This is a genomic window from Achromobacter sp. T5-5 (assembly GCF_055397965.1).
This window is the reverse complement of sequence record NZ_AP027919.1, coordinates 1,191,117-1,644,541: the sequence shown is the minus strand read 5'-3', so window position 1 is coordinate 1,644,541 and position 453,425 is coordinate 1,191,117. Positions and strand designations below refer to the sequence as shown.

Genomic DNA, 453,425 nt, shown 5'->3' with positions numbered 1-453,425 from the left:
CGGGCTGTTGCTGGACGCGGAAACCGCCGGTGTAGCCGGGCTGGCCGGTGCGGTAGTCTGCGCGCCTGCAAAGGCGGGCAGAATGGCGGCGGCGCCCAGGATGAGCGCGCGCGTAACGGTATGGATACGGTACATGGCAATTCCCCTTGCAATGTGTTGGCGGGCCATGGCGCTCTTGTCGGCGGCTGGCCCCAGGATGGATATCAGCGTGCCTGGCGGGCGTAGGCGTCCAGCGCCCTGCGCAGGTCTTCTTTCAGGATCTCGACGCCCTCAAGTCCGATCGACAGGCGCACCACCGGCTGGTCCGTGGCCGGATGCACGCGACCGGCCTGCAAAGGCGCGGGGTAGTACGCGGCCAGGCTGTGCACCCCGCCCCAGCTCGCGCCGATGGAGAAGTGTTCCAGCGTGTCAAAGAAACCGTTGAATGCCTGCTCCGGCGCCGGCTTCAGGATCAAGGAGAACAGGCAGCCGTTGGTGCGGAAATCGCGCCGCCACAGGGCATGGCCGTCATCGCCTTCAAGCGGCGGATACAGCAGCCGCTCCACCTGCGGTTGCGCCTGCAGCCACTGCGCGATCTCCAGCGTGGCAGCGCTTTGCGCGCGGACGCGCAGATCCAGGGTTTCCAGGCCGCGCAGCACCAGAAAGCAATCTTCCGGGCTGACCTGCTGGCCCAGGATGCTCTGCGTTTCCCGCAGGACTGCGTAGTGGCCGGCATCATTGAGGCTGACGCTGCCCATGAGCACATCGGAATGGCCGCTGAAGAACTTGGTGGCGGCTTCCACACTGAAATCCACGCCATGCGCCAAGGGCTGGAACCCCAGCGGGCTGGCCCAGGTGTTGTCCATCATCGTCAGCACGCCATGGCGGCGCGCCACCTCGGCAATCGCCGGAATGTCGGCCATTTCCATCGTGACGGTGCCGGGCGCTTCCATGCAGATCATGCGCGTGGTGGGCCGGATCAGCGCCTCGATCTCCGCGCCGATGGCGGGCCGGTAGATCTCGACCTCCACGCCCATGTGGGCCAGCCACTTCTCGGCAAAGGTCTTGAGCGCGCCATAGCAGGCCGCCGACACCAGCAGGTGATCGCCGCCGCGCACGAAGCCCATCACGACGGTCATCAGCGCCGAGGCGCCAGAGGGAGTGATCACGCAATGGCGGGCGCCTTCGAGCGCCGCGATGCGTTGCTCCAAAAGGCGCGCCGTCGGCGTGCCGGTAATGCCGTAGCTGTAGCCGTCGGGCTGGCGCTGCTTGCGGTTGACGAAGTCGGCAAGTGAGCCGAACACCACCGTGGAAGCACGTTGGACGGCCGGCGACAGGCTGGCGAAATCGGTATTCGAGGGGCTGGTGTTGTTCATTTAGACTAATTTCGGCGCGTGAGAAAGGTCTCGATGCCGTGCAGTCTGGACGTTCAGACCAATTCCCTCAACAATTGAACTGACTTAGTCAATAAGCAGGACTTATATATGGATATGCGTGAGATCCAGGTTTTCCGCGCCGTCATGCAGGCCGGCACGACCAGCAAGGCCGCCAACCTGCTGGGGGTGTCACAACCCGCCATCAGCCAGTCGATCCGCAAACTCGAAGACACCTCCGGGCTACGCCTGTTTGAACGGGTGCGCGGCCGGCTGGTCCCCACGCCCGAGGCCGGCGCGTTGATGGAAGAAGTGGATCGCTGCTTCGCAGGTTTCGAGCTCATCGAGCACCGCATCCGCAGCCTCAAATCGTTTGGCGTGGGCCGGCTGGCGATCGGCTCGCTGCCCGCCTTGGGCACCGGCTTCATGCCGCGCGCCATTGCCGCCTTCGGCCTGGCCGACCGCCGCCTGCAGATGTCATTTCAGATCATGAGTTCGCGCGAGGTGCTGCGCCAGGTCGCAGCGGGCCAGCTCGACTTCGGGTTGATGGCCGACGAGCTGTCGGTGCGGGGCCTCGAACACTCGGAATTCCTGCGAACGCCGGGTGTGATCGCGATGCACCATCACCATCCGCTCGCCCGCAAGAAGGTGATCGACGCCAGCGACCTGGTCGACCATCCCTTCATTGCGCTCAATCCTGAAGACGCCAGCCGGCGCCGCCTGGAAGCCGCGATGCAGACGGTTGGGTTGAATCTGCGGCCCATGCTTGAAACCCCCTATTCCAACTCGGTCTGCGAGTTTGCGCTCAATGGCGCGGGGATCGGCATGGTGCACCCCATCATGGCGCTGGACTATCTGTCGCGCGGGCTCACGATAAAACGCCTGTCGTTGGACGTCAGCTTCACCAGCCTGCTGGTGTTCCGCTCGGGCATGCCGCTGTCGGGCAACGCCCGCGAACTGCTGAAAGTCATGCGCATCCAGCTGGAAAGCGATTTGAAGAAGATGCAGGCGGCGCTGGCGTAGCGCAACAAAGGGAGTGGCATGGGCAGTCCCACGGGTTGCCTCCGCAGTGTTGCTCCATCCGCCCCGCAATGAAAAAGGGTTAGCTCACCAGAAGTAAGCTAACCCTTTCATTTTTTTGGTCGGGGCGGTGGGATTCGAACTCACGACCCTCTGCTCCCAAAGCAGATGCGCTACCAGGCTGCGCTACGCCCCGAAGGGTGGCAACTATAACAGAAACCGCTCTTTTACGGACGCGCGCCGGCTTTTAGCGCCGTAACAATGCCCCGCCAAAACGGGCTCAATACACAAAGGCGACGGATCAGCCGAAGCGGCCCGTGATGTAGTCTTCCGTTTCCTTGCGCGAGGGCTTCACGAAGATCTGGTCGGTCTGGCCGAATTCCATGAGCTCGCCCAGGTACATGTAGGCCGTGTAATCCGAACACCGCGCGGCCTGCTGCATGTTGTGCGTCACGATCACGACGGTGTAGTCGTTCTTCAGCTCGGCGATCAGCTCTTCGATCTTGGCGGTGGAAATGGGATCCAGCGCCGAGCACGGTTCGTCCAGGAGCAGGACTTCCGGCTTGATGGCGACGCCGCGCGCGATGCACAGGCGCTGCTGCTGGCCGCCGGACAGGCTGTTGCCGCTCTGGTGCAGCTTGTCCTTGACCTCGTTCCACAGCGCGGCCTTGCTCAGCGCCCACTCCACGCGCTCGTCCATTTCGCCCTTGGAAAGGCGTTCGAACAGGCGCACGCCGAAGGCGATGTTGTCGTAGATGCTCATGGGGAACGGCGTGGGCTTCTGGAAGACCATGCCGATCTTGGCGCGGATCAGCGAGATGTCGGTTTTGGCCGTCAGCAGGTTTTCGCCGTCCAGGAGGATCTCGCCCTCGGCACGCTGGCCGGGGTACAGCTCGAACATGCGGTTGAAGGTGCGCAGCAGCGTCGATTTGCCGCAGCCCGACGGACCGATGAAGGCGGTGACCTTCTTCTCCTGGATCGACATGTTCACGTTGCGAATCGCGTGGAACTTGCCGTAGTAGAAGTTCAGGTCCTTGACCTCGAGCTTGTTCTTGACTGCGGTAGCGGTGTTTTCCATTGGGTTTCCCTAGGCTGCGGCGCGACCAGCGCGCCGGCAAAGCGATCTTTACTTGCGGAACATGTTGCGGGCGATGATGTTGATGCCCAGCACCAGCAGCGTGATCAGCGTGGCGCCGGCCCAGGCCAGGTTGTTCCAGTCCTTGAAGGGGCTGGCGGCGTATTGGTAGATGACGACCGGCAGGTTGGCCATCGGGCCGTTCATGTTCAGCGACATGAACTGGTTGGACAGCGCGGTGAACAAGAGCGGCGCGGTTTCGCCGGAGATGCGGGCGATGGCGAGCAGCACGCCGGTGATGATGCCGGACTTGGCGGCGCGATAGCACACCATGGTGATCATGCGCCACTTCGGGCAACCGAGCGCGGCGGTGGCTTCGCGCAGGCTGTTGGGCACCAGCAGCAGCATGTTGTCGGTGGTGCGGACCACGACGGGAATCACCAGGATGGACAACGCGACGGCGCCGGCCCAACCCGAGTAATGCCCGACCTGCGCCACGTACACGGCGTAGATGAAGAGGCCGATGATGATGGACGGCGCCGACAGCAGCACGTCGTTCAGGAACCGCGTGGCGGGCGCCAGCCAGCCGCGCTGGCCGTATTCGGCCAGGTAGGTGCCGGCCAGGATGCCGACCGGCGTGCCGATCAGCGTGCCCACGCCCGCCATCATCACGCTGCCCAGGATCGCGTTGAGCAGGCCGCCCGATTGGCCCGGCGGCGGCGTGATCTCGGTGAAGAGCGTGTAGGACAGCGCGGGCGCTCCCTTCAACAGCAGCGTCATGATGATCCAGAACAGCCAGAACAGCCCGAACACCAGCGTCGTCATCGACACGGCGAGCATGACGCGGTTGACGACGCGGCGCCGGCGATAGATGCCGTTCTGCATGTTGAGTACGGATTCAGCCATGTTTTTTTCCTTGTGCTCCGGGCGTGTCAGGTTTTCTTGCCTTCACCCGCGGACAGGCGAACCAGCAACGCCTTGGCCAGGGCCAGCACGATGGTCGTGATGAGGAACAGAATCAGGCCCAGTTCCAGCAACGCGGCCTTTTGAATGCCGCCCGCCTCGTTGAATTCGTTGGCGAGCGCCGAGGCGATGGAGTTGCCCGGCGAGAACAGCGAGCCCGACCACTTGAACGCGTTGCCGATGACGAACGTGACGGCCATGGTCTCACCGAGGGCCCGGCCCAGGCCGAGCATGATGCCGCCGATGACGCCCGACTTGGTGAAGGGCAGCACCACGCGCCACATCACTTCCCAGGTCGTGCTGCCCAGGCCATAGGCCGATTCCTTGAGCATCGCGGGCACCAGTTCGAACACGTCGCGCATGACGGCCGCGATGAACGGGATGATCATGATCGACAGGATCAGGCCAGCCGTGAAGATGCCGATGCCGAAAGGCGGGCCGGCGAACAGTCCCCCAATAACGGGCAAGCTGCCGAGCGTGGCGATCAGGAAGGGCTGCACGTACTGCTGGAACACGGGCACGAAGACGAACAGGCCCCACATGCCATAGATGATGGACGGGATGGCCGCCAGCATTTCGATGGCGGTGCCCAGCGGACGGCGCAGCCAGGTCGGCGAGAGTTCGGTCAGGAAGATGGCGATGCCGAAGGACACCGGCACGGCGATGATCAGCGCGATCGCGGAAGTGAGCAGCGTGCCGATGATCGGCACGACGGCGCCGTAGTTGGAGTTGACCGGATCCCAGTCATTGAGCCACAGGAACGACAGGCCATACTTGGCCAGCGACTCGCGGCTGCCGTAGATCAGGGAAATCAGGATCGCCGCCAGCAGGATGAACACCAGGAAGGCGAACAGGCGGGTCAGATTCTTGAACAGCGCATCCATCAGCGCGTTTTTTGTTTGCTTCATAGGCGAAGGCGTGCCGGTAGTCACGGAATCCGCCACGCTGGGCGGAAGCGGCACACTATTATCCATTACCGCGCTCATGGATGGACTTTCCTTAGGAAACCTGGGGGGGAGGAACAGCAGGTAGTTCGGCTTGCTGACAGGCGGCGGCCCCGCCCGCCTCAGGGGCGTCGGGGCCGCGCGTTACTGCTTTACTTCCAGACAGCCTTGCCGTCCGCGGACTTCACTTCGCCCCAGGCGGCGCGGATTTCCTTGGTCACGGCTTCCGGCAGCGGCACGTAGTCCATGGCTTCAGCCGACTTGGCGCCGTTCTTGAACGCCCAGTCGAAGAAGTCCAGCACAGCCTTGCCCTGAACCGGCTTGTCTTGCGACTTGTGGATCAGGATGAAGGTGGCGGCGGTGACGGGCCACGAATCGGCGCCCGGCTCGTCGGTCAGGACCACGCCCATGCCCGGCGCGCTCTTCCAGTCAGCGTTGGCGGCTGCGGCGGCAAACGCCTTCTGCTCGGGCTGGACGAACTTGCCGTCCTTGTTCTGCAGTTGGGTCCAGGCCAGCTTGTTCTGCTTGGCGTAGGCGTATTCGACGTAGCCGATCGAGTTCTTCAGCTGGCCGACGTAGGCGGCGACGCCTTCGTTGCCCTTGCCGCCCTGGCCGGTGGGCCACTTGACGGCCTTGCCTTCACCGACTTGCGACTTCCACTCCGGCGACACCTTGGACAGGTAGTTCGTCCAGCCGAAGGTGGTGCCCGAGCCGTCCGAACGGTGCACGACGATGATGTCGGCGGCCGGCAGCTTGACGTCGGGGTTCAGCGCCTTGATGGCGGCGTCGTCCCACTTCTTGATCTTGCCCAGGAAGATGTCGGCCAGGACCTTGCCCGACAGCTTCAGTTGGCCCGGCTTGATGCCGTCGACGTTGACGACAGCCACGGTGCCGCCGATCACGGCGGGGAACTGCAGCAGGCCATGCTTTTCCAGGTCGGCAGCCTTCATCGGATCATCCGAGGCGCCAAAGTCGACGGTCTTGGCAATGATTTGCTGCTGGCCGCCGCCCGAACCGATGGACTGGTAGTTGACCGCGTTGTTGGTCGCAGCCTTGTAGTCGGACGCCCACTTGGCGTAGACCGGGTACGGGAACGATGCGCCGGCGCCGGTGACGTTGGCGGCCTGGACGGCAAACACGGCGGCGCTCAGGGCGACACCGACGGAAACTTGCTTGAAGACACGTTTGAACATCTGGGTTCCTTCTGTGCTCGTTGGAGGAGTCTGGCAGGCTTTGGTACTGCCTGTCTTTCAGCGACCCTCGCATCTTAGGAGCCCAACGTGACAAGACCATGACAGTCACATACTGTTCATGAAACGTCGCGACGCCTCGAAAATGACACGGCCGCCGGGCATTTGCCAGGCGGCCGTGGCTATCCAGGGACAAACCCCTTTTTACGTGGCGAAGGGTCAGACCCCCAGCTTCTGCATCAGGAACTGGTGCAGGTTATAGGGCTGGCCGCGGCTCTTGACGCGGGCGTAGTCGCCGTCGGGCTGCTGCTGCCAGGCGAGCTGATTGTCGCGCAGCGCATAGGTGAAGGCTTCGTCGATGACGCGCTTCTTGAGCGTCTTGTCATAGACGGGAAACGCGATCTCGACCCGGCGGAAGAAGTTGCGGTCCATCCAGTCGGCGGATGACAGGTATACCGTCTCTTCCCCGTCGGCATAGAAGTAGAAGACGCGCGAGTGCTCCAGGAAGCGGCCCACGATGGAGCGCACGCGGATGTTCTCGGACAACCCCGGGACGCCGGCGCGCAGCGCGCAGACGCCGCGCACGATCAGGTCGATCTTCACGCCCGCCTGGCTGGCCTTGTAGAGTTCCTCGATGATCTGCTCTTCGAGCAGGGAGTTCATCTTGGCCATGATGCGCGCACGCTTGCCGGCCTTGGCGGCGCGCGCCTCCGCGCGGATCAGCGCGACCATGCCTTCGTGCAGGGTAAACGGGGACTGCATCAGCGACTTGAGCGCACGGCGCGCGCCCAGCCCCGTGAGCTGCGCGAACACCATGTCCATGTCCTCGCACAGCTTGGGATCCGCGGTCAGCAGCCCGAAATCGGTATAGAGGCGCGCCGTCCGCGGGTGGTAGTTGCCCGTGCCGAGGTGGGCATAGCGGCGCAAACGGCCTTTTTCCCGGCGCAGCACGACGGCCATCTTGGCGTGCGTCTTGTGCGCCACCACGCCGTAGACCACGTGCGCCCCCACCTCTTCCAGCTTGGAGGCCCAGTTGATGTTGGTCTGCTCGTCAAAGCGCGCCATCAGCTCCACGACCACCGTCACTTCCTTGCCGGCCCGCGCCGCGGCCAGCAGGATCTTCATCAGTTCGGAGTCCTCGCCGGTGCGGTAGATGGTCTGCTTGATGGCCATCACGTCGGGGTCCAGCGCCGCGGCGGTCAGGAAGTCGATGACCGGCTGGAATGACTGGTAAGGGTGATGCAGCAGCCGGTCGCGCTCGGCCACCGCCTCGAAAAGCTCGGCAGGCTTGTCGCCCACCTTGTCGAAGGGGGCCGGAACGGGCGCGCGATACTCGGGAAACAGCAGGTCCGGCCGGGCTGCCGAATTGCAGAGCTGCATCAGCCGCGACAGGTTCACCGGGCCGGGCACGCGGTAGGTGTCGTCCGGCTTGAGCGAGAATTCTCGCTGCAGGAAGTTTTCCAGCTCGACCGGCGTCAGCTTGTCGATTTCCAGCCGCACCGCCGCGCCGAAGTTGCGCTGCGACAATTCCCCCTGCAGCGCGTGGCGCAGGTTGGTGACTTCTTCCTCGTCCACGAAGAGGTCGCTGTTGCGCGTGACGCGCCACTGATAGCACCCCAGCATTTCCAGGCCCGGGAACAGTTCGCCAACAAAGGCCCGCAGCAGGGAGGTGAGCAGGATGTAGCCTTCCGGCTGGCCGGAAAGCTCTTGGGGCATCTTGATCAGCCGCGGCAACGCGCGGGGCGCCTGGACGATCGCGATGGAGGCCTGGCGGCCGAAGGCGTCGGCCCCGGACAACGACACGATGAAATTCAGGCTCTTGTTGTACACCCGGGGAAACGGGTGCGCGGGATCCAGCCCGATCGGGGTCAGGAGCGGCATCACGTCGCGGTGAAAGACCTCGCGCGCCCACTCCTGCTGCTGCGGATTCCACTCGGAAGCATGATGCAGGGTGATCCCCTCCGCATGCATGGCCGGCAGGATCTCGTCGTTGAGCAGGTTGTATTGGCGGCCGACCAGCTCGTGCACGGCCTGCTGCACGCAGTCGAATGCCTGGTCCGGCGTCATGCCGTCCGGGCCGACCAGGTTGGGCGACTGAAGCTGCTGTTCCTTGAGGCTGGAAATCCGGATTTCGAAGAATTCGTCCAGGTTGGAACTGACGATGCACACGTAGCGCAGCCTTTCCAGCAGCGGCGTCTTGGGGTTCTCCGCCATCGCCAGCACCCGTTCATTGAACTTGAGCAGCGACAATTCGCGATTCATGAGCAGAGGCTCGCCAGGCGGGCGTGAGGGCATACCGGATTCCATGGGAAAGAGGAGCGTGCAGTTTTACTGCAAAATCGTGACGCTTCCATGACAATGCAAATCGTTAGCGTACGCCAAATGCGGGACGTATGGCACATCGCCGCAATGCTCCCAAACCCTTGTTACGTAAGCGAAAACGCTGAACCGAAGGCGTTGTCACATGGGATCTCTATAATCGGTCCACCTTACAGCCAATATTTACGAGCCGCATGGATCAACTTCTGGCCGCGGTGGACCTCGGGTCCAACAGCTTTCGCCTTTCCATCGGACGCATCGTTCAGCAGGACGGTACGCCCCAGATCTATCAAATCGACCGCCTCAAGGAAACCGTCCGACTCGCCGCTGGCCTGGACGCGGACAAGCGGCTTGGCGACGACGCCATCGACCGCGCCATCGCCGTCCTGGAGCGATTCGGCGAACGACTGCGCAGTTTCCATCCCAACCGGGTCCGCGCGGTTGCCACCAACACATTCCGCGTCGCCCGCAATACGCGCGACTTCCTGCCCCGGGCGGAAGCCGCACTGGGCTTCCCGATTGAAGTCATTGCCGGACGCGAAGAGGCACGCCTGATCTTCACGGGCGTCGTTCACACCCTGCCCCCCTCCCCCAACAAGCGCCTGGTCATCGACATCGGCGGCGGTTCCACCGAAGTCATCATCGGCAAGAGCCATGAACCGGGCCTGATGTCCTCGCTTTACATGGGCTGCGTCAGCTACAGCCGCCAGTTCTTTTCGGACGGCGTGGTGGACGCGCACCAGATGAAGCAGGCCGAACTGGCCGCCCGCCGCGAAATCGAAGTCATCTCCAAGCAGTACCGCAAGACGGGCTGGAAAGAGGCTTATGGCTCGTCGGGCACCGCCAAGGCGCTGTTTGCCATCCTGACCGAGGGCGGCTATTCCGACCGCGGCATCACGCGGGCGGGCCTGACCAAGCTGAAGGACCGCATCGTGCGTTCGGGCCGCGTCATTCCGTCCGAACTGCCCGGCATCAAGATCGAGCGGGCCGACGTGCTGCCTGGCGGCCTAGCCATCATGAGCGCCCTCTTTGACGAACTGGGCATCGACGTCATGCACACGGGCGACGGCGCGCTGCGCCTGGGCGTGCTGTACGACCTGCTGGGCCGCGACGACGAACACGACAAGCGCGATGAATCGGTGCGCCAGTTCATGAAACGCTACCACGTCGATGTAAACCAGGCGCGCCGCGTGCGCAACGCCGCCCTGAACCTGTTCGACGCGATGTTCCCCGAGGGCCCGGAGCGTGCCGAACTGCGGCCCGCGCTGGGCTGGGCGGCCGACCTGCACGAAGTGGGCCTGTCGATCGCCCACAACGCGTATCACAAGCACACCGCCTACGTGCTGGAAAACGCCGACATGCCGGGTTTTTCGCGCGCCGACCAGCAATTGCTGGCCTTGCTGGCGCTGGGACACCAGGGCAAGCTCGGCAAGGTGGAGCCGCTGGTGCGCACGCGCCCGCAATGGAAAGCCATTCTTGCGCTGCGCCTGGCCGTGCTGCTGTTCCGGCGCCGTGGCGAAATCGAGCCCCTGCCGCTGACGGCCTCGGTGCGCGACAACTCCATCGTGGTGCGGGTCAACCGCGAATGGCTGGCCGAACACCCCTTGAGCGACTTCACGCTGCGCGCGGAAGAAGCCGAGTGGAACAAGGTCGGATTTTCGTTCGAACTGCTGGAGTTCTGAAAGGCCGGGGCGGCGCGGCCGCCCGGCCATTCAAAAGGGCGACAGATCGGTTTCGCGATCGAGCCGCCGCAGTTCCATGCGCAGCGGCCTGGTGGCCCGCCGTATCAGTCTGATCGTCATCCGGCGGAATAGGCGGCGCATGGTCTCTGGCTCTAACGCTGGGTATTCACGACGACCGGCTGGTCCAGGCCGAAGTGGCGGCGGTAGCGCTCGTCCATGCGCTCCATCTTCAAGAGCACCGGGAAATCCGCGGCATTGAAGTCCGGATCCCATGCCGGTTCGCCGCAGACCTTGGCGCCCAGCTTCAGGTAGCCCTTGATCAAGGGCGGAACCCGCGCCGGCAAGGTGCTGTTGAGCTTTTCGACGGGGTAGCGGTGCAAGGGCGTGACGCGCGGATCGTCGCCCTGCGGCATGTACTTGGCCACGGTGCGCCACACTTCGGCCGCCGTGACGCCGTCGTCGCGCAGGCTCACGCTGGCGCAACCGAGCACGTATTCGTGGCCGCCGCGGCGCAGGTATTCGGCCAGGCCGGACCACAGCAACATGATGACCGCGCCCCCGCGGTAGTCCGCGTGGGTGCACGAGCGGCCGACCTCGACGATTTCGTCGCGGATGGCGCCCAGGCCGGACAGGTCGAACTCGGACTGCGAGTAATAGCCGCCCGCTTCGCGCGCTTTTTCCGGGGTCAGGATCCGGTAGGTGCCGACGACCCGGTCGGTTTCGATTTCCCGGACCATGAGATGTTCGCAAAAGGGATCGAAGCGGTCCTGTTCGATGCCATCGTGCGCGTCCGGGAAGACCGCGCCCATATCCTCGGTGAAGACGTCATAGCGCAGACGTTGTATCTGCTCTATCTCTTCTGTGGTGCGCGCCAGGCCGACCGCCAGGACCTTCGGGGCGCCCCCCGTCCAGGGTTCTGCGGCATTACGGCTCGGATTGATGCGTGCTAGTTCCAGCATTGCGCGAAGCTCCTAGAGAGTCCAGCCAGTGTGGACGCCCTGTATGTCAAAGACTTGACCGATATGTTACGTGACTATGAAGCTTAGGGCGGACCGGAAATTTTCTAATTCCGCCGACGCAAGCCCGTCTCAACAAACAAATTCTGGACACCGCCAAAAACGAAGGCCACGCATCGTTAACGACGCGTGGCCCACATATTAAAACGAAAACTCAGGGTTTACCCCAGGCTTGCCGCAAGCTTCTCCGCGGAAACGTTCGCCAGGGCCTCATCCTCGGCTTCCACCATGAGGCGCAGCTTGGGTTCGGTGCCCGACGCGCGGATCAGGATCCGGCCCCGGCCATCCAGTTCGGCTTCGACGGACTGGCGCGCGGCCGTCAGGCCGGCGTGGGTCTTCCAGTCCAGGCCCGGGGTCAGCGGCACGTTGATCATCTTCTGCGGATACATGCGCAGGTCGCTGACCCAGTCGGCCAGCTTGACCGAATTGCGGCGCAGCGCCGTCAGCACCTGCAGGGCGGCCACGATGCCGTCGCCGGTGGAGTGGCAGTCCAGGCACAGCAGGTGGCCGGAGCTTTCGCCGCCGTACAGCCAGCCGCGGGATTGCATCTGTTCCAGCACGTAGCGGTCGCCCACGTTGGCGCGGTCAAAACCCACGCCCAGGCGCTTCATTTCGCGCTCGAAGCCGAAGTTGGTCATCAGGGTGCCAACCACGCCTTCGACCTTGCCGCGCTGCATGCGCTCGCGCACGATGGCGTACATGAGCTCGTCGCCGTTGTAGATGCGGCCCTCGCCGTCCACCATCTGCAGGCGGTCGGCGTCGCCGTCCAGCGCGATGCCCAACTGGGCTCCGCGGGCCTTCACTTCCTTGGCCAGCAGTTCCGGGTGCAGCGCGCCCACGCCCTTGTTGATGTTGAAGCCGTCGGGATGCACGCCGATCGCGTGGACCTCGGCGCCCAGTTCGCGGAAGACGTGCGGGGCGATGTTGTAGGCGGCGCCGTGGGCGGCGTCGACCACGATGGTCATGCCGTTCAGGTCCAGGTCGTTGGGGAACGTGCTCTTGCAGAACTCGATGTAACGGCCCTGGGCGTCGCCCATGCGGCGCGCGCGCCCCAGTCCTTCCGAGCTGACGCAGCCCAGGGGTTCGTCCAGCGCGGCCTCGATGTCGGCCTCGATGTCGTCGGGCAGCTTCATGCCCTGCGCCGAGAAGAACTTGATGCCGTTGTCCTGGTAGGGATTATGCGATGCGCTGATCACGATGCCGGCCACCAGGCGCAGGGCGCGCGTCAGGTACGCCACGGCAGGCGTGGGGATCGGGCCGGCCAGCAGCACGTCGATGCCGGCGGCGGACAGGCCCGCTTCCAGGGCGGATTCCAGCATGTAGCCGGAAATGCGGGTGTCCTTGCCGATGACGACCTGGGGACGGCTCGCGCCACGCACGGCGTGCTCACGCGCCAACACGCGGCCAGCCGCGTAGCCCAACCGCAGCGCGAACTCGGCGTTGATCACCGGGCCGCCGACTTCGCCGCGCACGCCATCGGTACCGAAATATTTACGTCGAATCATGAACTGATTGCTCCTTGTTCAGCCGCCTGCCATACCTTAAGCGCATCCACCGTGGCCGCAACATCGTGCACGCGCACGATGGAGGCGCCACGCGCGACGCAGGCAAGCGCGGCGGCAATGCTGCCGGGCAGCCGGTCGCCGACGGGCCGGCCGGTGGCCTGGCCGATCATGTTCTTGCGCGACAGGCCGATCAGCAATGGATAACCGGTGCTGCGCAGGCTGGACAGCCGGCGCAACAGTTGAAAGTTCTGGTCTGCCGTCTTGCCGAACCCGAAGCCCGGGTCCAGCACGATGCGGCGAGGATCGATCCAGGCCGCGCGCAGCTTTTGCGCGCGTGCCCCCAGGAACAGGCCGATTTCACCGATCAGGTCGGTGTACTCGGGCGGCGAGGCCTGCATGGTGCGGGGCTCGCCCTTCATGTGCATGACGCACAGGCCGCAGCGCGATTGCGACACGGCCTCGATGGCGCCGGGCTGCCTGAAGCCGTAGATGTCATTGATCATGTCCGCGCCGGCATCCAGCGTGGCCCGCATGACTTCGGGCTTGAAGGTGTCGATGGACAGCGGCACGCCGCACTCGCGCAACGCCTCCACGACCGGCAGCAGGCGGTCCAATTCATCGGCGACGGAAACGGGGTCGGCCCCCGGCCGGGTGGATTCGCCCCCCAGATCCAGGATCTGGGCGCCTTCGCTGATCAACTGGCGCGCATGCGCCACGGCGGAATCGGTATCGTCGTGCTGGCCGCCATCGGAAAACGAATCCGGCGTGACATTGACGATGCCCATGACAAGCGGGCGCTCGAGTTCGAACTCGAAGCGCCCGCAAAGGAAGTTATTTGCCATAAACCAGAACGACGAACCTCAGACTGCGGCTGCCGTGTTACCACCTGCAGCCAGGCCGGTCGGCGGCGTGTCGGACGTGTCCGACGGGCCTTGCGGCGTCTTCGGAGGACGCGGCGGGCGGCCTTCCATGATGTCGTTGATCTGGTCGGCGTCGATGGTTTCCCATTCGAGCAGCGCGGAAGTCATGACTTCGACCTTGTCGCGATTGTCTTCCAGGATCTTGCGCGCAACACCGTACTGCTCATCGATGATGCGGCGGATCTCGGTGTCCACCTTCTGCATGGTGGCTTCGGACATGTGCGTGGTCTTGGTGACGCTGCGGCCCAGGAAGACTTCGCCTTCGTTCTCGGCGTAGACCATGGGGCCCAGTTCGTCGGTCATGCCGTAGCGCGTGACGATGTCGCGGGCGATGGCGGTGGCGCGTTCGAAGTCGTTCGAGGCGCCCGTCGTCATCTGGTCCATGAAGATTTCTTCCGCGATGCGACCGCCGAACAGCACGGCGATCGTGGACAGCAGACGGCCCTTGTCCATGCTGTAGCGGTCGGTTTCCGGCAACTGCATCGTCACGCCCAGCGCGCGGCCGCGCGGGATGATGGTGACCTTGTGGACCGGATCGGTCTTGGGCAGCATGCGCGCGACGATCGCATGGCCGGACTCGTGGTACGCGGTGTTCTTGCGTTCTTCTTCGGGCATCACGATGGAGCGGCGTTCCGCGCCCATGATGATCTTGTCCTTCGCCTTTTCGAAGTCGGACATATCCACCGTGCGGCCGTTGCGGCGAGCGGCGAACAGCGCGGCTTCGTTGACCAGGTTGGCGAGGTCAGCGCCGGAGAAGCCCGGGCAACCGCGCGCCAGGATGGTCGCGTCGACGTTGGGCGACAGCGGCACCTTGCGCATGTGGACCTTCAGGATCTGCTCGCGGCCGCGGATATCGGGCAGCGGCACGACCACTTGGCGGTCGAAGCGGCCCGGACGCAGCAGCGCCGGATCCAGCACGTCGGGACGGTTGGTCGCGGCGATCACGATAACGCCCTGGCCGGACTCGAAGCCGTCCATTTCAACCAGCATCTGGTTCAGGGTCTGTTCGCGTTCGTCGTTGCCGCCGCCCAGACCGGCGCCACGCTGGCGGCCGACCGCATCGATTTCGTCGATGAAGATGATGCAGGGGGCGTGCTTCTTGGCGTTTTCGAACATGTCGCGGACACGGGCCGCGCCCACGCCGACGAACATTTCAACGAAGTCGGAGCCGGAGATGCTGAAGAACGGCACTTTGGCTTCGCCGGCGATGGCCTTGGCCAGCAGCGTCTTGCCGGTACCGGGCGAGCCCACCATCAGCACGCCGCGCGGAATGCGACCGCCCAGCTTCTGGAACTTGCTGGGGTCGCGCAGGAAGTCGACCAGTTCCTGGACGTCTTCCTTGGCTTCGTCGCAGCCCGCGACGTCGGCGAAGGTGATCTGGTTGGTGTTCTCGTCGAGCATCCGGGCGCGCGACTTGCCGAAGCTGAATGCGCCGCCCCTGCCCCCGCCCTGCATCTGGCGCATGAAGAACACCCAGACGCCGATCAGGAGCAGCATGGGGAACCACGACACGAAGATGCTCATCAGGAGCGACTGCTCTTCACGCGGCTTGCCCGAGACCTGCACGCCGTACTTCAGCAGATCGGAGACCATCCAGAGATCGCCGGGGGAAGTCAGCGTGTAGGCGCGACCCGCGTCAGGCGTGACGTACAGCACGTCGCCCTGGACGTCGACCTTGCGGATACGTCCCGCCTTGGCGTCGTCCATGAACTGGGTGTAGGTCACGCCGTCCTGTGTCTGGGCGCGTCCGTCGAACTGTTTGAAGACGGTGAACAGCACCAGGGCTATCACCATCCAGACAGCGACTTTGGAAAATGAATTGTTCAAGGTCGATCTCCTGCTTTCGATTCCGACCGGCGACTGTGCACCCGCGTATGGCACAGTCACAAGTATGTCAATAGCCCATTCTACCCTGACGGACGAGGTTGCGTCCTGGCAGCCGTGGGGCCCATTTAATTACATTTGATTCTTGAGTTTTCTGGTCGTTGTCTCGGCGGGACGGAGTTTTCTTGGCCGGGGCGCGCGCCCCGGATGTGGAATGCGGATGTCGTTACTTCAGATCGCGCGCCACCAGAAAGGTTTCTGAGGATTTATCCCGAGACGCCTTCGGTTTACGTTCGACCACCCGCTTGAAGCGCTTCTTGAAGGATTCCACGATCTGCGAAAAGCCGGTGCCATGGAAAGCCTTGACGATCAGCGCCCCGTTGGGCTTCAAATGGGCGCAGGAAAATTCCATTGCCAGTTCGCAAACATGCTGGATGCGCGCGGAATCGGCAATACCCACGCCTGACAAGTTGGGGGCCATGTCGGAAATAACAAGGTCCACCGCGCGGGATCCGACCATGTCTTCCAATTGTTTCAGAACTTCTTCTTCGCGGAAGTCGCCCTGGATGAATTCCACCCCCGCCACGGGCTCCATGGGCAGGATGTCCAGCGCGATGATGCGGCCGTCCACGACGCCGCCTGGCCCCGCGAGCCGTTCGCGCGCCACCTGCGACCAACTGCCCGGGGCGGACCCCAGGTCGACGACCAGATCCCCCCGGCGCATCAGCTTTTCGGTGTCGAGAATCTCGATCAGTTTGAAGGCGGCGCGGGCGCGGTAGCCCTTCTGTTGCGCCAGCTTCACATAGGGATCGTTGATGTGCTGGTGAATCCAGTCTTTAGAGAATTTATTCTTGGCCATTACCGTACAATTCCACGCATGCCTATATTAGAACTTACCTCTCGTGAGCGCAGCGACCTGCGGTCCGCCGCTCACCCTCTGCGCCCTGTCGTCCTGATCGGCGACAACGGCCTGACCGACGCCGTGCTCAAGGAAATCGACCTGGCGCTGACTTCGCATGGCCTGATCAAGGTGCGCGCCGGCGGCGACGACCGTGAAGCCCGCGACGCCATGCTGGCGACGATCTGCGACACGCTGTCCTGCGCCCCCGTGCATCACTTGGGCAAGACCCTGATTCTGTTCCGTCCCCTGCCTGGCAACATCAAGCCCGCCGCGCTGGCCGCCCAGGAACCCCAGCCGGCGCCCAAGCGCCGCGCTTCGGAGCCGTACACGCCCAAGAAGCTGGCCGCAGAGGGCCGCACCCTTGCCAAGCGTCCGCGCCGCTCCGAAACCGAAGAGCCCCAGCCCGCCAAGAAGCGTTACGTCCCCCAGGACGAACTCAACAAGAAGGGCAAGCCCATGCGCCCCTCCAACAAGCGCCCCGCTGCCGCAGGCTCCGGCATTCCGCGCCGTACTGGCAGCGCGCTCAGCCTGCGGGCCGGCGCTCGCAGCGGCACCAGCCGCAGGACGCCCAAAAGGTAGATCCAGGCACAAAAACGGGCGCTACGCGCGCCCGGTCCACCATAGCGATCCGCAATGTACCGCGGAATTCAGACGAACGTTGCGTCCGGGCCTAGGTGGTTTGACTTTTTACTGCTAGTGACGTTTGCGTCAGATGTAACGCACGCCCAGGACTTCATATTCGCGCACGCCAGCCGGGGCCATGACCTCGACGACGTCGCCTTCGCTCTTTCCGATCAGTGCGCGAGCCACGGGGCTGGACACGGAAATCAGGTTCGACTTGATATCGGCCTCGACGTCGCCGACGATCTGGTAGGTGACGCGGTCGCCCGAATCCAGGTCTTCGATGTCGACGGTCGCGCCAAACACAGCGCGGCCTTCGGCCTCTAGCGCCGACGGATCGATGATGTGAGCATTGGAAAGCGTGCCTTCAAGCTCGGCAATCCGGCCCTCGATAAAACCCTGGCGCTCGCGAGCTGCGTCGTATTCGGCATTTTCCGACAGATCACCCTGCGCGCGAGCTTCGGCGATTGCGTTAATCACGGCAGGACGTTCCACGGTTTTCAGCCGCTGGAGCTCTTCTTGCAAGCGCTCGGCCCCGCGCACGGTCAAAGGAATGGCAGACATGTCGTTTCCCAAACAAAAGTAGAAAAACGCCCCGAAGGAGCGTTCTCGGTGAAGGTCGCAGGACCGGCGCGCGTGCCGTCTGATACGTGAACAACGGGCAAGCGGCGCGGGCGACCAAAACAAAACCCCGGCTCGGGTCGGAACCGGGGCAATCAAGACCCTATTGTGGTCAAACTCAACGGGAATTGCAAGCCACCGGAGAAAACGGCCTTTTCGGCGGATTTCACCGCTGTAACCCGCGTAAACCCGTTATTTGGTCACGCGAAGGCGAAGCGGCGAAAACCCGGGCTTGCGCGCCGCTACGTCTTGCGGCGCAGGAGCGCGTACAGGATGATGGCGCCAAAGGTGGCGGTGCCGATGCCGCCCAGCGTGAAGTCGCCCAGCTTGACGGTGAAGTCTCCCGCGCCCAGCACCAGGGTGACGGCGGCCACGATGAGGTTGCGGTTGTCGGTGAAATCGACCTGGTTGACCACCCAGATGCGGGCGCCGGCGATGGCGATCAGGCCGAACACGACAACCGACATGCCGCCCAGCACGGGCCCGGGAATCGTCTGGATGAGCGCGCCAAACTTGGGCGAGAAGCCCAGGACGATGGCGATCAGGGCCGCAATCACGAAGACCAGCGTGGAGTAGATGCGCGTGACGGCCATCACGCCGATGTTCTCGGCATACGTGGTGACGCCCGTGCCGCCCACCGCGCCCGAGACCATCGTGGCGACGCCGTCGCCGACGAACGCCCGGCCCAGGTAGCGGTCCAGGTCCTGTCCCGTCATGGCGCTGACGGCTTTGACGTGGCCCAGGTTTTCGGCCACCAGGATGATGGCGACCGGCACGATCAGGCCCATGGCCTCGGCCTTGAAAACCGGCGCGGAAAATTTCGGCAGGCCGAACCACGCGGCCGCGGAAACTGCCGAGAAGTCGATGGGCTTGCCCAGACCCAGCCCATTGGCCAGGACCGCGTACACGACGCAGGCGAGGATCAGGCCGACGAGGATCAGCAGGCGTTGCACCATGCCGCGCGTATAGACGGCAATGCCGCCGACGCACACGATCGTCACGATCGCCATGACACTGTCAAAGCCCGAGGCGCCCATGGCGCCCTTGGCGGCGATGGGCGCGAGGTTCAGGCCGATGACGGCGACGACCGCGCCCGTCACGACGGGGGGCATGAGGGTGTCGATCCAGTTGGCGCCGCCGCCCGCGCGGGCGTTGACGATCCAGACGATCACCCCGATCAGCGTGTAGGCCAGGCCGCAAGCGATGATGGCGCCCAGGGCCACCCCGATATTGGCATTCGCCCCCACGCCGGCATAGCCGGTCACCGCGATGACGCCGCCAATGAACGCGAAGCTGGAACCCAGGTAGCTGGGCACGCGACCGCCGACGAAGAAAAAGAAGATCAGCGTGCCGATGCCCGACATGAGGATCGCGACGTTGGGGTCGAATCCCATGAGCAAGGGCGCCAGGACGGTCGAACCGAACATCGCGACGACGTGCTGGGCGCCCATGGCCACGTTCTTGGGCCAGGAAAGCCGTTCGTCGGGCGCGATGATGACGCCGGGCTCGGCATCATCTGCCAGGCGCCAGCGCGGAAAGTAGGAATTGGACATGGATTCCCCGGGGGATGGTACGGATTAGGGTTTCGGACTGCGAGCGGGCGCCAGTGTAAAGGGGGCCATCGAGACCGGGCAACGTTTAAGTTTCGGGCTCCGATTGCCGTATTAATGGAAAACCCGAAATCCCGACGCAACAGGAGCAGTCATGGCGATCAACAGCATCAGCGGCACCTCCCGGATCGGCAGCCTTGCCGACCTGTGGGCCGAGAAGATCCAGGCCAACAAGGAAGCCAAGAACGCGTCCGGCCAGGACGCCGTGTCCGTGACCGATGAGGGCAAGATCCGCGTCAACAACCCGGGCGCCGCCAAGGTCGCCAACGCGCAGGCGACCGAAGAAACCGACAACGAAGACGAATACACCCGCCAGATCAAGGAGTTGCAGAAGCAGCTCAAACGCATCATGGACCAGATCGCCAAGGTCCAGGCGAGCGGCATGTCGGCCGAGATGAAGGCGCAGCAGGTCATGGCGCTCAATGCGCAGGCGGTGCAGATCCAGGGCCAGATCACGAAGGTCCTGGCGCAGCAGGCGCGCGCGGCTCAGGGCGGCGTGTCCGCCACTGCCTGACCGGGACCCGCACGGCGGCGCCATCCCTGATGGCGCGCATCAAAATTTCTGATTGGACGCTGGTGGGACCAGCCGGTACTGTCTCCAGACAAATCTAAAACCACGGAGACAAACCATGCACGCTATGCGCACAGCCCTGGCCGGGGCGCTGCTGGCCGCCTGCACGGCGCCGGCCCTGGCCGGCACCGTCACGGTGATCACGTCGTTCCCCAAGGATCTGACCCAGGCCTACAAGACCGCGTTCGAGAAAGCCAACCCGGGCATCACCCTGGAAATCCTGAACAAGAACACGGTGTCGGGCATCGCCTACGTGCGCGAAACGCCGGCCGGGCAGCGCCCCGAGGTGTTCTGGGCCAGCGCGCCGGATGCGTTCGAAGTGCTGGGCCGCGACAAGCTGCTGGCCAGGTCGGCCGACGTGGCGAACAAGGACGTGCCGGACAAGATCGGCAGCTACCCCATCAACGACCCGGGCGGCATGTACCTGGGCCAGGCGCTGGCGGGCTACGGCATCATCTACAACACCCGCTACATCGCGGCGCACAAGATCCCCGCGCCCACCGAATGGAAGGACCTGCTGTCGCCAAAGTGGTTCGGCCACGTCGGCATCACCTCGCCGTCGCGCTCGGGCACGATGCACCTCACGGTCGAGACCATCCTGCAGGGCGAAGGCTGGGATGAGGGCTGGCGCACGCTGCTGCGCATGTCCGGCAACAGCAGCGCCGTGACCGAGCGGTCTTTCGGCGTGCCCGACGGCGTGAACAACGGCCAGTTCGGCGCCGGCCCGGTGATCGACTTCTTTGGCCTGTCGAGCAAGTATTCCAAGTTCCCGGTCGAGTTCGTCTACCCGTCCGAGACGGCCATCGTCCCGGCCAATATTGCGCTGATCGAGGGCGCGAAGAACACCGAGGAAGGCAAGAAGTTCATTGCCTTCACCCTGAGCCAGGCCGGCCAGGAGCTGCTGCTGGAGCCGAAGATCTCGCGCCTGCCGGTGCTGCCGTATTCGGCGCTGGCCGGCAAGATCCCGCCGGGCTATCCCGATCCGGCGGAAATCGCCAAGCGCAGCAAGGTGCATTTCGATGCCGACCTGTCGCAGTCGCGCTATTACGTCGTGCAGTCCCTGTATGACCAGACCGTCACGTTCCGGCTGAAGGAATTGCAGGCGGCCACCAAGGCCATCTACGACGCCGAGGCCAAGCTGGGCGACAAGGCCAAGACCGGCAAGGCGGCCGAACTGCTGGACCAGGCGCGCAAGCTGGCCTGGGCGCCGCTGATCGACAGCAAGAGGGCGGCCGACCCCGCCTTCCTGGCGATCTTCGCCGGCAACAAGAAGGACGCTGCCGTCAACCAGCAGATCACGCAGCTCGAAGGCGAGTGGAATGGCCGCGCGCGCGCCAACTACGAAGAAGCCGTAAAGCTCGCACGGCAGGCCGCCGCGCTCTGATCGGCTGCGTGGAACGCGGCGGGCGGGCCTGACCTGCCCGCCGCGTTCCGCGCCGCTTTCCTGGCAAACGATTTCGGGAATCTCGATGAATCATTCGGGCCACTCGCGCCTGCCCGCCGGCCCCGTCATGGCGGCGCTGCTGGTGTTGGGCTTTCTGCTGCTGTTTCTGCTCGTGCCCGTGGGCACGGTGTTTCACAGCGCCTTCGTCAACGCCGACGGCAGTTTCACCACGGGCCACTTCGGGGCATTCTTCAACCAGCCGCTGATGCGGGAAGCGTTCTTCAACAGCCTGTACGTGGCGGGCTGGTCCGCGCTGCTGGCGTCGCTGATCGCGGTGCCGCTGGCGTACTTCACGGTGCGCTTCGACTTTCGCGGGGCGCTGCTGATCCAGACGCTCGGGGTGCTGCCGCTCATCATGCCGCCCTTCGTCGGCGCGGTGGCAATGCAGCTCATCTTCGGCCGCTCGGGCAGCGTGAACCTGCTGCTCAACGACTGGTTCGGCTTCACGATCCCGTTCATGGAGGGCCTGAACGGCGTGATCTTCGTCGAAGCCATCCACTATTTCCCCTTCATCCTGATGAACCTGGTGGTGGCCTTGCGCAACATCGACGGGGCGATGGAGGAAGCGGCGTTCAACCTGGGCTCGCGCGGGTTCCGGCTGTTCCGCCGCGTGATCTTTCCGCTGGCCCTGCCCGGCTACGTGGCCGGTGCATCCCTGGTCTTTGTGAAGGTCTTCGACGACCTGGGCACGCCCCTGGTGCTGGGCACGACCAACATGCTGGCCCCGCAGGCGTACCTGCGCATCACGCAGGTCGGGCTGGAGGATCCGCTGGGCTATGTGATCAGCGTGATCATGGTGGGCTTCTCGATCCTGGCGCTGTGGCTGTCGGCGCGGGTGCTCAAGGGGCGCGACTATTCCACCTTGCAAAAGGGCGGCAATTCGATCCAGAAGCGCAAGCTGGGGCCGGTGGAAAGCGTGCTGGCGTATGGCTGGATCATCCTGGTGCTGCTGCTGGTGCTGTCGCCGCACATCGGCGTGCTGCTGCTGTCGCTGGCCAGCGTCTGGAGCTATGCCCCGCTGCCCGACGGGTACACGCTGGCGCACTATGCGGCGGTGTTCTCCGAATCGCAGGGCATGATCGCCAACACGCTGCTGTACTGCGGCCTGGCGGCCGGCATCGACGTGATCGTGGGCACGGCCATTGCCTACCTGATGCTGCGCACCCGGTTGCCCGCGCGCCAGTGGCTGGACTTCCTGGCGTCCGCCGCGCTGGCGATACCGGGCATCGTGCTGGCCATCGGCTTTCTGCGCACGTTCCGCGGCATCGAACTGCCGGGCACGGGCACCCTGCTGACCTCGTCGTGGATCATCATCATGCTGGCGTACTCGGTGCGCCGGCTGCCGTATGCGCTTCGCTCGTGCGTGGCGGCGCTGCAGCAGATCCATGTGTCGCTCGAGGAAGCGGCCCAATCCCTGGGCGCCCCGCGCATGAGCACCATCCGCCGCGTGGTCGTGCCGCTGATGGCCGGCGGCATGCTGGCGGGCTTTGTGACCAGCTTCGTCACCGCCGCCGTGGAGCTGTCCGCCACGATCATGCTCGTCACCAAAGACAGCCAGGCGCCCATGAGCTACGGCATCTACCTGTACATGCAGAGCGCGGCCGGCCGCGGGCCGGGCGCCGCGCTCGGCGTGCTGGCGGTTGTCGCCGTGGGGATCGGCACGTACATCTCGCACCTGCTGGTGGATCGCGCCTCGGCGCGTCAGCGGCCGGCGCGCAATGAAGGGGAATCCGCATGAAGAAAGTCAGCGTTGAATGCCGCAACATCCAGCTTTCCTACGGCAAGACCGAAGTGCTCAAGGACGTCAGCATCAGCGTCGAGCCGGGCGAGTTCTTTGCGCTGCTCGGACCATCCGGATCGGGCAAATCCACGCTCCTGCGGCTGATCGCGGGCTTTAACCGGCACAATGCGGGCCAGTTGCTGGTGGACGGCAAGGACATCAGCGGCACGCCGCCCTGGCATCGCAACATCGGCATGGTGTTCCAGAACTACGCGCTGTGGCCGCACATGACGGTGTGGGACAACGTGGCGTTCGGGCTGGTCGAGCGCAAGCTGCCGCGCGCCGAGATCCGCGCCAAGGTCGAGGCCGCGCTCGACCTAGTGGGGTTGTCGCAGTATGCCAAGCGGCGTCCCAACCAATTGTCGGGCGGGCAGCAGCAGCGCGTGGCGCTGGCGCGCACCATCGTCATCGAACCGCAGGTGCTGCTCCTGGACGAGCCGCTGTCCAACCTGGACAAGAAGCTGCGCGTGCAGATGCGCCAGGATCTGCTGAGCCTGCAACGGCGCCTGGGCATCACGACGATCTTCGTGACGCACGACCAGGAAGAAGCCATGACCACGGCCGACCGCATGGCGGTGCTGGACCACGGCGTAGTGCAGCAGATCGGCGCGCCCAGCACGCTGTTCGACTACCCGGTGAACCGCTTCGTGGCGAATTTCGTGGGCACGATGAATGTGCTGGAGGGTAACGTGCGCGAGCGCACCAGCAGCAGCCTGACGCTGGCGGTGGACGGCGTGGGCGACCTGCAGCTGCCGCTGACGGGCGACGCGCCCGCGGCCTCGCGGCTGGCGGCGAGTTTCCGGCCGCACACGGTGCAGATCGAAATGGCGGATGGGCTGGGCGACGCGCGCTACGTGTGGCTGCCGGGCATCGTGGAAAGCAGCGAATTCCTGGGCGAGTTCACGCGCTATCAGGTGCAGGTGGGCGAACAGCGCCTGACGGCGGACCAGGCGCACCTGGCCGGTCTGTCGCCGTTTCCGGCGGGGGCGCCGGTGTCGGTCGGACTGGAACCCACCCAGGTGCGGCTGCTGGCGGCCTGACCTACACTGCCGGCCATGGAAATCTATCAGATCCGCGCGTTCGTCACGGTCGCCCGGCTGGGCAACCTGACGAAGGCGGCCGAAGCGCTGTCGCTGACGCAGCCCGCGGTGACCGCGCAGATCAAGGCGCTGGAGCAGAGCCTGGGCGTGGCGCTGTTCGACCGCAGCGGCGGCCGGCTGGCGCTGGCCAAGGCGGGCGAAGTGCTCCTGCCCACGGCCGAGTCCCTGCTGGTCCTGGGCGCGCAATTCAAGTCCGAGGCCCGGCAGTTGCAAGGCAGTCTGCATGGCATCGTCGAACTGGGCGTCCCCAGCGAGAAGCCGGATTTCCTGAGGTTGGGCGAGCTGGCCTCGGCCGTCACGCAGCGCCTGCCGCTGGTGGAATTGAAGACCCAGACGCAGCCCGCCGCGGCGCTGGCCGAACAGGTCAGCACCGGGCGGCTGCCGGCCGCGCTGACCATCGCGGCCAACGCGCCGCGCGGCGTGCTGTGGCAGCCGCTGCGCAGCGTGCGCTACCGCATCGCGATGCCCGCCGAACATGCCGCCGTGCTCAAGCGCGGCGGCTGGCGGGAGGTGGCGCAGTTGCCGTGGCTGGACGGACCTTCCGGCAGCCACACGCATCTTTTGCTGCGCGACATGTTCGAACGCCACGGCCTGTCGCCGCGCGTGGTGATGCAGAACGACGACCAGGCCAACCTGGACGCGCTGGTGCGGGCGGGCGCCGGCTGCGCGCTGCTGCGCGAGGAAACCGCGCTGGCGGGCGCGGCCTCCAGCGACTTCATCGTGTGGGGCCAGGCGCGGGTCGACGCCGTGCTGGGCTTCATGCTGCCCTACGAACGCGCTAGCGAGCCCGCGCTGGTCGCGTTAAGCTCGATCATTCAAGTCATCTGGAAGCCGCGCGCGCCTATCGCGTCCGCGCAGGCATGAGGCTCAATCCCCGCAACAAGTATTGCAATGACTGAAATCTGGTTCATCCGCCACGGCGAAACCGACTGGAATCGCCAGCGGCGCCTGCAAGGCTGGCAAGACATCCCCCTGAACGAATTCGGCGTCAACCAGGCCAGCCTGCTGGCCGCGCGCCTGCGCGAAGAGGCCCGGCATACGCCCATCCATGCCATCTACAGCAGCGACCTGCAACGCGCGCATGCGACCGCCGTGCCCGTGTCCGAGCAATTGGGCCTGCGCGTGCGGGTGGAACCCGGCATCCGCGAACGCGGTTTCGGCGTGCTGGAAGGACTGGACCACGAGCGCATCGACGTCCTGGCGCCCGAGGCCGCCGCGGCCTGGAAGAGCCGTGATCCGCTGCGGCCGCTGGACGGCGGCGAGGCGCTGGGCCAGTTCCAGTCGCGCGTGATTTCCACGGTCGACGATATCGCCAGCCGCCACGAAGGCGAGCGGATCCTGTTGTTTACCCATGGCGGCGTGCTCGACATCATCTGGCGCCACGCATCGGGCGTGCCGCTGAACGCGCCGCGCGACGCGGCGCTGCTCAATGTCAGCATCAACCGGGTCGGCGTTGAAGGCCGGAAATGGGAAGTGCTGGACTGGGGCGACGTGACGCACATTGCCGCTGAAGTGGGCGACGACGTGGTGCCTTGAGGTACTGGCCACGGGGCCGGTGCCAGACACCGGCGGATCTACCCCGTCTTGCGCGGCTTGCGCGGCGCGTTGCGCGCCAGCCGGTCGTAGACGGCGTCGGGCAGCAGGCGCATCAGCTTGGCGACCACGCCCATCTGCCACGGAATTACGGTGTAGGTCGTGCCCCGGTCGATCGCCGCCCGCGCGCGCTGGGCGAAGGCGTCCGCTTCCATCAGGAAGGGCATTGAATACGGGTTGTGGGCCGTCATGGCCGTCTTGATGTAGCCGGGCGCGATCGTCACGACACGGATGCCTTGCGCGGCCAGTTCCAGCCGCAGGCTTTCGCAATAGGTCACCACGGCGGACTTGGAGGCGCTGTAGGCGCCCGCGCCGGGCAGCCCGCGAACGCCGGCCACGCTGGCGATGCCGACGAGCCGGCCCGCACCTGCCTCGCGCATCGGCGCGATGAAGGGTTCGAAGGTGGACACGGTGGCCAACAGGTTGGTGTCCACGATGGCCTTGAAGACGTCGAAGTCCTCGCCATGGTCCGTGAGCGTGCCCGCGCTGATGCCCGCGCTGGCGATGACCACATCCACCCTGCCCTGACAGAATCCGATGAAGTCCTGCGCAGCGGCATGCAGCGCCTGGCGGTCGCGCACGTCCACGGCATAGCAGCGGTGCGCGCCGGGCAGGCTTGCCGCCAGTTCGCGCAGCGCGTCCTCGCGCCGGCCCAACAGGCCCAGCGTCGCGCCCGAGGCCGCGTACTGCTGCGCCAGGGCGCGTCCCAGGCCGCTGCTGGCCCCGGTGATGAAGACTCTGTCCATGATTGCCCGAAGCGGTTGTGGCGTTGCAAAGAATTAGGGCACGCTCTCGCGTGCCCTAACGTCGACTTGCGGCTTAGCCGTGCAGGGAAGCGTGAAGCTCTTGCAGCGGGTAGACCTGCAGGCCGAGGCCCTGGCGCAGGTATTGCATGCCTTCGACCGCGGCGCGGGCGCCGGCGATGGTGGTGAAGAAGGTCACGCGGGCGGCCAGCGCCTGGGTGCGGATGGTGCGCGAGTCGGCGATGGCGTTACGGCGCTCTTCGACGGTGTTGATGACCAGCGAGATCTCGCCGTTCTTGACCATGTCGACGATGTGCGGACGGCCTTCGTTGACCTTGTTGACCACCTGCACCGGGATGCCGGCGGCTTCGATCTCAGCGGCCGTGCCGCGCGTGGCAACCAGCTTGAAGCCCAGGGTGTGCAGGCCGCGCGCCACTTCGACGGCGCGGGGCTTGTCCTGGTTCTTCACGCTGATGAACACCGTGCCAGATTCCGGCAGGCGCACGCTGGCGGCCAGCTGCGACTTGACGAAGGCTTCGCCGAAGCTCATGCCCACGCCCATCACTTCGCCGGTCGACTTCATTTCCGGGCCGAGGATGGTGTCCACGCCCGGGAACTTCACGAACGGGAACACGGCTTCCTTGACCGAGAAGTAAGGCGGCACGACTTCCTTCGTGATGCCTTGCGCGGCCAGGGTCTGGCCGGCCATGGCGCGCGCGGCGATCTTGGCCAGTTGCAGGCCGGTGGCCTTGGACACGTAGGGCACCGTGCGCGAGGCGCGCGGGTTCACTTCCAGCACGTAGACGTCGCCGCCCTGGATGGCGAACTGCACGTTCATCAGGCCGCTGACGTTCAGGGCCTTGGCCATCATGGTGGTCTGGCGCTTGATCTCGGCGATGACATCCGCCGACAGCGAGTACGGCGGCAGGCTGCACGCCGAGTCGCCCGAGTGCACGCCGGCCTGCTCGATGTGTTCCATGACGCCGCCGATGAAGACGGTTTCGCCGTCGGACAGGCAGTCCACGTCGACTTCGGTGGCGTTGTTCAGGAAGCGGTCCAGCAGCACGGGCGAGTCATTGCTGACCTTCACGGCCTCGCGCATGTAGCGTTCGAGGTCTTGCTGCTCGTGGACGATTTCCATGGCGCGGCCGCCCAGCACGTAGCTGGGACGCACGACCAGCGGATAGCCGATCTCGGCGGCGTGGGCCAGGGCCTCGCCTTCGGTGCGCGCGGTGCGGTTGGGCGGCTGGCGCAGGCCGAGCTTGTTGAGCAGCTTCTGGAAGCGCTCGCGGTCTTCGGCGACGTCGATGGATTCCGGGCTGGTGCCGATGATGGGCACGCCGTTGGCTTCCAGGGCGCGCGCCAGCTTCAGCGGGGTCTGGCCGCCGTACTGGACGATCATGCCGACCGGGTTTTCCTTGTGCACGATTTCCAGCACGTCTTCGAGCGTCAGCGGCTCGAAGTAGAGACGGTCGGACGTGTCGTAGTCGGTGGAGACGGTTTCCGGGTTGCAGTTGACCATGATGGTCTCGTACCCGTCGTCGCGCAGCGCCAGCGCGGCATGCACGCAGCAGTAGTCGAATTCGATGCCCTGGCCGATCCGGTTCGGGCCGCCGCCCAGCACCACGATCTTCTTGCGATCGGTGGGCGCGGCTTCGCACTCTTCTTCGTACGTGGAGTACATGTAGGCGGTGCGGGTGGCGAATTCGGCGGCGCAGGTGTCCACGCGCTTGTAGACCGGACGCACGTTCAACTGGTGACGCAGCTTGCGCACTTCGGATTCCGAGGAATCCAGCAGGAAAGCCAGGCGGCGGTCGGAGAAACCGCGGCGCTTCAGTTCAAACAGCGTGGCGTAGTCCAGGTCGGCCAGCGTCTTTTGCTCGAGCGCCAGTTCGATGTCGACGATTTCCTTGATCTGCGACAGGAACCACGGGTCGATGTGCGTGATGTTGTGCACTTCGTCCAGCGTGAAGCCTTGTGCGAAGGCGTCGCCCACGTACCAGATGCGTTCCGGACCGGGTTCGCCCAGCTCGACCTGCAGCTTTTCGCGGTCGGTGGTCTTCTGGTTCAGGCCGTCGACGCCGACTTCCAGGCCGCGCAGGGCCTTCTGGAACGATTCCTGGAAGGTGCGGCCGATGGCCATGACTTCACCCACGGACTTCATCTGGGTGGTCAGGCGCGCGTCGGCGGTGGGGAATTTTTCGAACGCGAAACGCGGCACCTTGGTGACGACGTAGTCGATCGAGGGTTCGAACGAGGCGGGCGTGGCGCCGCCGGTGATTTCGTTCTTGAGCTCGTCCAGCGTGTAGCCCACGGCCAGGCGCGCGGCGACCTTGGCGATGGGAAAGCCGGTGGCCTTGGACGCCAGCGCCGACGAACGCGACACGCGCGGGTTCATCTCGATGACGATCATGCGGCCGTTCTTGGGATTGACGGCGAACTGCACGTTCGAGCCGCCCGTATCCACGCCGATCTCGCGCAACACCGCGATCGATGCGTTACGCATGATCTGGTATTCCTTGTCGGTCAGCGTCTGGGCCGGCGCCACGGTGATGGAGTCGCCCGTGTGCACGCCCATCGGGTCCAGGTTTTCGATGGAGCAGACGATGATGCAGTTGTCCGCCTTGTCGCGGACCACTTCCATCTCGAATTCCTTCCAGCCCAGGAGCGACTCTTCGATCAGGAGTTCGCTGGTGGGCGAGGCTTCCAGGCCGCGGCGGCAGATGGTTTCGAATTCTTCGGCGTTGTAGGCGATGCCGCCGCCCGAACCGCCCATCGTGAAGCTGGGGCGGATCACGGCGGGGAAGCCGGACGTGCCGACTTCAGCCGCGATGCGACGCTGGACTTCCCAGGCTTCGTCCATGCTGTGGGCGACGCCCGACTTGGCCGATTCCAGGCCGATGTCGGTCATGGCCTGCTTGAACTTCTGGCGGTCTTCGGCCTTTTCGATGGCGTGCTCGTTGGCGCCGATGAGTTCCACGTTGTGCTTTTTGAGCACGCCGTGGTGGGCCAGGTCCAGCGCGCAGTTCAGCGCGGTCTGGCCGCCCATGGTGGGCAAGAGCGCATCGGGCTTTTCACGCTCGATGATCTTTTCGACGGCTTGCCAGGTGATGGGCTCGATGTAGGTGACGTCGGCCGTTTCCGGGTCCGTCATGATCGTGGCCGGGTTGCTGTTCACCAGGATGGTGCGGAAGCCCTCGGCCTTGAGCGCCTTGCACGCCTGCGCGCCGGAGTAGTCGAATTCGCAGGCCTGCCCGATGATGATGGGGCCGGCGCCGATGATGAGAATGCTTTTTAGGTCTGTACGCTTGGGCATGATGCAATCTTTACTTTTGGCCGGACATCAGGCTGATGAACTTGTCGAACAGCTCCAGGATGTCGTGCGGACCCGGGCTGGCTTCAGGGTGGCCCTGGAAGCAGAAGGCCGGGCGGTCGGTGAGCTCGAAGCCTTGCAGCGTGCCGTCGAACAGCGAGACGTGCGTCACGCGCGCATTGGCAGGCAGGCTGGCCGCGTCGACCGCGAAACCGTGGTTCTGGCTGGTGATGAACACGCGCTTGGACTGCAGGTCCTGCACGGGGTGGTTGGCGCCGTGATGGCCGGTCTTCATCTTGACGGTCTTGCCGCCCACCGCCAGGCCCATGATCTGGTGGCCCAGGCAGATGCCGAACACCGGCAGCTTCTTGTCCAGGAACGCGCGCGTGGCGTCGATGGCGTAGTCGCAGGGCTCGGGGTCGCCGGGGCCGTTGGACAGGAACACGCCATCGGGGTTGAGCTTGAAGACGTCTTCGGCGCTGGTCTGCGCCGGCACCAGCGTGATGCGGCAGCCGCGGTCGGCCAGGAGGCGCAGGATGTTGCTCTTGACGCCATAGTCGTAGGCGACCACGTGGAACTTGGACTGGTCGGGCGACGTGTAGCCTTCTCCGAGTTGCCAGGTGCCTTGGGTCCAGCCGGTGCTTTCCTTGATGGACACGACCTTGGCCAGGTCCTGGCCGGTCATGCCGGGAAAGCCGCGGGCCAGTTCAACGGCGCGCTCGGCGTCGGAACCCACGAAGATGCACGCGCCCTGGGCGCCCTTTTCACGCAGGATGCGCGTGAGCTTGCGGGTGTCGATGCCGGAAATGGCAACGATGCCCTGCTCGGACAGGTACTCGGGCAAGGATTGCGTGGAACGGAAGTTCGACACGCGGGCGGGACAGTCGCGGACCACCAGGCCGGCGGCATAGACGCGGTTCGCTTCCACGTCTTCGGCGTTGACGCCGGTGTTGCCGATGTGCGGATAGGTCAACGTGACGATCTGACCGCTGTAGCTCGGATCGGTGAGAATTTCCTGGTACCCGGTCATCGCGGTGTTGAACACCACTTCGGCAACGGTATGGCCAGGCGCACCGATCGACACGCCTCGAAAAATGGTACCGTCCGCCAGAGCCAGAATTGCAGGAGGGAAGCGGTTGATCCCCTCGGGAAAAAGTTGCGGCAGCACAGTAAACCCCGGTTTTAGAATCGATAATCAAACCTTCGGATTATACCTTGACCGGCCGTTTTTCCCGGGGAACCGCGCCAAATAAGGCCAAAACCGGGATTTTGGCGGTTTCGGCCGCGCCGTTGCGCCCCTTTGCGGCGACGGCCTCGCCCTTGCGGCCGACAGCGTCGTGGCGGCGTCGGTGATACGCTAGCAGCACCTTCAACCCTAGCCAGTTGCGAGTCGTATCAGTCCATGCCCAGCCAACTTGACGCCCTGCGTGACCACACCACCGTTGTCGCCGACACCGGCGACTTCGAAGCCATGAAGGCCTTGCGTCCGACGGACGCCACGACCAACCCGTCCCTTATTCTTAAGGCCGTCCAGCAGGACGCCTATCGTCCGCTTCTGGAAAAGTCCGCGCGCGAGCACCGCGGCGCGTCCATCCCCGAACTGATGGACCGCCTGCTGGTCGCCTTCGGCCGCGCGATCCTGGACATCGTGCCGGGCCGCGTGTCTACCGAGGTGGACGCCCGCCTGTCGTTCGACACCCGCGCCACCATCGAGCGCGCCCGCGGCCTGATTGCCCTGTACGAGGCCGCCGGCATCCCGCGCGAACGGGTGCTGATCAAGATTGCCTCCACCTGGGAAGGCATCCAGGCCGCCCGGGCGCTGCAGTCCGAAGGCATCCGCTGCAACCTGACGCTGCTGTTCTCGCTGCCCCAGGCGGTCGCCTGCGCGGATGCGCGCGTGCAGCTCATCTCGCCGTTCGTCGGCCGGATCTACGACTGGTACAAGAAATCGGCCGGCGCGGCCTGGGTGGAAGACGACAATGCCGGCGCGCGAGATCCCGGCGTGCAATCCGTCACCGCGATCTACCGCTACTACAAGCACTTCGACATTCCCACCGAAATCATGGGCGCGAGCTTTCGCAATGTCGGGCAGATCCTTGCGTTGTCGGGCTGCGACCTGCTGACGATCAGCCCGGAACTGCTGAACAAGCTGGCCGCCACCGAGGGCGACGCCCCCGCGCAGCTTCGCGCCAGCGACGCCGCGGGCGACGTTACGCGCCTGGGCGCGGATGAAGTGACGTTCCGCACGCTGCTCAACGATGACGCGATGGCCAGCGAGAAGCTGTCCGAGGGCATCCGCCTCTTCGTGGCCGACGCCATCAAGCTGGACGCGCTGATCGAGGCGCAACGGGGCTGAAGCCGGCCGGCGCGGCGACGCTCGCCGCGCCGCCGCGCCGCCTGGTCAGCGGCTATCGTGGGAGTGCACCTGCAGCGCTTCCAGAAAGCGCGATACCATGTTGTAGGCCGCCACCGTCGCCGTGAGTTCGACGACCAGTTTTTCCGACCCCATGGCTGCCCGCGCGGCCTCAAACACCGCATCGGGCACTTGCACCTGGCGCGTCATGGCGTCGGTGTAGGCCAGGACCGCCCGCTCACGTTCGCTGAACAGCCCGGAACCTTCCCAGGCGTCCAGCGCATCGAGCTTTTCCTGAGACACGCCTTCCTTCAGGGCGATCGGCGCATGCTGGTCGGCCTCGTAGGGCGCGCCATTGATGGCCGCCACGCGCATGATCACCAGCTCCCGGAGATCCCCGGGCAGGCTGCTGAGCTGCCGGATGGACGTCAGGTAGTTCAGCCAGCCGCCGGCCACGGCGGGACTGTGCAGCAGCATCTGATACAGGTGCAGCACGCTGCCGCGTTCCGCGACGATGCGATCGACCAGAGGCCGTGCTTCAGGATGAGTCAAATCAGCGTAGGACAGGCGGGCCATGCGAACTCCTGACATATTGAAGGGCAGCAAATGCACACATTCTCACAATATCTTTGACATAATGGCAGCAACCCTGCGCGTCTACGGTACCTCGCACGAATGAATGCGCCGACCACATCCTACCCTCCATTCACTCTCGCGAACTGCGACAGCGAACCGATACATATTCCGGGCGCCATCCAACCGTTGGGGGCGCTGCTCGCATTCGACTCGGATGGCACGCTGCGCTATGCCAGCGAAAACGCCGCACGCATCCTGGACACCTGCCTGACGCTGGATCAGCCCTGCCCGCACGAAACGTTGCCGCCGGGCCTGGCCCACTGCCTGTCTTCCTGGGTGGGCAACCCTGACCCCATTTTCGATCCTCTGACCATCACGCAGGACCGCGCGACCTATGACGTGATCGGCCACCGCAACAGCGACGGACTGACCATCGTCGAGCTGGAACGCCGGGGCGACGGCGTCGGCATTGCCGCGCCGGAGCGCATCTACCGCAGCATCGAGCGGGTACGCCGCCAACGCGACATCCCGGGACTGCTGGACAGCATGGTGCGCGAAGTGCAGCGCGCCACGGGCTTCGATCGCGTGATGGCGTATCGCTTCCATCCGGACGACAGCGGCGAGATCGTGGCGGAACAGCGCCGCGACGACCTGGACGACTGGGTGGGCCGGCGCTACCCCGCGGGCGATATCCCCGCGCAGGCGCGCCGCCTGTACACGGTCAACACCCTGCGCCTGATCGCCGACGCCACCTACCAGCCGGTGCGCGTCCTGAGCGCGCCCTCGCCCGATCCCCGCCCGCTGGACATGAGCTTTTCCGTCCTGCGCAGCGTGTCCCCCATCCACCTCGAATACATGGCGAACATGGGCGTGCGCGCGTCGATGAGCCTGTCGCTGGTGATCGGGGGCCGCCTGTGGGGCATGATCGCCTGTCATCACCACTCGCCGCGGGCCGTTCCCTATCCGGCCCGCCTGGCGTGCGAAGCGATGGCCCAGGTGGTGTCCGCCACCGTGTCCGGCATCGAAGCCAACGAGCGCGCGGAGCAGTCCCGCAAGAGCGCCGCGCTGGTCAGCTACCTTGCCGAACGCGTGTCGTCGACCGAAAACGTGCACCAGGCCCTCTCGCGCGGCGACCAGACCCCGGCATCGCTCGTGCCGAACGACGCCGCGCTCTGTCTGTGGGGCAACAGCGTGACCGTGTTCGGCGGCATCGCGCCGCGCGGCGAACTGGCCGGCATTCTGTGCGCGCTGGATCAAAGCGGCCAGCGTCTGGTCCACACCACCAACATCGCACGCGATTACCCCGAGCTGCAGACCGACCTGGTGCCGTACGCGGGCCTGCTGGCCTGCAAGTTCGACCCCATGAACAACGGCTGGCTGATCTGGCTGCGCAAGGAACAGATCGAAACCCTGGTCTGGGGCGGCCGGCCCGAGAAGCAATACGCCGTGGGCAGCCTGGGCCCGCGCCTGACGCCGCGCGGCTCGTTCGAGGCGTGGCGCGAAGTGGTGCGCGGGGTCAGCACGTCCTGGCTGCCTTCCGAGCTGGAGGCCGCGGACGGCCTGCGCGACGAGCTTTCCCACATCTCGACCAGCCGCGCCGCCGACGTGGACCGCGCGCGCACCGCCCTCTTGGCCATGCTGGGCCATGACCTGCGGGACCCCCTGCAGTCCATTTCCATGGCCGCCACCCTGCTGTCCAGGACGGACACGGGCGCGCGCATGGGCGAGCGCATCCGCTATTCCAGCGGCCGCATGCAGCGCCTGATTTCGCAGGTGCTGGACCTGTCGCGCCTGCAAGGCGGGCTGGGCCTGGGAATCGAAAAGCGGCCGTGCGATCTGTCGGCCCTGGTGAACGGCCTGATCGACGAAAAGCGCCAGGCCTACCCGGGACTGCGCATCGAACCCGACCTGCCCGCCGGCCTCACCCTCATGGCCGACACCGACCGCATCGCGCAGGTCGTGACCAACCTCATGAGCAACGCGCGCCAGCATGGCGCGCCGCGCCAGCCCATCCTGGTCAAGGCCGAGGTTTCCGACGACCTCATCACGCTGAGCGTCACGAACTACGGCGAGCCGATCCCCGATGAGGTGCTCGCGCACCTGTTTTCGCCGTTCAAGCCGGAATCGGTGGGCCAGTCGCGCAACCGCTCCGGCCTGGGGCTTGGCCTGTACATCGCCGAGCAGGTCGTACGCGACCACGGGGGCGACATCGCGGTCGAATGCCGCGACGGGCTTATCATTTTCACGGTAACGCTGCCGCGCGGCATGCCCGACACCAAACACGCTTGAACCTGGGAGACACAACTTGAACGAAGTGCGCGCCATGCGCGTCCTGCTGGTGGACGACAACGAAATGGGATCGGAACTGCTGGCCGAGTTCCTGGCGCTTTCCAATCTGGAGACGCGGTGCGCCGCCACCGGAGGCGAAGCCCTGGAACTGGTCGACACGTTCGCGCCCGATGCCGTGCTGCTGGACATCCTGCTGCCCGACATGGACGGCTACGAGCTGGCCAAGCGGCTGCGCGAGCGTCCCAACCCGCCCCGCATCTACGCCCTGAGCGGCCTGGCGCGGCACGAGCGGCAGGACGCCATCAACAACATCTTCACCGGATGGATCGAAAAGCCCGCGGATCCCGACGCGCTGCTGGCCATTCTGCACGAGGCCAACTGACGGTTTTTTCATGACGCAATCCGACACCCTTGGCCTGCTGGCCGTGAAGGGCGTGCAGCTCAAGGTGTTCTGCCAGATCTTTCCCGTGCTGCGCCACGAAGTCCTGGGCCCGCTGTCCAGCGCCTCCCTCGCTGCCGCCATGCTGCGGCAGGCGCCCGAAGGCGCCAGCAATGAAGCCGTCCAGCAACGCTGCGAACGGCTTGCCGGCGATCTTGCCGAGATGCTCGAAGAAAGCGTGGGCGTGGTGCGCGAGCTGGAGGGATGGCTGAGCGACGCCGGCGCCACGACCCCCTGCGGCGATCTGCTGCAGGAATGCCGCAAGCTGATGTTCTCGCATCTGCTGCTGTCACGTCACGGCATCCGCTGGCCCGAGCAGGTGGTCCATGCCGATGTGCCGGTCTTCAGCACGCGGTACCTGGTGCTGGCGTGGCTGCTGTGCCTGTTGCCGATGGTGCCTGCCGACGCGCATCTCGAACTGGATGCGTCGGAGCCCGGCGTATGGCGCGCGCGGCTGCCCGAAGGCGGCGGCGCCGAGCAGCCGATGGCCTTCAACCCCCAGGAGGTCGAGCTTCTTGCCACCGCGGCGGGCTGGCGGCTGGAACGCCAGGACCGCTGCTGGTCCCTGCACTTGCCGGCCGCCTCTTCCGCCTAGCGAGCCGACCGCATGATCTCTCCCGTTCACCAGGTGCTGCGCGAGGGCACCCGCGATCGCCACGAGACGCTGGACCAGGGCCTGGCGCTGGCCGAAAGCCATGTCGACCGCGACGACTACCTGACCTACCTGCGCGCCCTTCTGGGCTGGCTGGAACCGCTGGAACAGCGGCTCTGGCAACTGGACTGGCCCGAAGCCCTGCGCGCATCGGAGCGCGCCGGCAAGAGTGCCTGGCTGTACGAAGATCTGAAGATGGCCGGCGATGTCACGCCCGTCCTGCATTGCGCGCATCCGCCCGCGGTAGCGGCGCCGGATGCCTATGCGCTGGGCGTGGCCTACGTGGTGGAAGGATCGCAACTGGGCGGGCGGTTCCTGGCCAAGCGGCTGCAAGAAGTGGCGCCCGACCTGCCCCAGCGCTATCTGCACGGTTATGGCGAGCAGCTCGGACCGTTGTGGAAGGCTTTTTTGCTGCACCTGGACAGCGAGGCGGGCGCGCTGGGCCACGAGCCGCAGGCGCTGCAAGGCGCCCGCGACGCCTTCGACAGCCTGACCGGCTGGCTGCGCAGCCAGCGCGCGCTGCGGGCCTGAGGCCGGCAGCGCGGCGCAAAGTCCGCTACAGCTTTTCGGTTTCGCCCGACTTGGGCTGCCACTTCATCAGGCGCTTTTCGCCCACCCCGACGATGGTGTCCAGGACCAGCGCGAAGGCCGTCAGCACGATGATGCCGGCAAACACGGTATTCACGTCGAACGTGCCTTCCGCCTGCAGGATCAGGTAGCCCACGCCGCTTGCCGACCCCAGGTATTCGCCCACGACCGCGCCCACGAAAGCCAGGCCCACGGACGTGTGCAGGCTGGAAAACACCCAGCTCGTGGCCGATGGCAGGTAGACGTGGCGCAGCAACTGGCGCTTGCGCGCGCCCAGCATGCGGGCGTTGTCCAGCAAGGTGGGGCTCACTTCCCGCACGCCCTGGTAGACGTTGAAGAAGACGATGAAGAACACCAGCGTGACCGCCAGCGCCACCTTGGACCAGATACCCAGGCCGAACCACATGCCGAAGATAGGCGCCAGGATGACGCGCGGCATCGAATTAGCCGCCTTGATGTAGGGATCGAGGATCGCGCTGGCGCGCGGCGACAATCCCAGCCACAGCCCGAAGGCCAGTCCCGCGATGGTGCCGATGAAAAACGCCAGCACGGTCTCGGTCAGCGTCACGGCCAGGTGGCCGTAGATATCGGCATTGGTGACGAACCAGGCCCAAATGCGCCCCCAGACCTTCAGCGGTTCGCCGAAGAAGAAGGCAACCTTGGGATCACGCGACGCGAAATGCCAGACGCCCAGGATGATGACGAGGAGCAGCAATTGCCAGACGCGCAGGCTGCCGGAACCGGATTTGATCAGTTTGGGCATGGCTCAGGCTCGCTTCTGTTGGGCATAGCCCTTGAGCACTTCCTCGCGCAGCACGCCCCAGATGGCGGCGTGCAGCTCGACGAAACGCGGGTCGATGCGCACTTCGGCCACGTCGCGCGGACGCGGCAGATCGATTGCAAATTCTCCGATGGGATGGGTGCCCGGACCCGCCGACAGCACGATCACGCGGTCGCTCATCGCGATGGCTTCGTCCAGGTCGTGGGTGATGAAAAGCACGGCCTTGCGCTTGGCCATCCACAGGTCCAGGACCTCGTTCTCCATGAGCTGGCGCGTCTGGATGTCCAGCGCGGAGAACGGCTCGTCCATCAGGATGATGTCGGGATCGCGGATCAGCGTCTGCGCCAGCATGGCGCGCTTGCGCATGCCGCCTGACATCTGGTGCGGATAGCGGCCCTCGAAGCCGCCCAGCCCGACGCGGCGCATCCATTCGCGCCCGCGCTCCAGGGCCTCGGCGCGTGGCACGTTGGCGAACTCCAGGCCGGCGATGACGTTGTCCAGCGCGCTGCGCCAGGGCAGCAGCGCCTCGCCCTGGAACATGTAGCCCGCGCGTTCGTTGATGCCGGCCAGGGGCTGGCCGAAGACCTTCACCTGCCCCGAGGACGGCGCCAGCAAGCCCGCGCTGACGTTGAGCAACGTGGACTTGCCGCAACCGGTCGGGCCCACCACCGACACGAACTCCCCTGGCGCGATGGCCAGGGTCGTGTCGCTGACGGCGGTGTAGCGCTGCGAACGGTCATCACGCGAGACAAAGGTGCAACTTATGTTTTCCAGCGACAGTGCAGCTTCAGCCATTGGCGTACTTCTCGTTGGCGCGGCGCGCAAAATCGTTGGTCCACACCTTCGAGGCGTCGACCTTCGAGGCGTTGAATTCAGCCTGGTACGCAGCCAGCGCCTTGAGTGCGGTCGCGGCGCCGTCTTCGGGGATCATGCCGTCGGGCGACAGGCCTTCCATGCTCTTGGCAAGCGCCGCCTTGTAAACCGCCGGGTCGCCCAGCAGGTAGGCTTCCGGGACGACCTTGGCGATTTCTTCGGGGCCGGCCTTCTGGATCCACTTGTCCGCGCGCACGATGGCGTTGGTCAGCGCCTGCGTGGTGTTGGGGTTGGCGTCGATGAAGGCTTGCGGCGCATACAGGCTGCCCGCCGGCATGTTGCCGCCGAAGATGTCCTGCGTGTCCTTGAGCGTGCGGGTGTCGACGATGATCTGGATCTCGCCGGGCATTTCCAGCATCGAGACCACCGGGTCGGTGTTGGAAATGGCGTCGATCTGGCCGCTGCGCAGCGCGGTGACCGCGCCGGCGCCGGCGCCCACGCCAATGAACGAAACCTCGGAAGCCTTCAGGCCATGCTTGGCGAGGAAGAAGCTGACCACCATGTTGGTGGACGAACCCGGCGCGGTCACGCCGATCTTCTTGCCCTTCAGGTCGGCCGCGCTCTTGTAGCCGGGCAGGTTCTTCTTGGAGACGCCCACGCCGATCATCGGCGCGCGGCCCTGCAGCACGAAGGCGCGATAGGCCTGGCCCTTGGAATGCATGGACAGCGTGTGCTCGAACGCGCCGGACACCACGTCCGCGCTGCCGCCCACAACCGCCTGCAAGGCCTTGGAGCCGCCGGCGAAGTCGGCAATGCTGACGTCCAGCCCTTCGTCCTTGAAGTAGCCGCGCACTTCCGCGATAGTGAGCGGAAGGTAATAGATCAGCGGCTTGCCGCCGACGGCGATCTGGACCTTGGTCTTTTCGAGCTTCTGCGCGCGCACGATGGCGGGGGCCATGCCCATGACGCCGGCAGCGCCGGCCATCTTGAGCAGTTCACGGCGGGTGACTGTCATTGGTTTGTCTCCTGGTTGTCGGGTTTGCCGATAGCGCCGGTCTTCGCCAGCTCGTCGATAGCCGCTGAATCATACCCCAGCGATTTCAGGACTTCCTCGGTATGTTCCCCTAATTTCGGGCCCACCCAGCGCGTCTGGCCGGGCGTTTCGGACAGCTTGGGCACCACGGCGGGCAGCTTGACGGGGCTGCCATCGGCAAGGCGGTGCTGCTCGATCATGCGGCGCGCAAGGAACTGCGGATCGCTGAACATGTCGGCCACGCTGTAGATCTTGCCCACCGGCACGTCGGCGCGCTTGAGCGCGTCCAGCGCCGCATCGATGCCGCGCCCGTCGCACCATTGCTGGATGGCGCCGTCGATCTCGTCGACGCGCCGCGCGCGGCCGTCGTTGCGCACCAGCTCCGGGTCCTCGGCAAGATCGTCGCGGCCGATCGCCCGCATCAGGCGATGGAAGATCGCGTCGCCGTTGCCCGCGATGACGATGTTCTGTCCGTCGCGGGTGGTGTAGGTATTGGAGGGCACGATGCCGGGCAGCGCGCCGCCCGTGCGTTCGCGCACCACGCCGGCCACGTCGTACTCGGGGACCAGGCTTTCCATCATGTTGAACACGGCTTCGTACAGCGCCACGTCCACCATCTGCCCCTGCCCCGCCTGGCAGTCGTCGCCCGCCTTGCCGTTCCAGCGTCCGCCGGTGGCGTCGCGATGGCGCAGCGCCATCATCGCGCCAATCACGCCATGCAGGGCCGCGATGGAATCACCGATGGAAATACCGACGCGCAGCGGCGGGCGGTCCGGGTGGCCGGACACGTAGCGCAGGCCGCCCATCGATTCGCCTATGGCGCCAAAGCCTGGCTGGTCCTTCATGGGGCCCGTCTGCCCATATCCGGACAGGCGCACCATGATGAGGGCGGGGTTGATGGCGCGCAGCTGTTCGTAGCCCAGGCCCCACTTCTCCAGCACGCCGGGCCGGTAGTTTTCGACCACCACGTCGGCGTCCAGCGCCAGCTTGCGGGCGATCTCCTGGGCGCGCGGGTCTTTCAGGTTGAGCGCGATGGATTGCTTGTTGCGGGCCTGCACCGTCCACCACAGGGAATTGCCCTCGTGCAGATGGCGCCAGCTGCGGATGGGGTCGCCGCCGCCCGTGCCGTCGGGGCCGTGCGGGGTTTCCACCTTGATGACGTCGGCGCCGAATTCGCCGAAGATGCGCGCGGCGAACGGGCCGGCGATGAGCGTGCCGAGTTCCAGGACCTTCAGTCCGGTCAGCGCTGACATGGCTTGTCTTCCTCACATTTCTGGCCCTGGCGATACGTAGCCGCAGGGCGTTCTGATACCGCGAGCGTCAGGTGGTCTTGCGCTCCATCAGGGCCCAGGCGATGGTGCCCGCGTCGACGTATTCCAGTTCGCTGCCGGCGGGCACGCCACGCGCCAGGCGCGTGACCCGCAGGCCGCGCTCGCCCAGCGCTTCGCCCAGGAAATGGGCCGTGGTCTCACCTTCCGCGGTGAAGTTCGTGGCGAGGATGACCTCCTGCACCACACCGTCGGTCGCGCGCTTGATCACGCGATCGAAATCCAGTTCGCGCGGACCGATGCCTTCCAGCGGCGCCACCCGGCCCATCAGCACGTAGTACAGGCCGCGGTAGCCGTGGCTGGACTCGATCATGTTCTGGTCGGCTGGCGTTTCCACGATGCACAGCAGCGTGGGATCGCGCTTGGCGTTGGAACAGGTGGCGCAGACCTCGTCTTCCGAGAAGCTGTTGCAGCGCGCGCAGTGCTTGAGGTCCCGCACCGCGCCCGCGAGCGCCCGCCCCAGCATGTCCGCGCCTTGCGGGTCATGCTGCAACAGGTGATAGGCCATGCGTCTGGCCGAGCGCACGCCCACGCCAGGCAGCCGCCGCAGCGCTTCGATCAGCGTGACGAGCGGCTCGGGTTCAGGCAGCAAAGGATCCATCTCAGCCTACGGCAGCGGCAATCAGAAGGGCAGCTTCATGCCCGGGGGCAGCGGCATGCCGGCGGTCACCGAGGCCATCTTTTCCTGGGACGTGGCTTCGGCCTTGCGCAGCGCGTCGTTGAACGCGGCGGCGACCAGGTCTTCCAGCATGTCCTTGTCGTCGGCCAGCAGCGACGGGTCGATCTCGACGCGCTTGACGTCGTGACGGCAGCTCATGGTGACCTTCACCAGGCCGCCGCCCGAGGCGCCTTCCACCTGGATGTCGGCCAGCGCGTCCTGCGCCTTCTTCATGTTTTCCTGCATCTGCTGCGCTTGGCGCATCAGGCCGGCGAGTTGTCCTTTCATCATGATGGGAGCTTCCTTGAACGAGGGGAATGAGGGGGGCCGCCGCCCTAGGCGGCGGCCGGGGAATCTACGTGGCGGATCGAGCCGGGCACGACATGACCGCCGAAATCCGCCAACAGCGCCTGCACGAAGGGATCTTCGGCCACGGCGTTTTCGGCGGCCAACTGGCGCGCCGCGGTCTCGGCCTTGGCCACGGCATGGGCCGTGGCGTCGCCGGTGACGCCGACCTGCACGTCCAGCCGTATGCCTTGCCCGAAATGTTCGCACAGGACGGTTTGCAGGCGCACGCGGCTTTCGCTTTCGGCCAGGGTCTTGACCGCCACGCGCAGCACGATCGCATCGCCCTGCACGCCGGCCCATTCGCTCTGGCGCGCCAGTTCTGCGGCCAGACCGGTCACGGGGAGGCGGGCGGCCAGCTCGGGCCATGACGCCGAATCCATGTCGGACAGGCGGGCGCGCGACGCGCGCTTGCGGCCAGGCGCCGGGCCTGCACGCCGGGGGGCTGGTGCCACCGGCGCCGTCGAGGGCGTGGTGGCCAGCGTTTCGAAATCGTCGTCCGGATCGGAGGTGAAGCCGCCGTCGGGCACGAACCCGCCTTCGGCTTCAAAGGGTATTTCTTCGTCGACCCAGGCCGGCGGACCGTCGGCGTCGTCCATGGCCGGCGACGCCGCGATGGCCGCCGCGGCGGGCGTCACCGCCAGCGCGGCCGAGCCCTGCGCCTTGGCAGCCGCGGCGCCGGTGGGCGCATCGGAAGCGTCAGCGGGCAAGTCTTCCCATGGGGGAACGCCGTGGTTGCTGGCCGGTTGCGGACTGGGCGCGGAGGTGGCCGGCGGTTGCGCCTGCGGGACGCCGGCAGGATCGGCCGGTGAACGGGACGCGAGGCTGGCGGCGGCTGGGTCGGGCGCAACGCCGGCAGCGGCCGGGGCGTTGGCGACCTGGGGTTCGGCTGCCGGAGCGGCGGACGCGGGGGCGACGGGCGCGGTTGTGGGTTCGGCTGCGGGTGCGGCGGTAGCTGTAGCTGCGGGGGTAGCTGTGGCTGCGGCTGCGGGCACCACGGAAGCGGACGTGGCCGCATCGGCTCGGGCGTCATGCGCTGCCCCGCCCTCGCTGGGCGCAGCCGCATCGCCTGCTGCAGCCTGGTTGACCGCCGCATTGCCCGACGCGGCGTGGCTTGGGGCGCCATTGTTCGCGGACGCGTGGGAGGACGGCGCGGCGATTGCCGGGGCGCGCGTTGCCGTATCCACCTCAGCCCCCGTCGCAGCGTTGGCGTGCGAGGCGGCGGCCACGGCCGGTTCGGCTGCTGCCTGACGGGCGGGCGCGGCGGGCGCTTCCAGCGCGGTCTGCGGCCCGGCATCGCCGTTGAGCGACAGCATGCGCAGGCACGCCATGATGAAGCCCGCGTACTCGTCCGGCGCCAGGGTCAATTCGCCGCGGCTATGCACCGCGACGGAGTAGAACAGTTGCACGGCGTCTGGATGCAGCGCCTGCGCGAGACGCGCGATGTCGGCCGCCAGCGGGTCTTCAGCCGCAGTGACGCCAGTCACGCGCTGCTCGATGGCGACGCGCGACAGCAGCACGGCCAGATCCGCCAGCGCGCCGGCATAGGACAACCCGCGGATCGCGAGCTCGTCGGCCACGGCCAGCACGCCCTTGGCGTCGCCCGTTGACAGGGCGTCCAGCAGGCGGACGAGATGGCGCTGGTCGATGGTGCCGAGCATGCCGCGCACGGCGTCCTCGGTCAGGTTGCCCGCGCTGTAGGCGATGGCCTGGTCGGTAAGCGACAAGGCGTCGCGCATCGAACCCGACGCGGCCTGGCCGATCAGGCGCAGGGCCGGCACTTCAAAACCGACCTCTTCCTGGCCCAGCACGGCCTGCAGGTGGCCGACGATGGAGTCGGCCGGCATCTGCTTCAGATTGAATTGCAGGCAGCGCGACAGGACCGTCACCGGGATCTTCTGCGGGTCGGTCGTGGCCAGGATGAATTTGACGTGCGGCGGCGGCTCTTCCAGCGTCTTGAGCATGGCGTTGAACGCATGCCCGGTCAGCATGTGGACTTCGTCGATCATGTAGACCTTGAAGCGCCCCGCGCCCGGCGCGTAAACCGCCTGCTCCAGGAGCTGGGTCATCTCTTCGACGCCGCGGTTGGACGCGGCGTCCAGCTCGAGGTAGTCGACAAAGCGCCCGGCATCGATTTCGGTGCAGGCGCGGCAGACGCCGCAGGGCTTGGAGGTGATGCCGGTTTCGCAGTTGAGCGATTTGGCCAGGATGCGCGAGAGCGTGGTCTTGCCTACGCCCCGGGTGCCGGTGAACAACCAGGCGTGATGCAGGCGTTGCGTGTCGAGCGCATGGGTGAGCGCGCGCACCACGTGATCCTGTCCCACCAGGGTATCGAACGATCGCGGCCGCCACTTGCGGGCCAATACCAGATAAGTCATGGCTGGATTGTAGAGCCTGATTGTTGAACCCGTTGATCGAGCGGGCTGGAATGCAAAGGGGACGGGCTTATTCCCGTGGATTGAATCCTTGGAAAATAACCCCGTCCCCTTTGAAAGCGATGTAGCAAACGCTACCTGCCTTGAAGAATCCGGTTGGCGAGCCTTACTCCGGCACTGACCCTAAACGACTATGGCTGCTTCGTTCCCGACCTGACCAGGTTCACCGTCGAACCATGCGAAGGGGCCCGCCAGTCGAGATTCTAGCAGAGCTGCGCTTCGCGCGCTCGCTCGAATCTCGACTGGCGGGCCCCGAGGGGCAGTATGTGGGCCCCCTCCCCAGCCCTCCCCCCGAGGGGGAGGGGGTGGGGGCTTCGCTTCGCTGGCCCCTTCGGCTCGCTTCGCTTTGCCTGGCTTTGGGGGTGGGCGGCTTGGCTCGGGGAGGGCTTCGCTTCGCTGGCCCGTTTGGCTCGCTTCGCATTGCCTTGCTTTCGGGATGGCGGCTTAGTCTTGGGGGCTTATTTTGCGTGGCTTGTTTCGCTTGGCTTAATTCGCTTGGGTTGCTTCGTTCCTAGGGCAGATCTATCCATGCTTTTGCGCGGGGGAAGTACAGGGCGGCGCGGGCGCGGCGGCCGTCCAGGGCGGAGACTTGGGTGCAGTAGCGTTGCAGCTGTTCGCCGTGGCGTTGGCGCATGCGGGTGGCGAAGGCGTTGGGGGATTCGCCGGGATGGGGGCGGCCGGTTTTGTAGTCGACGATCAGCCAGCCGTCTTCGGTGCTGAGGGCGAGGTCGATGACCGAGACCTTGCCTGCGGCGTCGATGAGGGGCCATTCACGGCGGGCGCCGGATTGGGACAGGAGCCACAGGCCGCGCTCGTCGGCGAGCGTGGCTTGCAGGGTGTCGAGGACGGCTTCGGCGGCTGCGTCTGCCTGGCTGGCGGGGATGCCTGCGCGGGTGAGCTGGCGGCGCATGGCGGGCAGGCGCGGGGCCAGGGCCTCGGCGGGCCATGCCTGGATGCCGTCCTGGCCGATGCGGGCGAGCCAGGCGTGGGCCAGTGTGCCGATGGCGGCGTCGTAGCCCGCTTCGAGTTGCCAGGCGGGATGTTCAGCGGCTTCGCCCCAGGCGCCGCGGGCGGCGGTGGCGAAGCCCGCGCTCATGGTGACCTGGGATTGGCGTTGCAGGTGCGCCAGGCCGGCGCCGTCGATGCGCCGCAGGGGCTCGCCCTGCCATTCGGGGGCATCGTCCTGCGCCTGCGTGGTGTCTTCGTTCAAAGACGGCGGCACGGGCGGCGTCAGGCAGGGCCAGAGGCGGCCGAGCAGGCTGGCTGCGGGCGGTGTCTTGGCCTGGCCGGTGGCGTCGTCGATCGACACGTGGCCCACCAGATGCAGCCGTTTGCGCGCGCGCGTGGCGGCCACGTAGAGCAGGCGGTCGATTTCGTAGGAAGCGCGGCGGGCTTCGCGGGCGCCCAGGTAGCGCGAGACCGGGTCGGCTTCGGTTTCGGCGCGCGGCTTGACGGGACCGAACAGGACGCGGCCGCCGCTTTGTTCGAAGCGCACCAGCGGCGCCTGGTCGCCGCGGGGAGCGCGGTGCAGGCCGTAGAGGATCACGGTTTCGAACTGCAGGCCCTTGGACTTGTGCATGGTCATGATTTCGACCGCGCCTTCATCCTCGTCGGCGGCGTCCGGCGCGGCGAAGAGGCGCGCGATCCCGGCGTCCAGCGCGGATACGTCGATGTTGCCGTGCGGCGCCAGGCGCTCGACGAGCTGGAACAGGCTTTCCGCGTCATTGGCGACCGATAGCCCCGCATACAGGCCGGGTCCGCCCAGGCGGCGCCACAGCGACTCGACCCACGCGGCGAACGGGATCGCGCCTGATGCGTTGCGCTTGTCGAGCAGGACTGCCGCCACCTGGCGCAGGCGGGCGAATTCGTCGGCGCTGAGCAAAGCCTGGGCCGACGGCGCGTCGGGCTCTGCGGCGGGCGCGTCGAACAGCGACCCCTGCGGCGCCGCGGCCGACGCACCTGTCTCCAGGACAGGCTGCGGCGTCATGCGCAGCGCGCGTTCCAGCAGGACCGGCACCGGCGTGACGTGGTCGTCGCCGAACAGGCGTTGCAGCGATGTCAGCGTCAAGCCGCAATACGGCGCGCGCAGCACGGACAGCCACGCCAGCCGGTCGGCCGGATGCGACAGGGCGCGCACGAGCTGCACCAAGTCGGCCACCACCGGGCGCAGGGCCAGCGGCACCAGATCCACCGCGCGGCATCGGATGCCTTCCTGTGCCAGCCGGCGGGTCAGATTGCCCAGGTGGCTGCGCGCGCGCACCAGGATCGCCACCGGATGCTTGGCGCCCTTGTGCTCAATCAGGGCCTGGCGCACCAGGCCCACCGCGATATCCTCGGCCTGCGCTTCGGCGGGCGCCGCGCCCTCTCGCGACCAGGCCGGATGAAAGCGCACGGCGGGATCGGGCAAGGCCGGATGGAAGGCGGTGGACGGGCTGTAGGCGATGGCGCCTGCCGCGGCGTCGCTGCGTTGGGGCAGCAGCGACACGAACGACTTGTTCACCCAATCCACGATGCCGGCCTGAGAGCGGAAGTTGTCCGTCAGGTTCAGGAAGTCGGGCTTGACCTCGCCGACGCCCAGGTCCGCCACTTCCAGGAAGAGGCCCACCTCCGCCTTGCGGAAGCGGTAGATCGATTGCATGGGATCGCCCACCAGGAACAGGCTGCGGCCGTCGCCGGACTGCCAGCCCGAGGTCAGCGTGCGCAGCAGGTCGAGCTGCGTCTGGCTGGTGTCCTGGAACTCGTCGATGAGCAGATGCCGGATCGAGGCGTCCAGCTTGAGCAGCAGTTCGCCAGGATCGTCGGCGCTGCCTAACGCGGCGGCGGCGCGCTGGGCGATTTCGATGAAGTCGACTTCTCCCTGGTCGGCGAACCGCAACCGCAATTGCGCCACGGCGAGCGCCAGCGTCATGAGCTGGGCGCCCAGCACTTCCCATTGCGCATCCGTGAAATACGGCGCCGGGATATCGCGCACGGCATGCAGGCGTCTCACCCACGCGGCCTGCGCGTCCGCGCCTTCCAGCCATGCCACGAACGGTTCCTTGTGCGCGCACTTGGGCGGAAATCCCAGGTTCTTGGTGACGGTCTTGCGCAAGGACCCCGTGCTGGTCAGCAGCAGATGCGCGACCGCGCGCCACGCGTCCAGCAGCTCGGCGTCGGGCTGCAGGTCTTCGGTCCAGTCCAGCAACGCCGCAAGCTTGTTGTCCCCATCGCCGTCCTGCAGGTGGGCGGCGGCCAGGCGCGCCGGGCCGCAAAGCGCCTCGGACCAGCCGTAGGGCATGGCCGCGCACAGCGCGTCGAGGTCTTCGCCGATGGCTTCGGCCAGCGTGGCCTCCAGGGCCTCGCGATCGGAGCCGTGCCGCAGCAGCGGCAGCCACTGGTCGCGCTGCCCCAGCATGTCGGCGATCGCGTCTTTTGCCGCCTGCACGTCGACATCCAGGTGCCTGAGCAGAATGCGCACGGCCTCGTATTCATCGGCCAGATCCAGCGTGGCGCGGGCGGCGGCCTCGTAGTGGGTACGCGCGTCGTCGGTGATGTCGGGCATGCCGCCCAGCTCGGACAGCCACGGCATGCTGCGCACCAACCCCGCGCAGAACGAGTCGATGGTGCGGATGGCCAGGCGCGCGGGATGCTCGAGCAGATGCCAGCCCAATTCGGCGTTGCGCGCCAGCGCCGCGCGGGCCAGGTCCCAGCTCCGGCGTTCGTGCGCGGCCTCGGGCGGTGCGTCCAGCCCGCGCCGCAACTTGCTGAGCACGCGCGCGTGCATCTCGGACGCCGCCTTGCGCGTGAACGTGATGGCGACGATTTCCTCTGGACGGTTGACGGTAGCGAGCAGCGCCAGGATGCGATCGGTCAGCAGTTCGGTCTTGCCCGACCCCGCGGGGGCCTGGACCAGGAAGGAGCGCGTCGGGTCCAGCGCCGCCGCACGCGCGGCATGATCCTGGGGCTCTCGGTCGGCCTGCTGCGGGCGAACTATTTCGGCCATGGCTTATGCATCCTCGTCGTCAAGATGCAAACGCAGGAACGGCAATGCATCGCAGTATTTCAGATCGTCACGCCGGTAGGCCATGTTGGCCGCATACCCCGCGACATATTCATCGGCCAGCCCCTCGATCGCCGCGCGCCAGCGCTGGCGGATCTCGGGCCATGTCAGGCCGTCGAAGTATTTGCTTTCACTGGCCAGCGTGACGCCCGGAATGCCCAGGTCTTCGTCGGCCAGGCCCTGCGCAGCGACCTGGCGTGCGTGGATCTGCGCCAGCACCAGGCCCGCCGCTTCGCCGCCCGCGGCATCGGCCAGCACGGACGCGTAGAACGGCAACTGCACATTCACGGGACGGTTGCGCGACCAGTCCGGTTCCGGCTTGGCCGCGGCCACGCCGGTCTTGTAGTCGACGATGACGTTGCGGCCATCGGGCAGGGTGTCGATGCGGTCCAGCCGCAGCTTCAGGTTGAGCGCGCCGCGCTGCCACTGGTGATTCTTCTCGACCTGCGCCACGGCGAACGGCAGGCGCTGCGCCTCAAGGTCCAGCCAGGACGCCAGCACGCCCTGCGCGCGCTGGCATTCCAGGGCCCGCAGCGCAGGCGCGTACTCCTTGAGTTCTTCGTCGGCGGCCTGCGCCACGGCCTGTTCCAGCAGCGCGGGCAACCGGCCGCAGGCAAGCTGTTCATGCAGCGATTCCTGGTCGGGCATCATGCCCCACACGATTTCCAGCGCCTTGTGCAGGAATTGGCCCCGCACGTTCACGGTGGCCGCATCGGCATAGGGGGCGAGTTCGCGGCCGCCCAGGCGGTGGCGCACAAAGGCCCACAGCGGATTGCGCGCCTGCGTGTCCAGCACGTCCAGACCGCCGCCGCCGCGGCTTCCGGCAGCCAGGGGCGGACCTTGCGCATCGTCCAGCGATTCCTGGGGCAAGGCCGGCTGTGCCGGGGCCTGGGCGGGCGCCCAGTCGGTCAGGTCCAGGGCCGCGATCAGGGGCGACGGGCGCAACTCCCGCTCGCCGTCCATGTGGGCATGGCTGACGATGATCTGCGGCGCGCAGCGGCACAGCGCCGCGTACATGCCTTCGGCCCATTCGCGCTCGCGCTCGGGCGTGGCGCGCGGCGCCCTGGCCTGGCGCAGCACCGCCAGCGGCAATAGCGGATTGGGCTTGGGCGAGGCAGGCAGCACGTCATCGGTCAGCCCGAGCAACCAGAGGCCGTCCCAGGCCCCTCCTTCCGCTTCCAGCAAGCCCAGCACGTCCAGCCGCGCCAGCGGATCGCGCTGCGGCTGGAACGACGAGGAACGCGCCACGCTTTCCAGGAGGTTCACGGCCGCCACGCCGCCCAGGCGGCCAGCGGCCGGCGCCAGCGCCGAAAAACTCCCCAGCGCATCGCCCAGGGCCCCCATGACCTGATAGCCCACGCTATCGAGCGCCGCTTCGCCGGGAAAGCCCAGGGCGGTCAACGCGGCTTTCATGCGCAGCATCCAGACGTCGCACGTGGCCTGGCGGCCGCCCCGCGTCCAGATTTCCATGGCCTGGTCCCACGCCTGCGCCAGTGCGGGAAGATCTGCCAGCAGCCTGCGCCATTCCTGCTGCCCGACATGCAATTGGCCCTGGCGACGCCAACGCGCGTCAAGCGACGCGAGGCGCGCGCGATCGCGCACGTCGCCGGCGCAGTGGCCCGCGAGCAGCGCGGCGCCCAGCACGTCGACGCCGCAACCCTTGCCGGGCGCGCATTCGGCCAACGCGCGCAGCCAGGCCAGCGCGGCGCGCGCCATGGGCCATTCGTCGAGCGGTCGGCCAACCGCGACGTTGAAGGCAAAGGCAGGCGCGCCATCGCGGCCAGCCAACGCCTGCCCCAGCACCCGCCGCGCAAACGGCGATTCCGCTTCCAGTTGCGGCGAGACGATGGCATAGCGGCCGGTGGGATTGGACTTCAATTGCCGGGCCGCCCAGTCGGCGGCGGCGCGCCATTCGGCCCCCTGGTCGGCGGCCTCGAATCGCCGGGGCAATGCCTGCACGCGCAGGGCGTCACGCCATTGCGCGACATCCGTGCCCTGCGCCTGAAACGCCTGCAGCAGACGTTCGAAACGCGGCGAGATGTCCGTGAATCCGGCAAGCACCAATTGCGCGGGGGTGGCCAAGCGGCCTTCCTCGAGCGCGCGCAACACGCGCGCGTAGCCCTGGTTCGCGTCCTCGGCGTCGATACCCGCGAGCGTGCGGCGATAGCGTTCGCGCCACCGCGCGAATCCGCGGTATTCGTCGGTGTCGGCGCCGGACGGCACCTGCAAGGCCCATTCGTCCATCAACAGATCGGCGTCCATGGACAGCCGCGCGGCCTGGCTGGCGTCCAGCAGCACGCGCTCGGCTTCTTCGAGGCGGATCGCTTCCGTCCAGACGAGCTGCGTGGCGAAACTGTCCAGCCGGTAAGCCGGCACGCCTTCGTCGGCCTCGAATGCGAGTTCGTTGGCGGACTCGGCCAGCCAGGCGGACAGCGGCAGGATGCGCGGCAGTTCGCTGACCTGGCGCTCCTGCCGCAGCAGCCCGGCCAGTTCAAGCGTGAGCCGGCGCGACAGGCGGTTGTTCACCGTCAGCACGAGCGTGCCGGCGGCGGGCAGGCTGGCGATCTCGGGCAGAGAAAGATCGGAATAGGAAGGCGATGCGTCCTGCATGGGCACCCACGGGGGCAGCGGTCGGCTGCGCGGAATTAGGGATAAAAAAGGCGGAGAAAATCTCCGCCGTAGGATACCGCGAGCCGGACCGCGAATGCGGTGCGTGCGCGCCTATTTGCCACTCAGGGCAAAAGGCGCAATGACATACTTCTGGCCGTGCCGCTCGCAGTCGTCAACCAACTGATGCCAGGCCCGAACACGGGTCACCCGCGCTCCGCCCAGGCCGGGATCCTCGCCGTCGGCGGGGATATCGGCCAAACGCACGCCATCGGTGGTATCCATCAGGCTGGCCTCTCGAATTTCCCGGTCCAGGCTGCCGTCCCACTGAACCAGGCTGCCCTCTTCCAGCCAATACAGCCACACCTGCGTATTGCCGTCCCGCCACTTATATCCGACGAGACAAAAATGGTTGGCGCCATCCTGCTTCTTGAAGTACGCCACCCGGTTCTTGATCGCCCTCTCGGGCTGGTGGTAATACGGGTTTGCCGACACCAGAAAGCGCTCGTCCGGAGGCGTGCGGAACGGCTCGTCAGGGAAGCCGTTCGCACGAGCAAACATAGGAAACGCAAGAAAGAGAACCGCGAGCCATGCCTTCATGCGAATCGCCTTCTTGATTTTCAAAACGTCGACTCGAGAGAAGGCTTCCGCCCGACCCAGGATCATGACCGCATCCGTCATTGTGGTTGCCACCAGGCTGGCAACCTCGCTGGGCTTATTCGAAACATAAGCCTCCGCTTCCCCCTGTTTACTTGCGAGACTTGCACCGCGATATAGGGCGCGTCTGAAATCCCGGTTAAAAGCCGCAGAGCGCGGCCAGGTTTTCCCAGTGAATCTGCATCTCAGGTGTGGTGTAGCCCCAGAACGCCAGACCCAGCACCGCGGCCAGCGCCAGCACGCCCACGGCGCGCCAGCCCTTGCGGCGAGGAGCTTCAGGATGCGGGCGGTGGGTCATGGCGTGGCTCCGGTAGGCCGTGATCAAGCCGTGGCCGGCTGCGCCGGCGTCACCGGTTGTTCGCGCACGGGCAGGCACAACAGTGCGGCGATGACGGCGAGCGCCACGCCCAGCCACCAGACCAGATCGTAGCTGCCGGTCTTGGCGTAGGCATAGCCGCCCAGCCATACGCCGATGAAACTGCCGAGCTGGTGGCCCAGGAACACGATGCCGGACAGCGTGGCCGCATAGCGCAGGCCGTAGATCTGTCCGATCAACCCCTGGGTCAACGGCACCGTGCCCAGCCAGAACAATCCCATCCACGCCGCAAAGGCGTACAGCACCCAGGGCGACAGCGGCATCCAGAGCAGCAGCAGGATGCCGAACGCGCGCATGAAGTACACCACCGCCAACAGGCGCTTCTTGCTGTATTGGCCGCCCAGCTTGCCCGCGTAGAACGAACCCAGCACGTTGAAGAGGCCGATGAGCGCGATGGCCGTGGCGCCCTGCCCTGCCGTCAGCCCGCCATCGGTCACATAGGCCGGCAGGTGCAAGGTGATGAACGCGGTATGAAAGCCGCAGACGAAATAACTCCAGAACAGGAAGTGGAACGAAGGATGGCGCACGGCCTGCTTGATCGCGGTCGAGAGCGACTGCTGCGGGCCCGCATGGACCTGCGGCCGGCCGCGCAGGTAATACGCCAGCGGCGCGGCGCAGGCCACGAACATCGACAGCACCCACAGCGCGCCCGTCCAGTCCAGGCCGCTGATCAGCAACTGGCCCGTGGGCACGACGGCAAACTGGCCCAGCGAGCCGCCCGCGCTGGCGATGCCCATCGCCGTGCTGCGGTAGGCCGGCGGCACGGAACGCGCGACGACGGGCAGGATCACGGGAAACGTGGTGCCCGCCTGTCCCAACCCGACCAGCACGCCCGCGGTCAGGTACAGCGTGGCTTCGTCGGTAGCGAAGCGCGTGCCGATCAGTCCCAGCATGTATAGCAGCGCGCCCAGCGCAATGGTGCGGCCCGAACCGTAGCGATCGGCCAGCATGCCCATGAAAATGCAGGCCAGCCCCCACACCAGGTTCTGCAGGGCAAACGCCATGGAAAACACTTCGCGGCTCCAGCCATGCGCCAGGCCCATGGGCTGCATGAACAGGCCGAAAGTGGCGCGCACGCCCATGGCAAGCAGCACGACCAGGGTGCCCAAGACAATGGTGCGTGCGGAAATCGTATCGGTTTGGCTAGACATGAAACCCGTGTCTGGTTGTTTTTGGGGGTTGCGTCCCCTCCTCGGGACGGCCCGGCGCGACGGCGGACGCAACCATCATATACAAAGTCGTCGCGCGGACCGGCGAATAACCCGGTTGGCGCAACGCCCTTCGCGCCTCCCGCCCCAAATCGGACCAAACGCTGCACCGTCGGATTTGGGGCTTGCACCGGCTGCTGATAGACTTGCGTCCTGCTTCGAAGCCCGCGACCGCAGTGCTACACTTTTCGCTCCCGCGATTCGCAGCAATATCAAGGCCTTATGCGCGGACGCGCCCTGTCGGGGCGCCCCGCTGCCCGCCAAGTGCGGCGGGCTTGCCTTGCACATCACTCCAGCTCGCCGTAGTTAAATGGATATAACCGGCCCCTCCTAAGGGTCAATTGGTGGTTCGATTCCACCCGGCGAGGCCAGTCCGGCCTCGGCCTGCGCGCCGTCCTCCCCCCGCAAGTTCCGCTCGTTCAGCCAGATGAGGGTTAATCCGGGCTACGCTCTTGCGCGCCGCACAGTTAGCGTTGCGACTTCCGACATGTGACTAATTGCTGCCACGGTTCGGCCCCAAGGACATTTTTTTGGGTAAACGTCGTAAATCGCCTTGCGTGACTCTTGAAATTACTGTTTAAATTCGACGCGTAAGCCCATAATTCATCTGGACTTTTCCTGATCCGACGAATCCGCCGGCTTAAGAAATATTTGTTCACAGACCGACAAGCCTGCTCAACCATGGCCTTTTCCTGGACACGTGCAATAGCAAGAGCCCTGGCGCCTGCCGCGCTGGCGGTGTGCGCGCTCCTGCCCCCCGCGGCGCAAGCCGCAAAGAATTCCGACCCTTGCAAGACCAACGCCAAGTCGTCGGCCTGCAAGGCGCAACAAGCAAAGAAAGCCCCGGCGCCCAAGGCGGGCCCGGGCAAGAGCGCTGCGGCCAAGCAGGCCGCGCCCTCCGCCAAGAAGGCGCCGCCCAAATCCTCGTCGGCCAAGAAATCCCCGCCCAAGCGCGGCAGCCAGGTTGCCGCCAAAGGCTCGCCCTCCAAGAAGGCAGGCGCGTCGGGCAAGAATGGCAAGGGCGGCAAGGCCGACAAGGCCGCGCGCGGCCGTCGGGTCGCCGCAGCGGCCGCCGCCAGCGCGGCCATGCCGCCGCCCGCCGCCTCGGCGCGCGCCGAGGCCGCCGCGCTGCGGTCGAGCACCGCTTACGTGCAGGACCTCGAAACGTCCACGGTCATCTTCGCCAAGAACGAAAACGTCGTGCGCCCCATCGCTTCCATCTCGAAGCTGATGACCGCCGTGGTCGTCGTGGACGCCAACCTGCCGATGGACGAGATGCTCGAGATCACCGACGAAGACGTCGACGAACTCAAGCACACGACGTCGCGGTTGCGCGTGGGCACCAAGCTGTCGCGCGGCGACATGCTGCATCTGGCGCTGATGTCTTCCGAGAACCGCGCCGCCAATGCGCTGGGACGCAACTATCCGGGTGGCCTGCCCGCTTTCGTGGCTGCCATGAACGCCAAGGCGCAGTCGCTGGGCATGACCAGCACGCGCTTCATCGAGCCCACCGGTCTGTCCAGCAACAACGTGTCATCGCCGCATGACCTGGCGCGCCTGCTGCGCGCCGCGTCGCAGCGTCCGCTGATCCACCGCTACTCCACGGACACGGAGTACGAGGTCGAGATCAACAATCGCACGCAGACGTTCCGCAACACCAATCTGCTGGTGCGCAAGCCCGACTGGGACATCAAGGTGTCCAAGACCGGCTACATCAATGAAGCGGGCGAGTGCCTGGTGATGCTGGCGCGCATCAATGGCCGCGATCTGGCCATCGTGCTGCTGGATTCGCAGGGCAAACTGTCGCGCATCGGCGATGCCGTGCGCATCCGGCGCATCGTGCAAAGCGAAGTGGCCATGGCGTCAACGGGCGCGGGCGGCTGAGGCCGGAATGAATTGTCCGCAGTACCAGATGAAGGGCCCGATCGCATCGGGCCTTTTTTCTTGCTTGGACGCAGCCGGGCCGATCAGGCCGCGCGGCGCTTTGCCGGTACCGGTTGCGCGTCGCACAGCGACGGAGGCAACCCGTCAAGGACGGCTTGCGGGTTGAGCGAGCGGATGGGCACGCTGGCGTCCAGCGGGATCCGGCCCTCGGCCTGCAACAACTGATAGCGCAGGCAGCACACGCGCAGGAAGGACGTGAAGTTGGCGGCCTCGCCGCGGTACGCCACCAGCTCGTCGTACAGCCGTTCGATCAGTTGCGTGACGCGCATGCCGTCGCGGCCGGCGAGTTCTTCCAGCACCTGCCAGAACAGGTTTTCGAGCCTCAGGCTGGTCGCCACGCCATGCAGGCGCAGGGATCGGGTTTCGCAGGCGTAGGAATGTTCGCTGGCGCGGATGAATATTTCACACATGGAAAGCTCCTGGGCATGGGCGACACGCCCGCCCGGCCGGCGCGCCTGAGACCGACTGTACGACGACAGCCGCGCTGCGGGCAATACGGCCCCGACGCGCGCGCCGGTGCGCGGCGTCCCTGAAAGCAGTCGGATTCCCATAGACCCTATCCAACGCCGGTTGATATAAATCATGGTCTGGAACGCCGTCGCGTTCGAGCATAGTGAAACTGATCAGACTTCGGAGGTAGTAATGGAAAAGACCATGAAGGCCGCAGTGGCTCGCGCGTTCGGCAAACCCCTGGCAATCGAAGAAGTCGCGGTACCGCGCCCGGGCCCGGGCGAGCTCCTGGTAAAGATCGAAGCCTGCGGCGTCTGCCACACGGACCTGCACGCGGTCGAGGGCGACTGGCCCGTCAAACCCAATCCCCCCTTCATTCCCGGTCACGAGGGCGTCGGTCACGTGGTGGCCGTGGGCGCCGGCGTCACGCACGTCAAGGAAGGCGACCGTGTCGGCATCCCCTGGCTGTACTCGGCCTGCGGACACTGCGAGCACTGCCTGGGCGGTTGGGAAACGCTGTGCGAGCAGCAGCAGAACACGGGTTACTCGGTCAACGGCGGTTTCGCCGAATACGCGCTGGCGGCTGCCGACTACGTGGGCCTGTTGCCCAAGAATGTCGGCTTCATCGACGTGGCTCCCGTGCTGTGCGCGGGCGTCACGGTCTACAAGGGCCTGAAGATGACGGACGCCCGGCCCGGCAACTGGGTCGTCATTTCCGGCATCGGCGGGCTGGGCCATATGGCGGTGCAATACGCCAAGGCCATGGGCCTGAACGTGGCCGCCGTGGATATCGACGACGCCAAGCTCGACTTTGCGCGCCGGCTGGGCGCGGAAGTCACCGTCAACGCCTTGAACACCGATCCGGCCGCCTACCTGAAGCGGGAAATCGGCGGTGCGCATGGCGCGCTGATCACCGCGGTATCGCCCAAGGCCTTCGAGCAGGCGCTTGGCATGGTGCGCCGGGGCGGCACGATTTCGCTGAACGGGCTGCCGCCCGGCGACTTCCCGCTGTCGATCTTCGACATGGTGCTCAATGGCGTGACCGTACGCGGCTCCATCGTGGGTTCGCGGCTGGATCTTCAGGAGTCCCTGCAGTTCGCCGAAGAAGGCAAGGTCCACGCCACCGTCGCCACGGAAACCCTGGAAAACATCAACAGCGTGTTTGACCGCATGAAGAAGGGCCAGATCGAAGGCCGCATCGTGCTGGACTTCGCCTGACCCGGCCGCGCAGGGCAAGGCGCCCTGAATAAGACGGACGCCCGGCGCGGCGCTTGCCGCCCCGGGTATTTCCCCGGGGCCTTTGTCACGCCGGTCATCGTCCGGCGAACCGCCTTGCCGAACCGCCTTACGTCAGAGCGTGATCTTCGTGCCCAGCACCGCCAGGAACTGCGCCATCCAGGCGGGGTGGGCCGGCCAGGCGGGCGCCGACACCAGGTTGCCGTCCGTGTAGGCTTGGTCGACCGCGATTTCGGCATAGGTGCCGCCCGCCAGCCGCACTTCCGGCGCGCAGGCGGGATAGGCCGAGCACGTGCGGCCTTTCAGCACGCCCGCCGCGGCCAGGATCTGCGCACCGTGGCAGACCGCGGCGATGGGCTTGTTGGCCTTGTCGAACTCACGCACGATATCCAGCACTTTTTCGTTCAGCCGCAGGTATTCGGGCGCGCGTCCGCCCGGAATCACCAGGCCGTCATAGGACGCGGGTTCGACGCGGTCGAAGTCGTAATTCAGCGTGAAATTGTGGCCGCGCTTTTCCGTGTAGGTCTGCGCGCCCTCGAAATCATGGATCGACGTGGCCACCGTGTCCCCGGCCTTCTTGTCCGGGCATACCGCATGCACCGTGTGCCCCACCGTCAGCAGCGTCTGGAACGGCACCATGGTTTCGTAGTCTTCGGCGTAGTCGCCTACCAGCATCAACAGTCGTTTGCTCATGATTGTCTCCTTGGGATGAGGGTGGAGTCCGGTTGCTTGCCCGCGGTCGGGCTCCGGTTCTTGGTGTTCTTGTCCCATTGTGCCCGCGAGGACGCCGGTCCGGGTGGTAACGGGGTACCGCCCTACTCCAGCGCCACCATCACCGGACGGGCGCCCAGCAGGTCCACCAGCACCTTGGGGTCGATTCCCACCAGATACCCGCGACGGCCGCCATTGATGTAGACCACCGGATATTCCAACACCTCGGCCTCCACCCACACGGGCATCTTCTTGCGGGTGCCGAAGGGCGACGTGCCGCCCACCTGGTAACCGGAATGCCGCTGGGCGACGTCGGGCTTGCAGGGTTCGACCTTTTTCAGGCCGGCCTGGCGCGCCAGGTTCTTGGTGGAGACTTCGCGGTCCCCGTGCATGACCACGATCAGCGGCTTGGCCGATTCGTCTTCCATGACCAGCGTCTTGACCACGGCGTGCGGGTCCAGGCCGAGCTGGCGCGCGGCTTCGCCGGCGCCGCCGTGGTCGACGTAGTCATAGGTGTGCTCGGTATAGGGCACTTTGTTCTGCTTGAGAAACTGGGTGGCGGGCGTCTCGGAAACGTGGCGGGCTTTGCTCATGGGGTTGCCGGTTGGAAAAAGGGATGATGGGCGGCAGCTAGCCGCGCGGATGATGGGCCGCGTGCAGCGCCTTCAGGCGCTCGCGCGCCACATGCGTGTAGATCTGCGTGGTGGAAATGTCGGCGTGACCCAGCAGCATTTGCACCACGCGCAGGTCCGCGCCGTGGTTCAGCAGGTGCGTGGCGAAGGCGTGGCGCAGCACGTGGGGCGACAGGGGCGCATGCACGCCGGCGAGCACGGCGTATTTCTTGACCAGTTGCCAGAATGCCTGGCGCGACATCGCCTCGGCGCGCGCGGTGATGAAGAGCGCGTCGCTGACGCGGCCGGCCGCCAGTTCGGGACGCGCCGATCCGAGGTACTGCGCGATCCAGTGCGCGGCTTCGGCGCCCAGGGGCACGAGGCGGTCCTTGCCACCCTTGCCCTGCACCACCCGCACCACGCCTTCGTTCAGGCTGACGTCCAGGGTGCGCACCCCCACCAGTTCGGACACGCGCAAGCCGGTGGCGTACAGCGTTTCGAGCATGGCGCGGTCGCGCAGGCCGCGTGGCTGGCTCGCGTCCGGCGCGCGCAGCAGCGCGTCCACCTGCTGTTCGGACAGCGTCTTGGGCATGCGGGGCGGCTGCTTGGCCGCGACCAGCGTAAGGCACGGATCGCGCTCGGCGCGGTGCTCGCGCAGCGCCCAGGCATAGAAGCGGCGCAGCGCGGCCAGCCGCCGGTTGGCGGTCGTGGCGCGGATTTCCTCGTGGCGGAACGCGAACCAGGCTTCGATGTCGGCCTTCTGGGCCTCGCAGATCGGCTTGGGCGGGCCCGCCGGCAGGGTCGCCACGCGCGCGTCATCGCCGTGGCGATCGGCCATTTCGCGGGCGTAGGCTTGCGGGTCTTCGAGCCAGCGGGCGAAACCGGTCAGGTCGCGCCGGTAGGCGGCCAGGGTATTGGCGGAAAGTCCGTCTTCGAGCCAGACGGCATCGATGAAGGCGTCGATATCGGCCTGGGAGGCGAGCGGCTGGCGGGCGGTGGACATGGCGGAATTCTACGGCGAGGCGCGGCGGGCGGGGCGCGGCGGGCGGGCGGGCGGGATTCTGCCGGCGTTGTGCCGGCCAGGTGCGGCCCGCTACGCGCGGCCGGCGAGGCGCTCGCCCACGCCGGCGGCCGCGGACTTGAGCCAGGCTTCGAACGACTTCAAGGCCTCGGACCGTTCGCTGCGCTGCGGATAGCCGAAGTAATACCCCTGGCTGACTGCCAACGACTGCGGCACCGGCATGGCGAGCGCGCCCTGGTCCAGGGCCGGTTGCGCCAGAAAGCGCGGCATCAGCCCCACGCCCAGCCCGGCCTGCACGGCGGCCATGACCATGGTGAACAGCTCATAGCGCGGCCCGCCGGCCGCCTGGGGCCCGTACAGGTGGCTATTGGCCGCATACCATTGGCGCCAGGCATCCGGGCGCGAGGCCAGGTGCAGATGCGTCATGCCGGACAGGGGGCCGCCCCCTTGCTGCGCCGCCCGCGCGGCCAGCTGCGGCGCGCAGACCGGCACGAGCTCGCGTTCGGGAAACAGCAGCCCGCCCTGCGTGCCGGGCCAGAGTCCGTCCCCGTGATAGAGCGCGCCGTCGAAGGGCTGGTCCTTGAACTGGAACGGCAAGGTGCGCACGGACAGGCTGACGGTGATGTCCCCATGCTCACGCTGGAAATCCGCCAGCCGGGGAATCAGCCACGTCGTCGCCAGCGTGGGCACCACGGCGATGTGGATGCTGCGCCCCATCCCGGTCCGGCTGACGAGGCCAAAGGTGTCTTTCTCGATCTGGTCCAGATGGTGGCGGATGCGGCCGGCGTATTCCGCCCCGTGATCGGTGAGAACGATGCGGCGCCGCACCCGCGTGAACAGCTGCACGCCCAGGCGCGCCTCCAGGCTGGCCACCTGCCGGTAAACCGCGCTGTGCGTCAACGACAGCTCTTCGGCCGCGCGCGAAAAACTGCCCAGCCGGGCCGATGCCTCGAACGCCTGCAGGGCGCTCAGATTGGGAATGCCGTTTCTCATGGACGGGGGGCGCCTGAATGCCAGGCCCGCCCCCTCGCGCCCGCTTGCTGCGGCGCACCAGACGGGACGTGCCGGCGGATCAACAGAATGTGCAATTTTATCAATTGCGTTGTGCGCCCAGGGAACATATGCTCGGGAGTCCTAACCTAGGCTAATCACGACACCACCATGCCTCAGCAAGATTCCCGCCTTGGCGGTCACATTCTGGTCGACCAGCTCGTCGCCCAGGGTGTCAAACATGTATTTTGTGTCCCCGGCGAAAGCTATCTGGCGGTGCTGGACGGCCTGCACGACGCCGACATCAAGGTGACCGTGTGCCGCCAGGAAGGTGGCGCGGCCATGATGGCCGACGCGCACGGCAAGCTGACCGGCGAGCCCGGCATCTGCATGGTGACGCGCGGCCCGGGCGCCTCCAATGCGCTGGCGGGCGTGCATATCGCCAAGCAGGACTCCACGCCGATGATCCTGTTCGTCGGCCAGATCGAGCGCGGCATGCGCGAGCGCGAAGCCTTCCAGGAAATGGACTACCGCGCCGTGTTCGGCACGCAGGCCAAGTGGGTGACCGAGATCGACCAGGTCGAACGCATTCCCGAACTGATCTCGCGCGCCTTCCACATCGCCACCTCGGGCCGTCCCGGCCCGGTCGTGATCGCCCTGCCCGAAGACATGCTGGTCGAAGCCGCCAAGGTGGCCGACGCCCCGCGCTACGAAGTGATCGAATCCGCCCCCACGGCCGGCCAGCTCGCCGACCTGGAAAAGCTGCTGGCCGATGCGAAGAACCCGGTCGCCATCCTGGGCGGCACGCGCTGGGATGCCCGCGCCGTGCAGCAGTTCGCTGATTTCGCCCAGCTGCATGCGCTGCCGACCGCCGTGTCGTTCCGCCGCCAGATGCTGTTCCCCGCGGACCACCCCTGCTTCATCGGCGACGTCGGCCTGGGCATCAATCCGGCCCTGCTGAAACGCGTGGCCGACGCCGACCTGATCCTGCTGGTCGGCGGCCGCATGTCCGAAAACCCCAGCCAGGCCTATACGCTGCTGGACATCCCGGTGCCCAAGCAAAAGCTGGTGCACGTGCATCCCGACACCGCCGAGCTGGGCCGCGTGTACCGCCCCACCCTCGCCATCAACACCTCGCCGTCCGCCTTTGCGGCCTCGCTGGCCGGCCTGAAGGCCCCGGCCAAGCCCGTCTGGGCCGAAGCCACCAAGACGATGCGCGAGTCGTACCTGAAATGGAGCGACCCCGAAACCGTCACCACGCCGGGCGCGCTGCAGCTCGGCCAGGTCATGGCCTATCTGGAAAAGACGCTGCCGGCCGACGCCATCATGACCAACGGCGCCGGCAACTACGCCACCTGGCTGCACCGCTTCCACCGCTTCACGCGCTTTGGCACGCAGTTGGCGCCGACGTCCGGCTCCATGGGCTATGGCCTGCCGGCGGCCGTGGGCGCCAAGCGCGTCTGGCCGGACAAGACCGTCGTGTGTTTCGCGGGCGACGGCTGCTTCCTGATGCACGGCCAGGAATTCGCCACGGCCGTGCAGTACGACCTGCCCATCATCGTGATCCTGGTGGACAACGGCATGTACGGCACGATCCGCATGCACCAGGAAAAGCACTACCCGGGCCGCGTGTCCGCGACCCAGCTCAAGAACCCGGACTTCGCCGACTACGCGCGCGCCTTCGGCGGCCACGGCGAACGGGTGGAGACCACCGAACAGTTCGGTCCGGCCTTCGAGCGGGCGCTGGCAAGCGGCAAGCCGGCCATCCTGCACTGCTTCATCGACCCCGAAACCATCACCCCCTCCACGACCCTCGAAAAGATCCGCGAGGCGGCGCTGAAGGCCCAGCACTGAACCCTGCACGGGCGTCAAGACCGGCGGCGTGCCCAGGCGCACCGCCGTGCAAACCCCGACTTGCCGCCCGAATTATTTTAAGTTTAAACTTTCTAGATTCCGATCACGGAAATCCATAGCGGAGACCCAGCATGTCCTCGAACCCCTCATTCCACTGGCAAGACCCCCTGTTGCTGGACCAGCAACTGACCGAAGAAGAGCGCATGGTGCGCGACGCCGCCTACGCCTATTCGCAGGACAAGCTGGCTCCGCGCGTGCTCAACGCCTTCCGCAACGAGAAGACCGATCCGGAAATCTTCTCCGAAATGGGCGAACTGGGCCTCCTGGGCGCCACGATCCCCGTCGAATACGGCGGCGCTGGCCTGAACTACGTCAGCTACGGCCTGATCGCCCGTGAAGTCGAACGCGTCGACTCCGGCTATCGCTCGATGATGAGCGTGCAGTCCTCGCTGGTGATGGTGCCGATCAACGAATTCGGCAGCGAAGAACAAAAGAAGAAGTACCTGCCCAAGCTCGCCCGCGGCGAATGGATCGGCTGCTTCGGCCTGACCGAGCCCAACCACGGTTCCGATCCCGGCGGCATGGAAACCCGCGCCGTCAAGACGGCCGACGGCTACAAGCTGACCGGCAACAAGATGTGGATCACCAACTCGCCCATCGCTGACGTGTTCGTGGTCTGGGCCAAGTGCGTCGGTGGCGACTTCGACGGCAAGATCCGCGGTTTCATCCTGGAAAAGGGCATGAAGGGCCTGTCGGCTCCCGCCATCCACGGCAAGGTCGGCCTGCGCGCGTCGATCACCGGCGAAATCGTCATGGACGAAGTGGAAGTGTCGGCTGACCAGATGATGCCCGGCGTGTCCGGCCTGAAGGGTCCGTTCACCTGCCTGAACTCGGCGCGCTACGGCATCGCCTGGGGCGCCGTCGGCGCCGCCGAGGCCTGCTGGCACACCGCCCGCCAGTACACGCTGGACCGCAAGCAATTCGGCCGCCCCCTGGCCGCCAACCAGCTCATCCAGAAGAAGCTGGCCGACATGCAGACCGAAATCACGCTGGCGCTGCAAGGCTGCCTGCGTCTGGGCCGCATGAAGGACGAAGGCACCGCCGCCGTCGAGATCACGTCGATCATGAAGCGCAACTCCTGCGGCAAGGCGCTGGACATCGCCCGCCTGGCCCGCGACATGCTGGGCGGCAACGGCATCTCCGACGAATTCGGCGTGGCCCGCCACCTGGTGAACCTGGAAGTGGTCAACACCTACGAAGGCACCCACGACGTGCACGCCCTGATCCTGGGCCGCGCGCAGACGGGGATCCAGGCGTTCTATTGATCGACTGCGTGATGTAGCTGAATGGGCCGCCCGAAGGGGCGGCCTTTTTCATGCCATGACTCCGGTGTGGCATTTCACCGCGGCATCCGCAATACGCCATACGCCCGATCCCGCAGCGCCGCGCATTGCCGAAAGCCCGACTAGGCGTACGCCTGAACACCTCGTACGCTTTACGGCATTGGCCAGGCGCTGGTCGGACGAGCGATTGCAGCGTCCCACCGTCCCCGGCCCCGGCTTACCCCCACCAGGAGTCGCGCATGCAAGGCATCACCCCTTTGCGCCTCGCGGCAGGCATCGCCATGGCTTTCGTCGGCCATGGCGCTTATGCCGCCACGACGCTCACCATGGCCACCGAATACCCGGCCACCTCCATGCCCGGCCAGGGCGTGTCTACCTTTGCGGAACTGGTGCGCGCCAAGTCGGCCGGCAATGTGGTGATCGACACCAGCTTCGACGCGGCCAAGGGCATCAAGTCGGGCGACATGATCGACGCGGTCCAGGCCGGCAAGGTCGACGCGGGCGATGCGTTCGCGGGCGCGCTCGCGGCCAAGTATCCCTTGTTCGGCGTGTCGTCCCTGCCCTTCCTGGCGGACTCGCTGTCCAAGGCGCGCAATCTCAACAAGGCGGCGCGCCCGGCCTACGAGAAGCTGCTCGCCGCGCACGGCCAGAAGCTGCTCTACACCACCCCCTGGCCGGCCTCGGGCATCTGGTCCAAGCAGAAGCTGGACAGCGTGGCTGCGTTGAAGCGCCTGAACATCCGCACCTACGATGCGACGTCGCAGGAGGTCATGCGCAGGGCGGGCGCCCAGGCGCAGAACATCTCGTTCGCGGATGCCATGCCGCGCATCGCATCCGGCGAGGTCAACGCCGTGCTGTCTTCCGGCGACGGCGGCGCCGGCCGCAAGCTGTGGGAATACCTGCCCCACTTCGCGGAGATCAACTACGCGATGCCGATTTCGGTGGCGACAATGAACCTGAAGGCGTATGAGGCGCTGGATGCACGCTCGCGCAAGGCCATTGACCAGGCGGCGGCGCAGACGGAGACCGAGCAATGGAAACGCATCGAGGGCCGCCTGCAGCAGAACTACGCGAACATGCGCAAGAACGGCGTCGCGATCAACACGGCGGTGCCGCCGGCGGTGCTCAAGGCGTTGAAAGACGCCTCGGCCGACGCGATCAATGCCTGGAAAACGGCCGCGGGCCCCGAGGCCGCGGCCATCGTCAAGCAGGCCGGCAAGCGGTAGGCACGCAGCCTAGTTATTGCCGGACAGGTCGAACAAGCTGGTCGCGTCCATCTCCAGCACGCTTTCGTCGTGCTGGTTCAATACCGTCCAGGCCCACGTGATGATGCCCAGGTCGGGGCGCGATGACGAATGTCGCGCGCCTTGAACGCGCGCTTCCAGCCGCAGCGTGTCTCCGGGCCGCACCGGCGTGCGCCAGCGCACTTCTCCGAGGCCGGGGGAGCCGAAGGATTCGGAATCGTGCAGGGCGGCGTCGACCGCCATGCGCATGGCCAGCGCGCAGGTGTGCCAGCCGCTGGCGATGAGCCCGCCCCAGCGGCCTTCCGCGGCGCGCCGCGGATCGGTGTGGAACCATTGGGGATCGTATTTACGGGCAAACTCCAGGATCTCCGGCTCCGTCACGGTGATCGGTCCCGCCTTGATCACCATGCCGTCCTTGAATTCGGCGAACTTCATGTTTTTTCCCCTGCGACGAAAACGATAACGGCGCGCCCAGGCGCGCCGTTCGTCACGCATCTGTTGTTGGATCAGTACGTCTCGAAATGCAGCCGGCCTTCGCGGCGCAGCGCATCATGCAGGATAGACCAATCCTCGCCCGACTGCACCACCACGTCGCGCAGCGCGTCCAGCACGCCGACCTCCATGCCCTTCAGGCCGCAGACATAGATGCAGGTATTGCGGTCCGACAGCAACTGGCGGACGGGCTCGGCCCGTTCGCGGATCAGGTCCTGGACGTAGCGCTTGGGCTGCCCGGGCTCGCGCGAGAGCGCCAGGTTGATGTCGATGAAGTCGCGCGGCAGCTTCATCAAGGGGCCGAAATAAGGCAGCTCGCGTTCGGTGCGGGCGCCGAAGAACAGCATGAGCTTGCCGACGTCTGCCGCGCCCAGCAGGCGCCGGCTGCGTTCGGTCATGGCGCGCATGGGCGCCGAGCCGGTGCCCGTGCAGATCATGATGAGGTTGGCTCGGGGGTGGTTGGGCATCAGGAAGGTGTGGCCGAACGGACCGATCACCTGCACGGTGTCGTTCCTGGCCAGGTCGCACAGGTAGTTGGAGCAGACGCCGTGCGCGGCGGCGCCGCCGTGGTCTTGCGTGACGCGTTTCACGGTCAGCGACAGGTTGTTGTACCCGGCCCGCTCGCCGTCGCGCGGACTGGCCAGCGAATACTGGCGCGCATGATGCGGCCGGCCCTGCGCGTCGGTCCCCGGCGGCAGGATGCCGATGGATTGGCCCTCCAGCACGGGAAACGGCTGCTCGCCGAAGTCGAGGACGATGTGGTGGATGTCGCTTTCGGTGTCGGCGCCCGTGACCCGGTAGTTGCCCACCACCGTCGCGGTGATGGGCGTCTTGTGGGTGTAGAGATTGACGTAGGGATGCGCGGCCGACCAGGGCGGAACGGTGGCGCCGGGCGCAGCGGGCGCCACCGGCGGCGCAGCCAGGTCGGCGGACACGGCCTGCGCTGCGCCCGCGGGGTCGGCGCCCGCGGCGAGCGGCAGGGACTTCTCCTGCGGCAGTTCTTCCCAGCCGAACTGCTCCTGTACGGTATAGGCTTCGGCGCGCACGACGAGCCGCCAGTTGTCGATGGACCCGGTCGGGCACGGCGGCACGCAGGCCATGCAGCCGTTGCAGACGTCGGGATCCACCACGTAGTTGTTCGCGTCGTGGGTGATCGCGTCGACCGGACAGGTCTCTTCGCAGGTATTGCAGCGGATGCAGATCTCGGGATCGATCAGGTGCTGCTTCAGGACTTCCACCGGTAATGGGGCGTTCATCGCCGTCCTCCCTACGCGCGGGCTTGCGGCCCGCGCGGCCTTTAGTTGAAACGCACGTACTCGAAGTTCACCGGCTGGCGGTTGATGCCCATGACGGGCGGCGCGATCCAGTTGGCGAACTTGCCGGGCTCGGTCACGCGGCCCATCAGCGACGCGACGAAGGCGCGGTCCTCGGGCGTGGGCAGCCACTTGTGCTGGTGGGCCTGCCATTGGGATTCGGACAGGATCTCGCCTTCGGGCGACATGCGGATGCCGGCCAGCGTGCCGATCTGGCGGTTGAAGGCCTTGTGCGGCACCTGCAGGCGAAAGGCCAGCCCGCTCTTTTCAATCACCTTGTTCCAGCGGCCGATGCCGGCCACCGAGTCGCGGATGAAGTCGTCGCGCAGCACTTCGTTCAGGGCGTTGAGCATCGGCACTTCGGTTTCGGTGAGCTTGCCGTTGCTGACGTTCAGCACCCGATAGGTGTCGTTCTTGAGCTGGTGGTCGTCGGTGCGCTTGCTTTCTTCGTAGCGGCCCTTCAGGCCCGAGCCATAGAAGATGGCCGCATTGGACGACTGGTCCGCGCCGAAGAGATCGATGGTGACGCTGTAGTGGAAATTCAGGTAGCGCTGGATGGTGGGCAGGTCGATCACGCCGGCCGCGCGCACGGCGGCCGGGTCGTCGGTCTTGAGTTCCTTCATCACTTCGCAGGTGCGCTGGATGACGCGAGAAATGCCCGATTCCCCGACGAACATGTGGTGCGCTTCCTCGGTCAGCATGAACTTGGTGGTGCGCGCCAGCGGATCGAAGCTGGATTCGGCCAGGGCGCACAACTGGAATTTGCCGTCGCGGTCCGTGAAGTAGGTGAACATGTAGAACGCCAGCCAGTCCGGCGTTTTTTCATTGAAGGCGCCCAGGATGCGCGGATTGTCGGAATCTCCCGAGCTGCGCTGCAGCAGCGCGTCGGCTTCCTCGCGCCCGTCGCGGCCAAAGTAGCGGTGCAGCAGGTAGACCATGGCCCACAGGTGGCGGCCTTCTTCGACGTTGATCTGGAACAGGTTGCGCAGGTCGTACTGCGACGGCGCCGTCAGGCCCAGGTGGCGCTGCTGCTCGATCGACGCCGGCTCGGTGTCGCCCTGCGTGACGATGATGCGGCGCAGATTGGCGCGGTGTTCGCCCGGCACGTCCTGCCACACGTCGCGGCCGATGTTTTCGCCGAAGTGGATCTTGCGCTGTCCATCCTGCGGCGCCAGGAAGATGCCCCAGCGGTAATCCGGCATGCGCACGTGGTTGAAGTGCGCCCAGCCGTCGGGTTCGACGCTGACCGCCGTGCGCAGGTAGACGTCAAAGCCGTGCGAGCCGTCCGGCCCCATGTCCTGCCACCATTGCAGGTAATTCGGCTGCCAGTGTTCCAGCGCGCGCTGCAAGGTGCGGTCGCCGGACAGATTGACGTTGTTGGGGATCTTGTCGGTGTAGTTGATGCCGGACATGTCTCTGCTCCTGTTCCTGTTCCTGGGATGGGCCGCTTGCGATGCGGCGCGTATGTCATGGGGCGCCGGCGGGATCGCAAAGCGTCCCCCGCCGCCCTGTCATCGGGACTGCCCGCTCAGACGCGGTTCCAGTCGAATGCCGCCTGCTCGCCCTTGCCGTACAGCTTGAGCGCGCCCTTGTCGCCGGCCGCGTTGGGACGGTTGAAGATCCAGTTCTGCCAGGCGGTGAGGCGGCCGAAGATGCGGGTCTCCATGGTTTCCTGGCCGCCGAAGCGCAGGTTGGCTTCCAGGCCGGTCAGCGCGTCGGGCGAGAGCGCGCGGCGTTCCTCGAGCGCCATGCGCACCTCGTCGTCCCAGTCGATGCTGTCGGGCGCGTAGGTGACCAGGCCCAGGTCCAGCGCGTCGGTGGCCGACAGGCTGCGTCCGGCCTGCGCGCGCACCGCTTCGAGCGGTTGCGTCTCGCCGTGGAAACGCCGCTGCAGCCGGCTTTGGCCGTTGACCATGGGGTAGACGCCGAAGTTGCGCTCGCCCACCACGATGCGCGGCGGCGCGGGCACGTCCTCGTCGTCCAGGATGTAGCTTCGGTCGGCCGCGAGGGCCAGTTCCAGCAGGGTGCCGGCAAAGCACGAGCCCGGCTCGATCAGCGCGAACAGGCTGCGGGACGTGACGTCCAGGCGCGCGAGCGTGCGGCGCAGCATGCCTGCCGTCTCGCGCACGAACCAGTGGTCGGCGTGGCGCTCCATGGCCGCGTCCGCCGCCAGCACCGCCTGCGCGTCCCCTTCGGTCCGCAGGATCCAGGTGCCGATGTCCAGTTCATTGGTGCGCATCGACAGGATGGCGTCGTCCAGCTCGCGCGCCATCTGCAACGGCCACCACGCGGCGCCCGCGGCAAGGATGTCGGGCAGCGCCGTTTCGACCTCGGCCCGCGGCCCGCGCACGGTCCAGGTGGCCTGGCGTTTTTCGCGGTCGACGCGCACGTCGACGTAGCGGTAGGACAAACCATCGGCGGTCTCGGTGCGCGCCAGCGGCGTCAGGGCCACGCCCTGCTCGCCCGCGGGGCGGTCGCTGCCCTGCGCCAGCGCCAGCGCGCGGGCGCGGACCGCTTCTTCGAAGCGGGCGGGCTTGACCACATCATCCACCAGCCGCCAATCCTTGGCCCGCTGGCCGCGCACGCCCTCGACCAGGGTGCAGAAGATATCGGCGTGATCGTGGCGCACGCGGCGCTTGTCGGTGACGCGGGTCAGGCCGCCCGTGCCCGGCAGCACGCCGAGCAGGGGCACTTCGGGCAGCGCCACGGAGGACGAACGGTCATCGATCAGCAGGATCTCGTCGCACGCCAGCGCCAGTTCATAGCCGCCGCCCGCGCAGGCGCCGTTCAGGGCGGCGATGAATTTCAGCCCGCCATGGCGGCTGGAATCTTCGATGCCGTTGCGGGTTTCATTGGTGAACTTGCAGAAGTTCACTTTCCACGCGTGCGTGGACAGCCCCAGCATGAAGATGTTGGCCCCGGAACAGAAGATGCGGTCCTTCATGCTGGTCACGACCACGCTGCGCACCTCAGGATGCTCGAAGCGGATGCGCTGCAGGGCGTCGTGCAGTTCGATGTCCACGCCCAGGTCGTACGAATTGAGCTTGAGCTTGTAACCGGGGCGCAGGCCGCCGTCTTCGGCCACGTCCATGGCCAACGTCGCGACCGGACCGTCGAAGGTCAGGCGCCAGTGCCGGTATTGGGCGGGATCGGTGCGGAAATCGACCCGGTTGATGGGGCTGCTCATTGTGTGTCTCCTCATACCCCTGTTCGCTGACAGGAAAAATACTGCACGACATGAATTATTATGCAGATTAGTGCAGGAGAAAATGAGCGTCAAGCGAAAGATGCACAAAAATGCAGGTCGATGCAGGCGCAAGGGGTACGCCCTGCACGCGCGGCGCCTATCGACCGGACAGCAAAAAGGCTGCACCGGGCAGCCTTTTTGCAATCGTGCGCGGGAGCGGCGCGCTGCGTAATCGGGTCTACAGCGGCAGTCCGCAGGCCTTGCGCACCTGCGTGCGCAGGCCGGCGAAGCTTTCGGAGACCTCGAGGTTGCTGGTCACCCAGGTCAGGTCGGCCTTGGCGTAGAAGGCTTCGCGGCCGGCAAGAATGCGCTTGAGGTCGGCCATGGCTTCGTTGTTGCCCGACATGGGGCGGAAATCCCCCTGCGCCATGACGCGCTCCATGTGCTCTTCGGGCGTGGCGCGCAGCCAGACCGTATAGCAATGGGTCAGCAGCAGGTTCAGGGTGGCGGGTTCGGACACCAGCCCGCCGGGCGTGGCCAGCACCATTTCCGGGTAGATCTGCACGGCTTCCTCGAGCGCGCGCCGTTCGTAGCGGCGGTACGCGTTGGGGCCGTAGAGGTTGTGGATTTCCAGGATGCCGCAGCCCGCCACGCGCTCGATCTCGCGGTTCAGCTCCACGAAGGGATAGCCCAGATCGTCGGCCAGCATCTGGCCCAGCGTGGACTTGCCCGCGCCGCGCAGGCCGATGAGCGCCACGCGCTGCGTGCGGTTGGGGCGCTGCGCGCCGGCGCCCACCCCGAAGAGCTGGGTCAGCGCCTCGCGCGCGCGCTGCAGGTCGGATTCCGTGCGCCCGCTCAGCAGTTCCCGGATGAGCAGCCAGTCGGGCGATTCCGTCGTCACGTCGCCCACCAGTTCGGCCAGCGCGCAGTTGAAGGCGCGGGCGATCTGCAGCAGCACCAGGATGGACGCATTGCCGACGCCATGCTCGAGATTGGCCAGGTGGCGTTCGGACACGCCCGTCGCCTGGGACAGGCCCTTGCGTGTCATGCCGCGGATGGCGCGCAGGCGGCGCACGCGCTCGCCCAGGGCCACCAGGAAGGGCTCACGCCGGGGTTCGATGGGCGCCGTGTCTAGCGCTTGATTCATGGTTCAACTGACTCCGCAAAAACCCTGATTACTGCTCTTTTATGCACTATAATGCTTGACCCACATCAAAGGAAGCACTATTTTTCCATCCAACGAGTCCACAGCCGACCCGGTGCAAAAAAACAGCAGTCCACCTACGGACTGCCGGAGCGCCGACAGTGTAAAGGAGCCGCTTGGTGAGTACGCCAGACCAATTCCATGCCCTGATGCGCGACGTGACGCGCCTGACGGCCGGCCAGCCGCTGGATGCGGCGCTGCAAGCCCGGCTCAATGACGTGGCCGGGCCGCACAGCGCCTTGTTCCAGGACATCTTCGCCACCTGTAGGCAGGGCGTCGCCGACGGCTGGATGTGCGCCCGTGAGGGCGGCGGCATCAAGTACGGCCGCGTGATCAAGCCTGCCGACGACCTGGGCGGCTGTTCCGTGGACGTGGTCGACATGGACGACCTGGCGGGGCCGCACCACGCCCACCCCAACGGCGAAATCGACATGATCATGCCGCTCACCGGCGACGCCCGCTTCGACGGCCATGGCGCGGGCTGGCTGGTCTACGGACCGGGCTCGGCCCACAGCCCCACCGTGACGCAGGGCCGCGCCCTGGTGCTGTACCTGCTGCCCGGCGGGGCCATCGAATTCACGCGCCCCGGCTGACAACCGGTCCGGACATTCGCAAGCCCTGCCGCCACACAACAAACACAGGCAGGGCGTCCGCCCCACGAGGACACCAGGAGACAACCGTGAACCCTTGCCCCGCCGAACTCAATTTCGCCAGCCACCTGGCCGCGCTGAACGCGCCCCGCGCCGCCAAGCCGGCCTACATCGACGACACCCGCCAGCTCACGTATGGCGAACTGGCGCAGCGGGTGGCCCGCATGGCGGGCGCGCTGCGCGGCCTGGGCCTGCGCCGCGAAGAACGCATCCTGCTGCTGATGCAGGACACCGCCGACTGGCCGGTGGTGTTCCTGGGCGCCCTGCACGCCGGCGTCGTGCCGGTGGCGGTGAACACCCTGCTCACGGCCGACGACTACGCCTATATCATTGCGCACAGCCGCGTGCGCGCCGTGTTGGTGTCGGGCGCCCTGCTGCCCGTCGTGCAGGCGGCGCTGTCCCAGGCGCCGGCCGACGTGGAACACCTGGTCGTCTCGCAGCCGGGAACGGACCTGCCCGACGGCGCCCACGAATTCGAATCCCTGCTGTCCGAGGCGTCGCCCGCGCCGGCCGTGCGCACCCTGTCTGATGAAATCGCGTTCTGGCTGTACTCGTCCGGGTCCACCGGCAAGCCCAAGGGCGTGGTGCACACGCACGGCAACCTCTGGCACACGGCCGAACTCTATGCCAAACCCATCCTGGGCATCCGGGAAAGCGATGTGGTGTTCTCGGCCGCGAAGCTGTTCTTCGCCTATGGCCTGGGCAACGGCCTGACCTTCCCGCTGTCGGTGGGCGCGACCGTCGTGCTGATGGCCGAACGCCCCACGCCGCAGGCCGTGTTCCAGCGCCTGGTCCGGCATCGCCCCACGGTGTTCTACGGCGTGCCCACGCTGTATGCCAGCATGCTGGCCTCGCCCGACCTGCCGCCGCGCGACCAGGTGGCGATGCGGATCTGCACGTCCGCGGGCGAGGCTTTGCCGCGCGACATCGGCGAGCGCTTCACGCGCCACTTCGGCTGCGAGATCCTGGATGGCATCGGGTCCACCGAAATGCTGCACATCTTCCTCTCGAACCGCGCGGGCCAATTGCGCTACGGCACCACGGGCAAGCCCGTGCCGGGCTACGAGGTCCAGCTGCGTGACGACAACGGCGTGCCCGTCGCCCAGGGCGCCATCGGCGACCTCTACATCAAGGGCCCCAGCGCCGCGCTGATGTACTGGAACAACCGCGACAAGACGCGCCAGTGCTTCCTGGGCGACTGGCTGAAAAGCGGCGACAAGTACGTTTGCGATCCGGACGGCTACTACACCTATGCCGGGCGCAGCGACGACATGATCAAGGTCAGCGGACAGTACGTGTCGCCGGTGGAGGTCGAGAACATCCTGATCCAGCACGAAGCCGTGCTGGAAGCGGCCGTAATCGGCGTGCCAGACCCCGATGGGCTGGTCAAGACCAAGGCCTATGTCGTGCTGCGCGCCGGCTTCGAGCCCGACGCCCAGACCGGCGCCGCCCTGCAGCACTACGTCAAGCAGCACCTCGCGCCGTTCAAGTATCCGCGCCAGATCGACTTCCTGGATGAGCTGCCCAAGACCGCCACGGGCAAGATCCAGCGCTTTCGCCTGCGCGCACTGGAAGAGGCCACGCCATGACCATGACCACGACCGCAGGCGCCGGCACGGTATTCGCCAACCTGCACGCGCGCGGCCGCGACCTGCGGCTGGAATGCCAGTGGATCTCGCCCGAGCGCGCCGACGCGCCGCTCATCGTGTTCCTGCACGAGGGGTTGGGATCGGTGTCGATGTGGAAAGACTGGCCGACGCGCGTCTGCGACGAGGCCGGTTGCCGCGGCCTGGTGTATTCGCGCTACGGATACGGGCAGTCGACCGCGCGCCCCCTGAGCGAGGCTTGGGCCCCGGATTTCATGCACCGCGAGGCGCAAGAGGTCCTGCCCGCCCTGCTCGAGGTCCTGGGCGTGGACGCCCGCCGGGACAAGCCCGTGCTGTTCGGCCATAGCGACGGCGGTTCGATCGCGTTGCTCTACGCCGCGGCGTATCCGGACGCCGTGGCCGGCGTCGTGGCCGCCGCGCCGCACCTGTTCGTCGAAGACGTGTCCGTGACCAGCATCGCCCAGGCGCGCACGGCGTACGTGGAATCGGATCTGCGCGCCCGGCTGGCCCGCCATCACCGCGACGTGGACTCCGCGTTCTGGGGCTGGAACGACATCTGGCTGAACCCCGAATTCCGCGCCTGGAACATCGAAGACGCGCTGGAACGCATCGCCTGCCCGGTGCTGGCGATCCAGGGTCTCGACGACGAATACGGCACGCTGGAGCAGGTGCGCGCCATCGGCCGGCGCGCACCGCAAACCGAACTGCTGGAGATTCCGGACTGCGGCCATTCGCCGCACCGGGATCAGCCCGCCACCGTTGTCCAGGCCGTCGCACGCTTTGTCGGCGCGCTGGAAAAACCCGGTTGACCCCAAGCCGCGCACCGGCCCCGGCGTCCGCCCATAACAAGCACGGAGACACACCATGAACCACGTCCTGACCCGGGCCGCGCTTGCCGCCGCCCTGACGATCGCCGCAGGCGGCGCGCATGCCGACGACAAGCTCAAGGTCGGCTTCATGCTGCCCTACAGCGGCACCTTCGCCGCGCTCGGCACCGCCATCGAGAACGGCTTCAAGCTCTACGTCGCCGAACAGGGCGGCAAGCTGGGCGGGCGCGAGATCGAATACTTCAAGGTGGACGACGAGTCCAATCCGGCCAAGGCGGCCGAAAACGCCAATCGCCTCATCAAACGCGACCAGGTGGACGTGCTGATCGGGACGGTGCATTCGGGGGTGGCGATGGCGCTGGCCAAGGCGGCCAAGGACGCCGACACGACGCTCATCGTCACCAACGCCGGCGCCAACGCGATCACCGGGCCGCTGTGCGGCCCCGGCATCTTCCGCACCTCGTTCACCAACTGGCAGCCGGCCTACGCCATGGGCCCCGTGGCCTACGCCAAGGGCCACAAGACGGCCGTCACCATCACCTGGAAGTACGCGGCGGGCGACGAAGCCATCGGCGGCTTCAAGGAAGGCTTCGAGAAGGCCGGCGGCAAGGTCGTGCGCGAACTGAGCCTGCCCTTCCCCAACGTGGAATTCCAGCCGCTGCTCACGGAGATCGCCGCGCTCAAGCCCGACATGGTCTTCACCTTTTTCGCGGGCGGCGGCGCCGTGAAATTCGTGCAGGACTATCACGCGGCCGGCCTGGACAAGACCATTCCGCTGTACGGTTCGGGCTTCCTGACGGATGGCACGCTGCAGGCGCAGGGCGCGTCGGCCCAGGGGCTGCTGACCACGCTGCACTATGCAGACGGCCTGAATACGCCGCGCGACAACGCCTTCCGCGCCGACTATTCCAAGACATACAAGGCGCAGCCGGACGTGTACGCCGTGCAGGGCTATGACGCCGCGCAGCTCATGCAGTCGGGGCTGGCCGCCGTGAAGGGCGACTTCTCGAAGAAGGACGCCTTCCGCAGCGCCATGCGCACGGCGACCGTGGACAGCCCGCGCGGCACGTTCACGCTGTCCAAGGCCGGCAACCCGGTGCAGGACATCTACCTGCGCCGCGTGGACGGCCTGGAAAACAAGGTGGTCGAGGTCGCGGTGCAGAAGCTGGCCGACCCCGCCCGCGGCTGCAAGCTGTAGCCGCGGCGCCCCGAACGCGTCCGCCACGGGAGGCCCCATGGACATCAGCATCCTGCTCATTCAAAGCCTGAACGCATTCCAGTACGGCTTGCTGCTGTTCCTGGTGGCCAGCGGACTCACGCTGATCTTCGGGATCATGGGCATCATCAATCTGGCCCACGGCAGTTTCTACATGATCGGCGCCTACATGGCGTTTGCGCTCGGGCCGCTGGTCGACCGCTGGCTGGGCGGCGGGTTCCTCGCGACGCTGGCCGTGTGCGTGCTGGCGGCCGGCGTGCTGGGGTATCTGCTGGAAGCGGCGTTCTTCAGCTATCTGTACAAACGCAACCACCTGCAGCAGGTGCTGATGACCTACGGCCTGATCCTGGTGTTCGAGGAGCTGCGCAGCATCCTGGTCGGCAACGACGTGCACGGGGTGCCGCTGCCGGCGTGGCTGCAGGGCAGCATCCCGCTGGGCGGCGTGATGACCTACCCCGTTTACCGTCTCTTCATCTCGGGCGTGGGCATCGCCGTCGCACTGCTGTTGTATTGGGTGATCTCGCGCACGCGGCTGGGCATGATGCTGCGCGCGGGCGCCAGCAACCGCGAGATGATCGGCTCGCTCGGGATCGACATCAACAAACTCTACCGCGTCGTCTTCGCGGCCGGCGTGGCGCTGGCGGCGCTGGCCGGCAGCATCGCCGCGCCCGTCTCGTCGGTCTACCCGGGCATGGGCAATGGCGTGCTCATCATCTGCTTCGTAGTCGTGGTGATCGGCGGCATCGGGTCCATCCGCGGCGCTTTCCTGGCCGCGATGCTGGTCGGCTTTGCCGAGACCTTCGGACAGGTCCTGTTCCCGTCGGCGGCCGGCGTGCTCGTCTATCTGCTGATGGCCTTCATTCTTCTTTGCAAGCCCGAAGGGCTGTTCAAACAGGGCTAGGTCCTGTCGACACATCAAAAGGACCCTCGCATGCACACGCCGCTGATGAACAGACTCCTGCCCCTTGCCGCGCTGCTGGCGCTGGCCGCCTTTTGGTTCAGCGGCAGCGACTACTACACCGGACTGGCGGTCAAGATCATGATCTACGCCATCTTCGCGCTCAGCCTGCAGTTGCTGGTGGGCGGGGCGGGACTGGTGAGCCTGGGACACGCCGCCTTCTTCGGCATCGGCGCCTACGTGGCGGCGCTGCTGTCGCCCGAATCGGAAGCGGCCAGCCTGTGGTGGCTGCTGCCCGCCGCCCTGCTGGCCGCGGGCGCCTATGCGCTGGTCACCGGCGCGCTCGCGCTGCGCACGCGCGGCGTGTACTTCATCATGGTCACGCTGGCGTTTTCGCAGATGGCCTATTACGTCTTTCACGACACCAAGATCGGCGGCGGCAGCGACGGCATCTATCTGTACTTCCGGCCCGACCTGTCGCTGGGCGGGTGGACGCCCGTGGACCTGGGCGACCCGGCCACGTTCTATTTCTTCGTCCTGGCCGGCCTGGCGCTGACCTGGGGCTTTCTTGCGCTGCTGCGGCGCTCGCCGTTCGGCGCGGCCCTGAACGGCATCCGCATCAACGAACAGCGCATGCGCGCGGCCGGCTACTCGACCTATCGCTACAAGCTGGCCGCCTACGTCGTGGGCGCCATGCTGGCCGGCCTGGCGGGTTTCCTGTTCGCCCTGAAGGACGGGTTCGTGACGCCCGAACTGCTGGCGTGGGAGCAATCGGGGTTGGTGCTACTGATGGTCATCCTGGGCGGCATGGGCACCCTGGGCGGCGCGGTGCTGGGCACGGTGACGATGGTGCTGCTGCAGGAACTGTTCCAGTCGCAGGAATTGTTCGGCGACTACGCGCGCCACTGGCATCTGCCGCTGGGCATCGCCATCATCGTGCTGGTGGCATTGCTGCCCAACGGGCTGGCCGGGCTGCCCGCTCAATGGCGCGAACGCCGGCAGGCGCGCGAGGCGGATGCCGCGCGTGCGGCAGGCGCGACCAGCCCCCGAAACGACGCCGGCAGCGCGCCGCGCGCCGAGGCCATGCCCGCCGCGCCGCGCCTGCCCCTCCAGGGAGAACGTCATGTCTGATCTCTTGCTGGCCGCGAACGCGGTCACCCGCCGCTTCGGGGGCCTCACCGCGGTGAACGGCGTGTCGCTCGGCCTGCTGCGCGGCCAGGTGCATGCCGTGATCGGCACCAACGGCGCGGGCAAGTCCACGCTCATCAACATCCTGTCGGGCGAACTGGCGGCCAGCAGCGGCCAGGTCATGCTGCACGGCCGCGACATCACCGCCTGGCCGCAGCCCGAGCGGGCCCGCGCCGGGCTGGGCCGCAGCTACCAGCGATCCACGATCTTTCCCGAACTCACCGTCTTCGAAAACTGCCGGCTGGCCGCGCAGGCAAGCCGGCAGCGATTCTGGCACTGGTGGCGCGATGCCGCCGCCTGCCGGCGCAGCGCCGAGCTGGCGGGAGCCGCGCTGGACCGCACGGGGCTTTCCGGCGACGCCCGCCAGCCCGCCGGCCTGCTCCCGCACGGCCGCAAGCGCCAGCTCGAGATCGCGATGTGCCTGGCGGGCGAACCGCAGGTGCTGCTGCTGGACGAACCGCTGGCCGGCATGGGCCCCGAGGAAACCGACCGCATCCTCGACCTGCTGCAGACGTTGAAGGCCGGGCACGCGATTCTGCTGGTCGAACACGACATGGACGCCGTGTTCCGCATCGCCGACACCATCACCGTCATGGTCAACGGCGCGGCCATCGCCAGCGGCGCCCCGGCGCTAATCCGCGCCAACCCCGAGGTGCGCACCGCCTACCTGGGCGAAGACGGACAAGGAGCGCACGCATGAGCGCGCTGATCGAAGCTGGCGGACTGCATGTGTACTACGGCGCCAGCCACGTCCTGCGGGGCGTGGACATGCACATCGCCCCCGGCGAATCCGTGGGACTGGTGGGCCGCAACGGCATGGGCAAGACGACGCTCATCCGCAGCCTGATGGGCCACGTGAGAAGCGCGCGCGGCAATGTGCGGGTGCGGGGCAGCGATTGCACGCACGCGCAGCCGCATGCGATTGCGCGCATGGGCGTGGCCTACGTGCCCGAGGGGCGCGGCATCTTTCCCAACCTGAACGTGCGCGAGAACCTGCAGGTGGCGGCGCGGCCGGGCAGGCGCGCGGGCCAGGACTGGACGTATGCGCGGGTGCTGGACACCTTTCCGCGCCTGCGCGAGCGCCTGGGCCATGGCGGCCAGCAATTGTCGGGCGGCGAGCAGCAGATGCTGGCCATCGGCCGCGCATTGATGACCAATCCGGACCTGCTGATCCTGGACGAAGCCACCGAAGGCCTCGCGCCGCTCATCGTCGCCGAGATCTGGCGCATCATCCGCGAGATCCGCGCCACCGGGATGTCCACGCTGATCGTGGACCGCAATTACCGGGCGGTGCTGGAACACACCGACCGGTGCCTGGTCATGGAGAAGGGGCTGATCGTGCAGGACGGCGACAGCGCGTCGCTCGCCCGGCAGCCCGAACAATTGACGCGCTATCTGGGGGTGTAGCCCTGGATGGCGCGCCTGGCGCTCAGATCAACGCTTCGATCAGGAAGGGACCGCGCCGCTTGAGACCATCGGCCAGCGCGCGCGCGAAGCCTTCGATCGTATCCACGCTGACCGCTTCGACGCCCATGCCGCGGGCCAGATGCGTCCAGTCCAGGTGCGGATCCTGCAGGTCCAGCATGCGGCGCGCGTTGCGGCCCGGCTCCAGCACGCCCACGTTTTTCATTTCGCCGTGCAGCGTGGCGTAGGAACGGTTGGCCAGGATGATGGTGAGGCAGTCGAGGTTCTCGCGCGCCTGCGTCCACAGGGCCTGCAGGGTGTACATGCCGCTGCCGTCCGCCTGCAGGGTCACGACCTTGCGGTCGGGGCAGGCGACCGCCGCGCCCGTCGCCAGGGGCAGGCCGATGCCGATGGCGCCGCCGGTCAGCATCAGCCAGTCGTGCGGTGCGCTGCTGACGCTGTAGAGCGGGAATTCGCGGCCCTGCGTGATGGACTCATCGCAGACGATGGCCTGTTCGGGCAGGTGGTGCGCGACCAGGATGTTCACCGCGGCGCCGGTCAGCTTGCCCGAGGCGGGCACTTCGTAGGTGGCGGCGGGCGCCGTCAGGCGCGGCGCGTCGGCGGCGATGCCCAACTCGTCGGCCAGCCATTCCAGCGCGTGCGGCAGGTCCTGATCGGCCGTCGCCAGCACGACCTGATTGCTGTCCTGCGGCGCCAGCAGGCTGGGCTTGCCGGGGTAGGCGAAAAAGCCCACGGGCGCCTTCGCGCCTGCCAGCACCAGGTGCTTCACGTCTTTCAGCTTGGCCACGGCCAGGTCGATCGGATACGGCAGGCGGTCCACCGGGGTGCGCGATCCGCCGCGCTCGATGCGGCGGTTGGACGTCTCCGACACCAGGCGCACGCCGGTGGCGCGCGCGATGCGGCCGGCTGCGTTCAAGCCGCGCTCGCGCAGCGCGGCGCCGCCCAGCATCAGGACGGTGACTTCGCCCGAGCGGATGGCGTCGGCCGCCGCGCGCACGGCGTCGGCGGTGGTGGGGGCCAGCGCCTCGTCCTTGGCCACGATGGGCGCGGGCGCGTTGTCCGGCAGTTCGGTCCAGGCCGTGTCGGCCGGCAGGATCAGGGTGGCGATATTGCCCGGCGAGCGCCGCGCCACGGCAACCGCCTCGGCGGCGTCCGCCGACAGGGCCGATGCCGTCATCGTGCGCTTGACCCAGTGCGACATGGGCCGCGCCACGCCCTCCACGTCGCTGGTCAGCGGCGCGTCGTACTGGACGTGATAGGTGGCGTGGTCGCCCACGATGTTGACCATGGGCGTGCGCGCGCGCTTGGCGTTGTGCAGGTTGGCCAGGCCGTTGCCCAGGCCGGGGCCCAGGTGCAGCAGCGTGGCCGCGGGCTTGTCGGCCATGCGCGCGTAACCGTCGGCCGCGCCCGTCACCACGCCTTCGAACAGGCCCAGCACGCAGCGCATCTTGGGCTTGCGATCCAGGGCCGCCACAAAGTGCATCTCGGATGTGCCCGGGTTTGCAAAGCAAACGTCCACATCATTGGCAAGCAAGGTGTCGCAGAGGCTGTCGGCGCCGTTCATCGTGTTTCCCTGGTAGTTATCAATGGCAGTGCGGGTGGCATCGCCACCCGCGCAACGGACATGATAGGGAGCCTGGCGGATTCGCGATAGAGCCATTTCAGCTTGCGCACATGGAACCATTCCAGGCGGGGTTCCGCCTGGCGGAACAAACCAGCACGCCGCCCGGGGCGCGAACGGCCGCCCCGGGTTCCAGCGCCGTCAGAACGTGGCGCGCAGCGCCAGGCGGAAGGAGCGAGGCTGGCCGAAGTAATTGAAGTAGTCGGTGTTGCCCACCGACTGGTAGTAATGCCGGTCGAACAGATTGTCCACATTGAACTGCACGGCCACGTTCTTATTGACGTCGTAGACCGCGTGCAGGCCAACCAGCGTGTAGGCGCCCTGCGAGATCCTGTACTCGTCTTCCCCCGAGCCGCTGGCGTTGAAAATGCCGCTCTGCGCATACACCGAACCGCCCACGCGCAGCTTGTTCCATTGGTCCGGCAGGCGGTAGTCGGTGGAAACCTTCAGCAGGTGGCGCGGAAAGGTGCTGGCAAACGTCTGGCCTGAAAGCGGCCCCTGCGCATACTTCGATTGCGTGTACGTGTAGCCCAGGCTGACGTTCCAGGCCGGCGTGATCGCGCCGTTGATCTCGAAGTCCACGCCGCGGCTACGCACCTTCTCGGCCGCGCGGTAGCAGGAAAGGACGCCCGGCGGGCACAGGTCGATGTCGTAGATCCGGTCGGCCCGGCCCTTCTGGTCCGTCTGGAACAGCGCCAGCGCGGCGTTCACCCGGCGGTCCATGAACTCGCCCTTCAAACCGACCTCGTAGTTCTGCCCCGTCATCGGCGGCAGCACGCTGCCGTCCACGCCGATGTTCTCCTGCGGCTTGAAGATTTCGGTGTAGCTGGCGTAGGCCGACAGGTTCTCGTTCAGGTCCTGCACCACGCCCGCATAGGGCGTGACCTTGCCGCGCTGTTCATAGCGGCTTTCCGTCCGCACGGTGGTCTGGGCGTAGCGGTCGAACTCGAACCAGCTCATGCGCGCGCCCAGGAGGAAGGTCGTGCTGTCGGTCAGGCTGAAGCGGCCGGCGGTGTAAATGCCCTGCTGCTTCTGCGTGATGTTGTACTGCCACATGTCCACGTCCAGCCCGGTCGGCGCGGGCGGATTGAAGGCGCCCAGGTCGTTCATGTCGACCAGGTAGCGATAGCTGGCGTCGCGCCCGCCGTGATAATCGAAATCGTCCTTGCGCGTGGAGGCGCCCACCACCAGCTCATGCTGACGGCCCAGCAATTGGAACGGGCCGGATGCGAAGGCGTCCACGCCCCACTGCGTATCGTTGAAATGGAAGAGTCGCGGGTTCAGCGTGAAGAGGTCACCGGTCGTGCGCTGCGTGTAATTGCCCAGGAAGTCCGACTTGGCGGACAGCCAGTTGCCGGCCAGGGTGAACTTCCAGCCATTGCCAAATTCGTGCTTGATGTCGGCGAACAGGTTGGTGTAGCGCTTGTTCACGTAGTTCCAGTCGCCAACCAGGGCCGTGCTGCGAGACATTGGGTAGAACGAACCGTCCGCCCGCGTCGGCAGTCCGGACCAGTCATAGCCCTGGTTGCGGTCCTTCTGGTAGGTCAGGCCCGCCGTCACCGTGGTGGCGGGCGTGATGTCGGCCTCCAGGATGCCGTAGAAGAGTGTGTTCTCCTTGCCCGCTTCTTGCTGGAAGTCGCCCGAGTTGGTGTAGGCCATCACGGCGCGTCCACGTAGCGTCTTGGCGTCGTTCAGGGGCGAGGACACGTCGAGCATGGTGCGGTAGTCGTCCCACGAACCCGCCGACAGCGTCATGACACCCGTCGTCTCGTAGCCGGGCCGCTTGCGCACCAGGTTGATCGAGGCTGCCGGATTGCCCGCGCCTTCCAGGAGGCCCGTGGCGCCGCGCACCACCTCGACCCGGTCATAGATCTCGGTGGTGGGCTTGTTGATGGCGTCGAACGAATATGGGTTGGTGATGTTGATCGGCACGCCGTCGATCTGCAGGTTGTCGATCTGCTGGCCACGCGCCTGGTACACCGAGCGCTCCGAACCGCTCTGCACCACCGAAATGCCGGTGGTCGCCTGCAACACGTCGTCCAGGTTCTCCATGGACTGGTCGTCCATGCGCTGGCGCGTCACCACCGTCACCGATTGCGGCGTTTCGCGCTGTGACAGGTTCAGGCGCGTGGCGCTGTTCGTCACCTGCACGACGTAGGTGTCGCTGGTGTCCACGGGCGGCAGCATGCCGGACACCGTGACCGGCGCGAGCGTGGCGGTCTGGGCGGCCGGCGCATGCCGCAGGGTCAACGTGCCGTCCGCGGCCCGCGTGGATTCGAGCCCGCTGCCCGCCAAGGCTGCACGCAGCGCCGCTTCCGTGGTGTAGACACCCCGCACGGCGGGGGCATTGAGGCCGCGCACGAGCTGCGGGTCGTAGGACACCACGGTCCGGCTCAACCGCGCGATCTCGGTCAAGGTGGCGTCCAGGCTGCCGGCCGGCAGGTCGAACGCGATGGGCGCCCCCGACTGGGCATGGGCTGGCACGGGCAGGCCCAGGCTGGATGCCGCCAGGACGACGGCAGCGCATAAGACAGATGGAACGGGCAAAACGCGCATGAAGATCTCCGATACGTTGCGCACACTGATATGTAGACATGTGCCGCGAGATCGGAAAAGTGACAGTCCCCGCGCAAAAAAAAGTGGAAAAAGGCGGTCAGGCCGGGCGTACGTCGATCAGGGTCAGCCAGCGCGTATAGCGGCTGACGGTGATCGGCAGCGTGTGTTCCAGCGCGCTCAGCGCACGGTCGGTGTCGTCCAGCGGATAGAGTCCCGACACGGCCAGGCGGGCAGCCTGCGGGCTGACACGCAATACACCCGTGCGATAGCTGCCCAGCGCCGCGGCGATCTCGCCTAGCGGCTGGTCACGGGCCGTGAGCCATCCCTCGCGCCACGAGGCGGCGTCTTCCATCGGTTCTGGACGATCCACCCAGCCATCGCCAAAGCGCGCGCCCTGGGCCATTGCCAGCGTCAGGGGCGACGCCTTGCGCGGCAGGATCTCGACGCTGCTCTGCAACGCCACCGCCAGGCTGGCCTCGTGTTCCAGCCGCACCATGCAGCCGGCGCCCGCGCTACGGACCTGGCCGTGAGGCGTGTGCACGGACAACAGCGCGGAAAGGCCCGCGCGCGGCTGCACCACCAGCGCCCCCTCCAATAGCCGCACGCGGCGCGCGTCCGCCGTGAAATCCAGGTCCACCCGGCTGCGCGCGTCCAGGGTCAGCAGGCTGCCATCCGGCAGCGTGAACGTCCGGCGTTCGCCCGTAGCCGTGCCCAGATCGGCAGTCAGATTGCCCAGCGGCGTGATGCGATTGGCCACCCAGCCGCCGGCCGCGGCGGCGCCGACCAGCGCGGCCGCGTTGAGCAGCACGCGGCGCCGCGCGGGACGCACCAGCGTACGCCGCAGCGCAGGGTGCTCTTTCTTCATCACCGTCTCCAGCCGCCCCACCGACTGGCTAAGGCCCTGCTGCAGCCGCGCCCAGGCGCGTTCATGGGCTGGATCCGCCGCGCGCCAGGCAGCACATGCGGCGCGGTCGGCCTCGGTCGCCTCGCCCGACGTCAGCTTCAGCCAGAAGCCGATTGCCCGATCGCCCGCCTCCGGCATCGGTTGTTCGCGGCTCATGACGCGTCCGCCAGCGCATAGCAACGCTGCAGCGCCTGCGCGATGTACTGCCGCACCATGCTCACCGATACCCCGAGCGCCGCGGCGATCTCCTTGTGCGTCAGGCCGTCGAGCTGGCTGTACAGGAAAGCGGCGCGCGCCTTGGCGGACAGGCCATCGAGCATCTGGTCCACCTGTTCCAGCGTCTGCAGGATGACCAGCTGCTCCTGCGGCGACGGCGCGAATTGTTCGCCCTTGTCCAGCAGGCTTTCGAGCCAGGCCGCTTCCAGCTCGCGCCGGCGCCAGAGCTTCCAGACCAGCCGCTTGGCGATGGTGATGATGAGGGCGCGCGGCTCGCGCACCGAAGTAAGCCGGGGCGTCTGGATGAGCTGGACGAAGGTATCGCCCGCGACGTCCTCCGCGTCCTCGACGTTGCGCAGCCGCGTGTAGAGCCGGCCGAGCAGCCAGGGCCGGTCTTCGGTGTAGATACGGGCCAGTTGCTGATGGTCCGAAGTAAGCGGGGAAGGCGGAAACATGGGCGCGCCAGGCGGTCAGTCACAAATGGGAATCGCTCTCATTCTATATCAAGCGTCCCTATTACGGTTACCTTGGCGCAGGCAGCCCCGCCGCAGCCCAACAACGGCAAGGCCTCCCGAAGGAGGCCTTGAAATGCCTGCCGAACCGCGGGATTGCGGTCCGCTACGGCTGCCGACGCATCAGCGCATCAGCCCATCAGAGGTTCAGCGGATCGGCCACGGATACATTGCGCCGCCCTGATTCCACAGCGCATTCGTGCCGCGCTGCAGGCCCAGCTTGCTGTCCTTGCCCACGTTGCGCTCGAACACTTCGCTGTAGTTGCCGACCGCCTTGATCGCGTTATAGGCCCACTTTTCATCCAGGCCCATGTTCTTGCCGGCCCCCGGCGTCACGCCCAGGATGCGCAGGACGTTGGGATTCTTGCTCTTGAGCATGTCATCCACGTTCTTCTGCGTGATGCCGTATTCCTCGGCTTCCAGCAGCGCGAAGAGCGTCCAGCGCACGATGCCCAGCCAGTTCTCGTCGCCCTGGCGCACCATGGGGCCCAGCGGCTCCTTGGAGAATCGCTCCGGCAGGATCTCGTAGTCGTCCGGGTTGGCGACCTGGGTGGCGCGCACGGCGGCCAGTTGCGAGGAGTCGTCGGTGAAGGCGTCGCAGCGGCCGGATTCGAAGGCCCGCACGACCTCGGTCACCTTGTCGATCACGACCGGCTTGAACTCGATGTTGTTGGCGCGGAACCAGTCGGCCAGGTTCAGTTCGGTCGTGGTGCCGGGCTGCACGCAGACCGTGGCGCCGTTGAGTTCCTTCGCGCTCTTGACGCCCAGCTTCTTGCTGACCAGGATGCCCTGGCCGTCATAGAAGCTGGCGGCGACCGCGGACAGGCCCAGCGACGTGTCGCGCGTCTGGGTCAGCGTCACGGTGCGCAGCAGCACGTCAACCTCGCCCGACTGCAGCGCCGTAAAGCGTTGCTGGGTGGAAAGCGCGGTGCCCTTGAACTTGGAGGCATCGCCGAACACGGCCGCGGCCACGGCGCGGCAGATGTCCACGTCCATGCCTTCCCATTCGCCCTTGCTGTTCGTCGCGGAAAAGCCGGACACGCCGTCCGTCAGGCCGCATTGCACGAATCCCTTCTTTTTCACCGCATCCAGCGTGGGGCCGGCCACTGCCGCCGAAGACGCGCAGGCCAGGGCGAGCGTGCTGGCTGCAACCATCAAAATCCGCTTCATGATGCTTCTCCTGAGATAGGTGTCCGCCATCGGCTCGTAGCCGGCGACGGCTGAAACCAGGCCCCGCCTTACTGGGCCGGCCGCCAGATTAAGGCATGTCCACCCCGTGAACAACGCGCGCCTTCCTAGTGAAAACCCGCAGCGACGAGGCGCCCCCTGGGAATCGGCAGGCGTCCGGTGATCGAACTTTATCGGCGCCCCGGCGGACCGTCGCGGCCCCCCCTGCGTGCCATACTTTTTTTGCGACTTTGTCCGATAGGCAGCAAAGCCGCAGTCCCAGGAAACACCGATCGCGTCACATAAAAACCCGGACGCGCATCGCCATTCGGCCGATTCATGGAGGAGACAAGTCCATGGCACATGTATGCACATCGCAGCCCCATCGCCCGGCGGCGGCCACTGACCGCCGCCACGCTCTCAGGAACCTGCTGTTCGCCGCCCTGGCGGCAACCGGGCTGGCCGCCGGCCCCGCCCAGGCCGACGATTGGCCCAGCAAGCCCATCAAGATCATCGTGCCGTACACGCCGGGCGGTTCCACCGACACCGTCACGCGCATCGTCATGGAAAAGCTCGGGCCGCGCCTGAACCAGACCATCGTGGTCGAAAACCGGCCGGGCGCCAACAGCAGCCTGGGGTCCGCCCTGGTCGCCAAGGCAGAGCCCGACGGCTATACGTTTCTGTCGATGCTGCCGGCCTACATCATCAATTTCCACCTCTACAAGCTGGGCTACAAACCCGCGGACCTGACGCCCGTGGTGCAGATGGCGGACCTGCCGCTGTTCCTGTTCGTCTCGCAGGAACTGCCCGTGAACAACGTGAGCGAACTGGTCGCGTACGCCCGCAAGAATCCGGACAAGCTCACCTATGCCTCCAGCGGCAACGGGTCCAGCGCGCACCTGACCGGCGCCGACTTCGCGCTGCAGAGCAAGATCACGATGACGCATGTGGCCTACAAGGGCAGCGCGCCGATCCTCACCGACCTGCTGGGCAACCGCGTGTCGATGGTGTTCGACCCCATCCTGGTCCCGATGCAGTACGTGAAGCAGAACCGCCTGAAGGCGCTGGCGTTCACCGGCAAGGAACGCTGGCCGACGGAGCCCGGCATTCCCACGATGGAAGAAGCGGGCCTGCCGGGCTTCGTGACCGGATCGTGGGCGGGGCTGATGGCGCCGGCCAATACGCCCAGGCCGATCATCGAACGCATGGCGCGCGAGATCAGCGAGATCGTCAAAGAGCCGGACGTGCGGCAGAAGTTCGTGGATGCGGGCTTTCTGCCCGTGGGCGGCACGCCGGCGCAGTTCGCCGAGCTGATGAAAAAGGACTCGGCGCGCTACGCCGAAATCATCAAGCAGGCGAACATCACCGTGAACTGAGCGCGGCCGGGCGCCCTGGGCGCCCGCCCTCCACCGGAGCTCCCATGATCGACAAGTTCATCGACACCCCCGCGGCGGCCGTCGCGGACATCCATGACGGCGCCACCGTGCTGATCAGCGGGTTCGGCGGCGCCGGCATGCCCACCGAACTGATCCACGCGCTCATCGACCAGGGGGCGCGCGACCTGACCGTGGTCAGCAACAACGCCGGCAATCGCGACACCGGCCTGGCGGCGCTGATCAAGGCCGGACGCGTACGCAAGGTCATCTGCTCGTTTCCCAAGGCGTCCCATTCCTGGGTCTTCGACGCGTTCTACCGCGAGGGCCGCATCGACCTGGAATGCGTGCCCCAGGGCACCATCGCCGAACGGCTGCGCGCGGCCGGCGCGGGACTGGGCGGCTTCTTCACCCCCACCGCCTATGGCACGGACCTCGCCCGCGGCAAGGAGACCCGCATCATCAACGGCCGCGGCCACGTGTTCGAGGAGCCCCTGCATGGCGACTTCGCGCTGGTCAAGGCGGACCGCGGCGATCGCTGGGGCAATCTCACCTACAACATGAGCGCGCGCAACTTCGGGCCCATCATGTGCATGGCGGCCAAGACCACCATCGTGCAGGTGCGCGCCAAGGCCGAACTGGGCGAGTTGCCCCCCGAGGCGGTGGTGACGCCTGGCATCTTCGTCAAGCGCGTCACGGAAGTGCCCAACGCCGCCTTTTCCAGCTAACGCCATCCCGCGTAAAGGAACCCGCATGTTTCGTCCCCTGACCCGCGAAGCCATGGCGCGCCGCCTGGCCCTGGACATCCCCGACGGCAGCTACGTGAACCTGGGCATCGGCATGCCGGTGCTGGTGGCGGCCCATCTGCCCGACGATCGCGAGATCGTGCTGCACAGCGAAAACGGCATCCTGGGCATGGGCCCGCCCCCGGCCGAGGCCGACATCAACCTGGACCTCATCAATGCCGGCAAGCAGCCCGTGACGCTGCTGCGGGGCGGATCGTACTTTCATCACGCGGACTCGTTCGCGATGATGCGCGGCGGCCACCTGGACATCTGCGTCATGGGCGGCATGCAGGTCGCCGAGAACGGCGACCTGGCCAACTGGTCGCTCGACAAGCCGGGCGAAGCGCCGGCCGTGGGCGGCGCGATGGACCTGGCCGTGGGCGCGCGCAGCGTGTTCATCATGATGGAACACAACAGCAAGAACGGCGATCCCAAGATCGTCCAGCGCTGCACCTATCCGCTCACCGGCGCCGGCGTGGTGGACCGGATCTACACGGACCTCGCCGTCATCGACGTCACGCCGGACGGGCTGGTGGTCCGGGATATGATCGACGGCATGACTCTGACCGAACTGCAGGCGCGCACCGGCGCGCCGCTGCGCGCAGGCTGATGCTGCCCAACCTCCCTCCTCCCGGCTACGCTGCGCCGCCCGCGGCCGAAGACCATCCCGACCAGTTGCGCGGCGATCCGGACTACATGCTGACGCTGGCCCGCGGGCTGCATGTGATCCGCGCCTTCGGCACGCGCCGCCATCCGCAGACCGCCGCCGAGCTGAGCCGGCGCGCCGGCCTGCCGCGCGCCGTGGTGCAGCGCTGCCTGCACACGCTGATCCTGCTGGGCATGGCCGAACAACACGGCCGGCTCTACGTGCTGACGCCCCGCATCCTGGGACTGGGCTACGCCTACTTTTCCTCGACGCCGTTCGTGTCGCTGGCGCAGCCCGTGCTGGAAGAGTTGAGCGCCACGGTGAACGAAACCTGCGCGCTGGCCATCATGGAGGGGCACGAGATGCTGTATCTGGCGCGCTCGGAAGTGAACCGCCTGCTGGCGACCTCGATGGGCCTGGGCAGCCGCCTGCCGGCGTATTGCACGTCGATCGGGCGCGTGCTGCTGGCGGAATTGCCCGAGCCGGCGCTGGCCCGGTATTTCGCGACGACCGACCTGCAGCCCTACACGGAATTCACGCTGACCAGCGAGGCCCGCCTGCGCGCGGAACTCGCCCGCATCCGCGAGCAGGGCTATGCGGTGGTCGACCAGGAACTGGAACTGAACGTGCGCGCAATTTCAGTGGCCGTGCGCTCGGCCAGCGGCAAGGCTTGCGGGGCCGTTAACGTCAGCGTCAAGGCCGCGCGCGTGCCGCTCGATCGCCTGAAAGACGAATTCCTGCCGCCCTTGCGGCAGGCCGTCGAACGAATCGGAGAATTCCTGGCCGCGTGATCGGCCAGGCCATGCCGGACCAGGCTACAGGCCGGTCGTATCCAGCGTGAAGGCTGCGGCCGCGCGGCCGATGCGGTCATTGACCGCGTGCCAATCATCGGTGGCGGGCGGCGCCTGCACGATGATGCGCGCATAGCCCTGTCCGTCCAGATCGCGCAGCAGGCCGTACAGCGCCTGCGCATACCGCGCCGGGTCCGCCGGCACCGGCTGCCATTGCACGCGGGCATCGACCGCGGCGGGCGGCGGGCCATAGGCCACCAGCACCACGCGGCCTTCGGGCAGGTTGCGCCCCTGCAGCACGTCCTGCATGCGCGCGTCGCTGGCCAGTTCCAGCGGCGTGCGCGGCGCGTAGTGCGCCTTCAGCGTGCCCGAGGCGCGCGGCGCCGCGGCGTCCGGCGCGAAGACCTGCACGCCCAGCACGGCTTCGATCTGCGCGGCGCTGATGTGGCCGGGCCGCAGCAGCACGGGGCCGGCGCCGCGATCCAGGCGCGACAGATCGAGGATGGTGGACTCAATGCCCACTTCCGATGCGCCGCCTTCCAGCACGGGCATGCCGGCCGCGACTTCGTCGGGAAACTCGTTGCGCACGTGCTCGGCGCGGGTGGGCGAGACCTGGCCGAACTTGTTGGCGGACGGCGCGGCCACGCCGCCCTGCCCGTTCGGCTTGCCGGCCGCGAACGCCGCCAGCAGCGCCTGCGCCACCGGATGCGACGGACAGCGGATACCGATGCTGTCCTGGCCACCGCTCACGGTGTCGACGATGTGCGGCGCGCGCTTGAGGATCAGGGTCAGCGGACCGGGCCAGAACGCGTCGATCAGCAGCCGCGCTTCGGGCGGCACCTGCGCGGCCCAGTACGCCACGTCGCCCTGCGGGGCGATGTGCACGATGACGGGGTGATTGGAGGGCCGGCCCTTGGCCGCGTAGATCTTGGCGACCGCTTGCGGGTTTTCGGCATCCGCGCCCAGGCCGTACACGGTCTCGGTCGGAAAGGCGGCCAGCTCGCCGTCCAGCATGCGCTGGGCGGCGTGGGCGATTTCCGCGGCGCTGGCGGAGTCGGGCGTGGGTTGGGACATCGGATCGGCGTGGGTTACTCGGGCGCCTGCATGCCCAGCGCGGCCGCCACGCGGGCGGCATCGGCGCGGGCCGCTTGCAGGGTGGCCGCCACGATGGTGACGTGGCCCATCTTGCGGCCGCGGCGCGCCTCGCGCTTGCCGTACAGGTGCAGCTTGGCCGACGGCACCGCCAGCGCCGCCGCCCAATCAGGCTCGCGCTGCGCGGTGTCGGTGTCGTTGGCGTACCAGATGTCACCCAGGATGTTCAGCATGACGGCGGGCGCCAGCAGGTCCGTGCCGCCCAGCGGCAGGCCGGCCATGGCGCGCGCCTGCTGCTCGAACTGGCTGGTGACGCAGGCGTCGATCGTGTAGTGGCCGCTGTTGTGCGGCCGCGGCGCGATCTCGTTGACGATGAGGCTGCCGTCCTTGAGCACGAAAAACTCCACGCACAGCACCCCGTGGTAGCCCAGGCCCTGCGCGATGGCCTGCGCCGCCTCGGTGGCGCGCGCCTGGCGTTCGGCGTGGGCGGCGTCCTGCTGCACGGGTGCGGCGGTGGACACGGCCAGGATGCCGTCGCGATGCACGTTGCGGGCCACGGGAAACACCACGCTCGCGCCGTCGAAGCCGCGCGCAAGCACGACAGAGATTTCATAGTCCAGCGGCATCAGCGCTTCCAGCACGCAGGCCACGCCGCCGAATTCGGCGAAAGCGGCCAGCGCTTCTTCGCGCGTGTCGATGCGGGCCTGGCCCTTGCCGTCATAGCCCAGGCGGGCGACCTTCAGGATGCCGGGAAAGAGCACATCGGACGCGGCATGCAGATCGGCTTCGCTGCGGATGGCGGCGTGCGGCGCGACCGGAATGCCTTGCGCGGCGATGAAGGTCTTCTCGGCGATGCGGTCCTGCACGATGGCCACGGCGTCGCCCGCCGGGCTGACGCGGCAGCGGGTCGCCAGCGCGCGCAGGCTGTCCGCGGGGACGTTCTCGAATTCGGTGGTGACGGCCTGGCAGGTCTGCGCCAACTGCGCGAGGCCGGCCTCGTCGTCATAGGCTGCCTGGATGTGCAGGTCCGCGACCATGCCCGCGGGGCACTCGGCCGCCGGGTCCAGCACCGCGACCTTGTAGCCCAGGCTTTGCGCCGCGTGGCAGAACATGCGGCCCAACTGGCCGCCGCCCAGCATGCCCAGCCAGCCGCCGGGCGCGATCATGAAAGGAGTCGATTGAGTCATTCGCATCAGGCCTCGGGCGGAACCTTCATATCGCGCGCGGCCTGCGTCTGGCGGGCGCGGAACGCCACCAGCTTTTCGTGCAGTCCCGCGTCGGTGCCCGCCAGCGTGGCGATCACGTGCAGCGCGGCATTGGCCGCGCCCGCTTCGCCGATGGCGAAGGTGGCCACCGGCACGCCCTTGGGCATCTGCACGATGGACAGCAGCGAATCTTCGCCGCGCAGGTACTTGGAGGGCACCGGCACGCCGAACACCGGCACTTCGGTCAGGGCCGCCATCATGCCCGGCAGGTGCGCCGCGCCGCCGGCGCCGGCGATGATGCCGCGCAGGCCGCGCTGATGCGCCGCGGCGCCGTATTCGGCCATGTCCTGCGGCATACGGTGCGCGGAGATCACGCGCGCCTCGTAGGCCACGCCGAACTCCTCCAGCATCGTCACCGCGTGCTTCATGACCTCCCAATCGCTGGAAGATCCCATAATCACGCCCACCACGGGGGTGGCCTGCGCCGCTGCGGAAGTCTGGTCTGTCATAACCGGTGTCTAGAAGTTGAACCGCGGCGCGCGCGCCGCGACATGTCAGGAAAGCGCGGAACCCGCCCGCGAAACCCGCTATTTTACCCGGCGTCCGCGGACCGCTACTGCGCGGCCGCCCTGTCCAGCCAAAGATAGCTGACCGGATCGTCCGGGCAAGGCCCGAAGCCGCACTGCAGCGTGGTGCTGCCGGCGTTGGCCAGGACCACGACAAAAAACAGGGCCATGATCACCATGCCCAGCGCTGATACCGGCTTTTTCAGCATGCTGTCGCCCCATTTCCGGTCGACGCACAGCATGACGACGCAGAACGCGATGATGCCCGCGAAGGCGATGAAGGCCCACGTATAGAAATGCAGGCCGAGCAACGGCGTGCCGTAGCCCGGATCGCCGGGCGCGATGTGCAGCAGGACCTGGCGCCCCGAGGCGACCATGCCGCCCATCGCCCCCGCGATGCTCATCGCATAGTGCATGGGCGAGGGCCCCAGTCGCAGGTTGAGCAGGAACCCGACGCCGGCAAGCATCAGCGCCACGCGTTGCAGCAGGCAGAGCGGGCACGGCAATTCGTCATACGCGAACTGCCAAACGAAGGCCATGCAGAGGATGGCGCTGACGCCCAGGAGGGCCAGCGCGTTCAGGATGCGCGAGCCGCGCGCGGGGTTGAGGGAAAAGATCATCGTCCGCGCGTCACAGGGAGAGAGCCAGCGGACTGGTCATGTGGTATTGGCACCAGGCGGCAAAGAGCGCCAGGGTGAGCAGCCAGAACGTCACGCAGGGACGGCGCCTGCCCGTCAACCCGAACCACACCGCCAGCGTCCCAGTCACAAAAGGCAACATCATCACCATGCGGCGCTCCTTATCACGGATGTCCCGAACCAAGCGCGGACGAGTATAGCGTAACAATCCGAAATAATTGGCATTCCAAGCCCCGGGTTTCCCCTTGCCGCGACGGGGATCAGGCAAAAAAAACCCGCTCTGGATGCAGAGCGGGTTTCATCGAGCGCGATCGGTCGGGCGACCGATCAGGCAAACATCAGGCAAACATCAAGCGATCAGGCGGTCCAGCGCTTCGCGGTACTTGGCCGCCGTCTTGTCCAGCACGTCCTTGGGCAGGCGCGGCGCGGGCGGCGTCTTGTCCCAGGTCTGGGTCTCGAGCCAGTCGCGCACGAACTGCTTGTCGAACGACGGCGGGCTGATGCCCACGCGATAGCCGTCCGCCGGCCAGAAGCGCGACGAATCGGGCGTCAGGACTTCGTCCATCAGGTGCAGCGTGCCGTCATCGTCCAGGCCAAACTCGAACTTGGTGTCGGCGATGATGATGCCCTTGGTCGCCGCGAAGGCTGCGGCCTCGGCGTAGAGCTTGAGCGTGACGTCGCGGATGCGCTCGGCCATTTCCTGGCCGACTTCCTTGACCACATGCGCGAAATCCACGTTTTCGTCGTGCATGCCGAACTCGGCCTTGGCCGCCGGCGTGAAAATCGGTTCGGGCAGCTTGCTGGCCTGCTGCAGCCCGGCCGGCAGCTTGATGCCGCACACGGCGCCGGTGGCCTGGTAATCCTTCCAGCCGGAACCGATCAGGTAGCCGCGGGCGACCGCTTCCACCAGGATGGGCTTCAGGCGCTTGACCACCACGGCACGGCCGCGCACCTGGTCCACCTCATCGGGCGCCACGACGTCCTCGGGCTTCACGCCGGTGGAGTGGTTGGGCAGGATATGGGCCAGCTTCTGCAACCAGAACTCGGTCAACTCGGTCAGCACCTGTCCCTTGCCGGGAATGGGGTCGTCAAGGATCACATCGAAGGCGGAGATACGATCCGACGCGACGATCAGCAATTTGTCGTCGCCGACGGCGTACATATCGCGCACCTTACCGCGGCCCAGCAGCGGCAAGGACTTGATGCTGGATTCATGCAAAGCAGAAGTCACGGGAATGGCCTATGGCAAAAATGAACATTCCCGCCGCGGGCGGGCGCCAGGGCGGGAAGTAGAACGAAATCGGACACTGTGCGGGAGCGGCCCCCGCAAAGCGCATAGATTACTGCAAATAAGTTCGCCTTGCCGCTGGCCGAGGGCCGGGTTAGGCTTTATTCCCACCCATTATTCGCGCCGGCCGCCCCAGGCGTCACGGCGCAACCCACCGCCCGGAGACAAAGCCGTATGCAGGATGCTTCCCCCAAGCGCATGCCCCACGCCGACGCGCAGGTACACATGACAGGCGGCTGCCAATGCGGCGCCATCCGCTACGCCCTCACCGACGAACCCATCACGGCCGCCACCTGTCATTGCCGGGACTGCCAATATTCCAGCGGCGGCGCCCCGGCCCATGCGCTGATCTTCCCGGCGGGCACGGTGACGCTGCTGCGCGGCCAGCCCAAGGAGCACCGCTACCAGGGAGACTCCGGCCACTCGGTCATGCGCAGTTTCTGCCCCGCCTGTGGGACGCCGCTGTTCGGCGGCTCGGAGGGCATGGGTTATGAAGTGGTGCGCGCGGGGTCGCTGGATGATCCGGAAGCGTTCCACGCCAAGGTCAGCCTGTGGACGGATTCGGCGCCTTCGTGGCATCACGTGGATCGCACGGTGCCGAATTTTCCGAGGAATGCGCCGCAATAGCGCCATCGGCTGCTGCCGCGCAAAAAAAAGCTGGTCCCTCGGGACCAGCCTTTTCCGCATGCTCCGCCCGCAGGCGGAGCACTGGCAAGACGCTTACTGAACCACCTGAGCCAGCTTGCCCGACGCGTATTGCGCGGCGACTTCGGTCAGCGGCAGCGGCTTGATCTTGCTGGCGTTGCCGGCGGTGCCGAATTCCGTGTAGCGAGCGACACAGATCGCCTTGGCGGCGGCGCGGGCCGGCTTGAGGTATTCGCGCGGGTCGAACTTTTCGGGGTTCTCGGCGAAGAAGCGGCGGATGGCGCCGGTCATGGCCAGACGGATATCGGTGTCGATATTGATCTTGCGCACGCCGTACTTGATGGCTTCCTGGATTTCCTCGACGGGCACGCCGTAGGTTTCCTTCATGTTGCCGCCGAATTCACGGATCTCGGCCAGCAGTTCCTGCGGCACGCTGGAGCTGCCGTGCATCACCAGGTGGGTGTTGGGCAGGCGGGCGTGGATTTCCTTGATGCGGGAGATCGACAGGATGTCGCCGGTGGGCTTGCGCGTGAACTTGTAGGCGCCGTGGCTGGTGCCGATGGCGATGGCCAGGGCGTCGAGCTGGGTGCGGCGCACGAAGTCGGCGGCCTGCTCCGGATCGGTCAGCAGCTGGTCCATGGTCAGCTTGCCGTCGGCGCCGTGGCCGTCTTCCTTGTCGCCTTCCATGGTTTCCAGGGAACCCAGGCAGCCCAGTTCGCCTTCGACGGTCACGCCCAGCTTGTGCGCGATGTCCACGACCTTCTTGGTGACTTCGACGTTGTAGTCGTAGTCGGCGATGGTCTTGCCGTCTTCCTTGAGCGAACCGTCCATCATGACGCTGGAGAAGCCCAGGTCGATGGCGCCTTGGCAGACCTTGGGCGACTGGCCGTGATCCTGGTGCATGACCACGGGGATGTGCGGGTAGGACTCAACGGCGGCCTGAATCAGGTACTTCAGGAAGCCTTCGCCCGCGTATTTGCGCGCGCCGGCCGAGGCCTGCATGATCACCGGGCTATCGGTCTCCGCCGCGGCTTCCATGATGGCCTGGACCTGTTCCAGGTTGTTGACGTTGAAAGCCGGAATGCCGTAGCCGTGCTCGGCGGCGTGGTCGAGCAACTGGCGCATGGAGACTAGGGCCATGAGTGGTCCTCCTTAGGTACTGTCTATTGAGAGATGGTTGAAGTCCTGCTGAATGGGGTGATTTTACGGGGGAATCGAAGAAAGGTCTTGCAACGGCCGGTATCCTATCCATTCAGACGATGCCGAACGGCGTAGGGCCCGTTGGCGACCTCCGTTGTACGGCCGATGCGGGCGGGGCAGAACGGCCTGCGCCCCGCCGCCGCGGCCTTCAGGCCGCCCTGGGAACGGCGATCCGCCCCGCCCAGGGCTGGGCCGCTTCCAGTTGGGCCGACAGCGCCAGCACCAGGTCTTCACGGCCGTAGCGGCCGACCACCTGCACGCCCACCGGAAGACCGGCCTCGGTCCAGACCAGCGGCAGGCTGGCTGCGGGCTGCCCGGACGCATTGAACGCCGCCGAGAACGTGCCGTAGGTGGCGACCTTGCGGCGGAAGTCCAGGAACGAGCCCTTGGCGGTCGAGAGCTCGCCAAGCTTCAGGGGAAGCTGCGTGAGCGACGGGGACAGGATGGCGTCGTAGCCCTGCACGTAGCCGTCAAGGATGCGGCCGATGGCGTGGAACCGGTTCACGCTGGCGATGTAGTGCGCCGCCGGCAGCGTCTTGCCGTATTCATATCCCTCGCGCAGGACGGGTTCCAGGTCGCCGTCGCGCAGCGGCTGGCCGGACAGCCCCAGGCGCGTGTCGACCGACAGCACGATATTGCCGGCCAGCACGTTGGCGTGGGCCAGCACGAACGCCTCGTATTCGATGTCCGGCGGCGCGCTGTCCACCACCTCGTGTCCGAGCTCGCGGCACAGCACGGCCGCCCGCTCCACTGCCGCGACGCATTCGGGCGCCACCGGAATGCCGTTCCAGGCGTCGCGCCACAGGGCGATGCGCAGCTTGCGCGGTGATTCGTCCAGGACCTTCAGGTACGAAGCCGGGCCTGCGGGTGCCGTGTAAGGCGCGCCCGGTTCATGGCCGCCGATGGCGTCCAGCGCCGCGGCCGTGTCGCGCACCGACCGCGACAGCACGCCGTCCGTCGCCAGGCCGCCCCAGCCTTCGCCGCGGAACGGCCCCATCGGCACGCGCCCGCGCGAGACCTTCAAGCCATAGACGCCACAGGCGGCCGCCGGGATCCGGATCGAGCCGCCGCCGTCGCTGCCATGGGCCAGGGGCACGATCCCCGCGGCCACCGCCGCCGCCGCGCCGCCGCTGGATCCGCCGGACGAGCGGGTCGGATCCCAGGGATTGCGGGTGGGGCCGCCGTTGCGCGCCGCCTCGGTGGTGGGCGCCATGCAGAATTCCGGCACGGTCGTGCGCGCAAACGGAATCAGGCCGGCGGCCTCGAACCGGTCGGCCAGCGTGGCATTGCGCGCATAGGCCGTGTCGTTGAGCAGGCGCGAACCCAGGCTGGACGGAAAGCGCGTGTGCGCCAGGCCGGAATCCTTCAGCAGGAAGGGGATGGCGCCGAACGCCCCCCGCGGCTGCCAATCCCGCGCCACGTCCAGCGATTCCTCATAGCGCTCGTAGCACAGCGCGTTCATCGCCGGCGCGCGTTCCCGCGCCAGCTTGATGGCGCAGGCCATCAGGTCTTCGGCGCGGACTTCGCGCCGGGCCAGCAGGCCGGCCAGCGCCAGCCCGTCCAGCAACTGATACTCGGTGTCACGCATACTGCTTGCTCCTGGTCGAGGGATCCGACAGCGCATCCAGATCGGGCTTGTTCCAGGCCTTGCCCGGCACCGAATCGATCAGGCGGCGCGTGTATTCATGTTGGGGGTGATAGAAAATCGTGGCGGCGCGATCCAGCTCCACCAGTTGCCCTTGGCGCATCACCGCGATGCGGTCGCAGATCTGGGCGGCGACGCGCAGGTCATGGGTGATGAACAGCACCGACAGGTCGAACTGCCCGCTCACGGTCTTGAGCAGGTCCAGCACCTGGGCCTGAATCGACACATCCAGCGCCGACACCGCCTCGTCGGCGACCAGCAGCCGCGGCTTGAGCGCCAGCGCGCGCGCGATGCCCACCCGCTGACGCTGCCCGCCCGAGAACTGGTGCGGATACCGGTCGCCGGCATCGCCGCCCAGGCCCACCAATTCCAGCAGTTCGCGCGCCTCGCGCAGTGCGGTCCTGCGGTTTTCGCCGAAGGCGATCGGCCCCTGCGCCACGGCCTCGATGACGCGATGGCGCGGATTGAGCGACGCGTAGGGATCCTGGAACACCATCTGGATCTGGCGGCGGTACGGACGGAAATCGCGCGGCTTCATGCCCACGAGCTCCTGGCCCTCCATGCGTACGCTGCCGCTGTCGGGCGCGATCAGCCCGATCAGCGTGCGGCCCAGCGTGGACTTGCCCGAACCGGACTCCCCGACGAGCCCCAGCGTTTCCCCCTGGCGGATCTCCAGCGAAATGTCGCGCAGCGCATCGACGCGCCGCCCGCCCGTGGCGAAAGTCTTGCACAGGTTCTTCACCACCATCAGCGGTTGCGCGGCGGCGGCCTCGTCCTTGCCTTGCGGCTTGTGCGGCACCGCGGCGATGAGCTGGCGCGTATAGGGGTGCTGCGGACGGTTCAGGATGTCCTCGGCGGCGCCCGCTTCCACCACCGTCCCCTTGCGCATCACCACGATGCGGTGGGCAATATCGGCCACCACGCCGAAATCGTGGGTGATGAAGATGACGCCGATGCCCATGCGCCGTTGGATATCCTTGATCAGGTCCAGGATCTGCGCCTGCGTGGTGACGTCCAGCGCGGTCGTGGGCTCGTCGGCGATCAGCACGTCCGGCTCCAGGGCCAGGGCCATCGCGATCACCACCCGCTGGCGCTGGCCGCCCGAGAGCTGGAACGGATAGGCGTCGTACATGGCCTGCGGATCGGGCAGCAACACCTGGCCGAACAGGTCCAGCACGCGCTGCTTGCGGGCGGCGGCGCCCAGGTTGGTGTGGCGCTCGAGCACCTCGTCGACCTGGCGGCCCACCCGCATGATGGGGTTGAGCGCCGTCATGGGTTCCTGGAAGACCATGCCGAAGGACCGGCCCCGCAGGCCGTACCAGTCGGTGGGCGACAGGTGGACCAGGTCGTGCCCGCCATACAGGATCTGCCCCTGCGTGACGCTCAGCTGGTCAGCCGGCAGCAGTCCCATGATGGCGTGCGCGGTGACCGATTTGCCCGAGCCGGACTCGCCCACCACGCACAGGATCTCGTTGCGGTTCACGGTGTAGGACACGCCCTGCACCACCGTCGGACCGCCATGGGCGGCCGTTACGCTGAGATCACGGACTTCCAGCAGCGCGCTCATCACGTCGTCCTCCTGCGGGCCAGTTTGGGGTTGAGCGCATCGTTGAGCGCTTCGCCGATCAGGTTGAGCGCCAGCACCGTCATCAGGATCGCCACGCCGGGAAACACGCTCATCCACCAGGCGTCGCGCAGCACACTGCGCGAGGCGCCGATGATGTAGCCCCAGGTCATGGCGTTGGGGTCGCCCAGGCCGAGGAAGCTCAGCGCCGATTCCAGCAGGATCGAGCTGGCGATCATCAGGGAGCCCGACACAATCACGGGCGACAGGCTGTTGGGCAGGATCTGCGTGAGGATGATGCGCAGGTTCGACTGCCCGGACAGCATCGCCGCCTGGACGAACTCGCGGTTCTTCAGGCTCATGAATTCGGCGCGGACCAGCCGCGCCAGCGGCGGCCAGGACACCACGGCGATGGCGAAGATCACCGTGGCCATGTTGGGCGTCAGGATCGCCACCAGCACCACCGCCAGGAAAAAGCTGGGGATGGTCTGGAACAGTTCGATGAACCCCACGATGGCCTGGTCCACGCGTCCGCCGTAGAACCCGGCCAGCGCGCCGACGGTGATGCCCAGCAGGATCGACACCGCCGTGGACACGGCGGCCAGCACCAGCGTGACGCGCGAGCCATAGGCGATGCCCGAGGCGATGTCGCGCCCCAGCGTGTCGGTGCCGAGCAATGCGCCTTCGGACAGCGGCGGCATGAATGGGCCGTTGATGATGTCCCAGGGACTGTCGGGGAAGATCCAGCTCGCGGTGATGGCCACCAGCGCAACCAGCGCGACCACGATCAGGCCCATGACGCCGCCCTTGTTGCGGCAGAACGATTGCATGAACGCTTTCATTTGAGTTCGATCCTGGGATCCGCCACCGTGTAAAGAATGTCGGTGATGAGGTTGACCACGACCACGATCAGCGAGGCCACGAAGAACACGCCGAGCAGCACGCTGTAGTCGCGCTGGATCAGCGCGTCGAACGCCAGCCGGCCGATACCCGGCCACGCAAAGACCGTTTCCACCAGGAGCGACCCGCCGATCAGCCCGCCCGCCTGGATGCCGGCATAGGTAATGACGGGCAGCAGCGCGTTGCGCAGCACGTGGCGCACGATCACCGTGCGTTCGGACAGGCCCTTGGCGCGCGCCGTCTTCACGAAGTCCAGCTGGCTGATTTCCAGGATGGACGCGCGGGTCAGCCGGGCGTAGACCGCCATGTAGAACATGCCCAGTGTGAGCGCCGGCAGCAGCAGATGCTTGGCCACGTCGGCCAGGCGCGCCAGCCCGGTCAGGTTGGCGCCGACGCTTTCATAGCCGAAGGCCGGCAGCCATTCCAGGTTCACGGAAAAGAGCAGCACCAGCATCAGCCCCACCCAGAACAGCGGCGTGGCGTAGGCCAGCATCGACAGGGTCGTGATGACGGTATCGCCCCACTTCCCGACGCGCAGCGCGGCCTGCGTGCCCAGGCTTACCCCCGCCAGCAGCGCAAAGGCGAATGCCGACAGGGTCAGCAGCAAGGTGGCCGGCAGGTGCTCCAGGATCAGGCTGGATACCGGCGCCTGCTGGCGGTAGGAATACCCCAAGTCGAATGTAGCGACGTTCTTGAGGTATTGGCCCAACTGCACCGCGATCGGCTTGTCCAGGCCGAACTCCTGCCGCAGCTTGGCGATGAATTCGGCGTCCACCGCCCCGGACTGGCCGGCCAGGATCTCGGCCGGGTCGCCCGGCGCCGCCCGCACCAGGAAGAAGTTGAAGAGCGCGATCATCAGCAGAACCAGGACGCTCTTGACCACCCGGTTCGCCAGGAACTTGGCGATCTTCTTCATTCTTTGGACAGCCAGGTGTCGCTCTGCGTGTCGACGACGCCCAGCGCGGTCGTCACGGCGTCATGCACGCGCTTGTTCAGCAGGGTCGAATAGTTGGTGTCGGCGATCCACAGCACGGGCACGTCTTCCACCAGGATGCGCTGCACCTCGCTGTACAGCTTCTGGCGTTCTTCATCGGTGGCGGCGGTGGCGGCGGCGTTGAACAGCGCATCGACCTTGGGGTTGTTGTACTGCGACGTATTGGTGAACATCAGCCCCTTCTTGATGTTGCTGCCCAAGTACGTGCGCGACACGCCGATCGCCGGATCGCCGTACTGAAACACGCCGTTGGAGCCCATGTCGTAGTCCCAGTTGCCCACGCGGCTGGTCCAGCCGCCCACGTCGGTGTTCTCCAGCGTCACCGCCACGCCGATCTTGGCCAGGTTCTGCTTGACGTATTCGGCCACGCGGCGCTGCATCTCGCCGTAAGGCAGCGGAATCAGGCCGACCGAGGCGCGCACGCCCTTGGCGTCGGGCTTCAGGCCCATTTCATCCAGCAGCGCGATGGCCTTCTTGGGATCGTAGGGATAGGACTTGACGTTGGAATCGTAGAAGCGCGTGTTGTGATGGATGGGGCCGGTGGCGACCGTGCCCGTGCCGAACATGATCTTGTCGACGATGAACTGGCGGTTGATGCCGTACATCAGCGCCTGGCGGAAGCGCTTGTCCGAGAATGGCTGGCGGCCGCCGTTCAGTTCGATCCACTGCATCGTCGACCAGTATTCGTAGCCCTTGTGGGTCTGCGCGATGCTGGGCAGCTTGGCCACGCGCGCCACGTCCACGGGCTCGATATCCTGCAGCCAGGCCTGCAGCACCGTGCCCTGCTCCAAGGCCACGCGGCGCGATGCGGAATCGGGAATCACTCGGTAGGTAATCCCGTCCAGGTAGGGCCGGCCTTCCTTCCAGTAGTGCTCGTTCTTGACCAGTTCGATGTAGGAGCCGCGCTCCCAGCGCTTGAACTTGAACGGCCCGGTGCCGACCGGCGCGTTGTTGTTAGGGTTCTGGCCGATCGGCGTGTCGACGTCGTACAGGTGCTTGGGCAGGATCGCGCCGCCGCCGATGTCGAAGGCATAAAGAAAGGCGGAGTACGGCTGCTTCAGCTTGAAGACCACCGTCTGCGCATCCGGCGCCGAGATTTCCTGCACGTTCGCCATCAGCGTGCGCGTGCGGGGCGTGTTGGCGAGGATCTTGGTATAGGTGAACACGACATCGTCGGACGAGAACGGCTTGCCGTCATGCCACTGCACCTTGGGCTGCAGGTGGAAGGTGTAGGTCAGGCGGTCCGCCGAAACCTCCCAGGACTTGGCCAGGCCAGGCTGCGGCTTCAGGTCGAAGGAATAGGTCAGCAGGCTTTCAAAGATCTTGCCGGCCACCAGTTGAGTGCTGGCCACCTGTTGCACGGCCACGTTCAGCGTGGGCGGCTCCGGATTGACGATGGCGGTCAGGATCCCGCCATATTGCGGGGTTTCGGCGGCGTGCGAGGGGGAGACGGCGAAAGGCAGCAAGCTGGCGGCGGCCAGCATGCAGCGCGCCAGGGCGCGGCGGGCACTGAAGGCATTCATGGCAGGACTTCCCAAGGAAAAGTGAGGATCGCGGATGGACTCAGGCTTGCAGCGGTTCGACGCCGCACCAGTCATGGATGAAGAGCGCCAGCGAGGTCGCCACGCGCACCATGCTGTCCACCGACACGCATTCGTTGAAACCATGCACGTTCTGCACCTTCGGGCCGTAGCAGGTCACGGGCACGTCCATCATCAGCCGGAAATGGCGGCCGTCCGTGGTGGCGGTCAACGCGGTGGGCTGCGGCAGTTCGCCCGCTACGCGGCGGTGCGCGTCCGCCAGCAACTGCATGGCGGGAACGTCCAGGTCGTACTCGCAGCCTGGCGCGTGAAAGCCTTCGTAGCGGATATCGATACGCACGTCGCTGTCGGTCAGGCCCGCCTCGACGGCGCGGATGCGCGCTTCGACCCGTCGTTTGGCCTCATCGATGGTCATGTCCGGATAGCAGGCGACACGCATGCCCAGCGTGCACACGCTGGGCACGGATGAATTCCAGTCGCCGGCGTGGATCTGGCCCAGGTTGAAGTTGATGGGATGCGCGTGCTCACGGTAGGCCGGATGCCGGTTCTCGGGCAGGTTCCATTCGTGCTCCAACTGCTTCATGGCGTCGACGATGCGCAGGCCGGTTTCGACCGGATTGACGCCCGTGGTCATATAGGCGGCATGCGCCGGCCGGCCCACGATGTCCACGTACATCCAGTACACGCCAAGCTGCGCGCTCATCATGCGCTCGTGCGTGGGTTCGGGAATGACCACCGCGTCGAACGCGCTGAGCTTGGCGGCGGCGATGGCGCTTTGCAGCGCGGACACCGTAGCCAGCGTGCCGTTGCCGGTGTTTTCCTCTTCCAGCACGCCATTGAAGCCGACGGCGCCCGCGGGCTGCACGCCCAGATCCTGCAGGGCCTTGAACGCCGCCAGGGCGCAGATGATGCCCGCCTTCATGTCGCCTGCGCCGCGGCCATAGAGCCAGCCGTCGCGCAGTTCGCCGTCGAACGGCGCGGGATCCCACAATTCGTGCGGGCCGGTGGGCACCACGTCCAGGTGGCCGTTGAACAGTACGGCCCGGCCGCCGGCGCTGCGGGGTTCGTGCCGCGCCAGCACGTTGTAGCGGCCGCCGTCGGGGCAGCAGGCGGGGGAATACAGCGGCAGGTTCTTGAGTTCTTCGGTGCGCAGCACGATGCGCTCGGACGTGAGGCCCAGGTCGGCCAGCGCGCCCTCCAGAAATTCGGCGGCGGACGTTTCCTGACCGGGCAGGCTGCGGCACTGCACGAAACCCGTGAGCGCGTCGGTCATGTACTGGCGAAGTCCGGCCACGGCTTCGGCGATTCGGGCCTGGTCCAGGCTGGCTGCTGCGACGGCGGTCATTGCATTCCCCTTTTCGAGTATGAAATCGCTCAAATATAAGTATCAATAATTGATACTTAGATATCTATATTTGGCATGATAGAGTTCGAACAAGCGCGCAGCAATACGACATCCATGGGTAATTTCCCTAGGACCTGTCGGAAAATGCTTGCCGCTACAGTGCGTATCCGCGCGCTGTAGCAACGGGGCTTGCAAGGCCGCACATAACAAGACGAACGGAGAAATCAACATGGCCACAACCGAGACCCGGTTCAACCAATCCCTGGCGAAAGGCTTCGGCATCCTGGAGGCTTTTTCCAATCACCCCGGCCCGCTCAGCCTCAACGAGCTGACGGAACTGTCGGGGCTGGACCGCAGTTCCACGCAGCGCATGCTGCATACGCTGGTGGCGCTGGGATACCTGGAACGCGGCAGCAACCAGCGCGGCTATGTGCTGGGCAAGAAGATCCTGGACCGGACCTTTGATTTCCTGCGCAGCCATCCCCTGCTGGAACGCGCCACGCCCATCCTGGAACAGCTCCAGCAGGAATGCGGGGAACGCGTGGACCTGAGCCTGTTCGACGACCTGACCATCGTCTATGCGCTGCGCCGCCAGACCAAGCGCCAGACCTTCTACGCCACGCTGGTGGGCCGGCGCATGCCCACGTTTTCGTCGTCCGGCGGGCGCGCCATGATGGCGCACCTGACCGACGCCGAGGTGGACGACATCCTGGCGCGTAGCGACATGCGGCCGCTGACGCCCAAGACCATCACCGATCCCGACGTGATCCGCCAACGCGTGCAGGAGGCCCGGATGCAGGGCTATGCCCTCTGCCTGGAGGAAAGCATGGTTGGGGAGATCGTGCTGGGCAGCGCCGTGGTCGACCACAGCGGGCGCCCCCTGGCGGCCATCCACATCTCCGGGCTCCTGGCCGAATGGACGCCTGACTCCTTCACCCAGCGCTTCAGCTCGCTGGCGATCTCGGCGGCGCGCGCCCTGAGCGGGCGCCCCAATCGCAACTGAGCCCGCAAGCCGGCCGCCTTTCACGGGAAATCCCTAGCGCCGGCCGCCTTGCGCGGCCCGGCGCGCTGCTGCACCATAGTCCACTTGGATTCTTAAGTATCAATATTTGATACTTAAGATTTTACGCAGCAGCGGCCTTCGGCATCGCGGGGCCGCCACCCGAGGAGATTCGCCTTGAAGTGCAATAACGTCCGCCGCGCCCTGATGCAGGGGCTGCTGGCCGCCGCCGCCTTTGCCGCCGTTCCCGCCGCCAGCGCCGCCGATCCCCAGCCGCAATACGGCGGCGTGCTCACCGCCATCCTCAACCCCGAGCCGCCCAACCTGAACGTCGCGATGCAGCAGGTGGGCACCACGCAGATGGTGGCCGGGAAAATCTACGAAAGCCTGCTGACGTATTCCTTCGACCTGAAACCGCTGCCGAGCCTGGCTCGGTCATGGGAGGTGTCCGACGATCAGTTGACCTATACCTTCCACCTGCAGCCCAAGGCGCAATGGCACGACGGCAAGCCATTCACGTCGGCGGACGTGCTGTTCTCGTACAAGCAGATCCTGGCCAACACGCCGCGCACGCGCTCGCTGATGCGCTACATCCAGGACATCACCGCGCCGGACGAGCACACGGTGGTGTTTCATCTGAAAGAGCGCTATTCGGCCTTCCTGTATGCGTTCGATATCGGCGGCGGCGTGATCCTGCCCAAGCACCTGTACGACGTGGACACGCCGCTGGCGCAGAACCCGCACAACAACGCGCCCATCGGCACAGGGCCATTCAAGTTCAAGCGCTGGGAACGCGGCTCTTACATCGAACTGGTCAGGAACGACCACTACTGGAAGGAAGGGCGTCCCTACCTGGACGGCATCACCTACCGCGTGATTCCCGACGCGGCGTCGCGCCGCCTGGCGCTGGAGCAGCGGACCGTGCAGCAGGCTTGGCTGCAGGACATCGAGCCCTTCGACATGCCCCGTGTGGCCAAGCTGGCGCACATCAACGTCACGCAGAAGGGCTACGAGTACTGGTCCACACTGCACTGGATCGAAATGAACGAAGCGCGCAAGCCGATGGATGACAAGCGCTTCCGGCAAGCGGTCATGTACGCCATCGACCGCGAATTCATCGCCAAGCGCATCATGTTCGGGATGGGCACGGTGTCCACCGGCCCGTTTCACCGCAACACGCGGTTCCACGATCCCAACGTCAGGCAATACCCGTACGATCCCAAGAAGGCCATCGCGCTGCTGGACGAGATGGGCCTGAAGCCCGACGCCAATGGCGTGCGCGTCAAGCTTGGCCTGATCCCCAATCCCTATGGGGAAATGCAGCGCCGCATCGCCGAATACACCAAGCAGAGCCTGGGCAAGGTGGGCATCGCCATCGAAATCGAAAGCACCGACGTGGGCGGCTGGACCACGCGCATGGGCAACTGGGATTTCGACATGGCCTACAACGGCGTGTTCCAGTATGGCGATCCCGCCATCGGCGTGTCGCGCACGTACGTCAGCAGCAACATCAAGAAGGGCCTGGCGTTCACCAATACCTCGCAGTACCGCAATCCCAAGGTCGATGAACTGTTCGACCAGGCCGCCACCGCGCCGACGGACCAGGAACGCCAGCGGCTGTACACGGAAGTGCAGAAGATCCTGGCCGAAGATGTGCCGCTCGCGTGGATCGACGACACCAACTATTCCACCTTCCTGGACAAGCGCGTGCACGGCGCCATCACGACGGGACTGGGCGCCGTGGATAGCTACGCAGACGCGTGGCTGGCGCCCAAGTAGGCACGGCCTGGGCCGCTGCGCCCCGGCCCGCGGGCGGCCTCAGGGCCGCCCAGCGTGCGGCACGTCCACCCGCGCCGCCAATATCCGCGCCTGCGGGGTGGCCCGGCGGTTGGCCTCGATGAAGTCCGGCGCGGCCGCCATGAACAGGGTCCGGCCATCCGGGCCGCCCAGGGCAGCCGCGAAGATGCCGAATTCCCCCGTGTCGATCTGTTCGAGGATCCGGCCGCCGCGTTCGACGCGCACGATGCGCTTGCCGATGGCGTCCGCGACCCACAGGGCGCCCTCCTCGTCCAGCGCGCCGCCGTCAGGGGCGATGGCGGAGGCGGCGATCAGCGTGGACAGGTCATCGGTGTCGGGCAGCTCGCCAAAGTTGGCCCAGTCCCGGCGCGGGCCCAGCACGCCGTTGGGCTGGATGTCGAATTCCGAAATGCGATTGGCGAAGGTCTCGTTGACGATCAGGGTCTTGCCGTCGGGCGTGATGAACGACCCGTTGGGAAAGCACAGGTCGTCCGCCACGACCTGCGCGACACCGTCCGGATCGACGCGCACCAGCGTCGTGGTGCGGACCGGCTCGCCCGCCATGATGTCGAAGCCGAAGTTGCCGACATAAGCCCTGCCCTGCGCGTCCACCACCATGTCATTGATGTGGCCGCCGGTCAGGGCGGACAGATCGGCATGGACCGACAAGGTGCCGTCGGCCTCGCGGCGCAGCAGCTTGCGGTCTTTCATGGACGAGATCAGCAGGCGGCCGTCGGGCAGCCAGCCCAGGCCGGACGGCTGCTGCGGGACCAGACAGACGCGGTCGACAGCGCCTTGCTCCGTCACGGTGATGACCTGCCCGGTGTAGAAATCCGACGCCCACAGACGGTTGTCGTGCCAGCGCAATCCTTCCAGATAGGTGTAGCCGGAGGCCAGTACGGACAGCTCGCGATTCGGCATTGCTTTGTCTCCTTTATCGCCCCGCTCGGGGCCGGTTCCCTGGGTGGCGCGCAGCCTTCGTCGTCGAGGCCGGCGCGGTCATTCTGGCATGATTGATCCGTCCCCAAACTGACAACTGGCTGTCAGCTTCACGGCGTTAACATCGCGCCCCAAGGGTTAACCCGTGCTTTCCCCGGGCCCTGGCATGTCCGTCATCGGACCGCCCTGCACCGCCCCATGCCGGCGGGCCTGGCCCTTCGGGCCGAGCGGCGGCTCCCCGTTATCCCGTTTTGAACATGAACACTAAGAAGCTGACGCGTTATATCGGCATCGCCATGGTGCTGGGCATCGTGGTGGGCTACTTCTGCAACAAGTTCGCGCAGAACCAGCAGGAGGCGGCGCACATCGCCTCGTACTTCAGCCTCGTCACCGACATCTTCCTGCGCATGATCAAGATGATCATTGCGCCCCTCGTGTTCGCCACCCTGGTGACCGGACTGGCCAGCATGAGCGATGCCAGCGCCGTGGGCCGCATCGGCATGCGCGCCATGATCTGGTTCATCGCCGCCTCCGCGATCTCCCTGTTGCTGGGCCTGGCGCTCGTCAACATCTTCCAGCCCGGCGCGCACATGAACCTGGCGATCCCCGACGCGGGCCTGACCTCGGGACTGAAGACGGGCGATTTCACGCTCAAGGCCTTCATCGCGCACGTGTTTCCCAAGAGCATCGCCGAAGCGATGGCGAACAACGAGATCCTGCAGATCCTGGTGTTCTCGCTGTTCTTCGGCGCGGCGCTGTCCTTCATCCGCGGCAAGGGCCACAACACGATCTACAACATGATCGACGAGTTGGCCAAGATCATGTTCCGCGTGACCGACTATGTGATGCGCTTCGCGCCGCTGGGCGTATTCGCCGCCATGGCCGCCGCCATCACCACCGAAGGCCTGGGCGTGCTGGTCAGCTACGGCAAGCTGATCGGGGAGTTCTACCTGGGCCTGGCCCTGCTGTGGGCGGTCCTGTTCGGCGTCGGCTACCTGTTCCTGGGCAAGTCCACCTTCCGCCTGGGCGGCCTGATCAAGGAACCGACCCTGCTGGCGTTCTCGACCGCGAGTAGCGAATCGGCGTATCCCAAGACTATCGAGGCGCTGGCGCGTTTCGGGGTGTCCAAGCGCATTTCGGGATTCGTGCTGCCGCTGGGCTACTCGTTCAACCTGGACGGCTCGATGATGTACCAGTCCTTCGCGGTGCTGTTCATCGCCCAGGCCTACAACATCGAGATGAGCTTCACGCAGCAGCTCACCCTGCTGCTGGTGCTGATGGTGACCAGCAAAGGCATGGCCGGCGTGGCGCGCGCGTCGCTGGTCGTGGTGGCGGCGACGCTGCCGATGTTCCATCTGCCGGAAGCCGGCCTGCTGCTGATCATGGGCATCGACCAGTTCTTCGACATGGGCCGCACCGCCACGAACGTGGTCGGCAACAGCCTGGCCACGGCCGTGATCGCCAAGCTTGAAGGCAATGAGGAGGACCTGCCCGCGCAGACCGCCGAAGACGCCCCGCAGACGGGCGCGGCCGCCACCCAGAACGCATGAAAAATCGGGCCACAAGGGCCCGATTTTTCATGGTGCGCGCCAGCTTGACCCGGCGCGGGGAGCGGGCGCAACATAAAGGCCCCTTCCGACAAGTACCGGCGCGGCGCGCATGGGCGCCACGCCCGGCCCGCACGCCATGAACCTACCGCCCTTTCGCACCGCGGCGGCCGCCGCCGCGCTTGCCGGCGGCGTCTTTGCCGCCATGCCTGCCGCGCACGCATGGACACTCGTCTCCTGCGACCTGCACGGCACCGTCGCCACCCTGCCCACCACCTTCCGGCAATTCCGCACCGATGGCTCGGAACTTGTCCAGGTGTTGTTCAAGCTGAAAGTGAAAGCCGCCGAGATCCCGGACGGCGAGCGCGCCGACACCGACTGCTCGCAGTTCGTGGGCAAGGATGTCGATGTGGCGCTGGAGAACGTGCCGGCCCGCAGGATCCAGCGAGGCAAGCCGCTGAACGTGCGCTACCGGTATGACGAATCGCTGGGGCAGGCGATGTCGACAAAGTACGAGCTGACGCCCTGACGCCTTGCCGACGTCGCGGCCGCTAGTCGTTGACCGAGCACGACACGGGCGAACCGTCCTCGAACTCCACGTCGTAGGTGTGCACCGGATCCCAGGGCAGCGTGAACCAGAGTTCATAGCCGTCGCCGTCTTCATCGAACAGCCACAGGGCGCGCAGCACGGCCTTTTCCGCCATGGCTTCGGCGGTTTCCTCGGCCAGGAGCTGGTCGTCTTCGATGCCCAGCTTCTTGTAGTGCTCATACGAATAGTTGTCGAGCAGGAATTCGGCGGCGGCCAGGATCTGTTCGTCCAGGTCGTCGATGATGGCCTTGACCACCTTGGAGGCGTCGCCGCCGGGCTCTTCGCCATCGGTCTGGATCATGACGTGGATGGGCGGCCGGCCCTCTCCTGCGGGGACGTTTTCCGCCGCCCACAGATCGGGTTCTTCGAGGTCCTGGGTGAAATTGAATCGTGCCATCTGGGGCTCCGTGATTTGTCATGGCGAGCCGGAAAAGGCCATGGCTCGCCCTAGGCCGTCTGGCCTTTCAGCCATTTAACCAGATGCAGGCTCCCGCGTCTTTGGGGGCACGCGACGTTTTTGCGCCTAGGACATGCGCAGGTCGCGCCAGGCGGGCGCCCGCCTCACGGTGCGCCCGCCTCGCCCTGGCGCCAGGGCGCGGCCGCGTCGCCGCAAAGACCCAGCAGAATCTCCGAAAACCGCTCCTCTGCCGCCAGGGCCTGGTCCCGCCTGCGCCGGATCAGGTTGATCGGCGGCAGCTCCCAGCCGAAATCCCAGGGCACCATGCCCAGCCTGCCGCGCTGGCACAGCTCGCGCGCGATGTCTTCGGGCACCACCGAAATCAGCGTGTCGTTCATGGTGAGGATCCCTTCGATCACGTCCGTCGAATAGGCTTCCAGCACCGGCGACGGCGGTTGCAGCTCCGCGCGGATGAAATGCTCCACGATCAGTTGCCGCGTCGGCGTATTGGCCGCGGGCAGCACCCAGTCCATGGCGGCGACGGCGGCCCAGTCCGGCTGGCGCCGGGCCAGCCGCTGGGCCAGGCGGCCATGCGCGATCAGGCGCGGGCGCTGGCGATACAGCACGCGATGGATCAGATCCTCGTGCGTCACGGTGGACGTGGCCCGGCTGATGATGCAGTCCAGCTCATGGTGGCGCAGCATCGGCACCAGGTGATCCGTGGTGGCGCGGTGCAGGCTCAGGGTCACGCCATAACGCTGATGCAGGCTGCTGATGGCGGCGGTCAGCAAGGCGCTGGACACGTAGGGCACCACGCCCACCTGCAGGTGGGCGGAATGGCCGGCATGCAGCGCCTCGACCTCGCGCGCCCACAGGTCCAGGTCGCTGAGCAGGTGCCTTGCCCGCACCAGCGCCAGGTTCCCGAGCAAAGTGGGCTGCAGGCCGCTGCCGGTGCGCTGGAACAGGGGCGCGCCAAAGATGTCCTCCAGCTCGGCGAGCGCCTTGGTCACCGCCGGCTGGCTGATGCCGGTTGCGGCCGCCACGCGCGTCAGCGATCGGTGGCGGTCGATGTTGATCAGCAGCGTCAGATGCCGGGGCTTCAGGCGGTTGACGAGCCGGACTGCGTCCCAGGTCATGGCATGCTCCGAATAACCATTCAGTTATCGGATTATGCCAATAAAGATAAAACCAGTTATTTCAGGATCCTATACTGCAGGCATCTCCCCGCCGTCCGGATACGCCCGATGACTCCCTCATTTACCACCCGACCCGAAATTCGCGGCACCTACGGCGTGGTCTCGTCCACGCACTGGCTGGCGTCGCAAGTGGCCATGAGCGTGCTGGAGCGCGGCGGCAATGCCTATGATGCCGCCGTGGCCGGCGGCTTCGTGCTGCAGATCGTGGAACCGCACCTGAACGGACCCGGCGGCGAAGTGCCCATCCTGTTCTGGAGCGAGCGCGAACAGCGCATGCGCGCGCTGTGCGGACAGGGCCCGGCGCCCGCGCTGGCGACGCCCGATTACTTCCGCGGGCTGGGACTGGATCTGGTGCCCGGGATCGGCCTGCTGCCCGCCACCGTGCCCGGCGCGTTCGGCGCCTGGCTGACCCTGCTGCGCGACTACGGCACGTGGGAACTGGCCGACGTGCTGCAGCCGGCCATCGACTACGCGCGCAACGGCTTTCCGCTGGTGCCGCGCATTTCGCAGGCCATTCTTGCGGTGCAGGCGCTGTTCCGCGACGAATGGACGAGTTCGGGCCAGGTCTGGCTGCCCGGCGGGCACGTGCCCGCCCCGGACGCGTTGTTCCGCACGCCGGCCATCGCCGCCACCTATACCCGCATCCTGGACGAAGCGCACGCCGCCAGCACCGACCGGCGCGGCCGCATCGATGCGGCGCTGGACGTCTGGTATCGCGGCTTCGTCGCCGATGCGATCGACGACTACTACACGAACCAGGCCGTGCTGGACACGACCGGGCAGCGCAATCGCGGCCTGCTGCGCAAATCCGATCTTGCCGATTGGCGCGCCGCCTACGACGAACCGCTCACCACCCAATATGGCCGCTACACCGTCGCCAAATGCGGCGTGTGGTCGCAAGGTCCGGTGCACCTGCAACAGCTCGCGCTGCTGCGCCACCTGGACGTCGGCGGGCTGGATCCGCTGTCCCCGCAGTTCGTGCATCGCGTGGCCGAGGCGGCCAAGCTGGCCTTCGCGGACCGCACCGCGTGGTACGGCGACCCGGATTTCGTGCAGGTGCCGATCGAGGCCCTGCTCAGCGACACGTATGCGCGGGCGCGCGCCGCCAGCATCGGAGAGCGCGCCTCGGCCGCGCTGCAGCCCGGCAGCCCGGGTGGCCTGACGCCGCGCCTGCCCGACCTGGACGCGGCGATCCGCACCCTGGCCGCCTCCGATACCCGCTACGGCGTGGGCGAGCCGACCTTCGCCGCGTTGCCGCCCGTGACCGAATGGGCCGCGCGCGAGCTGTTCGTGGGCGACACCTGCCAGATCGACGTCATCGACCGCGACGGCAACATGGTGGCGGCCACACCTTCGGGCGGCTGGCTGTCGTCCAGTCCGGTGGTGCCCGCGCTGGGCTTTTCGCTCACGACCCGGCTGCAGATGACCTGGCTGGACGAGGACGTCCCCGGACGCCTGCAGCCCGGCAAGCGGCCCTGCACGACGCTGTCGCCCGGCCTGGCGCTGCGCGACGGGCTGCCCTACATGGCCTTCGGCACGCCCGGCGGCGACCAGCAGGACCAATGGACCGTCGCGTTCTTCCTGCGCCACGCAATGGGCATGAACCTGCAGGAGGCGATCGACGCGCCTTCCTGGCACATCGATCACTTCCCGGGTTCGTTCTGGCCGCGCTCGCAGACGCTGAACCGCCTGACCGTGGAGTCGCGCATGCCCGCCGCCACCCTGGACGCGCTGCGCGCCGCCGGCCACGACGTCAAGGTCGGACCGGATTGGTCCGAAGGCCGCATCAGCGCCTGTACCCGCGAGCCGGCCGAGGGCGGCGGGCTGCTGCTGCGCGCGGCGGCCAATCCGCGCGGGATGCAGGGATATGCCGTCGGCCGCTGAATCGATTTCCATCCGACCGGCTCTGAGAAGCCGGACACTACGCAAGGGGTAACCGCACCATGAAACTGCAATTCAAACGACTGCTGCGCACGTTCGCGCTGGGACTGGCCATGGCCGCGCCCGCGATCTCCCACGCCGCCTGGCCCGAAAAGCCCATTACGCTGGTCGTGCCGTGGGCCGCGGGCGGCTCCACCGACATCCTGGCGCGCGTCCTGTCGGAAGGCCTGACCCAATCGCTGGGCCAGCCGGTCATCGTGGAAAACCGCTCGGGCGCGTCCGGCAACATCGGCACGGCGTTCGTCGCGCGCGCCAAGCCGGACGGCTACACGCTGCTGGTCGGGTCGATGAGCACGCACACGATGAACCAGGCGCTCTACCCCAACATGCCGTTCGACGGCGTGAAGGATTTCACGCCCATCGCCGAGCTGGCCCTCGTCACCAACACCATGGTGGTGCACCCGTCGGTACCGGCCTCGAACGTGAAGGAATTCATCGCCTACGTAAAGGCCAATCCCGACACGGTGGCCTACGCCTCGGCGGGCCAGGGCTCGACCAATCACCTGAGCGCGGTGCTGTTTGAAAAGGCCGCTGGGGTGAAGATGATGCACATCCCCTACCGCGGCGGCGCGCCCGCGGTGCTGGACACGGTGGCTGGCCGCACGCAGGTGTTGTTCAGCGCCGGGACGCAGACGCTGCCGCACGTGCAGTCCGACAAGCTCAAGCTGCTGGCCGTCACCGAAGACAAGCGCTCGCCGCTGCTGCCCAACGTGCCCACCGTGGCCGAAACCCTCCCCGGCTATGAACTGTCGGTCTGGTATGGCGCTTTCGGCCCGGCCGGCATGCCGCCTGAATTGACCGCCCGTCTGAACCGCGAGATCAATCTGATCCTGAAGCGGCCCGAGGTGGTCAAGAAAATGGGGGACATGGGCGTGCTGCTGACCGAAACCACGCCGGACCAGTTTGGCCAGATCCTGGCGCGCGATGCGGACAAGTACGGCAAGCTGATCAAAGAACTGGGAATCACGGCGGAATGACGAATGCTTCCCCCAGCGCGGAGCTGGCCGGCGTACAGGCCATCTCCCGCGCCTACGCGACGGGCGATCCCGAGGCCGCCTTGCAGGCCATCGACGACTACATCCGCCTGCGGCTCGCGCACACCCTGTGCACCGTCAATCGCTACGATGCCCAGGCCATGCGCGTGGTCCGCCTGTACAGCTCGAACCCGCAAGCCTATCCGCCCGGGGGCAGCAAGGACAAGACCGGCACGGCATGGGGCCGGCACGTCCTGCTGGAGCAGCAGGTCTTCGTCGGGCAGGGCGAGGACGCGATCCGCGAATTCTTCGACGATCACGACGCGATTCGGAAATTGGGGTTGCAGTCGGTGATCAACGTGCCGGTGGTGGATGGCGGCCGGTGCCTGGGCACCGTCAACTTCCTGATGCCGCGGCCGGCCGTGTCGGATGCCGACATCCACGCCGCGCGGCTGGCGGGGCTGCTGGCATTGCCGGCATTCCAGGGGCTGCAGCGGCCCGATTGAGGCGGCGCGCGGGTATATTGGACTTATTGCCCACTTACCCGACGCCCATCATGATCAAAGGTTCCTGCCTGTGCGGCCGCGTTGCCTACGAGATCACCGGCCCGCTCACCCACGCACTCAACTGCCATTGCATCATGTGCCGCAAGTCGCACGGCGCGGCCTTTCGCAGCCGCGCGACGGTGCAGGCCAAGGACTTCGCCTGGACCCGGGGCGAGAACCACATCACCTGGTACGCCTCGTCGCCCGGTTGCTACCGCGGCTTCTGCGAGGCCTGCGGCTCGCCCTTGCTCAGCCGGTTCGACCAGACCCCGGATATCTACGGCCTGCCGCTGGGGGCCCTGGACGACGACCCGGGCGTCAAACCCGAAGCGCACTATCACGTGTCGAGCAAAGCGCCGTGGTACGACATCACCGACGCGCTGCCCCAGCACGAGGGCGCCATGGAAAGCGCGCCGGACCACGACCCGCAAATCCCGCCCCTGACCTTTTCGCACGGCAGGTAAGACCCGCGTTGGGCGGCGGACTTCACAGGAGATCGACATGAACGACTATGGCGTCGTACTGGATCCGACCACATTGCGTTTCACGCGCCGGCTGCCCGCCAGCGCGCAGGAGGTGTGGGCCTGGCTGACGGAATCCGACAAACGCGGCCGGTGGCTGGCATCCGGGGACATGGAGCTGATCGAGGGCGGCGGCGTGACCCTGCGGTTCCTGCATGCAGACCTGTCTTCCGTGCGCGAACCGACGCCCGAGGCCTACAAGCCCTTTGAAGAAGGGCTCACGACCCAGGGCCTGATCACGCGCTGCGAACCGCCCCACCTGCTGGGCTACACCTGGGGCGGATCGGCCGGATCGCCGTCCGAAGTGATTTTCGAGGTCTCGCAGGAGGACGACGGCGCGCTGCTGGTGCTGACCCATCGCAAGCTGGCCAGCCGCGACGACATGGTGGACGTCGCTGGCGGCTGGCATACCCATCTGAACGTGCTGGCCGCCCGGCTGGCCGGACGCGAGCCCGGCCCCTTCTGGTCCGCCAACGCGGCCTGGGAGGCCGACTACCAGCGCCGCATACCGCACCGCTAGAGTCGTTCAAGCACAACTATCATGGCCGAACCAAGCATAAAAACTGGCTAAATGGCCAGCTTTGCAGTAACATAAGTCCGTGATTTTTCCGCAAAAACCGGACTTCGGTCATTCTGCGTGCCAACCTGTAGCGCCCACACAAGGGCGCTATTGAATGAGCGTCAGCGCCGCAGACTGCATCCGGTTTTTCCTTTGGGCGACCCCCGTCACAGCCCAACGCGCCGCCGCAATCCGCGTGGCGCCAAGCATTGCCGCAGACGCTGCAACCCCGCTTCTTCCGGCAAAGGTGCCCGCAGCACCAACGCCGCGACCTACGCGCGCATCGCGCGCACTTACCTCGGGGCGCGAGTATCCGCCATTTCAGACATCCACCCGGATGCCGTGGCCATACCCACGCTTGCCCGGACGTTTTTTACGTTCAAACCGCTGGACCGGTTTATCCGAGTCCGACGCGCTTGCCGCCTTGGGCGGCGGGTCATGCCGCAGGCATGGCTGCGCGTTTTGATCAAGGAGTAGAGCATGGCTAAAGAAGAACTCATCGAATTGGATGGCATCGTTGACGAAGTGCTGCCCGATAGCCGCTACCGCGTCAAACTGGACAACGGCATCGAAGTCGGCGCCTACGCGTCGGGCCGCATCCGCAAGCACCGCATCCGCATCCTGGCGGGCGACCGCGTCACCCTGGAAATGTCGCCGTATGACCTGACCAAGGGCCGCATCAACTTCCGCCACAAGGACGAACGCGCTCCCGCGCCGCACCGTCCCCAGCAGTACCGCCGCTGATCCGGCTGCCCGGGCCGGCTTCACGCCGGCGCCCGGCTCTCTTTTCCGCGAGTCATTAAGCCCGGCTCGCGAACTGCCGTAATGCGTGGAACGCGCGTTCATGAAAGAATGGCGCTCCCCGCCTGGCGCAACGCCGGGTCGGATACGCACGAAGCACGATGGACCTGAAAGAAGAATTGCAAGCCGCCGCAGACCAGCTTGCCCTGGCGCGCAGACGTTTCGCGAAGGGCGAGGAAGGCCTGCGCCTGCTGCGCCAGTCGCGCGAGGCATTCATCAACAGCCTGCGCAATACCGGCCTGACCTACGCCGACGCCAAGACCAAGTACGACAATTGCCTGGATGACCAGGAAGCCGAGCAGCGCAACGTGCGGCAGCAGATGGAGTATGCCGAGCGCATGCACCAGTACGTGCTGAACCGCATTGCGATGCAGGCCAAACAGGCCAATCAAGCCAACCAGGCCTGACGCGCCCATCCTGTCCGACCCGTCCGGCCTCTGTCCTGCCTGCCCGTCAGGGCTTGAACACGCCGATGAAGATCGCCGGATCGATGCGCGCATCGTTCAGGCTGACATTCCAGTGCAGATGCGGGCCGGTCGCCCGCCCGGTCGCGCCCACCTTGCCCACCACCCCGCCGCGCGGCACCTCGTCGCCCACCTTCACGTCGATGGCCGACATGTGGCAGAACATGCTGACCAGGCCCTGGCCATGATCCAGGAACACGGTCTTGCCGTTGAAGAAATAATCCCCCACCAGCACGACCACGCCGGCCGCCGGCGCCTTGATCGGCGTGCCCGCGGGCACGGCGAAATCCAGCCCTGAATGCGGGTTGCGCTCCTGGCCGTTGAAAAAGCGGCGCAGGCCGAAGGGGCTGGACAGCCGCCCGCCGTCGACCGGACGGTCCAGCAGCAGGTTGCTGGGCGTGACGCCCGCGCGATAGCGGGCGTAGGCGGCAAGCTGCTCGGCCAGTTCGCGCTCGATGCGCTTGAGATCGTCGGGATTCGGGTCGACCTGGCGGCGGTTCTTCAGGGTGATGTGCTGCGCCACGTATTCCTTGGCGCCCACCGTGAAGGCCACCTTGCGCTGGCCGGCGGCATCCTTGACCTGGATGTGCTCCTGGCCCGGCTTCACGCTGAGCGGGATGCCGACCACGGCGATCCACTGTTTGCCTTCTTCCCGCACCACCAGCACGCGCCGGTCCAGATACGTGACCTCTGGCGCGCTTTCGGCGTCGCCCAGGCCCAGCACCGCCACGCCGCCGGGCACGCGCGCGTCGAGCTTGCGGCTGATGTAGCCCGCGGCCGCCTGCCCCCGTGCGGGCCACCCCAGACACAGGGCTGCCGCCGCCAGGCCGGCGCGCAGGAGGTCGCGCCGGTGGATGATGGCGCTCAACGGCACAGGTTGGCCGGTTCGATGATGGACTGGTCGCGGCGCGCGATGCGCGTGGACAGACGCGCCTCGGTCTTGCCCTTCCAGTGCGTGGTCGTCAGGACGGCTTCGACGCCCAGGCTGCCGTGCAGGATGAGCTCGTAGCCGTTGCGCACCGGCTTCTGCTCGAAGTCCACGCCCAGGCCTTTCCAGGCTTGCGCCACGCATTGCGTGTAATCCTCGGGAGTGCGCTGGGTGGAACCGTAGAAGACGGGATCGCGGTCGCGCACGTCCTTGACGTTGGCGCAGGCCGACAGGGCGGCCAGGGCGGCGAGGGACAGAATGGTACGAACCTTCATGACGATGGGAACTCTTGGTCAATAGGGGTTGATCGGGGCGGCCAACTATACCGCACGGTCCTTGCCGCCCCCGGGCGGGGACCGGCCGCCGGCGCGGGGTTCAGGCCGGGGTTCAGGCCGGGGGTCAAGCCGGGGTTCAAGCCGGGGTTCACGTCTTTTCAGGGCGGCGGGCGGACTTCGGACGGAAGGCCGCGATGACCTCGGGACGGGTCTCGGCGTAGGGACCGCCGATGAGGTCGATGCAATAGGGAATGGCGGCGAAGATGCCCGGCACCAGCACGGCGCCGTCGTCCCCTTTCAGCCCTTCGAGGGTCTCGCGAATGGACTTGGGCTGGCCGGGAAGGTTCACGATCAGGGCCGCATGGCCGTCCGTTTCGCGGATGACGGCCACCTGCCGCGACAGGATGGCCGTGGGCACGAAGCGCAGGCTGATCTGGCGCATCTGCTCGCCAAAGCCCGGCATTTCCTTGGTGCCGACGGCCAGGGTCGCCTCGGGCGTGACGTCGCGCCGGGCCGGGCCGGTGCCGCCGGTGGTCAGGACGAGATCGCAGCCGCAGCGGTCGACCAGTTCGATCAGGGTGTCGGAGATGCGCGCGGGCTCGTCGGGAATCAGCCGGTCCACCGCCTGCCAGGGCGAGACCAGCGCGCCGCCCAGCCACTCGCGCAGCGCGGGCAGTCCCTGATCCTGGTAGGCGCCGGTGGAGGCGCGGTCGGAAATGGACACCAGGCCGACGATCAGTTCATCGGGATGGCTGCGGACGATACGGGCAATGTCGGTCATGGCGAAAGAATGAGGTTCTGGCGATGAAACGCCGCGGCGGCGGCGGGCCGCGCGGTCGATCCTGGGATACCTGCCTGGATGCCCTACGGGGCACCGGGCGGGCGCGCGACATCGATGCTATCGCATTCCTTGACCGGGCACGCCCGCCCTTCCCCCCTGCCGGGTGTGGCAAAAAGGGGAATCGGCGCGCCGCCGAGGGTTTCCCGCGCTTGTTCGGGCCGGGGACGCTGGATAACATCCGCTAACAATCCCGCCCCGTTCGTGGCGCGGCGCACTATCGGATTTCCCATGTTCAAACGCACTCTCGGGCAGCATGCGCTCGCCGCGGCGCTGGCCCTGTCCGTTGCCGCGGCCGCCGGCTGGGCGGCCGTGCACCTGCTGGCCCTGAAAACAGAGGCGGTGCCCGCCGCCGCGCCAGGCATCTACATCCCCAATCTGGGCAACACGCTGGACGAGCAGACCCGCAACCTGTCGCGCCTGAGCCAGGCGCTGCGCACGGGCGACCGTCTCGTGATCCTGGGGTCGTCCGAACTCACCAGCAACGATCTGCGCTTCGTGCCGTACCGCTACCTGGCCGACGAACTGCAAATGCCCGTGCTGGCCTACGGCCATTCGGGTTTTCAGTCCCTGGGCATGCAGTTCGTGCTGGCCGCGCTGGCCGATGACCTGTCGCCGGCGTCGCGCGTGGTCGTGATGCTGTCGCCCGGCTGGTTCGACGGCGACGGCGGGCTGGGACCGGACGAGTTCAAGGAACATGCCAACCCGCTGCTGCCGCGCCTGATGCGCCAGCCGGAAGGCCGGGCCGAAGTCCTGCGGTGGCTGGATGCGAAGGCCGACGCCGGGGTCTTCTGGTCCATGGCGGCCGAGCAGGCGTATGTGTTTCGCCAACGGCTTGCAAGCCTGTGGACGCCGGCCCACGCCGCGCCCGCCCCCGAACCGGAGCGCGAGGGCCCGCCGGCCGCCGCCCGCGTGGTGGACTGGGACGCGCTGGCGGGCGAGGCGCAGGCGGCCGAACAGGCGCTCATGCAGGACAACCGCTATGCGGTGCGCGACGAGTTCTTCAACAAGTACCTGCGCACCATCCCCGAAGGCGGCAAGACCGCCTACCAGCCCCAGCCGCTGACCGGCCGCGATGAACTTCGCGAGCTCGCCGCCCTGATGGCGCTGCTGCACCAGCACGGGGTCGAGGCGCTCTTCGTGATGCAGCCGCTGCATCCCATGGTGTTCAAGGATCTGGACCGCTTCGAGCCCATCCAGCGACAGGTGGCCGACTTGTGCCAGCGCTACGCCATGCGCTGCATGGACATGTACGACGCCCCCTTCGAGGTGGGCACGCTGCGCGACGTCCAGCACCTGGGCGAACTGGGCTGGCTGCGCGTCAACCAGAGGATCGCCGAGGAGTTCCGCCCATGAAAAGAACGCTCTGGCTCTGCCTGCTGTATCTGGGCCTGCTGGCCGTGATGATGATCCAGGCGGACACCTCCGCCAATCTGGGTAAGCCCATGGAGATCGAATTCCAGTATTCGAAGTTCTGAATAAGGGCCTGGTCATTCAGGGACAGGTCACAAATCTGCAATAATCGGGGCCTCTCGCCGGAACCTCGCCCCCTTCCCCATGTTCGACCTCTTCCATGGCCTAGACCTTTGGGTCGGCCTCAGCCTCGTGCTGGCCCTGACCTTCGTCCTGGCCTTCGAATTCATCAACGGCTTTCACGACACGGCAAACGCCGTCGCAACCGTCATCTATACCAAGGCCATGCCGCCGCACCTTGCGGTGGTCCTGTCCGGAATCTTCAACTTCCTGGGCGTGCTGCTGGGCGGCGTGGGCGTCGCCTACGCCATCGTCCATCTGCTCCCCGTCGAATTGCTGATCAACGTGGATACCGGCCGCGGCCTGGCCATGGTGTTCGCCATGCTGGCCGCCGCCATCGCCTGGAATCTCGGCACCTGGTATTTCGGCATCCCGGCATCCAGCTCGCACACCTTGATCGGATCGATCCTGGGCGTGGGCCTGGCCAACGCGCTCATTACCGATCTGCCCCTGGGGGACGGAGTGAACTGGGGCAAGGCCATCGACATCGGCCTGTCGCTGGTGGCCTCGCCCATCGCCGGCTTCATGGTGGCGGGCGTGCTCCTGCTGGCGCTCAAGCGCTGGCTGCCCCTGTCCAAGATGCACAAGACGCCCGAGCAGCGCCGCGCCATCGACAACAAAAAGCATCCGCCGTTCTGGAACCGCCTGGTGCTGGTGCTGTCGGCCATGGGCGTGAGCTTCGTGCACGGCTCCAACGACGGCCAGAAGGGTATCGGCCTGATCATGCTGGTGCTGATCGGGATCGTGCCGGCCAACTTCGTGCTGGACACCCACAGCACCACCTACCAGATCGAACGCACCCGCGACGCCGCCAACCACCTGCTGGTGTTCTATCAGCGCAATGAAGCGCTGCTGGGCGATTACCTGGCGCTGCGCCGCGTCGACATCCAGGAAGACCTGCCCGCCAATTTCCGCTGCGATCCGACCCTGACGGTGCCGACCATCATGGCGCTGCAGAATGACCTGCACGGCGTGGCCAACTACGCCGACCTGTCGGCCCAGAAGCGCATCGACGTGCGCCGCTACCTGCTGTGCCTGGACGATACGGCCAAGAAGGTGGCTCGCCTGGAGGGCCTGCCCGCGCGCGAAGCCGCCGACCTGCAGCGCCTGCGCGCGGACCTGACCGCCACCACGGAATACGCGCCGTTCTGGGTGATCGTGGCCGTGGCGCTGGCGCTGGGCGCGGGCACCATGGTGGGCTGGCGCCGCGTCGTCCTGACCGTGGGCGAAAAGATCGGCAAGCAGGGCATGACCTACGCGCAGGGCATGTCGGCGCAATTGACCGCCGTGGGCGCCATCGGACTGGCCAACGTCTTCAGCCTGCCGGTATCGACCACGCACGTGCTGTCCTCGGGCGTGGCGGGCACCATGATCGCCAATAAAACCGGCCTGCAGGGCAACACCGTGCGCAACATCCTGCTGGCCTGGGTGCTGACCCTGCCCGCGTCGATGCTGCTGGCCGCCGGCCTGTTCTGGATCGGCGTGCAGATCGCAGGCTGATCGCCCGGCCGTGCAGGCAATCTGCACGGCCGCTGCAACACTCTGGGTATTGCGCCGGCCTATGCGCCCGCGCCGGGCGCCGTCTACCATGGCGCCATGACGACCTCTCTTCCCACTCTGCATTATGTTTTTGATCCGCTCTGCGGCTGGTGCTATGGCGCCGCGCCGCTGGTGGAGGCCGCCCGCGGCATTGCGGGCCTGTCCATCGAGCCCCACGGCGGCGGCATGATGACCGGCGCCAACCGCCAGCCGGTCACCGAGGCCCTGCGCCGCTACGTCATGCCGCACGACGAGCGCATCGCCGGGCTGACGGGGCAGCCGTTCGGTCCGGGCTATTTCGACGGCCTGCTGCGTGACGGCGGGGCGGTGTTCGATTCCGAACCGCCCACCACGGCCATCCTGGCCGCGCAGACAATGGCGGGCCGCGGCCTGGACCTGCTGCGCCGGATGCAGCACGCGCACTATGTGGAAGGCCGGCGCATCGCCGACCCGGCGGTCCTCAGGACGCTGGCAACGGACATCGGCCTGGACGCCGGCGCCTTCGACGCGGCGTATGCGGCCGCGCAGGGCGCCGAGACGGCCGCGCACATCGCCGCCAGCCGCCGGCTGCTGGCCCAGGTGGGCGGCACGGGCTTTCCCACGCTGGCGCTGGAGCAGGGCGGCGTCTACACCCTGCTGGAACCCAGCCGCTACCTGGGCCGTCCGGAACAATGGCGGGACCACCTGCAGGCGCGCATCGCGGGCCCGCGCTGACTTCGCGCGCCGGGCGTCAGGACTCTTCGATGTCGCCGTCGCGCTGCAACGCGCGGTGCATGGCCGGGCGGTCGCCCAGCCGCTCGACGTAGGCGGTGAAGACGGGCGTTTCGGGCACGACTTTCATCTGCATCATGTACTGCAGCGAGCCGCCCAGCACGATGTCGACGGCGGAGAACTTGTCGCCCAGGAAGAAGGGCCGCGCCTGCAGCACCCGGGCCAGCACCTGCTCGACCTCATCCGCCGACCCCCACCCCAGTGCCGCCTGGTGCGGCGTCTTGTAGGCCCGCTCGACCATGGCCGGCTCGAACACGCCCGTGGAATAGGCCAGCCAGGTCAGGTAGGGGCCGCGCTGCCGGTCGCCGATGAGCGGCCCGAGGCCCGCCTCGGGGTGCAGGTCCGTCAGGTACAGCGCGATGGCCGGCGTCTCGAATACGGGCACGCCGTCATGCACCAGCGCCGGCACCTTGCGATGCGGATGGATGTCGATGTAATCGGCCGGCATGTGCCCCGTGCTGTCGTGCCCGCGGATCGACACCATTTCGGTGTCGTAAGGCACGCCCAGTTCCTCGAGCAGCCACAGTATCCGGAACGACCGCGATCGCGGCGCGTGATAGAGCGTAAGCATGGTCGGACTCCTTGGGGGGATCGGACCATTTTGCCTTGCGGATCGCTACGCCGCCAAGGCCAGCAATATCCCGTAGCCGGCCATGCCGACCAGCACCGCGACGCCCGTGTTGCTGACCAGGCGCGCGGCGACGCCGGTGACGACCAGGCCGCCCACGTAGGGCGCGATGCGGGCGGCCTGCGCGCCCGCGCCCAGCAGGTCCGGCACGATGACCGCCGCCGCGATGCCCGCCAGCAGCGACGGTCCCAGCGCCGCCAGCGCCGACCCTTCGCGCGACAGGCGCCGCAGCAGCCGGCTGCGTTCAGACAGCATGAAGGGCAAGGCGCGCGTGAAATACGTGATGACCGCCATGGCGATGACGGCGCCCCAGAACTCCAGTCCGCTGGCGTTCATGCCGGCCTCCTCAGGCGATAGGCCGCGCAGCCGATGACCGCGCCGGCCAGGATTGCAAGGCTGGTGTGGCCCAGGGCTGCGATCAGCCCGGCGCCGGCGACGGCAGCCACGATGGGCAGGCCCATGCCGCGCCGCGCCCCCTGGCACACCAGCGCCATGAAGAGCGCCGGCAGCGCAAAGCGCATTACCTGGGACAGCATCGGGTAGTGGCGTTCGAGCCCGTCGCCCGCATACACGCCCACGGCGGTGCCGGCGATCCACGTCAGCCACGCGCCCACGCCCAGCGCGATCATCCATCCGTGGCGCCCGCCGGGTTCCACGGCCTGCAGGCGGTTGAAGGCGGTGGCAAAGACCTCGTCGGTCAGCAGGAACGCCACCTGCAGCCGTTGCCGCAGCGCGGGCGGCAGGAAGCGCGACAGGAGCGGGCCGTAGAGCAGGTGCCGGGCATTGAGCAGCGAGCACAGCGCCACCACCCAGAGCCACGGCGTGCCGGCCTTGATGGAGGCGAGCAGCAGGAACTGGCTGGCGCCGGCGTAGACCAGCACGGAAATCAGGACGACCTGCAACGGGGTCAAGCCGGCCGCGACGCCGGCGATGCCGAAGGTCACGGCCACCGGAAAGTAGCCGATCATGACCGGCAGGCAGGATTTCAGTCCGTCGATGCGTGCGCTGCCAGACATGGCGCGCGCGGCGGCGGGGGGAGTTTGCTGGGCGCTCATTGTTTCTGCAGCAGGCGGCGGGCGCCCATTTTACCTACCCCCTCCCGCGGGTCAGGGCAGTCCCCCCAGCGCCCGCAATTGCGCCCTGAGGCGGCGCACCTCCTGGCTCAGGTCCAGGATGAGGGCCACGGCATCCAGCCCCGCGCCAAAGTCGCGTTCCAGCCGCCGCGCGTGCAGGGCGCGCTGCAGGTCCACGCTGTAGAAGCGCCATTCCGACGGGCCGCCGCCGCTGGCGTTGACGATGCCCACTTCCACCAGACGGGCCACCCATTCCACTTCCGCCCCGCAGGCGCGGGCAAGGTCATCCGCGCTGAGCGGTTGCGACTTGCCCACGACGGTGGCGCTGGCGATCACGATCTTCTTCATGGTCAGACCCCCAGGTTGCGGCGCGGGTTGAAGGGCAGATCCTGCTGCAGCTTGCGGTAGGCGGCCTTGGCGGCGTCGCTGTCGGCCGGCGGCAGGACCAGGTCCAGGACCAGGTACAGGTCGCCGGGCGGATCGCCCGGGATGCCGCGCCCCCGCAGCCGGAGCTTGCGGCCGTTGCCGGACCCCGGCGGCACCGACACCTCGACCGTGCCCGCGGGCGTGGGCGCCTGGACATGCGCGCCCAGCGCGGCTTCCCAGGGCGCGACCGGCAGCGTCATGTAGAGATCGCGGCCATCGGCGCGATAGCGCGGGTGCGGCTTGAAGCGCACTTCCAGGTACAGGTCGCCGTTTTCGGCGCCGCCATAACCGGGCATGCCTTGTCCGACCAGCCGGATGTACTGGCCTTCGCGCACGCCAGCCGGGATCCTGACGCTGAGCGTGCGGCTCTGCATCTGCGGCCGGCCCTGGGCGTCCATCTGCATGGAGCGCAGGCTGATGTCGCGCGTCGCGCCCTTGAACGCGTCTTCCAGGTCGACTTCGATGGCGGCATGGTGGTCTTCGCCGCGCGCGCGGAACTCCTGCTGTCGCGCCCCGCGCCGCCCGCCGTGGCCACCGAACAGCGACGAGAAGAATTCGCTGAATTGCGCTTCGTCGCCGGGCGCCGCGCCGCGGTGGAATTCGAAGCCTTCGTCCCAGCCCGGCGGCGGCTGGAAGCCCCCATCGGGCGATACGCCCGCCGCCAGGTTGTCATAGGCCTGGCGCTTTTCGGCGTCGCGCAGCACGTCATAGGCTTCGTTGACGTCGCGCATGCGCGACTCGGCATCGCTTTCCTTGCTGACGTCGGGGTGATATTTGCGGGCCAGCTTGCGGTAGGCCTTGCGGATGTCGTCGTCGGACGCGCCCTGTTCCACCCCGAGAATGCTGTAGTAGTCCTTGAACTCCATGTTCCAGCTCACGTAGAGGGTTGAGGCCGCGTCCGGCACAGCCGGATCCGGCCTTGAATAGCCAAAAGATAGGGGCTATGGACCGATTTTTCAATGCAATTTGCCAGGTTGGAAACGGCGCATAATGGTCGGTTTGGCGCGCGTCCGCCCCGGTCGCGCCGCTTCCCGACATCATCCATCGCGGGCCCCGCGTGCCCGCGCGAAGGAAACCGAACGTGCTGGACATCATCGACGTCGACTTCAATGACCCGGAACACGGCCGCCAGGTGTTGGCCATGCTGAACGAATACGCCAGCGGACCCATGGGCGGCAACACGCCCCTGCCCGCCCATGCGCAGGCCAACCTGATCGCGGAACTGGCCCGCCGCCCCACCGCCCACGCCCTGCTGGCCCGCGTCGATGGCCAGGCCGCCGGCGTGGCGATCTACCTCGAGGGATTCTCCACCTTTGCATGCCGTCCACTGCTCAACCTGCACGATCTGGCGGTGGCGCCGGCGTTCCAGGGCCGCGGCGTGGGCAAGCAACTGCTGGCCGCGCTGGAGGACCGGGCGCGCCAGATGGGCTGCTGCAAGATCACGCTGGAAGTGCTGGAAGGCAACGCCGTCGCCCAGGGCCTGTACCGCAAGCAGGGCTTCGAGGGCTATGCGCTGGACGAGACCACCGGACGCGCCATGTTCTGGCAGAAAAAGCTGGCCGCCTGAATGGCGTAGTATGTGTTTTCTGTTTTCGCCCCGGATGACCGGGGCCAGCACCCACACCGCAGGAATCACGATGAAGATGAGCAACATCCCCTTCGGCACCACCGACTGGTCCGAAGTGGAACGCACCGAACACGCCGGCGACACCGGAATGGCGTACTGGCGGACCCGCCATTTTGGCGATCTTCGGGTACGCATGGTGGAGTACACGGCCGGCTACCTGGCTGACCACTGGTGCACCAAGGGCCATATCCTGTTCTGCCTCGAAGGCGAACTGCACACCGAGCTGGAAGACGGCCGCCAGTTCGTGCTGACGCCGGGCATGAGCTACCAGGTGGCCGACCAGGCCGAACCGCACCGCTCGTCCACCGCCACCGGCGCCAAGCTTTTCATCGTGGACTGACGCGCCGGCGCGACACGTCCGGGTTGCCGTTGCGTTACGCTTTGCAAACGCAGGCGCCCCGCGCAGCCTGACCATACGTTACCCGCCTGACCCGGAGACAAGCCTTGGGCGCCCCGATTACGCTATACGTCGACTCCCTGTTCCTCAGCCCCTTCGCCATGTCGGTCTATGTGGCGCTGACCGAAAAGCGCCTGCCGTTCGAAGTGCGTCCCATCGACCTGGACGCCGGCGAGCAGCGCATGCAGCCGTTCCAGTGCCGCGCGCTCACCTCGCGGGTGCCGGCCATGACGCACGCGGATTTCAACCTGACCGAATCGAGCGCCATCGCCGAATACCTGGACGAAGCCTTTCCCGCGCCCGAACACGCCGCCTTGTTTCCGGCCGGCCTGCGCGAGCGCGCCCGCGCCCGCCAGCTCCAGGCCTGGCTGCGCAGCGACCTCACGGCCCTGCGCCAGGAACGCCCCACCGAAACCGTGTTCTACGGAGAAGCCGGCCAGCCCCTGTCCGACGCCGGCCATGCCGCCGCGGCCAAGCTGATCCTGGTGGCCAGCCATCTGGTGGGCGTCCACCAGACCACGCTGTTCGACGAGTGGTGTATTGCCGACACGGACCTTGCGGCCATGCTCAAGCGCCTGGAGCAGGACGACCTGCCGGACACGCTGCGCGCCTACGTCGATGCCCAGTGGCAGCGGCCGGGCGTGCAGAAATGGCTGGAGCACAACGCCGCCGCCCGCTGACCAGGTTGAAGCGGCTCAACCGGAAGCGGGCCGATCCGGCCCGGCTTGACGCCGAGCAAGCGATCGGATGTTGCACCGCAGCATCCATTGCGGTGTAATGGGGAGGTCAACTCCGCCGGTTCCACTGGGACCGGCTTGCCAGGCGGCGCCTTGCCGCCGGCAGCAATTTACAGGAGATCGCCATGGCCGAATCCGGCACCGATCACACGCCCGTCCCGTCCTTCAACCCCTGGACGGCCGCTTATGAATATGCGGTGGACGCCTGGCAGCGCGGCGTGCTTTACGCTGACGTGATGCGCCAGCGCGGCAATCAGTACCACGATCACATGGCCAAGCGCGCGCCCAATGTGCTCAGCATGGAATTTGAGCTGGTGCTAGACGGCCGCGAGCTGCCGCGCCCCGTCAACTACGGCCTCTTGCGCATCACGCCCCCGGAGGGCGTGGAAGTGGACCCGATCAAGCGCCCCTTCCTGGTGGTGGACCCGCGGGCCGGCCACGGGCCGGGCATCGGCGGCTTCAAACCCGAAAGCGAAATCGGCGTCGCCGTGCGGGCGGGACACCCCTGCTACTTCGCGACGTTCCTGCCTCAGCCCATGCCCACGCAGACCGTCGAAGACGTGATGATGGCCGAGGCCCGCTTCCTGGAAGAAATCATCGCCCTGCACCCCGACGCGGAAGGCAAGCCGGTCGTCGTGGCCAATTGCCAGGCGGGCTGGCAGATCATGATGACCGCCGCCGTCCATCCCGAGCTCTTCGGCCCCATCATCGTGGCCGGCGCCCCCCTGTCGTATTGGGCGGGCTGGCGCGGTATGAACCCCATGCGCTATGCCGGCGGCCTGCTGGGCGGAAGCTGGCTCACCGCGCTGACCAGCGACCTGGGCAACGGCAAGTTCGACGGCGCCTGGCTGGTGCAGAATTTCGAGAACCTGAATCCGGCCAACACCTTGTGGTCCAAGCAGTACAACCTGTACTCCAAGGTCGACACCGAGGCCAGCCGCTACCTGAGCTTCGAAAAGTGGTGGGGCGGCCACGTCTTCCTGAACGGGCCCGAGATCCAGTACATCGTCGACAACCTGTTCGTGGGCAACCGCCTGGCCACCGCAGGTCTCGTGACCTCCGACGGCATCCGCATCGACCTGCGCAACATCCGCTCGCCCATCGTGGTGTTCTGCTCCAAGGGCGACAACATCACCCCGCCGCCCCAGGCGCTGGGCTGGATACCCGACCTGTATCAGAACGAGGCCGAAATCCTCGCGCACGGCCAGACCATCGTGTACGCCGTGCATGAAAGCATTGGCCACCTGGGCATCTTCGTGTCGGGCAGCGTGGCCCGCAAGGAACACCAGGAATTCACCTCCAACATCGACATGATCGATGTGCTTCCGCCGGGCATCTACGAAGCCGAAATCGTCGACAAGACGCCGGATACGCCCAACGCGGACCTCGCCTTCGGCAACTATGTCCTGTCCTTCGAACAGCGCAAGCTGGACGACGTGCGCGCCATCGTCGACCGCAACGAAGAAGACGACCAGCGCTTTGCCGCCGTGGCCCGCATTTCCGACATCAATCTCGGCATGTACCGCAGCTTCGTGCAGCCGTGGCTGCGCGCCATGGTGACGCCGCAATCGGCCGAATGGATGCAGCGCATGCATCCGCTGCGCCTGCCCTACGAACTGATCTCCGACCGCAACCCGCTGATCGCGCCGGTCGCCAAGGTGGCCGAACAGGTGCGCGAAAGCCGCCAGCAGGCCTCGCCCTCCAATCCCTTCCTGGTCGCGCAGGAGATGTTCTCGAACATGGTCGAGACCGGCCTGAACATCTGGCAGGAAATGCGCGACTCGGCCGACGAACGCGCCTTCATGGGCATCTACGGGTCGCCGGTAGTACAGGATCTGGCCGGCCTGGGCGCCAAGTCCGGTCCGCCGCGCAAGCATCCCGGGGTGTCCCCGGAGCATCGCCGCTTCATGGAACAGCGCGCCGCGGAACTGCGTTCGATGCTGCAGGAAGGCGGCCTGCGCGTGGCCGCGATCCGCATGCTGCTGTATGTCTCGGGCGCCGAAGGCGGCCTGGACGAGCGCAGCTTCGCCCTGATCCGCAAGATGCGCGCCGAAGCCGACAACGCGCTGACCCTTGAACAGTTCAAGGACGTCATCCGCGAACAGGCCCTGATGATGACGCTGGATTCGACCGCCGCGATCCAGGCCATGCCGCACCTGCTGGAAGGATCGACGGCGGCCGAAATCCGCGCCGGCCTGGACGCCATGAAGAGCGTGCTGGAAGCCGCCGAGCCGCTCAGCGACGCGGCGCGTGAAAGCCTGAACGACATGGAGCGCATCTTCGAAGCGGCCGAGCGGCGCGCGCAGCGGCGCGAACAGCCCCAGCCGGCGGCCCGCCGGCGCGCCGCCAAGGCGGCCGATGCGGGCAACGGCGCGCAGGATGCGGCCGAGACCGTGAACGGCAGCGCGGTCGACGAACTGGTCCAGGCTGCCGCGCAGGTGCCGGCCAAGACGGCCAGACAGCACCCCGCCGCGGCCCGCAAGGCGGCTAATGGGGCCTCACCGGCCAAGGGCGCCGAGAAACCGGCGGCCAAGACCGCGGCCAGAAGCCGGTCTGGCAGCGCGGCCAAGACGTCCGCCAAGACGTCCGCCAGCACACCGGCGCGGCGCGCTGGCGGCAAGGCGGCTTCCCGCCAACCTTCCAAGGCCAAGACATCATGAGCCTGCCCACCTCCACGCACTACGACAAACTCATCGCGCGCGCCCAGACGCTGGAGGCGACGCCCTGCGCCATCGCCCATCCCTGCGACGAACCCTCGCTGTCGGCGGCGCTGGAGGCGCGCGACCTGGGCCTGCTCAAGCCCATCCTGGTCGGCCCCGAAGGCAAGATCCGCGACACCGCCGCGCAGTTCAAGCTGAACCTGGGCGATGCGCGCATCGTCGATGTGCCGCACAGCCACGCGGCCGCCGAAGCCGCCGTGGCGCTGGTGCGCAGCGGCGAGGCCGCGCTGCTCATGAAGGGCAGCCTGCACACGGACGAACTGATGCACGAGGTGGTGGCGCGCACCACCGGCCTGCGCAGCGGCCGCCGCATCAGCCACGTGTTCATCATGGAAGTGCCGACCTACCCGGAACCGCTCTTCATCACCGACGCGGCCATCAACATCTTTCCCGACCTGGAAACCAAGGCTGACATCATCCGCAACGTGATCGACCTGCATCGGGGATTGGGGCTGGGCGAGCCGCGGGTGGCGATCCTGTCGGCGGTGGAACAGGTCACCCCCAGCATCCCCAGCACCATCGAGGCCGCCGCGCTGTGCAAGATGGCCGACCGCGGCCAGATCTCGGGCGGCGTGCTGGACGGCCCGCTGGCGCTGGACAACGCCATCAGCCCGGACGCGGCGCGCATCAAGGGCATCCGGTCGCCCGTGGCCGGGGTGGCGCAGGTGCTGGTGGTGCCCGACCTGGAGGCCGGCAACATGCTGGCCAAGAACCTGACCTTCCTGGCGAACGCCGAGGCCGCCGGCATCGTGCTGGGCGCGCGCGTGCCCATCATCCTGACCAGCCGCGCCGACAGCCCGCGTTCGCGCCTGGCCTCGTGCGCGGTGGCGGCGATCTACGCCCACCACCTTGCCCAGGAGCAGGCCAAGCCCCTGGCCTGACAGCAGGCCCCCTGCCCGCTCGCGCGGGCTCCGAGCGACTTGTCTCAACGTGGAAGCACACCGCCATGAGCGACACCATCCTCGTCATCAACGCCGGCAGTTCCAGCATCAAGTTCTATTTGTACGACATCGACGACAAGCACGCGCTCGCGCCCAGGCTGGGCGGCCAGCTGGAGGGCATCGGCACCACGCATCCCCGGCTGCGGGTGCGCGACGCGGCGGGGCAGGCGCTGGTAGAGCGCGACATCGCGCCCAGCCATGCCCCCGACGTGCCCAACGCGCAGGAAGTCGTGGGCACCTGGCTGAGCGGCCATCTGGGCGGCGCGCCCCTGGCCGTGGGGCATCGCGTGGTCCACGGCGGGCCCGACCTGTCCGAGCCCGTGCTGGTCGATGACGACATCCTGACCAGGCTGGCCGCCTTCACGCCGCTTGCGCCGCTGCACCAGCCCAACAACCTGGCGCCGATCCGCGTCATCCGCGAGCGCCGGCCGTGGATTCCGCAGGTCGCCTGCTTCGACACGGCGTTCCATCGCAGCCACTCCGACGTCGCCGACCGCTACGCGCTGCCCGAGCGCCTGTACCTGGAAGGCGTGCGCCGCTACGGCTTTCACGGCCTGTCGTACGAGTACATCGCGCAGCGGCTGAAGCAGGCGCTGCCGGACATCGCCATGGGCAAGATCATCGTCGCCCACCTGGGCTCCGGCGTGTCGGCCTGCGCCATGCACCAGGGCAAGAGCGTGGACAGCACCATGGGCTTCACGGCGCTGGAGGGCCTGCCCATGGGCACCCGGCCGGGGCGCCTGGACCCCGGCGTGGTGCTCTGGATGATGGAACAAGGCATGAGCCACGATGAGATCGAGCACATGCTGTATTACGACTGCGGCTTGAAGGGCCTGTCCGGCATCAGCAACGACATGCGCGAGCTGCTGGCCAGCGATGCGCCATCGGCCAAGCGGGCGCTCGAATACTTCGCCTGGCGCGTGGCCGAAGGCATGATCGGCCTGGGCTGCGCCATGAACGGCATCGACGGCATCGTCTTCACGGCGGGCGTCGGCGAAAACTCCGCCGAGATCCGCCAGGCGATCAGCCAGCACTGGGGCTGGCTGGGCATCAAGCTGGACCCGGAACGCAATGCCCGGCACGGACCGCGCATTTCCAGCGACGACAGCCGCATCGGCGTGTACGTGGTGCGCACCAACGAAGAGCTCATCATCGCGCAACACACCCTTGCCCTCGTGAGGCAGCAATGAGCGCGCACCTGCCGCTCGCGGGCAAGCGCGGCCTGGTGACGGGCATCGCCAATGCCGATTCCATCGCGTGGGGCTGCGCCAAGGCGTTTCGCGCGATGGGCGCGGAACTGGCCGTGACCTACCTGAACGACAAGGCGCTGCCCCACGTGGCGCCGCTGGCGCAGCAGGTGGACGCCCCCTTGCTGATGCCGATGAACCTGCTGAACGACGGCGAGCTGGAAGCCGTGTTCGACCGCATCGCGGCCGACTGGGGCGCGCTGGATTTCGTGCTGCACTCCGTGGCCTACGCGCCGCGCGACGACCTGCACGGCCGCGTCACGGATTGTTCGCGCGCGGGCTTTCTGCAGGCGATGGACGTGTCGTGCTGGTCCTTCATCCGCATGGCCCACCTGGCCGAGCCGCTGATGGCCCGCGGCGGCACGCTCTTCTGCATGAGCTATTACGGCTCGCAGATGGTCGTGGAGCACTACAACATGATGGGGCCGGTGAAAGCGGCGCTGGAATCGGCCACCCGCTATCTCGCGGCGGAGCTGGGGCCGCAAGGCATCCGGGTGCATGCGATTTCACCGGGACCGCTCAAGACGCGCGCCGCCTCCGGCATCGCGGAATTCGACACCATGCTGGACCGCGCCCAGGCCAAGGCGCCCGCGCGCAGCCTGGTGTCCATCGACGACGTGGGCGAAGCCACCGCGTGGCTGGCCACCGACGCGGCGCGTTTGATGACGGGACAGACGCTGTATATCGACGGCGGCTATCACATCATTGATTGACCGCCCGGCCCGTCCTGGCCCGCCGCTCAGGCCAGCGTGTCGGGCGCATCCTGGCGCCAGCGCTCGATGGCCTCGACCGCCTGCTCGGGACTGCCGAAGATCTTGTTCTGGCCGATCTTGTTGACCAGGCCCGAGCGTTGCAGCGCCTCGCGGAACTTGCCATGCCCGCCCGCCACCACCAGCGTGATGCCGCGCTCGTCCAGCACGCGCTTGAGTTCGTACAGCGCCTCGACCGCGTCGGCGTCGGCCTGGGTCATGGCTTCGGCATCCAGCACGAACCAGCGCACGGCGCCCGCCTGCTCGATGACCTCGCGCGCCCGCCGGCGGAAGGCGTCGGCGTTGAAGAACCACACCGAGGACTCGAACAGCCAGATCACCACGCCGGGCACGGGCCGGGCCTCGGGGTTCAGGTGCAGCTTGCCCAGCACGGTTTCACCGGGCAGGCGGCCCAGCAGCGCATCGCGGGGATTGCCGGACACGTACATGGCGTACAGCAGCGTCGCCCCCACCGATACGGCCACGCCCTGCAGCACGCCGAACCCCACCACGCCCACCGCCGCCAGCACGCCGAAGGCCAATTCGATCCGGGATATCCGGGCCAGCCGCTTGAAGGCCTGCCAGTCGAACAGGCTGGCCGCGGCCAGCAGCAGAATGGCCGACAGCGCGAACTGCGGCAGCCAGTACAGCGGCGCGCTCAGCAGGCCCACCACGACCGCCAGCGCGGCGGCGGCGCTGATGCTGACCAGCGGCGACGAACCGCCGGCCACCAGCCCCACCGCCGTGCGCGAATCGGCGCCCGTCACGACGTAGCCCTGGAACAGGCCGGCCGCGACGTTGGCCGCCCCGAAGCCCACCAGTTCGCGGTTCGGGTCCACGTGTTCACCCGTGCGGGCCGCAAAGCTGCGCGCCGTCACGATGCCGCTGGAAAAGCTGACGACCAGCACGCCCGCGGCCCCCAGCAGGACCCCGTCCACGTTGTCCAGACGCACCGGCAGGCTGAGCGCCGGCAGCCCGGCCGGCACGTCGCCCACCACGGCAATGCCCAGCGCCGGAAAATTGAATACCCACGACAGCAGGCAGGTCGCGACCACCAGCAAAATGGGGGCAGGCCACGCGGGGCGCCAGCGTTTGACGGCCACCAGGAATACGCACGACGCCACGCCGAGGAACAGTGTGGGCAGCCGGATCTCGGACAGCCGCTGCGACAGCTCCAGGAAGGGATTGATCAGGCCGCTGTTGCGCAGTCCCACGCCGGTCAGTCCGCTGAGTTGCGACGTCGCCAGCGTGATCGCCACGCCCGCCATGTAGCCAATGAGCACGGGCCGCGACAGCAGGTTGGCCAGCACGCCCAGGCGCAGGACGCGCGCGATCAGGCAGCCTACGCCCACGGTCAGCGCAATGGCGGTGGCGCCCAGCAGCCGGTCTTCGGGCGTGGTCAGCGCCATGCCGGTCAGGGTGGCGGCGATCAGGGTGCAGGTGGCGGTGTCGGGGCCCACGATGAGGGTGCGCGACGACCCGAAGAAGGCGTAGGCGAGCATGCCCGCGATGGCGGCCCACAGGCCGGCGACGGGCGGCACGCCCATCATGGCGGAATAGGCCAGGCCGACGGGCAGCGCCACGGCGGCCACGCTCAGGCCCGCGGCGACGTCGCGACGCGCCGACTCACGGGAAATGCCCTGGAAGTTGGCCAGGCCGGGAATAAAACGGAAGTTCATGGTGCTGCGGGACGACCGGAAGAAGGGACTCCCGCAAGGCGCGGGTCGACCGCCTAGCCTACACCAACCCGATCGCACGGCGTGCGCGGGAAATCAAGACAATGGCATTGCAAGGGTGTCTGACACCCGTTCCGGTGTCTGACACCTCTTGCGCGGGCCCCGGCATCACGCCGGCATCCCGGGGGTGTCAGACACCTTCCCCGGGCAGATCAGCCCGCGGCGCGGGCTTCCAGCACGGCCACGGCCGGCAGGGTCTTGCCTTCCAGGAATTCCAGGAACGCGCCGCCGCCGGTCGAGATGTAGCCGACCTGCTCGCCGATCTTGTACTTGGCGATGGCGGCCAGCGTGTCGCCGCCGCCCGCGATCGAAAAGCCTTCGGAATCCGCGATGGCGCGCGCCACCACTTCCGTGCCATGGGCGAACTGGTCGAATTCGAACACGCCCACGGGGCCGTTCCAGACGATGGTGCCGGCTTGCTTCAGGATCTCGGCCAGCTGCGCCGCGGTCTGGGGGCCGATATCCAGGATCATGTCGTCGTCGGCCACGTCGGTCGCCGCCTTGACGGTGGCCTCGGCGTCGGCGCCGAAGGACTTGGCGCACACCACGTCCACCGGGATCGGCACGGCCGCGCCGCGCTTTTTCATGATGTCGATGACGGCGCGCGCCTGGTCGACCTGGTCGGGCTCGGCCAGCGACTTGCCGATGGACAGGCCGGCGGCCAGCATGAAGGTGTTGGCGATGCCGCCGCCCACCACCAACTGGTCGACCTTGTCGGCCAGCGATTGCAGGATGGACAGCTTGGTCGACACCTTGGAGCCGCCCACGATGGCGACCAGCGGACGCTTGGGCTCGTGCAGCGCACGGCCCAGGGCTTCCAGTTCGGCTTCCAGCAGGGGGCCGGCGCAGGCCACGGGCGCGAAGCGCGCGATGCCGTGGGTGGTGGCCTCGGCGCGGTGCGCGGTGCCGAAGGCGTCGTTGACGTAGACGTCACACAGCGCCGCCATTTTCTTGGCCAGCGTTTCGTCGTCTTTCTTTTCGCCGACGTTCACGCGGCAGTTCTCCAGCAGCACGACCTGGCCGTGGTCGACCTGCACGCCGTCGACCCAGTCGCGCACCAGGTGCACGGGCATGCCCAGCAGTTCGGACAGGCGCTGGCCGACCTTGGCGAGCGAATCGGCCTCGGTCAGCACGCCTTCCTTGGGGCGGCCCAGGTGGGAGGTGACCATCACGGCGGCGCCGGCGTCCAGCGCCAGGCGGATGCCGGGCACGGAGGCGCGGATGCGGGTGTCTTCGCTGATGCGGCCGGCGTCATCGAACGGGACGTTCAGGTCGGCGCGGATGAACACACGCTTGCCGGACAGGGCGCCGGCCTTGGCCAGCGCGGACAAAGTTTTGACCTTGGACATATTTGGATTCCTTCGGTAGGCGAACAAAGGGGACGAACCCATTTTCCGCAACGGCGGAAAACAAATCCGTCCCCTTATGGACTGGCGGCGTGCTTACTTGGCCGACATCAGCGCGACGGTGGTGTCGAGCATGCGGTTCGAGAAGCCCCACTCGTTGTCGTACCAGGACGAGACCTTGACCAGGCGGCCCGAGACCTTGGTCAGCGACGCGTCAACGGTGCTGGAGGCCGGGTTGTGGTTGTAGTCCACCGAGACCAGGGGTTCGGTGTTGTAGTCCAGGATGCCCTTCAGTTCGCCTTCGGAGGCGGCCTTCAGGATGCTGTTCACTTCTTCGACGGTCGTGTCGCGGCTGGCCACGAAGGACAGGTCGACGATCGACACGTTGATGGTCGGAACGCGGATGGCGTAGCCGTCCAGCTTGCCGTTCAGTTCCGGCAGCACCAGGCCCACGGCGGCGGCAGCGCCGGTCTTGGTGGGGATCATGCTCATCGTGGCCGAACGCGCGCGGCGCAGGTCTTCGTGGTAGACGTCGGTCAGGACCTGGTCGTTGGTGTAGGCGTGAACGGTGGTCATCAGGCCGTTTTCCAGGCCCAGCTTGTCGTTCAGCGGCTTGACCAGCGGGGCCAGGCAGTTGGTGGTGCACGAGGCGTTGGAGATGACGGTGTCCGTCGCCTTCAGCACGCCGTGGTTGACGCCGTAGACGATGGTGGCGTCGACGTCCTTGCCGCCGGGGGCCGAGATGATGACCTTCTTGGCGCCGCCCTTGATGTGCGCGCCGGCCTTTTCCTTGGTGGTGAAAAAGCCCGTGCATTCCAGCACGACGTCGACCTTCAGGTCGCCCCAGGGCAGTTCAGCCGGGTTGCGGTTGGCCAGGACGCGGATCTTGTCGCCGTTGACGACCATGAAATCGCCGTCGACTTCGACGGTGCCCGGGAACTTGCCGTGGGCGGTGTCGTAGCGCGTCAGGTGCGCGTTCGTCTTGGGATCGCCCAGGTCGTTGATGGCGACGATTTCGATATCGTGCTTCTTGCCACCTTCATAGTGGGCACGCAGGATGTTGCGGCCGATGCGACCGTAACCGTTGATGGCGACGCGAATGGTCATGACTAAGCTCCTTTTTTACAAAACTTGCTTGACGGTCTCGGCCACCTTGTCGGCGGTCAGCCCGAAGAACTTGAACAGGGCGCCGGCCGGCGCGGATTCACCGTAGCGGTCGATGCCGACCACGGCGCCTTCCAGGCCGACGTACTTGTGCCAGAAGGCGGTGACGCCGGCTTCGACGGCCACGCGCGGCAGGCCCTTGGGCAGCACGGATTGCTTCCAGGCGGCGTCCTGCTTGTCGAAGACGTCGGTGCTGGGCATTGAGACCACGCGCACAGCGATGCCTTCCTTGGCAAGCTGGGCCTGCGCGTCCAGCGCGATGGCGACTTCAGAGCCGGTGGCGATGATGACGGCGCGGGCGCCGTCGGCGTCGCGCAGCACGTAGCCGCCGCGCGCGATGGCGTCCACGGTGGCCGCGTCGCGCTGCACGAAGGGCAGGTTCTGGCGCGACAGCAACAGGGCCGTGGGGCCGCCGTCATGCACGTCCATGCCGATGCTGGCCGGACGCGTCACGGCGGCGTTCCAGGCCACGGCGGTCTCGGCGGTATCGCAGGGGCGCCACAGCGACAGGTTGGGAATCAGGCGCAGGCTGGCCGCGTGTTCGATGGACTGGTGGGTCGGGCCGTCTTCGCCCAGGCCGATCGAGTCGTGCGTGAACACGTGGACGACGCGCTGCTTCATCAGCGCAGCCATGCGGATGGCGTTGCGCGAGTAGTCGGAGAACGTCAGGAACGTGCCGCCAAACGGCAGGTAGCCGCCGTGCAGCGCGATGCCGTTCATGATGGCGGCCATGCCGAATTCGCGCACGCCGTAGTTGATGTGGCGGCCGAACTGGATGCCCTGGTCGCCGGCGCGGACGGCGGCGACGCCCTTCCAGTCGGTGAAGTTGGAGCCGGTCAGGTCGGCCGAGCCGCCCAGCATTTCCGGCAGCAGCGGCGCCAGCGCGGCGATCGCGAATTGCGAGGCCTTGCGGGTGGCGACGGTTTCGCCCTTTTCGAGGGTGGCGGCCAGGAAGGCCTTGAACTGGTCGGCGTAGCCGGCGGGCATTTCGCCCTTCATGCGGCGGGCGAATTCAGCGGCTTCGGCGGGGAATTCGGCGGCGTAGGCGTCAAAGCGCGACTGCCATTCGGCCTGGGCTTGCTCGCCCTGCTTGCGGCCGTCCCAGCCGTCGTAGATGTCCTGCGGAATCTGGAAGGGTTCCGACGACCAGCCCAGCGCGGCGCGCGTGGCGGCGATTTCGTCCTTGCCCAGCGGGGCGCCGTGCACGTTGTGCGTGCCGGCCATGTTGGGCGAGCCCTTGCCGATCACGGTGCGGCAGACGATGAGCGTGGGCTTTTCCGATTGCGAGCGCGCGGCCTTGATGGCGGCGTCCACGGCGGCGACGTCATGGCCGTCCACGCCGCGGATGACGTTCCAGCCGTAGCCTTCGAAGCGCTTGGCGGTGTCGTCGGCGAACCAGTGCTCGACGTGGCCGTCGATGGAGATGCCGTTGTCGTCGTACAGCACGACCAGCTTGCCCAACTTGAGCGTGCCGGCCAGCGAGCACACCTCGTGCGAGATGCCTTCCATCAGGCAGCCGTCGCCGGTGAAGGCGTAGGTGTGATGGTCGACCAGCGTGTGGCCCGGCTTGTTGAATTCAGCGGCCAGCAGCGCTTCGGCCAGCGCCATGCCCACGGCATTGCCCAGGCCCTGGCCCAGCGGGCCCGTGGTGGTTTCCACGCCCGGGGTGATGCCCACTTCGGGGTGGCCCGGCGTCTTGGAATGGAGCTGGCGGAAATTCTTGAGTTCTTCGATGGGCAGGTCGTAGCCCGTCAGGTGCAGCAGGGCGTAGATCAGCATCGAGCCGTGGCCGTTGGACAGCACGAAGCGGTCGCGGTTGGCCCAGGCGGGATCCTTGGGATTGTGGCGCAGGTTGCCGGCCCACAAGGCTTGGGCGATTTCCGCCATGCCCATGGGAGCACCCGGGTGCCCGGAGTTCGCTTGTTGCACGGCATCCATCGCGAGGGCGCGGATGGCATCCGCCAAGGCAAGTTTAGGGGCGGTCGGATTGCTCATTCGGAAGGCTCTTTGAAACTGGCGCGCCTACGTTGGAAATAGGGCCAGTTGAGTAGGTTGCGAAGCAGGAGATTTTAGCATCAGGGGATTTCCCGGACGCCATCGCCCGGATGCCCTATGTAATCGGGGGTTTCCAAGGGAAAGGGGCGAGCGGTGGTAGGCTACGCGTACTCGTCAGAACGCCCCGTTTCCCGCTACCTGCCCCCATGCCCGCCCCCCGTTTCTATTGCGACGTTCCCCTGGCCGCCGGCGCCCGCATCGCCCTTCCCGACGCCCTTGCCCATCATGCCGTGCGCGTGCTGCGCCTGCGCGCCGGCGAGGCCATCACGCTGTTCAACGGCCTGGGCGGCGAATTTCCCGCGGTGCTGGAAATCGACGGCAAGGCGGGCTACGCCCAGCTTGGCGAGTTCAATCCCCGCGAGGCCGAACTGGGCGGACGCATCACGCTGGCGCAGGGCCTGCCCTCCGGCGACAAGATGGACTGGGTGGTGGAAAAGGCGGTGGAACTGGGCGCGGCGCGCGTCTGCCCCATCGCCGCGCAGCGCAGCGTGCTGCAACTGTCCGGCGCCCGGCTGGAAAAGCGCGTGGCGCACTGGCAGCGCATCGCGCAATCGGCCGCCGAGCAATGCGGCCGCAACCGCCTCATGGCCGTGGATGCGCCGCAGGCGCTGGCCGACTGGCTGGCCCAACCCGCCGACGGATTGCGGCTGCTCTGCCACCCCGAGGCCGACCAAGACCTGGCCGGCCTGCTGCAAGGCGGATCGGGGGCATCGGGGGCATCGGGCGCGCAGGCCCTGACCCTGCTGGTCGGCCCGGAAGGCGGATGGTCGGATAAGGAATTGGACGCAGCCCGCCAGGCGGGCGTGCAGGCCGTGCGCTTTGGCCCGCGCGTGCTGCGCACCGAGACGGCCGGACTGGCGCTGATTTCGGCGATCAGCGCGCTGCAGGGCTGGTAGTCCGGCCCGGCCGGATCAGTCGTTTTCGCCGTAGGGGGCCGCGGCCACGCCGGGCTCCGGATCGGGATGCTTGCCCGCGTGTTCGATCACGTAGGCGAAGACACGGCCGTTTTCGTGCGCGAAATCCGCAACGTCGGAACAGACGGTTTCGATGCGGACCGCGTCTTCTTCCAGCGCCGGATCGCCGGAATGCAGTCGGTACAGCCACAGCACCACGCCGGACTTGTGGTCCAGCACCGTGTCGCACAGGCAGTCGTACAGGGCATCCAGGTTGCCGCCGAAGTACTCGGGGAAATCCACGGCCTTGACGATGGCGCGCAGTACCGCCGAGCGGCTGCGGCAGGGGTCGCAATTGGCGACAAACAAGGACAGGCCAAGTTCGTGCGCGGCGTCCACCACGGCCTTCTTGTCCAGCCCGTCGTGAGCCAGCGCTCCGCCGCGCATGAGCTGCCGCTGCAAAGTAGATTGGCCATTGCGCGTCATGCCTGTGCCTCCCTGAAAAAGGCGATCACTTCGTCGTTACGCTGCATCGTATCGGCATAACCCAGTTCAATCAATCGCTTGGTGTAGCTGGCTTCGAAGAGGAGATAGGACATCAGCGCCCCTCCCCCCGGACGGCCTGGATCGGACGATACACCGAGTACGCGGAAAAGCGCACGCGCCTGGGCGGGCATGTCCTGCAAATGCTCGAGCGCCATCAGGTCCAGCGACTGGCTGGGCGTGAGGGTCAGCACCTCGACGCGGCGCACGGCGGGCGGCGCGCCATTGGGGCCGGCGTGCTCCATCAGGTAGTTGATGCGCTCCAGGCGCTCGACGTCCGCCGACAGGCTGTCCAGGAAGATGCTCGACAGCGCGTGCCCGCCCACCTGGGCCAGCGACGGATACGGCGGCGAATCGGCGCGCGCCTCGGGGTGGGTGTCGTCGCGGTAGCCCGTGCCGATCACCAGCACCCGGTGCGCGCCCAGGTGAATGGCCGGGCTGATCGGCGCGAGCTGGCGCATCGAGCCGTCGCCGCACCATTCGCCCTTGCCGTGCACGTGCACCTGGCGGGCGGGAAAGACAAAGGGAATGGCCGACGACGCCATCAGGTGGTCGATATTGATGGGCGTGGGTATTGCCAGCCGCAGATAGCGGTGCCAGGGCTCGATCCGGGTGTGCGCCTGGTAGAAGGTCAGATGCTCGCCGCTGGTGTAGCCCGAGGCCGTAATGGCCAGCGCGGACAGCGCGCCGCCTTCCAGGTTGGATTGCAGGTTGCGAAAGTCCAGCACCCGCTCCAGCAGCGCCTGCATGGGGGCATTGTCCAGCAGGGAGTGCGGGCGCTTGCGCGTCAGGCCGGAGTACATCCAGCCCAGCGACAGCAGGCCCAGCCAGCGCACGCCCGTGCGGATCAGGCCGGGCGCGTCGGCCCGGTAGATCATGTCGGTGTTCAGCGACGACCACAGGCGGCGGATGCGGCGCACGCCCAGGTGGGGCCGGTCGGCGCGGCAGGCCAGCGCCGCGGCGTTGATGGCGCCGGCGGACGTGCCGCAGATGATGTCAAAGGGGTTCTGGAAATGGGAATGCCAGTCCGGGTCCAGCAGCTCCATGATGGCGCTGAGCACACCGACCTGGTAGGCGGCGCGCGCGCCGCCGCCCATCAGCACCAGGCCGGTGGGCGTGCGCGGGCACGCCCTGCCGGCCGGCGTCACTTCAACGCGGTGTATTGACATCGACCACCGTCATCGCGGTCATGTTGACGATGCGGCGCACGGTGGAACTGGAGGTCAGGATATGCACCGGCGCGTTGCAGCCGAGCAGGAACGGGCCCACGGCCACGTTGCCGCCCGCCGCCGTCTTGAGCAGGTTGTAGGCGATGTTGCCGGAATCCACGTTCGGGCACACCAGCAGATTGGCCTCGCCCTTGAGCGTGGACGAAGGCAGGATGCGCATGCGCAGGGCCTCGTCCAGCGCGCAGTCGCCGTGCATTTCGCCGTCGATCTCAAGCTCGGGATCGATCTGCCGGATCAGCTCCAACGCGCGGCGCATCTTGGCCCCCGAGGCCGAGCTGCCCGAGCCGAAGTTCGACCGCGACAGCAGCGCTGCCTTGGGCGCAAGGTACAGCCGGCGCATTTCGCGCGCGGCGGCCACGGTGAACTCGGCGATCTGTTCGGCCGAGGGCTCGTCGTTCACGTGCGTGTCCACCAGCACCACCGTGCGCTCGTTGAGCAGCAGGATGTTCATGGCGGCGTACACGTTGTGGCCCGGGCGGCGGCCGATGACTTCATCCACGAAACGCAGATGGTCGTGGTAGGCGCCGACGGACCCGCAGACCATGCCGTCGGCATCGCCCAGGTGCACCATCATCGCGCCGATCAGCGTCATGCGGCGGCGCATTTCCACGCGCGCCATTTCCTTGGTGATGCCGCGGCGGCACATGCGCTCCCAGTAGGTGGTCCAGTACTGATGGAAGCGTTCGTCGTATTCCGGGTTGGTGACCTCGACGTCTTCGCCCAGGCGCAGGCGCAGGCCCAGCTTTTCGATGCGGGTCAGCAGCACCGACGGGCGGCCCACCAGGATGGGACGGGCCAGGCCCTCGTCGACCACCACCTGCACGGCGCGCAGCACGCGCTCGTCCTCGCCTTCCGCGAACACGATGCGGGCGGGGCCGCCCTCGCGCACGATGCGCTTGGCCGCCGAGAACAGCGGCTTCATGAACGCGCCGGAGTGGTACACGAACTGCTGGAGCTGCTCTTCGTAGGCTTCCAGGTCGGCCAGCGGGCGCGTCGCCACGCCGCCTTCCATCGCGGCCTTGGCCACGGCCGGCGCAATGCGCACGATCAGGCGCGGGTCGAAAGGCTTGGGGATCAGGTATTCGGGACCGAACGAGATGTCGAACGTGCCGTAGGCCGCGGCCACGACTTCGTTCTGTTCTTCCTCGGCCAGTTCGGCAATGGCGTACACCGCCGCCTTTTCCATCTCGCGCGTGATGGTCGTGGCGCCCACGTCCAGCGCGCCGCGGAAGATGTACGGAAAGCACAGCACGTTGTTGACCTGGTTCGGGTAGTCCGACCGGCCCGTGGCCATGACCACGTCGTCGCGCACGCCATGCGCCACTTCCGGCAGGATTTCCGGCGTGGGGTTGGCCAGCGCCAGGATCAGCGGACGCGTCCCCATCGCGGCCACCATTTCCGGCTTGAGCACGCCGCCAGCCGACAGGCCCAGGAACACGTCGGCGTCCTGGATCACCTCGGCCAGCTTGCGCGCGTCGGTCTTTTGCGCAAAGCGCGCCTTGTCCGGGTCCATCAGCGTGGTGCGGCCCTCATAGACCACGCCTTCGATGTCGGTCACCCAGATGTTTTCCAGCGGCAGGCCCAGGTCCACCATCAGGTCCAGACAGGCCAGCGCCGCGGCGCCCGCGCCCGACGTGACCACCTTGACCGTCTTGATGTCCTTGCCCACGACCTTCAGCCCGTTGATGAAGGCGGCCGACACCGTAATGGCGGTGCCGTGCTGGTCGTCGTGGAAAACGGGAATCTTCATGCGCTCGCGCAGCTTGCGCTCCACCGTGAAGCACTCGGGCGCCTTGATGTCTTCAAGGTTGATGCCGCCGAAGGTGGCTTCCAGGCCGGCGATGATCTCGACCAGCTTGTCCGGGTCGGTTTCGTTGATTTCGATGTCGAAGACATCCAGGCCGGCGAACTTCTTGAACAGCACCGCCTTGCCTTCCATCACCGGCTTGGAGGCCAGCGCGCCGATGTTGCCCAGGCCCAGCACCGCCGTGCCGTTGGTGATGACGCCCACCAGGTTGCCGCGCGCGGTGTAGCGGAACACATTGGCCGGATCGGCCACGATTTCCTCGCAGGCCGCCGCCACGCCGGGCGAGTACGCCAGCGCCAGGTCGCGCTGGTTCGTCAACTGCTTGGTGGGCGTGACAGAGATTTTGCCGGGGCGCCCGTGCTCGTGATATTCAAGGGCGGCTTTGCGAAGGTTGGCATCCATAGGGCGGCTTCTGGCTAGAGTGTGTGACACGGAAAGAGGAGGAATTCTATTCCCATGACGCGCCACGCGATACGGCACGCCTTCCTCGTTCTTGGGATCGAGCGCCGAAATCTTACAGCAAGCTGAATGTTTTTCAGACTTCCGGCCACAGGATTTCGGGGAAGCAGCCGTCGGGATCGAACAGGGTCTTGACGCGTCCGTCCAGGCGGACGGTCGCCAGGCCAGGGGCGTCGGGCGCGGATCGGGCCGACGCGCCGCCGTCGGCATCGGCGCCATTCCAGGCCGGCACATCGGCCAGCAACGCGCCATGCAGCCAAGCCAGCGTGCCGCCGTGGCCCAGCAGCAACTGCGCCAGGTTGACGGTGGTCGGGGCCTCGGGCTTGAGCGCGTCCAGGCGGTAGCGGCCCAGCCAGTGATAGCCGTCGTGGGTCGCGAAGGCGTCGCCGCCGGACGCAAGCTGGAACAAGGCGGGCACCAGGCGCTGAACCGTGGCCGAGCGCAGCGGCTGGACGTCCGATTCGCCGAACGCCCCCAGCGTCTCTTCGACGCCATCGGCCAGCAGCACGTCCGCCGCCAGCAGGCCCGACGCCGCGCAGCGTCCGGCCGGCCAGGGCGCCGGCGCCGCCACCCATTGGGCGAGCGTCATGTCGCCCGGCAGTCCGGCGAATTGCCGCAGCCCGGCGCGGGCCAACTCGGCCAGCGTCACGCCCGGCTGCGCGCGCCAGCGCGGCGCGGGGCCATCGAGCCGGGTCAGGCCGGTCAACAAGGCGGGATCCACCCGCAGGCGCGGCCGGGCCGAGGGCGCGAACGGCCCGGCCGCGCCCTCCAGTTCCATGACCACGCGGTATTCGGCGCACAGCTTGCGCGCTTGCGCGGCGTCGGCGTCGCGAGCGGGCGTGAGGATGGCGCACGCGCCGTCCGGCCCGCCCTCGCCCAGGTCGCGGACCTGGCCCTGGCACACCAGCGCCAGGCGTTGCAGGAAGGCCGCCCAGGGCGTCTGGACCGGGCGACGGCCAAGGAGAAAGGCGCGCCGGGATGGCTGCATGACTACAATTCCTTTTTTGCTAGATGACGCTTTCGAGATTCCAATGCCCCGCCTCGCCGACCGCACCCATGATTTCCTGACGTTCCAGGTAATGGAACTGTTCAAGCAGGCGCAGGCGCTGCAGGCGGCGGGAAAGGACATTATCAGCCTGGGCATCGGCGAACCGGACTTTACCGCGCCCCCCCAGGTCGTGGAAGCGCTGGACCGCGCCGCCCGCGCCGGGCTCAGCGGCTACAGCCCGGGCGCGGGGATCGCCCCGCTGCGCGAGGCCATCGCCCGCTTCTACCAGGAGCAATTCGGCGCCACGATCGACCCGCGCCGCGTGATCGTCACGGCAGGCGCCTCCGGCGCCCTGACGCTGGCCTGCGCGGCGCTGGTGAACCCGGGCGGCGAGGTGCTGATGCCCGACCCCTCCTACCCCGCCAACAGCAATTTCGTGCTGGCCGCGGGCGGCAGGCCGCGCCTGATTCCCAGCACGGCGGAAAAGCGCTTCCAGTTGTCCGCCGCCGACGTGGCCCGGCACTGGACGCCCGCCACGCAGGGCGTGATGGTGGCCTCGCCCAGCAACCCCACCGGCACCTCCATCGCCCACGGCGAACTGGCCCAACTGCTGGCGCAGGTGCGCGAGCGCGACGGCTTTGCCATCGTCGACGAAATCTACCTCGGCCTGTCTTATGACGGCCAGCCGCGGTCTGCGCTGACGCTGGATGACGACGTCATCGTGATCAACAGCTTCTCCAAGTATTTCCACATGACGGGCTGGCGCCTGGGCTGGATGATCGTGCCCGACGGCATGGTCGCGGCGGTGGAAAAGATCGCCTCCAGCCTGGCCATCTGCGCCCCCACGCTGGCGCAGCATGCCGCGCTGGCCTGCTTCACGCCCGCCGCGCTGAAGATCTTCGAACACCGCCGCGAAGCCTTCAAGCAGCGCCGCGACTACCTGCTGCCGGAATTCGAGCGCCTGGGCATCGACGTGCCGGTCAAGCCGGACGGGGCCTTCTATATCTATGCCGACATCAGCAGCCTGGGCATGGACAGCGCCGCGTTCTCGCAGCGGCTGCTGCTGGAAGCGGGCGTGGCCGCCGTCCCGGGCCTGGACTTCGGCCCGGCGCATGCGGCGCACACCATGCGGTTCTCGTATGCCACCGGGCTGGACCGCCTGGAAGAGGCGGTGGCCCGGATGGGCGTGCTGCTGCAACGCTGACCCCCAAAGGCAAAGCGCGCCTGCGAGGGCGCGCTTTGTCGAGCCGGGGGGCATGGAACCGGGCACGGAGCGGGGCGCGAAACCGGGCGAAGACTCAGTCGCGCGCGATGGCGATGCCGGACGCCAGCGCCAGGCGGCGGCGTTCCGCCTGCACCTTGGCGCCGTAGCCGTTGTCGTCCGGCCCGGTGGAACCCACGTAACACGCCAGGCCGCCGTCCACGGACCCGCGCCGGTTGATGCAGTCGCGCAGGATGGTGGCGCCCACGCGGATGTTGGCCGCGGGGTCCAGCGGATTCTTGCCGACCGCGTCGAACTTGTCCTGGTGGACGCTGGTCATGACCTGCATCAGGCCCTGCGCGCCGACGTGGCTTTCCGCCAGCGGGTTGTAGCGCGACTCGATGGCGATCACGGCCAGCACCAGCAAGGGATCGAGCTGCTTTTCGCGGCTGACCTTGTACACGGTGTTCAGGAGCGGGCCGGTCGCGTCATAGGCAACCTTGTACTTGCGCGAGATATAGTTGCGCAATGCTTCCGCCTGCGGCCCCGTGGCCGCCGAGGCGGGCGTCTTGGGCGCGGGCGGCGCGATACGGGCCGGCCCCAGCATGCCGGTGGCGTTGCTGGCGGGTGCGGCGGGAACGGCCATGGCAATGGCCGACGACGAATCGACACCCAGTTCGGAGCCGGCTTCGGAATCGGAGCTGGCCTGCATGGACGAAGGCGCGAGGGCGGTCAACAAGGCTTTGTGCACTTGCAATGCCTGGTCGCGCAAACCAGGCAGGGCGAATCCCATGCTTACCGTCACAATGACCGCAATGCCCAGGTAAACAGAGCAAATGCGCAGGGACTCGGCAAGATATTGGTGCACTCCTTGGGCCATGTGCCTGAACAGGCTGGCCACTGACGCATCGGGCATGGAACCTCCTGCGTAAAAAAGAGGGAGTCAATGTTAACCTCTCTTTGAACCTGAAATGTAACCAAATAGCAGGGATCTGTAGTGAAATACCGCGACCTTAGAGACTTCATCGCCCAACTCGAACGGATGGGCGAGCTCAAACGCATTGGCGCCCCGGTCTCCACGCAGCTGGAAATGACCGAAATTTCCGACCGCGTGCTGCGCGCCGAAGGGCCCGCCCTGCTGTTCGAAAACGCCCGCCACAATGGCCAGCCGGCGCAGATGCCGGTGCTGGCCAACCTGTTCGGCACCCCGGCCCGCGTGGCGCGGGGCATGGGCGCCGACAACGTCAGCGCCCTGCGCGACATCGGCGAGCTGCTGGCCTCCCTGCGCGAACCCGAAGCGCCCAAGGGCCTGCGCGATGCGCTGGCCAAGGTGTCGATGCTCAAGTCCGCGCTGTGGGACATGAGCCCCAAGAACGTCAAAAGCCCCGCCTGCCAGGAGATCGTCTGGGAAGGCAAGGACGTGGACCTGACCCGCCTGCCGATCCAGACCTGCTGGCCGGGCGACGTTGCGCCGCTTCTGACGTGGGGCCTGGTCATCACGCGCGGGCCCAACGCCAAGCGGCAGAACCTGGGCATCTACCGCCAGCAGTTGCTGGGGCCGAACAAACTGATCATGCGCTGGCTGTCGCACCGCGGCGGCGCGCTGGACTTCCGCGACCACGCCATCGCGCACCCCGGCACGCCATTTCCGATCGCGGTCGCCCTGGGCGCCGATCCGGCCACGACGCTGGGCGCGGTCACGCCCGTGCCCGACAGCCTGTCCGAATACCAGTTCGCCGGGCTCTTGCGCGGCTCGCGCACCGAGGTCGCGCAGGCGCTGGGCAGCAATCTGTCGGTGCCGGCCTGGGCCGAGATCGTGCTGGAGGGTCACCTGCTGCCGTCCTCGGATCCGCGCGCCATCAAGCCCGTGGTCCCCGAGGGCGTCAATCCGCCGCCGGACAGCGGCTACGAGATGGCGCTGGAAGGTCCCTACGGCGACCACACCGGGTACTACAACGAGCAGGACTGGTTCCCGGTCTTCACCGTCGAGCGGATCACGATGCGGCGCAACCCCATCTATCACTCGACCTACACGGGCAAGCCGCCCGACGAGCCGGCCGTGCTGGGCGTCGCGCTGAACGAAGTCTTCGTGCCGCTGCTGCGCCGCCAGCTTCCGGAAATCGTGGATTTCTACCTGCCGCCCGAAGGCTGCAGCTACCGCCTGGCCGTGGTGTCGATCCGCAAGCAGTACGCCGGGCACGCCAAGCGCGTCATGTTCGGCTTGTGGAGCATCCTGCGCCAGTTCATGTACACCAAGTTCATCGTGGTCGTGGACGAGGACATCAATCCGCGCGACTGGAAGGAAGTGGTCTGGGCCATGACCACCCGCATGGACCCGGTGCGCGACACGCTGCTGGTCGAGAACACGCCGATCGACTACCTGGACTTTGCCTCGCCGGTGTCCGGCCTGGGCGGCAAGATGGGCCTGGACGCCACCAACAAGTGGCCGGGAGAAACCAGCCGCGAATGGGGCACGCCCATCACGATGGACGCCAACGTCAAGAAGCGCGTGGACGATATGTGGGGGCAGTTGGGCTTGTAGGCGCCCGGCTCGCGGCAGCGGGCACAAAAAGACCCCGCCGCTGAATGCTCCCCGAAGGCCCGACGGAGGTCAGGCTGGCGGGGAGGCATTCAGCGGCGGGGTCGTTTTTTGCTTCGTGCGGACTGGCGTCAGCCGCGCTCCCTGTCGTCGTCCTGCCGCATGCCGCGCCAGGCCTTGAACAGTTGCCAGCCCACGAAGGCGCCGCCGGCCAGCTTCAGGAGCTTGCCGCGCTTGCCCCCGCGCATGAACATGGCGGACAGGGACGAACTGATGATGGGATAGCGCCGCGCCAGGGTGATCGCCTGCAAGGCCCAGCGCGAGGCGCCACCCGACGCAAGGCCGGGCAGCATGCCGCGGATGAGCGCGCCGGGCTCGAGCTTGCGCCCGGCCGAGACGATGCTCTGCGCCAATGATTCGCGCTCGATCGCGGCGCGGGCGCGCAGCAGTTCGATGCGCACGGCGCGGTCGACGGTGGGAGATCTCTTGTGCATGGCTCAGGGCTCCTCGCGCCGGCGTACCGCCGGCTCGTCGTCGGCATGCGCCTCGCGCACCCGGTCCAGCAATTCCGCATCGCGACCCAGCTCTTCGAGCGTGGCCGAGAACGGCGCCGGTCCGTACACGAGCCCGTGGCGCACCACGAGCAGCAGCACCACGCCGGCCACACCATAGAAGGCCGCCAGCAGACCCAGCGCCAGATAGCGGTCTTCCGTGGGCCAGAACGCCACGGCGATGGTGATGGTGGCCACCAGCACCGCCAGCGTCAGGAATAGCAAGGCCGCAAACGCCAGGCCCAGCAGCTTGAGCAGGCGCGCCTTTTCGTCCGCGGCTTCCAGAGCCAGCAGCTCCAGCCGCGTGCGCATCAGCCCGACCAGGCTGGAGGCAACACCGAAAACAGTTTTTCGTAGACCCATGGCTGAAAGAACGCCGGGCGGCAGGCGCCGGCATGTCGCCGCGCCTGCCGCCCGGACGTCCTGCCCTGTCAGCGGCGGCTGATCAGCAAGCCGAGCAGCAGGCCGGTCACGCCTGCCACCCCGATGGCTTGCCAGGGATTGTCATGCACGTAGTCGTCCGTCGCGCGGGCGGCCTTGCGACCGCGTTCGAGGACGGCATCCTGCGCTTCGTACAGCGCCTCGCGCGTGCGCCGCAGCGACGTCAGGGCGCGGTCGCGCAGTTCATTGGCCTTGTCGCCGGTGCTGCTGGCCGCTTCGCGCAGCAGGCTTTCGGCGTCATTCAGGCTGGTCTTGACACTGTCGATGAGTTTTTCTTTTGCGACGTCTTCGGATTTTCTCGTTGCCATTTTCTTGAGCTCCTGTTGTGTGTCCATGACGAATCGATGATACCAGCCGCCACGCGGGCGCAATCGCCCGCGTGCTACCGGGTGCTACTTGATCTGCGTAATCTCAACCGCGGACTTCACGCCGCCCTGGTCGATGTCCTGCTTCATCACCAGATTCACGGCGGGGCAATACCAATCGGTGACAGTCGTGTTCATGCCGGGAATGGGAATCGTCAGGCCCTGAAACGTGGCCATGGTGGGATCCGAATTGCGGGTGTAGGTGATCGGGTGGCAGGACTGCTGGCCCAAAGCGGTGTCGAGCGAGGTCTTGGGCCCCACCTTCTTTTCGCCGATGCGCACGGTGGTGCTGGGCTGTCCGCCCACGGGCGCTTCCTTGCCGATCTTGAGGCGGAACGACGAGCCCGGCAGCTTCTGGCCGGCGTTGAGCTTGCCGTCATAGGCAAAGAGGCCAAGCATCCGCAGGTCGAACTGGCCCTCGGACGGCTTGGGCGCTTCGCCGGCGCTCGCGTAGCGCAGGAAGGTCGCCTGGCCGCCCTTGACCGTCATCAGGTAATCGAGCTTGGATTTGCCGGGGGGCAGGCCCGCGTAGCTGAACCGGGCGACGCCCTGCACGCGCGCGCGGCAGTTGTCGCCATTGCTTTTTGTAACCTCGGCGAACGTCAGGTCGGCGCCCAGCGCCAGATTGCCCGAGCCGGTCAGTTGCACCGCGCCGCCATCATGCATGAACTGCGCGTCGCACACGCCGGCCTGCGCCATGCCGGCCGCGCCCATCGCGCCCGCCGCGATCACCAGGGATGCCACTTTTCGCATCGTCGTCACAAGCCACTCCAGAAATCCGAAAACGCCGTCAGCGCCTGGCTGACAGTTGGCTTGATACTACACCGGTTGCCGCGCGCGGCGTATGTCCGAACGTGTCGGGCGGCGCGCCATCAGTGACTGTATCTCCGGCACGCAGGAGCCGCAACCGGTCCCGCAGCCCAGCGTTTCCTTCAGCGCCGCCAGGTCGCAGCCGCGCGCGATGCCGCCCAGGATCGCCGCCTCGCTCACGCCATGGCAGACGCAGACGGTGCGCGACCGCGCCGGTCCGGCCACCCGGCCCATCAGAAGCGCGGCGATGCTCGCGGGCGCCTCGCCGCCTCCCGCCCAGGCCAGCAGCGCGTCCTGCGCGCGCAGATCGCCGGTCAGCAGGAAGGCGCGCAGCGCGCCCTGCCCGGCCGCGACACGGCGCAGCGTGCCGCGCGCGGGATCGTCGTACACCACGTCCGGGCGCCGCAGGTCCAGCGCCTCGGCCAATTCGTGCAGCAGCGCGGGATCCGGCGCCGCGCGGCTCGCGAGCCGCAACCGGACGCCGCCAGCGCCGGTCGGCAGCACGACGGCGTAGTCGAAGCGGCGCAGCCACGGCGCGAGGTCCGCGCGCAGCGCCGCGCCATCGCCCTGCCGCCAGCCGGCGGCCTGCCAGGGCAGGCCGGCGGGTTCGGCGCGCACCGCGCTGAACTTCAGTTCGGGCTGCCGCGACAGCGGATCGGTCGCGGGGTTGGTCAGCGCATTCACGCCCAGTCCGGCCATGAAGGCGCTGCCCCAGTGCATCGGCACGAAAGCCTGGCCGGGACGCACCGCGTCGTCCGGCTGCGCCGGCAGCACCAGGCTGCCGCGCCGCGAGTGCAGCCGGACCAGCGCGCCGGGCGCCAGGTCCAGGCGGCGCATGTCATCGGGATGCAGCGACACCCACGGTTCCTCGACATGCTGCGTCAGCGCCCGGGCCAGCGAGGTGCGCGCCATCGTGTGCCAGTGGTCGCGCAGCCGGCCGGTGGTCAACTGCAGCGGGAATTCCTCGGACGTCGTTTCGGCGGTCGGCCGCCAGGACACGTCGCAGAAACGGGCGCGGCCGCTGGGCGTGGGAAAGATGCCGTCGGCGTACAGGCGCGCCGTGCCCTGCCCGTGCCGGTACGGCCACTGCTGCGGTCCGCGCTGCGCCAGGGTGCCGTAGTCCAGTGCGCTGTAGTCCAGGTCCCGGCCGGCCGTCATGCGGGCGTGTTCGGCAAAGACTTCGCCCTCGTCACGGTAGGCGAACAGGTCCGCCTTGGCCGGCGCCATGCGTGCGGCAAGGCGCCGGGCCACCGCCTGCGCCAGCCGCCAGTCGGGCTGGGCGTCGCCGGGCGGCGCGATCGCGGCGCGGACCCGGCTGATGCGGCGCTCGGAATTGGTGACCGTGCCGGACTTCTCGGGCCAGGTCGCCGCGGGCAGGATCAGGTCGGCGTAGGCCAGCGTCTCGGTGCCGGCGTAGGCCTCCTGCACGATCACGAACTCGGCGCGTTCCAGCGCCGCCCGCACGCGCGCCTGGTCCGGCAGCGACTGCGCCGGATTGGTCGCCGCGATCCAGAGCACCTTGATGCGCCCTTCCAGCACCGCGTCGAACATGTCCATCGCCGTCGCGCCCGGCGCGTCGGGCAGGCTGTCCACGCCCCACAGGCGCGCCACCTCGGCGCGGTCGGCGGCCGAAGCGGGATCGCGATGGCCCGGCAGCAGCGTCGCCATGCCGCCGGCCTCGCGGCCGCCCATGGCGTTGGGCTGTCCGGTCAGCGAAAACGGTCCCGCGCCGGGACGCCCGATCTGCCCGGTCGCCAGATGCAGGTGGATCAGCGCGGCATTCTTGTCGGTGCCCGCCACCGACTGGTTCAGACCCATGGTGTAGAGCGACAGCGCCGCGCCCGCCTGCCCGAACCAGCGCGCCGCCTGCACGATATCGCGCGCAGGCACGCCGCACAGACGCTGCGCCGCCTCGGGCGTGACCGCCTGCACGCGCGCCCGCAGCGTGTCGAAGCCCTCTGTGTGACGCCGGATGTAGTCCTCGTCGACCAGGCCTTCGCGCAGCATCACGTTGAGCATGGCGTTAAAGAGCGCGACATCGGACCCCGGCGTCAGCGGCAGGTGCAGATCGGCGAAGGCGGCGGTATCCGTGCGCCGCGGATCGACCGCGATCACTTTCATGCCCGGCCGGCTGGCGCGCGCGGCTTCCAGCCGCCGGAACAGCACCGGGTGCGCATAGGCCATGTTGGACCCGGCGATCAGCACCGTGTCCGCCAGCTCCAGGTCTTCGTAGCAGGCCGGCGGCGCGTCCGCGCCCAGGGTGCGCTTGTAGCCCGACACCGCGCTGGACATGCACAGCCGTGAATTGGTGTCGATGTTGTTCGTGCCCGCCAGCGCGCGCGCCAGCTTGTTGAAGACGGCGTAGTCCTCCGTCAGCAACTGGCCCGACAGATAAAAGCCGACCGAATCCGGCCCATGCCGGGCGATGGCGCCGGCCAACCTGTCCGCGGCCAGGTCCAGCGCGTGCGCCAGGGCGATGTCCTGCATGGGCTGCCCGCGGGCCTCGCGCGCACGCGCCGACAGCACGCGGGCGCCATCGCGCCGGACGGTATCGGCCAGGGCCAGGCCCTTGCTGCACAGGCGGCCCCGGTTGGCCGGATGCGACGCGTCGCCGCGCACGCCCACGACCGCGTCGCCACGCACCTGCACGCGCACCCCGCAGCCGGTGCCGCAATAACAGCAGATGGACGCGACTTCGCGCGTGTCCTCGCTGATGATGTCAATCCGGCGCGCCATCGGCATGTCCATCCCTTACTCCCCCGCCGCGCTTTCACCGAGCATGAGCCGGTCGCGCAGGGCGCCCAGACCGGCCCCTTCGCGGATCAGCCGCACGTACCAGGCGCTGTCCGCCGTGTCGCCGTACAGGCAGGCGCCCACCAGCCGGTCGTCGCGGATCACCAGTTTCTTGTAGACGCCGCCCGGCATGTCGGCCAGCGTGATGGTTTCGGTCTGCGCGCCGCCCGCGAAGTCCCCGGCCGAAAACAGGTCGATGCCGGTGACTTTCAGCTTGGTCGACGTGACGCTGCCCACATAGCGGCCGATGCCGTGCAACGCCAGATGATTGGCCGCCACCTTGGCCTGCTCGAACAGCGGCGCGACCAGGCCGTAGGCCGTGCCGCGGTGGCTGACGCATTCGCCCACCGCGTAGATGCGCGGATCGAAGGTCTGCAGGGTGTCGCTGACCACCACGCCGCGGTCCACATGCAGGCCGCAGTGTTGCGCCAGCTCGGTGTTCGGGCGCACGCCCGCCGCCATCACCACCAGGTCCGCGGGGACCTCTTCGCCATCCGCGAAGCGCACCGCCCGCACGCGTCCGTCCGCCCCGCCCAGGATCGCCGCCGTCTGGCGCTGAAGCAGAAAGGTCAGGCCCCGCGCCTCCAGGCTCGCGCGCAGCAGCGCGGCAGCCTCGCCGTCCAGTTGGCGGTCCAGCAGCGCCGCGCCCAGGTGCACCACCGACACCTGCATGCCCCGCGCGGCCAGGCCGTTGGCGGCCTCCAGCCCCAGCAGGCCGCCGCCGATCACCACCGCATGGCGGTAGCGCGAAGCGGCGTCGATCATGAGATTCACGTCGCCGATATCGCGAAAGGCGACCACCCCTTCCAGATCATGGCCCGGCACGGGAAGCCGGTACGGCGTGGACCCGGTCGCCAGCAGCAGCCGGTCATACGGCGTGCGCGTGCCGTCGTCGGCCAGCACCGCGCGCCGCGCGCGGTCGATGCCCGTCACCTTGCGGCCCCGCAGCAACCGGATGCCGTGGCGGGCGTACCAATCCTCGTCGTTCAGCACGATGTCCTGCAGCGTGCGCTCGCCGGTCAGCACCGGCGACAGCAGAATGCGGTTGTAGTTGGTGTGGGGCTCGGCGCCGAACACCGTGATGTCGTAAAGGTCCGGCGCCAGTTTCAGCAATTCCTCCACCGTGCGGATGCCGGCCATTCCGTTGCCGACCACGACCAGCTTCTGCCTTTCTTGCATGGCCGGGCTCCTAGGCGGCGGCGCGCGTCGCGCCGGCCTCCTCCAGCGGGGGCACGACGGCAAGGGTGGCTGGGGCCGGCGCAGCGGGCTGCGCGCGCTCCGGATTGCCGTACCTGCGATGCAGGAAGTCCACCACCCCCGCGCGGCACGCCAGGTACGTCGGATCGTTGGCCAGCCGCACGCGGTCGCGCGGCCGCGGCAGCGGCACCGGCAGGATCTCGCCGATGGTGGCGGCCGGTCCGTTGGTCAACATCACGATGCGGTCCGACAGCAGCACGGCCTCATCCACGTCGTGGGTGACCATGATGGTGGTCGTGCGCGTCTTGCCCACGATCTTGAGCAGCTCGTCCTGCAGGTGCGAACGGGTCAGCGCGTCGAGCGCGCCGAAGGGTTCATCCATCAGCAGCACGCCCGGCTCGATCGCCAACGCGCGCGCGATGCCCACGCGCTGCTTCATGCCGCCGGAAATCTCGCGCGGCAGCTTGTTCTGCGCGGGCAAGAGGCCCACCAGGTCCAGCGCGGCGCGGGTGCGCTCGGCCAACTGCGCGCGCTTCTCCGTGGCGCCGAAGACGCGCTCGACCGCCAGGTGCACGTTCTGAAAACACGTCAGCCACGGCAGCAGCGAATGGTTCTGGAACACGACGGCGCGATCCGGCCCCGGTCCGGTGATCTCGCGTTCGGCGCACAGCAGCACGCCGCTCGTCGGGCGGGTCAGGCCGGCGATCAGGTTGAGCAAGGTCGACTTGCCGCAACCGGAATGGCCGATCAGCGTGATGAACTCGCCCTGCTCGACCGTCAGGTCGATGTCGCGCAGCGCGACGAAGGGGCCCTTGCGGGTGTCGAAGGTCTGTCCCACTTGTTCGATGCGTACGAATTTCTTCATGGCGCTATTCCTCGGTATAGGTGAAACGGCGGGCCAGCGCGACCAGCAGGGTCTCCAGCAACAGCCCCACGATGCCGATCACGAAAATGGCGATGACGATGTGCTCGACCTTCAGGTTGTTCCACTCGTCCCACAGCCAGAAGCCGATGCCGGTGCCGCCCGTGAGCATCTCGGCGGCCACGATCACCAGCCACGCGGTGCCGATGGACAGCCGCACGCCGGTCAGCATGTAGGGCAGCACGGCGGGCAGCAGCACCTTGGTCGTGACCTTCCATTCGGACAGGTTCAGCACGCGCGCCACGTTCAGGTAATCCTGCGGCACGCGCGACACGCCGACCGCGGTATTGATGATCATCGGCCAGATCGAACAGATGAAGATCGCCCAGATCGCGGCGGGATTGGCCGCCTTGAAGAGCAGCAGCCCCAGCGGCAGCCAGGCCAGCGGCGACACCGGACGCAGCAGGCTGACGATGGGCGAGAACATGGAACGCACGGCCGCATAGCGGCCGATCGCGAAGCCCACGGGGATGCCCACCACCGCCGCCAGGCCGAACCCGGCCGCCACGCGCTCCAGCGAGGCCAGCAGGTTCCAGCCGATGCCCTTGTCGTTCGGACCGTTGTCATAGAACGGGTCCGCAAACAGCTCGACCGCCGCGTGCCAGGTGACGCCGGGCGTCGGGATTTCCGTGATGCGCATGGCCACCACCTGCCAGACCAGCACGAAGAGGGCAAAGCCGGCGACCGGCCCCACGACCGCCTTCAGCGCGGATTCCAGGCGTTCCCGCCACAAGGCGGCGAAGTCGTCGCCGCGGCGCGTAATCGTTACGGTAGACATGGAGAGTCCCCTTGTTGACAGGCCCTCAGGCCTTGACCTTGAAACCGTCGGCATAGGCCGCGGGATTGCTGCCGTCCCAGACCACGCCGTCGATCAGCTTGGACGTGCGCGTTTCGCTCGCGGGCAGCGACACGCCCGCGGCCTGCGCAGCCTGCTTGTAGAGCTCGATGCGATTGATCTGCGTGGCGATGGCCAGGTAGTCCGGATGGTCCTTCAGCAGGCCCCAGCGCTTGTGCTGCGTCAGGAACCACATGCCGTCGCTCAGATACGGGAAGTTGGCGGCGCCATCGGCGTAAAAGCGCATGGCGTGCTGGTCCGTCCATTTCTTGCCCAGCCCATCTTCATACTGGCCCAGCATGCGGTCCACGATGCCGCTGGCGTCCGTGTTCACGTAGGACTTGGCGGCGATGGTCTCGGCGGTCTTGCGGCGGTTCTCCGGCGACGCGTCGATCCACTTGCCGGCCTCCAGGATCGCGGCGGTAACCGCGCGCGCCGTATTCGGATTGCGGTTCACGAAATCGGCGCTGGTGCCCAGCACCTTCTCGGGGTGGTCCGTCCAGATGCCTTGCGACGTGACCGTGGTGAAGCCGATCTTGTCCATGATGGCGCGCGCCCCCCAGGGCTCGCCCACGCAGTAGCCGTCCATGTTGCCCACGCGCATGTTGGCCACCATCTGCGGCGGCGGAACGGTGATGACCTTGGCGTCCTTCATCGGATTGATGCCGTACGCCGCCAGCCAGTAGTACAGCCACATGGCGTGCGTGCCGGTGGGGAACGTCTGCGCGAAGGTGTATTCGCGCTTTTCGGCGGCCATCAGCTTGGCGAGCGATTCGCCGTCGCGCGCGCCCGATTCCAGCAGCTTCTTCGAGAGCGTGATTCCCTGGCCGTTCTGGTTCAGGCTCATCAGGACGGCCATGTCCTTTTTCGGACCGCCGATGCCCATGTGCACGCCATAGACCAGGCCGTACAGCACGTGCGCCATGTCCAGCTCGCCATTCATGAGCTTGTCGCGCACCGCGGCCCAGGACGCCTCCTTGGAGGGCGTGATCTTCACGCCGTACTTCTTGTCGATGCCCAGCACCGACGCCATCACAACCGAGGCGCAGTCGGTCAGCGGGATGAAGCCGATCTTCACCTCGGTCTTTTCCGGGGCGTCGGTGCCGGCGGCCCAGGCGCCGGCGCGCACCAGCGGGTCGACCAGGGAAAGCAGGCCGGCGCCGGCGACCGCGCGCGCCGTGCCGCCCAGCCATTTGCGGCGTCCGGCGTTGGCGGTCATGTCGGCGCGGGCGGCGTCGGGCGAGGGGCTGCGGGTCAAAGGCGTCATGCAAGGCTCCTGGAAGGTAGCGGCAAAAAAAAACGTCCCGCGCGCCACGGATTTCCATCCGATGGCGCTGCGGAACGTCGTTGTCCCTGGCCGCGTTACGCGGCGCTTTGCGTCGGGCGACCGCCGTTGGCCGCCCCGATTTCACTCAAGCAATCGCCGTGCCAGTTTTTGCAAATCTGGCCTTGACGGCGCTGCAACCCGCGCGGGCGCTTGCTCTGGCCGTACCGCGGGCGTCCTGGCCGGAGCCTGCGTCAATCAGGGGCGGAGCCAAGTTGGTGCGCGATCCGATGCCGCAGCGCACCATTCCTGTGCGGCGCGCGCCCCGTGGCCGTGCGCGCCCGTCGCACGCCGCGCGCGACGGCGATGGCATGGAACTTGCATCAACCAGAACACCAGGGGGGTGTCTCATGTTGAAGGTCATGCTGCTGAACGATGGCGAAGGACGCGCGGCGTCCCTGCGGCAAACGCTTGCCGCGGCGGGCGTGCACGTCGTCGCCGAAGTGGCGCCTGGCGCGGACCTGGCCGCCAGCATCGCCCAGTCGGCCGCCGACGTGGTGCTGATCGACAGCGACGCCCCCGGCCGCGACACGCTGGAGAACATCTGTGTGGCCAGCTCGCACAGCGACCGCCCGGTCGTGATGTTCACCGACAACGGCAACCGCGAGACCATACGCGACGCCCTGCGCGCCGGCGTCGCGGCCTATGTGGTCGGCGATGTGCCCGCCGCCCGCATCGAACCGCTGCTGACGGTGGCGATCGAGCGCTTTGCGATGGAGAAATCCCGTCGCGAGGAACTGCGCGAGGCCCAGCTCCGGCTCGCGGACCGCCAGTGGGTGGAAAAGGCCAAGGGTATCCTGATGAAGACCCGCGCCATTTCCGAGGACGAAGCCCACCGGCTCCTGCGCGAACGCGCCATGCAAAGCCAGAAGCGCCTGGGCGAAGTCGCCCGCGAGGTCGTGGAGATGAGCCAATGGCTCGGCAATGCCTGACTGCCGGCCAAATAAGTTATGGCTATATCAAATAAAGAAATCAAAAGTTGTGGGGATGAAAGCCCGTCCCTATGATCGACCCACATTGAGCCGGGTACGCCCGAGGCTGGCATTCATGAAGCTTTTCCCGATTTTTGCCGATCTGAAAGACCGGCTGGTACTGGTTGTCGGCGGCGGCGCGGTCGCCGAACGCAAGACGCTCGCCCTGCTGGAAGCCGGCGCCGACGTGGTCGTTGGCGCCCCCGAACTGACTCCCGCGCTCGCGTCGCTGGCGGCCGAGGGCCGCGTCCGGCGCCTGCCGGGGCTGTTCGACCCCGCCTGGCTGGAAGACGTGTGGCTGGTGGTGGCCGCCACCGACGACCGCGACGTCAACAGCGCGGTCTCCACAGCCGCCCAGGCGCGCCGCCTGTTCTGCAACGTGGTGGACGACCCCGAACTGTCCTCCTTCCAGGTGCCGTCCATCGTCGACCGGTCGCCCGTCATCGTGGCCATCTCCTCGTCGGGGGTGGCCCCGGTGCTGGCGCGCCGCATCCGCGAACGCATCGAATCGCTCTTTGACCACACACTGGGCCAACTGGCCGGACTGGCCGCCACGTATCGCAAGCGCATCCGCGCCAGCCACCCCGACCTGGGCGCGCGCCGGCGCTTCTACGACTGGCTGCTGGACGGCCCGGTGGCCGGCTTTCTGCGCCAGCAGCAGCCGGCGCAGGCCGAGGCCGCGCTGGCCGACGCCCTGGCGGCCCCGATTGCTCCCGCCGAAGGCAGCGTGGTGCTGGTGGGCGCCGGTCCCGGCGACCCCGGCCTGCTGACGCTCAAGGCCCTGCGCGCCCTGAACGAGGCCGACGTCATCCTCTACGACCGCCTGGTCAGCGACGAAGTCATGTCGCTCGCCCGGCGCGACGCCGAACGCGTGTCCGTCGGCAAGCTGCCCGGCGAAAACCATCACGCCACCCAGGCCCGCATCCATGCGCTGCTGGTGGAACACGCGCGCGCCGGCCGCCGCGTGGTGCGGCTGAAAGGCGGCGACGCCTTCATCTTTGGCCGGGGCGGCGAGGAACTGGAATTTCTGCGGGCGCACGGCGTGCGCTATGAAGTGGTGCCCGGGATCACGGCGGCGCTGGCCTGTGCGGCCTTTGCCGGCATTCCGCTCACGCATCGCGAACACGCCCAATCCGTGCGCCTCATCACCGCGCACTGCCGCGAAGACGAGGACAACCTGGACTGGCCCGCGCTTGCGCGCGAAAAGCAGACGCTGGCGTTCTACATGGGGGTGGGACAGCTCGACCTGCTGACGCAGCGCCTGCTGCGCCATGGCCGCTCGCCGCACACGCCGTTCGCGCTGATCGAGAACGGCAGCCGGCCGGAACAGCGCGTGGTGTCCGGCCCGCTTGAGCAACTGCCGCAACTGGCCCTGGAACATGGGGTGCGCTCCCCCGCCCTGCTGATCGTGGGCGAAGTCGCGGGACTGGCGCCGCGCCTGCATTGGTTCGGCCGGCACCTCGGGGTGCCGGAACTGGCGGCGTAGACCCGCCGCCAGGACTTGCGGCCGGTCCCGCCGCGCCAGGACCGGGCCGGGAGTTCCTACTCGGCCTTCTGCTTGGTGCCGAAGATGCGGTCGCCGGCGTCGCCCAGGCCCGGCATGATGTAGCCGTGCTCGTTCAGGCCGTCGTCGATGGACGCCGTGTAGATGTGCACGTCCGGGTGCTTGGCCAGCACGGCGTCAATGCCCACGGGCGCCGCCACCAGCACCAGCGCGCGGATTTCCTTGCAGCCGGCGCGCTTGAGCAGGTCGATGGCGGCGACCATCGACCCGCCGGTCGCCAGCATCGGATCGACGATCAGCGCCAGGCGCTGGTCCAGCTCGCCCACCAGGCGTTCCAGGTAGGTGTGGGCCTCCAGCGTCTCTTCGTTGCGGGCCACGCCCACGACGCTGACCTTGGCGCCCGGAATCAGGCTCAGCACGCCGTCCAGCATGCCGATGCCGGCGCGCAGGATGGGCACCACGGTGACTTTCTTGCCGGCGATCTTCTCGACCTCGACCGGGCCGCACCAGCCCTCGACGGTGGCGGGCGCCAGGGGCAGGTCCTTGGACGCTTCATAGGTCAGCAGCGCGCCCACTTCCTGCGACAGTTCACGAAAGCTCTTGGTGCTGAGGTCGACGCGTCGCATGATCCCGAGCTTGTGGCGGATCAGCGGATGGCGGATTTCGTGCACGGGCATGTGCGTAACTCTCCAGAGTATTTGTTGGTCAGAATTCTTTTGGCCTCAGGCGGACCCGGATCGGCACGGCACGGCGCGCCTGCGCCGCCCCGTGGCGGGTCACACGGAAGGATCGTAATCGTTTTAGGGCCTTTTCCGCACGAACGCCACGCAAGAATAGCCGCCCCGCCGCCGGGCCGCCCCAAGGCGGGGCAGCCCCCTTGGGGGGCAGCAAGCGCACGAAGTGCGCGCGGCGTGGGGCCACATTCATTGTTCGGCGAGCCAGGAAATCAGTGCGTCGTCGAAGGCGCGGACGGCGCCCGCCTGCTCGTGGTTGACGATGCTGACGACCACATAGCGCTTGCCGCTCGCGCCCAGCACGTAGCCCGCGATCGAGCGCACGTCGCGCAGCGAGCCGGTCTTCAGATGGGCCATGCCGAGCGTGCCGTTGCCCTTCAGGCGGCGGCGCACGGTGCCGTCCACCCCGGCGATGGCGAACGATGAGATGTACTCCGGCATCACCGGGGAATTCCAGGCCACGGTCAGCATCGACGCCAGGCTGTCGGCCGACACGCGGGCGTCGCGCGACAGGCCCGCGCCGTTGTCGATGACCAGCTCGGGCATGTCCAGCCCCTGCTTGGCCAGCAGATCCTTGGCGACCGCCTCGCTGCTGCCGACGGTTGCCGGGCGCCGGCCGCGTTCCGCGCCCAGCGTCAGCAGCAGCGTGCGCGCCATCACATTGTTGCTGCGCTTGTTGATCTGGCGGATCGCCTCGGCCAGCGTGGGCGAATCATGCGAGGCCAGCACCACCGCGTCCGGCGGCGTCATGCCGGAACGGACCTGCCCCTTGAACGTGCCGCCCAGCTCCTTCCAGAGCATGCGGAAGACTTCGGTCGCGTAGTCGGGCTGGGACAGCGCCAGGCGATACAGGCTGAATTCGCCGCACGAGCCCGCCACCTTGCCATTCACCCGGATGGTGACGCCCTGCTGCGTGATGACGGGATCGGTCGTGACCACCGGCGGGCCGGGGCAGCGGATGTCGCTCCATTCCACATGGCCTTCGATCTTCAGCCCGGGCAGCGGCGGATCGATCAGCGGCACCCATTTGTTGGCCACCGGATCCGGCGTGAACAACAGGCGCAAGGCGCCAAAACCCACCATCAGCGCGTCCGGGCTGGCGTTGTAGGCCCGGTCGGGCGCGCCATCGAACGCGCCGGGGTCGATCGACACCTGCCCGAATATGCTGCGATCGATCACCAGGTCATTGATCTGCTTGACGCCGCGCAGCCGCAGTTCGCGCAACAGCGCCCACAGGTCCTGCAGCAGGAATTGCGGATCGCCGCCGGCCCGCAGGTACAGCGGTCCGTTCAGCGCGCCCTTGGCATCGGGCCGCACGCCCGGCGCCGTCATGAACTCCGTGCGCCAGACGTAGTTGGGGCCCAGTTCGGACAGCGCCGCCCAGGTCGTGACCAGTTTCATCACCGACGCGGGGTTGCGGGCTTCCTTGGCGTTGAGCGCCACCAGGCGAGGACCGCCGACTTCCTGCACCACCAGCGACAGGGAGCTCTCGGGCAGCTTGGACGCCTTCCACGCCTTGACCACGTCGGGCGGCAGCCCGGGAACCTGCGCAAAGACGGCGCCCGTGGCCAGGGCCAGGACACCGCCTGCCAGCCATCGCTTCAGTCCGCCCACACGCTTGATCATTTGTCCCGTCATGCCACGCCCACCCGGTTGCTCGTCCTGCAAAACCGAGAGCATACAAAACCTGGACGGGTTGCGGGCGGCGCGCGACGGCCCAACGCGCCTGGCGGGCATCGTCATGCGGCCGCCAGGCCCGGGCGGGCGGCGGATCACGCCCCCCGTGCGCAGCCTTTGTTCCGCCCCTATTAACCGTCCCTTTACAATACGCGGTTGCCCCGAGCCCGCCTTCCGGCCCGGCTCGTCCTGTGCAGGGCCCGATTCCACTGATCCCGATACCCGCGTGACCCAGTCTTTCACCGTTTCCGATTTCGATTACGAGCTGCCCCCCGAGCTCATTGCGCAGACGCCCGCCGCCGAGCGCACGGGCAGCCGCCTGCTGCACCTGGATGCCGCCAGCCGCCTTCACGACCGCCAGTTCTCGGACCTGACGGCGCTGCTGCGCCCGCACGACCTGCTGGTGTTCAACGACACGCGCGTCATCAAGGCGCGTCTGGCGGGCCACAAGATCACCGGCGGCAAGATCGAGGTGCTGGTCGAGCGCATCACCGAACCCGACCGCGTCCTGGCCCACGTGCGCGCCAGCAAGTCGCCCGGCGCCGGCATGGTGCTGCGCCTGGCCGACGCCTTCGAGGCCACGGTGCTGGGCCGCGAGGGCGAACTCTTCGACATCCGCTTCCCCGGCCCCGTGCTGGACCTGCTGGATGCCCACGGCGCCACGCCCCTGCCGCCCTACATCACGCACGCCGCCGACGCCGGCGACGACGACCGCTACCAGACCGTCTACGCCCGCGAACCCGGCGCGGTAGCCGCCCCCACGGCCGGCCTGCATTTCGACCAGCCCACGCTGGACCGCCTGGCCGATCTGGGCGTGGCGCGCGCCTTCGTCACCCTGCACGTGGGCGCCGGCACCTTCCAGCCGGTGCGCGTGGACAACCTGGCCGACCACGTCATGCACGCCGAGTGGTTCACGGTGCCCCAGGCCGCCGTGGACGCGATCGCCGCGGCCCGCGCGCGGGGCGGCCGCGTCATCGCCGTCGGCACCACCAGCGTGCGCGCGCTGGAATCGGCCGCCGCGCAGACCGAGGGCCGCACGGCCCCCGGCGTTCCGCTGGCCCCCGCCCAGGGCGACACGCGCCTGTTCATCACCCCGGGCTACCAGTACCGCGTCGTCGACGCCCTGGTCACCAACTTCCACCTGCCCCAGTCGACCCTGCTGATGCTGGTGTCGGCGCTGGCCGGCGTCGAGCCCATCCGCCGCGCCTACGCCCACGCCGTCGCCGCGCGCTACCGCTTCTTCAGCTACGGCGACGCCATGTTCATCGAAACCCCTGCCCCATGACCGGACTGAACTTCGAACTGCTCGCCACCGATGGCGGCGCCCGCCGCGGCCGCATCACGCTCAACCACGGCGTGGTCGAGACCCCCATCTTCATGCCGGTCGGCACCTATGGCAGCGTCAAGGCCATGATGCCGCACGAGCTCAAGGAAATCGGCTCGCAGATCGTGCTGGGCAACACGTTCCACCTGTGGCTGCGCCCCGGCACCGAGATCATGGAAAAGCATGGCGGCCTGCATGGCTTCATGAACTGGGACAAGCCCATCCTGACCGACTCGGGCGGATTCCAGGTGTTCAGCCTGCAGGGCATGCGCAAGATCACCGAGGAAGGCGTGAAATTCGCCTCCCCGATCGACGGCGCGCGCCTGTTCCTCACGCCGGAAGAGTCCATGCGCATCCAGCGCTCGCTCAATTCGGACATCGTGATGGTGTTCGACGAATGCACGCCCTATGAAATCGACGGCCGTCCCGCCACCGTCGAGGAAGCCGCGCGCTCCATGCGCATGTCCCTGCGCTGGGCGCGGCGCTCGCGCGAGGAATTCGACCGCCTGGGCAACCCGAATGCGCTCTTTGGCATCGTGCAGGGCGGCATGTACGAGTCGCTGCGCGACGAATCCCTGGCCGGACTGCAGGACATCGGCTTTCACGGCTACGCCATCGGCGGCCTGTCGGTGGGCGAGCCCAAGGAAGACATGATGCGCATCCTGGCGCACGTGACGCCCAAGCTGCCCGCCCAGGCCCCGCGCTACCTGATGGGCGTGGGCACCCCCGAAGACCTGGTCGAGGGCGTAAGCCGCGGCGTGGACATGTTCGACTGCGTCATGCCCACCCGCAACGCCCGCAATGGCTGGCTGTTCACGCGCTTTGGCGACGTCAAGATCCGCAACGCCAAATACCGCGACGACACCCGGCCGCTGGACCCGAGCTGCAGCTGCCACACCTGCGGCAATTTCTCGCGCGCCTACCTGCACCACCTGCAGCGCGCCAACGAGATCACCGGCGCGCGCCTGAACACGCTGCACAACCTGCACTTCTATCTGACTATCATGAAGGAAATGCGCGAGGCCATCGCCGAAGGCCGTTTCGACGCCTGGCGCGCCCAGTTTGCCGCGGACCGCGCCCGCGGGGTGGAGTAGCCGGGGTAAAAAAGCCGCCGCCGGGGACTTTTCCCGGCGTGTTTCGCCCCCATTTGACCGGCAGGCCCCCAGGTAAGCGGGAGCCGCCTGATGCAAGGGATGGCGTCCCAGTTAAAGGCTGGCTATAACCTATATACAATAGTCGGCTTGCCCTATCCATGGCTCGCGCGGGGATGGGCGCATCAAAAACATAGCGATAAACCCAAACAGACTCAAACGCAGGAGAATTCAATGTCCGTTATCGATACCGCCAGCCTCGTCGTGGCCCAGGCCGCCGCCCCCGAAGGCAATGCGCTGATGGGCATGCTGCCCATCGTCCTGATGTTCGTGATCCTCTACTTCCTGATGATCCGTCCTCAGATGAAGCGCCAGAAGGAACACCGCAACCTGATCGCCGCGCTGGCCAAGGGCGACGAAGTCGTCACCGCCGGCGGCATGCTCGGCAAGGTCACCAAGGTCAACGACAGCTACGTCACCGTCGAAGTCTCCGAACTGGCCGACAAGCCCGTCGAAGTCATCATGCAGAAGTCGTCGGTGTCGACCGTTCTGCCCAAGGGAACCATCAAGGCCCTGTAAGCGTCCCACAAAGAGCCCCATCGGGGCTCTTGTCCTAGACGACGCCCTCCGCCTACCGCCGCCCGCAGCGACCGATCGCGCGGGCGGCCCTTTCATCTCTTTCACATGAAGTAGCCGGCAATGAACCGCTATCCCCTCTGGAAGTACATTACGGTCCTGGTCGCGGTCCTCATTGGCCTGCTGTACACGCTTCCCAATTTCTACGGCGAGTCCCCCGCCGTACAGGTTTCCAGCGCCAAGGCCACGATCAAGGTCGACCCGACCGTGCTGGCCCGCGTGGAGCAGATCCTGGCCGACGCCAAGATCCCCAACGAAGGCGCCTATTTCGAAATGAACGGCACGCTCGGCACCGTGCGCGCCCGCTTCCCGTCCACCGACGTGCAGCTGCAGGCCCGCGACCTGCTCGAGAAATCGCTCAATACCGTTCCCGGCGACCCGCACTACACCGTCGCGCTGAACCTGCTGCCCGCCTCGCCGCCCTGGATGCGCGCGCTGGGCTGGTTTGCCCCCAAGCCCATGTACCTGGGCCTGGACCTGCGCGGCGGCGTGCACTTCCTGCTGCAAGTCGACATGCAAGGCGCGCTGACCGCCCGCTATGACTCGCTGGCCGGCGACGTGCGCTCCGTGCTGCGCGACCAGAAGATCAACGTGACGGGCGTCGAACGCTCGGGCATGAGCGTCGCCGCCGCCTTCGCCAACACCGACGACCGCGACCGCGCCATCGCCGCGCTGCGTTCGCGCCTGCCGGACCTCGAATTCACCGAACGCGAAGAAGGCGGCAAGCAGGTGCTGCTGGCCGCCCTGAACCCGGCCGCCGTCACCCGCGTGCAGGATTCCGCGCTCAAGCAGAACATCAACACGCTGCATAACCGCATCAACGAGCTGGGCGTGGCCGAACCGGTCATCCAGCAGCAGGGCTCGGACCGCATCGTGGTGCAGCTACCCGGCGTGCAAGACGTGGCCAAGGCCAAGGAACTGCTGGGCCGCACCGCCACGCTCGAAATCCGCATGGTCGACGACTCCCCCGCCGCGCAGGCCGCGCTGCTGGGTGGCAGCGTCCCGTTCGGCCTCGAACGCTACAACGACCGCGACGGCCGTCCCATCCTGGTCCGCCGCCAGGTCATCCTGACCGGCGAAAACCTGCAGGACGCCCAGCCGGGCCGCGATTCGCAGACCCAGCAGGCCGCCGTCCACCTGACGCTGGACTCCAAGGGCGCACGCATCTTCCGCGACGTGACCCGCGACAACGTCAACAAGCGCATGGCCATCCTGCTGTTCGAAAACGGCAAGGGCGAAGTAGTCACGGCGCCTGTGATCCGCGGCGAAATCGCCGGCGGCCAGGTGCAGATTTCGGGCAGCATGAGTTCCGAGGAAGCCGCCGACACCGCCCTCCTGCTGCGCGCGGGCGCGCTGGCCGCGCCGATGTCCATCATCGAGGAACGCACCATCGGCCCGAGCCTGGGCGCGGACAACATCTCGAAGGGCTTTTACTCGACGCTGTACGGCTTCCTGGCCATTGCCGTCTTCATCATCGTGTACTACCACCTGTTCGGGGTGTTCTCCACGATCGGCCTGACCTTCAACGTCCTGCTGCTGCTGGCCCTGCTGTCCATGCTGCAAGCCACGCTGACCCTGCCGGGCATCGCGGCCATCGCGCTGACGCTGGGCATGGCCATCGACTCGAACGTGCTGATCAACGAGCGCATACGGGAAGAATTGCGGGCGGGCGCCTCACCGCAGCAAGCGATCCATCAGGGCTTCGAGCGCGCCTGGGGCACCATTCTTGACTCGAACCTCACGACGCTGATCGTGGGCCTGGCGCTGCTGGCCTTCGGTTCGGGCCCGATCCGGGGCTTCGCGGTGGTTCACTGCCTGGGCATCCTGACCTCGATGTTCTCGTCGGTCGTGGGCGTGCGCGCGCTGGCCAATCTGTACTACGGCCGCAAGAAGAAGCTCACCTCGATCTCCATCGGCGAAGTCTGGAAGCCGAAGGCAAACTGAAAATAGGGCGGACGGCCCAAGCCGTCCGCCACAGCAAAGAACCGAAGGCGAAAAATGGAATTTTTCCGGATTCACCGCACCATCCCGTTCATGCGCCACGCCCTGGTGCTGAACATCATCAGTCTCGTCACCTTCCTCCTGGCGGTGTTCTTCATCGTCACGCGCGGCTTTCACCTGTCGATCGAATTCACCGGCGGCACGGTGATGGAGGTCAACTACGCCCAGACGGCGCAGCTTGAAAACGTGCGCGGCGTGGTGTCCAAGCTGGGCTACACCGACTTCCAGGTCCAGAATTTCGGCACCTCGCACGACGTCATGATCCGCCTGCCCCTGCAGGAAGGCCAGACGTCCGCCACCCAGAGCGAAACCGTCATGGCCGCGCTCAAGGCCGCCGACTCGGGCGTCGAACTGCGCCGCGTCGAATTCGTGGGTCCGCAGATCGGCCAGGAACTGCTGCACAACGGCCTGATGGCCCTGCTCGTGGTGGTCATCGGCATCGTGATCTACCTGGGCTTTCGCTTCGAATGGAAGTTCGCGCTGGCCGGCGTCGTCGCCAACCTGCACGACGTGGTCATCATTCTGGGCTTCTTCGCGTTCTTCCAGTGGGAATTCTCGCTCGCGGTGCTGGCTGGCGTGCTGGCCGTGCTGGGTTACTCCGTGAACGAATCCGTGGTCATCATGGACCGGATCCGCGAGAACTTCCGCAAGTACCGCAAAGCGGACGTGCACGAAGTCATCAACAGCGCCATCACCCAGACCATCTCGCGGACCATCATCACCCACGGTTCGACCCAGATGATGGTGCTGGCCATGCTGTTCTTCGGCGGCCCCACCCTGCACTACTTCGCCATGGCCCTGACCATCGGCATCTGGTTCGGCATCTACTCGTCGGTGTTCGTCGCCGCCGCGCTGGCCATGTGGATGGGCGTCAAGCGCGAAGACCTGATCAAGCCGGTCAAGAAGGAAGGCGAGGAAGGCGAAGTCGCCTGATTCCCTGGCCTTGACATGTAAAACCCGTCACGCTGAACTGACCCCCAGAAGTTGGACGGTCAACTAAAGCCCGAAGGCCTGAGCTCGGTATTGCACCGGGCTCAGGCCTTTTAGCTTGAGCTTGATGCGGTTGTGATTGTAGTAATGGATGTACTGCCGGATGCCGGCCTGCAACTGCTCGATGCTCTCGAAGCGGTTGAGGTGGAAGAACTCTGCTTTGAGCGTGCCGAAGAAGCTTTCCATGGCGGCATTGTCCAGGCAGTTGCCCTTGCGTGACATGCTCTGCGTGACGGACCGGGCGGCCAGCATGCGCCGGTAGATGGGCTGCTGGTATTGCCAGCCCTGGTCGGAGTGCAGCACGGGGCGCTCCGTCGGCCGCAGCCGCGCCAGCGCCTTCTTCAGCATGCTGCCCACGAGCTTGAACACCGGCCGCAGAGCGGTCTCGTAGGCCACGATCTCGCCGTTGTACAGGTCCATCACCGGCGACAGGTACAGCTTCTCGCCACGCACGTTGAACTCGGTCACGTCGGTGACCCACTTCTCGTTCGGACGCTCGGCCTCGAAGCGACGCGCCAACACGTTGGCCGCCACATGATGCGACTGACCTCGGTAGGACCGGTACTTCTTGGCGCGCACGAGCGACTTCAAGCCCAGCGCCTGCATCAGCTTCTGCACCGTCTTGTGATTCACCAGCTCACCTGCCTGGCGCAGCACCGCCGTGATCCGGCGGTAACCATAGCGGCCCTTGTGTTGCGCATAGACCGCGTCGATGCGCTGCTTGAGCTCGGCGTACGGGTCCACGGCGCCAAGCGCCTTCAGGTGGTAATAGAACGTGCTGCGCGACAGCTTGGCTGCTCTCAGCAATAGCGCCAGCGGATGACGATGCCTCAACCCTTGGACCATTTGCGCTTTTTCACCAGCGCTTCGGTCCGTTCCGCTTGGATCAAGGCATCGAGTTTTTTTAGGTAATCGAGCTCCGCTCGCAGGTACGCGTTCTCTTCGCGCAACTGCTTCTCTGTCATGTCCTTGGCTGTTGGCTCGGGTGGATACTTGTGTGGCATGGCGGGGCTATCTCGACGTCTGGGCTCCAATGCGCCCATTCCGCCCTCATCATACCCACGACGCCATTTGCCGATGGTCCCGGAATCGCCCAAGTTGTAAACCGCCACAGCCTGCCTGTCCGACAAGCCGTCCTGCTCGATGCGCTTCAACACCTCAAATTTGAATTGCGCCGAATACCGCTTGCGCGGCCTGACTAAACCAGCCCGTCCATGCAGTTGGTAGACAGCCACCCATCGCCGCAGCAACGCATAGTCCACGCCGACCTCCCGCGCCACTTCCGCATAACTATGCTGTTCAGACAGATACCGCCGGACAGCGTCCAGTTTGAACTGCTCGTCGTACTTTGCCATGCAAAAAACCCCCGAAGGATGGATCAAAGTCCAACTTTCGGGGGTCAGTTCACGCGTGACGGGTTTTTTCTTTTTGGGGCGCGGCCGCCGGTATCTCCGTCGCAGCCTGACCCCAGCACTGTACCGACGGTTTCCCCCGGCGCTGTACGGATACAGGCGCTCGCCTATTCGTTACCATGCCCCTTATGAAACTCACCATCGACCACCTCGTCATCGCCGCCGCGGATCTTGCCAGCGGCTCCGACTATGTCGCCGGCATTCTGGGCATCGCGCCGCAGGGCGGCGGCGCGCATCCGCGCATGGGCACCCATAACCGGCTGCTGGGCATGGCGGACGGCATCTATCTGGAAGTCATCGCGATCGACCCCGACGCGCCCGCGCCGTCGCGCCCCCGCTGGTTCGGGCTGGACCAGGGCGACGTGCGCGCGCGTCTCGAACAAGGGCCGTTCCTGGCCCACTGGGCTGCCCGCGTGGAGTCGCCCATGGACCTGACGCACATGCAGGCCGAACACCCGGACCGCCTGCCGCCGGTCATCCCCATGACGCGCGGCGACCTGCGCTGGCGCCTGACGGTGCCGGACGACGGCAGCCTGCCGGCCTGGCGCGAAGCGGGCTACGAAGCCGGCGAAGGCCTGCTGCCCACGCTCATCCAATGGGACGTCGACCAGCCGCCCGGCGCGACGCTGCCGCGCCAGCCCCTGCGCCTGCACAGACTCGTTGGCTGCCATCCCCGCGCCTCGCTGCTGCGCCAGGGTCTTGCCTGGATGGGCGCGGACAGCCTGATCGACATCGAGCAGGCCGATGGCCCGCCGCGGCTCAGCGCGCACATCGAGACACCGTCCGGCATCAAAGTGCTGACGTGACGCCGTCCGCGCCTCTCACCCTCTGACCCACTGACCCTATAACCCTATAACCCGGAGCCCCCCATGCCCGCCACCCGCAAGCGCTTCGACGACGAACCCTACCTGGACCATTGCGAAGCCACGGTGATCGCGGTCCACCCCGACGGCGTGGAGCTGGACGAAACCGTCTGCTATGCCCGCAGCGGCGGCCAGGCGGGGGACAGCGGAACCCTCACCCTGGCCGACGGGCGCGTGCTGCCGCTGACGGACACGGTCTACGCCGACGACCGCCAGCGCATCCTGCACGTCATCCAGGGCGACGCGGCCCCGCAGGTGGGCGAACGCGTCCTCGTTGCCATCGACTGGCCGCGCCGCCACCGCCTGATGCGCCTGCATACCTGTCTACACCTTTTGGGCGCGCTCGTGCCCGCGCCCGTCACCGGTTGCAGCATTTCGCCCGATTCCGCCCGCATCGACTTCGACCTGCCTGAGTCCACGCTCGACAAGGCCGACCTGACCGAGCGCCTGAACGCCCTGATCAACACGCGCGCGGACGTCGCCATCAACGGCATCACCCCCGAAGAACTGGCGGCGCAACCGGACCTGGTGCGCACCGTGGGCGCCGCGCCGCCCGCCGGCACGGCCGTGATCCGCATCGTCGAGGTGCCGGGCGTGGACCGCCAGCCCTGCGGCGGCACGCATGTGGCCAACACCGGCGAGATCGGCGCGGTTGTCGTCACCAAGATCGAGAAAAAGAGCCGGACCAACCGGCGCGTCGTCGTCGGCTTCGCCTGAGCCGGCCGGCCCGGTCACGACGGGGCCCAGCGGCGGGACGAAAAAAAGGCCGCGATGACGCGGCCTTGTCCGATGCCCGGGCGCGGGCTCAGCCCTTTTTCCACCAGCGCCACGGCGCGCGCAGCGGCCATTGGTAAGCGCTGCCCAGTACGCGCGGCGCCAGGACATGCCCCACCAGCACGGCGATCCCGGCCGCGGTCATCACGTCCGACAGATAGTGGTCCAGGTTGACCAGCCGGCTGATCGCCACCAGGGACGCCAGGAGCAGGAACACCCAGCGCCAGCGCGGCGCCAGGATGCCCAGCACCACGGCCACGGAAAACGCCGCATAGGTGTGGCTGGACGGGAAGGAATTGAACTGCTGGGCGCGCGAGAAGGCCTCGCCCAGCCCGTAAATGCCTTTTTCGAAGAACAGCTCGGGGCGCGCGCGCGCCACGGTCCGCTTGAGCAGCAGCACAACCAGCCCGCCGACCGCCATCGTGGACAGCATCAGCAGGCTGCCGCGCGCCATGGCGGCATAGCTCACGCGCAGCGGATTGCGCCAGCCGCGCGCCAATCCCACCAGACCCACCACATAGAACGCGAGCGCCATGACGATGTAATGGCCGCTTTCGCCCAGTTCGCCCACCCATTCGAACGACTGGTCGACCCCTTCCGACACCGATTTTTGAATCCAGACCGCCAGCGGCAGGTCGATCCACAGCGCGCAGGCGGCGGCCGCAAGCGCCAGCGCGGCGCCCAGCAGCGCCCAGACGGACGCCGGATAGGGATTGCGGAATTTGTCCTGGACAGCGGAACCGGACCCGCCATCGAGGGACGGAGCGGCTACCGGAGGCGTGAAGTGATTGGGATTCATCGGTGCCGCTCGGGAGAAAAAAAGAAATTTTACCGGCGCTGGGCGGGGCGCGGACCGCTATCGTAACGGCCAATGCGCACCGGGCCAAGAAACAATTTCCGGCCAAGGGTTAAAATTCGCGCTTTCCCATCCTTCCAGCCCCCGGGATCTACACCCGTCACGGCGACCACCATGCAAGAAACCTCCCTCAAGCGCGCGGGCAACGTCCCGGGCAACGTCCCAGGCAACCCCCGCGACGGCGGCTCCCCCGCCCTGCCTTCGGCCACTCCCGGCGCCGGCTCCCCCCGCAAGCTGTATATCCGCACCTTCGGCTGCCAGATGAACGAGTACGACTCGGACAAGATGGCCGACGTGCTGCGCGAGGACCAGGGCGGGCTCGAGCTCACCGACAACCCCGAAGAGGCGGACGTCATCCTGTTCAACACCTGTTCTGTGCGCGAAAAGGCGCAGGAAAAGGTGTTCTCGGACCTGGGGCGCGTGCAGCACCTCAAGAAGACCAACCCCAATCTCGTGATCGGCGTGGGCGGATGCGTCGCCAGCCAGGAAGGCGAAGCCATCGTCAAGCGCGCGCCCTACGTCGACGTGGTGTTCGGACCGCAGACGCTGCACCGCCTGCCCGACCTGATCAAGCGCCGCCGCGACGAAGGGCGCTCGCAGGTGGACATCAGCTTCCCCGAGATCGAAAAGTTCGACAACATGCCGCCCCCGCGCGTCGAGGGCGCCACGGCGTTCGTGTCCATCATGGAAGGCTGCAGCAAGTACTGCAGCTTCTGTGTGGTGCCCTACACGCGCGGCGAGGAAGTCTCGCGCCCGTTCGACGATGTGCTCATCGAGGTGGCGGACCTGGCCGACCAGGGCGTCAAGGAAGTGACGCTGCTCGGCCAGAACGTAAACGCCTACCGCGGCCGCATGACCGACAGCGACGAGATCGCCGACTTCGCGATGCTGCTCGAATACGTGCACGAGATCCCCGGCATCGAGCGCATCCGCTACACCACGTCGCATCCCAAGGAAATGACCCAGCGCATGGTGGACGCCTATGCGCGCCTGCCCAAGCTGGTGTCCTTCCTGCATTTGCCCGTGCAGGCCGGCAGTGACCGCGTGCTGGCCGCCATGAAGCGCGGCTACACCACGCTCGAATTCAAGTCCGTCGTGCGCCGCCTGCGCGCCGCGCGCCCCAACCTGACGCTGTCGTCGGACTTCATCGTGGGCTTTCCCGGCGAAACCGAGGAAGACTTCGAAAAGACGATGAAACTGATCCAGGACGTCGGCTTCGACACCTCGTTCTCGTTCGTCTACTCGCGGCGTCCGGGCACGCCCGCCGCGGACCTCGCCGACGACACCCCGCAGGACGTCAAGCTGCGCCGCCTGCAGCGCCTGCAGGCCCTCATCAACGAGCAAGCCGCCACCATCGCCCGCAACATGGTCGGCACGCGCCAGCGCCTGCTGGTGGAAGGCCCCTCGCGCCGCGACCCGAACGAACTCATGGGCCGCACCGAGAACAACCGCATCGTGAACTTCCCCGCCCCCGCGCGGCTCATCGGACAAATGGTCGACGTCATCATCACCGAGGCGCACACGAATTCGCTGCGCGCCCGCGTGGCCGACATCGACCGCACTTCGCAAGAGGCTGAATGACCACACCCCGTTCCCGCGCGCGTCGCAGCATGCCCGTCATCGTCACCCTGGACGGCGACAACACCCACCTGGCCAATCTCTGCGGCCCGCTGGACGAAAACCTGCGGCAACTTGCCGATGGCATGAACGTCAAGCTGTCGCGCCGCGGCAGCCGCGTCACGATCGAAGGCGAACTGGCCGAACTGGCAGGGCGCATCCTGCGGCGCTTTCACGAACAGGCCGTGCACCGCTCGCTGTCCATCGACGACATCCAGTTGGGTCTGGTCGAAATCGGCGTGGGCCGCCAGGAAGAAAAGCTCAAGGAAGAACAGGCCCAGGAACTGGACGCCCTGCCCGCCCTGGACGACGAAAGCGACGGCATCGCGCTGCGCACCAAGCGCAGCGACCTGCGCCCGCGCACCCCGCGCCAGCGCGATTACCTGAACAACATCCTCAAGCACGACATCACGTTCGGCGTCGGCCCCGCCGGCACGGGCAAGACCTGGCTGGCCGTGGCCTGCGCCATCGACGCGATGGAACGCGACACGGTGCAACGCCTGGTGCTGACCCGCCCCGCCGTCGAGGCCGGCGAGCGCCTGGGCTTCCTGCCGGGCGACCTGGCGCAGAAGGTCGATCCGTACCTGCGTCCGCTCTATGACGCGCTGTACGACCTGATGGGCTTCGAAAAGGTCCAGCGCCTCTTTGAAAAGCAGACCATCGAGATCGCCCCGCTGGCCTACATGCGCGGCCGCACGCTGAACCACGCCTTCGTCATCCTGGACGAGGCGCAGAACACCACGCCCGAGCAGATGAAGATGTTCCTGACCCGGATCGGCTTCGGCAGCAAGGCGGTCATCACCGGCGACCCGTCGCAGGTCGACCTGCCGCGCGGGCAGGACAGCGGCCTGGCGCACGCGGTGAAGGTGCTGCATGACGTCCAGGGCATCGCCACCACCCGTTTCACCAGCCGCGATGTCGTGCGCCACCCGCTGGTCGCGCGCATCGTCGACGCCTACGACCGCGCCGCCGAAGATGAAGCCTAAGCTGTCCCTGTCCGTCCAGTATGGGGTCGAGGAAGCCCGCCTGCCCCGCTGGCGCCTGCGGCGCTGGGCCGAACGCGCGCTGGCCGGCGCCTTCGAGGACGGCCTGATCGATTTCAAGGCCGCCGAGCTCAGCCTGCGGCTGGTCGGCGCGGCCGAGGGCCGGCGCCTGAACCGCGACTTCCGCGGCCGCGACTACGCCACCAATGTGCTCACCTTCGAGTACGGCGTGGACCCGCTGGGCGTGGCCCGTGGCGACATTGTCATGTGCGTGCCCGTGCTGGTGCGCGAGGCGCGCGAACAGCGCAAGGCGCTCCTGGACCACGCCGCCCACCTGACCCTGCACGGGGTCCTGCATTCGCTGGGCTACGACCACATCAAGGCGCGCGACGCCAAGCGCATGGAAGCGCTGGAAACCGCGATCCTGGCGCAGATGGGCATCGCCGACCCCTACCTGGCGGCCTGACGCCGGGCCCTCGGGTCAACCCTGAGAAATTACCGGAAAATGGCGTGCAGCAAGGCGCAGATCGCGTCCATTGCACCCATTTTCGGCGGTGGCGTTACAAATTGCAGGCCAGTTTCGGTTATGCTGGCTCCTCCACAACTTGTCCTCCCGGACGATGTCTGACCCTTACCCTGCTCCTGAAGCGACGCCCGGTCGCTCTGCCAAACCCGCCACCAAATCCCTCCTAGACCGCCTGCTTTCCCTTGTGCGCCGAGAGCCCGAGGACCGCGAAGGCATCAAGGCCATTCTGGAAGCCGCGCACGAACGCGACCTGCTCGACGCGGAGTCGTACAAGATGATCAAGGGCGCGCTGGCCGTGTCCGAGGGCACCGTCGGCGACATCATGGTTCCGCGCTCGCGCATGGACCTGCTCGATGTCACGCAGCCCATCCCCTACCTGGTGGCCACGGTGATCGAGACCGCGCATTCGCGGTTCCCCGTGTACGAAGGCGACCGCGACAACATCATCGGCATCCTGCTCGCCAAGGACCTGCTGCGCTGCATGCTGGAACCCAACATCGAGTTGCGCACGCTGGTCCGTCCCGCCGTCTTCATCCCCGAATCCAAGCGCCTGAACGTGCTGCTGCACGAGTTCCGCGCCAGCCGCAACCACCAGGCCATCGTCATCGACGAGCACGGCGGCATATCCGGCCTGGTCACGATGGAAGACGTGCTGGAGCAGATCGTCGGCGACATCGAAGACGAATTCGACGAAACCGAGGAAGACTCCATCTTCCCGGAAGGCGACAACCAGTGGCGCGTGCTGGCGGCCACCGACATCTCGCACTTTAATGACGTGTTCGGCTGCCAACTGCCTGACGACGAATACGACAGCGTCGGCGGCTGGATGGGCGGCCAGCTCGGCCGCATCCCGCGCCGCGGCGACCATGCCGATGTCGAAGGCCTGCGCCTCGAAGTGGCCCGCGGCGATGCCCGCCGGGCCATCTGGCTGCGCGTCAAGCGCATCGCCGCCCCCCAATCCGCAGCATCCGCCCCCGACGCATGACCCAACCCCCGCGCGGCCGACTCCTGCGCGGCGCCGCCGGCCTCGTGCTGGCGGGCGCCGTCCACGCCCTCACGTTTGCCCCCGGCCCGCTGCCCGGCTGGGCGCTGGCCTTCACCCAGGTCGTGGCGCTGGCCATCCTGGCCCGGGTCACGCTGTACGCGCCCTCGGCCAGGCAGGCCTGGCTGCGCGGCTGGCTGTTCAGCTTTGCCAGCTACGCGCTGGGCCTGTACTGGATTTTCATCAGCCTGCACCGCTACGGCGACCTGGCCGCCCCGCTGGCGGTAGCCGCGGTGCTGGCGCTGTCCGCGTTTCTCGCGCTCTTTCCCGCCACGGCCAACGCGCTGGCGCGCCGCTACGCCCCGCTGGCCGCCGATCCGGCGCCCTCCCGCATCCTGTCCGCCACGCTCGCCTGGGCGGCCATGTGGGCCGCGTTCGAATGGCTGCGCGCGGTGCTCCTGACCGGATTCCCGTGGCTGAACATCGGATACGCGCAGGTCGACAGCCCCATCGCGGGCTGGGCGCCGCTGCTCGGCGTGCACGGCATGGCGTTCCTGGCCGCGTTCGTCGCGGCGGCCATCGCCAGCCTGTGGCAGCCCGCCCGCAAGGCCACCATGGGTCCGCGCCACGCGCTGGCCGCCGGCGTCGCCGTCGCGCTGGCGGCGGCGGGCTGGCCCCTGTCCCGCATCGACTGGTCGGCGCCCGTCGGCGACCCGCTCAACGTGCGGCTGGTCCAGGGCAACATCGGGCAGTCCCAGAAATTCGATCCCGCGCTGCTCGAGCAGAGCGTGCGGCGGCACCTGGAGCTGACGGCCATGCCGCCCGCGCCCGGCGTGCCCGCGCCCCAACTGGTGATCCTGCCGGAAACCGTGCTGCCCATCTTCCAGGACCAACTCGACCCGCGCGTCTGGGAAGTCTGGCGCGACCTGGCGCGGCAACGCAACACGGTCATCGCCATGGGCGTGCCGCTGCACGATCGGGTCGACGGCCGCGAACGCTACACCAACAGCGTCATCGGCTTCGATGGCGCCACACCCATCGAACAGCTCGTGGCCGGCAACACCGCCATGCGCTACGACAAGCGCCACCTGGTGCCGTGGGGCGAATACGTGCCGCCGGGCTTTCACTGGTTCGTCGACATGCTGAACATCCCGCTGGGCGACTTCGACCGCGGCCGCGAGCGCCAGACGCCCTTTGCCGTGGGCGGCCAGCACATCGCGTTCAACATCTGCTACGAAGACCTCTTCGGCCCCGACCTCCTGCCCGCGCTGCAACCCGGGCCCAATGGCGAGCCTGGCGCGACCATCCTGGTCAACGTCAGCAACCTGGGCTGGTTCGGCGATAGCTGGGCCCTGCGCCAGCATCTGCAGATCGGGCGCCTGCGCACCATGGAAACCGCGCGTCCCATGCTGACCGCCACCAACACGGGCGTCACCGCCGCGATCGACGCCAAGGGCCACGTCGCGGCGCAGCTCGCCACGCACCAGGCGGGCGTGCTGCCCGTGTCCGTGCAGGGCATGACGGGGCTCACGCCCTATGCGCGTTTCGGCGACAAGACCGCGCTGGCCTTGATCGGCCTGGCGCTCATCGCCGCGGTGGGCAGCGCCCGCCGCCCGCGCCGCGGCTGATCGCGCTCACGCAAACAGGTTCGCGGGCAGCGAGCCTGTTTCGTCGGGCGGCCGCAGCGGTCCACTGCCCGCCCCGGTCAGTTCGATGGCGTCCGCGATGGCCTGCATGTCGTCGGCATCCAGTTCCAGTTCCGCCGCGCCAATCAACCCGTCCACCTGCGAAGCGCTGCGCGCGCCCAGAATGGCGCCCGTCACGCCCGGCCACGCCAGCGTCCACGCCGCCGCGGCGGCCGCCACGGTCGCGCCATGCCGCTCGGCAATGGGCTTGAAGGCGTCGGCCAGCGCCAGGTTGCGCTCCAGATCCGGCGACCGGAAATCCGGGTGGCGCGCCCGCCAGTCGTCCGGCGGCAAGGCCCGCGCGCGCTGCACGCTGAACGTGCCGGTCAACAGGCCGGAATGCATCGGGCTGTAGACGATCACGCCGGTGCCGTTCGCCGCGCACCAGGGAATCAGATCGCTGGCGGCGGTCCGCTGGATGGCGGAAAACGGCGGCTGCAGCGTGTCCACGTGCCCCAGGTATTCGGCAGCCCGCAACTGCGCCAGGTTGTGGTTCGACAGCCCGATCGCCCTTACCTTCCCGGCCTGCTTCAGGTCCAGCAACTCCTGCCAATACGCCTCCAGCGGCGTGCCGTCGCCCGCTGGCCAATGCATCTGGTAGAGGTCGATGCGCTCGACGCCCAGCCGCCGCAGCGACCCTTCAAGCTCGCGGCGGATGCTGGACGGCGCTCCGGTACGCCGCGGTGGCGCCAGCGGTTGCTCCGGCGACCACGTCAGCCCGCACTTGGTGAAGACATAGGGCCGATCGCCCCGCGGCATCTGCGCCAGCGCCTGGCGCACGATGTCCTCGGCGTGGCCCAACCCATACACCGCCGCCGTATCGATCCAGTTGATGCCGCGGTCGACCGCGTGCCGGATCGCCTCGATGGATTCGCTATCGTCCTGCGCGCCCCACCCCACTGCCCAGCCGTTGCCGCCCATGGCCCAGGCGCCTAGGCCGATACGCGTGATCGCCATGCCCGTGCGGCCCAGGGGCACGGTCGGAAAGGACGTGCTGCTCATGTGGAGGTGCTCATGTGGATGGTGCCCGTGAAGAAATGCTCATGAAGAAGTGCTGATGAAGAGATGCTCAAGCGGTTCCTCGCCAAGCGCGGCCCATCTCCCGCGCCGGCGTCTCGCGCAGAGCCCGCGGGCACACCCAAGTACAAAGCCCCAAGTACAAAGCGCCAAGTACAAAGCGCCAAGTACAAAACCGAGTGCAAAAACCCGACGAACCCACAAAATTTTTCCACTCACGATAGCACTCGCACAAGCCTTTGATTTTGTTGATTTCTGCACCAATGCGCCGCCGCAATCAGCGCCCGCCGCGCTCGTAAAACGGCTCCAAAATGCCCATCGAACCCTCTTTTTTCACAACTTTTTTGCTTTTTGCCGCGAAGCGACTTGCACACCAAATTTAGTTCGTGCATAATCTCGTTTCTTCGCCAACGGCACTAAACAAAACCGGCAACGAAACAGCAAGAAACGCCCTGGAAACAGCGCATTTTTCGCCAAAATCGTTGAACGGATTGATTAGAGAAACGGGGGTATAGCTCAGCTGGGAGAGCGCTTGCATGGCATGCAAGAGGTCAGCGGTTCGATCCCGCTTACCTCCACCAGCCCACCGCGAAGAACGCAGTACAGAAAGTCCGCAGTCCCCTTCGTCTAGAGGCCTAGGACATCACCCTTTCACGGTGAGTACAGGGGTTCGAATCCCCTAGGGGACGCCAGTTTTCTGGCACGCTAGTCGTGTTGTAGTAGCAGTGATGCAGTTGAAGTGACAATGTAGTTGAGTTAAGCCGCTGCGGAGCGGTAGTTCAGTTGGTTAGAATACCGGCCTGTCACGCCGGGGGTCGCGGGTTCGAGCCCCGTCCGCTCCGCCAAAAGCTCTCTCGCTCAGGGTCTTTCAAGAGCTCCGTTTTCGGGGCTTTTTTGTTTTATAAGTGTGAGACCTTGTTGTCTGAAGTTTGGGACAGCAGGACATGCTGGGGGTATAGCTCAGCTGGGAGAGCGCTTGCATGGCATGCAAGAGGTCAGCGGTTCGATCCCGCTTACCTCCACCAGTACGCAGTTCGGTAGTAACGCAGTACAGTAGTAAAGTTGTTGGTTCCAGGTCCCCTTCGTCTAGAGGCCTAGGACATCACCCTTTCACGGTGAGTACAGGGGTTCGAATCCCCTAGGGGACGCCAGCTTTGGTTGGCATGTAGTAAAAGCTGCCTTGACACCGCAGCGTAGTTGTTCAAGTCGTCTGTTTGATGACGTCTGTTTAGGCCGCTGCGGAGCGGTAGTTCAGTTGGTTAGAATACCGGCCTGTCACGCCGGGGGTCGCGGGTTCGAGCCCCGTCCGCTCCGCCAAGCACTTTGTGCCTGCAGATCGCCGTTCACGGCACACCCAGAAAGCTCCGGATTCCGGAGCTTTTTTGTTTTGTGCCCGGCCTTCCGGCGCCGCCGTTCGCGCGGTGCAATCCCCTCCCGCTGTACCCCTTCCGCGAGACTCGTCCGTTTTGACCTCTGGACAGCGTCGCCACGCGGCTTCATGCTTGCGCGTATACGCCAGACAAAGAAAAGAGGCCTACGTGACCCCCAATGACGCCGCACCCCAAGCACATCGCCAACACCTGCAAAGCATCATTGCGGGCTTGAACGAGGGCATCATTCTGCTTGAGGCCGACGGGTCGATCGCCTGGGCCAACGCCAGCGCACTTGCGCTGCATGGCGTCGAAGACATCGACGACCTGGGCGGCACGCCCGCCGGCTTTCGAAAGCGATACACGCTGACGTACCGCAACCACCACCGCGTGCCGGCACGCCAGTATCCCCTGGACCGGCTGGCGGCCGGCGAAGAGTTCGACGACCTGCTGCTGGACCTGGGCCGCAAGGACGATGAAGAGTTCCTGCGCAACCTGCTCGCCCGCGGCCTGAACCTGGACGACGGCGGGCCCTTCCCGTACCGGGTGCTGATCCTGCATGACCAGACGGCGCAGATCAACGCCGAGGTGCGATTCGAACGCACCTTTTCGGCCAATCCGGCGCCCGCGCTGATCTGCCGGCTGTCCGACCTGCGCTACGTGAAGGTCAACCAGGGCTTTCTCGAGATGACGGGCTACGCGCGCGACGCCGTGCTGGGCAAGTCGGCCTATGAACTGGACGTGCTGGATGGCGGCGAGGACAAAGAGTCTGCGGTCGCGCGCCTGAACGAAGGCCGCACCATTCCCCAGCGCGAGGGCGTGCTGAAGCTGCCGGACGGCTCGAGCAGATTCGTCGTGGTGGCGGGGCAGCCGATCGACATGCACGACGAGCCCTGCATGCTGTTCACCTTCATCGACCTGGAGGGCCGCAAGCGGACCGAAGAGGCGCTGCGCGAAAGCGAAGAGCGTTTCTCGAAGGCCTTCCGGCTGGCGCCCGTGCCAATGGCGGTGTGCGACGGCGACACGCTCAACGTGCTGAACGTCAACGACGCCTTCACGGCCGTGACGGGAGTGGCGCTGGAGGACAACAACGAACAGGACCTCACCGACCTGGGGCTGCGGCCCTATGAAGGCATGCTGGCCGGCCTGAAGCGCGGTGAAAGCGTCCGCAACCGCGAAGCGGCGATGATCGCCCAGGACGGCGGCGAGCTGGACTGCCTGGTGTCCGCCGAACCCGTCATGATCGGCGGGCTGCGGCGCGTGCTGATCGTGATGCAGGACATCACCGACCGCAAGCGGTCCGAGACCGAACTGCTGACGGCGATCGAGGCGGTCATGCAGGACACCTCGTGGTTCAGCCGCGGCATCATCGAAAAACTGGCGCAACTGCGCCAGCCCGCCCCCGCCACGCGCGACGTGGCCGAGCTGGCCCAACTGACGTCGCGCGAACGCGAGGTCCTGGGCCTGCTGTGCCAGGGCCACGACGATGACGGCATCGCCAAGGCGCTCAAGCTGTCGCGCAACACCGTGCGCAACCACGTGGCGACGATCTACAGCAAGATCGGCGTGCATCGTCGCAGCGCCGCCATCGTGTGGGCCCGCGACCGGGGTATCACCGGACACGAGAGCACGCGCAACCGGGACAAGCCCGCCAAGTCTTGAGCGGACCGTCTGGAATTTACAAATTGACACCACATTTTCGGCGACTCGCACTCGCCGAAGATGACGCCGCGTTCGGTTGAGCCGACCTTCAAAAGCGGTCAATTTTTCCTATCTCTACGTCAAGTCACCTTCAAAAACGGCCTTGTTGAGCGCATTGCGCAAAACGGCCGCAGCTTCTTACGATCCGCCGATCCAGCCCCTGGCCCCGCCAGCGGGCGCGAATCGAACACGAACGAAGGAGCCAAACCTTGCAGACCGCGTATATCCCCGTCCCGACGGCGCCCAAGCGCCAGACTGCCCCGGCATGGACCGCCGACGACATCCTGGCGCTCTACGCGCTGCCGTTCATGGACCTGCTGCATCGGGCGCAGCAGACGCACCGCGCCCATTTCGACCCCAACGTCATCCAGCTCTCCAGCCTGCTGTCGATCAAGACCGGCGGCTGTCCGGAGGACTGCGCCTACTGCCCGCAATCGTCGCACTACGACACCGGCGTGGACGCCGACAAGCTCATGCCGCTGGCGGACGTGGTGGCCGCGGCGCGCGCGGCGCAGGCCAGCGGCGCGCAGCGCTTTTGCATGGGCGCCGCGTGGCGCAGTCCCAAGCCGCATCACCTGGATGCCGTGGCCGAGATGGTCAGCGCGGTCAAGGCGCTGGGCCTGGAGACCTGCGTGACGCTGGGCATGCTGCGCGACGGCCAGGCCGAACAGCTCAAGCACGCCGGGCTGGACTACTACAACCACAACCTGGACACCTCGCCCGAGTTCTACGGCAAGATCATTTCGACGCGTACCTACAAGGATCGGCTGGACACGCTGGACCGCGTGCGCGATGCCGGCATCAGCGTGTGCTGCGGCGGCATCGTGGGCATGGGCGAATCGCGCCGCGAGCGCGCGGGCCTGATCGCACAGCTGGCCAGCATGGAGCCCTACCCCGAGTCCGTGCCGATCAACAACCTGGTGCAGGTCGAAGGCACGCCGCTGTCGGGCGTGCAGGCGCTGGATCCGTTCGAGTTCGTCCGCACGATCGCCGTGGCGCGCATCGCCATGCCGCGCGCCGCCGTGCGGCTGTCGGCCGGGCGCGAGGCCATGGACGACGCGCTGCAGGCGCTGTGCTTCATGGCCGGCGCCAACTCCATGTTCTACGGCGACGCGCTGCTGACCACGGCGAATCCGCAGATCGAGGCCGACCAGCGCCTGCTGGAGCGTCTGGGCATGCGGGTCGATGCGGCCGGCCACGGGGAGATCGAATCATGCCGTTGACGCCGGGCCTGATGTATCTGGCGGCCAGCGTCGCGTGCAGCGTCACCGTGGCGGTGATGCTCAAGCTGGCGCGGCGCTGGCAGGTGGACGTGCGCCAGGCCATCGCCATGAACTACGCCGTGGCCGCCCTGCTCTGCTGGCTGGTGCTGCGTCCCGATCCCGCCCGCCTGCTGGCGCCCCAGACGCCCTGGATGGTGCTGGCGGCGCTGGGCGTGCTGCTGCCCAGCGTGTTCCTGGCGATGGCGGCGGCGCTGCGGCACGCCGGCATCGTGCGCAGCGACGCCGCGCAGCGCCTGTCGCTCTTCATTCCGCTCCTCGCGGCCTTCCTGTTTTTTGGCGAGCCGGTGACCGGACGCAAGCTGGCGGCGATCCTGCTGGCCTTCACCGCCCTGTTCTGCCTGCTGCGCCAGCCGCCGCGCATCCGACTGTCCGAATCCACCGCGGCGCAAGACCGGCGCGCGATGTGGCTGTGGCCGCTGGTGGTGTGGGCGGGCTATGGGGTGATCGACATCCTGTTCAAGCAGCTTGCGCGCGCGGGCACCGCGTTCTCGGGCGGCCTGCTGGTGTCGTTCCTGATGGCGGGCGCGCTGATGCTGGCCTATCTGCTGTGGCGCCGCGTGCGCTGGCAGGGACGCCATCTGGCCGCCGGCGTGGCGCTGGGACTGGCGAACTTCGGCAACATCCTCACCTACGTCCGGGCGCACCAGTCCTTGCCAGACCATCCGGCGCTGGTTTTCGCATCGATGAACATGGGGGTGATCACGCTGGGCACCCTGGTGGGTGCCCTGGCCTTTCGCGAACCGCTGACGCGCGTGAATGGGCTGGGCATCGCGCTGGCGCTGTCCGCCATCCTGCTGATGACGCCCTGGTGAAGCGCTGGTGACGGCCCCGTGGCAATGATGCCGCTGGCGATGCCCGAGTGAGGGCGGATCAGGTGCCCGTGCGGACCTGCCGCTCGGGTTCGGCCTCGGTTTCGACGTCGGCCACGGGATCCGGCGCCGCCTCGGCCGCCTGCGCATCGGCCGGCGCCGGGTCGCCCACGGGTTCGGGCGGCGCGGGCGCCGCGGAGGGATCGGGCTGCACCATTTCCATGGCGATGTCGTTCTCCGGATCCACCCGCGGATCCAGCACCGCGGCCGCCGGCGAGCTCTGGAGCGTATCGGGCATGGGCACGAAATGCGTCGGCGCCTCCTGCACCTGGTGCGCGCCGGTGACGCGCGTGGGACGCACCTGCCAGACCAGGATCACGGCGCAGGCCGAGATGAACACGTAGTACATGCTGGGACCGCCCCACGACATCATCACGCCCGCGATCATCGGCCCCAGGCACGCGCCCACGCCATAGGTCATGAGCAGCACCGCCGACAGGCTGACGCGCCGCTCGGACTCGACGTGGTCGTTGGCAAACGCCGCGCCCAGCGGATAGAGCGTGAACTGCAGGATGCCGAAGACGCAGGACATGGCGACCAGCGCCCAGAACGGCAGCGCGATCCAGCCCCACATGACGGTGGGCAGCAGGACCAGCAGCAAGGCATTGAAGCGGATGAGGCCCGCGCGGTTGATGCGGTCGGACAGCCAGCCCATGGGCCACTGCGACAACAGCCCCGCCGTGACGGCGGCCGCGACAAAGACGGCGGCCTGCGACGTGGACAGCCCGTGCTTGGCGCCGTAGACCGCGGCCAGCCCGTAGAAGGCGCCCGACAGGTTGCCCGCCACGAACAGGACCGTCATGGAGAGCGGCACGCGCCGCATGAAGAACCGCACGTCCAGGGGCGCGGGCAAGGGCGTGGGCGGGTGCGACCGGGCCGTGACGGCCAGCGGCACCAGGCACAGCACCAGGCACATGGCCACCAGGGTCAGCGGTCGCAGATCCAGCGTGGCGTAGGCCGTGAGCGCCAATTGTCCGAGCACCGTACCCAGTCCGGAGACGACCATGTAGACGGAGAACACACGCCCGCGCTGGTGGTTTTCGGTCTGTTCGTTGAGCCAGCTTTCGATGACCATGAACTCGGTCACCATGACGATGCCGGAGATGATGCGAAACACCAGCCACATCGGCATGGAGTCGACCAGCGTCTGCGCCAGGATCATGCTGGTGGCGATGGCCGCGCACGCGACGAACGCGCGGATGTGGCCGACGCGGATGATGAGCTTGTGCCCGAGGCGCGCGCCGCACACGAGGCCGAGGTAGTAGCCGGCGATCAGGACGCCGATCCACACTTCGCTGACGGACTGCGCGGTCAGCCTCAGGCCCATGTAGGTGTTGAAGAGACCCGTGCCGATGAGCATCAGCAAGGTCGCGAAATAGAGCGACGAAAACGAGGAAATCGTGGAGAGCATGGCGTCGACAACCGCTGCTGGCGCTGGCGCGGCGGGCCGCCGGGGCGGCCCGCGCGTCACGCGGTAAAACGGGGAACTGCGGGGATCAGGCTTGCGAGAGCATCGTGGCCGCGTCGCTGACTTCGAACTTGCCAGGCGCTTCCACGTTGAGCTGCTTCACGACGCCGTCGACGATCAGGGCGGAGTAGCGCTGCGAGCGCACGCCCATGCCGCGCTGGACGAGGTCCAGTTCAAGGCCGAGTTCCTTGGTCCACAGCGCGGAGCCGTCGGCCAGCATGCGGACCTTGCCTTCGGTCTTCTGTTCGCGTCCCCACGCGCCCATGACGAACGCGTCGTTGACGGACACGCACCAGATTTCGTCGATGCCCTTGGCCTTGAGGGCGTCGGCCTGTTCGACGTAGCCCGGCAGGTGCTTGGCCGAGCAGGTGGGCGTGAAGGCGCCGGGCACGGCAAAGAGCGCGATGGTCTTGCCGCGGGTCAGGTCGGCGACCTGGAACGCGTTGGGGCCGAGCGAGCAACCGGCGGTTTCGGTCTCGATGAATTCGGTCAGCGTGCCATCGGGCACGCGGTCGCCGACTTTGATCGTCATGTAGATCTCCAAGGTAAAGGGGGGCAATGCATTGAGGCAAGAGCGCCTCACAGCCCCCATCATAGTTCGTGCGCGGCCGGCCTGCTGCCTTTGGCGGCGGGGGAAAAGAAGATGAACAGTCTGAAACGACTCCACACCGCGCCCACACGAGCCGGAAACGCCCGCTTGCCATAATCGCGTGGTAGAGAGACATCGCCCGCCGCCGCCGCGAAAGGCCGTGTGCCGCGCCGGGCCTCACCGGGAGACCTTCGATGCGCAAGATCCTGACCGGGCTGGCATGGATGCTGGCCGCCGCCGCCCCGGCCTGGGCGGCTCCGGACGCCGCCGAACAGGCCCAATACGATTCCTTCGTCATCGCGGCAGGCGCCTCCAATGGCGCGGCGCGCGCGTGCGGGGCATCCGAACCCGACCTGGCGCAACACCAGGACACGGCGCGCAAAAACCTGATGCGTTATGCCGACGAGTACCAGTTCGCGGCCGGCAACTATGACGCCCTGTTCAAGCAGGGCCAGGCCGAAGGCAAGACGATGATGGACGACATGAAGCGTTCTGGCGTCGACGGGTGCCGGGGCGTGCTGGGCGGCTTCCAGAGCGAGCGGGTCATGACGTACGAGGGCATGAAGCGGGGTTTTGCGGAGGTTGGCGACGGGCTGCCGGGGGAAAAGGCGCGATAGCCCCGCGGGCGCGGCGCCCGTGCCCCGGCACGCGCGCCACCCCGTTTTCCGACTTACAGGCCGTGCTGCTTGAACCAATCCAGCATGCGGGTCCAGGCCTGCTCCGCCTCTGACTTGCGGTAAGAGGGCCGGTAATCCGCGTGAAAGGCGTGCGGCGCGTCGGGGTAGATGTCGATGCGCGACGCCTTGGCGGCCGCGGAGCCCTTGGCCAGTTCCACACGCATGCGGTCCACGTCGGCCTGCGAGATGCCGGCATCCTTGCCGCCATAGGCGCCCAGGACCGGGGCCTTGAGGTCATTGACGATGCCCAGCGCGGACTTGGGCTTGAGCTCGGTGGGTTCGCCCGCCAATTGGCCGTACCAGGCGGCGCCGGCCTTGAGCCGGGGGTTGTGGGCGGCATAGAGCCAGACCTGGCGGCCGCCCCAGCAGAAGCCCAGGATGCCCAGCCTGTCGGGGTTGCCGCCGTTGGCGGCGGCCCAGGCGGCGGTGGCGTCCAGGTCGGCGATGACCTGTTCATCCGGGACCTTGCTGACGACTTCCGCCAGCAGCCGCGGGATTTCGGTGTATTTGGACGGGTCGCCCTGGCGCGCGTACAGTTCCGGCGCGATGGCGAGATAGCCCCGGTGGGCCAGACGGCGGCAGACGTCCTGGATGTACTCATGCACACCAAAGATTTCCTGCACGACAATGAGCGTGGGCAGGTTCTTCTTGCCCTCGGGCGCGGCGCGGTAGGCGGGTATCTTGCCGTCCGGCGCCGGAATGTCGATCTTGCCGGCCACGAGGCCCTTGGCGTCCGTGGCGATGGCGGTCTGCGCCACCGCCGGTCCTGCCGCCAGCGAGAACCCCGCCGCCACGGTGGTGGCAATGAAGCCTCGCCGGTCCAGCCGCAAGGGCGGGAGCAGGCTGTCGAACTGCGCGTCCTGGTCTTTCATCGAGCATCTCCTGGAAAAAGCGGGCGCGGCAGGGACGCGCCTCGCGCCCCGCCTGGGCCTGCCGAGTTCACTTCAGGGAGAAGTCCACGCGCGAGGGTTGCCCCTCGTCCTTGATGCCATCGGCGTCCAGCTGCGGCGCAACGATGAACACGCGATCCGCGAGTCCTTCCTGGGCTTGCAACTTCTCATAAACCGCCTGCGCGCGGGCATCGGCCAGTTGGCGCAGTTGTTCCTCGCCGACCGGGGCCGCGGCGCGCAGCATGGCCTCCATCTGCGCGGCCGGAACGGATTTGGCCATGCCGATGAAATTGCGCGGTTTGTCCTTGAGGTCGGTGTCATCGTAGACCGCTTCGAGGTATTTGGGGCGTTCGGCGCCCGACACCTCGACGCCCGCCGGATTGGGCTTCTTGCCTCGCGGCGCGACGTCGGCGGCCTTGGCGGCGCGGATCCGGGCGTCGACCCAGGCCTGCCGCAGGCCTTCGCCGTCGGTCTTGGGGTCCGCGCGGCCGCTGATGTCCATCTTCAGCGCCGGCCGCTCGGTCAGCGCCTTGATGAGCGTGTCGATGCGCTGCTGCGAGTCGTCGGTGAGGACGGCGCTGCCCGGCGCGAATTCGACGTAAGACAGCTCTTCGCCGCTGCCGAACGCCGAGGCCAGCAGGCTGAAGGGCGAAGTCACCGCCTTGACCACCAGGTTCATCAGCACGCGCACCACGATTCCGCCGACGGAGAATTCGGGGTCGTCCAGCGAGCCGGAGATCGGCAGGTTGATGTCGATGTTGCCGCGCGAGTCCTTCAGCAGCGCGACGGCCAGCAGCACCGGCAGCTTGGTGGCGTCGGGACTGTTGGTCTTGTCGCCGAACGTGAGCTGGTTGAGCACCACATGGTTGGTGGCCTGCAGGGCGCGGTTCTTGATTTTGTATTCCAGGTCGACCGACAGCTTGCCGCGCTTGATGGGATAACCCACGTACTTGGCCGAATACGTGTTGAACCGCGGCAGGTCGACGCCCTTGGCCGACGCCTTCAGGTCCAGCGACAGGTATTTGGCGAACGGCTGCACCACGCCGCTGATGGACAGCGGCGCGGTCGTGTACACCCGTCCCGTGACCTTGACCTTGGCGGGCTGCGGATTGGTGGAGGACACGGCGGAGATGCCGCCCTCGATGCTGGACAGCTCGGCCACGTAATTGGGCTTGACGAAGCGGTCGGTGAAGGTCATGCGGCCGCGGGTCAGCGTGACACTGTTGACCGAGATGTCGGGCATGGAAGCGGCGCCGCTGCCCTTGGCGGAGGCGGTGGGCGCTGGCGGCGGTTCGGCGCTGCGGCCGGGCGTCTGCGTGTCCTGCGTGATGGAGCCGCCGGCCTGGCCGGGCGCGGCCACCAGGTCCATGACATTCAGCCGGCCTTGGGCGTTGAGCAGGATGCGGCCATAGAAATCTTCCAGGGCGATGTCGCCCAGCCGGGCGACGATCCGGTCGCCTGCTACGGCGATGTCCATGCCGGTCAGGCCCAGGCGTTTCCAGTTCAGGAAGTCGTCCTGGTTCACGCGGTCCTGGAGGTCCAGGTCGGTCACGTCGACGGCGCCTTTCCAGGCGGCCTTCATCGGCGCCGCGCCCGAGGCGGCGGCGAATTCGGCGTTGCCTTGGGCGCCCAGCGTGACGGCGCGGACGGTGGCGTTCAGGCTGGAGGCGAAATACGGCGCAAACGAGGCGACGTTCAGCCCCGAGAGGGCCACGGACGTCTTGAGCGTGAGCGGCTGCGGGGTCAGCACGCCCTTGAGGTCCAGCTTGCCGTTGCCCTGGATGCCGGCCGCGGCCAGCGTGAAATTGCTGGGGCCCGGCCCGAGGGCGAGGCGGTCGGCCGTGACGCGCAGGCTTTGCAGGGCAACGTCCAGCGCGGGCCGGAGCGATTCGTCGCGGGCCTTGAATTGCGTGAGGTCGGCCTGAACGGCCGTGGCGGACGCATCGACCGCGCCGCCCTTCTCGCGCACGTGGACCTGCGCGGTGGCGGCCAGCCGGCCATCGAGCAGCGTGACCGGGGCCGCGCTGCGCACGGCCGGCGCCAGCGGCGCCAGCGCCACATTGCCCAGCCGCACGTCCATGTCGAGCGACAGCGGCTTGATCACCAGCGGCCCCTTGGCGCGCAGCCAGCCGCCGTCGGCGCTGTTGTCCATGGTCAGCCACAGATTGATGGGCCGGTCCGGCTGCTGCGGCAGCTCCACGCCTTCGACGGTGGCGGCCAGGCCGGTCATCACGTAGTCCAGCTTGCTGATCGCGTCGGCGACGTAGACCTCGCCTTCATGCAGGTTGAAGGCGTCGAGCGTGACCTTCCATTCGGCGGGCGCGGGGGGGTCTGCGGCGGGGGCTGCGGCGGGACCTGCGGGGGGGACTGCGGACGGGTCCGCGGGCGGCGCAGCGACGGAGGCGGGATCGGCGGGCGCCGGCGGCTCGCCAGCGGCCCTGGGCTTGAGCCCGCTTGCCTTGCGCATTTCGTCCCGCAGCGGCGTGGCGGCCGGTTCCACGCCGCCCAGCGCCTTCAGCCCGGCGACGACGTCCTGCCAGTTGAGGTTGGCATTGGCCTGGCGCCGCACGTGGACCTGCGGCGCCCACAGGCCGATTTCGCCGATATACACCTGGCGGGCGATCGGCTCCAGTTCCAGCCGGCTGACGGTCAACGCGCTCCAGGCCGCCAGGTCCCCGCCGGCCGGATCGCGCAGGTCCAGGCGGCGCAAGCCCACGTCGCCGACGATGCGGATCTTGGGCGGCGCGTCCTTGGGCTGCTCGAAGACGACCTGCAGGTTCGAGTCCAGCAGCGCGCTTTGCACCTTGAACGGCAGCGGCATGGGCCAGACGTCGGCCCACTTCTCCAGTTGCAGGCCATCGAAGGCCACGCGCAGCGTGGACGAGGGCACCACGTCGAACGGACGCGCCACGCCGGTCAGGTCGAAGGGACTGCCGTTGATGCGCAGATGCAGGCGCGGCTGCACGTCGATGTCGGTGGCGTAGCCGAAGGTGGAGATGAACGGCACGCCGATGGTGAACTCGTCCACGACCTGCTTGCGCCCGGTGACCTTGTCGTCCAGCGTGACGGTGCCGTCCTCGATCACCATGTTGTTGAGCGAAAAGCGCGGCAGACCTTCGTCCGGCTTGGGCGGCTCGTCGGGCTTGGCGGCCGTCAATTCGGCCACGCGTTGTTCTATGTCAGAGAAATTGAACCGCAGGACGTCTTCGCGGACGATGGCGATGTTAGGCTGGCGCAGCGTCAGACGGTCGACCACCGGCGCGAACCAGAACAGCGAGGTCCACGATGCGCTGGCATCCAGTTCCGCCAGGGTCATGAGCGGCGTCTGCGCGCCGGGCTGGGCCACGGCCAGGTCTTGCGCGCGGACGGTCAGCGTGAAGGGATTGAAGGTGATCTTGCCGACGGACACGTCGCGTCCGATCATCTTCGAGACATCGTCGGTCAGGACGCCATGCAGGACCTTCGGGACCTGCCAGGCGGCAACGCCAAACAGTATCAGCACGAACGCCACAATACCCAGGAGAATCTTGCCGGCGCGTCGGGTGATCCGTAGCTTGGGCATCCGCACGGGCATCGAAAGTCTCCTGAACCAAATTGAAGGCGATTTTCGTCCTTCCACTGACTACAGGCGCGATTGTCGCGCCCCCTGTACTGCTCGTCTATCATAGGCGTAACAGCGGTCCCGCCCGGCCTGCCGGGCCCCGCCCTTTTCATTCATTAACAATTCTTGGTCCCGATTCCATGTCCACGTCCACCCCCACCCTGAGCCACCTGGACGAAGCCGGCCAGGTCCGCATGGTCGACGTCATTGCCAAGACGGACACCGAGCGGGTGGCGGTCGCCGCCGCCAGCATCCGCATGAACGCCGTGGCCTATGGCCTCTTGACCCAACCGGGCCAGGGCAAGGGTGAAGTGCTCAACACCGCGCGCGTGGCCGCCATCCTGGCCGCCAAACGCTGCGCCGACACGATCCCGCTGTGCCACAGCCTGCCGCTGGCCTTCGTCGGCGTGGAGTTCTCGCTGGACGACGCCGAGCATCGCATCGACATCCTGGCCACGTGCCGCACCAGCTACAAGACCGGCGTCGAAATGGAAGCCATGATGGCGTGCAGCGTTGCGGCCCTGACCATCTACGACATGTGCAAGGCCGCCGACAAGGGCATCGTGATCGAACAAGTTCGCCTTAAGTACAAGGCGGGAGGCAAAAGCGGTGAATGGCGCAACGATTAACCTTCTGTACTTCGCGCGCGTGGCCGAACTGGTCGGCAAGCGCGCCGAGTCCTGGCCCCTCTCGGGCGAATCCACCGGCGCGCAGTTGCTCGCGGCGCTGGGTGAACGCTATCCCCAGCTTGAACCGGCCGCGCGGCTGAAACTGGCCATCAACCAGACCCACGCCAAGCCGACCGCGCCCATCCGCGCGGGCGACGAGGTCGCCGTGTTCGAACCGGTCACCGGAGGCTGACGCCATGATCCGCGTGCAGGAAGCCGACTTCGACGCCGCCGCGCTGACCGCGGGGCTGCGGGAATCCGCCGGCCCCGGCGTGGGCGGCATCGTGACCTTCGTGGGCTACGTGCGCGATTACGCGCCGGACAGGCCCACCGACACGCTGTTTCTTGAACACTACCCGGGCATGTGCGAGCGCGAGCTCGAGGACATCGCCGCCACGGCCCGCGCGCGCTGGAACCTGGCCGGCACCGTCATCGTGCACCGGGTAGGCGCGCTGCATCGCAACGCGCAGATCGTGTTCGTGGCGGCGGCCAGCGCCCATCGCGGCGACGCCTTCCGCGGCTGCGAATACATCATCGACGCGCTCAAGACGCGCGCGCCCTTCTGGAAGCGTGAAACCCTGGCGGGCGGCAGCAGCTTCTGGGTGGAACAGCGTCAATCCGACCAGGACCGCACCGATTCCTGGGATGAAGACACCGCCGACAAAAAGGAGAATCCATGAACGAAGCCAACCCGGTCCCGCTGGGCTGCGGCGTACTGACGGTCAGCGACACCCGCAGCGCGGGCGACGACACCTCGGGCAATCTGCTGGCGCACAGCCTGGCGCAGGCCGGCCACCAGTGCGTGCGGCGCGACATCGTGCGCGACGACATCTACCAGATCCGCCGCGTCATCAGCGACTGGATCGCCGATCCCGAGGTGCAGGTCATCCTGACCACCGGCGGCACGGGCTTCTCGCATCGCGACTACACGCCGCAGGCCATCACGCCGCTGCTGGACCGCGAGATTCCCGGCTTTGGCGAACTCTTCCGCCAGATCTCCTACACCGAGATCGGCAGCTCCACGATCCAGTCGCGCGCGTTCGCGGGCTCGGCCAACAACACCCTGATCTTCTGCCTGCCCGGGTCCAACAACGCCTGCGAGACCGCCTGGGCGCAGATCCTGCGCGAGCAGCTCGACAGCCGCCACGGCCCCTGCAATTTCGCCTCGCACTTCAAAAAACGCGTAGAAGAAGCCTGACCCATGCTGGATTTCGATCAAGCCCAGACCCTGCTGGCCAATGCGGCCGGCCCCCTCCCACGCACCGAACACGTCGAACTGGCGCAGGCCTGCGGCCGGGTGCTGGCCAGCCACCTGGACGCCACGGTGGACATCCCGCCGGCCGACAACAGCGCGATGGACGGCTATGCCCTGCGCCTGGCCGACTGGACCCCGCAGGCCCGCCTGCCGATCCAGCAGCGCTGCTACGCGGGCGACGTGCCCGAACCCCTGAAACCCGGCCACGCGATCCGCCTCTTCACGGGCAGCGTGATTCCCGCGGGCGCGGACGTGGTGGTCATGCAGGAAGACGCCGTCGAAGCCGACAACCAGGTGCAGATCTCGCGCGAACCCCGGCCGGGCCAGCACATCCGCCGCCGCGGCGAGGACACCATGGCAGGCGCCGCGCTGCTGCCGGCGGGCACGCTGCTGCAGGCCGCGCACGTCGCGCTGCTGGCCTCGCAAGGCATGGCGGCCGTGCCCGTCTACGGCCAGCTTCGCGTCGGCATCCTGACCACCGGCGACGAACTGGTCCAGCCAGGCCAGCCGCGCGCCACCGAACAGATCTACAACTCGAACGGGCCGATGCTGGCCGCGATGGTGCGCGGCATGAGCGCCGAGCCCGTCCACGTGCTGCACGCCCGCGATACCGAGGCCGATCTGCTGCAGGCCTTCAAGACGCTGCTGGCCGATTGCGACCTGGTCCTGAGCGTGGGCGGCGTGTCGGTGGGCGAACGCGATCTCGTCAAGCCGGCCCTGGCCGCGCTGGGCGGCGAGCTGTCGCTGTGGAAGGTGCGCATGAAGCCCGGCAAACCGGTGGCGCTGGCGCAGATCGACGGCAAGCCCGTGGTCAGCCTGCCGGGCAATCCGGTGTCGGCCTATGCCGTGTTCGCCACGCTGGTGACGCCGCTGATGCGCCGCATGCAGGGCCGCGAAGCGATCTTCCCGCCGATTAGCCACCTGCCGCTGCGCACCGCGCAACCGCGCCAGGATAGCCGCGAGGAATTCCTGCGCGTGCAGTGCCGCGTCGCGGACGACGGCGGCAGCGAGCTCGCGCCCTACGGCCACCAGGGGTCGGGCGTGATCAGCTCATTGCCGTGGGCCACCGGGCTGGCGCGCCTGCCGGCGGACGTGCCGGTGCGGGACGGGGACCGAGTGGCGTACTACGACCTGCGTCACTGGCTGGCGTAGCGTTCGGCCTGCGCCAGGTCTTCTGGCGTGTTGACGTTCATGAAGGCATGGGGCGGCGCGTCGTCGAACAACACTTGGACCGCGCCCGTCCTGGCCTGCCACAACCCCACCTTGCGATCGCCGCCTTGCAGGTAGGCCAGCAGTCCTGGGCGCAGCGACGTGCGCAACGCCATGCAGGCCGAATGCCGCTGGCCGTGCGCCACGGCATAGGCCATGGGCGAATGCGCCGCGAGCGCCGCGCCGATCAGGCGGCTTGCCATGTCGGCGGGCAGGAACGGCGTGTCGCAGGGCGCGACGACCAGCCATTGCGGCGTGGAGAGGTTCGACGCGGCAACCCCCGGCTCGAATGCACGCTGCCGGCATACGACCTGCAACGCCGCCGCGATTCCCATCAGCGGCCCTTGCCAGGCGCCCAGCCCGGGATCGCCGTCGGCCACGACCTCGCCGTAGCGCCCATAGCGGTCCGCGTGGCGATTTGCGCTGATGATGAGGCGGCCCACCTGCGGCGCGAGACGCCGCGCGACGTGCGCGACCATGGGTTCGCCGTGCAGCACGACCAGTCCCTTGTCCTGGCCATTCATGCGCGAGCCCTGCCCGCCCGCGAGGACCAGCCCCGCGACCTCGCCGCGATCCAGTTCAGCCACCGATGTAGCTCATCTCGATCTTGCGCGCGGGGTCCGCCATGTTCTGGCCGCGCAGTTCGGAATAGCGGTCGCCGCGCGCCGACCAGATGCCCGCCAGGATGCGCGCCAGCTCCAGGTCCGACGCGCCGTCGCGCAACGGGGCGCGCAGGTCGTGGCCGTCGTGCGCGAACAGGCACAGGTAGAGCTTGCCCTCGGGCGACAGGCGCGCCCGCGTACAGCCGCCGCAGAAGGCGTGCGTGACGCTGGAGATGACGCCGATCTCGCCGCCGCCATCCACGTAGCGCCAGCGCTCGGCCACGCGGCCCATCTCCGTCGATTCCACGGGTTCCAGCGGATACACGGCGCCGATGCGGTCCAGCACGTCACGGCTGGGCACCACTTCTTTCAGGTTCCAGCCGTTGCTGTTGCCCACGTCCATGTACTCGATGAAACGCAGGATGTGGCCGCTATGGCGAAAGCGTTCGGCCATGGGCAGGATCTGCCCGTCGTTCAGTCCCTTGCGCACCACCATGTTGACCTTCACGGGCGCCAGGCCCGCGTCGGCCGCCGCATCGATGCCGCGCAGCACGTCATCGGGCGTGAAGCCGCTGTCGCTCATGTCCTGGAACATCGACGCATCCAGCGCGTCCAGGCTGACCGTCACACGCGTCAGCCCGGCGGCCTTCAGTGCAGCGGCCTTGCGCGCCAGCACGCTGCCGTTGGTGGTGAGGGTCAGGTCCAGGGGACGGCCCTGTGGCGTGCGCAGGTCGGCCAGCATGCCGACCAGATTTTCGATGTGCTTGCGCAGCAAGGGCTCGCCGCCCGTGAGACGGATCTTCTCGACACCGAGCTGCGTGAAGATGCCGGCCAGCCGGCTGATTTCTTCGAACGACAGCAGGGCCGAATGCGGCATGAAGCTGTAGCTGCTGTCGAAGACCTCGCGCGGCATGCAATACGTGCAGCGGAAATTGCAGCGATCCGTGACGGAAATGCGCAGATCGCGCAGCGGACGCGCGCGCTGGTCCAGCGCGGGCTGCCCGTGCGGCGGCAGTTCGCCCGGCGCCAGAGGGGCCGGCGGACTGCCGCGATGATCGGCAAGGAAGATCACTTTGCTCATGGCCACATCATATCCCGGCGGATCGCGGCGCGCGCTCCCGCGGAAAGGCTTCTTCCAGCGTCTGCAGCCGCCCCGTGTCGCGGGCATCGTAGCCCACGAGCTGGCCTACGTAACCGACATAATCCGGGCTGCGCATGATGGACAGCAGGTCGCGCATGGCGGGCGTGTCCAACGACGCCTTGCGGATGGCAAAAAAATAACGCTCGCGCACCAGCGGAATGAAGTCCAGGCCGAAGCGGCAGGCCGCCGTCTCCACGCCCACGCCCGTGTCCGCCATGCCGCTGGCGATGTGCGCGGCAATCGCCATGTGGGTGAACTCGTTGGTTTCGTAACCCTGCACCTCGCCGATCGACACGCCCGCGCGCTGCAGCATCAGCCCCACCAGATAGCGCGTGCTGGAGCCGATCTGGCGGTTCACGAAACGCACGTCCGTGCGCGCCAGGTCCGCCATGCCGCGGATCTGCTTGGGATTGCCCGCCGTGACGAAAAGCCCCGTATTGCGCACGGCCAGGTGGATCAGCATGTAGTCGTCGGCGTGCAGCCACTGCGCGTAGCGCTCCATGATGGGCGACTCGAAATCGCCCAGCGGCACCTGGAATCCGGCCAGGTCGCATTCGTGGCGTTCCAGCGAGGCCAGCGCCTCGATCGCGGTGCGATAGCGCAGTTCCAGCCCGGGCGTGCGCCCGCTCATGTGCTGCATCAACGATTCCACCGCAAAGCCGTGGCTGGCGTGCAGGCGCAGGTGCGGGCCGCTTTCGGGCAGCAGCCGTTCCAGCTCTTCTTGCAGTTCCGAGGCCATGCTGTCCAGCGTGGGCATCAGCCGCGCCTCGATGCGGCGGTTGGCCCACAGCAGGCGCTGCGCAAAGGGCGACAACTGCGTGCCCTGGCGGCGGTTGGTGATGAGCAGTTGCGTGCCGAAGATGGATTCGAAGCGGCGCAGCACGCCCCAGGCGTGCCGGTACGACAGCCCGCAGGCGCGGCAGGCGCCCGAGATGTTGCCGGTGGCGTCGATGGCCGCCAGCAGGGCGAGCATGTCCTGCAAGGGCACGGGCCCCGCCTCGTCGTCTCCGCCCAGCGTCCATTGCGGCCTTAGGCCGATTCGGAACTTATATGTCATTTATTTCTTATTGAAGGCGTTCAAGTACGCCGTTAGAGTACACAAATAATGAGGCAGACGGGCGTTTTATATGTTTTTTAGAACATATTAATCAGCGCCCGATCCCGCCCCGCAAAACGCCCCCTTGATGGGGTCACGCAACACAGGAGGAGACCGACGTGCACCTGCGCGAGGCAAAATCCGATCTGGCATCCAGCGGTGGAGCCCGGGGCGGCAAGCTCGCCCTGGACGCCGCCCAGGCGTCCCCCACCCCGGCCATCGCGGCCACGGCCCACATCCTTGCCCGGCTCAAAGACCAGCCCGGCCCGCTGCTGCCGGTGCTGCATGCGGTCCAGCACGAGCTGGGCTGTATTCCGGCCGAAGCGGTGCAGACCATCGCCGAGGCCCTGAACCTCTCCCGCGCCGAAGTCCACGGCGTCATCACGTTCTATCCCCATTTCCGCACCGAGCCGGCCGCGCGCCATACGCTCGAGGTCTGCCGCGCCGAGGCCTGCCAGTCCATGGGCGGCGAACGCCTGGCCGCCCATGCGCGCGCCGCGCTGGGCTGCGACTTCCACGGCAGCACCCGGGACGGAAACTTCACCCTGGAGCCGGTTTATTGCCTGGGCCTGTGCGCCCAGTCGCCGGCGGTCATGATCGACGGCCAGCCCCACGCCCGCGTCACCGAAGCCAAGCTGGACCGGCTGCTGGCCCGCACGCTGGAGGACACGCCATGAGCGCCCCCATCGTCATCTACGTACCGCGCGACGCGGCGGCGCTGGCCATGGACGCGGACGCCGTGGCGCGCGACATCGAACGCATCGCCGACCAGCGCGGCCTGGCCGTGCAGGTGGTGCGCAACGGCTCGCGCGGCCTGCTGTGGCTGGAGCCGCTGGTCGAGGTGGCCACCCCCGAGGGCCGGATCGCCTATGGTCCCGTCCAGCCCGAAGACGTGGCGTCGCTGTTCGACGCGGGTTTCCCCACCGGCGGCGAGCACCCGCTGCGCCTGGGCCCGACCGAGGAAATTCCCTATCTCAAGCAGCAGGAACGCCTGACCTTCGCCCGCGTTGGCGTGATCGATCCGCTGTCCTTGCAGGACTACGCCGCGCATGGCGGACTGCAGGGCCTGAAGCGGGCGCTGGCCATGCCCCCCGCCCAGATCGTCGACGAAATGGTCGAATCCGGCCTGCGCGGCCGCGGCGGCGCGGCCTTTCCCACCGGCATCAAATGGAAGACCGTGGCGGGCACGCCCGGCGACACCAAGTACATCGTCTGCAATGCCGACGAAGGCGACTCCGGCACCTTCGCCGACCGCCTGCTGATGGAAGGCGACCCGTACGTCCTGATCGAAGGCATGACCATCGCGGGCCTGGCGGTGGGCGCGACCTACGGCTACATCTACGTGCGCTCGGAATACCCGCACGCCATCGCCACGCTGGACGCCGCCATCGCGCGGGCGCGCAGCGTCGGCTGGCTGGGCGACGACGTGCACGGCAGCGGCCGCCGCTTCGACCTGGAAGTGCGCAAGGGCGCGGGCGCCTACATCTGCGGTGAAGAGACATCCTTGCTGGAAAGCCTGGAAGGCAAGCGCGGGGTGGTCCGCGCCAAGCCGCCGCTCCCGGCCATTTCCGGCCTGTTCGGCAAGCCCACCGTCATCAACAACGTGATTTCACTGGCCACGGTGCCCATCATCCTGGCCAAGGGCGCCGCGTACTACCGCGACTACGGGGTGGGCCGTTCGCACGGCACGCTGCCGTTCCAGCTTGCCGGCAACCTCAAGCAGGGCGGGCTGGTGGAAAAGGCGTTCGGCCTGACCCTGCGCGACCTGCTCTACGGCTTTGGCGGCGGCAGCGCGTCCGGACGGCCGCTGCGCGCCGTCCAGGTGGGCGGCCCGCTGGGGGCCTACCTGCCCGAGTCGCAATGGGACGTGCCGCTGGACTACGAAGCCTACGTCCAGATCTCGGCCATGATCGGCCACGGCGGGCTGGTGGCGTTCGACGACACCGTGGACATGGCGCGCATGGCGCGCTACGCCATGGAGTTCTGCGCCATCGAATCCTGTGGCAAGTGCACGCCCTGCCGCATCGGCTCGACGCGCGGCGTGGAAACCATCGACAAGATCGCCGCCGGCGGCCAGAGCCGCGAGCAGCGCGAACAGCAGGTGCACCTGCTGCGCGACCTGTGCGACACGATGCTGGGCGGTTCGCTGTGCGCGCTGGGGGGCATGGCGCCCTACCCGGTGCTGTCCGCGCTGAACCATTTTCCGCAGGACTTCGGCATCGAGTCCTCCCATTCTGCCGCCCACGCGGCCTGAACCCGAGACCGCCATGCTAGAAACCGTCATCAAGCGCGATCGCGACATGGGCACGCCGGCGCGCGTGTCCGACAACACCGTCACCCTGACCATCGACGGCCAGGAAGTCACCGTGCCCGAAGGCACGTCGCTGATGCGCGCGGCCGCGGACGCGGGCATCAACATCCCGAAGCTCTGCGCCACCGACAGCCTGGAGCCGTTCGGCTCGTGCCGGCTGTGCCTGGTGCAGATCGAAGGCCGCCGCGGCTATCCCGCGTCCTGTACCACGCCCGCCGAAAACGGCATGGTGGTCTACACCGAAACGCCCAAGCTGCACGACCTGCGCCGCGGCGTCATGGAGCTGTACATCTCGGACCACCCGCTGGACTGCCTGACCTGCCCCGCCAACGGCGACTGCGAGCTGCAGGACATGGCCGGCGTGGTGGGCCTGCGCAACGTGCGCTACGGCTACGACGGCGCCAACCATCTCAAGGCGGAGAAGGACGAGTCCAACCCCTACTTCACCTACGACGCCTCCAAGTGCATCGTCTGCAACCGCTGCGTGCGCGCCTGCGAGGAAACCCAGGGCACCTTCGCGCTGACGATCTCCGGCAAGGGCTTCGAGTCCCGCGTGTCGCCCGGGCAGGACCAGCCGTTCCTGGACAGCGAATGCGTGTCCTGCGGCGCCTGCGTGCAGGCCTGTCCCACCACCACGCTGCAGGAAAAGACCGTCATCATGATGGGCCAGGCCGAACACTCGGTCGTGACCACCTGCGCCTACTGCGGCGTGGGCTGCGGCTTCAAGGCCGAAATGAAGGGCCAGGAAGTGGTGCGCATGGTGCCCTGGAAGGACGGCCAGGCCAACCGCGGCCATTCCTGCGTGAAGGGGCGCTTCGCCTGGGGCTACGCCACGCACAAGGAGCGCGTGCTCAAGCCCATGATCCGCAAGCACATCACCGATTCCTGGAAGGAAGTGTCCTGGGAAGAGGCGATCGACTACGCGGCGTCCGAATTCCGCCGCATCCAGACCCAGTACGGGCGCGACGCGGTGGGCGGCATCACGTCCTCGCGCTGCACCAACGAGGAAACCTGGCTGGTGCAGAAGCTGGTGCGCGCGGCGTTTGGCACCAACAACGTCGACACCTGCGCGCGCGTGTGCCATTCGCCCACCGGCTACGGCCTGAAGCAGACGCTGGGCGAATCGGCCGGCACGCAGACCTTCGACTCCGTGATGCACACGGACGTGGTCATCGTCATGGGCGCCAATCCCAGCAGCGGCCACCCGGTGTTCGCCTCGCGCCTGAAGCGCCGCCTGCGCGAAGGCGCGCGGCTGATCGTCATCGACCCGCGCCGCATCGAACTGGTCAGCTCGCCGCACATCAAGGCCGACTACCACCTGCAGGTGCGGCCCGGCACCAACACCGCGCTGCTGTCCTCGCTGGCCCACGTCATCGCCACCGAGGGCCTGATCGCCGAGGACTTCGTGGCCGAACGCTGCGAGGAAAAGGCATTCAGGGAGTGGCGCGACTTCGTCTCGCTGCCCGAGAACTCGCCCGAGGCCATGGAAGAAATCACCGGCGTGCCGGCGCAGGCGGTGCGCGGCGCGGCACGGCTCTTTGCCACGGGCGGCAACGGCTCCATCTACTACGGCCTGGGCGTCACCGAGCACAGCCAGGGCTCGACCACCGTCATGGCGATCGCCAACCTGGCCATGGCCACCGGCAACATCGGCCGCGAAGGCGTGGGCGTGAACCCGCTGCGCGGCCAGAACAACGTGCAGGGCTCGTGCGACATGGGCTCGTTTCCGCACGAGCTGCCCGGCTATCGCCACATCTCGGACAACACCGTGCGCGCGCAGTTCGAAAAGGACTGGGGCGTCACGCTGCAGCCCGAGCCCGGCCTGCGCATCCCCAACATGTTCGAGGCCGCGCTGGGCGGGACCTTCAAGGGCCTGTACTGCCAGGGCGAGGACATCGTGCAGTCCGATCCCAACACGCAGCACGTGGCCGCGTCCCTGGCCGCGATGGAATGCATCGTGGTGCAGGACCTGTTCCTGAACGAGACCGCCAAGTACGCCCACGTGTTCCTGCCGGGCTCGTCGTTCCTGGAAAAGGACGGCACGTTCACCAACGCCGAGCGCCGCATCTCGCGCGTGCGCAAGGTCATGGAGCCCAAGAACGGCAAGTCCGATTGGGAAGTCACCGTGGCGCTGTCCAACGCGCTGGGCTACCCCATGACCTACAAGCATCCGCGCGAGATCATGGAAGAGATCGCGCGGCTCACGCCCACGTTCGCCGGCGTCACCTACGACAAGCTGGACAAGCTGGGCAGCTTGCAGTGGCCCTGCAACGACGATGCGCCGGACGGCACGCCCATCATGCACATCGACCAGTTCGTGCGCGGCAAGGGCAGGTTCATGATCACCAAGTACGTGCCCACCGACGAGCGCAGCACGCGCCGCTTCCCGCTGCTGCTGACCACGGGCCGCATCCTGTCGCAATACAACGTCGGCGCGCAGACGCGACGCACGCCCAACGTCATGTGGCATAGCGAGGACGTGCTGGAAATCCACCCGCAGGACGCCGAGGACCGCGGCGTGGCCGAGGGCGATTGGGTCGGCATCCAGAGCCGCAGCGGCGAGACCGTGCTGCGCGCCACGCTGACCGACCGGGTGCAGCCGGGCGTGGTATACACCACGTTCCACTTTCCCGAGTCCGGCGCCAACGTCGTCACCACCGACAGTTCCGACTGGGCGACCAACTGCCCCGAGTACAAGGTCACGGCCGTGCAGGTCACGCGCGTGTCCCAGCCCTCGGAATGGCAGCGCCAGTGGTCGCGATTTGCGGATATCCAGCAAAAGCTGCTGCGCGAACGCTCGCGCGAGACCGAGGCGGCGCTGACCGGGAAGTAACCGACCGCCAGCACGCCAGGGATCCCATGCCTACGCCAACCCACGCCCGCCCCGACTGCACGCCGACCCAGGTCATCCGCGTGCGCGCGGGCGTCATCGCCCCCGACGCCGAAACCGATCATGTCGCCGAGGAGACCCCGGTGGCGCTGGAATTCAACGGCATCAGCCACGCGACCATGCTGGCCACGCCGGCGGACCTGGAGGACTTTGCCGTGGGGTTCTCGCTGTCGGAGGGCATCATCGGCAGCGTGAGCGACGTGCGCGGCATCGACGTGCTGCCGCAATGCGGCGGCATCGTCGTGCAGCTGGAGATTTCCTCGGCCTGTGAAATGCGCCTGAAGACGCGGCGCCGCGCCATGGCGGGCCGCACCGGCTGCGGCCTGTGCGGCGTGGAGACGCTGCCGGAAGTGCTGCGCCCGGTGGCGCCGGTGACCAACGGCGCGCCGGTCCGCATCGGGGCCGTGCTGGCCGCCATGCGCGACATGCGCGCGCGCCAGACGCTGCACGACATCACCGGCGCCACGCACGCCGCCGGCTGGGCCGGCGGCGATGGCGCCGTGGCCCTGGTCCGCGAGGACGTGGGCCGCCACAACGCGCTGGACAAGCTGGTCGGCGCGCTGGCCCGCCAGGCCGTGAACGCCGCCGACGGCATCGTCGTGGTGTCCAGCCGCGCCAGTTTCGAGATGGTGCAGAAGACGGCCGCCGCCGGCGTCGCCGTGCTGGCGTCCGTGTCGGCCCCGACCGCGCTCGCCATCCGCCTGGCCACCGACGCCAACGTGACGCTGCTGGGCTTTCTGCGCGACGACGACGCCGCCATCTACGCCCACCCCGAACGCATCCTTACCTGAACCGGACGCACGACAGCAATGGAAATCCTCAATCTGATCCGCATGGCCAACCGCATCGGCCAATTCTTCGACGCCATGCCGGACCGGGCCGAGGCGCTGGAGGGCGTCGCCAATCACATCCAGAAGTTCTGGGAGCCGCGCATGCGCACCGAACTGCTGGACTTCCTGGCGCGCAGCCCCGATGGCGATGCCGGCGAAGAACAGTTGCACCCGCTGGTGCTGCAGGCGGTCACGCAGCATCGAACGCGCCTCACGCCGCAGGCGCGCGTCACCTAGCGCGTCCGGGCCGTGACATGACGGCCGCTCCGAAGTCGCAGGACAGCAAAAGATCCATAAAAGAGGCGGCGGGACCGGGGTTTTCCGGCCTACGCACGCTATAAAGCCGCACCCTTGAGGAGACATCATGGAAAGTAGTGCCACCCTGGACCTGCCCGGCTCACGGCCGGGCTTTTTCGACAAAGAACGCACCATCGCCGGGCCGGGCTTCTCGCGCTGGCTGGTACCGCCGGCCGCACTGGCCATCCACCTGTGCATCGGCATGGCCTACGGCTTTTCGGTGTTCTGGCTGCCGCTGTCCAAGGTGGTGGGCGGGTCCAAGCCGCTGGCGTGCCCGCCCGACATGAGTCTCGTGGCCGAGCTCTTCACCACGAGCTGCGACTGGAAGATTTCCACCATGGGGTGGATGTACACCCTCTTTTTCGTGCTGCTGGGCTGCTCGGCCGCGCTGTGGGGAGGCTGGCTGGAACGCGCCGGTCCGCGCAAGGCGGGCGTCGTGTCGGCGCTGTGCTGGTGCGGCGGCCTGGTCATCTCGGCCATCGGCATCTATCTGCACCAGATGTGGATGCTGTGGCTGGGGTCCGGCGTCATCGGCGGCATCGGCCTGGGCCTGGGCTACATCTCGCCGGTCAGCACGCTGATCAAGTGGTTCCCGGACCGCCGCGGCATGGCGACCGGCATGGCCATCATGGGCTTTGGCGGAGGCGCCATGATCGGCGCGCCGCTGGCCGACCTGCTGATGCGCCACTTCGCGACGCCGACCTCGCCGGGCGTGTGGCAGACCTTCCTGACCATGGCGCTGGTGTACTTCATCTTCATGATGTCGGGCGCGCTGGGCTACCGCGTGCCGCCCACCGGCTGGAAGCCCGCGGGCTGGACGCCGCCCGCCAAGCAGGTCAACAACGTCATGATCACGCAGCGCCACGTGCACGTGAAGCGCGTGTGGGGCGTGCCGCAATTCTGGCTGGTCTGGTGGGCGCTGTGCCTGAACGTCACGGCCGGCATCGGCATCCTGGGCATGGCCTCGCCCCTTTTGCAGGAGGTGTTCGGCGGCGGGCTGATCGACAAGCCGGAGTTGGGCTTCGGCCAGCTCGACAAGGACCAGCTTGCGGCCATCGCCGCCATCGCGGCCGGCTTTACCGGCCTGCTCAGCCTGTTCAACATCGGCGGCCGCTTTTTCTGGGCCAGCCTGTCGGACAAGCTGGGCCGCAAGATGACGTACTTCGTCTTCTTCGTGCTGGGCTTCTTCCTGTACGCCGCCATCCCCTGGACCGCGCACATGGGCGCTTTGGCCCTGTTCGTCGCCGCCTTCTGCGTCATCCTGTCGATGTACGGCGGCGGCTTCGCGACCGTGCCCGCCTATCTGGCCGACCTGTTCGGCACCCAGATGGTCGGCGCCATCCACGGGCGCCTGCTGACGGCGTGGTCCGCGGCGGGCATCTTTGGTCCGGTCCTGGTCAACTACATCCGGGAATACCAGCTTTCCATCGGCGTGCCGCGCGCCCAGGTGTACGACATCACCATGTACATCCTGGCGGGGATGCTGGTCGTCGGGTTCCTGTGCAATCTGGCGATCCGGCCGGTCAACGCCAAGTACTTCATGACCGATGAGGAACTCGCCCGCGAAAAAGCCCTGGCGCACGAGCGCGCGGTTGCGGCCGAAACCCATGGCGTGGGCAAGTCCAGCTTCCGCACGCCGCCCGCGCTGATCGCGTTTGCATGGGCCTGCGTGGGCATCCCGCTGGCCTGGGGCATCTGGATCACGCTGCAAAAGGCCGTCGTCCTGTTCCACTGATCCCCCCGCGCAGCCGCGGCGCCCTGGCGCCGCGCGCCGCGCCAGGGCGCGAAGCTGCTACATTGGCAGCCCGCGCCCTTTTCTTTTATGCCTTCCCCATGATCCTGCCCTTCCCCCGTTTCCCCGCCGGAGCGACATCTTGACCGCCCCCGAACTGCACTGGGAAGAGGACGGCGTTGCCCGCTCCGCCCGCTGGCGCTCGGAAACCGGCGCCACGCCGCCCAAGCGCGTCGTCGTCGCCGACGACACGATCACCGCGGACGTGGCCTACCGCCAGGCCTGCGAAGGGGTCGGCCTGCTGTGGCGCGGCGACTTCCAGAACGCGCGCCAGCTCTTGCAGGCGATGACCCGGCGGGTCGACAAGCGCCCGCGCAAACCGGTCGACACCCTGCTGGACGCCTTCAACCAGCATCGGCAGACGCAGTCGCAACGCGCCCGCATCCTGGGCATGCTGCTCATTCCCTTCGAGGCCGGCCACGTCATCCCGCTGCGCCGCGCCCCCGACGCCCATCTGGCCTGCGAAGCCGCGCACGGCCCGGCTGACGAACCCTACGTCGCCTCGCTGCGCGAACTGCTCGGCCAGATCGGCGCCTACGAATGGCGCAGGAAAGGCGTCGAAATTCCCGCCCTGAACAACCGCATCCACCCGCACTACGGCGTGTTTTCGCCGGTGCGCGGCGAATACGTGGAACTGGTCGCCAACACGCCGATGCCGCGCGGCAGCGTCGCCTTCGACATCGGCACCGGTACCGGCGTGCTCGCGGCGGTGATCGCCCGGCGCGGCGGCAAGCGCGTCATCGCCACCGACATGGATCCCCGCGCCATCGCCTGCGCGCGCGAAAACCTGGAACGGCTGGGCCTGGCCGGACAGGTCGACGTCGAACAGACCGACCTGTTCCCTGAAGGCCGGGTATCGCTGATCGTCTGCAACCCGCCCTGGCTGCCCGCGCGGCCCAGCTCGCCGCTGGAACACGCGGTGTACGACCCGGACAGCCGCATGCTGCGCGGGTTCCTGAACGGATTGAAGGACCATCTGACGCCCAATGGCGAGGGCTGGCTGATCCTGTCGGACCTGGCCGAGCACCTGGGCCTGCGCACGCGGGCGCAGTTGCTGGAGATGATCGAAGCGGCGGGCCTGCGCGTGATCGAAAAGCTGGACACGCGGCCGATGCACGGCAAGGCAAGGGATGCGGACGATCCCTTGTTCGCGGCGCGCTCCAAGGAAGTCACGTCGCTGTGGAGATTGGGCGCGGCTTGAGTGCGCAGCGCGACGCCCCCCGTCGCGCCCTCAACTGAAGACGTGCAGCGCCCCCAGCGCCAGCACCAGCGCGGGCGGCATGACCACCAGGCCCAGCCGAAGAAAGCTGAGCGCACTGATGTGCATGCCTTCCCGGCGCACGGCCAGCAGCCACAGCAAGGTGGCGAGCGAGCCGCTCACGGACAGGTTGGGACCCAGGTCGATCCCGATCAGCAGCGCGGCGGTGGCGGAGCCGGACAGGTCCGCCATGCGCGCCAACGAGCCCGCCATCAGTCCTGCAGGCAGATTGTTGATGACGTTGCCCGCGAGCGCGGCGCCCACGCCGCCTGCCCACAGCGCCGCGTCCGCCGACAGGCCGCGCATCGCGTCCGCCAGATCCTGCAACACGCCGCTGGCGGCCATGCCCTGGACCAGCACGAACAATCCGGCCACCAGCGGCAAGACGCCCCACGCGACGCCCTTCACGAGGCGCAGCGGGCTGGATCGCGTGACGGCCAGCACCAGCACCGCCGACACGCAGCCGGCCACCAGCGTGGGCAAGCCCAGGCGGTGCCCCAGGGCCGACGTGACGAGCAGCGTGCCCGCGGTGACGGCCACGCCCAGCGCGGCCATCCGCAGCGGCAATGTCATGGGCGGCAAGGCCGGCGACGACTTCAAGGGCTGCCGCAGGTCATGGCGGAACACCAGGCGCAACGTGACGTAGGTGGAACCGATGGCCAGCGCGGATGGCAGGGCGAAGTGCGCCAGCCACGGCGCCAGCGCGGGCATGCGGTCGCCGAACACGACCAGATTGGCCGGGTTTGAAATCGGCAGCACGAAGCTGGCCGCGTTGGCGATGAAGGCGCAGACGTACAGGTAGGGCAAGGGCGGCGCGCCGACCACGCGCGTCACCGCATAGACGGCGGGCGTCAGCACCACGGCGGTGGCGTCGTTGGACAGCAGCACGGTGACCACGGTCCCCACCAGGAACACCAGATCGAAAAGCCGCCGCGCCGACCCGGCGGCATGGTTGGCGGCCGCGACCGCCAGCCAGTCGAACAGGCCTTCCTGCCGGGCGACCTCCGCCACCAGCATCATGCCGATCAGGAACAGATAGACGTCGGTGCCCTCGAGGATGGCGGCGCCGGCCTGACCGGCGGGCACCAGGCCCAGTGTCACCAAGGCGATAGCGCCCACGCAGGCCCACACGTATTCGGGCAGCCGCCAGGGGCGAAACAGGATGGCCATGGTGGTTGCGGCGGCAATCAACCAGATCACGGCATGGGATAGCGACATGCTTTCAACAGGGAATCAAGGAAGGGAAGAAGAGGCCGACGCGGCGGGCGCCGCGCCGGGCGCGCGCGTCTCGGGCAACCACAGCAAGGCCAGGCAGGCCAGCGCCGCAATGCCTGCCAGCGCAAGAAACGCTGCACTGTAACCCGCATGCTGCACGATCAGGCCGGCCAACCCGTTGCTCAGCGCCGCGCCGACGCCGAACACCGTGGTGACGGCGCCCAGGCTGGCGTTGAAGCGGCCGGTGCCTTGCGTCAGGTCCAGCACCATCAGGGGCAGCACAGCGCCGAAGATGCCGGCGCCGACGCCATCCAGCAACTGCACGCCCACCAGCCATGCGGTGTCGTCCGAGAACGTGTAGAGCACGCCGCGCAAGGGCAGGATGAGAAAGCCGAACAGGAGCAGCGGCTTGCGTCCCAGCCGGTCCGCGTGGCGTCCCACGGCCATCGCGGCCGGAATCATGACGAACTGGGCCGCCACGATGCAGGCGGCGGTGAGCGGCGTGGCCAGCGCCGGATTGGCCAGGGCGAGCTTTTGCCCCACGAGGGGCAGCATGGCCGCATTGGCCAGATGGAACAGCGCGCAGCTCAGGGCCAGCAGCAACAGCGGCCGGTTGGACAGCAACTGACGCAGCGGCACGGGGTGCGCCTGCGCCGCGCCGCCGTGGCCCAGGCCGCGGGCCCGGGCCGGATCGATATGCGCGGGAATGCGCAGCGCGGCGGCCACGCTGGCCAATGCCATGGCGCCCATCAGGTAGAACACGGCCACCGGCCCCCACACATAGGCCAGGCCGCCGGCCAGCAAGGCGGCAACGCCGTTGCCGGCGTGGTTGAACGATTCATTGCGCGCTATGCGCTGCGTGAAGGCATGCGCGGCGGTCAGCCCCAGGGTGATGCCTGCGATGGCCGGCGCGAACACGGACGACGCGGCCCCCGCCACGGCCTGCGTCATCGTGACCCAGGCCAGGTCCGGGCTGGCCAGCACGGCCATGCAGGCCAGTGTCACCAGCACCGCCGCGGCGATGAGCAGCGCGCGCTTGTTGGACGCGCGGTCCACCAGCGCGCCCGCCGGCGTCTGCGCCGCCAGCGCCGCCAGCCCGGAGATCGTCATGACCAGCCCGATGCTGTCGGGCCGCCAATGGTGGACGGCAAGCAGGTAGATGGCCAGATACGGCCCAAGTCCATCCCGCACATCGGCCGCGAAGAAGTTCAGCCAGTCGAGGGGACGGGTAGCGGGTGATGGGGAGGGCAAGGTTCAATCGCGGCAACGGGATGAGGCATGTTAGATCACATCGGTTCCTCGCGAACGGCCTTGCGCTTTACCACCCCTCGCGTTCAACTAGATGACAGCTTCAAGATCGTGCGTCGCGATCAACCGTACCGACCAGTCGCCGTACGAATTTCACGCAGCACGGTGGCTGCCGATAGGCGCACAGGGCCCCGCCGCGTGCGGATGCGGTCCGCAAATCCGGTGTACCGCGGCACGAAACTCATGGCGGGCCGCCTACAGCCGCAACAGTTCCACCACCCTGGCGGGCGAATGGCCGGTCTCTTCGCGAATGATCCGGCCGAACTGCCGCGGCGGCATACAGGACGCCTCGTCCAGTTCCTCTCCCATCAATGGATTACGCAGATGCGCCTTCAGTTGTAGACCAAAGCGCGCTGCACGGTCCGAAATGAGCAACCTGGGCGATGCGATTGCAATCGCCGTGGGCGCTGAGTGCTCATGGATTTCCCCTTGCAGATATTTACATCGCGCGAACTATTCCTGGCGCGGAACTCCTGGCCCCCACATCATCGCCGGTTCATGGGACACGGCGAGGACCGGTAATTTTCTCGTGGAGTCCCATGCCCGAAGCAATCGCTGGCTATGTCGCAGGCACCCCGTTTGACTCAGGAAAAGTCACCGGAGGGAATCCTAATTCGCGGACGTAGGCTGCGTGGTTCATCCTCAGCGCGACCATGAAGCCTTTCGCATTGCCGCCACGCGCCACGACACGAGAAATCAGATTGAGCCAAAGTTCTAAGTCACCTCCACAGAGACGCGCGTGCTGGAAGGCGGCCAAACACTCGGCGAGAGGATCGATGATGTATTCGATGGCCTCTTCCGCCCCCACCTGCTTGCGAACCAAAAGTCCGTTTCGCTCCATCCGTAGGACCCAATCGACCCCTGATGCAGCTAGCCGTGCGTCGCCCTGAATCGCCGAATCAATATCCGCTCGACGAACCGGTTTCGGGCGAAAGTCCTCGCCAAGTTCGGCATAGGCAATCAAGGCGGCTGCTCGGCGGACCAGATTCACACCGTTGACGTTCTCTGGTTCGAGTACGCGCTTGGTCGCATCCAACTGCTCAACATAGATGAAATAGGCCTCCGGTACGTTTGCGGGCAATTCATTGATTGCCTTGATGCCCTGAGCACGACCGAGCTCTACAGCCTGCACAACAAATATGCGGACCAATAGGGGCGTGATGTCGAGCTCCTGTCCATCTACCGTAATCTGGTGCGCCAAGCGTTGCGCCAGCGCGCTCTGATTCGCCAGTCCTGGAAACAGGTCTCCAGCCTTCGAAATACTGAGTTGGTCTGCGAGAAAGCTGAGCAGTGTTGAAGAATCCAATGCTCGAGGTCGGAGCTCGATAGGTACTTCACTATCTATCGGGATCGGAAGTCGCGTTGTGCCAATCAGCGTCTTGGGAGACGCCTTTCTGTATAGATTGGTGATTGCAACCTGAGTGGACTGTCGCCGCTCGGAGATTCGATCCACGATGATGCACAGCCGTCCTCGAGAGAGAAGGGCACTTATGAAAGCGGGGGGCGGAACATCGCGCGGTAGCAGGGATTTCAGCTTTTCCTGCACGACCACAAAAACATCATCGAACTCTTCGTCGATGAATATCGCTGCGGCGGGGTGGGTTGTCAGCTCGCGGGAGAAGAACCAGCGACCTATCTCGATGGCGAGTCGAGTCTTGCCCGCACCACCTGGCGCAATAATCTGCATGCAACATCTGTCGCTTCGGAAGAAGCGACCTAATGCGAAGGGCGAAGGCTCGATGCGTTCGCCTCCGGGCCCGTCCACGGGCAGCACTGTGTAAGGTGGGATTCGGCCGGCCGAACCTTCAGCTGCGGTCTCGAAGCCTTTTTTCAAGGCGTCGCGGTGTGCCAATACCCAGGCGTTGAGGACACGGGGATGTCGGGCCAGCAAAGGCAGGAGCAAGGCGCGAAATAAGCCAACGATTATGTCTCCCACGCCGGGGATGCCCAGCCGAGAAGCGGCATCCAAAAGCGCCGGACGTATCGTCAGGCCAAGGATCCATAACGGCTTTATTGCAAGAAGCGTGTACATGATTGCGCTTCCCGCGAGGACAGCGCTCACGGTAAGGAACGACCAATGCTCGTAGAATGGATTGGGATGGTTCTCAACCTTCAGAGATTCATCGCCTGAAGGATAGACTTTGGCATAGCCTGGAACGCTAATGAGGATAGCTGCGTGAATGGGATCGCCAGGTGTTGCACTCAATAAACTGGGATCGATCACTGCTACAACCTTGTTGGACTCACTGATCGAGACTGCCGCGTCCGGGACGCGGCGATAGTTCGCATCGATACGTTGATCGGCAGAACTTCGAGCAAAGATTGACACGCACTTCGCGTCACTGCATCCGCGCGAGACGTCATCAAGAGTGATTCGAAGAACTGGTTGCCCCGAAAGCGAATAGTCTTGCACTATGCGCTGAATGGTAGGTGCTAATAAACCAATTTCGTCTCGGCGTTCTCCGACACGGACTGAGCCATGACCTATTGCTACCAAGGATCCATGAGGCCCTAATACAGCGCTCCACAAATCACTGTCATCGTCCTTATTTTTTAGCCACCCCCAGGAGAAACCTCCGTCAACCGAGCGAATAGCTAATGCGTCATTGCCCACAGCGACCAAAGCCCCGCTTGCATCAAGGACGACATCGTTGAGATCGGTTTCAGTAAGCTCGAAGGGCTTGGACCAGGTTTCCCCACCGTCCCTGGACCGAAGAATCGTGCCAGATTCACCCACAGCGATGAGCGAGCCCTTCGGATCTGCGACCACGCTTCTAAGCGCATTCTTCTGTTCGTCGCTGTACACCTCCGTCCAGGGCTTGCCGTAGGCGGAACGCACTACTACACCAGCCTCTCCGACAGCGACCATAGCGCCACCCGGCACAGCGATCACTTTTTCCAGATCGAGATGTGTGCCACTCGGGGTTAGCGTCCACCTAGCACCATGATCCGTCGAGCGAACAATTACGCCAGCATCCCCGACCGCGGTGAGGACGCCCTTGGCATCGACCACAACGCTTCTCAGCAGGCCTTCATTGGTCTCCGTCGGCCAGCCCTGTGTGGCTTTCCAGGTTTCGCCATCATCAGTGGACCGAAAAATCCTGGTTCCCACCGCGATAAACGCGCCGCCCGGTTCTGCAATCACCTTCGTAAGGGAGGTATCGAAAGCAGTTGGGGTCCACGTGTTCCCGCCATCAATGGAGCGTAGGATTTCTGCACCGACCGCTATGAGCGTCCCATTCCGCCCGGCAGTCACATCCAGTAATTCCGTATCTCGATAGGCTGACATCGCCCAGGTATGACCGCCATCCGCAGACCGGAGGATCGTACCGCGATCGCTTACAGCGATTAGCGAATCACCGGGCCCGGTGACTGCGCTAACAAAGTTTTTTATTGCTAAGCCCTCAACCACCACCCAAGTAATTCCGCCATCCATGGAACGCATGATTGTCCCATCAGAACCGACCGCAACCAATGCGCCACCTGGCTCGAACAGAACACTTCTGAGACTATCGCTAGTATCGGCTTCAATCGTAGACCAAGTAGCGCCACCGTCGATCGAGCGCTCGATCATTCCAGCGTTTCCCACCGCCACTAAAGGCCCGCCGGGCACTGAAGTCACGGCCCCGAAGTGGCCATATGACCCCACAAGCGCCAATTCCCAGGTCACTCCATGGTCCATGGACCGCAGGATCGTGGCGTCCCTACCGACAGCCACGAAAGAACCGCCGGCCACATAGATAACGCTGGATAGGTCGGCTCTGCGTATGCTTTTAGACGCCTTCCAGACACGGCCCCCGTCCTGGGAGTAAACAATTGCCCCTCCTCTCCCGACAGCGACGAGCGTACCGTCTGCGGCTGCCGTGACGCTAAGTAGGGTGCGTAGTGTCGGGCTATCTGCGACATCCCAGGTGAGCCCGCCGTCTGAGGACCTCACAATAGCGCCGCGCACACCCACGGCAACGACCGTCTCATTGTGCGATGCAATGCTGGTGATACGCTTGTCGGTATGGCTGTCTACCCTTTTCCAAGTAAGCCCATTGTCGGATGAGAGCACGATTTCTCCGCCCTCACCCACTGCAATGAGCTTACCGTTAGGACCTACGATCACCTGAGTGAGTTTCGAAAGGCCCTTTGGAAGGTCTAAATTAGACTGAAAGGCTTCGTCCGCATAACGCTCGATTGAAGAACCCACGACAACTACCGACCCATCGGGCGCTATCACCACACTCCTGATGTCGTGAATCTGTGTTCGCGCGACCTCCTTCCATGTCTTCCCGCCGTCACCTGATCGCAGAAGCACATTGCCTCCCGCCGCATAGATCGACGCGCCATCGTTGGTTACAGCCAATGAAACAAGCGCGGGGAAAGCGAAGGGTTCGTTTCTCGATAATGTTGGAATCTTGTTGTTGATTGAACCAGGAGTTTGTGTCCAAACCACGCGCTCGCCTTGCCGGTCGCACGCAGCCAACAGCGACACAAACAGTATGTAGGCAATAATTTTGATGCAGACGCCCGCCCGCTTCGCCAGCCAGCACGTTCCGCTTTGGTTGCGTCTTTCGCAGCGCAACGCGACTTCTTGATCGGAGATATCTGACATCACGCGGAAGGTTCCCAATTTTTTTGTGCCGAACCGGGCCTGATACGTGTGAAATTCCGTGTCCTTTAGTCCCTCCGTTATGTTCTCGCGGTCATTCGGGCACGGCATACCCAACTTGACCCATTGTCAAAGCAACGGACAACCGGATGGAACAGACGCAAGACAGGCTGCACCACACATTTAGTGGCCAGCCCCTTTCGCGAAAGCGCTGACCGACGCCAGTACTTCTCAGGGAACGGTTAGCGGGAAGCACCTAGCGGCGACGCGCGCCCGCGTACCACAGTGGCGAGGATCGGGACGGGCCTCGCGTCGTGCGAAGCCGCGAAGCTGCACCGGACTGGCACCGTTTCCCCGCTGGAGGCATGATCAAAAAAAGTGATTGACCGAGGCTTTTCGATATATAGACTGAACTACGCCCTGCCCGCCGCCACGTTCACGCTGATCGCAATGATGAACACATTGAAGAAGAACGCGATGACGCCATGCGTCATGGCCAGCCGCCGCACGCGCCGGTTGACGATCTGCACGTCGGAGACCTGGAAGGTCATGCCCAGCACCACCGAGAAATAGGCGAAGTCCCAGTAGTCCGGATCCTGCGTGCCCGGAAAATCCAGGCCCTTGTGCATGGCGCTGTCGTGCCCGTAGTAGCCGTGCGCATAGTGCAAGGCATAGATCATGTTCATGTAGAGCCACGACAGCACGATGGTGACCGCGGCGGCCAGCATGTCCACGACGGCGCCGGCGCTGCCCTGGGCGCGCAGTTCGACCCACAGGGCGACCAGGACCATGCAGGACAGGGCCACGCTGCTCCAGAGCACGCCCGAGCGCCCCACATCGTGCTGGCGCGCATGCAGCCGCATCTGGGCTGGACTGGTGCGGGCGAAGACGCGCGCGGTGAGCACCAGGAAGACCAGCGCCCCCGCATCGAAGCCGAGCAGGATGGACAGGCTGGGCGGCAGGCCGGCGGCGTCCAGCACGGCCGTCACCGCCAGCAGCAGGCCGGCGCACAGCATCAGCCTGCGGTGCGCGTGCAGGAATGGCAGGCGGTCGGGGAGCGACGCGTCTGGGGTGTCGGCGTCGCGGGTCCTGGCTTGCCGGGCGTTGTGATGCCGGGCCGTGCGGTTCCGGGCATCTTGATTCCGGACCCTGTCATCCTTGGGCGGCTGCATGGCGGGCTCCTGTCCGCGGCGCGGCCCCGGACTGGTTTCGCGCCCGGTCGCCGCGCAGGCCCTTACGCTAACCGATACCGAGCAAACCGGCCAGCGCGCCGCCGAACAGCAGCCACAGGGGATGGATGCGCGTGACGCTGCCCAGCAGCGCCACCGTGGCGGCGATGGCGCCGAGCAGCCAGGAATGCACCGAGGCCTCGGTGATGAGCGCCGCGCTGGCCGCGACCAGGCCCACGGTCATGGGGAAGATGCCCGCCTGGATGACGCCGCGCCACGGCCGGTCCTTGAAGCGTTCCCACAGCCCCAGCGCGAAGATGGTGATGAGGGACGACGGGCCGAACTTGGCGATGGTGGTGGCCAGCATGCCGGCCCAGCCGGCGACGTGCCAGCCGACCAGGGTGACGACCATCAGGTTGGGACCCGGCGCGGCCTGGCCCAGCGCGAAGAGCGCCGAGAAGTCGGCCGCCGTCATCCAGCCATGCACGTCGACAACCTGGCGCTGCATCTCGGGCAGGATGGTGTTGCCGCCGCCGAAGGCCAGCACGGACAGCTCCGAGAAAATCAGGACGAGGGCGATCAGGGTGTGGATCATCGGCGTTGCCTCCAGACCATCAGGATGCTGAGCGGCGTCAGCACCGCCATGGTCGGCAGGAGCGGCACGCGCAGCACGGCGATGGCGATGAAACAGGCGGTGGCGACGACGCCCGCGAGCCAGTCGCGGCGCTTGACGACGGGCATGCCGATCTTGACCGCCATCGAGATCAGCAGCCCCGCGGCCGCGGCGGCCAGGCCGGCAAAAAGATGCTGGATGTGGGGGTCGTCCTGGAAGCGGTCGTACACCATGCCGAGCATGATGACGATGAGCGATGGCGCCAGGATCAGCCCCATCAGGGCGGCGAAGGCGCCGCGGGGCCCCCGGAATTTCATGCCCAGGGCCACGGACAGATTGATGATGTTGCCGCCCGGCAGGAACTGGCACAGGCCCAGCAGCTCGGTGAATTCGGCGCCGCTCAGCCAGCGGTGCTTTTCGACCACCATGCGGCGCGCCAGGGGCAAGGCGCCGCCGAAGGCGGTCAGGCCGAGCATCAGGAATCCTTGGAACAACTGGCCGCAAGTGGGAGGCGGCGGTAACCCGGCCGGCGGGGTGGTGGGTGCTGCATTCATGTGAAGTCTGGCCGGTGCGGAGCCGGCAATCGGGGCGGGCGCGGCGGCGCGCCAGGGGTGGATATCAGGATCGCAGCCTACGCTTCGTTCAAGATAATGTCTAATATATGGACGACTCAATATTCATATCGACAAAATATGGCATCCGTAGATCTGCGGCTTTTGCGCTATTTCCTGGCTGTCGCCGAAGAAGCCCACCTGACCAAGGCCGCGGCCCGGCTGGGCATCCGCCAGCCGCCCCTCAGCCAGCAGATCCGCGTGCTGGAAGCGGAGCTGGGCGTCACGCTGTTCCATCGGCTGCCGCGCGGCATGGAACTGACCGAAAGCGGGCGCGCGCTGCTGGACGATGCGCGCAACATCATCGCGATGGTGGACCAGGCCGTGGACGGCGTGCGCCGCGTGTCGCAGGGCGAAGCCGGGCGACTGACGGTGGGATTCACGGGATCGGCCGCGTTCCACCCCTTCGTGCCCGCGGTGATCCGGCGTTTCCGGGAGAGCGCGCCGCAGGTGCGCCTGGTGCTCGAAGAAAGCAGCACGGGCGAACTGCGCGAGGCCGTGGCCGAGGGGCGCATCGATGTGGCGTTCATCCGGGGCGCGCACGGCACGGACCGCGGCGTGCAGATGGAAACCGTGCTTGAAGAGGCCATGCTGGCGGCCTTTCCGGCGGACCATCCCGCGGTGAAGGGGCGTACGCGCACGCACATCGCCCTGTCGGAGCTGGCGGATGAATCGCTCATCCTGTATCGCCGCCACAGCGGCCCGGGCCTGTACGACGCGATCATTACCGCATGCAGCGCCGAGGGCTTCAGCCCGCGGGTGACGCAGGAGGCGCCCCGCATGCTGTCGACGCTGAGCCTGGTGGCCGCCGGGCTGGGCGTGTCGCTGGTGCCGGCGTCGCTGCGCCGCGTGAACATCGAGGGCGTGGTGTACGTCAGCGTCACGCATCCCGCCGCGCTGCGCGCGCCGCTGAACCTGATCTGGCGGGACGAGCCCCTGTCCGGCGCCGCCCGCAAGCTGATCGACCAGGCGCGGCGGCAGCGGGACGAGCCGCAGGCGGGCGAAGGCCTCTGAGGCGCGCTCCCGGCGCCGGCCCGCCCTGCCCCGGCGCTACACTTGCCGCCACCGCATTTAGCACCCGCCTTATCCATGCTTTCCGAATCCCCCATCGGCGTGTACGACTCCGGCGTCGGCGGCCTGAGCGTGCTGCGCGCGATCCGCGACGCGCTGCCCCATGAGCCGCTGCTGTACGTGGCCGACGCCGCCCACGTGCCCTACGGGGAAAAATCCCAGGAATTCGTCGAGCGCCGCGCCTGCGCGATTGCCGACTACTTTGTGTCCCGCCAGGCGCGCGCGATGGTGGTGGCCTGCAACACGGCCACGGCCGCCGCGATCTCGTTGCTGCGCCAGCGCCATCCCGGGCTGCTCATCATCGGCGTCGAACCGGCCATCAAGCCCGCGGCGCACCTGACGCACACGGGCGTGGTGGGCGTCTTCGCCACGACCGGCACGCTCGCCAGCCCCAAGTTCGCCGCGCTGGCGCAACGCGAGGCGCCCGAGGTGCGCATCCTGCTGCGGCCCTGTCCGCAGTGGGTGCGGCTGGTGGAACGGGGGGTGCTGTCCGGACCCGAGGCCCAGGCCGCGGTGCACGCCCCGGTGGCCGAACTGCGCGAGGCTGGCGCGGACGTGCTGGTGCTGGGCTGCACGCACTTTCCTTTCCTGCGCGATCTGATCCAGGAGGCGGCCGGGCCGGGCGTGCCGCTGCTCGAGACGGGCGCCCCGGTGGCGCGCTGGCTGCGCCACCAGTTGCAGGAACGCGGCCTGTTGCGCGGGCAAGGCCCCGGCACCCTGGCGCTGCAGACCACGGGCGAGGCTGCCGCGCTGTCCCACCTGGCAAGCGGGCTGCTGGGCCAGGACCTGGTCGCGCACGCCGTGCCCGAGCCCTGGCGGGGAACGCCCGCGGCTTGATCTGGCGCATCTTCCGGGCGGCGCCGGCGGGGCGAATGTGAGATACATTGGCAAGACCGCCCCACGGCCCGCACAAGGAAATGCCCATGAAACGCATCCTGATCCCCGTCGACGGCTCGGAACCCGCGCTGAATGCGGTCAAGGCGCTGCTCGACGCCCGCCGCTACGATCCGGTCGAACGGGTCGACCTGCTGGCCGTGCAGCTTCCCCTGCAGGCCGGGGCCTTCGGCAGCGGCCTGTCGCAGGAAGAGATCGACGCCTACCACCAGGAAGAAGGCGAGGCCGCGCTGCAGGCCGCCCGCGACCTGCTGACGCAGTCGGGGGTACCGTTCGAGACCCACATCCTGGCCGGCTCTCCCGCCGAGACCATCGCCCGCGTGGCGGATGAAACCGGCGCCAACGAGATCTTCATGGGCACGCGCGGCCTGGGCTCGGTGTCGGCGCTTTTCATGGGCTCGGTCGCCACGGGCGTCCTGTCCCTGACCGACCTGCCCATCACGCTGGTCAAGTAAGGCAAAGGAGCTTCCATGCTGAACATCCTGGTTCCCGTCGACGGCTCCGAGAACGCCGACCGCGCCGTCGTGTACGCCCGCCGCCTTGCCCAAGGCGCCCAGTCCGCCCGCATCCATCTCCTGAACATCCAGACGCCGCCGCGCGGGCGGGCCGGCGTGTCGCGGCTGATCACGCAAGAGATGATCAATGACTTCTACGCCCGCGAGGGCCAGGAGGCCACCGAATCGGCGCGCAAGCTGCTCAATGCCGCGGGCGTGGATTACGTGAGCCACGTCGTCTTCGGGCACGCGCCCACCGAAATCGCGGGCTATGCGCAGGACCATGGCTGCGCGCGCATCGTCATGGGCACGCGCGGCAACGGCAAGTTGCTCAACATCCTGATCGGCTCGATCGCCAACCAGGTGGTGCAGCTGGCGCAGGTGCCGGTCACGCTGGTGAAGTAGGCCAAAACCCATGCACCCCCTGCGACTCGTGCTGGCGGCCGGGCTGGCGCTGTCGATGCTCAGCGCCTGCGGCGAGGTCGCCAAGCTGCCCGTCGAAGCCGGCATGGGACCGAACCCCCAACTGCCTGCCCCGAACCCCACCCTCATTCCCACGGTGAACACGGCCAAGGCCGTGGGCTGGGCGCCGGGCGCGCAGCCGATACCCGCCCAGGGCCTGGCCGTGACGGCCTTTGCCAGCGGACTGGACCACCCGCGCTGGCTGTACGTGCTGCCCAATGGCGACGTACTGGTGGCCGAGACCAACGCGCCGCCCAAGCCCGAGGACGCGCCGGGCGGCATCAAGCAATGGGCCGCCGGGCTGGTGATGAAGCGTGCCGGCGCAAAGACCGTCAGCGCCAACCGCATCACCCTGCTGCGCGATGCCAACCACGATGGAGTGGCCGAGACCCGCACGGCGCTGCTGGAAGGGCTGAACTCGCCGTTCGGCATGGCGTTCGTCGACGGCCATCTCTACGTGGCCAATGCCGATGCGGTCGTGCGCTATCCCTTCGAACCGGGCCAGACCCGGATCACGGCGCCGGGCGTGCGGGTCACCGACCTGCCCGCGGGCCTGAACCACCACTGGACCAAGAACCTGATCGCCAGCCCGGACGGCGCCCGGCTGTATGTGTCCGTCGGCTCCAACAGCAACGTAGGCGAAAACGGCCTGGACATCGAGGAAGGCCGCGCCGCGATCTGGGAACTGGACGTCGCCAGCGGGCAAAAGCGCCTCTACGCCACGGGCTTGCGCAATCCGGTGGGCATGGCCTGGGCGCCGGACGGCAAGACGCTCTGGACCGCCGTCAACGAGCGCGACGAACTGGGCAGCGACCTCGTGCCCGACTACATGACCTCGGTGCGCGACGGGGGCTTCTATGGCTGGCCGTACAGCTATTTCGGCCAGCACGTCGACACCCGGGTGCAGCCTCCGCGGCCGGATCTGGTGGCGCGGGCGATCGTGCCCGACTATGCGCTGGGTCCGCACACCGCGTCGCTGGGGCTGGCCTGGTCGGGCGGCGCCGCGCTGCCGGAACCCTTTGTGGACGGCATGTTCGTGGGCCAGCACGGTTCCTGGAACCGCGATCCGCGCAGCGGCTACAAAGTGATCTTCGTGCCCTTCGACCAGAACCGGCCCGCCGGGCCCGCGCGCGACGTGCTGACCGGATTCCTGGACGACGCGGGGCAGGCGCAAGGCCGGCCGGTCGGCGTGGCCATCGACAAACGGGGCGGCCTGCTGGTGGCGGACGACGTGGGCAACGTGGTCTGGCGGGTGGCGCCCGCGCCCTAGGCGCCGCCCCTACAATGGCCGCTCCCGAATTCCAGACTGGAGCGAGCATGAGCACGGAAAAAGTGGCGATTCTCACGGCGGCCGGCAGCGGCATGGGCGCGGCGGCGGCCCGCAAGCTGGCGGCCGACGGTTACCGCATTGCGATTCTGTCGTCGTCAGGCAAGGGCGCAGCCCTGGCGCAGGAACTGGGCGGTCTGGGCGTCACGGGTTCGAACCGCTCGCCCGAGGACCTGTCCCGCCTGGTGGACGCCGCGCTGCAGAAGTGGGGCCGCGTGGATGCGGTGGTCAACAGCGCGGGCCACGGCCCCAAGGGCCCGCTGCTGGAGATCAGCGACGACGACTGGCACCTGGGCATGGAGTTCTACCTGCTGAACGTGGTGCGCATCACGCGCCTGGTCGCCCCGGTGATGAAGCAGCAGCAGTCCGGCGCCATCGTCAACATCTCCACCTACGCCACCTTCGAGCCGGAAGCCCTGTTTCCGACGTCGGGCGTGTTCCGCGCCGGGCTGGCCGCCTTCACCAAGGTGTTTTCCGACGAATACGCGCAGCACAACGTGCGCATGAACAACGTGCTGCCGGGCTTTATCGACAGCCTGCCGGAAAAGGACGACCGCCGCGTGCGCATTCCGATGGGCCGCTACGGCACGGCGCAGGAGGTCGCGGACCTGATCGCCTTCCTCGCGTCGGACGCGTCTTCCTACATCACCGGGCAGAACATCCGCATCGACGGCGGCATCACGCGCTCCGTGTAGGACGCCGCGGCGCGACGGCGCCGGCGCCATGGGGATCATGCATTTGGCGTAGTCCCTCGTCCGAATGACGGTATTGAAGCCCGCCCCCGGCCTTTAGTACCGTAGGTGTTCGCATTCGACGAGGTGCCTGGCGCATGTCCGCTCTGCCGTCAGCGGCTGCGCCGCAGTCCGCATCCCCCACCCCGGGCCAGGCCTCGCGCTTTCTGGCGCAGGCCACGTTCGGCCCCACGCCGGCCGATATCCAGGCCGTCGTGCGTGACGGGTACGCCGCCTGGCTGGACGCGCAGCTGGCGATGCCGCCGTCGCAGACGCATTTCGACTGGCTGCTGTTGCAGCAGAAGAACACCGAGGCCTTCAAGGGCAACGGCATCAACGCGCCGCTGGAATCCACGTTGTGGCGCAAATTCATCAGCGCACCCGACCAGGTGCGCACGCGGGTCGCGTTTTCGCTGTCGGAGATCTTCGTTGTCGGCGTGTCCTCCATCACCGCATCGTGGCCGCTTTTCGGCGCGGCGGGCTTCATGGACCTGCTGGCCGAGCACGCGCTGGGCAACTACCAGGACCTGCTGACCGCCGTGACGCGCAATCTCTCGATGGGCTGCATGCTGACGTATCGCGGCAACCGCAAGGAAGACCCCAAGACGGGCCGCCATCCCGACGAGAACTACGCGCGCGAGGTCATGCAGCTTTTCAGCATCGGCCTGCTGGAACTGGAACAGGACGGCACGGTGAAACGGGTCAACGGCGCGCCCGTGGAAACCTACACCAACGCCGACGTGCAGGGCCTGGCCAAGGTCTTCACCGGCTGGGACATCAACGGCCCGGAAACGGACGTGGAGTTCCACCGCCGTCCCATGGCACTGAACAACGCCCTGCACTCCCTGTCGGAAAAGCGCTTCCTGGGCGCCGTCATCCCGCCCGGCACCGACGGCCACCTGTCGCTCAAGCGCGCCATGGAGGTCATCAGCGCCCACCCGAACGTGGGGCCATTCATCGGCATGCAGCTCATCCAGCGCATGGTGACCAGCAATCCCAGTCCCGCCTACGTCGGCCGCGTGTCGGCCGTGTTCAACGACGACGGCCAGGGCCGGCGCGGCAACCTGAAGGCGGTGGTGCGCGCCATCCTGCTGGATCCGGAGGCGCGCCAGCCGGACCTGGGCTCGCCCTACTGGGGCAAGGTGCGCGAGCCTATCCTGCGCTTTTCGGGCTGGGCGCGCGCCTTCGGGGCGACATCCACCAATGGCGAATGGGCCATGCCGGACACCACCGACAACACTATCCGGCTGGCGCAGAGCCCGATGCGGTCGGCCACGGTGTTCAACTTCTTCCGGCCGCGCTACGTGCCGCCGGTGACCGAACTGGCCCGGCGCCACCTGGTCGCGCCGGAACTGCAGATCACGGACGAGACCAGCATCGCCGGCTACCTGAACTTCCTGGCGATCTACGCGGACCGCGGCTGGGAAGACCTGCAGACCGACTACGCGCCGGAGATCGCGCTGGCCGGGAACCCGGAGGCGCTGGTGGCGCGCGTGGTGCTGCTGCTGGCGGGCGACGCCTTCAGCCCGCGCACGGCAGCCGCCATCGCCCAGGCGGTCGCCACGCTGCCGCCGGACCGCCCGCGCGACCGGGTCCGCGCCGCCATCATGCTGGTGGCCGCCACCCCTGAATATCTGGTGCAGAAATGACAGACCGCCCCGGAATCGACCGCCGCGACTTCCTGCTGCGCGCCTGCGCGCTGGGCGCGACCGGGGCCGCCGCCCCGCTGGCGCTCAATCTCGCCGCGATCGGCGCGGCGGCGGCGCAATCCGCTCCGCCGGCCTACAAGGCGCTCGTGTGCGTCTTCCTTTACGGCGGCAACGATCCCTACAACACGCTGGTTCCCTACGATCCGTCGTCCTACCGCGCCTATGCCGCGGCGCGCGGCGACATCGCCCTGCCCCGCGACGCGCTGCGCGCCACGGCGCTGCGCGGCAAGGCGGACACGCAGGGCGGCATGCAGTTCGCCCTGGCGCCCGCGCTCGCGCCGCTGGCCCCGCTGTACGAGCGCGGCGAGATGGCCGCGCTGCTGAACGTGGGCCCGCTGATCGTGCCCACCACCAAGGCCGAATACATCGGCGCGCGCGTGCCCCTGCCGCCCAAGCTGTTCTCGCACAACGACCAGCAATCCGTCTGGCAGGCGCTGGCCCCCGAGGGCGCCTCGTCGGGCTGGGCCGGCCGGCTGACGGACCTGTTCGCGGACGCGAACGCGCAGCGCACCTTCACCGGCATCACGGCCGGCGGCAGCACCGTGCTGCTGGCGGGCCGCAAGGTGGCGGGCTACCGGGTCGGCATCAACGGGTCCACGCAGATCGAACTGCTGCAGCGCGACATGTATGGCTCCAGCGCCTGCACCGCCCTGCTGCGCGCGCTGATCACCGAGCCGCGCGAGCACCTGATGGAGCGCGAAATGTCGCGCATCGCCGCCCAGTCCATCTCCGCCGACAAGCGCCTGCGCGCGGCCCTGGCCGACGTGGCGGTCCCCGGCGACTTTTCCTCGCCGCTCGCGCAGCAGTTGCGGATCGTCGCGCGCATCATCGGCGCCCGCGAGGCGCTGGGCGCGCGCCGCCAGGTGTTCTTCGTGTCGCAGAACGGCTATGACAACCACACCGGCCTGAACGACGCCCACCCCGCCTTGCTGAAGGAGCTGGGTCAGGCGCTGGCGGCATTCCAGCAGGCACTGTCGGCGATGGGCGTGGAGGACCAGGTCACCACCTTCACGGCGTCCGAGTTCGGCCGCACGCTGGGCTCCAACGGCAACGGCTCGGATCACGGCTGGGGCTCGCACCATTTCGTGCTGGGCGGCGCGGTCAACGGCGGCCGCTGCTACGGCGCCCATCCGGAGATCGCCCTGAACGGGCCGGGCTTCGTCGACAATGGCCGCCTGCTGCCCACCACGGCGGTCGATCAGTTGGGCGCCGAACTGGGCGCGTGGTTCGGCGCCAGCCGGGACGACCTGCGGACGGTGTTCCCGAATTTGCGGCATTTCGGTCCTGAGCCGTTGGACATTCTGGCGCGCCGCCCCGCATCCGTTCTATAACGTCATGCATACGGCCCGCCCGCCTGGCGGCGGCGCATGGCGTTTCCTTCCATTTCCTTCGCACCGCACGATGAACCTGTCCCCCGATCTGGCGCTGCAGTCCGCCACCGAAGAAGACCTGCCGTTCCTGTTGTCCCTGCGCAAGTCGACCATGACCGAGCATCTGCGGCGCGCCGGGGCGCCGTTGGACGACGCGCAGCACCTGGCGCGGATCCAGTACCGCTTCGACGACGCGCAGATCGTCTGGCTGGGCGGCCGGCCGGCCGGGCTGTTCAAGCATTACCGCGACGCCGTGGGCTGGCGCATCGTGCAGATCCAGATCGATCCCGCTTTCCAGGGCCAGGGGCTGGGCCGCCGGCTGCTGGCCGGGGTACTGGACCGGGCGGACGCGGAAGGCGCGCCCGTCACGTTGAGCGTGCTGAAAGGCAATCCCGCCCGGCGGCTGTACGAAGCGCTGGGCTTCACCCCCGTCGAGGAGACCGAGCTGGAGCATGAAATGCGGTATGAACCCGGCGCAGTCCGGCCGGGCGCCTGATCCCTCTGCGGTTTTTTTTGGCGCCGCTGGAATAAGGCGGCGCCCGCAAGCGTCCGTAGAGGGCAGTCCCCAACCTTACCCACCTACGAGGCACACCATGCGCAAACACACCGCCGCGGCCCTGGCACTCGCCTGCGCCGCCCTATTCTCGGCCGGCGCCCACGCCCAGGCCGTCAAGACCCAGGACGGCATCCTGGTCAATAGCGCCGGCATGACGCTGTACACCTTCGACAAGGACTCCGCGGGCAAGAGCGTCTGCGTCGACCAATGCGCGAAGGCCTGGCCGCCCGCCATGGCCGCCGCCGACGCCAAGCCGATGGGCGACCTGACGATCATCACCCGCGACGACGGCAGCAAGCAGTGGGCCTACAAGGGCAAGCCGCTCTATCTGTTCGCCAAGGACGCCAAGCCGGGCGACAGGACCGGCGACAACGTCAGGGACATCTGGCACGTCGTCAAGCCCTGATCCGGACGGTCGCCCGGCCACGCCATGCGCGCCGAAGACGAAGCCCGCATCCTCGCCTGCATCCCCAGCCTGCGCCGCTACGCGCGCGGGCTGACGGGCGATCCCGACCGGGCCGACGACCTGGTCCAGGACACGCTGGAGCGCGCCTGGAGCCGCTACTCCCGATGGCAGCGGCGCGGCGAGTTGCGCGCGTGGATGTTCGGCATCATGCACAACCATTTCATCGACGGCGTGCGCGCCGCCGGCCGGCGCACCGACGTGACGGTCCCGGGCGACCTGCCCGACGCGCCGGTGCGCGCCACGCAGGCCGACCAGCTCGAGGTGCGGGACCTGGACCGCTGCCTGCAGGCCCTGCCCGCCGAACAGCGCGAGATCCTGCTGCTGATCGCCGTGGAAGACCTGACCTACCAGGAGACCGCCCAGATCCTGTCGGTGCCGATCGGCACCGTCATGTCGCGCCTCTCGCGGGCTCGCGAGAAGCTCGGCGCGCTGATGCAGGGCCGCGACGCCGGCAGGCGCCTGCGGCCCGTACCCACCCCGCGTGAAATGCCATGAACGACAAACGCCTCCAACCGGTTCCCACCGCGGGCACGCCGATCACCGAAGCCGATCTGCATGGCTACGCCGACGGCCAACTGCCGGCCGCGCGCCATGCGGAGGTGGCCGCCTTCCTGGCCGCGCATCCGCAGGACCAGACCCGCGTGGACGACTGGCAGGCGCAGCGGCGCGCGCTGCGCGCCATGCTGGACCCGGTGCTGGACGAGCCCCTGCCGTTGCGCCTGCCGCTCAAGCCGCCCGCGCGCCCTTGGCCCTGGCGCGCGCTGGCGGCCAGCGTGGCGGTCGCCGTGGTCAGCGCCAGCGCGGCGTGGGTCGCGCGCGGCGCGGTGGACGCGCGCCACCTGCAAACCGTGCTGGCGGCTGCCGGCGCGGACCGCGCCGCGGCCGGCTACGCGCAGCGCGCCGCCATCGCCCACGCGGTCTATGCGCCCGACATGGGCCGCCCCGTCGAAGTCGGCGCCGACAACGAGAAGGGGCTGGTGACCTGGCTGACCAAGCGCATGGGCGAGCCGATGCGCGCGCCGTCGCTGTCGCAGGCGGGGTATGCGCTGATCGGCGGACGCCTGCTGCCCGGCGGCGCGGGGCCGGTGGCGCAATTCATGTACGGCGCGGCCGACGGCCAGCGCCTGACCCTGTACGTCACGCGCGAAGCGGCCGGCGGCCAGAATGCCTTCCAATTCACGCAGGAAGGCCCGGTGCGGGTGTTCTATTGGGTCGAAGGCGGACTCGGCTACGCCCTGTCCGGCGCCGTCAGCCGCGATGAGCTGCAGCGCGTCTCGCAAGAGGTCTATCGGCAGCTTCAGGGCGAGGGCCAGGGCTAGGTCCCGATCGCGCCGCGTCCCCGGCCCGCGGCCGGCAGGGCGCATCCGGCCTGCATCCGGCCTGCATCTGACCTGTCCCCGGCCTTCGCCTGGCCTTCACCCCGCGCTGGCGCGAGCCTCGTGCAGCATGTGCAGCGTGATCTTGCGGACCTCGGCCTTGCTCATGTCGATATGGGACCGCAGCATGCGCCCCGCCTCGTCGGCGCGGCGCGCCAGCACCGCGCGCAGGATGGCCGCGTGCTCGTCGTAGGTGGCGTCGACGCGGAAATCCTTGGTGAAGTCCAGCCGCCGCACGATGCGGATCTTTTCCGTGACGTCGCGGTGGATCAGCGCCATCTCGGGATTGCCCGCGGCGGCCACCAGTGAGCAATGAAACGCCTCATCCAGCTGCGCCACCAGCCGCCCGTCCAGGATGCGCTGCGGCGGCGGCACCAGCCACACGTCGGTCAGCGCGCCCAGGATGCCGGTCGTGTCCATATGTTCGCGCGCACACAGCTTGTCCACGGCCGCCAGTTCCAGCACCACGCGCACGTCGTACAGCGCCTCGAAGCGTTCGAAGTCGAACGGACGGACCTGCCAGCCGCTGCGCGGACGAGCCAGCACGAAGCCCTCGCGTTCCAGGCGCGCCAGGCCGAGCCGCACGGGGGTGCGGCTCACGCCCAGGCGCGCCACCAGGTCGGCCTCGGTGAAGCGTTCGCCGGGCAGCATGCGAAAGGCGAACAGGTCGTCCTTGATGCGCTGGTAGACCTGATCGGCCAGCGAGCCGGCCAGCGCCGGCGCCTGGCGGATGGCCGGACCGGCCTGGACGGCTTCCAGGCGCATCATCCGGCGACGACGCACGTGGCGTCTTCAGTGATGACGATGAGCGGATCGCCCGCGTTCACGGGCTTGCCGGGGACGCAGCGGATGGCCGACACCGTGCCCGACACGGGCGAGATGACGGACAGCTCCATCTTCATGGCTTCGACCACCACCAGCGTGTCGCCGGCCGAGACGGTCTGCCCCACCTGGACCGGGATCTTCCAGATGTTGCCGCACATGTCGGCGCTGACCAGGCGCTCGCCGTCGCGCAGGACGGTCTCGGCCTCGGGTTCGGCGGCAGGCGGTTCGGCCGCCACGTCTTCCGTCTTCCAGAGCGCCACCTCGGCATCGAAGGCCGTCTTCTGGCGGGCCTGGAAATCGGCGATGCTGTCGGCCTGTTCGGCCAGGAAACGCTGGTGCGCCGCGAAGTCGAACATCTCTTCTTCGATGCGGACCGTGGCGCGGCCTTCTCGGAAATCCTCGCGCAGGACGTCGAGTTCGGCTTCCGTGACGGGATAGAAACGCACCTGATCGAAAAAGCGCAGCAGCCAGGGCTTGCCGTCCTGGAACACCGAGTTCTTCAGGAATTTGTTCCAGATGGGCAGCGTGCGGCCCACCAGCTGGTAGCCGCCCGGCGAATCCATGCCGTAGATGCACATGTACACGCCGCCGATGCCCACCGTGCCTTCGGCCGTGAAGGTGCGCGCCGGGTTGTACTTGGACGTCAGCAGGCGATGGCGCGGATCGATCGGCACCGCGCACGGCGCGCCCAGATAGACGTCGCCCAGGCCCATGATCAGGTAGCTGGCGTCAAACACGATGCGGCGCACCTCGTCGCGGTCGTCCAGGCCGTTGATGCGCTGGATGAAGTCCACGTTGTTCGGCAGCCAGGGCGCGCTGGCGCGCACGGTCTCCTGGTAGCGCTGCACGGCGCCCAGCGTGGCGGAATCCTCGAATGCCATGGGCAGGTACACGACACGCGTCGGCACCTTCAGCGTGGCGACGTCGGCCAGCCCCGCCTCGATCTCCAGCAGCTTCGCGATCAGCGCGCCTTGCAGGATGACGCGGCTGTCGTAGCGGATCTGCAGCGAGCGCACGCCCGGCGACAGCTCCAGCACGCCCGCGACCGGGTCGGCGTTCAGCGCCTCCATCAGCAGGTGGATGCGCATGCGCAGCGCCAGGTCCAGCACGTTATCGCCGTATTCCAGCAGCAGGTAGCCGTCGCCCGCCTGCCGGTACGACACGGACGGGCGCGCGCCTTCGGCCGGCAGCGCGGCGACGATGGTCTCGGAGACGGTGGCAGGCACCGGCGCGGGCGCGGTCGCCGCGGGCGCCGCCAGCGCCAGGTCGACGATGCTCCGGTCCTGCGCGGCTTCCAGCGCCACCGCCTGCGGGTAGTCGATGCGTACGAACCGGATGCGGTCGCCGGGCTTGACCTGCCCGACCTTCCACAACTCGGCGCGGGCGATGGTGACGGGGCACACGAAGCCGCCCAGGCTGGGGCCATCGCGCGTCAGGATGACGGGGCTGTCGCCGGTGAAGTTGATGCTGCCGACCGCGTATTCGCAATCATGGATGTTGGACGGATGCAGCCCCGCCTCGCCGCCGTTCTCGCGCGCCCAGGTGGGCTTGGGGCCGATCAGGCGCACGCCCAGGCGGTTGGAGTTGTAGTGCACCTCCCAGTCCGCGGCGAAGAAGGCGTCGATGGCTTCGGGCTGGAAAAAGTCCGGCGCGCCATGCGGGCCGTACAGCACGCCGATTTCCCAGGTGTTGCCGTATTCGGGAATCAGCGCGGCGGGCGCGGCCTGGGGCTGCGCCTGGGGCGCCGCCGCCGTCGCGCCGGCCAGTTCATGCCGCATCACGGGCAGCATGTCGCCCACGCGCAGCGTGCGGCCGGCATGGCCGCCGAACTGGCCCAGTGCAAAGGTGGAACGGCTGCCCAGGTAGAGCGGCACGTCCAGGCCGTTGCGCACCGCCAGATAGCTGCGGCAGCCGGACAGCGCGCGGCCGGTGGCCAGCACTTGCCCCGAGCGCACGGAGATGGGTTGCCACATGGGCACGGGCTCGCCGTCCAGCGTGGCGGCGCAGGACGCCCCGGTCAGCGCCACGACCGCGTCGCCGTGAAAGCGCAGCGTCGGGCCGACCAGCGTGGTTTCCAGGCCGGCCGCGTCCGGCGCGTTGCCCACGATGCGGTTGGCGATGCGAAAGGCGTAGTCGTCCATGGGACCGGACGGCGGCACGCCGATGTCCCAGTAGCCGGCACGGCCGGGATAGTCCTGCACGCTGGTGTAGGTGCCCGCTTCCAGCACCTCGATGGCCGCGGGCCGGTACGCGAAGCTTTCCAGAAAGCGCGTGGACAGCTTGCCGGCGCGGAACCGTTCGTCGGCGACGATCTGGCGCAGGTAGTCCAGGTTGGTCGCGATGCCGTGCAGCCGCGTACGGGCCAGCGCGTCGGCCAGCTTGTCCAGCGCGGCCTCGCGCGTGTCCGCGTGCACGATCAGCTTGGCCAGCATCGGGTCATAGAAGGCGGGCACGTCCGTGCCGGTCTCGACCCAGCCGTCGACCCGCACGCCATCCGGGAAGGACACTTCGGTCAACACCCCGGGCGAAGGCTGGAACTGGCGCAGCGGATCCTCGGCGTACAGGCGCACCTCGATGGATGCGCCCTGCGGGGCGCGCGACATGGCCGCGTAGTCCAGCGGTTCGCCCGCCGCGACACGCAGCATGCATTCCACCAGGTCCAGGCCGGTGACGGCCTCGGTGACCGGATGTTCGACCTGCAGGCGCGTGTTGACCTCCAGGAAATAAAAGCTGTCGCGCGCGGGGTCGTAGATGAACTCCACCGTGCCGGCGGAGCGGTATTTCACGGATTCGCCGAGCTTGACGGCGGCGTCCAGGAGCGCGGCGCGCGTGGCGGCCGGCAAGGCCGGCGCCGGCGTTTCCTCAATGACCTTCTGGTTGCGGCGCTGCACCGAGCAATCGCGTTCGCCCAGCGCCAGCACGCGGCCCGCGCCGTCGCCGAAGATCTGCACCTCGACGTGCCGCGCATTGTCCACATAGCGTTCGATGAAGGCGCCGCCATCGCGAAAGAAGTGTTCGCCCATGCGCTGCACGCTGTCGAACGCCACCGTGAGTTCGGCCTCGTTCTCGCAGCGCGACAGGCCGATGCCGCCGCCGCCCGCCGTGCTCTTGAGCATCACCGGATAGCCGATGCGCTCGGCCTGCGACAACGCCTCGCCCAGGCTGGCGAGCAGCCCGGTGCCGGGCGTCATCGGCACGCCGGCCTCGGCCGCCAGTTCGCGCGAACGGTGCTTCAGGCCGAACTCGCGGATCTGCAGCGGAGTGGGGCCGACGAAGGCGATGCCCGCGGCCTCGCAGGCTTCGGCGAAATCGGCGCTCTCGGAAAGAAAGCCATAGCCCGGATAGATCGCCTGCGCGCCATGCTCGCGCGCGGCGGCCAGCAGCAGATCCATGCGCAGGTAACTGTCTGCCGCTTTCTCGCCGCCCAGCGCGACGGCCACGTCGGCCTCGCGCACATGCGCGGCGTTGCGGTCCGGGTCGGAATAGACGGCGACGCTGCGGATGCCCAGGCGCTTGAGGGTGCGGATGGCGCGGACGGCGATTTCGCCGCGGTTTGCAATCAGAACGGTATCGAACACGATGCGACTCCCAGGTATAGGGCGGGGTTATCGGGTGGCGGCGCCGAGGCTGGCCAGGTAGGCGCGCCAGCCGCCGAAGTCGGTGATGTCGCGCGCGCCGTCCAGGCCGCGCGGCTCGCAGATGAAGCCCTTGACGAGCCGGCCGTCGGCCAGCTCCAGCGTGCCGATGCCCAGCGGCGCGGGAATCTCGGCCACGAAGGCGCCGAACGCCGTCACGGGCACGTCCCACAGCTCGACCTCGATGGCGGCGCCGCTTTCCATCTTCACCAGCCCGGGCTTGGGCGGCGTGGTGTTGGCCAGCGCGAAGAGGCGGTAGTCGCCCGCCGTCGCGGTCTTCTCCACGAACACCGCATGGCGCGACGTCAGTTGATGGTTCAGCGGCATGCCGGTCAGGTGCGCGCCCACGACCGCGACGCGCACGGTGTCGGCGGACGGTGCGGTGTCAGTTGCGATGGACGGCAAGGGCTCGCCCGTGGCGCCCAGCGGCAGGCCGCGCCGGGCCTGCCACTGGCGGCCGAACTGCGCCAGCGCACGGTCCTGCCAGGCCAGGCCGATCAGCGTGATGCCCGAGGGCAGGCCGTCGGCCCGCATGCCGGCCGGCACTGCCAGCGCGGACAGGTCGGCCAGGTTGGCGAAATTGGTATAGACGCCCAGGCGGGAATTGAGCGTGACGGGGTCCGCCTCCAGTTGCGCGATGGTGTAGATGGAAGGCGAGGTCGGCACGACCAGCGCGTCAAAGCCCTCCAGCGCGCGATGGATCTGGCGCGTCAGCTCGGCGCGCCGGTATTCGGCCTCGAACGCGTCCAGCGCGCTGTAGTTGGCGGCCTGCTCGACGATGCCGCGCACGACCGGATTGATGGCGTCGGGATTTTCCTTCCACAAGTCCTGCACGGCGGCAAAGCGCTCGGCCACCCAGGGCCCCTGGTACAGCAGCGCGGCCAGTTCGTTGAAAGGCCCGAAGTCGATGGGCTCGACCTGCGCGCCGTCCGCGCGCAGCGCCCGCACCGCGTCCTCGAACACGGCGGCGGCCTGCGCATCGCCAAAGAACTCCAGCGATGCGGGCACCGCCAGCCGCGGCGTCTTGGGCCACGGCAGCGACGCGCCGGCCGGCATGCGGCGTGAATACGGGTCGGCGTCGTCATAGCCGCCCGCCACCGCGGCGACCTTCTCGGCATCGTCCACCGTCAGCGCGAAGATCGACACGCAGTCCAGCGTGCGGCAGGCGGGCACCACGCCCGCCGTGCTGAGCCAGCCCTTGGTGGGCTTCAGGCCCACGATGTTGTTGAAACCCGCCGGCACGCGGCCCGACCCCGCGGTGTCGGTGCCCAGCGAAAACGCCGCGATGCCGCGCGCCACCACCGAGGCCGATCCCGAACTGGAACCGCCGCTGACATATTCGGGATTGAAGGTGTTGGCCACGGCGCCATGCGGCGAGCGCGTGCCCACCAGGCCGGTCGCGAACTGATCCAGGTTGGTCTTGCCGATGAGAATGGCGCCGGCCGCGCGCAGGCGGCGCACGACGGTGGCGTCTTCCCGCGCCGTATAGGCGAACTCGGGGCAGGCCGCGGTCGTGGGCCAGCCCGCGGCGTCGATGTTGTCCTTGATGGCGAAGGGCACGCCATACAGCGGCAAACGCGAGAGGTCGCCGCCCGCCGCGGCCAGCAGCAGGCGCAGGCCGTCCAGCTGTTCGTCGAGTTGCGCGCGGTCCACGCGCCGTATCCAGGCGTTGTCGCCGGCGTTATCCGACGCGTCGCCCACGGCGGCATAGCCCGCCAACAGCGCCTCGGGTTGCGCCCCGTCGCGGTAGGCGGACTGCCACTGCGCGATCGTCCAACCGGCGGGGCTCTTCTGCGTTGCTGCGGCATTCATGCTGGAATCCTTTCTTGTATACAAGTACGGATTCCCAAGCAATCTGCGTGCCATGTTGGCGGCAACCTTGGCCTTCCCTCTGGAACGCCGATGCCCCCTGCGCAGATTGCGGTCCGGCCGCCGCCGCGCGCCGTGCGCACCGCACCGAGATCAGGCGGATCGCGCACCTGTCTTGTGCACGCCGCACCGTTTTGATCGCGCCGGCGCCGCGCGGCCGACGCCTCCCGCATTCGCGTAAACACCCCCTCCTCATACAGCGGCCGCGGCCTGCGCCATCACTTGGCACGCGTTTTGCTTTTGAGTCCTACGTTGTCGGGTGTTGTTCAGAACGTTCTCGCCGGCCAGACCGGCCCATTCCATCCAGGAGTCACCATGAAACGCAGACTAGCCCTTAAGCAACTGACCGCCGTGAGCCTGTTGGCCATGTCCGGGTGGATGCCGCAGGTACACGCCGCCGAAGACACCATCAAGGTCGGCATCCTGCATTCCCTCTCGGGCACCATGGCCATCTCGGAGACGTCGCTCAAGGACGTGGCCCTGATGACCATCGACGAGATCAACGCCAACGGCGGCGTGATGGGCAAGAAGCTCGAAGCCGTGGTCGTGGACCCCGCGTCGAACTGGCCGCTGTTCGCCGAGAAGTCCCGCCAGCTCCTGTCGCAGGACAAGGTGGCCGTGGTCTTCGGCTGCTGGACCTCGGTGTCGCGCAAATCGGTGCTGCCGGTCTTCAAGGAACTGAACGGCCTGCTCTTCTACCCGGTGCAATACGAAGGTGAAGAGCTGGAGAAGAACGTGTTCTACACGGGAGCCGCGCCCAACCAGCAGGCGATTCCGGCCGTGGAATACCTGATGAGCGAAGACGGCGGCGGCGCCAAGCGCTTCGTGCTGCTGGGCACCGACTACGTCTACCCCCGCACCACCAACAAGATCCTGCGCGCCTTCCTGCATTCCAAGGGCGTGAAGGACAGCGACATCGAAGAGGTCTACACGCCGTTCGGCCATTCCGACTACCAGACCATCGTGGCCAACATCAAGAAGTTCGCCACCGGCGGCAAGACGGCCGTCATCTCCACGATCAACGGTGACTCCAACGTGCCCTTCTACAAGGAACTGGGCAACGCCGGACTGAAGGCCACCGACGTGCCGGTCGTGGCGTTCTCGGTCGGCGAAGAAGAGCTGCGCGGCGTGGACACCAAGCCGCTGGTGGGCCACCTGGCCGCCTGGAACTACTTCCAGTCGGTCAAGAACCCCGTCAACGACGCCTTCATCGCCAAGTGGAAGGCCTACGCCAAGGCCAAGAACCTGCCCAACGCCAACACGGTCGTGACGAACGACCCGATGGAAGCCACCTACATCGGCATCCACATGTGGAAGCAGGCCGTCGAACAGGCCAAGACCACCGACGTGGACAAGGTGATCGCGGCCATGGGCGGACAGAAGTTCAACGCGCCCGACGGCTACACCATCGAGATGGACAAGACCAACCACCACCTGCACAAGCCGGTCTACATCGGCGAAATCAAGGCGGACGGCCAGTTCAGCGTGGTGTGGAAGAGCAAGGGCCCGATCCGCGCCCAACCGTGGAGCCCGTACATCCCGGGCAACGAAGGCAAGCAAGGCCTCTAAAGGAAAGGGCAGCCATGCGCATCGCGCCAATCGCACACTTCTTGCGTCGTTTCCTTCTTGCATGGCTGCTGGCCTTGCCGGCGCTGGCCGCTCCGGCGGCCGCCGCCGGCGTGGACCAGGCCCTGCTCGCGCCGCTGGCCGGCGACGACACGGACGCCAGGCTGCAAGCGATTGCCGCGCTGGGCCAACTGCCCGATCCGGGCGCTGCCGCGGTGCTGCAGGCGCTGGGCAATGACCAGCTCTACGCCACCGCCGACGGCCGGGTGCTGATCGGAACGGGCGGCGCGCGCGCCACCGATCCATCCACCGGCGCGTCCGTCGACCTGCCGGCGGACGCGGGCACCATCTCCATCAACAACCGCCTGCGCCGCGCCATCCAGGCCGCGCTGGCGGGCACGCGGCTCTTCTCCGACAATGCCGACGAACGCCTGGAAGCGGCCCGGCGCCTGCAGCAGACGGGCGACCCCGCCCGGCTGCCCATGCTGGAAAAGGCGCTCGCCGCCGAAAGGAACGAGGCCGTGCGCAGCGCCCTGCTGATCGCGCAGGCCAATCTGGAACTCAAGAGCGAAGACGCCGCAAAACGCCGCCACGCGGTCGAAGTGCTGGGCGAGACGAAGAACGCCGCCTTCCGCCCCACCCTGGCCGCCTTGACGCAACAACGCGACGGCGCCTACGCCGAGCCCGACCCCGGCGTGCGCGAAGCCGCCGCCAACGCGCTCAAACAGATCGACCGGCACCTGGCCACGATCGAATGGGCCGGCAATCTCTTTTATGGCGTGAGCCTGGGCAGCGTGCTGCTGCTGGCCGCGCTGGGCCTGGCCATCACGTTCGGCCTGATGGGCGTCATCAACATGGCGCACGGCGAATTGCTGATGATCGGCGCCTATGTGACCTACGTGGTGCAGACGCTGTTCCGCGCCTGGCTGCCGGGCTGGCTGGACTGGTACGTGGTGGCTGCGCTGCCGCTCGCCTTCGTGGTGACGGCGCTGGTCGGCATGGCGCTGGAACGCACGGTGATCCGGTGGCTTTATGGCCGCCCGCTCGAAACGCTGCTGGCGACCTGGGGCATCAGCCTGATGCTGATGCAGGGCGTGCGCTCGCTGTTCGGCGCGCAGAACGTGGAGGTCGGCAATCCCAGCTGGATGTCCGGCGGCATCAACGTGCTGGGCGGACTGGTGCTCACCTATAACCGGCTCGTCATCATCGGCTTTGCCTTCTTCGTGGTGTTCCTGGTGTGGGCGCTGCTGAACCACACGCGGCTGGGCCTCTTCGTGCGCGCCATCACGCAGAACCGGCGCATGGCCGATTGCGTGGGCGTGCCCACCGGCCGCGTCGACATGCTGGCCTTCGGGCTGGGGTCCGGCATCGCGGGGCTTGCCGGCGTGGCGCTGTCCCAGCTTGGCAACGTGGGTCCGGACCTGGGCCGCGGCTACATCGTCGATTCCTTCATGGTGGTGGTGCTGGGCGGCGTGGGCCAGCTTGCCGGCACCGTCATTGCCGCGCTGGGCCTGGGCGGCGTCAACAAAATCCTGGAGCCTTACGCGGGAGCCGTCATGGCCAAGATCACCATCCTGGTGCTCATCGTGCTGTTCGTCCAAAAGCGGCCGCAAGGCCTGTTCGCCCCGCGCGGCCGGAGCGTCGAATGAAACAGACCGCGCTGACCGACCTGAACCTGCTGGCCCGCCGTCCGCTTTTCTCGGGCCGCGTGTGGGCAGCCCTGGCCGCGGGCGTCGCCCTGCTGGCGCTGCTGCCGCTGCTGAACCTGGTGTTCCCGCCGGGCCACGCCCTGCATGTCTCCGCCTATGCCGTGGCCCTGCTGGGCAAGTTCATGTGCTACGCCATGGCGGCGCTGGCGCTGGACCTGGTGTGGGGCTATGCCGGCATCCTGTCGCTGGGCCATGGCCTTTTCTTCGCGCTGGGCGGCTACGCCCACGGCATGTACCTGATGCGCGCCATCGGCCGCGACGGCGTCTACCAGAGCGACCTGCCCGACTTCATGGTGTTCCTGGACTGGAAGAGCTACCCCTGGTACTGGTCGTTCACGGATCACTTCTGGTACGCCATGCTGCTGGTGGTGCTGGTGCCGGGCGTGCTGGCCTTCGTGTTCGGCTACTTCGCCTTCCGCTCGCGCATCAAGGGCGTGTACTTCTCGATCATCACGCAGGCCCTGACCTTTGCCGCCATGCTGCTGTTCTTTCGCAACGACACGGGCTTTGGCGGCAACAACGGCTTTACCGATTTCAAGCGCATCCTGGGCTTTGACATCACCGCGCCGGGCACGCGCGCCACGCTCTACTGGGTCACGCTGGCGGCCCTGGCCGGCGCGCTGATCCTGGCCCGCATGGTCACGCAGAGCAAGCTGGGCCGTGTGCTGACCGCCGTGCGCGACGCCGAAAGCCGGCTGCGCTTCATCGGCTACGACCCGCTGGGCTTCAAGCTGTTCGTGTGGACGCTGTCTGCCGTGCTGTGCGGCATCGCGGGCGCGCTGTACGTGCCGCAGGTCGGCATCATCAACCCGGGCGAAATGTCGACCGAGAACTCCATCGAGATGGTGATCTGGGTGGCCACCGGCGGGCGCGGCACCCTGATCGGACCCATCATCGGCGCGGGCGCGGTGAACGGCCTGAAGACCTGGTTCACCAGCGTGCTGCCGGAATACTGGCTGTATGCGCTGGGCCTCATCTTCGTGCTGGTGACCCTGTTCCTGCCCACCGGCATCGTCGGTCTGGCCCGCCGCATCGCGGCCCGCTTCCAGGAGAAGAAGGCATGACCAGCACGCACACCGAATCCGCCATGCTGGACGGCGGCCCGAGCGGCGAGGCCGGCTACGGCCGCGTCAGCCCCCCGGGCCTGGACACCAGCCACGGCGCCATCCTGTACCTGGAAGGCATCACGGTCAGCTTCGACGGCTTCAAGGCCCTGAACGACCTGACCCTGGACATCGGCGTGGGCGAACTGCGCTGCATCATCGGCCCCAACGGCGCAGGCAAGACCACGATGATGGACGTGATCACCGGCAAGACGCGGCCCACGGCGGGCACGGCGTACTTCGGCCAGAGCATCGACCTGACCACGCTGAACGAAGCGCAGATCGCCCACGCGGGCATCGGCCGCAAGTTCCAGCGCCCGACCGTGTTCGAGCAGCACACGGTGTTCGAGAACCTGGAACTGGCGATGAAGACCGACAAGCGCGTGCGTCCCACGCTGTTCTCGCGCCTGTCCAGCGAAGAGGCCGACCGCATCGGCGAGACGCTGGACCTGATCCGGCTGCGGGCCGAGGTCTGGCGGCCCGCCGGGCTGCTGTCGCACGGCCAGAAGCAATGGCTGGAGATCGGCATGCTGCTGATGCAGGAGCCGCAGTTGCTGCTGCTGGACGAACCCGTGGCCGGCATGACCGACGCCGAGACCGAGCGCACCGGCGAACTGCTGAATGAATTGCGTGGCCGCCATTCCCTGATGGTGGTGGAGCACGACATGGACTTCGTGAACCAGATCGCGGGCGACGGCAAGGTCACCGTGCTGCACGAAGGGTCGGTGCTGGCTGAAGGGCCGATGAGCCGCGTGCAGGCCGACCCGCGCGTGATCGAAGTCTATCTGGGGCGCTGAGATGCTGGACGTAAGCACGATCGACCAATACTACGGCGGCAGCCACACCCTGCGCGGCGTGTCGCTGTCCGTGCGCCAGGGCGAGTGCCTGGCGCTGCTGGGCCGCAACGGCGTGGGCAAGACCACCCTGCTCAAGTGCGTGATGGGCGTGCTGCCCGTGGCGCGCGGCGGCATCACGTTCGACGGCGCGGACATCACGCGCCTGGCGCCGCACCAGCGCGCCGCGCGCGGCATGGCCTACGTGCCGCAGGGCCGCGACATCTTCGCGCGGCTGACGGTGGAAGAAAACATCCTGATGGGGATGGCGACCAAGCCCGCGGCGCGCGCGCGGCGCATCAAGGAAGAAGTCTTCGAGCTGTTTCCCGTCCTGAAAAGCATGCTGTCGCGCCGCGGCGGCGACCTGTCGGGCGGGCAGCAACAGCAACTTGCGATTGCCCGGGCGCTGGTGGCCGAGCCCAAGCTCATCATCCTGGACGAACCCACGGAAGGCATCCAGCCGTCCATCATCAAGGACATCGCGCGCGTCATCCACATGCTGCGCGAGCGCGGCGACATCGCGATCCTGCTGTGCGAGCAGTACTTCGATTTCGCGCGCGAGCTGGCCGACCAGTTCGTGGTGCTGTCGCGCGGCGAAGTGGTGGCGCGCGGCGGGCGCGATGCGATCGACGGCGAGGACGTGCGGCGGCACCTGTCGGTATGAGGCCGATCCCGGCGCCGCGGATGGACTATGCTCCCAGTCCTGCATCACGCATCGTCCGAAAACAGGAGCATTCATGTCCGACGTCATCATCTATCACAACCCCAAGTGCGGCACGTCGCGCAACACGCTGGGCCTGATCCGCAACGCCGGCATCGAGCCGCAGGTCGTGCTGTACCTGGAAACGCCGCCCTCGCGCGACACGCTGACGGCGCTGTTCAAGCGCGCCGGCATCAGCGTGCGCGAGGCGCTGCGGGAGAAAGGCACGCCCTATGCGGAACTGGGCCTGGACGACACGTCGCTGTCTGACGACGCCCTGCTGGATGCCATCGCGCAGCATCCCATCCTGCTGAACCGCCCTTTCGTGTCCACCCCGCTGGGCGCGCGCCTGTGCCGTCCGTGCGAGCTGGTGCTGGACATCCTGCCGGCCCCGCAGAAAGGCGCGTTCTCCAAGGAAAGTGGCGAGCCGGTCATCGACGCGCAAGGCAATCGCATCCAGAAGTAAAAGCGGGCGATGCGCGCCCGCTTTGCAAGGAAATTGACGGGTACGCCAGATACCATCGCGGCCACTGAGTTATTACGCCGCGATGACGTGTCATGGAATTCCTGGAAAGCCTCAACCAGTCCCTGTTTCTTCTGATCAACGCCGATCCGGCCGCGTCCGCGTGGCGGATCCATGCCGCCCTGTTGGCGGCCAATGCGCTGATCCTGCTGCTGCCGGGCGTCATGGCCGCCGCGTGGCTGTGGGGCAATGAGGCGCAGCGCGGACTGATGCTCAAGGCGCTGGCCAGCATCGCCGTGGCGCTGGGCGCCAGCTACCTGTGCGGGGTGCTGTGGCCGCACCCGCGCCCCTTTGCCATCGGCCTGGGGCATGCCTTCTTCCCGCACAAGCCCACCGCCTCGTTTCCCAGCAACCACACCATCATCATCGCCACCTTCGCGTTCGCGCTGATCCTGGACCGGCAACGGGCCGCATGGGGGTGGCTGGCGCTGGCCGCCGCCGCGCTGGTCGGGACGTCGCGCGTCTACCTGGGAGTGCACTTCCCGCTGGACATCGCGGGCGGACTGCTGCTGGCGCCCCTGGCGGCCGCGATCACCCGTCCTGCCTGGCGCCGCGCGGGCGCGCCGCTGACGGCGGCGGCGCAGGGCCTGTACCGCAAGGCGCTGGCCCTGCCGATTGCGCGCGGGTGGATACGGGCCTAGGACCTGCGGCGTAGACCGGTCAATTGACCGCCACGTTCGCCTCCTTGACCAGTTTCGCGTAGTTGGCGGTGTCGGCGCCGATGCGCGCCTTCATCTCGGCGGCCGAGTCGCCGATGGGAACCGCGCCGATCTCCGCCATGCGCCGCGTGAAGTCGGGCGAACGGATGATCTTCACCATTTCCGCATTCAGCCGGTCCACCACGTCCTTGGGCACGGCCGCCGGCGCCAGCACGCCGAACCAGGTGCCCATGTTAAAGGGCTTCAGGCCCGCCTCTTCCATGGTCGGCACGTCCGGCAGCGCGGCCGAGCGCTGGTTGGTGGTCACGGCCAGCGCGCGCAGCTTGCCGCTCTGGATGTGAGGGAGCACCGGCGTGATCGTGTCGAACGACATGTCGATCTGTCCGCCCAGCAGGTCGGTCGTGAGCGGCCCGCTGCCCTTGTAGGGCACATGCAGCAGCTGCACCTGGCCCGCGCGTTCGAACTGCGCGCCGATCAGATGCTGGCCGGTGCCCATGCCATTGGACCCGTACGTCAGCTTGCCGGGCGCGGCCTGGGCCAGCTTCAGCAGCGACGCCACGTCCTTGGCTTGCAGCTTGGGATTGACGACCAGCACGTTCGGCACCAGCGCCACCGTGGTCACCGGCGCGAAATCCTTCTGGAAGTCGTACTGCAGGCTTTTGTAGACGCTGGTGGCGATCGTGTGATGCACCGCGCCCATCAGCAGCGTGTAGCCGTCCGGCGCCGCCTTGGCCACGTAGTCCGCGCCCAGCGTCGCGCCCGCGCCCGGCTTGTTTTCCACCACCACCGGCTGGCCCAGGCTTTTAGCCAGTTCCTGCCCCAGCGCGCGCGCCAGGACGTCCGTGGTGCCGCCGGCCGGGAATGGCACGACCAGGTTCACTGGCCTGGCCGGATAGGACTGCGCCTGCGCGCCGCCCGAAAAGGAAAGGCCCATCAGGCAGGCGAACGCCAGGGCGCGCGCCGTCATCGCTTTCTTATGCATGGTTTGTCTCCTGGATACGAATGGACTTCGTCTTTTATTTGTTGCCAGGCGCAGGCCTTGAATCTGATGTTCTTGGGGCCTGGTTCGATACGGTGTCAGACACCGGAACAGGACACCGCTTACGCCGCCTTGGCCCGCGCCGAGGCGGCCAGCCTCTCGCAGACCGCCGCGGTTACCTGCTCGGTCGTCGCGCGGCCGCCCAGGTCGCCGGTGTGCAGCGCGGGATCGGCGGTGACGCTTTCGATGGCCTGCATCAGCCGGGCGGCGGCCTCGTTTTCGCCCAGATGCTCCAGCAGCATGACCACCGACCAGAATGTGCCGATGGGATTGGCCAGGCCCTTGCCCATGATGTCGAACGCCGAGCCATGGATGGGCTCGAACATCGAGGGGTAGCGCCGCTCGGGATCGATGTTGCCGGTGGGCGCGATGCCCAGGCTGCCGGCCAGCGCCGCCGCCAGGTCGCTCAGGATGTCGGCGTGCAGGTTGGTGGCGACGATGGTGTCCAGCGACGCGGGCCGGTTGACCATGCGCGCGGTGGCGGCGTCCACCAGTTCCTTGTCCCAGGCCACGTCGGGAAACTCGCGGCTGATCTGCAGGGCGATCTCGTCCCACATCACCATGGCGTGGCGCTGGGCGTTGGACTTGGTGATCACGGTCAACTGCTTGCGGGGCCGCGATTGCGCCAGCGTGAAGGCGAAGCGCAGGATGCGTTCGACGCCGGCGCGCGTCATGATGGACACGTCGGTGGCGGCCTCGATGGGATGCCCCTGGTGCACGCGTCCGCCCACGCCGGCGTATTCGCCTTCGGAGTTCTCGCGCACGATCACCCAGTCCAGTTGTTCGGGCGTGCAGCGCTTGAGCGGCGCGTCGATGCCGGGCAGGATGCGCGTGGGACGCACGTTGGCGTACTGGTCAAAGCCCTGGCAGATCTTCAGGCGCAGCCCCCACAGCGTGACGTGGTCGGGGATGTCCGGATCGCCGGCCGAGCCGAACAGGATCGCGTCCTTGTCGCGCAGCGCATCCAGGCCATCGGCCGGCATCATGACGCCGTGCTTGCGGTAGTAGTCGCCGCCCCAGTCGAAGTCCTGGAAGTCAAAGCGCGGACCGCCCTGGTCGGCCAGTTCCTGCATGACGCGCCGGCCGGCCGGAATCACTTCCTTGCCGATGCCGTCGCCGGGGATGGTTGCGATGCGATAGGTCTTCATGGGCGCCAGCGCTCCGTGTGGATGAAAGTCTGCTGGCACTGTACCGGCCGGGACGCGCGGCGCCCGCGCGCCAATTCACAACATTTTCAACCTGGAGTTGAAAGTGCGGCCGGGGCCGCGCCTGCAGGCTGCGCGCTCAGCCAGTCGGCCTCGTGCGCGAGCAGCCAGCGCTTGCGATGCAGGCCGCCGCCGTAGCCGGTCAGCGCGGCGTTGGCGCCGATCACCCGATGGCACGGAATGACGATGCCCACCGGATTGGCGCCATTGGCCAGGCCGACGGCGCGCACGGCCGTGGGCCGCGCGATGCGCTCGGCCAGCGCGCCGTAGCTGACGGTGCGGCCGCCTTCGATGGCGCGCAGCGCCTGCCAGACCTGCCGCTGGAACGGGGTTCCGCCGAAGGCGACGGGCAACTGCGCGATGGCGCCGACGTCGCCGTCGAAATACGCCTGCAGCGTGCGGCTGGCCTGCGAGGGCCGCGCGGCGTCGCGCAGTGCCACCGCGCCCTGGCCGTACTGGCGGCGCAGCAAGGCATGCATGCGGGACTCGTAGTCTTCCCAGTCCACGGCGCGCAGGCTGGCTTGCGTGTCGGTCAGCACCAGCATCTGGCCCAGGGGCGTGGGCACGCGTTCCAGCAGGAAGGTCTGTACCGCCATGATCCGCTCCGAGCGTGTGGAAATGCCGCCACTATAGACCTGCCCAAGCGACGCGGGCTGGCGGATTCCGGACCTCAGTGTGACCCGCACAACCCTGTCCGGAAACCGCTAGATCCCGCCTGCCTGCCGGCGTTAGCATCGCCGCATGGACCTGAACCCCAACCCGCTCCTCAAGCTGAACCACGACGCCTGCTACCGCGCCATCCAGGTGCGCGACGCCCGTTACGACGGCCGCTTCTTCACGGCCGTCAAGACGACGCGCATCTATTGCCGGCCGGTGTGCCCGGCGCGCACGCCCCTGTCCAGGAACGTCACGTTCTTTTCCACCGCGGCCGCCGCGCAGGAGGCCGGCTACCACCCGTGCCTGCGCTGCCGGCCGGAAACCGCGCCCGAAGTCGGCCCGGGCCACGAGTTGCCGGACAGCGTGGCGCGTGCGCTGCACCTGATCGAGCTGGGTGCGCTGGACGATGCCGGCGTGGACGCCCTGGCGCGGCGCCTGGGCGTGGGCGAGCGTCAGTTGCGCCGGCAGTTCCGCCAGCATCTGGGCGCGTCGCCGGTGACGGTCGCGCAGACGCGCCGCGTGCTGCTGGCCAAGCAGCTCATCCATGAAACGCAGTTGCCCATGGCCGAGATCGCCTTCGCGGCGGGATTTGGCAGCATCCGGCGCTTCAACGAAATCTTCCTCGACCTCTTCGGGCGGCCGCCGGGCGCGCTGCGGCGTTCGGGCAAGCCCGAGGCGCCGGCGGGGCCGGACGGCGAGATCAAGCTGCTGCTGCGTTATCGGCCGCCGTACGACTGGGACGCGATGCTGGCGTTCCTGCGCGTGCGCGCCATCCCCGGCATCGAAACCGTCGAAGACGACACCTACGCGCGCACCCTCTGCCTGGACGGCGCGCAGGGCACCGTGACGGTCAGGCCCGGCAAAGGCCACGCGCTGCAGGCGACGGTGCGCTTTCCCCGGCTGCAATCCCTTCCGGCCATCATCGCGCGCCTGCGCCGCGTCTTCGACCTGGCGAGCGATCCGGCCGCCATTGCCGCCCAGTTTTCCGCAGACCCGGTCATGACCGCGCTGATGCAGGCGCGGCCGGGACTGCGCGTGCCGGGCGCGTGGGACGGCTTTGAACTGGCCATGCGCGCGGTGCTGGGACAACAGATCACGGTGGCCGCCGCCATCCGGCTGGCCGGCAAGCTGGTGGCGGCGCACGGTGTTCCGCTGGCCCGGCCGGACGGCGCGCTGACGCACGTGTTTCCCTTGCCGGAAACGGTGGCCGCCGCGGAGCTGGCGTCGCTGGGCATGCCGCGCAGCCGCGCGGCCACGCTGTCGGCGGTGGCGGCCGCCGCCGTGGCGGACCCGCAGTTGTTCGACGCGGGCGGCGGGCTGGACGAGGCCGTGCGGCGGCTGCGCATGATCCGCGGGGTCGGGGAATGGACGGCGCAGTACATCGCGTTGCGCCAGTTGCGGGAACCGGATGCGTTCCCGCATGCGGACATCGGGCTGATACGCGCGCTGGAACGGCTGGAATCGCGGGCCTATACGCCGGCCCAACTGCTGGCGCGGTCCGAGGCCTGGCGGCCGTGGCGGGCTTACGCGGCGCAGCACCTGTGGACGGCGTGAGCGCGGCGCCGCGACCGTCCCCGGCCTGAGCGCCTGGGCCTGAGCGCGCCGGCAACCCCGTCGCCGGCGCCGCCAGCGCTACCAGCGGCCTTCCGATCCTTCCCGGAAGTAGCCCACCAGGAAATCCACGAAGGCGCGCACCTTGGCGGACAGGTGGTGGCGTTCGGGAAAGACGGCATAGATGTCGGCCTGCGGCAGCGCATAGTCCTGCAGCACCTGCACCAGCCGGCCGCTGCGCAGGTAGCGCGCAAGGTCCCATTCGGCGCGCTGCAGGATGCCCAGGCCGGCCAGCCCCCACGTCAACGTGACCTCGCCGTCGTTGCTGCTCAGATTGCCGCGCACCTTCACGGTCTCGCTGCGCCGGCCCTTGGTGAACCGCCACAGGCCGTAGGCGGCCTCGTTCTGGCGCAGCACGATGCATTGATGGCGCGCAAGGTCATGCGGCGTGGCAGGCACGCCGTGCGTTTTCAGGTAGCCGGGAGAGGCGCAGACCAGGCGGCGGTTGGGCGCGATCTTGCGCGCGATGAGGCTGGTGTCGGGCAGATCGCCAAAGCGCACCGCGACGTCGAACGCCTCCCGCACGAAATCGGCAGGCCGGTCGGTCAACTGCAATTGCAGCGAGACCTCGGGATACTGCTGCGCGAATTCCGCGATGGCCGGCGCGATGTAGCTGCGGCCGAAGCCCAGCGGCGCATTGACCTTGAGCAGGCCGCGCGGGCTGGCCTGGCGGCTGGCGATGAGCTCGTCCAGGTCGTCGATTTCGCCCAGGATGCGCCGGGCGTTTTCCAGGTAGACCTCGCCTTCGGCGGTCAGGCTCAGGCGGCGCGTGCTGCGGTTGAAAAGGCGCACGCCCAGCCGCGCCTCGATCTGCGCCAGCCGTTTGCTGACGGCGGCGGGCGTGACGTCGAGCTCACGCGCGGCCGCCGACATGCCGCCGGCGCGCGCAAGCTCCACGACCAGGAGCAGTTCGCCGGAATGCCCCATCGGTGCGGGCCCGTGCCGTCAGTCGCGGAAATTCTCGAACTGCAGCGGCAGGTCGACGTCGGTCTTTTTCAGCAGCGCGATCGCGGTCTGCAGATCGTCGCGCTTCTTGCCCGAGATGCGCAGCTTGTCGCCGTTGATCTGCGATTCCACCTTGAGCTTGGCGTTCTTGATGGCGGCGATGAGCTTCTTGGCGACGGGCTGTTCGATGCCCTGCTTGATGGTGACCTTCTGGCGGGCGCCGCCCAGGTTTTCGAGCGGGTCGGCGACGTCCAGGCAGCGCACGTCGATGCCGCGCGCCGACAGGCGGCCGCGCAGGATGTCCAGCATCTGCTTGAGCTGGAATGCGCTGGAGGCGACCTGGGTCACGACGTAGCCGTCGAGTTCGAACTTGGCTTCGGTGCCCTTGAAGTCGAAGCGCGTGGACAATTCGCGGTTGGCCTGGTCGACCGCGTTGGTCAATTCGTGTTTGTCGACTTCGGAGACGACGTCAAAAGTAGGCATGACACGGGATCCTGTAGGAAATGAATGGCGCAATGCAATGCCCGCCATTTTACCGGCCCCGCGCGCCGCGTCACGCCGACGTGCCGTCAGGCCGTCAGGCCGTCACCACGAGCAGCCGATCCGGCTGCAGGGGATGGGGCATGACGTGGGCGTCGATGCCGTAGGCCAGGTGCAGGTTCTTCGGCGTCAGCACCTGCGCCGGCGCGCCCGCCGCGATTTCGCGGCCGCCGCAGAGCAGCAGCAGGCGGTCGCACCAGCGCGCCGCGAGGTTCATGTCATGCAGGATCACCAGTACCCCCGTATCGCCGGCATGGGCCAGGCCCGCCGCCACGCGCAGCAGGTCGCCCTGGTGCCTGGGGTCCAGGCTGGCGGTGGGCTCGTCCAGCAGCAAATAGCGCGGCTCGCCGTCCACGCGCGCCGCCTTGCACTGCACCAGGACGCGGGCGAACTGCACGCGCTGCTGTTCGCCGCCGGAAAGTTCGGGATAGCGCCGCGCGTTCAGGTGGGTCACGTCGGCCCAGCCCAGCGCCTGCTCGACCAGCGCCTCCACCTGCGCGGGCGACAGCTCCGGAAAGGGATAGGCGCCCATCGCCACCACCTCGCGCACCTCCAGGTCAAAGGCGAGGCCGGGCTTTTGCGGCAGCACGGCGCGCCGCCGGGCCTGTTGCCGGTGGCCCAGCCCCTGCACATCGGCGTCGCCCAGCCGCACCGTGCCGGACTCGGGCGCCAGTTCGGCGGACATCGCGCCCAGCAGCGTCGACTTGCCCGCGCCGTTGGCGCCCAGCAGGCCCACCACTTCGCCGGGCCGCACCGCGAGCGACACCTGGTCCAGGATGCGGTTGCCGCCGCGCGTCAGTATGAGGTTCTCGGCCGCGAGCATCATCCATGCCTCCGGCCGCGCGCCAGCAGCCACAAGAAAAAGGGACCGCCCACCAGGCTGGTCACCAGCCCGATCGGCAGTTCGGCCGGCACCACCGCCACCCGCGCCAGCCAGTCGGCCAGCGTCAGCGCCAGCGCGCCGCCCAGCACGCAGGCGGGCAGCAGCCAGCGGTGGTTGGCGCCCAGCGTCATGCGCACCAGGTGCGGCACCACCAGGCCCACGAAGCCGATGCCGCCCGTCGCGGCCACCAGCGGTCCCACGATCAGCGCGCAGGCCAGCACCAGTTGCGCGCGCACGCGCTTGAGCGCATAGCCCAGGTGCTGCGCTTCGCGCTCGCCCAGCAGCAGGGCGTTCATCACGCGCCACTGGCGCATCAGCCACCAGGACATCAGCAACACCCAGGGCCCCAGGAACGCCAGCAGCGACCACTTCGCGCCGGCCAGGCTGCCCATGGTCCAGAACGTCAGGTCGCGCAACTGGGCATCGTTGGCCACGAAGGTGAACAGGCCGATCATGGCCCCGGCCACCGCGTTGATGGCGATGCCCGCCAGCAGCAGGCCGGCCACGCCGGGCACGCGGCGGCCCAGCGCATAGGCGCAGAAGGTGGCGAGCAGGCTGCCCGCAAAGGCGGCCGGCGCCAGCACCCAGAATCCGCCCGAGGTCAGCACGATGGCGGCCACCGCGCCCAGCGAGCCCCCCGCCGAAATCCCGATCAGGCCGGGCTCGGCCAAGGGATTGCGGAACAGGGCCTGCATCGCCGCGCCCGATATGGCCAGCGCGGCGCCCGCCACCATGGCGAACAGCACGCGGGGCAGCCGGATGTCGATCAGCACGTTGCGCCAGAGCGCGTCCCCGGCCGTCGGCTGGCCCCACAGCAGCGCGGGGATGTCGCGCAAGGGAATCTGCACGGCGCCGCTGCTGCTCGCGGCCAGCGCCACCAGCAGCAGGCCCGCCGCCAGCGCCGCCAGCGCCAGCGGCGCGGGTGCGCGCTTGGCGCTAATGCCCCATGACACCGGCCGCCTCCCGCTTGAGTTCGGTCAGCGCCAACGGCAGGCGCGGGCCCATGCCCAGTAGCAGCAGGTCGTCCATGACGATGACGCGCTTGCGCGCGGCGGCGGGCGTGGACGCGATGCCCGGCTGGGCCAGCAGCTTGTCCAGGCCGCCCGACGCGTCCAGCGACGTGCGGGTCACGACGATCACTTCGGGCGCCAGCGCGCTGACGGCCTCGGCGGACACCGGCTTGTAGCCATGCTGGTCCTTCAGCACGTTGACCAGTCCCGCCATCGTCATGACCTCGTTGGCGGCCGTGCCGCCGCCCGCGCCCTGCAGCGTGCCGGTGCGGTTGAGCAGCAGGATCGCGCGCGCGCCGGTGCCGGGAATCGCCTCGACCGCCTGGAGGTCGCGGGTGATCTCGGACACCAGGGCTTCGCCCGCCGGCGCCGCGTCGAGCGCGTCGGCAATGTTGCGGATGCGCGCCTTCAGCGACTCCACCGACGGCGAATCCGGCACGGTGACGATGCGCACGCCGACCTCGCCCAGGCGCTTGAGGGCGTCGGGCGGCCCCGCCTGCTCGGACGCCAGCACCAGGTCGGGCTGGAGCGCCAGCACGCCCTCGACCGGCACCGCGCGGTAATAGCCGACGCGCGGCAGCTTGGTCGCGGCCTCCGGGTACAGGCTGGACAGATCGTCTCCCACCAGCTTGCCGCCCTGCCCCAGCCGATACACGATCTCGGTCACGCTGCCGCCCAGCGTCACGACCCGCTCGGGCGGCGCCGCCTGCGCGCTTGCCGCCAGCATCCACGCCAACCCTGCCAACCATTTTTTCATCGCCATTTCCTCATGTGCTCAAGCGGCCAGCGGGGCGCTGCACAGGCCAACCATGAGTTCGCGCCATGGCGCCAGTTCCGGCTTGCCCGGCTTGCGTTCGCCAAAGAACTGCACGATCAGGTCGCCGGTGGCGGCGTACACCTCCAGCGAGGTCACCCAGCCGTCCGCCGTAGGCTTGTTGACCACCCACGCCGAGGCGATGGCCGTCGTATCCAGGTGCAGGTTGAATGTCGGGTCCAGCACGTTGAACCACGGACCGGTGCGGCGCAGCGACTGCACGGGGCCGGAGTGGATCTGGATCATGCCGCGGTTGCCCACGAAGCACATGATGCGCAGGCCCGATTCCGACGCCGATTGCAGCATGCGTTCCACGGCGTCGGCCGGCACCGGCTGCGCCAGGTCTTCGCCGGCCGCCGCCAGGGCCGCCAGGCGCGACACCTTGAACTTGCGCAGCAGCGGGAAGAATTCGTGCGTGTCCTTCATGCCCAGCCAGGCTTCGCGCCAGGCCTGCGCGTCCTCGACCTGCCCGGCATCGGCGGACGGCGCGTAGGGCTGCGCCACGGGCCATTGAGATTCGCCCGCGAACCGCGCGACCAGCGCGTCATACGCGGCCGCATCGGTGGCATCGGTGCGGTACACCTTGTGCACCGCGACGCCCGCGCCGTCGAAGAACTGCAGGCTGTGGCGCCCGTCCTGCTCGACCGCCCAGGCCGACTTCCACGCGGTGAAGAACACGCGCAGGTCGATGTCCGGTCCCAGCACCAGGCCCACCGGACCTTCGGCCTGGATGTCCTCGTACCTGCCGTGGCGTTCGTGCACACACCAGTCGTTGCGCGTCAGCGCCATGACCTCGCCCAGCGTGCCCAGTTCGCGGAAGATCTCCTGCGGCGTGCCGTGCAGCGCGGTGGCCTTCACGCCGCCACAGCCCGCGGCCACCCACTCGGCTTCGGATACGCCCAGCGCCTGGGCCAGGTTGCGGGCGCGCAGCCCGGGTTGGGAGGCGGCCAGGGCCTCGTTGCGGGCGCGCAATGCTTCAGCGCGGATCGTGAAATCGGTATTCGTCATCGTAGGCCCTCCGGCCAGTGCAAACCATTGCTGAAAACCGCCGCCGGTCCGGTCAGCGCCGAACGGCGGCGGACCGAACTCAATATTGATACGTCAGCGAAACGCGCACGCTGCGTCCCGGTTCCGTGTACCAGTCGACCGTGCGCGGAATCGCGGTGGCGCCCGCGGTCGGCACGTTGATGGCCTCCCAGTACTTCTTGTCGAAGAGGTTGAACACCCCAGCCTGCACCTGCAATCCCTTCACCGCGGCCGGACGCCAGTACCCCATCAGGTCGACCACGCCATAGCCCGGCGCCTTGAAATCGGGGTTGGGCGCATCGGCCGAGGCCTCCGGATATTCGACCTTGTTGCGCTGCATTGCCGTGGTGAGCATCGCATCCACGCCCCACACGTCGCGGCCATAACCCACGCCGAGCACCGCCTTGAGCGGCGCCACGGAATTCAGGTACTGCCCCGTGCCCTCGTCCTTGCCCACCGCCCACGCCAGCGAGCCCCAGGTGCGCCAGCCCGGCGCGAACTTCCAGTGCGCGCTCGCCTCGGCGCCGTAGATGCGGACCTTGGCGCGGTTGACGTTGCCCGTCACGCCCAGCGGATACTGCCCCGCCCACCCCGGCTGCCACTGCGGCGAATCGGGATTGAGCGGCACATCGCCATCGATGAAGTTCTGATAACGATTATCAAACAACGATACCGCACCGCCCAGGTCGTCGGAACCGATCTTGGCGCCCAGTTCCCAGCCCTTGCTGGTTTCGGGCTTCAGGTACGGATTGCCCACGCGCAGGTACGTGCCGGGGCCGCCATAGTTGGTGTAGAGCTGCGTGGCGCTGGGGGCCTTGAAGCCATAGGCGTATTGCGCATAGAGGCTGAGCTGGTCGGCCGCCCGCCACGTGGCCAGCAGCTTGGGCGAAAAACGGCTGCCGCTGTTGGTCGGCGGCAGCGCGCCCGCGTTCGGATTGCTTTCGTAGCTGGCGCTGGACTGCGGCCGTTGCTCGTAATGGTCGTAGCGCACGGCCGGCGCCAGCGTGTAGCGTCCGTCGGCAAAGCTGAACTCGTCCTGCACCCACAGCGCCCACTGGTTGCCCTTGGATTGCGGCACGTCGGCCTGGTTGGTGTGCAGCATGTCGCAGGCGCGCGGGCCGAATGGCGCGGGCGTGCCGGGACGGATCGCGGGGCAGTTGTCGTAGCCGCTGGAATTCTGCTCGGTCTTGTTGCCGTACCACTCGCCGCCGAAAGACCATAGCTGCGCCACCGAATCCCCCGCGATGCGCTTGGTGAATTCGGTGCTGGCGCCGAACAAGGTCTGCTGGATCGAATTGCTGCGGCCATACGGACCGTTGGGAAAGCCGTAGCGGAACGGGTCGCCCGGAATGATGCGGGCGCGCGCGTCGACGCCGCGGATGCCGTTCTGCGAGTTGTCCAGGCGCACGCGCTGCCAATACACCACCGCGTTGGCCGTGTCGATGAGGCCGCCGGAATCCGGCGCGGTGTACGTGTAGTCGAACGACACGCGCTCGCGCTCGGTTTCCTTGCGGGTGCTGTTTTCGCCGATCAGGTAGCTGGTGCCGGGGCCCTGCTCCCATTTGCTGTCGATGTCGGCGTCGCGCTTGAAGTATTCGCCCGTCAGGCCGAAAAGATGGGCGCCGTCCACGCGCTGCTGCAGCTTCATCAGGAAGCTGCGCTGGTCGTAGTCCTCGGGGCTGGGCTTGCTGCGGTTGGGACCATAGCCGCCGACCTCGCCGCGGTTGTCCAGTTCGTGCCCGTTGCGCACGCCGGCCTGCACCAGCCAGAACGTGTTGCTGTGGATCTGGCCGGCCAGCGCGGCGTTGGCGCCCCAACTGCTGTCGGCGGAGTCATAGTCGGTCTTGGCCAGCGCGCCGAAGCGCTTGCCACCGCCCAGCAGATCCGCGGGATTCAGGGTGTGCAGGTCGGCGATGCCGGAAATCGCGCCCGAGCCGCCGCCGGTCGCGTCCGCGCCGCGAACGATGTCCAGGCGCGACAGGCTGTTGAAATCCACGGCTTCCAGCCCGCCCTTCACGCCGCGCGCGCCGTCGTCCAGCCAGGGCAGACGGATGCCATCGACGCGGGTCAGCACCCGGTCCTGATCCAGGCCGCGGATGTTGATGCTGTTGGTCTGGCGATTGAAGCTCACGCCGGGTTCGGCGCGCCGGCTCAGGTCGGTCCAGCTCCGGATCTGCAGGTCGTCCAGGCGGCGGCGGTCAGTGGTGGTGGTCCAGGCCGGCGTGATGACCGCGGCCTCCCCGTCGATCAGGACCGGCGCGAGCTGCGTCACGCCGCCCTGAGGCAGGGCCTGCAGCACGAACACGCCCGCGCTGCGCTCCTGCACGCCCAGGCCGCTGCCCGCCAGAAGACGTGAGAAGCCTTCATGCACGGAATATTCTCCCTGCAGCCCCGCGGTGCGGCGTTGTCCCACCAGCGCCGCGTCGAACAGCACCGTCACGCCCGCGCTGTCCGCAAAGCGCGGCAATGCGTCGGCCAGCGCCCCCGCCGGGATGCTGTAGCCGCGTGCTCCCGCCTGCGCGGCCGCCGTTCCCTGCGCCTGCGCCGCCGCCATCGGCAGCATCGCGGCGGATGCCGCGGCCAGGGCCAGCGCGGCATGCACCGCGGCGGTAAGACGGGTCAGCCGGCATTGCGCGCCTCGGGCTGGTCGGGAGCCGCTTGCGCGGCCGACGGGGAAGTAAGCCATGGTCGTCCTTTCGATCCAACAGGTATCGGCATCCGTGTGCCTATACAGACCATGACCCTCGGGAATTCAGAACCGGACAGCATTTTCAAAAGTTTTTTTGCGCGCGGCCAAAAAAGCCCGTCGCCCGCGCCGCCGTCACGCCGCCGCCTCGCGCGCAACGATCGTCACCCAGTACGGCGTGCGATAGCGCACCTGCACCGGCAGGGTGGCCGGCAGGGCCGCCAGCACCGCGTCGGTGTCGTGCAACTGGAACGCGCCCGAGATGCGCAGGTGCGCAATCTCGGGATCGCAGCGCAGGATGCCCTGCCGGTAGCGGCCCAGTTCCGCCGCAAACGCATCCAGCCGCAGCGCGCTGGCGTACAGCACGCCGCGCAGCCAATCGCTGGCATGCGGGTCGGCCGGCGTCGCCGCCGCGGCGCCGTCGGCCGACAGGCTGCTCTGCTCGCCCGCCGAAACGCTGACGAAGCGGCCCGGCTGCGCGGGGCTGCTGACGCGCACGCGGCCTTCCTGCACGCTGAGCTGGCAGCGCCCGCCCTCCTGGCGCACACAGAATCGCGACGCCTGCGCCTCGATGTCCCCGAGCCGCGTGCGCACGATGAATGGCCGCGGGTGGCTGGCCGGGTCCGCGACGGCATGGACGGCGATCTCTCCGCCGCGCAGCCGCAGCAGCCGCGTTGCGTCGTCGAACAGCACGTCGACGGCGCTGGACGTGTTCAAGTGCAGGGTGGACCCGTCGGCCAGCTTGACGTCGCGCCGTTCGCCCACCACGCTCCGGTAGTCGGCGCTCCAGTCCAGGGGATCGGCGCGCCAGGCCGCCCAGCCCGCCGGTCCCGCCACCACCAGGGCCACCAGCGTCTTCAAGGCGGCGCGGCGGCGCTTGAGATCCGGACGATCCAGGGTCGCCATGCCCAGCGCCGACGGAATCAGCCCGAAGCGCGCATTCACCCGCTGCGCCCGCTGCCAGGCGTATTCGTGTTCGGCCTTGCTGGCGCGCCACTGGTCGCAGGCATGCACGTCCGCGTCCGTGGCCCGTCCCGAGCTCAGCCGCAAGAGCCAGCGCGCGGCTTCGCGCGCGACGTTGCGCTCGACGGCCGGCAGCTCGCCGGCCGCGTCGGCCTGGGGGCTCACATCACCGCCATGATGCATTGCTCGTATCCCTTGGTGATGTAGCGGTGCACGGTGCGCAGCGACACGTTGAGCCTGGCGGCGATCTCGCCGTGGCTCAGGCCTTCCAGTTGCGCCATCAGGAACGCCTGGCGGGCGGGCAGCGACAGGCCCGCCAGCATCTCTTCGATTTCCTGCAGCGTCTCCAGGATGATGAGGCGCTGCTCCGCGGAGGGAACCAGCGCCTCGGGCATCAAGGCCAGGGCCTCGAGATAGGCCTGCTCCACCGAGCGGCGGCGATGGTGGTTCAAGAGCAGGCGCTTGGCGATCGTGGTCAGGTAGGCGCGCGGCTCGCGCAGCGCATCCAGCTCGTGGCGGTGGCGCAGCACGCGCACGAACGTATCCTGCGCAAGATCGGCGGCATCGAAGCTATTGCCCAGCTTGGCGCGCAGCCACCCGTGCAGCCACCCGTGATGGGCGCGATACAGGAGATTGACGGCATCGCCCGAGGCGAGCACGGAATTTGGCACGGATGGCTCCCTGACTCACAACGATAAAAATCACAACGCTAAAAATCACAACGACAAAAATCACAACGACAAAAATCACAACTACAAATAGAAATCAATCTCATTCTAAATGCAAAACCCTGATCCTGGTCAAGTCCGCGCGCCGGCCTTGCGGAGATATCATCCGTACGGTGCCCGCCTCCCGCGGCGCCGCTTTCCACAGGCTGACCTCATGCTCTACGCCGTCCTGCAGTTCGTCCACGTCATCGCCGTGATCCTCTGGGTGGGCGGCATGTTCTTCGCCCACTGTTTCCTGCGGCCGGCGGCCGCGAAGCTGGAGCCCCCCGTTCGGCTGACACTCATGTCCTCGGTGCTGGGGCCTTTCCTGGACGCCGTGATGGCGGCCATCGCCCTGATTCTGCTGACCGGCGCCGGAATGATCGGCCTGGCCGCCAGCCAGGCGGCGCAGACGGGCGGCGCCTTCTTCATGCCCAGGAGCTGGACGCTGATGGCCTCGGGCGGCATCGTCATGATGGCCATCTACGGCCACATCCGGTTCGCGCTGTACAAGCGCCTGGCCGCGGCCGTGGCGGCGTCCGACTGGCCCGCGGGCGGCCGGGCCATGGCCGGCGTGCGGCGCTGGGTGGGCGTGAACCTGCTGCTCGGGATCGCCATCGTCGCCGTCGTTTTCCTGGTGTAGCGGGCGGAACCCGCGCGGCCTGGCGCGGCATGGCCGCCGGCGTCGGCCTTGGGGAATGCCCGCGGCATTGCATCCAGCCGTTCCGGATCTGTTGACCACCGCCTGCTGCCAATTCATGGCAGTATTGCGGCGTCCCTCTTCCGCCCGCCCCATGTCCCGCACCGAACGCCTCCTGGAGCTCCTCCAGACCCTGCGCCGCCACCGCCTGCCCGTCAGCGGTCACCGGCTTGCGGCCGAGATGGGCATCAGCCTGCGCACCCTGTATCGCGACATCGCCACGCTGCAATGCCAGGGCGCGGAGATCGAGGGCGAGCCCGGGGTCGGCTATGTGTTGCGGCCCGGCTTCATGCTGCCGCCGCTGATGTTCAGCACCGAAGAGATCGAGGCGCTGGTGCTGGGCACGCGCTGGGTGGCCCGCCGCTCGGACGAGCGCCTGGGCCTGGCGGCCCGCAATGCGCTGGCCAAGATCGGCGCGGTGCTGCCGCAGGAGCTGCGCGACGAGCTGGACGCCATTCCGCTGCTGGTCGCTCCCAGCGCCGTCGCGGTGACGGACCGGGTCGACGTGGCGCTGATCCGCCAGGCGATCCGCGCCGAGCAGAAGTTGGACATCACGTACCGCGACGACAAGGGATCCGATTCCAGCCGGGTGATCTGGCCGTTTGCGCTGGGGTTCTTCGACAGCGTGCGCCTGGTGATGGCGTGGTGCGAATTGCGCGGCGACTTCCGGCATTTCCGCACCGACCGCATCGCCACGCTGGCCATTGCGGACCGGTACCCCAAACGCCGGCACATGCTGCTCAAGGAATGGCGCGCGCTGGAGCACGAGGCGCGCAAAGACTGACGTACGCTACTGCCAAAAACTGACAGCACCCCTGCCTATCATGAGCGCGTCAATCACCCGGAGCGCATCATGTCAGACACCAATTTCGTCATCCTGTATGTGGAAAATCCGCAGGCCAGCGCCGCGTTCTACAGCGCGCTGCTCCAGCGGCCGCCCGTTGATGCATCGCCGACGTTCGCGCTGTTCGCGTTGGACTCCGGGCTGATGCTGGGCCTGTGGTCGCGCTACGCCGCCGCGCCCGCGGCGGCCGGGCGCGGCGGGGCGTCCGAACTGGCCTTCTCCGTGTCCGATGCCGACGCCGTCGACCAGCGCCATGTGGACTGGAGCCTGCGCGGACTGCCGATCCTGCAGGCCCCGACCGACATGGACTTCGGGCGCACGTTCGTCGCGCTGGATCCCGACGGCCACCGGCTGCGGGTCTTTGCCCCCGCGTCCCCGCCGGTCGCGGCCCGCTCCGAGCGCGCGGTTGCCGCCGTCTAGCGAGGCGGGCGCAGACCGCGCCGCCGCGCGTCAGGCCTGCTGGCGGCTTGCGTTCAGCGCCACCGCCTGCGCGCGTTTCCTGAACAGCAGGTAATACAGCGCGGCCAGCAACAGCAGGAACGGCACCCCGAACACCAGCGTCATCTTGAACACGCTGGTGAACCAGGTGGTGACCAGGATCGCCAGCATCGCCACCGCGCCCAGCAGCGTCAGCACGGGAAAGCCCGGCATGCGGAACGACAGCCGCTCGCCGCCTTCGCGCACCCAGCGGCGGCGAAAGAAGTAGTGCGTGACGAAGATCATCATCCACGTGAACAGCGCGCCGAACATCGAAATAGCCATCATCAGCGTGAAGGCCGTCTCGGGATACAGCACGTTCAGCACCGTGGCGATGGCGATGCCGCTGGTGGACAGCAGCAGCGCGTTCAGCGGGGTGCCGCTGCGCGTCAGCCGGCCCAGCGCCGACGGCGCATGGCCCGCGCGCGACAGGCTGAACATCATGCGGGTGGTGATGTAGAGCTGGCTGTTCATGGCCGACAGGGCCGCCACCAGCACGATGAAGTTGATGACGCCGGCCGCGCCCGGAATCTCCAGCGCCTGCATCACCTTCACGAACGGGCTGCCGCCCTTGCCGGCTTCGTCCCACGGCACGATGGCCAGGATCAGCGCCAGCGTCAGCAGATAAAAGACGACCAGCCGGATGATGGTGGCGCGAAACGCCTGCTTGACGGCGCGTTCGGGATCCTCGGCTTCGCCCGCCGCCACGGCGATCATCTCGACGCTCAGATAACTGAAGATCGAGATCACCACCGCGATCCACATCCCCCACACGCCGTTCGGAAAGAAGCCGCCGTGCGAGGTGTACAGCGCGGCGCCGTACTGCGGGCTGCCCCACACCACATACGCGCCCAGGATGATGAAGCCGACGATGGCGCTGATCTTGATGGTCGAGAACCAGTATTCGATGGTGCCGAACGCCTTGACGCTCATTGCATTGATGACGATGAGCGCCGCCGAAAACAGGCACACCCATTGCCAGCCGGGCACGCCGGGAAACCAGAAGCTCATGTACTCGGCCACCGCCGTCACTTCGGTGCCCACGGCCAGGACCACGCAGGACCAGTACGCATAGCGCACCAGAAAGCCGGCCAGCGGACCGATGTAGTGTTCCGCGTAGGCGCCGAAGGAGCCCGACGTGGAATGCGCGACCGTCATTTCCGCCAGGCAGGCCATCAGCAGCAGCGTGATGAACCCGCCGATGGCATAGCTGATCAGCACGCTGGGGCCGGCAAAGCCGATGGCGAACTTGCTGCCCAGGAACAGCCCCGTGCCGATGGCCCCGCCAATGGCGATCATGCTCATCTGCCCGGACGTCAGGCGGCGCTTGAGCCCCTGCTCGCGTTCGGCGATCCGCCCGAATCCTTTCTGTTGTTGCATTGTCTCCTCCTTTACTGCGCTGTTTTATTGGGGATGGCGGCTTGGAAGGCCGGCGCGGCCAGGTGCAACGTCAGGGATCAGGTCACGGCGGAGCGCTGCTTGAACTCGGGCTTGTCCCAGGCGCGCGTGTCCAGCACGTCCTTCAGGATGTCGACCGCGTCCCAGACGTCGGCATAACCGATGTACAGGGGCGTGAGACCGAAGCGCAACACTTCGGGCTCGCGGTAGTCGCCGATCACGCCGCGCGCGATCAACGCCTGCATCACCTCGAAGCCGTTGGGATGGCGAAAGCTCACGTGGCTGCCGCGGTCGGCGTGCGTGCGCGGCGTCACGAGCGTCAGCGGGTGGCCGGCGCAGCGCGATTCGACCAGGTCGATGAACAGGTCGCCCAGCGCCAGCGATTTCTTGCGCACCTGGTCCATGCCGGCCGCGTGCGCCACATCCAGGCCGCACTCGACCAGCGACAGCGACACGATGGGCTGGGTGCCGCACAGGTAGCGGCGGATGCCGCCCGCGGGCTCATACGCCACCGCCATGTCGAACGGGCGGCTGTGTCCCCACCAGCCCGACAGCGGCTGCCAGAAATCCTGCGTGTGGCGCGGCGCGACCCAGATGAAGGCCGGCGACCCCGGGCCGCCGTTCAGGTACTTGTACGTGCAGCCGACCGCGAAGTCCGCGTTGGCGCCGTTCAGGTCCACGGGCACGGCGCCGGCGGCGTGGGCCAGGTCCCAGATGGTCAGCGCGCCGCGCTCATGCGCCTGCGCGGTGACGGCGGCCATATCGTGCATCTGGCCGCTTCGGTAATTGACGTGGGACAGCAGCATGACGGCGACGGAATCGTCCAGCGCCTTGTCCAGCGGGAGATCGTCGTCGATCAGGCGCATTTCGTAGCCCTGCTGCAGCAGGTCGATCATGCCCTGGATCATGTAGAGGTCGGTGGGGAAGTTGTCGCGCTCGGACAGGATGACGCGGCGCGCCGGGTGCTTTGCCTGCTGGATGCGCAGCGCGGCGGCCAGCGCCTTGAAGATATTCAGCGACGTGGTGTCGGTGACGACCAGTTCGCCCTCGCGCGCGCCCAGCAGGCCGCCCAGCTTGTCGCCCAGGCGCGCGGGCAAGTCGAACCAGCCGGCCGTGTTCCAGCTACGGATGAGGCCCGAGCCCCATTCCTGGCCGATCACCTGCGCGGCGCGGGCCGCGGCGGTCTTGGGCAGCACGCCCAGGGAATTGCCGTCCAGGTAGAGCACGCCGGGCGGCAGCTCGAACTGGTCTTTCAAGGGGGCCAGGGGATCCTGGCGGTCGGCGTTCACGCAGGCTTCGCGAGTGTTCATGTTCCGTTCCTTCTAGCGGTTTCGCGTTAAATACTATCAGCGCGCAGGTGCCGATAAATTGCAAAATCGGTCGTGACTTACCCGGGTTTTCCGCATTAAATTGCATCCATTCGCCATTTTCAGAATTGGATTGCGCCATGCAGATCGACGCCATAGACCGGCGCATTCTTGCCCGCCTGCAGGAAGACGGCCACCTCAGCAACCAGGACCTGGCCGAGCAGGTGGCGCTGTCGCCGTCGGCCTGCCTGCGCCGCGTGCGCGCGCTGGAGGAAGCGGGCCTCATCCGGGGCTATCGCGCGGTGCTGGACGCCGAAAAACTCGGCTTTGAACTGGAGGCCATCGTCCATGTGTCGCTGGACCAGTCGCGCGTGGGCTGGCACGAAGAATTCCTGGCCGGCATCGCGCTGCACGACGAAATCACCGAGGCCAGCATCGTTACGGGCGCTTCCAACTACATCCTGACCGTGCGCACGCGCAATCTGGCCGCGTTCTCGACCTTCGTGGAGGACAAGCTCAGCAAACTGGCCGGCGTGCGCGACCTGTGCTCGCACATCGTCATGCGCAAAGTGAAAAGCCGCGAAGGCATGCTGCCCTTGTCCGCCTGGCGGCAGTAGCCGCCGCGCCGCTAGGCGGGCGCGTGTTCCAGGAAACCGAAAACCGTCACGAAGTGGCAGGCCGTGCCGGCCATGACGAAAAGATGCCAGATGCCGTGCGCGTGGCGCCAACGCTTGTCGTTCGCGTAGAACAGCGTGCCCGTGGTGTAGATGGCCGCGCCCGCGAGCAGCCAGGCCAGTCCCGCCGTGGATAGCGCGCCCGCGATCGGCGCGGCGAACGCCACGCCCAGCCAGCCCATCGCCAGGTACAGCGGCAAGGCCGGCGGGGCGCCGCGCGCCCACCAGAGTTCGCGGCTGATGCCCACGAAGGCCAGCAGCCAGATCGCCACGCCCATCGCCGCGCCCCAGCCATGGTCCACCGGACCGAACGCCAGCGGCGTATAAGTGCCGGCGATCAGCAGATAGATCGCGCAGTGGTCCGCCTTGGCCCACATCGCCTTGCGGCGGCCCTGCGAACAGTGAAACAGGGCCGACGACGCATACACCGCGATCATCGACGCCGCGAACACGGCGCAGCCGATGATCTGGCGCGTGTCCACCCGCAATTCGGCCGCGCGCGTGAGCAATGCGCCGGACGCCAGCACCGCCAGCGCCAGCCCGGTCAAATGGGTCACGCCATTGAGTCGTTCGCCATGCTGCATGTGCGCCCCCGCCCCGGCTCCATGCCGGTGCCCGCCATCATGGCGGGCATGTGTGACAGAAGCGGGACAAGCGCCGTCATATGACCTGTAGCTATATTTTTACTATTCCATATGCTTTGTGGAAAAATAGGCCGGTTGTTAGAGTGCGGCTACGCCGGAGGGCATTGCAGGCCCACATGCTCTCCACCGTGATCATCCGTGGAGCATTGCCATGAAACTCTTCCGTACGCTTCTCGTCGCCGGCCTCGTGCAGGCCGCCGCGCTGTCCGCCGCCCACGCCCAGTCCGGGCTGGACCAGATCAAATCCGCGGGCGTGTTCAAGATCGGCACCGAGGGCACCTACGCCCCCTTCACGTACCACGATGCCTCCGGCCAGTTGACCGGCTTTGACGTGGACATCGGCCGTGCCATCGCCGAACGCCTGGGCGTAAAGGCGCAGTTCGTGGAAGGCAAGTGGGACGGTCTCATCGCGGGACTGGACGCCAAGCGCTACGACGCGGTCATCAACCAGGTGGGCATCACCGAGGCGCGCCGCGCCAAGTACGATTTTTCCGATCCCTACATCTCGTCCGCCGCCGTGCTGATCGTGCGCGACGACAACACCAGCATCAAGTCCTTCGCGGACCTGAAGGGCAAGAAGTCCGCCAATACGCTGACCAGCAACTTCGGCAAGCTGGCGCAGAGCCACGGCGCGGAAGTGGTCGCCGTGCAGGGCTTCAACGAGGCCATCGACCTGCTGACCTCCGGCCGCGTCGAAGCCACGGTCAACGACAACCTGTCCTTCCTGGACTTCAAGAAGCAGAAGCCCAACGCCCGCGTGAAGATCGCGGCCACGGACAAGACGGCGGAATTCAGCAATTCCGGCGTGCTGATCCGCAAAGGCAATCCGGAACTCAAGGCCGCCATCGACAAGGCGCTGGCCGACATGAAGGCCGACGGCACGTACAAGACCATCTCGGTCAAATACTTCGGCACGGACCTGTCCACGCAATAAGCCGCAATAAGCCGCTATAAGCCTATAAGCAATAGGAGCGCCCATGACGCTGCCCACCTGGCTGCACGCCCTCCTGCCCGACTGGCTGCTGGCAAAAATAGGCGAATGGACAGTGCCGGCCTGGGTGCAGCTCATGGCGGATTCGTTCTGGCCGCTGCTGCATGCGGGGCTGGTGTTCACGGTGCCGCTCACGCTGATGTCCTTTGCGCTGGGCCTGGCGCTCGCCTTCGTGGTGGCGCTCATCCGCCTGTTCGGCCCCGCGCCGCTGGTGGCGGTGGTGCGCTTCTATGTCTGGCTCATCCGCGGCACCCCGCTGCTGGTGCAGCTCTTCGTCATCTTTTACGGCCTGCCCAGCGTGGGCATCGTGCTGGATCCCCTGCCCGCCGCGCTGATCGGCTTCACGCTGAACGTCGGCGCCTACAACTCCGAGGTGATCCGCGGCGCGATCGAATCCATCACCAAGGGCCAATGGGAAGCGGCCTATTCGCTCAGCATGACGCGCGGCCAGGCCCTGCGCCGCACCATCCTGCCGCAGGCCGCCCGCGTGGCCGTGCCGCCGCTGTCCAATTCCTTCATCGCGCTGGTCAAGGACACCTCGCTGGCCGCCGTGCTGACGGTGCCCGAGATCTTCCAGGCCGCGCAGCGCATCGCCGCCGTCACCTATGAGCCGCTGATCCTCTATACCGAGGCCGCACTGATCTACCTGGCATTCAGTTCCGTGTTGTCGGCGGCGCAGGTGCGGCTGGAGCGGCGCTTCGGCCAGCACGCCATGTTCAGCGAGAAGACCCGATGATCCGCCTTGAAAAAATCGAAAAGTCCTTCGGCGGCAATCCCGTGCTCAAGCAGGTGGATGTGCAGATCGACGAAGGCAGCGTCACCGCGCTGATCGGCCCGTCGGGCAGCGGCAAGAGCACGCTGCTGCGCTGCGTGAACCTGCTGGAAGTCCCCGACCGCGGCCGCCTTGAGATCGGACCCGAGACGGTCGATTTCGAACCCGGACGCAAGCTCGCGCGCGAGCAGGTCCAGGCCGTGCGCAAGCAGACGGGCATGGTGTTCCAGAATTTCCAGCTCTTTCCGCACCAGACCGTCGTGGCCAACGTCATGGAGGGCCTGGTGACGGTGCAGAAATGGCCCGCCGACCGCGCCCGCGCGCGGGCCGAGGAACTGCTGCGCAAAGTGGGCATGCTGGAAAAGGCGGACGCCTGGCCGGCCAACCTGTCGGGCGGCCAGCAGCAGCGCGTGGCCATCGCCCGCGCGCTGGCGCCCGCGCCGCGCGTGCTGCTTTGCGACGAGCCGACCTCGGCGCTGGACCCCGGACTGGCCGCCGAAGTGGTCGACGTGCTGCGCCAGCTGGCCGCGGAAGGCATGACCATGCTGATGGCCACGCATGACCTTCGGCTGGCCGCCAGCGTCTCGCGCGAAGTGGTATTCCTGCTGGATGGCGTGGTGGTCGAAGCCGGGGATTCCCGCACCGTATTCACGCGCCCCGCCGATTCGCGCACCGCGGCGTTCGTGTCGACGCTGACGCAGGAAGCCGCGATCTAGGCGTCATCGTCCTATTCGGTGCCTGACACCCGCTGGAACCCCGCACAGGGTGTCAGACACCGCGCCGGCGCGGGCGCGTCCACCGCCCGCTACTTCGGCGGCAGCGATCCCGCCGGATCGACGGCCTGGCCGTCGTAGCGCAATTCGAAATACAGCCCCACCTGCTTGCTGTCGCTGTTGCCCATTTCAGCAATCTTCTGCCCCTGGGACACGCGCTGCCCTTCCTTGACCAGCAGCTTGCTGTTGTGCGCGTAGATGCTGAGGAAGCTGGCGTTGTGCTTCACGATCACCAGATGGCCGTAGCCGCGCAGGCCGCTGCCGGAATAGGCCACGGTGCCTTGCGCCGCGGACACGACCGGGGTGCCGGCGGCATTGGTGATGACGATGCCGTTCGAGTGGGATCCGTCGTAGCCGCGCGTGACCTTGCCCTGCGCGGGCCAAACCAGCGAAATCGCGCCCGGCGGCGCGGTGCGCCGCTTGCCGGACGAGGCGGTGGCGCGCGGCGCGGGCTTGGGCTTGCTGCTGGCCTTGCGGGGCGGCGAGGTGCGCGCCTGCCCGGCGGGCGGATCGACCCGCAGCACCTGGCCGACTTCGATCGAATTGGCATTCGACAGGTTGTTCCACCGCACCAGGTCGCGCACGCTGGCCCCTTCCTTGCGCGCAATCTGATAGAGGGTATCGCCCGACTCGACGCGGTAGTAGCCGGGCTGGACCTTGGTGGTGCCGCAGGCGGCCAGCAGCACCAGCAACCCCGCCATCAGCGCGCCCCGCCACCATCGAGCGAAGGATCCCGCACGGTCCCTTCCGGGGGACTGGACGGCAAAGGACAAGGTCGAAACGGGCAAGGTCGAAACGGACAAGGAAAGCTCTGAAACCTGGGGCACGGGGTCGCGTGTCGGAACGAAGTGCGTTCAAGGGTACCAAGAAATCGGGACCGCTTGGCATAGAATGCCTGCATGCCATCCACGACCCGCCTCCTGTGCACGCTGCGCGCCCTGCGCGCCGAGGGCGTGCTATGGCTGGCGCTCCTGGCCCTGGCGCTGCGGGCCCTGGTCCCCGCCGGCTACATGCCGGACACGCGCGCGCTGCACGATGGCCGCCTGGAGGTCACGTTCTGCTCGGCGGCGGGCGACTTGTCGGTGTTGAACGTGGCGCTGCCCACCGATGGCAACGGCAAGGCGGGCCACGGCGCCGCGGACACCGGCGCGCAGTGTCCCTTCGGCCTGCTCGCGCACGTCACGCCCGCCACCGCGCCGCCCATGACGCCGCTGCTGCTGACGGCCGCCGGACATCCTCCGCCCCCGCCCGCTCCCCCCTTCCTGCCCGCGCAGCCGGCCCAAGGGCCGCCGCTCGGCTCCCGCGCGCCTCCACCACGGGCCTGACTCCGTCCAGGTCCGTCCGCGTGCCTTGCCGCCTTACTTATATTTAGTGGCAAGGGACTGCGGGCGGCACTTGCCGCGCGGCTCGACCGCGCGGCCGACCCGTCAATCCCGAGGCTTTACATGCATTCCCTCTTTTCGCGCGCGCCAGCCGGCGCGCCACGCGCTGCCGCGCCCGATCCGCGGCGACGCCTGCTGCTGTCGACCCTGGCGCTGCTGCCGCTCGCCGGCTGCGGCCCCGACACGCCCGCCCTGCACGGCATGGACCTGTCCAGCATGCCGGCCGGCGACTTCCAGTTGCAGGACACCGCCGGCCAGACGCGCACCCTGGCCGACTACCGCGGCCATCCCGTCATGCTGTTCTTCGGCTTCACGCAATGCCCGGACATCTGCCCGACGGCGCTGACCCGCGCGGTCGAGATCAAGTCGCTGCTGGGCGCCGACGCCGACAAGCTCCGCGTCCTCTTCATTACCGTGGACCCCGAGCGCGACACGGCGGAGATCCTGCGGGCGTACACGCAGGCGTTCGATCCCGGCTTCATCGGCCTGCGCGGCACGGCGGAGCAGACCCGGGCCGCCGCCCAGTCCTTCAAGGTCTTCTACCAGAAGGTCGCGACGGGCTCCTCCTACACCATGGACCACACCGCGCTGACGTACCTCATCGACGCCCAGGGCAAGCTGCGCGTCGCGTTGCGCCATCAGCAGACGGCGCAGGAATGCGCGCAAGACCTGCGCACCGTGCTTTGACTCACCCAAAGGAAACCACCATGACCAAGATCTCGATCAAACCCCTGGCCGCCGCCTTCGCCCTGGCGCTGGCGGGATTCACGCTCCCGGCCCTGGCGCAGGACGCCGGACTGGCCGTGCAGGACCCCTGGGTGCGCGCCACCGTCCCCAACCAGCACGCGACCGGCGTGTTCATGCGCCTGACCTCCGCCCAGGCGGGCCGGCTCGTCGGCGTGGAGTCGCAGGCGGCCAAGCACGTGGAAGTGCACGAAATGGCGATGCAGGACAACGTCATGAAAATGCGCCAGGTGGCCGGCATCGACCTGCCGGCCGGCCAGGCGGTGGACCTCAAGCCGGGCGGTTATCACGTCATGCTCATCGACCTGGCCCGTCCGATCTCGCCGGGGGACCACGTCTCGCTGACGCTCATCGTGGAAGACGCGGCGCGCCAGCAGCGGCGCGTGCCGGTGGACGCGGTGGCGCGGCCGCTGAACGCCGCCGCCGCACCGGCGGCCGGTCACCACCATTGAAGCCTCTTCGGAGCGGGCGCGCGTCGCGCGCCGGCCCGGATGCGGGGCGCACATATCAGGGACGCATCCAATGCCGCCCGGACAGCGTGCCGCCCCGATTCACCATACAATGCCTGCACATCCGCCGCCCGCGCCATGAGGTCCGGGCAGCAGCCGGCCACTGCCGCCGCGCTCAGGATGCCAGCGTTCCGCGCAGCCGGGCGCCCGTAACTGCCGGCTGGCTGGCCGGCGCCTCTGTATCTGGATATGCCCGGTAGTTCCGCCTTTTCCTTCCTGCGTACCCTCTGCAGCCTGCGCTGGCTTGCCATCGCGGGCCAGGCCGCCACCATTCTGCTGGCCAGCAGCGTGCTCGGACTGGACCTGCCGCTGGAGCCGCTGTGGCTGGGCGTGGGCCTCTTGATCGGCTTTAACGTCTACGCCAGCCTGCGCCTGCGGCATCCGCGCGACCTGTCCCACGCCACCGCCTTTGGCCACCTGTTCGTCGACATGGCGGTGCTGGCCTGGATGGTGGGCTGGAGCGGCGGCATCAGCAATCCGTTCGGGACGATGTTCCTGATCCTGACGGCGCTGGCCGCATTGGCCTTGCCCCGCAACTGGGCCCTTGCCGCGGCGCTGGCCGGCGTGCTGGGCTACGCCGCGGCCGCCGTTTTCGGCCAGCCCCTGCGCGGCGACGTCGACCCCCACAATCTGCTGCTGTGGGGCCTGGGCGCCAATTTCCTGATTTCGGTCGTGGTGGTGCTGGTGTTCTCGACGCGCCTGGCCGCCGACATGCGCGCCCGCGAGCGCGAACTGGCCCGCCTGCGCGAACGCTTCACCCGCAACGAGGGCATCGTCGCCCTGGCGACCCACGCTGCCGCGATGGCGCACGAACTGAACACCCCCCTCGCCACCATGACGCTCCTGACCGACGAGATCGCCGCCGAGGTCCAGGACGACGAGGACCTGCGCGCCGACGTCGCCACCCTGAGCCAGCTCCTGGCCCTGTGCCGGGAACGCATCCGCAATCTGGCGGTCCCAACCGCCGTGGACCTGGTTCGCGTGGTGGGGCAATGGCGCCTGATCCGCCCGACGATCGACTTGCAGCGCTCGGGCACCTTGCCCACCAGCCTGCGCGTCGATCCGGCCATCGCCCACCTGCTGCAGGCGTTGTTGAACAACGCGGCGGACGCGGGCGAGGCGGCCGAGGCGCCCCGCGTGGACCTGCACCTGGAATACGGCTATGGCGCCCTGCGCGGGGAAGTCCGGGATTACGGACGGGGCTTCGATCCCGACCATACCCTGCTGCCCGCGACCAGCCTGTTCAACAGCGGCAAGCCGGGCGGCCTGGGCGTGGGCCTGGCGCTGTCGCATGCCACCGTCGAACAGATGGGCGGCGAAATGACCATGACCGCGGCCGAAGGCGGCGGCACCCGCATCCGCTTTTACCTGCCCCTGGGCAACCCCGGGACCTGAATGTGATGAATGCAAACGACCTTGGCCTGCTGATCGACGACGACGAACTCTACGTGCGCACCCTGCAGCGCAGCCTGTCGCGCCGCGGCCTGGAAACCCGCACCGCCACCGGCATCGCCGAGGCGCTGCGCGTGGCCGAAGAAATCCGCCCCGCCTTCGCCCTGGTCGACCTGCGCCTGGGCGAAGACTCCGGCCTGACCCTGATCCGCCCCTTGCGCGCCCTGCGCGAGGACATGCGCATCCTGCTGGTCACCGGCTACGCCAGCGTGGCCACCGCCGTCGAGGCCATCAAGCGCGGCGCGGACGACTACCTGCCCAAGCCGGCCACGGCGCCCATGATCCTGCGCACGCTGGGCCTGGTGAAGCCAGAAACGGTTACGATCGAAACGACCATGACGCCGTTGCACCGCCTAGAATGGGAGCACATCCACCAGGCCCTGCACGAGACCGGCGGCAATGTGTCGGCCGCGGCGCGCCTCCTGGGCATGCACCGTCGCTCGCTCCAGCGCAAGCTGGCCAAGAAACCGGGGCCGGAACGCGAAGTGCTCGTGGATTGATTTGTGCGGGGCGACACATCTTTACAACACCCCCGTGTGCAGGTGCGACATATCGTCGCACCCCTCCCCTTCCCCTCGGGGCTTCCGCTCCCCTAGGAAAACCCTGAATCCGCCGCCATTGGGCCGGATTCCTCCCAGGCAATGCGACCATTCGTCGCAGGCTTGACCGAAATCAAACCGATAGGATGGAGGTTGCTGCCTAGCAGCATTCCAGTCTGCTGCCCTGCAGCATTTTCCACCTTCCATCCAAGGCTGTACGTGAAACACCCCCTCCTTGCGACCCTTACGCGCATATTTGGCGTCGGCGCGGTCATGCTGCTTGGCGGCTGCAACATGGAAATCCTCTCCCCCAAGGGAGATATCGGCATCCAGGAAAAGACGTTGCTGCTGACCGCGACCGGGCTCATGCTCATCGTTGTCATTCCAGTCATCATCATGATCGTGGCTTTTGCCTGGAAATACCGCGCCTCCAATACCAAAGCTGACTACCAGCCCACGTGGGCCCACTCCACGGCGATCGAAATCGTGGTCTGGACCATCCCTTGTATCATCGTGGCGATTCTCGCCGTGATCACCTGGCGCTCCACGCACGCGCTGGATCCCTACAAGCCGCTCGTGTCCGAACACAAGCCGGTGACCATCGAGGTGGTCTCGCTCGATTGGAAGTGGCTCTTCATCTACCCCGAGTACGACATCGCCACGGTCAACGAGATCGCGTTCCCCGTGGACGTTCCGGTCAACTTCCGGATCACGTCGGCCTCGGTGATGAACTCCTTCTTCATTCCCCAGCTCGGCAGCCAGATCTACTCGATGGCCGGCATGGAGACCAAGCTGCACCTGAACGCGCGCGAAATCGGCACCTACGCCGGCATTTCGGCCAACTACAGCGGCGGCGGCTTCTCGGGCATGCGCTTCAAGGCCCACGCCATGTCGCAGGAAGGGTTCGACAACTGGATCAAGGAAGCCAAGTCGGCTCCCTCCGCCCTGACCCCCGAGGTCTACGCGGAACTGACCAAGCGCAGCGAACACAATCCGGTCGTGAAGTACTCGTCGGCGCCGCCCGCCATGTTCGATTTCATCCTGGGCAGCACGATGACCAAGATGGCCGGCGTGGACTCCGCCACGTGCACCTCCACGTCGAATAATCTGATCGCAGGAATCAACTAACAATGCTCGGGAAACTCACCCTCGAGGCCATTCCGTACCATGAACCTATCGTCATGGTTACGCTGGCCGCCGTGTGCCTGGGAGGCCTAGCGGTCTTCGGCGCCATCACCTACTTCAAGAAGTGGAAGTATCTCTGGACGGAGTGGCTCACCTCCGTCGACCACAAGCGCATCGGCGTGATGTACATCATCGTCGCGCTGATCATGCTGCTGCGCGGCTTTGCCGACGCCATCATGATGCGTACCCAGCTGGCCGTCGCGTCAGCCGATTCGGCGGGCTTTTTGCCGCCGCACCACTACGACCAGATCTTCACCGCCCACGGCGTCATCATGATTTTCTTCATGGCGATGCCCTTCATCACCGGGCTGATGAACATCGTCGTGCCGCTGCAGATCGGCGCCCGCGACGTGGCCTACCCGTTCCTGAACTCGCTGAGCTTCTGGCTGTTCGGCGCTGGCGTCGTGCTGATGATGCTGTCGCTGTTCGTGGGCGAATTCGCCGCGACCGGCTGGCTGGCGTATCCGCCGTTGTCCGGGCTGGACTACAGTCCAAGCGTGGGGGTGGATTACTACCTCTGGGCGCTGCAGATCTCCGGGCTGGGCACCACGCTTAGCGGCATCAACTTCATCGTCACCATCCTGCGCATGCGCGCGCCTGGCATGACCCTGATGAAGATGCCGATCTTCACCTGGACCTCGCTGGTCACCAACGTCCTGATCGTCGCCGCCTTCCCCGTGCTGGCCGCGACCCTGGCGCTGCTGACGATGGACCGCTACCTGGGCACGCACTTCTTCACGAACGACGGTGGCGGCAACGTCATGATGTACGTGAACCTGATCTGGATCTGGGGCCACCCCGAGGTCTACATCCTGGTGCTGCCGGCCTTCGGCGTGTATTCGGAAATCGTTGCCACGTTCGCCCGCAAGACCCTGTTCGGCTACAAGTCCATGGTCTACGCCACCGCGTCCATCGGCGTGATGTCGTTCCTGGTCTGGCTGCACCACTTCTTCACCATGGGTGCGGGGGCCAACGTCAACGCGTTCTTCGGCATCGCGACAATGATCATCTCGATCCCGACCGGGGCCAAGATTTTCAACTGGCTGTTCACCATCTACCGCGGCCGCCTGCGCATCACGACGCCGGTGCTGTGGACGCTGGGCTTCATGATCGTGTTCGTCATCGGCGGCATGACCGGCGTGATGCTGGCCATCCCGGGCGTGTCGTTCATCCTGCACAACAGCCTGTTCCTGATCGCGCACTTCCACAACACCATCATCGGTGGCGTGGTGTTCGGCTGCATCGCCGGCATGATCTACTGGTTCCCGAAGGCGTTCGGCTTCACGCTGAACGAGCGTCTGGGCCGCTACTCGTTCTACTGCTGGTTCGTCGGCTTCTTCCTGGCCTTCATGCCCCTGTACATCCTGGGCTTCAAGGGCATGACGCGTCGCCTGAACCACTACGACAACCCCGAATGGCAGCCCTACCTGCTGGTCGCGCTGGCTGGCGCCGCGCTGATCATGCTGGGCATCTGGTTCCTGCTGCAGCAAGTGTTCGTCTCCGTGCGCCAGCGCAAGCAGAACCAGGACGTCACCGGCGATCCCTGGGATGCCCGCACCCTGGAATGGTCGATCTCGTCGCCCGCGCCTTTCTACAACTTTGCCCACGTTCCTCACGTCGATGAACTGGACCAGTTCTGGGAAGACAAGCAGAGCGGCAAGGCGTACAAGCGCCCGGCCAAGTACGAAGACATCCACATGCCGAAGAACACCGCCGCCGGCGTCTGGATCGGCGCCTTTGGCCTGGTCATGTGCTTTGCGCTGATCTGGCACATCTGGTGGATGGCTATCGTCGGTTTCGTCGGCATGGTCGGTTCGTTCATCGCTCGCGCCTATGACCGCGACGTCGATTACTGGGTCCCGGCCGCGGAAGTCGAACGCATCGAAAACGCCCACTTTGAAAAAATGCAGAAGGCCGCCTGAGCCATGATTCAAGCCGTAGCCACTCACCCCCACGCGGGTCACGACGATCACGCGCATCACGACGATGGATCCAAGACCGTTTTCGGTTTCTGGGTCTATCTGATGAGCGACCTGCTGATCTTCTCGGTGCTGTTCGCCACGTTCGCGGTGTTGTCCAACGCCACCGCGGGCGGCCCGTCCGGCAAGGAACTGTTCGACCTGAACTTCGTCCTGGTCGAAACGCTGTTGCTGCTGGTGTCCAGCTTCACCTTCGGCATGGCCAACCTGAACGTGCACGCCGACAACAAGAGCCGCGCCATGGGCTGGCTCATGGTGACGTTCCTGTTCGGCGCGGGCTTCATCGCGATGGAAATCTATGAATTCCATCACCTGATCAGCATCGGCGCAGGACCTGGCCGCAGCGCCTACCTGTCGGCGTTCTTCACGCTGATCGGTACGCACGGCCTGCACGTCACCTTCGGCCTGATCTGGATCATCGTCATGCTCGACATGATCCGCCGCCACGGCCTGGACTCGATCAACAAGCGTCGTCTGGCGTGCCTGAGCCTGTTCTGGCACTTCCTGGACATCGTCTGGATCTGCGTCTTTACCTTTGTCTACCTTCTGGGAGCCCTCTGATGTCGCACTCCGCTGCGGCCGCACACGGCCACGACGATCACGCCGCCGACCACGGCAGCCTGAAGTCCTACATCACCGGTTTCGTGCTCTCGCTGCTGCTCACCTTCGGCTCGTTCGGCCTGGTGATGCACGGCGCGCTGTCCCATACCGTCACGATCATCGGCGTGGTGGCGCTGTGCGTGCTCCAGCTGCTGGTTCAGCTGGTGTACTTCCTGCACATGGGCGCCTCAAAATCGGCCCGTGACAACCTGGCCACGTTTGTCTTCACCGTGATGATCATCGCCATCATCGTCGGTGGATCGGCCTGGGTGCTGTACAACATGAACGTCAACATGGGTCACGCCATGTAAGGACGGCCCGCCGTTCTGGCAGGTAAGCAGGCGCCTTCGGGCGCCTGTTTTTTTTGGACCGGCCTAGCGCGTGGAACCGGCGGCGGGCAGGCTTACATTGGCGCGCTGCGCCAGTTCGGCCGCCGTCACGCCCTCGAAAGCCGGCACACGCGAGGCCTGTTTCAGGTCGCAACCCGCGGCGCCGCCGGCCGCATCCAGCACCTGCCTGACCGCGCGCCCGCCCAGCGGGCTCACCGGTCCGTTGTTGCCCAACTGCCAGGCCAGGACATCGGCCACGGCCTGGCCGCATCGCGCGGGCGTGCGCGGCGCGCCGCCGTGCTCGAGCAGCAGGCGCACCTTGGCCTCCCTGCCCTGGTCCAGCATCGTGACCAGCGGCAGCACGCCGGGGGCCGACACCCCTTCGATGCGGTTGTCCGGATCGCTGCGGTCCGTGGCGTCCGCGCCGGCCTTCAGCCACGCCTCGTACAGATCGTCGGGCAGCCACGGCAGGCTCAGGGGCGCGATGCGGCCGCGCTGCCACCCCGTCGCGTCCCCGGCCGCCGTCAGCGGCACGCCGGCGGCGACCAGGCGTTCGGCGGTCGCGCGCAGCCGGGCGCGCTGGCCGTCCCAGGCCGGGCCGTTGCCGCGGGCCGCCGCCCGTTGTTCCACCTGGTTCCACACCGCCAGCAGACTGGACAGCGGCTCCGGCGAGAGCGGCGCGTGCGGCGCGCGCGCCGCCTGCGCCAACTGGTCCACCAGCCCGGGCTGCAGATAGCGAGCCGCCAGCGTCAGCGCCTCATTCAACCCATTGCGGTCGGGCGCTTCCTTGCTCTTGCCGTAACCGCCCACCGCCGGATCCGCGCCATGGGCAAGCGCGAACGCCACGCGCTCGGGAATCGCGTACGTCGCCGTCGGCGTCAGCTCGCCGCTCAGCGATTCGCGCAACGCCTCCAGCAGCGGCGTTTCCCACATGGGACTGCTGCCGTAATACATGCGGATATAGGCGGCATTGATGTCCGCGCCCTTGGCCAGCAGCTTTTCGGCAAACCAGAATTTCTTCGGACTCTGCAGCGCGGCATGCAGCAGCGACCGCCCGTTCTTGTCACGCAGATTCGGATTGGCGCCCTTTTCCAGCAGGTAGACCAGGTTGTCCTTGTCATCGCCGTAGTAGGAAAGGCGGCGCATCAGCAGCGACGTGCCGCCCGCGTCCACGGCATCCACCGGCGCGCCCGCCGCGATCAGCAGGTCGGCCAGCGCGTAGCGCTGCGCCGCCGGACGCGTGTCATTGGCTTGCGGCAACGCGCCGGCCAGCAGCGGGTAGCCGTTGTTCGGGCCATCGGCCCGGGCGCCCGCGTCCAGCAAGGCCTGCACGATCTCGATCTGCTTGCGCGCCACGGCGGCCGCCAGCGCGGAGGTGCCATTTTCATTCACCCCGTCGGGGTCCTGCCCCGCTGCCAGCTCGGCGCGCACTGCCTCCAGGTCGTCCGCCTGGATCGCCTTGAAAATCGCCAGCCGCGGCCGGCAGGCGGCCGGGTCCAGGGCGTTCGCGCCCAGCGCCGCGCCGATGCGGGTCGCGATGGCGCCGGGAATCGCCTGATTCGCGGCAAGGCGGCGCGAGCAATACAGCCGGTAGTCTTCGCGCGCCAGCGCCTCGTAATACGCGCGCTGGTCGCGGGATTTTTCGCGCTGCGCCCAGCGGGCGTCGGCGCGATTCAGATAGGCCGCCGTGCGCGACGGATCGCGCCGCAGCACGTCGGTCAGGATGCGCTCGGCCTGCGCCGTATCGCCCGATTCGGCCAGCCAGAAACCGTAGTCGTTCAAGGCCGTCAACATCTCCCCGTCTTTGCCGCCGGGATCGATCTCGCGGTAATCCTGCGTCATCACGAAACGGCGCAGGTCCGCCAGCGCGCGATTGAACTCCGCCGTCTTCGCCCGCGGAATGGCGCGCGCCACCTGATGCAGGGTGCGGAACGTGGCCGTCGCGTCCACCGTCGCCCGATGCTCGAACCGCACCTGCGCGGGAAAAGGGTTGAGCCGCAGCGGATAGTCGGTCAGGGCCGCCCGCAAACTCACCAGGGCCTGCGCACGGCGCGCCTCGTCCCAGGGCCGGCCGCTCGTGACAACCGCCAGTTGCGTGTCCGCCGTCACCGAGGCGGCCTCGCCCTCGCCGTCCACCAGGAACCCCCTGGCCTTTCCGGCGCCAGCGCCGTTGTCGGCATAGCCGACCCAGTAAAAGCTTTCCCCGCCGCGCGGTGTCCGGACCTCCACATTCTCCTCGCGCGACGCCTGCCACGCTTCCGGATCGATCACCAGCGGCTGCGACCGAAAGTCCAGCCGGAAATCCTTGCCGCCCTCACGCAGATACCGATACAGGTACAGACGGTTCTCCATCTGGCCGACAAGCACGGCGTCCTTGACGTTCTCCGTGCCCCAGGCGCGGCGCTCCGGTTCGCGCAGCGGATACCGCGAAAGCCGGACGGACTCGATGACCGCCCCGATGTCATAGGCCAAGGCCGGCGGCGGCGACGCCGCCATGCCGGCCAGCGCCAGCGCGACGGCGCTGAACAGACGGGTAACTGCGGGAGGGAATGGGCGCGGCATGCGTAAGGCCAGTCGGCAAGAAAGCAGGGACGCCGATGATACCCGCCCGGCCCGACACCCTCGGGTATGTCCCGACCCGGTTTCCATGGCATATGGCACGAACTCGCCGATCTTTCGTTATATATTCGCCCCTACACCGTTTCATTAACAGATTAATTAACCCGCTATCGCTGCAGACCACCATGGACGCCATGCCCGTGCCGACCTCCCACCCCGCCCCCAGCCTTGCTGACCGGGCCCAGCGGCTGTCGCGCGCCCTGCTGCGTCACGCGCCGCCCGTTCATCCGGATGCCGGTTTCTTTGCCGCGGTCATCGGCACCAGCCTCGCTCAAGGGAACCTGGCGCGCAGCGGCCTGGCGCCCGCCGAACTGCACGACCTGATCGACCACCTGTTCCCGGACGCCTTGTCCGGCCACGACACCGCGCTGTCCGCGCTTCGCGACCAATTGCCCGAGTACGACCGCGTCGGGGCAAGCGATCCGCAACCGGGCTTCACGCTGTTGATGCGCGTCCTGTTCGACGCCTACCGAGCGCCGGGCCCGGACACCACGCAATGGGTCAGCAGCATCCTCGCGCTCGCCTGCCTGCGTCCCGACCACTTGTGGCGCGACCTGGGCCTGTCCGGACGCGAAGACGTCACCGCGCTGCTTGCGCGGCACTATCCCGGGCTGGTGAGCCGCAACGTCGACAACCTGCGCTGGAAGAAATTCCTCGCGTACGCCGCCTGCGAACATGCGGGCCTGCCGCCGACGGCAGCGCCCGGCTGTGGCGGCTGCGAGGATGAGACGTTCTGCTATCCCGTGGCGGCATAGGGGCCTTGGCCAGGCCGGGTTGGTTTTCCCGGTTAGACGCCGTTGACGTGACTTTCCACGGACCGGGCCAGATTTGACCCGCCCGGGCCAAAAATGGCCCGGTCAGAGTGCTTAGTTATCAAGGGCTTATGACGCAGCGAGTCAAATTTGGCCCGATTTCTCGGTCAAAATCCGGGTTTGCGTGACGCTGCCCCTGCGGCCTGTCTTATGGCATTCCGCCAAATTCCTCGTAGCCCTTTGATTCTTCAAAGGTTTCTCCCGCGCTGACCCACCTGGCACGGATTTCGCATATGTCGCCGCATCCCCCCTTCGGGATGCTTCGGCCCCACCGGGCCTCACGACGACAAGGGATCCGTCAATGCCTACTCCCGCCTACATCAGCATCACCGGCAAAACCCAGGGCAACATCACCCAGGGCGCCGTCAAGGTGGCCATGGCGTATCGCAAGATCACCTGGACCCGCGCGATCGCGGGCACGGAAGCCTCGGACGACCAGCGCAAGCCGCTGGAGAGCTGAGCGGGATGAGCCGGGACGGTTCGCCGCTCCCGGCTCACCCGAGTTCATCTGGCCGTTTGGGTCTATTCCCAAGCCCCCCCGCGTTTCCTTTCCACCCCCCATCCCTACAGGAGCCTCCCCCATGCAACCCGTCGTCCTGGTCGGCCATCGTCACACCTGTCCCACACACGGCCCCGGCACCGTAATCACCGGCGCCGAACATGCCCACGTCAACGGCCGCCCCATTGCGCGCGTCGGCGACCAGATCAGTTGTGGCGCGGTGATCGTCACCGGGTCCTCGACGGCCACGCTGGAAGGCCGGGCCGTGGCGCGGCAGGGCGATACCACCAGCCACGGTGGCGTGTTGATCGAAGGAGAGGCGGGTTGGCTGGTGGATTGAGCGTGCAGCGCCGATGACGCGTCAAACCGCCGCGCAACGCGCTCCCCCGCGTCAGAACCGATACGTCGCCCCCACCCCCACCCCCGCATTGCGCCCCGGCGCCGGTTCGTAATAGCGGCCGTTGGCTTCATTGACGATGACGGAGCCGGCATAGTCGCGGTCGAAGAGGTTGTCGACGCGGGCATAGGCGTTGAGCGTCCACGGGCCGATGCGCTTGGCGTAGCCGACGCTGGCCGCCGCCACGAAGTAGCCGGGCGCGTCCGCGTCGTTGGCGTCGTTGACGTAGATCTTGCTCAGGTAGCGGCCTTCGACCGAGGCCTGCCAGCCCTCGGGTGGGGCCCAGGCGAGCGACGCGTAGGCGGCCTGGCGGGCGATGCCGGGGATCTTGTTGCCGTCGCGGATGTCGCCGCCGCTGTCATCGGCGTAGCGCGCGTTGAGCAGGGTATAGGCGATCTGCGTGCGCCATTGTCGTCCGAACTCGCCGGACCAGCTCAGTTCCAGGCCGTCGCGGCGGGTGCGGCCGGCGTTCTGGTAGCTGGTGCGTCCGCCGAAGCTGCCGGCGGACACGATCTCGTCGTCGGTGCGGGTGTGGAACACCGCGGCCGTCAGCAGGCCGCCCGCCGTGCGCGCCTTGATGCCGGCCTCCAGGTTGGTGCTCACGGCGGGCATCAGGCCGAAGTTCAGCCCCGGGTCGCCGCCGGGCCGGTAGGAGATCTCGTTCAGGGTGGGCGTCTCGAAGCCGCGGCCATACGATGTGTAGACGCTGACGTCGTCGTTGACGGCGTAGCGCAGCGCGGCGACGGGCAACGCCTTGCGGTAACGCGCGCTGCCGCTGTCGTCGGCGTTGCCGGCGGCGATGTAGTGGTCGTCGGAGTCGAAGCGGACCGTGCTGTAGCGCAGGCCGGCATCCAGCGTCCAGCGCTCGGCGAAGTTCCAGGAGGCCTGGGCGTAGGGATCGGCGTTGTAGACGCGGTTGGTCTCGTCACGGCGCAGCATGCCTCGCACGCCCAGTTGCTGGCCAGGCCCCGAGCCGATGAAGTTCTGATAGCCCTTGCGGTCTTCGCGCATCGCGTCGTAGGAGAAGCCGCCAATCAGGGTCAGCGGACGGCCGGCCAGGTCCAGTTCGGAGGTCCAGCGCACGTCCGCCCCGCCGTACTGGCGTTTCAGGTCGATGACACCGCCGGCCTGCGTGGGCGGGCGCTGCACGGCGGGCGGGATCGACTGGTACTGCGCCGTGTCGCGCTGGCCGTAATAAAGCATCACGCGCAGCGCGTTGCGGCCATCCACCTGGTGGTCGAAGACCAGGCCGCCCTGCGTCTGCTTGACGGTCTTGCGCGCGTTGTACTGCTCGGCGATGGGCGCGCTGCGCGGGTCGTCCTGGAATTGCTGGTAGGTCAGGCCAAGCGGATCCTGCGCCGTCAGGTCGACGCTGTTGACGATGAGGGTCAGGCGGCTGTCGTCGTTGAGCTGCAGCCCCAGCTTTGCGTTGCCCAGGTTCTTGCGGGCGGCGCTGTGGTCGCGGTAGCCCTCGGTGGTGAAGCGCGAAAGGTCCAGGACGTAATCCAGTTGACCGGCGCCCGTGCCCGCGACGCCGCTCGCCAGCGCGCCATAGCGCCACGTGCCGTAGCTGCCGCCCCAGCCGCTAGCCGTGAGTTCGGGCGGATCGGCGCCGTCTTGCGTGAAGACCTGGATGACGCCGCCGGACGAATTGCCATACAGCGCCGAAAACGGCCCGCGCAAGACCTCGACCCGGTCGATGGAGCCAATGTCGATGTTGGACGTCTGGCCCTGTCCGTCGGGCATCGTCGCGGGAATGCCGTCCACATACAGGCGCACGCCGCGCACGCCGAAGGTGGATCGCGCGCCGAAGCCGCGGCTGGAGATCTGCAGGTCCTGCGCGTAGTTCTGGCGATTCTGGATCTGCAGGCCCGGCACGCCCGCCAAGCCTTCCGACAGGTTGATGCCCGGCTGCTGCCAGCGCATGGCGCGGCCTTGGACAATGTCCACCGAGGCCGGCGTGTCCAGTACGGCCGTGCCCAGCCGCGTGCCGGTGACGACGACCGGGGTGAGCGTCTGCGCCTGCGACTGCGCTTGCGCGAAAGCGGGTGCGGCCGGCGCCAGCGCCAGGATCGTGCTGGCCGTCCACCGCCAAGGTCCACCGTCCCGCCATTGCCGCTGCGCCAAACTTCTCTCCTGTGCTGGAGCGGGAATAGGTTCTAATACCCGCCATGGAAAATTCGCAAGACATCGAACGCCGGCTGCTGGACCTGGAGGTCAAGGCGAGCTTCGCGGACGATCTGCTGGAACAGTTGAACCAGATCGTCGTCCGCCAGCAACAGCAGATCGACCGGCTCATGCGCGAGGTCGCCGACCTGCGCCAGCAGGCGCCCGAGGGCGCCGCCCCCTTCCGCAGCCTGCGCGACGAACTGCCGCCGCACTACTGAGCTGCGCGGCATACGGGGTGGCGCGATAGCGTCGCCGTGCCGCCGCCAGGGTGCCCGCCGCCCGCCATGCGCCTGCCATCGGCGCCGCGCGTCCTCAGCGTACTTCGTGCCCGCCCCTGCCGCAGGGGCCGGCGCCGCACGCCTTGACGTAGCGAGGGCTGCCGAGCGCCGGACGCAAGACAGTCCCGCCTTGCACGGCGCGGCACCCATCCGTCCCACGCAGCCTGTGCCGCCACGATGCCAGATCGTCGCATGCTTGGCCGCGGACGGGAAAATCGGGGACCGCGCAACGGCTGAGATTTCCATAAGTGGTGAATTAAGTGGCCTCGTGCCGCCATTTTTCCATTTATGGAAATTTCTTTTACGCATACCCGGGTTAATACCTACGTCAAATCGGCGCAAGATGCAGGCATCGGGACACAGCAACGAACCACGACGGAAAGGCCGCCGGATTCGCTCCCAGGCTCTAGAAATCGGAGGTTTACCATGAAGACCCTTGCTACTGCTTTGATGTTCTCCCTGGCCGCGCTGAGCGCCGGCGCCCAGGCCTCGTCCAACGTCGAGCCCAACAACGTGCCTTTCCGGGGCGTCTACGGCACACCGTACGAAGGCCCCACCCGCGCCCAGGTGCAAGCCGAATTGGCCGCCGCGAAGGCCGCCGCCAAGGCCGCGGGCGTGGACACCAGCGTCGAGCCGAACGACGTGCCCTTCCAGGGGGTTTATGGCACGCCGCACACCGGCAAGACCCGCGCCGAGGTCAAGGCCGAACTGGCCGCCGCAAAGGCCGCCGGCCAGGTGTCGAACGTCGAACCCAATGACATGCCGTTTGCCGGCGTCTATCACGGCAACTGAGCCGCACGCAGATTTACCCTCCCCTTGTTGACCCTTGGGCCGCCCGGTTGGGCGGCCTTTTTTGTCGTACTATCGGCTCAGATTCACGGCGCAGACTTGCTTACCGCCACATTGGCTGTTCACAACAGGGAGCCCCATCTTGAAATATCCCCGCGTTCTTGCCGCGTTGCTTCTGTCCGGCGGCATGGCGTCGGCGGCATTTGCCGCCCCGCCCGTCATGCTCAACGACGCCCTCATCACGCAGATATCCAAGGCCGACCGCGCTTCCTTCCACGAAGCCGTGGCGCAGGCGCTGAACAGCTCGGCGGACGGCCAAAGCACCGAATGGACCAGCACCACCCAGCGCAAGCGGGCGGCGCCGATCACCGTGCAGTTGACGCCCAAACAGACCACCAAAACCGGAAACGACCGCGTCTGCCGCTTCCTGGTCGGCAATTTTGCGCGGACGACCACCACGGAAACGTGGCAGTTCTGGTTCTGCAAGCAGCCCGACGGCACCTGGAAAGCCAGCGCCAACTGACACCTTCCCCGCAAGACACTGCGCGCCGCCGCCATGAGGCTCGGCGCGCGTTCCGCGCTGATGACGATTCCTGCGGCCACGTCGAGGAACAGCTGCCACCGGCCTGCCGCCACCTCGCAAACCTGGCCCGAAGCGGCGGACCGGGCCAGATTTGACCCGCCTGGGCCAAAAATGGCCCGCTCGAAGTGCTTGGTTATCAAGGGCTTATGACACAGCGAGCCAAATTTGACCCGATTTCTCGGTCAAAACCCGGGTTTGCGCGGCGCCGCGCCTGCGGCATTCCTTATGGCATCCCGCCAAATCCCTCGTAGCCCGTTGATTCTTCAAGGGTTTCCCCCGCGCTGACCCACCTGGCACGGATTTCGCATATGTCGCCGCATCCCACCTTCGGGATGCTTCGGCCCCACCGGGCCTAACGACGACAAGGAATCCGTCAATGCCTACTCCCGCCTACATCAGCATCACCGGCAAAACCCAGGGCAACATCACCCAGGGCGCCTTCACCGCCGACTCCGTCGGCAACGTCTACGTGGAAGGCCACGAAGACCAGATCCTGGTCCAAGAGATTGAGCACCGCGTCAACACCCCGACCGACCCGCAAAGCGGCCAGCCTTCCGGCCAACGCGTGCACAAGCCGTTCATCTTCACCAGCGCGCTGAACAAGGCCACGCCGCTCATGTACCAGGCCCTGGCCGCCGGCGAAATGCTGCCCAAGGTCGAAGTGAAGTGGTACCGCACGTCGATCGACGGCAAGCAGGAACACTTCTTCACGACTGAACTGGAAGACGCCACGATCGTGGACATCACCAGCGTGCTGCCGCATGCGCAGGATCCGGGCAACGCCGACTACACGCAGTTGATCAAGGTGGCCATGGCGTATCGCAAGATCACCTGGACGCATGCGATCGCGGGCACGGAAGCGTCGGACGACTGGCGCAAGCCGCTGGAGAGCTGAGCGGGGTGAGCCGGGACGGTTCGCCACGCTGCGGCTCCTCCTGGCGCGTCGCTCAATCCGGCCAGCGGAGTCGCCGCCAGCGGTGATTCCGTCTTCTTCTTGACCATCGGCAGCCGCAACGATTGCTCGCAACGTTGCGGCTGCGCAGGATACCGAGATGACCCGTTTATCCGATCTGCGATTCACGTTCTCGCCGGCCGCCACCGGCGTGGACTTCGACGTCATCGAGTTCACGCTGGACGAAGCCTTGTCCGAGACCTTTCTATTGCGCGTGGAGTTATCCAGCTTCGATGCGGCCGTGGACTTTGGCGTGCTGCTGGACCAGCCTGCGTTATTCACGATCTGGCGCGGGGATGCGCCGGTGCGCCATGTGCACGGCATCGTCACGGGCTTTGAACAAGGCGACACCGGTTTCCGGCGCACCCGCTACCGCGCCGTGGTGGAACCGGCGCTGGCGCGCGCGTCGCTGTGCTCCGACTGGCGCATCTTCCAGCAGCAATCGGTGCCGGAGATCCTGGATCAGGTCATCAAGTCCCACGGCATCACGGACTATGAACAGGTCACGACCCACGAACACCTCCCACGCGAATACTGTGTCCAAGCCGGCGACACGGACCTGCAATTCCTTGACCGGCTCGCGGCAGAGGAAGGATTCTTCTACCGCTTCGAACACACCGACAAGGGCCACCGCCTGATCCACGGTGATCGCATCTACGTCCATGGCGCGATCGATGGCGGCCCGGTCACCTACAACCCCACGCCCGGCGGCGATCAACCCGAACCGGCCCTGCGCCGCTTCACCTATGCCGAACACGTGCGCACCGCGCGCCAGACGCAACGCGACTACACCTACACCCACCCACAGTACGACCAAGAGCATTCGGCGTTAGCGCGCGAACTGGACCACCAGGATTCCCGCTACGAACGCTACGACTACCCCGGCCGCTACAAGCGGGACGAAGCCGGCAAGCCCTTCACCCACAGCCGCCTACTCGGCCTGCGGCGCGACGCCCGCATGGCCCGCGTCGAAGGCGACGACGCGCGCCTCATTCCCGGCGTGGCGTTCGACCTGACCGGCCACCCGCGCGAAGACTGGAACCACGGCTGGCGTCCGGTGCGCATGCAGCACCACGGGATCCAGCACACCAGCCAGCAGGAAGAAGGCGCCGACGCCGCGCAGGGCACCCAATACCGCTACACCGCCGACATCGTGCCGGACAAGGTGGACTGGAAGCCGGAACCGGCCTTTAAACCCCGCATCGACGGCCCGCAGATCGCCTCGGTCGTGGGACCTGCCAACGAAGAAATCTACTGCGACGCATACGGCCGCGTGAAGGTCCAGTTCCCCTGGGACCGATTGGGCCGCAATGACGAACACAGCTCCTGCTGGATCCGCGTCTCGCAGAACTGGGCCGGTGCGGCCTGGGGCCACATGGCCATCCCGCGCATCGGCCAGGAAGTGATCGTCGACTTCCTGGACGGCGATTGCGATCAGCCCATCATCACCGGACGCACTTATCGCGCGATCAACCTGCCGCCCTACGAATTGCCGCTGCACAAGACGCGGATGACGATCAAGAGCAAGTCGCACAAGGGCGATGGCTACAACGAGCTGCGCTTCGAGGATGAACGGGATCGGGAAGAAATCTACGTCCACGCGCAGAAGGACCAGAACATCCACGTCAACCACAACGAATCCACCTTCATCGGCAATGACCGCAGCGAACAGGTCGAACGCGATGAACGCGTCGTCATCGGACATGACCGAACGAAGACGATAGGCAATGACGAACAGGTCATTGTCGGGCAGGACCGCCGGCAGGACATCGGCCGCGACGACCTCCTCAGCATCGGACGCAACCACGGCATCACCATCGCCAAAGACCGTATCGAGGCCGTGGGCAATAACCGCCAGGACCGGACCACCGCCAACCATCATGTGGAGATCGGCGGGCACCTTGAACAGAAGGTTCAGGGCCATGCCGACATTCAGGTCGGCCAGCGCATCACGCATCGCACCCAGGACTACGAAATTCTCGCTGCAAACAGTCTGACCATCAGGGCGCCGGGTGGAACGCTGCGCATCGACGGGACAGGCATCACGCTCGATGGCATCGCCATACAGATGAAGGGCCCGCTGGCGACCGCAGCGCAAGGCAACGCCAATTCCATTTCCCACAGCGGCGTCCCGGATTTGAGCGAGCCCGTCTGCCTGGGCTGCCTGCTCAAAGCGATAGCGCAAGGCCGTAGTCTCATCCGACTGGAAGGAGCGCAAGCATGATCACTGCGTTTGCACAGGAGCTGATCGATGCGTTGCGCAAGTCGTCGTCTCATCGCCTGACCGCCATCGTGGAGATGGCGCGGATGCCGGCGCCGGCGCGCCAGCCCTTTCTGGACAGACATGCGCCGAACGCGTGGCCGCTGCTGAACCAGCAGCGGTTTTCCAATCTTCGCGACGTGGGTCCGTGGCTGGTTGCAGCCGGGCCGGGTTCCGACCTCCAGGGGCAATACGACTTTCATCGCGCCTTGACCGATGCGACCAGCGATGCGCTCTGCGGCTGGCTGATCAGCGCGTTGCCGCCCTCGGCGCTTGCCGGGCATCTTGCTCAAGCGACGACCGCCCAAGCCCCCGACGGCCACGCTTACATGCTGCGCTTTCATACCGAGCTGGCGTTTCCCATCCTTCATGCGCGGCGCGACCTGCCGGGTATCGGCCAGTTGCTTGCGCCAATCCAATCCTGGTGGGTCATCGAACCGCATCCCGAGCGCAAAGCCTGGCGGCATTACGCGGGTTACGACCAGCCCCAGCTCGCCGGCGTCCCGCTCATTCAGCTTGACCAGGCGTGTTGGGACGCGTTGGCCGGCGACCCGCTCAGTTATAGCCTCGCGGAACAGCTCCGTGAACCGCTTGCCGCTTCCGGATTCGCGGAGAACTGCCATGGAACACGGCTTGGCCTGGTCGGCAAGCTTTTGCGCGAGGCCCGCGCAGAAGGATTGCGGCGTCCGGGCGACCTGGCCGACTACGTCACCCTGCTTGCCCTGCACGGACCGACGCTGCGCGGCATGGACGCGTGGCAGGCAGCGCTGACGGAAGCATGCAACGACGGTCTCCCCCTCGCTCAAGCGCTGAAATCGCGCGCGTTCCCGAACCTGTAAAGGAAGAGTCGATATGTACGGCTGGAAAGACACTTTCGATCGATGCGCGGACAACCGTTCGATGCTCGATGCCCTGCTGCAGCCGGGCGCCGAAGTGACCTGCACGCGCACTTTTTCTGTCTTGCCCCTGCGGTTCGGCGCCGTCGGCGGCACCGCCGCCCAGCGCAGCCTGCTGCCGCGGCTGCCCAAGCATCTGCGCAAACCTCATCAGGCCAGCGATCTCCAGGAATCGGGCTATGCGCTACGCAACCTGCGCGCCGGCTTTTTGTATGTGCTGATCAAACGCAAAAGCGTCGGCGTGTATGCCTGGCACAGCCAATACCGCATCACGGAAATCGGCACGCTCAATTACATCGACGCGGACAGTCCTTGGGCAGCGCCCGCGCCGCTCGGCGTGGATAGCAGCGGCATCCACGGACTGACCTGGATGTTCAAGGTCAACGACCTGGATGACATCGACGACTTGCGCCTGCTCTATAGTCCAGCGCCCGTGACCCAGGAGGTGCTGCGCAGCTATCGCATCCTGGCGGTGTACCGCGACACGCTGACCTCGATTGACGTCGCCAAGCTCGCCTCGGCTGATCCGCCCGAGATGAACAACGTGCTGGCGCCGCGCCAGCTTGACGCCGTGGCGGACTTTGCCGCAAACAACCGGCCCGAACTTCGGGATCTGCTCAAGACGCAGGCATTCCCTTTCTTTCCCCCGCCCTACCTGGCCGCCCGCGCCGAAATGTTCCCCGCCGGCAGCCGCAAGGAATACCGTGGCGCGGCGATTGTCGTCGACGATGCGCTCGGCATCACCCAAGAGCTCAATGCCTGGCGCAACGCAAGCGCCGAGCCCCTGGAAGCCTTCATGAAGGCCGAAGATGGCGAGAAACTGACCAACCATCGCAAGTTCACCATTGCCTTCGCCATCGAAAACATCAAGAAAACGTTGGCAGACGCGGCGGAGCGCGACTATTACAAGGAAACGCAGAACATAGGCGTGCGCTATACCGACCGCGAATACGAAATGAGCAACCGCCATGCCGTTGTTCAATCGGCGGGCAACTACACAAACTATCGCAATCCCCAACATCAGCGAGAGGTGCAAGAACGCATCGCCGGCCAGCGGCGCCGGGAAAGCTGGGACAAGTACGCACCGTACATCGACGAAGCCATGCGCCAGGCGTTCCTGGCGGAATATCACCGCATGGTCGATGAGACGGACAAGGCGAAGGACGCCCGGGCCGCGGACCATCTGCAGTGGCTGCAGAGCGAACAATTCCTCAACGCGCTGGACGCCTTCGACCGCAACGATACCGCGCAAGGATTGCTGTTCGAGGACCAGATGGGCAAGGCCATCGTCGGCATGAACGCGACCGCCGTTGGCGAGGCGCTGCTCGAGCGCTGGCGCGAGGCGGGCATTTCACGGGAAAACCTGTTCTGGCGGTCGCTTGCGCAGAACCAGGAGTCCGCCGAGGACGAGATCGATCGGCTGTTCGCCGAGCGCGGCATGCTAGCGCAGCTCGATGCGCAAGCGCTCCAGGACCGGATCAAGAAGCTGGCCGACATCTTCGACAAGGCCCACGCATTGGTCGATGGATTGGCGCAAAGCGCGACTGCGGGGCCGCCCGCCAGCTACCTCGTCGGCTCGGCCCTGGTGGTCAATACGCTGGGCAATACGCTATTCCAGAGCAAGCTCGCCACCGCTGTCGACAAGCCATCCAATTGGTTGTTGGCCAACGTCCTGCACGCGCGCCTGGGGCGCTATGCCCAGCATTTCCGTTTGGAAACGCGGGGCGGCAAGGCGTTGGGCCAGGGCACCGTGAGGCGCATGGATCGCTCCGCTGCGAGCAGCTTCGACGATGCGTTGCGCGCTGGCTCAACGGGGCCCATGGCCGAAGTGCGGGTGGGTGGATTGCTGGTGGTGTTGGAGCTGTGGAACCTGACCAATCGCCTCAATGCGGTCGACAAGCGAAGCCGGGAATACGCGGAAATCGCTGCGGCGATGACAGGGCTGACAGCGGCAGGGCTGGAGATGGGCGCGGCGGCGGTGGGTCTTGCGGAACGTAGCAGCAATGCAGCAGTTCAGCAGGGCGCAAAGGTGTTCAGGAGTGGGTTGCGACTGACGGGGGGGATATTGGCGGGTGGGGCTACGGCGGTGGGGGCCTGGTATGACTATGCTGATTTTTGGGAGAACAGAAAGTTTGGCAACCTTTCGAGTGCCTCTTTCTACCTTCTACGAGCGGCCATACAAACGGGAGCCGCCACCCTTTCTGTTGCGATCGGTCTTGCGTCTTCTGGAGCGTATCTTGAATACCTAACCAAGAAGCACGGCATCAGTTCATTTTTTGGGCGAGCGCTATCGCGTTCAGTGCAAGTATCGTCAGCATTGGCACTTCGCCTCACACTGATGCTGCGTGTCTTCTTCGGTTTGAATATCGTCATTCTCGCGTTGACGGTTATCGAGATATTTTTCATGCCCGACGCGCTAGAACGCTATCTAGACCACTGCAGCTTTCGCAAAGACCGAAGCAAGGGCATAGCCGACACCGAGGAAGACGAAGTGGAGATCATGCAACGCGCCATCGGGAGCACACTCTGATGTATCTGTACGAATGGGGGTTTCAATGGTCGAAGCGCCAGATGTCCTACGAAGATAGCCTTGAGGCCGTAAAACGACAGCAGCAAAAGCCAGGACAGTCCGAACTGAATGCGCCGGATGGCGTTGGAGAGTCAGTTTCAAACCTTGTCTACGACAATGACTCCTTCTACGCCTATAACGACGTCTACGTCGATGCGCGAACCCCCAACGATGAGAAAAGGGGGGTAATTACTTTCTTTGGAGTTGGGTTCGGATGCATGTTGCTATGGGCCGCCATTGCTGCAATTGGATGGGCGATCTACGACTTCGTCAGCGCGGAAAGGGGAACGCTCGGGTGGGATTTCTATATCTTCGGCGTCGTGCTGATGCCAGGCACTGCTTCTCTGGCGCTCTTCATGTACTACAAGTACGTATTTCGGTATTTACGCCTAGAAGTCTTCACCGCGCGCCGTCTTATCGTCCGATTCAACCGCGTTACGCGTAAGGTCTATCTGCTCCGTCCCAAGCATCTAGGGGGGATTCAGATCCTCGACTGGGATAAGACCCAGATCGTCTTGGACAAGAACATGTCGGAACTGGAAGGCACCGGCGGATTTCTGATACTTGGGTGGGATAAGGGAGACGGTGTGGACCTGGAGGGTAAACCGGTCGACGACATGGAATTGACCTTCGTCGGCAAGCCCACCCGCAACGCCAGCGAGCTGCTGGCCTTCTGGGAATACATCCGCCGCTACATGGAGGAAGGGCCCGACGCCGCTCCCGCGCCCAAGAAACTCATCAACAAGTTTCCCTGGCCCTGGCTGTCGCTCAAGGTCGCCTGGCGTCTGGACACCCAGTTCCTGCGTCACAGCGCATTGTGGATATTCGTAGCGCTCAACATCCTGATACTGCCCGCGATCCTAATCCACGCGACCGGCCACTGGCTGTCATTGCTGCTCTGCTATGAGCCCAAGTTCCCACGGACCATTGAGGAAGCGGGCGCAGGGACTGATCAAGAAGCATGGTAGTTCGTGCGCTAGAACGCTATCTAGACCACTGCAGCTTTCGCAAAGACCGAAGCAAAGGCATAACCGACACCGAGGAAGATGAAGTGGAGATCATGCAACGCGCCGTGGGGAGCACACTCTGATGTATCTGTACGAATGGGGATTCCAATGGTCGAAACGTCAGATGTCCTACGAAGAAAGCCTCGAGGCGGCCAAAAAAATTAAGCGAAAGCCGGGACAGCCCGAGCTCAATGCGCCCGATGGCGTAAGTGATTCCGTTTCGACAACTGTCTACGACAATGACTCCGTGTATGCCCGAAACGACGTCTACATGGACGTGAGAACTGCCAGTGACGAAAAGCGGGGCGTGATAACCATATTCTTGGGATGGATTGGAGGATTTCTTTTTTACGCACTAGCTGAATTGGCAAACATTTCAATTCGAAGAATTCACGCGGGCCACAATCCCAATGGGCAGCAGCTTATGGGATCAGACTACTTTTTTTTGATATTCATTCCACTGATCTGTGTAGGAGCAATCTACATCTACTTCAAGTATGCATTCCCATGGCTTCGCCTGGAGAGTTTCACCGCGCGCCGTCTTATCGTTCGATTCAATCGTGCAACTCGTAAGGTCTACCTGCTCCGTCCCAAGCATCTGGGCGGAATTCAGATCCTCGATTGGGAAAAGACGCAGGTCGTCTTGGACAAAAACATGTCGGAACTGGAGGGCACGGGCGGTTTCCTCATCCTGGGTTGGGACAAGGGACACGGCGTAAACCTCGATGGGCAACCCGTCGACGACATGGAGCTCGCCTTCGTCGGCAAACCCACTCGCAACGCCAGCGAGCTGCTGGCGTTCTGGGAGTACATCCGCCGCTACATGGAGGTCGGGCCCGACGCCGCTCCCGCGCCCAAGAAACTCATCGATAAATTTCCCTGGCCCTGGCTGTCATTCAAGGTCGCCTGGCGTCTGGACACCCAGTTCCTGCGTCACAGCGCATTGTGGGTGTTCGTATCGCTCAACATCCTGATACTGCCGGCCATCCTGATCCACGCGACCGGCCATTGGCTGTCACTGCTGCTCTGCTATGAGCCCAAGTTTCCGCCGGTCATTGAGGAGGCCGGCACAGATCCTGCCGCTCGCCATCGGCGCCGCTAAGTGGTCTCGCATGCACAAAGGCCACCTTAAGGATCGCAACAACGGGATAGCCGATTCCGAAGAGAAGGAAGTTGAAATCATGCAACGCGCAGTCGGGAGCGAACGCTGATGTACTTGCTTGAGTGGGCGTTCCAATTATCGAAACAACAGATGTCCTACGAGGAGTGCCGAGAGGACGTCGAGAAACAGCAGCGCAAACCGGGGCAGCCCGAACTGAACGCACCTGACGGTATAGGCGAGTCAGTTTCAGAATCCGTCTACGACAATGAGTCGATTTATGCCCACAACGATGCATTCATTGATGTCAGAACGTCCAATGATGAAAAGCGTGGGGTAATTACTTTTTTTGGGATTCTGTTCGGGGGCATGCTTGCCTGGGCCTGCCTTGCGACCTTGTGGCTGGCTATCGACCGGTTAACCGATACAGTGAAACCTCCTCCCGGAGTTGAGTTCTATGTTTTTGGACTAGTGCTATCGCCAGCCACCGCTTTCGGAGCCATGTATCTATATTGCAAGTATGCGTTTGAGTATCTGCGCCTGGAAGCATTCACCGCCCGCCGTCTGATCGTCCGATTCAACCGCGTCACCCGAAAAGTCTATCTATTGCGCCCCCAATACCTGGGCGGCATTCGAATCTTGGATTGGGAAAAGACACAACCCATCATCGAAAAAAGCATGACTGAACTGGAAGGGACAGGCGGCTTTATCTTGCTGGCCTGGGATAGGGGCGACGGCGTGGATCTTGAGGGCAACCCCACCGACAACATCGAGCTCGCCTTCGTCGGCAAACCCACCCGCAACGCCAGCGAGCTGCTGGCCTTCTGGGAATACATCCGACGCTACATGGAAGAAGGGCCCGAGGCCGCTCCCGCGCCCAAGAAACTCATCGATAAATTTCCCTGGCCCTGGCTGTCATTCAAGGTCGCCTGGCGTCTGGACACCCAGTTCCTGCGTCACAGCGCATTGTGGGTGTTCGTAGCGCTCAACATCCTGATGCTGCCGGCCATTCTGATCCACGCGACCGGCCACTGGCTGTCATTGCTGCTCTGCTATGAGCCCAAGTTCCCACGGGCCATTGAGGAAGCCGGCGCACCAAAAAAACGAGCTGGCCCTCGCTAAAGGAGCCAGCTCGCTTTCCCTACCGCCGCGCCGCTCGCACGCCGCGCGGCGCCGGGATGGGGATTCAGGCGGTTTCCACCCGGTTGGCGTCCAGCACCGTCATGGCCGTCATGTTGATGATGCGGCGCACGGTGGAGCTGTTGGTCAGGATGTGGACGGGTGCGTTGGCGCCCAGCAGGAACGGGCCCACGGCCACGTTGCCGCCGGCCGCCGTCTTGAGCAGGTTGTAGGCGATGTTGCCGGCATCCACGTTCGGGCACACCAGCAAGTTGGCTTCGCCCTTGAGCGTGGACGAAGGCAGGATGCGCATGCGCAGGGCCTCGTCCAGCGCGCAGTCGCCGTGCATTTCGCCGTCGATTTCCAGTTCCGGCGCGGCTTCGCGCACCAGTTCCAGGGCGCGGCGCATTTTCTCGCCCGAGGCTGAGCTGCCGGAGCCGAAGTTCGAGCGCGACAGCAGCGCCACCTTCGGAGCAAGGTTCATGCGCGCCATTTCCTGCGCGGCCATGATGGTGAATTCGGCGATCTGCTCGGCGGTGGGATCGTCGTTGATGTGCGTGTCCACCAGCACCACCGTGCGCTCGTCGAGCAGCAGGATGTTCATGGCGGCGTACACATTGTGGCCGGGGCGGCGGCCGATGACTTCGTCCACGAAGCGCAGGTGGTCGTGGTACGCGCCGACCGTGCCGCAGACCATGCCGTCGGCATCGCCCAGGTGCACCATCATCGCGCCGATCAGCGTCAGGCGGCGGCGCATTTCGACGCGCGCCATTTCCTTGGTGATGCCGCGGCGGCTCATCAGTTCCCAGTACGTCGTCCAGTATTGGTGGAAACGCTCGTCGTATTCCGGGTTGGTGACTTCGACGTCTTCGCCCAGGCGCAGGCGCAGGCCGAATTTTTCGATGCGCGAGAGCAGCACGGCAGGTCGGCCCACCAGGATGGGACGGGCCAGGCCCTCGTCGACGATCACCTGCACGGCGCGCAGCACGCGCTCGTCTTCACCTTCGGTGAAGACGATGCGCGCCTTGCCACCGCCGCGCACGATGCGTTTGGCGGCCGAGAACAGCGGCTTCATGAACGCGCCCGAGTGGTACACGAACTGCTGGAGCTGCTCTTCGTAGGCTTCCAGGTCAGCCAGCGGGCGCGTCGCCACGCCGCCTTCCATCGCGGCCTTGGCCACGGCGGGTGCGATGCGCACGATGAGGCGCGGGTCGAAGGGCTTGGGGATCAGGTATTCGGGACCGAACGAGATGTCGTAGGTGCCGTAGGCGGCGGCCACGACTTCGTTCTGTTCTTCCTCGGCCAGTTCGGCAATGGCGTACACCGCCGCCATTTCCATTTCGCGGGTGATGGTCGTGGCGCCCACGTCCAGCGCGCCGCGGAAGATGTACGGAAAGCACAGCACGTTGTTGACCTGGTTCGGGTAATCCGACCGGCCCGTGGCCATGACCACGTCGTCGCGCACGCCGTGCGCCACTTCCGGCAGGATTTCCGGCGTGGGGTTGGCCAGCGCCAGGATCAGCGGACGCGAACCCATCGCGGCCACCATTTCCGGCTTGAGCACGCCGCCAGCCGACAGGCCCAGGAACACGTCGGCGTCCTGGATCACCTCGGCCAGCTTGCGCGCGTCGGTCTTTTGCGCAAAGCGCGCCTTGTCCGGGTCCATCAGCGTGGTGCGGCCCTCATAGACCACGCCTTCGATGTCGGTCACCCAGATGTTCTCCAGCGGCAGGCCCAGGTCCACCATCAGGTCCAGGCAGGCCAGCGCCGCGGCGCCAGCGCCCGACGTGACCACCTTGACCGTCTTGATGTCCTTGCCCACGACCTTCAGGCCGTTGATGAAGGCGGCCGACACCGTAATGGCGGTGCCGTGCTGGTCGTCGTGGAAAACGGGAATCTTCATGCGCTCGCGCAGCTTGCGCTCCACCGTGAAGCACTCCGGCGCCTTGATGTCTTCAAGGTTGATGCCGCCGAAGGTGGCTTCCAGGCCGGCGATGATCTCGACCAGCTTGTCCGGGTCGGTTTCGTTGATTTCGATGTCGAAAACATCCAGGCCGGCGAACTTCTTGAACAGCACCGCCTTGCCTTCCATCACCGGCTTGGAGGCCAGCGCGCCGATGTTGCCCAGGCCCAGCACCGCGGTGCCGTTGGTGATGACGCCCACCAGGTTGCCGCGCGCGGTGTAGCGGAACACATTGGCCGGATCGGCCACGATTTCCTCGCAGGCCGCCGCCACGCCGGGCGAGTACGCCAGCGCCAGGTCGCGCTGGTTGACGAGCGGCTTGGACGCCACGACGGAAATCTTCCCCGGGGTGGGGTACTCGTGATAGTCCAATGCCGCCTGGCGGTCTGATTGCGTGTTCATGGGGCTGTAGCCTCGCTGTCTTGAAGTTGAAAAATTCTAGGCCCCAAGGCATAAGGTGATCATTCGGATTTAATATTGATCCATCAGCATTACCTTATGCCTTGTCTATGACAGCCTTTGATCCGGATGCCGTCACCCGGAAATTGACCTCGCGCCTGAAGATGCGCCACCTGATCCTGCTCCTGCAGATCGAGCAGCATGGCTCGCTGACCCGGGTCGCCGAGCACATGGCGACCAGCCAGCCGGCCGTGACCAACGCCCTGGCCGAGCTGGAAAGCATGTTCGACGTGCCCTTGTTCGACCGCTCCGTGCGCGGCATGACGCCCACGCCGATGGGCGCCGTGGTGCTGGCGCGCGCCCGGGGCCTGGTCCACGACCTGGGGCACCTGGTGCAGGACATGGAAACCGTGGCGGCCGGGCACGCCGCCCACCTGCACATCGGCGTGATCCCGTTTGTCTCGGGCCAGATGCTGTCGGCGGCCATCGGCCGCACGCTGCCCCAGGGCCGGCAGATCACCGCCACCATCCACGAGGGGCAGGGCCCGGCGCTGCTGCGCCAACTGCGCGACCATACGCTGGACGTGGTGGTGGGATGGGCCACGCCGTCGGTGGACCTGACCCACATCGGCTTCGAGGTGCTGTATCACCAGCAGCCGCGCCTGATCGCCAGCCGCCGGCTGGCCGCCCGGCTGGGCCGGTCGCGGCTGGAATGGAACCGGCTGGCGGACCTGGACTGGATCCTGGGCACGCCGGGCAGCCCGATCCGCGAGCAGGTGGCCAACATCTTCCTGCGCGCCGGGCTGGCGCCCCCGCCCCCGTCGGTCCAGAGCGACTCGTCCAAGCTGATCGGCGAAATGATCGTCGCAAGCGACCGCGCCGTGAGCATTCTGCCGGCCGACATCGCCGACGAACTGGTGCGCATCGCGGGCGCGGCCATCGTCCCCTACTCGTTCGATTGGACGCTGCCGCCGATTTCGATCTTCACGCGGTCGGACGGCCTGCGGCGCAACGTGGAGGCGCTGTTCGCCGCCGCCCTGCGCGAGGTCTACACCCGGGGCGCTCGTCCGCCCTCTTGATCGTCGGCGCGAGTCGGGCCGTCGTATCATGAAAGCCGGACTGACCCGTGCGGCCGCCGACTCCCGGCCCGGACGCGGCGCCGGTCCTCCGGGAGGCCGAAGGCAATGACGCAGGCGAGAACGCAGGCTCCGCAAGCTCCTCGACCCTGGCACCAGCTCTCCGTCCACGAGACGCTGGCCATCCAGGTGACCAGCGTCGCTGGCCTGTCCCATGACCAGATCCGGCGCAGGCAGGAAACCCATGGCCTGAACGCCCTGCCTCCCCCCGCCCGCCGCAGCGCCTGGCTGCGCTTTCTGGGCCATTTCAATGACGTGCTGATCTACATCCTGCTGGCTGCCGCGGTGGTGACCTCGCTGATGGGCCACTGGCTGGACACCACCGTCATCCTGGCCGTGGCGGTAATTAACGCCATCATCGGCTATGTGCAGGAGAGCCGGGCCGAGCGGTCGCTGGACGGCATCCGCAACATGATGTCGAACCGGGCCCGCGTGGTGCGCGATGGCCAGAAGGAGGACATCGACGCGCGCGACCTGGTGCCGGGAGACATCGTCATCCTGCGACCGGGCGACAAGATTCCCGCCGACGTGCGGCTGTTCGACGCGCACAACCTGCACGTCGAGGAATCGATGCTGACCGGCGAATCCACCGTCGTCGAAAAGCACGACGCGCCCCTGCCGGGCGACGCGGCGCTGGGCGACCGCCTGAATATCGGGTTCTCGGGCACGCACGTCAGCGCGGGCAACGCGCGCGGCATCGTCATCGCGACCGGCAGCGACACCGAGATCGGCCACATCAACCGCATGATGACCGACGTGCATGCGCTGCAGACGCCGCTGCTGCGGCAGATGGCGCTGCTGGGCAAGCGCATTTTCCACGTGGTGCTGGTGATGGTGGCGGTGCTGTTCGTCGTGGGACGCTACCTGCTCGGCATGCCCCTGCCCGACCTGCTGCTGTCCCTGATCAGCATCGCGGTCGCCTCCGTGCCCGAAGGCCTGCCCGCCATCATCTCCATCATCCTGTCGCTGGGCGTGCAGCGGATGGCGCGCAACCGCGCCATCATCCGCAAGCTGCCGACCGTGGAAACGCTGGGCGCGATGACGGTGATCTGCTCGGACAAGACCGGCACCCTGACCATGAACGAGATGACCGCCAAGAATGTGCTGCTGGCGCAGGGCGTCTACCACGTGGCGGGCGACAACTACCAGCCTATCGGCGAGATCACGCGCGCATCCGACGGGCTGCCGGTGGACTGGCGGCACGAGGACGCGCTGACCCGCTTCGTGCGCGCCGCGGCGATCTGCAACGACAGCCAATTGCACGAGGACGCCGACGGTCAGTGGCGCATCGTGGGCGGCCCCACCGAGGGCGCGATGATGGTCCTGGCGGCCAAGGCGGGCCAGGGCCTGGACGGCGTGGCCAAGCATGGCAAGGTGCCGTTCGACTCCGGCTACAAGTACATGGCGCGCCGCTGCGACGACCACGGGCACAACCTGATCTACGTTACCGGCGCGCCCGATGTGCTGTTCAGGCTGTGCGCGCACGAGCAGGGCGAACATGGACCGCAGCCGCTGCGCCTGGACTACTGGGAACGCGGCCTGGCGGCCTTTGCGCAGCAGGGCCTGCGCACGCTGGCCGCGGCTTACAAGCCCGGCGCGGCGGGCGCCACCGCGCTGAGCCACGCCGACTTCCAGGACGGGCTCATCCTGCTCGGCGTGGCCGGCATCATGGACCCGCCCCGCCCCGAGGCCATCGCGGCCATCGCCCTGTGCAACCAGGCGGGCATCCGCGTAAAGATGATCACGGGCGATCATCCCGAAACCGCGCTCGCCATCGGCGCGATGCTGGGCATGACGCACGTGCGCGAGGCCATCACGGGCGCGCAGCTGCAGCAGATGGGCGACGAGGAACTGGCCGCGCGGGTGCGCGACCATGACATCTTTGCCCGCACCAGTCCCGAGCACAAGCTGCGCCTCGTGCGCGCGCTGCAGGGCATGGGCGAGGTGGTCGGCATGACGGGCGACGGCGTCAACGACGCCCCCGCGCTCAAGCAGGCCGACGTGGGCGTGGCCATGGGCATCAAGGGCACCGAAGTCACCAAGGAAGCCGCGGACATGGTGCTGGCGGACGACAACTTCGCCTCCATTGCCTATGCGGTGCGAGAGGGACGCCGCGTCTACGACAACCTGAAAAAGACGATCCTGTTCATCCTGCCGACCAACCTCGCGCAGGGCCTGCTCGTCATCGCCGCGCTCCTGGCCGGCGCGCAGGCGCCGCTGACGCCCTTGCAGATCCTGTGGATGAACATGGCCACGTCCATCACGCTGTCGTTCGGCCTGGCGTTCGAACCCGCCGAGCCCGGCATGATGCACCGGCCGCCACGCGATCCGGCGAAATCCATCCTCGACGCCTTCGCCATCTGGCGCATCGCCTTCGTCGGCCTGCTGTTCATGGCGTCGGCGTTCGTCATCGAGAAAAGCCTGATCGCTGCGGGACGCGACGCGGATTTCATCCGCACCGTCATCCTGCAGACGCTGGTAACGGCGCAGTGGACCTACCTGTTCAACTGCCGCCTGCAGGACCGCTTTCCGCTCACGCCCAGCATGTTCCGCAACAAGGCGCTGTGGCTGGTCACGATCCTGCTGGGGCTGCTGCAATGCGCCCTGGTCTACCTGCCCGGGATGAACCGCGTGTTCGGCACGGTGCCGCTGCCGCCCGAGTACTGGACGCTGACCCTGGTGGCCGCGGGCGTGCTGTTCTGCATCGTCGAGGGCGAAAAGTGGGTGCTGCGCCGGTGGCGCGCGCGCCGCACACAAAAAATGCCAATAAATGTAAAGGTCCCCGCCGCAAGGCGATGAGCGCTCCTATACTTGCGGCCGCCAAGTTTCACGCAGGAGGGCTCGCCGCTTGTTCACCATCTCCCCATCCAACGCGAGCCGCCGCGCGCTGACCCTGCTGGGCCTCGCCGCGCTGGCTGCGCTGTCGGGCTGCGGCTCGCTGCTCGGCGAAGGCACCGGCGCCGCGGCCGGCATCGCCGGCACCGCCATCGCCAATAAGGTCACGGACAACGCCACTGTCGCCACCGGCATCGGCCTGGGGGTGCAGGCCGGCGCCAAGGCCGCGCTGGCCTATGCGCAGCGCCAGACGCGCGGCGAGGAACAGGACGCCATCGCCAGGGCGGCCGGTCCGCTGGCGGTCGGCAAGGTGGCCAGCTGGAACGTCAAGCACGCGCTGCCCATCGAAGAGGACGCGCGCGGCCAGGTCACCGTCAGCCGCCTCATCGGCGGCGCCAATCTCGAATGCAAGGAAGTGGTGTTCTCGGTGGACACGCCCGCCGACAAGCCGGACGCCGATCCGCTGCGCGAGTTCTACGTCACCACCGTGTGCCGAGACGGCGAGCACTGGCGCTGGGCCAGCGCCGAACCCGCTACGGCCCGCTGGGGTTCGCTCCAGTGAGGCGCGCGCTGGGCATGCTGGCGCTGGCCGTCAGCCTGGGCCTGGGCGGGTGCCAGAGCTCGTCCATCGGCCCCGCCACCGGCGCGGTGGTCGGCACGCTGAGCGGCGCGGCCACGGCCAATCCGGTCGCGGGCTTCGCGATCGGGGTGTCGGTGCAGGCGGCCGTGGACGCCACGGTGAAGTACGTCTTGCGCGAATGGAAAGACGACCAGCAGAACGTCATGGCCAATGCGGTCGGCGCGCTGCCTGTCGGCGAGGTGCGGCAATGGCAGATCCAGCGCACGCTGGCGGTGGGCAACGAGCACGGCAGCATCCAGGCCGTGCGCGACATCGAGACGCCGCTGGCGCATTGCCGTGAAGTGCTGTTCACGGTGGAACTGGAGGGCGCCGCCCCCGCCTACGCCAGCACGATCTGCCGGCGGCAGGACGGCCAATGGAAGTGGGCGGCGGCCGAGCCGTCGGTGGCGCGCTGGACCGGCCTGCAATAGCGCCAGCGCGCTTGCCCGCCGCCTGTCCGGCGCGCGATACTGGGCCGACGCCCATCGCCTCCCCCCCTTCCCCATGTCCGCAGGCCGATTTCTCATGCAGCGCAGCGCCCTCCCCGGCGTGCAGGCCGTGGATGCCTGCAGCCGCCACGCGTTCGCGCGCCATACGCACGAGCAGTTCGGCATTGGGGTGATGCGCGAGGGCGCGCAGGTGTCGCATAGCGGGCGCGGCCAGGTCGAGGCGGGGCCGGGCTACGTCATCACCGTCAACCCGGGCGAGGTGCACGACGGCGCGCCGATCGGCGGCGGCGTGCGCGCCTGGCAGATGCTGTATCTGGATCCGGGGGTGATCGCCCAGGCCGCCGCCGCCTATGAATTCGAACATCCTGCCCGAAAGCAACCCGGTCTTGCCCGCGACGTCCTGGCGCTGTATGCGCTCGTCACGTCGGGCGCGGCGCCGCTGGCGTGCGAGGCGCTGTTGCTGCGCGTGCTTGCGCAGGCGGGCGGTCCGCGCGGCGCGCCTGCCGCGGCCCCGCCCTCGCGCGGCGTGCCGGCCTCGCTTCGCCATGCGCTGGCCCTGGTCGACGACGATCCAGCCGCCGCGCTGTCGCTGGCCGACCTGGCCGCCGCCAGCGGCCTTGGCCGCTACCAGGTGCTGCGCGCCTTCCGGCGCGCAACCGGGCTGACGCCGCACGCCTACCAGATGCAGCGCCGCTTGCTGCTGGCGCGCCGGCTGATCCGGCAGGGCATGGCGCTGGCCGATGCGGCCGCGGCCGGCGGCTTTGCCGACCAGAGCCACATGACCCGCCTGTTCGTGCGCGCCTACGGCGTGTCGCCGCGCGGATACGCACTGGCCGCCCGCGGCGCCTGACGGCGCGCCTTCCCGCAATTTCGTTCAAGACCGGATGTGTTCCGGCGCCCTACGCTGCGCCTTTTCCACAAGGACGCACACCATGGGCATCAGCGAACGAAGGCGCGGCCACGTCTACCTGGCGGCAGCCATGGCGCTGGTGGGCAGCACCGTCACCGCCAGCAAGATCATCGGCGCCGGGCTCCCGCCCTTCACGGCCACCGCGTTGCGCTTTGCGATCGCGCTGCCCTGCTTCGCCCTGCTGATGGCTGCCACCGGCGCGCGCCTCCCCCGGCTGGGCCGGCGCGACTGGCTGCTGCTGGCGGTGCAGGCCGTCGCCGGGAGCGTCGGCTACACGACGCTGCTCATCGCCGGCCTCCAGCGCACCTCGGCGGTGGACGGCGGCATCATCCTGGGCACATTGCCGCTGGTGACCGCCGCGATCGCCATGCTGGTGCTGCGCGAACGGCCGGGCAAACCGGCGCTGGCCGCCATCGGCATCGCCGCGTTCGGCGTGTGGCTGATGTCGCGCAACGCCCACGACGCGGGGAGCGCGGGGTCGCTGACGGGCAACGCGCTGATCCTGGGCGCGGTGGCCTGCGAAGGCCTCTTCATCCTGCTGAACAAGCGACTGCGCACGCCGGTCGCGCCGCTGGCGTTGTCGACCCTGATGGCGGGCTTCGGACTGGCGTTTTCGGCCTTGGTCTGCCTGGTCGAAGCGCCCTGGACCGTGTCCCTGACGCCCGCCGCGCTGCTTGCCGTCGGCTACTACGCGCTGGTGCCCACCGTGGGCGGATTCCTGCTCTGGTACGCGGGCGCTGCGCGGGTGGACGGGGCGGAAGCGGCAATGTTCACGGCCCTGGCGCCGGTATCGGCGGTGCTGCTGGCCGCGGGCCTGCTGGGCGAAGCGCTGTCCGCCAGCCAGCTCGCCGGCATGGCCTGCGTGCTGGGCGCGGCGCTGGCGCTGGGGCGGGCGCGGTCAGGGCCAGCCCCGGTCCCGGCCCGAAAGCGCACGGCGTCTACCCGCGGCTGAAGGCCAGCGCGAATTCGTCGGAAAAGATGTCCGCCAGCGACCGCCGCAGGGCCGCCGCGCGCTCCGCGCCATAGGCCGCCTCGAAGCGCTGTTGCGCGTCCTTCCAGAGGCGGCGGGACTCCGCCAGCTTCGCGCGGCCCGTCTCGGTGAGTTCGACCCGGCGGCTGCGGCCGTCGAGCGGGTCGCGCATCATGCGCACATAGCCGTCGCGCTGCAGGGGCTTGAGGTTGTGGGCCAGCGCGGACCGGTCCAGCACCATGGCCCGCGCCAGGTCCGTCATGGAGGGCGAGCCGGCGCGCGCGATATGGACCAGGATGGAATGCTGCGAGACTTTCAGCCCGCACGGCGCCAGCACCGAGTCGTAGAGCTGCGACACGCGGCGCGTCGCCTTGCGCAACGCGGCGCCGTTGCAAATGAGCGGATCCGGGGGGACGGCGGCGCCTAGGGGCGGGGCATCGGACATGGCAGGCGGCATGGGTAAGTCTGCGGGTGAGGACATAACGCTACTGCCGGGGCGGTCCCGCGTCCAGTGCGTGATTTCCAGTGCGTGATTGACAGATATTGGCATATGCACGTAAATTTTATCAACCTTTTCCACAGGCCTGCCCCGTCCATGCCAGCGACTGCCCCACCCCGCCCCGCCAATGCGCGCTTGCAGGCCATGCTTCACGCCCCCATCGCGCCCACGCTCGCGCGGCTGGCCTGGCCCAATATCCTGATGATGCTTGCGCAGTCCTCCACCGGCCTGATCGAGACCTGGTTCCTGGCGCGGCTGGGCACGCCCGTGCTCGCGGGCGTGGCGCTGGTGGTGCCGGTGCTGATGCTGATGCAGAACATGTCGCAGGGCGCGATGGGCGGCGGAATCTCCGCCGCCGTCGCGCGGGCCCTGGGCGGGGGCCGGCAGCTTGAAGCGGACCAGCTCGTGCTGCACGCTGTCGTGCTCAATGCGCTGCTGGGCATCGTCTTCTGCGTGCTGCTGCTGGCGTTCGGGCCGGCGCTGTACCGGGCGCTGGGCGCCGAGGGCGCGGCGCTCGACGCGGCGCTGGCCTATTCCAACGTCATCTTCGGCGGCATCGTCCTGATGTGGCTGATGAACGCGTTCGCCAGCGCCATCCGCGGCACGGGCAACATGCTGGTGCCCGGCGCGGTGATCTGCGGCGGCGCGCTGCTGCTGGTGCCGCTCTCGCCCTGCCTGATCTTCGGATGGGGGCCCTTCCCGGCCCTGGGAGTGGCGGGCGGCGGCTGGGCGCTGGTGATCTACTACGCCGTGGGCACGCTCATCCTGGGCGCGTACTGCGCCAGCGGACGCAATGCGGCGCGGCTGGTGTCCAGCAAGCTGCACGCGGGACTCATGCGCAGCATCCTGAGCGTGGGCGCGCTGGCCACCATCAACCCGCTGCTGACCAACGCGCTGGTGGCCCTGACCGCCGCGCTGGTGGGCGCCTATTCGGGGGAGGCCGCGCTGGCGGGCTACGGGGTCGCGGTGCGCCTGGAATATCTGCTGATGCCGATCGCCTTCGGCCTGGGCGCCCCGATGGTGGCGATGGTGGGGTCCAACATCGGCGCGGGCCAACCGGAACGCGCCATGCGCATCGCCCTGACCGGCGGCGCGATGGCCTTCGTGCTGGCCGAGGCCATCGGGCTGGCGGCGGCGTTCTTTCCCGAAGCGTGGCTGCGCCTGTTCGGCGCGCAGGACCACATGCTGCAGGCCGGCGCGGACTACCTGCGCATCGTCGGTCCGGTGTATGGCTTTTTTGCGCTGGGCTTTTCGCTGTATTTCGCGTCGCAGGGCGCGGGGCGCCTGAAATGGCCGCTCACCGCGGGATTCCTGCGCCTGCTCGTCGGCATCGGCGCGGGCGGCATCGCGCTGCACCTGACCGGCTCGCTGACGGTGTTCTTCGTGATTCTGGCGGTGGCGATGAGCCTTTATGGCCTGATCATCCTGGCGGCCGTCGCGTCGGGCTCCTGGTTCGACCGCGGGCATCTGCCGGGACGCCGGCTGTTCGCGCGATAGGCGCCGCCGGCGCGTCACGCAAGGCGTACGCCACGAGGTCGGCCGCATAGGCGGGCAGGTCGTCGCGCACGCACAGCACCAGGTCGCGGGCGGCCCACGCGTCGGCCAGCGCAATCCGGGCCACCCCGGCCGCGCGGCCATATCGCACGGCGGCCGCGCGCGGCACGATGGCGACACCCACGCCCTGCCCCACCATCCTGCAGACGGCCTCGAAACTGCGCAGCCGCACGCGGTAGGACAAGGGCTTGCCGCTGCGGCGCGCATGGTGCGCGATGTGTTCCTGCAGCGCGCTGCCCTGCACCAGTCCCACGAATTCATGCCCGGCCACGTCGTCCAGCAGCACCTGCGGCCGCGCCGCGAGCGGATGGCCCCGCTGCACGATCAGTGTCAGCGGATCGTGGCGGAAGATGCGCGTGCGCAGGCCATGCAGGTCGGCCGAGTCCGCCAGCACCCCGATGTCGCACGCGCCCGCGCGCAGCGCATCGGCGATCTCGTGGCTAAGGCGTTCTTCCAGGTCGACGGAGATGCGCGGATGGTCCTTGAGAAACGCGCCCAGCACCGGCGGCAGGTATTCGCTGAGCGCCGTGGTGTTGCACAGCACGCGCACATGGCCCGCCAGGCCGAGGCCGTAATGGTCCAGCTCGCCGCGCATGCGGTCGATCTGGCCCAGCACCAGCCGGGCGTGGTGGACCAGGGTGCGTCCGGCCGGCGTGGCGTCGACGCCACGCGGCTCGCGCACCAGCAGCGCCACGCCCAGCGCGTCTTCCATGCCCCGGATGCGCTCGCTGGCCGACGCCAGCGTCATGTGCGAACGGCGCGCGCCGCCCGTGATGGAGCCGCTTTCGTGCACGTTGAGAAAGAGACGAAGATCGGTCAGGTCGAATCGCATGAAAAAAGCGTAGCACGCCAGCCTCAGGCGCTGCCATAGCCTGGGTACGCAAGATCCCGATAGGCGCGGGTGCATCACGCACGACAAAATGCGACCCGTACCCACCCCAATTAGGAAATGCCGTGCATATCGCAATCCTGCACCTGCGCGCCACGCGCCGGCCGCCGTCGGCGTTGGCCGCGATGGCGAGGCCTGCCTCAGGCCTGGCCGAAGCGAGCCGCGGGCCGGACCGTGACATCGACGTTGCCCGGCGGCACGCGCCGCCCGCCCCCTGCGAGGCCGCATGAACCTCCTTGATCCGGCGCTGCTGGGCGCCATTGTTGCGGTCTTCGTGCTGGCCGGCGTGGTCAAGGGCGTCGTGGGCCTGGGCCTGCCCACCATTTCCATGGCATTGCTGGCGCTGGTGATGGCCCCGGCGCAGGCGGCGGCGCTGCTGATCGTGCCGTCGCTGATCACCAATCTCTGGCAGGCGCGGCCCTGGGCCACGCTGGGCGCGGTCCTGCGCCGCATCGCGGGCATGCAGGCGGGCGTCTGCGCCGGGACGCTCGCCGGCGCGCTGTGGCTGGGCCCACCCTCCGGCCAGTGGGCCGGCGTCTGCCTCGGACTGGCGCTGGCGGCCTATGCCGCCTGGGGCCTGTTCGGCGCGCCGCCCCAACTGCCGCCGGATATGCCGCCCCGCCGCGCCCAACTGCTGGGCGCGGCCGCCGGCGCGCTCACCGGCGTGATCACTGCCGCCACGGGCGTGTTCGTCATCCCCGCCGTGCCGTATCTGCAGGCGCTGGATCTGGACAAGGATCAGCTCATCCAGGCCATGGGGATTTCCTTCACGGTTTCGACCGTGGCGCTGGCCGCGGGGTTGGGACTGAATGGCGGATACACCGCCGGCGCCGCGGGCGCCTCGCTCCTGATGCTGCTGCCCGCGCTGGCCGGCATGGCCCTGGGCCAGCGGCTGCGTCACCGGCTGTCGGCGCGCACGTTCAAACTATGCTTCATGGTCAGCCTGGCACTGCTGGGCGCCTATCAGGCCGCGCGCGGCCTGGCCGTCATCGGGCCTTAGGCGGCCAGACGCCGTTCATCCACGAAGCCGATCGACACCGACATCTCGCGCCAGCGCGCCAGTTCCTGCTGCACCGCCTGGATCTTGCCGCGCGCCTGGTCGAATGCGTCGCGGCCCAGGAACAGGTGCAGGGGCGCGTACTGGGCCTGCGCGGCATGGATCAGCGCCTGCGCCGCCTTGACCGGATCGCCGCCCTGGTCCGCCGCGCGCGGCCCGCGCGCGGACAGTTCGGGCGAACCGCCGGGATCGCCGGCGCGCATCGCGCCCGGATAGACGAGCGACACGCGGATGCCCAGCGGCGCGGCCTCGGCGGCCAGGGTTTCGGTCAGGCCGCAGACCGCGAACTTGGCGGCGCTGTAGGCGCCCCACTGCGCGCAGCGCCCGTCAAAGCCCAGGATCGACGAGATGTTGAACACATGCCCGCCGCGCTGCGCGCGCAGGCGCGGCATCACGGCGCGGATGACGTTCAGCACGCCGAACACATGGGTATCGAAGGCGCCGCGCAGTTGCGCATCCGACAGGCTGTCCAGCGTCCCTTGCGGCCCCTGCCCCGCCCCGTTCACCACCACGTCGATGCCGCCGAACGCGGCGATGGTCGCGTCCACGGCCCGGCGCACGGCGCGTTCGTCGGCCAGGTTGACCGTCAGGGGCAGAAAGCGGCCTTCCAGCTTGGCGCCCACCGCCTCCAGCAATGCATCGCCGTCGCCCGACGTGGCCGCCACCTTGTGGCCCTGGTCCAGCAGCATTTTGACCAGCACCAGGCCCAACCCCGCCGACGCATCCGTCACCAGCCAGATTTTTTCCGTGTTCATGTGATTCCCTACCCTTGCTCGCGGCGGCCGGCGAGATGCCTGGCCCCCCGGGCCGAGGCTGGCGCGCTCCGCAGAGCCGATGGCCAGCACGGCCCTGGACAGGATAGTAAGAACCGGGGATAGGCCCGTACAGGCTCGATCTTGCGTGAAACCTGCCTATTTCTACGGCGATGCGCGCGGGGCCGTCCGGACGCGGGCATCGGGCGCGGCCGGCAGGCCCGCCCGATATGGCGGATAATCCGTCTGTTTGCCGCCGCCACGCGCGGCGGATCATTGCGGCGCCTTTTGCCCCGCAGCTTTCGGAGTCAGCTATGTATCGCGGCATTGAGGCGATCGAACACTTCATGGAATCCATCGGCCTGCCCTGGCAGCCCGGCAAGACCGCGCGCGCCGAACTGCGCGCCAGCTACCGTATCGGCAACACCCGTCCGCTGGGCATCGACTGCACGCTGGTGGAGTTCCACTGCGACGCCAAGCGGGCCAAGGTATGGGTGCCGGAATTCTCGCGCACGAGTTTTCACCAGTGGTTCGAGGTGCCCTACCAGGAGTTCGAATTCACGCCCGGCGGCTCCATGCTCAAGATCAAGGCCGCGGCCCGCGGCAACGCGCCGCCCTACAGCGTGGGCATTAAGCCGCTGGCCTGATCGCCTCGCCGGGCGCGCCGTTCAGAGCTGCTTGTACATGATCGTCGTGCCGTCCACCTTGGCCGGGTCGATCGGATCGCGCGCAAAGCCCGGAATCACCCCCACCGTCTGGTAGCCCAGCGCCGCATACAGCGGCTCGGCCGCGTCGCCCGTGCGCGTGTCCAGGGTGAGCAGGCTGCGGTTCAGCCGGACCGCCATGGCCTCGACCTCGCGCATCAGCCGGCGCGCAATGCCCTGCCGGCGCCAGTCCGGATGCACCAGCAGCTTGCGCACCTCGGCGCGGTGCGGCTGGTTGGGCGGCGTGTCGGTATCGAGCTGCACGGAACCCGCGATCCGCCCGTCCACGCGCGCCGCCCACAGGGAGAGCGCCCCGCTCCGGACGCCCGGCAGCACCTTGCCGCGCCAGAACGACGCCGCGTCTTCAGGGGTGTAGGGCAAGACGAAACTGACGCTGGCGCCCGCGTGCACGCAGGCGTGCAGCAGGGTGGCAAGCTCGGGCACGGCGGCCGCGGCGGCGTCGGCGGGCAGCGGCATCAGTTCAAGGCGGGCAGAGGTCATGGCAGGGCTCAGACGATGAAAAGCAGATAACGGGCGCCGCTGTGCGGCGGGGTCGCGAAGGCGCTGGCGCCGAACAGCTGATAGCGCAGGCAGTCGCCGGGAAGCAGCCGATGCGCCTGGCCATCCACGGTGATGGACAGTTCGCCATCCAGCATCAGCAGATGGTGTTCCAGCCCCGGCCGCGGCGATTGTTCATAGGCGATGCGGGCGTTCGCGGCCAGTTCGCAGGCCAGCACCTCGCCCGCGAGCCGCTGCGACGGCGGCGACACCGACCGGCGCCGGAAGCCGACGGAGTCGTCCACCCAGACCGCCTGCGCCTGTTCGGGCACCCGGGCGACGAAGTCGTCCTCAACCATCAGCATCAGGCGCGACATGGTCAGACCATAGGCGGCGCACAGTTTGCCGAGCACGCTGGCGGTCGGACTGACCTCGGCATTTTCGAGCCGCGAGAGCGTCGCGCGGCTGATGCCGGCGCGGGCGGCCAGATCGTCCAGGGACCACCCCCGGTCCTGGCGCAGCATTTTGAGGCGGGCGGCAAGACGATGGTCCAGCCCGGGGTCGGCGGCGGCCGTTGATTTTTCCATAATTGAGAATTTATCCCAGATATGAAATTCGGTCGACTGCGTGTATTCCCCAATGCGGATCGCGCCCGGCAACCGGGACACTACGAAAGAACCGCGCCGGATTCGGCACAATAGCGGTCATGCCAACGGCCTGACTCCCCTACATGACCTTTCTTTGCGCGTTGACTACCGGTTCCCTCCCCTCGCTGCACGAGCGCAGCGTGTCGCACGCGCTCACCGCTGAAGAAGCCCAGGCCACGCCGCTGGGCCAGGCGATCGCCCCGCTCGTGGCCGCGCATCCCGGCAAATCCGGCATCCATGCCCTGGCCCACCCCCACGACGCCTTCGCCGCGCGCATGATGCTGGCGCGCGCGGCCGAACGCAGCCTGGATGTGCAGTACTACATCTGGCACGACGACATGACGGGCACCATGCTGCTGGAGGCCCTGCACGACGCGGCCGACCGCGGCGTGCGAGTGCGCCTGCTGCTGGACGACAACGGCACGTCCGGGCTGGACCAGACGCTGTCCGCGCTGGACGGCCATCCGAACATCGACGTGCGGCTCTACAACCCTTTCGCGGTGCGCTGGCCCAAGCCGCTGGGCTACCTGACGGATTTTTCCCGCCTGAACCGCCGGATGCACAACAAGTCGTTCACCGCGGACAACCAGGCCACGATCGTCGGCGGGCGCAACATCGGCGACGAGTATTTCGGCGCCACCCATGGCGTGCTGTTCACGGACCTGGACGTGCTGGCCATCGGCGCGGCGGTCGGCGACGTGTCGGCGGACTTCGATCGGTATTGGAGCAGCGATTCCGCGTATCCGGTGTCGGGCCTGCTCAAGAAGGCCGCCTCCAACGAGCTGGACGAGCTGGAGGCCGACGCGGCCACGGTCGAACGATCGCCCGAAGCCGCCGCTTATGCGCAGGCCATGCGCGAGCTGCCGTTCATACGCCAGCTGCTGCGCGGCGAACTTCCCATGGAGTGGACGCAGACGCGCATGGTCAGCAACGACCCGCGCAAGACGCTGGGCACCGCGCCGCGCGAGGCGATGCTGCCGCACCAGCTGCAGGACATCCTGGGCGTGCCGGCCAAGGCGCTGGTGCTGGTGTCGCCCTATTTCGTGCCCACGGCGGCGGGCACGCGCGCGTTCGCCAACATGGCGCGCAATGGCGTCAGGGTGCGGGTGCTGACCAATGCGCTGGAAGCGACCGACGTGGCGGTCGTGCACTCGGGCTACGCCAAGCGCCGCAAGGACCTGCTGGCCGCCGGGGTGGAGCTCTACGAAATGAAGCGGATGGCCCAACCCGTCGAGCGCAACAAGGGTTTGGGGCCTTTCGGCAGTTCGGGCTCCAGCCTGCACGCCAAGACCTTTGCCGTGGACGGCGAGCGCGTGTTCGTCGGCTCGTTCAACTTCGACCCGCGCTCGGCGCGCCTGAACACCGAACTGGGCTTTGTCATCGACAGCCCGACGCTGGCGCGGCACATCGAGGACACGTTTGACGACGAGCTTGCCCGCACCGCCTACCGCGTGCGGATCGACGAGATGGGCAAGCTCTACTGGCTGGACACGCGCGACGGCCAGACCGTGCGCCACGACCGCGAGCCGGGCGCCACGCTCTGGCAGCGCCTGACGGTGTGGATCGCGTCGCGGCTGCCGCTGGAGCCGCTGCTGTAAGACTGGCAACAAGCGGAGTGGCCCGCCCGCGCGCAAGGCGTAGACTGGACAGGGATTTCAAACATTTTCCGCCCGCCATGACCAAGACGCCCGCCGACGCCCTGCTCGCGCAGTTGGACTGGAGCCGCGCCGCCGCCGACCTGGATGCGCACGGCCACGCCATCCTGCCCGCCCTGTTGACGCCCGCCCAATGCGCCAGCCTGTCCGACGACTACGGCGCGGACGAACCCTACCGCAGCCGGATCGTCATGGCGCGCCACGGCTTCGGCCGGGGCGAGTACAAGTACTTCCGCTACCCCTTGCCCGACCTGCCCCGGCAGTTGCGCGGCGGGCTGTATCCGCACCTGGCGCCGATCGCCAACCGCTGGAACCGGCAGATGGGGATCGATGTGCAGTATCCCGCCGACCATGCGTCATTTCTGGCGCGCTGCCACGCGGCCGGCCAGCGCCGGCCGACGCCGCTGATCCTGCAATACGGACCGGGCGACTACAACTGCCTGCACCAGGACCTGTACGGCGAACACGTTTTTCCCTTGCAGGTGGCCGTGCTGCTGTCCCGGCCCGGCGAGGATTTCACCGGCGGCGAATTCGTCATGACCGAAACCGGCAGCCGCGAGCAGCGCGCCGACGTCCTGCCCCTGCAACAGGGCGATGCCCTGGTCTTTACCGTGAACCAGCGCCCGGTGCCCGGCGCGCGCGGCTGGCGCAGGGTGGCCATGCGCCATGGCGTCAGCGAACTGCGCTCGGGACGGCGCCACACGCTGGGCCTCATCTTCCATGACGCGGTGTGACATGACCCTGACCCTGGATCTTTTTGGCAGCGACGATCCCGCCCAGCACGGGCGCGTGGCGCTCGGCCCGCAGTCGGTGGTGCTGCGCGGCTATGCGTTGCCGGCGGTGGAGGCCCTGCTGGCGGGCGTGGACGCCGTGACCGCGCAGGCGCCGTTCCGGCAGATGGTGACGCCGGGCGGCTACACGATGTCGGTGGCGCTGACCAACTGCGGCGAACTGGGGTGGACCACGGACGCCCGCGGCTATCGCTACAGCCGCATCGACCCGCAAACCGGCCAGCCTTGGCCCGCGATGCCGGACGCCTTCAGGCAACTGGCGCAGGACGCGGCGCGGGAGGCCGGCTTTCCCGGTTTCTCGCCGGATGCGTGCCTGGTCAACCGCTACGAGCCCGGATCGCGCCTGTCGCTGCACCAGGACCGCAACGAACGCGATTACGGCGCGCCCATCGTGTCCGTTTCGCTGGGCATGCCGGCCCTGTTCCTGTTCGGTGGCGACGCGCGCGGGGACCGGGCCGCCCGGGTGCCGCTCTTTCACGGCGACGTCGTCGTCTGGGGCGGAGTGGACCGGCTGCGCTTTCATGGCGTCATGCCCTTGAAAGACCTGCCGCACCCGCGCCTGGGCAGCCGGCGCATCAACTTCACCCTGCGCAAGGCGGGCTAGGCGGCGCCGCGCACCGGCTAGCCCCCCGGTCCGTCACGCAATACGGGTTCGCCGCGTCTGGCGGCGGGAACGCGGCGGCCCTACTATGGCGCTCCCCTCGCCCCGCCCCCTCGGAGCCCCATGCGTACCCGCACTGCCCTTGCCCTGCTTTTCGCCCTGACCGGCGCGCCTGCCCTCGCGGCCGCGCCGCCTGCCGTCATCGAGAACTCCCTGGGCATGACGTTCGTGCCCGTGCCGGCCGGCACGTTCCAGATGGGCAGCGACGAGACGCCCCAGGCGCTTGCCGCCGCCTATCCCCACTATCCGCCCGACCGCTACGCCCAGCTCTCGGACGAAGCGCCGGTGCACACCGTGCGCATTACCCGGCCGTTCTATCTGGCGCGCACCGAAGTCACCGTGGGCCAGTTCAGGCGTTTCATCGAAGCCTCCGGCTACGTCCCGGAGTCCGAAGCCGACGGCACGGGCGGCTATGGCTATAACGCCGCCTACGACCCCGAAACTTCCGCCTCCGGCGACGCCTTCGAAGGCCGCGACCGCCGCTACTCCTGGCGCAATCCCGGCTTTGCGCAGGACGACGATCACCCCGTGGTGAACATCAGCTGGAACGACGCCATGGCGCTGGCGCAGTGGCTGACCCGAACCGAAGGCCGCGTCTACCGGCTGCCCACCGAGGCCGAATGGGAATATGCCTGCCGCGCCGGCGCCCGCACGCGCTACCAAAACGGCGACGACCCGGCCGGGATGCCCGACGTGGGCAATGGCTTCGACGCGGACGCCGCCCCCCTGTGGCCGACATGGCAGGTCTACGCCTCGTCCCGCCGCGACGGCAACACATTCACCGCGCCGGTCGCCCGCTACGCCCCCAACGCGTTCGGCCTGTACGACATGCACGGCAACGCCTGGGAATGGGTCTCGGACTGGTACGGCGAGGACTACTACGCAAACTCGCCGACCGACGACCCGCAAGGCCCGGCCACCGGCAACGTGCGCGTGCGGCGCGGCGGCTCCTGGCACACCTGGGCGCTGTACACCCGCGCCTCGTACCGCAACTGGAACACGCAGGAAACGCGCTATCCGCTGGTCGGGATGCGCCTGGTGCGCGAGGCCGACCCGGCCGATTGACGAAAAAAGGCTGCGCGGTGGGTTAGCATGGCCGCACGATCCATTTGAAGAGAAACCTGACATGCATACGCTGGGCCGTCTCGTCCTGCTTGTGAACGACTACGACACCGCCATCGCCTTCTACCGGGACAAGCTCGGCATGGAGGTTTTTGTCGACATGCCTGTCGGCCAGCAGCGCTATGTGCACCTGCGCCTGCACGATCAGCCCGCGGTCGGCGTGTGGCTGCTGCAGGCCCAGACGCAGGCGCAGCGCGACCGCGTGGGCGACCAGACCGGCGGCCAGCCGGTTGGGGTGTTCTACACCGACGATGTGCTACGCGACCATGCCCAGTTCGCGGCCAAGGGGGTGCGCTTCACCCGTGACCCGGTGCAAGAGGAAACCGCGGCCTACGCCCATTTCATCGACCTGTACGGCAACGAGTTCGTGCTGGTCCAGTTGAAGCAGCCGGCCTAGCGCCGGGTTCCGGACATGGCGCGCCAACCGTCACGCCAGGACTGGATCCGGCGCGCCGCGCCTTCCAGCCGCCTGGAGCGCATCGAGGCCTATTTTGGCGGCCATGGCTACGACATGCACCGCCACGACACCTACGCCATCGGGCGCACGCTGGCGGGCGTGCAAAGCTTTCACTACCGGCGCGGGCTGCGGCACAGCCTGCCGGGCGGCACCCTCGTGCTGCATCCGGACGAGGCCCACGACGGCCAGGCCGGAACCGAGGCCGGCTTTCACTACCGCATGATCTACGTGGAGCCGGCCCTCATCCAGCAGATCCTGGGCGGCCGGCCGCTGCCTTTCATCCGCGACGGCATCAGCGACGATCCCCGGCTGTACGCGGCCAGCGACGCCCTGCTGCAGGCCACCGGCCAGGCCATCGATCCGCTGCAGGAGGACGACGCCCTCTTCGAACTGGCCCACGCGCTGTGCGCGGCCGCAGGCCGCAAGACGGGCCGGCGCCTGCCCGACCATGCCGCGGCCGAGCGCGCGCGGCAGTACGTCCACGCCTCGCTGGGCCAGGCGATCACCTTGGACGACCTGGCGCGCGCGGCGGGCGCCGACCGCTGGCGCCTGTCGCGCGATTTCCGCGCGCTGTTCGGCACCAGCCCGTATCGCTACGTGATGCTGCGCCGCCTGGACCTTGCGCGCCGCCTCATCGCGGCGGGCAGCCCGCTGGCGCAGGCCGCGGCGGACGCGGGATTCACCGATCAAAGCCACCTCACGCGCCGCCATGTGCAGGCGTATGGCATGGCGCCCGACCGCTGGCGGCGGATGCTGCGGGCCTGACGCGCGGCGCCGCCAAAACCTGCTCGATCGTACAAGACGGGCCTCCGTTGCGGGCGTATCGTGAGGTCTTTCCCACCCCACGGCGATGCCCCCATGCCTTCCCCGCACCCCATCAATCTTGCCGCCAAGCTGGCGCTGATCCAGGAACACTGGATGCCCAAGGTCATCGCCGAGATGAACGACTACCAGTTCAAGCTCGTCAAGCTGCAAGGCGAGTTCGTCTGGCACGCGCATGCCGACACGGACGAGACCTTCATCGTCATCCAGGGCCGGCTGCGCATCGCGCTGCGTGACGGCGAGATCGACCTGGGCCCCGGCGAAATGACCGTGATTCCCAAGGGCGTGGAGCACAAGCCCTGTGCGCCCGAGGAAGTCCAGGTCATGCTGATCGAGCCGCGCGGCGTGGTCAACACCGGCGACCAGGGCGGGCCGCGCAGCGCGCCCAACGACGTATGGATCTGAATGCCGGCCTTTGCTAAGGTGGGGCCCGGATAAATAAGGCCCGCATCCATGAGGTCCGGGTATTTGAGGCCGGGGTATTTGAGGCCCAGTGCGTTCGCCCCCGATGCGCGAGGCCGTCACACGCAAGGCCAGAACAGGAGAAAACCATGTCCAAAGTCATGCTGGTCACGGGCGGCAGCCGCGGCATCGGCGCCGCCGTCGCCAAGCTGGCCGCCCGCCGCGGCTACGCGGTGGGCGTCAACTATCACGCGAATGCCGATGCCGCCCAGGCCGTCGTGGACGAGATCCAGCGCGGCGGCGGCACGGCCATCGCCATCCAGGGCGACGTCGCGCAGGAAGATCAGGTGATGCGCATGTTCCGCACGCTGGATGAGCGCCTGGGCAGGATCGATGCGCTGGTCAACAACGCCGGCATCCTGGAAAAGCAGATGCGCGTCGAGGAAATGGACGCCGCCCGCCTGCACCGGGTGCTGTCCACCAACGTCGTCGGCGCCTTCCTGTGCGCGCGCGAAGCGGTGCGGCGGATGTCGCCGCGCCATGGCGGCCAGGGCGGCGCCATCGTCAATGTGTCCTCGGCCGCGGCGCGCCTGGGCTCCCCGAATGAATACGTGGACTATGCAGCGTCCAAGGGCGCGATGGACACGCTGACCATCGGCCTGTCCAAGGAAGTCGCGCCCGAAGGCATCCGCGTGAATGGCGTGCGCCCCGGCACGATCTACACCGAGATGCACGCCAGCGGCGGCGAACCCGGCCGTGTCGACCGGCTCAAGAGCGTGATTCCGCTGCGCCGCGGCGGCACCGTCCAGGAGGTGGCCGGCGCGGTCATGTGGCTGTTCTCGGACGAGGCCGGCTATACCAGCGGCTCGTTCATCGAGGTATCGGGCGGCAGCTGAACGGGCTACTTGCCGCCCGTCGAGATCACGCTCTTGTCCTGCCCGGCGGAAATGCGCGCCTCGACGCGGCGCAGCACGGCCAGCACGAACAGGGCAATCAGGGTGCTGACCAAGGCGGTGGCCTCGCGCCCCATGCCCGCGGCCACGCCGATGGCGGCCGTCATCCAGATGCTGGCCGAGGTGGTGAGACCGTGGATTTCACGCTCTTGCCCCAGCTTGATGATGGCGCCCGCGCCCAGAAAGCCGATGCCGGCGATGACGCCCTGCAGCACGCGGCTCAGGTCGCCGACGTCCATGCCGCCCTGCAGCGGCACCAGCACGAAGATCGCCGCGCCCAGCGCCACCAGCATATGCGTGCGCAAGCCGGCTGCCTTGCCTTTGAGTTCGCGCTCGTAACCCAGCAGACCGCCCAGCAGGACGGCCATGCCCAAACGGAGCACGATGCGCGTCGCCTCGCCCACGTCGGGGATGTCGGCGAATTCACTACGCACCGTGGTCCAGATTTCCAGCCAGATTTCCGCCATCGACGATTCCTTGGAGCCGTGAAGCACCGAGCATAGCAGGCGGCGCGGCGATCACGGCGGACGTCCCGCGTGTCTGATTCTGTCGCATCTCAAGCCGACACGGCGCCGCCCATCCGGTTTACAACTCCTGCATGGCCGCGCCGGCCGGCGCGCATCGACAGGAGCTCCACATGGACTTGCAGCTGGCGGGTAAACGCGTGCTCATCACGGGCGCTTCCAAGGGCATCGGCCTGGCCTGTGCGATCGCCTTCGCGCGGGAAGGCGCCGAGCCGATACTGGTTGCGCGCGACGACGCCGCCTTGCATGGCGCCACCGCGGCGATCCGCGAGCAGACGGGCCGGCAGGCCGACGCGGTCACGCTGGACCTGGCCCAGCCCGGCGCGGCGGAACGCCTGTGCAAAGAGGCCGGCCCCGTCGACATCCTGGTGAACAACGCCGGCGCGGTGCCGGGCGGCGCGCTGGACCAGGTGCAGGACGAACGCTGGCGCGCGGGATGGGAACTGAAGGTGCATGGCTACATCGGCCTGGCGCGCCATTACTACCCCCGGATGCGCGAGGCGGGGTCGGGCGTCATTGCCAACATCATCGGCATGGCGGGCTCGGCCCCGCGCGCCGACTATATCTGCGGCGCGGCGGCCAACGCCTCGCTCATCGCGTTCACGCGGGCGCTGGGCGGGGAATCGCCGCGCCACGGCGTACGGGTATTCGGCGTCAATCCGTCGCGCACGCGCACCGACCGCGTGCTGACCTTGGCGCGGCAGCGCGCGCAGGCGCGCTGGGGCGATGAATCGCGGTGGCAGGACACGCTGTCGGACCTGCCGTTCGGGCGGCTGATGGAGCCGGCCGAGGTGGCCGACATGATCGTGTTCGGGGCCTCGCCCCGCGCGGGCTATCTGAGCGGCACCGTGATCGACCTGGACGGCGGCGAACAATACGCCGCGCACGGGCGCTGAGGCCCGCGCCGGCCGGCTGGCGTCAGGCAGCCGCCGCCTGCCAGCCCGCCAGCAGCGCCGGCAACTGGCGCATGTCGGTAAAGACGTGCGACACGCCCACGCTGCGCAGCGCCTGCGCGCCGCTGTGGCCATTGGCGTCCGGGCTGTAGCCGAACACCGTCGCGCCCGCAGCGACGCCCGCCGTGGCGCCGGTCACCGTGTCTTCGACGATGGCGCAGCGCCGCGGATCCACGCCCAGCGCCTGCGCGGCGGCCAGGTACACGTCCGGGAACGGCTTGCTGCGCGGCATTTCGTGACCGCTGAAGACCCGGCCGCCGAAGCAGTCGGCGATTCCCACCTTGGCCAGCTGCAGTTCCACCTTGCGGCGGTCGGCGCCCGAGGCCACCGCGATGCGGCCGTCCAGCGCCTCGTGCAGGGCGCGCACGGCGTCCGGCGCGCCGGGGATTTCAAGCAGGTCTCGGTCCAGCGCATCGTTGCGGCGCTGGCGGAACTGGTCGAACCAGTCCTGCGTGATCGTGGCGCCGGTGCGCGCCTCGATCAGCGGCAGCTCGTCCTTGACCGCCTTTCCGGTGAAAATCTCCATCGTCTCCGCATGCGTGATGCCCCAGCCCAGTTCATTGAGCATCTCGGTCAGCACGCGGCTGGTGATGGGTTCGGAATCGACCAGCACGCCGTCGCAGTCGAACAGCACGGCGTCAAAGGGAAAATCAGTCATTGCGGGAAGCCGGGGAGTATCCATGAAGCGGGTAAGCATACTGCACGGCGGCCCGCCCGCCGGACAGCAAGCCGCGGAGTGTCTCCACGCCGCGTCCTGGCTACGCTGTACGCTCGTATCGAAGGCGGCGGCTGCCGCCCTGACCACCCCATGACCATGACCACGCCCCCTCACCGGCCGCTCGGCCAATACGATTGGCCCCGCATCGCGCGGGACCTGGATGCGCAGGGCTGGGCGATCCTGCCCGCGCTGTACGCGCCGGACGACGCGCGCATGCTGGCGCGGCTGCAGGCGTCGGACGGTCCGCTTGCCGACCCCCTCCCGGCGCCGATTGCCCGGCTGCGCGCCGATCTCTACACCCGGCTGCTGCCCGTGGCGCGCGCCTGGGCGCAATCGCTGGGCCAGGACGTTGTGTATCCCGACGACCTGGCCGCCTACGCGCGCCAGAACCGCCGGGCCGGTCAATCGCGCGGCCTGACCGCCCTCCGGCGCCTGGCCGCCGGCGGCTACCAGCCGCTGCTGCAGCATGCCGACGGAACCGATGTTTTTCCGCTGCGGCTCATCGTCCTGCTGTCCGAACCCGGCGTGGACTACACGGGCGGCGAAACCGTCATGACCGAGCAGCGCCCGCGCATGCAGTCGCGTCCGATGGTGCTGCCCCTGGGCCTGGGCGACGCGGCGGTGATCGCGGTATCGCACCGGCCGGTGCGGGGCGCGCAGGGCGTCTACCGCGTGACGGCGCGCCAGGCCATCAGCCGCGTGCACAGCGGCGAGCGCGTCGGCCTGGACCTGATGCTGCACGACGCGCCGTCGCCGTAGCGCTTTTGCCCGCCCTCAGAAATCCATCGACGCCGACAGCATCACCGTGCGCGGCACGCCCTGGGAGATCGTGCCGTACGACGCCACCCCCGACCAATAGGCGCGGTTGAACACGTTGACCACATTGGCGCGCAAGGTAACGTCCTTGCCCTGCACCTTGACGGCGTAGCGCGCGCCCAGGTCGAACGTGGTCCATGACGGCACGGACTGCGTGTTGGCCTGGTTGATGTATTCGCGGCCGGTGTAGATCATGCCCCCGGTCAGCGTCAGCCCGGCCACCCACGGCGTATCCCATTCGGCGCCCAGGTTGACCGCGACGGTCGGCACGCCCACCGGCCGATTGCCGCGCGTGGCGGCGCTGTTGGTGCGCGTGAGCTCGCCGTCCAGGAAAGTCACGCCGCCCAGCAGGCGCAGGCCGCGCAGCGGCTCGCCCGACACGTTCAGCTCCAGCCCGCGGTTGCGCTGCTCGCTGTCCGCGGCGTACACGCCGTTGGTGAGCTGGCCGCTGGGCTTGGTGATCTCGAACGCGCTCAGCGTCACCATGGCGCTGTCCAGTTCCACCTTGACGCCTACTTCCTTCTGCCTGGCCTTGTACGGCTTGAAGACCTCGCCCGCATTGGTCGCGGTAGCTGGCGCCACGTCGCCCTTGCTCAGGCCTTCGATGTAATTGGCGTAGAACGAGACATTGCGCCAAGGCTTGATGACCAGCCCGGCCAGCGGCGTGGTCGCGCTCTCGTCGTAGCTGACGGTGCGCACGCCCGTGGCGCCGTTGAAGTTGCGCGATTCGATGCGCTGGTGGCGCACGCCCAGCGTGAGCTGCGCCCGATCGTCCAGGATGCTGAGCGTGTCGGCCAGCGCCAGCCCGGACAGGTCGGACGACGACACCTTGGGCACGTTGGCCGGCGCGGGGATGTGCTGCGCCGGACGCGTAATCGGATCGTAGATGTTGGACGTCAGCGGCGTGCCGTTCACGCTGGCCTGCAGGTTGCGATCGCTGTACAGGCTGCCCATGACGGTCACCGCGTGGCGCACCGGCCCGGTGTCCAGCTGCGCGCGCAGGCCGGCGTTGTAGGTGCTGCGGTTGACCTGGAAGCGGAAGTTGTTCGGCGTCACCACCGTGTCGCCGGCTTCGTTCACGATGGTGGGCGTCTGGTCCGACAGGCGCGAGACGAAGGTGTCCGAGCCGCCCGCGTCGGCAAACACCGTCAGGCGGTCGCTGATGTCGTACTCCACGCGCAGCAGCGCCGACTCGCCGTCCGATTTCCACCAGCCCCAAGGCTGCGTGGCGTTGCGGCGGCCATCGGGCGCGCGGGGCACGGCGATGCCGGGCGCGACCAGGAACGGCCGCGTCGGGGCGTCGATCTTTTCATGCTGGGTCAGCAGGTCCAGCGAGGCGCGCAGCCGTTCGCCCTGGTAATCCAGCGACAGCGCGCCGATGCTCGTGCGCGAATTCATGTTGTCCAGCGGCGTATCGCCCTGCCGGTGCATGCCGTTGATCCGCACGCCCCATTCGCCGGCGTCGCCGAAGCGGCGGCTCAGGTCCACGCGGGCGCCGAATTGCGAATCGGCCATGTAGTCGGCCGACACGCGGGTCAGGTCGTCGGGCAGCGACCGCTTGGGCACCATGTTGATCACGCCGCCCACGCCGCTGTTGGGGGACATGCCGTACAGCAGCGCCGCCGGCCCCTTCAGCACTTCCACGCGCTCGATGTAGTCGGTGAAGACGTGGTAGTTGGGCGCCACGCCATAGACGCCGTCGAACGCGATCTCGCCCAGGTTGCCCTCGCCGATGGGAAAGCCGCGGATATAGAACGAGTCGGTCACGCCGCCGATCTGGCCGGTAAAGCGCACCGACGGCTCGACGGTCAGCGCGTCGGCCAGGGTCACGGCCTGGCGATTCGCCAGCAGGTCGGACGTATAGCTGGTGACGTTGAACGGCGTGTCCATCACATCGCGGTTGCCCAGCAGGCCGAGCCGGGCGCCGCGGGCGACCTGCCCGCCGGCGAATTCCACGGGAAGCGTGGACGGTCCCACGCCCGCGCCATCCACGGTGACCGCGGGCAGCAGCGTGGCCTCGCCCGCGGCGGCCGGCAGTTTGCGCAATGCATACGCCCCGCCGCCCTGTTCCGACAGGGCAACGCCAGAGCCGGCCAGCAGGCGGGCAAAGCCCTCGCGCACGGAGTAGGCGCCCTGCAGGCCGTCGCTGTGCAGGCCCGCGACCATTGCGGGGTCGAACGATAGCGGCACACCCGCCGCGGCCGCGAACTGCGCCAGGACGTCGCCCAGCGGGCCCGCCGCGATGGCATACGACTTGCGCGCGGCGGCAGCGGCGGGCTCGGCCGCCTGCGTCAGCGCCGGCGCGCCCGCCACGGCCAGCAGCGCCAGTCCCAGGCCGGCGGCGCGGACCAGGGCCGCGGCGGGCGACAGGACGGCGCGGACGCGGGGCGGGCGCGGCGATCGGGAGATTCGGATAACCATGAAACGATCCTTCGTGGGTGTCGGGGTGGCGCGCGTGTCGCGACGGTTCACCCGGTACACCGGACGAAGCGGAAAAAAGTGTCAGGCCATCGGCGATTAATGTGTAACCGCGGCGCGCGGCCCCACCGTCGTCCACAACGGCGTCATCCGGCTCACCCTGACCGGCAGCGTCTTTTCCAGCAGGCGCAGGCTGGCGTCGATGTCATTCAGCGGGAAGGCGCCCGATACCCGCAGCCCCGCCACCGCGGGATCGCACCGCAGCACGCCCCGCCGATAGCGGCCCAGCTCGTCCACCAGATCCGCCAGCCGCCAATTGCGCGCGGCCAGCATGCCGTCCGCCCACGACGCCGCCGCGCCGTCGGCGGCAACCGGCGCCGCGGCCTCGCGCGCGGTGAAGACGGTCTGCTCGCCCGCCGCCAGCACCAGGCCCGAATCCGTCCGGGCGGGTTGGACCTGCACCGCGCCCTCGAACACCGCGACGCGGACGCGGCTGCCTTCTTCCCGGACCAGGAAGCGCGTGCCCAGCGCGCGCAGGCTGCCCTGCGCGGTCTGCACGACGAAGGGGCGATGGACCGGCGCGGGATCGCGCCCCGTCGTCAGCAGGATTTCGCCGCCGCGCAGCCAGAGGACACGCTGCGTGGGGCTGTAGTCGACATCGACGGCGCTGCCGGTGTTCAGCACCAGCTCGGTCCCATCGGCCAGCGCCACGCGGCGCTGCTCGCCCGTCGCCGTGCGCAGGTCCGCGCGCCATTCGCGCCAGGGCAGTTCGCGCGCGCCCATCCACGCCGCGGGTCCCAGCACCAGCAATCCAGCCAACGCGCGCAAGGCCTGCCGGCGTGCGGCGCGGTCGGCCTGGCGCAACGCCTGCCCGCCCAGGCGCGGCGGCACCTGGCCGAAGCCGCGCAGCATCGCCTCGGCGCGCTGCCAGGCGGCTTCGTGCGCGGCGCTGCGCGCGCGCCAGCGGTCGAAGGCCGCGCGGTCCGCCACCGACAGCGTCTCGGATTGCAGGCGCACCAGCCAGCCGGCCGCTTCCTTCAGGATGGCGGGATCGATGGCCGCGTTCACGGCGCGTCCGCCTGGTAGGCGATCAGGCAGGCGGCGAACGCGGCCTGCATGCGGCGCTTCACGGTGGACAGCGACACCCGCTGCGCCCGCGCGATTTCGTCGTAACCCATGCCATCGAACTGCGACATCAGGAAGGCCTCGCGCGTGCGGGCGGACAGCGAACGCAGGGCGGCATCGATGGCGTGCAGCGTTTCCAGGATGAGCGCGCGCGCTTCCGGCGACGGCGCCTCGGCCGCGGGCAATTGCGCCACCGCGGCGAGATACGCGTCTTCCACCGCCCGGCGGCGCCAGTGATCCGCCACCAGGCCCTTGGCGATGTGGGTCAGCAGCGCGCGCGGCTCGGCGCCCGCCTCCTGCCTGCGCCGTCCGGCCATCAGCCGCACGAACGTGTCGTGCGCCAGATCGGCGGCATCGAAAGAACTGCCCAGCTTCCCGCGCAGCCAAGTCGCCAGCCAGCCGTGGTGTTCTCGATAGAGCTTCGTGACGTTATCGGCGCAGGAAGATTGCGGCGCAGGCAAGGCGCACCTCGGACCATATGCAAATAGGAATTATTTTTATTTTATACGAGCCGGCCGAGCGGCGCTGGCGCGCCCACGTCCCGGGGGGTGGTGGGATAGAATCGATCACTTCCAGCCACGTAGATGAGCGCCATGCAGAACGACCCGTCCATGCCTCGTTTTCTTGCCAGCGGTGGAGAGATGGGCGTACGGGTCGGCGTCCATGACTGGGCGGCCACGCCGCTGGGTCCCCTCTCCACCTGGCCCGCCTCCCTGCGCATCGCCGCGGGCATGGTGCTGTCATCCCGGTTCCCGTCCTGCCTGGTCTGGGGACCCGAGCTGATCTCCCTCTACAACGATGCCTTCGTGCCCATCCTGGGCGCCAAGCCGGACGCGTTGGGCCGCCCGTTCAACGAGGTCTGGCACGAAGCCTGGCCGCTGATCGGCCCCATCGCGGAACGCGCCTTCGCGGGCGAGCCCACCTTCATCGAAGACTACCCGCTGGAAATTCAGCGTTACGGCCGCGCGGAGATGGCGAGTTTCACGTTCTGCTATAGCCCGGTGCGCGACGAAGACGGCAAGGTGGTCGGGATGATCGACACGGTCATCGAGACCACTGCCCGCATCGGCGCCGAGAAAGCGCAGGCCGACGCGCTGCGCCTGACCGAAGAGGCGCTGCGCCAGAGCCAGAAGATGGAAGCGGTGGGACAGCTTGCGGGCGGGGTGGCGCATGACTTCAACAATCTGCTGACCGGCATTTCGGGCAGCCTGGAACTGCTGAGCCAGCGCGTCGCGCAGGGCCGGCTCAACGAGCTGGAGCGCCACATCGCGGTGGCGAAAAGCAGCGCCACGAAGGCCGGCGTCCTCACGCGCCGCCTGCTGACCTTTTCCCGCCACCATCCGCTCGAGCGCCGGGCCGTGGACATCAACCAGGTCATCGGCGACATGGAGGATCTGATCCGGCGCAGCGCCGGCGCGGCGGTCACGCTGGAACTGGTGTGCGACCGCGGGCTGTGGCCCGTCTGGATCGACTCGCACCAGCTCGAGAACGCGCTGCTGAACCTGTGCCTGAATGCCCGCGACGCCATGTCCTCCAGCGGCGCCTTGTGCATCGAGACGCGCAACGTCGCCCTGCCCGCCGACGCCGCGCGCGCGGTCGGGATGGAGGCCGGCGATTACGTCCTGCTGCGCGTGTCCGACGCGGGCTGCGGCATGACGCCCGAGATCGTGCAGCGCATGTTCGAGCCCTTCTACACCACCAAGCCGGCCGAACGGGGCACCGGGCTGGGGCTGTCGCTGGTGCACGACTTCGTCCGGCAATCGGGCGGGCATGTACACGTGCGTTCGCAGCCGGGACAGGGCACGGACATCGACCTGTATTTTCCGCGCCATGGCGGCGCGGCGATGGAGCCCCCGGCAGCCTTGCCGGCGGCAACGGCCGAGCCGCCCCGGGTCTCCCAGGGCGAAACGGTGCTGCTGGCCGAAGACGACGCCGCGGTGCGCGAGGTCACGGCCGAAGTCCTGAAAGAAATGGGCTATACCGTGCTCGAAGTCACCGATGGGGCCAGCGCGCTCAAACACCTGAACGCCAACGCACGGATCGATCTGCTGGTCTGCGATCTGGCGCTGCCGGGCGGCATGAACGGACGCCGGGTCGCCGAAATGGGCCAGGCGCTGCGGCCCGGCATGAAAGTGCTGTTCATCACGGGCTATGGCGAAAGCGCCGAGGGCGCCAATGCACCCGCGCAAGGCGCCCCCCTGCTGCTCAAGCCCTACACCCTGGACGACCTGATGCGCGAGGTGCACGCGCTGATGCGCTGATGTGCTGACCCGTCAATCCGGCAGCCTGCGCCGCGCCGACCAGATCCAGAACAGGGCCCCCATCGACAGCAGCATCGCGCACAGCAGGCAGGCAAAACAGATCAAGAGCCCAAAGAAGTAATAGCGGTCATAGACCCGCGCCGCCCACCACGCGACGCCGCCATATACCGCCATGACAAGGAACGGCAGCCATAGCACCGCGACCCCGGCGCGGCGCCAGCCGGGCGTGTTCAGGCGCGGGAATTTTTCGGGCCGCGCCCGCAGCCACAGCGCCAGCACGGACAGGACCGGCAGCAGGAACGCCAGCACCGCCAGCACCAGCACACCCGCGTCCAGGAACGTCGCCACGAACTCGCGCAAGATCATCTCCTCGCACGGCGCATTGGCGGCGCCGTCCGGGATGTTATACACGAGCCCCGGCTACAGCCTTACAGCTTCGGCGCGTAGCGCACCGTCAGCATCACATTGCGCGGCTCGCCGTAATAGTTGTTGCTCCCCAGGGTGTTGTAGGAAGGCACGTAGTACTTCTTGTCGAACACGTTGTTCACGTTCAGCCCGAAGCTCAATTCCGGCGTCGCCTGATAGCCCAGGCGCGCGTTCCAGATCGTGAATCCCGCCAACTTGAACTCACGGTCGGAGCTGATCGTCTGCGTCTGCGCATTGACGCCCGCGCCCACGCTCAGGCGGTTCCACGCGCCCGGCAGCCTGTAGTTGGCCCACAGGCGCAGCATGTGCTTGGGCGTCCAGGTATTGAAGACCTTGCCCTGGTTGTCGGGGTCCGACAGGAACTTGGTGGTGTTGTAGGTATAGCCGGCGTACAGCTCGAGCCCCCGGACGACCTCGCCGGAGATCTCGGCCTCCACGCCCTGGCTGCGCACCTCGCCCGCCGCGCGCGAGCAATACCAGCCGTTGCAGGCAAACCCGGCGTCGTAGTCGTTGACGGCGCGGTTCTTGTGGTCGTAGCGGAACACGGCAAGCAGGGTGTTGACCCGGCCGCCGGCCAGTTCGCCCTTGATGCCGGCTTCGTAGTTCTTGCCTTCGATCGGCTCGAGCAGGCTGCCCGACACGGTGCGCTCGGTCTGCGGTTCGAAGACCGTGGTGTAGCTCGTGTAGACGGACCAGTTGTCGTTCAGCGCATACACGATGCCGGCGTAGGGAATGAAGCGGCCCGACGTCGACGACGTCGTCGCGCTGCCGCCGCCGCTGTAGCGGTAGTCGAACCAGCCCACTCGCCCGCCCCCGATCAGCGAGAGCGACTCCGTGGGCTTGACGCGCCACGTGCCGTAGATGCCCTTTTGGCGGATGTCATAGGCGCTGCGCGAATCGTAGCCGCTGGCGGCCACGATGCTGTCGATGTCCTGCCACGGACGATGGTGATCGATGTCGTAGATGTTGCCGCCGCCCTGCCAGGCGCGCGTGAAGCGGTCGTTCGTGGTGAGCTTGGAATAGTTGGCCCCCACCACCACTTCCTGCGCCATGCCCCAGGCGGTGAAGTCCCCGGCCAGCGACATGTCCATGGCGCGCTGTTCGCTCTTGAAATCCACGCCGAAATTGCCGTAGTCCAGCTCGCTGCCGTCGCGCTGCACGGGTCCCACGGCGCGCTGGTGCACCGTGGTGTTGTCCTCTTGCATCGCCACGCCGGCAAGCCTGAAGCGCCACGCGTCGTTCAAGCGATGCATCACGTCCGCGTTGAAGATGGTCTGGTCGTTCGTGGCGCGATTCCAGGTCGAGCCCGTGAACGTGGAGCGCGGCAGGTCGATGCTGCCGCCATCGGCAAAGCGCGGATAGCCCACGAACATGGGACGCGAGCGGCTGTACCGGTTGCTGACGCCCAGGCCCACCGTCGTGTCCGCGGTGATGTCATAGTCCAGCGCGGCGTACAGGTTGCGCGTCCTGTCCCAGACATAGTCGATGTAGGAATGGCTCCGGTCCTCGTCCAGCACCATGCGGCCTCGCAGCGTGCCCGACGCGTTCAAGGGGCCGCCCGCATCCAGCGTCAGGCCGTAGTGGTCCCAGGACCCCACCTTGCCCGTGACGACCACGGACGGTTCGGATCCTCCCCGCTTGCGCACCAGGTTGATCGCGCCGCCCGGACTGCCCGCGCCCTGCAGCAGGCCGGCCGCGCCGCGAAGGATTTCCACGCGGTCGTAGAACACCAGGGAGTCCTGCTCCCAGTTGCCCAGGCTGTAGCTGTTGCGCAGCAAGGACACGCCGTCATACTGCAGCAGATCCACCGGAAAGCCGCGCGCATTGATCGCCACGCCCGCCCCCACGCCCTGCACGCCCACCATGCCCACCGTGTTGTTGACGGCGTCTGGCAGGCTGGTCATGTCCTGGTCGTCCATGCGCTGGCGCGTCAGCACGGTGATGGACTGCGGAATGTCCTTGAGCGCCTGCGCCGTCTTGCCGATAGTCACGGCCGGCGAGGTATACGAACCGGTGCCCTCCGTCGTGGTGGCGTCGCCCGTCACCATGACGGGCGCCAGCATCGCGGTCGGGCCGGCCGCCGGCGCCTGCCGCAGGCGGTAGCCGCCCTCGGCCCGCGCCACGGCCTGCAGGCCCGTGCCCAGCAGCAGGCGTTCGAGCGCCGCATCGACGCCATGGACTCCGGACACGCCCCGCGTCGTGACGCCGGCCGTCAGGCCCGGGTCCGACGCCACCATCACGCCGGCCTGCGCGCCGAACGTCCCCAGCGCCGCGCTGAGCGGGCCGGCCGGGACGCTGAAGGCAATGGCGCCGGGCGTCTGCGCCATCGCCGCCGCGGGCCACGCCGACGCGACGGCGACGGGCGCGGCAAGGGCGAATGCCGCGCGGCTCAGGTGTAGGCGGACGGTCACCGCGGCTCGGGCGGCGCGGATGGAAAGAGATGACATCGAAGGATTCCCAGGCTCATGAAAGGTCGCAGCAGCCGCGTGACCGGGCCGCTTTGTCTACATGAAGCGCGAGATCGGGATATCCGCCGTTGCTGTTACAAAAAGGCCGGCGGCACGGGTCATGCCAGGCCTACCGTCACCCAGTAGCGGGTATAGCGGCGCACCCGCACCGGCAGGATCTCCTGCAGCATGGCCAGCACCCGGTCCGTGTCGGACAGCGGGAACGCGCCCACCACGCGCAGCCCCGCCGCCTCGGCGGTGCAATTCAGCAGGCCCGGTCTGTACCGGCCCAGTTCGTTCAGGAAGTCCGACAACGGCATTTCGTCGGCGATCAGCATGCCCTGCAGCCAGGCGGACGCGCCGGGCGCCAAGGGGCCCGACTGGAAAGCCCCGTTCGCGGAGAACTCCGCCTGCTCGCCGGCCTGCACGCGCCGCGGCGCATCGCCGGGCGCCAAGCCGCGCACATCCACCGCGCCTTCCAGCACCGCGACCCGCATGCGGCCGGCCTCCAGGTCGCGCACCAGAAAGTGGGTGCCCACCGGCGTGAGCACCCCGCCGCGGGTGCGCAAGGTGAAGGGCCGCCCCAACGTGTCGCGGGCGGTGACGATCCCGATCTCGCCCTGCAGCAACACCAGTTCGCGCCGCTCCGCCGTATAGCGCAGGTCCAGCGCGCTGCCGGCGTTCAGCTCGACCCGGGTTCCGTCAGGCAGCGTCAGCGACCGGCGTTCGCCCGTGCCGGTGCGCAGGTCGGCCGACAAGCGGCGCACGGCATCGCGCTCGCCCACCGCCCAGGCCCCTAGGCCCACGCCGACCGCCGCGACCATCGCGCGGATCGCCGTGCGTCGCGACCGGATCAGCGGCGCCTGCAACAAGGTGCGCGAGGCCACCGACGGTCCGGCCTGCGCCACGCCCGCTGCCACATCGCGCGTCAGCGCGGAGAATCGCTGCCAGGCCAGTTCATGCGCGGGATCGGCCCGCCGCCAGTGTTCGAAGCGATCCCGCTCGGCGGCGCTGGCGTCTTCGCGCAGCCGCGCCCACCAGTCGGCGGCCTGCCGGATCACTTTCGGATCGATCGCGCCGGCTTCGGGCGCATGCGGCCGCAACAACGGGAGGTTATCCATGGCGCGGGCGTTCAGCCGTAGACGGCCGCATAGCAATGCACCAGCGCGCGCGCCAGGGATTTCTGCACGGCATTGGGCGTGAGGCCCAGACGCTCGCCGATCTCGGCGTACGACAGGCCGTCGATCTGGGCCATCAGGAAGATGCGCCGGCTGGTCATCGGCAGGGTGTCCAGCAGTTCGCAGATCTGCGTCAGCGCCTCGATGATCAGGGCCCGGGCCTCGACGGAAGGCTCGACCGCCGGCGGCTGCAGCGCCAGCGTCTCGGCATACGCAGCCTCCAGCGCCGCGCGCCGCGCCCGGCCGATCAGCAGGCGCGTGGCGATCGTGCGCAGATAGGCGCGGGGTTCAAGCAGCGGCTCGCGCACATTGGCGCGGATCAGGCGTTCGAAGGTGTCATGCGCCAGGTCCGCCGCGTCGCAGGCGTTGCCGAGCTTGCGCTGCAGCACGCCGCGCAGCCACTGGTGATGGGCCTGGTAAACGGATTGCACCTCTGCGCGAGAGGCGAAGGAAGAGGATGGCATGGCGATGCGGCCCGGCGTCGCCGCCAACGGGCAAGACAAATGAAAACGATTCGCAATTATAGGTGCGGATTTTGTCTTTGCAAGGCGCGCCCGCCTGGCGTGGTGCCGGCACGGCTGGGCGCAGCGACGCGCCGGGGGCCGCTTGCCTGCCCGGCCGTGTCAGTAATCCATGGGAACGTGGCTCTGCGCGGCGCGTATTTCCTGCAGATGCCGTTCGGCCTCTTCGCGTTCGACGGCGGGCGGCAGCGCGCGCCAACTGACCAGATTGCCCGGCGTCTTCAATGGCATCCAGCCCAGCACGCTGTAGAGCGAAATCGCGGTGCCGCCGGTATCCAGCCGCGTCTCGTAATATCCCTGACGGTCCGGCGCGGTGTCGCCGGGCGTCCAATCCAACTGAGACATCCAGGTCTCCTCCTGGTGAAGCTTATGCGCTAGGGTCCGCCGTTCGCGCGGGACGGGTCACGACGGACGGGCCGCGCGGAACGGGGACACATTTGATCGTATAGCGTCCGGACCCGCTTGTCCCCTGTCAAAAAGACTGAATTTTTGATTCCCGGCAGAGGGGAATCCCTAGGCTACCGTGGCTTTCGGATTGCTAAAGCACGAATTCAGGCGCTAGGATGCGGCAACGGATTTTTACACCCCCCGGCGGACGTGGAGCGACCGGGCCCCTCGGGCAAACGACGGCCATGCCGAAAACGATCTTTCCGCACTACCCAAGAGATCGGCTGGCCGCCCTGGCAAGCGCCAATGCCCTGCGCGCGATCCGCGAGGGCCTGCTGTGGGTCATGCCGTGCCTGCTGGTGTCCGCGCTGTTCCTGGTCCTGTCGGTCTGCGCCCGGCTGCTCGGGCTGCCCGACGCCCTGGCCGATCTGCTGGCCGGCCTGCACCGCAAGCTCTCGGGCATCATGCCGCTGCTGGCCGGCACGTCCATCGGCTACATGCTGTCGATCCGCCACCGGCTCCCGCATCTGCCGACGGCCCTGCTGTGCCTGTGCTACGTGGTGATCGCCGAAAGCGTGCTGGCGCCGTATCCCCGGGCGGCGGCCACCCTCACGCTGTTCATCGCGATCCTGGCGCCGATCGCGGCCGTGCCCCTGATGGCCCGCCTGCACCGCCGGCGCTGGACGCAACTGGCGCCGGACGGCCTGGTCGGCGAAAACGTCCGCGACTCGCTGAACATGATCGTTCCGGGCCTGCTGACGGCGGGTGTGGTGATGGCGGTGCTGTCCGCGGCCCTGCGCATTCCCGCCATCGCCCAGGTCGACATCCCGCTCAGCCTCGCGTCGCTGGACAGCCCGTTCGCCTCCGGCGCCCTGGTCGCCGCGCTGAACTCGCTGCTGTGGTTCTTCGGCATCCATGGCGCCCATGCCATGGCGCCCATCATGGACGTCCTGGACCAGGCTACCCGGCTCAACGCCACCACCACCGCGGCGGGCTACGAAAGCGTGTATGCGCTGAACGGCACGCTGCTGGGCGCGTTCGCCTTCATCGGCGGATCCGGCGCGACGCTGTCGCTGGTGGTGGCCATCCTGTTGTTCTCGCGCAGCGAGTCGCTGCGCGTGCTGGCCCTGGCGAGCATCCCCGTGTCGCTGCTGAACGTCAACGAGATCCTGCTGTTCGGCCTGCCCCTCATCCTGAACCCGCGGCTGCTCCTGCCCTTCGTGCTCACGCCCGTGGTCAACGTGACCATTGCCCTGGCCGTGGTGCAGCTTGGCTGGCTGGCGCCCGCGACGGTCACGCTGCCGTTGACCTCGCCAGTGCTGTTCAACGCCTACCTGGGCGCTGGCGAGCACCTGGTCGGGATCGCGTTGCAGCTGGCGCTGGTGGCGCTGGGCGCGTGCATCTATGCGCCCTGCCTGATCGCGCTGGAGCGCCAGCGCACGGCCGACTCCACGGTGTATTTCAAATCGCTGGACACCACGTTTCCGCAATTGCAGGAAGAATCGCTGCTCTACGCCCATGATCCCGTGGCGTCCACCTACGCCAACCGCGCGCGGCGCCGCGCCGAGGTCTCGCGCATCCGCGCCATCAGCGAATACGACTTCTACCTGGAATTCCAGCCGCAGGTGTCGCTGCGCACGGGCCTGTGCACCGGCTGCGAGGCGCTGCTGCGCGCCACCGGTCCCGAAGGCACGCAGCAGGCGCCGCTGGAATTCCTGCGCTGGCTGGCGCAGGCCGATCTGATGCGGGACGTGGACCTGTGGGTGGCGCGGCAGGCAGTGCGGCAATGCCTGGCGTGGCGCGCGCAAGGCTTCACGCTACCCATGACCATCAACGTCACCGGCGGAACGCTGACGTCGCCCGCCTCCCTGGACCGGCTGATCAAGGTGCTGGAGCAGGCGCAGGGCCAGGTCTCGGTCGAGCTCACGGAAGACGCGCTGGTCGAGGACGCCAGCGCGTTGCACACCGCCTTTGACCGGCTGCACGGCATCGGCGCGCGCGTGTATATCGACGACTTCGGCACGGGCTATTCGGCGCTGAGCTACCTGCATCAGTTCCAGATCGACGCGGTCAAGATCGACCGCAGCTTCGTGCTGGCCCAGGGCCATGACCGCGGCGCGCTGGTGATGAGCGGCCTGCTGCGCTTCTGCGAGGCGCTGAACCTGCAGATCATCGTCGAAGGCGTGGAGACGGAAGCCCAGTTGTCCGCGCTGGCGTCCAGCGCGGAAATCATCGTGCAGGGCTGGTACTACAGCAAGGCGGTCTCGGGAGACCATCTCGTGGATTTCGCGCGCCGGCGGCAGGAAGCCCCCGCCCTGCCGGCGCAGCTTTCAAACGCCGCGGCTATTTGATGCCGATGAAGGGCAGCGCCGCGCCCGGCACCTGGGTGGACGGCAACACGCCGTCCCACTTTTCAACGGCATTCAGGCTCACCAGGTTGGTGTTGGCGGCCAGCGCCTCGGCCTTGGCGCGGATCGACGCCGCTTCGGCCTCGCCGCGCATGCGGATGCCGTCGGCCTCCGCCGTGAACCGCTGGCGCTGGGCGTCGGCTTCGGCCTTGGCCTTGACCACCTGGATCTCGGCATTGATCATCGCCGTTTCCTTTTGCTGGCGCGTCGTCTCGATCTGCACCTGGGCCAGCATGCGCTGCTCGATCGAATGCTCGTAGGCCTGCGAAAAACCCACTTCCTCGATCTGCACCCCCACCACCTGCACCGGCGCGCCCTCCATCGTCTTGAGGACCGCGGCGTTGACGTCCAGGCCGAGCTTCTGGCGTTCCTGGATGGCGCGCACGGCCGTGTACTGGCCAAACACGTTCTTCACCGCGTCCGGCGTCTTGCGTTCCAGCACCCGCATCTGCAAAGTGGCGATGGTGCCGTATTCAGCGTAGAGCTCGGCCACGTCCTCGGGCGGCACGCGATACGTGACGGACACGCGCAGCGTCGCGGGCTGCTGGTCGTAGCTGTAGGCCTCGAGCTTTTCGAACACGAAGGTGTGGTCGCGCACGGACACCGTCATCACGTTGTCGATGAAAGGCGTCTTGAAATCCAGGCCCGGCTCGGCCACGCGCACCAGCTTGCCGTTGCGCAGCACCACGCCGCGCTCGCCCTGGTCCACCTGGAACCACGAGCCCATCGCGATGAACACGATCAGCATGAAGAGAAGCGCAGTGCCAACGGCGAATTTCAGGTTGCGCGGCTTGACCGCGCCGATCGTCTTGACCATCTGGATGTCTGTCGGCTTCACTTTCACTTCCAATCCCTGTCGTTTCTTGTTCGTTTACGGTCCGAGAGCACCGCTGCAATGCCGCGCGCCAGCAGATAGGCGATCACCGCCGCCCCCACCAAGATCAGGAAATACCGCATCGAGCGTCCCCCCCGGGAAAGAAGGACGGGATTCTATCTTGCAGCGGGAACGCTGCCGCCACGACGTTCCGACCTAATGTGGCGATACGTTTCCGAACGTTTCCACGCGCCCGGAAATGCGCGCGTTCAGGCGCCGTACCAGCGCAATCCAAGCCGCGCCAACGGATCCGGATACTCCCAGAATGCATGGTCCAGCGCCTCGAGCTGCGCCTGTTCCGCGTCAGTCATCGCGCCGTAGATGTCATCGAGCTGGATCACTTCCGGCGCGGCCGCGAAGCGGTCGATCAGCCCTCGCATGCGGGACAGCACATCCAGCATGTGCACCGCCCCGATCTTCTTGAGCGCCTGCAGGGCCAACTGGCAGGTTTCGTCTCCCCAGTTGCAGAGGAACTGCATGAAGCCGCCGTTGTTGATGTCCGCTTCCATGCGCCACAGCGCCACCAGTTCCTGGTCCGTTCCCGACAGACGATCAAGCTTCCAATCCGCTGCTTGAAGCGCCGCCATCGCCTGCTCATAGCGCTGGTCCCACAGCAGATCGTGGACGTTGAGCATGCCTTGCGGCGACGGCGCCAGCAAGGCCGGCCACACGACGCCATGCCCGCCATCAACGAGCTGCCATTGCTCGCGCGCGGCCGACTCGGCTTCATGCAGGCGGATGTGGCGCCGGATCGGCTCCTGCAGCTCGCGGCCATTGGCCAGCGTGAGCAGCACGTGAGTGTCGGTCAGCGTGAGGGAGGTGATGCGATAGTCGGATGAGGGCATGCAAAAGTCCGGCAGCAAGGAAAGCGCGCAAAACTACCGGATCCGCGCCGCGCTGTCGAGGCGCGCGCGTTGCCGGCTCGCATCGCGCCGCATCCTGTTACCGCGCGGGGCCACCCCATCTGCTACGTTAACCGTGACCCGCGCCGGCGCCGCTGCCGGCGCCCCTGTCGGAGACCGACCATGCCACGTCCTTCCGAGTCCGCTCCCCTGATCGGAGTGGTCCCGCCGTACATGCTGGACCGCCTCGCGCAGCACACCGATGCGCGCGTCAGCATGCCCGCCGTCAAGACGTTGATCATCGATCAGCAACAGCGCAGCCTGCGCGAGATGGCGGAACAACCGCCCCGCGCGACCCTCGGGCCCACGCGCCACGCGGCGCCGGCCGGCTCGCCCGACCGCGCCATCCACGACGCCGCCAACAGCACCACGCTGCCCGGCAAGCTGGTGCGGGCCGAAGGCGCGCGGCCCAGCGGCGACCCCGCGGTGGACGAGGCCTATGCCCACCTGGGCGCGACCTACAAACTATTCTGGAACATCTACAAGCGCCACTCGATCGACGCGCACGGGTTGCCGCTGATCGGCACGGTGCACTACGGCGAAGACTACGAAAACGCCTTCTGGAATGGCGCGCAGATGGTGTTTGGCGATGGGGACGGCGAAATCTTCAATCGCTTTACCGTCGCGGTCGACATCATCGGCCATGAGCTCACGCATGGGGTGATCGACAGCGAGGCGGCGCTGCTCTACCAGGGCCAGTCCGGCGCGCTCAATGAATCGCTGTGCGACGTGTTCGGGGCGCTGGTCAAGCAGTATTCGCTGGACCAGACCGCGCGGCAGGCAGACTGGCTGGTAGGCGAAGGCCTCTTCACGGAAAAGGTGCAGGCGCGCGCGCTGCGCTCCATGGCCGAGCCCGGCACCGCCTACGACGACCCCGTGCTGGGCAAGGACCCGCAGCCCGCGCACATGCGCGACTACGTCGATACGCCGCGCGACAATGGCGGCGTGCACATCAACTCCGGCATTCCGAACCGCGCCTTTTATCTCGCGGCCACGGCGTTGGACGGCAATGCCTGGAACGGCGCGGGCCGCGTCTGGTACGACACCCTGTGCGACAAGCGCCTGCGCCACGATGCCGGGTTCAAGGACTTCGCCGGCCTGACGCTGGAGGTCGCGGGCGAAAAGCACGATGCGGCGGTGCGCCGCGCCATCGAAACGGCCTGGAAGGCCGTGGGAGTGCTGTCATGATCGAACTGCCGTCACTCGACCTGGCCCAGCTCGTGCGCCTGACGCGCGAGGGTGGCGTGGCCTTTGTTCCTGCCCTGGCGCAGCCGCGCCGCATCGATATGGGCACCTGCCCGCCGGGCGTGCGCCAGGCGGTCTGCGACGCGCTGCGCCTTGCGGCGCCCAAGGCCATGCCCGGCTGCGCGGACGCAGGCGGCGACCAGCGCTATTTCCACGTCGAGGTGGAATTCCAGGACGCTGAAACGGCCCGGATCAGCTTTAACGTGCCCGAGGCGGATGCGCCAGAGGCGCTGGTGCGGCTGTGGAAGCGCCAGGCCGACCAATCTGGATAGCGCGCCCGGCATACAGTCCGGCCACGGCCATGACCGCGCACAACGCGGCGCACACGCCCAGCGCCAAACCCCACCCGCCGAATTTGTCGTGCACGCCGCCCACCAGCGCCGGTCCAGTCGCGGCGAACAGATAGCCGACGCACTGCGCCATGCCCGACAGGGCCGCGGCCTGTTGCGCGTGGCTGGCGCGCAGCCCCACGAACGCCAGGCCCAGGATGATGCCCGCGCCCGTGCCCAGGCCCAGCAGCGCGATCCACACCGCGCCCCACGCGGGCGCCGCGATGAGACCCGCGAACGCCAAGCAGGACGCGCCCGCCGCGCAGAATGCCGCCGCCCGCTGGTCCTTCAACCGGCGCAGCAAGGGCGCCAGGAAAAGCGCGGGCGCGGCGGACGCAAGCTGCAGGAACCCATGCAGCGAGCCGGCGCGCTCGGCCGTAAAGCCCGCATCGTGCAGGATGGCCGGCAGCCAGCTCACCGCCACATAGAACACAAAGGAATTGATGCCCAGATACATCGTGACCTGCCACGCCAGGAGCGAACGCCACAGGTGCGCGCCGTGCGGCGCGTGCGCGGTCGCCGCGACCGGCCGCGTATGGCCGGCAAGCTGCGGCAGCCACAACAGCAGGCTGATCAGCGGCAGCGCCAGCATGCACAGCGTCGAAAACCGCCAGCCCCCCATCGGCAGATTGGCCAGCGGAATGGCGATGGCAGAGGCCAGTCCCGCCGCGAGCCCCATTGTCAGCACATAGGCAGAGGTCAGCCCCGCCAGCCGCTGGGGAAAATCCCGCTTGAGCAGGCTGGGCAGCAGCACGTTGCCCAGGGCAATGCCGGCCCCGATGATGGCCGTGCCCGCATACAGCCCGCCCACGCCGCCCATCGTGCGGACCCCGATCCCGGCGGCGACCAGCAGCATCGCCGCGAACAGGGTGCGTTCCAGCCCGAAGCGGCGCGCCAGTCCCGCGGCAAACAGCGACACCACCGCAAAAGCCAGCAGGGGCAAGGTGATCAGCATCCCCGCCGCGGCCGATGACAGGCCCAGTTCTCCGCGTATCAGTCCCATGAGCGGCGGCACGCCCGTGAACGGCGCGCGCAGCGCCATGGCGATGCACAGGATGCCCAGGATCAGGAGCGCGGGGCGCGTGGTCAGGGTCGGGGGAGCAGCGTGCGGCATGGATTCAATCCGGAAAGTGTGCAAGGAACGCGCACGAGCCGCGTTCCACCCCCGCCAGCTTACGCATCGGGCGCTTTGCAGAACGTCGAGATAATACCGAACCCCTGCACCGGCCCATGCCCGACCGCCCGCGCGACATCGCCGGCGCTTTGAATGCGGATCCCACCGGCCGCCGCACCGTGGCGCAATGGGGCAAGCGCGTCGCCCGCGTCACCCCTGCTTTGCGCCCGCGACGATGAACAACCGCGGAAACGGCAGCAGCACCGTGCCGTCGGCCAACGCGGGATAGGCCGCCTCGATCAGCGATTGGTAGCGCGCCAGGAAGCTCGCCTGCTCCGTCGCATCCAGCTTGTCCAGATAGGGCCGCAACGCCGTGCCCTTGAACCATTCCACCACCGCGGCCGCGCCGGCGAGCGGATGGTGATAGGTCGTGCGCCACACATCCAGCGTGGCGCAATGCGGCTTGAGCAGTTCGTAATACCAGGCGGCGCCATGGCGCGGCGGATGCTTCACGCCGCCGGTCTTGGCCGCCCAGGGCGCCTCGCCGGCCACCTGCCTGGCGAGTCGATGCGCGGGCTCTTCCAGGTTGTCCGGCGTCTGCACCGCCAGGCTGCCGCCGGGCGACAGCTTGGCCACCAGCGCCGGGTACAGCGTGTCATGGTCGGGCACCCACTGCAGCGAGGCGTTGGCCAGAATCACATCGTAGGACTGCGGCGGATTCCAGGCGGCAATGTCGGCCAATTCGAAGGACAGGGCCGGCAGGCGCTTGCGCGCCGCCGCGATCATGTCTTCCGAACTGTCCATGCCCGAGATGTCCGCGTCCGGATAGCGGCTGGCCAGCACCTCGGTGGAATTGCCCGGTCCACATCCCAGGTCCACGGCCCGTTTGACGACCCGGTTCGGCAGCGCCGCCACCAGGTCCCGCACCGGACGGGTGCGTTCGTTTTCAAAGGCGGAGTATTGCGTGGCGGACCAGCTCGTCATGATCGTTCCTTGCGTGGGTATGCGGTACCGCCGACTGTACGCCTGGGTCTTTCATATGACAAATCTCATATTTGGTCGACTGCCATATCCACAGAATATGGATACCGGAAAGAAAAACCCGCCCGCCGGCAGGTGCCGGCGGGCGGGTTCGATGGGCGAAACGCCTGCGTTACTGGGGCTTCAATTCATCCGAACGGGTTTTCCACAGCGAGAACAGCACGCCGCCCAGGATCAGGCTGAAGGTCACGCCCAGCGAAATCGCGGGAGGCACCTTGCCGATGAAGCCCACCAGGAAGATCTTCGTGCCGATGAACACCAGGACCAGGGCCAGCGCGTACTTCAGGTAATGGAAGCGATGGATCATCGCCGCCAGCGCAAAGTACAGCGCACGCAGGCCCAGGATCGCGAAGATGTTGCTGGTGTAGACGATGAACGGATCCGTGGTGATGGCGAAGATGGCCGGCACCGAATCCACCGCGAACACCAGGTCGACGAACTCGATCAGCACCAGCGCCAGCAGCAGCGGCGTCGCGTAGCGCACCTTCTTGGACGTGGCCGGATCGGTTTCGGTCACCATGAAGGCATTGCCGCGCAGGCCATCCGTGACGCGCATGTGGCGCTTCAGGAACTTCAGGATCGGATTGGTGGCGATGTCCGGCGTCTGGTCCGCGATCATCCACATCTTGATGCCCGTGAACACCAGGAACGCGCCGAACAGATACAGCAACCAGCCGAAATTGCTCACCAGCGCGGCGCCCAGGCCGATCATCGTGGCGCGCAGCACAATCACGCCGATGATGCCCCAGAACAGCACCCGGTGCTGGTACTGGCGCGGAATGGCAAAGAAGCTGAAGATCAGCGCGATCACGAAGACGTTGTCCATGGACAGCGACTTCTCGATCATGAAGCCCGTGTAATAGGCCATGCCGCTCTCCGGCCCCATGTTCCACCACACCCAGCCGCCGAACAGCACGGCCGCGGTGATGTAGCCCGCGGAAAGCAGCAGGCTTTCACGCACGCCGATCTCGCGATCTTCCTTGTGCAGCACGCCCAGGTCGAAGGCCAGCAGGCTGATGACGATACCGATGAACAGCAGCCAGCTCCATGCCGGCGTGCCGAGAAAATCGGCGTTGAAGAAGGTGATCAAAGTGTCCATGATTGCCCCGCTAGGTTTGAAGGCCCCCATGATCCTGATCCTGTCCGGATGGAGAAATCAGCCTGAAAGTGAGTTAAGGTTCGGAAAAACCGAAGTTAAGGACACCCATGCTGAACTACCGCCACCTGTATTACTTCTGGATGGTCGCCAAGGAGGGCGGGTTTTCCCGAGCCGCCGAGCGCCTGGACATGGCCATCCAGACCATCAGCGCCCAGGTGCGGGAGCTGGAAAAAAACCTGGGCCACCAGCTTCTCAAGCCGGCCGGCCGGGGCGTGGCCCTCACCGACGCGGGCCAAGCCGCATTCGCGCGGGCCGAAGAGATATTCCAGATCGGGCAGGTCCTGCCGCAGGCGGTGCGCGCGGCCGCCACCAAGCCCGTCGTGCGCCTGTCGGTGGGGCTGTCGGACGGCATATCCAAGCTGGCCGCGCATGCGTTGCTGGGTCCGGTGCTGCACACGCCCGACTTGCACCTGACCTGCCACGAAGGCGAAGTCGAGGAATTGCTGGGCGAACTGGCGCAGCATCACCTGGACCTGGTGCTGGCCGGCCAGGGCGCGCCCGCCAATCCCAACCTGCGCCTGACCAGCGATCGCCTCGTGTCGTCGCCCGTCGATTGGTACGGTCCCGCCAAGCTGGTGCGCAAATCGGATACGCTGGACTTTCCCCGCTGCCTGGAACGCCTGCCGGTTCTGCTGCCGACGGGCCATTCGGTGCTGCGCCAGACGCTGGATCGCTGGTTCAGCGATCAGGGCGTCCTGCCGAACGTGGTCGGCGAATTCGAGGACAGCGCGCTGATGTCGGTGTTCGCGGCCCGCGGCCTGGGTGTCTTTCCGCTCAGCCGCCTGGGCGGCGATGATGTCGCGCTGCTGCGGGGCCTGAGGCCGCTGGCGCGCTGCGACGACGTGCACGAGGAAATCCACGCCATCCGCAACCGCCGGGGCCAGCACCACCCGCTGGTGAGGCAAATCCTCGCACAGGCCAAAGCTTCGGTTTTACCTTAATGTTTGTCACATCTACTCTGGTTTTTCAGAAATAGAATCGGCGGTATCGTGGCCGTTCTTTTTGAGTTATCGGAGTACCACATCAATGAAAAAAATCATCTGGATCGCTTTCGCCGCCCTTGCGGCGCTCTGGACCGGACTGGTGGCGCTGACGCTGCAGCTGACCGACTGGGTGCTGGCCAGCATCGCGACGGCCCAGGTTCCCGGCACCGCCATCGATACGTCGCAATGGATCCCCCCCGCCTGGGCGGCGGCATGGGTCGACCCGGCATGGCTGGCCTCGCTGCAGGCCGGTCTGGTGTGGGCCGCGCAGGGCCTGAACCAGGTGCTGCCCTTTGCCGGCAGCCTGGGCACGCTGATCACGGTGCTGGGCTGGATCTTCTGGGGCTTCATCATGGCGGGCCTGCTGGTGGTGGCGCTGATCCTGCACTGGCTGGCCGGCAAGCGTGAACGCGACGCTGCCCCGGGCCGCCAAGTGGTGTAAAAGAGGGGCAGGCATCGCGCCGCCCGGCACGCTGCCCTCACCAGGAGCGTGCCGTGCCCTTTCGATCCCCCCGTTTCCTGACCCTGCCGCTCGCGGCGCTGCTCACCAGCGCCGCGGCGGCGGCGCCGCAGACAAAGCCCATCCAGGGCGTCGACGTGTGCACGGTGACGGGCACGTCGGGGCAATACAGCGTGCGGGTGCTCAACACCGGCGACAAGACGCTATCGCACGCTGACGTGCTCGGCGTACTCCTGAATTCCAGCGGCCAGGGCGGCAAGCACGTCACCGTCAGCTTGCAGGACCTGCCGCCCGGCAGGTACAGGACGGCGGACCTGGCGGGCCATGGGGAATCGGCGGCGCTGGTCAGCGTCGCCACCTATCAAATGATCAACGGGGTGGATACGCCCCAGTATGAGCTGTACGCAGGCAAGGTCGCCCATGTGGCGCCCGGGTCGGCCCTGCAGTACACCCTGGCGCCGCTCGCCTTGCGCGGCTGGACCGTGGCCTATGGCGCGGCGCAGGCCCCCAGGCTCGAAGCCGGCAGCGCGGTGCTCCTGATCTATCCCGCCCGACCCGACAAGAAGCGGGACCTCACGCGACCCGATGCCGGACGCACGCCGGCTGACGTGGTCCCGCTCACGGCCTGCCCGGGCGCCCGCCAGCCCTGACGCCGATCAGGTGCCGCTCAGCAGGTCGCGCTCGTTCAGCAGCGCATAGACGATTTCCGGCCGGTTGTCGAAACCGCGGCGTATGGCGGCGGGCAAAGACGCCCGCGTCTTGCGGCACAGCCCGGGCAGGTCTTCAAGCTGGATCGAGATGCCACGCGAGGTCCGCACCTCGTTCTCGCTGGGCGTGATGTGGATCACGATGCCCAACTGGGCGTGGATGCGCCCCTGCATCGCGCGCAGATCGTCCAGGCTGGTGATGTTTTCCAACCGGGCCACCAGGCGCTTTTCTTCCTCCCGCGTCAGCCGCAGGACACGCAGGTCGGACGCCGGATTGGCCAGCAGCCGGTCCCGGTCGCACACACAGGCGCCGGGGGGGCATTCTTGGCGGATGGGAAACGGCAGGTTCATGGGGACGGTGCGCCAGACACGACGGCGCGGGAGGGTGCCTATCTCTGGATTCTAACCAGGATGAACGAGCGCGCGCAGGCACGCACTGCTCGCTTACCCGCAAGCGCGGGCCAGGACCGTCTCCGCCCCCGTCCCGTTACCAGTAGTAGTTCAGGCTCAACATCGCTTCGCGCTCCATGCCGCGGAACGTGTAGGTGTAGTAGCGCTTGTCGAACACGTTGTTGACGTTCAGGGCGATGCGGTAGCGCGGCGTCTCGTAGGCGATGGCCACGTCCGCCAGCGTGAACGCCGGGTTGTAGGGCGTGCTGCCGTCCGCCGCGGTGTTCAGCGGTGCCTTGCCGCGATAGCGCAGGCCGCCGCCCAGCATCAGGCCCGGCACCTGCCGCGGCCGATAATCCAGCCACAGGCTTGCCGTCTGGCGCGCGGTCTGGGTGAGCTGGCGGCCCACGTCCTGCAGCCGGTTGCTTTTGGTCGTGCGCGGGTCGATGTAGGTGTAGCCGGCCATCATGCTGAGTTCGCGCGACAGCGGGAACTTCGCCTCCAGCTCGATGCCGGTGGACCGCACCTCGCCCGTCTGCACACTGAAACGCGGATGGTCCGGATCCTGCGTCGTCACGTTGGTCTGGCGGATATCGAATACCGCTGCGGTCAGGAGCGCATCGGTGCCCGGCGGCTGATACTTCAAACCGATTTCGTACTGTTTGCCCTCGCGCGGCTTGAACGCCGTGCCGTCGAATTGCTGGCCCGTGATCGGATCGAACGCCGTCGAATAGCTGACATAGGGCGCCACACCGTTGTCAAAGAGATAGAGCACGCCGACGCTGCCCGTGGTGGCGGCGTCGTTGATCCGCGGCTGCGTGGTGCTGCTCAGTTCGGTGCGCACGAAGTCGCGCCGCAGGCTCACGTTGCCGACCCACCGGTTCCACTTGAGCTGGTTCAGCGTGTAGATGCCGGTCTGCTTCAGATCGGTTCGCGACGGATCCATTTCGGGATAGTCGATCTGCTGGCCATAGACGGGCGCGTAGATGTCCAGGTTCGGCACGTCCCATCCGAAGCCCAGCGCATCGTTTTCCTTGTAGCGCAGGTAGTCCACGCCCACCGCGAAGGTATGCTGCAGCTCGCCCCATTGGAAGTCGCGCGAGGCGCGGCTGTCCACGGCGAGCGTCTTGCCGTTCGTGCGCTGGGCCAGGCTGGCGCGCGTGACGGTGCGCCTGTCTTCCAGCAGGTCCATCGCGTAGATGTGCCGGTAGTCGATGTCGATCTCGGAATAGCGCAGGTTCTGGCGCAGGCGCCAGCCGCTGTCCGTGTCGTGCTCGAAGGCGTAGCCGATGGACTTCGTGTCGCGGTCGAAACGGTCGAAATCCGGATCGCCGGCGGTGCGGCTCAACGGCAGGTCGCCGATCTCCGGATAGGTGTAGAGATTGGGCCACCAGCTCTTGGGCGTGGCGCGCTCCTTGGAATACGTGCCCAGCACGGTCAGCCGGGTCTGGTTCGTGATGTTCCACAGGATCGACGGCGCCACGGAAATCCGGTCGTCGCGCGAGCCGTCCGTGCGGCCGTCGCTGTCGCGGCCGAGCACGTTCAGGCGATACAGCACCTTCTGGTCGGCGTCGAACGCGCCGCCCAGGTCCGCCGTGAGCTGGCGGCGGTTGTACGTGCCGTAGCTGGCGCCCACGCTGTTGACGTGATCCGCCGAGGGCCGCTTGGAAATCACGTTGATGACGCCGCCCGGCCGCCCCTGGCCGAACAGCACCGAAGCGGGCCCCTTCAGCACCTCGATGCTGTCGAGCTCTTCGATGTTGTCGTTCCACGACGCATACGTGCCCGTCGACGGCTGCTTCAGACCGTCCTTGAAATAGGCGCTGCCGTCGCTGAACCCGCGGATTACGGCTCCCGTCATCCGCGTATCGCTCGACCCCGACACCTCGGTCTGCACGCCGGGCGTGTAGGCCAGTGCGCTTTCCAGGCTGCGCGGCGCCTGGACCTTGAGCTGCTCCTGCGTCACGATCGACACCGAACGGGGCGTCTCGATCAGCGGCACATCCAGCTTGCCGCTTTGGCTGGAAAGCGCGACGAAGCTGTCCGCCGTGCCCACCGCGACGCCATGCACCGTCACGGGCTCCAGCTGGGCGGAGGCGCCGGAGGCGGTCAGCGACACATTGCGTCCGTCACGCTGAAACGCGACACCGCTGCCGGCCAGCAGCCGGCGCAGCGCGTCATCGGGCGTCAAGCGTCCCGACACCGCCGGCGCGGTGCGGCCGCGCACGGTCTCGGGCAGATAGAAAATCACCAGCGACGCTTGCTCGCCCAGCTGGATCAGCGCGTCGCCCAGCGGCTGCGCGGCAATGCTGATCTGCACGGGCGCCGTCTGCGCCACGGCCTCGTTGGGCATGGCGCCCCACGCCAACGCCAGGGAAATCGCCAGGGCGCCGCAGACGCCCTGCGCACCGCGCTTCGCGGCCTTGCGCGCCGCAGCGTGCGGCGTAACTTGCTTGTCCATCATCAGAAGAAAAATTCCAGTACAACTGCCCGCGCATTGAGCGCCCGACACCCTTGGCCAAAGGTTGCTTCCGGGGTCGATATCGGCTTGCGAGCACGGCCCCTTTCACCGGATAGACGCCGGGGGTCGGAAAAAACCGGAATGATTCTCGATAGAATATTTGAAACAAAATGCTTCAACGACGGTTCGACCGTGCTTACGCCATCATGGCGTCGGCGCCCCCCGCGCGGCGACGGCCGCTAGCGAGGCGCCAGCACCGCGCCGCCCCCGGCGGGATACAGCACGATCACGGGCGCAATGTGCGGCAGCACGTCCAGGACCGACTCGGGCTCGTCGATCGGCAACGTGCCGGCCACGCGCAGTTGCGCAAGCTTGCGGTCGTCGATCCGCAGCGGGGTGCGCAGATAGCGGTTCAGCTCTGCCACGACCTGCGACAGCGGGGTGTCGCGAAACACCAGCCGGCCTCGCTGCCAGGCCGTGATCGCCGCCACGTTTTCCTGGTGCGGCGCGGCCAACGGCGCGCCGGGCGCGTAGCGGGCGGCAAAGCCCGCCGTCAAGTGGCGCGTGGTCCTGTTCCTCCATGATCCCGCGGAAAACGCCACGCTGCCCTCGTCCACCGCCAGCGCCACGGCGTCCCCCTCGCGGCGGACATTGAAGCGCGTGCCGGTCACCCGCACCTGCGCCGCGCCCGCGTTGACCGTGAAGGGCCGCGCCGCATCGGGACTGACCGTGAACAAGGCCTCGCCCGTCAGCAGGTCGATTTCGCGCCGGTCCGTATAGAGCGCGACCTGGATCCGCGTGTCCGTATTCAGTTCCACCAATGAGCCATCGGGCAACGCGACGCGCTTGCGCTCGCCCCGCGCGGTCGCCAGCGACTGTGTGAAGCCGGCCGCCGGGGACCACAGCCGCGGGGCGATCACACCGGCGGCCAGCGTCAGGGCACACGCGGCCGACAGTCCAACGGCGAACCTGCGCCGGCTCGGCCGCGCGGGCGCGTCATCGGACCGAGCCAGGATCTCGCGCATCTCGTCTTCCGGCAGGCGGTCCGCGACGCGCCACACCGCCTGCATCGCGCGGTACTGGCGCTGGTGCTCCGGATCCGCCGCCAGCCACGTGTCAAACGCCCGCCGCTGCGCATCGTCAAGCTGCCCTAGCCGCTCGCGCGCGAACCAGTGCGCCGCCTGGTCGCGCGGCGACGCGGGCGAGCGGGATGCGTCCACGCGGGAATCAGTGCGGGGCATGATCTTGCAACCGGTCATGGATATGGGTGAGCGCGCGCTTCATGTATTTCTCGACCATGCTTTGCGTCAACCCGAGTTTCTGGGCGATTTCGGCCTGCGTGTAGCCCTCGAGCTTGTTCCAGAGGAACACCTGCTGGCATTTCAGCGGCAGTTCGGCCAGCGCCGACTTTAGCGCATCGGCCAGCTGCGCCGCCCGGATCGAGGACTCGGGATCGCCCTGCGTGGGATGCTCGGCGTCCGTCAACGCGTCCAGGCTGAGCACCTCGCGCCGGGACTGGCGGCGGAACTCGCCGTTCAGGCGGTTCTGACTGGCGCCGTACAAATACGCCTTCGGATCCAGCACGGCCGATTCGCCATTGCGCAGCATGTTGGCCACGACGTCATGCGCGGCGTCTTCGGCGTCGTGCCGGCTTGCGCTGCGCCGCGTCCACGTCCCGATCAGCCCGCGATAATGCGCGAGCCAGCCTTTTTCGGACGGCGGTGGGCGGGACATGGCAGAGGAGCAAGCGGATCGCGGGCGAAGAGGCCGGCATTATCAATCATGATTCTCATTACGGCAAATGAACCCGCCCTGCCTTTTGCCGTAAGCTCCTGCCCTTGCCCCTCATCGGCACACCCATGACATTCAAGACACCCAGATTCGCGGCGCGCGCCCTGATGGCCTTGGCGGCGTGCGTGCTGCTGGCCGCGGCGGCGCTGGCCGTAACCGGCCTTGTGGCGGGCGCGCGCAACGCCGACGTGGCCGTCGTGCTCGGCAACACCGTGCAGGCCGACGGCCAGCCCTCGCCGCGCCTGGCCGCGCGGCTGGACCGCGCCTATGACTGCTACGCCGCATCGCAATGCCGCGTGCTGTTTGTCAGTGGCGGCGTGGATCCGGCCGGAACGGACGAGGCCGCCGCCATGCGCGACTACCTGCTGGCGCGCGGCGTGCCCGCCGATCGCATCATCGTCGACAGCGCCGGCGTCGACACCTGGGCCACCGCCCGCCACGCCAGCGCCTACATGCGCGAACACGGCTACACCCGCGCGCTCGCCGTGACGCAGTACTTCCATGTGCCGCGCACGATGCTGGCGCTCAAGCGTCACGGCGTGGCCGAGGTCGGCGGCGGCTATCCGGCATTTTTCGAAGTGCGCGACCTGTATTCGATTTTCCGTGAGGTGCCCGCCGTGGCGCTGTATATTTTCCGGCCCCTGTAGCGGCGGCGCGTCCGCTTGCCAGGCCCGATCACTCCAGGACCCTTTCATCGTGCTGATCTTCCACAACCCCGTCCACGACAAACACAGCGGCCGCCACGAGATGTTCCGCGGCAAACTGGTGCCCTGCCACGAAACGCCTGCCCGGCTGGAATTCGTGCTGGACGCGCTGCGCCAGCGCGGCATTGGCCAATTGCGCGCGCCGGGCGGCCCCGACATGGATCTCATCAAGCGGGTGCATACGCCGCGCTATGTCGACTTCCTGGCAAGCGCCTGGAACGAATGGATCGCGCTGGACCCGGCCAACGCGGACCTGGACGTGCTGCCGTCGATCTGGCCCGTGCGCGGCTTTCGCCACGACGTCGAGCCCACGAACTTCGCCGCGCGTGTCGGCCTGTTCTCGTTCGATAGCGGCTGTCCCCTGACGGCCGGGACATGGGAAGCCGCCACGGCGGGCGCCGCGTGCGCCATCGACGCCGCCCGCGCCGTGTCCGCCGGCCAGGGCCTGCGCGCGGCCATGGCGCTGACCCGGCCGCCCGGCCATCACGCCGGGCCGGATTTCTTCGGCGGGTACTGCTTTCTGAACAACGCGGCGCTGGCGGCCCAGGCGCTGCGCGACGCGGGCGCGCAGCGCGTTGCCGTCGTCGATGTGGACTATCACCACGGCAACGGCACGCAGAGCATTTTCAACGCGCGCGGCGACGTGCTCACCGTATCGGTCCATGGCGATCCGACCACGGAATATCCGTTCTACCTGGGTTACGCCGACGAGCGCGGCGAAGGCGCGGGCCATCACTGCAACCTGAACCTGCCCTTGCCTGCCGGCAGCGACTTCGCGGCATGGACGGCCGCCCTGCAGCAGGGCCTGGACGCGGTGCGCGCATTCAAGCCCGATGCGCTGGTCATCGCGCTGGGCGTGGATACCTACGAAGGCGATCCGATCTCCAAGTTCAAGCTGAAAAGCGCCGACTATCTGCAGGTCGGGCACATGCTGGCCGGCCTGGGCCTGCCTGCCGTGTTCACGATGGAAGGCGGCTATGCGGTCGCCGACGTGGGCATCAACGTGGCGAACGTGCTGGAGGGGTATCTGGGGTGATGGCGGAGGGCGGTTCGGTCAATCGCGTGTTTCCAGCACCTTGTTGACGCGCAGCGCCAGCAAGGTGCACGCCACGCCCGACAACAGGTAGACGCTCACGGCCACCAGCCCGAAGCGCGCCGACAGGCCCAGCGCCACCAGCGGCGCGAACGCCGCGCCGACCAGCCAGGCCATGTCGGACGTGAGCGCCGCGCCGGTATAGCGGAAGCGGCGCGTGAAGTTCGCGGTGACCGTGCCAGACGCCTGCCCGTACGACAGGCCCAGCAATGCGAAGCCGATCAGGATGAACGCATCCTGCGCTTTGGGTCCGCCGCCCAGCAGCCAGGGCGCGACGACCGCGAACACGCCGATCAGCATGGCAAGCAGCCCGAGCGTGGTGCGCCGCCCGATGCGGTCGGCCAGCCAGCCCGATGCGATCGTGCCCAGGATGCCGATCACCGCGCCGATGATCTGCACGACCAACACATCGGAAATCTGTTGCGTGCCGCTGACAGCGATCCACGACAGCGGAAAAACAGTGACGAGGTGGAACAGCGCGTAGCTCGCCAGCGCGGCGAAGGCGCCGATGAAGAGGTTGTAGCCCTGCTGGCTGACGATCTCGCGGATGCTGATGGGCTCGAGCTCGCCTTCTTCAAGCAGTTGCGTGTATTCCTCGGTGACCACCAGCCGCAGCCGCGCGAACAGCGCCACCACGTTGATCGCGAAGGCGACGAAGAAGGGATACCGCCAGCCCCAGTCCAGGAAGTCCGCCTGCGTCAGCGTCAGGTGCAGATAGAGAAAGAGCGCGCTGGCCACCATGAAGCCGACGGGCGCGCCCAGCTGCCCCATCATCGCGTACCACCCCCGGCGATTGGGCGGCGCGTTCAGCGCCAGCAGCGACGGCAAGCCGTCCCAGGACCCGCCGAAGGCCAGCCCCTGCAGGCAACGGAACACCGCCAGCAAGGTGATGGCGTGCACGCCGATGGAGTTGTAGCCGGGCAGGAAGGCCATGCCCACGGTCGCGGTTCCCAGCACGAACAGCGCAACCGTCAGCTTGGTGGCGCGCCCGAAGCGACGCTGGATCGCCATGGACAGGGCCGTGCCGATGGGCCGCATGATGAACGCAAAGGAGAAGATGACGAAGGCCCACAGGGTGCCTTCCAGCGGCGCTTCGAAGGGAAAGAACACCTTCGGAAAAACCAGCACGCAAGCGATGCCGAAGACGAAAAAATCGAAGTATTCAGAGGCGCGTCCGACGACCACGCCGACGGCGATCTCACCGGGAGCCACCTTGGCGTGGCTGGTTCCGCCGCTGATCGCCCCAGGCCCGGGAACGGGAGCCGGCTGACCAGGATACTGCGTGGTGGTCGACATGGGTTCGCTCGCAAAAGAAGGTTGAACACGCGAAGGTTGAACACGCCTTGTCTACGATCTTGCAACACACCTGCAGCACGTTACGCCCATCACACGGCAAGCCGCAAGGCCCTTGGCCCAGGACTGCCCCGTACGCGTTCCCGTGCATACTTTTGCTCTTTTTACCCTAGATTTTTCGCGGCTTCCAGCGTAGTGTTTCGTTTACTTCCCACGGTTACGTTTCGGGGTATGGCCATGTCGTGCTTCCCAAGGCTCCGCGGATTTATCCTGATTGCCGCCCTGCCGCTGCTTGCCGGGTGCAATGCGGTCCTGCTCTCGCCATCCGGCGACGTGGCCGTGCAACAACGCAACCTGATCATCATTTCCACCGGCTTGATGCTCATCATCATCGTGCCGGTGATCATCCTGACGCTGCTGTTCGCATGGCGCTATCGCGCCAGCAACAAGGATGCCGCCTACGACCCCGACTGGAACCACTCCACCATGCTGGAGCTGCTGATTTGGGCCGCGCCGCTGTTGATCATCATTGCCCTGGGCGCGCTGACGTGGGTCAGCACGCACCAGCTCGATCCCTACCGTCCGCTGGCGCGCCTGTCCGAAGGCCGCGAGGTGCCGGCGGGCACCAAGCCCCTGGTCGTCGAAGTCGTCGCGCTGGACTGGAAGTGGCTCTTTCTGTATCCCGAGCAGGGCATTGCGGCCGTAAATGAAATGGCCGCGCCGGTCGACCGTCCCATCCAGTTCAAGATCACCTCGTCCTCGGTGATGAACTCGTTCTTCGTGCCCGCGCTGGCCGGCCAGATCTACGCGATGCCGGGCATGCAGACCACCCTGCACGCCGTCATCAATCATCCCGGCGAATACGAAGGCCTGTCGGCCAACTTCAGCGGCTCGGGCTTTTCCGGCATGCGCTTCCGGTTCCATGGCATGGACCAGAAAGGTTTCGACGACTGGGTCGCGCAGGCGCGCACGTCGTCGGCCGCGCTCAGCCGCGAGGCCTACCTGAAGCTCGAGCAACCCAGCGAGCGCAATCCCGTCCAGCATTACGCCACGGTCGCCCCGGGCCTGTTCGACGCCATCGTGAACCGCTGCGTCGAACCCAACCGCATGTGCATGCGCGACGCCATGGCCATCGACGCGCAAGGCGGCGCCGGCATCCCCGGCGCGCACAACGTCACCACGATGGATCCCCGGATGCGCGAGCGCCTGGGGCTGACGGAAACGCCGCCGCGCAAGTACGTGGGCGCCATGTGCACGGCCACCGAGGGATTGGTGCTGTAGCACGGCAGGTTTTGCGGCGCGGCACGTGGTCCATGTCAACGCGGTCTTTTTGCTGGAATCGAGATGCCTGATCAACCTGACCTCACCAAGCTGATCTTCGGGCGACTGACCTGGGACGCCATTCCCTTCCACGATCCCATCCTGCTGGGCACGTTCTTCATGGTGGCGGCGGGCGGCATCGTGGTGCTGGGCTCCGTGACCTACTACAAAAAGTGGGGCTACCTGTGGCACGAGTGGTTCACCAGCATCGACCACAAGAAGATCGGCATCATGTACGTGATCCTGGGCATCGTGATGCTGCTGCGCGGCTTTGCCGATGCCATCATGATGCGCGGGCAGCAGGCGGTGGCCTTCGGCGATTCCATGGGCTACCTGCCGCCGCATCACTACGACCAGATCTTCACGGCGCACGGCGTGATCATGATCTTCTTCGTGGCGATGCCGCTGGTCACCGGGCTGATGAATTACATCGTCCCGCTGCAGATCGGCGCGCGCGACGTCGCGTTTCCGTTCCTGAACAACTTCAGCTTCTGGATGACGACGGGCGGGGTGATCCTGGTGATGATGTCGCTGTTCGTTGGCGAGTTCGCGCGCACGGGCTGGCTGGCGTATCCCCCCTTATCGGGAATCCTGCACAGTCCGGACGTCGGGGTCGATTACTACATCTGGGCCCTGCAGATCGCGGGCGTGGGGACGCTGCTGTCGGGCGTGAACCTGCTGGTCACCATTGTGAAGATGCGCGCGCCGGGCATGACGATGATGCGCATGCCGATCTTCACCTGGACCGCGCTGTGCACCAACGTGCTGATCGTGGCCGCCTTCCCCGTGCTGACGGCGGTGCTGGCGCTGCTGACCATGGACCGCTACGTCGGCACCAACTTCTTCACGGCGGACTTCGGCGGCAACGCCATGATGTACGTGAACCTGATCTGGATCTGGGGCCACCCCGAGGTCTACATCCTGATCCTGCCGGCGTTCGGCATCTTTTCCGAAGTGGTGTCCACCTACTGCCGCAAGCGGCTGTTCGGCTACGCGTCCATGGTGTACGCCACGGTCGTCATCACCGTGCTGTCCTACCTGGTCTGGCTGCACCATTTCTTCACCATGGGATCGGGGGCCAGCGTGAACTCGTTCTTCGGGATCACGACAATGATCATCTCGATCCCCACCGGCGCCAAGATCTTCAACTGGCTGTTCACCATGTACCGCGGGCGCATCCGCTTTGAAGTCCCGATGCTGTGGACGATCGGCTTCATGGTGACCTTCGTGATCGGCGGCATGACGGGCGTGCTGCTGGCGGTGCCGCCCGCCGACTTCGCGCTGCACAACAGCCTGTTCCTCATTGCGCACTTCCACAACGTGATCATCGGCGGCGTGCTGTTCGGGCTGATGGCCGGCATCACGTACTGGTTTCCCAAGGCCTTCGGCTACAAGCTCGATCCGTTCTGGGGCAAGTGCTCGTTCTGGTTCTGGCTGGTGGGCTTTTACGTCGCCTTCATGCCGCTGTATGTGCTGGGCTTGATGGGCGTGACGCGCCGCGTGAATCACTTCGAGGACATGTCGCTGCAGATCTGGTTCCAGATCGCGGCCTTCGGCGCGCTGCTGATCGCCTGCGGCATCGCCAGCTTCATCATCCAGCTGGTGGTGAGCTACCGCCGCCGCGAGGAACTGCGCGACACCACGGGCGATCCCTGGGACGGCCGCACGCTGGAATGGTCCACCTCGTCGCCGCCGCCCGTCTATAACTTCGCGTTCACGCCGCGGGTGCATGACCTGGACGCGTGGTGGCAGATGAAGCAGCACGGCTACCAGCGCCCGCAACAGGGCTTCATCCCGATCCACATGCCGAAGAACACCTGGGCGGGCATCGTGCTGGCGGGGATCAGCGTGGTCATGGGCTTTGCGCTGATCTGGCACATGTGGCCGCTCGTCGTGCTGTCCTTCGCGGCGCTGATCCTGGTGTCGATCATCCATACCTTCAACTACAAGCGCGACTACTACGTGCCGACCGAACAGGTCGTCGCCACGGAAGACGCCCGCACGAGGCTGCTAGCGCAACATGTCTGATACCCTCGCCCACACCCTGCCCGGCGGCGCGGCGCCGGCCGCCCAGGAACCCGTCTTTTACGTTCCCGGCGAACATCATCCCAAGAACGGCACGCTGCTCGGGTTCTGGATCTACCTGATGAGCGACTGCCTCATCTTCGCCTGCCTGTTCGCGGTCTACGGCGTGCTGGGCCGCAGCTTCGCCGCGGGCCCTTCCGGCGCAGACCTGTTCGACCTGCCGCTGGTGGCGGTGAACACGACGCTGCTGCTGCTGTCGTCCATCACGTATGGCTTTGCCATGCTGGAGATGCGGCGCAACCGCATCGGCGCGACGCAGGGATGGCTGGCGGTGACGGGCATCCTGGGCCTGGGCTTCCTGTCGCTGGAACTGTACGAGTTCTGGCACCTGATCCACCAGGGCGCCGGCCCGCAGCGCAGCGCCTTCCTGTCGGCCTTCTTCACGCTGGTCGGCACCCACGGGCTGCACGTCACCTTCGGCATCGTCTGGCTGGTGACGATGATGCTGCAGGTGCGCATGCATGGCCTGATCCCCGAAAACCGCCGCCGCCTGATGTGCCTGTCGATGTTCTGGCACTTCCTGGACCTGATCTGGGTGGGCGTGTTCACCTTCGTGTATCTGATGGGAGTGCTGCCATGACGTCGCACATGGATAACCTGGCCGACACCGGCCACGGCGGCCATCACGGCCATGGCGGACACGACGACCTCCACGACGACGACGGCGCCGCCCACGGCACCCTCAAGAGCTACCTGACCGGCTTCGTGTTGGCGGCCATCCTGACCGCGATTCCCTTCTGGCTGGTCATGGACCGCGTCATCGACAGCTCGCGCGTCACGGGCCTGGTGATCCTGGCCTTCGCCGTCGTGCAGATCGTGGTCCACATCGTCTACTTCCTGCACATGGACACCAAGTCCGAAAGCGGCTGGAACATGTTGGCGTTAATATTCACGTTGGTGCTGGTCGTCATTACGCTCAGCGGATCCATCTGGATCATGTATCACCTGAACTCCAACATGATGCCCATGTCCACGCATGACATGCGCAAGATGCCCTGATGGCAGCAGTCAAAGACATTTCTTCACGCGACACCTCCCGTAATCCGCGCAGCAAGGCAACCCTGGTCATCCTGGGGTTGCTGGCTGCCGCCGTCTTCGCCGGGCTGTGCGCCCTGGGCACCTGGCAGGTGCACCGGCTGGCCTGGAAGCGCGCGCTGATCGCGCAGGTGGATGAGCGGGCCCATGCGCCGGCCACGCCCGCGCCCGGCAAAAGCGAATGGGCCCAGCTCACGCGCGACAACGCCGAGTACCGCCCCGTTTCCGCGTCCGGCACCTTCAATTTCGACCAGCAGACGCTGGTGCAGGCCGCGACCGAACTGGGCAGCGGCTACTGGGTCATGACGCCGCTGCAGTTGGCGGACGGCAGCACGGTGCTGGTCAACCGCGGCTTCGTGCTGCCGGCCTGGCGCAAAAGCCAGGCCCAGATCGCGCAGCCGCCCGCGCAGGCCCAGGTCACGGGGTTCCTGCGCATGGGCGAACCGGGCAGCGGCTTCCTGCGCAACAACGACCCCGACGCAAACCTCTGGTATTCGCGCGATCTTCCGGCCATCGCCGCGGCCCGCGGCCTGACCGACGTGGCGCCCTACTTCATCGACGCGGACGCGGCTTCCAGTCCTGGCAAGGACCCGGCCCAGGCGCCGGTCGGCGGCCTGACGGTGATCAGCTTTCCGAACAACCATCTGGTCTATGCCATCACCTGGTATGCGCTGGCGTTGATGGTGATCGTCGGGGTGGTGGTCTTCGTGCGCGAGGAGCGGCGCGCGCGCAGGTCCTGACCCGCGGTTCCAGGCAAAAAAAAAACGGCGCCCGTTCATCGAGGCGCCGTTTTTTTGGTTCATTGAGCATTACCTGGGCCGGCGGCGGCTCACCGTTGCGGCCACGCGATGCTGCCCGGTTCCGGGCACACCCACGAGCCGTGCAGCCGTTCGCGGATCTGGGCCAGGCTCTGCTCGACCAGCAACGCGCCGTCGCGGAACACCGGCGCCAGCGCCCCGCCCGCCGCCTGCTCCGGCGTCTGCTGGTCGCGCAGCACGTAGCCGTCGGCCGTCTCGTCGACCCGCAGCAGCCCCTTGGCCGACTTCTTCACGCCGGAATCCGTGACCGGATCCTTCACCAGCTCCTGCGGCTCGCCATCGACCTCGGCATAGGTCGCCTTCAGCGCCCAGCCGAACGTGTCGCGCGTCAGGTACTGGTAGGTGTAGGAGCCGATGCCCAGCACCACGTTGCCCGAGGCGAAACCCTTGCGTTCCAGGCGGACCAGGATGTCGCGCGCCCGGGTCAGCGTGATCGAATCGCCGTAGATCAGGCCGACCCGCGGGTTCAGGAGCTTGTAGCCCTTGTCGGTTTCCTCGCCGCCGAACGTATCCCACGGGCATTGCACCGCGCCCTTCACCTCCGCCGGGCGCAAGGTCTGCTGCGCGCTCGCGTCGTCGGCCAGCAGCCAATACGTACCCGTGGCCGTGTCGCGCACGGTCTCGTAACCGTCGGCCCGCGCCTGCCGCAAGGCGGCGCGATCTTCCACGCTGGCCACGTCCGTGCAGAAATAGCCCGTCAGGATCTTCACGGGATCGCCGGAGTCCGGACGGAACACGACCTTGGCGTTGCCCAGCGCATCCGGCTGGCGGGCCAGGATCTCGGACTTGAGGGCCGCGGCGAAGTCGGTCACGACCTGCCAGAAGTCCCAGGTGTCCGACACCACCGACACGATGCCGGCCGGATAGACCTGCGTGACGAGGCGGCGGATGGTTTCGATCTCCCCCTCCTTGCTGCCCAGGCACATCACAGAGTGTTCGGTCGCGGGCACGGAACCGCCGATGAGCTCGCGATCGGAATCCGCGTTGTAGACGTCTTCCAGGTAGTCGATGGCCGGGATGGTGTCGGTGCCGGTGAACGACAGCAAGTGGCCCGCGCCGCACTTGCGCGCATCGTACAGGCCCGCCATGCCGCGCATCGAGAAGTCGTGGCCCTGCCAATCCACGAACGCCATCGGGCTGCCGGTCAGCCGCGCGAAATACGTCAGCAGCTTGCGGTATTCGAAGGCGATGGTGGCCACCGTCGACGGCTTCCAGGATTCGCAGCTGAACAGGGTCTCGATATAGGTCACCAGCCAGGCGAACTCCGGCCGGGTGTTGATGAAGGTGACCGGCGGCACGCGGATGTCGACGCGTGCGCCCTCGGGCACCGAGCGGATTTCCAGCGGCAGGTAGCCCAGCTCATGCAGGGCCTGCAGGTGGTCCACCGTGACCGCGCCCTTGCCCAGCGCGTTGTCCACGCGCCGCTGGTACTGGCGCACCGCGGTGCTGGCGGGCTTGGCGAAGAATTCGCGGTCGAACAGGCCGATCAGGATTTCCTTGATGAAGCCCTGCAGGCCGAACCAGACGATCTTGTCGTCGAACAGTTCGGGCAGCACCGGCGCCAGGCGCGCCGAGCGCGGCGTGAAATTGGCCAGGATCTTGTTGGTGCCCTTGGGGTACTGGAAGGGGTGGCCGGTCTTGTAGAAGTCGGCCTGCAGAAAGGGATTCAGGCCGTTTTTGAGACCGCGGGCCGGGGTGTCGGGAGCATTCATGGCGATTTCCTTCTTGTTTCAGTTGACCCGCACGGCGGCGGGGCCGGACGCGGCGCCTTCGGTGGCCGTCCAGTCATACGCGGTGAAGATTTCGGCATAGCGGGATTTCAGTTCCGCCAGGCCCTTGCTGAAGATGCCGTGCGTGACGTACAGGTAGAGCGGCTGGCGGGTCCGGTCGCGCAGGGCGGCGGCCAGTTCCAGGAAGGTGCGGCCGCCGTCGCAGATGTCATCGACCACCAGCACCGGCTGGGCCGGGATATCGTCGGGCACGCGGGTTTCAGTGATGCGGCCGGTCAGCGGATCGCGGACTTTTTCCGCGTAGCGCACGTCCGCCACGCCCAGCGCCTTGGCCAGCGCCTGCACGCGCTTGCGGGCGCCGGCGTCCGGAGCCATCAGCGTGACGCCCTGGGCAAAGGCCGGCGCGGCCAGCGCCTTTTTCAGGAAGGCGGCGGCGTCGACGACGCGCACCCGTTGCAGCAGCGCCGGCGTGACGTCGCTGTGCGGCTCCACGATGGTGACGGTGGCGTACTGCTGGTCGTTGATCAGCTTGCAGAACACCGCGGCGCCCAGGGCTTCGCCCGGGTTGCACACGCGGTCCTGGCGGGCGTAGGGCACGTAGGGCATGTCCAGGTGCACCGGCGCCGCGGGGTTCAGGCGGCGCAGCGCATCGGTCAGCAACAGGAGCTGCATGACGTCGTCGGCCGACTTCAGCAGGGCATGGATGCGGAATTCGCGCGCGGCGTCTGCCTGCGCGCGCAGGCCGGCGGGCACGGTGACCTGCATTTCGCCGCCCGGAAATTTGAACGCGGCCGGCGTACCGGTCTGGCCCTGTCCTTCGATTACCGCTGTGATGCTGAACATGATCGTCCCTTAGTGGCATTTCAAAACTAAGTGACGCCAGTATAGGCCTACTTATTGTATTTATGCAACTATGTGGAAAACAGGATTAGCCGACGCTGCGGTCGAAAAACGTGAAGTCCTTCAGCCGGTACAGCCGGGCCGGCCGCTGCGCGCCCCCGACGTGTTCGTCGGTGGCCTCCAGCGCCCCCCAGGCTTCCATCTTGCGGCGGAAGTTGGACTTTTCCAGGCGGGTCCGCAGGATGGCTTCGTAGGTGTGCTGCAGTTGCGTGAGCGTGAAGCGCTCGGGCAGCAGAAAGAACGGCAGCGTCGAATACGTGGACTTGCTGCGCAGGCGCGCGACGGCCGCCCCCACGATATTGGCGTGATCGAACGCCAGGGGCGGCAAGGCGTCCACGCTGACGAAGCGGAATTCCGCGCGCGTGGCCGCGGCCAGTTCGGCGGCGGGCACCAGGGCCACATAGGCCACCGACAGCGACCACTGCCGCGGATCGCGGTCGGGGCCGGAAAACACCTGCAGCTGTTCCAGGTAGCGCGGCTCGAATCCGGTCTTGTCGCGCAGCACGCGCCGGATGCTGTCTTCGGTGGACGCGTCCTCGTCGGCGTGCACCACCCCGCCTGGCAGGGCCATGGCGTCGCGGCACGGTTCGCGGTCGCGCCGGTGCAGCGCGACTTCCAGGCCGGAATCGCGCAGGGTGAGCAGGACGGCGTCGACGGTGACGAGCGGCTGAGGAAAGTCCAACGGTCGGGTTCCAGGAGTGAGCTTCTGGGCAAGATGCCACTATGACGCCGGACGGTCAAATCGGCGCGTGCCGCCGGGGCGCTTGACGGCGGAATACGTCCCCGAAAATTGACTGAAATTATCTATAGATTGCCGCCTGATAACGGCAAATAACGCATTGTTCTACACTATGGCCCGAGGAACACCGCCAGATTGACACTGCGCGCCGTGTTCCTTTTGCTTTTTTCCACCCCGTATCACAGGAGTTTTCCGGATGAAAAAGACGCTGCTCGCCGCGGCAATGCTGGCTTCCTTTGCAGGCGTTGCCCAGGCAGAACCGTCAGTCACTCTCTATGGTGTCATCGACACCGGCCTCGGTTACAACAAGATCAAGGGCGATGGCTATAACGGCTCGAAGGTCGGCATGATCAACGGCATCCAGGCCGGCTCCCGCTGGGGCCTGCGCGGATCCGAAGATCTGGGGGACGGCCTGCGCGCCGTCTTCAAGCTGGAAAGCGGGTTTGACTCCGCCAACGGCCAGCGCGCCCAGTCGGGCCGCCTGTTCGGCCGCCAGGCCACCATCGGGCTGGCCAACGACGCATGGGGCTCGCTGGAATTCGGCCGCCAGGCCACGATCGGCTCGAACTACCTGGCCGACATCGACCCCTTCTACACCAGCTACACCCAATCGAACATGGGCCTGGGTTTCAGCGCGGCCAACACCATGCGCTGGGACAACATGGTCATGTACCGCACGCCGTCGGTGAACGGCTTTGAATTCGGCATCGGCTACTCGTTCAATGCGGACGACACCACGGCCGACCAGACCGGTTTCCGCACCGCCGACAACACGCGCGGCATCACCACCGGTCTGCGCTACGTGCAAGGCCCGCTGAACGTGGCGCTGACCTACGACCAGTTGAACGGCGCCAACCGCAGCACCATCGACAACGGCGCCACGCCGCGCCAATACGCCGTGGGCGTGTCGTACGACCTGGAAGTGGTCAAGCTGGCCGCGGCCTACGGCCGCACCACCGACGGCTGGTTCGTGGGCCAGGACCTGCCTGCCGGAACGCCCTTCAGCGACGAGTTCGGCACCAACCGCTTCGTGGACGGATTCAAGGCAAACTCCTACATGCTGGGCGCGACCCTGCCCGTGGGCGCTTCCGGCAGCCTGTTCACCTCGTGGCAGCACGTGGCGCCGTCCAATGACAAGCTGACGGGCGGCGACGCCAACATGAATGTCTACAGCGTGGGCTACACCTACGACCTGTCCAAGCGCACCAACCTGTACGCCTACGGCTCGTACGGCACGGACTACGCGTTCATCGACGGGCTGAAGAGCACCGCCGCGGGCGTGGGCATCCGCCACCAGTTCTAAGCGGATGCAGAGCCGGCCCGCGCGGGCCGGCTTTTTCGCCCAGGCCTTCCGGCGCCTGGGCGCGCGCCCCCTCCCCTTGCCGCCGCCCCCCAAAGCGGCCTAAGCTCGGCAAGCATTGTGGTGACGTGCAATGCGCAGGAAACAAGCGTCCGGCATGATCGGCCTCCCTCACTGATCGCAGCCCCCAAGAACTGCCATGCCTTCTCGTCTTCCGTCCGAACTTGCGCCGCTGTTCCGTCCTTCGCGCCTGATGCGCGCCTTTGCCCTGGCCCTGCTGCCGCTGGCCCTGGCTGCCTGCAATGGCGGCGGCGACGGCGACGATGACGACCAGGCGCTGCCCCCCGTCGCCGAAACCCCGGCGCCTCAGCCGGAAACGCCGGCGCCCGGTCCCGAGACCCCGCCGCGCAACACGGCCTACCTGCAGGCCAAGCCGGGCGACGTCATCCGCGTGCGCATCGAGGAATTGCGCCCCACCCAGGCCGCGATCGGCTACGACCAGATCTTCTACAAGCTGGGGCGCTGGCAAGGCGACTTCGAGCGCGCCACCTGGGCGGCCGATCCGGCGCTGCAGCTCGATTACCTGAACCGCACGGTCGGCAAGAAGTTCGACGATTACTGCGAAGACATGGGCGGCACCGAACGGGCCCAGGAATTCCAGAACATCGCCGAGGCCCGCGCCGCGCGGCTGGACCAGCCCGACACGTTTACCTGCCTGGATGCGCCGGGCACCCACGCCGCCAACTTGAAGACGGTGGTGGTGGGCTGGGACGGCAATCTGTACCTGACCGACGGCCACCACACCTTTTCGTCCCTGCGCGAGATCTTCGACGGCGGCGCGACGCTGCCCGTGTGGGTGAAGGTCGACGCCAATTACAGCGACCTGGCGACCGCCGCCGCCTTCTGGCAGCGCATGGTCGATGAACGCCGCGCCTGGCTGCGCGACGGCCAGAACCAGCCCATCACCGTGGACCAGTTGCCCACGCGCCTTGGGCTGCCCAGCGCGCAGGAGCCGGGCGGCATGCAGGAGGACCGCTACCGCTCGCTGGTGTACTTCACCCGCGATATCGCCTACAGCAACGGCAACCTGCCCGAATTCGCCGAGTTCCTGTGGGGCGACTGGCTGCGCCGCCAGGTCTCTGCCGGGCAGTTGCCGGATCTGGCGCAGTACAAGATGCAGGCGCCCGCCACGCCCGCGGAGATCCTGGCCGTGAGCACGCTCAACAAAAGTCTCCAGCCCACCGGGGCCAACGACAGCTATGCTGCCGCCGTGCGCGATGCGTCGCTCAGGATGACTGCGCTCAACGCCACCGATATCGTCTTCGAAGACCGCGACGCGGCCAGCCTGGGCCGCATCGCGCTGGAGCCGGACGCCGACAGCGGCTCGCTCACCAAGGATGCGCGCGACACGCTGGAAGAACTGCCGCGCAACGATGTCAAGACGTCCGACGGCACGCCGCGCGGGGCCGGCAAGCTGTGGTTCGCGGTGAATTACCGCACCTGCGGCAAGCCCGCGGCGGGGACGTGCTGGGGCTGGTGATGTGAGGGCCCGTGCGAACGCGCGTGCCGTTTGCCGTTTGCTGCTCGCTACTCGCTGCTTGCCGGCGCGGCGGGCGCGTTCAGGGCGTCAGAGGACTTCCTGCGCGTTCTCGGCCTTGGCCAGTTGCTGCATCGCCAGCGCGACCTTCTTGGCGACTTCCAAGCGTTCGGCGGCCGACATGGCGTCGTACTCTTCCTTGGAAATGCCCAGGCTGGCCAGCGCCGCGTAGAACATCTTGTCTTCGATCGACATGGCGGCGTAGTCCATGAATTCCTGTTCGGCCTGCGAGGGCGCGGCCTGCGAAGCGCCCGACACGCCGCCGCCCATGGCGGAACGGGTGCGTTCGGTCGCGTCCGCGAACGCCGCGCGAAAGCCGTCGCCGGCGGCGGCGCGGGAGGCGGACGCAGGCTGGCCCGAACCGGCATTGATACCCAGGAAATTCACACTGCTCATGGATGCTCCGATGGATAGTCGCCGCGGGGCGCCGCGGCCGCCTGTCGCGGGACTGGCGTTCAGGCTGCCACCTTACCCCGCGCGCGTGCCGCCGGAAGAGCCGGTCAGCCGCCCGATCGGCCCGTTGCTCCGCCTATTGCGGGCCGACCATTTCTCACGCCGTTCGAGTATCTTGTGCCTCTTGCAAATCTTCCCGAGACCGTTTTCATGAGCATCGACTCCCTCCCCGGCCAGACGGCCGCCGCCGCCCCGGGCGCGGACGCCTTCCTGCAATTCCTGGTCAACCTGGTGAACAACGGCAGCCAGATCGAAAGCATCGGCGTGACCTTGCAGATGGGCGGCATGCTGGTGTCCGGATCTATCGTGTCGGGCGCCGAATATTTCGACAGCTTTGCCGCCAGTTTCTCGGGCTCGCTGCAATCGCTGGACGCGGACACGCGTCAGACCGTGCACGCCTCGCTGGCCGAGCTGGGCGACGTGTCCCGCCTGCCGCAGCCGGTCGATCCGCTGCCCAACTACATCCATCTGGCCGACGCCCTGTTCTTCACGGCCGACGGCACGCCCGTCGCCGGACAGCCGACCCTGTGGCGCGGCCGCACCAGCGCGGTGGACGGCTTCATCCTGGGACGGCTGCAGTCCGGCGCATCCGCCTGACCCGCATGACGCAACCTGTCTTTCCGCCCATCGAAGGCCAGGACGTCGACCGCAAGGTCATGCTGGCGGTCGTCGAGGCGGCCGCGGGCAGTCCGCGGTCGTTCGTGGATTGCGACTTCCAGGAGGCGGACTTTTCCCGCCTGGACCTGCGCGGCTTCCAGTTCAGCGGCTGCGCGATCGCGGGCGCCTCGTTCCAGGGCGCCGACCTGACCGACACCCAGTGGCTGCGCTGCCGCGGCGGGTCGGCCAGCTTCGCCTCGGCGGACGCCAGCGAGGCCACCTTCCAGAACTGCGACCTCAACAACGCCAATTGGCGCCGCGCGCGGCTGGCCAGCGCGCGGTTCCGTGCGTGCAAACTGACGGGATCGGATTTCGATGGCATCGCATGCCTGGGCTGGTCGCTCGAGGAATGCCTGCTGGTGGGCGCCTTGCTGCGCGGCGTGTCGTTTCGCAAGTGCAATCTGCTTCAGCTTGATTTCTCGGACGCGGACCTGTCGGGAAGCGACTTCCGCGAAGCGGTCTTTCACGGCGGCAGCCTGCGCAATGCCACCCTGAAAAATGTTCACTTCGAGGGCGCCGACCTGCGCGAAGCCGACCTGGGCGGGCTGGACCTCACAGCGGCCGCGCGGCTGGCCGGCGCCACCATCTCCAAGACCCAGGCGGCGGCCCTGCTGGCCGAACTGCGCATCAGCGTGGTCTGAGCCGGCTGAAGCGCTGCTCCACCACCACGCTGCCCCATTGGCGCCCTTCGGACGCCTGGGTCAGCGTGAAGCCTGCCGCTTCGTACAGATGCCGGGCGGCGTCCAGCCCCTTGAACGTCCACAGGTAGGTTTCGTCGTACCGCTCGTCCACGTAGGCCATGGCCCGCGCCAAGAGGGCCCGGCCCACGCCCATGCCGCGCAGCGATTCGTCGACGATGAACCAGCGCAAATGCGCCTGCCGCGCAGCCAGATCGCCATCGATGACGATGGAAGCCAGCGTCCGGCCATTGTCCACGTACAGCCACATGTTCTTGCCCGGGGCGGGCAAGCCCTCCGCGAATTCGGCCAGTTCGGTCGCGACCTTGCGCTCGAAGTACACGCCAAAGCCCGAGGCTTGCGCGTAATAGCGGGCATGCAGGCTGGCGATATCGCCGATGCATCCCGGCAGATAGCCCTCATGGATCTGGCTGGCGGGCACGATGGCCGCGGGCGGGGCATCGTTGGGGTTCTCGCTGGACAGCGCGTCGGCGTACAGGGACAGGAAGCGGATCAGCGATTCCTGGTCGGCCGGCGCCATGCGGCGCAGCGCGTGCGACACCTGATCGGTGGCGAACTGGTCGATCCGCGCGCGCAGCGCGTGGCCCGCCTCGGTCAGGGTGAGCCGGGAGGAACGCGCGTCGTCGGCGGCGGTCTCTCGCACCAGCAGGCCGGCCGATTCCAGCTTGGCCACCTGCCGGCTGGTGTTGGACTTGTCCAGCCGCAGGATCGCGGCCAGGTCGCGCGCCTGGATGCCCGGGTGCAGGCCGATCTCGATGATGGCGTGCACCGCCGAGGGCGCCAGGTCGCTGCCCGCGAGCGAGGCGCGCATGAAGCCCAGCTCGCGAACCAGCTTGCGGGAAAACTCCCGCAGGTCCTGGATGGTTTTATCCCGGGACTGGGACGGAAAGTCGATAAGGTCCATGGCGCGCCCCTGAAGTTGCGGTTCGCAACCAATATACTTGCGAGTCGCAACCAAAACAAGCGGCACGTGCCCCGCCGTCAGCGGGGACGCGCAAAGCGCGCGCGCGCCGCCTCGATCTCCGCATGGCAGACGCAGCCGCTCATGTGCTCATTCACCATGCCCACGGCCTGCATGAAGGCATGCATCGTCGTCGGCCCCACGAAGGTCCAGCCCCGCCGCTTCAATGCGCGCGAGAGCCGCACCGACGCGTCGGACGTGGGATGGTTGTCCCAGTGGCGCCGGTCCACCGCCGCCGGGCGTTCCTGCGCCGGCGGCTCGTGCGCCCACAGCCAGCCGGCCAGCGAGCCGGTTTCGTCGGCCAGTTCGCGCGCGCGCCGGGCATTGTTGATGGCCGACACGATCTTGGCACGGTTACGCACGATGCCCGCGTTGCCCATCAGGCGTTCCACGTCGCGCTCGGTGTAGCGCGCGACACGTTCGACATCGAAGTCGTCGAAGGCCTCGCGAAACGCCTCGCGCTTGCGCAGGATGGTGATCCACGCCATGCCCGCCTGAAAGCCTTCCAGGCAGATCTTTTCGTACAGGCGGCGATCGTCGGCCACGGGCCGGCCCCACTCATGGTCGTGATAGTCGGGCATGGACGGCTGCCAGAAGCAGCGCGGCACGCCGTCGCCATCGAGGATCAGGCCGGCATCTTCCTGCGCGGCGCCGCCCGGGTGGTCCACAGCCGTCATTTCCCGGCGGGCACGGGGCAGCTCATGTCGCCTTCCTCGCACTTCAGGTAGGCGCGCAGTTCCTTCGTGCGGGCCTGCGTCAGCTTGTCCAGGCACATGCTCAGCACCATCGGATAGGCGCTGCCGCCCGTGACGCCTGAGGAGGAGAACGCGCACTCGGCGTCGCGAAAGAAGAGCCACGCCTTCTGCGCCGCCTGCAAGCGGGTGGTGGCGTCCTTGTTGTCCACAAGGCGCGCCATCACGTCCCGGTAGGCGGCGTTCAAGTCGGCGTCGGATTTGCGGTAGGCCTGGTCGGCGCACAGGCTCATGTCGGTCTGCGTGGACGCCTGGTCGCACTTGATCACTTGGGCCTGCGCCCCAGCCGTCAGCACGAGCGCGGCGGCGGCAAACACGAAACGCATGGGAGGTCCTCCTGGGGTTGATGCGTGATGGGATCGTCGGGGAAAGTGTCGCATGGATGCCCGCACCTCGCAGCGCGGCCCGGCGTGTCGCCTAAGATAGTGCCCATGAAGATCCAACTGCTATCCGACTTGCATCTTGAAACCGATCCCACGTTCGTGGCGCAACCCTTGCCCGGCGCCGATCTGCTCGTGCTGGCGGGCGACATCGGCTCGTACCGCCAGGGCTCGCGCCTGGAGCGGGACGATTTCGGGCTGGGCGCGTATTCCCCGCGTCACGGCTGGCCCACGCCGGTGCTGTACGTGCCGGGCAACCACGAATATGACAACGTGGATTTCGACGAGACGCACGCGCGCCTGCGCGCGCTGTGCGAGGCGCTGGACATCCAGTGGCTGGAACGCGAAACCCGCGTGATCGACGGCGTGCGTTTCGTGGGCACGACGCTGTGGGCGGACTTCGACGCGCTGGCGGCCCCGCACGACCCGCTCGGCGAAGTCCTGAAGAAACGCGCCAAGGCCTTCCGGGCGGCGGACTTCTATCTGGAAAAGGCGGAAATGCGCCGCAACGGCGCCCCCTTCATGGCCGAGCAGATGCGCGAGCAAAGCCTGGCCTGCCAGCAGTGGCTGGACGCCGCGCTGCGCACGCCGTTCGCGGGCAAAACGGTGGCGGTCACGCACTTCGCCCCCACGCTGGCCAGCGCCGACCCGCGCTATGGCGTCACGCCGGGCACGGCGGGATTCTGCAACGCGCTCGACGCGTTGCTGCCGCTGGCCGACGTCTGGATACACGGCCATCTGCACTGCGCCCAGGACTATGTGAAAGACGGCTGCCGGGTCATCGCCAATCCGCTGGGGTATGCGAAGAAAGGCGAACAGGCGGACTACGCGCCGGATCGGTTGTGGGATGTGTCGGGGCTGCCGGCCGCAGAACGTCCGGGCGCGCAGGCCGTTTAAGGATGCAGGGTGAGCGTCCGCGCCGCGAATCGGCGCGGAGAACGCGGTCGTCGGACCCACGCACTGCCGGACCGATCCCCTAGCTCGCCAGTATTCGCTTTAACGCGTCAAAGAACGCTGGAATGGTGTAGCCGCGCCCTGCAGGATCGAACGATCCCCAAAGTTGCGAGTAGACCAATGCGGCGTTCGGTCCGTGCTCCGAAAGAAATTGGTCCATCTCCCGGCACGCCTGTGCGATCTCAGCCCCTGGTGTGACCTGCTTATAGCACCCGACAATTTCCTCCAGAGTCTCGCCGAAAAGGTCGTAGTCCTCATGGAAATAGCCGCCCAGCAGCGTCTCCAGGGCTGGGTACTTATCTCGATCTGAAGTCATCAATGATCCAAACAGGCAGTGAGTACAAAGTAGGGCATCCCGTTATACGCCACTTTTTTGAGCACTACCTTGACGGTCTGTCCTCTTACGACATGTGACGCCCCGCGAGCCAGCACAACGCCTAAATCGCCTGCTGCCGGTCCAATCAATGGCAGGACGGAGCCGTTGGACGCAGATCTGGCCCACGCTTCCACTTGCTTAGATTTGAGCCGCAGCACCGAATTGATCCCTCGTTCGGCATCTTGAATCGAATAGAACGTCGATACGCGCCTGAGGTCCGGTTGCTCTTTCAGCCGTGCTTCAAGATACTCCCTTGTCTTTCCCACATGCTTGGCAAGCGTATGCCCCCCAAGGCCCCCGTTCACGGCAGCCTCATGCCTCGACAAGGAAATTCTTCCTGCAACGACACTGGAGACCCTCGCCGCCTTGATGGCGCTCGCAAACCCAGCAGGCACGGCGAGTTCGACCGCCAAGGCGAGCGTCTGGCCAGACCCAGGAAGAGCGCCGAGCTTGCTCGCAAGCTCATTGACCCCACGCTCCGTCAAAGAGCGCGTTTGCTGCCCAGTCCACAGCTCATGCAGCCCAGTTGCCGCCGTATCTGAACCGTGGACGCCAAGCAATACACAGCCGGCCTTGGTCAAGCCAGTAGGGTCCGGCACCACACAAAGTGCGGCGCCGCCCACCATTTCAACCACGCCGGCCGCCAAGGCAAGGCTGCCCCAAAGCCGGTTGGAAAGGGTCGCCTCGTTGCTGATTGATTCGCCTTGCAGTGTCGCGGCCAGCTGCACGGGCGTGAGCACAATGCTTATGCCAGAATCTTCGGTCATCCATTCGCCCCAAGTCGAGATAGAGCGTTGAATATGATGAAAGCCGAGCGACTCGTCGATCAGCCTCGTCCGAATCTTCCTGGACTTTGAAGCCAGGTCACCGCCGCCTCAAGCCAGCAAGGACCGCAGCGCATCACCGGCTAGAACTTCAAGCTGGCGCTCAACCCATACGTGCGGGGATCGCCCGCCTTGATGTAGTCGGACGACTGGTACAGCCAGTAGCGCTTGTTCGCGACGTTGTTGATTCCCGCGCGGAACGTGGTTTCGTAGCCATGGATGCGCGTCTCGTACGTGGCGCCGATATTGACGATGGCGAAGTCCGGCACCTCGACCGCGTTCGATGCGCCGAGCATGGTGCTGCTGGTGTACTTGACGTCGGCGCGCAGCGTCAGGCCCGGCAGTTGCGGCACCGAATAGGCGACCTGCGCGGCGGCGACGAACTTCGGTGCGCCGGCGACGCGGTTGCCGGTGAAGGCGCTGCCCTGCTTGTATTCCGAATCCAGGAACATGACGCTGCCCCCGACGTTCCAATGGGTGGCAATGCGCGTGGACGCCCCCAGTTCCAGGCCCTGGAAGACAGACTTGCCGTCTTGCACGAGCTCGTTGGCGGCGTTGGCGTATTCCGCCTTCTTTTCGATGCGGAACAATGCCGCGGTGGCCGCCCAGTCCTCCTGGTTGGTCTTGATGCCCAGCTCGTATTGCTTGCTCTTGAGCGGGTCCAGCAGTTCACCGAAGTTCGTATAGATATTCCCGACGGACGACCCCGGCTCCAGCGATTCGATGTAGCTGGCGTACGCCATCGTCTGTGGCGTGATGTTGAACATCAGCGCCACGGTGGGCGTTAGCACGCCGTTCTTGTCGTAGCTGGAGGTCTGCACGCCGGCCGGATCGAAGCCGACCTGCTCGTAATCGGTATAGCGCAGGCCGCCCAGGATGGACCATCCGCCCGTCAGGTCGATCGTGTCGCTGGCGAACACGGCCTTCTGTGTGATTTCGGCCGCGCGGTACAGGTCCAGGCTGCCTTCGCTGTAATACGTGTTGGTATTCTGCCGGCGCAGATTGCCCGTGCCCTGAAGCTGATAGACGCCGTCGGCGCTGTAGTCGTTCTTCTGCTTCTGCCACGATGCGCCGGCCACCACATGATGCCTGATCGGGCCCGTGGCGAACTTGCCTTCGAGCATCGCCTGCCACTGGTTGAACGCATAACCTTCGCCGTAGTCCGAGCGATAGTCGTCGTAGTCGCCCGACTGGTCCTGCAGGAACAGCACCGATTCATTGCGGCGCGTTCGCGTGGTGTTGTAGGTGTAATCGGTGCGCACGCTCCAGTCCGGTGCAAGCTGGTACTTCAGGCCCGTCGAGTAGAAGCGGAATTCGTTGTCGGCGTATGGGCCTTCGCCCACCAGCTTGCCGTCATTGCGCACCGGAGAGGGCAACTCGCTGCCCGTCATCGCGCCGGCGTAGATCGTCGGCTCCTGACCGATCGCCTTGCGGTCCTGGTACAGGGTCTGGAAGTCCCAGGTCAGCTTGTCGGTCAGGCGCGCATCGAGCGCCAGCGACACGGAATCGCGATACAGCGAGCCGTTGTTGAAGGTATTGCCTTCCTCGTGCGTCGCGTTCAGCCGGTAGCCGAAGGTCCCGCTCTCGCCCACGCGCCCGCCCAGGTCCACGTGCTGGCGCAACAGCCCGTTGGAGATGTAGCCCAGCTCGACGCTGCGCACGGGTTCGTCCGTGGGCCGCTTGGTCACGTAGTTGACCAGTCCGCCCGGCGAACCGAAGCCATACATGAAGCCGGAAGCGCCCTTGAGCAGGTCGATCTGCTCAAAGTGCTCATAGGGCAGGACCGTGACGTAGCTCAGGAAGGGCTTGCCGTCGATGCGGAAGGAGTTCTGCCAGTCCAGCGGCAGCCCGCGCACGCTCAGGTAGCTGGCCCACGCGCCGAAGGCGGCGCTGTTGTCGCTGACCGAGGCGTCCAGCGCGAACACGTCGCCCAGCTTGGTCACCTGCCGGGCCTGCATGTCGGCCGCGGTCACGACCGTGGTCGAGAACGGGGTTTCGAGCTGGCTGCGGCTGCCGAGCGCGCCGGTGTTCACCGGGGCGGAAAGATGCTCGAGCGTGTCGTCGATGGCGCTGGCGTTGACGGTGACGGCGGGCAGTTGCGCGACGCCTTGCGAGGCGGATGCCGCATTCGCGGCACCGGACTGGGCATGCGCGCCAGGCGCGCATGCCAGGCCCAGGGCCAGGGCGAGAACAGAGGGCGTGGCGGCGGAATGTGCTTGCTTGCGGGCACGGCACTCCCGGATGACAGTCGGACGAACCAAGGTCGAATCTCCAGAGCGGAAGAACAAAAGTCCGCACTCTGTCATTAATGCGACTGATTCGCAACACCATTAGCACCTTATAGCTTGCGGCGATTGGGGCATTGGATCCCTGAAACAGCACTAAATCGCTTTGCGATCAACAACTTGGGCCGCGCCGGGTGCAACACCGGGGTTCCCTGTCGGCGCGCCTCCGCTCCGCCGGGAATTTGGCCGGCCGATCGGACGGCGCTGATTCCCGCCGCAACTCACGCCCTATAGATTGCCAGTGTTCAGTCGGCCATAAACGCGGTCAGGAAATCTTCGCCACGTCGTTGAGCCTTGTCACATGGAGGAGCGGGGCAATGATCCGGATTACGGCGTCTGTGGGGCGAGGAGGGTTAAACCGCGCTTCGGACGTCCGCGTGGTGCAGAGGGCACTTAGCCTCTATAAACGCCGGTACATCCGCGGACGTGAGATTTCGGAAACAGGGCAGATATCGTTCGATGTCGTCGAGACGATCAAGCACCTTCAACGCAGGTTGGGCGAAGATGAAAGCGGCCGCCTTGAACCGGTGTCGCCGGCGCTCCGCGCACTTGACCAGATTAAGCGGACGGCTGGGATATCTTTCGGGGCAAACACGTTCGCTGGCGCACGGAACACCGTCGAAATACTCGTGAGCGATGGTCGATTTGTCAGTATGGGCTCGCAGTGGGGGCACGTGGCGATTGACGTGGGAGGTACTGTGTACTCTCGCGGTCACGCGGATTACTACGTGATGCCGCGCGCGACCTATCTGGAGCGCAACAGCTTCCGCGAAACGGTGGGCTTGGTCCTTGAGATGTCTGCCAAAGAAGTGGCAGTGATCGCGAGCGAGTTGCGACGGCGCGTGGCCCTAAAGACTCCTTACGACCTGGTCGGCAACAGTTGTTCAACGAACGTGGCTGACGTACTCGAAAAAGTCGGCGTGTTGGCGCATGATCCGAGGTATCAGTGGGACGCTTCGCGTCGGACGGCGGTCAGTCCGAAAGAGATATTGATCATCGTGTCCAGATCATCACGCCTGCAACGACGCAACATCTATCCGAAACAAAGATGAAAACCCTGATCCCGGCGTTTGCCTTGTTGGTGGCCCTGTATGGCTGTTCAGACGAGCCCAAGGGCCAATGGCGAGTCATGGCCCCCGTCGAGGTCTATTCGGAAAATGATGACGGTGCTCCGGTGATTTTTGTTCTTCAGCCCGGAGACACCTGCGCGTTGGGTAACGCGTGGAGCTATCACAAGATGTTCCGATTCAAGCGGGTTTCGTGTACCAGAGGAACCGGGTGGATTTCCATCGATACCGATTTCGCACCCGTGGCTGACTGAATCCGACGCGTCTGTCCCGGGCGTATCGGCCGGTCTGCGAGGCAACCTTGAACCGCATAACGGGCGGCCTGCCGGCCGCCCGCCCGCTTCAAGGCGCCGGGTTCGGGTGCCGCTTGTGGATCTGCTCGATCGCGTCCAGCACCTCGGTGGACAGGGTGACGTCGACGCTGTCGATGTTTTCCTTGAGCTGCTCCAGCGACGTCGCGCCGATCAGGTTGCTGGTGACGAAGGGGCGCTGGTTGATCCAGGCCAGGGCCAGGTGCGTGGGGGACACGCCGTGGGCGCGCGCCAGGTCGACGTATTCGCGCGTGGCGGCCTCGGCCTGGGGGTTGCTGTAGCGGGTAAAGCGCGAATAGACGGTCAGGCGCGCGCCTGCCGGCTTGGCGCCGTCCAGATACTTGCCGCAGAGCATGCCCATCGCCAGGGGCGAGTAGGCCAGGAGGCCCACGCCTTCATGGTGCGTGAACTCCGACAGGCCGATTTCGAACACGCGGTTCAGCAGGTTGTAGGCGTTCTGGATCGAGACGATGCGGGGCAGGTTCTGGTTTTCAGCGTGGCGCAGGAACTGGCTGACGCCCCACGGCGTTTCGTTCGACACGCCGACGTGGCGCACCTTGCCCGCGCGCACGAAGTCCTGCAGCACGGACAGGGTCTCTTCGATGGGCACGGTGTGCTCGTCCTCGACCCACGGGTAGTTGAGCTGGCCGAACGTCGCCGTCGTGCGGTCGGGCCAGTGGAGTTGGTACAGGTCCAGGTAATCGGTCTGCAGGCGCTTGAGGCTGGCGTCCAGCGCCTCAGTCAGGTTCTTGCGGTCCAGGAAGGTCTTGCCGTCGCGGATGTGGCCGGGACGCTTGGGATCGCGCACGGGGCCGGCCACCTTGCTGGCCAGCACGATGTCCTGGCGGCGGCCAGTCTTGGCCAGCCACGTGCCGATGTAGGTTTCGGTCAGGCCCTGGGTTTCAGGCTTGGGCGGCACCGGGTACATTTCGGCCACGTCGACCAGGTTGACGCCGCGCTCCAGCGCGTAGTCCAGTTGCTCGTGCGCCTGCGCTTCGGTGTTCTGCTCGCCCCAGGTCATGGTGCCCAGCCCGATCAGGCTGACATCCAGGTCGGTACGGCCGAGTTTGCGGTATTTCAAGTTCTGCTCCGTGCGGGGTCTTTGGGTAGGGAAGCGACACCTTACTCCAAGATGTTGGCGTTTCGCTGACACGGCCGCGGCGGGCGGCCCCGCCCTTGCCCCCCGCCTTTGCCCCCTTCCCCGCCCTTGCCGCCGCCACGCAATCGGCATACGCTGATCCGCTCATCCAGTCCGGGGGAAAACGGCATGCTGCGGGAAGTTGACGAGATCTTTCTCTTTTTCGTCGTGCTCATCATTTTCCTGGCCATCATCGAGCTCGCTTACCGGCTGGGCCGCCGGTTGCGCAAGCCGGCCGACGAGGCCGCCAAGTCGCACATCACGGCGCTCCAGACCGCCCTGCTTGGCCTGTTGGCCCTGCTGCTGGGCTTTACCTTCGCCATGTCGGTGACGCGCTTCGAAACGCGCAAGAACCTGGTGCTGGAAGAGGCCAACGCCATCGGCAACGCCTACTGGCGCTCGCAGCTCATTCCCGCCGAGCACCGGCCCGTGGTGGCCAACATGCTGCACGAGTACACCACGGCCTCGCTGGACTACCACCTGGCGGACCAGGATTCGCCCCGTTTCAACGCGGCCAATGCCACCGCCCGGCGCATCGAGCGCCAGATCCGGGCGGCGGTCGCGGCGCGGGCGGAGAACCCGCCCTCGATCTCCACCATCATGTTCATCCAGGCCGTCAACGAGATGGCGCAGGTCAACGAGAAGCGCCGCGTCGCGCTGGAGAACCACGTGCCAGAGCCGGTGTACTACCTGCTTTTCATCGTGGCGGCGGGGTCCATGGCCTACATCGCCTATGGCACCGGCCTGCACGGGCGGCGCCGGCCCATATCGACGGGTATGTTCGCCGCGCTGATCGCCCTGGTGCTGACATTCATCCTGGACATCGACCAGCCCAGCGGCGGCCTGATCGAGGTCGGGCAGGAAAGCATGCAGCGCATGCAGGCCACCCTGGCCCACGAGATGCAGCAGTAGCGCGGGCGCCCGGACAGCGGCCCCGGGGCCTTATCCGAACAAAAGCCTCATCCGAACAGAGGCCTCATTCGAACAGACGCCGCAGGAACGGCGCGGTGACGCCGGCCTTGCCCTGGCTGACCGCTTGCGGCGTACCCGCCGCCACGATGGTGCCGCCCTCTTCCCCGGCGCCGGGCCCCACGTCCAGCATCCAGTCGCTGCCCGCGATCACGCGCAGGTCGTGTTCCACCACGACCACGGTGTTGCCCGCGTCGACCAGGCCGTGCAGTTGCGCCATCAGCTTGTCCACATCCGCCGCGTGCAGGCCCGTGGTGGGCTCGTCCAGCACATACAGCGTGTTGCCGCGCTGGCTGCGCTGCAGCTCCGTGGCCAGCTTGATGCGCTGGGCCTCGCCGCCGGACAGCTCGGTGGCGGGCTGGCCCAGGCGCAGATACCCCAGGCCGATGTCGTGCAGCAGCGCCAGGGGACGCGCCACCGCGGGTTCGTCCTGGAAGCACGCACGCGCTTCGTCCACGGTCATGTCCAGCACCTGGGCGATGTTGCGGCCATTCCATTCGATTTCCAGCGTCTTGGCGTTGTAGCGGGTGCCGTGGCAGGCGGGGCAAGGCGCGTAGACGCTGGGCATGAACAGCAGTTCAACGTGGACGAAGCCTTCGCCTTCGCACGTCTCGCAGCGGCCCTGGGCGACGTTGAACGAAAAGCGGCCGGCGCCGTAGCGCCGCGACCGGGCGGCTTTGGTGCCGGCGAACAGCTTGCGCACGTGGTCGAAAAGGCCGGTGTAGGTGGCGAGATTGGACCGGGGCGTGCGGCCGATGGGCTTCTGGTCCACATTGACCAGCCGCTTGATGGCCTGCGCACCCGCGTGCAGGCGGCCTGTCGTGCGCGGCAGGTTGCCGGGCTGCGGCAGGTCGCCCTCGGATTCCTCGGCGGGCAGTTCCTGGCCCAGGTGCTCGCCCACCAGTTCCACCAGCGCCTGGCTGACCAGGCTGGATTTTCCCGACCCGGACACGCCCGTCACCGCCGTGAATGCCCCGAGCGGAAAGCGCGCATCGATGCCGTGCAGGTTGTTGCGGTGGATGCCGCGCAGCTCCAGCCAGCCGGCAGGCTCGCGCGGCGCGCGGCGGCTGGCCGGGCGCGCATCGAAAAGGTATTTCGCGGTGACCGACTCCTTCACCTTGCGCAGGCCCTCGGGCGGGCCGCTGTACAGCACCTGCCCGCCATGCTGGCCCGCGCCCGGACCCACGTCGACCAGCCAATCGGCGCGGCGCAGCGTGTCGAGGTCGTGCTCGACGACAAAAAGCGTATTGCCGCCGGCCTTGAGCTGGTCCAGCGCGCGGTGCAGCGCCTGCGCGTCGGCGGGATGCAGCCCGGCCGACGGTTCGTCCAGCACGTACACCACGCCGAAAAGATTGGAACGGATCTGCGTGGCCAGCCGCAGCCGCTGCAGTTCACCGGGCGAGAGCGTCGGCGTGGACCGGTCCATCGCCAGATAGCCCAGGCCCAGCGCCTGCAGCGTGCCGATGCGCTCGATCAGGTCGTGCGCAATGCGCTGCGCGGCGATGCGCTTTTCCGGGGAAGAGTCCGGCGTGCGCCGCACGTCGCTGCTGCCCGCATGCGACAGGCCGCCCGCCGCCACGCGCCTGGCGTTGGCACGCACGCCCGCCGCCTTGCTGCGCGTCACGCCCGGCGCCCCCGCTTCGTCGAACCGGCCTGCGGCGGCCGGCGCGAGAACCTCGGCGATGCGGCTGAGCGGCAGTTGCGACAGGGTGCCGATATCCAGCCCCGCGAACGTCACCGACAAGGCCTCGCGCTTGAGGCGCCGGCCGCCGCATTCCGGACAGGGCGAGCCGGTCATGAAGCGGGCCACGCGCTTTTTCATCATGGCGCTCTGGGTGGTCGCGAACGTGTGCATGACGTAGCGGCGCGCGCCGGTGTACGTGCCCATGTAGCTGGGCTCAGCCTTGCGGCGCAGCGCCGCGCGGGTTTCGGCGGGCGTAAAACCCGCGTAGACCGGGACGGTCGGCTGCTCGTCCGTGTACAGGATCCAGTCGCGATCCTTCTTGGGCAGGTCGCGCCACGGCTTGTCCACGTCGTAGCCCAGCGTGACCAGGATGTCGCGCAGGTTCTGGCCGTGCCAGGCCGGCGGCCACGATGCGATGGCGCGTTCGCGGATCGACAGCGAGGGGTCCGGCACCATGGACGCCTCGGTCACGTCGTACACGTAGCCCAGCCCGTGGCAATGCGGGCACGCGCCCTGCGGCGTGTTGGGCGAGAAGTCTTCCGCGTACAGCATCGGCTGGCGCGCGGGGTACGTCCCGGCGCGCGAATACAGCATGCGCAGCATGCTGGACAGCGTGGTCACGCTGCCCACCGTGGACCGCACGTTGGGCGTGCCGCGCTGCTGCTGCAATGCCACAGCGGGCGGCAGGCCGTCGATGGCGTCCACGTCGGGCACGCCCACCTGATCGATCAGGCGCCGGGCATACGGCGACAGCGATTCGAGATAGCGGCGCTGCGCTTCGGCATACAGCGTGCCAAACGCCAGGGACGATTTCCCTGACCCGGACACGCCGGCAAACACCACCAGCGCGTCGCGCGGGATGCTTACGTCCACGTTCTTCAGATTGTGTTCCCGCGCGCCGCGCACGCGGATGCAGGCGTCGGGGCGCGGCTTGGGCGTTGTCTTGCGCTGGCTCATGTCCAGATAGTAATGGACCCGCCGGCGCCCGGCCGCAAAGGGGTCATCCGCGCGGCGTACGCGCCCCTGCCTGCTTCAGAATGGCGCAAAAGCATGACGTCCGCGCCCGCTCATCCGATCGGGCGATTGCCTGCGCACCGATGCAGGCATACGGCTTGAAGCGCCCGGCAATGGCCGCCGCGCGCCGGGCCGCGCCATGCCGTTGACGGCGGCACGGCGCTGCTTTAATTTCGGAGCACGCGAACGAGCAAGGGCGGCGCAATGCGCCGCCCTTGCCGTGCTGCCGGCCCGTACGGCGGAGCCGCGCTGCTTCCGACTGCCGGGCAGGCTGCATCCCATGCGGCAGGACCAGATGTCCCCTTTGCCGAGGGCCAGACATGGTGATCTCCACAACCGTCCTTGTCGTGGGCGCGGGCCCGGCGGGCCTGCTGACCGCGGCGGAACTGCAGCGCCGCGGCGTCGAGTGCCTGCTGATCGACGCGCATGAACGTCCGCTGGACTGGGACCGCGCGACCGTCGTGCATCCCCGGTCGCTCGAAATCCTGGATACGCTGGGCATTCTCGATCCCCTGCTGGCCGCGGGGGTGAAGCAGCGGCGGGCCCGCATCCACGCCGGCGGCAACGTGCTGGGCGTCATCGACCTGGAGCTTGCCGGCAGCCGCTATCCGTTCAACATCGGCATCTCGGAAGAAGTCACCGAAACCGTGCTTGCCAGGCACCTGGAGCAACTGGGCGGCGCCGTCACGCGCGCCACCAAGCTGGTGGACCTGCAGGAACGGGAAGACGGCGTGCTCGCCACCGTCGAACACGACGGCATGCAGTCGCGCGTGCTGGCCCAGTGGGTCGTCGGCTGCGACGGGCATCACAGCACGGTCCGGATGCTGACCGGGATCGAGCAGGACGGCCACGACATCAACCAGCCCTGGGCCGTGTTCGACGCCTCCATCCGGGACTGGCCCGATGCTTTCGAGGCGAATTACGCCTACCTGGACCGCATACCGGTGATCCTCACCGCCCTGCCCGCCGAGCGCTGGCGCGTCTACCTGCGGCCCAGTTCGTCGGATTCGGATCTGGTCGAGGACGCGCTGTCCACGCTGCGGCGCTATCTGCCCGACGCCGGATTCGACGACGTCTCGCACCCCGCGCGCTTCGAATGCCACACCAAGGTGGCGCGCCGCTTCCGGTCCGGCCGCGTCCTGCTGGCCGGCGACGCGGCGCATACGTGCAGCCCGGCGCAGGGACACGGCATGAACACCGGCCTGCAGGACGCCTTCAACCTGGGGTGGAAGCTGGCGCTGGTCTGCCAGGGGCATTGCCCGGCGACGCTGCTGGACAGCTATCACGCCGAACGGCGGCCCGTGGCGGACATGGTGATGGCCTCGGGCGATGCGGCCGAAAGCGCGCAGTTGGCCAAGGGACCGCAGGAGCGGCGCGAACGCGACCTGGCGATTCGCGCCGCTTTCGGCGATGCGCAGGCGCGCCATCGCGAGGCCGTGTCGGAAGCCGAGCTCGACATCGACTACGCCGGTTCGCCCATCGTGATGGGCGACAGGCACGACGCCATCTGGCCGGGCCAGCGGCTGCCGGACCAGATCGACGTCCGCCTGGCGGCGGGCGGCCAAGGCAAGCTGCATGACTACGCCAAGCGGCGCGGCCACACCGCGCTGCTGATCGGCGGACCCGGCACGTCGCAACAGTCGCTGTCGGACCTGCGGCGCGACATCGAGCCGCTGACGGACGGGCATATCATCGAAGGCATCGTCGCCATCGCCGCGAACCCCGACGTCGCCGGGGTGGACGCCTATCTGGAGCCCGCCGCGGCGGCCTTGCTGGGCGTGGGCGACATGGTGCTGCTGGTGATCCGGGCCGATGGACACGTCGGCCTGCGCGCCGAGCGCCGGCACGCCGAGACGCTGTCGGCGTACGTCGCGTTGTTGCGCGCCAGCCCGGGCGCGGCGCCATGACCTAGGGAAATCCCCAAGAAAAATCGTGTCGATCCGGGGGGCTGCGGTTCGTCGTCGTCATGTATCCCCCACCATTCGAGGCAGACACACCATGACCACCGGAACCGTACGACACCTGCGCATCCTGCGCACCACGCCCGACCGCGTCTACCGGGCCTTTCTCGAGCCCGACGCCATCGCGAAGTGGCTTCCCCCCTATGGGTATACCTGCACGGTGCAGGAACTGGACGCCCGCACGGGCGGGCGCCACAGGATGTTCTTTCGCAATTTCGCCACCGGCCATGAGGAGCCGTTCGGCGGCGAATACCTGGAGCTGGTCGAATTCCAGAAGATTCGCTACACGGACCGCTTCAACGATCCCAACCTGCCGGGCGAGATGACAACCACCATCACGCTGCGCGAGGTTTCCTGCGGCACCGAACTGATCATCGTGCAGGAAGGCATCCCCGACGTCATTCCGACAGAGATGTGCTATCTGGGCTGGCAGGAATCGCTGCTGCAGCTTGCCCGGCTGGTCGAGTCCGACGTGCCCGCCGCCAGTTAGCCGCCGGGTCCGGCCCGCTTGACCTTCGATGCGGTGTTCAGCGCCACGGCCGCGCGGAAAAGCCCCAGGAACGCCGATTCGTCCAGGCGGTCACCCTCGTGCAGATCGGACCGGCGCCGCGCCCTCGACAATTCGGGCTTACGCCGATACGTTTGTTCATGTTTTGACACCAACCGCCCGGGCGCAGCCGTGCGACTCCCGACAAAATGTGGCGCGCCCGTGCGGCGTCGCGCCGTCCGCCATCCGCTGCCGGGCGCTGCTCACCCCAAGAAGGAAGAATCGTGTCGAAACTGTTTGCCCTGGTGATCTCCGCCGTCCTGCCCGTGGCCGCGGCGGCGCAGCCCGGCGTCGAGCCGCTGACGCTCAACGCGGACAACAAGCTGTACTGCAATGCCCAGACGGACTGGTGCGTAGGCATCAAGACGGACGGCAAGTTCGGGGAAAACGGCCCCTTCGCGACCAGCCGCACGCTGCGCGCCGAACGCCTCTTCTGGGACTCGCCAGAGGTCCCGGATTTCAAGCACTTTTCCGTTTGGCCGCAACTGATCCGGCTGGACGAGGAGCGCGCGCTGGTGGGGGTGATCGGACCGCAAGAGCCGGACTTCGAGCCCGAGACGCCGTTCTCCGGCGGCAGCTTCACGCGCCGCGACCTGTATGTGTACGACGTCACGCTGGGCGAGCCGACCGGCGCGAACCTGGTGCTGGTCCTGCCCTACACGGCCGACGCCTCCATCCGCGCGTGCTTCAACGCAGCCGACGAGCAGAAGCGCACCGGCCAATGCAGCGACGTCTACCGTTTCACGACCGCCGTGAAAGCCTTGCCAGGCCGCGACTATCCGGATTTGCAGGTAACGACGCACGCGACGCGCTCGCCGGCCGGCGCCAGCCGCTTTGCGGACTCGAGCGCGCGGCCCGCGCTGACCCGGGAGCAACTGGCGCCTCAGGTGGACAGCGCGTGCAGCTACACCGTGACCTACGCCTGGCAGGCCGACGCATCGGTCTACCAGCCCGCGACGCCGGTGCCCGACTGCGCCGAGTTCCTGGACGCGGCGCCCGTGCGCAAGCCGTAAGCCGAAAGGCGGCTTCGCGCCGTCTAGTCGGCGTAGCCCGGATTGCGGCGGTCCAGGCGGCGCAAGAGACCCGGCCACGCGAGCTGGGCCTTGTGCGCCCGGTCGGCCGGCGATTCCACCGCCGCGCGGGCCAGCACCTCGGGCGGGATGTAGGTCAGTTCGCCGCCCGCCTGCGCCCGGACCTGCACCATGCAGGCCGCCTCCAGCCGGTGCATCGCCTGAAAGGCCTCGGCCATGCTCTGGCCCACGGTCAGCAGGCCGTGGTTGCGCAGGATCAGGTAGTTGTTGGCGCCCAGGTCGCGCACCAGGCGCGGCTGCTCGTCGGGATTGAGCGCCAGCCCTTCGTAGTCGTGATAGCTGAGCGAGCGCAGCGCGATGAACGCAAACTGCGACAGCGGCAGCAGCCCCGCCTTCTGCGCCGACACCGCCACGCCGTTGATCGAGTGCGTATGCAGTACGCACATCGCATCCTTGCGGGCCGCGTGGATACAGCTATGGATGGTGAAGCCCGCCGGGTTGATGTCATATTCGGACGCCATCACCTTGTTGCCATTCAGGTCGATCTTGACCAGGCTGGACGCCGTGATTTCGTCGAACATCATGCCGTAAGGGTTGATCAGGAAGTGCTCCGTGCCCGGAACCTTGGCCGTGATGTGCGTGAAGATGAGGTCGTCCCAGCCGAACAGCGCCACCAGCCGGTACAGCGCCGCCAGGTCCTTGCGGACCTGCCATTCCGTTTCGCCGACCTGTTCGCGCACGCTGGCGCTTTGCTTGCCTACCGTATCCATCCCGTCTCCGTCTTGTTGCTGTTTGGCTGTTTACCCGCGGCTCGTGCCATGGGCTCCGCCATGCACTGTATTCCTTTCGTCGCGCCGCCGCACGGCGGCGCGACGGGCGGCGTCCGTCTGGTGAAACAGGCCCAGACCCATTAACCTGTGAGCCACTGCTCAGGAGAACCCGAGAATGCTGCCTGCACTTTACGGTCATCCCTTTTCCTCGTACACGCAGAAGGCGCTCATCGCGCTGTACGAAAACGGCACGCCCTTCGAATTCCGCAGCCTCGGGCCGGAAACGCCCCGCCATGCGCGGGACTGGCTGGAACGCTGGCCGCTGCGCAAGTTCCCGCTGCTGGTCGATGGCGAGCGCAACATCGTCGAATCCAGCATCATCATCGAATACCTGCAGCTCGCCCATCCCGGCCCGGTGCGGCTCATCCCCGACGACCCGATGGCCGCGCTGGACGTGCGCTTCCTGGACCGCTATTTCGATCTGCACGTCATGTTCTGGATGCAGCACGCGGTAAACGGCGCGCTCTCCGGCGACCCCGCCCGGCGCGAGGAAGGGATGGCGCAGGCGGCGGAAAGGCTGGAGCTGGCGTACGCCTGGATCGACGCGCAACTGGCCACGCGCACCTGGGCCGCGGGCGAGGACTTCACGCTGGCCGACTGCGCCGCCGCCCCGTCGCTGTTCTATGCCGACTGGACGTATCCCATCGCGCACGCCTATCCGCATCTGCGGGCCTATCGCGCGCGGCTGCTGGCGCGTCCGTCGTTCGCCCGCGTGGTCGACGAAGCCCGGCCCTACCGGCCGCTCTTTCCGCTGGGCGCGCCCGACCGCGACTGACCGCGACTCACAGGCCCGCGGACATCCCGCGGCAACGTGCGAGAATCAACGCCACTTCTACCCGGATGAGGACGCCTACCGTGCAGCAAGCCTTGCCTCGACACCTGCCTTCATTCTTCCGGTCCCATCTGGAGTCCCTGTCCGGCGTCGGGCTCATGCTCGGCACGCTGTTCTTTGCCGCGGCGCTGACCCCCACCCTGATTCCCCGCACCCACGTCACCCAGGGCGTGCTGGCCGGCACCTGCCTGGCGGCGGGATACGGACTGGGCGTGCTGTGGCACTGGCTGTGGACCTACATGGAACTGCCCGAGCCCAAGGGGCGCGCCGCGCGGATCGTCAACACCGTCATCGGCCTGCTGTGCCTGTCGGTGGCGATCCTGTTCCTGGGCCACGCCGCCGAATGGCAGAACACCATCCGCGCGCTGATGCAGATGGAGCCGTTGACCAGCGCCCATCCCATCAAGGTCAGCGCGATCGCCGTGCTGACCTTCGCGGTGCTGCTTGCGCTGGCGCGGCTGTTCAAGCTGATCGCGCGCTTTCTGGCCCGGCAGGTGCGGCGCGTCGTGCCGCGGCGCGTGGCCAACGTCACGGGCGCCGCAATCGCGATCCTGATCTTCTGGCTGCTGGCGACCGACGTGTTCTTCCGCGGCGCGCTGCATGTGCTGGACGCCTCGTTCCGGGAATTCGACGCGCTGCTCGAACCCGAGCGGCCGCAACCGACCGCCGCGCTCAAGACTGGCGGCCCCGCGTCGCTGATCCGCTGGAACGAACTGGGCCGCGCGGGCCGCGAATACATCGCCTCGGGACCGACCGCCAGCGAGATCACCACGCAATCGGGACGCGAAGCGCTTGAGCCCATCCGCGTGTATGTCGGCCTGCGCGGCGCGGCCACGCCGCAGGCGCGCGCGCGGCTCGCGCTGGACGAAATGAAGCGCGTGGGCGCCTTCGACCGTTCGACGCTCGTCGTGATCACGCCCACCGGCACGGGCTGGGTCGACCCCGCGGCGGTGGACTCGCTGGAATACCTGCTGAACGGCGACGTGGCCAGCGTCGCCATGCAGTATTCGTACCTGTCCAGCCCGCTGTCCCTGCTGGCGCAGCCCGAGTACGGCGCCGAGGCGGCGCGCGCGCTCTTCGTGGCGGTCTATGACTACTGGACCGCCCTGCCCAAGGAGCGCCGGCCCCGCCTGTACCTGCATGGCCTGAGCCTGGGCGCGATGAATTCCGCCGGCTCGGCCGAGCTCTTCGAGATGATCGGCGACCCGATACAGGGCGCGCTGTGGAGCGGTCCGCCGTTCGAAAGCCGCGTCTGGCGCACCATCACCGATGCGCGCAATCCCGGATCGCCGGCCTGGCTGCCCGAGCTGCGCGATGGCGCCTTCGTGCGCTTCATGAACCAGCACGGATCGCCCGTGCCCGACGACGCGCCCTGGGGTCCGATGCGCGTCGTCTACCTGCAGTACGCCAGCGATCCGGTCACGTTCTTCGATTACCGCGACCTCTACCGTCCGCCCGCGTGGATGAATGCGCCGATGGGCCCGGACGTGTCGCCCGAGCTGCGCTGGTATCCCGTGGTCACCATGCTGCAGCTCGCGCTTGACATGGCCGTGGGCACCAATACGCCCATGGGCTATGGCCACGTCTATGCGCCCCAGCACTACGTGAACGCCTGGGTGGCGGTGACCGGCGCGAACGGCTGGACGCCCGATGCCATCGAAGGCCTGAAGCGCCATCTGCTGGAACGCGCGCAGGCGGCGATGGAAGACGAGGACGGCGACGAAGCCGTCTACGAAGGGCGCGGAGGATAGGCGTTGCCAGCTTTGCCCATGAATGCATTACCCCTGAATCACCCGGCGCATGACCGCCTGACCGCGTTCTTCTGGCGCGATGACGCCCTGCGCAGCCGCGGCGTGAGCGGCCGGCTGCTTGCCGGGAACCTGGCCGTGCCGGCGCCGCCGGCCCGCGTGCGCGCCGACTGGGAACGCGAGATCCGCACGCGCCTTTGCCTGGAACCCGGCGACGTCGAACAGATGCCGCTGCCGCGCACCCGCGCGCGCTGGCCGGAACTGGCCCTGTGCGAAGAGGCCATGCGCGACTGGACGCGCGCGCTCGGACTGGGCGAGGTCCTGGCCGACAGCGACATGGCCCTCATGGCCTGCCGCGGCGCGCGCTATCACCACGACGGCGGACAGTACGGCGGCGCCGCCTTCTGCAATCTGTTCCTCTGCGAAGACAAGGGACTGGACGTGCACTTTCCCGGCACCGGCGACCGTATTGCGCTCACGCCGGGCGCGGCCATGATCTTCGACACCTGCCAGCCGCACGCGGTCATTCCGCGCGACGCAACGGGCTTTGACGAAGCGGACTTCGCGTCGGGTCCGGACCGGACGCTGCTGTTCCTGAGCTGGGAACTGCCCATCGAGGATGCCCGCGTCGCGCGGGCGCTGGGCATTGAATTCGACGTGGACCCCGCAGCGGCCTCGCGATTGGATGAGGAACAGCTGTGGGCCGACGGGGCGCGCGTGGGCGTCGACCCCGCGTCGGGGCAGTGGGTGCGGACGGGCTGAGCCCGCCGGTTCAGCGCCGGAAGCCGCCCCGGAACCCGCCGCCGAACCCGCCGAAACTACGGCCTTCCATGCCTCGGCCTTGCCAGCCGCCATCCATGCTTCGGCCCTGCCAACCGCCTTGCGACTCGCCCATGCGCCCCTGCCAGCCGCCGCTATCCATCCCGCCCGTGCGCTGCGTCGAATAGTCGCGCGCCTGGCGCTGGGAATTCAGGTAGTTGGCGTTGGCCTGCGTGTTCGGCTGGACCGGCTGCCAGCCCGAGGACGTGTGCTGCTGCCAGCCGTTGTCGTTGTGCTCGTAGACGTTGCCGTTGTGGTCCGCATAGACGTTGCCGTTGTTCCAGGCCATGCCGCTGCCGGTGTTGCGGTCGTAGGTCGCGCCGCGCCGGTCGACGCTGTCGGCGCCCTGCCCCGCCGTGCCCGTCGCCGCGGCGGCGGAGTAAGTGGTGCGGCCGGTGTCCGTGTTGGTGCGCACATTCTGGCGGCCCGCAGCCCACTGGCCGTCGTCGTTCTCGACCGCGCCGGCGCGGCCCGCGCCCGATGCGCCGGTCACCGGATCGGTGTAGGCGCCTCGCCTTCCCGCCGCGGCGTTGCCCGTGTACTCGTTATAGGCCGCGCCGCGCGTGCCTTCGAAGGCCGCGCCGGTCTGCGGGTTGTAGCCCTCGGCGTGCGTGCCCTGCCATTCGTTGCCCGTCCAGCCGTTCCAACCGGCCGCGTGCGTGACCGTGCCGGAACCGCCCCATGCGCCGTAGACGTCGACCTTGTTGACGTCGACGCCGCCCCAATAGGGCGCGCCCGAATACGGACCCCAGTACGGCGCCGCGCCGCCCCAGGCTTCGGCGGCGGCAAAGCCGAAGGCAAAGCCCGCCGCGGAATCGAAGGCCGCGTTGTAGCCGTAGCTGGGCGGATAGCCCACCCAGGCATCCTGCACGATCACGGGCGGATAGGGGTAGCCGGTGCCGTAGACGACAGTGCCATCGGGCGCGACCACCACGCCCATGTAGCCGGGCGTATAGCCGAACACCACGCTCTGCGGCGTCGAGCCGTACACCTGCACGTAGGTCACGTAGTGCAGCGGCGAGCTGGCGGGAATGGCGTAGATGGCCGCCGGCACGTGGTCGGCCACGCGCCAGGGGCCGGTGGGCGAATCCGACACGAACCACACGGCGTGCGACAGCGCGTAGTAGCGGCCTTCCGCCTGGATGACCGGCACCTGCGAATTGGCCGCGTAAGACAGCGGCGTGCCCGCGATGGGGCGCATGACGGGCGCGCCGCCCGCATACCGGACCCGCAGCGTGGCCGCGCTGCGCGACACGGTCGCGGTCTGCGGAATCGTGGACGCGATGACGGCCTCGCGGGCCTGCGGCGTGCCCGGCACCGACACCAGCACCCCGCCCTGCGGATCGCGGGGCGGGATGCGCGCGAAGTCGCGCGGCAGATCCTTGCCCGGCACGTAGGACCACGGCCCTTCGAGCCGCGGGCCGCGGAACCAGCGGCCGGACACCAGCAGGTAGTAGCGGTTGTCGCCCGGGTTCATGAACACCGCGTGATCGGCGTTGGTGACGGACAGCAGCGACGTGCCCGGCACCGGCCGCAGTTCGGCCTGGCCGATCGTGATCAGCAATTCGGCCGGGACGGTGGACACTTCGATGTCGGGCGCGCGGTGCGGCGCGCGCCCGTCGTGCGGCATCAGGGGATCGGGCGCGGCGCTGCGGCGAGCGGCGTCGGCGGCCGTGAGCAGCGCGGGCGCCGGCTGCGCAACCGTGCGCCACGGCCCGTTGAGATCGCCGGATTCGTACCAGTGGCCAGCGGCCTGCAGGTACAGGCGCCCGGCGCTATCGCGCAGGATCAGCGCGCGCGTGTTGATGACGCGGCGCCACCCTTGCGCCCCGGCCACCTCCGCCCACGCGGGCGGGCCGTCCACCAGCACCAGGATGGCCGGCACCGTGCGATAGATGATGCGCGGCGGCGTGTTGTCCACCGGCACCGTCTTGGCCGCAGGGTTGTTCTGCGACAGCGCATAGCTCAGTTGCAGCGCGTCCAGCGGCGTCACCACGCCCTGGGCGGGAATGCGCGCTTCGAGTGCGCTGCGCAGCCGCGCGGCCTCTTGCGGCGCGGTGGGCACCTGGACGCGCTCGATGCGGATGTCGGACAGATGCACCAGACCGGCCGGCTTGTTGACGTCGGCGCGCGCGGAGAAGTCCGCCACGCCGTAGGTCGGGCTGCCCTTGGCCGCGCCCACCGCGACCGCCATGCGGCCGGTGATGCGATCCGCGGTCCAGGTGTCGATCTGGGGTTGATAGAGCTCGACGCGGGTGCCGTCCTGCGCGGAGAAGCTGCGCGGCCATTGCAGCGCGCGCACGGCCGCGGCATCGGGCTGGCCGGCGGCGGGCGCGGGCTGGGCCGCGGCGGCCTGTGACGGTCCGGCATCCTGCGGCTGCGCCGCAGCGCCGAAGACAAACGAGGCGCTGGCGGCCAGCCCGAGCACGGCATGCGCGATGCGCGGGCGGCGGCCCACCTTGTCAGGCGTGGCGGGCAAGCGGGACAACCAGGCATGCAAACGCAGCAATCGGGACACGCTATTCATCGCACGCTCCTTGGGACTGGAGCCGCCTGCCAGGCCGGCCAGGGCGATCCGCTGCCAGGAAGATTCCGCAGCGACGCCGCTACGGGTTATACGCCAGCGGCGCGCGCGCTTCAATTGCCGGAAGACCCAGGATGAATCCGAGCTGAATAAGAAACAGATGGTTAACGCCGTGAAAAAGCTATTGCCGGGTTCATACAGACCTTCTATAACTCGTTCTCACCAGGGCTTGCTGCTTTTGCCCGATTGCCTTTCCGCTGCAATCCAACTAGAGCGGCGCAACGCCCGCCACACCGCGCAGCCTCGCGCGAATCGAATCGCCATGCCCCGGCCCATGTCCTGCGGCGCACTGGCGGCTCTCTAAGACTCTCCTACGGCAAGAACACTTCGTCCAAGAAGTCGTGTGAAGGAGCAGCTCATGGCCCTTACCCTGTCCCATCCGGGGGTTTACATCCAGGAAATCCCCAGCGGCGTGCGCACGATCGCCGGGGTCGCGACGTCGGTCGCCGCATTCCTGGGCGCGGCCCCGCGCGGTCCCGTCAACAAGGCGGTCCGGATCTTCAGCTTTTCCGACTACGAGCGCGCCTTTGGCGGCCTGGCCGACGACTCGGAGCTGGGCTACGCCGTGCGGCAGTTCTTCGTGAACGGCGGCACGGATGCCTGGATCGTGCGGGTCGTCAAAGAGGCATCGCCCGCGCAGCGCACCTTGCGCAGTGCAACGGCCGTGGATGTGCTGGCGGTCCGGGCGCTGGATCCGGGCGTCTCGGGCAACGGCATCCAGGTCCGCGTGGACTACGCCACCGCCGTGCCTTCCAGCACCTTCAACATCCAGTTCATCCGCGCCGGCGACGGCCGGGCGGAAAGCTACGCCAACGTCTCGCTCAATGCCAAGGATCCGCGCTATCTGCTGGATCTGGTGCAGGGCGTCTCGCAGCTTGTGCGCCTGGAGCGCCTGCTGTCGCAGGGCGCGCTGGACGCGCTGCCGGCGGGCACCAGCGTCAGCGGCACGCTGGGCGACGTGCAGACGCTGCTGGACGCGACGCACACCGACTTTCGCGTGGCGGTGAACGGTCTGGAACCGGTGGGCGTGAGCATCGCGCTGCCCGGCGACATTTCCGGCGGCACGGCCACGCAGCGGCTGACATCGCTGTGCGCCGCGATCCAGGCCAAGGTGCGGGCGCAGGCGCAGGGCCGGCCGGCGCTGGCCAACTTCACGGCCGCGCGCAGCGGCAACACCATCGTACTGACCTCGGGCGCGGGCGGCGAAAACGCCAGCGTGCGCGTGCTGCCCGGCGCGCGCAACAACGCGGCCGGCGTGCTGATGCTGGGTTCTCTGGCGGGCGGCATCGAAACCGACGGCGCCGCCATCATCCGGCCCGCGCCCACGCCCGATCCGGCCACGCTCACCAGCGACACCTTCGGCGCGACCGACCTGGATGCGCTGCCTGACGCGACGCACACCAGCCTGCGCATCACGCTGGACGGCCTGGGCCCGGAACTGGTGAGCCTGGGCGACACCGCGGCCGCGGGCGGCTCGCTGGCCGCCAAGCTGGAAGACGTGGCGGCGCGGCTGCAGGCGGCCGTGCGCGCGCTGCGGCCGGGCACGCCGGCCTTTCGCGATTTCACCGCCCGCGTGCAGGGCAGCACGCTGGTGCTGGCCAGCGGTTCGCGCGGGCTGGGCTCCACCATCGCCGTCGCCGCCGCCCCGGCCAACGACCTGGCGGCGTCCCTGCACCTGCTGACGGGCGCGGTGGCGTCGCCGCCGCCGGTGGACGCGCTGCTCGAAGGCGGCACGGAAACGCCCTACGGACCGGACGACGTCTATGCCGCGTTCATCGGCAACCGCGCGCTGCGCCAGGGCCTGTACGCGCTGGAAGACGCCGACATCTTCAACCTGCTCTGCCTGCCCGCCATCACGCATGCCGGCGTCCTGGCCGACGCCGCCTCGTACTGCGAAGAGCGGCGCGCGTTCATGATCGTGGATGCGCCGCCCACGGCCGTCGACCCGGCGTCGATGGTGGCGGTCGCCACCGGCACGGCGCTGCCCAAGTCGGATCATGCCGCCGTGTACTACCCGTGGACGCACGTGTCCGATCCGCTCAAGAACGGCAAGCCCCGCCTCGCGCCGCCCTGCGGCACGATCGCGGGCCTGTATGCCCGCACGGACGGCAATCGGGGCGTCTGGAAGGCGCCCGCCGGCACCGACGCCAATCTGGCCGGCGTCGTGTCGCTGGCCGCTACGCTGACCGACGGCGAGAACGGCAGCCTGAACCCGCTGGGCGTCAACTGCCTGCGCACGTTCCCCGTGTATGGCGCGGTCTGCTGGGGCGCGCGCACGCTGCGCGGCGCGGACCAGCTCACCTCCGAATACAAGTACGTGCCGGTGCGCCGCCTGGCGCTCTATCTGGAGGAATCGCTCTACCGCGGCACGCAATGGGTGGTGTTCGAGCCCAACGACGAGCCGCTCTGGGCGCAGATACGCCTGAACATCGGCGCATTCATGAACACCCTGTTCCGGCAGGGCGCCTTCCAGGGCAGTTCTCCGCGCGAGGCCTATCTGGTCAAGTGCGACCGTGAAACCACCACGCAGGACGACATCAATCGCGGCGTGGTCAACATCCTCGTGGGGTTCGCGCCGCTCAAGCCCGCCGAGTTCGTCGTCATCAGCATCCAGCAACTGGCCGGCCAGATACAGGCTTGAGCCCGGCGCCCGCCTGCGCGCCGCTTGCGGCCGCGCGGCAGGCGCCGACCACGGTTTCCAGGAGATCGCCATGGCGCAGTTCACCGTCAATCCGCAGCGCTTCGACCCGTACAAGAACTTCAAATTCCGGGTGAAGTGGGATGGCCGCTATGTGGCCGGCGTCAGCAAGGTGTCGGCGCTCAAGCGCAGCACCGAAGTGGTCGAGCACCGCGAAGGGGGCGACCCCTCCAGCGCCCGCAAATCGCCCGGGCGCAACAAGTACGAGGCCGTCACGCTGGAGCGCGGCGTCACGCACGACCGCGAATTCGAGCAGTGGACCAACAAGGTGTGGAACTTCGGATCGGGGCTGGGCAGCGAGGCATCGCTGAAGGACTTCCGCAAGGACATCATCATCGAGGTCTACAACGAAGCCGGTCAGCTCGTGCTGGCCTACAAAGTGTTCCGCTGCTGGGTATCCGAATACCAGGCCATTCCCGACCTGGACGCGAACGCCAACGCCGTCGCGATCCAGACCATCAAGCTGGAAAACGAAGGATGGGAACGCGACTACGAAGTCGCCGAACCGTCCGAACCGAGTTTTGTCGAGCCGGCCTGATGGAGCGCAGCCATGCACGCCCTGATCGATACGCAAATTCTTGCGCTGTGGGAGGCGGGCCGTGACTGCCATCCGATAGACCGCGGCCTGCGCGCGCTGGCCGTGGCGATGCCGGGGGTGGACATCGCGTCGCGGCCGGTGGGATGGCGCACGCTGTCGCTGCTGCGCCTGCGCGGCGCGACCTTCGGACCGCGGCTGGCGGCCTGCGCCGATTGCCCCGATTGCGGGGCTGCGATGGCGTTCGACGTGGACCTGGCGGCGCTGGTGGACGCGCTGCCCGCGCCGCCCGAGCGCGCGTCGGCCGAGCCCATGTTCGATGCGCACGGCGCCGCCTGGCGCCTGCCCAGCAGCCGCGACCAGGCGCGCGCCGCCATGGCGGCCGACAGCGGCGCGGCCCTCGCCGCGCTGTTGCGGGCCTGCCGGCTGGACGCGCCCGACGATGCGGCCTTGCCGCGGGGCGCGGCGCTGGACGACATCGAGGCGCGCATGGAAGCGCTGGATCCGGCGGCCAACATCGAACTGTCGCTGCGCTGCGCCGATTGCGCGCGGGCCTGGACGGTGGCGCTGGACGCCGATGCCTGCGTGTGGGACGACATCAGCCTGTGCGCGCGCGGCCTGCTGCTGGACGTGCACCGCCTCGCGCGCGCCTACGGCTGGACCGAGCCGCAGGTGCTGGCGCTGGGCCCGGCGCGGCGCGCCGCCTATCTGGAACTGGTTGATCGGGAAGCGATGCCATGACCGGATTCCTGCGCCAGCTTGCCAACCGCAGCCTGGGCCTCGCGCCCCGGCTGCGCGGCGCGCCCACGCCGCAGTCGGCGGCGCTGCATGGCGCCGTGCCTGGCGAGGCCGCGGCTCCCGGCATGCCGGGGCAGGCGGCGGCGCACGGCGAGACCGCCGCGTTCGCGCCGGCCTGGGACGTCAGCGCAAGCGACGGCGCGGCCGGCAGGGCAGCGCAAGCGGCCTTCCTGCGCGGGCCGGCGGCGGAACCGGGGCTCGCAGCGCCGGCCGCGACGGCGGCGCCGGATCAACCCGGCGGGATCGCGGGTATCGATGCGCCCCGCAGCCGGTCCATGCCGCCCGCAAGCGCCGACGCGGACATGCCGCCGCCGCTCGTGGCACGGTGGAACGGCAGCGACGGCTTGCCGCCTGCGCACCGCGCGGACCCGCCGCCTCGCGGCATTTCAGGCAACTCTGGGTCCCGGACGGGAGACGACGCGTGGGCCGGATTGACCGCCGCGATGCCGTTGGATGCGTGGGCACCGGCGTGGGCACCGGGGATGGCGCCCACGCGCGCAGGCCGCGCCGAGCGCGAACCGGGCGAACCGGACGCCCCGGACAAACCCGGCGAACCCGCCCCCCCCGCTCCCCTTGCCGGCCAAGACGACGCCGCATCGCGGCAAGGCGCCATCGACGCACGCACCCTCGCCGCCCTCGCCTCGCGCCACGCGCCGGCCCCGCGCCACGCGCAGCAACACGCCCCCGCGCCCGACGTGCACATCACCATCGACCGCCTGGAGGTCGCCCCGCCCGCCCCGGTCCCGCGTGCCGCGCCGCCCGCGCGATCCGCGGCGCTTTCCCTGCGCGCCTACCTCGCCGCCCGGCGAACGGGGCTGCCATGAGCAACGCGCTGGCGATCGCGGCGGTCACCGCCGTTCTCAAGGACCTGCTCGACTCGGGCATGATCGACCACGCCGTGACCGACGCGCTGGGCGCGGGCGTCAAGGTGTCGGCGGTGGCGCCGGACGCGGTGTCGCTGGACAACCAGGAAGACCCGCAGCTCAACCTCTTCCTGCACCAGGTCACCCCCAACGCCGCGTGGCGCAATGCCGCGCTGCCGTCACGCGATGCGGCGGGCGAACGCATCGCCCATCCGCCGCTGGCGCTGGACCTGCACTACCTGCTCACCGCCTACGGCCGCGCCGAACTGCAGGCCGAGGTGCTGCTGGGCTACGCGCTGCAGCTGCTGCACGAATCGCCCGTACTGCCGCGCGAGGCCGTGCGCCGCGCGCTGGACCCAGATGTGGTCGACGGCGCCATCCTGCCCACGGTCTACCAGAGCCTGCGCGGCGCCGACCTGGCCAGCCAGATCGAACTCCTGAAGATCACGCCATCGGCGCTGGGCGCCGAAGAGATGTCGCGCCTGTGGGCCGCGCTGCAGGCACACTATCGGCCGACCGCCGCCTTCCAGGTGTCGGTCGTGCTGATCGAATCGCGGCGGCCGGCGCGCGGCGCGCTGCCCGTGCTGACGCGCGGCGAAGCCATCCCCGGCACCCCGCGCGACCGTGGCGTGACCGTGTTCCCCGGCCTGACGCCGCCGCTGCCCACGCTGCTGTCCGTGCAGCCGTCGGGCAAGCAGCCGGTGGCGGTGCCGGGCGGCACCGTGACGCTGCTCGGACACCACCTGGACGGCCTGGCGCGCGTCGTGTCCCTGCGCCACGCCACGCTGCAGGCCGAGCGCAGCGTGCCGGTCGACGCCGGCACGGACGCGTGGCTGCGCCTGACCATGCCCGCGGACCTTCCCGTCGGCGTGTACCGCCTGCATGCCTCGGTGCAGGCGGCCGACACCGGCCTGCGGCGCGACAGCAACCAGCTTGCGCTGGTGCTGGCGCCCGAACCCGTGCTGCCGCCCGCCTCCTTGACGCGCAACGCGGGCACGGTGCGCATCGAACTGGGCATCGCGCCGCCGTTGCTGCCCGGCCAATCGGCCAGCCTGCTGCTGGACGACCGCGTCCTGCCCGCCGAACCCGCGGCCGCGCCCGCGAGCCAACTGGTCTTCGAATGGCGCGACGCGCCGCCCGCGGGCACGCGGCTGCTCGTGCGCCTGCGCGTGGACGGCATCGAGAGCCCGCTGGTGGACCGCGAGGCGGTCCCCGTGCGTTACCTGAACCGCCAGATCGAGCTGCCATGAATGCGCGCGCGCCCCTGGACTGGACCGACGCTAACCAGCAATTGCTGGCCGCCGAATTCGCGCGGCTGCGCGCAAGGCTGAGCAAGCCCGGCAGCCGCCCCGCGCGCCACGGCGCGCAACAGCGCGTGCAGGCCCGCGCCGCGCTGGACGGCGACGCGGCCATCGACCAATTGACGACGGCCTTCGGCCTGTCGGCATTCGAACGCGACCTCCTCTTGCTGTGCGCCGGCGTCGAAATGGACGCGGCCCTGGCCGACTGCTGCGCCCAGGCCCAGGGCCGCGGCGGCGGCCTGCGCCACGCCAGTTTTGCGCTGGCCTTGGCCACGCTCGACGGCGCGCACTGGAGCGCCCTGTCGCCGCAGCGGCCGCTGCGCCGCTGGCGGCTGCTGGATGTGGACAATGCGGCGGACCTGAGCACGGCGCGCCTGCGCATCGACGAACGCGTGCTGCACTTCCTGGCCGGCCTGAACGAACCGGATGCGCAACTGCGCGCGCTGCTGCGCCCCGCGATGCCGCTGCCCTTTGCCGCGCCCGCGCACGAGGCGGCCACGCAGCAGATCGCCGGACAGATCGCCGCCGCCCATGACGCCCCCCTGCCCGTGTTTGTGCTCGAAGGCGACGACCCCGGCGCACAGGAAGACGTGGCCGCCCGCGCGGCGCGCGCCGCCGGGCTCGCCTGCCTGGCGCTGCGGGCCGAAGACATCCCGGCCGACGCCGCCGACCGCGACGCGCTGCTGACGCGCTGGCAGCGCGAGGCGGTGCTGCTGGGCGCCGCCCTGTACGTCGACGCCTCGGAGGGCCTCACGCCCGCGGCGCGGCATCTGGTCGAACAGGCGGGCGGCCTGTGCCTGCTGGGCGTGCGCGAACCGGTCACGCTGCGCGCGGCATCGCGCCACCATGCGGTGTCCCGGCCGCAAGAGGCCGACCGGCGCATCCTGTGGCGGCAGGCGTTGGGGCCCGAAGCGGCCGCGCGCGCCGGCGAGGCCCTGGACCAGGCCGCCAGCCAGTTCGGCCTGGATGCGCGCACCTTGCAGCTCACCGCCGCCGCGCTGGCGCCCGCGCTGCGCGATCCCGGCGCGGATCCGCACGCCGTGCTGTGGCAGGCCAGCGCGCAGGCCAGCCGCCGCCGCCTCGACGGCCTGGCCCAGCGCCTGACGCCCGCGGCCGGCTGGGACGATCTGGTGCTGCCCGACCCGCAGCTTGCCGTCCTGCGCCAGATCGCGGCGCATCTGCGCCAGCGCCACCGCGTCCACCAGGACTGGGGCTTCGCGGCCGCGCAGTCGCGCGGCCTGGGCCTGGCCACCCTGTTCACGGGCGAGAGCGGCACGGGCAAGACCCTGGCCGCCGAGGCCCTGGCGCGCGAGACCGGCCTGGACCTGTACCGCATCGACCTGTCGGCGGTGGTCAGCAAGTACATCGGCGAAACCGAGAAGAACCTGCGCCGCCTGTTCGAGGCCGCGGAAGACGGCGGCGCGATCCTGCTGTTCGACGAAGCCGACGCGCTGTTCGGCAAGCGGTCGGAGGTCAAGGACAGCCATGACCGCTACGCCAACATCGAGATCAGCTATCTGCTGCAGCGCATGGAGTCGTATCGCGGCCTGGCCGTGCTGACGACCAATCTGAAATCCAATCTGGACAACGCCTTCCTGCGGCGGCTGCGCTTCGTCGTGCAGTTTCCGTTTCCCGACCAGGAACTGCGCGCGCGCATCTGGCGCGGGGTTTTTCCGGCCGCCACGCCGACCCGCGGCCTGGATCCGCGCCAACTGGCGCGCCTGAACCTGACGGGCGGCAGCATCCGCAACGTCGCGCTGAACGCGGCCTTCCTGGCCGCCGACGCCGGCACCGAAGTCACCATGGCTCACGTGCTGCAAGCCGCGCACGCCGAAGCCGCCAAACGCGAACGGCCCCTGGCCGACGCCGAAACGAGAGGATGGCCATGAAATCCGCAATCCATTTGCATATCCGCGCCCTCAGCCTGCCGAGCCACGACGCCGCCCAGCGCAACGCCTTCGTGGCCGCGCTGGTGCACGAACTGGTCCGGCGCGCCGCGCAGCACGGCGGCGCGACGGCCGACGCCGCGGCGGCCAACGCCGAACCGCAGCGGCTGCAGACCGTGGCGCAAGGCGCGCAGCCGGCGCAAACCGGCGCGCAGGCCGGCCGCGCCATCGCCGACACCTTCCACCTCAAGCATTGAATGCGGCCATGAGAACGTTGGCGTCCTTGTTTGCGCCGCGGCCCGACACCGCGTCGCCGCGCTCGCGCCTGGTGCAGCGCCGCTGCGCTTGCGGCTGCGGCGGCAAGTCGTCGTGCGCCGCCTCGCGGCGCACGGGCGGCGCGGCGCGGGAAAGCGCGACGCTCCCCGGGCAGGTGGAGGACGTGCTGCGCAGCCCCGGCGCGCCGCTGGCGGCGGCCGACCGGGCGGAATTCGAGCAACGCTACGGCCATGATTTCAGCCGCGTGCGGATCCACGCGGATTCGCAGGCGGCGGCGTCGGCGCGCGCGCTGCAGGCGCAGGCCTACACCGTCGGTCCGCATGTGGCCTTCGGCGCCGGCCGCTATGCGCCGGGCACCCCGGCGGGACGCGCCCTGCTCGCGCACGAACTGGCGCACGTGGTCCAGCAGCAGGCGCGCTACCAGCCGGGATTGCCGCTGGCACTGGGCCCGGCGCACTCGCCGCAGGAGGCCGAGGCCGACCGCGCCGCGCACCGCCTCGGCCAGCCCCTGCCCGCGCCCGGCCTGGCGCAGACCGTGCAGCGCGCCGGCATGGGCGACCTGCGCGTGGCCGAAGCCGAGGCGCGCAAATGCCCGGCGACGCACACCATGCCGAACGACGTGTTCGACGCCATCAACGACGCGTGGTCCAAGTCCGGGCACGGCGGCGACACGGTGACCGAACATGGCGGACGCATCGTGTCCGACAAGGACGGCAAGCGCGTCATCCGCACCGGCTCGGGCGGCGGCGGCAGCATCACGCTGCCGGCCGAGCAGAAGGGCGACTACACGCTCGGCACCTTTCACACCCATCCCTACAGCAAGTCCGAAAAATCCAAGCTGGGCGTGGCGTTCTCGGGCGGCGACGTGGCCAACTTCATGGCCGGCAATCAGGGCTGGGTGAAATACGTGGGCGCCGGCAGTTGCAACTATGCGCTGAACATCCAGGACTACGAGGCCGTGTACGACTGCCGCAAGCGCAGCGTGGACTTCAAGACACGCTGGAACGACGCGTTCGCCGCGGCCACCGGCACGTTCCAGGCCAAGGTCGAGTCCGCGGTGCGCGCCTCCATCGACGGCTGCGGCATCTGCTTCTACCGCGCCTGCCGGCCGGATGCGGCCAGCGCCGTCCCCAAGAACATGAGCCTGATTTAGGAGCCGACATGGAAGACTGGATAGGCAAGACCGTCGGAGAGGTGCTGGACCTGTGCCAGACGCGCTACGCCGACGTCACCCTGGTCGACGAGCCGCCCGGCAAGCTGCGCGCGGTGGAACTGGACTGCGTGGCGCGGATGCCGGCGTCGCGCTATGTCCTGGAATTCGACTACCGCCCCGAACTTTTCAGCGCCGCGCGCCACTGGCCCGAATCGCTGGTGGGCGCGCAGCGCATCACCGCGGTGCGCAACGCCGCCGAACCGCAGGCCTATCCATGAGCGGGCCGCTTGCGCCCCGCCTCCTGCGCGGCGGCATCATCCTGATCGATCCGGCCAGCGGGGCGGTGCAGCGCGTCGTATCGCTGCAGTACAACCCCGAGACGCTGACCCGCTCGCTGCAGCCCCAGAGCGTGGACGACGGCGGCGCGGCGGGCGAGCCGCTGCGGCTCAAGGGCCCGCCCGCCGAGACGATCCGGCTGGACGCGGAGCTCGACGCCACCGACCAGCTCGAGTTCCCCGACGACCATCCCCAGGCCCGCGACACGGGCATCCACGCCCAGCTCGCCGCGCTGGAGACCATCGTCTACCCGGACAGCGCGGCGCTCATCCGCAACAACCAGATCGCCAACCTGGGCACGCTGGAGATCGCGCCCACCGTCGCGCCGCTGTGCCTGTTCGTCTGGAGTCGCGAACGCGTCGTGCCCGTGCGCGTGACGGATTTCTCGATCACCGAGGAGGCCTTCGACGCGCGGCTCAATCCCATCCGCGCCAAGGTGTCGCTGGGCCTGCGCGTGTTGCACGTGGGCGACCTGGGCTTTGGCGACAAGGGCGGCCATCTGTACCTGGTGTACCAGCAGCGCAAGGAACGGCTGGCCGCGATGGCCGGCCTGGGCGATCTGGGGTCGGTCGGCCTGGAGTCCCTGCCATGAGCGTGCAGCGCTTTCCCGCCAACAGCCGCTATCACGGCGTGGCCACGGCCGAGATGCCCGGCCCCGACGGCCAGCCGCGGGTCTACCTGCGCCGCCGCTTCCTGCCCGATCCGTCCACGCTCACCCCAGTCGGCGAACTGGCCGTGGCACCCGGCGACCGACTGGACCGCCTGGCCGCTGCCGCGCTGGGCGACCCGCTGCAATTCTGGCGTCTGGCCGACGGCAACGACGCGCCGCGCCCGGCCGCGCTGGAAGCGCCCGGACGCAGCCTGCGCGTGACGCTGCCGGCCTCGCTGGGCGTGCCCTTCGGAGGCGGCGATGCTTAACGGCGTGCACCTGACGCTGCTGGTGGGGCCCGGGCTGCCGGTTCCCGCTCCCCGGCCGCTGATGGACAGCCTGGAAAGCGCCGAGGTGTCTTCGTCGGCGGACGGCCCCGGCGGCTTTCAGCTCACCTTCACGGTCAGCAACCGCTCGCCGCTGCACACGCTGCTGGTGATCGCCGGCGGCCAGGTGCCGTGGCTGCGCGTCATCCTGATCGCCACGTTGAACGGACTGCCCATCGTGCTGATGGACGGGCTGGTCACGCGCCAGGAGATCACGGACGGCAACGCGCCCGGCCAATCGCGCCTGACCGTCACCGGCGAGGACCTGACGGTGGCGATGGACAAGCAGGACATGAGCGGCCTGCCCTACCCGGCCATGCCGCCGCCCGCGCGCGTCGCCGCCATCGTCGGCCGCTACGCGCTGTACGGGATGCTGCCGCTGATCGTGCCGTCGCCCTTCACCGACGTGCCGATCCCCGTCGAACGCATTCCCCTGCACGAAGGCACGGACCTGGCCTACGTGCGCCAGCTCGCCGCGGAGGTCGGCCACGTGTTCTACGTCGAACCCGGCCCCCTGCCCGGGGCCAACGTGGCGTACTGGGGGCCGGAGATCCGGCTGGGGCCGGTGCAGCCCGCGCTCAGCCTGGGCATGGACGTGCACAGCAATGTGGAGTCGCTGTCGTTTTCGGTGAACCAGTCGGACGCCGCGCTGCCCGTCATCTTCATCCAGAACCCGCTGACCAAGTTTCCGATCCCGCTGCCCGTGCCCGATGTCAGCCTGACCAGCCCGCCGCTGGGCCTCTTGCCGCCGCTGGCCAAGGGACTGACGCTGCTGAAGGACACCGCCAAGCTGTCGCCCGCGGCGGCGCTGGGCAAGGGGCTGGCCATGGCCGCCGGCACCACCGCCGACGCGGTGACCGCCGACGGCTCGCTCAACGTGCTGCGCTACGGCCATGTGCTCAAGTCGCGCCAGTTGGTGGGCGTGCGCGGCGCGGGACTGGCCTTCGATGGCCTGTACTACGTCAAGCGCGTGGACAGCACGCTGAAGGCGGGCGAATTCACGCAGCAGTTCTCGCTGGCCCGCAATGGCCTGATCTCGACCCTGCCCCTGGTGCCCCCATGACAGAACCCCTCCGCCACTACGGCAAATTCCGCGGCGTGGTGATCGGCAACATCGATCCCATGCAGATGGGCCGCATCCAGGTGCAGGTGCCCGACGTGCTCGGCCTGGGCGTGTCGAGCTGGGCCATGCCCTGCGTGCCGTTCGCGGGCCAGCAGAGCGGCGTGTTCGTGCTGCCGCAGGTCGGCGCGGGCGTATGGGTCGAATTCGAACAGGGCAAGCCCGACTACCCCATCTGGGTCGGCGGCTTCTGGGGCTCGGCGGCCGAAGTGCCCGCGCTGGCGCTGGCGGGCCTGCCGGTGTCGCCCAGCATCGTGCTGCAGACCGGCGGGCAGAACACCCTGATGATTTCCGACCTGCCCGGCCCCACGGGCGGCATCCTGCTCAAGACCAAGACGGGCGCGATGATCTCGATCAGCGACGTCGGCATCACCTTGTCCAACGGACAGGGCGCGACGGTGATGCTGGCGGGGCCGGCCGTCAACATCAACCAGGGCGCCCTGACGGTGACCTGAGGAGACCCAGCCATGCCCGGACCCTTGCTGCATCTTGGCGCCACCGTGCAGTGCTCGCACGGCGGCCAGGCGATTCCCCTGTCGCCGAACCCGCGCGTGCTGCTCTCGGGCCAGCCCGCCGTGGTCATCCTGTCGTCGTATTCGATCGCCGGCTGCGCGTTCCCGCCGCCGCCCTCGGGCAATGGGCCCTGCGTCACCGGCATGTGGCTGAGCGGCGCCACGCGCGTGCTGATCGGCGGGCTGCCCGCCGCGCTGCAGGCCGGGTCGTCGATCTGCATGCCCACCGGCACGCCCATGCTGGCCCTGCAGGCGCAGGCGCGCGTCGTGGGCATGTGAGGCGCCGCGCCATGGCCATCCTGCGCTTTCCATTCGAACCCGACGCACGCGGCCGCAGCCGCGTCGCGGACGACGCCACGCACGTGCGCGACATGATCGAGCAGGTGCTTTTCACGGTGCCCGGCGAGCGCGTCAACCGGCCGGACTTCGGCTGCGGCCTGCTGCAGCTGGTGTTCGCGCCCAACAGCGACACGCTGGCCGCCGCGGTGCAGATGAGCGTGCAGGGCGCGCTGCAACAGTGGCTGGGCGAGCGCATCGCCGTGGAGTCTGTGGACGTCTCGCACCGCGACGCCACCCTGCAGGTCGACGTGCAATATGTCCTGCGCCAAGGCCAGCAGCGGCGGCTGGCGCGCTTTACGCGGGATCTGCCATGAACCGCCAGTTCCGCAGCGCCCATCCGCGCCGGCTGCAATTGCTGCGCGCCCAGCAGCCGCCCGGCGACAACGGCATCGCCTTTGTCGAGATCGACGCGGCCGACCAGCGCACGCTGCGCGTGGTGTGCGTGCATCCGGTGGCGGGCATCGGCCGCGCCCACGTGCGCATCGAAGGCGGCGCGCGCATTCGCGGCATCGCGCTGGCCGCGGACCCGGTGCTGTCGGGCAACGAGATCCGGCTGACCGTGGACAAGGCGGGCGATTTCTCGTGGTACACGCTGGCGCTGGTCAATCCGGCCGATCCGGACGCGCCGGCGCCGGGGTTCGACCTGTGCCTGTCCACCATCGAGATCAACTTCAAGGCGGGCTGTCCGTCGGAGTTCGACTGCGCCGATACCCATGCCTGCGACCCGGCCGCGCCCCCCGAGCCGCTGCTGGATTACCTGGCCAAGGACTACGACAGCTTCCGGCGGCTGATGCTGGACCGGCTGTCGCAGAGCATGCCCGACTTCACCGAGCGCAGCCCCGCGGATTTCACCGTGGCGCTCGTGGAAACCCTGGCCTACGCGGCCGACCATCTTTCCTATGCGCAGGATGCCGTCGCCACCGAGGCGTACCTGGACACCGCGCGCCGCCGGACCTCGCTGCGCCGCCACGCGCGGCTGCTGGACTACCCCCTGCACGACGGCTGCAACGCGCGCGTCTTCGTCGCCTTCGAGGCCAACGCGCAGGGCGACGGCAAGGTCGTGCCCGCCGGCACGCCGCTGCTGACCAGTACCCCCGAGGCCGCGCTTAGCGCGCCCGTGCGCCGCCGTGATGCGCTGGACGGGCTGCCGGCGGCCGGCGTGGAGGTCTTTGAGACGCTGCACGACCTGACGCTGCACGCCGCCCACGGCCGCATCCTGCTGCATGACTTCGCCGATCCCGCGTACTGCCTGCCCCGGGGTCAGACCCAGGCCGCGCTGGTGAACGATCCGCCGCTGGCGCTGGCGCGCGGCGACGTGCTGGTGTTCGAGGAAGTGCTGGACCCGCTGACCGGGCGCACGGCCGACGCGGACCGCGCGCACCGGCATGCCGTGCGCCTGACCGAGACGCGCGCCGGCCGCGACGACCTGACCGGCACCGACCTCCTGCTGGTCGCGTGGCACCCTGACGACGCGCTGCCGTTCCCCTTGTGCGTCAGCCAGGAGTTCGACGAGGGCGGCGCGCTGGTCAAGCGCGCGGTGTCCGTGGCCCGCGGCAATGTCGTGCTGGCCGACCACGGCATGCGGCGCGACTGGACGCCCTTGCAGCCGGACGCCGCGACGGCGCGCGACGCATTCGCCGCGCGGCCCTACCGCCCCCGCCTGCCCGACACGGGCCTGGCCTGCGCCGAACCCTACCGGCATGACCTCGCCGTGTCCGCCGCGCTGCCGGCCGGCGCGGCGCTGGCGCAGGACCCGCGCCGCGCTTTGCCCAGCGGCATGACGCTGCGCGCGGACGATGCCAGCCAGCCCGGCGACGCGCCCGCCCCGGCCAGCCAGCCCTGGTCGCCGCAACGCAGCCTGCTGTCCAGCGCGCGCGACGCGCGCGAGTTCGTCGTGGAAATGGAAACCGACGGCGCCGCGTGGCTGCGCTTTGGCGACAACCGCTACGGCGCCGCGCCCGTGCCCGGCGAGCACCTGCTGGCGCGTTACCGGCTGGGCGGCGGCCCCGGCGGCAACGTGGGCGCGGACGCCATCGGGGCGCTGGTCACCGACGATCCCGGCCTGATGCTGGGCGTCGCGCGGGTGCGCAATCCCCTGCCCGCGCAGGGCGGGGCGGCGCCGGAGCCCGCCGACGCGATCCGGCTCAACGCGCCCGAAGCCTTCCGCGTGCAGGAACGCGCGGTCACCGCCGACGACTATGCGCGGCTTGCCGAGCGGCATCCGCAGGTCCAGCGCGCGGCGGCCCGGCTGCGCTGGACGGGTAGCTGGCACACCGTCTTCCTGACGGTGGACCGGCGCGGCGGCGCGGCCGTGGATGCGCCTTTTCGGGCGGCCATGCGGGCCTTCATGGAACGCTTCCGCCTTGCCGGGCAGGACCTGGAATTCTCCGATCCCGTCCACGTGCCGCTCGACATCCTGCTGCGCGTCTGCGCCGCGCCCGGCCACTTCGCCTCGGACGTCAAGGCGGCGCTGCGCGATGTCTTCACGTCCGGGCTGGACCGCGCGGGCAGGCCGGGCTTCTTTCATCCGGACCGCCACACCTTCGGCACGCCGCTGGCGCTGTCGGCGTTGATGAGTGCCGTCATGGCCGTGCCGGGCGTGGCCTCCGCGCGCGCGGAGCGCTTCCAGCGCTGGGGCCGCGAGCCCGCCGGCGAGCTGGACACCGGCCGCATCCTGGCCGCGCCGCTCGAAGTGCTGCGCGCCGACGGCGATCCGAATTTTCCCGAAAACGGCCGCATCGACTTCCTCGTGGAGGGCGGATCATGACCGCACCCGCCGACTGTGGCTGCTGCGCCGGCCAGCCCGCCCTCACGCCGGCCGCGCTGGCCAATCCGCCTGGCCAGCCCGCGCTGCGGCTGCGCATCGGCACCCACGGGCGATTCCTGGCCAGCCTGACCGCCGACCTGGCGCGCGCGCCGGACCTGGCGGCCCTGACCACGCGCGACCGCGACGATCCCGTGATGGCCTTGTTCGACGCCTGGGCCGCCGTCCTGGACGTGCTGGCGTTCTACCAGGAACGCATCGGCAACGAAGGCTATCTGCGCACCGCGACCGAGCGCCGGTCGGTGCAGTCGCTGGCGCGCGCCATCGGCTACGAACTGCGGCCCGGCGTGGCCGCCACGACCTGGCTGGCGTTCACGCTGGAGACCGCGCCCGGCGCGCCGCCGCGCGCGCGCGTCGAGCCCTGGACGCGCACGCAAAGCGTGCCCGCGCAGGACGAACAGGCCCAGACCTTCGAAACCCTTGCAGCCGTCGAAGCCCGTGCGGCCTGGAATGCGCTGGCACTGGCGTGGCTGGAGCCGACGCCGCCCCGCTTCGGCGCGCGCACGCTGTGCCTGGCGGGCGCCGCCACGCGCCTGAAGCCCGGCGACGCGGTGCTGATCGTGGGCGACGAGCGGGCGCGCGACCCGGGCAACGAGAACTGGGATTTCCGGCGCGTGACGCAGGTGCGCGAGTTCGTGCCCGGACCGGGCGAAGACGGCGCGCCGGCCTACACGCTGATCTCGCTGGAACGCGGCCTGGGCAGCGCACAGCCGCACGTACAGCCCGCGCGGCGCAACGCCCGCTGCCACGCGCTGCGCGCGCAGGCCCGGCTGTTCGGCTACAACGCGCCCGATTGGCGCGCGATGCCCGCCACGCTGCGCGCGGCCTACCTGGGCATGGCCGACGACGCCAAGCCGTCGTTCAGCCAGTTCCCGCAGTGGCCGGGCTTCACCCTGGCCGACGTGTCCGACCCGCCGGGCGGCAGCGGTCCCGGCGCCGGCCTGTATGGCGAGTACTACCGGGGCCGCACGTTCAGCGAACGGATCATGACCCGCACCGATGCGCAGGTCGATTTCCATTGGGCGGCGGGCGGGCCCGGCGACGGCGTGCCCACCGACAATTTCTGCGTGCGCTGGACCGGCTGGGTGCGCGCGCCGGCCAGCGGCAGCTACACCTTCCACGTCACGGCCGACGACGGCGTGCGGCTCTGGCTGGATGGCGACCTGCTCATCGACCAGTGGCGCGAGCAGTCGCCCACCGAATACGCCGCCAGCGCGCGCCTGACCGCCGGACGCAAGCACGACATCCGCCTCGAATACTACGAGGCCGGCGGCGACGCCACGATCGCGCTGGCCTGGTCCGGGCCGGGCCTTGCGCGCCAGACCATCCCGGCGGCCAGCCTCTACCCCGCCGACGTGCATGGCGTCCACCTGGACGCCAGCCATCCGAAATGGGTCGCGGGCGGCTGGGCCGTGCTGTCCATGCCCAATTACGAAGAGCTCTACCGCATCGCCGACGCCACCCCCGACGCGCGCACCGGCTTCGCGCTGGCCGGCCCCACCACCCGTCTCACCCTGCGCGGCGAGCGCGTGCGGGAGCAGTTCAACGACGCCCTGCGCGAGACCACCGCCTATGGCGAATCCGAACCGCTGGACTGGGGCCAGCGGCCCGCCTCCGGACTGACGCAAGGCCATGCGCTCACGCTGGCCGCGTACGAGCCCGACCTGCCCGAGGGCCGCGTGCTGGCGGTGTCGGGCCTGGTCCTGGACGAGGCCGACGCGGCCAACGTCGCGCCCCGCGAGCGGCTGCTGCGCGGCGATCCGCTGGCCGGCGTGCGCGTGGCGCGCGACCGCGCCAGCGCGGAACTGGAGTTCGAGGACGGCGCGCGCGCCACCGTCACGCTGGCCGAGGCCAGCGACATCGTGCGCATCCAGCGCAACGACAGCGCGGGCGGCCGCACCGCGCTGCTGCTGGACGCCGACCTGGCGCACGCCTATCTGCCCGCCACGGTGCGCATCAACGCCAACGTCGCGCCCGCCAGCCACGGCGACAGCCGGCAGATGCGCATCCAGCCCGAGGTGCTGGGCAGCGGCGCCGGCAACCGGGCGTTCCAGCGCTTCACGCTGCAACAGGCGCCCCTGACCTTCGTGCCCGCGCCCACCGCCAGCGGCGCGGCGAGCAGCCTGGAGGTCCGCGTGGACGGCCTGCTGTGGAACGAAGCGCCGCGCATCACGGCATTGGCGCCGGGCGACCGCGCGTATCTCCTGCGGCTGGACGACAGCGGCGGCGCGACGGTGCAGTTTGGCGACGGCCAGCACGGCGCGCGCCTGCCGTCCGGGTCGGGCAACGTAGAAGCGCGCTACCGCGTCGGCCTGGGCCGCGACGGCAACGTCGCGCCCGGCCAGCTCAGCGTGCTGCTCACGCGCGCGCCCGGCGTGAAGGCCGTGACCAACCCGCAGGCGGCGAGCGGCGGCGTCGATCCCGAGGCCGGCGATGCCGCGCGCCGCAACGCCCCACTGCGCGTGCGCACGCTGGACCGCATCGTCTCGCTGCGCGACTTCGAGGATTTTGCCGCCGCGTTCACCGGCATCGGCAAGGCGCAGGCAATGTGGCTGTGGGACGGCGAAACACGGCTCGTGCACCTGACCGTCGCCGGCGAGGACGGCGCGGCGCTGGACCCGGCCGGGGCGCTCTACCGCAACCTGCTCGCGGCCATCGACGCGGCGCGTCCGCCCTACCAGCCCTTGCGGGTCGCGCCTTGCCGCTACCTGGATTTCGGCGTGCGGGCGGGGCTGGGCATCGATCCCCGGCACGAGGCGCCGCGGGTGCTGGCGGCGGCGCGGGGCCGCGTGCTGGAGGCGTTCGGCTTTGCCGCGCGCGCCTTCGGCCAGCCGGTGCACGGCGGGGAAGTGCTGGCCGTGTTGCAGGGCGTGGACGGCGTGCAGTGGGTCGACCTGGACGCGCTGGTGCTCGCCGAGGGCCTGGACGGGAGCGCGGCGCGGCGCAGCGCCGGACCCGACGCCACCCTTCCCGCCCGCACGGCGCGCTGGCAACAGGGCAGCCTGCGGCCCGCGGAGCTGCTGCGCCCGGATCCGGCCGGCATCCTGCTGACGGAGCGCACATGAACACCCGACTCGATGCCGATGCCCTGATGGCCCTGCTGCCGGCCTTCTACCGCGAACGGGACGCGGCCGCCGGCGGGCCGCTGCGCGCGCTGCTGGACGTGCTGGCGCGCCAGGGCGCGTTGCTCGATGCGGACGTGGACCGGCTCTACGACAACTGGTTCATCGAAACCTGCGACGACTGGGTGGTGCCTTACCTGGGCGACCTGCTGGGCGTGCGCGCGCTGTATCCGGTCGGCGCGGCATTCTCGCCCCGCGCGCTGGTGGCCAACACGCTGCGGCTGCGCCGCCGCAAGGGCACGGCCCTGGTGCTGGAGGAGCTTGCCGCCGACGCCACCGGCTGGCGCAGCCGCGTCTCGGAGTGCTTTGAACGGGTCGCCACCACGCAGCACGTCAACCACCCGCGGCCGCACGCGCTGCGCACGCCGGACCTGCGCCAGTCGCGCGCGATGGAGCGCGTCGACGGCCCGTTCGGCGCCGAGCTGCACACCGCGGACGTACGCGCGCTGCCCGCCGGACGCTACAACCGGCCCAACGTCGCCCTGTTCCTGTGGCGGCTGCAGTCGTACACCGTGCAGCGGGGCGACGCCGCCCGCGCCACGACGCTCGACGGCTTCTACACCTTCGATCCGCTGGGCGGGGATGCGGCGCTTTTCAACCGTCCGCGCACCGAGACCGACATCGATCATCTGGCCGAGCCGATCAACGTGCCCGAACCCCTGTCCTGGCGCGACCTGCATGCCGAACTGGAGGCGCGCCGCCAGGCGCTGACCGACGGCGACGCCCCGCCGCAAGGCTGGTTCGCCGATGGCGGCCCCGGCCCGGTCGTGCAGGTCTGGCTGGACGGCCAGCCCGTGCCCGCCGAACACCTGGTGATCTGCGACCTCGCGCCCATCCCCGGCGTCGTGCCCGAGGAATGGCGCCGGCCCGATGCGGCCTTGCTGGTCCGGGCCCGCAAGCCAGGCCGCCCCGACCGCAGCTTTCCCGACGCGGGCGGCGTGCTGGTGGGCCTGGACCCGCGCCGCGGCCGCCTCGCGCTGCCGCCGGGCGTTTCCGCGCAGTCGGTGCAGGTGCGTTATGCGTACGGTTTTCCCGGCGACATCGGCGCCGGACCGTACGACCGGAGCGCGCCCGCCGAAGACCTGCCGGACGCGCCGCCCGCCGAGCCCTTCGACATCCAGTTGCGCGTGCCGTCGGCCGCGACGCCGACCCTGAGCGCGGCGCTGGCGGCTGTACAGGCGGGCCAGCGCGTGCGCATCGTGGTCGATCACGACGCCACCGAAGCCATCGCGCCCGACCTGGTCCTGCCCGATACGTTCCTGGCGATCGAGGCCGCGCCGCTGCGCCGGCCCGTGTTCCAGGGCGACTGGCGGCTGCGCGGCAACGCCAGCACCCGCCTTCTGCTCGACGGCCTGTTGCTGGACGGCCGCCTGCGGCTGGACGGCGCGTTGCGGTCGGTCGCGCTGCGCCACTGCACGCTGGTGCCGGCGCGGGGCGGCCTGCGTCACACCGGCGCCGCGCCCGAACTGGATCTCGCCCTGACCCGCTGCCTCTGCGGCCCGGTGCGCAGCGCCACGCCGCTCGCCTCCGTGGAAATCGACGCCTGCCTGATCGACGCGCAAGGCAGCGCCGCGGCCGCAGTGGATGTGGACGACAGCGCCCTGCGCATCCTGGCCAGCACGCTGTTCGGGCGCGTGGCCGCCGGACGGCTCGACGCCTCAAACACCCTGTTCGGCGCGCCGGTCTCCATCAACCGCCGCCAGGAAGGCTGCGTTCGCTACTGCCACGTTCCCCTGCCGTCGGTCACGCCGCGCCGCTACCGCTGCCAGCCGGACCTCGTCATGCAGGACCTGGGCGCCGCGGCCGCCAGGCGCGCGGCGGCGCGCGTCGCGCCGTCCTTCACCTCCACGCGCTTCGGCTCGCCCGCCTATGGTCAGCTGGCGCGCAGCTGCGCGGCCGAGATCCGCGCCGGGGCGGACAACGGCGCCGAGATGGGCGCCTGGAACTTCCTGCTGCAAGCCCAACGCGAAGCCAACCTGCGGCAGGCGCTGGACGAGTATCTGCGCTTCGGACTCGAAGCGGGATTGATCCCCGTGAACTGAGCCCCCTGTCTTCGGGAACAACACCATGAAAGCCGATCTCAGCCGCCTCACTTTCGACGCCGTCCGCCGCTACCGGGCCGTGCGCATGCAGCAGGGCCGCGTGCAGATGGACGCGGACTGGAACGAACAGCAGGACATCCTGAACCGCCGCATCGAAACCGAAACCGCGGACACCGTCGGCGCCGTGGGCGTGCCGCTGGAAGCGCCGGGCTTCGTGCTGGCGCCCGCGGGCAAGGACCTGTCGCTGTCGGCCGGCCGCCTGTATGTCGACGGCCTGCTCTGCGAGAACCCCCAAGCCGCCACCGTCGCCAAGCAGCCCGACATGCCGCCGACCGCGTCGCCCGTGCTGCCGGCCGGCGCCTCCGCCTTGCCGCTGCCGCCGCCGGGACTCACGCCCGCCGACATCGACGGCGTCGTGGTCTTCGGCGCGGGCGGGCAGACCGCCCCGCCGCCCGAGGGCATGTATCTGGCCTACCTGGAAACCTGGCAGCGCCACCTCTGCACGCTCGACCTGCCGCCGGGCGACACCAGCATGCGCGAGGTCGCGCTGGGCGGCCCCGACACCGCGACCCGCGAAAAGACGATCTGGCAGGTCAAGCTGATGCAAGTGGGCGCTCCCGACGCCGCCCTCACCTGCCTGTCGGCGCTGCCCACGTGGGATGCGCTGACGGCCGCGCCCGACGCACGCATGGCCGCACGCGCCGAGGCCAGCGTGCCGCCCAAGACCCCCTGCCAACTGCCGCCCGACGCGGGCTACCGCTTGCTGGAAAACCATCTGTATCGCATCGAGATCCACCAGGACGGCGCGGGCGCGGGCAAGGCGCGCTACAAGTGGTCGCGCGAGAACGGCAGCATTCTGTCGCGCGTCGTGCGCTGGCTGGACGATCCCGTGGCCAACGAGTTCGAGGTGGCCAGCATCGGCCGCGACGACGTGCTTGCCATCGCCGCGGGCTGCTGGGTCGAGTTCCTGGACGACACGCATGAATTGCTGGGGCAGCCCGGGCCATTGGCGCAGGTCGTGCGCACCGACGGCAACACGGTGACGATCGACCCGGCCAGCGTGATCGGCCATGCGCTGGACGCGGCGCGCTTTCCGGCCAATCCGCGCGTGCGCCGCTGGGACGGCGTGGCCGAGATCACGCCCGCGCCCATCGGCAGTCCGAACGCCGGGTGGGTCGAATTGGACCAGGACGGCATCGAGCTCAAGTTTTCCCCGGGCCGCCTGCGCGTCGGCGACTATTGGCTGATTCCCGCCCGCACGGCCACGGCGTCCATCGAATGGCCGCAGGCGCCGGACGGCAAACCCGCCTTCAGCCCCCCCGCGGGCATCCTGCGCGCCTACGCGCGGCTGGCCCTGCTGCGCTGGCAGGGCGGCGCCTGGACGGCGGTCAGCGACTGCCGCCCGCTGTTTCCGGCACTGACCGAACTCACGCAGCTGTACTACGCGGGCGGCGACGGCCAGAGCGTCAAACCCAATCCCGCCATGACGCCCGACGTGGTGGCGCTGCCGTCCGACCTGCGCGCAGGCGTGGCAAATGGCAGCCGCCCCGTCGCCGGCGCGGTGGTGCGCTTCACCGTGGACGCGGGCCGCCTGCCCAACGGCACCGCGACACAGGACGTGCAGACCGGCCCGGATGGCGTCGCGGCCATCTCCTGGTCGCTGGCCTGCGACCCCGCGCGCCCCGTGCAGCGCGCCACGGCCCAGCTCCTGCTCGCCGGCCAGCCCGCGCCCGACCGCTATCTGCCGCTGCGCTACACCGCGTCGCTCGCCCTCGCCGCCGAGGTCGCCTACGACCCGGCCGGCTGCGCGGACCTCCTGGCCGAGGAGGCCTATACGGTGCAGGCCGCGCTGGACGCCCTGTGCCGGCGCACGCATGGCGGCGGCTGCTGCCTGACCGTCGGCCCGGCGGGCGACTTCCCCACGCTGGACCGCGCGCTGCGCACGCTGATCGGACAGGACCGGCTCGACATCTGCCTGTGCCTCACGCCGGGCGAACACAAGCTGGAGGACGATCTCATCGTCAAGGGGCCGCGCGTGCGCCTCCTGCTGCACGGCTGCGGGCCGGCCAGCCGCCTGATGCTGGACGAGCGCGCGTTCGGCCTGGACGGCTTTGCCAGCGTCGCCCTCGCCGACCTGGCCATCGCCCGGCGCGGCCAGCCCAGCGCCATCGCCTTCAGCGGGTGCGCCGAGCTGCGGCTCTCGCGCGTCGACTGCGTCGGGCCGGCAGGCCCGGGCGCAAGCCTGGTGCGCGTCGAAGGCAGCCGCCGCGTGCACATCGACACCTGCCGACTCGTCGCCGCGGGCCGCGGCACCGCGGAACGCCACGACTTCCTGTTCACCCGCGCGCCCACGCTGGCGGCATTGAAGGCGGCGCTGGCGCCGGAGTCGGTGCTGGACGATGACGACGATCGCGCGGCCCAGGCACTGGCGCGCCAACCCATCGACGCGCGCAAGGCCATGACCACCGAAATCGCCGCCCTGCTGCGTGGCAACACCGCCGGCAATGCCCTGACGATGAACCCGCGCGTCCAGTCCGCGCTGACGGTCCTGGCCACCCACCTTAGCCGGGAAGCGCCGGCGGCCAGCCGCCTGCGCCCCGCCATCGCCGCGCTGGCGGCCGCCCTGCTGGCCGATCCGCTGTCCTGCGCGCTCGCGCTCGCGGACAACGACGCCGACACCACGCTGCGCGACAACCGCCTGCGCGGCGGCATCGCGCTCTTCGCGGAATCGGGCGACTTTCCCGAACTGACGGTAGACCAGCTCAAGCTGCTGGGCGGCGGCATCCGCACCGGCAAGATGGTGCCGCAAGGCGAAGGCACGCTGACGCTGCAGAGCAATCAACTGTCCAGCATGCGGCTGGGCGCCGAAGCGGCCCGCGCCATGCTGACCATCATCCAGACCGGCGGCGAGTTCGCCGCGTGGCGCTGCCTGCGCGCGGCGGACAATGCGCTGGAAGCCTACAGCCACTTCCCGGCGTTCGACGCGGCCGTCACCGGCAACAACCTGCTCACCAACGGCGACGCCGGCGCGGTCATCGCCACGCAGGCCAAGATCATCGGCAACTTCGCGCACAACGATTTCCGCCTGTTCGTGTCGGGCGCCAACCCGGAAAGCCTGGCGAACGGTGGGCTGAATGTCGTGACGGTGTGATCGGACGGTAGGCGCGGCGGCGCGGCGGACTGCCCAAAAGCAAACGCCCTTGCCGCCCATCGCAAAGGATGGGACGGCAAGGGCGTTCGGCTGTCGCGGGCGCCTGTCCTGTCTGGCGCTAGCGCCTTACCACTGCATCGACGCGCCGATCTGTCTGGCGCTAGCGCCCTACCACTGCATCGAAGCGCCGATGCCGGCGGTGGCGCCGCCCGAGGCAATACCCACGCCGGCCTTCAGCTTGATGCGGTCGTTCACGCGCGCCGACGCACCCAGTGCCACGGCCTGATAACCGCGATAGGTGGAGGCGCCCATGCCCAGCGCGAACCGCTTGCCCGGGTCCACATCGGGAATCATGGTCAGCGCGGTGGTGGCAGCGATACCCGAATAGGCATTGCGCGCCACGTTGTCCAGCGCCTTGTTGGTCTGGTCCAGGCGGCTGTCCAGGCGGTTCAGGCCTTCGCGGTTTTGCTGCACGCCGCTGTCCAGCGAACCCAGCGCATCGCCCACCGTGTTGTAGGTCTGGCCGTCCACCTGATACGACGGACCGGTCACCGCGCCGGTGGACGCATCGATGCGCGCGCCGCCGCCCAGGCTGGCCACCACCGGATCCAGTTGGCCCACGTTCACGGCGTCGGTCTTCTGCGTGCCGGCCGCCACGCGGGTCACCTGCCGCTCGGCGCCCTTGGCGCCCACGGACACCGAGTTCGCGCGGTCGGCCACTGAACCGGCGCCCAGCGCCACGCTGTTGGCCGCCGATGCCGAGGCGTTGGAACCGATCGCCACGGCCTTGGTGCCCGCGCCCGCCACCGCCGCATCGCTGCCGTCGCTGGCGCCGTCCGCCTTGACGTAAGCACTGGCGGCGCTCATTTCCCCCACCTTCTCCGTCAGGGCGTAGATCTGGCTGCCGTTCACGGCGTCCGTGCTATCGGCCGAGATGACGCCGTTGGCCACGCCCGTGATCTTGCGAGCGCCATCCGTGCCCGCCATGTCGATCGTGGTGCCGCCCTTGTCGGAAGCGACGGAAATGGTTCCGCTCGTGGCATCTTCCTTGACCATCCCCATCTGGCCACTGGTGATCTGCGCCGTGACGCTGTCCACCGTCGTCTGCATCTGGGTCACCCGGTTGTCCAGGCCTGTCACGGCAGCGCCAACCGAACGGTACACCGTGCCGCCCACGCTGTACGACGGCGCGGCGATCGAACCGTCGGCATTGACGAAGGCGCCGCCGCCCATCGCGCTGGCGACGGAATCGCTCACGCGGTAGAGCTGTCCGCCATTGACGGCATGCAGGCTGCCCGCCGCGACCACGCCGTCCGCCACGCCGTTCAACTGGCGCGCACCGGCCGTGCCGGTGATGTCGACCAGATTGCCGTCCTGATCCTTGCCGACGTTCAACGCGCGCGTCGTCGCATCCTGCTTGACCAGGCCCAGCTCGCCGCTGGTGAGGCTGGCCGTGAGGTTGTTCAGGTTGGTGGTGTTCTGCGCGACCAGCCCATCCAGCGTGTTCAGCGCCGTGGTGTTGGCCAGCACGTTCTGGTTGGTGGCATAGAGCTGCGACCCGTTCACCGCGTCCAGGCTGGTGGCGTCCAGCGTGCCGGCGGCGACGCCCGTCAGCTTGCGCGCGCCGGCCGTGCCGGTCACGTCGACCAGCGAGCCGTCCAGATCCTTGGCCACCGTAACAGTCTTGGAAACGGCATCCTGACGCACCAGGCCGGATTCGCCGTTGTTCAGCGCCTGGGTCAGGTTGGAGATGTCACCCGCCGATTGGGTCACGCGAGTATCCAGCGCCGTGATCGACGAGGTGTTCGACGTCACGCGGCCATCGAGGCTGGTAATAGAGGTGGTGTTCGTGGTTACGCGAGTATCCAGGCCCGTGATAGCCGACGTGTTGGCGGCAACGTTCTGGTTCGTCGAGTACAACTGCGCGCCGTTGACGGCATCCACGCTGGCCGCGTCCAGCGTCCCGGCGGCGACGCCCGTCAGCTTGCGCGCGCCGGCCGTGCCGGTCAGGTCGACCAGCGAGCCGTCCAGGTCTTTGGCCACCGTGACAGTCTTGGACACAGCATCCTGGCGCACCAGGCCCGACTCGCCGTTGTTCAGCGCCTGCGTCAGGTTGGTAATGTCACCGGCGGACTGGGTCACGCGGGTATCCAGGCCGGTGATCGCCGACGCGTTGGCGGCGACGTTCTGGTTCGTCGTGTACAACTGCGCGCCATTGACGGCATCCAGGCTGGTCGCATGCACCGTGCCGGCGGTCACGCCGGTCAGCCTGCGCGCGCCTTCCTTGCCGGACAGGTCCACCACGGTGCCGAACAGCTCGTCCGCGACCTCGATGTTCTTGGACACGGGATCCTGGCGCACCAGGCCCGCTTCGCCGTTGTTCAGCGCCTGCGTCAGGTTCGTGATGTCGCCCGCGGACTGCGTGAGGCGGGTGTCCAGCGCCGTGATCGACGAGGTGTTCGACGTCACGCGGCCATCGAGGTTGGTAATGGACGTGGTATTGGACGTCACGCGGGTATCCAGGCCGGTGATGGCCGACGTATTGGCCAAGACGCTCTGATTCGTGGAATAAAGCTGCGAGCCGTTGACCGCATCCACGCTGGCCGCGTCCAGCGTGCCGGCGGCGACGCCCGTCAGCTTGCGCGCGCCGGCCGTGCCGGCAAAGTCCACCAGCGAGCCATCCAGGTCCTTGGCGACCGTAATGTTCTTCGACACGGCGTCCTGCCGAACCAGGCCCGACTCGCCAGCGTTTAGCGCCTGCGTCAGGTTCGTGATGTCTCCCGAGTTCTGCGTCACGCGGCTGTCCAGCGACGTGATGGACGAGGTGTTCGAGGTCACGCGGCCATCGAGATTGGTAATGGAAGAGGTGTTGGACGTCACGCGGGTATCCAGGCCGGTGATCGCCGAGGTGTTGGCCAACACATTCTGGTTCGTCGTGTACAGCTGTGAGCCGTTAATGGCATCCTGGCTGATCGCGGTTACGTCGCCCGCGCCGACCTGCGTGATCTTGTTGCCGTTCATCTCGATGTTGTTCAGCATCGAGATGCCGCTGGTGCCCTTCAACTCCAGCGTCCCATTGGTGTACCCGGTGATGCGCGCAGTCGAAGCCGAGAAGCCAGTGCCGCCGGTGTCATTGCCAGCGTTGTTCAACGAGAAGGACATGCCCGTCGTCGTACAACCCAACGCGCTCGGTGCGCCTGACGAGCCTATGGAAGACCCCGTATTTGTCGTGGGATCGCAGAGCTGGAGTCCTGATCCGGCCGCGAGGGCAGACGGCGCGTGGCTCATGGCCCCCAAGCCGCTCAACACCAAGACTGCCGACGTTGCGGCACGGCGCGCCCGACCGGGCTTGCTGCGCGAACAAGCGGTTTCGGACACGGCCACCCACGTGTTGGAGGCGGCATTCCAGACGAGCATAAAGATGTGGTTCATTTGTAAGCAGGTATCCGCCGCGCGTCGTACACGCAGCACAGTCGTTGCCAGGGCTACCCGGTAAGGCATGCCCCGCAATCTGGGGTTGGAAAGGGTTTTGGCAACCGAGACTGTAGGGACGGAACCTGATAAGAAACATCAAAGGTTTCTTAAATGACGGACCTCGCATGTCGATTTTCGTAAAAATTCGAATGCGCCTTTCTGCCTTCCCCAACTGCAAACGCCCTTGCCGCCCATCGCAAAGGATGGGACGGCAAGGGCGTTCGGCTTTCGCGGGCGCCTGTCCTGTCTGGCGCTAGCGCCTTACCACTGCATCGAGGCGCCGATGCCGGCGGTGGCGCCGCCCGAGGCAATACCCACGCCCGCCTTCAGCTTGATGCGGTCGTTCACGCGCGCCGACGCACCCAGTGCCACGGCCTGATAACCGCGATAGGTGGAGGCGCCCATGCCCAGCGCAAACCGCTTGCCCGGGTCCACATCGGGAATCATGGTCAGCGCCGTGGTGGCGGCAATGCCCGAGTAGGCATTGCGCGCCACGTTGTCCAGCGCCTTGTTGGTCTGGTCCAGGCGGCTGTCCAGGCGGTTCAGGCCTTCGCGGTTTTGCTGCACGCCGCTGTCCAGCGAACCCAGCGCATCGCCCACCGTGTTGTAGGTCTGGCCGTCCACCTGATACGACGGACCGGTCACCGCGCCGGTGGACGCATCGATGCGCGCGCCGCCGCCCAGGCTGGCCACCACCGGATCCAGTTGGCCCACGTTCACGGCGTCAGACTTCTTCGTGCCCGCCGCCACGTTTGTCACCTGCCGCTCGGCGCCCTTGGCGCCCACGGACACCGAGTTCGCGCGGTCGGCCACCGAACCGGCGCCCAGCGCCACGCTGTTGGCCGCCGACGCCGAGGCGTTGGAACCGATCGCCACGGCCTTGGTGCCCGCGCCCGCCACCGCCGCATCGCTGCCGTCGCCGGCGCCGTCGACCTTGACGTAAGCACTGGCGGCGCTCATTTCACCCACCTTCTCCGTCAGAGCGTAGATCTGGCTGCCGTTCACGGCGTCGGTGCTATCGGCCGAGATGACGCCGTTGGCCACGCCCGTCACCTTGCGAGCGCCGTCCGTGCCCGCCATGTCGATCACGGTGCCGCCCTTGTCCGCGGCGATGGAAATCTCGCCATTGCCGGACTCTTCCTTGACCAGGCCCATCGCGCCGCTGCTCACTTGCGCCGCCACGCTGTCGACAGCCGTCTGCATCTGGGTCACCCGGCTGTCCAGGCCGGTCATTGCGGCGCCGACCGAGCGGTACACCGTGCCGCCCACGCTATACGACGGCGCGGCAATCGAACCGTCGGCATTGACGAAGGCGCCGCCGCCCATCGCGCTGGCGACCGAGTCGCTCACGCGGTAGAGCTGTCCGCCGTTGACGGCATGCAGGCTACCCGCCGCGACCACGCCGTCCGCCACGCCGTTCAACTGGCGCGCGCCGGCCGTGCCGGTGATGTCGACCAGATTGCCGTCCTGGTCCTTGCCGACAGTCAGCGCGCGCGTCGTCACGTCCTGCTTGACCAGGCCCAGCTCGCCGCTGGTGAGGCTGGCCGTGAGGTTGTTCAGGTTGGTGGTGTTCTGCGCGACCAGCCCATCCAGCGTGTTCAGCGCCGTGGTGTTGGCCAGCACGTTCTGGTTGGTGGCGTAGAGCTGGGAGCCATTGACCGCATCCAGGCTGGTGGCGTCCAGCGTGCCGGCGGCGACGCCCGTCAGCTTGCGCGCGCCGGCCGTGCCGGTCACGTCGACCAGCGTGCCGTCCAGGTCCTTGGCCACCGTGATGGTCTTGGACACGGCATCCTGGCGCACCAGACCCGATTCGCCCGTGTTCAACGCCTGCGTCAGGTTGGTGATATCGCCCGAGTTCTGCGTCACGCGGCTGTCCAGCGAAGTGATCGAGGACGTGTTCGAGGTCACGCGGCCATCGAGGCTGGTGATGGAGGTGGTGTTGGACGTCACACGAGTATCCAGGCCGGTGATCGCCGACGTGTTGGACAAGACGCTCTGGTTGGTGGAATAAAGCTGCGCGCCGTTGACGGCATCCACGCTGGCCGCATCCAGCGTTCCGGCGGCGACGCCCGTCAGCTTGCGCGCGCCGGCCGTGCCGGTCATGTCTACCAGCGAGCCGTCCAGGTCCTTGGCGACCGTGATGGTCTTCGACACAGCGTCTTGGCGCACCAGGCCCGACTCGCCGTTGTTCAGCGCCTGCGTCAGGTTGGTGATATCGCCGGCCGACTGCGTCACGCGGGTATCAAGGCCGGTGATCGCCGACGCGTTGGCGGCGACGTTCTGGTTCGTCGTGTACAACTGCGCGCCATTGACGGCATCCAGGCTGGTCGCATGCACCGTGCCGGCGGTCACGCCCGTAAGCCTGCGCGCGCCTTCCTTGCCGGACAGGTCCACCACGGTACCGAACAGCTCGTCCGCGACCTCGATGTTCTTGGACACGGGATCCTGGCGCACCAGGCCCGCTTCGCCGTTGTTCAGCGCCTGCGTCAGGTTCGTGATGTCGCCCGCGGACTGCGTGACGCGGGTATCCAGCGAAGTGATGGACGACGTGTTCGACGTCACGCGGCCATCGAGGTTGGTAATGGACGTGGTATTGGACGTCACGCGGGTATCCAGGCCGGTGATGGCCGACGTGTTGGCCAAGACGCTCTGATTCGTGGAATAAAGCTGCGAGCCGTTGACCGCATCCACGCTGGCCGCATCCAGCGTGCCGGCGGCGACGCCCGTCAGCTTGCGCGCGCCGGCCGTGCCGGCAAAGTCCACCAGCGAGCCATCCAGGTCCTTGGCGACCGTGATGTTCTTCGACACGGCGTCCTGCCGAACCAGGCCCGACTCGCCGGCGTTCAGCGCCTGCGTCAGGTTGGTGATGTCGCCCGAGTTCTGCGTCACGCGGCTGTCCAGCGACGTGATGGACGAGGTGTTCGAGGTCACGCGGCCATCGAGGCTGGTGAGGGATGCCGTGTTGGACGTCACGCGGCTATCCACGTCGATGATCGCCGACGCCTGGGCCGCGACGTCCAGGTTCGTCGCGTGCAGCTGCGAGCCATTGACGGCATCCTGGCTGGTTGCATCCAACGCGGCGGCGCCGACCTGCGTGATCTTGTTGCCATTCATGTGGACGTCGTTCAGCATCGAGATGCCGCTCGTGCCCTTCAACTCCAACACGCCGGTGGAATAGCCGGTAATGCGCGCAGTCGAAGCCGCAAAGCCGGCGCCGCCGTTGTCAGCGCCAGCATTGTTCAACGAGAAGGACATGCCCGTGAGCGTACAACCCAACCCGGCCGGTGCGCCTGACGAGCCTATGGAAGACCCCGTATTGGTCGTGGGATCGCAGAGCTGGAGTCCTGATCCGGCCGCGAGGGCAGACGGCGCGTGGCTCATGGCCCCCAAGCCGCTCAACACCAAGACTGCCGACGTTGCGGCACGGCGCGCCCGACCGGGCTTGCTGCGCGAACGAGCGGTTTCGGACACGGCCACCCACGTGTTGGAGGCGGCATTCCAGACGAGCATAAAGATGTGGTTCATTTGTAAGCAGGTATCCGCCGCGCGTCGTACACGCAGCACAGTCGTTGACGGGGCAACCGGGTAGGAATTGCCCCACAACCTATTGTTGAATAAGGGTTTTTTTTGGAAACACGACTGTAGAGACGGGCCCTCGCACGAACCATCGAAGGTTTCTTAAATTGCGGCGCTCCAATTGTCAGGATTCGTAAACGAGCAAGCGCCGTACGGCCCGCGACCCACGCATTGGGCCCCGTCCACGCCCGTGCCGAAGCGTCATCCCGGGCAGACATGCAAATGACAGGTTCTGACCCCTACAATGCGGCTGTTGCATCGCAGCATTGCGCAATCCCCGCTTCGTCGTATCCATGTCCCACTCCTTCTCCTCCCAGCACCGGCCCGGCCTGGTGCTGCTTGCGCTTGCCATCGGCAGCTTCGCCATCGGCACCACCGAGTTCGCCACGATGAGCCTGCTGCCCTATTTCTCGCAGTCGCTCGGCATCGACGCGCCCACCGCCGGGCACGTGATCAGCGCCTACGCGCTGGGCGTGGTGGTGGGCGCCCCCATCCTCGCCGTGCTGGGCGCGCGCATGCCGCGCCGCCGCCTGCTGATCGCCTTGATGGGCCTGTTCGCCATCGGCAACGGCCTGAGCGCGATCGCGCCTGATTACCACTGGATGCTGTTCTTTCGCTTTCTGAGCGGCCTGCCGCATGGCGCCTACTTCGGCATCGCGTCGCTCGTGGCCAGTTCGATGGTGCCGGCCAGCCGCCGCACCGTGGCCGTGGGCCGCGTGTTCCTCGGCCTGACCGTCGCCACCATCGTGGGCGTCCCCCTGGCCAACTGGCTGGGCCAGGTAATCGGCTGGCGCTGGAGCTTCGGGCTGGTGTCGCTGCTGGCGCTGCTCACCATGATCAGCGTCCACCGCTACGCGCCCGACACCCCGGCCGACCCGCACGCCAGCCCGCTGCGCGAGCTGAGCGCGCTGGGGCGCGGCCAGGTCTGGATCACGCTGGCGATCGGCGCCGTCGGTTTCGGCGGCCTGTTCTCGGTCTACACCTATCTGGCCGACACCTTGGCGGCCGTCACGCAGGTCACGCCGGCCACCGTGCCGCTGGTGCTCAGCGCGTTCGGCGTCGGCCTGACGGTGGGCAACATGGTCGTGCCGGTCTTTGCCGACCGCGCCGTCATGCGCACCGCCGGCTTATTGCTGTTGTGGTCGGCCGTGGTGCTGGCCCTCTTTCCGCTGATGGCGCACAACGTCTGGCTGATCACCCTGAACGTGTTCCTGGTCGGCGTGGGCGGCGCGCTGGGCACGGTGTTGCAAACCCGGCTGATGGACGTCGCGGGCGACGCCCAGGGGCTGGCGGCCGCGCTCAACCATTCCGCCTTCAACACCGCCAACGCGCTCGGGCCCTTTTTGGGCGGCCTGGCCATCGCGGCGGGGTTCGGCTGGACGTCGACCGGCTGGGTCGGCAGCCTGCTCGCCATCGCCAGCATGCCCCTGTGGCTGTGGGCCGTGATCCTGGAACGCCGGGTGCGCGCCGCGCGCGCGGGCAAGCTGGCTGCCTATGCAGAATCGGCCAGCTGATGAGGACCCGGGCGTCTTTGCCAGCGTCCCCGTTTACCGCGCGGGGCGTCGGGCCACGCGTCCCCGATTCGCGCCGCGCCGGCGGGCTTCGCGTCCCCGGCTTCGCGTCCCCGTTTATTCCGGGAAAAAACGTCTGCCCCACACCACACCGGGGCAACCGCCTATTGCAGGCGGCGCCGGCGCCACAGCTATACTTTGCGCACTCTTTACCACCCTCAAGACGCGCTGCACCTCCCTTCCTGCAGCGCTTTTTTTATGCCCGCTTTGACTGCCTTGCTGCGCCCCCTGTGCCTGGCGCTCTGCTGCCTGGCCGCAGCCCTCGTTTCCACCCAGGCATTGGCCGCGCCGCCCACCCTGGCCCAGTGCCACGGCATCAAGGATCTCGCCTTCGTCGCGCACCTGGATGACGACCTGCTCTTCATGAATCCCGACGTCGCCGCCAACATCGAGGCGGGCGGTTGCGTGCGTGTCGTCTACCTGACCGCCAGCGACGCCGGCGAAGGGGAAGGCTATATGCTGGGCCGCGAGCGCGGCGTGCGCGCCGCATATGCCTACATGGCGCGCGAGCCGGACGCGTGGATCGAAGACACCGGCATCGTCGCCAGCCGCCAGATCGCGCGGTTCACGCTGCAGGGCAACCCGCGCGTGCAGCTTTGGCACATGCGCCTGAAAGACCCCTGGCTGGGCAATGGCTGGGGCAGCCTGACGCCGCTGAGCCGCACCGAATCCGAACCGGGCCAACCCGTCGACACGCTGGGCCCCCACGCCGAGGTCTACACCCGCGAACAACTCGTCGACACCCTGGCGGAAATGATCCGCCAATATGGCCCCACCACCGTGCGCCATCTGGATGACACGATCAGCGTCCCCTATACCCAACTGTGCTGGCGCTGCGCCGGCCATGGCCATCCGGACCACATCGCCAGCGCGCGGCTGGCGCGCGAGGCGATGCTGCGCGCGCCCGGCAACTATGCCGAAACGGGCTACATCGACTATCCGAGCCAGGAGCGCGCCACCAACCTGGCCGACGCCGAAATCGCAAACAAGTCGGTGATCTTCCAGCACTACGCCTGGAACGACTACCACTACTGCGCCGGTCCCACGGGATGCAAGGAACCCGCGGGTCCCGCGGCCGCCTGGGTGCAGCGCGCCTACTACGTGTCGCGCCACGACGTCGCGCCGCAGCTGTACCCGGACGGGCGCGGCGGCCTGGTCATCTTCGCCGCGGGCGAAACCAACGCCGCCATCAACCGCTGGGATTCGGGCGAGCAGCGTTGGCACAGCCTGGGCGGCCGCACCGCCGGCCCGGTGGTTTCATTCGCCCATGCCGACGGCACGGCCGGCCTGATGGCGCGCGATCCGCTGGGCGGCGTGTGGGCCAACAAGCAGCGCCATGACGGCACCTGGCAAGGCTGGCAGGCGCTGAGCGGGCTGCGCGTCACGCAGATCCCGGCCGTGGCGCCGCGCGGCGAGGCCGCCGCGGTGGCGCTGGGCTACGACGGCCTGCTGCACTGGATCGCGCCCTCGGGCATCGACGGCAGTTGGAGCCCCTGGCAGGCCCTGCCGGCGCTCGAAGGCGCCACCGGTTCGCCGGCCGCCGCGCGCGGCGCCGATGGCCGCTATGTCGTTTTCGCCATGGCCGCCAAGGGCGCGCTTTTCTACACCCGCCAGCTCCCGGCCGACAAGGGCCGGCGACCTGAATGGCAAGGCTGGCGCCGCGTCGCGGCCCCGGAGGCGGCCGGTGGACTGGCCGCCATCCGCAACCACGAAAACCGGGTCGAACTCTACTTCCGCCAGCGCGCCGACAATCACCTGACGCGGATGGTGGAAGCCGGCGACACCACCGACCTGGACATGGACTGGAGCGCCCCGACGGACATGGGCGTGCCCTACATCGGCCGCCCCGCCATCACCGCCGACAAGCAGGGCAATGTGGTGCTCGCCCTGCTGGAGCGCGCGGGCGGACAGCTCTGGCTGCTGGACCGCGGCAAGCTCGCGAAGCTGGACGCCGCCGCCGCGTCGCCCCCCGCGATCAGCCTCATCGACGGCACGCTGTACATCGTCGCGCGCGCCGCCGGCACGCCGCAGCGCTACCAGGTGCTCTCGCGCCGCAGCGGCGCCTGGACCGCGAACCTGACGCTGGATGGCGTCCCGGCCAGCGGCGGCGGTCCCTTCGCGAGCGTGGCTGCCCGCCCCGCCGACCTGCCCAACCTGGGCGCGGCCAGCGCCAACACGGCCGTCGTCGTGCGCCCGTCGGCGGGCGAAGCCGACGCGCTCACCGTCGAGCGCATGCCGGCCCAGACCTCGCGGATCGCAAAGCCGACCAGCGTGCAATAAGCCGGCACACGGGCCGCGGCGAGCCTGCTCGCCGCGAGGCCCGCCTCCTACGCCCCCCCTACGCCCCCACGCCGCGCTGCTTGCGCGTCAGGAACGGCGCCATGTACCGGCGCGGCTCGTCGGTCATGAATGCCTCGCCGAAGGCGTCCACGCTGCGGTCCAGCCCGTCCTGGATGGTGGATTCCGTCCAATGGCGCAGCAAGGCCTTCTGCGAGCGGACCGCGAGCGGGCCGCTCGCCGCGATGGACGAGGCGGTGCGTTCGACCAGCGAGTCCAGCTCGCCCTCCTTGGCCACGAATTCCAGAAAGCCCCAGTCCCGCGCTTGCGCCGCATCGACCGTCTCTCCGGTCAGCAGCAGCCAGTTCGTCGGCCCCTGGCCGATGAGCCCGGGCAACAGCACCGCATGGATCACCGACGGAATGCCCACGCGCACCTCGGGCATGCCGAACACGGCGTCCGGCGAACCCAGCCGGATGTCGCAGGCCGCCGCCAATTCCATGCCGGCTCCCAGGCAAAATCCCTGCAGCCGCGCGATGGTGGGAACCGGGATGCGCCACACCGCATCGCACAGGTCGCGCAGGCGGGAGATGAAGGCGCGGGCGCCCTGCGGGTCCAGGCCGGCCATCTCGTGGATGTCGGCCCCGCCCACGAAGGCCCGCTCCCCCGCCCCCCGGATGACCACCGCGCGCGCATCGTCCTGCGCGGCGATCCAGCGCACCGCGTCGGTCAGGCCGAGCGTGACGGCGGACGCCAGGATGTTCAGGCTTTTTGCGTCGTGGATCTGCAGGGTGTAGACACCGCGCGCGTCGCGCGTCACGAGGGCATGGGGAAAATCGGGAATGGACGGGGTCATGCAAGCTCCAGCTTGGGCGTCGAGGCCGTTCGTTGTTCAACCGGCGCCGGATGCGCCACGATTCATGAGCGTAGCGCGATTCGGCCCGGCGGAAGACGCCGCAGGACGCTGGCCGCTCGCTGCGTTCCTGCGTACACTTGCCGCATGCTACGCATCGACAATCTCAGCAAGCGCTACGGCGACCATATCGTGTTTGAGGGCTTGACGCACGCCTTTGCGCCCGGCTGCGTGGCGCTCTGCGAAGAAGACAGCACCGGCAAATCCAGCCTGCTGGGCATCATCGCGGGCGCCATTGCGCCAGACACCGGAGACGTGCTCATCGGCGGCCATTCGCTGCGCGACGCGCCGCAATTGGCGCGGGCCCGCCTGGCCTATGTGCCGGACAACTGCATGCAGTTTCCCGAACAGACGGGGCGCGGCCTGCTGGAACAGGCCGCCCTGGCCAAGAACGCGCCGTTGGACGACGCGATACTCGATCTGGCCCGCCGGCTGGGGTTGGAACCGCATCTGGACAAGCGCTTCGAGCAGATGTCCACGGGCACGCGCCGCAAGGTGTACCTGACGGCCGCCGCGCTGGGCGATCCGGCCGTGGTGGTGGCCGACGGCCCCAGCAATGGGCTGGACGCGCAGGCGCGCGGGGTGCTGGCCGACGTGTTCAAGACCTGGGCGCGGGATCGCGTCGTGCTGTTAGCCAGCCATGACCCCGAACTCGTGCAGGCCTGCGGCGCGACCACGCTGGACGTCGCCGACCTGCGCTGAGCGCAAGGCCGGGCGCCGCGCCGCAAGCGGTTCAGAACCGGATCGTCAAGCCCGCGATCGGTCCCTGCAGCACCGCGTCGTATTTGAAGCCGTTGCGGTCGTAATCCACGCCCATCGCGCGGTAGCCGATCGTGCCCGAGATCATCTTGCTGAAGTTGTAGCCGATGCCGACGCCCACGTCCCAGTCCGCCTGCGCGCCGCCCGCGCCCACCATGCCCCAGCCGGTCAGGTAGGCCTTGGGGCTGAAGGCGTAATTGCCGCGCACGCCCACCAGCAGGTCCACCCAGGTGGCGCTGTCGCTGTCCTTCCTGCCGTTCGCGAGCGAGCCCTTTAAGGTGATGTCGGTGTCCACCGACCACACCCGCAGCCCCGCGACGACATCCAGGTTGTGGGCCGACTTGTCGAGCACGGAATAGCCCATGCCGATCAGACCCGTGAACGACTCACTCTTCACGTCCGCGCTGCTGGCCAGGATGCCGCGCGGCGTGTCCCCTTGCGCGCCGAGCTTCACGTAGATCAGATCGCCGAAAATGCTGTAGCGGTCCTTGCGCGCGTCGCCCATCAGCATGGCCGCGAAATCCAGGTTGTCGAAGATCTTGTCGAAGCTCGCGTCGATGTCGATCACGGGGAGCCGCCGATGCGAGACCTTGCCCGACAGCCCCGCCGCCCAGAAGTATGGCGAGACCGAGAATTTCCATTCGTTCGAGACCGTGGAATCCATAACCGGCGCTGGCTGCGGCGCGGCGTCGGCCGCGGCGGCAGACCCGGCATGGAGCATGGCGCATGCCAGGCAGAGCGTGATGTGCTTGTTCATCGCGAAATCCCTCCAGCCCGTAGGCCTGACGAGACGCCCGGGGCTCGCTCCGCCCTGCGGACGGGCCCCGGGCGCCATGGCCGCGTCAGCTCACGCGACGCACCGCCGGCACGGTCCACGAGCCGTTGATGATCGACGGATCGCTTTCATTGGGCCAGTAAAGCCGCATCATCAGGATGAACCTGCCCTTGGGCGCCGGCAGCCAGTTCGACTCGAGCTCCGGCCCTGGCGATTCATGCTGGATCAGCAGCTCGGTCGACCCGTCCGGCTTGTGCTTGAGCGCCTGGCGTTCGCTGATGGAGTAGCGGTTGAGCGGGTTGTCGACGAAAAAGTAGTTCTGGTCGTACATCGTCAGCGACCAGAATCCCGACACGGGCGGCAGAAGCCCCTTCCGGAAGGTCAGCACGTACCTCTCGGACCCGTTGTACTCGCGCTGGAACGCGCCGTTGGTCGACTTCAAGGATGTCGGATACACCGCGTCCTGCGGCCGGTTCGCACCCAGGCCGATGGCCGTGACCAACGCACGCTGCAGATAGTTGGTGCCGTAAATCCCCGTCTTGGTCGTGAAGCCCCAGCCATCGATATGCTGGATATCTCCGTCGTCGGACCGGAAGTGCGCCATGATCCGCGCGAAGGCGGTTTGCGGCACGCGTTTGGCGAAATCGGCGGGCAGCTTGGACGGGTCGAAGTCCTGGCCCGGCACGATGCCGATCATTGCCAGCTTCTCCACCATCGGCGCGTCCGCCACGGTCGGCGGATTGCGCTTGAGCAATTGCGCAAACAGGGCGAAATAGTCGGCCGCGGACATGTTGTTGACCTGATCGCGCACCGACATCTTCATGTCGATCGCCGGATCGACCTTGCCCTGCGGCGCTTTCCAGTCCTTGCCCCAGCCGCTCAGCGGCGCGATCTTCACCTGGTCCTGCAGCTTGTGCACTTCGGCGTAGTCCTCCGGCGTGCCCGTGCAATAGATGCGGCCCAGCAGCCACACGATGCTGGTCGGCGACTTGTACTGCTTCATGCCTTGCGGCACCGTGCCCTCCCAGCCCGGGCCCGTCACCACGAAGGTCTGCGCGCCGGTGCCCGTCGTGCGCTTGCCGGGAACGTCGAACACGGTCGTCCATCCGTCCAGCAGCGGAAACAGGGCATAGCGCCCGTTCAGGTCCGGCAGGCTCACGACCCAGGGCTCGTCGCCCACATCGAAAAAGGCGGTGGTGTACAGCGTGTCGGCGTTCGGCGCCGTCACGTCGCGGAACTTGGCGTTGGGGTATTCGCGCAGCTTGATGAGCTGGCCCATCGGCGCGCGGGTGCCTTTGGGCTCCGTGACGTTCGTGATGACCCGACGGGTCATCTCCATCGTCACCAGCGGGTAGGCATAGATGTAGGCGTCGGTGGCCACCGCAAACCGGTCATCGGCCTCCGGAAGATTCGCCACCAGCCCTTCCGAGGCGGCGGCCGAGGCGCGGAAAGCCGGCCCCAGGGATCCTGCGGTCAGCAGGGCAAGTCCCCCTGCGTTCATCTTGCGGCGTGTCAGCTTCATTGTTGTCGCTCCAATGGATGGTTTCGGTGAAGTTCACTGAGGGGACTTCCGACATGCACGGCGATGTTCTTTCCAAGCTACGGCGCGATCTATGTTGAGGTGGGTGGCACGCTCCGTGGGTCAGGGTCGGTGGGCGAAGGGCAAGCGGCGGAAACGAGGGGCGGCAGGGGCGCGCGGCCCCTCCGCATGACAGGACTGGGGGAAGGATGAGCTTGCTCAATCTATGCGCAGTTCCTGGCGCGCTCAATCCGCCGGAATGATTACGACCCTCCGCCTATGGTCGCAATCCGGCACGACGCCGAACGCGCCGTGCGGCAATGCCGCCACATTAATTTGGTGCCGAATGGTCTTCCTCCCGAATGCGAGGTAGTTTTATCCCCTGATAACCCGGTTCAAGAGGGAGCGATGCCATGCAGACGCACTACAAGAAGCGGGCGACCGAACTGGTCGCGGTCGGGTCGGATGGGACGACCTACATCATCGAGCGGCGCAGCAAGGCGCTGCCCTGCGATGACGGGGAACAGGCCTACTTTTACTGCTGCGTGCAGGACGGAAGACCCGTCTCGTGGCTGGGGGAAAGCCGATACGCGCTGCCAGACGGCACCGAGTTGCGCGCCATTGCGTGCCGGCTCGCGGATGCGCCGCCGGCGTCGTGAACCCCTGGCGGGGCCTCGGGCTCCTCGCGCCGGTCACGCCTGCGCGGGCAGCCCTGCCAGCAACTTGTCCAATGTCACCGGATAGTCCCGCACGCGCACGCCCGTGGCGTTGTACACCGCGTTGGCGATCGCCGCCGCCACGCCGCACAGGCCCAGTTCGCCGACGCCCTTGGCCTTCATGGGCGAGGACACCGGATCGACTTCGTCCAGGAAGATGACCTCTTGCCGCGGAATGTCCGCGTGCACGGGCACTTCGTAGCCCGCCAGGTCGTGATTGACGAAATAGCCCAGCCGGTGGTCGATGGCCAGCTCCTCCATCAACGCCGCCCCCACGCCCATGGTCATGGCGCCGATGACCTGGCTGCGGGCCGTCTTGGGATTGAGGATGCGCCCGGCGGCGCAGACCGCCAGCATGCGCCGCACACGGGTCTCTCCCGTCGCGGCGTCCACGGCCACTTCCACGAAATGCGCGCCGAAAGTGGATTGCTGGAATTGCTTGTCCAGATCGCCGAATTCGATCGCATCCTCCGCGATCAGTTCGCCGCCCGACACCGCGCGGGTCAGCGGCGCGCTGCGCCCGCCCGCGTCGGTGACCGCGCCATCGGCAAACACCGCGCCCTCCCCCTCGAAACCCAGGCGTTCCAGCACGCTGGCGCGCAGCTTCACGCAGGCCGCGTACACGCCCGCGGTCGAACTGTTGGCGCCCCACTGCCCGCCCGACCCGGCGGACACGGGATAGTCCGAATCGCCCAGCCGCACCACCACGCGCGAAAGCGGCACGCCCAGCATCTCGGCGGCCGTCTGCGCAATGACGGTATAGCTGCCCGTGCCGATGTCGGTCATGTCGGTCTCGACGATGACGCGCCCCGCCGCATCCAGCCGCACGCGGGCGGCGGACTTGGTCACCAGGTTGTTGCGGAACGCGCTGGCCACGCCCAGGCCGATGAGCCAGCGCCCTTCCCGGCGCGTGCCCGGCGTGGCGTCCCGCCGGTCCCAGCCGAAATGACGCGCGCCGGTCTGCAGGCAGTCGACGAAACGCCGGCCCGAGAATGGCCGCGACGGATCGGTGGGATCGACCTGCGTGTCGTTCAGGATGCGGAACTGCACGGGATCCATGTCCAGCGCATGCGCCATCTCGTCGATGGCGATCTCCAGCGCCATCATGCCAGGCGCCTCGCCGGGCGCGCGCATGGCGTTGCCTTCGGGCAGGTCCAGCGTCATCAGGTTGAGCGCCGTCCGCTGATGGGCGCCCGCGTACAGCAGTTTGGTCTGCTGCACGGCCTCTTCGGGCTGACCGTCCGGCAGGTCGCCGGACCAGCTTTCATGCGAGATGGCCGTCAGCCGGCCGTCGCGCCCGGCGCCCAGCCGGATGCGCTGGATGGTGGCGGGCCGGTGCGTCGTGTTGTTGAAGATCAGCGGGCGCGGCAACGCCACTTTGACCGGCCTGCCCGCCGCGCGCGCGCCCAGGGCAGCCAGCAGCGCGTCGGCGCGCACGAAGAGCTTGCCGCCGAAGCCGCCGCCGATATAGGGGGAAATCAGGCGGACGTTTTCCTTGGGAATGCCCAGCGTCCGGGCGACGTCGGACCGGCCCCAGGCGATCATCTGGTTGGAGGTCCACAGGGTCAGCTTGTCGCCCTTCCAGACCGCCAGCGACGCGTGCGGCTCCATCATGGCGTGCGACTGGTCCGGCGTGGTGTAGGTGTGATCGATCTTGACCGGGGCCGCCGCGAACGCGGCGTCGAAGTCGCCCACGTCCGTCTTCGGGAGGTGCTTGCCGGAATTCCCGCCCTCGCGCCTTAGCGCCGCCAGGTCGTAGTCCCCGTCGCGCCGGGCATATTGCACGCGGATCAGCCTGGCGGCCGCGCGCGCCTGTTCGAACGTGTTCGCGACCACCACCGCGATGGCCTGGTGGTAGTGCTGCACGTCCGGGCCGCCCAGCAGCGTGGCCGTGTTCATCTTGCCCTTGCCCAGCTTGCCCGCGTTCTGCGCGGTGACGACCGCCAGGACGCCGGGCGCCCTGCGCGCCGCATCGACGTCCATCGCGGTGATGACGCCTTTGGCGATGGCTGCGCCCACCACGTAGCCCACGGCCGCGTCTGGCGCGATGTCGTGATGTTCATAGGCGTAGGCGGCCTGGCCGCTGGTCTTCAACGGGCCGTCGATGCGGTCGACGGGCTGACCGACGACCTTGAGCCGGTCAATGGGGTTTTCCGCGGCGGGGGTATCGAATTTCATTGGGTCAGGTCCTCGCTTCCGTCAACACCGCACCGAGCGCGCGCTGGGCCAGGGTCAGTTTGAAGCCGTTGTCGGGCGTGGGCCTGGCGCCGGCCAGCAGCGCCTCGGTCACGCGCGCGGCGCCGGACGGCAGGTGCCGTTCGGCCTCTACGCTGCGCCAGGGTTGGGGCGCCACGCCGCCCAGCGCCACGCGGCCGCTGCCGTCGTCCTGCAGCACCACGCCCACCGACACCAGCGCAAAGGCAAAGGACGCGCGGTCGCGCACTTTGCGATAGAAGTGCCTGCCGCCCACGGGCTTGGGCAGCGTCACCGCGGTGATCATCTCGCCGGCCGCCAGCTGGGTCTCGATGTGCGGCGTATCGCCCGGCAGCCGGTAGAAGTCCGCAATCGGGATGACGCGCCGCGTGGCGTCCGGGCGCACCGTCTCGATCTTTGCGTCCAGCAGGCGCATCGCCACCGCCATGTCGCTGGGATGGGTGGCGATGCAGGCGTCGCTGGAACCGATCACCGCGAGCTGCCGCGACACCCCGCCGATGGCCGAACAGCCGCTGCCCGGCGCGCGCTTGTTGCACGGCTGATTGGTGTCATAGAAGTAGGGGCACCGCGTGCGCTGAAGCAGGTTGCCGGCGGTGGTGGCGCGATTGCGGATCTGGGCCGACGCGCCGGCTAGCAGCGCGCGCGCCAGGACTTCATAGTCGCGGCGCACGGTCTCATCGGCGGCCAGATCGGCATTGCGCACCAGCGCGCCGATGCGCAGGCCGCCGTCTTCGGCCGGCTCGATGCTGTCCAGCCCCAGGCCGTTGACGTCGACCAGATGGGCAGGCGTTTCCACCTCGATCTTCATCAGGTCCAGCAGATTCGTGCCCCCTGCGATGAAGCGCGCCCGCGGCTCGCGCGCGGCGCTGGCGGCCGCTTCGGCGGCGGTCCGGGGGCGTTCATAGGTGAACGGTCTCATGCCTTGCCCTCCGCAACCTCTTCGATGGCATCGAGAATGTTGGCGTACGCGCCGCAGCGGCAGATATTGCCGCTCATGCGTTCGCGGATCTCTTCCGGCGTCAGCAGCGGGCGTTCGGACAACGACGCGGTGGCATGACTGGGCATGCCGCGCGCGGCCTCGTCCAGCATGCCGACCGCGGAACAGATCTGCCCCGGCGTACAGTAGCCGCACTGGTAGCCGTCATGCCTGACGAACGCGGCCTGCAGCGGGTGCAGCGCGCCCGGCGTTCCCAGGCCTTCTATCGTGGTGATCTGCTGGCCATCGTGCATGACGGCCAGCGTCAGGCACGCGTTGACCCGCCGGCCCTCCAGCAGCACCGTACAGGCGCCGCACTGGCCATGATCGCAGCCCTTCTTGGTGCCGGTCAGGCGCAGGTGCTCGCGCAACGCGTCCAGCAGGGTCGTGCGCAGGTCCAGCGCCATTTCGTGCGCCTTGCCGTTCACGTGCAAGGTGACGGTGGCGGCTTCGCGCTGCCCGGCGCCGGCCGCGCGGGCAGCGGACAATGGCGCCGTGCCCATCGCCGTCGCGGAGGCCGCGCCCGCCTTCAGGAGGTTGCGCCGGGAGATCTTCATATCGTGGGGGTTTTCCAAGGCTCACTCCTATGACGGCCGGGCGGTCGCAGCGGGCGACCTTGGGGCTGCGCAGCAAATGCTGTTCCCGCCCCTGGCGCGGTTTCTGGCTAAGATCTCGATCAGATCGTCCTGGGCGCGCCTGCCTCGGTACGCCCCCAGGCCGAACGGCACGGCGGCGCGCGGGAAAGGTCCTTCGGGGATGGCTCCATGATACTGACGCGGCTCGCCGCCAGACCACGCAAACCTGACAAGAAAATGTTCGATCTCGCAACCAATCCAGACGGCGCCGTGCGCACGCAGATCGTGGGTATCCTGCTGGCCGCCGGGCATGGCCGGCGCTACGCGGATGCGGCGGCGGGACAGGACAAGCTCGTGGCCGCGCTGCCCGACGGCACGCCGGTCGTCGTGGCCGCCGCGGCATCGCTGCAAGCGGCCGCGGCGCGCGTCGTGGCGGTCACCCGCGCCGACAACGAACGGGTGGCGCGGCTGCTGGCCGAAGCGGGCTGCGAAGTCGTGACGACCGGGCCGGACGCGGACGGCATGGGCGACAGCCTGGCCATCGCCGCCCGCCACGCGCTGCGGACCTGCGCGCCCGGCATCGCGTCCTGCCTCGTGGCGCTGGGCGACATGCCGTGGATCCGCCCCGAGACGTGCCTGCGCATTGCACGGCAGGCGCTGGACCACCCGGTCGTGGTGCCGGCATGGAACGGCCTGCGCGGCCATCCCGTAGCATTTCACCGGTCGATCTGGCCGTCGCTGGCGGCGCTGACGGGGGATGTGGGCGCGAGAGGCGTGTTGGTCCGCCACGGGGCGACCGAGCTGGCCGTCGACGATCCCGGGATCCGGGCCGATGTGGACACGCCCGCCGACCTGGCCGGGGCGCGCCATGACGGCCCCGGCGCTTCGCGTTAGGTCGGCGAGGCGGGGCCGGCCGCCCGGCCGCCGATCACCGTCGCGCCGGCGCAGGCCGCATGCCGCGGCAACACCACCCGGAAACGCGTCGTGTCGTCGCGCGACGCCGCGCTGATGCGGCCGCCGTGGCTCACCACGATCTGCTGCGCAATGAACAGCCCCAGGCCCAGGCCGTGATGGCCGCCCGGCCGGCGCGCGCCGCTGCGGAAAGGATTGAAGAGATGCGGCAGCAGCTCGGGCGCGATCGCGCCGCCGTTGATGACGGTGACAGCCACCTCGTCCGCCTGCTCGCCGTCGATCTCGACCTGCACCGGGGCGGTCTTGCTGCCGTGGTGCAAGGCGTTGCCCACCAGGTTGGCGATCACTTGCGAAATACGCTGGCCGTCCCAGGTGCCCGTTGCGTCGCCACGCGCGCTCGATTCGATCTGACGGTCCGGAAAGCCCGTGCGCACCTCGTCCAGCGTGCGCTCGACCAGCGTGCCCATGCTGATCGCCGCGGGCGCCAGCGCCAGCCCGCCCGCCTGCCGGATGCGCGTCACGTCGAGCAGGTCTTCGATCAGGCACGACATGCGCTCACTGCTCTGCAGCATGCGCCGCGCGACGCTGGCGATGCGCTCGTCGGCGCCCTGGCGCTGCAGCACGGTGGCGCCCATGATGATGGCCTGCAGCGGCGTGCGCAGATCGTGGCTCAGCACCGCCATGAACATCTCGTTCACGCGCAGCGCCTCGGTGCGCTCTTCCAACTGCTGCGCCAGCGCGCGCTTGCGCTCGTACAGTTCGAAGAACACGTTCGCCTTGGTCCGCAGCATGTACGGGTCGATGGGCTTGTACAGGAAGTCCACCGCCCCGCTCTCGTAGCCGCGGAACTGCCAGTTCTGTTCACGCGACCCCGCGGTGATGAAGATCAGCGGAATGTGGCGCGTGCGTTCGCTGCCGCGGATCAGTTCGGCCAGTTCAAAGCCGTTCATGTCGGGCATCTGCACATCCAGCAGCGCCAGCGCGACGTCGCCGTGGCGCAAGAGCAGCTCCAGCGCCTGCGGGCCGGACTGCGCCTTCAAGACCTCGACACGGTCGCTTGCCAGCAACGCTTCGAGCGCGATCAGGTTCTCCGGAACGTCGTCGACCAGCAGGCACTTGATGCGGTCATCGGGGGATTGGGCTGATGTCGGGTTCATAGTGTCATTGCAGGTGGGTTTCAGGGCAGAGGCTCCGTGGGCAACTGCGCGAAAACGGCGGCGATCTCATCGGGCGTCAGGGACTGCGCCGTCGGGACCCGCGCCAGGGCGGCATCGGGCATGGTGCGCATGGCCGCCGTGTCCGGCGCCTGCACCAGCGCGCGGCCGCCTGCCGCATGAATGGCGGCCAGGCCTTCGGCGCCATCCTCGTTCGCCCCCGAAAGAAGCACGCCCAGCAGCCGATCGCCATAGCCATCGGCGGCGGACTGGAACAGCACGTCGATGGACGGCCGCGAAAAAAGCACCGGCGGATCGATGGACAGCGCCAGGCGCGGACCACGGTCCACCAGCAGGTGATAGCCGGGCGGGCCGAAATACACGTGCCCGGGCAGGATGGGTTGCTGGTCCTCGGCCTCCTGCACGGGCAGGGCGCAGCGGTAGCCGAAGATCTCGACCAGCCGACTGCGGCGGTTGCACGGCAGGTGCAGCAGCACGATGACCCCGGCCCGCAGGCCGGCGGGAAGCGCCGGCAGCAGGACGTTCAAGGCGTCGATCGCGCCCGACGAGCCGCCGATCACGATGGCGTCCCACTGGACCTCGTCTTGCGGGTCGGCGCGAGGGTCAGGCGCGCCCCCGTTCACAGGTCGGCCTTTTTTCGGTAGATGCGGTCTGCCAGCACGAAGTCGTCAAAGCCGTCGGCCTGCGCCGAAAAACGCACCGATTCCCGCGAGCCCAGGCCCAGGAATCCCCGATGCACCAACGCCTCGTGGAATAGTCCGAGCGCCCGGTTCTGCAGGTCGCGCTCGAAGTAGATCAGCACGTTGCGGCACGACACCAGGTGCACTTCGGCGAACACGCTGTCCGTGGACAGGCTGTGATCGGAGAACACCATGTGCTCGCGCAGCTTCTTGTCGAACACCACGCGGCCATACCGCGCCGTGTAGTAGTCGGACAGCGAACTGCGCCCGCCGGCCTGCGCATGGTTGGCCGTGAAGGCCGCGGCGCGGTCCAGGTCGAAGACGCCCTGCTCGGCCGCGCGCAGCGCATGCGGGTTGATGTCGGTGGCGTAGATCAGCGTGCGGTCCAGCAGCCCTTCCTCGAGCAGCAGGATGGCAAGCGAATAGACCTCTTCGCCCGTGCTGCAGCCGGCCACCCACACCTTGATCGACGGATAGGTGCGCAGGATGGGCACCACCTCATTGCGCAGCGCAAGAAAGTAGCTGGGATCGCGGAACATGTCGCTGACCTGCACCGTCAGGTACTGCAGCAATCCCGTGAACACCGACGGATCGTGCAACACCCGGTCCTGCAACTGGGACAGCGTCTTGCAGCCGAACTCCGTCAGCGCGGCGCGCAGGCGCCGCTTCAGCGATGCCTGCGCATATTCGCGGAAGTCGTAGTGGAAGCGGTGATAGATCGCATCGAGCAGCAGCCGCTGCTCGATGTCTTCGATGTGCGCCTTGTTCTGTGTGGGCATGGTGGCGATCGCTGGGTCCGGGCGGCGCGGCTTACTTGCGCATCCAGACGCGCACCAGGGACAGCAGGCGCTCCACGTCCAGCGGCTTGGCGATGTAGTCGTTCGCGCCCGCCGCCAGGCATTTTTCCTGGTCGTCCTTCATGGCCTTGGCGGTCAGGGCGATGATGGGCAGCCGGCGCCATTCGGGCCGCGCGCGGATCTCGCGCATGGCCGTATAGCCGTCCATCTCGGGCATCATGATGTCCATCAGCACCAGGTCGACCGAGCGGTGCCCGTTCACCCCGGCGCGGCCCAGGGCTTCCAGCGCCTCGCGCCCATTGCGCGCGATTTCCACGTGCAGGCCGGTGGGCTCCAGGATGCTCGACAGCGCGAACACGTTGCGCACGTCGTCTTCCACCACCAGCACCGTGCGGCCCTCCAGCGCGGTGTCGCGGCTGCGCGCAAGCTCCAGCATCTGGCGCTGTTGCGGCGGCAGTTCGGCCTCGACCTGATGCAGGAAAAGCGTCACCTCGTCCAGCAGGCGTTCGGGCGAGCGGGCGTCCTTGATGATGATCGACTTGGAGAAGCGGCGAAGCTGCTGCTCCTCGTCGCGCGACAGCGCCCGGCCGGTGTAGACGATTACGGGCGGGAACGACACGGCTTCCTGTTCGGCCATTTCGCGCAAGAGCTCATAGCCGCTCATGTCGGGCAGGTTCAGGTCCATCACCACGCAGTCGTAGGTGGTCTCGCGCAGCAACGCCAGCGCGTCGCCGGCATTGGCCGCCAGCACGATCTGCACGTCGTCGCGGGCCAGCAGCTCGCGCACGCTGTCGCGCTGCCGGTCGTCGTCCTCGACGACCAGCACGCGCCGCACGTTCTGCGTAAACTTGGCTTCCAGGCGCTGCAGCGCCTGGACCAGTTCCTCGCGCTTGACCGGCTTGAGCGCATAACCGACCGCGCCGCGGACCAGGGCCTCCTGCGCATAATCGGCCACCGACACGATATGCACCGGGATATGGCGGGTGACCGGATTGCGCTTGAGCTGGTCCAGCACGCCCAGGCCGGAGAAGTCCGGCAGGTTGACGTCCAGCACGATGGCGTCGGGCCGCCGCTGGGCCGCCAGCGCCAGGCCGTCGGTCGCGGTGTGCGCGGTCAGGCAGCCAAAGCCCATCTCCTTGGCCAGATCGGCCAGGATGCTGGAAAAACGCTCATCGTCCTCGATGACGAGGATGGTGCGGCCAGCGGTCTCGCCGGGTTCGGGGTCGGCAGCCACGGCAGGCGCCGCCGGCGCCAACAGCGGCACTGTGAGCGCGGCGTCGGCCGCATCCGCCGGCGTGGCAAAAGCACGCCGCGCAGGCGCGGCGGACGCCTCGGCGCGGGCGCGCGGCGCCGCGGAAGACGAGGCGGCCGGCTGGTCCATCGGCAGCAGCAACGTGAACACGCTGCCCTGCCCCGGCGCGCTGACCATCGTCAGCGTGCCGCCCAGGAGCTTGCTCAGATCGCGCGAGATAGACAGCCCCAGTCCCGTTCCACCGTGCTTGCGATGGGTGCTGCCGTCGGCCTGCCGGAAGGCTTCGAATATCAGTTCGTGCTGGTCTTCGGCCACGCCGATGCCGGTGTCCTGCACCGCGAACGACAGCATTCTTCCCGGCGCCCGCGTCACGCGCAGCGCGACGAAGCCCTGTTCAGTGAACTTGATGGCGTTCGACAGCAGATTCTTGAGCACCTGCCCCAGACGCTGCGGATCGGTGTGCAGCGTGTCCGGCACGTCGCGCGCGATGTCCAGCTCCAGCGCCAGCCCCTTGTCGTGCGCCAGCGGCCGCAGCGGTTCCAGCAGCCGCTGGAGCGCCGGCGCGATGGGCACTTCCTCGAGGTCCACGGTCGCCTGGCCGGCTTCGATCTTGGCCAGATCCAGGATGTCGTTGATGAGCGCCAGCAGGTCCCGCCCCGCGGCCAGGATGGTCTGCGCGTACTTCACCTGCTCGGCCGTCAGATTGCCCGGCTTGTTGTCGGAAAGCAGCTTGGCCAGGATCAGCGTGGAATTGAGCGGCGTGCGCAGCTCGTGGCTCATGTTGGCCAGGAATTCGCTCTTGTACTGGCTGGCCTGCGCGAGCAGGCGGGCCTTGTCCGTGAGCGCGCTCTGCACCCGCAGCAGCTGCTCGGCCTGGGATTCCAGGTTGACGTTGGTCTGTTCGAGTTCGGTCTGCTGCAGCTCCATGCGCGCCTGCGATTCCTGCAGGATGCGGCTCTGCTGCTCCAGTTCTTCATTGCTGACGCGCAGCTCTTCCTGCTGGGTCTGCAGTTCTTCCGACTGGCGCTGCGTTTCCGCCAGCAGCGATTCCAGCCGCGTCCGGTCCATCCCGGCCCGGATCGCCGACGCCAGCATTTCCGACGCGCCTTCCAGCAGGTTGCGCTCGCTTTCGCTCACCGGATGATTGAAGCCCAGTTCGATCACGGCATACACGCGGTCATATTGCATCGCGGGCGCCACCACCAGCTCGACCGGCGTGGAGCGGCCCGTCGCCGACGAGACCTCCAGATGGCTGGCCGGCACGTTGCGCACATGCAGCAGCTTGCGCGACGCGACCGCCTGGCCCGCCAGGCCCTGCGCCGGCGGGATCTTCTGCGCGAGCCGTTCGGGCGGCAGCGCAAAGCCGCCAAAAAGCTCCAGCTCGCCGCCGTTGACGACATAGCCCGCGCCGACGCTCGCGTTCAGGTATTCGGCCATGTAGGCCAGGGCCCGCTTGCCGATCTCGTCCAGGCGGTGGTCGCCCCGAAGCTGCAGGCTCAGGCCCGACAGGCCCGTCGTCACCCAGGCCTGGCGAGCCTTGACGCGGTACTCGCGGATGGTCATGGCGGCCGAGCCGGCGATCAGGAACAGCAGCAACACAGCGCCGCCCCACGAGTAATACGTCGACGTCGTCGCGGCCGAATTCCAGGAATCCCGCTCCTGCTGGATCTGGTTCATCTGGATCGCGTACAGATCGGCAACCAGCTCGCGCAGCCGGTCCATCGCTTCCTTGCCCGAGTCGGTCCGCACCACGGCCATCGCGCCTTCCACGTCGCCGGCCCGGCGCATCTCGATCGTATTGTGCAGTTCGCTCAGCTTCTGCCGCGTGATGCCCGCGATGTCATTGACGATCCGGCGCTGCGCGGCGTCCTGCTGCGCGACTTCCTTGATGGTCTCCAGGCGCTGCTCGATCAGCGGCACCGAGCGCACGTAGGGTTCCAGGTAGTTCGCATCGCCGGTCAGGAGGTAACCCCGTTGCCCGATCTCGGCGTCTTTCAGGGCCGAATTGAACAGGCTGAGCTGGCGCAGCGACTCGGTGGCGCGGTCCATCGCCTGGACTGCGCGCGTGCGCGTGTCCGCGGAGCGCACGTTGACGAAGGCGATAACCAACGTGGCTACCGCGGCCAGCACAAACCCGGCCATCAGGGTGCGGGGAAAAGCAAGGCGGCTGGCGGGCTGCGGCGATTTCAGCATGAGGTCGATTTACCGATTCAGGGGGAAAGCGCGCGATTTGCGCGATGCGAGAGCAGGAAGAATTATAGGGACGGAGAGCCGCTCAACCATCCTGCTAACTGGTGAACTATACAGGCAGCGGCGCGCACCGGTTGCGTCCGGATACAACTACAACACCAACGCGGCGCCCGCATGCCCTAGGATTCCGCCTTCACGGTCTCCCGACCGCCTATTCGCGTGGCTGCCGCTTCCATGGCCGGCGCAACGCCCACAGGCATCCCTGCATGACCCTGGCGACAGCCGGTGGGCCGACAACCGAATCGCCGCCGCCGTGGCACTGAATAATCATGACGAAAATCCTTTTGGTCGACGACCAACCCACGTTGGTCGCCCTGATGAGCGAGTTCCTGAGCAGCGAAGGCTATGACGTCACGACGCATACCGACGGTCTGACCGCGCTGCAGCAGATGATCGCCCTGCGTCCCGACCTGGTCATCACCGACTTTTCCATGCCGGGCATGGACGGCGGCGCGCTCCTGACCGCCATGCGCGAGAACGCGTACCTGCACGAAACCCCGGTGCTGGTGCTGAGCGGCCGCCCCGAGTACGAGATCATGGCGGCCTGCGAAGGCCGCGCGACGCTCATGCGCAAGCCGGCGCAGCCGCCCGAGGTGCTGGAGGCGGTTCGCCGCCTGCTCGCGGAGTCGGAGCGGTCCTTGCGCGCGCAGACGTACGCCGGCCCGCTCGGCCACGCGGCGGGCTCGGCGCAAAGCCTCCAGGCGCGCGCGGCCTGACGGCCTGACGCGTCGCGCTGCCGCCGGGTTCAGGCCTGGGCGCTGGCGCGCAGGCGGTTGACGACCTGGTTGTCCTTGCCTTGCAGCAGCCCGGTGAGCACGAAGTTGAATTCGATCTCTTTATAGGCGTCCGCCTTCAGGCCCAGCCCGGCGCCGCCAGTCTTGTCGACCACGGGCGGGATCAGGGCTTCGCGGGTGGCATAGGCGAAGTCGTCCCAAATGAGGGGATCGCCCTCGATGTTGAATTGCGTCGTCAGCTTGCGATGCCCGTCGGCGCTGACGAAGAAGTGCACATGCGCCGGTCGGTTGCCGTGCCGGCCCAGCGCGTCCAGCAGTTGCTGGGTGGCGCCCTGCGGCGGACAGCCGTAGCCCACGGGCATCAGCGTACGGAACTCATACCTGCCGTCGGCGTCGGTCCGGACCGCGCCGCGCAGGTTGAACTCGGACTGCGCGCCGGTCGGGTCGAAGTGCGAATAAAAGCCCTTGGAATTGGCATGCCAGCATTCGACCACCGCGTTGGCCAGCGGCGCGCCGCGGGTGTCGCGCACGACGCCGCGGATCACGAGCGGGCCGGCGTCGGGATCCGGATCGAGATCGATGCGCGAGACACCGTCGCGCACCGGCGCGCCGGCCACGTAGAGCGGACCTTCGATGGTGCGTGGCGTGCCGCCATCCAGGCCGGCCAGCTCGTCCTCGCGATCCATCCGGACGTCGAGGTACTTCTCCAGGCCCAGGCCGGCGGCCAGCAGCGCGGCCTCGCCATCGCGGCCGAGCTGGTTCAGGTAGTTCACCCCCGCCCACACCTCGTCGGGCGTGATGTCCAGGTCGTCGATGGCCTTGAACAGATCGCTCAGCAGGCGATTCAGGATCTGCTTGACGCGCGGATTGCCACTGCCGCCTTCCAGATTGGTGGCGGCCTTCAGCAAGTCCTGCACTTCCTTGGTGTTGAATACGTCGAGGCTCATGTCTGTCTCCAGTGGGTTATCCGTTTTGCGACCGGGCCGCGCGTCCGCGCCTGGTCAATGCTTCCTGTCCGTCGCCTTCACCAGCCCCTCCCGCGTAAAGCGCTTGAGCTTGGCTTCATCCAGCTCGATCCCCAGCCCCGGTCCGGCCGGCACCGTCAGTTCAAAGTCGCTGTAGTCCAGCGGCTGCGTGAGGATTTCTTCGGTGATCAGCAAGGGGCCGAACAGCTCCGTGCCCCATTGCAGACTGGGCAGGCTGGCAAACAGGTGCGCCGACGCAATCGTGCTGACCGCGCCTTCGAGCATCGTGCCGCCGTACAGTTCGATGCCCGCCGCGTCGGCGATCGCCGCCACGCGCTGGGCCGCAAACAGGCCGCCGTTCTGCTCGATCTTGATGGCGAACACGTCGGCGCCATGCTGGCGCGCGATCTCGAAGGCGGTGTCGGGGCCTTGCAGCAGCTCGTCGGCCATCAGGGCCACCGGGAACCGGCGCATCAGCCGCGCCAGCGCCGCGGCGCTGGCCACCGGTTGCTCAACCAGTTCGCAGCCCGCCTGCGCCAACGCCGGAATGGCCCAGGCCGCCTGCGTCTCGCTCCACGCCATGTTCACATCCACCCGGACCTCGCCGCGATCGCCCAGCGCCGCCTTGATGGCAGCCACGTGGGCGATGTCGACGCGCGGATCCCTGGCCCCGATCTTCAGCTTGAAAATGCGATGCCGGCGCGCGTCCAGCATCTTTTCGGCCTCGTCGATGTCGCGCGCGGTGTCACCCGACGCCAGCGTCCAGGCCACCGGCAGGCGGTCCCGCTGGCGTCCGCCCAGCAGTTCGCTCACCGGCACGCCCAGCCGCTTGCCGTGCGCGTCCAGCAACGCGGTTTCCAGCGCGCTCTTGGCGAAATGGTTCACCTTGACCAGTTTGCCCAGGTGCGCCATCAGCGCCTGGATGCGGGTGGCGTCCTGGCCGATCATGGCGGGCGCGAAATACGCGTCGATGGACAGCTTCATCGCCTCGGGGCTTTCCGGGCCATACGCCATGCCGGCAATGGTGGTGCCTTCCCCGATCCCCACCACGCCGTCGCTGCAGTAAACCTTCACCAGCATCAGCGTCTGGCCATACATCGTGGCCACCGACAGCTTGTGCGGGCGGATGGTCGGCAGGTCGACGAGAGAAGTTTCGATGCGTTCGATAAAGGCGGCGGGCATGGCGGGCAATGGAAGTCAGAGAGTCAGAAGGCAGTTATAAGACCGCCCGACTTTTGCCGTCCAATACTTTGAAAATCCAAATTGATACCTTAAAGGCATAAATAAACCGCGCAACCCTAGGGGCATGGCGCGGTTTTTCAATACTTTTCAGGTTTCATTTAGCGCTGCGGCCCGGCAGCGGCGCGCCGTGCCAGGACGTTGCGCGAGCGGGCGCAAGGTCCCCGCGGTGAGCCCCCTCGCTCCTGGCGCCGGTCAGCGGATCCGCAGGACCACCTTGCCCTTGGCGCGTCCCTGCGCCAGATAGCCAAGCGCTTCCTTCGCTTCGTCAAACGGGAACACCCGGTCTATCACGGGCCGGATGCGCCCGGTCGAAAGCAGCGCGCCGATTTCAGCGAGCTGCGCGCCGTCGGGGCGCACGAAGAGAAAGGAATACGACACGTCCCGCTGCCTGGCCAGCCGCCGGATCCTGCGGCTCATGAGCCCAAGGACCCACCTCAGAACGGGATTCAGCCGGCGGGCGCGCGCGAAGGCGGGGTCCAGGGGGCCGATCAGCGACACCACCTTGCCTGCGGGCTTGAGAATGTCCATCGACCGCTCGATCGCATCCCCCCTGAGCGTGCCCAGGACGACGTCATAGCCGCGCAGCACCTGTTCAAACGCCTGCGTCTTGTAGTCGACGACCTCGTCCGCGCCCAGGTCGGCCACCCACTGGACGTTGGCGGTGCTGGTGGTCGTGCCCACCGTGGCGCCGAAATGCCTGGCCAACTGGATTGCGAAGGAACCGATCCCGCCGGACCCGGCGGGAACGAACACTTTCTGGCCAGCCTGGAGCCCGGCGCGTTCCTTCAGCGCCTGCCACGACGTCAGCGCGACCATCGGAACGGCCGCGGCCTGCACGAAATCCAGGTTGTCGGGCTTGTGCGCGGCGGCGTGCTCGGGCACCGCCGCCAGCTCCGCGAATGTGCCTTTGCCCAGGTCGAAAACACTGGCAAAGACCGCATCGCCGGGCTTGAAGCGCGTCACGGCGCTGCCGACCTCGATCACGACCCCCGCGACGTCGCTGCCCAGCGTAGCGGGCAGGTCGAACTTCAACACGGGGCGGAACGTCCCCGCCGGAATCATGTTGTCGATGGGGTTCACGCCCGCCGCGTGAACCTCCACCAGCAGTTCGTCCGGCTTCAGGACCGGGCGAGCCACCTGAGCGAAGCCGATCCCGGGGGCCTTGCCATAGCGTTGGAACGTAAGCGCTTTCATCTTGTGTGCGGATTCCCGAAAACAGCGGGCAGGTGGGCGGACGCCGCCCGGCTCAGGCGCGCGGCCGATAGCGTTCGGCGGCGTGCGCCTGCCGGATGTCGGACATCAGGCCCAGACGCGCGCTTTCCAGCGAGTCCCAGCGCCCGGCCACATGCAGCGGCGGGATGGTGACGAGTTCGCGGCGATCAAAGCCCGCCAGCGCGGCATCGACCAATTCGCCCACCTCCATCGACTCGGCGAGCGTATCGATGTCGATACCGGCGCGTTCCCAGATCTCCGTGCGCGTCGCGGCAGGCAGCACCGCCTGCACATAGACGCCGCTGGGCGCCAGTTCGACGTTCAATCCCTGCGACAGGAACAGCACAAAGGCCTTCGAGGCACCGTAGATCGACATGCCGAACTCGGGCGCAAAGCCCACCACCGAGCCGATATTGACGATGGCGCCGCCCCCCGATCGGACAAAGCGCGGCGCGACGGCCGCCGCCAGCCGGGTGGGCGCCCTCGCGTTCAGGGCGATCAGCTGGTCGATGGCGTCGGCGCTCTGGTGCACGAAGCTGCCCGACTGCGCCATGCCGGCGTTGTTGATCAGGATGCCTATCTGATCGTCATCGCGCAGCCTGGCTTCGACACGGGCCAGGTCTGCCGCCTGGGTCAGGTCCGCCTGCAAGACGTCGACCTTTACGCCTGCATCTTGCTGCAGCCGCGCGGCCAGGGCCTGCATGCGCGCCAGGTCGCGCGCAACCAGGACGAGATTGTGGCCGCGGCGGGCGAAGCGCTCGGCATAAGTGGCGCCGATGCCGGAAGAGGCGCCGGTGATGAGAACGGTGGGAAGCGAAGTCATGGGTGTATTCCTTTGCAGAAGGGTCCGGGTGCGAAAAGCGGCCGGCGCCGCTTCAGGCGGCCAGGGTCGGGTAGTCGGTGTATCCCGCGGCGCCGCCCCCATAGAGCGTGGCGACGTCCGGTCGGGCCAGCGGCGCCCCCGCCTTCAGGCGTTCGACCAGATCGGGATTGCTGATGAACGGGCGGCCGAACGCGAAAAGATCCGCACGGCCCGCGTTCAGCGATTGGGTTGCCAGTTCCAGGTCATAGCCGTTGTTGGCCAGATAGGCTTGTCCGAACCGCTGCCGCAGCGCGTCATAGTCGAACGGCGCGACATCGCGCGGGCCGCCCGTCGCGCCCTCGACCACGTGCAGGTAAACAATGCCCAGCCCACTGAGCTGCCCGACGATGTAGTCGTATTGCGCCTGGGGATCGGAGCAGGAGATGCCGTTGGCCGGCGACACGGGCGAAATCCGCACGCCGGTGCGATCGGCGCCAATTTCCTGCGCCACCGCGGCGACGACCTCCAGCAGCAGGCGCGCGCGGTTCTCGATGGTGCCGCCGTAGGCGTCGGTGCGCCGGTTGGCCCCATCCTTGATGAACTGCTCCAGCAGATAGCCGTTCGCGCCGTGGACCTCGACGCCATCAAAGCCCGCCGCCATGGCGTTGGCTGCGGCCTGACGGAAATCGTTGACGATGCCCGGCAGTTCATCGAGTTCGAGGGCGCGCGGCTGCGACACCTCGGCAAACGCATTGTTGACGAAGGTTTTCGTCTCCGCGCGAATCGCGGACGGCGCGACCGGCGCGGCGCCGCCCGGCTGCAGATCGACATGCGAGACGCGGCCGACGTGCCAGAGCTGGACGAAGATGCGTCCCCCCTTGGCATGCACCGCGTCGGTGACCTTGCGCCAGCCGGCGATCTGCTCCGGGGTGTACAGGCCCGGGGTGTCCTGGTAGCCCTGCGCCTGGGCCGACACCTGCGTCGCCTCCGTGATGATGAGGCCGGCCGATGCCCGCTGCGCGTAGTAGGTCGCGGCCAGCTCGCCGGGCACCAGCCCGGCGCCAGCGCGATTGCGGGTCAGCGGCGCCATGACGATGCGATTCGCAAGCGTCAGCCCGCCCAGGACATAGGACTCGAACAGTGTGTGGTGGCTCATGTGCAACCCTTCAGGAATGAAATCGGGCTCAATGATGACGACCATCATCTAAACTGTCAACGGTTTTGATGATGACCGTCATCAATGTATGATGCAAGCCTTCTTCGACAGGTATTCAGCGTGGTCACACCATGAAGATCACCCGGGCACAGGCACAGGCGAACCGCCAGCACGTCGTCGAAACAGCATCCAGGCTGTTTCGGGAACGCGGCTACGACGGCGTCGGCGTCGCCGATCTGATGGCCGCCGCCGGTTTCACCCACGGCGGCTTCTATAAGCAATTCCGCTCCAAATCCGACCTGATGGCCGAAGCGGCCGCCTGCGGCATCGCGCAGACGGTGGCGCTGAGCAAAGACGCGGACCTGGCGGCATTTGTGGAGTCGTACCTGTCCCGCGAGCACCGCGACGGCCGCGCCACCGGGTGCACGATGGCGGCGTTGGGCGCCGATGCGGCGCGCCAGCCGCCCGCCGTCCGCGCAACGTTCGCGGCCGGCATAGAGGGGCTGTTGACCGCGCTGGTCCCGGAAAGCGCGGCGTCGGACCCGGCGCAGGCGCGCGCCCGGATCCTCGACCGGATGGCGCACCTGGTCGGCGCCATCGTCCTGTCGCGCTCCTGCCCGGACGATTCCCCCCTGGCCGACGAGATCCTGGCGGCTTGCCGCGAGAGCCTGCTGGCGTCAATCAGCCCGCCGGCGGCAGCGAACGACACCGCGCCCGCCGACCGGCATGACGCCGCGCCATGACGCGATAGCCCGTTTCAGGCCGGCGCCGACGATTCGTTGACGATCGTCAACGTCGGCCATCCTGGCAGATCTACGCTTGCCCTACTCGTCCGCTCAGTGCGCGGAGGAGTCCAGGAATATCAACCATGGGGAGAATGACCATGAAGATGCGCAGATTGGCCGGACTTGCACTCGCCGCCGCGATGGTTCCCGTTTTGGCGCCAGCCGCCCCGCCTACAGAGCCATCGGCTGCCTCGCCCGCAGCGGCGCCGCCGTCGCAAGAGAGTGTCGAGCAGTTTGACAAGCAGGCGGCGCAGATCCGGGAGAACCTGGAAAAGATGCAGGCCACGATGGGCCAGATCCAGAAATCCACCGACCCCGCCGAACGCCAGAAGCTCCTGCGCGAACACCAGGAGTTGATGCAGAAGAACATGGGCATGATGAACCAGATGTGGGGCAGCGGCGCAATGGGTTGCTGCGCCATGGCGGGCGGCGGCGGGCGTCAACATCGCGGCGGACCCATGATGGGGTGGAACGCCATGCGGGGAAATTATTCGAATCTGAATCCCGAACAGGTCAGGGAACGCCAGTACATGCGGGATCAGTACATGGGCATGCAGCAAATGATGATGGAACAAATGCTGCAGCAGCAGATCTACCGGAGCGGTCCGCCGCGTTGACCCCGACGCGGGCGGCCCGGGCGCGCCGCCGCGCCCGGGCAGGACGGTACACTGTGCGCTCACTGGCCCCAGAGCGCTTCCTGTCCAACCGTGTCCACCGCCCCAAGTACCTCCGCTGCCGCACCCGTCTCCCCCATCGCCCGCGAGGACGGGGTGGACGAACGCCTGTTCGTGGCGTCGGTGGAAAAGGCGATGCGCGTGCTCGAAAGCTTTGATCGCGACAACCAGCCGCTGTCGATTCTGGAACTCAACGACCGCACCGGACTGGGCCGCAGCGCGACCCAGCGCTTCGTCTACACCTTGCACCGGCTGGGCTACCTGCAGCGGCTGGCGGGCGCCAAGACCTATCGCCTGTCGGCCAAGCTGGTCGGTCTGGCCGGCACCACGCTGGGCGGAAACGCGCCCCTGCAACATGCCTGGCCGAACCTGGTCGAACTGGCGCGCGAAACCGGCGAGTCGATTTCGTGGGTGGAGCTCGACGGCGACGACATCATCGTCCTGGGCAACATCCCCAGCGTGCACCCGGTGTCGGTGAACCTGCCGGTGGGCAGCCGCTTCGCGGCCATGCCGGCCTCGTCGGGACAGGTGCTGCTGGCCCATCTACCCGACGCCACGCTGCGCGCGCGGATCGCCGCCATGCCTGCCAGCGTACGCGCCCGGTTCGGCGATCGCGACGACGACGAGATCCTGAGCTTCTTCACCAAGGCCCGGGCGCAGGGCCATTCGATGACCGAGAAGAACCTGGGCCAAGGCAGCGTGTCGATCTCCGTGCCGGTCGTCGACGGCCGCGGCCAGACCATCGCCGCCATCAATCTTTCCACGCTGGCCGCGCGCCACGACGCGCACGCCGTGCGCACCCGCCTGCTTCCCCTCGTCATCCAGACCGCGCGCGACCTCATCGCGGCGTAACCCTCCCCCCCCCCTCTTTTAAGAAAATTGCATGGCAATTTAATTGCCATGGCTTGCGCGTCCCCTACGGGAAAGCCCTCGCTTGTTCGTCCAAAAATCCGGCGTATGATCCATAAAAATTAAATAGTAATTTTATAACTTACTATGCAATTACACCTGCCGACGGCGGCAGATGCTTTCGTAAAGGACGAACACCATGGACTTCATCAAGTTGGAACGCGTTGGCAACGTGACCGTGCTGACGTTGAATCGGCCCGATTGCCTCAATGCCTGGCATACGGCAATGCGTGCCGAGATCATGCAGGTGCTGCGCGAGGCCGCGACGGATCCGGACGTGGGCGCGCTGGTGATGACCGGCGCCGGCGACCGCGCCTTCTGCGCAGGCCAGGACCTGAACGAGGCGCGCGATTTCGACGGCGCCCGCGCCGAAACGTGGATCGGCGAATGGGAGACCTATTACCACCTGCTGCGCAGCTTCCCGAAGCCGCTGGTCATGGCGCTCAATGGCACGGCCGCGGGTTCGGCCTTCCAGGTGGCGCTGCTCGGCGACATCCGGGTGGCGCACGAGGGCGTGAAAATGGGGCAGCCCGAGATCAACGCCGGCATCGCCAGCGTCACCGGTCCGTGGATCATGCGCGAGATGCTGGGCCTGTCGCGCACCATCGAGCTCACGCTGACCGGCCGCATGATGGATGCGCGCGAATGCCACCAACTGGGCCTGATTCACCACCTGGTCGCGGCCGACGAGGTGCGTGCGCGCGCGCTGGAGATCGCGGCCCAACTGGCGGCCAAGCCGCCCGTGGCGTTGCGCCTGGACAAGCAGCGCTTCCAGGAAATGACCGAGGCCGGCTTTCGCGACGCCATGCAGGCCGCCGCGCGGCTGCACCACGAATCGTACGAGAGCGGAGAACCCGCCCGCATGATGCAGGCCTTCTTTGCCGAGCGCGAACAGCGCCGCCCCGCCGCCCGCTGACGTGGCCGCGCCTTTGGATTCTTCGACCGCTTTCGGCATCATGACCTCAGACACCCATATCGATATCCCGCCGGTCTCCGACGAAACGCTCGCGCAGCTCATCGCGCGCCGCGCCGCCGAGGCGCCGGACGAGGTGTATTGCCTCTTCAATGACGAGCCCCTCACGCTGGCCATGCTGCACCAGCGCGTGCTGCGCCTGGCCAACCTGCTGTGGCGCGAGGGCCTGCGCCCCGGCGACCGCGTGGCGCTGATGCTGCCCAGCCACCCCGACCATATCGTCGCCATCTTCGCGCTGGCGGCGCTGGGCCTGGTGCGGGTGCCGGTGAACGTGCACCTGAAGGGCGCGTCGCTCACGCATCTGTTCGAGCACCTGGCGCCGCGCGCCCTCATCGCCGACGCGGAACACGCCGACGCGCTGGCGCCCGAGCTGCACCGGCTGGACGTCGTGCTGTGGCGCGGCGGACAAGGCCCTGACGGCGATGCGGGCCGCGCATTCGAGCGCTATCTCGACACGCCGGCCGACCCGTTGCCGGTCTCGCCCGGTCCTGACGACATCCTTGCGCTCACGCCCAGCTCGGGCACGACGGGCGCGCCCAAGGGCGTGTTGAAATCCGACCGCACCCTGCGCGCCGGCCCGCTGGCGATCCTGCGGCTGACCGGCGCCGCGCCCGGCAACGTGTTCCTGTTGTGGGAATCCCTGCACCATGGCGCCGGCGTCGCGGTGATCATCTCGGCGCTGCTGGGCGGAACCCGCCTCGCGATGGTCGAACGCTTCAGCGCATCGCGCTTCTGGGACGACGCCCGCCGCTACGGCGTGACGCATATCCACTATCTGGGCACCGTGATTCCGATGCTGCTCAAGCAGCCCCCGCGTCCGGACGACCGCGACCACGGCGTGCGCATCGCCTGGGGCGGCGGCTGCCCGCCGGAGCTGTGGCAGGCGTTCTCGCAACGCTTTGGCGTGGAGATGCGCGAGGGTTACGGCCTGTCGGAACTGATCACCTTCGTCACCGTCAACCCGGCCGGCCCCGCGGGCTCCGTGGGCAAGCCGCTCGATTACTACGACGTGCGGCTCACCGGCGACGACGGCGAACCCGTGCCCGTCGGCGAAAGCGGCGAAATCACCGTGCGCGCACACGTGCCCGGCCTGGGGTTCCTCGGCTACTTCCGCAACCCCGACGCCGAGCGCGACGCCCGGCGCGGCGAGTGGTTCTGCACCGGCGACCTCGCACGCCAGGATGAACAGGGCTTTCTCTACTACGCCGGCCGCAAGAAGGACATGCTGCGCCGGCGCGGCATCAATATCTCGGCCTGGGAGGTCGAGCGCGTGATTGCCGAGCATCCCGACATCGAAGAGACCGCCCTGGTGGCCGTGCCCAGCGACCTGGGCGAGGACGAGCTCAAGCTGTTCGTGCGCTTGCGCGAGGGCCGCTCGCTCGCGCCGCTCGACCTCATCCGCTGGAGCGAACCACGCCTGCCGTACTACCAGATCCCGCGCTTCGTGGCGTTCATCGACGAATTTCCAAAGACGCCGACGCAGCGGATCCAGAAAAAGGAACTGTCGCGCCAGACCGCCGGCGTGTGGGATCTGCAGACCTCGGGCTACCGGGTCGGCAAATAACGTACAACCACTGCAGTTCAACGGACACATCAGAATCCGCGGACGACAACGCGCCGCATCAAGGGGAAGTCTATGAACACCATTTTCAATCGGAAGCCGCGCTGGGCCGCAAGGTTCGCGGCGGGCGCAATCAGTTTGGGCCTGGGCATGGGGCTGGGCCTGACGGCATCGCCGGCGCAAGCCGAGTATCCCGAACGCCCGATCACGCTGATCGTGCCGTTCGCGCCCGGCGGCGCGGTCGACGTCGTCGGCCGCATCCTCGCCACGGCGATGGGCGAGCAGCTCGGCCAGACCGTCGTGGTCGAGAACAAGGCGGGCGCCAGCGGCAACATCGGCGCGCAGCAGGTGCGGCGCGCCAAGGCCGACGGCTACACGCTGCTGATGGCGCCCACCACGTCGTATGTGCTGAACAGCCGGCTGATGGGCAAGGACGTCGTGGGTTTCGATCTGCTCAAGGATTTCCGCTCAGTGGGCGTGGTGGGCGAGCTTCCCGTCGTGCTGGTGGCAAACCAGGGCATGGGCGTGAAGACCCTGGCCGAACTGGTCAGCAAGGTGCGGTCGGCGCCGGGCGAGTTCGCCTACGGTTCCTCGGGGCCGGGCACGTTGGAGCATGCCGTCGCCGAGATGTTCCGCCTGCGCGAAAAACTCGAGCTGCTGCACGTCCCGTATCGCGGCGCCGCGCCCGCCATGGTCGACCTGCTGGCCGGCCAGGTGCAGATGATGTTCGCCACGGCCCCCACGGCGCTGGCCAACCTGCCCGGCGGCCGCATCGTTCCGGTGGGCGTGGCCTCGCGCAACCGGCTGGCCTCGCTGCCCGACACGCCGACCCTGATCGAACAAGGGCTGCCGGACTTCACCGCGTCGTCGGTCTACGCCATTCTCGTGTCGCGCAACACGCCCGAGCCCGTCGTGCAGGCGCTCAATGGCGCGCTCAAGCGGCTGAACGAAGGGCCGGCGCTGGCCGAGAAACTGCGGCTGCAAGGGGTGGTGCCGGTCTACACCGACACCGCCCGGGCCGACGCGGCGCTGCGGGCCGAGGTCGAGAAATGGAACAGCGTGGTCGATGCCACGCACATCACGCTGAATTGATACGCCGCGAGCCCGGCACAGGAGACTGCATTGGCATCTGAAATTCGTCTGGAAAGCCGTGACGCCGGCCGCGTGGCCGTCGTCACGATCGATCGGCCGCACCGGCGCAATGCCTGCGACCTGGCGGCCTGGCGCGACCTGCGCGACATCTTCCGCGGCTTTGCGCAAGACCGCGGATTGCGGCTGGCGGTGCTGACCGGCGCCCAGGGCCACTTCTGCGCGGGCGACGACATCCTCGCGTTTCGCGAGGCGCTGTCCGACCCGGCGCGCGCCGACGCCTATCGCGCGGTAATCCAGGAGTGCTTTGCGGCCGTGCAGGCCGCGCCGGTGCCGGTGATCGCGGCGATGCGCGGCGTGTGCGTGGGCGGCGGCGCGAGCCTGGCGCTGTGCTGCGACTTCCGCGTGGGCGACGGCAGCGCGCGGGTCAGCGTGCCGGTGGCGCGCCTGGGCCTGGTCTACCCCACCGTCCAGCTCCAGCGCCTGTCCCAGCTCATCGGCGTGAGCCAGACCCGCCGCTGGCTCTACACCGGGGAGTTCGTGGACGCCGCCGCGGCGCACCAGGCAGGCTTCATCGATGCCCTCCACGACGATCCGGTGGCCGGCGCGCTAGCCTTCGGGGCGGACATGATGGACAACGCGCCGCTTTCGATTGCCGGCAGCAAGCTCCAGCTCAACGCGATCTCGGCGGGCACGCTGGTCGAAGACGCGGCGCGCATCCAGGCGCTGTCCGACCAGGCCAATCAGAGCGAGGACTATCGCAACGCCGCGACCGCCTTCGCTGAAAAGCGCAAGCCGGTGTTCGTTGGGCGTTGAGGCCCGGGATTCGCCCCTGCCTCCCGGCGAATCCCGAATAGTGGAACGCCGGACCGGCCGGGCGCGTCGACCAGGCTTTTTATCCCGCAGTTCGCCGTATTGCACTGCAACATGATGTGCTGTAGTTCACGCGTGGAGGACGCATTCCGCGGCCTCGTCGCGTGACCATCATGTCCAAACTCAGAAATCTCTCTCTCCGGGGCAGCCTGACCGCGCTGGTGCTCTTCTTCACCGCCACGCTGGTCGTGGTGGGCGCCATCGCCATGCAGCAGCTTTGGAGCATCAGCCAGAAGCAGCGCGCCATGTACACGGAAACCGTCATGCCGCTGCGCGTCGTCGTCGACGCCGCCCGGCAGGGCGCCACGCACTTCCGGCGCATGTACGTCTACATCTGGAATACCGATCCGAAAGGCCGCCAGAACGAACTTCGCCTGAACGAAGATTCCGAAAAGTCCGTGCTGCAAGCGCGCGACCGCCTGCAGCAGGAGCAGGACCCGACGCTGCGCGCGTTGGGCGGCAAGCTGGCCGACACCTGGACCCGCTACAAGTCGGCCGTGGACAACGTGAAAGGCCTTGCCGACCGCAACGACCCGACCGCGATGGCCGTGCTGCACAAGGACTCGGCAGAGCTGCACGTCGCCGTGCGCAACCTCCTGATGGAAGCGGCCAAGCGGCAGGAAGAGCTGGCCAGGCTGGACACCGAAGACGCCGCGGCATCGGTCGAACGCACGTTCTGGACGCTGACGGCACTGATCGTCCTGTGCGCCTTGATCGGCGGCGTCCTGGGCCTGGTCCTGGTGCGGTCCGTGATGCGCCGCCTGGGCGGCGAGCCGGCCTACGCCGCCCACATCGCCCAGGAAGTCGCCAAGGGCAACCTGGCCGTGCGCGTGCAGCGCCGCGATGGCGACCAGACCAGCGTGCTGGCCAACATGGAAGCCATGCGCGCCAACCTGGCGCGCCTGGTGAGCCAGGTGCGCCAGTCCAGCGAGTCGATCGCCACGGGCGCCACCCAGATCACCTCCGGCAACAGCGACCTCAGCCAGCGCACGGAAGAACAGGCCGCCAACGTCGAAGAAACGGCGGCCTCGATGGAAGAGATGAATGCCGCGGTCAAGCAGAACCTTGAATCCGTGCAGATGGCCGCAAGCCTGGCCGGGTCCGCCAGCGCGGCGGCCGCGCGCGGCGGCGAGGTCGTCGGCAACGTGGTCAGCACCATGGACGCCATCTCCGCCAGCTCGCGCAAGATCGTCGACATCATCGCCGTCATCGACTCGATCGCCTTTCAGACCAACATCCTCGCCCTGAACGCGGCGGTGGAGGCGGCCCGCGCGGGCGAACAGGGCCGGGGCTTTGCCGTCGTGGCCAGCGAAGTACGCGCGCTCGCCCAGCGCAGCGCGGGCGCCGCCAAGGAAATCAAGCAACTGATCAGCGACAGCGTGGGCAACGTCGAAGCCGGCTCCACCCTGGTCGGCGAGGCCGGAAACACCATGAACGACATCGTGACGCAGGTGCGCCGCGTTGCCGACCTGATCGCCGAGATCGGCGCCGCGGCCCACGAGCAGGGACAAGGCATCTCGCAAGTCGGCGATGCCATCAACCAGCTCGACCAGACCACCCAGCAGAACGCCGCGCTGGTGGAAGAGTCGGCCGCCGCGGCCCACAGCCTGAACGGGCAGGCCGCGACGCTGGTGCAATTGGTCAGCGTGTTCCGCCTGGCCGACGACGGCGCCTTCCGCCCCGTGGCGCAGGCACAGCCGCAGGTACAGGCACAGCCGCGCCCAAGTATCGCGACCCCTCGCGAGGCCCAGCCCGTGAAATCGCAGCCCGTGCACCCGCAGGTCGCAAAGCCGCTGCGCGCCTTGGCCAAGCCGGCACCCACCCGAGCCGCCGCCGCCGAAAAGCCCGCCCAAGCCCGCCGCGCGTACCCCAAGCCCGCGCCCGCCACGACCGCCCCGCTGCGGGTTCCGGGCGATCGCAAGCCCGCGCAGCCGAACGACGATTGGGAAAGCTTTTAAGCAATGAAGGTTGACGCGGCGCGCGGCGTGCTCAGTCCACACCGCGCGCCGCGGCCATTCGCGCCACGTCGAGCACCGGCATCACGATGCGCTCCAGCGACCGCCTTCGCTGAAAAACGCAAGCCGGTGTTCGTTGGGCGTTGAACGGCAGACTCAGCGCTGGCCGGGAGGCCGCACGCCCAGCGCGCGCATCCAAGGCATGTCGGGCAGGCCCTGCACGGGCGCCATGCCCGGCAGGGGCAGGCCGACAGGATTGAGCGCGGCGTCCTGCAGCACCCTGGCCCATTCCTGCGGGTCTATGGGTTCTCCCATGCGCGCGCGCACGTCCAGCAGATCCAGCGCGGCCCGCCGGTGGCCCGCCTCGGCCGCGTCGCGGAACAGGCGTTCGGCCTCGGCATAGTTCCTGGGCACGCCCCGGCCCATGCCGGTCAGCTCGCCCAGATAGGTCTGCGCGGGCGCGAACCCTTGATCGGCGGCGCGCCGATACCAGCGGGCGGCGACCGGGTAGTTCTTCTCTACATACTCGCCGTTCTCGGCGATCAAGCCCAGGGTGGTCATGGCGACCACATCGCCCGCCTTGGCGCGCGCCTGCAACGACGCCAATCGCGGCTCGTCCACATATTGCGCGCCCCGCTCGATTTCGTATTCCCATGCGCTCATGCGCGCCTTGATCAGATCGCGGCCCAGCGTGGGCGACGGGCCGCGTCCCGCCTGGCCCGGCTTTTCTCCGGGCTTCGCGGGCGTTGTGCCGTCGGCCAGCGTCGTGAAGGTAACGGTGCCGACCAGGCTGCTGGCGTAGTGGGGAATCTGACGGTAGGCGGTGGCCACCTGCACGTCGGCGGTCAGTTGCTTGAAGAAGCTCTCCACCGGGGCGGAGCCGGGCAACGCGCGCAGCCCCTGCGCGAAGTAATACGCATAGGGGCTGTGACGCGGCCCATCGTTGCCAAATCCGTCTTCCGCGGTAGCGCCGGGCTGCGTCGAGAAGGCGATCAGCTCTCCGCCCGCGGGCACGGCGTGGACGAGGCCGGCGGCGGCCGCACCCCGGGTCAGGTTCGTGCGGCAGGCGTCAAGCACCATCAGGCGGGCACGGACGTTCGCGCGCCGCAACGCCTGCGACACGCGCCTGAGGCTCAGCGAGCTCTGCTGCGCCGTGCGGATGCGTACTTCGCCCAGCGGCAAGGGCAGGTCCACGCCAAACAGATAGTTCACGTCATCCACGGCGACGGCGTGTCCGGCGAAATACACCAAGGCCAGGTCCCCGCCCGTGGCACGCGCCGCGAAGTCATCGACGGCGGTTTCCATCTGCGCGGTAGTCAGGTCCGTGAGCAAGGTCACGTCGAAGCTGCGCTGGCGCAGCGAATCGGCGATCAGCCGGGCGTCGTTGACCGGGTTGACGAGCGCGTTGGCCGGGATGGCGTAGCGCGCGTTGCCGATCACCAGCGCATAACGGCGCCTGGCGGGCGACGCAGTGGTTGCCGCCACAGCCGCATCGTCCCCGGGCGTCGGCGCAGGGGCCGTTGAGGTGAGCGCCTCGGTGGGCGCCGGATCCGGATCGGCCATGTTTCTTGTGTTGAGTCCCCTCGCATTTGCTCCCGCCGCGCGCAAGGCCGCCGGGTGCGCTGCCCACAGGCTCGCGCCGATCAGCGCCGTCAACAATCGCCGCCGCATGGGTGGACACGTTGGTGCATGCGCCACGCCGGCGCCCGCAGGATTGTTCAAGGACTTCATGCGAGGCCTCAAGGTTTGGGACAAGCGCCGGCTGGCGCGGCCGTGGCGGACAAGGCGCCCAGCGCCGCGGCGGCGTCGCGCAGCGATGACTCGCGCGCCGCGGCCAGGACGTAATGGCCGTCCGCATCGGGACCGTCGACGATGGACACGGCGTACTGGGACAAGGTGTTGCGCAGTTGCCGGGCCGTCAGCGTATCGGGCAGATCCACCACCAGCCGAGGGCAGGACGCGCCGCCACGCGTCAGCACGCCGTCCGGCGCGGCGATGCCCGGCGCATCCGTCGGCGCTTGCTGGACCACCATGACGGACAGCATGATCGCCAGCGCCCAACCCAGCGGCATCAAGGGGCTGGCGGGCGTCGGCCATAGCCATTGCCACAGCCGGCGCGCGCGGGACATCGGCGCGCGCACCGCCCGCGGACGTTGCGCCAGCGCGCGCAGAAAGGCGGCATCGCGCTCGGCCTGGCCGATCTCGTTGTGGGCCAACTGGCGCGCCTGGGCCAGATCGCGCCACGCATCGAGCTCGGCCCGCAACGCGGGGTCGCGCGCGAGTTCAGCTTCGAAGGCGCGGCGGGCCGGGGCATCAAGCTCTCCCGACAGATAGGACAGCACTCGGTCTTCAGGCATGATCAGTCCATTCCTTTGCGCGTGCATTCCGTCACCAGCTTGCGCGCGGCGTGCAGGCGGCTTTTCACGGTAGGCACGTGCAGGTCCTGCTGCCTGGCGATCTGTTCCATCGGCATGTCGTCCAGGTACAGGAACATCGTGGCGCGCAGGGTGTCGCTGAGCTTATTGAGGCATTCGCGCATGCGCTTGACGATAGATAGATGCTCGTAGGCGTGCGCGGGATCGGCAAAGCGGGAGGGGTCGCCCACGTTCCGGATGTCGTCGAACGCCGTGTCATCGTGCTCGCTGCCGTCCTCGGGATAGGTCCATTGCACTTCGTGCCGCGTGCGGCGATGCATCTGGATCAGCTCGTGCAGCGACCCGCGATACAAGTAGCCGCCCAGCGTGCCGACGGCCAGTTCGTGCGCCGTCCATCCGCCCTCGGGCTGACCCTGCTTGAACCCCTCATCCTTGAACGTGCGCGTGTGCAAGAACTTCATGAGCGCATTGTTGAACGCATCCACCACGCCATCGGGCGACGCGTTGAAGAATTTCCTGCGCAATTTCAGCGTGATGTGCTGCTCGGCCTTGTTGCGAAACGCCAGCGCGTAGTGGGGGTCGGCATGCATGATGCGCAGCAACGCGTCAACGTTTTCAATGACGTAGCGCTTGGAATCGAGCGAGTTCATGGTTCAGATTCTAGATGTCGAACTGGACGCGGAACGTCAGCCCACCGGCGGCACCAGCCGCAACCCGGCAAAATGCGGGCTGCGGCACATTAGCCGTGCAGGGGCGGAAAATCAAGCGCGGCGGCGCAGCACGGCGATGCCGCGGACAGTGAATGCGACGGCGATGGCCAAGGACAGATAGAAGCCAAACCCGAACGACAGGCTGTCCCACAGATTGGACGCCATGTCTCCCGCCAGGCTGCGACTGGACCGCGAATTGCCCATGAAGCCCGCAAACTGGCGCGTGGCGTTCATGAGCTCGCGTACCTGCGACACCACGCCGGCCAGCGCAATGGCCCACAGCGCGAGGGGCGCAAAGTAGCCCAGGCGCGCGGCGCGATGGGTGAGCAGCGAGGGCAGCAAAGGCCCCGCCACGGCCAGCAGCCACAGCAGTGCATAAATGCCCGCGCCCGAATCTCGGCCCGCCATCGCGCCTTGCATGCTGCCGCCGTTCTGCAAACGCAACAGGTCGTAGAAGCTCAGGCTTGCATTCGACCCCATCATGCTTAGCGAGACCACGGCAAACACCGTAGTGGCCAAAAGGAACAGCAGCGCGCCCACGGCGTCGCCACGATGGACGCGCCGGGCCGCGATGCCCGCCCACCGCGCCGCATGGGTCCTGGCCTGCGTCAATACGTCCTGTGCTTTGCCTTGCATGGTCTTTCCTTGTCTGGTTGTGGCGGGATGCCGGTATTCATGGCTACGCATGGCGGCCGAAAAGGTTCGTTTTTTTTCGGGCGTTTTTCGGGCGATTGTTTTTTTCCCGATGGGTTTATGCTTCAGCGCGACTTTTTTTCGAACTTTTCCCGAGGTGGCGCGTAGCAACAATCAAGGGCGCGGCTTTTCCGCCCCGCTTGCCGACAAAGCCCGGCATGCCCCACTGACTGAAAAGTCCCACTGACCAAGAACGGAGCGTTCAATAATGTCCACCCCCACCCCGCTGGCCGCCCTGTACCAAACCGTGGTGCAAGAAGAACTGGGCCTGGTCGCCCGCTTTGACGATGAAGGCGATGTGGTCTTCAAGTATCCCGACCTGGGCATCATGTACTTCAGCCTCAGCGATTCGGATCCGGAATTCCTGCGTTTGGTCTACCCAAGCTTCGTGCAGGCCGACGAACTGGGTTTGACCCGCGAACAACTGCTGGAGGTGATCAACACCGTCAACAACCGCTGCAAGGCGATCAAGCTGACGCTGTCGCAAGACAGCGCAGAACGGGCCGGGCGTTTGTCGGCCTCGGTGGAAAGCTTTGTGGCCGGGCCCAACACCCTGCCGGATGCCGCCCAGCTCCGCGCCATCGTCGAGCGCTGCGTGTCCGCCGTGCGCCACGGCGCGCGCGAACTGATCAAGCTGGCGATGGAACTGAAGCAGCCCGCCAGCTAAGTGCGGCTGTCCGGCGGCCTGACACGGCCGACCGGGCCTGCGCAATTGAAACAACCCTGGTCCTGCCTTGTAACTTTGCGATACATTGCAGGGCTTTGACGGAAACGGCGCCTCGCCGCGCCTGGTTTCCCGCCTTCCCCATGATGTCAATGCGCCTGCCCGTATCCTGTTCGTCGATCCTTCGCCTTATCACCGGTTTGCTGCTCCTTGCCGGGCTGTCTGCCTGCGCGGTCAAGACCAATTCCCGCGGCAACTTCGTCTATGGCGTGGATACCGCCGCCCTGTTTGGCACCGAGATCAGCCAGTTTCCCCTGCAGGACGGGGGGACCGGCACGCTGCGCCGCGAGGGCAAGAACTTCTCGGTGAAGCTATCGGGCAACCAGCGGGTGGTGCCCTTGAACAACGTGGAGTCCGCACGGATCGCGCGCACAGAAAACGTGGGGCCGCGCACCGTGGTCGTCATCGAAACGCAGCGCCGCAACTGCGACTACCGCTATACGGTGCTGGCCATCGAAGGCTCCGACGTGCTGTCGTGGGACCTGGGCAATTGCCGGGACCGGCCGGCGGTGCTGGTCCAGGACGACCGCAGCGCCATGACCCTGGACTTTCCCAAGGGCGCCAGGATCGAACGGTTCACCTACACGCAAGACGGCCGGATGCGCCGGGGCGATGTGAAGACGGTCGCGGGCATGAATCCGCGCGCCAAGCCGTTCGCCGATGAATCGCTGTACCCGCCCGGGTATCAGGAGTCGTTGCGCCTGTATGGGGTCTACCCGCCGCCCGCGGC

General features: G+C 67.6%; 404 protein-coding genes, 8 tRNA genes, 1 other RNA gene and 3 pseudogenes (2 of these 416 cut by a window edge). 225 read left to right on the top strand and 191 right to left on the bottom strand.

From position 1 onward, the window contains the following. Together ACZ50Q_RS07405 and metC are read right to left on the bottom strand one after the other, a co-directional pair. Nucleotides 1-135, bottom strand: partial view of an amino acid ABC transporter substrate-binding protein gene (locus ACZ50Q_RS07405; protein WP_464081019.1) — the 5' end (the start) only. 945 nt of this gene lie to the left of the window's left edge; the window shows 135 of its 1,080 coding nt (coding positions 1-135); the start codon lies at nt 133-135; its stop codon lies beyond the left edge, outside the window. A 68-nt stretch (nt 136-203) separates the two neighbouring features. After that, a complete protein-coding gene (metC, locus tag ACZ50Q_RS07400) occupies nt 204-1,355 on the bottom strand; it encodes a cystathionine beta-lyase (RefSeq protein WP_464081018.1) in 1,152 nt (383 codons plus the stop codon). Nucleotides 1,356-1,463: 108 nt separating this feature from the next. Between metC and ACZ50Q_RS07395 the strand changes: the two genes are divergently transcribed. Next, nucleotides 1,464-2,375, top strand: a complete 912-nt coding sequence (locus ACZ50Q_RS07395; protein WP_076515654.1) for a LysR substrate-binding domain-containing protein — start codon at nt 1,464-1,466, stop codon at nt 2,373-2,375. A 116-nt stretch (nt 2,376-2,491) separates the two neighbouring features. Here ACZ50Q_RS07395 and ACZ50Q_RS07390 read toward each other — a convergent pair. The 6 genes from ACZ50Q_RS07390 to ppk1 form a co-directional block, all read right to left on the bottom strand. Further along, nucleotides 2,492-2,568 (bottom strand) — tRNA-Pro (locus tag ACZ50Q_RS07390). A 105-nt stretch (nt 2,569-2,673) separates the two neighbouring features. Then, a complete protein-coding gene (pstB, locus tag ACZ50Q_RS07385) occupies nt 2,674-3,450 on the bottom strand; it encodes a phosphate ABC transporter ATP-binding protein PstB (protein ID WP_056570717.1) in 777 nt (258 codons plus the stop codon). Between the two features lie 48 nt (nt 3,451-3,498). Further along, nucleotides 3,499-4,353 (bottom strand): phosphate ABC transporter permease PstA, encoded by an 855-nt coding sequence (gene pstA / locus ACZ50Q_RS07380; protein WP_076515827.1) that lies wholly within the window; start codon nt 4,351-4,353, stop codon nt 3,499-3,501. Between the two features lie 26 nt (nt 4,354-4,379). Continuing rightward, entirely contained in the window at nt 4,380-5,396 is a 1,017-nt protein-coding gene (gene pstC / locus ACZ50Q_RS07375; protein WP_063953135.1) for a phosphate ABC transporter permease subunit PstC, read from the bottom strand. Nucleotides 5,397-5,506: 110 nt separating this feature from the next. Beyond that, on the bottom strand, nt 5,507-6,547 hold the full coding sequence (gene pstS / locus ACZ50Q_RS07370; protein ID WP_092578856.1) for a phosphate ABC transporter substrate-binding protein PstS: 1,041 nt from the start codon (nt 6,545-6,547) through the stop codon (nt 5,507-5,509). A 216-nt stretch (nt 6,548-6,763) separates the two neighbouring features. Next, a complete protein-coding gene (gene ppk1, locus ACZ50Q_RS07365) occupies nt 6,764-8,839 on the bottom strand; it encodes a polyphosphate kinase 1 (RefSeq protein WP_464081017.1) in 2,076 nt (691 codons plus the stop codon). A 218-nt stretch (nt 8,840-9,057) separates the two neighbouring features. Here ppk1 and ppx point away from each other — a divergent pair, with 218 nt between their 5' ends. Continuing rightward, nucleotides 9,058-10,545: an exopolyphosphatase gene (gene ppx / locus ACZ50Q_RS07360; RefSeq protein WP_076515832.1), complete on the top strand. Its 1,488-nt coding sequence runs from the start codon at nt 9,058-9,060 to the stop codon at nt 10,543-10,545. Nucleotides 10,546-10,697: 152 nt separating this feature from the next. Here ppx and ACZ50Q_RS07355 read toward each other — a convergent pair whose 3' ends face one another. The 5 genes from ACZ50Q_RS07355 to ACZ50Q_RS07335 form a co-directional block, all read right to left on the bottom strand. Further along, nucleotides 10,698-11,504 (bottom strand): GNAT family N-acetyltransferase, encoded by an 807-nt coding sequence (locus ACZ50Q_RS07355; RefSeq protein ID WP_464081016.1) that lies wholly within the window; start codon nt 11,502-11,504, stop codon nt 10,698-10,700. Nucleotides 11,505-11,722: 218 nt separating this feature from the next. Next, complete coding sequence (gene glmM, locus ACZ50Q_RS07350; protein WP_076515836.1) at nt 11,723-13,066, bottom strand: phosphoglucosamine mutase; 1,344 nt, start codon at nt 13,064-13,066, stop codon at nt 11,723-11,725. Beyond that, the gene (gene folP / locus ACZ50Q_RS07345) at nt 13,063-13,908 is read right to left on the bottom strand and encodes a dihydropteroate synthase (RefSeq protein ID WP_464081015.1); all 846 of its coding nucleotides are present in this window, start codon (nt 13,906-13,908) and stop codon (nt 13,063-13,065) included. Before folP ends, glmM begins: the two co-directional genes overlap by 4 nt. Before the next feature lie 18 nt (nt 13,909-13,926). Continuing rightward, a complete protein-coding gene (ftsH, locus tag ACZ50Q_RS07340) occupies nt 13,927-15,813 on the bottom strand; it encodes an ATP-dependent zinc metalloprotease FtsH (protein ID WP_076515839.1) in 1,887 nt (628 codons plus the stop codon). Nucleotides 15,814-16,036: 223 nt separating this feature from the next. After that, on the bottom strand, nt 16,037-16,669 hold the full coding sequence (locus ACZ50Q_RS07335) for an RlmE family RNA methyltransferase (protein ID WP_076515841.1): 633 nt from the start codon (nt 16,667-16,669) through the stop codon (nt 16,037-16,039). An 18-nt stretch (nt 16,670-16,687) separates the two neighbouring features. On the opposite strand from ACZ50Q_RS07335, the gene ACZ50Q_RS07330 reads away from it, so the two are divergent. Further along, a complete protein-coding gene (locus ACZ50Q_RS07330; protein ID WP_076515843.1) occupies nt 16,688-17,290 on the top strand; it encodes a YhbY family RNA-binding protein in 603 nt (200 codons plus the stop codon). Between the two features lie 129 nt (nt 17,291-17,419). Here ACZ50Q_RS07330 and greA read toward each other — a convergent pair whose 3' ends face one another. Continuing rightward, the gene (gene greA, locus ACZ50Q_RS07325; protein ID WP_076515845.1) at nt 17,420-17,896 is read right to left on the bottom strand and encodes a transcription elongation factor GreA; all 477 of its coding nucleotides are present in this window, start codon (nt 17,894-17,896) and stop codon (nt 17,420-17,422) included. Nucleotides 17,897-18,195: 299 nt separating this feature from the next. Next, the gene (locus tag ACZ50Q_RS07320; protein WP_464081014.1) at nt 18,196-19,506 is read right to left on the bottom strand and encodes a solute carrier family 23 protein; all 1,311 of its coding nucleotides are present in this window, start codon (nt 19,504-19,506) and stop codon (nt 18,196-18,198) included. Between the two features lie 151 nt (nt 19,507-19,657). Here ACZ50Q_RS07320 and ACZ50Q_RS07315 point away from each other — a divergent pair, with 151 nt between their 5' ends. The 6 genes from ACZ50Q_RS07315 to ACZ50Q_RS07290 all read left to right on the top strand — a co-directional run bounded on the left by ACZ50Q_RS07315 (nt 19,658) and on the right by ACZ50Q_RS07290 (nt 25,994). Then, nucleotides 19,658-20,077 carry a FlxA-like family protein gene (locus ACZ50Q_RS07315; protein WP_076515849.1) on the top strand — a complete coding sequence of 140 codons (420 nt, stop codon included), beginning with the start codon at nt 19,658-19,660 and terminating at the stop codon, nt 20,075-20,077. Between the two features lie 115 nt (nt 20,078-20,192). Beyond that, nucleotides 20,193-21,518, top strand: a complete 1,326-nt coding sequence (locus ACZ50Q_RS07310) for an ABC transporter substrate-binding protein (protein ID WP_464081013.1) — start codon at nt 20,193-20,195, stop codon at nt 21,516-21,518. An 85-nt stretch (nt 21,519-21,603) separates the two neighbouring features. Beyond that, entirely contained in the window at nt 21,604-23,316 is a 1,713-nt protein-coding gene (locus ACZ50Q_RS07305) for an ABC transporter permease (RefSeq protein ID WP_464081012.1), read from the top strand. After that, nucleotides 23,313-24,398 (top strand): ABC transporter ATP-binding protein, encoded by a 1,086-nt coding sequence (locus tag ACZ50Q_RS07300; RefSeq protein ID WP_076515855.1) that lies wholly within the window; start codon nt 23,313-23,315, stop codon nt 24,396-24,398. Before ACZ50Q_RS07305 ends, ACZ50Q_RS07300 begins: the two co-directional genes overlap by 4 nt. 15 nt (nt 24,399-24,413) lie before the next feature. Beyond that, nucleotides 24,414-25,322 carry a LysR family transcriptional regulator gene (locus ACZ50Q_RS07295; protein WP_464081011.1) on the top strand — a complete coding sequence of 303 codons (909 nt, stop codon included), beginning with the start codon at nt 24,414-24,416 and terminating at the stop codon, nt 25,320-25,322. 27 nt (nt 25,323-25,349) lie between these two features. Further along, the gene (locus tag ACZ50Q_RS07290; protein WP_076515859.1) at nt 25,350-25,994 is read left to right on the top strand and encodes a histidine phosphatase family protein; all 645 of its coding nucleotides are present in this window, start codon (nt 25,350-25,352) and stop codon (nt 25,992-25,994) included. 38 nt (nt 25,995-26,032) lie between these two features. Here ACZ50Q_RS07290 and ACZ50Q_RS07285 read toward each other — a convergent pair whose 3' ends face one another. The 3 genes from ACZ50Q_RS07285 to carA all read right to left on the bottom strand — a co-directional run bounded on the left by ACZ50Q_RS07285 (nt 26,033) and on the right by carA (nt 31,275). Beyond that, entirely contained in the window at nt 26,033-26,797 is a 765-nt protein-coding gene (locus ACZ50Q_RS07285; RefSeq protein ID WP_464081010.1) for an SDR family oxidoreductase, read from the bottom strand. A 73-nt stretch (nt 26,798-26,870) separates the two neighbouring features. Then, nucleotides 26,871-30,110: a carbamoyl-phosphate synthase large subunit gene (gene carB / locus ACZ50Q_RS07280; RefSeq protein ID WP_076515863.1), complete on the bottom strand. Its 3,240-nt coding sequence runs from the start codon at nt 30,108-30,110 to the stop codon at nt 26,871-26,873. Between the two features lie 10 nt (nt 30,111-30,120). Next, entirely contained in the window at nt 30,121-31,275 is a 1,155-nt protein-coding gene (carA, locus tag ACZ50Q_RS07275) for a glutamine-hydrolyzing carbamoyl-phosphate synthase small subunit (RefSeq protein ID WP_076515865.1), read from the bottom strand. Between the two features lie 234 nt (nt 31,276-31,509). On the opposite strand from carA, the gene tal reads away from it, so the two are divergent. Next, nucleotides 31,510-32,463: a transaldolase gene (tal, locus tag ACZ50Q_RS07270; RefSeq protein WP_464081009.1), complete on the top strand. Its 954-nt coding sequence runs from the start codon at nt 31,510-31,512 to the stop codon at nt 32,461-32,463. Nucleotides 32,464-32,508: 45 nt separating this feature from the next. On the opposite strand, the gene ACZ50Q_RS07265 is transcribed toward tal, so the two are convergent. Beyond that, entirely contained in the window at nt 32,509-33,036 is a 528-nt protein-coding gene (locus tag ACZ50Q_RS07265; RefSeq protein WP_076515869.1) for a carboxymuconolactone decarboxylase family protein, read from the bottom strand. 186 nt (nt 33,037-33,222) lie between these two features. Here ACZ50Q_RS07265 and ACZ50Q_RS07260 point away from each other — a divergent pair, with 186 nt between their 5' ends. Genes ACZ50Q_RS07260 through ACZ50Q_RS07245 form a run of 4 tightly spaced genes read left to right on the top strand, consistent with a single transcriptional unit; the run spans nt 33,223 to nt 36,947 of the window. Further along, on the top strand, nt 33,223-35,325 hold the full coding sequence (locus tag ACZ50Q_RS07260) for an ATP-binding protein (protein ID WP_464081008.1): 2,103 nt from the start codon (nt 33,223-33,225) through the stop codon (nt 35,323-35,325). A 25-nt stretch (nt 35,326-35,350) separates the two neighbouring features. Continuing rightward, the gene (locus ACZ50Q_RS07255; protein WP_231952261.1) at nt 35,351-35,707 is read left to right on the top strand and encodes a response regulator; all 357 of its coding nucleotides are present in this window, start codon (nt 35,351-35,353) and stop codon (nt 35,705-35,707) included. Between the two features lie 10 nt (nt 35,708-35,717). After that, the gene (locus ACZ50Q_RS07250) at nt 35,718-36,359 is read left to right on the top strand and encodes a hypothetical protein (protein WP_076515876.1); all 642 of its coding nucleotides are present in this window, start codon (nt 35,718-35,720) and stop codon (nt 36,357-36,359) included. 12 nt (nt 36,360-36,371) lie between these two features. Further along, nucleotides 36,372-36,947, top strand: a complete 576-nt coding sequence (locus ACZ50Q_RS07245) for a biliverdin-producing heme oxygenase (protein ID WP_092578832.1) — start codon at nt 36,372-36,374, stop codon at nt 36,945-36,947. 25 nt (nt 36,948-36,972) lie between these two features. Here the strand turns inward: ACZ50Q_RS07245 and ACZ50Q_RS07240 are convergent, their stop codons facing one another. From ACZ50Q_RS07240 to ACZ50Q_RS07180, 13 genes are all read right to left on the bottom strand, one after another. Continuing rightward, on the bottom strand, nt 36,973-37,767 hold the full coding sequence (locus ACZ50Q_RS07240) for an ABC transporter permease (protein ID WP_092578830.1): 795 nt from the start codon (nt 37,765-37,767) through the stop codon (nt 36,973-36,975). 3 nt (nt 37,768-37,770) lie between these two features. Then, on the bottom strand, nt 37,771-38,580 hold the full coding sequence (locus ACZ50Q_RS07235; RefSeq protein WP_092578828.1) for an ABC transporter ATP-binding protein: 810 nt from the start codon (nt 38,578-38,580) through the stop codon (nt 37,771-37,773). Continuing rightward, nucleotides 38,573-39,613 (bottom strand): ABC transporter substrate-binding protein, encoded by a 1,041-nt coding sequence (locus ACZ50Q_RS07230; RefSeq protein ID WP_464081007.1) that lies wholly within the window; start codon nt 39,611-39,613, stop codon nt 38,573-38,575. Before ACZ50Q_RS07230 ends, ACZ50Q_RS07235 begins: the two co-directional genes overlap by 8 nt. After that, nucleotides 39,610-40,884, bottom strand: a complete 1,275-nt coding sequence (locus tag ACZ50Q_RS07225; protein WP_464081006.1) for a CaiB/BaiF CoA transferase family protein — start codon at nt 40,882-40,884, stop codon at nt 39,610-39,612. Before ACZ50Q_RS07225 ends, ACZ50Q_RS07230 begins: the two co-directional genes overlap by 4 nt. A gap of 67 nt (nt 40,885-40,951) precedes the next feature. Next, nucleotides 40,952-41,560 (bottom strand): recombination mediator RecR, encoded by a 609-nt coding sequence (gene recR / locus ACZ50Q_RS07220; protein WP_076515888.1) that lies wholly within the window; start codon nt 41,558-41,560, stop codon nt 40,952-40,954. Nucleotides 41,561-41,581: 21 nt separating this feature from the next. Next, nucleotides 41,582-41,908: a YbaB/EbfC family nucleoid-associated protein gene (locus ACZ50Q_RS07215; RefSeq protein WP_076515890.1), complete on the bottom strand. Its 327-nt coding sequence runs from the start codon at nt 41,906-41,908 to the stop codon at nt 41,582-41,584. A 44-nt stretch (nt 41,909-41,952) separates the two neighbouring features. Next, nucleotides 41,953-44,340, bottom strand: a complete 2,388-nt coding sequence (gene dnaX, locus ACZ50Q_RS07210) for a DNA polymerase III subunit gamma/tau (RefSeq protein ID WP_464081005.1) — start codon at nt 44,338-44,340, stop codon at nt 41,953-41,955. Nucleotides 44,341-44,492: 152 nt separating this feature from the next. Beyond that, nucleotides 44,493-44,590: signal recognition particle sRNA small type (gene ffs / locus ACZ50Q_RS07205), an RNA gene on the bottom strand. Between the two features lie 318 nt (nt 44,591-44,908). Further along, nucleotides 44,909-48,379 (bottom strand): UvrD-helicase domain-containing protein, encoded by a 3,471-nt coding sequence (locus tag ACZ50Q_RS07200; protein WP_464081004.1) that lies wholly within the window; start codon nt 48,377-48,379, stop codon nt 44,909-44,911. Nucleotides 48,380-48,382: 3 nt separating this feature from the next. Beyond that, the gene (locus ACZ50Q_RS07195) at nt 48,383-51,046 is read right to left on the bottom strand and encodes a PD-(D/E)XK nuclease family protein (protein WP_464081003.1); all 2,664 of its coding nucleotides are present in this window, start codon (nt 51,044-51,046) and stop codon (nt 48,383-48,385) included. 111 nt (nt 51,047-51,157) lie between these two features. Beyond that, on the bottom strand, nt 51,158-51,724 hold the full coding sequence (locus ACZ50Q_RS07190; RefSeq protein WP_464081002.1) for a hypothetical protein: 567 nt from the start codon (nt 51,722-51,724) through the stop codon (nt 51,158-51,160). Nucleotides 51,725-51,839: 115 nt separating this feature from the next. Beyond that, a complete protein-coding gene (locus ACZ50Q_RS07185; RefSeq protein WP_175493129.1) occupies nt 51,840-51,998 on the bottom strand; it encodes a hypothetical protein in 159 nt (52 codons plus the stop codon). A 23-nt stretch (nt 51,999-52,021) separates the two neighbouring features. Continuing rightward, nucleotides 52,022-53,227 carry an MFS transporter gene (locus ACZ50Q_RS07180; RefSeq protein WP_464081001.1) on the bottom strand — a complete coding sequence of 402 codons (1,206 nt, stop codon included), beginning with the start codon at nt 53,225-53,227 and terminating at the stop codon, nt 52,022-52,024. Between the two features lie 353 nt (nt 53,228-53,580). Here ACZ50Q_RS07180 and ACZ50Q_RS07175 point away from each other — a divergent pair. Both ACZ50Q_RS07175 and pbpG read left to right on the top strand, forming a co-directional pair. After that, a tRNA-Arg gene (locus ACZ50Q_RS07175) sits at nt 53,581-53,655 on the top strand. Between the two features lie 310 nt (nt 53,656-53,965). Further along, nucleotides 53,966-55,168 carry a D-alanyl-D-alanine endopeptidase gene (gene pbpG, locus ACZ50Q_RS07170; protein ID WP_464081000.1) on the top strand — a complete coding sequence of 401 codons (1,203 nt, stop codon included), beginning with the start codon at nt 53,966-53,968 and terminating at the stop codon, nt 55,166-55,168. A gap of 83 nt (nt 55,169-55,251) precedes the next feature. On the opposite strand, the gene ACZ50Q_RS07165 is transcribed toward pbpG, so the two are convergent. Continuing rightward, nucleotides 55,252-55,638: a ribbon-helix-helix domain-containing protein gene (locus ACZ50Q_RS07165; RefSeq protein WP_076515902.1), complete on the bottom strand. Its 387-nt coding sequence runs from the start codon at nt 55,636-55,638 to the stop codon at nt 55,252-55,254. Between the two features lie 232 nt (nt 55,639-55,870). On the opposite strand from ACZ50Q_RS07165, the gene adhP reads away from it, so the two are divergent. Next, the gene (gene adhP / locus ACZ50Q_RS07160; protein ID WP_464080999.1) at nt 55,871-56,896 is read left to right on the top strand and encodes an alcohol dehydrogenase AdhP; all 1,026 of its coding nucleotides are present in this window, start codon (nt 55,871-55,873) and stop codon (nt 56,894-56,896) included. A gap of 132 nt (nt 56,897-57,028) precedes the next feature. Here adhP and ACZ50Q_RS07155 read toward each other — a convergent pair whose 3' ends face one another. From ACZ50Q_RS07155 to ACZ50Q_RS07140, 4 genes are all read right to left on the bottom strand, one after another. Beyond that, the gene (locus ACZ50Q_RS07155; RefSeq protein WP_076515906.1) at nt 57,029-57,607 is read right to left on the bottom strand and encodes a DJ-1/PfpI family protein; all 579 of its coding nucleotides are present in this window, start codon (nt 57,605-57,607) and stop codon (nt 57,029-57,031) included. Between the two features lie 122 nt (nt 57,608-57,729). Further along, on the bottom strand, nt 57,730-58,218 hold the full coding sequence (gene ybaK / locus ACZ50Q_RS07150; RefSeq protein WP_464080998.1) for a Cys-tRNA(Pro) deacylase: 489 nt from the start codon (nt 58,216-58,218) through the stop codon (nt 57,730-57,732). A gap of 37 nt (nt 58,219-58,255) precedes the next feature. Beyond that, a complete protein-coding gene (gene xerD / locus ACZ50Q_RS07145) occupies nt 58,256-59,239 on the bottom strand; it encodes a site-specific tyrosine recombinase XerD (RefSeq protein ID WP_464080997.1) in 984 nt (327 codons plus the stop codon). 90 nt (nt 59,240-59,329) lie between these two features. Continuing rightward, nucleotides 59,330-60,250 (bottom strand): LysR substrate-binding domain-containing protein, encoded by a 921-nt coding sequence (locus ACZ50Q_RS07140; RefSeq protein WP_464080996.1) that lies wholly within the window; start codon nt 60,248-60,250, stop codon nt 59,330-59,332. Between the two features lie 168 nt (nt 60,251-60,418). Between ACZ50Q_RS07140 and ACZ50Q_RS07135 the strand changes: the two genes are divergently transcribed. The 3 genes from ACZ50Q_RS07135 (at nt 60,419) to ACZ50Q_RS07125 (ending at nt 64,670) form a co-directional block, all read left to right on the top strand. Beyond that, nucleotides 60,419-62,101 carry a thiamine pyrophosphate-binding protein gene (locus ACZ50Q_RS07135; RefSeq protein ID WP_464080995.1) on the top strand — a complete coding sequence of 561 codons (1,683 nt, stop codon included), beginning with the start codon at nt 60,419-60,421 and terminating at the stop codon, nt 62,099-62,101. Between the two features lie 131 nt (nt 62,102-62,232). Continuing rightward, a complete protein-coding gene (locus ACZ50Q_RS07130) occupies nt 62,233-63,426 on the top strand; it encodes an acyl-CoA dehydrogenase (protein ID WP_076515918.1) in 1,194 nt (397 codons plus the stop codon). A 257-nt stretch (nt 63,427-63,683) separates the two neighbouring features. Beyond that, entirely contained in the window at nt 63,684-64,670 is a 987-nt protein-coding gene (locus tag ACZ50Q_RS07125) for a TRAP transporter substrate-binding protein (RefSeq protein WP_464080994.1), read from the top strand. Between the two features lie 9 nt (nt 64,671-64,679). Here the strand turns inward: ACZ50Q_RS07125 and ACZ50Q_RS07120 are convergent, their stop codons facing one another. The 5 genes from ACZ50Q_RS07120 to ACZ50Q_RS07100 form a co-directional block, all read right to left on the bottom strand. Continuing rightward, nucleotides 64,680-65,123: a MaoC family dehydratase gene (locus ACZ50Q_RS07120; protein ID WP_076515928.1), complete on the bottom strand. Its 444-nt coding sequence runs from the start codon at nt 65,121-65,123 to the stop codon at nt 64,680-64,682. Between the two features lie 71 nt (nt 65,124-65,194). Further along, on the bottom strand, nt 65,195-66,436 hold the full coding sequence (gene boxA, locus ACZ50Q_RS07115; protein WP_464080993.1) for a benzoyl-CoA 2,3-epoxidase subunit BoxA: 1,242 nt from the start codon (nt 66,434-66,436) through the stop codon (nt 65,195-65,197). Between the two features lie 41 nt (nt 66,437-66,477). Next, a complete protein-coding gene (boxB, locus tag ACZ50Q_RS07110; RefSeq protein ID WP_092578796.1) occupies nt 66,478-67,905 on the bottom strand; it encodes a benzoyl-CoA 2,3-epoxidase subunit BoxB in 1,428 nt (475 codons plus the stop codon). Between the two features lie 116 nt (nt 67,906-68,021). Beyond that, a complete protein-coding gene (boxC, locus tag ACZ50Q_RS07105; protein WP_464080992.1) occupies nt 68,022-69,680 on the bottom strand; it encodes a 2,3-epoxybenzoyl-CoA dihydrolase in 1,659 nt (552 codons plus the stop codon). A 238-nt stretch (nt 69,681-69,918) separates the two neighbouring features. Continuing rightward, nucleotides 69,919-70,827 carry a helix-turn-helix transcriptional regulator gene (locus ACZ50Q_RS07100; protein WP_076515935.1) on the bottom strand — a complete coding sequence of 303 codons (909 nt, stop codon included), beginning with the start codon at nt 70,825-70,827 and terminating at the stop codon, nt 69,919-69,921. A gap of 176 nt (nt 70,828-71,003) precedes the next feature. On the opposite strand from ACZ50Q_RS07100, the gene ACZ50Q_RS07095 reads away from it, so the two are divergent. From ACZ50Q_RS07095 to ACZ50Q_RS07060, 8 genes are all read left to right on the top strand, one after another. Continuing rightward, a complete protein-coding gene (locus tag ACZ50Q_RS07095) occupies nt 71,004-71,477 on the top strand; it encodes a DUF4863 family protein (protein ID WP_076521755.1) in 474 nt (157 codons plus the stop codon). An 86-nt stretch (nt 71,478-71,563) separates the two neighbouring features. After that, a complete protein-coding gene (locus tag ACZ50Q_RS07090) occupies nt 71,564-73,123 on the top strand; it encodes a benzoate-CoA ligase family protein (protein WP_464080991.1) in 1,560 nt (519 codons plus the stop codon). Between the two features lie 2 nt (nt 73,124-73,125). Beyond that, entirely contained in the window at nt 73,126-73,950 is an 825-nt protein-coding gene (locus ACZ50Q_RS07085; protein WP_464081962.1) for an alpha/beta fold hydrolase, read from the top strand. A gap of 55 nt (nt 73,951-74,005) precedes the next feature. Next, the gene (locus ACZ50Q_RS07080) at nt 74,006-75,166 is read left to right on the top strand and encodes an ABC transporter substrate-binding protein (protein ID WP_092578786.1); all 1,161 of its coding nucleotides are present in this window, start codon (nt 74,006-74,008) and stop codon (nt 75,164-75,166) included. Between the two features lie 37 nt (nt 75,167-75,203). Next, nucleotides 75,204-76,085, top strand: a complete 882-nt coding sequence (locus ACZ50Q_RS07075; protein ID WP_092578784.1) for a branched-chain amino acid ABC transporter permease — start codon at nt 75,204-75,206, stop codon at nt 76,083-76,085. A 45-nt stretch (nt 76,086-76,130) separates the two neighbouring features. Next, nucleotides 76,131-77,213, top strand: coding sequence for a branched-chain amino acid ABC transporter permease (locus ACZ50Q_RS07070; RefSeq protein ID WP_464081961.1), 1,083 nt, complete (start codon nt 76,131-76,133; stop codon nt 77,211-77,213). Beyond that, entirely contained in the window at nt 77,206-77,970 is a 765-nt protein-coding gene (locus ACZ50Q_RS07065; RefSeq protein WP_464080990.1) for an ABC transporter ATP-binding protein, read from the top strand. Before ACZ50Q_RS07070 ends, ACZ50Q_RS07065 begins: the two co-directional genes overlap by 8 nt. After that, nucleotides 77,967-78,677 carry an ABC transporter ATP-binding protein gene (locus ACZ50Q_RS07060; protein ID WP_076515944.1) on the top strand — a complete coding sequence of 237 codons (711 nt, stop codon included), beginning with the start codon at nt 77,967-77,969 and terminating at the stop codon, nt 78,675-78,677. The genes ACZ50Q_RS07065 and ACZ50Q_RS07060 overlap by 4 nt, the downstream gene beginning before the upstream one ends. Nucleotides 78,678-78,699: 22 nt before the next feature. Here ACZ50Q_RS07060 and ACZ50Q_RS07055 read toward each other — a convergent pair whose 3' ends face one another. From ACZ50Q_RS07055 to ACZ50Q_RS07035, 5 genes are all read right to left on the bottom strand, one after another. Further along, the gene (locus ACZ50Q_RS07055; RefSeq protein WP_464080989.1) at nt 78,700-80,259 is read right to left on the bottom strand and encodes an acetolactate synthase large subunit; all 1,560 of its coding nucleotides are present in this window, start codon (nt 80,257-80,259) and stop codon (nt 78,700-78,702) included. 198 nt (nt 80,260-80,457) lie between these two features. Beyond that, nucleotides 80,458-82,872, bottom strand: coding sequence for a TonB-dependent siderophore receptor (locus tag ACZ50Q_RS07050; protein ID WP_464080988.1), 2,415 nt, complete (start codon nt 82,870-82,872; stop codon nt 80,458-80,460). 97 nt (nt 82,873-82,969) lie between these two features. Next, on the bottom strand, nt 82,970-83,932 hold the full coding sequence (locus tag ACZ50Q_RS07045; protein ID WP_464080987.1) for a FecR family protein: 963 nt from the start codon (nt 83,930-83,932) through the stop codon (nt 82,970-82,972). Then, nucleotides 83,929-84,447, bottom strand: a complete 519-nt coding sequence (locus ACZ50Q_RS07040; RefSeq protein WP_464080986.1) for a sigma-70 family RNA polymerase sigma factor — start codon at nt 84,445-84,447, stop codon at nt 83,929-83,931. The genes ACZ50Q_RS07045 and ACZ50Q_RS07040 overlap by 4 nt, the downstream gene beginning before the upstream one ends. Nucleotides 84,448-84,651: 204 nt before the next feature. Next, on the bottom strand, nt 84,652-85,674 hold the full coding sequence (locus tag ACZ50Q_RS07035; RefSeq protein WP_092578780.1) for an amino acid ABC transporter substrate-binding protein: 1,023 nt from the start codon (nt 85,672-85,674) through the stop codon (nt 84,652-84,654). Between the two features lie 353 nt (nt 85,675-86,027). Here ACZ50Q_RS07035 and ACZ50Q_RS07030 point away from each other — a divergent pair, with 353 nt between their 5' ends. Genes ACZ50Q_RS07030 through ACZ50Q_RS07015 form a run of 4 tightly spaced genes read left to right on the top strand, consistent with a single transcriptional unit; the run spans nt 86,028 to nt 89,266 of the window. After that, nucleotides 86,028-87,047 carry a Bug family tripartite tricarboxylate transporter substrate binding protein gene (locus ACZ50Q_RS07030; protein WP_092578778.1) on the top strand — a complete coding sequence of 340 codons (1,020 nt, stop codon included), beginning with the start codon at nt 86,028-86,030 and terminating at the stop codon, nt 87,045-87,047. A gap of 44 nt (nt 87,048-87,091) precedes the next feature. Next, nucleotides 87,092-87,772 (top strand): 3-oxoacid CoA-transferase subunit A, encoded by a 681-nt coding sequence (locus tag ACZ50Q_RS07025; RefSeq protein ID WP_076515954.1) that lies wholly within the window; start codon nt 87,092-87,094, stop codon nt 87,770-87,772. Between the two features lie 25 nt (nt 87,773-87,797). Further along, the gene (locus ACZ50Q_RS07020) at nt 87,798-88,439 is read left to right on the top strand and encodes a 3-oxoacid CoA-transferase subunit B (protein WP_076515956.1); all 642 of its coding nucleotides are present in this window, start codon (nt 87,798-87,800) and stop codon (nt 88,437-88,439) included. After that, nucleotides 88,439-89,266 (top strand): IclR family transcriptional regulator domain-containing protein, encoded by an 828-nt coding sequence (locus ACZ50Q_RS07015; RefSeq protein ID WP_092578772.1) that lies wholly within the window; start codon nt 88,439-88,441, stop codon nt 89,264-89,266. Before ACZ50Q_RS07020 ends, ACZ50Q_RS07015 begins: the two co-directional genes overlap by 1 nt. A gap of 24 nt (nt 89,267-89,290) precedes the next feature. On the opposite strand, the gene ACZ50Q_RS07010 is transcribed toward ACZ50Q_RS07015, so the two are convergent. From ACZ50Q_RS07010 to ACZ50Q_RS06985, 6 genes are all read right to left on the bottom strand, one after another. Further along, nucleotides 89,291-90,340, bottom strand: a complete 1,050-nt coding sequence (locus tag ACZ50Q_RS07010) for an L-threonylcarbamoyladenylate synthase (RefSeq protein WP_464080985.1) — start codon at nt 90,338-90,340, stop codon at nt 89,291-89,293. Between the two features lie 14 nt (nt 90,341-90,354). Next, nucleotides 90,355-91,545, bottom strand: a complete 1,191-nt coding sequence (locus ACZ50Q_RS07005) for a 5-(carboxyamino)imidazole ribonucleotide synthase (protein WP_464080984.1) — start codon at nt 91,543-91,545, stop codon at nt 90,355-90,357. A gap of 5 nt (nt 91,546-91,550) precedes the next feature. Then, the gene (purE, locus tag ACZ50Q_RS07000) at nt 91,551-92,072 is read right to left on the bottom strand and encodes a 5-(carboxyamino)imidazole ribonucleotide mutase (RefSeq protein ID WP_076515963.1); all 522 of its coding nucleotides are present in this window, start codon (nt 92,070-92,072) and stop codon (nt 91,551-91,553) included. A 104-nt stretch (nt 92,073-92,176) separates the two neighbouring features. Beyond that, entirely contained in the window at nt 92,177-92,749 is a 573-nt protein-coding gene (locus ACZ50Q_RS06995; protein ID WP_464080983.1) for a disulfide bond formation protein B, read from the bottom strand. 10 nt (nt 92,750-92,759) lie between these two features. Further along, nucleotides 92,760-92,918 carry a DUF5993 family protein gene (locus ACZ50Q_RS06990; RefSeq protein ID WP_369825592.1) on the bottom strand — a complete coding sequence of 53 codons (159 nt, stop codon included), beginning with the start codon at nt 92,916-92,918 and terminating at the stop codon, nt 92,760-92,762. A 198-nt stretch (nt 92,919-93,116) separates the two neighbouring features. After that, nucleotides 93,117-93,998 (bottom strand): phosphoribosylaminoimidazolesuccinocarboxamide synthase, encoded by an 882-nt coding sequence (locus tag ACZ50Q_RS06985; protein WP_092578764.1) that lies wholly within the window; start codon nt 93,996-93,998, stop codon nt 93,117-93,119. 231 nt (nt 93,999-94,229) lie between these two features. Between ACZ50Q_RS06985 and ACZ50Q_RS06980 the strand changes: the two genes are divergently transcribed. Beyond that, entirely contained in the window at nt 94,230-94,682 is a 453-nt protein-coding gene (locus tag ACZ50Q_RS06980; protein WP_464080982.1) for a GFA family protein, read from the top strand. Between the two features lie 93 nt (nt 94,683-94,775). On the opposite strand, the gene fba is transcribed toward ACZ50Q_RS06980, so the two are convergent. The 7 genes from fba to ACZ50Q_RS06945 all read right to left on the bottom strand — a co-directional run bounded on the left by fba (nt 94,776) and on the right by ACZ50Q_RS06945 (nt 103,889). Next, complete coding sequence (gene fba, locus ACZ50Q_RS06975; RefSeq protein ID WP_076515979.1) at nt 94,776-95,840, bottom strand: class II fructose-bisphosphate aldolase; 1,065 nt, start codon at nt 95,838-95,840, stop codon at nt 94,776-94,778. A gap of 208 nt (nt 95,841-96,048) precedes the next feature. After that, complete coding sequence (locus tag ACZ50Q_RS06970) at nt 96,049-97,488, bottom strand: amidase (protein WP_464080981.1); 1,440 nt, start codon at nt 97,486-97,488, stop codon at nt 96,049-96,051. Further along, entirely contained in the window at nt 97,481-99,112 is a 1,632-nt protein-coding gene (locus ACZ50Q_RS06965) for an ABC transporter ATP-binding protein (protein ID WP_464080980.1), read from the bottom strand. Before ACZ50Q_RS06965 ends, ACZ50Q_RS06970 begins: the two co-directional genes overlap by 8 nt. Next, nucleotides 99,112-99,951 carry an ABC transporter permease gene (locus tag ACZ50Q_RS06960; RefSeq protein WP_076515986.1) on the bottom strand — a complete coding sequence of 280 codons (840 nt, stop codon included), beginning with the start codon at nt 99,949-99,951 and terminating at the stop codon, nt 99,112-99,114. The genes ACZ50Q_RS06965 and ACZ50Q_RS06960 overlap by 1 nt, the downstream gene beginning before the upstream one ends. Continuing rightward, a complete protein-coding gene (locus tag ACZ50Q_RS06955; protein WP_156902727.1) occupies nt 99,948-100,925 on the bottom strand; it encodes an ABC transporter permease in 978 nt (325 codons plus the stop codon). Before ACZ50Q_RS06955 ends, ACZ50Q_RS06960 begins: the two co-directional genes overlap by 4 nt. Continuing rightward, on the bottom strand, nt 100,922-102,526 hold the full coding sequence (locus tag ACZ50Q_RS06950; RefSeq protein ID WP_464080979.1) for an ABC transporter substrate-binding protein: 1,605 nt from the start codon (nt 102,524-102,526) through the stop codon (nt 100,922-100,924). Before ACZ50Q_RS06950 ends, ACZ50Q_RS06955 begins: the two co-directional genes overlap by 4 nt. Nucleotides 102,527-102,566: 40 nt before the next feature. Further along, nucleotides 102,567-103,889 (bottom strand): ArgE/DapE family deacylase, encoded by a 1,323-nt coding sequence (locus tag ACZ50Q_RS06945; RefSeq protein ID WP_092578752.1) that lies wholly within the window; start codon nt 103,887-103,889, stop codon nt 102,567-102,569. A 229-nt stretch (nt 103,890-104,118) separates the two neighbouring features. On the opposite strand from ACZ50Q_RS06945, the gene ACZ50Q_RS06940 reads away from it, so the two are divergent. Together ACZ50Q_RS06940 and ACZ50Q_RS06935 are read left to right on the top strand one after the other, a co-directional pair. Next, nucleotides 104,119-104,892, top strand: coding sequence for an IclR family transcriptional regulator (locus tag ACZ50Q_RS06940; RefSeq protein WP_092578750.1), 774 nt, complete (start codon nt 104,119-104,121; stop codon nt 104,890-104,892). Between the two features lie 174 nt (nt 104,893-105,066). After that, nucleotides 105,067-106,668 carry an ABC transporter substrate-binding protein gene (locus tag ACZ50Q_RS06935; protein ID WP_092578748.1) on the top strand — a complete coding sequence of 534 codons (1,602 nt, stop codon included), beginning with the start codon at nt 105,067-105,069 and terminating at the stop codon, nt 106,666-106,668. Nucleotides 106,669-106,707: 39 nt separating this feature from the next. Here ACZ50Q_RS06935 and ACZ50Q_RS06930 read toward each other — a convergent pair whose 3' ends face one another. After that, nucleotides 106,708-107,607: an SMP-30/gluconolactonase/LRE family protein gene (locus ACZ50Q_RS06930; protein WP_464080978.1), complete on the bottom strand. Its 900-nt coding sequence runs from the start codon at nt 107,605-107,607 to the stop codon at nt 106,708-106,710. A gap of 275 nt (nt 107,608-107,882) precedes the next feature. Here ACZ50Q_RS06930 and ACZ50Q_RS06925 point away from each other — a divergent pair, with 275 nt between their 5' ends. Together ACZ50Q_RS06925 and ACZ50Q_RS06920 are read left to right on the top strand one after the other, a co-directional pair. Continuing rightward, nucleotides 107,883-109,175 carry a dicarboxylate/amino acid:cation symporter gene (locus tag ACZ50Q_RS06925; protein WP_464080977.1) on the top strand — a complete coding sequence of 431 codons (1,293 nt, stop codon included), beginning with the start codon at nt 107,883-107,885 and terminating at the stop codon, nt 109,173-109,175. Between the two features lie 136 nt (nt 109,176-109,311). Next, nucleotides 109,312-109,701 carry a hypothetical protein gene (locus ACZ50Q_RS06920; protein ID WP_076521761.1) on the top strand — a complete coding sequence of 130 codons (390 nt, stop codon included), beginning with the start codon at nt 109,312-109,314 and terminating at the stop codon, nt 109,699-109,701. A gap of 22 nt (nt 109,702-109,723) precedes the next feature. On the opposite strand, the gene ACZ50Q_RS06915 is transcribed toward ACZ50Q_RS06920, so the two are convergent. Further along, nucleotides 109,724-110,158: a hypothetical protein gene (locus tag ACZ50Q_RS06915; RefSeq protein WP_076515999.1), complete on the bottom strand. Its 435-nt coding sequence runs from the start codon at nt 110,156-110,158 to the stop codon at nt 109,724-109,726. A gap of 164 nt (nt 110,159-110,322) precedes the next feature. After that, nucleotides 110,323-111,294 (bottom strand): LysR family transcriptional regulator, encoded by a 972-nt coding sequence (locus ACZ50Q_RS06910; RefSeq protein ID WP_464080976.1) that lies wholly within the window; start codon nt 111,292-111,294, stop codon nt 110,323-110,325. A gap of 108 nt (nt 111,295-111,402) precedes the next feature. On the opposite strand from ACZ50Q_RS06910, the gene ACZ50Q_RS06905 reads away from it, so the two are divergent. From ACZ50Q_RS06905 to ACZ50Q_RS06875, 7 genes are all read left to right on the top strand, one after another. Beyond that, a complete protein-coding gene (locus ACZ50Q_RS06905; RefSeq protein WP_464080975.1) occupies nt 111,403-113,238 on the top strand; it encodes a gamma-glutamyltransferase family protein in 1,836 nt (611 codons plus the stop codon). A 59-nt stretch (nt 113,239-113,297) separates the two neighbouring features. Continuing rightward, entirely contained in the window at nt 113,298-114,272 is a 975-nt protein-coding gene (locus tag ACZ50Q_RS06900) for a Bug family tripartite tricarboxylate transporter substrate binding protein (RefSeq protein WP_076516005.1), read from the top strand. Further along, complete coding sequence (locus ACZ50Q_RS06895) at nt 114,269-114,775, top strand: GAF domain-containing protein (RefSeq protein ID WP_092578740.1); 507 nt, start codon at nt 114,269-114,271, stop codon at nt 114,773-114,775. The genes ACZ50Q_RS06900 and ACZ50Q_RS06895 overlap by 4 nt, the downstream gene beginning before the upstream one ends. A gap of 50 nt (nt 114,776-114,825) precedes the next feature. Then, a complete protein-coding gene (locus tag ACZ50Q_RS06890; protein ID WP_092578738.1) occupies nt 114,826-115,278 on the top strand; it encodes a GFA family protein in 453 nt (150 codons plus the stop codon). Nucleotides 115,279-115,315: 37 nt separating this feature from the next. Next, on the top strand, nt 115,316-115,855 hold the full coding sequence (locus ACZ50Q_RS06885; RefSeq protein ID WP_092578736.1) for an SRPBCC family protein: 540 nt from the start codon (nt 115,316-115,318) through the stop codon (nt 115,853-115,855). A 519-nt stretch (nt 115,856-116,374) separates the two neighbouring features. After that, nucleotides 116,375-116,638: a translation initiation factor IF-1 gene (infA, locus tag ACZ50Q_RS06880; protein WP_006221179.1), complete on the top strand. Its 264-nt coding sequence runs from the start codon at nt 116,375-116,377 to the stop codon at nt 116,636-116,638. A gap of 158 nt (nt 116,639-116,796) precedes the next feature. Continuing rightward, entirely contained in the window at nt 116,797-117,102 is a 306-nt protein-coding gene (locus tag ACZ50Q_RS06875; protein ID WP_092578734.1) for a hypothetical protein, read from the top strand. 46 nt (nt 117,103-117,148) lie between these two features. Here ACZ50Q_RS06875 and ACZ50Q_RS06870 read toward each other — a convergent pair whose 3' ends face one another. The 3 genes from ACZ50Q_RS06870 to mog form a co-directional block, all read right to left on the bottom strand. Beyond that, nucleotides 117,149-118,018 (bottom strand): peptidoglycan DD-metalloendopeptidase family protein, encoded by an 870-nt coding sequence (locus tag ACZ50Q_RS06870; RefSeq protein ID WP_464081960.1) that lies wholly within the window; start codon nt 118,016-118,018, stop codon nt 117,149-117,151. A 5-nt stretch (nt 118,019-118,023) separates the two neighbouring features. Continuing rightward, nucleotides 118,024-118,362: a hypothetical protein gene (locus tag ACZ50Q_RS06865; RefSeq protein WP_076516015.1), complete on the bottom strand. Its 339-nt coding sequence runs from the start codon at nt 118,360-118,362 to the stop codon at nt 118,024-118,026. A 148-nt stretch (nt 118,363-118,510) separates the two neighbouring features. Continuing rightward, complete coding sequence (gene mog / locus ACZ50Q_RS06860) at nt 118,511-119,143, bottom strand: molybdopterin adenylyltransferase (RefSeq protein ID WP_464080974.1); 633 nt, start codon at nt 119,141-119,143, stop codon at nt 118,511-118,513. Nucleotides 119,144-119,431: 288 nt separating this feature from the next. Between mog and ACZ50Q_RS06855 the strand changes: the two genes are divergently transcribed. The 4 genes from ACZ50Q_RS06855 to ACZ50Q_RS06840 all read left to right on the top strand — a co-directional run bounded on the left by ACZ50Q_RS06855 (nt 119,432) and on the right by ACZ50Q_RS06840 (nt 122,986). Beyond that, nucleotides 119,432-120,556 carry a D-alanyl-lipoteichoic acid biosynthesis protein DltD gene (locus ACZ50Q_RS06855; RefSeq protein WP_464080973.1) on the top strand — a complete coding sequence of 375 codons (1,125 nt, stop codon included), beginning with the start codon at nt 119,432-119,434 and terminating at the stop codon, nt 120,554-120,556. After that, complete coding sequence (locus ACZ50Q_RS06850) at nt 120,553-120,678, top strand: hypothetical protein (RefSeq protein ID WP_256381719.1); 126 nt, start codon at nt 120,553-120,555, stop codon at nt 120,676-120,678. The genes ACZ50Q_RS06855 and ACZ50Q_RS06850 overlap by 4 nt, the downstream gene beginning before the upstream one ends. A gap of 79 nt (nt 120,679-120,757) precedes the next feature. Next, on the top strand, nt 120,758-122,233 hold the full coding sequence (locus tag ACZ50Q_RS06845) for an inorganic phosphate transporter (protein WP_092578726.1): 1,476 nt from the start codon (nt 120,758-120,760) through the stop codon (nt 122,231-122,233). A gap of 96 nt (nt 122,234-122,329) precedes the next feature. Continuing rightward, nucleotides 122,330-122,986, top strand: coding sequence for a DsbA family protein (locus ACZ50Q_RS06840; protein WP_464080972.1), 657 nt, complete (start codon nt 122,330-122,332; stop codon nt 122,984-122,986). Between the two features lie 16 nt (nt 122,987-123,002). Here ACZ50Q_RS06840 and ACZ50Q_RS06835 read toward each other — a convergent pair whose 3' ends face one another. From ACZ50Q_RS06835 to ACZ50Q_RS06815, 5 genes are all read right to left on the bottom strand, one after another. Then, the gene (locus tag ACZ50Q_RS06835; protein ID WP_092578722.1) at nt 123,003-123,614 is read right to left on the bottom strand and encodes a glutathione S-transferase family protein; all 612 of its coding nucleotides are present in this window, start codon (nt 123,612-123,614) and stop codon (nt 123,003-123,005) included. Nucleotides 123,615-123,659: 45 nt separating this feature from the next. Further along, nucleotides 123,660-124,007: an AzlD domain-containing protein gene (locus ACZ50Q_RS06830; RefSeq protein ID WP_464080971.1), complete on the bottom strand. Its 348-nt coding sequence runs from the start codon at nt 124,005-124,007 to the stop codon at nt 123,660-123,662. Further along, complete coding sequence (locus ACZ50Q_RS06825; RefSeq protein ID WP_464081959.1) at nt 124,004-124,687, bottom strand: AzlC family ABC transporter permease; 684 nt, start codon at nt 124,685-124,687, stop codon at nt 124,004-124,006. The genes ACZ50Q_RS06830 and ACZ50Q_RS06825 overlap by 4 nt, the downstream gene beginning before the upstream one ends. A 90-nt stretch (nt 124,688-124,777) precedes the next feature. Then, a complete protein-coding gene (locus ACZ50Q_RS06820) occupies nt 124,778-125,092 on the bottom strand; it encodes a chaperone modulator CbpM (protein WP_092578720.1) in 315 nt (104 codons plus the stop codon). A gap of 2 nt (nt 125,093-125,094) precedes the next feature. Beyond that, nucleotides 125,095-126,036, bottom strand: coding sequence for a DnaJ C-terminal domain-containing protein (locus ACZ50Q_RS06815; RefSeq protein ID WP_092578718.1), 942 nt, complete (start codon nt 126,034-126,036; stop codon nt 125,095-125,097). A gap of 215 nt (nt 126,037-126,251) precedes the next feature. Here ACZ50Q_RS06815 and ACZ50Q_RS06810 point away from each other — a divergent pair, with 215 nt between their 5' ends. From ACZ50Q_RS06810 to fabI, 7 genes are all read left to right on the top strand, one after another. After that, nucleotides 126,252-126,737 carry an N-acetyltransferase family protein gene (locus tag ACZ50Q_RS06810; protein WP_464080970.1) on the top strand — a complete coding sequence of 162 codons (486 nt, stop codon included), beginning with the start codon at nt 126,252-126,254 and terminating at the stop codon, nt 126,735-126,737. Between the two features lie 70 nt (nt 126,738-126,807). Further along, nucleotides 126,808-127,137, top strand: coding sequence for a DHCW motif cupin fold protein (locus ACZ50Q_RS06805; RefSeq protein WP_092578714.1), 330 nt, complete (start codon nt 126,808-126,810; stop codon nt 127,135-127,137). A gap of 104 nt (nt 127,138-127,241) precedes the next feature. Next, nucleotides 127,242-127,874 (top strand): glutathione transferase, encoded by a 633-nt coding sequence (yfcF, locus tag ACZ50Q_RS06800; protein WP_076516035.1) that lies wholly within the window; start codon nt 127,242-127,244, stop codon nt 127,872-127,874. A gap of 182 nt (nt 127,875-128,056) precedes the next feature. Beyond that, nucleotides 128,057-130,591, top strand: a complete 2,535-nt coding sequence (locus ACZ50Q_RS06795; RefSeq protein ID WP_464080969.1) for a DUF3141 domain-containing protein — start codon at nt 128,057-128,059, stop codon at nt 130,589-130,591. Next, on the top strand, nt 130,588-131,532 hold the full coding sequence (locus ACZ50Q_RS06790) for a phosphate acetyltransferase (protein WP_076516039.1): 945 nt from the start codon (nt 130,588-130,590) through the stop codon (nt 131,530-131,532). Before ACZ50Q_RS06795 ends, ACZ50Q_RS06790 begins: the two co-directional genes overlap by 4 nt. A gap of 65 nt (nt 131,533-131,597) precedes the next feature. Next, nucleotides 131,598-132,782, top strand: a complete 1,185-nt coding sequence (locus ACZ50Q_RS06785) for an acetate/propionate family kinase (protein WP_092578708.1) — start codon at nt 131,598-131,600, stop codon at nt 132,780-132,782. Next, complete coding sequence (gene fabI, locus ACZ50Q_RS06780; RefSeq protein WP_092578706.1) at nt 132,779-133,552, top strand: enoyl-ACP reductase FabI; 774 nt, start codon at nt 132,779-132,781, stop codon at nt 133,550-133,552. The genes ACZ50Q_RS06785 and fabI overlap by 4 nt, the downstream gene beginning before the upstream one ends. 26 nt (nt 133,553-133,578) lie before the next feature. On the opposite strand, the gene ACZ50Q_RS06775 is transcribed toward fabI, so the two are convergent. The 4 genes from ACZ50Q_RS06775 to tkt form a co-directional block, all read right to left on the bottom strand. Continuing rightward, nucleotides 133,579-135,267 carry a SulP family inorganic anion transporter gene (locus tag ACZ50Q_RS06775; protein ID WP_464080968.1) on the bottom strand — a complete coding sequence of 563 codons (1,689 nt, stop codon included), beginning with the start codon at nt 135,265-135,267 and terminating at the stop codon, nt 133,579-133,581. 209 nt (nt 135,268-135,476) lie between these two features. Further along, on the bottom strand, nt 135,477-136,673 hold the full coding sequence (locus ACZ50Q_RS06770; RefSeq protein WP_092578702.1) for a phosphoglycerate kinase: 1,197 nt from the start codon (nt 136,671-136,673) through the stop codon (nt 135,477-135,479). A 93-nt stretch (nt 136,674-136,766) separates the two neighbouring features. Continuing rightward, nucleotides 136,767-137,777, bottom strand: a complete 1,011-nt coding sequence (gap, locus tag ACZ50Q_RS06765) for a type I glyceraldehyde-3-phosphate dehydrogenase (RefSeq protein ID WP_076516049.1) — start codon at nt 137,775-137,777, stop codon at nt 136,767-136,769. 15 nt (nt 137,778-137,792) lie between these two features. Next, nucleotides 137,793-139,829, bottom strand: coding sequence for a transketolase (tkt, locus tag ACZ50Q_RS06760; protein ID WP_464080967.1), 2,037 nt, complete (start codon nt 139,827-139,829; stop codon nt 137,793-137,795). Nucleotides 139,830-140,035: 206 nt separating this feature from the next. On the opposite strand from tkt, the gene ACZ50Q_RS06755 reads away from it, so the two are divergent. Continuing rightward, the gene (locus tag ACZ50Q_RS06755; RefSeq protein WP_464080966.1) at nt 140,036-140,785 is read left to right on the top strand and encodes a 16S rRNA (uracil(1498)-N(3))-methyltransferase; all 750 of its coding nucleotides are present in this window, start codon (nt 140,036-140,038) and stop codon (nt 140,783-140,785) included. Between the two features lie 15 nt (nt 140,786-140,800). Here the strand turns inward: ACZ50Q_RS06755 and ACZ50Q_RS06750 are convergent, their stop codons facing one another. The 4 genes from ACZ50Q_RS06750 to ACZ50Q_RS06735 all read right to left on the bottom strand — a co-directional run bounded on the left by ACZ50Q_RS06750 (nt 140,801) and on the right by ACZ50Q_RS06735 (nt 145,808). Further along, nucleotides 140,801-141,268 (bottom strand): barstar family protein, encoded by a 468-nt coding sequence (locus ACZ50Q_RS06750; protein WP_076516055.1) that lies wholly within the window; start codon nt 141,266-141,268, stop codon nt 140,801-140,803. Further along, nucleotides 141,265-142,494 carry a patatin-like phospholipase family protein gene (locus ACZ50Q_RS06745; RefSeq protein ID WP_076516057.1) on the bottom strand — a complete coding sequence of 410 codons (1,230 nt, stop codon included), beginning with the start codon at nt 142,492-142,494 and terminating at the stop codon, nt 141,265-141,267. Before ACZ50Q_RS06745 ends, ACZ50Q_RS06750 begins: the two co-directional genes overlap by 4 nt. Beyond that, nucleotides 142,475-144,763 carry an NADP-dependent malic enzyme gene (locus ACZ50Q_RS06740; protein ID WP_464080965.1) on the bottom strand — a complete coding sequence of 763 codons (2,289 nt, stop codon included), beginning with the start codon at nt 144,761-144,763 and terminating at the stop codon, nt 142,475-142,477. The genes ACZ50Q_RS06745 and ACZ50Q_RS06740 overlap by 20 nt, the downstream gene beginning before the upstream one ends. A gap of 133 nt (nt 144,764-144,896) precedes the next feature. After that, complete coding sequence (locus ACZ50Q_RS06735; protein WP_464080964.1) at nt 144,897-145,808, bottom strand: FAD-binding protein; 912 nt, start codon at nt 145,806-145,808, stop codon at nt 144,897-144,899. A gap of 43 nt (nt 145,809-145,851) precedes the next feature. Between ACZ50Q_RS06735 and ACZ50Q_RS06730 the strand changes: the two genes are divergently transcribed. After that, nucleotides 145,852-147,012: a pyridoxal phosphate-dependent aminotransferase gene (locus ACZ50Q_RS06730; protein ID WP_464080963.1), complete on the top strand. Its 1,161-nt coding sequence runs from the start codon at nt 145,852-145,854 to the stop codon at nt 147,010-147,012. A 94-nt stretch (nt 147,013-147,106) separates the two neighbouring features. On the opposite strand, the gene ACZ50Q_RS06725 is transcribed toward ACZ50Q_RS06730, so the two are convergent. Beyond that, nucleotides 147,107-147,925: a lytic transglycosylase domain-containing protein gene (locus ACZ50Q_RS06725; RefSeq protein WP_092578690.1), complete on the bottom strand. Its 819-nt coding sequence runs from the start codon at nt 147,923-147,925 to the stop codon at nt 147,107-147,109. Nucleotides 147,926-148,006: 81 nt separating this feature from the next. Here ACZ50Q_RS06725 and ubiD point away from each other — a divergent pair, with 81 nt between their 5' ends. Further along, entirely contained in the window at nt 148,007-149,551 is a 1,545-nt protein-coding gene (ubiD, locus tag ACZ50Q_RS06720) for a 4-hydroxy-3-polyprenylbenzoate decarboxylase (protein ID WP_464080962.1), read from the top strand. Nucleotides 149,552-149,679: 128 nt separating this feature from the next. Here the strand turns inward: ubiD and ACZ50Q_RS06715 are convergent, their stop codons facing one another. The 9 genes and pseudogenes from ACZ50Q_RS06715 to ACZ50Q_RS06675 form a co-directional block, all read right to left on the bottom strand. Next, nucleotides 149,680-150,042 (bottom strand): hypothetical protein, encoded by a 363-nt coding sequence (locus tag ACZ50Q_RS06715; protein WP_092578686.1) that lies wholly within the window; start codon nt 150,040-150,042, stop codon nt 149,680-149,682. 3 nt (nt 150,043-150,045) lie between these two features. Continuing rightward, complete coding sequence (locus tag ACZ50Q_RS06710; RefSeq protein WP_076516071.1) at nt 150,046-150,462, bottom strand: phage holin family protein; 417 nt, start codon at nt 150,460-150,462, stop codon at nt 150,046-150,048. A gap of 68 nt (nt 150,463-150,530) precedes the next feature. After that, nucleotides 150,531-150,848 carry an ElaB/YgaM/YqjD family protein gene (locus ACZ50Q_RS06705; protein ID WP_056326638.1) on the bottom strand — a complete coding sequence of 106 codons (318 nt, stop codon included), beginning with the start codon at nt 150,846-150,848 and terminating at the stop codon, nt 150,531-150,533. 84 nt (nt 150,849-150,932) lie between these two features. Then, a complete protein-coding gene (locus ACZ50Q_RS06700) occupies nt 150,933-151,658 on the bottom strand; it encodes a hypothetical protein (protein WP_464081958.1) in 726 nt (241 codons plus the stop codon). 66 nt (nt 151,659-151,724) lie between these two features. Then, a complete protein-coding gene (locus ACZ50Q_RS06695) occupies nt 151,725-154,463 on the bottom strand; it encodes a nitrate reductase (protein ID WP_464080961.1) in 2,739 nt (912 codons plus the stop codon). A 6-nt stretch (nt 154,464-154,469) separates the two neighbouring features. Next, nucleotides 154,470-155,687: pseudogene (locus ACZ50Q_RS06690) on the bottom strand (NAD(P)/FAD-dependent oxidoreductase); the annotation flags it as partial. Nucleotides 155,688-155,697: 10 nt separating this feature from the next. Next, nucleotides 155,698-156,570: an ABC transporter ATP-binding protein gene (locus tag ACZ50Q_RS06685; RefSeq protein ID WP_464080960.1), complete on the bottom strand. Its 873-nt coding sequence runs from the start codon at nt 156,568-156,570 to the stop codon at nt 155,698-155,700. Between the two features lie 4 nt (nt 156,571-156,574). Next, the gene (gene ntrB / locus ACZ50Q_RS06680; RefSeq protein ID WP_076516081.1) at nt 156,575-157,405 is read right to left on the bottom strand and encodes a nitrate ABC transporter permease; all 831 of its coding nucleotides are present in this window, start codon (nt 157,403-157,405) and stop codon (nt 156,575-156,577) included. Between the two features lie 25 nt (nt 157,406-157,430). Further along, the gene (locus ACZ50Q_RS06675; protein WP_464080959.1) at nt 157,431-158,729 is read right to left on the bottom strand and encodes a CmpA/NrtA family ABC transporter substrate-binding protein; all 1,299 of its coding nucleotides are present in this window, start codon (nt 158,727-158,729) and stop codon (nt 157,431-157,433) included. Between the two features lie 407 nt (nt 158,730-159,136). Here ACZ50Q_RS06675 and ACZ50Q_RS06670 point away from each other — a divergent pair, with 407 nt between their 5' ends. Continuing rightward, on the top strand, nt 159,137-159,718 hold the full coding sequence (locus ACZ50Q_RS06670; protein ID WP_076516083.1) for an ANTAR domain-containing response regulator: 582 nt from the start codon (nt 159,137-159,139) through the stop codon (nt 159,716-159,718). A 115-nt stretch (nt 159,719-159,833) separates the two neighbouring features. Next, nucleotides 159,834-161,243: a siroheme synthase CysG gene (gene cysG, locus ACZ50Q_RS06665; protein WP_464080958.1), complete on the top strand. Its 1,410-nt coding sequence runs from the start codon at nt 159,834-159,836 to the stop codon at nt 161,241-161,243. A 56-nt stretch (nt 161,244-161,299) separates the two neighbouring features. Here the strand turns inward: cysG and upp are convergent, their stop codons facing one another. Continuing rightward, nucleotides 161,300-161,938 (bottom strand): uracil phosphoribosyltransferase, encoded by a 639-nt coding sequence (upp, locus tag ACZ50Q_RS06660; RefSeq protein ID WP_076516087.1) that lies wholly within the window; start codon nt 161,936-161,938, stop codon nt 161,300-161,302. 246 nt (nt 161,939-162,184) lie between these two features. After that, nucleotides 162,185-163,633, bottom strand: a complete 1,449-nt coding sequence (gene dacB / locus ACZ50Q_RS06655) for a D-alanyl-D-alanine carboxypeptidase/D-alanyl-D-alanine endopeptidase (protein ID WP_464080957.1) — start codon at nt 163,631-163,633, stop codon at nt 162,185-162,187. Nucleotides 163,634-163,898: 265 nt separating this feature from the next. On the opposite strand from dacB, the gene queA reads away from it, so the two are divergent. The 5 genes from queA to secF all read left to right on the top strand — a co-directional run bounded on the left by queA (nt 163,899) and on the right by secF (nt 169,657). Further along, nucleotides 163,899-164,957: a tRNA preQ1(34) S-adenosylmethionine ribosyltransferase-isomerase QueA gene (gene queA, locus ACZ50Q_RS06650; protein ID WP_464080956.1), complete on the top strand. Its 1,059-nt coding sequence runs from the start codon at nt 163,899-163,901 to the stop codon at nt 164,955-164,957. Further along, entirely contained in the window at nt 164,954-166,090 is a 1,137-nt protein-coding gene (gene tgt, locus ACZ50Q_RS06645) for a tRNA guanosine(34) transglycosylase Tgt (protein WP_092578668.1), read from the top strand. Before queA ends, tgt begins: the two co-directional genes overlap by 4 nt. Nucleotides 166,091-166,321: 231 nt before the next feature. Further along, nucleotides 166,322-166,666: a preprotein translocase subunit YajC gene (yajC, locus tag ACZ50Q_RS06640; protein WP_006221220.1), complete on the top strand. Its 345-nt coding sequence runs from the start codon at nt 166,322-166,324 to the stop codon at nt 166,664-166,666. A 120-nt stretch (nt 166,667-166,786) separates the two neighbouring features. Then, a complete protein-coding gene (gene secD / locus ACZ50Q_RS06635) occupies nt 166,787-168,667 on the top strand; it encodes a protein translocase subunit SecD (protein ID WP_464080955.1) in 1,881 nt (626 codons plus the stop codon). A 54-nt stretch (nt 168,668-168,721) separates the two neighbouring features. Then, nucleotides 168,722-169,657: a protein translocase subunit SecF gene (secF, locus tag ACZ50Q_RS06630; RefSeq protein WP_076516099.1), complete on the top strand. Its 936-nt coding sequence runs from the start codon at nt 168,722-168,724 to the stop codon at nt 169,655-169,657. A 63-nt stretch (nt 169,658-169,720) separates the two neighbouring features. Here secF and ACZ50Q_RS06625 read toward each other — a convergent pair. After that, nucleotides 169,721-171,069 (bottom strand): IS3 family transposase gene (locus ACZ50Q_RS06625; protein WP_464079392.1). Its coding sequence is split into 2 segments (ribosomal slippage): nt 169,721-170,622 and nt 170,622-171,069, totalling 1,350 coding nucleotides; the frame shifts between segments, so codons are not numbered across the junction. A 185-nt stretch (nt 171,070-171,254) separates the two neighbouring features. On the opposite strand from ACZ50Q_RS06625, the gene ACZ50Q_RS06620 reads away from it, so the two are divergent. Then, nucleotides 171,255-171,932, top strand: coding sequence for a VOC family protein (locus ACZ50Q_RS06620; protein WP_464080954.1), 678 nt, complete (start codon nt 171,255-171,257; stop codon nt 171,930-171,932). 63 nt (nt 171,933-171,995) lie between these two features. Further along, nucleotides 171,996-172,706 carry an alanyl-tRNA editing protein gene (locus tag ACZ50Q_RS06615; RefSeq protein WP_076516107.1) on the top strand — a complete coding sequence of 237 codons (711 nt, stop codon included), beginning with the start codon at nt 171,996-171,998 and terminating at the stop codon, nt 172,704-172,706. 88 nt (nt 172,707-172,794) lie between these two features. Here ACZ50Q_RS06615 and ACZ50Q_RS06610 read toward each other — a convergent pair whose 3' ends face one another. Beyond that, nucleotides 172,795-173,562, bottom strand: a complete 768-nt coding sequence (locus ACZ50Q_RS06610; RefSeq protein WP_092578659.1) for a phosphatase PAP2 family protein — start codon at nt 173,560-173,562, stop codon at nt 172,795-172,797. Between the two features lie 171 nt (nt 173,563-173,733). Between ACZ50Q_RS06610 and miaB the strand changes: the two genes are divergently transcribed. The 5 genes from miaB (at nt 173,734) to lnt (ending at nt 179,355) form a co-directional block, all read left to right on the top strand. Continuing rightward, nucleotides 173,734-175,200, top strand: coding sequence for a tRNA (N6-isopentenyl adenosine(37)-C2)-methylthiotransferase MiaB (gene miaB / locus ACZ50Q_RS06605; RefSeq protein WP_092578657.1), 1,467 nt, complete (start codon nt 173,734-173,736; stop codon nt 175,198-175,200). Next, the gene (locus tag ACZ50Q_RS06600; protein WP_076516111.1) at nt 175,197-176,222 is read left to right on the top strand and encodes a PhoH family protein; all 1,026 of its coding nucleotides are present in this window, start codon (nt 175,197-175,199) and stop codon (nt 176,220-176,222) included. Before miaB ends, ACZ50Q_RS06600 begins: the two co-directional genes overlap by 4 nt. After that, nucleotides 176,212-176,685 (top strand): rRNA maturation RNase YbeY, encoded by a 474-nt coding sequence (ybeY, locus tag ACZ50Q_RS06595; protein ID WP_464080953.1) that lies wholly within the window; start codon nt 176,212-176,214, stop codon nt 176,683-176,685. Before ACZ50Q_RS06600 ends, ybeY begins: the two co-directional genes overlap by 11 nt. Nucleotides 176,686-176,839: 154 nt before the next feature. Further along, entirely contained in the window at nt 176,840-177,730 is an 891-nt protein-coding gene (locus ACZ50Q_RS06590) for an HlyC/CorC family transporter (protein WP_092578654.1), read from the top strand. Further along, nucleotides 177,727-179,355 carry an apolipoprotein N-acyltransferase gene (gene lnt / locus ACZ50Q_RS06585; protein ID WP_464080952.1) on the top strand — a complete coding sequence of 543 codons (1,629 nt, stop codon included), beginning with the start codon at nt 177,727-177,729 and terminating at the stop codon, nt 179,353-179,355. The genes ACZ50Q_RS06590 and lnt overlap by 4 nt, the downstream gene beginning before the upstream one ends. Nucleotides 179,356-179,361: 6 nt before the next feature. On the opposite strand, the gene ACZ50Q_RS06580 is transcribed toward lnt, so the two are convergent. Continuing rightward, on the bottom strand, nt 179,362-180,369 hold the full coding sequence (locus tag ACZ50Q_RS06580; RefSeq protein ID WP_076521765.1) for an aldo/keto reductase: 1,008 nt from the start codon (nt 180,367-180,369) through the stop codon (nt 179,362-179,364). Between the two features lie 565 nt (nt 180,370-180,934). On the opposite strand from ACZ50Q_RS06580, the gene ACZ50Q_RS06575 reads away from it, so the two are divergent. The 9 genes from ACZ50Q_RS06575 to ACZ50Q_RS06535 all read left to right on the top strand — a co-directional run bounded on the left by ACZ50Q_RS06575 (nt 180,935) and on the right by ACZ50Q_RS06535 (nt 185,595). Next, nucleotides 180,935-181,010, top strand: a tRNA-Ala gene (locus ACZ50Q_RS06575). A 35-nt stretch (nt 181,011-181,045) separates the two neighbouring features. Then, nucleotides 181,046-181,121 (top strand) — tRNA-Glu (locus tag ACZ50Q_RS06570). 76 nt (nt 181,122-181,197) lie between these two features. Continuing rightward, nucleotides 181,198-181,274, top strand: a tRNA-Asp gene (locus ACZ50Q_RS06565). Nucleotides 181,275-181,378: 104 nt separating this feature from the next. Continuing rightward, nucleotides 181,379-181,454 (top strand) — tRNA-Ala (locus tag ACZ50Q_RS06560). Nucleotides 181,455-181,504: 50 nt separating this feature from the next. After that, nucleotides 181,505-181,580, top strand: a tRNA-Glu gene (locus ACZ50Q_RS06555). A gap of 89 nt (nt 181,581-181,669) precedes the next feature. Then, nucleotides 181,670-181,746, top strand: a tRNA-Asp gene (locus ACZ50Q_RS06550). A gap of 221 nt (nt 181,747-181,967) precedes the next feature. After that, nucleotides 181,968-183,461: a PAS domain S-box protein gene (locus ACZ50Q_RS06545; protein ID WP_464080951.1), complete on the top strand. Its 1,494-nt coding sequence runs from the start codon at nt 181,968-181,970 to the stop codon at nt 183,459-183,461. Between the two features lie 248 nt (nt 183,462-183,709). Then, complete coding sequence (gene bioB, locus ACZ50Q_RS06540) at nt 183,710-184,723, top strand: biotin synthase BioB (protein ID WP_464080950.1); 1,014 nt, start codon at nt 183,710-183,712, stop codon at nt 184,721-184,723. Continuing rightward, nucleotides 184,720-185,595 (top strand): DMT family transporter, encoded by an 876-nt coding sequence (locus ACZ50Q_RS06535; protein ID WP_076521766.1) that lies wholly within the window; start codon nt 184,720-184,722, stop codon nt 185,593-185,595. Before bioB ends, ACZ50Q_RS06535 begins: the two co-directional genes overlap by 4 nt. Before the next feature lie 58 nt (nt 185,596-185,653). Here ACZ50Q_RS06535 and ACZ50Q_RS06530 read toward each other — a convergent pair whose 3' ends face one another. Continuing rightward, nucleotides 185,654-187,063: an MFS transporter gene (locus ACZ50Q_RS06530; RefSeq protein WP_464080949.1), complete on the bottom strand. Its 1,410-nt coding sequence runs from the start codon at nt 187,061-187,063 to the stop codon at nt 185,654-185,656. An 85-nt stretch (nt 187,064-187,148) separates the two neighbouring features. Next, nucleotides 187,149-187,652: a peroxiredoxin gene (locus tag ACZ50Q_RS06525; protein WP_076516125.1), complete on the bottom strand. Its 504-nt coding sequence runs from the start codon at nt 187,650-187,652 to the stop codon at nt 187,149-187,151. Between the two features lie 251 nt (nt 187,653-187,903). On the opposite strand from ACZ50Q_RS06525, the gene ACZ50Q_RS06520 reads away from it, so the two are divergent. Further along, nucleotides 187,904-188,326 (top strand): hypothetical protein, encoded by a 423-nt coding sequence (locus ACZ50Q_RS06520; RefSeq protein WP_092582503.1) that lies wholly within the window; start codon nt 187,904-187,906, stop codon nt 188,324-188,326. Between the two features lie 53 nt (nt 188,327-188,379). Here the strand turns inward: ACZ50Q_RS06520 and ACZ50Q_RS06515 are convergent, their stop codons facing one another. Beyond that, on the bottom strand, nt 188,380-189,258 hold the full coding sequence (locus ACZ50Q_RS06515) for a dienelactone hydrolase family protein (RefSeq protein WP_464080948.1): 879 nt from the start codon (nt 189,256-189,258) through the stop codon (nt 188,380-188,382). A 67-nt stretch (nt 189,259-189,325) separates the two neighbouring features. Further along, on the bottom strand, nt 189,326-192,850 hold the full coding sequence (locus tag ACZ50Q_RS06510) for a DUF748 domain-containing protein (RefSeq protein ID WP_464080947.1): 3,525 nt from the start codon (nt 192,848-192,850) through the stop codon (nt 189,326-189,328). 167 nt (nt 192,851-193,017) lie between these two features. On the opposite strand from ACZ50Q_RS06510, the gene moaC reads away from it, so the two are divergent. The 5 genes from moaC to ACZ50Q_RS06485 are packed head-to-tail and all read left to right on the top strand — an operon-like array spanning nt 193,018 to nt 195,952. Further along, complete coding sequence (gene moaC, locus ACZ50Q_RS06505) at nt 193,018-193,506, top strand: cyclic pyranopterin monophosphate synthase MoaC (protein WP_464080946.1); 489 nt, start codon at nt 193,018-193,020, stop codon at nt 193,504-193,506. Further along, on the top strand, nt 193,487-193,738 hold the full coding sequence (locus ACZ50Q_RS06500; protein WP_092582499.1) for a MoaD/ThiS family protein: 252 nt from the start codon (nt 193,487-193,489) through the stop codon (nt 193,736-193,738). The genes moaC and ACZ50Q_RS06500 overlap by 20 nt, the downstream gene beginning before the upstream one ends. Before the next feature lie 4 nt (nt 193,739-193,742). Beyond that, a complete protein-coding gene (locus ACZ50Q_RS06495; RefSeq protein ID WP_092582498.1) occupies nt 193,743-194,225 on the top strand; it encodes a molybdenum cofactor biosynthesis protein MoaE in 483 nt (160 codons plus the stop codon). Then, nucleotides 194,222-194,743 carry a molybdenum cofactor biosynthesis protein B gene (gene moaB, locus ACZ50Q_RS06490; protein ID WP_464080945.1) on the top strand — a complete coding sequence of 174 codons (522 nt, stop codon included), beginning with the start codon at nt 194,222-194,224 and terminating at the stop codon, nt 194,741-194,743. The genes ACZ50Q_RS06495 and moaB overlap by 4 nt, the downstream gene beginning before the upstream one ends. A gap of 3 nt (nt 194,744-194,746) precedes the next feature. Next, entirely contained in the window at nt 194,747-195,952 is a 1,206-nt protein-coding gene (locus ACZ50Q_RS06485; protein ID WP_464080944.1) for a molybdopterin molybdotransferase MoeA, read from the top strand. Here the strand turns inward: ACZ50Q_RS06485 and mobA are convergent. The 3 genes from mobA to ACZ50Q_RS06470 are packed head-to-tail and all read right to left on the bottom strand — an operon-like array spanning nt 195,937 to nt 198,809. Continuing rightward, nucleotides 195,937-196,533 carry a molybdenum cofactor guanylyltransferase MobA gene (mobA, locus tag ACZ50Q_RS06480; RefSeq protein WP_464081957.1) on the bottom strand — a complete coding sequence of 199 codons (597 nt, stop codon included), beginning with the start codon at nt 196,531-196,533 and terminating at the stop codon, nt 195,937-195,939. The two genes, ACZ50Q_RS06485 and mobA, sit on opposite strands and share 16 nt — an antisense overlap. A 55-nt stretch (nt 196,534-196,588) precedes the next feature. Beyond that, the gene (moaA, locus tag ACZ50Q_RS06475; protein WP_464080943.1) at nt 196,589-197,692 is read right to left on the bottom strand and encodes a GTP 3',8-cyclase MoaA; all 1,104 of its coding nucleotides are present in this window, start codon (nt 197,690-197,692) and stop codon (nt 196,589-196,591) included. A 7-nt stretch (nt 197,693-197,699) separates the two neighbouring features. After that, nucleotides 197,700-198,809, bottom strand: coding sequence for a substrate-binding domain-containing protein (locus ACZ50Q_RS06470; protein ID WP_464080942.1), 1,110 nt, complete (start codon nt 198,807-198,809; stop codon nt 197,700-197,702). A gap of 158 nt (nt 198,810-198,967) precedes the next feature. Between ACZ50Q_RS06470 and ACZ50Q_RS06465 the strand changes: the two genes are divergently transcribed. From ACZ50Q_RS06465 to ACZ50Q_RS06435, 7 genes are all read left to right on the top strand, one after another. Beyond that, nucleotides 198,968-199,525, top strand: a complete 558-nt coding sequence (locus ACZ50Q_RS06465) for a formate dehydrogenase subunit gamma (protein ID WP_464080941.1) — start codon at nt 198,968-198,970, stop codon at nt 199,523-199,525. Next, on the top strand, nt 199,522-201,102 hold the full coding sequence (locus ACZ50Q_RS06460) for a formate dehydrogenase beta subunit (protein WP_464080940.1): 1,581 nt from the start codon (nt 199,522-199,524) through the stop codon (nt 201,100-201,102). The genes ACZ50Q_RS06465 and ACZ50Q_RS06460 overlap by 4 nt, the downstream gene beginning before the upstream one ends. Before the next feature lie 13 nt (nt 201,103-201,115). After that, nucleotides 201,116-203,992, top strand: a complete 2,877-nt coding sequence (gene fdhF, locus ACZ50Q_RS06455; protein WP_464080939.1) for a formate dehydrogenase subunit alpha — start codon at nt 201,116-201,118, stop codon at nt 203,990-203,992. A 26-nt stretch (nt 203,993-204,018) separates the two neighbouring features. Beyond that, a complete protein-coding gene (gene fdhD, locus ACZ50Q_RS06450; RefSeq protein ID WP_464080938.1) occupies nt 204,019-204,840 on the top strand; it encodes a formate dehydrogenase accessory sulfurtransferase FdhD in 822 nt (273 codons plus the stop codon). An 18-nt stretch (nt 204,841-204,858) separates the two neighbouring features. Then, on the top strand, nt 204,859-205,116 hold the full coding sequence (locus tag ACZ50Q_RS06445) for a formate dehydrogenase subunit delta (protein ID WP_092582490.1): 258 nt from the start codon (nt 204,859-204,861) through the stop codon (nt 205,114-205,116). Nucleotides 205,117-205,243: 127 nt separating this feature from the next. Beyond that, nucleotides 205,244-206,911 carry an OFA family MFS transporter gene (locus tag ACZ50Q_RS06440; RefSeq protein ID WP_092582489.1) on the top strand — a complete coding sequence of 556 codons (1,668 nt, stop codon included), beginning with the start codon at nt 205,244-205,246 and terminating at the stop codon, nt 206,909-206,911. A gap of 139 nt (nt 206,912-207,050) precedes the next feature. Next, nucleotides 207,051-208,169 carry a methyltransferase gene (locus ACZ50Q_RS06435; protein WP_092582488.1) on the top strand — a complete coding sequence of 373 codons (1,119 nt, stop codon included), beginning with the start codon at nt 207,051-207,053 and terminating at the stop codon, nt 208,167-208,169. 30 nt (nt 208,170-208,199) lie between these two features. Here the strand turns inward: ACZ50Q_RS06435 and ACZ50Q_RS06430 are convergent, their stop codons facing one another. The 6 genes from ACZ50Q_RS06430 to ACZ50Q_RS06405 all read right to left on the bottom strand — a co-directional run bounded on the left by ACZ50Q_RS06430 (nt 208,200) and on the right by ACZ50Q_RS06405 (nt 217,682). Continuing rightward, complete coding sequence (locus tag ACZ50Q_RS06430; protein ID WP_464080937.1) at nt 208,200-209,444, bottom strand: arsenic transporter; 1,245 nt, start codon at nt 209,442-209,444, stop codon at nt 208,200-208,202. A gap of 15 nt (nt 209,445-209,459) precedes the next feature. Next, nucleotides 209,460-210,692 carry an MFS transporter gene (locus ACZ50Q_RS06425; protein ID WP_464080936.1) on the bottom strand — a complete coding sequence of 411 codons (1,233 nt, stop codon included), beginning with the start codon at nt 210,690-210,692 and terminating at the stop codon, nt 209,460-209,462. Between the two features lie 616 nt (nt 210,693-211,308). Then, a complete protein-coding gene (locus ACZ50Q_RS06420; protein ID WP_464080935.1) occupies nt 211,309-215,349 on the bottom strand; it encodes a YCF48-related protein in 4,041 nt (1,346 codons plus the stop codon). A gap of 410 nt (nt 215,350-215,759) precedes the next feature. Next, nucleotides 215,760-216,518: a DUF1345 domain-containing protein gene (locus tag ACZ50Q_RS06415; protein ID WP_464080934.1), complete on the bottom strand. Its 759-nt coding sequence runs from the start codon at nt 216,516-216,518 to the stop codon at nt 215,760-215,762. A 67-nt stretch (nt 216,519-216,585) separates the two neighbouring features. Then, nucleotides 216,586-217,110, bottom strand: a complete 525-nt coding sequence (locus ACZ50Q_RS06410) for a chromate transporter (RefSeq protein WP_076516177.1) — start codon at nt 217,108-217,110, stop codon at nt 216,586-216,588. After that, nucleotides 217,107-217,682: a chromate transporter gene (locus tag ACZ50Q_RS06405; RefSeq protein ID WP_464080933.1), complete on the bottom strand. Its 576-nt coding sequence runs from the start codon at nt 217,680-217,682 to the stop codon at nt 217,107-217,109. Before ACZ50Q_RS06405 ends, ACZ50Q_RS06410 begins: the two co-directional genes overlap by 4 nt. Nucleotides 217,683-217,820: 138 nt before the next feature. On the opposite strand from ACZ50Q_RS06405, the gene ACZ50Q_RS06400 reads away from it, so the two are divergent. From ACZ50Q_RS06400 to ACZ50Q_RS06345, 12 genes are all read left to right on the top strand, one after another. Beyond that, nucleotides 217,821-218,753: a LysR family transcriptional regulator gene (locus tag ACZ50Q_RS06400; RefSeq protein WP_464080932.1), complete on the top strand. Its 933-nt coding sequence runs from the start codon at nt 217,821-217,823 to the stop codon at nt 218,751-218,753. Between the two features lie 75 nt (nt 218,754-218,828). Further along, nucleotides 218,829-219,647 (top strand): glutamate racemase, encoded by an 819-nt coding sequence (gene murI, locus ACZ50Q_RS06395; RefSeq protein ID WP_464080931.1) that lies wholly within the window; start codon nt 218,829-218,831, stop codon nt 219,645-219,647. Nucleotides 219,648-219,733: 86 nt separating this feature from the next. Then, entirely contained in the window at nt 219,734-220,159 is a 426-nt protein-coding gene (locus ACZ50Q_RS06390; protein WP_076516185.1) for a universal stress protein, read from the top strand. Between the two features lie 15 nt (nt 220,160-220,174). After that, a complete protein-coding gene (locus ACZ50Q_RS06385) occupies nt 220,175-220,603 on the top strand; it encodes a universal stress protein (RefSeq protein WP_092582482.1) in 429 nt (142 codons plus the stop codon). A gap of 10 nt (nt 220,604-220,613) precedes the next feature. Then, a complete protein-coding gene (locus ACZ50Q_RS06380) occupies nt 220,614-221,930 on the top strand; it encodes a PQQ-dependent sugar dehydrogenase (RefSeq protein ID WP_464080930.1) in 1,317 nt (438 codons plus the stop codon). 47 nt (nt 221,931-221,977) lie between these two features. Then, entirely contained in the window at nt 221,978-222,682 is a 705-nt protein-coding gene (locus ACZ50Q_RS06375) for an SDR family oxidoreductase (RefSeq protein ID WP_092582480.1), read from the top strand. Between the two features lie 134 nt (nt 222,683-222,816). Next, nucleotides 222,817-224,367 carry a DUF1800 domain-containing protein gene (locus ACZ50Q_RS06370; protein ID WP_464080929.1) on the top strand — a complete coding sequence of 517 codons (1,551 nt, stop codon included), beginning with the start codon at nt 222,817-222,819 and terminating at the stop codon, nt 224,365-224,367. Beyond that, nucleotides 224,364-225,758, top strand: coding sequence for a DUF1501 domain-containing protein (locus ACZ50Q_RS06365; RefSeq protein ID WP_464080928.1), 1,395 nt, complete (start codon nt 224,364-224,366; stop codon nt 225,756-225,758). Before ACZ50Q_RS06370 ends, ACZ50Q_RS06365 begins: the two co-directional genes overlap by 4 nt. 70 nt (nt 225,759-225,828) lie before the next feature. Continuing rightward, entirely contained in the window at nt 225,829-226,293 is a 465-nt protein-coding gene (locus ACZ50Q_RS06360; RefSeq protein ID WP_076516201.1) for a GNAT family N-acetyltransferase, read from the top strand. A 97-nt stretch (nt 226,294-226,390) separates the two neighbouring features. Next, nucleotides 226,391-226,759, top strand: coding sequence for a COG4315 family predicted lipoprotein (locus ACZ50Q_RS06355; protein WP_076516203.1), 369 nt, complete (start codon nt 226,391-226,393; stop codon nt 226,757-226,759). 24 nt (nt 226,760-226,783) lie between these two features. Continuing rightward, complete coding sequence (locus ACZ50Q_RS06350; RefSeq protein WP_076516205.1) at nt 226,784-227,314, top strand: RNA polymerase sigma factor; 531 nt, start codon at nt 226,784-226,786, stop codon at nt 227,312-227,314. Then, the gene (locus tag ACZ50Q_RS06345) at nt 227,311-228,138 is read left to right on the top strand and encodes an anti-sigma factor family protein (RefSeq protein ID WP_464080927.1); all 828 of its coding nucleotides are present in this window, start codon (nt 227,311-227,313) and stop codon (nt 228,136-228,138) included. The genes ACZ50Q_RS06350 and ACZ50Q_RS06345 overlap by 4 nt, the downstream gene beginning before the upstream one ends. Nucleotides 228,139-228,234: 96 nt before the next feature. Here the strand turns inward: ACZ50Q_RS06345 and ACZ50Q_RS06340 are convergent, their stop codons facing one another. The 3 genes from ACZ50Q_RS06340 to atzF are packed head-to-tail and all read right to left on the bottom strand — an operon-like array spanning nt 228,235 to nt 234,467. Beyond that, nucleotides 228,235-228,963 (bottom strand): GntR family transcriptional regulator, encoded by a 729-nt coding sequence (locus ACZ50Q_RS06340; protein WP_197685586.1) that lies wholly within the window; start codon nt 228,961-228,963, stop codon nt 228,235-228,237. Further along, a complete protein-coding gene (uca, locus tag ACZ50Q_RS06335; RefSeq protein WP_464080926.1) occupies nt 228,960-232,598 on the bottom strand; it encodes an urea carboxylase in 3,639 nt (1,212 codons plus the stop codon). Before uca ends, ACZ50Q_RS06340 begins: the two co-directional genes overlap by 4 nt. Nucleotides 232,599-232,625: 27 nt before the next feature. Then, nucleotides 232,626-234,467, bottom strand: coding sequence for an allophanate hydrolase (gene atzF / locus ACZ50Q_RS06330; RefSeq protein WP_464080925.1), 1,842 nt, complete (start codon nt 234,465-234,467; stop codon nt 232,626-232,628). 372 nt (nt 234,468-234,839) lie between these two features. Between atzF and urtA the strand changes: the two genes are divergently transcribed. The 7 genes from urtA to ACZ50Q_RS06295 all read left to right on the top strand — a co-directional run bounded on the left by urtA (nt 234,840) and on the right by ACZ50Q_RS06295 (nt 241,599). Then, nucleotides 234,840-236,093: an urea ABC transporter substrate-binding protein gene (gene urtA / locus ACZ50Q_RS06325; RefSeq protein WP_076516213.1), complete on the top strand. Its 1,254-nt coding sequence runs from the start codon at nt 234,840-234,842 to the stop codon at nt 236,091-236,093. A 14-nt stretch (nt 236,094-236,107) separates the two neighbouring features. Beyond that, a complete protein-coding gene (gene urtB, locus ACZ50Q_RS06320; RefSeq protein ID WP_464080924.1) occupies nt 236,108-237,739 on the top strand; it encodes an urea ABC transporter permease subunit UrtB in 1,632 nt (543 codons plus the stop codon). Continuing rightward, on the top strand, nt 237,736-238,863 hold the full coding sequence (gene urtC, locus ACZ50Q_RS06315; RefSeq protein WP_076516217.1) for an urea ABC transporter permease subunit UrtC: 1,128 nt from the start codon (nt 237,736-237,738) through the stop codon (nt 238,861-238,863). The genes urtB and urtC overlap by 4 nt, the downstream gene beginning before the upstream one ends. After that, entirely contained in the window at nt 238,860-239,699 is an 840-nt protein-coding gene (urtD, locus tag ACZ50Q_RS06310) for an urea ABC transporter ATP-binding protein UrtD (protein WP_464080923.1), read from the top strand. The genes urtC and urtD overlap by 4 nt, the downstream gene beginning before the upstream one ends. 1 nt (nt 239,700) lies before the next feature. Continuing rightward, nucleotides 239,701-240,399, top strand: coding sequence for an urea ABC transporter ATP-binding subunit UrtE (gene urtE, locus ACZ50Q_RS06305; protein WP_076516221.1), 699 nt, complete (start codon nt 239,701-239,703; stop codon nt 240,397-240,399). 73 nt (nt 240,400-240,472) lie between these two features. Continuing rightward, nucleotides 240,473-240,901: an arsenate reductase (glutaredoxin) gene (arsC, locus tag ACZ50Q_RS06300; RefSeq protein ID WP_464080922.1), complete on the top strand. Its 429-nt coding sequence runs from the start codon at nt 240,473-240,475 to the stop codon at nt 240,899-240,901. A 92-nt stretch (nt 240,902-240,993) separates the two neighbouring features. After that, nucleotides 240,994-241,599 carry a phosphatase PAP2 family protein gene (locus ACZ50Q_RS06295; RefSeq protein WP_464080921.1) on the top strand — a complete coding sequence of 202 codons (606 nt, stop codon included), beginning with the start codon at nt 240,994-240,996 and terminating at the stop codon, nt 241,597-241,599. Between the two features lie 19 nt (nt 241,600-241,618). Here ACZ50Q_RS06295 and ACZ50Q_RS06290 read toward each other — a convergent pair whose 3' ends face one another. From ACZ50Q_RS06290 to ogt, 3 genes are all read right to left on the bottom strand, one after another. After that, a complete protein-coding gene (locus ACZ50Q_RS06290) occupies nt 241,619-242,599 on the bottom strand; it encodes a Bug family tripartite tricarboxylate transporter substrate binding protein (RefSeq protein ID WP_464080920.1) in 981 nt (326 codons plus the stop codon). 119 nt (nt 242,600-242,718) lie between these two features. Then, complete coding sequence (locus ACZ50Q_RS06285) at nt 242,719-243,804, bottom strand: tartrate dehydrogenase (protein WP_464080919.1); 1,086 nt, start codon at nt 243,802-243,804, stop codon at nt 242,719-242,721. An 86-nt stretch (nt 243,805-243,890) separates the two neighbouring features. Further along, a complete protein-coding gene (ogt, locus tag ACZ50Q_RS06280) occupies nt 243,891-244,457 on the bottom strand; it encodes a methylated-DNA--[protein]-cysteine S-methyltransferase (RefSeq protein WP_464080918.1) in 567 nt (188 codons plus the stop codon). Nucleotides 244,458-244,602: 145 nt separating this feature from the next. Between ogt and ACZ50Q_RS06275 the strand changes: the two genes are divergently transcribed. Beyond that, nucleotides 244,603-246,072 carry an AlkA N-terminal domain-containing protein gene (locus ACZ50Q_RS06275; protein ID WP_464080917.1) on the top strand — a complete coding sequence of 490 codons (1,470 nt, stop codon included), beginning with the start codon at nt 244,603-244,605 and terminating at the stop codon, nt 246,070-246,072. A 78-nt stretch (nt 246,073-246,150) separates the two neighbouring features. Here the strand turns inward: ACZ50Q_RS06275 and ACZ50Q_RS06270 are convergent, their stop codons facing one another. The 9 genes from ACZ50Q_RS06270 to ACZ50Q_RS06230 form a co-directional block, all read right to left on the bottom strand. Further along, a complete protein-coding gene (locus tag ACZ50Q_RS06270; protein ID WP_464080916.1) occupies nt 246,151-247,056 on the bottom strand; it encodes a LysR family transcriptional regulator in 906 nt (301 codons plus the stop codon). An 18-nt stretch (nt 247,057-247,074) separates the two neighbouring features. Beyond that, a complete protein-coding gene (locus tag ACZ50Q_RS06265; RefSeq protein ID WP_092582465.1) occupies nt 247,075-247,557 on the bottom strand; it encodes a YajQ family cyclic di-GMP-binding protein in 483 nt (160 codons plus the stop codon). 94 nt (nt 247,558-247,651) lie between these two features. Then, a complete protein-coding gene (locus ACZ50Q_RS06260) occupies nt 247,652-248,440 on the bottom strand; it encodes a heme ABC transporter ATP-binding protein (protein ID WP_464080915.1) in 789 nt (262 codons plus the stop codon). After that, nucleotides 248,437-249,384 (bottom strand): FecCD family ABC transporter permease, encoded by a 948-nt coding sequence (locus ACZ50Q_RS06255; RefSeq protein WP_464081956.1) that lies wholly within the window; start codon nt 249,382-249,384, stop codon nt 248,437-248,439. The genes ACZ50Q_RS06260 and ACZ50Q_RS06255 overlap by 4 nt, the downstream gene beginning before the upstream one ends. A gap of 49 nt (nt 249,385-249,433) precedes the next feature. After that, the gene (locus ACZ50Q_RS06250) at nt 249,434-250,264 is read right to left on the bottom strand and encodes a heme/hemin ABC transporter substrate-binding protein (protein WP_464080914.1); all 831 of its coding nucleotides are present in this window, start codon (nt 250,262-250,264) and stop codon (nt 249,434-249,436) included. Between the two features lie 18 nt (nt 250,265-250,282). Continuing rightward, nucleotides 250,283-251,329 (bottom strand): hemin-degrading factor, encoded by a 1,047-nt coding sequence (locus ACZ50Q_RS06245; protein WP_464080913.1) that lies wholly within the window; start codon nt 251,327-251,329, stop codon nt 250,283-250,285. A 79-nt stretch (nt 251,330-251,408) separates the two neighbouring features. Further along, nucleotides 251,409-254,033: a TonB-dependent receptor gene (locus ACZ50Q_RS06240; RefSeq protein WP_464080912.1), complete on the bottom strand. Its 2,625-nt coding sequence runs from the start codon at nt 254,031-254,033 to the stop codon at nt 251,409-251,411. 135 nt (nt 254,034-254,168) lie between these two features. Continuing rightward, a complete protein-coding gene (locus ACZ50Q_RS06235; RefSeq protein WP_464080911.1) occupies nt 254,169-255,179 on the bottom strand; it encodes a FecR domain-containing protein in 1,011 nt (336 codons plus the stop codon). Then, complete coding sequence (locus ACZ50Q_RS06230; RefSeq protein ID WP_092582459.1) at nt 255,158-255,667, bottom strand: sigma-70 family RNA polymerase sigma factor; 510 nt, start codon at nt 255,665-255,667, stop codon at nt 255,158-255,160. Before ACZ50Q_RS06230 ends, ACZ50Q_RS06235 begins: the two co-directional genes overlap by 22 nt. Before the next feature lie 211 nt (nt 255,668-255,878). Here ACZ50Q_RS06230 and ACZ50Q_RS06225 point away from each other — a divergent pair, with 211 nt between their 5' ends. The 3 genes from ACZ50Q_RS06225 (at nt 255,879) to ACZ50Q_RS06215 (ending at nt 257,667) form a co-directional block, all read left to right on the top strand. Further along, a complete protein-coding gene (locus ACZ50Q_RS06225) occupies nt 255,879-256,346 on the top strand; it encodes a CopD family protein (RefSeq protein ID WP_076516246.1) in 468 nt (155 codons plus the stop codon). Between the two features lie 151 nt (nt 256,347-256,497). After that, nucleotides 256,498-257,187, top strand: a complete 690-nt coding sequence (locus tag ACZ50Q_RS06220) for a helix-turn-helix transcriptional regulator (RefSeq protein WP_464080910.1) — start codon at nt 256,498-256,500, stop codon at nt 257,185-257,187. Between the two features lie 69 nt (nt 257,188-257,256). Beyond that, complete coding sequence (locus ACZ50Q_RS06215) at nt 257,257-257,667, top strand: VOC family protein (RefSeq protein WP_092582457.1); 411 nt, start codon at nt 257,257-257,259, stop codon at nt 257,665-257,667. 30 nt (nt 257,668-257,697) lie between these two features. Here the strand turns inward: ACZ50Q_RS06215 and ACZ50Q_RS06210 are convergent, their stop codons facing one another. Together ACZ50Q_RS06210 and kynU are read right to left on the bottom strand one after the other, a co-directional pair. After that, nucleotides 257,698-259,104 (bottom strand): amino acid permease, encoded by a 1,407-nt coding sequence (locus ACZ50Q_RS06210; protein ID WP_092582456.1) that lies wholly within the window; start codon nt 259,102-259,104, stop codon nt 257,698-257,700. Nucleotides 259,105-259,181: 77 nt separating this feature from the next. Then, entirely contained in the window at nt 259,182-260,432 is a 1,251-nt protein-coding gene (gene kynU / locus ACZ50Q_RS06205; protein ID WP_464080909.1) for a kynureninase, read from the bottom strand. Nucleotides 260,433-260,569: 137 nt separating this feature from the next. On the opposite strand from kynU, the gene ACZ50Q_RS06200 reads away from it, so the two are divergent. After that, on the top strand, nt 260,570-261,046 hold the full coding sequence (locus ACZ50Q_RS06200; protein ID WP_092582454.1) for an Lrp/AsnC family transcriptional regulator: 477 nt from the start codon (nt 260,570-260,572) through the stop codon (nt 261,044-261,046). Nucleotides 261,047-261,057: 11 nt separating this feature from the next. Here the strand turns inward: ACZ50Q_RS06200 and trhA are convergent, their stop codons facing one another. Next, nucleotides 261,058-261,687: a PAQR family membrane homeostasis protein TrhA gene (trhA, locus tag ACZ50Q_RS06195; RefSeq protein WP_076521772.1), complete on the bottom strand. Its 630-nt coding sequence runs from the start codon at nt 261,685-261,687 to the stop codon at nt 261,058-261,060. Nucleotides 261,688-261,898: 211 nt separating this feature from the next. On the opposite strand from trhA, the gene ACZ50Q_RS06190 reads away from it, so the two are divergent. The 3 genes from ACZ50Q_RS06190 (at nt 261,899) to ACZ50Q_RS06180 (ending at nt 264,226) form a co-directional block, all read left to right on the top strand. Further along, nucleotides 261,899-262,681, top strand: coding sequence for an amino acid ABC transporter substrate-binding protein (locus ACZ50Q_RS06190; RefSeq protein ID WP_464080908.1), 783 nt, complete (start codon nt 261,899-261,901; stop codon nt 262,679-262,681). A gap of 112 nt (nt 262,682-262,793) precedes the next feature. Then, nucleotides 262,794-263,474, top strand: a complete 681-nt coding sequence (locus tag ACZ50Q_RS06185) for an ABC transporter permease subunit (RefSeq protein WP_056327000.1) — start codon at nt 262,794-262,796, stop codon at nt 263,472-263,474. Then, nucleotides 263,471-264,226, top strand: a complete 756-nt coding sequence (locus tag ACZ50Q_RS06180; RefSeq protein ID WP_092582452.1) for an amino acid ABC transporter ATP-binding protein — start codon at nt 263,471-263,473, stop codon at nt 264,224-264,226. Before ACZ50Q_RS06185 ends, ACZ50Q_RS06180 begins: the two co-directional genes overlap by 4 nt. 89 nt (nt 264,227-264,315) lie before the next feature. Here ACZ50Q_RS06180 and ACZ50Q_RS06175 read toward each other — a convergent pair whose 3' ends face one another. Beyond that, nucleotides 264,316-264,984: a peptidoglycan DD-metalloendopeptidase family protein gene (locus tag ACZ50Q_RS06175; protein WP_464080907.1), complete on the bottom strand. Its 669-nt coding sequence runs from the start codon at nt 264,982-264,984 to the stop codon at nt 264,316-264,318. A 198-nt stretch (nt 264,985-265,182) separates the two neighbouring features. Between ACZ50Q_RS06175 and ACZ50Q_RS06170 the strand changes: the two genes are divergently transcribed. The 9 genes from ACZ50Q_RS06170 (at nt 265,183) to cyoD (ACZ50Q_RS06130) (ending at nt 272,984) form a co-directional block, all read left to right on the top strand. Further along, nucleotides 265,183-265,608, top strand: a complete 426-nt coding sequence (locus tag ACZ50Q_RS06170) for a DUF2946 family protein (protein WP_092582450.1) — start codon at nt 265,183-265,185, stop codon at nt 265,606-265,608. A gap of 120 nt (nt 265,609-265,728) precedes the next feature. Then, nucleotides 265,729-266,352 carry an SCO family protein gene (locus tag ACZ50Q_RS06165; RefSeq protein ID WP_464080906.1) on the top strand — a complete coding sequence of 208 codons (624 nt, stop codon included), beginning with the start codon at nt 265,729-265,731 and terminating at the stop codon, nt 266,350-266,352. A 20-nt stretch (nt 266,353-266,372) separates the two neighbouring features. After that, on the top strand, nt 266,373-266,861 hold the full coding sequence (locus ACZ50Q_RS06160) for a copper chaperone PCu(A)C (protein WP_464080905.1): 489 nt from the start codon (nt 266,373-266,375) through the stop codon (nt 266,859-266,861). Nucleotides 266,862-267,107: 246 nt separating this feature from the next. Next, complete coding sequence (locus ACZ50Q_RS06155) at nt 267,108-268,313, top strand: HAMP domain-containing histidine kinase (protein ID WP_076516268.1); 1,206 nt, start codon at nt 267,108-267,110, stop codon at nt 268,311-268,313. Between the two features lie 5 nt (nt 268,314-268,318). Continuing rightward, a complete protein-coding gene (locus ACZ50Q_RS06150; RefSeq protein ID WP_076516270.1) occupies nt 268,319-268,870 on the top strand; it encodes a response regulator transcription factor in 552 nt (183 codons plus the stop codon). A gap of 258 nt (nt 268,871-269,128) precedes the next feature. Beyond that, the gene (gene cyoA, locus ACZ50Q_RS06145; protein ID WP_092582449.1) at nt 269,129-270,037 is read left to right on the top strand and encodes a ubiquinol oxidase subunit II; all 909 of its coding nucleotides are present in this window, start codon (nt 269,129-269,131) and stop codon (nt 270,035-270,037) included. Between the two features lie 2 nt (nt 270,038-270,039). After that, a complete protein-coding gene (gene cyoB, locus ACZ50Q_RS06140; RefSeq protein WP_092582448.1) occupies nt 270,040-272,016 on the top strand; it encodes a cytochrome o ubiquinol oxidase subunit I in 1,977 nt (658 codons plus the stop codon). Between the two features lie 3 nt (nt 272,017-272,019). Beyond that, nucleotides 272,020-272,634, top strand: coding sequence for a cytochrome o ubiquinol oxidase subunit III (gene cyoC / locus ACZ50Q_RS06135; protein ID WP_464080904.1), 615 nt, complete (start codon nt 272,020-272,022; stop codon nt 272,632-272,634). Beyond that, on the top strand, nt 272,634-272,984 hold the full coding sequence (gene cyoD / locus ACZ50Q_RS06130; protein ID WP_076516277.1) for a cytochrome o ubiquinol oxidase subunit IV: 351 nt from the start codon (nt 272,634-272,636) through the stop codon (nt 272,982-272,984). Before cyoC (ACZ50Q_RS06135) ends, cyoD (ACZ50Q_RS06130) begins: the two co-directional genes overlap by 1 nt. Nucleotides 272,985-273,047: 63 nt before the next feature. Here the strand turns inward: cyoD (ACZ50Q_RS06130) and ACZ50Q_RS06125 are convergent, their stop codons facing one another. Continuing rightward, entirely contained in the window at nt 273,048-275,564 is a 2,517-nt protein-coding gene (locus ACZ50Q_RS06125; RefSeq protein ID WP_464080903.1) for an ankyrin repeat domain-containing protein, read from the bottom strand. A 182-nt stretch (nt 275,565-275,746) separates the two neighbouring features. Between ACZ50Q_RS06125 and ACZ50Q_RS06120 the strand changes: the two genes are divergently transcribed. The 3 genes from ACZ50Q_RS06120 (at nt 275,747) to ACZ50Q_RS06110 (ending at nt 277,272) form a co-directional block, all read left to right on the top strand. After that, on the top strand, nt 275,747-276,376 hold the full coding sequence (locus ACZ50Q_RS06120; protein WP_464080902.1) for a nitrogen fixation protein NifQ: 630 nt from the start codon (nt 275,747-275,749) through the stop codon (nt 276,374-276,376). A gap of 358 nt (nt 276,377-276,734) precedes the next feature. Then, complete coding sequence (locus ACZ50Q_RS06115) at nt 276,735-276,893, top strand: hypothetical protein (RefSeq protein ID WP_217646972.1); 159 nt, start codon at nt 276,735-276,737, stop codon at nt 276,891-276,893. 121 nt (nt 276,894-277,014) lie between these two features. Continuing rightward, on the top strand, nt 277,015-277,272 hold the full coding sequence (locus ACZ50Q_RS06110; RefSeq protein ID WP_076516289.1) for a PAAR domain-containing protein: 258 nt from the start codon (nt 277,015-277,017) through the stop codon (nt 277,270-277,272). A 51-nt stretch (nt 277,273-277,323) separates the two neighbouring features. Here the strand turns inward: ACZ50Q_RS06110 and ACZ50Q_RS06105 are convergent, their stop codons facing one another. Continuing rightward, a complete protein-coding gene (locus tag ACZ50Q_RS06105; protein ID WP_464081955.1) occupies nt 277,324-279,402 on the bottom strand; it encodes a TonB-dependent receptor domain-containing protein in 2,079 nt (692 codons plus the stop codon). A gap of 98 nt (nt 279,403-279,500) precedes the next feature. On the opposite strand from ACZ50Q_RS06105, the gene ACZ50Q_RS06100 reads away from it, so the two are divergent. The 10 genes from ACZ50Q_RS06100 to ACZ50Q_RS06055 all read left to right on the top strand — a co-directional run bounded on the left by ACZ50Q_RS06100 (nt 279,501) and on the right by ACZ50Q_RS06055 (nt 291,053). Continuing rightward, nucleotides 279,501-279,716 (top strand): SlyX family protein, encoded by a 216-nt coding sequence (locus tag ACZ50Q_RS06100; RefSeq protein ID WP_092582443.1) that lies wholly within the window; start codon nt 279,501-279,503, stop codon nt 279,714-279,716. Nucleotides 279,717-280,202: 486 nt separating this feature from the next. After that, nucleotides 280,203-280,568 (top strand): DUF4148 domain-containing protein, encoded by a 366-nt coding sequence (locus tag ACZ50Q_RS06095; RefSeq protein WP_464080901.1) that lies wholly within the window; start codon nt 280,203-280,205, stop codon nt 280,566-280,568. A gap of 139 nt (nt 280,569-280,707) precedes the next feature. Further along, nucleotides 280,708-281,088 carry a hypothetical protein gene (locus ACZ50Q_RS06090; protein ID WP_092582441.1) on the top strand — a complete coding sequence of 127 codons (381 nt, stop codon included), beginning with the start codon at nt 280,708-280,710 and terminating at the stop codon, nt 281,086-281,088. Nucleotides 281,089-281,524: 436 nt separating this feature from the next. Further along, nucleotides 281,525-282,043, top strand: a complete 519-nt coding sequence (locus ACZ50Q_RS06085; RefSeq protein WP_076515977.1) for an Hcp family type VI secretion system effector — start codon at nt 281,525-281,527, stop codon at nt 282,041-282,043. A 157-nt stretch (nt 282,044-282,200) separates the two neighbouring features. Next, on the top strand, nt 282,201-284,324 hold the full coding sequence (locus tag ACZ50Q_RS06080; protein WP_464080900.1) for a type VI secretion system Vgr family protein: 2,124 nt from the start codon (nt 282,201-282,203) through the stop codon (nt 284,322-284,324). Then, complete coding sequence (locus tag ACZ50Q_RS06075; protein WP_464080899.1) at nt 284,321-285,199, top strand: DUF4123 domain-containing protein; 879 nt, start codon at nt 284,321-284,323, stop codon at nt 285,197-285,199. The genes ACZ50Q_RS06080 and ACZ50Q_RS06075 overlap by 4 nt, the downstream gene beginning before the upstream one ends. Before the next feature lie 13 nt (nt 285,200-285,212). Further along, complete coding sequence (locus tag ACZ50Q_RS06070) at nt 285,213-287,786, top strand: T6SS effector BTH_I2691 family protein (RefSeq protein WP_464080898.1); 2,574 nt, start codon at nt 285,213-285,215, stop codon at nt 287,784-287,786. Beyond that, nucleotides 287,786-288,793, top strand: coding sequence for a DUF6708 domain-containing protein (locus tag ACZ50Q_RS06065; RefSeq protein WP_464080897.1), 1,008 nt, complete (start codon nt 287,786-287,788; stop codon nt 288,791-288,793). Before ACZ50Q_RS06070 ends, ACZ50Q_RS06065 begins: the two co-directional genes overlap by 1 nt. Nucleotides 288,794-288,914: 121 nt before the next feature. After that, nucleotides 288,915-289,934, top strand: a complete 1,020-nt coding sequence (locus tag ACZ50Q_RS06060) for a DUF6708 domain-containing protein (RefSeq protein ID WP_464080896.1) — start codon at nt 288,915-288,917, stop codon at nt 289,932-289,934. Nucleotides 289,935-290,042: 108 nt separating this feature from the next. Beyond that, entirely contained in the window at nt 290,043-291,053 is a 1,011-nt protein-coding gene (locus tag ACZ50Q_RS06055) for a DUF6708 domain-containing protein (RefSeq protein ID WP_464080895.1), read from the top strand. Nucleotides 291,054-291,117: 64 nt separating this feature from the next. Here the strand turns inward: ACZ50Q_RS06055 and ACZ50Q_RS06050 are convergent, their stop codons facing one another. Beyond that, nucleotides 291,118-293,415 (bottom strand): NADP-dependent malic enzyme, encoded by a 2,298-nt coding sequence (locus ACZ50Q_RS06050; protein ID WP_464080894.1) that lies wholly within the window; start codon nt 293,413-293,415, stop codon nt 291,118-291,120. Between the two features lie 107 nt (nt 293,416-293,522). On the opposite strand from ACZ50Q_RS06050, the gene ACZ50Q_RS06045 reads away from it, so the two are divergent. From ACZ50Q_RS06045 to ACZ50Q_RS06020, 6 genes are all read left to right on the top strand, one after another. Beyond that, nucleotides 293,523-294,491 (top strand): LysR substrate-binding domain-containing protein, encoded by a 969-nt coding sequence (locus ACZ50Q_RS06045; RefSeq protein WP_076516306.1) that lies wholly within the window; start codon nt 293,523-293,525, stop codon nt 294,489-294,491. A 105-nt stretch (nt 294,492-294,596) separates the two neighbouring features. Beyond that, nucleotides 294,597-297,347: a cation-transporting P-type ATPase gene (locus tag ACZ50Q_RS06040; protein WP_464080893.1), complete on the top strand. Its 2,751-nt coding sequence runs from the start codon at nt 294,597-294,599 to the stop codon at nt 297,345-297,347. Between the two features lie 49 nt (nt 297,348-297,396). Then, nucleotides 297,397-297,945, top strand: coding sequence for a hypothetical protein (locus ACZ50Q_RS06035; RefSeq protein WP_464080892.1), 549 nt, complete (start codon nt 297,397-297,399; stop codon nt 297,943-297,945). Next, nucleotides 297,942-298,433 (top strand): hypothetical protein, encoded by a 492-nt coding sequence (locus ACZ50Q_RS06030; protein ID WP_464080891.1) that lies wholly within the window; start codon nt 297,942-297,944, stop codon nt 298,431-298,433. Before ACZ50Q_RS06035 ends, ACZ50Q_RS06030 begins: the two co-directional genes overlap by 4 nt. 73 nt (nt 298,434-298,506) lie before the next feature. After that, entirely contained in the window at nt 298,507-299,301 is a 795-nt protein-coding gene (locus ACZ50Q_RS06025; protein ID WP_464080890.1) for an AraC family ligand binding domain-containing protein, read from the top strand. An 82-nt stretch (nt 299,302-299,383) separates the two neighbouring features. Then, on the top strand, nt 299,384-300,313 hold the full coding sequence (locus ACZ50Q_RS06020; RefSeq protein WP_464080889.1) for a DMT family transporter: 930 nt from the start codon (nt 299,384-299,386) through the stop codon (nt 300,311-300,313). Here ACZ50Q_RS06020 and ACZ50Q_RS06015 read toward each other — a convergent pair. After that, the gene (locus tag ACZ50Q_RS06015; RefSeq protein ID WP_464080888.1) at nt 300,300-300,776 is read right to left on the bottom strand and encodes a MarR family winged helix-turn-helix transcriptional regulator; all 477 of its coding nucleotides are present in this window, start codon (nt 300,774-300,776) and stop codon (nt 300,300-300,302) included. The two genes, ACZ50Q_RS06020 and ACZ50Q_RS06015, sit on opposite strands and share 14 nt — an antisense overlap. A gap of 198 nt (nt 300,777-300,974) precedes the next feature. Here ACZ50Q_RS06015 and ACZ50Q_RS06010 point away from each other — a divergent pair, with 198 nt between their 5' ends. Beyond that, nucleotides 300,975-302,327: an MATE family efflux transporter gene (locus tag ACZ50Q_RS06010; protein ID WP_464080887.1), complete on the top strand. Its 1,353-nt coding sequence runs from the start codon at nt 300,975-300,977 to the stop codon at nt 302,325-302,327. On the opposite strand, the gene ACZ50Q_RS06005 is transcribed toward ACZ50Q_RS06010, so the two are convergent. Continuing rightward, a complete protein-coding gene (locus tag ACZ50Q_RS06005; RefSeq protein WP_464080886.1) occupies nt 302,251-303,216 on the bottom strand; it encodes a LysR family transcriptional regulator in 966 nt (321 codons plus the stop codon). The two genes, ACZ50Q_RS06010 and ACZ50Q_RS06005, sit on opposite strands and share 77 nt — an antisense overlap. A gap of 283 nt (nt 303,217-303,499) precedes the next feature. Here ACZ50Q_RS06005 and ACZ50Q_RS06000 point away from each other — a divergent pair, with 283 nt between their 5' ends. Beyond that, entirely contained in the window at nt 303,500-304,273 is a 774-nt protein-coding gene (locus tag ACZ50Q_RS06000; RefSeq protein WP_464080885.1) for a sulfite exporter TauE/SafE family protein, read from the top strand. On the opposite strand, the gene ACZ50Q_RS05995 is transcribed toward ACZ50Q_RS06000, so the two are convergent. Further along, complete coding sequence (locus tag ACZ50Q_RS05995; RefSeq protein WP_092580761.1) at nt 304,270-305,085, bottom strand: SDR family NAD(P)-dependent oxidoreductase; 816 nt, start codon at nt 305,083-305,085, stop codon at nt 304,270-304,272. The two genes, ACZ50Q_RS06000 and ACZ50Q_RS05995, sit on opposite strands and share 4 nt — an antisense overlap. Nucleotides 305,086-305,396: 311 nt before the next feature. Between ACZ50Q_RS05995 and ACZ50Q_RS05990 the strand changes: the two genes are divergently transcribed. Beyond that, complete coding sequence (locus tag ACZ50Q_RS05990) at nt 305,397-305,729, top strand: hypothetical protein (protein WP_076516322.1); 333 nt, start codon at nt 305,397-305,399, stop codon at nt 305,727-305,729. A 21-nt stretch (nt 305,730-305,750) separates the two neighbouring features. Here the strand turns inward: ACZ50Q_RS05990 and ACZ50Q_RS05985 are convergent, their stop codons facing one another. Next, nucleotides 305,751-306,287, bottom strand: coding sequence for a GNAT family N-acetyltransferase (locus ACZ50Q_RS05985; protein WP_464080884.1), 537 nt, complete (start codon nt 306,285-306,287; stop codon nt 305,751-305,753). An 8-nt stretch (nt 306,288-306,295) separates the two neighbouring features. Continuing rightward, complete coding sequence (locus tag ACZ50Q_RS05980; protein WP_092580758.1) at nt 306,296-306,871, bottom strand: helix-turn-helix domain-containing protein; 576 nt, start codon at nt 306,869-306,871, stop codon at nt 306,296-306,298. Between the two features lie 143 nt (nt 306,872-307,014). Between ACZ50Q_RS05980 and ACZ50Q_RS05975 the strand changes: the two genes are divergently transcribed. The 8 genes from ACZ50Q_RS05975 (at nt 307,015) to ACZ50Q_RS05940 (ending at nt 313,737) form a co-directional block, all read left to right on the top strand. Continuing rightward, on the top strand, nt 307,015-308,529 hold the full coding sequence (locus ACZ50Q_RS05975) for a phospholipase D family protein (protein WP_464080883.1): 1,515 nt from the start codon (nt 307,015-307,017) through the stop codon (nt 308,527-308,529). A 77-nt stretch (nt 308,530-308,606) separates the two neighbouring features. Continuing rightward, nucleotides 308,607-309,320: a 2OG-Fe(II) oxygenase gene (locus tag ACZ50Q_RS05970; protein WP_092580754.1), complete on the top strand. Its 714-nt coding sequence runs from the start codon at nt 308,607-308,609 to the stop codon at nt 309,318-309,320. 1 nt (nt 309,321) lies between these two features. After that, nucleotides 309,322-309,981, top strand: a complete 660-nt coding sequence (alkB, locus tag ACZ50Q_RS05965; RefSeq protein ID WP_464080882.1) for a DNA oxidative demethylase AlkB — start codon at nt 309,322-309,324, stop codon at nt 309,979-309,981. Nucleotides 309,982-310,101: 120 nt separating this feature from the next. After that, complete coding sequence (locus tag ACZ50Q_RS05960) at nt 310,102-311,103, top strand: formylglycine-generating enzyme family protein (protein ID WP_464080881.1); 1,002 nt, start codon at nt 310,102-310,104, stop codon at nt 311,101-311,103. A gap of 61 nt (nt 311,104-311,164) precedes the next feature. Beyond that, nucleotides 311,165-311,557, top strand: a complete 393-nt coding sequence (locus ACZ50Q_RS05955) for a VOC family protein (protein WP_076516336.1) — start codon at nt 311,165-311,167, stop codon at nt 311,555-311,557. Nucleotides 311,558-311,572: 15 nt separating this feature from the next. Next, complete coding sequence (locus ACZ50Q_RS05950; protein WP_076516338.1) at nt 311,573-312,382, top strand: AraC family transcriptional regulator; 810 nt, start codon at nt 311,573-311,575, stop codon at nt 312,380-312,382. Nucleotides 312,383-312,475: 93 nt separating this feature from the next. Then, the gene (locus tag ACZ50Q_RS05945) at nt 312,476-312,844 is read left to right on the top strand and encodes a cupin domain-containing protein (RefSeq protein ID WP_076516340.1); all 369 of its coding nucleotides are present in this window, start codon (nt 312,476-312,478) and stop codon (nt 312,842-312,844) included. A gap of 146 nt (nt 312,845-312,990) precedes the next feature. Beyond that, nucleotides 312,991-313,737 (top strand): SDR family oxidoreductase, encoded by a 747-nt coding sequence (locus tag ACZ50Q_RS05940; protein WP_076516342.1) that lies wholly within the window; start codon nt 312,991-312,993, stop codon nt 313,735-313,737. Between the two features lie 5 nt (nt 313,738-313,742). Here ACZ50Q_RS05940 and ACZ50Q_RS05935 read toward each other — a convergent pair whose 3' ends face one another. Then, nucleotides 313,743-314,261 carry an MgtC/SapB family protein gene (locus tag ACZ50Q_RS05935; RefSeq protein ID WP_076516344.1) on the bottom strand — a complete coding sequence of 173 codons (519 nt, stop codon included), beginning with the start codon at nt 314,259-314,261 and terminating at the stop codon, nt 313,743-313,745. A gap of 170 nt (nt 314,262-314,431) precedes the next feature. Between ACZ50Q_RS05935 and ACZ50Q_RS05930 the strand changes: the two genes are divergently transcribed. After that, a complete protein-coding gene (locus tag ACZ50Q_RS05930; RefSeq protein WP_092580743.1) occupies nt 314,432-315,214 on the top strand; it encodes an SDR family oxidoreductase in 783 nt (260 codons plus the stop codon). A 22-nt stretch (nt 315,215-315,236) separates the two neighbouring features. Here ACZ50Q_RS05930 and ACZ50Q_RS05925 read toward each other — a convergent pair whose 3' ends face one another. Next, on the bottom strand, nt 315,237-315,929 hold the full coding sequence (locus ACZ50Q_RS05925) for an HAD family hydrolase (protein WP_464080880.1): 693 nt from the start codon (nt 315,927-315,929) through the stop codon (nt 315,237-315,239). 156 nt (nt 315,930-316,085) lie between these two features. On the opposite strand from ACZ50Q_RS05925, the gene ACZ50Q_RS05920 reads away from it, so the two are divergent. Then, nucleotides 316,086-316,748, top strand: a complete 663-nt coding sequence (locus ACZ50Q_RS05920) for a 2OG-Fe(II) oxygenase (RefSeq protein WP_464080879.1) — start codon at nt 316,086-316,088, stop codon at nt 316,746-316,748. Nucleotides 316,749-316,763: 15 nt separating this feature from the next. On the opposite strand, the gene ACZ50Q_RS05915 is transcribed toward ACZ50Q_RS05920, so the two are convergent. The 3 genes from ACZ50Q_RS05915 to ACZ50Q_RS05905 form a co-directional block, all read right to left on the bottom strand. After that, nucleotides 316,764-319,226: a TonB-dependent siderophore receptor gene (locus ACZ50Q_RS05915; protein ID WP_464080878.1), complete on the bottom strand. Its 2,463-nt coding sequence runs from the start codon at nt 319,224-319,226 to the stop codon at nt 316,764-316,766. A gap of 96 nt (nt 319,227-319,322) precedes the next feature. Then, the gene (locus ACZ50Q_RS05910) at nt 319,323-320,291 is read right to left on the bottom strand and encodes a FecR domain-containing protein (RefSeq protein ID WP_464080877.1); all 969 of its coding nucleotides are present in this window, start codon (nt 320,289-320,291) and stop codon (nt 319,323-319,325) included. Next, nucleotides 320,288-320,809, bottom strand: a complete 522-nt coding sequence (locus ACZ50Q_RS05905) for a sigma-70 family RNA polymerase sigma factor (RefSeq protein WP_092580721.1) — start codon at nt 320,807-320,809, stop codon at nt 320,288-320,290. Before ACZ50Q_RS05905 ends, ACZ50Q_RS05910 begins: the two co-directional genes overlap by 4 nt. Before the next feature lie 150 nt (nt 320,810-320,959). On the opposite strand from ACZ50Q_RS05905, the gene ACZ50Q_RS05900 reads away from it, so the two are divergent. Beyond that, nucleotides 320,960-322,609, top strand: a complete 1,650-nt coding sequence (locus ACZ50Q_RS05900) for an ATP-binding protein (protein ID WP_464080876.1) — start codon at nt 320,960-320,962, stop codon at nt 322,607-322,609. Between the two features lie 12 nt (nt 322,610-322,621). Here the strand turns inward: ACZ50Q_RS05900 and ACZ50Q_RS05895 are convergent, their stop codons facing one another. The 5 genes from ACZ50Q_RS05895 to ACZ50Q_RS05875 all read right to left on the bottom strand — a co-directional run bounded on the left by ACZ50Q_RS05895 (nt 322,622) and on the right by ACZ50Q_RS05875 (nt 327,526). Further along, nucleotides 322,622-323,020, bottom strand: a complete 399-nt coding sequence (locus tag ACZ50Q_RS05895; protein WP_464080875.1) for a hypothetical protein — start codon at nt 323,018-323,020, stop codon at nt 322,622-322,624. Nucleotides 323,021-323,037: 17 nt separating this feature from the next. Continuing rightward, nucleotides 323,038-325,482, bottom strand: a complete 2,445-nt coding sequence (locus tag ACZ50Q_RS05890) for a TonB-dependent siderophore receptor (RefSeq protein ID WP_464080874.1) — start codon at nt 325,480-325,482, stop codon at nt 323,038-323,040. A 119-nt stretch (nt 325,483-325,601) separates the two neighbouring features. Continuing rightward, complete coding sequence (locus ACZ50Q_RS05885; protein ID WP_464080873.1) at nt 325,602-326,603, bottom strand: FecR domain-containing protein; 1,002 nt, start codon at nt 326,601-326,603, stop codon at nt 325,602-325,604. Between the two features lie 11 nt (nt 326,604-326,614). Next, complete coding sequence (locus ACZ50Q_RS05880; RefSeq protein ID WP_231952199.1) at nt 326,615-327,091, bottom strand: sigma-70 family RNA polymerase sigma factor; 477 nt, start codon at nt 327,089-327,091, stop codon at nt 326,615-326,617. 192 nt (nt 327,092-327,283) lie between these two features. Continuing rightward, the gene (locus ACZ50Q_RS05875) at nt 327,284-327,526 is read right to left on the bottom strand and encodes a hypothetical protein (RefSeq protein ID WP_092580713.1); all 243 of its coding nucleotides are present in this window, start codon (nt 327,524-327,526) and stop codon (nt 327,284-327,286) included. 287 nt (nt 327,527-327,813) lie between these two features. Between ACZ50Q_RS05875 and ACZ50Q_RS05870 the strand changes: the two genes are divergently transcribed. Next, nucleotides 327,814-329,919 carry a PTS sugar transporter subunit IIC/EAL domain-containing protein gene (locus tag ACZ50Q_RS05870; RefSeq protein ID WP_464080872.1) on the top strand — a complete coding sequence of 702 codons (2,106 nt, stop codon included), beginning with the start codon at nt 327,814-327,816 and terminating at the stop codon, nt 329,917-329,919. Here the strand turns inward: ACZ50Q_RS05870 and ACZ50Q_RS05865 are convergent. Together ACZ50Q_RS05865 and ACZ50Q_RS05860 are read right to left on the bottom strand one after the other, a co-directional pair. Further along, a complete protein-coding gene (locus ACZ50Q_RS05865; RefSeq protein ID WP_092580822.1) occupies nt 329,912-330,793 on the bottom strand; it encodes a prohibitin family protein in 882 nt (293 codons plus the stop codon). The genes ACZ50Q_RS05870 and ACZ50Q_RS05865 overlap by 8 nt on opposite strands. Nucleotides 330,794-331,059: 266 nt before the next feature. Beyond that, a complete protein-coding gene (locus ACZ50Q_RS05860) occupies nt 331,060-331,695 on the bottom strand; it encodes a DMP19 family protein (protein ID WP_464080871.1) in 636 nt (211 codons plus the stop codon). 180 nt (nt 331,696-331,875) lie between these two features. Here ACZ50Q_RS05860 and ACZ50Q_RS05855 point away from each other — a divergent pair, with 180 nt between their 5' ends. Both ACZ50Q_RS05855 and ACZ50Q_RS05850 read left to right on the top strand, forming a co-directional pair. Next, nucleotides 331,876-332,940, top strand: coding sequence for a M4 family metallopeptidase (locus ACZ50Q_RS05855; RefSeq protein WP_464080870.1), 1,065 nt, complete (start codon nt 331,876-331,878; stop codon nt 332,938-332,940). Then, complete coding sequence (locus ACZ50Q_RS05850) at nt 332,937-333,269, top strand: protealysin inhibitor emfourin (protein ID WP_464080869.1); 333 nt, start codon at nt 332,937-332,939, stop codon at nt 333,267-333,269. The genes ACZ50Q_RS05855 and ACZ50Q_RS05850 overlap by 4 nt, the downstream gene beginning before the upstream one ends. Here the strand turns inward: ACZ50Q_RS05850 and ACZ50Q_RS05845 are convergent. The 3 genes from ACZ50Q_RS05845 to ACZ50Q_RS05835 all read right to left on the bottom strand — a co-directional run bounded on the left by ACZ50Q_RS05845 (nt 333,196) and on the right by ACZ50Q_RS05835 (nt 336,580). Then, nucleotides 333,196-334,440 (bottom strand): MFS transporter, encoded by a 1,245-nt coding sequence (locus ACZ50Q_RS05845; protein WP_464080868.1) that lies wholly within the window; start codon nt 334,438-334,440, stop codon nt 333,196-333,198. The two genes, ACZ50Q_RS05850 and ACZ50Q_RS05845, sit on opposite strands and share 74 nt — an antisense overlap. Before the next feature lie 210 nt (nt 334,441-334,650). Beyond that, entirely contained in the window at nt 334,651-335,424 is a 774-nt protein-coding gene (tam, locus tag ACZ50Q_RS05840; protein WP_464080867.1) for a trans-aconitate 2-methyltransferase, read from the bottom strand. 169 nt (nt 335,425-335,593) lie between these two features. Then, nucleotides 335,594-336,580, bottom strand: a complete 987-nt coding sequence (locus ACZ50Q_RS05835; protein WP_076516373.1) for a TerC family protein — start codon at nt 336,578-336,580, stop codon at nt 335,594-335,596. 107 nt (nt 336,581-336,687) lie between these two features. On the opposite strand from ACZ50Q_RS05835, the gene ACZ50Q_RS05830 reads away from it, so the two are divergent. The 3 genes from ACZ50Q_RS05830 (at nt 336,688) to ACZ50Q_RS05820 (ending at nt 338,733) form a co-directional block, all read left to right on the top strand. After that, a complete protein-coding gene (locus ACZ50Q_RS05830) occupies nt 336,688-337,581 on the top strand; it encodes a LysR family transcriptional regulator (protein WP_076516375.1) in 894 nt (297 codons plus the stop codon). An 85-nt stretch (nt 337,582-337,666) separates the two neighbouring features. Further along, nucleotides 337,667-338,065, top strand: coding sequence for a hypothetical protein (locus ACZ50Q_RS05825; RefSeq protein ID WP_092580703.1), 399 nt, complete (start codon nt 337,667-337,669; stop codon nt 338,063-338,065). Between the two features lie 53 nt (nt 338,066-338,118). After that, nucleotides 338,119-338,733, top strand: a complete 615-nt coding sequence (locus ACZ50Q_RS05820; protein WP_464080866.1) for a hypothetical protein — start codon at nt 338,119-338,121, stop codon at nt 338,731-338,733. Between the two features lie 6 nt (nt 338,734-338,739). Here the strand turns inward: ACZ50Q_RS05820 and ACZ50Q_RS05815 are convergent, their stop codons facing one another. The 4 genes from ACZ50Q_RS05815 to ACZ50Q_RS05800 form a co-directional block, all read right to left on the bottom strand. Beyond that, a complete protein-coding gene (locus ACZ50Q_RS05815; RefSeq protein ID WP_464080865.1) occupies nt 338,740-339,141 on the bottom strand; it encodes a hypothetical protein in 402 nt (133 codons plus the stop codon). A gap of 136 nt (nt 339,142-339,277) precedes the next feature. After that, nucleotides 339,278-341,644, bottom strand: a complete 2,367-nt coding sequence (locus ACZ50Q_RS05810) for a TonB-dependent siderophore receptor (RefSeq protein WP_464080864.1) — start codon at nt 341,642-341,644, stop codon at nt 339,278-339,280. Between the two features lie 236 nt (nt 341,645-341,880). Next, nucleotides 341,881-342,861: a FecR family protein gene (locus tag ACZ50Q_RS05805; protein ID WP_464080863.1), complete on the bottom strand. Its 981-nt coding sequence runs from the start codon at nt 342,859-342,861 to the stop codon at nt 341,881-341,883. A 7-nt stretch (nt 342,862-342,868) separates the two neighbouring features. Beyond that, complete coding sequence (locus ACZ50Q_RS05800) at nt 342,869-343,375, bottom strand: RNA polymerase sigma factor (RefSeq protein WP_076516384.1); 507 nt, start codon at nt 343,373-343,375, stop codon at nt 342,869-342,871. Nucleotides 343,376-343,500: 125 nt separating this feature from the next. Here ACZ50Q_RS05800 and ACZ50Q_RS05795 point away from each other — a divergent pair, with 125 nt between their 5' ends. Together ACZ50Q_RS05795 and ACZ50Q_RS05790 are read left to right on the top strand one after the other, a co-directional pair. Continuing rightward, the gene (locus ACZ50Q_RS05795) at nt 343,501-344,079 is read left to right on the top strand and encodes a YdcF family protein (protein ID WP_464080862.1); all 579 of its coding nucleotides are present in this window, start codon (nt 343,501-343,503) and stop codon (nt 344,077-344,079) included. Between the two features lie 49 nt (nt 344,080-344,128). Then, the gene (locus ACZ50Q_RS05790; RefSeq protein WP_464080861.1) at nt 344,129-345,172 is read left to right on the top strand and encodes a histone deacetylase family protein; all 1,044 of its coding nucleotides are present in this window, start codon (nt 344,129-344,131) and stop codon (nt 345,170-345,172) included. 18 nt (nt 345,173-345,190) lie between these two features. On the opposite strand, the gene ACZ50Q_RS05785 is transcribed toward ACZ50Q_RS05790, so the two are convergent. Continuing rightward, nucleotides 345,191-346,525: an MFS transporter gene (locus ACZ50Q_RS05785; RefSeq protein ID WP_464080860.1), complete on the bottom strand. Its 1,335-nt coding sequence runs from the start codon at nt 346,523-346,525 to the stop codon at nt 345,191-345,193. A 234-nt stretch (nt 346,526-346,759) separates the two neighbouring features. On the opposite strand from ACZ50Q_RS05785, the gene cyoA (ACZ50Q_RS05780) reads away from it, so the two are divergent. The 5 genes from cyoA (ACZ50Q_RS05780) to ACZ50Q_RS05760 all read left to right on the top strand — a co-directional run bounded on the left by cyoA (ACZ50Q_RS05780) (nt 346,760) and on the right by ACZ50Q_RS05760 (nt 351,702). Then, the gene (cyoA, locus tag ACZ50Q_RS05780; RefSeq protein ID WP_076521784.1) at nt 346,760-347,803 is read left to right on the top strand and encodes a ubiquinol oxidase subunit II; all 1,044 of its coding nucleotides are present in this window, start codon (nt 346,760-346,762) and stop codon (nt 347,801-347,803) included. A gap of 63 nt (nt 347,804-347,866) precedes the next feature. Then, nucleotides 347,867-349,870, top strand: coding sequence for a cytochrome o ubiquinol oxidase subunit I (gene cyoB / locus ACZ50Q_RS05775; RefSeq protein WP_092580691.1), 2,004 nt, complete (start codon nt 347,867-347,869; stop codon nt 349,868-349,870). Further along, complete coding sequence (gene cyoC / locus ACZ50Q_RS05770) at nt 349,863-350,507, top strand: cytochrome o ubiquinol oxidase subunit III (RefSeq protein ID WP_076516393.1); 645 nt, start codon at nt 349,863-349,865, stop codon at nt 350,505-350,507. The genes cyoB (ACZ50Q_RS05775) and cyoC (ACZ50Q_RS05770) overlap by 8 nt, the downstream gene beginning before the upstream one ends. Continuing rightward, complete coding sequence (gene cyoD / locus ACZ50Q_RS05765; RefSeq protein WP_464080859.1) at nt 350,504-350,926, top strand: cytochrome o ubiquinol oxidase subunit IV; 423 nt, start codon at nt 350,504-350,506, stop codon at nt 350,924-350,926. The genes cyoC (ACZ50Q_RS05770) and cyoD (ACZ50Q_RS05765) overlap by 4 nt, the downstream gene beginning before the upstream one ends. Beyond that, on the top strand, nt 350,926-351,702 hold the full coding sequence (locus ACZ50Q_RS05760; protein ID WP_464080858.1) for an SURF1 family protein: 777 nt from the start codon (nt 350,926-350,928) through the stop codon (nt 351,700-351,702). The genes cyoD (ACZ50Q_RS05765) and ACZ50Q_RS05760 overlap by 1 nt, the downstream gene beginning before the upstream one ends. An 89-nt stretch (nt 351,703-351,791) precedes the next feature. Here ACZ50Q_RS05760 and ACZ50Q_RS05755 read toward each other — a convergent pair whose 3' ends face one another. The 3 genes from ACZ50Q_RS05755 to ACZ50Q_RS05745 all read right to left on the bottom strand — a co-directional run bounded on the left by ACZ50Q_RS05755 (nt 351,792) and on the right by ACZ50Q_RS05745 (nt 355,092). Further along, nucleotides 351,792-353,492 (bottom strand): nicotinate phosphoribosyltransferase, encoded by a 1,701-nt coding sequence (locus ACZ50Q_RS05755; RefSeq protein ID WP_464080857.1) that lies wholly within the window; start codon nt 353,490-353,492, stop codon nt 351,792-351,794. A gap of 18 nt (nt 353,493-353,510) precedes the next feature. Continuing rightward, nucleotides 353,511-354,353, bottom strand: coding sequence for a ribose-phosphate diphosphokinase (gene prs, locus ACZ50Q_RS05750; protein WP_092580685.1), 843 nt, complete (start codon nt 354,351-354,353; stop codon nt 353,511-353,513). 85 nt (nt 354,354-354,438) lie between these two features. Further along, nucleotides 354,439-355,092: an NUDIX hydrolase gene (locus ACZ50Q_RS05745; RefSeq protein ID WP_464080856.1), complete on the bottom strand. Its 654-nt coding sequence runs from the start codon at nt 355,090-355,092 to the stop codon at nt 354,439-354,441. Nucleotides 355,093-355,345: 253 nt separating this feature from the next. On the opposite strand from ACZ50Q_RS05745, the gene ACZ50Q_RS05740 reads away from it, so the two are divergent. Together ACZ50Q_RS05740 and ACZ50Q_RS05735 are read left to right on the top strand one after the other, a co-directional pair. Beyond that, nucleotides 355,346-356,452 (top strand): porin, encoded by a 1,107-nt coding sequence (locus tag ACZ50Q_RS05740; protein WP_092580681.1) that lies wholly within the window; start codon nt 355,346-355,348, stop codon nt 356,450-356,452. A 196-nt stretch (nt 356,453-356,648) separates the two neighbouring features. Continuing rightward, nucleotides 356,649-357,989 carry a ParB/Srx family N-terminal domain-containing protein gene (locus ACZ50Q_RS05735; RefSeq protein WP_464080855.1) on the top strand — a complete coding sequence of 447 codons (1,341 nt, stop codon included), beginning with the start codon at nt 356,649-356,651 and terminating at the stop codon, nt 357,987-357,989. Nucleotides 357,990-358,076: 87 nt separating this feature from the next. On the opposite strand, the gene ACZ50Q_RS05730 is transcribed toward ACZ50Q_RS05735, so the two are convergent. Further along, nucleotides 358,077-358,442 (bottom strand): hypothetical protein, encoded by a 366-nt coding sequence (locus ACZ50Q_RS05730; protein WP_092580677.1) that lies wholly within the window; start codon nt 358,440-358,442, stop codon nt 358,077-358,079. 207 nt (nt 358,443-358,649) lie between these two features. Between ACZ50Q_RS05730 and gvpU the strand changes: the two genes are divergently transcribed. Further along, nucleotides 358,650-359,096, top strand: a complete 447-nt coding sequence (gvpU, locus tag ACZ50Q_RS05725) for a gas vesicle accessory protein GvpU (protein WP_464080854.1) — start codon at nt 358,650-358,652, stop codon at nt 359,094-359,096. A gap of 5 nt (nt 359,097-359,101) precedes the next feature. After that, entirely contained in the window at nt 359,102-359,797 is a 696-nt protein-coding gene (locus ACZ50Q_RS05720) for a pentapeptide repeat-containing protein (RefSeq protein WP_092580675.1), read from the top strand. Here ACZ50Q_RS05720 and ACZ50Q_RS05715 read toward each other — a convergent pair. The 3 genes from ACZ50Q_RS05715 to ACZ50Q_RS05705 all read right to left on the bottom strand — a co-directional run bounded on the left by ACZ50Q_RS05715 (nt 359,784) and on the right by ACZ50Q_RS05705 (nt 361,893). After that, nucleotides 359,784-360,758: a bifunctional helix-turn-helix transcriptional regulator/GNAT family N-acetyltransferase gene (locus ACZ50Q_RS05715; protein WP_076516407.1), complete on the bottom strand. Its 975-nt coding sequence runs from the start codon at nt 360,756-360,758 to the stop codon at nt 359,784-359,786. The two genes, ACZ50Q_RS05720 and ACZ50Q_RS05715, sit on opposite strands and share 14 nt — an antisense overlap. Before the next feature lie 77 nt (nt 360,759-360,835). Next, a complete protein-coding gene (locus ACZ50Q_RS05710; protein ID WP_464080853.1) occupies nt 360,836-361,492 on the bottom strand; it encodes a DNA-3-methyladenine glycosylase I in 657 nt (218 codons plus the stop codon). After that, nucleotides 361,489-361,893, bottom strand: a complete 405-nt coding sequence (locus tag ACZ50Q_RS05705) for a lysozyme inhibitor LprI family protein (RefSeq protein ID WP_092580669.1) — start codon at nt 361,891-361,893, stop codon at nt 361,489-361,491. The genes ACZ50Q_RS05710 and ACZ50Q_RS05705 overlap by 4 nt, the downstream gene beginning before the upstream one ends. Nucleotides 361,894-361,998: 105 nt before the next feature. Here ACZ50Q_RS05705 and ACZ50Q_RS05700 point away from each other — a divergent pair, with 105 nt between their 5' ends. Continuing rightward, nucleotides 361,999-362,844: a metallophosphoesterase gene (locus ACZ50Q_RS05700; RefSeq protein ID WP_464080852.1), complete on the top strand. Its 846-nt coding sequence runs from the start codon at nt 361,999-362,001 to the stop codon at nt 362,842-362,844. Between the two features lie 79 nt (nt 362,845-362,923). On the opposite strand, the gene ACZ50Q_RS05695 is transcribed toward ACZ50Q_RS05700, so the two are convergent. From ACZ50Q_RS05695 to ACZ50Q_RS05685, 3 genes are all read right to left on the bottom strand, one after another. Beyond that, complete coding sequence (locus ACZ50Q_RS05695; protein WP_092580665.1) at nt 362,924-363,217, bottom strand: contact-dependent growth inhibition system immunity protein; 294 nt, start codon at nt 363,215-363,217, stop codon at nt 362,924-362,926. After that, complete coding sequence (locus ACZ50Q_RS05690) at nt 363,217-364,044, bottom strand: RNase A-like domain-containing protein (protein WP_092580663.1); 828 nt, start codon at nt 364,042-364,044, stop codon at nt 363,217-363,219. Before ACZ50Q_RS05690 ends, ACZ50Q_RS05695 begins: the two co-directional genes overlap by 1 nt. A gap of 140 nt (nt 364,045-364,184) precedes the next feature. Continuing rightward, nucleotides 364,185-366,362, bottom strand: a complete 2,178-nt coding sequence (locus tag ACZ50Q_RS05685) for a TonB-dependent siderophore receptor (RefSeq protein WP_254792039.1) — start codon at nt 366,360-366,362, stop codon at nt 364,185-364,187. Between the two features lie 341 nt (nt 366,363-366,703). Between ACZ50Q_RS05685 and ACZ50Q_RS05680 the strand changes: the two genes are divergently transcribed. Then, nucleotides 366,704-367,438 carry a hypothetical protein gene (locus tag ACZ50Q_RS05680; protein WP_175493183.1) on the top strand — a complete coding sequence of 245 codons (735 nt, stop codon included), beginning with the start codon at nt 366,704-366,706 and terminating at the stop codon, nt 367,436-367,438. Further along, nucleotides 367,435-367,707 carry a hypothetical protein gene (locus tag ACZ50Q_RS05675; protein ID WP_092580659.1) on the top strand — a complete coding sequence of 91 codons (273 nt, stop codon included), beginning with the start codon at nt 367,435-367,437 and terminating at the stop codon, nt 367,705-367,707. The genes ACZ50Q_RS05680 and ACZ50Q_RS05675 overlap by 4 nt, the downstream gene beginning before the upstream one ends. Nucleotides 367,708-367,795: 88 nt before the next feature. On the opposite strand, the gene ACZ50Q_RS05670 is transcribed toward ACZ50Q_RS05675, so the two are convergent. Beyond that, entirely contained in the window at nt 367,796-368,845 is a 1,050-nt protein-coding gene (locus tag ACZ50Q_RS05670) for an NADP(H)-dependent aldo-keto reductase (protein ID WP_076516419.1), read from the bottom strand. Between the two features lie 186 nt (nt 368,846-369,031). Between ACZ50Q_RS05670 and ACZ50Q_RS05665 the strand changes: the two genes are divergently transcribed. Beyond that, on the top strand, nt 369,032-369,814 hold the full coding sequence (locus ACZ50Q_RS05665) for a bestrophin-like domain (protein WP_464080851.1): 783 nt from the start codon (nt 369,032-369,034) through the stop codon (nt 369,812-369,814). Between the two features lie 64 nt (nt 369,815-369,878). On the opposite strand, the gene ACZ50Q_RS05660 is transcribed toward ACZ50Q_RS05665, so the two are convergent. Next, complete coding sequence (locus tag ACZ50Q_RS05660; protein WP_464080850.1) at nt 369,879-372,512, bottom strand: excinuclease ABC subunit UvrA; 2,634 nt, start codon at nt 372,510-372,512, stop codon at nt 369,879-369,881. Nucleotides 372,513-372,889: 377 nt separating this feature from the next. Between ACZ50Q_RS05660 and ACZ50Q_RS05655 the strand changes: the two genes are divergently transcribed. The 3 genes from ACZ50Q_RS05655 to ACZ50Q_RS05645 all read left to right on the top strand — a co-directional run bounded on the left by ACZ50Q_RS05655 (nt 372,890) and on the right by ACZ50Q_RS05645 (nt 376,090). Next, nucleotides 372,890-374,476 (top strand): FAD-dependent monooxygenase, encoded by a 1,587-nt coding sequence (locus ACZ50Q_RS05655; protein ID WP_464080849.1) that lies wholly within the window; start codon nt 372,890-372,892, stop codon nt 374,474-374,476. Between the two features lie 91 nt (nt 374,477-374,567). Continuing rightward, nucleotides 374,568-375,020, top strand: a complete 453-nt coding sequence (locus ACZ50Q_RS05650) for an SRPBCC family protein (RefSeq protein WP_464080848.1) — start codon at nt 374,568-374,570, stop codon at nt 375,018-375,020. 281 nt (nt 375,021-375,301) lie between these two features. Then, nucleotides 375,302-376,090, top strand: a complete 789-nt coding sequence (locus ACZ50Q_RS05645; RefSeq protein ID WP_464080847.1) for a hypothetical protein — start codon at nt 375,302-375,304, stop codon at nt 376,088-376,090. Nucleotides 376,091-376,113: 23 nt separating this feature from the next. Here the strand turns inward: ACZ50Q_RS05645 and ACZ50Q_RS05640 are convergent, their stop codons facing one another. Then, complete coding sequence (locus ACZ50Q_RS05640; protein ID WP_464080846.1) at nt 376,114-376,878, bottom strand: class II aldolase/adducin family protein; 765 nt, start codon at nt 376,876-376,878, stop codon at nt 376,114-376,116. Between the two features lie 175 nt (nt 376,879-377,053). Here ACZ50Q_RS05640 and ACZ50Q_RS05635 point away from each other — a divergent pair, with 175 nt between their 5' ends. The 3 genes from ACZ50Q_RS05635 to ACZ50Q_RS05625 all read left to right on the top strand — a co-directional run bounded on the left by ACZ50Q_RS05635 (nt 377,054) and on the right by ACZ50Q_RS05625 (nt 380,280). Next, entirely contained in the window at nt 377,054-377,713 is a 660-nt protein-coding gene (locus tag ACZ50Q_RS05635; RefSeq protein WP_092580647.1) for a glutathione S-transferase family protein, read from the top strand. 80 nt (nt 377,714-377,793) lie between these two features. Next, complete coding sequence (locus ACZ50Q_RS05630) at nt 377,794-379,521, top strand: alpha/beta hydrolase (protein ID WP_464080845.1); 1,728 nt, start codon at nt 377,794-377,796, stop codon at nt 379,519-379,521. 18 nt (nt 379,522-379,539) lie between these two features. Beyond that, nucleotides 379,540-380,280 carry a hypothetical protein gene (locus ACZ50Q_RS05625; RefSeq protein WP_092580643.1) on the top strand — a complete coding sequence of 247 codons (741 nt, stop codon included), beginning with the start codon at nt 379,540-379,542 and terminating at the stop codon, nt 380,278-380,280. 10 nt (nt 380,281-380,290) lie between these two features. Here the strand turns inward: ACZ50Q_RS05625 and ACZ50Q_RS05620 are convergent, their stop codons facing one another. Further along, nucleotides 380,291-382,864, bottom strand: a complete 2,574-nt coding sequence (locus ACZ50Q_RS05620) for a carbohydrate-binding family V/XII (RefSeq protein WP_464080844.1) — start codon at nt 382,862-382,864, stop codon at nt 380,291-380,293. 415 nt (nt 382,865-383,279) lie between these two features. Here ACZ50Q_RS05620 and ACZ50Q_RS05615 point away from each other — a divergent pair, with 415 nt between their 5' ends. From ACZ50Q_RS05615 to ACZ50Q_RS05525, 19 genes are all read left to right on the top strand, one after another. Then, complete coding sequence (locus ACZ50Q_RS05615) at nt 383,280-385,562, top strand: phage tail sheath subtilisin-like domain-containing protein (RefSeq protein ID WP_464080843.1); 2,283 nt, start codon at nt 383,280-383,282, stop codon at nt 385,560-385,562. Nucleotides 385,563-385,632: 70 nt separating this feature from the next. Continuing rightward, nucleotides 385,633-386,157, top strand: coding sequence for a phage tail protein (locus ACZ50Q_RS05610; RefSeq protein WP_076516440.1), 525 nt, complete (start codon nt 385,633-385,635; stop codon nt 386,155-386,157). A 12-nt stretch (nt 386,158-386,169) separates the two neighbouring features. Further along, complete coding sequence (locus ACZ50Q_RS05605) at nt 386,170-386,895, top strand: hypothetical protein (protein WP_464080842.1); 726 nt, start codon at nt 386,170-386,172, stop codon at nt 386,893-386,895. Beyond that, a complete protein-coding gene (locus tag ACZ50Q_RS05600) occupies nt 386,892-387,776 on the top strand; it encodes a hypothetical protein (RefSeq protein ID WP_464080841.1) in 885 nt (294 codons plus the stop codon). The genes ACZ50Q_RS05605 and ACZ50Q_RS05600 overlap by 4 nt, the downstream gene beginning before the upstream one ends. Continuing rightward, nucleotides 387,773-389,065, top strand: coding sequence for a Pvc16 family protein (locus tag ACZ50Q_RS05595; RefSeq protein ID WP_464080840.1), 1,293 nt, complete (start codon nt 387,773-387,775; stop codon nt 389,063-389,065). Before ACZ50Q_RS05600 ends, ACZ50Q_RS05595 begins: the two co-directional genes overlap by 4 nt. Next, a complete protein-coding gene (locus tag ACZ50Q_RS05590; RefSeq protein ID WP_464080839.1) occupies nt 389,062-391,005 on the top strand; it encodes an ATP-binding protein in 1,944 nt (647 codons plus the stop codon). Before ACZ50Q_RS05595 ends, ACZ50Q_RS05590 begins: the two co-directional genes overlap by 4 nt. After that, a complete protein-coding gene (locus ACZ50Q_RS05585) occupies nt 391,002-391,259 on the top strand; it encodes a hypothetical protein (protein WP_464080838.1) in 258 nt (85 codons plus the stop codon). Before ACZ50Q_RS05590 ends, ACZ50Q_RS05585 begins: the two co-directional genes overlap by 4 nt. A gap of 8 nt (nt 391,260-391,267) precedes the next feature. Then, entirely contained in the window at nt 391,268-392,431 is a 1,164-nt protein-coding gene (locus ACZ50Q_RS05580; RefSeq protein ID WP_464080837.1) for an eCIS core domain-containing protein, read from the top strand. Nucleotides 392,432-392,439: 8 nt separating this feature from the next. Then, nucleotides 392,440-392,709 carry a hypothetical protein gene (locus tag ACZ50Q_RS05575; protein ID WP_076516454.1) on the top strand — a complete coding sequence of 90 codons (270 nt, stop codon included), beginning with the start codon at nt 392,440-392,442 and terminating at the stop codon, nt 392,707-392,709. After that, a complete protein-coding gene (locus tag ACZ50Q_RS05570) occupies nt 392,706-393,359 on the top strand; it encodes a CIS tube protein (protein ID WP_092580629.1) in 654 nt (217 codons plus the stop codon). Before ACZ50Q_RS05575 ends, ACZ50Q_RS05570 begins: the two co-directional genes overlap by 4 nt. Further along, the gene (locus ACZ50Q_RS05565; protein WP_464080836.1) at nt 393,356-393,685 is read left to right on the top strand and encodes a LysM domain-containing protein; all 330 of its coding nucleotides are present in this window, start codon (nt 393,356-393,358) and stop codon (nt 393,683-393,685) included. Before ACZ50Q_RS05570 ends, ACZ50Q_RS05565 begins: the two co-directional genes overlap by 4 nt. Continuing rightward, entirely contained in the window at nt 393,678-394,805 is a 1,128-nt protein-coding gene (locus tag ACZ50Q_RS05560; RefSeq protein ID WP_464080835.1) for a hypothetical protein, read from the top strand. Before ACZ50Q_RS05565 ends, ACZ50Q_RS05560 begins: the two co-directional genes overlap by 8 nt. Continuing rightward, complete coding sequence (locus tag ACZ50Q_RS05555; protein ID WP_076516462.1) at nt 394,802-395,317, top strand: phage baseplate assembly protein V; 516 nt, start codon at nt 394,802-394,804, stop codon at nt 395,315-395,317. Before ACZ50Q_RS05560 ends, ACZ50Q_RS05555 begins: the two co-directional genes overlap by 4 nt. Nucleotides 395,318-395,329: 12 nt before the next feature. Further along, a complete protein-coding gene (locus ACZ50Q_RS05550; protein ID WP_076516463.1) occupies nt 395,330-395,653 on the top strand; it encodes a hypothetical protein in 324 nt (107 codons plus the stop codon). A gap of 11 nt (nt 395,654-395,664) precedes the next feature. Further along, on the top strand, nt 395,665-396,027 hold the full coding sequence (locus ACZ50Q_RS05545) for a GPW/gp25 family protein (RefSeq protein WP_092580623.1): 363 nt from the start codon (nt 395,665-395,667) through the stop codon (nt 396,025-396,027). Beyond that, nucleotides 396,024-398,480: a putative baseplate assembly protein gene (locus ACZ50Q_RS05540; protein WP_464080834.1), complete on the top strand. Its 2,457-nt coding sequence runs from the start codon at nt 396,024-396,026 to the stop codon at nt 398,478-398,480. The genes ACZ50Q_RS05545 and ACZ50Q_RS05540 overlap by 4 nt, the downstream gene beginning before the upstream one ends. Continuing rightward, on the top strand, nt 398,477-401,602 hold the full coding sequence (locus ACZ50Q_RS05535) for a putative baseplate assembly protein (RefSeq protein WP_464080833.1): 3,126 nt from the start codon (nt 398,477-398,479) through the stop codon (nt 401,600-401,602). The genes ACZ50Q_RS05540 and ACZ50Q_RS05535 overlap by 4 nt, the downstream gene beginning before the upstream one ends. After that, complete coding sequence (locus tag ACZ50Q_RS05530; RefSeq protein WP_464080832.1) at nt 401,599-403,701, top strand: phage tail protein; 2,103 nt, start codon at nt 401,599-401,601, stop codon at nt 403,699-403,701. Before ACZ50Q_RS05535 ends, ACZ50Q_RS05530 begins: the two co-directional genes overlap by 4 nt. 25 nt (nt 403,702-403,726) lie before the next feature. Next, nucleotides 403,727-406,852, top strand: a complete 3,126-nt coding sequence (locus tag ACZ50Q_RS05525) for a DUF6519 domain-containing protein (RefSeq protein WP_464080831.1) — start codon at nt 403,727-403,729, stop codon at nt 406,850-406,852. 168 nt (nt 406,853-407,020) lie between these two features. On the opposite strand, the gene ACZ50Q_RS05520 is transcribed toward ACZ50Q_RS05525, so the two are convergent. From ACZ50Q_RS05520 to ACZ50Q_RS05505, 4 genes and pseudogenes are all read right to left on the bottom strand, one after another. Continuing rightward, nucleotides 407,021-410,014: a YadA family autotransporter adhesin gene (locus ACZ50Q_RS05520; RefSeq protein ID WP_464081954.1), complete on the bottom strand. Its 2,994-nt coding sequence runs from the start codon at nt 410,012-410,014 to the stop codon at nt 407,021-407,023. Nucleotides 410,015-410,206: 192 nt separating this feature from the next. Then, nucleotides 410,207-410,269: pseudogene (locus tag ACZ50Q_RS05515) on the bottom strand (ESPR-type extended signal peptide-containing protein); the annotation flags it as partial. Nucleotides 410,270-410,587: 318 nt separating this feature from the next. Continuing rightward, on the bottom strand, nt 410,588-413,581 hold the full coding sequence (locus ACZ50Q_RS05510) for a YadA family autotransporter adhesin (RefSeq protein WP_464081953.1): 2,994 nt from the start codon (nt 413,579-413,581) through the stop codon (nt 410,588-410,590). 192 nt (nt 413,582-413,773) lie between these two features. Further along, nucleotides 413,774-413,836 (bottom strand): annotated as a pseudogene (locus ACZ50Q_RS05505) (ESPR-type extended signal peptide-containing protein); the annotation flags it as partial. A gap of 359 nt (nt 413,837-414,195) precedes the next feature. Here ACZ50Q_RS05505 and ACZ50Q_RS05500 point away from each other — a divergent pair. Continuing rightward, complete coding sequence (locus tag ACZ50Q_RS05500; RefSeq protein ID WP_464080830.1) at nt 414,196-415,416, top strand: MFS transporter; 1,221 nt, start codon at nt 414,196-414,198, stop codon at nt 415,414-415,416. A gap of 255 nt (nt 415,417-415,671) precedes the next feature. Next, nucleotides 415,672-417,753 (top strand): DUF8189 domain-containing protein, encoded by a 2,082-nt coding sequence (locus ACZ50Q_RS05495; protein WP_464080829.1) that lies wholly within the window; start codon nt 415,672-415,674, stop codon nt 417,751-417,753. A 58-nt stretch (nt 417,754-417,811) separates the two neighbouring features. Here ACZ50Q_RS05495 and ACZ50Q_RS05490 read toward each other — a convergent pair whose 3' ends face one another. After that, nucleotides 417,812-418,606 (bottom strand): enoyl-CoA hydratase, encoded by a 795-nt coding sequence (locus tag ACZ50Q_RS05490; protein ID WP_464080828.1) that lies wholly within the window; start codon nt 418,604-418,606, stop codon nt 417,812-417,814. Between the two features lie 144 nt (nt 418,607-418,750). Here ACZ50Q_RS05490 and ACZ50Q_RS05485 point away from each other — a divergent pair, with 144 nt between their 5' ends. After that, nucleotides 418,751-419,365: an ABC transporter ATP-binding protein gene (locus ACZ50Q_RS05485; protein ID WP_464080827.1), complete on the top strand. Its 615-nt coding sequence runs from the start codon at nt 418,751-418,753 to the stop codon at nt 419,363-419,365. A gap of 31 nt (nt 419,366-419,396) precedes the next feature. Here ACZ50Q_RS05485 and ACZ50Q_RS05480 read toward each other — a convergent pair whose 3' ends face one another. Then, complete coding sequence (locus tag ACZ50Q_RS05480; RefSeq protein WP_464080826.1) at nt 419,397-420,179, bottom strand: hypothetical protein; 783 nt, start codon at nt 420,177-420,179, stop codon at nt 419,397-419,399. 85 nt (nt 420,180-420,264) lie between these two features. Further along, nucleotides 420,265-421,719, bottom strand: coding sequence for a DUF1254 domain-containing protein (locus ACZ50Q_RS05475; RefSeq protein ID WP_464080825.1), 1,455 nt, complete (start codon nt 421,717-421,719; stop codon nt 420,265-420,267). A gap of 410 nt (nt 421,720-422,129) precedes the next feature. On the opposite strand from ACZ50Q_RS05475, the gene ACZ50Q_RS05470 reads away from it, so the two are divergent. Further along, nucleotides 422,130-422,375 (top strand): hypothetical protein, encoded by a 246-nt coding sequence (locus tag ACZ50Q_RS05470; RefSeq protein ID WP_092580601.1) that lies wholly within the window; start codon nt 422,130-422,132, stop codon nt 422,373-422,375. A 33-nt stretch (nt 422,376-422,408) separates the two neighbouring features. Here ACZ50Q_RS05470 and paoC read toward each other — a convergent pair whose 3' ends face one another. From paoC to paoA, 3 genes are read right to left on the bottom strand one after another with little or no spacing between them, the layout of a single operon-like run. After that, the gene (gene paoC, locus ACZ50Q_RS05465) at nt 422,409-424,610 is read right to left on the bottom strand and encodes an aldehyde oxidoreductase molybdenum-binding subunit PaoC (RefSeq protein ID WP_092580599.1); all 2,202 of its coding nucleotides are present in this window, start codon (nt 424,608-424,610) and stop codon (nt 422,409-422,411) included. A gap of 4 nt (nt 424,611-424,614) precedes the next feature. Continuing rightward, the gene (locus ACZ50Q_RS05460) at nt 424,615-425,565 is read right to left on the bottom strand and encodes an FAD binding domain-containing protein (RefSeq protein ID WP_464080824.1); all 951 of its coding nucleotides are present in this window, start codon (nt 425,563-425,565) and stop codon (nt 424,615-424,617) included. Beyond that, a complete protein-coding gene (gene paoA, locus ACZ50Q_RS05455) occupies nt 425,562-426,197 on the bottom strand; it encodes an aldehyde dehydrogenase iron-sulfur subunit PaoA (RefSeq protein WP_076516497.1) in 636 nt (211 codons plus the stop codon). The genes ACZ50Q_RS05460 and paoA overlap by 4 nt, the downstream gene beginning before the upstream one ends. 237 nt (nt 426,198-426,434) lie before the next feature. On the opposite strand from paoA, the gene ACZ50Q_RS05450 reads away from it, so the two are divergent. Next, the gene (locus ACZ50Q_RS05450; RefSeq protein ID WP_464080823.1) at nt 426,435-427,091 is read left to right on the top strand and encodes a nucleotidyltransferase family protein; all 657 of its coding nucleotides are present in this window, start codon (nt 426,435-426,437) and stop codon (nt 427,089-427,091) included. Here ACZ50Q_RS05450 and ACZ50Q_RS05445 read toward each other — a convergent pair. The 4 genes from ACZ50Q_RS05445 to ACZ50Q_RS05430 are packed head-to-tail and all read right to left on the bottom strand — an operon-like array spanning nt 427,088 to nt 433,206. Beyond that, nucleotides 427,088-428,266, bottom strand: a complete 1,179-nt coding sequence (locus ACZ50Q_RS05445; protein ID WP_464080822.1) for a hybrid sensor histidine kinase/response regulator — start codon at nt 428,264-428,266, stop codon at nt 427,088-427,090. The genes ACZ50Q_RS05450 and ACZ50Q_RS05445 overlap by 4 nt on opposite strands. Before the next feature lie 20 nt (nt 428,267-428,286). Further along, nucleotides 428,287-428,907 (bottom strand): chemotaxis protein CheB, encoded by a 621-nt coding sequence (locus ACZ50Q_RS05440; protein ID WP_464080821.1) that lies wholly within the window; start codon nt 428,905-428,907, stop codon nt 428,287-428,289. Next, nucleotides 428,904-429,743, bottom strand: a complete 840-nt coding sequence (locus ACZ50Q_RS05435) for a CheR family methyltransferase (protein WP_076516505.1) — start codon at nt 429,741-429,743, stop codon at nt 428,904-428,906. Before ACZ50Q_RS05435 ends, ACZ50Q_RS05440 begins: the two co-directional genes overlap by 4 nt. A gap of 31 nt (nt 429,744-429,774) precedes the next feature. Further along, entirely contained in the window at nt 429,775-433,206 is a 3,432-nt protein-coding gene (locus tag ACZ50Q_RS05430) for a response regulator (RefSeq protein WP_464080820.1), read from the bottom strand. A gap of 326 nt (nt 433,207-433,532) precedes the next feature. On the opposite strand from ACZ50Q_RS05430, the gene ACZ50Q_RS05425 reads away from it, so the two are divergent. Continuing rightward, on the top strand, nt 433,533-433,979 hold the full coding sequence (locus ACZ50Q_RS05425; RefSeq protein WP_464080819.1) for a response regulator: 447 nt from the start codon (nt 433,533-433,535) through the stop codon (nt 433,977-433,979). 29 nt (nt 433,980-434,008) lie between these two features. Here ACZ50Q_RS05425 and catA read toward each other — a convergent pair whose 3' ends face one another. The 5 genes from catA to ACZ50Q_RS05400 form a co-directional block, all read right to left on the bottom strand. Continuing rightward, complete coding sequence (gene catA, locus ACZ50Q_RS05420; protein WP_464080818.1) at nt 434,009-434,944, bottom strand: catechol 1,2-dioxygenase; 936 nt, start codon at nt 434,942-434,944, stop codon at nt 434,009-434,011. A gap of 54 nt (nt 434,945-434,998) precedes the next feature. Next, a complete protein-coding gene (locus ACZ50Q_RS05415; protein WP_464080817.1) occupies nt 434,999-436,144 on the bottom strand; it encodes a muconate/chloromuconate family cycloisomerase in 1,146 nt (381 codons plus the stop codon). A gap of 252 nt (nt 436,145-436,396) precedes the next feature. Continuing rightward, nucleotides 436,397-437,398 (bottom strand): NADP-dependent oxidoreductase, encoded by a 1,002-nt coding sequence (locus ACZ50Q_RS05410; RefSeq protein ID WP_464080816.1) that lies wholly within the window; start codon nt 437,396-437,398, stop codon nt 436,397-436,399. A 52-nt stretch (nt 437,399-437,450) separates the two neighbouring features. After that, nucleotides 437,451-438,239, bottom strand: coding sequence for an SDR family NAD(P)-dependent oxidoreductase (locus ACZ50Q_RS05405; RefSeq protein WP_464080815.1), 789 nt, complete (start codon nt 438,237-438,239; stop codon nt 437,451-437,453). A gap of 52 nt (nt 438,240-438,291) precedes the next feature. Then, a complete protein-coding gene (locus ACZ50Q_RS05400; RefSeq protein WP_092580802.1) occupies nt 438,292-439,374 on the bottom strand; it encodes an alkene reductase in 1,083 nt (360 codons plus the stop codon). 131 nt (nt 439,375-439,505) lie between these two features. Here ACZ50Q_RS05400 and ACZ50Q_RS05395 point away from each other — a divergent pair, with 131 nt between their 5' ends. From ACZ50Q_RS05395 to ACZ50Q_RS05360, 8 genes are all read left to right on the top strand, one after another. Continuing rightward, complete coding sequence (locus ACZ50Q_RS05395; protein WP_464080814.1) at nt 439,506-440,117, top strand: TetR/AcrR family transcriptional regulator; 612 nt, start codon at nt 439,506-439,508, stop codon at nt 440,115-440,117. A gap of 140 nt (nt 440,118-440,257) precedes the next feature. Beyond that, nucleotides 440,258-440,776 (top strand): hypothetical protein, encoded by a 519-nt coding sequence (locus ACZ50Q_RS05390; protein WP_464080813.1) that lies wholly within the window; start codon nt 440,258-440,260, stop codon nt 440,774-440,776. Between the two features lie 90 nt (nt 440,777-440,866). After that, nucleotides 440,867-441,685, top strand: coding sequence for an IclR family transcriptional regulator (locus ACZ50Q_RS05385; protein ID WP_464080812.1), 819 nt, complete (start codon nt 440,867-440,869; stop codon nt 441,683-441,685). Between the two features lie 196 nt (nt 441,686-441,881). After that, complete coding sequence (locus tag ACZ50Q_RS05380) at nt 441,882-442,658, top strand: enoyl-CoA hydratase/isomerase family protein (RefSeq protein WP_464080811.1); 777 nt, start codon at nt 441,882-441,884, stop codon at nt 442,656-442,658. Nucleotides 442,659-442,698: 40 nt separating this feature from the next. Continuing rightward, nucleotides 442,699-444,279, top strand: coding sequence for an AMP-binding protein (locus tag ACZ50Q_RS05375; RefSeq protein ID WP_464080810.1), 1,581 nt, complete (start codon nt 442,699-442,701; stop codon nt 444,277-444,279). A gap of 72 nt (nt 444,280-444,351) precedes the next feature. After that, nucleotides 444,352-445,368, top strand: a complete 1,017-nt coding sequence (locus ACZ50Q_RS05370) for a Bug family tripartite tricarboxylate transporter substrate binding protein (protein WP_092580571.1) — start codon at nt 444,352-444,354, stop codon at nt 445,366-445,368. 30 nt (nt 445,369-445,398) lie between these two features. Beyond that, nucleotides 445,399-446,181 carry an enoyl-CoA hydratase/isomerase family protein gene (locus ACZ50Q_RS05365; RefSeq protein WP_092580569.1) on the top strand — a complete coding sequence of 261 codons (783 nt, stop codon included), beginning with the start codon at nt 445,399-445,401 and terminating at the stop codon, nt 446,179-446,181. 170 nt (nt 446,182-446,351) lie between these two features. Continuing rightward, complete coding sequence (locus ACZ50Q_RS05360) at nt 446,352-448,196, top strand: methyl-accepting chemotaxis protein (protein ID WP_464080809.1); 1,845 nt, start codon at nt 446,352-446,354, stop codon at nt 448,194-448,196. Between the two features lie 153 nt (nt 448,197-448,349). Here ACZ50Q_RS05360 and ACZ50Q_RS05355 read toward each other — a convergent pair whose 3' ends face one another. From ACZ50Q_RS05355 to ACZ50Q_RS05340, 4 genes are all read right to left on the bottom strand, one after another. Beyond that, on the bottom strand, nt 448,350-449,678 hold the full coding sequence (locus tag ACZ50Q_RS05355; RefSeq protein ID WP_464080808.1) for a caspase family protein: 1,329 nt from the start codon (nt 449,676-449,678) through the stop codon (nt 448,350-448,352). Between the two features lie 254 nt (nt 449,679-449,932). Next, nucleotides 449,933-450,550: a hypothetical protein gene (locus ACZ50Q_RS05350; RefSeq protein ID WP_464080807.1), complete on the bottom strand. Its 618-nt coding sequence runs from the start codon at nt 450,548-450,550 to the stop codon at nt 449,933-449,935. Nucleotides 450,551-450,552: 2 nt separating this feature from the next. Next, nucleotides 450,553-451,218, bottom strand: coding sequence for an RNA polymerase sigma factor (locus ACZ50Q_RS05345; protein ID WP_464080806.1), 666 nt, complete (start codon nt 451,216-451,218; stop codon nt 450,553-450,555). Nucleotides 451,219-451,329: 111 nt separating this feature from the next. Then, on the bottom strand, nt 451,330-451,914 hold the full coding sequence (locus tag ACZ50Q_RS05340; protein ID WP_092580561.1) for a hypothetical protein: 585 nt from the start codon (nt 451,912-451,914) through the stop codon (nt 451,330-451,332). 265 nt (nt 451,915-452,179) lie between these two features. Here ACZ50Q_RS05340 and ACZ50Q_RS05335 point away from each other — a divergent pair, with 265 nt between their 5' ends. Together ACZ50Q_RS05335 and ACZ50Q_RS05330 are read left to right on the top strand one after the other, a co-directional pair. Continuing rightward, nucleotides 452,180-452,638, top strand: coding sequence for a hypothetical protein (locus ACZ50Q_RS05335; RefSeq protein ID WP_464080805.1), 459 nt, complete (start codon nt 452,180-452,182; stop codon nt 452,636-452,638). 149 nt (nt 452,639-452,787) lie between these two features. Continuing rightward, on the top strand, nt 452,788-453,425 hold the 5' portion of the coding sequence (locus ACZ50Q_RS05330; RefSeq protein WP_464080804.1) for a hypothetical protein. 256 nt of this gene lie beyond the right edge of the window; only the first 638 of its 894 coding nucleotides appear in the window; the start codon lies at nt 452,788-452,790; its stop codon lies beyond the right edge, outside the window.

Excerpts from the sequence above, each read along its gene's own strand:
- ACZ50Q_RS06110 (WP_076516289.1), top strand. The coding sequence starts at position 277,015 with ATGCAACCCGTCGTCCTGGTCGGCCATCGTCACACCTGTCCCACACAC.
- ACZ50Q_RS06200 (WP_092582454.1), top strand. The coding sequence starts at position 260,570 with ATGCAGATCGACGCCATAGACCGGCGCATTCTTGCCCGCCTGCAGGAA.
- ACZ50Q_RS06530 (WP_464080949.1), bottom strand. The coding sequence starts at position 187,063 with ATGCTCTCCACGATTTCCTCGTTTTCGTCGCTCTATTTCGCGACCTTG.
- ACZ50Q_RS07215 (WP_076515890.1), bottom strand. The coding sequence starts at position 41,908 with ATGATGAAAGGACAACTCGCCGGCCTGATGCGCCAAGCGCAGCAGATG.
- ACZ50Q_RS06910 (WP_464080976.1), bottom strand. The coding sequence starts at position 111,294 with ATGACCTGGGACGCAGTCCGGCTCGTCAACCGCCTGAAGCCCCGGCAT.
- ACZ50Q_RS07025 (WP_076515954.1), top strand. The coding sequence starts at position 87,092 with ATGATCGACAAGTTCATCGACACCCCCGCGGCGGCCGTCGCGGACATC.
- ACZ50Q_RS06965 (WP_464080980.1), bottom strand. The coding sequence starts at position 99,112 with ATGAGCGCGCTGCTGGAAGTCCGTGATCTCAGCGTAACGGCCGCCCAT.
- ACZ50Q_RS06675 (WP_464080959.1), bottom strand. The coding sequence starts at position 158,729 with ATGACGCCTTTGACCCGCAGCCCCTCGCCCGACGCCGCCCGCGCCGAC.
- ACZ50Q_RS06615 (WP_076516107.1), top strand. The coding sequence starts at position 171,996 with ATGCCCGCCACCCGCAAGCGCTTCGACGACGAACCCTACCTGGACCAT.
- ACZ50Q_RS06955 (WP_156902727.1), bottom strand. The coding sequence starts at position 100,925 with ATGAAGAAGATCGCCAAGTTCCTGGCGAACCGGGTGGTCAAGAGCGTC.
- ACZ50Q_RS07335 (WP_076515841.1), bottom strand. The coding sequence starts at position 16,669 with ATGGCCAAGAATAAATTCTCTAAAGACTGGATTCACCAGCACATCAAC.
- ACZ50Q_RS05585 (WP_464080838.1), top strand. The coding sequence starts at position 391,002 with ATGAAATCCGCAATCCATTTGCATATCCGCGCCCTCAGCCTGCCGAGC.
- atzF (WP_464080925.1), bottom strand. The coding sequence starts at position 234,467 with ATGAATGCCGCAGCAACGCAGAAGAGCCCCGCCGGTTGGACGATCGCG.
- ACZ50Q_RS06825 (WP_464081959.1), bottom strand. The coding sequence starts at position 124,687 with ATGTCTGGCAGCGCACGCATCGACGGACTGAAATCCTGCCTGCCGGTC.
- ybeY (WP_464080953.1), top strand. The coding sequence starts at position 176,212 with ATGAAGCCTAAGCTGTCCCTGTCCGTCCAGTATGGGGTCGAGGAAGCC.
- ACZ50Q_RS06120 (WP_464080902.1), top strand. The coding sequence starts at position 275,747 with ATGGACGCCATGCCCGTGCCGACCTCCCACCCCGCCCCCAGCCTTGCT.
- ACZ50Q_RS06930 (WP_464080978.1), bottom strand. The coding sequence starts at position 107,607 with ATGCCGAATCGCGAGCTGTCCGTACTGGCCTCCGGCTACACCTATCTG.
- ACZ50Q_RS06470 (WP_464080942.1), bottom strand. The coding sequence starts at position 198,809 with ATGACATATAAGTTCCGAATCGGCCTAAGGCCGCAATGGACGCTGGGC.
- ACZ50Q_RS07230 (WP_464081007.1), bottom strand. The coding sequence starts at position 39,613 with ATGACAGTCACCCGCCGTGAACTGCTCAAGATGGCCGGCGCTGCCGGC.
- ACZ50Q_RS07130 (WP_076515918.1), top strand. The coding sequence starts at position 62,233 with ATGTCCTCGAACCCCTCATTCCACTGGCAAGACCCCCTGTTGCTGGAC.
- ACZ50Q_RS06875 (WP_092578734.1), top strand. The coding sequence starts at position 116,797 with ATGGACCTGAAAGAAGAATTGCAAGCCGCCGCAGACCAGCTTGCCCTG.
- ACZ50Q_RS06945 (WP_092578752.1), bottom strand. The coding sequence starts at position 103,889 with ATGACCGCCGTCGCAGCAGCCAGCCTGGACCAGGCCCGAATCGCCGAA.
- ACZ50Q_RS05425 (WP_464080819.1), top strand. The coding sequence starts at position 433,533 with ATGACGAAAATCCTTTTGGTCGACGACCAACCCACGTTGGTCGCCCTG.
- ACZ50Q_RS05985 (WP_464080884.1), bottom strand. The coding sequence starts at position 306,287 with ATGACCTCTGCCCGCCTTGAACTGATGCCGCTGCCCGCCGACGCCGCC.
- ACZ50Q_RS05810 (WP_464080864.1), bottom strand. The coding sequence starts at position 341,644 with ATGATGGACAAGCAAGTTACGCCGCACGCTGCGGCGCGCAAGGCCGCG.
- ACZ50Q_RS06755 (WP_464080966.1), top strand. The coding sequence starts at position 140,036 with ATGCCCGCCCCCCGTTTCTATTGCGACGTTCCCCTGGCCGCCGGCGCC.
- ACZ50Q_RS05720 (WP_092580675.1), top strand. The coding sequence starts at position 359,102 with ATGACGCAACCTGTCTTTCCGCCCATCGAAGGCCAGGACGTCGACCGC.
- fdhD (WP_464080938.1), top strand. The coding sequence starts at position 204,019 with ATGCCTACGCCAACCCACGCCCGCCCCGACTGCACGCCGACCCAGGTC.
- ACZ50Q_RS06150 (WP_076516270.1), top strand. The coding sequence starts at position 268,319 with ATGAATGCAAACGACCTTGGCCTGCTGATCGACGACGACGAACTCTAC.
- ACZ50Q_RS05495 (WP_464080829.1), top strand. The coding sequence starts at position 415,672 with ATGCCCGCTTTGACTGCCTTGCTGCGCCCCCTGTGCCTGGCGCTCTGC.
- ACZ50Q_RS05470 (WP_092580601.1), top strand. The coding sequence starts at position 422,130 with ATGCAGACGCACTACAAGAAGCGGGCGACCGAACTGGTCGCGGTCGGG.
- ACZ50Q_RS05865 (WP_092580822.1), bottom strand. The coding sequence starts at position 330,793 with ATGGTCAAGACGATCGGCGCGGTCAAGCCGCGCAACCTGAAATTCGCC.
- ACZ50Q_RS05870 (WP_464080872.1), top strand. The coding sequence starts at position 327,814 with ATGCCGAAAACGATCTTTCCGCACTACCCAAGAGATCGGCTGGCCGCC.
- ACZ50Q_RS06890 (WP_092578738.1), top strand. The coding sequence starts at position 114,826 with ATGATCAAAGGTTCCTGCCTGTGCGGCCGCGTTGCCTACGAGATCACC.
- ACZ50Q_RS05970 (WP_092580754.1), top strand. The coding sequence starts at position 308,607 with ATGACCAAGACGCCCGCCGACGCCCTGCTCGCGCAGTTGGACTGGAGC.
- ACZ50Q_RS05860 (WP_464080871.1), bottom strand. The coding sequence starts at position 331,695 with ATGCCCTCATCCGACTATCGCATCACCTCCCTCACGCTGACCGACACT.
- ppk1 (WP_464081017.1), bottom strand. The coding sequence starts at position 8,839 with ATGCCCTCACGCCCGCCTGGCGAGCCTCTGCTCATGAATCGCGAATTG.
- ACZ50Q_RS07240 (WP_092578830.1), bottom strand. The coding sequence starts at position 37,767 with ATGCCCAAACTGATCAAATCCGGTTCCGGCAGCCTGCGCGTCTGGCAA.
- ACZ50Q_RS05845 (WP_464080868.1), bottom strand. The coding sequence starts at position 334,440 with ATGCCGCACGCTGCTCCCCCGACCCTGACCACGCGCCCCGCGCTCCTG.
- pstB (WP_056570717.1), bottom strand. The coding sequence starts at position 3,450 with ATGGAAAACACCGCTACCGCAGTCAAGAACAAGCTCGAGGTCAAGGAC.
- ACZ50Q_RS06990 (WP_369825592.1), bottom strand. The coding sequence starts at position 92,918 with ATGGTGATGATGTTGCCTTTTGTGACTGGGACGCTGGCGGTGTGGTTC.
- ACZ50Q_RS06340 (WP_197685586.1), bottom strand. The coding sequence starts at position 228,963 with ATGATGCGCCTGGAAGCCGTCCAGGCCGGTCCGGCCATCCGCCAGGCG.
- ACZ50Q_RS05635 (WP_092580647.1), top strand. The coding sequence starts at position 377,054 with ATGCTGCCTGCACTTTACGGTCATCCCTTTTCCTCGTACACGCAGAAG.
- ACZ50Q_RS06375 (WP_092582480.1), top strand. The coding sequence starts at position 221,978 with ATGAGCACGGAAAAAGTGGCGATTCTCACGGCGGCCGGCAGCGGCATG.
- moaC (WP_464080946.1), top strand. The coding sequence starts at position 193,018 with ATGTCCACGTCCACCCCCACCCTGAGCCACCTGGACGAAGCCGGCCAG.
- ACZ50Q_RS06905 (WP_464080975.1), top strand. The coding sequence starts at position 111,403 with ATGACTCCCTCATTTACCACCCGACCCGAAATTCGCGGCACCTACGGC.
- ACZ50Q_RS05410 (WP_464080816.1), bottom strand. The coding sequence starts at position 437,398 with ATGAAAGCGCTTACGTTCCAACGCTATGGCAAGGCCCCCGGGATCGGC.
- gap (WP_076516049.1), bottom strand. The coding sequence starts at position 137,777 with ATGACCATTCGCGTCGCCATCAACGGTTACGGTCGCATCGGCCGCAAC.
- ACZ50Q_RS07320 (WP_464081014.1), bottom strand. The coding sequence starts at position 19,506 with ATGTCCAATTCCTACTTTCCGCGCTGGCGCCTGGCAGATGATGCCGAG.
- ACZ50Q_RS06705 (WP_056326638.1), bottom strand. The coding sequence starts at position 150,848 with ATGGCAACGAGAAAATCCGAAGACGTCGCAAAAGAAAAACTCATCGAC.
- ACZ50Q_RS06380 (WP_464080930.1), top strand. The coding sequence starts at position 220,614 with ATGCACCCCCTGCGACTCGTGCTGGCGGCCGGGCTGGCGCTGTCGATG.
- ACZ50Q_RS05565 (WP_464080836.1), top strand. The coding sequence starts at position 393,356 with ATGAGCGTGCAGCGCTTTCCCGCCAACAGCCGCTATCACGGCGTGGCC.
- ACZ50Q_RS06730 (WP_464080963.1), top strand. The coding sequence starts at position 145,852 with ATGCCCCGCCTCGCCGACCGCACCCATGATTTCCTGACGTTCCAGGTA.
- ACZ50Q_RS07235 (WP_092578828.1), bottom strand. The coding sequence starts at position 38,580 with ATGGCTGAAGCTGCACTGTCGCTGGAAAACATAAGTTGCACCTTTGTC.
- dacB (WP_464080957.1), bottom strand. The coding sequence starts at position 163,633 with ATGACGGGACAAATGATCAAGCGTGTGGGCGGACTGAAGCGATGGCTG.
- ACZ50Q_RS05450 (WP_464080823.1), top strand. The coding sequence starts at position 426,435 with ATGTTCGATCTCGCAACCAATCCAGACGGCGCCGTGCGCACGCAGATC.
- boxA (WP_464080993.1), bottom strand. The coding sequence starts at position 66,436 with ATGAACGCCCCATTACCGGTGGAAGTCCTGAAGCAGCACCTGATCGAT.
- ACZ50Q_RS05400 (WP_092580802.1), bottom strand. The coding sequence starts at position 439,374 with ATGAGCCACCACACACTGTTCGAGTCCTATGTCCTGGGCGGGCTGACG.
- ACZ50Q_RS05650 (WP_464080848.1), top strand. The coding sequence starts at position 374,568 with ATGACCACCGGAACCGTACGACACCTGCGCATCCTGCGCACCACGCCC.
- tgt (WP_092578668.1), top strand. The coding sequence starts at position 164,954 with ATGACCGGACTGAACTTCGAACTGCTCGCCACCGATGGCGGCGCCCGC.
- ACZ50Q_RS05380 (WP_464080811.1), top strand. The coding sequence starts at position 441,882 with ATGGACTTCATCAAGTTGGAACGCGTTGGCAACGTGACCGTGCTGACG.
- ACZ50Q_RS06415 (WP_464080934.1), bottom strand. The coding sequence starts at position 216,518 with ATGCAGCCGCCCAAGGATGACAGGGTCCGGAATCAAGATGCCCGGAAC.
- ACZ50Q_RS05665 (WP_464080851.1), top strand. The coding sequence starts at position 369,032 with ATGCTGCGGGAAGTTGACGAGATCTTTCTCTTTTTCGTCGTGCTCATC.
- ACZ50Q_RS07060 (WP_076515944.1), top strand. The coding sequence starts at position 77,967 with ATGAGCGCGCTGATCGAAGCTGGCGGACTGCATGTGTACTACGGCGCC.
- ACZ50Q_RS06795 (WP_464080969.1), top strand. The coding sequence starts at position 128,057 with ATGGCCGAATCCGGCACCGATCACACGCCCGTCCCGTCCTTCAACCCC.
- pstC (WP_063953135.1), bottom strand. The coding sequence starts at position 5,396 with ATGAGCGCGGTAATGGATAATAGTGTGCCGCTTCCGCCCAGCGTGGCG.
- ACZ50Q_RS05940 (WP_076516342.1), top strand. The coding sequence starts at position 312,991 with ATGTCCAAAGTCATGCTGGTCACGGGCGGCAGCCGCGGCATCGGCGCC.
- ACZ50Q_RS05675 (WP_092580659.1), top strand. The coding sequence starts at position 367,435 with ATGAAAACCCTGATCCCGGCGTTTGCCTTGTTGGTGGCCCTGTATGGC.
- ACZ50Q_RS06085 (WP_076515977.1), top strand. The coding sequence starts at position 281,525 with ATGCCTACTCCCGCCTACATCAGCATCACCGGCAAAACCCAGGGCAAC.
- ACZ50Q_RS05530 (WP_464080832.1), top strand. The coding sequence starts at position 401,599 with ATGAACACCCGACTCGATGCCGATGCCCTGATGGCCCTGCTGCCGGCC.
- urtD (WP_464080923.1), top strand. The coding sequence starts at position 238,860 with ATGACCAGCACGCACACCGAATCCGCCATGCTGGACGGCGGCCCGAGC.
- carB (WP_076515863.1), bottom strand. The coding sequence starts at position 30,110 with ATGCCCAAGCGTACAGACCTAAAAAGCATTCTCATCATCGGCGCCGGC.
- ACZ50Q_RS06685 (WP_464080960.1), bottom strand. The coding sequence starts at position 156,570 with ATGAAGAAATTCGTACGCATCGAACAAGTGGGACAGACCTTCGACACC.
- ntrB (WP_076516081.1), bottom strand. The coding sequence starts at position 157,405 with ATGTCTACCGTAACGATTACGCGCCGCGGCGACGACTTCGCCGCCTTG.
- ACZ50Q_RS07080 (WP_092578786.1), top strand. The coding sequence starts at position 74,006 with ATGAACCACGTCCTGACCCGGGCCGCGCTTGCCGCCGCCCTGACGATC.
- ACZ50Q_RS06485 (WP_464080944.1), top strand. The coding sequence starts at position 194,747 with ATGCTGGATTTCGATCAAGCCCAGACCCTGCTGGCCAATGCGGCCGGC.
- ACZ50Q_RS06015 (WP_464080888.1), bottom strand. The coding sequence starts at position 300,776 with ATGTCCGATGCCCCGCCCCTAGGCGCCGCCGTCCCCCCGGATCCGCTC.
- adhP (WP_464080999.1), top strand. The coding sequence starts at position 55,871 with ATGGAAAAGACCATGAAGGCCGCAGTGGCTCGCGCGTTCGGCAAACCC.
- ACZ50Q_RS05520 (WP_464081954.1), bottom strand. The coding sequence starts at position 410,014 with ATGTCCTTCTCGTTGAACAACGCTGGCAATGACACCGGCGGCACTGGC.
- ACZ50Q_RS05375 (WP_464080810.1), top strand. The coding sequence starts at position 442,699 with ATGACCTCAGACACCCATATCGATATCCCGCCGGTCTCCGACGAAACG.
- ACZ50Q_RS05855 (WP_464080870.1), top strand. The coding sequence starts at position 331,876 with ATGCCACGTCCTTCCGAGTCCGCTCCCCTGATCGGAGTGGTCCCGCCG.
- ACZ50Q_RS05945 (WP_076516340.1), top strand. The coding sequence starts at position 312,476 with ATGCCTTCCCCGCACCCCATCAATCTTGCCGCCAAGCTGGCGCTGATC.
- ACZ50Q_RS06040 (WP_464080893.1), top strand. The coding sequence starts at position 294,597 with ATGACGCAGGCGAGAACGCAGGCTCCGCAAGCTCCTCGACCCTGGCAC.
- ACZ50Q_RS05890 (WP_464080874.1), bottom strand. The coding sequence starts at position 325,482 with ATGTCATCTCTTTCCATCCGCGCCGCCCGAGCCGCGGTGACCGTCCGC.
- ACZ50Q_RS05580 (WP_464080837.1), top strand. The coding sequence starts at position 391,268 with ATGAGAACGTTGGCGTCCTTGTTTGCGCCGCGGCCCGACACCGCGTCG.
- ACZ50Q_RS07305 (WP_464081012.1), top strand. The coding sequence starts at position 21,604 with ATGAATCATTCGGGCCACTCGCGCCTGCCCGCCGGCCCCGTCATGGCG.
- ACZ50Q_RS06065 (WP_464080897.1), top strand. The coding sequence starts at position 287,786 with ATGTATCTGTACGAATGGGGGTTTCAATGGTCGAAGCGCCAGATGTCC.
- prs (WP_092580685.1), bottom strand. The coding sequence starts at position 354,353 with ATGTTCAGCATCACAGCGGTAATCGAAGGACAGGGCCAGACCGGTACG.
- ACZ50Q_RS05370 (WP_092580571.1), top strand. The coding sequence starts at position 444,352 with ATGAACACCATTTTCAATCGGAAGCCGCGCTGGGCCGCAAGGTTCGCG.
- purE (WP_076515963.1), bottom strand. The coding sequence starts at position 92,072 with ATGACAGACCAGACTTCCGCAGCGGCGCAGGCCACCCCCGTGGTGGGC.
- ACZ50Q_RS05620 (WP_464080844.1), bottom strand. The coding sequence starts at position 382,864 with ATGAATAGCGTGTCCCGATTGCTGCGTTTGCATGCCTGGTTGTCCCGC.
- ACZ50Q_RS06180 (WP_092582452.1), top strand. The coding sequence starts at position 263,471 with ATGATCCGCCTTGAAAAAATCGAAAAGTCCTTCGGCGGCAATCCCGTG.
- ACZ50Q_RS05360 (WP_464080809.1), top strand. The coding sequence starts at position 446,352 with ATGTCCAAACTCAGAAATCTCTCTCTCCGGGGCAGCCTGACCGCGCTG.
- urtB (WP_464080924.1), top strand. The coding sequence starts at position 236,108 with ATGCGCATCGCGCCAATCGCACACTTCTTGCGTCGTTTCCTTCTTGCA.
- ACZ50Q_RS05955 (WP_076516336.1), top strand. The coding sequence starts at position 311,165 with ATGCATACGCTGGGCCGTCTCGTCCTGCTTGTGAACGACTACGACACC.
- ACZ50Q_RS05835 (WP_076516373.1), bottom strand. The coding sequence starts at position 336,580 with ATGGACACTTTGATCACCTTCTTCAACGCCGATTTTCTCGGCACGCCG.
- cyoB (WP_092582448.1), top strand. The coding sequence starts at position 270,040 with ATGCTCGGGAAACTCACCCTCGAGGCCATTCCGTACCATGAACCTATC.
- ACZ50Q_RS05555 (WP_076516462.1), top strand. The coding sequence starts at position 394,802 with ATGACAGAACCCCTCCGCCACTACGGCAAATTCCGCGGCGTGGTGATC.
- ACZ50Q_RS06440 (WP_092582489.1), top strand. The coding sequence starts at position 205,244 with ATGGAAAGTAGTGCCACCCTGGACCTGCCCGGCTCACGGCCGGGCTTT.
- ACZ50Q_RS06125 (WP_464080903.1), bottom strand. The coding sequence starts at position 275,564 with ATGCCGCGCCCATTCCCTCCCGCAGTTACCCGTCTGTTCAGCGCCGTC.
- ACZ50Q_RS06515 (WP_464080948.1), bottom strand. The coding sequence starts at position 189,258 with ATGAAAGACCAGGACGCGCAGTTCGACAGCCTGCTCCCGCCCTTGCGG.
- ACZ50Q_RS06170 (WP_092582450.1), top strand. The coding sequence starts at position 265,183 with ATGCCATCCACGACCCGCCTCCTGTGCACGCTGCGCGCCCTGCGCGCC.
- alkB (WP_464080882.1), top strand. The coding sequence starts at position 309,322 with ATGACCCTGACCCTGGATCTTTTTGGCAGCGACGATCCCGCCCAGCAC.
- ACZ50Q_RS07185 (WP_175493129.1), bottom strand. The coding sequence starts at position 51,998 with ATGACCCACCGCCCGCATCCTGAAGCTCCTCGCCGCAAGGGCTGGCGC.
- pstS (WP_092578856.1), bottom strand. The coding sequence starts at position 6,547 with ATGTTCAAACGTGTCTTCAAGCAAGTTTCCGTCGGTGTCGCCCTGAGC.
- ogt (WP_464080918.1), bottom strand. The coding sequence starts at position 244,457 with ATGGCGGTACAGACCTTCCTGCTGGAACGCGTGCCCACGCCCCTGGGC.
- upp (WP_076516087.1), bottom strand. The coding sequence starts at position 161,938 with ATGCCCGTGCACGAAATCCGCCATCCGCTGATCCGCCACAAGCTCGGG.
- ACZ50Q_RS05655 (WP_464080849.1), top strand. The coding sequence starts at position 372,890 with ATGGTGATCTCCACAACCGTCCTTGTCGTGGGCGCGGGCCCGGCGGGC.
- ACZ50Q_RS07190 (WP_464081002.1), bottom strand. The coding sequence starts at position 51,724 with ATGACGGATGCGGTCATGATCCTGGGTCGGGCGGAAGCCTTCTCTCGA.
- ACZ50Q_RS06940 (WP_092578750.1), top strand. The coding sequence starts at position 104,119 with ATGGCCACAACCGAGACCCGGTTCAACCAATCCCTGGCGAAAGGCTTC.
- ACZ50Q_RS07180 (WP_464081001.1), bottom strand. The coding sequence starts at position 53,227 with ATGTCTAGCCAAACCGATACGATTTCCGCACGCACCATTGTCTTGGGC.
- cysG (WP_464080958.1), top strand. The coding sequence starts at position 159,834 with ATGAAGCTTTTCCCGATTTTTGCCGATCTGAAAGACCGGCTGGTACTG.
- glmM (WP_076515836.1), bottom strand. The coding sequence starts at position 13,066 with ATGATTCGACGTAAATATTTCGGTACCGATGGCGTGCGCGGCGAAGTC.
- ACZ50Q_RS06055 (WP_464080895.1), top strand. The coding sequence starts at position 290,043 with ATGTACTTGCTTGAGTGGGCGTTCCAATTATCGAAACAACAGATGTCC.
- ACZ50Q_RS07135 (WP_464080995.1), top strand. The coding sequence starts at position 60,419 with ATGCCTCAGCAAGATTCCCGCCTTGGCGGTCACATTCTGGTCGACCAG.
- ACZ50Q_RS05570 (WP_092580629.1), top strand. The coding sequence starts at position 392,706 with ATGAGCGGGCCGCTTGCGCCCCGCCTCCTGCGCGGCGGCATCATCCTG.
- ACZ50Q_RS06010 (WP_464080887.1), top strand. The coding sequence starts at position 300,975 with ATGCTTCACGCCCCCATCGCGCCCACGCTCGCGCGGCTGGCCTGGCCC.
- ACZ50Q_RS06710 (WP_076516071.1), bottom strand. The coding sequence starts at position 150,462 with ATGGGTCTACGAAAAACTGTTTTCGGTGTTGCCTCCAGCCTGGTCGGG.
- moaB (WP_464080945.1), top strand. The coding sequence starts at position 194,222 with ATGAACGAAGCCAACCCGGTCCCGCTGGGCTGCGGCGTACTGACGGTC.
- ACZ50Q_RS07155 (WP_076515906.1), bottom strand. The coding sequence starts at position 57,607 with ATGAGCAAACGACTGTTGATGCTGGTAGGCGACTACGCCGAAGACTAC.
- recR (WP_076515888.1), bottom strand. The coding sequence starts at position 41,560 with ATGGATCCTTTGCTGCCTGAACCCGAGCCGCTCGTCACGCTGATCGAA.
- secD (WP_464080955.1), top strand. The coding sequence starts at position 166,787 with ATGAACCGCTATCCCCTCTGGAAGTACATTACGGTCCTGGTCGCGGTC.
- ACZ50Q_RS07015 (WP_092578772.1), top strand. The coding sequence starts at position 88,439 with ATGCTGCCCAACCTCCCTCCTCCCGGCTACGCTGCGCCGCCCGCGGCC.
- ACZ50Q_RS05405 (WP_464080815.1), bottom strand. The coding sequence starts at position 438,239 with ATGACTTCGCTTCCCACCGTTCTCATCACCGGCGCCTCTTCCGGCATC.
- ACZ50Q_RS05485 (WP_464080827.1), top strand. The coding sequence starts at position 418,751 with ATGCTACGCATCGACAATCTCAGCAAGCGCTACGGCGACCATATCGTG.
- pstA (WP_076515827.1), bottom strand. The coding sequence starts at position 4,353 with ATGGCTGAATCCGTACTCAACATGCAGAACGGCATCTATCGCCGGCGC.
- cyoC (WP_076516393.1), top strand. The coding sequence starts at position 349,863 with ATGTCTGATACCCTCGCCCACACCCTGCCCGGCGGCGCGGCGCCGGCC.
- ACZ50Q_RS06770 (WP_092578702.1), bottom strand. The coding sequence starts at position 136,673 with ATGTCCAAGGTCAAAACTTTGTCCGCGCTGGCCAAGGCCGGCGCCCTG.
- ACZ50Q_RS05715 (WP_076516407.1), bottom strand. The coding sequence starts at position 360,758 with ATGGACCTTATCGACTTTCCGTCCCAGTCCCGGGATAAAACCATCCAG.
- ACZ50Q_RS06460 (WP_464080940.1), top strand. The coding sequence starts at position 199,522 with ATGAGCGCCCCCATCGTCATCTACGTACCGCGCGACGCGGCGGCGCTG.
- ACZ50Q_RS05545 (WP_092580623.1), top strand. The coding sequence starts at position 395,665 with ATGGCCATCCTGCGCTTTCCATTCGAACCCGACGCACGCGGCCGCAGC.
- ACZ50Q_RS07285 (WP_464081010.1), bottom strand. The coding sequence starts at position 26,797 with ATGGACAGAGTCTTCATCACCGGGGCCAGCAGCGGCCTGGGACGCGCC.
- xerD (WP_464080997.1), bottom strand. The coding sequence starts at position 59,239 with ATGTCCACCGCCCGCCAGCCGCTCGCCTCCCAGGCCGATATCGACGCC.
- ACZ50Q_RS06245 (WP_464080913.1), bottom strand. The coding sequence starts at position 251,329 with ATGACGAATACCGATTTCACGATCCGCGCTGAAGCATTGCGCGCCCGC.
- lnt (WP_464080952.1), top strand. The coding sequence starts at position 177,727 with ATGACCCAACCCCCGCGCGGCCGACTCCTGCGCGGCGCCGCCGGCCTC.
- ACZ50Q_RS06400 (WP_464080932.1), top strand. The coding sequence starts at position 217,821 with ATGGCATCCGTAGATCTGCGGCTTTTGCGCTATTTCCTGGCTGTCGCC.
- ACZ50Q_RS05975 (WP_464080883.1), top strand. The coding sequence starts at position 307,015 with ATGACCTTTCTTTGCGCGTTGACTACCGGTTCCCTCCCCTCGCTGCAC.
- ACZ50Q_RS06520 (WP_092582503.1), top strand. The coding sequence starts at position 187,904 with ATGCGCAAGATCCTGACCGGGCTGGCATGGATGCTGGCCGCCGCCGCC.
- ACZ50Q_RS07045 (WP_464080987.1), bottom strand. The coding sequence starts at position 83,932 with ATGAGCCGCGAACAACCGATGCCGGAGGCGGGCGATCGGGCAATCGGC.
- ACZ50Q_RS06740 (WP_464080965.1), bottom strand. The coding sequence starts at position 144,763 with ATGGATGCCAACCTTCGCAAAGCCGCCCTTGAATATCACGAGCACGGG.
- ACZ50Q_RS05990 (WP_076516322.1), top strand. The coding sequence starts at position 305,397 with ATGTATCGCGGCATTGAGGCGATCGAACACTTCATGGAATCCATCGGC.
- ACZ50Q_RS07300 (WP_076515855.1), top strand. The coding sequence starts at position 23,313 with ATGAAGAAAGTCAGCGTTGAATGCCGCAACATCCAGCTTTCCTACGGC.
- tal (WP_464081009.1), top strand. The coding sequence starts at position 31,510 with ATGCCCAGCCAACTTGACGCCCTGCGTGACCACACCACCGTTGTCGCC.
- ACZ50Q_RS06225 (WP_076516246.1), top strand. The coding sequence starts at position 255,879 with ATGCTCTACGCCGTCCTGCAGTTCGTCCACGTCATCGCCGTGATCCTC.
- ACZ50Q_RS06845 (WP_092578726.1), top strand. The coding sequence starts at position 120,758 with ATGTTCGACCTCTTCCATGGCCTAGACCTTTGGGTCGGCCTCAGCCTC.
- ACZ50Q_RS06850 (WP_256381719.1), top strand. The coding sequence starts at position 120,553 with ATGAAAAGAACGCTCTGGCTCTGCCTGCTGTATCTGGGCCTGCTGGCC.
- ACZ50Q_RS05525 (WP_464080831.1), top strand. The coding sequence starts at position 403,727 with ATGAAAGCCGATCTCAGCCGCCTCACTTTCGACGCCGTCCGCCGCTAC.
- kynU (WP_464080909.1), bottom strand. The coding sequence starts at position 260,432 with ATGAACACTCGCGAAGCCTGCGTGAACGCCGACCGCCAGGATCCCCTG.
- moaA (WP_464080943.1), bottom strand. The coding sequence starts at position 197,692 with ATGAGCAAAGTGATCTTCCTTGCCGATCATCGCGGCAGTCCGCCGGCC.
- ACZ50Q_RS05490 (WP_464080828.1), bottom strand. The coding sequence starts at position 418,606 with ATGACCCCGTCCATTCCCGATTTTCCCCATGCCCTCGTGACGCGCGAC.
- ACZ50Q_RS06050 (WP_464080894.1), bottom strand. The coding sequence starts at position 293,415 with ATGAACACGCAATCAGACCGCCAGGCGGCATTGGACTATCACGAGTAC.
- ACZ50Q_RS06020 (WP_464080889.1), top strand. The coding sequence starts at position 299,384 with ATGGGCATCAGCGAACGAAGGCGCGGCCACGTCTACCTGGCGGCAGCC.
- ACZ50Q_RS06725 (WP_092578690.1), bottom strand. The coding sequence starts at position 147,925 with ATGCCCGATGCGTCAGTGGCCAGCCTGTTCAGGCACATGGCCCAAGGA.
- ACZ50Q_RS05600 (WP_464080841.1), top strand. The coding sequence starts at position 386,892 with ATGACCGGATTCCTGCGCCAGCTTGCCAACCGCAGCCTGGGCCTCGCG.
- ACZ50Q_RS06620 (WP_464080954.1), top strand. The coding sequence starts at position 171,255 with ATGAAACTCACCATCGACCACCTCGTCATCGCCGCCGCGGATCTTGCC.
- ACZ50Q_RS06270 (WP_464080916.1), bottom strand. The coding sequence starts at position 247,056 with ATGGGGCATTCCGGCGAACTGCTCCTGGTCGTGGAGCTTGCGCGCGCC.
- fabI (WP_092578706.1), top strand. The coding sequence starts at position 132,779 with ATGAGCGCGCACCTGCCGCTCGCGGGCAAGCGCGGCCTGGTGACGGGC.
- ACZ50Q_RS05575 (WP_076516454.1), top strand. The coding sequence starts at position 392,440 with ATGGAAGACTGGATAGGCAAGACCGTCGGAGAGGTGCTGGACCTGTGC.
- ACZ50Q_RS07295 (WP_464081011.1), top strand. The coding sequence starts at position 24,414 with ATGGAAATCTATCAGATCCGCGCGTTCGTCACGGTCGCCCGGCTGGGC.
- ACZ50Q_RS06060 (WP_464080896.1), top strand. The coding sequence starts at position 288,915 with ATGTATCTGTACGAATGGGGATTCCAATGGTCGAAACGTCAGATGTCC.
- ACZ50Q_RS06175 (WP_464080907.1), bottom strand. The coding sequence starts at position 264,984 with ATGGCGGGGTTGCTGGTGCTGCTGGCCGCCTGCGGCACCACCAAGGTC.
- ACZ50Q_RS07200 (WP_464081004.1), bottom strand. The coding sequence starts at position 48,379 with ATGGCCGAAATAGTTCGCCCGCAGCAGGCCGACCGAGAGCCCCAGGAT.
- ACZ50Q_RS06525 (WP_076516125.1), bottom strand. The coding sequence starts at position 187,652 with ATGACGATCAAAGTCGGCGACCGCGTGCCCGATGGCACGCTGACCGAA.
- ACZ50Q_RS06210 (WP_092582456.1), bottom strand. The coding sequence starts at position 259,104 with ATGCAACAACAGAAAGGATTCGGGCGGATCGCCGAACGCGAGCAGGGG.
- ACZ50Q_RS05980 (WP_092580758.1), bottom strand. The coding sequence starts at position 306,871 with ATGGAAAAATCAACGGCCGCCGCCGACCCCGGGCTGGACCATCGTCTT.
- ACZ50Q_RS06735 (WP_464080964.1), bottom strand. The coding sequence starts at position 145,808 with ATGCAGCCATCCCGGCGCGCCTTTCTCCTTGGCCGTCGCCCGGTCCAG.
- murI (WP_464080931.1), top strand. The coding sequence starts at position 218,829 with ATGCTTTCCGAATCCCCCATCGGCGTGTACGACTCCGGCGTCGGCGGC.
- ACZ50Q_RS05795 (WP_464080862.1), top strand. The coding sequence starts at position 343,501 with ATGACATTCAAGACACCCAGATTCGCGGCGCGCGCCCTGATGGCCTTG.
- ACZ50Q_RS06895 (WP_092578740.1), top strand. The coding sequence starts at position 114,269 with ATGACGAATGCTTCCCCCAGCGCGGAGCTGGCCGGCGTACAGGCCATC.
- ACZ50Q_RS07120 (WP_076515928.1), bottom strand. The coding sequence starts at position 65,123 with ATGAAGTTCGCCGAATTCAAGGACGGCATGGTGATCAAGGCGGGACCG.
- ACZ50Q_RS06700 (WP_464081958.1), bottom strand. The coding sequence starts at position 151,658 with ATGCGAAAAGTGGCATCCCTGGTGATCGCGGCGGGCGCGATGGGCGCG.
- ACZ50Q_RS07140 (WP_464080996.1), bottom strand. The coding sequence starts at position 60,250 with ATGAGAAACGGCATTCCCAATCTGAGCGCCCTGCAGGCGTTCGAGGCA.
- ACZ50Q_RS05540 (WP_464080834.1), top strand. The coding sequence starts at position 396,024 with ATGAACCGCCAGTTCCGCAGCGCCCATCCGCGCCGGCTGCAATTGCTG.
- ACZ50Q_RS06900 (WP_076516005.1), top strand. The coding sequence starts at position 113,298 with ATGAAACTGCAATTCAAACGACTGCTGCGCACGTTCGCGCTGGGACTG.
- cyoD (WP_464080859.1), top strand. The coding sequence starts at position 350,504 with ATGACGTCGCACATGGATAACCTGGCCGACACCGGCCACGGCGGCCAT.
- secF (WP_076516099.1), top strand. The coding sequence starts at position 168,722 with ATGGAATTTTTCCGGATTCACCGCACCATCCCGTTCATGCGCCACGCC.
- ACZ50Q_RS07195 (WP_464081003.1), bottom strand. The coding sequence starts at position 51,046 with ATGCAGGACGCATCGCCTTCCTATTCCGATCTTTCTCTGCCCGAGATC.
- ACZ50Q_RS07050 (WP_464080988.1), bottom strand. The coding sequence starts at position 82,872 with ATGCGCGTTTTGCCCGTTCCATCTGTCTTATGCGCTGCCGTCGTCCTG.
- fdhF (WP_464080939.1), top strand. The coding sequence starts at position 201,116 with ATGCTAGAAACCGTCATCAAGCGCGATCGCGACATGGGCACGCCGGCG.
- ACZ50Q_RS06915 (WP_076515999.1), bottom strand. The coding sequence starts at position 110,158 with ATGGCACGATTCAATTTCACCCAGGACCTCGAAGAACCCGATCTGTGG.
- ACZ50Q_RS05800 (WP_076516384.1), bottom strand. The coding sequence starts at position 343,375 with ATGTCCCGCCCACCGCCGTCCGAAAAAGGCTGGCTCGCGCATTATCGC.
- mobA (WP_464081957.1), bottom strand. The coding sequence starts at position 196,533 with ATGAATGGCCAGGACAAGGGACTGGTCGTGCTGCACGGCGAACCCATG.
- ACZ50Q_RS06385 (WP_092582482.1), top strand. The coding sequence starts at position 220,175 with ATGCTGAACATCCTGGTTCCCGTCGACGGCTCCGAGAACGCCGACCGC.
- ACZ50Q_RS05535 (WP_464080833.1), top strand. The coding sequence starts at position 398,477 with ATGACCGCACCCGCCGACTGTGGCTGCTGCGCCGGCCAGCCCGCCCTC.
- ACZ50Q_RS06160 (WP_464080905.1), top strand. The coding sequence starts at position 266,373 with ATGACCAAGATCTCGATCAAACCCCTGGCCGCCGCCTTCGCCCTGGCG.
- ACZ50Q_RS05615 (WP_464080843.1), top strand. The coding sequence starts at position 383,280 with ATGGCCCTTACCCTGTCCCATCCGGGGGTTTACATCCAGGAAATCCCC.
- ACZ50Q_RS07100 (WP_076515935.1), bottom strand. The coding sequence starts at position 70,827 with ATGAATCAAGCGCTAGACACGGCGCCCATCGAACCCCGGCGTGAGCCC.
- ACZ50Q_RS06265 (WP_092582465.1), bottom strand. The coding sequence starts at position 247,557 with ATGCCTACTTTTGACGTCGTCTCCGAAGTCGACAAACACGAATTGACC.
- ACZ50Q_RS05930 (WP_092580743.1), top strand. The coding sequence starts at position 314,432 with ATGGACTTGCAGCTGGCGGGTAAACGCGTGCTCATCACGGGCGCTTCC.
- ACZ50Q_RS06250 (WP_464080914.1), bottom strand. The coding sequence starts at position 250,264 with ATGAAAAAATGGTTGGCAGGGTTGGCGTGGATGCTGGCGGCAAGCGCG.
- ACZ50Q_RS06715 (WP_092578686.1), bottom strand. The coding sequence starts at position 150,042 with ATGCACAAGAGATCTCCCACCGTCGACCGCGCCGTGCGCATCGAACTG.
- ACZ50Q_RS05595 (WP_464080840.1), top strand. The coding sequence starts at position 387,773 with ATGAGCAACGCGCTGGCGATCGCGGCGGTCACCGCCGTTCTCAAGGAC.
- ACZ50Q_RS07005 (WP_464080984.1), bottom strand. The coding sequence starts at position 91,545 with ATGACTCAATCGACTCCTTTCATGATCGCGCCCGGCGGCTGGCTGGGC.
- ACZ50Q_RS07075 (WP_092578784.1), top strand. The coding sequence starts at position 75,204 with ATGGACATCAGCATCCTGCTCATTCAAAGCCTGAACGCATTCCAGTAC.
- ACZ50Q_RS06960 (WP_076515986.1), bottom strand. The coding sequence starts at position 99,951 with ATGAAAGCGTTCATGCAATCGTTCTGCCGCAACAAGGGCGGCGTCATG.
- ACZ50Q_RS06790 (WP_076516039.1), top strand. The coding sequence starts at position 130,588 with ATGAGCCTGCCCACCTCCACGCACTACGACAAACTCATCGCGCGCGCC.
- ACZ50Q_RS05550 (WP_076516463.1), top strand. The coding sequence starts at position 395,330 with ATGCCCGGACCCTTGCTGCATCTTGGCGCCACCGTGCAGTGCTCGCAC.
- ACZ50Q_RS05705 (WP_092580669.1), bottom strand. The coding sequence starts at position 361,893 with ATGCGTTTCGTGTTTGCCGCCGCCGCGCTCGTGCTGACGGCTGGGGCG.
- ACZ50Q_RS05510 (WP_464081953.1), bottom strand. The coding sequence starts at position 413,581 with ATGTCCTTCTCGTTGAACAATGCTGGCGCTGACAACGGCGGCGCCGGC.
- ACZ50Q_RS05850 (WP_464080869.1), top strand. The coding sequence starts at position 332,937 with ATGATCGAACTGCCGTCACTCGACCTGGCCCAGCTCGTGCGCCTGACG.
- cyoB (WP_092580691.1), top strand. The coding sequence starts at position 347,867 with ATGCCTGATCAACCTGACCTCACCAAGCTGATCTTCGGGCGACTGACC.
- cyoD (WP_076516277.1), top strand. The coding sequence starts at position 272,634 with ATGTCGCACTCCGCTGCGGCCGCACACGGCCACGACGATCACGCCGCC.
- ACZ50Q_RS05640 (WP_464080846.1), bottom strand. The coding sequence starts at position 376,878 with ATGGATACGGTAGGCAAGCAAAGCGCCAGCGTGCGCGAACAGGTCGGC.
- ACZ50Q_RS05480 (WP_464080826.1), bottom strand. The coding sequence starts at position 420,179 with ATGAACAAGCACATCACGCTCTGCCTGGCATGCGCCATGCTCCATGCC.
- ACZ50Q_RS06865 (WP_076516015.1), bottom strand. The coding sequence starts at position 118,362 with ATGAAGGTTCGTACCATTCTGTCCCTCGCCGCCCTGGCCGCCCTGTCG.
- ACZ50Q_RS05680 (WP_175493183.1), top strand. The coding sequence starts at position 366,704 with ATGATCCGGATTACGGCGTCTGTGGGGCGAGGAGGGTTAAACCGCGCT.
- ACZ50Q_RS05445 (WP_464080822.1), bottom strand. The coding sequence starts at position 428,266 with ATGAACCCGACATCAGCCCAATCCCCCGATGACCGCATCAAGTGCCTG.
- ACZ50Q_RS06430 (WP_464080937.1), bottom strand. The coding sequence starts at position 209,444 with ATGTCGCTATCCCATGCCGTGATCTGGTTGATTGCCGCCGCAACCACC.
- ACZ50Q_RS06045 (WP_076516306.1), top strand. The coding sequence starts at position 293,523 with ATGACAGCCTTTGATCCGGATGCCGTCACCCGGAAATTGACCTCGCGC.
- ACZ50Q_RS06165 (WP_464080906.1), top strand. The coding sequence starts at position 265,729 with ATGCATTCCCTCTTTTCGCGCGCGCCAGCCGGCGCGCCACGCGCTGCC.
- ACZ50Q_RS06410 (WP_076516177.1), bottom strand. The coding sequence starts at position 217,110 with ATGATCCACACCCTGATCGCCCTCGTCCTGATTTTCTCGGAGCTGTCC.
- ACZ50Q_RS05340 (WP_092580561.1), bottom strand. The coding sequence starts at position 451,914 with ATGCAAGGCAAAGCACAGGACGTATTGACGCAGGCCAGGACCCATGCG.
- paoC (WP_092580599.1), bottom strand. The coding sequence starts at position 424,610 with ATGAAATTCGATACCCCCGCCGCGGAAAACCCCATTGACCGGCTCAAG.
- ACZ50Q_RS05935 (WP_076516344.1), bottom strand. The coding sequence starts at position 314,261 with ATGGCGGAAATCTGGCTGGAAATCTGGACCACGGTGCGTAGTGAATTC.
- folP (WP_464081015.1), bottom strand. The coding sequence starts at position 13,908 with ATGGCAAATAACTTCCTTTGCGGGCGCTTCGAGTTCGAACTCGAGCGC.
- ACZ50Q_RS07030 (WP_092578778.1), top strand. The coding sequence starts at position 86,028 with ATGGCACATGTATGCACATCGCAGCCCCATCGCCCGGCGGCGGCCACT.
- ACZ50Q_RS06370 (WP_464080929.1), top strand. The coding sequence starts at position 222,817 with ATGTCCGCTCTGCCGTCAGCGGCTGCGCCGCAGTCCGCATCCCCCACC.
- metC (WP_464081018.1), bottom strand. The coding sequence starts at position 1,355 with ATGAACAACACCAGCCCCTCGAATACCGATTTCGCCAGCCTGTCGCCG.
- urtC (WP_076516217.1), top strand. The coding sequence starts at position 237,736 with ATGAAACAGACCGCGCTGACCGACCTGAACCTGCTGGCCCGCCGTCCG.
- ACZ50Q_RS05335 (WP_464080805.1), top strand. The coding sequence starts at position 452,180 with ATGTCCACCCCCACCCCGCTGGCCGCCCTGTACCAAACCGTGGTGCAA.
- ACZ50Q_RS05430 (WP_464080820.1), bottom strand. The coding sequence starts at position 433,206 with ATGCTGAAATCGCCGCAGCCCGCCAGCCGCCTTGCTTTTCCCCGCACC.
- ACZ50Q_RS06920 (WP_076521761.1), top strand. The coding sequence starts at position 109,312 with ATGAACCTACCGCCCTTTCGCACCGCGGCGGCCGCCGCCGCGCTTGCC.
- ACZ50Q_RS07310 (WP_464081013.1), top strand. The coding sequence starts at position 20,193 with ATGCACGCTATGCGCACAGCCCTGGCCGGGGCGCTGCTGGCCGCCTGC.
- ACZ50Q_RS07355 (WP_464081016.1), bottom strand. The coding sequence starts at position 11,504 with ATGCTGGAACTAGCACGCATCAATCCGAGCCGTAATGCCGCAGAACCC.
- ACZ50Q_RS05350 (WP_464080807.1), bottom strand. The coding sequence starts at position 450,550 with ATGCCTGAAGACCGAGTGCTGTCCTATCTGTCGGGAGAGCTTGATGCC.
- ACZ50Q_RS06510 (WP_464080947.1), bottom strand. The coding sequence starts at position 192,850 with ATGCCCGTGCGGATGCCCAAGCTACGGATCACCCGACGCGCCGGCAAG.
- ACZ50Q_RS07125 (WP_464080994.1), top strand. The coding sequence starts at position 63,684 with ATGCAAGGCATCACCCCTTTGCGCCTCGCGGCAGGCATCGCCATGGCT.
- miaB (WP_092578657.1), top strand. The coding sequence starts at position 173,734 with ATGCAAGAAACCTCCCTCAAGCGCGCGGGCAACGTCCCGGGCAACGTC.
- ACZ50Q_RS06995 (WP_464080983.1), bottom strand. The coding sequence starts at position 92,749 with ATGATCTTTTCCCTCAACCCCGCGCGCGGCTCGCGCATCCTGAACGCG.
- ACZ50Q_RS06405 (WP_464080933.1), bottom strand. The coding sequence starts at position 217,682 with ATGAATGCAGCACCCACCACCCCGCCGGCCGGGTTACCGCCGCCTCCC.
- ACZ50Q_RS05950 (WP_076516338.1), top strand. The coding sequence starts at position 311,573 with ATGGCGCGCCAACCGTCACGCCAGGACTGGATCCGGCGCGCCGCGCCT.
- ACZ50Q_RS07055 (WP_464080989.1), bottom strand. The coding sequence starts at position 80,259 with ATGAACGGCGCCGACAGCCTCTGCGACACCTTGCTTGCCAATGATGTG.
- ACZ50Q_RS05960 (WP_464080881.1), top strand. The coding sequence starts at position 310,102 with ATGCGTACCCGCACTGCCCTTGCCCTGCTTTTCGCCCTGACCGGCGCG.
- ACZ50Q_RS05925 (WP_464080880.1), bottom strand. The coding sequence starts at position 315,929 with ATGACTGATTTTCCCTTTGACGCCGTGCTGTTCGACTGCGACGGCGTG.
- ACZ50Q_RS06285 (WP_464080919.1), bottom strand. The coding sequence starts at position 243,804 with ATGAAGACCTATCGCATCGCAACCATCCCCGGCGACGGCATCGGCAAG.
- ACZ50Q_RS07040 (WP_464080986.1), bottom strand. The coding sequence starts at position 84,447 with ATGTTTCCGCCTTCCCCGCTTACTTCGGACCATCAGCAACTGGCCCGT.
- ACZ50Q_RS06295 (WP_464080921.1), top strand. The coding sequence starts at position 240,994 with ATGGAATTCCTGGAAAGCCTCAACCAGTCCCTGTTTCTTCTGATCAAC.
- gvpU (WP_464080854.1), top strand. The coding sequence starts at position 358,650 with ATGAGCATCGACTCCCTCCCCGGCCAGACGGCCGCCGCCGCCCCGGGC.
- ACZ50Q_RS05475 (WP_464080825.1), bottom strand. The coding sequence starts at position 421,719 with ATGAAGCTGACACGCCGCAAGATGAACGCAGGGGGACTTGCCCTGCTG.
- ACZ50Q_RS05345 (WP_464080806.1), bottom strand. The coding sequence starts at position 451,218 with ATGAACTCGCTCGATTCCAAGCGCTACGTCATTGAAAACGTTGACGCG.
- infA (WP_006221179.1), top strand. The coding sequence starts at position 116,375 with ATGGCTAAAGAAGAACTCATCGAATTGGATGGCATCGTTGACGAAGTG.
- ACZ50Q_RS06950 (WP_464080979.1), bottom strand. The coding sequence starts at position 102,526 with ATGAATGCCTTCAGTGCCCGCCGCGCCCTGGCGCGCTGCATGCTGGCC.
- ACZ50Q_RS05700 (WP_464080852.1), top strand. The coding sequence starts at position 361,999 with ATGAAGATCCAACTGCTATCCGACTTGCATCTTGAAACCGATCCCACG.
- ACZ50Q_RS05605 (WP_464080842.1), top strand. The coding sequence starts at position 386,170 with ATGCACGCCCTGATCGATACGCAAATTCTTGCGCTGTGGGAGGCGGGC.
- ACZ50Q_RS05885 (WP_464080873.1), bottom strand. The coding sequence starts at position 326,603 with ATGGATAACCTCCCGTTGTTGCGGCCGCATGCGCCCGAAGCCGGCGCG.
- ACZ50Q_RS05690 (WP_092580663.1), bottom strand. The coding sequence starts at position 364,044 with ATGACCGAAGATTCTGGCATAAGCATTGTGCTCACGCCCGTGCAGCTG.
- ACZ50Q_RS05500 (WP_464080830.1), top strand. The coding sequence starts at position 414,196 with ATGTCCCACTCCTTCTCCTCCCAGCACCGGCCCGGCCTGGTGCTGCTT.
- ACZ50Q_RS07165 (WP_076515902.1), bottom strand. The coding sequence starts at position 55,638 with ATGTGTGAAATATTCATCCGCGCCAGCGAACATTCCTACGCCTGCGAA.
- ACZ50Q_RS06155 (WP_076516268.1), top strand. The coding sequence starts at position 267,108 with ATGCCCGGTAGTTCCGCCTTTTCCTTCCTGCGTACCCTCTGCAGCCTG.
- ACZ50Q_RS06925 (WP_464080977.1), top strand. The coding sequence starts at position 107,883 with ATGAACACTAAGAAGCTGACGCGTTATATCGGCATCGCCATGGTGCTG.
- ACZ50Q_RS05735 (WP_464080855.1), top strand. The coding sequence starts at position 356,649 with ATGCCTTCTCGTCTTCCGTCCGAACTTGCGCCGCTGTTCCGTCCTTCG.
- ACZ50Q_RS06775 (WP_464080968.1), bottom strand. The coding sequence starts at position 135,267 with ATGAACTTCCGTTTTATTCCCGGCCTGGCCAACTTCCAGGGCATTTCC.
- ACZ50Q_RS06590 (WP_092578654.1), top strand. The coding sequence starts at position 176,840 with ATGTCTGACCCTTACCCTGCTCCTGAAGCGACGCCCGGTCGCTCTGCC.
- ACZ50Q_RS07290 (WP_076515859.1), top strand. The coding sequence starts at position 25,350 with ATGACTGAAATCTGGTTCATCCGCCACGGCGAAACCGACTGGAATCGC.
- yajC (WP_006221220.1), top strand. The coding sequence starts at position 166,322 with ATGTCCGTTATCGATACCGCCAGCCTCGTCGTGGCCCAGGCCGCCGCC.
- pbpG (WP_464081000.1), top strand. The coding sequence starts at position 53,966 with ATGGCCTTTTCCTGGACACGTGCAATAGCAAGAGCCCTGGCGCCTGCC.
- ACZ50Q_RS06840 (WP_464080972.1), top strand. The coding sequence starts at position 122,330 with ATGACGACCTCTCTTCCCACTCTGCATTATGTTTTTGATCCGCTCTGC.
- ACZ50Q_RS05825 (WP_092580703.1), top strand. The coding sequence starts at position 337,667 with ATGAAAAAAATCATCTGGATCGCTTTCGCCGCCCTTGCGGCGCTCTGG.
- urtE (WP_076516221.1), top strand. The coding sequence starts at position 239,701 with ATGCTGGACGTAAGCACGATCGACCAATACTACGGCGGCAGCCACACC.
- ACZ50Q_RS06355 (WP_076516203.1), top strand. The coding sequence starts at position 226,391 with ATGCGCAAACACACCGCCGCGGCCCTGGCACTCGCCTGCGCCGCCCTA.
- ACZ50Q_RS07315 (WP_076515849.1), top strand. The coding sequence starts at position 19,658 with ATGGCGATCAACAGCATCAGCGGCACCTCCCGGATCGGCAGCCTTGCC.
- ACZ50Q_RS05755 (WP_464080857.1), bottom strand. The coding sequence starts at position 353,492 with ATGAATGCTCCCGACACCCCGGCCCGCGGTCTCAAAAACGGCCTGAAT.
- ACZ50Q_RS06345 (WP_464080927.1), top strand. The coding sequence starts at position 227,311 with ATGAACGACAAACGCCTCCAACCGGTTCCCACCGCGGGCACGCCGATC.
- ACZ50Q_RS06750 (WP_076516055.1), bottom strand. The coding sequence starts at position 141,268 with ATGACGCGCAATGGCCAATCTACTTTGCAGCGGCAGCTCATGCGCGGC.
- cyoC (WP_464080904.1), top strand. The coding sequence starts at position 272,020 with ATGATTCAAGCCGTAGCCACTCACCCCCACGCGGGTCACGACGATCAC.
- ACZ50Q_RS07395 (WP_076515654.1), top strand. The coding sequence starts at position 1,464 with ATGGATATGCGTGAGATCCAGGTTTTCCGCGCCGTCATGCAGGCCGGC.
- ACZ50Q_RS06360 (WP_076516201.1), top strand. The coding sequence starts at position 225,829 with ATGAACCTGTCCCCCGATCTGGCGCTGCAGTCCGCCACCGAAGAAGAC.
- ACZ50Q_RS06365 (WP_464080928.1), top strand. The coding sequence starts at position 224,364 with ATGACAGACCGCCCCGGAATCGACCGCCGCGACTTCCTGCTGCGCGCC.
- ACZ50Q_RS06115 (WP_217646972.1), top strand. The coding sequence starts at position 276,735 with ATGCCTACTCCCGCCTACATCAGCATCACCGGCAAAACCCAGGGCAAC.
- ACZ50Q_RS05995 (WP_092580761.1), bottom strand. The coding sequence starts at position 305,085 with ATGAACACGGAAAAAATCTGGCTGGTGACGGATGCGTCGGCGGGGTTG.
- ACZ50Q_RS05815 (WP_464080865.1), bottom strand. The coding sequence starts at position 339,141 with ATGAACCTGCCGTTTCCCATCCGCCAAGAATGCCCCCCCGGCGCCTGT.
- ACZ50Q_RS06095 (WP_464080901.1), top strand. The coding sequence starts at position 280,203 with ATGAAGACCCTTGCTACTGCTTTGATGTTCTCCCTGGCCGCGCTGAGC.
- ACZ50Q_RS07225 (WP_464081006.1), bottom strand. The coding sequence starts at position 40,884 with ATGTCAGCGCTGACCGGACTGAAGGTCCTGGAACTCGGCACGCTCATC.
- ACZ50Q_RS07330 (WP_076515843.1), top strand. The coding sequence starts at position 16,688 with ATGCCTATATTAGAACTTACCTCTCGTGAGCGCAGCGACCTGCGGTCC.
- ACZ50Q_RS06885 (WP_092578736.1), top strand. The coding sequence starts at position 115,316 with ATGAACGACTATGGCGTCGTACTGGATCCGACCACATTGCGTTTCACG.
- ACZ50Q_RS05625 (WP_092580643.1), top strand. The coding sequence starts at position 379,540 with ATGAATGCATTACCCCTGAATCACCCGGCGCATGACCGCCTGACCGCG.
- ACZ50Q_RS06600 (WP_076516111.1), top strand. The coding sequence starts at position 175,197 with ATGACCACACCCCGTTCCCGCGCGCGTCGCAGCATGCCCGTCATCGTC.
- ACZ50Q_RS07020 (WP_076515956.1), top strand. The coding sequence starts at position 87,798 with ATGTTTCGTCCCCTGACCCGCGAAGCCATGGCGCGCCGCCTGGCCCTG.
- ACZ50Q_RS06025 (WP_464080890.1), top strand. The coding sequence starts at position 298,507 with ATGTCCGCAGGCCGATTTCTCATGCAGCGCAGCGCCCTCCCCGGCGTG.
- ACZ50Q_RS07010 (WP_464080985.1), bottom strand. The coding sequence starts at position 90,340 with ATGTCCCAACCCACGCCCGACTCCGCCAGCGCCGCGGAAATCGCCCAC.
- ACZ50Q_RS05730 (WP_092580677.1), bottom strand. The coding sequence starts at position 358,442 with ATGAGCAGTGTGAATTTCCTGGGTATCAATGCCGGTTCGGGCCAGCCT.
- ACZ50Q_RS05695 (WP_092580665.1), bottom strand. The coding sequence starts at position 363,217 with ATGACTTCAGATCGAGATAAGTACCCAGCCCTGGAGACGCTGCTGGGC.
- ppx (WP_076515832.1), top strand. The coding sequence starts at position 9,058 with ATGGATCAACTTCTGGCCGCGGTGGACCTCGGGTCCAACAGCTTTCGC.
- greA (WP_076515845.1), bottom strand. The coding sequence starts at position 17,896 with ATGTCTGCCATTCCTTTGACCGTGCGCGGGGCCGAGCGCTTGCAAGAA.
- ACZ50Q_RS06805 (WP_092578714.1), top strand. The coding sequence starts at position 126,808 with ATGAAGATGAGCAACATCCCCTTCGGCACCACCGACTGGTCCGAAGTG.
- ACZ50Q_RS06235 (WP_464080911.1), bottom strand. The coding sequence starts at position 255,179 with ATGCATCATGGCGGTGATGTGAGCCCCCAGGCCGACGCGGCCGGCGAG.
- tam (WP_464080867.1), bottom strand. The coding sequence starts at position 335,424 with ATGACGAGCTGGTCCGCCACGCAATACTCCGCCTTTGAAAACGAACGC.
- ACZ50Q_RS06610 (WP_092578659.1), bottom strand. The coding sequence starts at position 173,562 with ATGAATCCCAATCACTTCACGCCTCCGGTAGCCGCTCCGTCCCTCGAT.
- fba (WP_076515979.1), bottom strand. The coding sequence starts at position 95,840 with ATGGCCCTAGTCTCCATGCGCCAGTTGCTCGACCACGCCGCCGAGCAC.
- ACZ50Q_RS06080 (WP_464080900.1), top strand. The coding sequence starts at position 282,201 with ATGACCCGTTTATCCGATCTGCGATTCACGTTCTCGCCGGCCGCCACC.
- ACZ50Q_RS05920 (WP_464080879.1), top strand. The coding sequence starts at position 316,086 with ATGACCACGCCCCCTCACCGGCCGCTCGGCCAATACGATTGGCCCCGC.
- ACZ50Q_RS05830 (WP_076516375.1), top strand. The coding sequence starts at position 336,688 with ATGCTGAACTACCGCCACCTGTATTACTTCTGGATGGTCGCCAAGGAG.
- ACZ50Q_RS06830 (WP_464080971.1), bottom strand. The coding sequence starts at position 124,007 with ATGAACGCCAGCGGACTGGAGTTCTGGGGCGCCGTCATCGCCATGGCG.
- ACZ50Q_RS06005 (WP_464080886.1), bottom strand. The coding sequence starts at position 303,216 with ATGCGATTCGACCTGACCGATCTTCGTCTCTTTCTCAACGTGCACGAA.
- ACZ50Q_RS06240 (WP_464080912.1), bottom strand. The coding sequence starts at position 254,033 with ATGGCTTACTTCCCCGTCGGCCGCGCAAGCGGCTCCCGACCAGCCCGA.
- ACZ50Q_RS06420 (WP_464080935.1), bottom strand. The coding sequence starts at position 215,349 with ATGTCAGATATCTCCGATCAAGAAGTCGCGTTGCGCTGCGAAAGACGC.
- ACZ50Q_RS05610 (WP_076516440.1), top strand. The coding sequence starts at position 385,633 with ATGGCGCAGTTCACCGTCAATCCGCAGCGCTTCGACCCGTACAAGAAC.
- ACZ50Q_RS06390 (WP_076516185.1), top strand. The coding sequence starts at position 219,734 with ATGAAACGCATCCTGATCCCCGTCGACGGCTCGGAACCCGCGCTGAAT.
- ACZ50Q_RS05415 (WP_464080817.1), bottom strand. The coding sequence starts at position 436,144 with ATGCCCGCCGCCTTTATCGAACGCATCGAAACTTCTCTCGTCGACCTG.
- ACZ50Q_RS06980 (WP_464080982.1), top strand. The coding sequence starts at position 94,230 with ATGCAGGATGCTTCCCCCAAGCGCATGCCCCACGCCGACGCGCAGGTA.
- ACZ50Q_RS05395 (WP_464080814.1), top strand. The coding sequence starts at position 439,506 with ATGAAGATCACCCGGGCACAGGCACAGGCGAACCGCCAGCACGTCGTC.
- ACZ50Q_RS05875 (WP_092580713.1), bottom strand. The coding sequence starts at position 327,526 with ATGTCTCAGTTGGATTGGACGCCCGGCGACACCGCGCCGGACCGTCAG.
- ybaK (WP_464080998.1), bottom strand. The coding sequence starts at position 58,218 with ATGAGCAAAGCCCGCCACGTTTCCGAGACGCCCGCCACCCAGTTTCTC.
- urtA (WP_076516213.1), top strand. The coding sequence starts at position 234,840 with ATGAAACGCAGACTAGCCCTTAAGCAACTGACCGCCGTGAGCCTGTTG.
- ACZ50Q_RS07070 (WP_464081961.1), top strand. The coding sequence starts at position 76,131 with ATGAACAGACTCCTGCCCCTTGCCGCGCTGCTGGCGCTGGCCGCCTTT.
- ACZ50Q_RS07250 (WP_076515876.1), top strand. The coding sequence starts at position 35,718 with ATGACGCAATCCGACACCCTTGGCCTGCTGGCCGTGAAGGGCGTGCAG.
- ACZ50Q_RS07085 (WP_464081962.1), top strand. The coding sequence starts at position 73,126 with ATGACCACGACCGCAGGCGCCGGCACGGTATTCGCCAACCTGCACGCG.
- ACZ50Q_RS07065 (WP_464080990.1), top strand. The coding sequence starts at position 77,206 with ATGTCTGATCTCTTGCTGGCCGCGAACGCGGTCACCCGCCGCTTCGGG.
- ACZ50Q_RS06275 (WP_464080917.1), top strand. The coding sequence starts at position 244,603 with ATGGACCTGAACCCCAACCCGCTCCTCAAGCTGAACCACGACGCCTGC.
- ACZ50Q_RS05900 (WP_464080876.1), top strand. The coding sequence starts at position 320,960 with ATGCCTCGTTTTCTTGCCAGCGGTGGAGAGATGGGCGTACGGGTCGGC.
- ACZ50Q_RS07245 (WP_092578832.1), top strand. The coding sequence starts at position 36,372 with ATGATCTCTCCCGTTCACCAGGTGCTGCGCGAGGGCACCCGCGATCGC.
- ACZ50Q_RS05435 (WP_076516505.1), bottom strand. The coding sequence starts at position 429,743 with ATGCCCACACAGAACAAGGCGCACATCGAAGACATCGAGCAGCGGCTG.
- ACZ50Q_RS06970 (WP_464080981.1), bottom strand. The coding sequence starts at position 97,488 with ATGCGTGACACCGAGTATCAGTTGCTGGACGGGCTGGCGCTGGCCGGC.
- ACZ50Q_RS06745 (WP_076516057.1), bottom strand. The coding sequence starts at position 142,494 with ATGTCAATACACCGCGTTGAAGTGACGCCGGCCGGCAGGGCGTGCCCG.
- ACZ50Q_RS05740 (WP_092580681.1), top strand. The coding sequence starts at position 355,346 with ATGAAAAAGACGCTGCTCGCCGCGGCAATGCTGGCTTCCTTTGCAGGC.
- ACZ50Q_RS06785 (WP_092578708.1), top strand. The coding sequence starts at position 131,598 with ATGAGCGACACCATCCTCGTCATCAACGCCGGCAGTTCCAGCATCAAG.
- ACZ50Q_RS05785 (WP_464080860.1), bottom strand. The coding sequence starts at position 346,525 with ATGTCGACCACCACGCAGTATCCTGGTCAGCCGGCTCCCGTTCCCGGG.
- ACZ50Q_RS06100 (WP_092582443.1), top strand. The coding sequence starts at position 279,501 with ATGGAAAATTCGCAAGACATCGAACGCCGGCTGCTGGACCTGGAGGTC.
- ACZ50Q_RS06835 (WP_092578722.1), bottom strand. The coding sequence starts at position 123,614 with ATGCTTACGCTCTATCACGCGCCGCGATCGCGGTCGTTCCGGATACTG.
- ACZ50Q_RS06815 (WP_092578718.1), bottom strand. The coding sequence starts at position 126,036 with ATGGAGTTCAAGGACTACTACAGCATTCTCGGGGTGGAACAGGGCGCG.
- arsC (WP_464080922.1), top strand. The coding sequence starts at position 240,473 with ATGTCCGACGTCATCATCTATCACAACCCCAAGTGCGGCACGTCGCGC.
- ACZ50Q_RS05460 (WP_464080824.1), bottom strand. The coding sequence starts at position 425,565 with ATGAGACCGTTCACCTATGAACGCCCCCGGACCGCCGCCGAAGCGGCC.
- ACZ50Q_RS07265 (WP_076515869.1), bottom strand. The coding sequence starts at position 33,036 with ATGGCCCGCCTGTCCTACGCTGATTTGACTCATCCTGAAGCACGGCCT.
- ACZ50Q_RS05760 (WP_464080858.1), top strand. The coding sequence starts at position 350,926 with ATGGCAGCAGTCAAAGACATTTCTTCACGCGACACCTCCCGTAATCCG.
- ACZ50Q_RS06445 (WP_092582490.1), top strand. The coding sequence starts at position 204,859 with ATGGAAATCCTCAATCTGATCCGCATGGCCAACCGCATCGGCCAATTC.
- ACZ50Q_RS05660 (WP_464080850.1), bottom strand. The coding sequence starts at position 372,512 with ATGAGCCAGCGCAAGACAACGCCCAAGCCGCGCCCCGACGCCTGCATC.
- ACZ50Q_RS05915 (WP_464080878.1), bottom strand. The coding sequence starts at position 319,226 with ATGGTTATCCGAATCTCCCGATCGCCGCGCCCGCCCCGCGTCCGCGCC.
- ACZ50Q_RS06350 (WP_076516205.1), top strand. The coding sequence starts at position 226,784 with ATGCGCGCCGAAGACGAAGCCCGCATCCTCGCCTGCATCCCCAGCCTG.
- ACZ50Q_RS06215 (WP_092582457.1), top strand. The coding sequence starts at position 257,257 with ATGTCAGACACCAATTTCGTCATCCTGTATGTGGAAAATCCGCAGGCC.
- ACZ50Q_RS06695 (WP_464080961.1), bottom strand. The coding sequence starts at position 154,463 with ATGGACATGCCGATGGCGCGCCGGATTGACATCATCAGCGAGGACACG.
- ACZ50Q_RS06670 (WP_076516083.1), top strand. The coding sequence starts at position 159,137 with ATGTTGAAGGTCATGCTGCTGAACGATGGCGAAGGACGCGCGGCGTCC.
- boxC (WP_464080992.1), bottom strand. The coding sequence starts at position 69,680 with ATGAGCAGCCCCATCAACCGGGTCGATTTCCGCACCGATCCCGCCCAA.
- ACZ50Q_RS06075 (WP_464080899.1), top strand. The coding sequence starts at position 284,321 with ATGATCACTGCGTTTGCACAGGAGCTGATCGATGCGTTGCGCAAGTCG.
- dnaX (WP_464081005.1), bottom strand. The coding sequence starts at position 44,340 with ATGACTTATCTGGTATTGGCCCGCAAGTGGCGGCCGCGATCGTTCGAT.
- ACZ50Q_RS07035 (WP_092578780.1), bottom strand. The coding sequence starts at position 85,674 with ATGAAGCGGATTTTGATGGTTGCAGCCAGCACGCTCGCCCTGGCCTGC.
- ACZ50Q_RS06290 (WP_464080920.1), bottom strand. The coding sequence starts at position 242,599 with ATGCATAAGAAAGCGATGACGGCGCGCGCCCTGGCGTTCGCCTGCCTG.
- ACZ50Q_RS06580 (WP_076521765.1), bottom strand. The coding sequence starts at position 180,369 with ATGGCGATCACGCGTATCGGCCTAGGCGCCTGGGCCATGGGCGGCAAC.
- ACZ50Q_RS05560 (WP_464080835.1), top strand. The coding sequence starts at position 393,678 with ATGCTTAACGGCGTGCACCTGACGCTGCTGGTGGGGCCCGGGCTGCCG.
- ACZ50Q_RS06000 (WP_464080885.1), top strand. The coding sequence starts at position 303,500 with ATGAACCTCCTTGATCCGGCGCTGCTGGGCGCCATTGTTGCGGTCTTC.
- ACZ50Q_RS06070 (WP_464080898.1), top strand. The coding sequence starts at position 285,213 with ATGTACGGCTGGAAAGACACTTTCGATCGATGCGCGGACAACCGTTCG.
- trhA (WP_076521772.1), bottom strand. The coding sequence starts at position 261,687 with ATGCAGCATGGCGAACGACTCAATGGCGTGACCCATTTGACCGGGCTG.
- ACZ50Q_RS06820 (WP_092578720.1), bottom strand. The coding sequence starts at position 125,092 with ATGAAGAAGATCGTGATCGCCAGCGCCACCGTCGTGGGCAAGTCGCAA.
- ACZ50Q_RS06495 (WP_092582498.1), top strand. The coding sequence starts at position 193,743 with ATGATCCGCGTGCAGGAAGCCGACTTCGACGCCGCCGCGCTGACCGCG.
- ACZ50Q_RS05390 (WP_464080813.1), top strand. The coding sequence starts at position 440,258 with ATGAAGATGCGCAGATTGGCCGGACTTGCACTCGCCGCCGCGATGGTT.
- ACZ50Q_RS06190 (WP_464080908.1), top strand. The coding sequence starts at position 261,899 with ATGAAACTCTTCCGTACGCTTCTCGTCGCCGGCCTCGTGCAGGCCGCC.
- ACZ50Q_RS06855 (WP_464080973.1), top strand. The coding sequence starts at position 119,432 with ATGTTCAAACGCACTCTCGGGCAGCATGCGCTCGCCGCGGCGCTGGCC.
- boxB (WP_092578796.1), bottom strand. The coding sequence starts at position 67,905 with ATGTCCGGCATCAACTACACCGACAAGATCCCCAACAACGTCAATCTG.
- cyoA (WP_076521784.1), top strand. The coding sequence starts at position 346,760 with ATGTCGTGCTTCCCAAGGCTCCGCGGATTTATCCTGATTGCCGCCCTG.
- ACZ50Q_RS05590 (WP_464080839.1), top strand. The coding sequence starts at position 389,062 with ATGAATGCGCGCGCGCCCCTGGACTGGACCGACGCTAACCAGCAATTG.
- ACZ50Q_RS06260 (WP_464080915.1), bottom strand. The coding sequence starts at position 248,440 with ATGATGCTCGCGGCCGAGAACCTCATACTGACGCGCGGCGGCAACCGC.
- catA (WP_464080818.1), bottom strand. The coding sequence starts at position 434,944 with ATGAGCCTCGACGTATTCAACACCAAGGAAGTGCAGGACTTGCTGAAG.
- mog (WP_464080974.1), bottom strand. The coding sequence starts at position 119,143 with ATGACCGACATTGCCCGTATCGTCCGCAGCCATCCCGATGAACTGATC.
- ACZ50Q_RS05710 (WP_464080853.1), bottom strand. The coding sequence starts at position 361,492 with ATGACGGCTGTGGACCACCCGGGCGGCGCCGCGCAGGAAGATGCCGGC.
- ACZ50Q_RS06220 (WP_464080910.1), top strand. The coding sequence starts at position 256,498 with ATGTCCCGCACCGAACGCCTCCTGGAGCTCCTCCAGACCCTGCGCCGC.
- tkt (WP_464080967.1), bottom strand. The coding sequence starts at position 139,829 with ATGAGCAATCCGACCGCCCCTAAACTTGCCTTGGCGGATGCCATCCGC.